This is a genomic window from Butyrivibrio fibrisolvens (genome assembly GCF_037113525.1).
Classification (GTDB): Bacteria; Bacillota; Clostridia; order Lachnospirales; family Lachnospiraceae; genus Butyrivibrio; species Butyrivibrio fibrisolvens.
The window spans coordinates 1557128-2018500 of the sequence record NZ_CP146963.1 but is presented as its reverse complement, the minus strand read 5'-3'; the positions used below and the strand labels follow the sequence as shown (position 1 = coordinate 2018500).

General features: G+C 40.1%; 406 protein-coding genes, 3 tRNA genes, 1 other RNA gene and 3 pseudogenes (1 of these 413 running past the window's edge). 51 read left to right on the top strand and 362 right to left on the bottom strand.

From position 1 onward, the window contains the following. Positions 1-517: 517 nt before the first annotated feature. Complete coding sequence (locus WAA20_RS08325) at positions 518-2197, top strand: hypothetical protein (protein WP_073390517.1); 1680 nt, start codon at positions 518-520, stop codon at positions 2195-2197. 152 nt (positions 2198-2349) lie between these two features. Here WAA20_RS08325 and WAA20_RS08320 read toward each other — a convergent pair whose 3' ends face one another. The 3 genes from WAA20_RS08320 to WAA20_RS08310 are packed head-to-tail and all read right to left on the bottom strand — an operon-like array spanning position 2350 to position 4407. Continuing rightward, positions 2350-3681 carry a DUF4153 domain-containing protein gene (locus tag WAA20_RS08320; RefSeq protein WP_073390515.1) on the bottom strand — a complete coding sequence of 444 codons (1332 nt, stop codon included), beginning with the start codon at positions 3679-3681 and terminating at the stop codon, positions 2350-2352. Positions 3682-3695: 14 nt separating this feature from the next. Continuing rightward, positions 3696-3905, bottom strand: a complete 210-nt coding sequence (locus tag WAA20_RS08315) for a helix-turn-helix transcriptional regulator (protein ID WP_073390514.1) — start codon at positions 3903-3905, stop codon at positions 3696-3698. Positions 3906-3915: 10 nt separating this feature from the next. Beyond that, positions 3916-4407: a DUF2975 domain-containing protein gene (locus WAA20_RS08310; protein ID WP_073390513.1), complete on the bottom strand. Its 492-nt coding sequence runs from the start codon at positions 4405-4407 to the stop codon at positions 3916-3918. Positions 4408-4600: 193 nt separating this feature from the next. On the opposite strand from WAA20_RS08310, the gene WAA20_RS08305 reads away from it, so the two are divergent. Continuing rightward, entirely contained in the window at positions 4601-5893 is a 1293-nt protein-coding gene (locus WAA20_RS08305) for an IS30 family transposase (protein WP_073390587.1), read from the top strand. A gap of 776 nt (positions 5894-6669) precedes the next feature. Here the strand turns inward: WAA20_RS08305 and WAA20_RS08300 are convergent. From WAA20_RS08300 to WAA20_RS08285, 4 genes are all read right to left on the bottom strand, one after another. Continuing rightward, positions 6670-8673 carry a methyl-accepting chemotaxis protein gene (locus tag WAA20_RS08300; protein ID WP_073385347.1) on the bottom strand — a complete coding sequence of 668 codons (2004 nt, stop codon included), beginning with the start codon at positions 8671-8673 and terminating at the stop codon, positions 6670-6672. Positions 8674-9372: 699 nt separating this feature from the next. Continuing rightward, on the bottom strand, positions 9373-9933 hold the full coding sequence (locus WAA20_RS08295; protein WP_073385345.1) for a hypothetical protein: 561 nt from the start codon (positions 9931-9933) through the stop codon (positions 9373-9375). Between the two features lie 109 nt (positions 9934-10042). Beyond that, entirely contained in the window at positions 10043-12715 is a 2673-nt protein-coding gene (locus WAA20_RS08290; protein WP_081373651.1) for a HAMP domain-containing sensor histidine kinase, read from the bottom strand. Between the two features lie 94 nt (positions 12716-12809). Then, complete coding sequence (locus WAA20_RS08285; protein WP_073385342.1) at positions 12810-13517, bottom strand: response regulator transcription factor; 708 nt, start codon at positions 13515-13517, stop codon at positions 12810-12812. A 267-nt stretch (positions 13518-13784) separates the two neighbouring features. Between WAA20_RS08285 and WAA20_RS08280 the strand changes: the two genes are divergently transcribed. Continuing rightward, on the top strand, positions 13785-14573 hold the full coding sequence (locus WAA20_RS08280; protein ID WP_073385340.1) for a Cof-type HAD-IIB family hydrolase: 789 nt from the start codon (positions 13785-13787) through the stop codon (positions 14571-14573). Positions 14574-14830: 257 nt separating this feature from the next. Here the strand turns inward: WAA20_RS08280 and WAA20_RS08275 are convergent, their stop codons facing one another. From WAA20_RS08275 to WAA20_RS08245, 7 genes are all read right to left on the bottom strand, one after another. Next, on the bottom strand, positions 14831-15904 hold the full coding sequence (locus tag WAA20_RS08275; protein WP_073385339.1) for a DUF2804 domain-containing protein: 1074 nt from the start codon (positions 15902-15904) through the stop codon (positions 14831-14833). 177 nt (positions 15905-16081) lie between these two features. Then, on the bottom strand, positions 16082-17158 hold the full coding sequence (locus WAA20_RS08270) for an iron-containing alcohol dehydrogenase family protein (RefSeq protein WP_073385337.1): 1077 nt from the start codon (positions 17156-17158) through the stop codon (positions 16082-16084). Between the two features lie 256 nt (positions 17159-17414). Next, positions 17415-18866, bottom strand: a complete 1452-nt coding sequence (locus WAA20_RS08265; RefSeq protein WP_073385336.1) for a zinc ribbon domain-containing protein — start codon at positions 18864-18866, stop codon at positions 17415-17417. A 389-nt stretch (positions 18867-19255) separates the two neighbouring features. Beyond that, positions 19256-20290, bottom strand: a complete 1035-nt coding sequence (locus tag WAA20_RS08260; protein ID WP_073385334.1) for an NAD(P)H-dependent glycerol-3-phosphate dehydrogenase — start codon at positions 20288-20290, stop codon at positions 19256-19258. A gap of 202 nt (positions 20291-20492) precedes the next feature. After that, positions 20493-21164 carry a glycerol-3-phosphate 1-O-acyltransferase PlsY gene (plsY, locus tag WAA20_RS08255; RefSeq protein WP_242951136.1) on the bottom strand — a complete coding sequence of 224 codons (672 nt, stop codon included), beginning with the start codon at positions 21162-21164 and terminating at the stop codon, positions 20493-20495. A 92-nt stretch (positions 21165-21256) separates the two neighbouring features. Then, complete coding sequence (gene der / locus WAA20_RS08250) at positions 21257-22612, bottom strand: ribosome biogenesis GTPase Der (RefSeq protein WP_073385332.1); 1356 nt, start codon at positions 22610-22612, stop codon at positions 21257-21259. A 171-nt stretch (positions 22613-22783) separates the two neighbouring features. Then, positions 22784-24166 (bottom strand): DUF512 domain-containing protein, encoded by a 1383-nt coding sequence (locus WAA20_RS08245; RefSeq protein ID WP_073385330.1) that lies wholly within the window; start codon positions 24164-24166, stop codon positions 22784-22786. Positions 24167-24379: 213 nt separating this feature from the next. Between WAA20_RS08245 and WAA20_RS08240 the strand changes: the two genes are divergently transcribed. Further along, positions 24380-25579, top strand: coding sequence for a ribose-phosphate pyrophosphokinase (locus WAA20_RS08240; protein ID WP_073385328.1), 1200 nt, complete (start codon positions 24380-24382; stop codon positions 25577-25579). 342 nt (positions 25580-25921) lie between these two features. Here the strand turns inward: WAA20_RS08240 and WAA20_RS08235 are convergent, their stop codons facing one another. From WAA20_RS08235 to pta, 32 genes are all read right to left on the bottom strand, one after another. After that, entirely contained in the window at positions 25922-27088 is a 1167-nt protein-coding gene (locus WAA20_RS08235; protein ID WP_073385326.1) for a glycosyltransferase, read from the bottom strand. A 32-nt stretch (positions 27089-27120) separates the two neighbouring features. Further along, the gene (locus tag WAA20_RS08230) at positions 27121-28146 is read right to left on the bottom strand and encodes a low specificity L-threonine aldolase (RefSeq protein WP_073385324.1); all 1026 of its coding nucleotides are present in this window, start codon (positions 28144-28146) and stop codon (positions 27121-27123) included. Between the two features lie 33 nt (positions 28147-28179). Further along, positions 28180-28785, bottom strand: coding sequence for a 5'-deoxynucleotidase (yfbR, locus tag WAA20_RS08225; RefSeq protein WP_073385322.1), 606 nt, complete (start codon positions 28783-28785; stop codon positions 28180-28182). A gap of 35 nt (positions 28786-28820) precedes the next feature. Further along, positions 28821-29207, bottom strand: a complete 387-nt coding sequence (locus tag WAA20_RS08220) for a YraN family protein (protein ID WP_073385321.1) — start codon at positions 29205-29207, stop codon at positions 28821-28823. Between the two features lie 24 nt (positions 29208-29231). Then, positions 29232-29543, bottom strand: a complete 312-nt coding sequence (locus tag WAA20_RS08215) for an EscU/YscU/HrcU family type III secretion system export apparatus switch protein (protein ID WP_073385319.1) — start codon at positions 29541-29543, stop codon at positions 29232-29234. Positions 29544-29616: 73 nt separating this feature from the next. Further along, positions 29617-31452 carry a flagellar hook-length control protein FliK gene (locus tag WAA20_RS08210; protein ID WP_073385317.1) on the bottom strand — a complete coding sequence of 612 codons (1836 nt, stop codon included), beginning with the start codon at positions 31450-31452 and terminating at the stop codon, positions 29617-29619. Between the two features lie 138 nt (positions 31453-31590). After that, positions 31591-32349: a ribonuclease HII gene (locus tag WAA20_RS08205; RefSeq protein ID WP_073385315.1), complete on the bottom strand. Its 759-nt coding sequence runs from the start codon at positions 32347-32349 to the stop codon at positions 31591-31593. 79 nt (positions 32350-32428) lie between these two features. Then, positions 32429-32989, bottom strand: a complete 561-nt coding sequence (gene lepB, locus WAA20_RS08200; RefSeq protein ID WP_073385313.1) for a signal peptidase I — start codon at positions 32987-32989, stop codon at positions 32429-32431. Positions 32990-33082: 93 nt separating this feature from the next. After that, positions 33083-33967 (bottom strand): ribosome biogenesis GTPase YlqF, encoded by an 885-nt coding sequence (ylqF, locus tag WAA20_RS08195; protein ID WP_073385311.1) that lies wholly within the window; start codon positions 33965-33967, stop codon positions 33083-33085. Positions 33968-34211: 244 nt separating this feature from the next. Then, positions 34212-34889 (bottom strand): signal peptidase I, encoded by a 678-nt coding sequence (lepB, locus tag WAA20_RS08190; RefSeq protein ID WP_242951135.1) that lies wholly within the window; start codon positions 34887-34889, stop codon positions 34212-34214. Between the two features lie 121 nt (positions 34890-35010). After that, complete coding sequence (locus WAA20_RS08185) at positions 35011-35205, bottom strand: hypothetical protein (RefSeq protein WP_073385310.1); 195 nt, start codon at positions 35203-35205, stop codon at positions 35011-35013. 262 nt (positions 35206-35467) lie between these two features. After that, complete coding sequence (locus tag WAA20_RS08180; protein ID WP_073385308.1) at positions 35468-36325, bottom strand: hypothetical protein; 858 nt, start codon at positions 36323-36325, stop codon at positions 35468-35470. 725 nt (positions 36326-37050) lie between these two features. Beyond that, positions 37051-37392 (bottom strand): 50S ribosomal protein L19, encoded by a 342-nt coding sequence (rplS, locus tag WAA20_RS08175; RefSeq protein ID WP_022754436.1) that lies wholly within the window; start codon positions 37390-37392, stop codon positions 37051-37053. A gap of 148 nt (positions 37393-37540) precedes the next feature. Next, positions 37541-38320, bottom strand: a complete 780-nt coding sequence (udp, locus tag WAA20_RS08170) for a uridine phosphorylase (protein WP_073385307.1) — start codon at positions 38318-38320, stop codon at positions 37541-37543. 322 nt (positions 38321-38642) lie between these two features. Continuing rightward, on the bottom strand, positions 38643-39161 hold the full coding sequence (gene rimM, locus WAA20_RS08165) for a ribosome maturation factor RimM (RefSeq protein ID WP_073385305.1): 519 nt from the start codon (positions 39159-39161) through the stop codon (positions 38643-38645). A gap of 17 nt (positions 39162-39178) precedes the next feature. Then, complete coding sequence (gene trmD / locus WAA20_RS08160; protein ID WP_073385304.1) at positions 39179-40006, bottom strand: tRNA (guanosine(37)-N1)-methyltransferase TrmD; 828 nt, start codon at positions 40004-40006, stop codon at positions 39179-39181. A gap of 119 nt (positions 40007-40125) precedes the next feature. Then, complete coding sequence (locus WAA20_RS08155; RefSeq protein ID WP_022754441.1) at positions 40126-40353, bottom strand: KH domain-containing protein; 228 nt, start codon at positions 40351-40353, stop codon at positions 40126-40128. Positions 40354-40411: 58 nt separating this feature from the next. Then, a complete protein-coding gene (gene rpsP, locus WAA20_RS08150) occupies positions 40412-40660 on the bottom strand; it encodes a 30S ribosomal protein S16 (RefSeq protein WP_073385302.1) in 249 nt (82 codons plus the stop codon). Positions 40661-40755: 95 nt separating this feature from the next. Continuing rightward, complete coding sequence (ffh, locus tag WAA20_RS08145; protein ID WP_073385300.1) at positions 40756-42135, bottom strand: signal recognition particle protein; 1380 nt, start codon at positions 42133-42135, stop codon at positions 40756-40758. Continuing rightward, positions 42135-42485: a YlxM family DNA-binding protein gene (gene ylxM / locus WAA20_RS08140; protein WP_073385298.1), complete on the bottom strand. Its 351-nt coding sequence runs from the start codon at positions 42483-42485 to the stop codon at positions 42135-42137. Before ylxM ends, ffh begins: the two co-directional genes overlap by 1 nt. Positions 42486-42660: 175 nt before the next feature. Continuing rightward, complete coding sequence (locus WAA20_RS08135; RefSeq protein ID WP_073385296.1) at positions 42661-43578, bottom strand: AraC family transcriptional regulator; 918 nt, start codon at positions 43576-43578, stop codon at positions 42661-42663. Positions 43579-43580: 2 nt separating this feature from the next. After that, positions 43581-44669 (bottom strand): glycoside hydrolase family 25 protein, encoded by a 1089-nt coding sequence (locus WAA20_RS08130; RefSeq protein ID WP_073385294.1) that lies wholly within the window; start codon positions 44667-44669, stop codon positions 43581-43583. Between the two features lie 220 nt (positions 44670-44889). Further along, a complete protein-coding gene (locus tag WAA20_RS08125) occupies positions 44890-45795 on the bottom strand; it encodes a YitT family protein (protein WP_073385292.1) in 906 nt (301 codons plus the stop codon). A gap of 28 nt (positions 45796-45823) precedes the next feature. Beyond that, the gene (gene ilvA / locus WAA20_RS08120; RefSeq protein ID WP_073385289.1) at positions 45824-47050 is read right to left on the bottom strand and encodes a threonine ammonia-lyase; all 1227 of its coding nucleotides are present in this window, start codon (positions 47048-47050) and stop codon (positions 45824-45826) included. Between the two features lie 172 nt (positions 47051-47222). Continuing rightward, on the bottom strand, positions 47223-48200 hold the full coding sequence (ftsY, locus tag WAA20_RS08115; RefSeq protein ID WP_207649267.1) for a signal recognition particle-docking protein FtsY: 978 nt from the start codon (positions 48198-48200) through the stop codon (positions 47223-47225). 53 nt (positions 48201-48253) lie between these two features. After that, positions 48254-51811 carry a chromosome segregation protein SMC gene (gene smc / locus WAA20_RS08110; protein WP_073385288.1) on the bottom strand — a complete coding sequence of 1186 codons (3558 nt, stop codon included), beginning with the start codon at positions 51809-51811 and terminating at the stop codon, positions 48254-48256. Between the two features lie 33 nt (positions 51812-51844). Then, the gene (gene rnc, locus WAA20_RS08105) at positions 51845-52540 is read right to left on the bottom strand and encodes a ribonuclease III (protein WP_073385286.1); all 696 of its coding nucleotides are present in this window, start codon (positions 52538-52540) and stop codon (positions 51845-51847) included. A gap of 65 nt (positions 52541-52605) precedes the next feature. Beyond that, positions 52606-52839: an acyl carrier protein gene (gene acpP / locus WAA20_RS08100; RefSeq protein WP_073385285.1), complete on the bottom strand. Its 234-nt coding sequence runs from the start codon at positions 52837-52839 to the stop codon at positions 52606-52608. A 35-nt stretch (positions 52840-52874) separates the two neighbouring features. Beyond that, on the bottom strand, positions 52875-53888 hold the full coding sequence (gene plsX, locus WAA20_RS08095; RefSeq protein WP_073385283.1) for a phosphate acyltransferase PlsX: 1014 nt from the start codon (positions 53886-53888) through the stop codon (positions 52875-52877). A 155-nt stretch (positions 53889-54043) separates the two neighbouring features. Next, a complete protein-coding gene (gene rpmF, locus WAA20_RS08090; protein WP_022754453.1) occupies positions 54044-54226 on the bottom strand; it encodes a 50S ribosomal protein L32 in 183 nt (60 codons plus the stop codon). A gap of 229 nt (positions 54227-54455) precedes the next feature. Beyond that, positions 54456-55646 (bottom strand): acetate kinase, encoded by a 1191-nt coding sequence (locus WAA20_RS08085; RefSeq protein ID WP_073385282.1) that lies wholly within the window; start codon positions 55644-55646, stop codon positions 54456-54458. Between the two features lie 13 nt (positions 55647-55659). Continuing rightward, positions 55660-56664, bottom strand: coding sequence for a phosphate acetyltransferase (gene pta / locus WAA20_RS08080; protein WP_073385280.1), 1005 nt, complete (start codon positions 56662-56664; stop codon positions 55660-55662). Between the two features lie 428 nt (positions 56665-57092). Here pta and WAA20_RS08075 point away from each other — a divergent pair, with 428 nt between their 5' ends. After that, complete coding sequence (locus WAA20_RS08075; RefSeq protein WP_073385279.1) at positions 57093-58352, top strand: nucleotidyltransferase; 1260 nt, start codon at positions 57093-57095, stop codon at positions 58350-58352. Positions 58353-58631: 279 nt separating this feature from the next. Here the strand turns inward: WAA20_RS08075 and WAA20_RS08070 are convergent, their stop codons facing one another. The 5 genes from WAA20_RS08070 to WAA20_RS08050 form a co-directional block, all read right to left on the bottom strand. Next, on the bottom strand, positions 58632-60512 hold the full coding sequence (locus WAA20_RS08070; protein WP_073385277.1) for an extracellular solute-binding protein: 1881 nt from the start codon (positions 60510-60512) through the stop codon (positions 58632-58634). Between the two features lie 142 nt (positions 60513-60654). Further along, positions 60655-61473 carry an ABC transporter permease gene (locus WAA20_RS08065; RefSeq protein ID WP_073385276.1) on the bottom strand — a complete coding sequence of 273 codons (819 nt, stop codon included), beginning with the start codon at positions 61471-61473 and terminating at the stop codon, positions 60655-60657. Next, positions 61466-62539: an ABC transporter ATP-binding protein gene (locus tag WAA20_RS08060; protein WP_073385274.1), complete on the bottom strand. Its 1074-nt coding sequence runs from the start codon at positions 62537-62539 to the stop codon at positions 61466-61468. Before WAA20_RS08060 ends, WAA20_RS08065 begins: the two co-directional genes overlap by 8 nt. A gap of 483 nt (positions 62540-63022) precedes the next feature. Beyond that, on the bottom strand, positions 63023-63913 hold the full coding sequence (locus WAA20_RS08055) for a LicD family protein (protein ID WP_167562651.1): 891 nt from the start codon (positions 63911-63913) through the stop codon (positions 63023-63025). A 261-nt stretch (positions 63914-64174) separates the two neighbouring features. After that, positions 64175-65398, bottom strand: a complete 1224-nt coding sequence (locus tag WAA20_RS08050) for a lipopolysaccharide biosynthesis protein (RefSeq protein ID WP_139263602.1) — start codon at positions 65396-65398, stop codon at positions 64175-64177. A gap of 423 nt (positions 65399-65821) precedes the next feature. Between WAA20_RS08050 and WAA20_RS08045 the strand changes: the two genes are divergently transcribed. Then, positions 65822-67933: a Crp/Fnr family transcriptional regulator gene (locus WAA20_RS08045; protein WP_073385270.1), complete on the top strand. Its 2112-nt coding sequence runs from the start codon at positions 65822-65824 to the stop codon at positions 67931-67933. A 147-nt stretch (positions 67934-68080) separates the two neighbouring features. Continuing rightward, a complete protein-coding gene (gene mscL / locus WAA20_RS08040; RefSeq protein ID WP_073385268.1) occupies positions 68081-68548 on the top strand; it encodes a large conductance mechanosensitive channel protein MscL in 468 nt (155 codons plus the stop codon). A 148-nt stretch (positions 68549-68696) separates the two neighbouring features. Here mscL and WAA20_RS08035 read toward each other — a convergent pair whose 3' ends face one another. The 16 genes from WAA20_RS08035 to WAA20_RS07960 all read right to left on the bottom strand — a co-directional run bounded on the left by WAA20_RS08035 (position 68697) and on the right by WAA20_RS07960 (position 88823). Beyond that, positions 68697-68981, bottom strand: coding sequence for a hypothetical protein (locus WAA20_RS08035; protein ID WP_081373647.1), 285 nt, complete (start codon positions 68979-68981; stop codon positions 68697-68699). Between the two features lie 212 nt (positions 68982-69193). Then, positions 69194-70201, bottom strand: a complete 1008-nt coding sequence (locus WAA20_RS08030; RefSeq protein ID WP_073385267.1) for a LacI family DNA-binding transcriptional regulator — start codon at positions 70199-70201, stop codon at positions 69194-69196. Positions 70202-70441: 240 nt separating this feature from the next. Then, positions 70442-72181: a glycoside hydrolase family 13 protein gene (locus tag WAA20_RS08025; protein ID WP_073385265.1), complete on the bottom strand. Its 1740-nt coding sequence runs from the start codon at positions 72179-72181 to the stop codon at positions 70442-70444. A gap of 58 nt (positions 72182-72239) precedes the next feature. Beyond that, positions 72240-73082, bottom strand: coding sequence for a sugar ABC transporter permease (locus WAA20_RS08020; RefSeq protein ID WP_073385263.1), 843 nt, complete (start codon positions 73080-73082; stop codon positions 72240-72242). Further along, positions 73079-73981 carry a carbohydrate ABC transporter permease gene (locus WAA20_RS08015; protein WP_073385359.1) on the bottom strand — a complete coding sequence of 301 codons (903 nt, stop codon included), beginning with the start codon at positions 73979-73981 and terminating at the stop codon, positions 73079-73081. Before WAA20_RS08015 ends, WAA20_RS08020 begins: the two co-directional genes overlap by 4 nt. A 230-nt stretch (positions 73982-74211) precedes the next feature. Beyond that, entirely contained in the window at positions 74212-75423 is a 1212-nt protein-coding gene (locus WAA20_RS08010; protein WP_073385261.1) for an extracellular solute-binding protein, read from the bottom strand. 157 nt (positions 75424-75580) lie between these two features. After that, positions 75581-76798: a starch-binding protein gene (locus WAA20_RS08005; protein ID WP_073385259.1), complete on the bottom strand. Its 1218-nt coding sequence runs from the start codon at positions 76796-76798 to the stop codon at positions 75581-75583. A gap of 328 nt (positions 76799-77126) precedes the next feature. Next, a tRNA-Gly gene (locus WAA20_RS08000) sits at positions 77127-77197 on the bottom strand. Between the two features lie 457 nt (positions 77198-77654). Further along, the gene (locus WAA20_RS07995) at positions 77655-79019 is read right to left on the bottom strand and encodes an NCS2 family permease (RefSeq protein ID WP_073385257.1); all 1365 of its coding nucleotides are present in this window, start codon (positions 79017-79019) and stop codon (positions 77655-77657) included. Between the two features lie 243 nt (positions 79020-79262). Then, the gene (locus WAA20_RS07990; RefSeq protein WP_073385255.1) at positions 79263-80459 is read right to left on the bottom strand and encodes an FprA family A-type flavoprotein; all 1197 of its coding nucleotides are present in this window, start codon (positions 80457-80459) and stop codon (positions 79263-79265) included. A 165-nt stretch (positions 80460-80624) separates the two neighbouring features. Next, the gene (locus tag WAA20_RS07985) at positions 80625-81110 is read right to left on the bottom strand and encodes a methylglyoxal synthase (RefSeq protein ID WP_073385253.1); all 486 of its coding nucleotides are present in this window, start codon (positions 81108-81110) and stop codon (positions 80625-80627) included. A gap of 103 nt (positions 81111-81213) precedes the next feature. Further along, positions 81214-83142, bottom strand: a complete 1929-nt coding sequence (locus WAA20_RS07980) for a GGDEF domain-containing phosphodiesterase (protein ID WP_073385251.1) — start codon at positions 83140-83142, stop codon at positions 81214-81216. 360 nt (positions 83143-83502) lie between these two features. Then, a complete protein-coding gene (gene rhaD, locus WAA20_RS07975) occupies positions 83503-84318 on the bottom strand; it encodes a rhamnulose-1-phosphate aldolase (RefSeq protein WP_073385249.1) in 816 nt (271 codons plus the stop codon). Between the two features lie 184 nt (positions 84319-84502). Continuing rightward, positions 84503-85648 (bottom strand): lactaldehyde reductase, encoded by a 1146-nt coding sequence (fucO, locus tag WAA20_RS07970; RefSeq protein WP_073385247.1) that lies wholly within the window; start codon positions 85646-85648, stop codon positions 84503-84505. Between the two features lie 303 nt (positions 85649-85951). Then, positions 85952-87199 carry an L-rhamnose isomerase gene (locus tag WAA20_RS07965; protein WP_073385245.1) on the bottom strand — a complete coding sequence of 416 codons (1248 nt, stop codon included), beginning with the start codon at positions 87197-87199 and terminating at the stop codon, positions 85952-85954. Between the two features lie 118 nt (positions 87200-87317). Beyond that, positions 87318-88823 (bottom strand): rhamnulokinase family protein, encoded by a 1506-nt coding sequence (locus WAA20_RS07960; RefSeq protein ID WP_073385243.1) that lies wholly within the window; start codon positions 88821-88823, stop codon positions 87318-87320. 335 nt (positions 88824-89158) lie between these two features. Between WAA20_RS07960 and WAA20_RS07955 the strand changes: the two genes are divergently transcribed. Then, on the top strand, positions 89159-89329 hold the full coding sequence (locus tag WAA20_RS07955; protein WP_338802620.1) for a hypothetical protein: 171 nt from the start codon (positions 89159-89161) through the stop codon (positions 89327-89329). A 25-nt stretch (positions 89330-89354) separates the two neighbouring features. Next, complete coding sequence (locus tag WAA20_RS07950; protein ID WP_073385241.1) at positions 89355-90356, top strand: radical SAM protein; 1002 nt, start codon at positions 89355-89357, stop codon at positions 90354-90356. A gap of 76 nt (positions 90357-90432) precedes the next feature. On the opposite strand, the gene WAA20_RS07945 is transcribed toward WAA20_RS07950, so the two are convergent. The 6 genes from WAA20_RS07945 to WAA20_RS07920 form a co-directional block, all read right to left on the bottom strand. Further along, positions 90433-91869: an ATP-binding protein gene (locus tag WAA20_RS07945; RefSeq protein ID WP_073385239.1), complete on the bottom strand. Its 1437-nt coding sequence runs from the start codon at positions 91867-91869 to the stop codon at positions 90433-90435. 316 nt (positions 91870-92185) lie between these two features. Next, the gene (locus WAA20_RS07940; RefSeq protein WP_073385238.1) at positions 92186-92782 is read right to left on the bottom strand and encodes a hydrolase; all 597 of its coding nucleotides are present in this window, start codon (positions 92780-92782) and stop codon (positions 92186-92188) included. Beyond that, positions 92772-93281 (bottom strand): DNA-deoxyinosine glycosylase, encoded by a 510-nt coding sequence (locus WAA20_RS07935; RefSeq protein WP_073385236.1) that lies wholly within the window; start codon positions 93279-93281, stop codon positions 92772-92774. The genes WAA20_RS07940 and WAA20_RS07935 overlap by 11 nt, the downstream gene beginning before the upstream one ends. Positions 93282-93383: 102 nt before the next feature. Continuing rightward, entirely contained in the window at positions 93384-94418 is a 1035-nt protein-coding gene (locus WAA20_RS07930; protein WP_073385235.1) for a phosphotransferase, read from the bottom strand. Between the two features lie 37 nt (positions 94419-94455). After that, entirely contained in the window at positions 94456-94872 is a 417-nt protein-coding gene (locus WAA20_RS07925; protein WP_278308432.1) for an NUDIX hydrolase, read from the bottom strand. Between the two features lie 311 nt (positions 94873-95183). Beyond that, positions 95184-96914 carry a hypothetical protein gene (locus tag WAA20_RS07920; protein ID WP_073385233.1) on the bottom strand — a complete coding sequence of 577 codons (1731 nt, stop codon included), beginning with the start codon at positions 96912-96914 and terminating at the stop codon, positions 95184-95186. A 216-nt stretch (positions 96915-97130) separates the two neighbouring features. Here WAA20_RS07920 and WAA20_RS07915 point away from each other — a divergent pair, with 216 nt between their 5' ends. Next, positions 97131-98009, top strand: coding sequence for an AraC family transcriptional regulator (locus tag WAA20_RS07915; RefSeq protein ID WP_073385232.1), 879 nt, complete (start codon positions 97131-97133; stop codon positions 98007-98009). Positions 98010-98093: 84 nt separating this feature from the next. Here WAA20_RS07915 and WAA20_RS07910 read toward each other — a convergent pair whose 3' ends face one another. The 12 genes from WAA20_RS07910 to WAA20_RS07855 all read right to left on the bottom strand — a co-directional run bounded on the left by WAA20_RS07910 (position 98094) and on the right by WAA20_RS07855 (position 116118). After that, positions 98094-99932, bottom strand: a complete 1839-nt coding sequence (locus WAA20_RS07910) for a bifunctional homocysteine S-methyltransferase/methylenetetrahydrofolate reductase (RefSeq protein WP_073385230.1) — start codon at positions 99930-99932, stop codon at positions 98094-98096. A gap of 123 nt (positions 99933-100055) precedes the next feature. Further along, complete coding sequence (locus tag WAA20_RS07905) at positions 100056-101243, bottom strand: ABC transporter permease (protein ID WP_073385229.1); 1188 nt, start codon at positions 101241-101243, stop codon at positions 100056-100058. Beyond that, complete coding sequence (locus WAA20_RS07900; protein WP_073385227.1) at positions 101240-102397, bottom strand: ABC transporter permease; 1158 nt, start codon at positions 102395-102397, stop codon at positions 101240-101242. Before WAA20_RS07900 ends, WAA20_RS07905 begins: the two co-directional genes overlap by 4 nt. Beyond that, positions 102394-103932 (bottom strand): ABC transporter ATP-binding protein, encoded by a 1539-nt coding sequence (locus WAA20_RS07895; RefSeq protein ID WP_073385226.1) that lies wholly within the window; start codon positions 103930-103932, stop codon positions 102394-102396. The genes WAA20_RS07900 and WAA20_RS07895 overlap by 4 nt, the downstream gene beginning before the upstream one ends. Before the next feature lie 238 nt (positions 103933-104170). Beyond that, positions 104171-105439: a BMP family ABC transporter substrate-binding protein gene (locus WAA20_RS07890; protein WP_242951133.1), complete on the bottom strand. Its 1269-nt coding sequence runs from the start codon at positions 105437-105439 to the stop codon at positions 104171-104173. A gap of 263 nt (positions 105440-105702) precedes the next feature. After that, the gene (locus WAA20_RS07885; RefSeq protein WP_073385224.1) at positions 105703-107964 is read right to left on the bottom strand and encodes an extracellular solute-binding protein; all 2262 of its coding nucleotides are present in this window, start codon (positions 107962-107964) and stop codon (positions 105703-105705) included. Beyond that, positions 107939-109255 carry an ABC transporter permease gene (locus WAA20_RS07880; RefSeq protein WP_073385223.1) on the bottom strand — a complete coding sequence of 439 codons (1317 nt, stop codon included), beginning with the start codon at positions 109253-109255 and terminating at the stop codon, positions 107939-107941. Before WAA20_RS07880 ends, WAA20_RS07885 begins: the two co-directional genes overlap by 26 nt. Before the next feature lie 14 nt (positions 109256-109269). Then, the gene (locus WAA20_RS07875; protein WP_073385221.1) at positions 109270-111294 is read right to left on the bottom strand and encodes an HlyD family efflux transporter periplasmic adaptor subunit; all 2025 of its coding nucleotides are present in this window, start codon (positions 111292-111294) and stop codon (positions 109270-109272) included. 175 nt (positions 111295-111469) lie between these two features. Beyond that, a complete protein-coding gene (locus WAA20_RS07870; RefSeq protein WP_242951132.1) occupies positions 111470-112543 on the bottom strand; it encodes a carbohydrate ABC transporter permease in 1074 nt (357 codons plus the stop codon). Next, entirely contained in the window at positions 112540-113517 is a 978-nt protein-coding gene (locus WAA20_RS07865) for a sugar ABC transporter permease (RefSeq protein ID WP_242951131.1), read from the bottom strand. The genes WAA20_RS07870 and WAA20_RS07865 overlap by 4 nt, the downstream gene beginning before the upstream one ends. A 355-nt stretch (positions 113518-113872) precedes the next feature. Further along, entirely contained in the window at positions 113873-114889 is a 1017-nt protein-coding gene (locus tag WAA20_RS07860) for a LacI family DNA-binding transcriptional regulator (protein ID WP_073385219.1), read from the bottom strand. 299 nt (positions 114890-115188) lie between these two features. Then, a complete protein-coding gene (locus WAA20_RS07855) occupies positions 115189-116118 on the bottom strand; it encodes a DUF1848 domain-containing protein (RefSeq protein WP_073385217.1) in 930 nt (309 codons plus the stop codon). Between the two features lie 710 nt (positions 116119-116828). Here WAA20_RS07855 and WAA20_RS07850 point away from each other — a divergent pair. Continuing rightward, a complete protein-coding gene (locus WAA20_RS07850) occupies positions 116829-118382 on the top strand; it encodes a YifB family Mg chelatase-like AAA ATPase (RefSeq protein ID WP_073385215.1) in 1554 nt (517 codons plus the stop codon). Between the two features lie 44 nt (positions 118383-118426). Continuing rightward, entirely contained in the window at positions 118427-119617 is a 1191-nt protein-coding gene (gene dprA, locus WAA20_RS07845) for a DNA-processing protein DprA (RefSeq protein WP_073385213.1), read from the top strand. Positions 119618-119938: 321 nt separating this feature from the next. On the opposite strand, the gene WAA20_RS07840 is transcribed toward dprA, so the two are convergent. From WAA20_RS07840 to WAA20_RS07695, 30 genes and pseudogenes are all read right to left on the bottom strand, one after another. Beyond that, a complete protein-coding gene (locus WAA20_RS07840) occupies positions 119939-120520 on the bottom strand; it encodes a hypothetical protein (protein ID WP_073385212.1) in 582 nt (193 codons plus the stop codon). 74 nt (positions 120521-120594) lie between these two features. After that, on the bottom strand, positions 120595-121656 hold the full coding sequence (locus WAA20_RS07835; RefSeq protein WP_073385210.1) for a type IV pilus twitching motility protein PilT: 1062 nt from the start codon (positions 121654-121656) through the stop codon (positions 120595-120597). Between the two features lie 221 nt (positions 121657-121877). After that, complete coding sequence (locus WAA20_RS07830) at positions 121878-123266, bottom strand: hypothetical protein (protein WP_073385208.1); 1389 nt, start codon at positions 123264-123266, stop codon at positions 121878-121880. A 340-nt stretch (positions 123267-123606) separates the two neighbouring features. Further along, positions 123607-124803: a crosslink repair DNA glycosylase YcaQ family protein gene (locus WAA20_RS07825; RefSeq protein WP_073385206.1), complete on the bottom strand. Its 1197-nt coding sequence runs from the start codon at positions 124801-124803 to the stop codon at positions 123607-123609. A 79-nt stretch (positions 124804-124882) separates the two neighbouring features. Further along, the gene (locus WAA20_RS07820) at positions 124883-125434 is read right to left on the bottom strand and encodes an AAA family ATPase (RefSeq protein WP_073385204.1); all 552 of its coding nucleotides are present in this window, start codon (positions 125432-125434) and stop codon (positions 124883-124885) included. Between the two features lie 96 nt (positions 125435-125530). Beyond that, positions 125531-126145, bottom strand: coding sequence for an MBL fold metallo-hydrolase (locus WAA20_RS07815; RefSeq protein WP_073385202.1), 615 nt, complete (start codon positions 126143-126145; stop codon positions 125531-125533). A 69-nt stretch (positions 126146-126214) separates the two neighbouring features. Then, entirely contained in the window at positions 126215-126901 is a 687-nt protein-coding gene (locus WAA20_RS07810) for an MBL fold metallo-hydrolase (protein ID WP_073385200.1), read from the bottom strand. Next, positions 126882-127502 carry an HD domain-containing protein gene (locus tag WAA20_RS07805; RefSeq protein ID WP_073385198.1) on the bottom strand — a complete coding sequence of 207 codons (621 nt, stop codon included), beginning with the start codon at positions 127500-127502 and terminating at the stop codon, positions 126882-126884. Before WAA20_RS07805 ends, WAA20_RS07810 begins: the two co-directional genes overlap by 20 nt. Positions 127503-127516: 14 nt before the next feature. Further along, a complete protein-coding gene (locus WAA20_RS07800) occupies positions 127517-128002 on the bottom strand; it encodes an NUDIX hydrolase (RefSeq protein WP_073385197.1) in 486 nt (161 codons plus the stop codon). Between the two features lie 2 nt (positions 128003-128004). Then, positions 128005-128460 (bottom strand): NUDIX hydrolase, encoded by a 456-nt coding sequence (locus WAA20_RS07795; protein ID WP_073385195.1) that lies wholly within the window; start codon positions 128458-128460, stop codon positions 128005-128007. Positions 128461-128838: 378 nt separating this feature from the next. Then, a complete protein-coding gene (locus WAA20_RS07790; RefSeq protein WP_073385193.1) occupies positions 128839-129066 on the bottom strand; it encodes a class I SAM-dependent methyltransferase in 228 nt (75 codons plus the stop codon). A 22-nt stretch (positions 129067-129088) separates the two neighbouring features. After that, on the bottom strand, positions 129089-129601 hold the full coding sequence (locus WAA20_RS07785) for an NUDIX domain-containing protein (protein WP_073385191.1): 513 nt from the start codon (positions 129599-129601) through the stop codon (positions 129089-129091). A 404-nt stretch (positions 129602-130005) separates the two neighbouring features. Further along, a complete protein-coding gene (locus WAA20_RS07780; protein WP_073385189.1) occupies positions 130006-130587 on the bottom strand; it encodes a CAP domain-containing protein in 582 nt (193 codons plus the stop codon). Between the two features lie 101 nt (positions 130588-130688). Then, entirely contained in the window at positions 130689-132464 is a 1776-nt protein-coding gene (locus tag WAA20_RS07775) for a hypothetical protein (protein WP_073385188.1), read from the bottom strand. A gap of 87 nt (positions 132465-132551) precedes the next feature. Beyond that, positions 132552-133124 (bottom strand): TraX family protein, encoded by a 573-nt coding sequence (locus WAA20_RS07770; protein ID WP_242951130.1) that lies wholly within the window; start codon positions 133122-133124, stop codon positions 132552-132554. Then, positions 133072-133263, bottom strand: coding sequence for a hypothetical protein (locus WAA20_RS07765; protein ID WP_167562649.1), 192 nt, complete (start codon positions 133261-133263; stop codon positions 133072-133074). The genes WAA20_RS07770 and WAA20_RS07765 overlap by 53 nt, the downstream gene beginning before the upstream one ends. Positions 133264-133276: 13 nt before the next feature. Continuing rightward, entirely contained in the window at positions 133277-134023 is a 747-nt protein-coding gene (locus WAA20_RS07760; protein ID WP_073385185.1) for an N-acetyltransferase, read from the bottom strand. A gap of 45 nt (positions 134024-134068) precedes the next feature. Next, a pseudogene (locus WAA20_RS07755) lies at positions 134069-134533 on the bottom strand (transcriptional regulator); the annotation flags it as partial. A 33-nt stretch (positions 134534-134566) separates the two neighbouring features. After that, positions 134567-135523 carry a YafY family protein gene (locus WAA20_RS07750; protein WP_073385183.1) on the bottom strand — a complete coding sequence of 319 codons (957 nt, stop codon included), beginning with the start codon at positions 135521-135523 and terminating at the stop codon, positions 134567-134569. Positions 135524-135748: 225 nt separating this feature from the next. Then, complete coding sequence (locus tag WAA20_RS07745; RefSeq protein ID WP_073385182.1) at positions 135749-136039, bottom strand: YciI family protein; 291 nt, start codon at positions 136037-136039, stop codon at positions 135749-135751. A gap of 114 nt (positions 136040-136153) precedes the next feature. Beyond that, entirely contained in the window at positions 136154-136627 is a 474-nt protein-coding gene (locus tag WAA20_RS07740) for a flavin reductase family protein (RefSeq protein WP_073385180.1), read from the bottom strand. A gap of 17 nt (positions 136628-136644) precedes the next feature. Next, a complete protein-coding gene (locus WAA20_RS07735; protein ID WP_073385178.1) occupies positions 136645-137409 on the bottom strand; it encodes a hypothetical protein in 765 nt (254 codons plus the stop codon). An 8-nt stretch (positions 137410-137417) separates the two neighbouring features. Next, positions 137418-137960, bottom strand: a complete 543-nt coding sequence (locus tag WAA20_RS07730; protein ID WP_073385177.1) for a flavodoxin family protein — start codon at positions 137958-137960, stop codon at positions 137418-137420. After that, positions 137957-138154, bottom strand: a complete 198-nt coding sequence (locus tag WAA20_RS07725) for a hypothetical protein (protein ID WP_073385176.1) — start codon at positions 138152-138154, stop codon at positions 137957-137959. Before WAA20_RS07725 ends, WAA20_RS07730 begins: the two co-directional genes overlap by 4 nt. Positions 138155-138293: 139 nt before the next feature. Next, complete coding sequence (locus WAA20_RS07720; RefSeq protein ID WP_073385174.1) at positions 138294-138716, bottom strand: hypothetical protein; 423 nt, start codon at positions 138714-138716, stop codon at positions 138294-138296. A gap of 26 nt (positions 138717-138742) precedes the next feature. After that, entirely contained in the window at positions 138743-139204 is a 462-nt protein-coding gene (locus tag WAA20_RS07715; RefSeq protein ID WP_073385173.1) for a GNAT family N-acetyltransferase, read from the bottom strand. 170 nt (positions 139205-139374) lie between these two features. Continuing rightward, complete coding sequence (locus WAA20_RS07710) at positions 139375-139878, bottom strand: GNAT family protein (RefSeq protein WP_073385172.1); 504 nt, start codon at positions 139876-139878, stop codon at positions 139375-139377. Positions 139879-139907: 29 nt separating this feature from the next. Then, positions 139908-140213, bottom strand: a complete 306-nt coding sequence (locus WAA20_RS07705; protein WP_073385170.1) for a hypothetical protein — start codon at positions 140211-140213, stop codon at positions 139908-139910. 40 nt (positions 140214-140253) lie between these two features. Beyond that, complete coding sequence (locus tag WAA20_RS07700; RefSeq protein WP_073385169.1) at positions 140254-141516, bottom strand: ATP-binding protein; 1263 nt, start codon at positions 141514-141516, stop codon at positions 140254-140256. Between the two features lie 219 nt (positions 141517-141735). Further along, a complete protein-coding gene (locus WAA20_RS07695; RefSeq protein ID WP_073385168.1) occupies positions 141736-143229 on the bottom strand; it encodes a radical SAM protein in 1494 nt (497 codons plus the stop codon). Between the two features lie 137 nt (positions 143230-143366). On the opposite strand from WAA20_RS07695, the gene WAA20_RS07690 reads away from it, so the two are divergent. Continuing rightward, the gene (locus WAA20_RS07690) at positions 143367-143933 is read left to right on the top strand and encodes a TetR/AcrR family transcriptional regulator (RefSeq protein WP_167562648.1); all 567 of its coding nucleotides are present in this window, start codon (positions 143367-143369) and stop codon (positions 143931-143933) included. A 50-nt stretch (positions 143934-143983) separates the two neighbouring features. On the opposite strand, the gene WAA20_RS07685 is transcribed toward WAA20_RS07690, so the two are convergent. The 10 genes from WAA20_RS07685 to lepA all read right to left on the bottom strand — a co-directional run bounded on the left by WAA20_RS07685 (position 143984) and on the right by lepA (position 156059). Then, positions 143984-144703, bottom strand: coding sequence for a sulfite exporter TauE/SafE family protein (locus WAA20_RS07685; RefSeq protein ID WP_073385166.1), 720 nt, complete (start codon positions 144701-144703; stop codon positions 143984-143986). A gap of 206 nt (positions 144704-144909) precedes the next feature. Further along, the gene (locus WAA20_RS07680) at positions 144910-145410 is read right to left on the bottom strand and encodes a DUF2798 domain-containing protein (protein ID WP_073385165.1); all 501 of its coding nucleotides are present in this window, start codon (positions 145408-145410) and stop codon (positions 144910-144912) included. A 249-nt stretch (positions 145411-145659) separates the two neighbouring features. Further along, positions 145660-146670 carry a TraX family protein gene (locus WAA20_RS07675; protein WP_073385164.1) on the bottom strand — a complete coding sequence of 337 codons (1011 nt, stop codon included), beginning with the start codon at positions 146668-146670 and terminating at the stop codon, positions 145660-145662. Between the two features lie 190 nt (positions 146671-146860). After that, positions 146861-147538, bottom strand: a complete 678-nt coding sequence (locus tag WAA20_RS07670) for a hypothetical protein (protein WP_073385163.1) — start codon at positions 147536-147538, stop codon at positions 146861-146863. A gap of 125 nt (positions 147539-147663) precedes the next feature. Beyond that, positions 147664-148509 (bottom strand): glycosyltransferase, encoded by an 846-nt coding sequence (locus tag WAA20_RS07665; protein WP_073385162.1) that lies wholly within the window; start codon positions 148507-148509, stop codon positions 147664-147666. 118 nt (positions 148510-148627) lie between these two features. Continuing rightward, a complete protein-coding gene (locus tag WAA20_RS07660; protein WP_073385161.1) occupies positions 148628-149446 on the bottom strand; it encodes a glycosyltransferase in 819 nt (272 codons plus the stop codon). 81 nt (positions 149447-149527) lie between these two features. Continuing rightward, on the bottom strand, positions 149528-150496 hold the full coding sequence (locus WAA20_RS07655; protein ID WP_073385160.1) for a UbiA prenyltransferase family protein: 969 nt from the start codon (positions 150494-150496) through the stop codon (positions 149528-149530). Between the two features lie 254 nt (positions 150497-150750). After that, positions 150751-152043: an oligosaccharide flippase family protein gene (locus WAA20_RS07650; RefSeq protein WP_073385159.1), complete on the bottom strand. Its 1293-nt coding sequence runs from the start codon at positions 152041-152043 to the stop codon at positions 150751-150753. Positions 152044-152720: 677 nt separating this feature from the next. Continuing rightward, the gene (gene hemW / locus WAA20_RS07645) at positions 152721-154175 is read right to left on the bottom strand and encodes a radical SAM family heme chaperone HemW (protein ID WP_081373639.1); all 1455 of its coding nucleotides are present in this window, start codon (positions 154173-154175) and stop codon (positions 152721-152723) included. A gap of 66 nt (positions 154176-154241) precedes the next feature. Beyond that, on the bottom strand, positions 154242-156059 hold the full coding sequence (gene lepA, locus WAA20_RS07640) for a translation elongation factor 4 (RefSeq protein WP_073385157.1): 1818 nt from the start codon (positions 156057-156059) through the stop codon (positions 154242-154244). Between the two features lie 306 nt (positions 156060-156365). On the opposite strand from lepA, the gene rpsT reads away from it, so the two are divergent. After that, positions 156366-156629 (top strand): 30S ribosomal protein S20, encoded by a 264-nt coding sequence (gene rpsT, locus WAA20_RS07635; protein WP_073385155.1) that lies wholly within the window; start codon positions 156366-156368, stop codon positions 156627-156629. 146 nt (positions 156630-156775) lie between these two features. On the opposite strand, the gene WAA20_RS07630 is transcribed toward rpsT, so the two are convergent. The 37 genes from WAA20_RS07630 to serC form a co-directional block, all read right to left on the bottom strand. Further along, entirely contained in the window at positions 156776-157033 is a 258-nt protein-coding gene (locus WAA20_RS07630; RefSeq protein ID WP_073385154.1) for a hypothetical protein, read from the bottom strand. A gap of 281 nt (positions 157034-157314) precedes the next feature. After that, positions 157315-158442 (bottom strand): CapA family protein, encoded by a 1128-nt coding sequence (locus tag WAA20_RS07625; protein ID WP_073385152.1) that lies wholly within the window; start codon positions 158440-158442, stop codon positions 157315-157317. 10 nt (positions 158443-158452) lie between these two features. Further along, positions 158453-158818, bottom strand: a complete 366-nt coding sequence (locus WAA20_RS07620; protein WP_073385151.1) for a hypothetical protein — start codon at positions 158816-158818, stop codon at positions 158453-158455. Next, positions 158818-159060 (bottom strand): hypothetical protein, encoded by a 243-nt coding sequence (locus WAA20_RS07615; protein WP_073385150.1) that lies wholly within the window; start codon positions 159058-159060, stop codon positions 158818-158820. Before WAA20_RS07615 ends, WAA20_RS07620 begins: the two co-directional genes overlap by 1 nt. A 221-nt stretch (positions 159061-159281) precedes the next feature. After that, a complete protein-coding gene (locus WAA20_RS07610; RefSeq protein WP_167562647.1) occupies positions 159282-159443 on the bottom strand; it encodes a hypothetical protein in 162 nt (53 codons plus the stop codon). Positions 159444-159457: 14 nt separating this feature from the next. Further along, a complete protein-coding gene (locus tag WAA20_RS07605) occupies positions 159458-161368 on the bottom strand; it encodes a serine/threonine-protein kinase (RefSeq protein ID WP_073385148.1) in 1911 nt (636 codons plus the stop codon). A gap of 69 nt (positions 161369-161437) precedes the next feature. Then, the gene (locus WAA20_RS07600; RefSeq protein ID WP_073385147.1) at positions 161438-161929 is read right to left on the bottom strand and encodes an FHA domain-containing protein; all 492 of its coding nucleotides are present in this window, start codon (positions 161927-161929) and stop codon (positions 161438-161440) included. Further along, positions 161922-162935, bottom strand: a complete 1014-nt coding sequence (locus WAA20_RS07595) for a hypothetical protein (protein ID WP_073385146.1) — start codon at positions 162933-162935, stop codon at positions 161922-161924. The genes WAA20_RS07600 and WAA20_RS07595 overlap by 8 nt, the downstream gene beginning before the upstream one ends. Positions 162936-162988: 53 nt before the next feature. After that, positions 162989-164278, bottom strand: coding sequence for a tetratricopeptide repeat protein (locus WAA20_RS07590; protein WP_073385144.1), 1290 nt, complete (start codon positions 164276-164278; stop codon positions 162989-162991). 127 nt (positions 164279-164405) lie between these two features. Beyond that, positions 164406-164837 carry a hypothetical protein gene (locus WAA20_RS07585; RefSeq protein WP_073385143.1) on the bottom strand — a complete coding sequence of 144 codons (432 nt, stop codon included), beginning with the start codon at positions 164835-164837 and terminating at the stop codon, positions 164406-164408. A 224-nt stretch (positions 164838-165061) separates the two neighbouring features. Beyond that, on the bottom strand, positions 165062-166012 hold the full coding sequence (locus WAA20_RS07580; RefSeq protein WP_073385142.1) for a GTP-binding protein: 951 nt from the start codon (positions 166010-166012) through the stop codon (positions 165062-165064). Between the two features lie 56 nt (positions 166013-166068). Then, a complete protein-coding gene (locus tag WAA20_RS07575) occupies positions 166069-167418 on the bottom strand; it encodes a CobW family GTP-binding protein (RefSeq protein ID WP_073385140.1) in 1350 nt (449 codons plus the stop codon). Positions 167419-168043: 625 nt separating this feature from the next. Beyond that, positions 168044-168847 (bottom strand): FRG domain-containing protein, encoded by an 804-nt coding sequence (locus WAA20_RS07570; RefSeq protein ID WP_073385139.1) that lies wholly within the window; start codon positions 168845-168847, stop codon positions 168044-168046. 14 nt (positions 168848-168861) lie between these two features. Beyond that, positions 168862-169644 (bottom strand): NAD(+) synthase, encoded by a 783-nt coding sequence (gene nadE / locus WAA20_RS07565; RefSeq protein WP_073385138.1) that lies wholly within the window; start codon positions 169642-169644, stop codon positions 168862-168864. A 45-nt stretch (positions 169645-169689) separates the two neighbouring features. Continuing rightward, a complete protein-coding gene (gene pncB / locus WAA20_RS07560) occupies positions 169690-170907 on the bottom strand; it encodes a nicotinate phosphoribosyltransferase (RefSeq protein WP_073385136.1) in 1218 nt (405 codons plus the stop codon). Between the two features lie 103 nt (positions 170908-171010). After that, positions 171011-171589 (bottom strand): isochorismatase family cysteine hydrolase, encoded by a 579-nt coding sequence (locus WAA20_RS07555; protein WP_073385134.1) that lies wholly within the window; start codon positions 171587-171589, stop codon positions 171011-171013. Positions 171590-171657: 68 nt separating this feature from the next. Then, positions 171658-172407 (bottom strand): NUDIX hydrolase, encoded by a 750-nt coding sequence (locus WAA20_RS07550; protein ID WP_073385132.1) that lies wholly within the window; start codon positions 172405-172407, stop codon positions 171658-171660. A gap of 325 nt (positions 172408-172732) precedes the next feature. After that, positions 172733-173305, bottom strand: coding sequence for a hypothetical protein (locus WAA20_RS07545; RefSeq protein ID WP_073385131.1), 573 nt, complete (start codon positions 173303-173305; stop codon positions 172733-172735). Between the two features lie 341 nt (positions 173306-173646). Further along, positions 173647-174498 carry a hypothetical protein gene (locus WAA20_RS07540; protein ID WP_073385129.1) on the bottom strand — a complete coding sequence of 284 codons (852 nt, stop codon included), beginning with the start codon at positions 174496-174498 and terminating at the stop codon, positions 173647-173649. Between the two features lie 308 nt (positions 174499-174806). Then, the gene (locus WAA20_RS07535) at positions 174807-176171 is read right to left on the bottom strand and encodes a PFL family protein (protein ID WP_073385128.1); all 1365 of its coding nucleotides are present in this window, start codon (positions 176169-176171) and stop codon (positions 174807-174809) included. A gap of 76 nt (positions 176172-176247) precedes the next feature. Next, entirely contained in the window at positions 176248-176520 is a 273-nt protein-coding gene (locus tag WAA20_RS07530) for an ACT domain-containing protein (protein ID WP_073385126.1), read from the bottom strand. A gap of 29 nt (positions 176521-176549) precedes the next feature. Then, a complete protein-coding gene (locus tag WAA20_RS07525; protein ID WP_073385125.1) occupies positions 176550-177347 on the bottom strand; it encodes an MBL fold metallo-hydrolase in 798 nt (265 codons plus the stop codon). Positions 177348-177654: 307 nt separating this feature from the next. After that, positions 177655-179802 (bottom strand): cell division FtsA domain-containing protein, encoded by a 2148-nt coding sequence (locus WAA20_RS07520; protein ID WP_073385123.1) that lies wholly within the window; start codon positions 179800-179802, stop codon positions 177655-177657. Between the two features lie 132 nt (positions 179803-179934). Continuing rightward, on the bottom strand, positions 179935-180621 hold the full coding sequence (coaE, locus tag WAA20_RS07515; RefSeq protein WP_073385122.1) for a dephospho-CoA kinase: 687 nt from the start codon (positions 180619-180621) through the stop codon (positions 179935-179937). A 126-nt stretch (positions 180622-180747) separates the two neighbouring features. Beyond that, positions 180748-183741, bottom strand: coding sequence for a DNA polymerase I (gene polA, locus WAA20_RS07510; RefSeq protein WP_073385120.1), 2994 nt, complete (start codon positions 183739-183741; stop codon positions 180748-180750). Between the two features lie 72 nt (positions 183742-183813). Then, positions 183814-185151 carry a hypothetical protein gene (locus WAA20_RS07505; RefSeq protein ID WP_073385119.1) on the bottom strand — a complete coding sequence of 446 codons (1338 nt, stop codon included), beginning with the start codon at positions 185149-185151 and terminating at the stop codon, positions 183814-183816. A gap of 80 nt (positions 185152-185231) precedes the next feature. After that, positions 185232-186593, bottom strand: a complete 1362-nt coding sequence (locus WAA20_RS07500; RefSeq protein ID WP_073385118.1) for a radical SAM protein — start codon at positions 186591-186593, stop codon at positions 185232-185234. A 75-nt stretch (positions 186594-186668) separates the two neighbouring features. Next, positions 186669-187958, bottom strand: coding sequence for a hypothetical protein (locus WAA20_RS07495; protein ID WP_073385116.1), 1290 nt, complete (start codon positions 187956-187958; stop codon positions 186669-186671). Positions 187959-188015: 57 nt separating this feature from the next. Next, positions 188016-189137, bottom strand: coding sequence for a hypothetical protein (locus WAA20_RS07490; protein ID WP_073385114.1), 1122 nt, complete (start codon positions 189135-189137; stop codon positions 188016-188018). Between the two features lie 173 nt (positions 189138-189310). Continuing rightward, positions 189311-190273: a PfkB family carbohydrate kinase gene (locus WAA20_RS07485; protein WP_330393597.1), complete on the bottom strand. Its 963-nt coding sequence runs from the start codon at positions 190271-190273 to the stop codon at positions 189311-189313. A gap of 1 nt (position 190274) precedes the next feature. Beyond that, positions 190275-190604: a zf-HC2 domain-containing protein gene (locus WAA20_RS07480; protein WP_073385110.1), complete on the bottom strand. Its 330-nt coding sequence runs from the start codon at positions 190602-190604 to the stop codon at positions 190275-190277. A 29-nt stretch (positions 190605-190633) separates the two neighbouring features. Continuing rightward, the gene (locus WAA20_RS07475; protein ID WP_073385108.1) at positions 190634-192268 is read right to left on the bottom strand and encodes a class I adenylate-forming enzyme family protein; all 1635 of its coding nucleotides are present in this window, start codon (positions 192266-192268) and stop codon (positions 190634-190636) included. A gap of 333 nt (positions 192269-192601) precedes the next feature. Continuing rightward, positions 192602-195376 carry an FAD-dependent oxidoreductase gene (locus WAA20_RS07470; protein WP_073385351.1) on the bottom strand — a complete coding sequence of 925 codons (2775 nt, stop codon included), beginning with the start codon at positions 195374-195376 and terminating at the stop codon, positions 192602-192604. A 415-nt stretch (positions 195377-195791) separates the two neighbouring features. Beyond that, a complete protein-coding gene (locus tag WAA20_RS07465) occupies positions 195792-197207 on the bottom strand; it encodes a hypothetical protein (protein ID WP_073385106.1) in 1416 nt (471 codons plus the stop codon). Between the two features lie 150 nt (positions 197208-197357). Continuing rightward, positions 197358-198596 carry a DUF1015 family protein gene (locus tag WAA20_RS07460; protein WP_073385104.1) on the bottom strand — a complete coding sequence of 413 codons (1239 nt, stop codon included), beginning with the start codon at positions 198594-198596 and terminating at the stop codon, positions 197358-197360. Between the two features lie 291 nt (positions 198597-198887). Continuing rightward, a complete protein-coding gene (locus tag WAA20_RS07455; protein ID WP_073385102.1) occupies positions 198888-200057 on the bottom strand; it encodes a 3-phosphoglycerate dehydrogenase family protein in 1170 nt (389 codons plus the stop codon). Between the two features lie 114 nt (positions 200058-200171). Continuing rightward, positions 200172-201254 (bottom strand): 3-phosphoserine/phosphohydroxythreonine transaminase, encoded by a 1083-nt coding sequence (gene serC / locus WAA20_RS07450; protein WP_073385100.1) that lies wholly within the window; start codon positions 201252-201254, stop codon positions 200172-200174. Positions 201255-201933: 679 nt separating this feature from the next. Between serC and WAA20_RS07445 the strand changes: the two genes are divergently transcribed. Further along, positions 201934-202269 carry a hypothetical protein gene (locus tag WAA20_RS07445; RefSeq protein ID WP_073385098.1) on the top strand — a complete coding sequence of 112 codons (336 nt, stop codon included), beginning with the start codon at positions 201934-201936 and terminating at the stop codon, positions 202267-202269. 106 nt (positions 202270-202375) lie between these two features. On the opposite strand, the gene WAA20_RS07440 is transcribed toward WAA20_RS07445, so the two are convergent. From WAA20_RS07440 to WAA20_RS07390, 11 genes are all read right to left on the bottom strand, one after another. After that, positions 202376-202549: a hypothetical protein gene (locus WAA20_RS07440; RefSeq protein ID WP_167562646.1), complete on the bottom strand. Its 174-nt coding sequence runs from the start codon at positions 202547-202549 to the stop codon at positions 202376-202378. Between the two features lie 285 nt (positions 202550-202834). After that, positions 202835-203698 carry a zinc ribbon domain-containing protein gene (locus tag WAA20_RS07435; RefSeq protein WP_167562645.1) on the bottom strand — a complete coding sequence of 288 codons (864 nt, stop codon included), beginning with the start codon at positions 203696-203698 and terminating at the stop codon, positions 202835-202837. A gap of 222 nt (positions 203699-203920) precedes the next feature. Beyond that, a complete protein-coding gene (locus WAA20_RS07430; protein ID WP_073385094.1) occupies positions 203921-204874 on the bottom strand; it encodes a zinc ribbon domain-containing protein in 954 nt (317 codons plus the stop codon). A 226-nt stretch (positions 204875-205100) separates the two neighbouring features. Next, positions 205101-206510 carry an MFS transporter gene (locus WAA20_RS07425; RefSeq protein WP_073385092.1) on the bottom strand — a complete coding sequence of 470 codons (1410 nt, stop codon included), beginning with the start codon at positions 206508-206510 and terminating at the stop codon, positions 205101-205103. A 46-nt stretch (positions 206511-206556) separates the two neighbouring features. Then, positions 206557-208032 carry a hypothetical protein gene (locus WAA20_RS07420; protein ID WP_073385091.1) on the bottom strand — a complete coding sequence of 492 codons (1476 nt, stop codon included), beginning with the start codon at positions 208030-208032 and terminating at the stop codon, positions 206557-206559. Between the two features lie 92 nt (positions 208033-208124). Beyond that, positions 208125-210659, bottom strand: a complete 2535-nt coding sequence (locus WAA20_RS07415) for a glycoside hydrolase family 2 TIM barrel-domain containing protein (RefSeq protein ID WP_073385090.1) — start codon at positions 210657-210659, stop codon at positions 208125-208127. Positions 210660-210891: 232 nt separating this feature from the next. After that, the gene (locus tag WAA20_RS07410; protein WP_073385088.1) at positions 210892-211179 is read right to left on the bottom strand and encodes a DUF6465 family protein; all 288 of its coding nucleotides are present in this window, start codon (positions 211177-211179) and stop codon (positions 210892-210894) included. A gap of 162 nt (positions 211180-211341) precedes the next feature. Continuing rightward, positions 211342-211986, bottom strand: a complete 645-nt coding sequence (locus WAA20_RS07405; RefSeq protein ID WP_073385350.1) for a phosphoribosyltransferase — start codon at positions 211984-211986, stop codon at positions 211342-211344. A gap of 328 nt (positions 211987-212314) precedes the next feature. After that, complete coding sequence (gene mgtE / locus WAA20_RS07400; RefSeq protein ID WP_073385087.1) at positions 212315-213667, bottom strand: magnesium transporter; 1353 nt, start codon at positions 213665-213667, stop codon at positions 212315-212317. 203 nt (positions 213668-213870) lie between these two features. Continuing rightward, positions 213871-216174 carry an EAL domain-containing protein gene (locus WAA20_RS07395; RefSeq protein ID WP_073385086.1) on the bottom strand — a complete coding sequence of 768 codons (2304 nt, stop codon included), beginning with the start codon at positions 216172-216174 and terminating at the stop codon, positions 213871-213873. Positions 216175-216204: 30 nt separating this feature from the next. After that, complete coding sequence (locus tag WAA20_RS07390; RefSeq protein WP_073385084.1) at positions 216205-216477, bottom strand: late competence development ComFB family protein; 273 nt, start codon at positions 216475-216477, stop codon at positions 216205-216207. A gap of 222 nt (positions 216478-216699) precedes the next feature. On the opposite strand from WAA20_RS07390, the gene WAA20_RS07385 reads away from it, so the two are divergent. After that, positions 216700-217083: a hypothetical protein gene (locus WAA20_RS07385; RefSeq protein WP_073385083.1), complete on the top strand. Its 384-nt coding sequence runs from the start codon at positions 216700-216702 to the stop codon at positions 217081-217083. A 74-nt stretch (positions 217084-217157) separates the two neighbouring features. On the opposite strand, the gene WAA20_RS07380 is transcribed toward WAA20_RS07385, so the two are convergent. Next, a complete protein-coding gene (locus tag WAA20_RS07380) occupies positions 217158-218519 on the bottom strand; it encodes an SPFH domain-containing protein (protein WP_073385081.1) in 1362 nt (453 codons plus the stop codon). 356 nt (positions 218520-218875) lie between these two features. Here WAA20_RS07380 and WAA20_RS07375 point away from each other — a divergent pair, with 356 nt between their 5' ends. After that, positions 218876-220246, top strand: coding sequence for an MATE family efflux transporter (locus WAA20_RS07375; RefSeq protein WP_073385080.1), 1371 nt, complete (start codon positions 218876-218878; stop codon positions 220244-220246). A gap of 80 nt (positions 220247-220326) precedes the next feature. Here WAA20_RS07375 and WAA20_RS07370 read toward each other — a convergent pair whose 3' ends face one another. Together WAA20_RS07370 and WAA20_RS07365 are read right to left on the bottom strand one after the other, a co-directional pair. Further along, entirely contained in the window at positions 220327-220905 is a 579-nt protein-coding gene (locus tag WAA20_RS07370) for an ATP-binding cassette domain-containing protein (RefSeq protein WP_073385078.1), read from the bottom strand. A gap of 7 nt (positions 220906-220912) precedes the next feature. Then, entirely contained in the window at positions 220913-221062 is a 150-nt protein-coding gene (locus WAA20_RS07365) for a hypothetical protein (RefSeq protein WP_167562644.1), read from the bottom strand. 132 nt (positions 221063-221194) lie between these two features. On the opposite strand from WAA20_RS07365, the gene WAA20_RS07360 reads away from it, so the two are divergent. After that, positions 221195-221278 (top strand) — tRNA-Leu (locus tag WAA20_RS07360). Between the two features lie 174 nt (positions 221279-221452). Here WAA20_RS07360 and WAA20_RS07355 read toward each other — a convergent pair. The 25 genes from WAA20_RS07355 to WAA20_RS07235 form a co-directional block, all read right to left on the bottom strand. Next, positions 221453-223474 (bottom strand): serine/threonine-protein kinase, encoded by a 2022-nt coding sequence (locus WAA20_RS07355; protein ID WP_073385077.1) that lies wholly within the window; start codon positions 223472-223474, stop codon positions 221453-221455. A gap of 31 nt (positions 223475-223505) precedes the next feature. Continuing rightward, complete coding sequence (locus WAA20_RS07350) at positions 223506-224057, bottom strand: FHA domain-containing protein (RefSeq protein ID WP_073385075.1); 552 nt, start codon at positions 224055-224057, stop codon at positions 223506-223508. Next, complete coding sequence (locus WAA20_RS07345) at positions 224054-224326, bottom strand: hypothetical protein (RefSeq protein ID WP_073385074.1); 273 nt, start codon at positions 224324-224326, stop codon at positions 224054-224056. Before WAA20_RS07345 ends, WAA20_RS07350 begins: the two co-directional genes overlap by 4 nt. A 16-nt stretch (positions 224327-224342) precedes the next feature. After that, a complete protein-coding gene (locus WAA20_RS07340; protein ID WP_073385072.1) occupies positions 224343-224546 on the bottom strand; it encodes a hypothetical protein in 204 nt (67 codons plus the stop codon). A 10-nt stretch (positions 224547-224556) separates the two neighbouring features. Continuing rightward, a complete protein-coding gene (locus WAA20_RS07335) occupies positions 224557-224799 on the bottom strand; it encodes a hypothetical protein (RefSeq protein WP_073385071.1) in 243 nt (80 codons plus the stop codon). Then, the gene (locus tag WAA20_RS07330) at positions 224796-225188 is read right to left on the bottom strand and encodes a hypothetical protein (protein WP_073385070.1); all 393 of its coding nucleotides are present in this window, start codon (positions 225186-225188) and stop codon (positions 224796-224798) included. The genes WAA20_RS07335 and WAA20_RS07330 overlap by 4 nt, the downstream gene beginning before the upstream one ends. 8 nt (positions 225189-225196) lie before the next feature. Beyond that, positions 225197-225445, bottom strand: coding sequence for a hypothetical protein (locus WAA20_RS07325; protein WP_073385068.1), 249 nt, complete (start codon positions 225443-225445; stop codon positions 225197-225199). Then, positions 225442-226239 (bottom strand): hypothetical protein, encoded by a 798-nt coding sequence (locus WAA20_RS07320; RefSeq protein ID WP_073385067.1) that lies wholly within the window; start codon positions 226237-226239, stop codon positions 225442-225444. The genes WAA20_RS07325 and WAA20_RS07320 overlap by 4 nt, the downstream gene beginning before the upstream one ends. After that, positions 226220-226942 (bottom strand): LytTR family DNA-binding domain-containing protein, encoded by a 723-nt coding sequence (locus WAA20_RS07315; protein ID WP_073385065.1) that lies wholly within the window; start codon positions 226940-226942, stop codon positions 226220-226222. The genes WAA20_RS07320 and WAA20_RS07315 overlap by 20 nt, the downstream gene beginning before the upstream one ends. A gap of 54 nt (positions 226943-226996) precedes the next feature. Beyond that, positions 226997-231742 carry an FtsK/SpoIIIE domain-containing protein gene (locus WAA20_RS07310; RefSeq protein ID WP_073385064.1) on the bottom strand — a complete coding sequence of 1582 codons (4746 nt, stop codon included), beginning with the start codon at positions 231740-231742 and terminating at the stop codon, positions 226997-226999. 36 nt (positions 231743-231778) lie between these two features. Then, the gene (locus tag WAA20_RS07305) at positions 231779-233482 is read right to left on the bottom strand and encodes a GGDEF domain-containing phosphodiesterase (protein ID WP_073385062.1); all 1704 of its coding nucleotides are present in this window, start codon (positions 233480-233482) and stop codon (positions 231779-231781) included. A 38-nt stretch (positions 233483-233520) separates the two neighbouring features. After that, positions 233521-235164, bottom strand: a complete 1644-nt coding sequence (locus WAA20_RS07300; RefSeq protein WP_073385061.1) for a putative manganese-dependent inorganic diphosphatase — start codon at positions 235162-235164, stop codon at positions 233521-233523. Positions 235165-235315: 151 nt separating this feature from the next. After that, positions 235316-237001, bottom strand: coding sequence for an RsmB/NOP family class I SAM-dependent RNA methyltransferase (locus WAA20_RS07295; protein ID WP_073385060.1), 1686 nt, complete (start codon positions 236999-237001; stop codon positions 235316-235318). An 83-nt stretch (positions 237002-237084) separates the two neighbouring features. Then, positions 237085-237453, bottom strand: a complete 369-nt coding sequence (locus WAA20_RS07290; protein ID WP_073385058.1) for a metal-dependent transcriptional regulator — start codon at positions 237451-237453, stop codon at positions 237085-237087. A 270-nt stretch (positions 237454-237723) separates the two neighbouring features. Next, complete coding sequence (rny, locus tag WAA20_RS07285) at positions 237724-239283, bottom strand: ribonuclease Y (RefSeq protein ID WP_073385057.1); 1560 nt, start codon at positions 239281-239283, stop codon at positions 237724-237726. Positions 239284-239414: 131 nt separating this feature from the next. Beyond that, positions 239415-241682 carry a carbohydrate-binding domain-containing protein gene (locus WAA20_RS07280; RefSeq protein WP_073385055.1) on the bottom strand — a complete coding sequence of 756 codons (2268 nt, stop codon included), beginning with the start codon at positions 241680-241682 and terminating at the stop codon, positions 239415-239417. 196 nt (positions 241683-241878) lie between these two features. Continuing rightward, positions 241879-242547 carry a DUF4956 domain-containing protein gene (locus tag WAA20_RS07275; RefSeq protein ID WP_073385054.1) on the bottom strand — a complete coding sequence of 223 codons (669 nt, stop codon included), beginning with the start codon at positions 242545-242547 and terminating at the stop codon, positions 241879-241881. 135 nt (positions 242548-242682) lie between these two features. Continuing rightward, positions 242683-243357, bottom strand: coding sequence for a polyphosphate polymerase domain-containing protein (locus WAA20_RS07270; protein ID WP_073385052.1), 675 nt, complete (start codon positions 243355-243357; stop codon positions 242683-242685). A 469-nt stretch (positions 243358-243826) separates the two neighbouring features. Further along, positions 243827-244435, bottom strand: coding sequence for a regulatory protein RecX (locus WAA20_RS07265; protein ID WP_073385051.1), 609 nt, complete (start codon positions 244433-244435; stop codon positions 243827-243829). 170 nt (positions 244436-244605) lie between these two features. After that, positions 244606-245703, bottom strand: a complete 1098-nt coding sequence (gene recA, locus WAA20_RS07260) for a recombinase RecA (protein WP_073385348.1) — start codon at positions 245701-245703, stop codon at positions 244606-244608. Positions 245704-246102: 399 nt separating this feature from the next. Then, positions 246103-246327 carry a type II toxin-antitoxin system HicB family antitoxin gene (locus WAA20_RS07255; RefSeq protein ID WP_207649265.1) on the bottom strand — a complete coding sequence of 75 codons (225 nt, stop codon included), beginning with the start codon at positions 246325-246327 and terminating at the stop codon, positions 246103-246105. A 400-nt stretch (positions 246328-246727) separates the two neighbouring features. Further along, positions 246728-247180 (bottom strand): hypothetical protein, encoded by a 453-nt coding sequence (locus tag WAA20_RS07250; protein ID WP_073385049.1) that lies wholly within the window; start codon positions 247178-247180, stop codon positions 246728-246730. A gap of 307 nt (positions 247181-247487) precedes the next feature. Next, positions 247488-247658: a hypothetical protein gene (locus WAA20_RS07245; RefSeq protein WP_338802573.1), complete on the bottom strand. Its 171-nt coding sequence runs from the start codon at positions 247656-247658 to the stop codon at positions 247488-247490. 35 nt (positions 247659-247693) lie between these two features. After that, positions 247694-247930: a hypothetical protein gene (locus WAA20_RS07240; RefSeq protein WP_338802572.1), complete on the bottom strand. Its 237-nt coding sequence runs from the start codon at positions 247928-247930 to the stop codon at positions 247694-247696. Between the two features lie 297 nt (positions 247931-248227). Continuing rightward, on the bottom strand, positions 248228-248725 hold the full coding sequence (locus tag WAA20_RS07235) for an ankyrin repeat domain-containing protein (RefSeq protein WP_073385045.1): 498 nt from the start codon (positions 248723-248725) through the stop codon (positions 248228-248230). Positions 248726-249068: 343 nt separating this feature from the next. Between WAA20_RS07235 and WAA20_RS07230 the strand changes: the two genes are divergently transcribed. The 4 genes from WAA20_RS07230 (at position 249069) to WAA20_RS21050 (ending at position 253326) form a co-directional block, all read left to right on the top strand. Continuing rightward, positions 249069-250397, top strand: a complete 1329-nt coding sequence (locus WAA20_RS07230) for an IS4 family transposase (protein ID WP_338800926.1) — start codon at positions 249069-249071, stop codon at positions 250395-250397. Positions 250398-250884: 487 nt separating this feature from the next. After that, positions 250885-251043, top strand: coding sequence for a hypothetical protein (locus tag WAA20_RS07225; protein WP_338801142.1), 159 nt, complete (start codon positions 250885-250887; stop codon positions 251041-251043). Positions 251044-251051: 8 nt separating this feature from the next. After that, positions 251052-252758, top strand: coding sequence for a transposase (locus WAA20_RS07220; RefSeq protein WP_338801144.1), 1707 nt, complete (start codon positions 251052-251054; stop codon positions 252756-252758). Positions 252759-252981: 223 nt separating this feature from the next. Continuing rightward, the gene (locus WAA20_RS21050) at positions 252982-253326 is read left to right on the top strand and encodes a DUF3800 domain-containing protein (RefSeq protein WP_167562639.1); all 345 of its coding nucleotides are present in this window, start codon (positions 252982-252984) and stop codon (positions 253324-253326) included. 99 nt (positions 253327-253425) lie between these two features. Here WAA20_RS21050 and WAA20_RS07215 read toward each other — a convergent pair whose 3' ends face one another. The 6 genes from WAA20_RS07215 to cls all read right to left on the bottom strand — a co-directional run bounded on the left by WAA20_RS07215 (position 253426) and on the right by cls (position 261111). Continuing rightward, complete coding sequence (locus tag WAA20_RS07215; protein ID WP_073384475.1) at positions 253426-253845, bottom strand: hypothetical protein; 420 nt, start codon at positions 253843-253845, stop codon at positions 253426-253428. Between the two features lie 329 nt (positions 253846-254174). Beyond that, on the bottom strand, positions 254175-255659 hold the full coding sequence (locus WAA20_RS07210) for a DUF1846 domain-containing protein (RefSeq protein ID WP_073384476.1): 1485 nt from the start codon (positions 255657-255659) through the stop codon (positions 254175-254177). Between the two features lie 258 nt (positions 255660-255917). After that, entirely contained in the window at positions 255918-256619 is a 702-nt protein-coding gene (locus WAA20_RS07205; RefSeq protein WP_073384477.1) for a GntR family transcriptional regulator, read from the bottom strand. A 130-nt stretch (positions 256620-256749) separates the two neighbouring features. After that, positions 256750-257865, bottom strand: coding sequence for a DUF4349 domain-containing protein (locus WAA20_RS07200; protein ID WP_073384478.1), 1116 nt, complete (start codon positions 257863-257865; stop codon positions 256750-256752). Between the two features lie 129 nt (positions 257866-257994). Beyond that, positions 257995-259365, bottom strand: a complete 1371-nt coding sequence (locus WAA20_RS07195) for an MATE family efflux transporter (protein WP_073384479.1) — start codon at positions 259363-259365, stop codon at positions 257995-257997. Between the two features lie 114 nt (positions 259366-259479). Beyond that, on the bottom strand, positions 259480-261111 hold the full coding sequence (gene cls, locus WAA20_RS07190; RefSeq protein WP_081373596.1) for a cardiolipin synthase: 1632 nt from the start codon (positions 261109-261111) through the stop codon (positions 259480-259482). 290 nt (positions 261112-261401) lie between these two features. On the opposite strand from cls, the gene trxA reads away from it, so the two are divergent. The 3 genes from trxA (at position 261402) to WAA20_RS07175 (ending at position 263795) form a co-directional block, all read left to right on the top strand. Further along, positions 261402-261713 (top strand): thioredoxin, encoded by a 312-nt coding sequence (trxA, locus tag WAA20_RS07185; RefSeq protein WP_073384480.1) that lies wholly within the window; start codon positions 261402-261404, stop codon positions 261711-261713. 330 nt (positions 261714-262043) lie between these two features. After that, positions 262044-262649, top strand: coding sequence for a manganese efflux pump (locus WAA20_RS07180; protein ID WP_073384481.1), 606 nt, complete (start codon positions 262044-262046; stop codon positions 262647-262649). A gap of 255 nt (positions 262650-262904) precedes the next feature. Beyond that, the gene (locus WAA20_RS07175) at positions 262905-263795 is read left to right on the top strand and encodes a YitT family protein (RefSeq protein WP_073384482.1); all 891 of its coding nucleotides are present in this window, start codon (positions 262905-262907) and stop codon (positions 263793-263795) included. Positions 263796-263890: 95 nt separating this feature from the next. Here WAA20_RS07175 and WAA20_RS07170 read toward each other — a convergent pair whose 3' ends face one another. The 11 genes from WAA20_RS07170 to WAA20_RS07120 all read right to left on the bottom strand — a co-directional run bounded on the left by WAA20_RS07170 (position 263891) and on the right by WAA20_RS07120 (position 277842). Continuing rightward, positions 263891-264718 carry a hypothetical protein gene (locus WAA20_RS07170; RefSeq protein ID WP_073384483.1) on the bottom strand — a complete coding sequence of 276 codons (828 nt, stop codon included), beginning with the start codon at positions 264716-264718 and terminating at the stop codon, positions 263891-263893. A gap of 5 nt (positions 264719-264723) precedes the next feature. Beyond that, a complete protein-coding gene (locus WAA20_RS07165) occupies positions 264724-266007 on the bottom strand; it encodes a WG repeat-containing protein (protein WP_167562624.1) in 1284 nt (427 codons plus the stop codon). 551 nt (positions 266008-266558) lie between these two features. Then, complete coding sequence (locus WAA20_RS07160; protein WP_073384487.1) at positions 266559-267581, bottom strand: hypothetical protein; 1023 nt, start codon at positions 267579-267581, stop codon at positions 266559-266561. A gap of 579 nt (positions 267582-268160) precedes the next feature. Beyond that, positions 268161-269180, bottom strand: a complete 1020-nt coding sequence (locus tag WAA20_RS07155; protein WP_073384489.1) for a GGGtGRT protein — start codon at positions 269178-269180, stop codon at positions 268161-268163. A 24-nt stretch (positions 269181-269204) separates the two neighbouring features. After that, positions 269205-269897: an iron-sulfur cluster assembly scaffold protein gene (locus tag WAA20_RS07150; protein ID WP_027215449.1), complete on the bottom strand. Its 693-nt coding sequence runs from the start codon at positions 269895-269897 to the stop codon at positions 269205-269207. Positions 269898-270043: 146 nt separating this feature from the next. Then, positions 270044-270721 carry a UDP-N-acetylglucosamine pyrophosphorylase gene (locus WAA20_RS07145; protein ID WP_073384491.1) on the bottom strand — a complete coding sequence of 226 codons (678 nt, stop codon included), beginning with the start codon at positions 270719-270721 and terminating at the stop codon, positions 270044-270046. Positions 270722-270805: 84 nt separating this feature from the next. Beyond that, positions 270806-272932: a DNA topoisomerase gene (locus tag WAA20_RS07140; protein ID WP_073384493.1), complete on the bottom strand. Its 2127-nt coding sequence runs from the start codon at positions 272930-272932 to the stop codon at positions 270806-270808. Between the two features lie 82 nt (positions 272933-273014). Further along, on the bottom strand, positions 273015-274409 hold the full coding sequence (locus WAA20_RS07135; protein ID WP_073384495.1) for a hypothetical protein: 1395 nt from the start codon (positions 274407-274409) through the stop codon (positions 273015-273017). A gap of 130 nt (positions 274410-274539) precedes the next feature. Next, complete coding sequence (gene asd / locus WAA20_RS07130) at positions 274540-275625, bottom strand: aspartate-semialdehyde dehydrogenase (protein WP_073384497.1); 1086 nt, start codon at positions 275623-275625, stop codon at positions 274540-274542. A 346-nt stretch (positions 275626-275971) separates the two neighbouring features. Continuing rightward, positions 275972-277357: an argininosuccinate lyase gene (argH, locus tag WAA20_RS07125; protein ID WP_073384499.1), complete on the bottom strand. Its 1386-nt coding sequence runs from the start codon at positions 277355-277357 to the stop codon at positions 275972-275974. A 203-nt stretch (positions 277358-277560) separates the two neighbouring features. After that, the gene (locus tag WAA20_RS07120; RefSeq protein ID WP_073384501.1) at positions 277561-277842 is read right to left on the bottom strand and encodes a hypothetical protein; all 282 of its coding nucleotides are present in this window, start codon (positions 277840-277842) and stop codon (positions 277561-277563) included. Between the two features lie 326 nt (positions 277843-278168). Between WAA20_RS07120 and WAA20_RS07115 the strand changes: the two genes are divergently transcribed. After that, positions 278169-278831, top strand: coding sequence for a hypothetical protein (locus WAA20_RS07115; protein WP_073384503.1), 663 nt, complete (start codon positions 278169-278171; stop codon positions 278829-278831). After that, positions 278828-279802 (top strand): hypothetical protein, encoded by a 975-nt coding sequence (locus WAA20_RS07110; RefSeq protein WP_073384505.1) that lies wholly within the window; start codon positions 278828-278830, stop codon positions 279800-279802. The genes WAA20_RS07115 and WAA20_RS07110 overlap by 4 nt, the downstream gene beginning before the upstream one ends. Here the strand turns inward: WAA20_RS07110 and WAA20_RS07105 are convergent. From WAA20_RS07105 to WAA20_RS07015, 19 genes are all read right to left on the bottom strand, one after another. After that, complete coding sequence (locus tag WAA20_RS07105; protein WP_073384507.1) at positions 279773-280570, bottom strand: YhfC family glutamic-type intramembrane protease; 798 nt, start codon at positions 280568-280570, stop codon at positions 279773-279775. The genes WAA20_RS07110 and WAA20_RS07105 overlap by 30 nt on opposite strands. A 21-nt stretch (positions 280571-280591) precedes the next feature. Beyond that, on the bottom strand, positions 280592-282193 hold the full coding sequence (locus WAA20_RS07100) for a hypothetical protein (RefSeq protein ID WP_073384508.1): 1602 nt from the start codon (positions 282191-282193) through the stop codon (positions 280592-280594). A gap of 15 nt (positions 282194-282208) precedes the next feature. Beyond that, entirely contained in the window at positions 282209-282928 is a 720-nt protein-coding gene (locus WAA20_RS07095) for an ABC transporter ATP-binding protein (protein WP_073384510.1), read from the bottom strand. Between the two features lie 30 nt (positions 282929-282958). Continuing rightward, positions 282959-283156, bottom strand: a complete 198-nt coding sequence (locus tag WAA20_RS07090; protein WP_026495756.1) for a PTS ascorbate transporter subunit IIC — start codon at positions 283154-283156, stop codon at positions 282959-282961. Next, the gene (locus tag WAA20_RS07085; RefSeq protein ID WP_073385007.1) at positions 283156-284196 is read right to left on the bottom strand and encodes an SPFH domain-containing protein; all 1041 of its coding nucleotides are present in this window, start codon (positions 284194-284196) and stop codon (positions 283156-283158) included. Before WAA20_RS07085 ends, WAA20_RS07090 begins: the two co-directional genes overlap by 1 nt. Before the next feature lie 279 nt (positions 284197-284475). Further along, complete coding sequence (locus tag WAA20_RS07080) at positions 284476-285492, bottom strand: leucine-rich repeat domain-containing protein (protein WP_073384512.1); 1017 nt, start codon at positions 285490-285492, stop codon at positions 284476-284478. Positions 285493-285614: 122 nt separating this feature from the next. Further along, positions 285615-286628 carry a leucine-rich repeat domain-containing protein gene (locus WAA20_RS07075; protein WP_073384514.1) on the bottom strand — a complete coding sequence of 338 codons (1014 nt, stop codon included), beginning with the start codon at positions 286626-286628 and terminating at the stop codon, positions 285615-285617. Between the two features lie 13 nt (positions 286629-286641). Further along, a complete protein-coding gene (locus WAA20_RS07070; protein WP_139263559.1) occupies positions 286642-290232 on the bottom strand; it encodes a hypothetical protein in 3591 nt (1196 codons plus the stop codon). Positions 290233-290448: 216 nt separating this feature from the next. Continuing rightward, positions 290449-290521: transfer RNA gene (locus WAA20_RS07065), tRNA-Thr, on the bottom strand. 106 nt (positions 290522-290627) lie between these two features. Further along, complete coding sequence (locus WAA20_RS07060) at positions 290628-291641, bottom strand: mechanosensitive ion channel family protein (protein ID WP_081373597.1); 1014 nt, start codon at positions 291639-291641, stop codon at positions 290628-290630. A gap of 44 nt (positions 291642-291685) precedes the next feature. After that, positions 291686-294253 (bottom strand): 1,4-alpha-glucan branching enzyme, encoded by a 2568-nt coding sequence (gene glgB, locus WAA20_RS07055; protein WP_073384518.1) that lies wholly within the window; start codon positions 294251-294253, stop codon positions 291686-291688. A 129-nt stretch (positions 294254-294382) separates the two neighbouring features. Continuing rightward, the gene (locus WAA20_RS07050) at positions 294383-295882 is read right to left on the bottom strand and encodes a L,D-transpeptidase family protein (protein ID WP_081373598.1); all 1500 of its coding nucleotides are present in this window, start codon (positions 295880-295882) and stop codon (positions 294383-294385) included. 128 nt (positions 295883-296010) lie between these two features. Beyond that, positions 296011-297684 carry a biosynthetic-type acetolactate synthase large subunit gene (gene ilvB, locus WAA20_RS07045; RefSeq protein WP_073384521.1) on the bottom strand — a complete coding sequence of 558 codons (1674 nt, stop codon included), beginning with the start codon at positions 297682-297684 and terminating at the stop codon, positions 296011-296013. A 121-nt stretch (positions 297685-297805) separates the two neighbouring features. Then, positions 297806-299479 carry a dihydroxy-acid dehydratase gene (ilvD, locus tag WAA20_RS07040; protein WP_073384523.1) on the bottom strand — a complete coding sequence of 558 codons (1674 nt, stop codon included), beginning with the start codon at positions 299477-299479 and terminating at the stop codon, positions 297806-297808. Between the two features lie 94 nt (positions 299480-299573). Next, a complete protein-coding gene (locus WAA20_RS07035; RefSeq protein ID WP_073384525.1) occupies positions 299574-301169 on the bottom strand; it encodes a hypothetical protein in 1596 nt (531 codons plus the stop codon). A gap of 24 nt (positions 301170-301193) precedes the next feature. Then, positions 301194-302288, bottom strand: coding sequence for a 3-isopropylmalate dehydrogenase (gene leuB, locus WAA20_RS07030; protein ID WP_073384526.1), 1095 nt, complete (start codon positions 302286-302288; stop codon positions 301194-301196). 358 nt (positions 302289-302646) lie between these two features. Beyond that, positions 302647-302994 carry a preprotein translocase subunit YajC gene (yajC, locus tag WAA20_RS07025; RefSeq protein WP_073385009.1) on the bottom strand — a complete coding sequence of 116 codons (348 nt, stop codon included), beginning with the start codon at positions 302992-302994 and terminating at the stop codon, positions 302647-302649. 261 nt (positions 302995-303255) lie between these two features. Next, positions 303256-304437 carry a tRNA guanosine(34) transglycosylase Tgt gene (tgt, locus tag WAA20_RS07020; RefSeq protein WP_073384528.1) on the bottom strand — a complete coding sequence of 394 codons (1182 nt, stop codon included), beginning with the start codon at positions 304435-304437 and terminating at the stop codon, positions 303256-303258. Positions 304438-304588: 151 nt separating this feature from the next. Beyond that, positions 304589-305743, bottom strand: coding sequence for a D-alanyl-D-alanine carboxypeptidase family protein (locus WAA20_RS07015; protein WP_242951126.1), 1155 nt, complete (start codon positions 305741-305743; stop codon positions 304589-304591). Positions 305744-305970: 227 nt separating this feature from the next. On the opposite strand from WAA20_RS07015, the gene aroC reads away from it, so the two are divergent. Then, positions 305971-307077 (top strand): chorismate synthase, encoded by a 1107-nt coding sequence (aroC, locus tag WAA20_RS07010; RefSeq protein ID WP_073384532.1) that lies wholly within the window; start codon positions 305971-305973, stop codon positions 307075-307077. Positions 307078-307189: 112 nt separating this feature from the next. Here aroC and WAA20_RS07005 read toward each other — a convergent pair whose 3' ends face one another. The 16 genes from WAA20_RS07005 to WAA20_RS06930 form a co-directional block, all read right to left on the bottom strand. Further along, complete coding sequence (locus WAA20_RS07005; protein ID WP_081373600.1) at positions 307190-308344, bottom strand: beta-propeller fold lactonase family protein; 1155 nt, start codon at positions 308342-308344, stop codon at positions 307190-307192. A 70-nt stretch (positions 308345-308414) separates the two neighbouring features. Further along, on the bottom strand, positions 308415-309482 hold the full coding sequence (locus WAA20_RS07000; RefSeq protein ID WP_073384534.1) for a class II aldolase/adducin family protein: 1068 nt from the start codon (positions 309480-309482) through the stop codon (positions 308415-308417). 129 nt (positions 309483-309611) lie between these two features. Beyond that, positions 309612-310187, bottom strand: coding sequence for a 5-formyltetrahydrofolate cyclo-ligase (locus WAA20_RS06995; RefSeq protein WP_073384536.1), 576 nt, complete (start codon positions 310185-310187; stop codon positions 309612-309614). 66 nt (positions 310188-310253) lie between these two features. Next, positions 310254-311924 (bottom strand): NAD(P)/FAD-dependent oxidoreductase, encoded by a 1671-nt coding sequence (locus WAA20_RS06990; RefSeq protein WP_073384538.1) that lies wholly within the window; start codon positions 311922-311924, stop codon positions 310254-310256. Between the two features lie 49 nt (positions 311925-311973). Next, positions 311974-313260: an aminoacetone oxidase family FAD-binding enzyme gene (locus WAA20_RS06985; protein ID WP_073384540.1), complete on the bottom strand. Its 1287-nt coding sequence runs from the start codon at positions 313258-313260 to the stop codon at positions 311974-311976. Continuing rightward, positions 313257-314861, bottom strand: a complete 1605-nt coding sequence (locus WAA20_RS06980; RefSeq protein ID WP_073384542.1) for a polysaccharide biosynthesis C-terminal domain-containing protein — start codon at positions 314859-314861, stop codon at positions 313257-313259. Before WAA20_RS06980 ends, WAA20_RS06985 begins: the two co-directional genes overlap by 4 nt. Next, the gene (ybeY, locus tag WAA20_RS06975) at positions 314851-315360 is read right to left on the bottom strand and encodes an rRNA maturation RNase YbeY (protein WP_073384544.1); all 510 of its coding nucleotides are present in this window, start codon (positions 315358-315360) and stop codon (positions 314851-314853) included. The genes WAA20_RS06980 and ybeY overlap by 11 nt, the downstream gene beginning before the upstream one ends. After that, positions 315344-316603 carry a hypothetical protein gene (locus tag WAA20_RS06970; protein WP_073384546.1) on the bottom strand — a complete coding sequence of 420 codons (1260 nt, stop codon included), beginning with the start codon at positions 316601-316603 and terminating at the stop codon, positions 315344-315346. The genes ybeY and WAA20_RS06970 overlap by 17 nt, the downstream gene beginning before the upstream one ends. Before the next feature lie 34 nt (positions 316604-316637). Next, positions 316638-317687: a PhoH family protein gene (locus WAA20_RS06965; protein ID WP_073384548.1), complete on the bottom strand. Its 1050-nt coding sequence runs from the start codon at positions 317685-317687 to the stop codon at positions 316638-316640. Then, positions 317684-318163, bottom strand: a complete 480-nt coding sequence (gene rlmH / locus WAA20_RS06960; RefSeq protein WP_073384550.1) for a 23S rRNA (pseudouridine(1915)-N(3))-methyltransferase RlmH — start codon at positions 318161-318163, stop codon at positions 317684-317686. The genes WAA20_RS06965 and rlmH overlap by 4 nt, the downstream gene beginning before the upstream one ends. A gap of 24 nt (positions 318164-318187) precedes the next feature. Beyond that, positions 318188-318769 carry a hypothetical protein gene (locus WAA20_RS06955; RefSeq protein ID WP_073384552.1) on the bottom strand — a complete coding sequence of 194 codons (582 nt, stop codon included), beginning with the start codon at positions 318767-318769 and terminating at the stop codon, positions 318188-318190. A gap of 169 nt (positions 318770-318938) precedes the next feature. After that, positions 318939-320339, bottom strand: coding sequence for an NADPH-dependent glutamate synthase (gene gltA, locus WAA20_RS06950; protein ID WP_073384554.1), 1401 nt, complete (start codon positions 320337-320339; stop codon positions 318939-318941). Between the two features lie 16 nt (positions 320340-320355). Then, positions 320356-321231: a sulfide/dihydroorotate dehydrogenase-like FAD/NAD-binding protein gene (locus WAA20_RS06945; protein ID WP_073384556.1), complete on the bottom strand. Its 876-nt coding sequence runs from the start codon at positions 321229-321231 to the stop codon at positions 320356-320358. 153 nt (positions 321232-321384) lie between these two features. Then, entirely contained in the window at positions 321385-322617 is a 1233-nt protein-coding gene (locus WAA20_RS06940; protein WP_073384558.1) for a chitobiase/beta-hexosaminidase C-terminal domain-containing protein, read from the bottom strand. A gap of 23 nt (positions 322618-322640) precedes the next feature. After that, the gene (locus tag WAA20_RS06935; protein WP_073384560.1) at positions 322641-324311 is read right to left on the bottom strand and encodes a formate--tetrahydrofolate ligase; all 1671 of its coding nucleotides are present in this window, start codon (positions 324309-324311) and stop codon (positions 322641-322643) included. 157 nt (positions 324312-324468) lie between these two features. Then, positions 324469-327540, bottom strand: coding sequence for a DNA translocase FtsK (locus WAA20_RS06930; RefSeq protein ID WP_073384562.1), 3072 nt, complete (start codon positions 327538-327540; stop codon positions 324469-324471). Between the two features lie 172 nt (positions 327541-327712). On the opposite strand from WAA20_RS06930, the gene WAA20_RS06925 reads away from it, so the two are divergent. Continuing rightward, the gene (locus WAA20_RS06925; RefSeq protein ID WP_073384564.1) at positions 327713-328288 is read left to right on the top strand and encodes a hypothetical protein; all 576 of its coding nucleotides are present in this window, start codon (positions 327713-327715) and stop codon (positions 328286-328288) included. Positions 328289-328433: 145 nt separating this feature from the next. Here WAA20_RS06925 and proB read toward each other — a convergent pair whose 3' ends face one another. The 17 genes from proB to WAA20_RS06840 all read right to left on the bottom strand — a co-directional run bounded on the left by proB (position 328434) and on the right by WAA20_RS06840 (position 344237). Continuing rightward, positions 328434-329231: a glutamate 5-kinase gene (proB, locus tag WAA20_RS06920; RefSeq protein ID WP_073384566.1), complete on the bottom strand. Its 798-nt coding sequence runs from the start codon at positions 329229-329231 to the stop codon at positions 328434-328436. A 196-nt stretch (positions 329232-329427) separates the two neighbouring features. After that, the gene (locus WAA20_RS06915; RefSeq protein ID WP_081373601.1) at positions 329428-330816 is read right to left on the bottom strand and encodes a flagellar hook protein FlgE; all 1389 of its coding nucleotides are present in this window, start codon (positions 330814-330816) and stop codon (positions 329428-329430) included. 154 nt (positions 330817-330970) lie between these two features. Continuing rightward, positions 330971-332089 carry a glucose-1-phosphate adenylyltransferase subunit GlgD gene (glgD, locus tag WAA20_RS06910; protein WP_073384570.1) on the bottom strand — a complete coding sequence of 373 codons (1119 nt, stop codon included), beginning with the start codon at positions 332087-332089 and terminating at the stop codon, positions 330971-330973. Further along, positions 332082-333233, bottom strand: coding sequence for a glucose-1-phosphate adenylyltransferase (locus WAA20_RS06905; protein WP_073384572.1), 1152 nt, complete (start codon positions 333231-333233; stop codon positions 332082-332084). The genes glgD and WAA20_RS06905 overlap by 8 nt, the downstream gene beginning before the upstream one ends. Positions 333234-333276: 43 nt before the next feature. Continuing rightward, positions 333277-333528 (bottom strand): hypothetical protein, encoded by a 252-nt coding sequence (locus tag WAA20_RS06900; protein WP_073384574.1) that lies wholly within the window; start codon positions 333526-333528, stop codon positions 333277-333279. Between the two features lie 232 nt (positions 333529-333760). Next, on the bottom strand, positions 333761-334591 hold the full coding sequence (locus tag WAA20_RS06895; RefSeq protein WP_073384575.1) for an MYG1 family protein: 831 nt from the start codon (positions 334589-334591) through the stop codon (positions 333761-333763). Between the two features lie 77 nt (positions 334592-334668). Next, entirely contained in the window at positions 334669-335496 is an 828-nt protein-coding gene (locus WAA20_RS06890) for an energy-coupling factor transporter transmembrane protein EcfT (protein WP_073384577.1), read from the bottom strand. Continuing rightward, the gene (locus WAA20_RS06885) at positions 335480-337207 is read right to left on the bottom strand and encodes an ABC transporter ATP-binding protein (protein WP_073384578.1); all 1728 of its coding nucleotides are present in this window, start codon (positions 337205-337207) and stop codon (positions 335480-335482) included. The genes WAA20_RS06890 and WAA20_RS06885 overlap by 17 nt, the downstream gene beginning before the upstream one ends. A 9-nt stretch (positions 337208-337216) precedes the next feature. After that, positions 337217-337771 carry an ECF-type riboflavin transporter substrate-binding protein gene (locus WAA20_RS06880; RefSeq protein WP_073384580.1) on the bottom strand — a complete coding sequence of 185 codons (555 nt, stop codon included), beginning with the start codon at positions 337769-337771 and terminating at the stop codon, positions 337217-337219. 144 nt (positions 337772-337915) lie between these two features. Beyond that, positions 337916-338271: a transfer-messenger RNA gene (ssrA, locus tag WAA20_RS06875) on the bottom strand. 147 nt (positions 338272-338418) lie between these two features. After that, complete coding sequence (locus WAA20_RS06870) at positions 338419-338772, bottom strand: hypothetical protein (RefSeq protein ID WP_073384581.1); 354 nt, start codon at positions 338770-338772, stop codon at positions 338419-338421. A gap of 15 nt (positions 338773-338787) precedes the next feature. Further along, positions 338788-339162: a hypothetical protein gene (locus WAA20_RS06865; protein WP_073384583.1), complete on the bottom strand. Its 375-nt coding sequence runs from the start codon at positions 339160-339162 to the stop codon at positions 338788-338790. 60 nt (positions 339163-339222) lie between these two features. Continuing rightward, the gene (locus tag WAA20_RS06860; protein ID WP_073384584.1) at positions 339223-339741 is read right to left on the bottom strand and encodes a GNAT family N-acetyltransferase; all 519 of its coding nucleotides are present in this window, start codon (positions 339739-339741) and stop codon (positions 339223-339225) included. Between the two features lie 219 nt (positions 339742-339960). Next, positions 339961-340896 carry a glycoside hydrolase family 43 protein gene (locus WAA20_RS06855; RefSeq protein ID WP_073384586.1) on the bottom strand — a complete coding sequence of 312 codons (936 nt, stop codon included), beginning with the start codon at positions 340894-340896 and terminating at the stop codon, positions 339961-339963. 162 nt (positions 340897-341058) lie between these two features. After that, entirely contained in the window at positions 341059-341862 is an 804-nt protein-coding gene (locus WAA20_RS06850) for a PHP domain-containing protein (protein WP_073384588.1), read from the bottom strand. 57 nt (positions 341863-341919) lie between these two features. After that, on the bottom strand, positions 341920-343527 hold the full coding sequence (locus WAA20_RS06845) for an alpha-L-arabinofuranosidase C-terminal domain-containing protein (RefSeq protein ID WP_073384590.1): 1608 nt from the start codon (positions 343525-343527) through the stop codon (positions 341920-341922). 152 nt (positions 343528-343679) lie between these two features. Beyond that, positions 343680-344237: a hypothetical protein gene (locus tag WAA20_RS06840; protein ID WP_073384592.1), complete on the bottom strand. Its 558-nt coding sequence runs from the start codon at positions 344235-344237 to the stop codon at positions 343680-343682. Between the two features lie 302 nt (positions 344238-344539). On the opposite strand from WAA20_RS06840, the gene WAA20_RS06835 reads away from it, so the two are divergent. Further along, positions 344540-345229, top strand: coding sequence for a 2-phosphosulfolactate phosphatase (locus WAA20_RS06835; protein ID WP_073385011.1), 690 nt, complete (start codon positions 344540-344542; stop codon positions 345227-345229). Between the two features lie 72 nt (positions 345230-345301). Here WAA20_RS06835 and WAA20_RS06830 read toward each other — a convergent pair whose 3' ends face one another. The 6 genes from WAA20_RS06830 to WAA20_RS06805 all read right to left on the bottom strand — a co-directional run bounded on the left by WAA20_RS06830 (position 345302) and on the right by WAA20_RS06805 (position 350400). Further along, positions 345302-346000, bottom strand: a complete 699-nt coding sequence (locus WAA20_RS06830) for an SGNH/GDSL hydrolase family protein (RefSeq protein ID WP_073384594.1) — start codon at positions 345998-346000, stop codon at positions 345302-345304. 29 nt (positions 346001-346029) lie between these two features. Further along, on the bottom strand, positions 346030-347154 hold the full coding sequence (locus WAA20_RS06825; RefSeq protein ID WP_073384596.1) for a DUF362 domain-containing protein: 1125 nt from the start codon (positions 347152-347154) through the stop codon (positions 346030-346032). A gap of 373 nt (positions 347155-347527) precedes the next feature. Then, positions 347528-347764 carry a transcriptional repressor gene (locus WAA20_RS06820; RefSeq protein WP_073384598.1) on the bottom strand — a complete coding sequence of 79 codons (237 nt, stop codon included), beginning with the start codon at positions 347762-347764 and terminating at the stop codon, positions 347528-347530. 102 nt (positions 347765-347866) lie between these two features. After that, positions 347867-348013, bottom strand: a complete 147-nt coding sequence (locus WAA20_RS06815) for a FeoB-associated Cys-rich membrane protein (protein ID WP_139263561.1) — start codon at positions 348011-348013, stop codon at positions 347867-347869. A gap of 88 nt (positions 348014-348101) precedes the next feature. Beyond that, positions 348102-350093, bottom strand: coding sequence for a ferrous iron transporter B (locus WAA20_RS06810; protein ID WP_073384600.1), 1992 nt, complete (start codon positions 350091-350093; stop codon positions 348102-348104). 94 nt (positions 350094-350187) lie between these two features. Next, a complete protein-coding gene (locus WAA20_RS06805) occupies positions 350188-350400 on the bottom strand; it encodes a FeoA family protein (RefSeq protein ID WP_073384602.1) in 213 nt (70 codons plus the stop codon). A 392-nt stretch (positions 350401-350792) separates the two neighbouring features. Between WAA20_RS06805 and WAA20_RS06800 the strand changes: the two genes are divergently transcribed. Next, on the top strand, positions 350793-351167 hold the full coding sequence (locus tag WAA20_RS06800) for a metal-dependent transcriptional regulator (RefSeq protein ID WP_073384604.1): 375 nt from the start codon (positions 350793-350795) through the stop codon (positions 351165-351167). 68 nt (positions 351168-351235) lie between these two features. Here the strand turns inward: WAA20_RS06800 and WAA20_RS06795 are convergent, their stop codons facing one another. Continuing rightward, the gene (locus WAA20_RS06795) at positions 351236-353359 is read right to left on the bottom strand and encodes a heavy metal translocating P-type ATPase (protein ID WP_073384606.1); all 2124 of its coding nucleotides are present in this window, start codon (positions 353357-353359) and stop codon (positions 351236-351238) included. 51 nt (positions 353360-353410) lie between these two features. Continuing rightward, the gene (locus WAA20_RS06790) at positions 353411-353659 is read right to left on the bottom strand and encodes a DUF6110 family protein (RefSeq protein ID WP_081373604.1); all 249 of its coding nucleotides are present in this window, start codon (positions 353657-353659) and stop codon (positions 353411-353413) included. 730 nt (positions 353660-354389) lie between these two features. Here WAA20_RS06790 and WAA20_RS06785 point away from each other — a divergent pair. Continuing rightward, positions 354390-354740, top strand: a complete 351-nt coding sequence (locus WAA20_RS06785; RefSeq protein ID WP_073384610.1) for a heavy metal-associated domain-containing protein — start codon at positions 354390-354392, stop codon at positions 354738-354740. 4 nt (positions 354741-354744) lie between these two features. Here the strand turns inward: WAA20_RS06785 and WAA20_RS06780 are convergent, their stop codons facing one another. From WAA20_RS06780 to WAA20_RS06650, 27 genes and pseudogenes are all read right to left on the bottom strand, one after another. Next, positions 354745-356412, bottom strand: a complete 1668-nt coding sequence (locus WAA20_RS06780; RefSeq protein WP_073384612.1) for a dicarboxylate/amino acid:cation symporter — start codon at positions 356410-356412, stop codon at positions 354745-354747. A 196-nt stretch (positions 356413-356608) separates the two neighbouring features. Then, positions 356609-358393, bottom strand: coding sequence for an ABC transporter ATP-binding protein (locus WAA20_RS06775; protein WP_073384614.1), 1785 nt, complete (start codon positions 358391-358393; stop codon positions 356609-356611). Next, a complete protein-coding gene (locus tag WAA20_RS06770) occupies positions 358394-360193 on the bottom strand; it encodes an ABC transporter ATP-binding protein (RefSeq protein ID WP_073384616.1) in 1800 nt (599 codons plus the stop codon). Between the two features lie 67 nt (positions 360194-360260). Next, positions 360261-361997 carry an ABC transporter ATP-binding protein gene (locus tag WAA20_RS06765; protein ID WP_073384618.1) on the bottom strand — a complete coding sequence of 579 codons (1737 nt, stop codon included), beginning with the start codon at positions 361995-361997 and terminating at the stop codon, positions 360261-360263. Further along, positions 361990-363777 carry an ABC transporter ATP-binding protein gene (locus WAA20_RS06760; protein WP_073384619.1) on the bottom strand — a complete coding sequence of 596 codons (1788 nt, stop codon included), beginning with the start codon at positions 363775-363777 and terminating at the stop codon, positions 361990-361992. The genes WAA20_RS06765 and WAA20_RS06760 overlap by 8 nt, the downstream gene beginning before the upstream one ends. 65 nt (positions 363778-363842) lie before the next feature. Beyond that, on the bottom strand, positions 363843-364442 hold the full coding sequence (locus WAA20_RS06755) for a TetR/AcrR family transcriptional regulator (protein WP_167562626.1): 600 nt from the start codon (positions 364440-364442) through the stop codon (positions 363843-363845). A gap of 269 nt (positions 364443-364711) precedes the next feature. Further along, positions 364712-365089, bottom strand: a complete 378-nt coding sequence (locus tag WAA20_RS06750; protein WP_022767537.1) for a VOC family protein — start codon at positions 365087-365089, stop codon at positions 364712-364714. A gap of 61 nt (positions 365090-365150) precedes the next feature. After that, a pseudogene (locus tag WAA20_RS06745) lies at positions 365151-365444 on the bottom strand (ACT domain-containing protein); the annotation flags it as partial. Between the two features lie 21 nt (positions 365445-365465). Next, on the bottom strand, positions 365466-366272 hold the full coding sequence (locus WAA20_RS06740; protein ID WP_073384622.1) for a Cof-type HAD-IIB family hydrolase: 807 nt from the start codon (positions 366270-366272) through the stop codon (positions 365466-365468). A gap of 22 nt (positions 366273-366294) precedes the next feature. Continuing rightward, positions 366295-366726: a helix-turn-helix domain-containing protein gene (locus WAA20_RS06735; RefSeq protein ID WP_073384624.1), complete on the bottom strand. Its 432-nt coding sequence runs from the start codon at positions 366724-366726 to the stop codon at positions 366295-366297. Further along, complete coding sequence (locus WAA20_RS06730) at positions 366723-367796, bottom strand: acyltransferase (protein ID WP_073384626.1); 1074 nt, start codon at positions 367794-367796, stop codon at positions 366723-366725. Before WAA20_RS06730 ends, WAA20_RS06735 begins: the two co-directional genes overlap by 4 nt. A gap of 154 nt (positions 367797-367950) precedes the next feature. Then, complete coding sequence (locus WAA20_RS06725; protein ID WP_073384628.1) at positions 367951-368718, bottom strand: 2-hydroxy-6-oxo-6-phenylhexa-2,4-dienoate hydrolase; 768 nt, start codon at positions 368716-368718, stop codon at positions 367951-367953. A 30-nt stretch (positions 368719-368748) separates the two neighbouring features. After that, complete coding sequence (locus tag WAA20_RS06720) at positions 368749-368889, bottom strand: hypothetical protein (protein WP_167562627.1); 141 nt, start codon at positions 368887-368889, stop codon at positions 368749-368751. Between the two features lie 62 nt (positions 368890-368951). Further along, entirely contained in the window at positions 368952-369866 is a 915-nt protein-coding gene (locus WAA20_RS06715) for an alpha/beta hydrolase (protein ID WP_073384630.1), read from the bottom strand. 12 nt (positions 369867-369878) lie between these two features. Continuing rightward, positions 369879-370154, bottom strand: a complete 276-nt coding sequence (locus WAA20_RS06710) for a hypothetical protein (RefSeq protein WP_207649258.1) — start codon at positions 370152-370154, stop codon at positions 369879-369881. Continuing rightward, positions 370147-370332: a hypothetical protein gene (locus WAA20_RS06705; protein ID WP_073384634.1), complete on the bottom strand. Its 186-nt coding sequence runs from the start codon at positions 370330-370332 to the stop codon at positions 370147-370149. The genes WAA20_RS06710 and WAA20_RS06705 overlap by 8 nt, the downstream gene beginning before the upstream one ends. 21 nt (positions 370333-370353) lie before the next feature. Further along, positions 370354-371073, bottom strand: a complete 720-nt coding sequence (locus WAA20_RS06700) for a DUF6796 family protein (RefSeq protein ID WP_073384635.1) — start codon at positions 371071-371073, stop codon at positions 370354-370356. A gap of 46 nt (positions 371074-371119) precedes the next feature. Then, positions 371120-371626, bottom strand: coding sequence for a hypothetical protein (locus tag WAA20_RS06695; RefSeq protein WP_073384637.1), 507 nt, complete (start codon positions 371624-371626; stop codon positions 371120-371122). Between the two features lie 201 nt (positions 371627-371827). Then, a complete protein-coding gene (locus WAA20_RS06690; protein WP_073384639.1) occupies positions 371828-372325 on the bottom strand; it encodes a hypothetical protein in 498 nt (165 codons plus the stop codon). Then, positions 372322-373092, bottom strand: a complete 771-nt coding sequence (locus WAA20_RS06685) for an alpha/beta fold hydrolase (protein ID WP_073384641.1) — start codon at positions 373090-373092, stop codon at positions 372322-372324. The genes WAA20_RS06690 and WAA20_RS06685 overlap by 4 nt, the downstream gene beginning before the upstream one ends. Beyond that, positions 373089-373613: an isoprenylcysteine carboxylmethyltransferase family protein gene (locus tag WAA20_RS06680; RefSeq protein ID WP_081373605.1), complete on the bottom strand. Its 525-nt coding sequence runs from the start codon at positions 373611-373613 to the stop codon at positions 373089-373091. The genes WAA20_RS06685 and WAA20_RS06680 overlap by 4 nt, the downstream gene beginning before the upstream one ends. Positions 373614-373738: 125 nt before the next feature. Next, a complete protein-coding gene (locus WAA20_RS06675) occupies positions 373739-374518 on the bottom strand; it encodes a class I SAM-dependent methyltransferase (RefSeq protein WP_338802536.1) in 780 nt (259 codons plus the stop codon). A gap of 57 nt (positions 374519-374575) precedes the next feature. Then, positions 374576-375349, bottom strand: a complete 774-nt coding sequence (locus WAA20_RS06670; protein WP_073384644.1) for a class I SAM-dependent methyltransferase — start codon at positions 375347-375349, stop codon at positions 374576-374578. A 191-nt stretch (positions 375350-375540) separates the two neighbouring features. Then, positions 375541-376911 carry an MATE family efflux transporter gene (locus tag WAA20_RS06665; RefSeq protein ID WP_167562628.1) on the bottom strand — a complete coding sequence of 457 codons (1371 nt, stop codon included), beginning with the start codon at positions 376909-376911 and terminating at the stop codon, positions 375541-375543. 8 nt (positions 376912-376919) lie between these two features. Then, the gene (locus WAA20_RS06660) at positions 376920-377699 is read right to left on the bottom strand and encodes an ABC transporter ATP-binding protein (protein ID WP_081373606.1); all 780 of its coding nucleotides are present in this window, start codon (positions 377697-377699) and stop codon (positions 376920-376922) included. Positions 377700-377701: 2 nt separating this feature from the next. Beyond that, on the bottom strand, positions 377702-378718 hold the full coding sequence (locus WAA20_RS06655; protein WP_073384648.1) for an iron ABC transporter permease: 1017 nt from the start codon (positions 378716-378718) through the stop codon (positions 377702-377704). Further along, positions 378718-379956, bottom strand: a complete 1239-nt coding sequence (locus tag WAA20_RS06650; RefSeq protein WP_073384650.1) for an ABC transporter substrate-binding protein — start codon at positions 379954-379956, stop codon at positions 378718-378720. Before WAA20_RS06650 ends, WAA20_RS06655 begins: the two co-directional genes overlap by 1 nt. Before the next feature lie 119 nt (positions 379957-380075). On the opposite strand from WAA20_RS06650, the gene WAA20_RS06645 reads away from it, so the two are divergent. Further along, positions 380076-380933: a LysR family transcriptional regulator gene (locus WAA20_RS06645; protein WP_073384652.1), complete on the top strand. Its 858-nt coding sequence runs from the start codon at positions 380076-380078 to the stop codon at positions 380931-380933. Positions 380934-380949: 16 nt separating this feature from the next. Here the strand turns inward: WAA20_RS06645 and WAA20_RS06640 are convergent, their stop codons facing one another. The 3 genes from WAA20_RS06640 to WAA20_RS06630 all read right to left on the bottom strand — a co-directional run bounded on the left by WAA20_RS06640 (position 380950) and on the right by WAA20_RS06630 (position 383779). Then, entirely contained in the window at positions 380950-381585 is a 636-nt protein-coding gene (locus WAA20_RS06640; protein WP_081373607.1) for an L-2-amino-thiazoline-4-carboxylic acid hydrolase, read from the bottom strand. 389 nt (positions 381586-381974) lie between these two features. Further along, positions 381975-382922 (bottom strand): L-lactate dehydrogenase, encoded by a 948-nt coding sequence (locus WAA20_RS06635; RefSeq protein ID WP_073384654.1) that lies wholly within the window; start codon positions 382920-382922, stop codon positions 381975-381977. A gap of 86 nt (positions 382923-383008) precedes the next feature. Continuing rightward, on the bottom strand, positions 383009-383779 hold the full coding sequence (locus tag WAA20_RS06630) for a 4Fe-4S binding protein (protein WP_073384656.1): 771 nt from the start codon (positions 383777-383779) through the stop codon (positions 383009-383011). A 172-nt stretch (positions 383780-383951) separates the two neighbouring features. On the opposite strand from WAA20_RS06630, the gene WAA20_RS06625 reads away from it, so the two are divergent. Next, positions 383952-384611: a Crp/Fnr family transcriptional regulator gene (locus tag WAA20_RS06625; RefSeq protein ID WP_073384657.1), complete on the top strand. Its 660-nt coding sequence runs from the start codon at positions 383952-383954 to the stop codon at positions 384609-384611. Here WAA20_RS06625 and WAA20_RS06620 read toward each other — a convergent pair. The 5 genes from WAA20_RS06620 to WAA20_RS06600 all read right to left on the bottom strand — a co-directional run bounded on the left by WAA20_RS06620 (position 384608) and on the right by WAA20_RS06600 (position 386964). Beyond that, complete coding sequence (locus WAA20_RS06620; protein WP_167562629.1) at positions 384608-384772, bottom strand: hypothetical protein; 165 nt, start codon at positions 384770-384772, stop codon at positions 384608-384610. The two genes, WAA20_RS06625 and WAA20_RS06620, sit on opposite strands and share 4 nt — an antisense overlap. 13 nt (positions 384773-384785) lie before the next feature. Then, positions 384786-385004 (bottom strand): aspartate dehydrogenase, encoded by a 219-nt coding sequence (locus tag WAA20_RS06615; protein ID WP_110072856.1) that lies wholly within the window; start codon positions 385002-385004, stop codon positions 384786-384788. Continuing rightward, positions 385001-385462: a thioredoxin-dependent thiol peroxidase gene (gene bcp / locus WAA20_RS06610; RefSeq protein WP_073384661.1), complete on the bottom strand. Its 462-nt coding sequence runs from the start codon at positions 385460-385462 to the stop codon at positions 385001-385003. Before bcp ends, WAA20_RS06615 begins: the two co-directional genes overlap by 4 nt. Before the next feature lie 93 nt (positions 385463-385555). Beyond that, on the bottom strand, positions 385556-386233 hold the full coding sequence (locus WAA20_RS06605; protein WP_073384663.1) for a dihydrofolate reductase family protein: 678 nt from the start codon (positions 386231-386233) through the stop codon (positions 385556-385558). Positions 386234-386430: 197 nt separating this feature from the next. Then, the gene (locus tag WAA20_RS06600) at positions 386431-386964 is read right to left on the bottom strand and encodes a macro domain-containing protein (protein ID WP_073384665.1); all 534 of its coding nucleotides are present in this window, start codon (positions 386962-386964) and stop codon (positions 386431-386433) included. Positions 386965-387358: 394 nt separating this feature from the next. Between WAA20_RS06600 and WAA20_RS06595 the strand changes: the two genes are divergently transcribed. Continuing rightward, positions 387359-387922: a metal-dependent hydrolase gene (locus WAA20_RS06595; protein WP_073384667.1), complete on the top strand. Its 564-nt coding sequence runs from the start codon at positions 387359-387361 to the stop codon at positions 387920-387922. A gap of 30 nt (positions 387923-387952) precedes the next feature. Beyond that, complete coding sequence (locus WAA20_RS06590) at positions 387953-388195, top strand: helix-turn-helix domain-containing protein (protein WP_081373608.1); 243 nt, start codon at positions 387953-387955, stop codon at positions 388193-388195. A 167-nt stretch (positions 388196-388362) separates the two neighbouring features. Here WAA20_RS06590 and WAA20_RS06585 read toward each other — a convergent pair whose 3' ends face one another. The 5 genes from WAA20_RS06585 to WAA20_RS06565 form a co-directional block, all read right to left on the bottom strand. After that, positions 388363-389118 carry a carboxymuconolactone decarboxylase family protein gene (locus WAA20_RS06585; protein WP_073384669.1) on the bottom strand — a complete coding sequence of 252 codons (756 nt, stop codon included), beginning with the start codon at positions 389116-389118 and terminating at the stop codon, positions 388363-388365. 54 nt (positions 389119-389172) lie between these two features. Then, positions 389173-390498 (bottom strand): hypothetical protein, encoded by a 1326-nt coding sequence (locus tag WAA20_RS06580; protein WP_034454279.1) that lies wholly within the window; start codon positions 390496-390498, stop codon positions 389173-389175. 1 nt (position 390499) lies between these two features. Then, on the bottom strand, positions 390500-392206 hold the full coding sequence (locus WAA20_RS06575) for a GH3 auxin-responsive promoter family protein (RefSeq protein ID WP_073384671.1): 1707 nt from the start codon (positions 392204-392206) through the stop codon (positions 390500-390502). Between the two features lie 134 nt (positions 392207-392340). Beyond that, a complete protein-coding gene (locus tag WAA20_RS06570) occupies positions 392341-393744 on the bottom strand; it encodes a hypothetical protein (protein WP_073384673.1) in 1404 nt (467 codons plus the stop codon). A gap of 36 nt (positions 393745-393780) precedes the next feature. Further along, positions 393781-395550: a PP2C family protein-serine/threonine phosphatase gene (locus WAA20_RS06565; protein ID WP_167562630.1), complete on the bottom strand. Its 1770-nt coding sequence runs from the start codon at positions 395548-395550 to the stop codon at positions 393781-393783. A gap of 213 nt (positions 395551-395763) precedes the next feature. Here WAA20_RS06565 and WAA20_RS06560 point away from each other — a divergent pair, with 213 nt between their 5' ends. Next, positions 395764-396066: an STAS domain-containing protein gene (locus WAA20_RS06560; protein ID WP_027217863.1), complete on the top strand. Its 303-nt coding sequence runs from the start codon at positions 395764-395766 to the stop codon at positions 396064-396066. A gap of 434 nt (positions 396067-396500) precedes the next feature. Here the strand turns inward: WAA20_RS06560 and WAA20_RS06555 are convergent, their stop codons facing one another. The 5 genes from WAA20_RS06555 to WAA20_RS06535 are packed head-to-tail and all read right to left on the bottom strand — an operon-like array spanning position 396501 to position 404712. Continuing rightward, positions 396501-397361 carry a sugar phosphate isomerase/epimerase gene (locus tag WAA20_RS06555; RefSeq protein ID WP_073384677.1) on the bottom strand — a complete coding sequence of 287 codons (861 nt, stop codon included), beginning with the start codon at positions 397359-397361 and terminating at the stop codon, positions 396501-396503. Then, the gene (locus WAA20_RS06550) at positions 397361-398665 is read right to left on the bottom strand and encodes a family 1 glycosylhydrolase (RefSeq protein ID WP_073384679.1); all 1305 of its coding nucleotides are present in this window, start codon (positions 398663-398665) and stop codon (positions 397361-397363) included. The genes WAA20_RS06555 and WAA20_RS06550 overlap by 1 nt, the downstream gene beginning before the upstream one ends. An 18-nt stretch (positions 398666-398683) precedes the next feature. Then, a complete protein-coding gene (locus tag WAA20_RS06545) occupies positions 398684-400945 on the bottom strand; it encodes an alpha-L-rhamnosidase (protein ID WP_073384681.1) in 2262 nt (753 codons plus the stop codon). Between the two features lie 19 nt (positions 400946-400964). Beyond that, positions 400965-403178 carry a glycoside hydrolase family 2 TIM barrel-domain containing protein gene (locus tag WAA20_RS06540; protein ID WP_073384682.1) on the bottom strand — a complete coding sequence of 738 codons (2214 nt, stop codon included), beginning with the start codon at positions 403176-403178 and terminating at the stop codon, positions 400965-400967. A 19-nt stretch (positions 403179-403197) separates the two neighbouring features. Further along, a complete protein-coding gene (locus WAA20_RS06535; protein WP_073384684.1) occupies positions 403198-404712 on the bottom strand; it encodes an MFS transporter in 1515 nt (504 codons plus the stop codon). A 226-nt stretch (positions 404713-404938) separates the two neighbouring features. Here WAA20_RS06535 and WAA20_RS06530 point away from each other — a divergent pair, with 226 nt between their 5' ends. Further along, positions 404939-406138: an AraC family transcriptional regulator gene (locus tag WAA20_RS06530; RefSeq protein ID WP_073384686.1), complete on the top strand. Its 1200-nt coding sequence runs from the start codon at positions 404939-404941 to the stop codon at positions 406136-406138. Between the two features lie 22 nt (positions 406139-406160). Here WAA20_RS06530 and WAA20_RS06525 read toward each other — a convergent pair whose 3' ends face one another. The 5 genes from WAA20_RS06525 to WAA20_RS06505 form a co-directional block, all read right to left on the bottom strand. Further along, on the bottom strand, positions 406161-406886 hold the full coding sequence (locus WAA20_RS06525; RefSeq protein WP_073384688.1) for a DUF624 domain-containing protein: 726 nt from the start codon (positions 406884-406886) through the stop codon (positions 406161-406163). A gap of 15 nt (positions 406887-406901) precedes the next feature. Beyond that, on the bottom strand, positions 406902-407744 hold the full coding sequence (locus tag WAA20_RS06520) for a carbohydrate ABC transporter permease (RefSeq protein WP_073384690.1): 843 nt from the start codon (positions 407742-407744) through the stop codon (positions 406902-406904). 16 nt (positions 407745-407760) lie between these two features. Beyond that, positions 407761-408684: a carbohydrate ABC transporter permease gene (locus WAA20_RS06515; protein WP_073385016.1), complete on the bottom strand. Its 924-nt coding sequence runs from the start codon at positions 408682-408684 to the stop codon at positions 407761-407763. Between the two features lie 152 nt (positions 408685-408836). Then, positions 408837-410267, bottom strand: a complete 1431-nt coding sequence (locus WAA20_RS06510) for a sugar ABC transporter substrate-binding protein (protein ID WP_073384692.1) — start codon at positions 410265-410267, stop codon at positions 408837-408839. A 52-nt stretch (positions 410268-410319) separates the two neighbouring features. Further along, positions 410320-412260, bottom strand: coding sequence for a beta-L-arabinofuranosidase domain-containing protein (locus tag WAA20_RS06505; protein ID WP_073384694.1), 1941 nt, complete (start codon positions 412258-412260; stop codon positions 410320-410322). A gap of 334 nt (positions 412261-412594) precedes the next feature. Between WAA20_RS06505 and WAA20_RS06500 the strand changes: the two genes are divergently transcribed. Beyond that, the gene (locus WAA20_RS06500) at positions 412595-413608 is read left to right on the top strand and encodes a LacI family DNA-binding transcriptional regulator (protein ID WP_242951127.1); all 1014 of its coding nucleotides are present in this window, start codon (positions 412595-412597) and stop codon (positions 413606-413608) included. A gap of 30 nt (positions 413609-413638) precedes the next feature. On the opposite strand, the gene WAA20_RS06495 is transcribed toward WAA20_RS06500, so the two are convergent. From WAA20_RS06495 to WAA20_RS06480, 4 genes and pseudogenes are all read right to left on the bottom strand, one after another. Beyond that, positions 413639-414562 carry a radical SAM mobile pair protein B gene (locus tag WAA20_RS06495; RefSeq protein ID WP_073384698.1) on the bottom strand — a complete coding sequence of 308 codons (924 nt, stop codon included), beginning with the start codon at positions 414560-414562 and terminating at the stop codon, positions 413639-413641. Further along, a complete protein-coding gene (locus tag WAA20_RS06490; RefSeq protein ID WP_073384701.1) occupies positions 414538-415236 on the bottom strand; it encodes a radical SAM mobile pair protein A in 699 nt (232 codons plus the stop codon). The genes WAA20_RS06495 and WAA20_RS06490 overlap by 25 nt, the downstream gene beginning before the upstream one ends. Continuing rightward, positions 415233-415358, bottom strand: a pseudogene (locus WAA20_RS06485) (MarR family transcriptional regulator); the annotation flags it as partial. The gene WAA20_RS06490 and the pseudogene WAA20_RS06485, both read right to left, overlap by 4 nt. A gap of 216 nt (positions 415359-415574) precedes the next feature. Beyond that, the gene (locus WAA20_RS06480) at positions 415575-415928 is read right to left on the bottom strand and encodes a cupin domain-containing protein (RefSeq protein ID WP_013282514.1); all 354 of its coding nucleotides are present in this window, start codon (positions 415926-415928) and stop codon (positions 415575-415577) included. Between the two features lie 145 nt (positions 415929-416073). Between WAA20_RS06480 and WAA20_RS06475 the strand changes: the two genes are divergently transcribed. Further along, complete coding sequence (locus WAA20_RS06475) at positions 416074-416406, top strand: helix-turn-helix domain-containing protein (RefSeq protein ID WP_013282515.1); 333 nt, start codon at positions 416074-416076, stop codon at positions 416404-416406. 36 nt (positions 416407-416442) lie between these two features. Here the strand turns inward: WAA20_RS06475 and WAA20_RS06470 are convergent, their stop codons facing one another. Beyond that, the gene (locus WAA20_RS06470) at positions 416443-416658 is read right to left on the bottom strand and encodes a hypothetical protein (protein ID WP_330361472.1); all 216 of its coding nucleotides are present in this window, start codon (positions 416656-416658) and stop codon (positions 416443-416445) included. Between the two features lie 100 nt (positions 416659-416758). Here WAA20_RS06470 and WAA20_RS06465 point away from each other — a divergent pair, with 100 nt between their 5' ends. Beyond that, complete coding sequence (locus WAA20_RS06465; RefSeq protein WP_073384703.1) at positions 416759-416959, top strand: hypothetical protein; 201 nt, start codon at positions 416759-416761, stop codon at positions 416957-416959. Positions 416960-416963: 4 nt separating this feature from the next. On the opposite strand, the gene WAA20_RS06460 is transcribed toward WAA20_RS06465, so the two are convergent. The 6 genes from WAA20_RS06460 to WAA20_RS06435 form a co-directional block, all read right to left on the bottom strand. Continuing rightward, positions 416964-418853, bottom strand: coding sequence for a glycosyl hydrolase 115 family protein (locus WAA20_RS06460; RefSeq protein WP_338802509.1), 1890 nt, complete (start codon positions 418851-418853; stop codon positions 416964-416966). A 342-nt stretch (positions 418854-419195) separates the two neighbouring features. Next, the gene (locus tag WAA20_RS06455; protein WP_073384707.1) at positions 419196-420545 is read right to left on the bottom strand and encodes an MATE family efflux transporter; all 1350 of its coding nucleotides are present in this window, start codon (positions 420543-420545) and stop codon (positions 419196-419198) included. Between the two features lie 314 nt (positions 420546-420859). Beyond that, positions 420860-421444 carry a cyclophilin-like fold protein gene (locus tag WAA20_RS06450; protein WP_242951121.1) on the bottom strand — a complete coding sequence of 195 codons (585 nt, stop codon included), beginning with the start codon at positions 421442-421444 and terminating at the stop codon, positions 420860-420862. A gap of 12 nt (positions 421445-421456) precedes the next feature. Further along, entirely contained in the window at positions 421457-421999 is a 543-nt protein-coding gene (locus WAA20_RS06445; protein ID WP_027217865.1) for a flavodoxin family protein, read from the bottom strand. A 54-nt stretch (positions 422000-422053) separates the two neighbouring features. After that, complete coding sequence (locus WAA20_RS06440; RefSeq protein WP_073384709.1) at positions 422054-423055, bottom strand: alpha/beta hydrolase; 1002 nt, start codon at positions 423053-423055, stop codon at positions 422054-422056. Positions 423056-423075: 20 nt separating this feature from the next. Then, positions 423076-423291 carry a hypothetical protein gene (locus WAA20_RS06435; protein ID WP_022758556.1) on the bottom strand — a complete coding sequence of 72 codons (216 nt, stop codon included), beginning with the start codon at positions 423289-423291 and terminating at the stop codon, positions 423076-423078. A gap of 121 nt (positions 423292-423412) precedes the next feature. Here WAA20_RS06435 and WAA20_RS06430 point away from each other — a divergent pair, with 121 nt between their 5' ends. Next, the gene (locus WAA20_RS06430; protein ID WP_073384711.1) at positions 423413-424294 is read left to right on the top strand and encodes a LysR family transcriptional regulator; all 882 of its coding nucleotides are present in this window, start codon (positions 423413-423415) and stop codon (positions 424292-424294) included. A gap of 107 nt (positions 424295-424401) precedes the next feature. Beyond that, positions 424402-424602: a hypothetical protein gene (locus WAA20_RS06425; RefSeq protein WP_139263563.1), complete on the top strand. Its 201-nt coding sequence runs from the start codon at positions 424402-424404 to the stop codon at positions 424600-424602. 42 nt (positions 424603-424644) lie between these two features. On the opposite strand, the gene WAA20_RS06420 is transcribed toward WAA20_RS06425, so the two are convergent. From WAA20_RS06420 to WAA20_RS06400, 5 genes are all read right to left on the bottom strand, one after another. Continuing rightward, positions 424645-425877, bottom strand: a complete 1233-nt coding sequence (locus WAA20_RS06420) for a tyrosine-type recombinase/integrase (protein ID WP_073384713.1) — start codon at positions 425875-425877, stop codon at positions 424645-424647. A gap of 40 nt (positions 425878-425917) precedes the next feature. Beyond that, the gene (locus WAA20_RS06415) at positions 425918-426082 is read right to left on the bottom strand and encodes a CopG family transcriptional regulator (RefSeq protein ID WP_073385017.1); all 165 of its coding nucleotides are present in this window, start codon (positions 426080-426082) and stop codon (positions 425918-425920) included. A gap of 100 nt (positions 426083-426182) precedes the next feature. Beyond that, a complete protein-coding gene (locus tag WAA20_RS06410) occupies positions 426183-426377 on the bottom strand; it encodes a DUF6462 family protein (RefSeq protein ID WP_073385019.1) in 195 nt (64 codons plus the stop codon). Positions 426378-427023: 646 nt separating this feature from the next. Then, the gene (locus WAA20_RS06405; RefSeq protein WP_073384715.1) at positions 427024-427275 is read right to left on the bottom strand and encodes a hypothetical protein; all 252 of its coding nucleotides are present in this window, start codon (positions 427273-427275) and stop codon (positions 427024-427026) included. Further along, positions 427262-427699 (bottom strand): sigma factor-like helix-turn-helix DNA-binding protein, encoded by a 438-nt coding sequence (locus WAA20_RS06400; protein WP_073384716.1) that lies wholly within the window; start codon positions 427697-427699, stop codon positions 427262-427264. The genes WAA20_RS06405 and WAA20_RS06400 overlap by 14 nt, the downstream gene beginning before the upstream one ends. A gap of 171 nt (positions 427700-427870) precedes the next feature. Between WAA20_RS06400 and WAA20_RS06395 the strand changes: the two genes are divergently transcribed. From WAA20_RS06395 to WAA20_RS06380, 4 genes are all read left to right on the top strand, one after another. Continuing rightward, positions 427871-428488, top strand: coding sequence for a type IV toxin-antitoxin system AbiEi family antitoxin domain-containing protein (locus tag WAA20_RS06395; RefSeq protein ID WP_073384718.1), 618 nt, complete (start codon positions 427871-427873; stop codon positions 428486-428488). A gap of 15 nt (positions 428489-428503) precedes the next feature. Then, positions 428504-429358, top strand: a complete 855-nt coding sequence (locus WAA20_RS06390; RefSeq protein ID WP_073384720.1) for a nucleotidyl transferase AbiEii/AbiGii toxin family protein — start codon at positions 428504-428506, stop codon at positions 429356-429358. A 436-nt stretch (positions 429359-429794) separates the two neighbouring features. Further along, positions 429795-430139 (top strand): CopG family transcriptional regulator, encoded by a 345-nt coding sequence (locus WAA20_RS06385; RefSeq protein ID WP_073384722.1) that lies wholly within the window; start codon positions 429795-429797, stop codon positions 430137-430139. Then, the gene (locus WAA20_RS06380; protein ID WP_073384724.1) at positions 430088-431518 is read left to right on the top strand and encodes a relaxase/mobilization nuclease domain-containing protein; all 1431 of its coding nucleotides are present in this window, start codon (positions 430088-430090) and stop codon (positions 431516-431518) included. Before WAA20_RS06385 ends, WAA20_RS06380 begins: the two co-directional genes overlap by 52 nt. A gap of 440 nt (positions 431519-431958) precedes the next feature. Here WAA20_RS06380 and WAA20_RS06375 read toward each other — a convergent pair whose 3' ends face one another. The 11 genes from WAA20_RS06375 to WAA20_RS06325 form a co-directional block, all read right to left on the bottom strand. Continuing rightward, a complete protein-coding gene (locus tag WAA20_RS06375; protein WP_073384726.1) occupies positions 431959-433248 on the bottom strand; it encodes a GHKL domain-containing protein in 1290 nt (429 codons plus the stop codon). A 2-nt stretch (positions 433249-433250) separates the two neighbouring features. After that, positions 433251-434012, bottom strand: coding sequence for a response regulator transcription factor (locus WAA20_RS06370; protein ID WP_073384728.1), 762 nt, complete (start codon positions 434010-434012; stop codon positions 433251-433253). A 63-nt stretch (positions 434013-434075) separates the two neighbouring features. Then, positions 434076-434384, bottom strand: a complete 309-nt coding sequence (locus WAA20_RS06365; RefSeq protein WP_073384730.1) for a helix-turn-helix transcriptional regulator — start codon at positions 434382-434384, stop codon at positions 434076-434078. A gap of 768 nt (positions 434385-435152) precedes the next feature. Further along, positions 435153-436505: an AAA family ATPase gene (locus WAA20_RS06360; protein WP_073384732.1), complete on the bottom strand. Its 1353-nt coding sequence runs from the start codon at positions 436503-436505 to the stop codon at positions 435153-435155. Between the two features lie 102 nt (positions 436506-436607). Beyond that, positions 436608-436877, bottom strand: coding sequence for a hypothetical protein (locus tag WAA20_RS06355; RefSeq protein ID WP_338802500.1), 270 nt, complete (start codon positions 436875-436877; stop codon positions 436608-436610). A gap of 13 nt (positions 436878-436890) precedes the next feature. Beyond that, complete coding sequence (locus WAA20_RS06350; protein ID WP_139263567.1) at positions 436891-437232, bottom strand: hypothetical protein; 342 nt, start codon at positions 437230-437232, stop codon at positions 436891-436893. Then, positions 437219-437368: a hypothetical protein gene (locus WAA20_RS06345; protein ID WP_338802498.1), complete on the bottom strand. Its 150-nt coding sequence runs from the start codon at positions 437366-437368 to the stop codon at positions 437219-437221. The genes WAA20_RS06350 and WAA20_RS06345 overlap by 14 nt, the downstream gene beginning before the upstream one ends. A 568-nt stretch (positions 437369-437936) precedes the next feature. Next, positions 437937-441521 (bottom strand): chitobiase/beta-hexosaminidase C-terminal domain-containing protein, encoded by a 3585-nt coding sequence (locus tag WAA20_RS06340; protein WP_073384738.1) that lies wholly within the window; start codon positions 441519-441521, stop codon positions 437937-437939. A gap of 369 nt (positions 441522-441890) precedes the next feature. After that, on the bottom strand, positions 441891-450230 hold the full coding sequence (locus WAA20_RS06335) for a hypothetical protein (RefSeq protein WP_073384740.1): 8340 nt from the start codon (positions 450228-450230) through the stop codon (positions 441891-441893). 415 nt (positions 450231-450645) lie between these two features. After that, the gene (locus tag WAA20_RS06330; RefSeq protein ID WP_073384742.1) at positions 450646-451137 is read right to left on the bottom strand and encodes a HEPN domain-containing protein; all 492 of its coding nucleotides are present in this window, start codon (positions 451135-451137) and stop codon (positions 450646-450648) included. 12 nt (positions 451138-451149) lie between these two features. After that, positions 451150-451344 (bottom strand): hypothetical protein, encoded by a 195-nt coding sequence (locus tag WAA20_RS06325; protein ID WP_073384744.1) that lies wholly within the window; start codon positions 451342-451344, stop codon positions 451150-451152. A 225-nt stretch (positions 451345-451569) separates the two neighbouring features. On the opposite strand from WAA20_RS06325, the gene WAA20_RS06320 reads away from it, so the two are divergent. Next, positions 451570-452508, top strand: a complete 939-nt coding sequence (locus WAA20_RS06320) for a tyrosine-type recombinase/integrase (RefSeq protein ID WP_073384746.1) — start codon at positions 451570-451572, stop codon at positions 452506-452508. Between the two features lie 71 nt (positions 452509-452579). On the opposite strand, the gene WAA20_RS06315 is transcribed toward WAA20_RS06320, so the two are convergent. Beyond that, on the bottom strand, positions 452580-452990 hold the full coding sequence (locus WAA20_RS06315; protein ID WP_139263569.1) for a hypothetical protein: 411 nt from the start codon (positions 452988-452990) through the stop codon (positions 452580-452582). A gap of 182 nt (positions 452991-453172) precedes the next feature. Here WAA20_RS06315 and istA point away from each other — a divergent pair, with 182 nt between their 5' ends. The 3 genes from istA (at position 453173) to WAA20_RS06300 (ending at position 457124) form a co-directional block, all read left to right on the top strand. After that, entirely contained in the window at positions 453173-454735 is a 1563-nt protein-coding gene (istA, locus tag WAA20_RS06310) for an IS21 family transposase (protein WP_073384748.1), read from the top strand. Between the two features lie 13 nt (positions 454736-454748). After that, positions 454749-455525: an IS21-like element helper ATPase IstB gene (gene istB / locus WAA20_RS06305; protein ID WP_081373615.1), complete on the top strand. Its 777-nt coding sequence runs from the start codon at positions 454749-454751 to the stop codon at positions 455523-455525. Between the two features lie 360 nt (positions 455526-455885). Further along, the gene (locus WAA20_RS06300; protein WP_073384752.1) at positions 455886-457124 is read left to right on the top strand and encodes a hypothetical protein; all 1239 of its coding nucleotides are present in this window, start codon (positions 455886-455888) and stop codon (positions 457122-457124) included. A gap of 12 nt (positions 457125-457136) precedes the next feature. On the opposite strand, the gene WAA20_RS06295 is transcribed toward WAA20_RS06300, so the two are convergent. The 6 genes from WAA20_RS06295 to WAA20_RS06270 form a co-directional block, all read right to left on the bottom strand. Beyond that, positions 457137-457721, bottom strand: a complete 585-nt coding sequence (locus WAA20_RS06295; protein WP_073384754.1) for a hypothetical protein — start codon at positions 457719-457721, stop codon at positions 457137-457139. 263 nt (positions 457722-457984) lie between these two features. Then, positions 457985-458158 (bottom strand): hypothetical protein, encoded by a 174-nt coding sequence (locus WAA20_RS06290; RefSeq protein WP_167562631.1) that lies wholly within the window; start codon positions 458156-458158, stop codon positions 457985-457987. A gap of 39 nt (positions 458159-458197) precedes the next feature. Continuing rightward, complete coding sequence (locus tag WAA20_RS06285; RefSeq protein WP_073384755.1) at positions 458198-458671, bottom strand: toll/interleukin-1 receptor domain-containing protein; 474 nt, start codon at positions 458669-458671, stop codon at positions 458198-458200. 2 nt (positions 458672-458673) lie between these two features. Then, a complete protein-coding gene (locus WAA20_RS06280) occupies positions 458674-459057 on the bottom strand; it encodes a TIR domain-containing protein (protein WP_073384756.1) in 384 nt (127 codons plus the stop codon). A 5-nt stretch (positions 459058-459062) separates the two neighbouring features. Then, a complete protein-coding gene (locus tag WAA20_RS06275; RefSeq protein WP_073384757.1) occupies positions 459063-459518 on the bottom strand; it encodes a hypothetical protein in 456 nt (151 codons plus the stop codon). Between the two features lie 720 nt (positions 459519-460238). Beyond that, on the bottom strand, positions 460239-461373 hold the 3' portion of the coding sequence (locus tag WAA20_RS06270) for a S8 family serine peptidase (RefSeq protein ID WP_073384758.1). It continues 902 nt past the right edge of the window; only the last 1135 of its 2037 coding nucleotides appear in the window; its start codon lies off the right edge, out of view; it ends in the stop codon at positions 460239-460241.

Sequence of the window (461373 nt, the reverse complement as noted above, 5' to 3'; positions counted from 1 at the left end):
TTTTTAGGCTTGCAACACCAAATACACCAGAGGTGTCCTGGAATAAAAAGAATTATCAGAAATTATAGTAATAACGTAAATATCTGCAATGCTTCAAAATTCAAATAGGGGATAATTGGCGAAAATGCCTTGATACCTCTATGTGTAAAAGAATGTTACCGATTTAGTCTATCATCATTGTTTTCTAATGTAAAGAATCCTTTATATAACAATTGAAAAATAAACTGTCGCACTAATGTCCCCATGTCAAGCAATAATTCCCACAAAAACTCATATAAATAATCATATTTTCAGATAAAGTTTGTTAAAGCTATATCTATTTTGGCTTTTTGGACGTTATATGGTAAATTCATAAACATCGACACGTTAACATCATATCAAATGATTTGATATGACCATCGACATGACAGGTATAGATCAATTGCCTTGAATGTCTCAATCATTACAGGATGTAATGGCACATGGTAGGAAGTACACGGACGTACTTCTATGTTTCTAGGAAAAGGAGGTCTTTTCTATGAAAATCTCACACAAATCAGTCTTAGCTACAGGTATCGCTGTAGCACTTGTCTCCCAAGCTCCAATCGTTGCACTCGCAGATAGTCCTGTCACTGAACCCGTTGTTGTTACCGCATCTGATACAGAACCAGGAAATCCATCCAGTCCTACTCAGGTTACAATTACCGTTAATGAAGTACCGTCAGAAAATAACGATTTCACCACATCCATTAACACAAATGGCAATAGTTCAACCAATAATAATTATGATGATGCTACAGTTAGAGTTAATGCTAATATTGTAGTTCAAAATGAAAACGATCCAGCTTTAACAGTAAGCAGTACTGCTACTACTACAGTTACAGATGGTGATAAAACAAATTCTCTTATTGTTGTTATAGATAATAAAACTGTTAGCTCAGTTGAAATCAATAATGGTACTATTACTGATTATGGCGATGCTATTTCCACATCTGGAAATGGATCTGTCATAGGAATTGGAACTACTGTTAACGGTAGTATTACTAACAGTGGCCAAGGAGATGTAGCCATTTCTGAAAAAAGAACCAGTTCAGGAAATGATGCTGGACACATTACTGATGTTAACGTAACTGGTACAGGTGATGTTGGCATTGTTGGTGATGTTTATGGAACAGTAACAAATGATAGTGATAGAGGAAGTATATACATTAATGGAAATGTTGAAGGTAATATTGTCAGCTCAGGAACTATTGTATCATCCAATTCAAATGACGTTACTGTGGCTTACGGAAATGTAACCGTAATAAACGATACTATTAGCGAAGATCAAATACAAGGATCTCCATCTAACTTGTTTGTTTATCAAGTAGTAGATGGTAGTGACTCCAACCCAAGTGTAGATAAAAATCCTCATTATATCATCAAGATTTCAGGTGTCAGTAATGCAAGTATTGTAACAGCAAATACTACTGATGGTGTTACAACTTACATTACTGAACAGCAGGGGCTTAATGTCGTACAAAACACAGCAAGTACTAGTATGATGCCTGCATATTATAATTATGCTGATGCAAATCAGATTATCATGTTTGAAGTACCGAGTGGATATAATTTAAGCGAATACACAGCCGTTATGGCAACCCCTATAGGAAATGGCCGTTATATTCTCACTGTTCCTGCAGGCGGTGGCGTTACAATTCAGGCTTGGATGAAGCAGATTATTGAAGATACAATCTCAAGCGAAACCGGAACTCCTGCAACCATAGTTGATGAAGATTCTTCAGCAGGTGGCACACCTACATATACTGGAGATATCGGAAGTGTAGATGGAATTGATTTCATATCTACAGATGCAGGCCTCGCACTTCCTACAACAGAGCTTGGAGATGCTGTAGTAGCAACATTGTCAGTATCACTTGATATGTCCAAGATCACACCTGTACAGTTCAGAGATGCTGTTACAACTACAATCGGCAGAGCTCCTGTAGGCGGGGTTGCAGTTATCGAAACATCTGAAGTTGCTACACTTGACAGCAACATGATAGCAGCAATGCAGACTCGTCCTGACGAAGAATATGTTATCGTATTCAACCATGACGGATTCAAGAAGAAAGATGTTATTCCTGCAGGTTACGATTATTCTTTACTTCTTGATGAATATGGATATTGCGGATTCCTTAGACTTGCTGCACTTCTTGGATTCACATATCTTGACTGATCAGTAATAATGATTGATTTTAAATTTTAATATATAACAAAAGAGCTTATGGATTATTCTTGATCCATAAGCTCTTTTTATAAACTCAATATTTCTTATCGCTATTATATAATTCAAATTTGCTACTACAGCAAATCTCTATAGCCTAAATCTTAGAAGTTTCCCAACACAACCATCGAGAATGTCGCTGCTGCGAACAAGATTCCGATCTGTGCGGCTGATATCTGTTTATAAAGTCTAACAAGTATGAGCACGCACCATACCACAATGTTGACTACAACCCAAGATGACAGAATTCGTCTAGGTGTAAAGCCATATCCAACGATGTAAACACCAAGCTGGAATGCTGCAAGAAGTGCAAATGCAAGTGCAAATACAAACAGTATAGTTGCAAGGATCCTTGTTTTCTTCTGTGTCCACAATGCTTCTTTGGACACAAAACATGAAGCACCCATTATTGCCATGTTAAGAACTACTACTCTTACAAGTTGCCAGAAGCTTCCAACTGCATATTCTGAAGCTTCGTGAGCTGTTGTTGCGATATTGCCGTTTAAAAGGTCTATAAATGCACTGATAAAAAAGATTCCATACAATGCGCATACACTTCCGATGATTATATATGCAGAATAAGAAGGAAGTGTGTGGAAGCTTTCAGTTTCTTCCTCAAGTTCTTTTGCAGATACAACTTCTTCTTTTGTTAAAGATCCCGCTACCAGAGCATACAGCCAGCATCCAAAAGGAATTGATAACAGGATTATAGGAAATGTATCTTCAAAAAATTCCGCTATACTATCTGCAGAAAAAATATTTACCCAAAAATCAACAAATCCTTCGCTGATTCCTGCAAATGTCTTAGATACGCCGACAAGCTGTGAAATTGCTATAGCGCAAACGATGATTGCTACGACAACACTGACTGCTATTATACCAAGATCTTTGTTTTTAGGCTTTTCTTCTTCAGCGTCAGGAGCAAAAAAATCTTTTTCTTCATCTTCAGGTTTGCCTTCTTTATGGAAAAGCTTTCTGGCTCTAAGGAGAAAATTACTAATAGGAACCATTACTGCTCCTGTAAAACAGTCGGTAAGAAAAAAGATACCACTTCTTCCTGCTGCAAGGATTCCCATACGACACATTACATAATAAATGATAGTACCGTGCCATATCAAAAGCTGATATATATCCCAGTCTCTGTGAAGTCCATAAACACAGGCTGCTATTGACTGCAGTAAAACACAGATCATGAATATGATCGGCTCTACAACTGACTTGCCGTTTTCTTTGAGTTTCTGATAGGTATTACCAAGAAGATATGCAAAACTTTCTGTCCATAAGATAAACAACACTGCAAAGATAAGCATCCATACGCTTTGACCATATACTCCAAATAAATCCTGGCATAAAACAAATTTCAAATAGATGTAACCAATTATATAACTGATAATTGCTGCTATTTTAAATACATTTGATGTTGATATTGTCTTCATAACGACCTCCATCGTTACTCCTTATCCTCAACATATTCAAGGATATCTCCTGGTTGACATCCAAGCTCCTTACAAAGGGCGTTAAGGGTGGAGAAACGAATTGCCTTAGCTTTATTATTTTTTAAAATTGAAAGATTGGCCGGAGTTATATCAACTCTGTCAGCAAGATCACCCGAGCCGACATGTCGCATAGCCATAACTACATCTAAATTCACTCTTATCATGGCTCTCTCCTTATACCGTATAATCCAGTTCGTCTTTCATTTCCACTGCCTTACTAAATGCGTTCATGACAACTCTGATGATCGCTGTCATAAAAGCTGCTGCTGCGCAGATAAGCAAAATAAAGAAGCCGCAGGTAATGCCCATGATGAATGTAAGCACGCAGGCCATCAGTACTACATCACTTATGATCTTGAGTGATCTTACATTACGTTCAGAAAATACTTCTCCGCCATCTATCCTTACAACCAGTCTGTAAAGCTGATATAGCATTACAAACAATATGATAGCGCAGATATATCCGCCTATAATGATGATCCAGAATCTCGGATACCCTGTAAGCCAGGGAGATTCAAAGACTCCTTCGTTTGATTCAAGCGTCACATAAGAGACGATCTTCGGCCCGACGATGCAAGTTATCACCGAAGCAATAGCCACAAGTATTATAAAGATCTTAGTAACCTTTACACTTGTAATAAGGCTTTCTTTATTCTGTTTATTCATTTGTGAATTCCTCCATGGAGAATAGCTAAATTCATGAGCTGAATTGAAAACTTAAATTCCAGTTCATTCAGCCAAAAACTGGAACTTAGTGTTGCAAAGTTGCTACCGGAAATAAGTCTTGCAAACATTCCGGTGTGATATATTTATAGTTCAGCACCAGAGTCCGGATGGCGTATACCAAGGAGAATTAACCATGGCTAAAAACGCACATCTAACTCTTGATGACAGATCTACTATCGAAGTATCCCTCCGAGAGGGAGATTCCTTTACTGATATAGGAAGAGAACTAGGAAAAGATCCCTCCACTATAGCAAAGGAAATAAAGAACCATATACAGTATTCCCGAAGTGGTAGTTACAACCCATGTGCCAAACGCGCTAATTGTTCACTAATAGGGCAGGCATGCAAGCCATGCAAAAATCCGCATCATGGCATTTGCAGGAGGTGCTCTTTCAGAAACTGCTTTGAGCATTGCCCTGATTTTGTGGAACTTACATGTCGCAAATTAAATAAACCTCCATATGTATGTAACGGCTGCGATACCCGCCATCGATGCAAGCTTGAACGACACCTGTATGTAGCAAAGGCTGCTCAACAAGAGTATGAATCCCAAAGGTCTGAAAGCCGGCAGGGAATCGCAATAACACCAACTGAATTGAAACGAATTGATGCGATCATTTCGCCACTTGTTAAGCAAGGTCAGTCAATACACATGATCTGTGTCAATAATGGAGATGACATAATGCTTGATGAAAAGACCATCTATAACTACATTGATGCCGGTCTCCTATCTGTGGACAACATAGATCTTCCTCGAAAAGTTCGTTACCGTGTTCGTTCTCATAAAAAACCTGTCAGAGTAGACAAGCAGTGCCACATAGGACGCACATATGAAGATTTTGAAGCATTTCTTTCAGCTAATCCAGATACAGCTGTTGTTGAAATGGATTCAGTAGAAGGTCGCAAAGGCGGAAAAGTATTACTGACTATATATTTTAGGGACAGTAGTTTGATGCTTGCCTTTATACGAGATGCTAATACTGCAAAATCTGTAAAGTGCATATTTAATGACCTTTATGAAAAGCTTGGTCATGATGTATTCACACAGCTTTTTCCTGTCATACTTACAGATCGTGGTAGCGAATTCACTGATCCGCTTGCCATAGAGTTTAATGACAATAATGAACGTAGAACCCGCATTTTCTATTGTGATCCACAACGATCTAATCAGAAGGGAGGTTGCGAAGTAACTCATGAGATGATACGTCGCGTTCTTCCTAAAGGCACATCGTTTGATAACCTGTGTCAAGATGACATTTATCTTATGATGAGTCACATAAATTCATACAATAGAAAAAAGCTGAACAACCAATCCTCACATCAGCTGTTCAGCTTCCTTCACGGTGAGAATGTACTTGATACCCTTAACATCAAGCTCATTCCTGCTAACGAGATAAATCTCACACCTCTGTTGCTGAAAAAGTAAAAATAGCTTACGCCATTCGGAACACATACCGATTCTCAGAGGGGTGGAATTTAATCTTGCGAAAAAGGAAGCTTAATTCGACCTCCGATTAGTGTGCGTACTTTTTCATAGATATTTATCTCGAAAAAAGCATAACAGCTTTTATGAGTCAAAACAATGTGTTTGGAATTGTAAATTCCAATAATAATCAACTTTGCAATACTAATTTCCTAAAAATCAGGAACTATATAGTTTTACTGGAATTTACTCTTGCGAGTATTCTAGTAAAACGGAATTAACTTTTGCAAACTGGAACCTCGGATTCCAATTCAGCGCTAAATTCATGACTTTAGCTTTCTGTTAATTATAATATGACGTCTCAAATCGATTGTCAATATATTTTTATCGTTTTTCGATATATTTATATTGAAAAACGATTCAGGAGAGATCTCATGAAGAAATATTCCTGAGGGCGGCCGTTAATAAATGATTTTCTTGTCTTTGAAAGTATTATTAAATTCAAGAGCTTGATAGATGGAGTATTTTATTCTGTTTAGGGACCGCATGTTTGAGCGAAGCGAGTTTCGGACCCTAGAATAAAAATCTCCAGATATCATGCCTTGAATTTTATAATACTTTCATGACAAGAAAATCATTTATTAACGGCCGCCCTCAGGAATACGCGAAAGCTTTGACAATTCTATATGTGCGAAGTTTCTGTTAATGAAAAATACCTACAGCCAAGTGTGTTACCACCACAGCTGTAGGTATCAATACTTTTATATACTCATTTATGCTTATTTGAAGAATGCCATCTCCTGATTAAGCTTCTCTGCTACGTCCTTAAGTCCTTTAGCAGATTCTGCAAGTGTTGTAACTGTTGCAGAAAGTTCCTGCATGGAAGCTCCAGTCTCCTGTGAAGAAGCTGCATTCTCTTCTGAAATAGCCGACAGAGCACTCATTGTATCAACAACAGAGTTCTTGGACGTCTCACAGGTTTCAGCTCCTGCTGCAATTCTCTGAACACCTCCAACTGTAGATGCAATATCTTCAAGCATACTGTTTACACTCTGAAGTGTTTCACCAAGAGCTGTCTGCTGATTGCCATTACTATCCTTGATAGACTCAGCTGCGTCAACTGCTGCCTTAGACTGCTCAAGGAGGATATCCATCTCTTTACGGATCTCATCAGCCATGTTCTTGGAATCTTCTGCAAGTTTACCGATCTCTTCAGCAACAACTGCGAAGCCTCTTCCCGCCTCACCTGCTCTTGCTGCTTCGATAGAAGCATTGAGTGAAAGGAGGTTGGTCTGAGTTGCAATGGAGGAAATGCCCTCAACCTTGTCGTTGATATTAGTAACAGCATTCTGTGTTGCAGAAATAGCTGTTGAAATCTCATCTATCTTACCTGTCATCTCGTTACTGGATTCCTGAAGGTTAGAAAGAGAAGCAGATGAAGCTTCAGATGCTTCCTGCATTCTTCCTGCAAGACCTTCAAGGTCATTAGTTGATGACTGTACATCTACAACAGCATCTCCGATATTTCCAACATTTTCAGATGCTGACTGAATTTCATCAGCCTGCTGGGTAGCACCGGATGCAATTTCCTGAACTGCATTTGCTACATCTTCTGTAGTCTGAGAGATCTGACTAGCCATGTCTGATAATTCCATGGAAGACGTCTCAACAGTATCTGAGGAAGCCTTAATACTGTTAACTATACCGGAAAGCTTACCAATTACAGTATTGGTATTGTTAACCATTGCACCAAATTCATCTTTTTGCTTAGTGAATTTATTTATAGTCTGGAATTTACCATCAGCAAGCTGTGCCAGAGATTCATTAACTTCCATAATAGGATCTGTAAAACTCTTAGCCATAAGGAATGAGATCACAACTGCAGCGACAAGCATTAAAACGCCTATTACGATAGAGATCATTGCAGAGCTGTTAGCAGAAGCCATTGCTTTATTATAATCAGTAGATACTACGACCTTAAATCCTGTAACATCATCTTCATAATATGACATGATAAGCGGAGTATCAAAACTTGTCTTATCAACAATTGTTCCAGAACCTTCTGCACAATATGGAGTACCGCTAAGGTCATACTCCTCTTCTGCGCTTATTTCCATCTTGGCATGAGCTGCCATGATATTATTTCTATCTGCAACAAAGGCATCTTCTGTTTTATCTGCAAGCAAGTTATGAAGGGCAGCAAGTGAATAGTTTCTCTGAACTGTTCCTATTACATCTCCATTTTCGTTCTTGATAGGAACACACATCGTTATCATTCTGTCTCCGGTTATACTGTTTACAAGTACATTAGAGATATAGGAATTTCCCTTCAATGCTTCCTGATAGTATTCTCTAGTTGATACATCTGTAAGTGTTCCACTTGTTTTGACAACCTGCATACCCGTAGTATCCGCAATAGCAATTACATTGCCATCGCCAAGAATCGCATCATTTGCCTGAAGCATCTGGATCATAACTTCATCACTTATTCCTGCTGTTCCTTCCATATATACGATCGTGGTCGGATTACTTGCAACAGACTGAATAATATCAAGATTTTCTTTTATAACAGTGTTAAATTCAGACGCAATATACTGAGCCTGCCAGCTAAGGGAGGTTTCAGCATCTTCAAGCGCTTTATTAGTTGATGAAAAATAACTTATAGCCAGAGACACTATAAGCGGAATTGATACAACAGCTACCATAACAGCAATAAGTCTTGTCTTAATGCTCTTCTGGCCAGGCTGCCTTGCCTTTTTAGACTGCTTACCTTCATTTGCCATAATAGATTCCTCCGTAAATTTCTATTACTTTTATTACTATATTGATGAATAAGTGTGAAAAAAAGATATCGTATAGTATTCTCATCGGCATTTTTAGCTATTTTATGTATATCTTTAAATTATTTTAAACAATTAAATAATAGACGTAAGTACATATACGCCCATTATTTATATGACATTTTTCTGCTTTTTTCTTCCATATTACTATCCATTTCTAACCTCCTTCTAAGGCTGGAAATTATGCGGCCAAAATCCCCCACCGCAAGGTGCCCACAATATACTACTTTATTGGCGATCTTAAAGGAAAAAATAATGTTTTTTAATTAATTTATTAAGTGTGAAAAAATAATTCTTTTTATATTTAATCCAGTTAATTAATATCCAATATATAGAAGTGCATGATAACTTTTATCTTTTTTTCAAATCAAACAGGAGGGATTATCGAGTATGGATGCTGCTGCAACTTCCGTATCCGATGCGGTTGATACGATCAATGGAAACCTTCAGAGATTCTCTATTGGATAAAACATCCTGGTTTTATTAATTGAATTTCAAGATCATTCTAAACGTATTGCTTTTATTACACGTCTAACAAAAATGCCTACAGCTATGGTTTTATATCACCTTAGCTGTAGGCATATATTTTTTATAATCAAGTGTTATTCATTTTTCTCAAAACAATCCATTAATAACTATTCATCAGCCCATTCCAGCTGTGATAGCAATGGCTGTTACTTCATCATTTTCGATAGTAAAGCCGAGTGTATATCCGGATGATGTATAGTTTGCAATCTTTTTACCATCTTCTTCTGATTCAAAAGAAGGTTCACCATAGGCTTCTACAACATCTGCGTACGTAGATCCAACTGATATTCCCTTGCTTGTCGTAACATTCTTACTGTATGTGAAGATACCGGAAAGTTCTTTATCATCACCTTCTCCAAAACACTGTATTGTAAAGTCATCATAAATGATATTTCCGAATTCATCTTCTTTGTCAGACTCGCCAAGCTTATCAAATACGTCATTTATATCATCATATAATGAAATCTCAATAGTTCCGTTTGACAGTGTTGTATCTGCCTTTGGATCTGTAGATTCGTTCATTACAACGTCATCTGTCTGGTCCTCAACCTGATCGTCCGATACAACTTCAACATTGCCATTTTCACTCTTATTCTCGCCTTCTGTCTTTGAACATCCAACAACAGAAAAGCATACCACCATTGATAAAATAACTGCTACGATTCTTTTTTTCATAATTCTGTCTCCAATCTCTAATGTCATTATATTTCTATGCGCACGTTATATGGATTTAACAAGCGCATGCTCAGAAGCAAGGAGTTCAAAATGAACTCCAGACGTGCTTCTATGCGCACGACTCTTCTTGTAATTCTTCCTCTGGAAACGATATATCAACCTTAAAAAGGTCTCCGTCAACTGTCAGTTCCATCTTACCTCCCATGGATTCTGTCAGTGATCTTGCGATCGAAAGTCCAAGGCCGTTACCTTCAGTATTTCTGGAACGGTCTCCTCTTACGAATCTTTCCATAAGTTCATCTGCTGATATATTTAGCTTATCTTTAGAAATATTCTTAAAAGTATAATGTGCGCGGCCGTTCTCTTCTTTGAGCTCAACATAAGCCCTAGTGCCTTCCTGAGAGTACTTAACGATATTACTCATAAGGTTATCGAATACTCTGAAAAGATATCTGTTGTCTGCTTTAACATATACATCTTTTTCAGGAACGTCTGTGATCACTACTATATTTCTGTCTGACAGCCTGTCATCGAATTCGCCGATGGACTGATGCAAAAGTACTCTTGCATTTACGTTTTCAATATTGAACTTGATACTGCCTGTAGCTGCCTTTGATGCCTCTATAAGGTCTTCTATGAGCTTTTTGAGTCTCTTGGCCTGCCTGTCGAGTACTTCAAGGTAGCCTCTTGCTGTCTCGTTTTCAAAGTTTTCTTTTTCAAGTAAATCTACATAATTGATAACAGATGTAAGAGGTGTCTTGATATCATGAGATACGTTGGTTATAAGCTCGGTCTTCATTCTCTCGCTCTTCATACGTTCACTTATCGCATTATTAAGACCGCTACTTATTTCGTTAAGAGCCTTGCCATGCTCCTCAAGGTCTATGAACATTTCATCTGTATTAACTGTTACGTCCATATTACCTGCAGCCATCTCAACTGCTGCTTTTTTGATTTTCCCATAATCTCTTAGTACTTTAAAAAGAACAAGTGCCAGAATTATTTTTTCTATAAGCCATACAAAGAACAGACCCGGCCTGTTATGTATGTTAATAATTCCTATTGCTTCTCCAAATACAATCAAAAGGCAAATGACAATTATCCTTTGACTCCACTTAACATTTCTCAAGGAATCAACTATTGCATTTTTGATGCCTCCAATGATTCTGCCAAACCACATGATGATCTTGTAACAAAGAGTATTTCTGTAAAAATGACCTGATTTAAAGTTTATGACAACGCTTTCAAACCACAGCGTGCCTGCCAGGATAGCCAGTAATGCCCCTATTCCAAGAACGAGATATCCGCCACTACCTGCCATAAGCCGATCATCAATTGCATAGGCAACAAGTGCTCCCGTCATGCACTCTGCCATACAGGCAAGAGCAAACATCACTTCCATAGGGAAGCTAGCAAAAATATCACTGTTAAAAGAGCCATTGTTATCATATTTGCCAGCTCTTACAACCAAAAGTACTACGAGTAAGATCAGGATAAGACCTGCTACAACCGAGATTACAGGAAGCAGTACATGCAGCACCGGTATCAGCCTCAAATATCTTGAAGCCTGGGCAAAAAAGCTGTCTGATGCCTGGTTATCTCTTGGAAAACAGACTACTGTATATAGGTTATATGATGAGTCAGATACAACATCAACTGATGATACAGATTCAAGACTGCATACATCTATATCAGCATCTCTGAACTCATCGTGAAGATCTGTAAGGTCCGCAACGTTTGAAAGTGACAGGACGCCGGATGAAGTATAGCCATTAAGTTCAAGCACATATTCACTGTCATCACTTCCGAGAGGAGAATATGGAATTCCATCTATGTAAAGGTATTTATCGTTAACAGCTGATGTTGATTCTTTAGTATCAGTAATTGTTTTAGTATCTTCTTTAGTATCTTCTTTAGTATCAACTTTAGTATCTGCTTCAACTTTTTCTGTATTATCAGCTGCTGCTTTTTCCGTAATATCAGTATTATTAGTATTTTCTTTTCCTTCTACATCTGTAGTTTCTTTTTCTTCTACATCTGTAGCTTCTGTTCCTTCTATATCTGTAGTTTCTTTTTCTATAATGTCTGTATCATTTTCTACTTCTATAGAAACAGTCGCATTATCATCTTCGATTACCGGTGCCTGACTTGCCCAGATACGTTCATAGATATTGGTTGTGTTATATGTTCCGCCATCCTCAGACATTTTATATCGATATGAATTGCCGTTTAGACTGTAGAATCTTTCACCATCCCAGATATAGGCCTGCTGTCCTAACATGTCATAGCCAATTCCCTTTATATCCCTGATCTCAGATTCATATGAATAAGAATCATTGATATAATTATTATCTCTGAACAGGAAATCATACATATTCTCAGAAAGGGAAAAGGTACTGCCAGTTGATACATATGTACCTATCGTATAGTACTCTGCAGGAAGATCACCGGCAAAATTCTTGAAAACGTATGTAGACTCATCATTAAGGTCCAGATCTTTGATGTGATCATACTCGCCTTCGATAACTGCGATATTGCAGCCTTTCTCTTCCATGAACTCTGCATTATATCCATGTTCACGGTCTGCAAGTGCCCACAGAGCAAAGTCATATGCGGCCTCATCCATCAGAGTTGTCTTAAGCGTACTTCCGGAAGTAAACATAAGCCCCATTTCATCCATGGTAAATATCACGCCAAGGCATGTTATTAAGATTATCGAGCATAAACAAATAGCAATTATATTTAACAGATGTAAAGATCTTTTATATGGTTTACTCATCATTACCCTTCCTCATATTGCGAGTTACTAATGTTTTGGAAGTGGTGGAGCTCGCATCGCCACTTCTTTTGGTCAATCTTTGATCAACTCCCTTTTTCTAGGACTCAATTTTATATCCATGTCCCCAAACTGCTTTAAGGTATCGGGGATTTGCGCTGTCGTACTCAATTTTTTCCCTGATATGACGGACGTGAACGGCAACGGTACTCTCCGCCCCAAGTGCCTGATCATGCCATACAGCTTCATATATCTTCTTGGGTGAAAGGACTTCGCCCTGGTGCTGCATAAGGAGCTTCAAGATATCATATTCGATGGGAGTAAGGCTTACTTTATTGCCGTCAAGATATACTTCCTTGGCTTTGTCATCAAGCTCTATTCCTCCAACGACCATCTTGTCAGTTCCTTCATCCTTAGGAGCAGTCATACATCCAAGCTGTGTATAGCGGCGAAGCTGTGATCTTACTCTTGCAATAAGCTCGACGGGATTAAAGGGCTTGGTTACATAATCATCTGCCCCTATGTTAAGTCCCATGATCTTATCCGCATCCTCGCTTTTAGCGGTAAGAAGTATAACAGGTACATTGGAAAATTTTCGGATCGCTGCCATGGCCGTTATCCCATCCATAACAGGCATCATTATATCAAGAAGAAGTAAACTTACATCCTTTCCGGCCTCGCTGTTCATGATATCCAAAGCTTCTTTGCCATTAGATGTCTTAATAACTTCAAGTCCTTCGCTTTCAAGATATATGCTGATCGCTGCAACTATATCCGGTTCGTCGTCACATATAAGTACTTTGTTCATAATCCCCTCATAATTATGATTTGTATTTAGATATATAAAAAAACAGATCTGTTTGTTTACAGTCTCTATTGTAGTGCCTCAATTCTTAAGTTCCAAGTACTGAAATGTTTAAGATTTGTTTAAGATTCTAAAAATGCAAAGCTTCAGAGGATTCCTAATACTATTTTATATACGTAAAGTAATTCATATATTTTATGGAGAGATTGAAAAAATTTACGATATGATTTATAAAAGTAAGATAGGATTTTTAGAAAGTAGATAATGATTATGAAAAAATATGTATTTTTTGATATTGATGGTACTCTTTGGGATTTTCATCAAGTAATTCCGGAGAGCACAAAAAAGGCCATTAGTATGCTTAGGGAAAATGGGCATGCTGCTTATATTAATACAGGCAGGGCACGTTCTAATATTATTGAGAAAGAGCTTCTGGATCTGGGATTTGAAGGAATTGTGGCAGGATGCGGTACTCACATTGAGAAAAACGGGGAAGTTATCTATGAAAAGCTCATGACAGATGAGCAGATAGCACGTTCTCTTAAGGTTCTGACTGATAATAAGATGCCGATGGTGTTTGAGGGTCCTGAAGATCATTTCTTTAATGTTGAGGACTTTGAAAGCGTTGGAGATCCATATATACAGCTTCTTAAGGACAGGCTTGGGCCTATCGCGAAACCAACGTCTATGATTGGCAAAGGTACACGCATTAATAAGTTCAGTGCTGATATCAGCGAAGATACTGACTTTGAAAAGGTTATGTCACTTCTTCCTGACTTTGATTTTATAGATCACAACGGTGTTATTGTAGAAATAATCCCGGAAGGCTTCTCTAAAGCCACGGGAATCAAGGAGTTCATGGAACTTGAGCATATAGATCTTGATGATGTCTTTGTAGTGGGCGACAGTATGAACGATATGGATATGTTCAGGCTTGCAAAGCACTCAATCTGCATGGGCAATGGAGATGACAGGATCAAGGCAATCGCCGAATATGTCACGACCGACATCCATGAAGACGGCATCTTCAACGGGCTCAGACACTATGGACTGATCTGAATTATGCTACGTTGCCGAAGGGTTCCTGAGGGTGGCTGGTACTAATCGATTTTCTTGTCATGAAAGTTTTATAAATTCAAGGCATAATAGATGGAGTTATATATTCTGGGATCCAAACTCGCTACGCGGGGGCATGTGGATCCCATACAGAATATATAGCTCCATCTATTTTGCTCTTGAATTTAAATAAACCTTTCAAAGACAAGAAAATCGATTAGTACCAGCCACCCTCAGGAACTTTCACGGTATCTATATAGTTAGTATTTGTTGTGTACTTTTTCTATGAAGCATAGCAAGTCATTAACTTCTATGACTTTGCCATCATCAAGGATTGCTTTGCCATTCATACGCCCAAAGACTTGGTGCTGGTCGGATTCTATTACTTTGTAGTCTAATTTGGCTGCTCTATCAAGGATTGGGTGGAAGGTCATTTCGAATCGCTTGTCGGAGGAGGTAATCTTCCAGTCTTCCATGTAGCGAGGGCTGACCATGTCGTAGAGGCTTACGTCGCCGGGGATTTCGATAGTAATATCGTCAAGTTTATGTACTATGCCGTCATAGATGATCACGTTTTCAGTTGCGGCAGATGTGTTGCCAAAGCCGTATCCGATATTGAAGCCGAAGTCGTGGCCATCTATTCTTGCGTTTCCGTTGCCCCAGTACCAGGTATTGTCGTAGGTCCATACTCCTCTGCCCCAGTCAAGGGTTGCATAGTCTCTTTCTTTATCAAAAGTATAGATTTTGCCATCATAAGTAATAGTTCCGGATGCCTTCATACAATTGATCTTTTGATTATAATAAAAGGCATGTTTCTTGTTCCACGGAGTTGCTATGACCATGGTGTCTATGTTCGGCTGATCAAGCACTATGTCTGCCTTTAACATCTTCCCATCTTTAAAATTCTTAAAGGCACACTTTATATGTCTTGTATTTTCATCTTTTTTATATAATAGATGGAGCCTGTCATTTTTGAATTCCACATCCCCTACTGAAGAATTTTCGGGCATATGCATTTTGCCCATGGGGAATAGATTAAGGACTGTTTCAGTATGCTCGCTCAGATCCTTGGGGCCAAGATGGAGTAATGATACAGATTGAAGACCAAGATAGCCATCATCAGATATTGTAAATGCTGCTGCAAAACTCTCGTCATCAGAGTCCTTGGCATCATGAATTATCATGTAATAGTCCCATTCCTTGATGCGAAATTTCGGAGCTTTGATCATGTCCCTTTTGTACTGCCAGACCTGGCTCTTAGCCCAGCCCGGTTCTACGATCTCACCGTCTCTTCCAAGTAATAGCTGACTCGTTGTAACCTCATGACTTCTCATAAGCACCCCCTACAAGAATCGAACCTATCTCATAATATAATTATACTCAAACTTCGCACTAATAAAACTACTTAATAACTTGAATATTCCTGAGGCTGGCCGTTAATAAATGTTTTTCTTGTCTTTGAAAATCATTTATTAACGGCCAGCCTCAGGAATAGGCGAAGCCTTAACCATTTATATACCAGCTATTCTCTTGAGAATGCTGTCATTTATTTCGAATGGCACGCAGCTGAGTTTAGCCTTGTTGCTGCAAAGTTCCTCATATGCTATCTCTCTGTAATTTAAAGGAATCTCATCCGGTTCACAAACCTTTTTGAAAAACTCATTAAGCTCATCCGGATCTCCAAAGCCAGATTTTGTAAGGATAAAATCCCTATCCTCTTTATTCATGGCTTTAACAAACTCAGCAAGGAAATAGCTTACGCTCTTACCATGAGGAATATTAAGGCCTATTGTTATCGGATAACTTAACGCATGAGGAATTGTAGTTCCTGTCTGGGCTATTGTCATTCCTGCCATTGTAGAGGCATCCATCAGACTTTGCAGATCATCTTCAGATGCTTCTTTAGTTCCGTCTATAACGCCTTTACAGCTTCTCCAAATATCAAGACCATGGGAAGCGCACATTCTAGTGTATGGAGTTGCCTTTGTATGAATAGTTCCTTCTATCATATGAGAAAGCGCATCCATTGCTGTATTTCGAAGGATTGATCTAGGAGCTGTCTTTAAATACTTACCATCGACAAAAGATACATTAGGATAGAGTTTGTGTACACTGGATTTCTTAGTCTTAAGGTCGGTTCTTGTAAGAACAGATACACCTGTAACCTCTGATCCTGTGCCACATGTAGTTGGAACTGCTGCAAGAGGAAGCATATCATTACTTTTATTAGTATCGTAAAGATATTCCCATCCATCATTGTAGTGAGCCATCATAAGTGATATGGCCTTTGAAGCATCAAGAGCTGATCCTCCGCCGATTCCTACTACGAAATCACATACATTATCGCGCCCAAACTCTCTGGCTTCCATGATACTCTCAACTGTAGGATTTTCCTGAATTCCTTCATATACAGAAAATTCTTTTCCCGAATCTTCAAGAATCTGAGCTACATCATCAAATGATCCGTTTATTTTCGCTGACTTTGATCCTGTAACGATCAGAGCTTTTGTACCAAGCCCTGTCAGATAATCTTTATTATTTTTTAATGCATCCTGGCCTGTAAAAAGCCTTGTTGGTATATAATACATTTTTTAACCTCATGTCGCGAGTGAAACGAGTGACTAATGGTTGAAGTGGTGGAGCTCGCGACACCACTTTGTGAAGTTTGAAAATTTTATTTTCAAACTTTCTCCTTTAATATGGTACCTTTGAAGCTACTTTAAATTCTGACCACTACTTATATTATCACGAATTCACCGTTTGTGATTTCATATTCTGATTTTGAGACATAGAAAATGGCCGTAAACTCTGATAAGTTCAAAGTTTACGGCCATACCATTACACTTATTTATCTCTTTCTTCATAGTTAATGTCGATGCTAAGACCTTCTTCAGGTTCTTCAGTATCACCAGTTATATAGAAATCTATATTATCTTTGCTAAAGTAGTAAGACCAGTCACTAGAATCAACTTTTTCATATTCCACACCAAGATCATCCATCATATCTTCTACCTCTTCCTTGGAAGATTCATTTGTAATGTCTCCCGGAAGAGCAAAATCAGCTTTGCTAAGGAAATTATAGGATGTAATTCCATCAAGAACGCAGTTCTCAACAGCTACAGTCTTATCAGAAATATTTTTAGCATTTAAATATATCTTATCCTCGCCTTTAGTGATAATTACTTTTCCATATTCAGAAGGCTCAAGGTACGTTCTGCATTCACCCTGTACATATGTAAGTTCCCATCCATTATCAAAAAAGTTGCTTAAAGGAGATCCTATCTCATAAACAACTCCGTCAAGTTCAAATCGTCCTGATGTAAAATTATCACCAAGTTCGTCCGGAAGCTCATAATCTGCTATTTCAGAAGGCACTTCGTCTGATATTTCAGGATCAGCTTCATCTGCGCCTTTAAGGTCAGTTGTATCATACAGATAAATATGGAACCATAATGTATGCATGATTTCTTCTTTTTCTGTTTGATATTCAATATGGTAGTTTATTCTACTTTCTTCACTTGATTCCTCAAATTCATAGTGATACAGATGATTAGATGGTGTCTCATAGTCTGTAAGAACATTTTCTTCATCGAGTGTTTCTACAAAGTCAGCCATTTTATCAAGAGACGTATTAGTTCCTACTCCACCTGGGAAAAAGATATCCGGATAATCCAGATTCTTCTCTTTTTCCTTATCATTCTGATGATTGTCCCATGAAAAGCCTGTTATATAGCAATCTTCAAATGCAATTGGATAATCATCAAAGTTTTCAAAGGTTATAGAAAAAGCTCTTCCGTTTTTAATAAGTGTACAATTTTTATCAAAATGAGATTCAACCGTCTTTACATGATCATCACTTTTCCATCCATTATCTAAAAACTCTGACACCTTGCATGGGAACTCATAAACAGTATCATCAATCTGAATTGTTCCTGAGAAAAGATCATCCCCAAGATCGTCTTTCAATGGCTTATAGGTTTTACGTTTAGAAAGCCCAGATGTAACTAATGAAACAACTACTATTGCTGCAATTATACATGCCACAAGCCCAATAATATAATTCCTGCTCTTACCTGTCTTCTTTGACAGCTTATCTATCTGTGAATTTACCGGACTTATTTTCTGCCCATTCATCTGTGTATTTACTGTACTATTTACCTGTGAGTTAACTGTACTATTAGCCGCTCCATTTACCTGACTATTTGAATCAGCTCCCCCATTCTGCTTCGTCCCGCATTTCGGGCAAAACATTGCATTATCCAGCAACTCATTTCCGCATTTCAAACACTTCTTCATACCTTTTAAATCTTCTCCTTTTAACTTATATTCTTAACCTTCGCACATATAAAGCCTTCCAATACCTTGAGGATTCCTGAGGCTGGCAGTTAATAAATGATTTGGTTGTCTTTGAAAAATATATTAAATTCAAGAGCTTGATAGATGGAGATTTATATTCCTGCTCAGGGTTTGACTGTTTGAGCGCAGCGAGTTCCCGACATAGAAGTTCATCCATGAACTTCTGAACATGTCGTAACTACGTCCTGTAGTTTCAAACCCTAGGAATATAGATCTCCATCTATCATGCCTTGAATTCAATATATTTTTCACGACAACCAAATCATTTATTAACTGCCAGCCTCAGGAATCCCCTCGCATGAACCTCTAAACGTGCGAAGTTTGAGCCCCTATTCCTCTGGGAACTCGATCTTATGGCTCTCAACCTTCTTGTCACGAAGCATAAGATCTGCCACTGCTTCCTTCGCCGGCTTATTATTAAACAGGATCTCGCACACCTGCTCTACGATTGGCATTTCTACGTCAAAGAGCTTAGAAAGCTTAAGTGCAGCCTTTGCAGAATATACACCCTCAACTACCATCTGTACCTCGTCCATAGCTTCCTGCATCGTCTTACCCTGACCGATCAGGATTCCTGCTCTTCTGTTACGAGAATGCATGGATGCACAAGTTACGATAAGATCTCCAATTCCGGAAAGACCTGCAAATGTCTCGAAATTACCTCCTGCAGCAATACCAAGACGAGTAATCTCTGTGATTCCTCTCGTGATAAGAGCTGCCTTAGTGTTATCACCATAGCCAAGTCCGTCTGCGATACCTGCAGCAAGTGCTATGACATTCTTGCAGGCTGCACCTATCTCAATTCCCTTCATATCAGGGCTGATATATACTCTGAATACTTCATTCATGAACACATTCTGAAGTCTTACTGCCACGCTTTCGGATATAGATCCAACCACTATCGTAGTAGGAGTACCTTTACCTACTTCCTCTGCATGGGAAGGTCCTGACAGAACAGTTATATTTTTTCTCGGGAAGTCATTACCAAGAACGTCATGAATGACCTGGCTCATAACAAGAAGTGAGCTGTCTTCGATGCCCTTAGAGCAGTTAACGATTATCTGGTCGTTTGTTATATAGGGCTTCATAAGCTCCATTGTCTCTCTAAGGTGTGCTGACGGAACAACAAGAACGAGAATACTCTTGCCGCTGACAGCTTCTTTAAGATCAGATGTAAACGCTACAGATTCAGGAAGCACAACTCCGGGGAGCTTGTCCTTATTCTCATGATCCTGATTTAGCTTTTCTGCAGCTTCTTTTCTTCTGGTCCAGACTGTAACATCGTGTCCGTTATTCTTAAGAAGATATGCAAGAGCTATTCCCCAGCTACCTGCACCTATGATTCCAATGTTTTCTTTTTCCATAATCAGTCCTCTATATTAGATTTCTATGTACCTACTACAGGACGTAGTTAGTACATGTTCAGAAATGCATGGATGCATTTCTATGTACCTACTACAGGATGTAGTTAGTACATGTTCAGAAATACAGGGATGTATTTCTATGTACGTTTAAAAGGGCCAAAGGCCATATTGTCTATGTCCTTTTGGCCCTTTATATTTAAACTTAGTCAACTTTATTTTTCTTGAAAATGTAAGTCTTTCTCTCTTCGCCTTTGAGCAGCTTAACGATATTGCTTCTGTGTCTGTAGAATGCAAGTGCTGCCATAATGATAGCGACAACATACATCTCGATCTTGTCAGCAGTAGCCATATTTGCAAATCCAAAAAGTCCAAGCTGGCCTTCAATTATAAGAAGGATGATGAATCCCACATATATAGCAAGTGATCCAAGGGATACAAAATGAGTTATGTTGAAGATCACGAGGAAAACGATAAGGAACATTGGGATGAAGCTCCAGTGGAATGCGATAACAAATCCGCATGTAGCAGCTATTCCTTTTCCTCCCTTGAAGTTCATATAAAAGGGGAAATCATGTCCGAGGATCGCACCAAATGCTGTATATATCTTGAAAAGGTATACGTGTTCAGGATATATTCCGCCAAGGATCCAGCCTACAAGCCATACAGCAATAGCACATTTAAGCATATCTCCGAAAAGAACCGTGAATCCGGCTTTGGGTCCAAGTACGCGAAGAGTGTTAGTTGTACCGGCATTACCGCTTCCGTGTTTTCTGATATCGATGCCTTTCATCTTACCGTAAAAATATGCTGTCTGGATCATACCAAAAGCATATCCAACAACTAAACAAATGAGTCTGAGAACTACCATATTCATTTTAAAGTCTCCCATAGATCAAGTATGTTTGATAAATAAGGTGATGCAGGATCAAAAGCTTTTTGACCCATGCATCATCATATTTCATCTGATTATTTATGATTACCCTTTATAGAGTTATCTCCCTTACGCTCACGGATAAGGAACTTAAGAGGTGTTCCGGCAAAGCCGAAAGCTGCTCTTACCTGGTTCTCAATATAACGTGTATATGAGAAGTGCATGAGCTTTTTGTCATTTACAAAAATAACAAATGTCGGCGGCTTAACAGCTACCTGAGTCATATAGAAGACTTTGAGTACGCGGCCTCTGTCTGACGGTGGCTGCTGCATAACGAGTGCCTGCATGAGGATCTCGTTAAGGACACCTGTTGCAACACGCATTGAATGATTCTGGTATACAGCATCGATCATGTCATAGAGTTTTACAAGTCTCTGACCTGTCTGAGCTGATACGAAAAGGATCTCGGCATATGGCATGAATGACAGGGTCTGTCTTACTTTCTTGGTGAAGTCATTAACTGAGTGGTTGTCCTTCTCGATAAGATCCCACTTATTAACAGCGATGATAACAGCCTTGCCATTGTCATGAGCGATACCTGCGATCTTAGCATCCTGCTCTGTTACGCCTTCTTCAGCGCTTATAACAACTACACATACGTCTGCACGCTCAACAGCGCTGACTGTACGAACCAGCATGTACTGTTCAAGGTGCTCTTTGATCTTATTGTGACGTCTGATACCTGCTGTATCAATAAAAGTATATTTCTGCTTATTATGTGTGATCTCAGTATCTATTGCATCTCTCGTAGTACCTGCAACGTCTGAAACGATAAGTCTGTTCTCGCCGATGAGCTTGTTGATGATACTGGACTTACCAACATTAGGCTTACCAATGATAGCAACCTTGATGTTGTCATCGTCCTCTTCATCCTCAGTAGCTGTTTCATCAGGGAAGTGCTTAACAACTTCCTCGAGCATATCGCCGATACCCTGCATGTTAGCAGCTGAAATCGGTATAGGATCACCAATACCAAGGTTATAGAATTCATATACGTCAAGACTGTCACGCTTAAAGCTGTCAACCTTATTAACTGTAAGAACTACAGGCTTGCCGCTTCTGCGGAGCATATCAGCAACCTGAGCATCTGCATCTGTCACCCCCTGCTTAAGATCGCAAAGGAAAACGATAACATCAGCTGTTTCAATGGCTATTTCAGCCTGCTGACGCATCTGTGACAAAATAACATCCTTGGAATCAGGCTCGATACCGCCTGTATCAATAAGTGTAAACACCTTTCCAAGCCACTCTACGTCCTGGTAGATACGGTCACGTGTTACACCTGGTGTATCTTCTACTATAGAAATTCTTTTGCCGGCAAGGGCGTTAAAAAGTGTGGACTTACCAACGTTTGGTCTGCCGACTACTGCTACTATCTGTTTTCTGGGCATTTTATTTCCTCCATGTTATGCGTACGTATCTGACTAAAAGAGATTCATATACTTCTTACAGACCATATTCAAACCATACTCATTGAAATACATATAATCTCATCAAATAAGGTCTTTGGTCCAAGAGTCAGATCTATTGAAGAACTTCTCAATCTCTTTAAACATGGGATGTCAGATCTTAAAACCATTTTCTGTTAATCTGAATAACCTGTCTATGAGGTCGTCACCTTCATTTCTGATTATTTCGATGTCAATACCTAGCGCTTCTTCAATCTGCGGAACAGTTATATCATCCAGAAGATAATTCTCTCCTGCTCTTAAGACATTCTGTGGCAGTAGAAGCTTATTCCCAAGCTCTTTTCCCTTAAGCTGTCCTATAATATCCTGTCCTGTGAGAAGCCCTGTAACCGTGATACCCTCACCAAAGAAGTGATTGATGATCTCGGCGCAGTTAACTTTAAGGCCTGGGCAATAGTCCATTACTTCATTCATCATGTCCGCTATATAAGGGTGGATTAGCTTGCCCGAGACAACTGTGTAAGTATACTTAAAATTTTGTAAATAATCAAATAATTTTTGATCTTCCGATGCAGCCTCTTTAAGCGCCTCAAGTGATTCGTGGAAGTCGTCAAGAAGGAGCCTTACCATTCCTACGCCGTTTTCAAGCTGTCCGTATCCGTCATACAAGGATGCTGGCGGGATTGGAAGTCCTGCTATCATGAACCACTCATCAGAAGCGTGGATGAAGTGATCTCCGGTCTCCTTAAAGCTCTTTTCCTGCCAGTAGGTAATCTCCTCTACAACTTTCCTGGCCTCTTCTCTTCCAAAAGGCTCTAATGGGAAAAGACCTTCTCTAAACTTGGAAAGTCCTACAGGTACTATAGATACGCTGCGAAGACTTGGTCTGTAGCTGTAAAGGTCCGATAAGCTTCTGTGGAGCTCCTCTCCGTCATTGATTCCTTTGCAAAGAACGATCTGAGCGTTGAGCTCTATTCCATACTGAGGATCGCAGAGCTTTTTGAACTTCTCAAGAGCCTGTCCCGCAAAGCGGTTGTTGAGCATCTTGTTACGAAGTTCAGGATTGGTTGTCTGGATCGATACGTTGATAGGAGAAAGATGATATCTTATGATCCTGTCTACGTCTGCATCAGACATGTTTGTAAGTGTGACATAATTACCCTGAAGAAATGAAAGCCTTGAGTCATCGTCTTTGAAATAAAGAGTCTCTCTCATTCCTTTGGGCATCTGGTCTATAAAGCAAAATATGCACTTGTTATGGCATGACTTGTAATCATCCATCAGTCCATTGTCAAAGATTATGCCAAGGTCCTCATCATCGTCCTTCTCGATCTCAAGAAGCCACGGCTCTCCGTCAGGCTTTTCGATAAGAACGTTGACTTCACTGCTCTCTGTAAGGTACTGATAGTCAAAAATATCCTTGATTTCCTGATCATTGATGGCTATCAGTCTGTCCATCGGCTCTATTCCGACTTCTTCAGCTATGCTTCCGGGCCTTACATCTCTTATAAAATGGCCTTTAAAATTGTTATCCATGAAATATCCTTAAAAAATAATCCACAATATCAATGCGCAGAAATACTAATTATCTGCGCACACAGAATTATTTTAACATGAATAGCCTTGACGTGCCACTGTCGAGATGATAAAACATAGTACGGAAGGGTCAAAAATTGCTATGAATAATGTCTAAATACTCTTGCTTTTGACCTCATAACTGTTCACTACATCGCGAAATGGAGATATAAAATGCCAGATTTTCAGCAGCTCGAAAATAAGATTCCCGTTGCACCTCTTAAACTTGTAGTCCTTGACTCTGCTACTGAGCTTGGAGATAAGGTCGACAAATATCTTGTTGATTTCCGTAACAACATTCACACAGTTCCGGCTGGCGATCCTGCTTTCAAGAATTATATGCAGGACAGCTACAAATTCGTTCCCAAACTCGACAGATTTGCTTCAGGTGAAGCTAAGGCTTCTTTGAATGACTCAATAAGAGGTGATGACCTGTTCATCCTTTTGGACGTTGTCAACTACAACTGCCCTTACAAAATGAATGGTTTTACCAACTACAAGTCTCCTGATGATCACTATCAGGATCTTAAACGTGTTATCGCCGCTGCAAACGGCAAGGCTAAGCGTCTCAACGTCATCATGCCTTTCCTTTATGTAGGTCGTCAGCACAGAAGATCTCAGCGTGAATCCCTTGATGCCGCTCTTATGTTTAAAGAGCTTGCTGATATGGGTGTTAAGAACTTCATCACTTTCGATGCTCATGATCCTAGAATTTCCAACTCAGCTCCACTTAACGGTTTTGATAACTTCATGGCTACTTACCAGTTCATGAAGGAACTTCTTTTAAACATTGATGATCTTATCGTTGATAAGGATCACCTTATCGTAATCAGCCCGGACGAAGGCGCTCTTGACAGAGCAGTATATTTTGCCAACGTTCTTGGCGCAGATACAGGTATGTTCTATAAGCGTCGTGACTACGCTCACGTTGTTAACGGAACTAACCCTATTGTTGCTCACGAATTCCTTGGTTCTAACATCCAGGGCAAAGATGTTATCATCGTTGATGATATGATCTCTTCCGGAGCTTCAATGATCGATACAAGTAGACAGCTCAAGGAAATGGGCGCCAAGAGGGTATTCATCGCCTGCACATTTGGTCTTTTCACAGATGGTATGGATAAGTTTGATGATGCTTATGAAAAGCGCGAATTCGACTACATTATCTCTACTAACCTGACTTATCAGAATCCTGAAAATGTTAAGCGTCCATATTATCTGGTTGCTGACATGAGTAAATATATCGCAACAATTATCGACTTCGTAAATCATGATGTATCAACAAGCAACATCCTGATTCCTACATCCAAGATCCATGAGATCGTTCAAAAGTACAACGAAGGTGACCATACACTTTCAGAACTTAGAAGCTGATACACTTTGCCCCAGCTGCATATGCAGGCGGGGCTTTTTGTGGTATAAGGACGGATAAACGAATTGGTCATAACAGAGGTAGGTTGCGTTCCAAGGACTATGATAAATAAAAGCATTAGCCTCAGGTGAAAATGTTCCAGGGTTTTCTAAGAGTCTTATCCGCTTCAGTGGGCACGCTGTACTTGCGCTCCTAAGACTCTAAGAAAACTCAGGAACATTTTCAAAATCGGCTAATGCTTTTATTTATCATAGTCCTTGATCTACTTTATTGGATCTGTTATGACCAATTCGTTTATCCGGGGTTATAGCTCCTTAAATAGTATATACAATACAGATTTATCTTTAGCAAATCATACTCAGGTAATTGCTACATAGACTATCTACAAAAGAGTCCCAACCATATGTCGATGTAATGCTCTCATGAGCAGCATCTGCTAATTGCTGCATATATGCATCATCTGAAAGTGTCTTTTTGATCTTATCTGATAATTCTTCAAGCTTTTCAAGCGAGAATCCCACATAAGAACGGCCCATAATCTCATTTAACGCAGGTGTTTCGTCGCTGAGACACACTGCGCCGTGGCCGGCGGCAGTGAATACCCGGTCGTGGATTCCGTCTTTGAACCAGGGCATGACGTTTAGGAGCATCTTGGCTTCGTAGGCCATGTCTACGGATCTGTGGTATGAAACTTCAGGTAGTATTTCGAGATTATCATATGGGGTGTTATCGTAGCGTCTGAAATCGTTCCAGCCGTGGCCGCATACGGTGAGTTTATTCCCTCTGTTAAGGATTGCTCTTACTACTATGTCTCTGGCCCAGGCGGCTGCTGCAGTGTCGGCCAGGTAGTAGTATTGCATGAACTGTCTGAACATTTTATCAGGTATTTTCTTCTCCCTGGTATCAAGGAATTTCTGCATGGCATCTTCTATGGTCAGAGTGGTGTCAGCCTGCATGTAGCTTAGGATCTCAAAGACATCTCTTCTGGCGTCAGGATTGATGTCAGAGAGCTTTCTTTGTATAAATTCAGGTGAAGTATAGGTTCCGGTGAAGAGTATACCGATTCTGCGATCTTTTATACTTTTGATATCATCATCATTTACAGGCATCATTGGTAGAGGCGCAAAAGTTATGCTTTGAAGCTCCGGATAATATTTTTCCAGATAAGCCACATGTCTTCTGTCTATGCAGATGACATGCTGCGGCACGTTTTGTGACAGCTGCCCATGAAAATAAAGTGGATGGTCCAGAAGATAGTTAATGAATGGCCCGTCAAGCGCCTGAAGTACTGGTGTTCCGTCATCAAGCTTCTTGTCAGGCATTGTGGAATCAAAGTCAATTATGGCGTCATAGCTTTTCCCAAGGAAAATCCTTATGTTCGCACTTTTAGATTCGTCAAAAACATCTACGTCTGCCCCGTAGCGCCTTAGCGCATGATAGAGGCAGTCCGTAAATGTATAAAAAGATTCGTAACAAACTCCCTTAGATCTGATCAGTAGAAATCTCCCCATAAGCTCCCCTTCGCTTTCGAAAGATCAGGTTTTCAAAGAATATCTATAAGTTTATCAACATCTTCCTTAGTTGTAGCCCAGCTTGTGCAGAATCTGATGACCTGTCTTCCATCATCAAGAGTCTCCATAAAGCCGTATTCAACGTGCTCTGAAAGTTCCTCGGCCTTTTCAGGTGTCACAACCGGGAATATCTGGTTGGTCGGCGAATCAATATAAATGTCATATCCGTTTGTAAAAAGAGCTTCACGAATTCTGATAGCTCCATCGATAGCATTTCTGCAGATCCTTGTATAAAGATCATCTGTAAAAAGAGTATCGAACTGAAGTCCAAGAAGCCAGCCCTTAGCAAGCATTGCGCCGTGAATCTTGATGATAGTATAAAAATGTGGCACAAGGCCGGGAGTTGTAAATACTACAGCTTCTCCCATCATAGCCCCGCACTTGGTTCCGCCAATAGTAAATACATCCGCTACATCGGCTATATCTTTGAGCGTAGCATCGTTTTCATCACAGGCAAGTGCGTATCCAAGTCTTGCTCCGTCGATATAGAGCTTAAGGCCGATCTCGTCGCAGGCACGTCTTATTTCTTTTAACTCAGAAAGAGAATAAAGTGTTCCGTATTCGGTAGGCTGTGATATATACACCATTCCGGCTGCAACTTCATGCTCATTATTAAGGTCGTTTTGGAACTTCTCGTCAAACTCCCAGATACTCTTTGCACTGATCTTGCCATCCTTTTGTTTAAGGGCAAGTACCTTGTGTCCGCCATGCTCTATTGCACCGGCTTCGTGAGTATTGATATGCCCTGTCTCAGCAGCAAGTACGCCCTGATAAGGCTTTAAGATTGAAGAGATAACAGTTTCATTGGTCTGTGTTCCACCTACAAGAAAATACACTTCTGCCTCAGGCTTACCACATGCTTTTCTGATCTTGTTCTTGGCGCTTCCTGAATATACATCAAGGCCATAGCCGGTGATCTTTTCAAGGTTTGTTTTCTGTAGATTATTAAGGATCTCCTGATGAGCTCCCTCACAGTAGTCGTTAACAAATTTGAGCATTGTTTATTCCCTTTCTAGCTATTTCTATGTACGTTAATCGCTTAATTCATCCAGTGTTCTGCCATATGGTGGCAGGAAGTCGTTTACAAAATCCAGCACTTCAGGGTACTTGGCCTGAAGCTCGTTGATGGATTTCTGAGTTGTCTCCTTGGCGGTTCTAAACTCTGTATTACCGCTGCGCTCTTCTTCTATACATTTGATAAGGGCAGATATCTTATCTGCTGCCTTGATGAGGCCGCGCATATACTCTTCTTCATCAGTTCCGGCATTCTTGTAGATCTTTTCATAAGCGGGACGAAGGTCCTCGGGGAGCCTTTTAAGAAGCTGATCCTCTGCGATCTTCTCGACTTCCTTGTAGGCATGCTGGATGCTGGAATTATAGTATTTAACAGGAGTTGGAAGATCTCCTGTGATGATCTCGGTTGTATCGTGATACAGACCGATAAGCGCAGCAAGGTTCGCATCAAGCTTATGGCCATATCTTACGTTGCCGATAGTGCACAGTACATGCGCGATCATAGCAACTTCGCATGAATGCTCAGAGAGATTCTCAGCACGGGAATTTCTCATAAGCGCCCATCTTTCGATATATTTCATTCTTGATACTGTGGCAAAAAAAGTATATGTATCGTTATTCATTATTATTCCTCAAACTTTCTTAAGATATTTATATTCTACCGCATTTTTCGTATAGGTATATAGTCAAATGCATTCTTTACATAGTGAACCTTAACAGTCTCCTGTCTTTCATCTACATTAAGTGCTATCACATCAAACCTGACCGGTGTGAACTGATCTAATTTATTCTTTGTCAAATAAAAATCGCAGCCCCTTGATATGGTCCGCTGTTTTCTATATCCTACAGCTTCCTCTGCCATACCAAAAGTGCTGCTTGAACGATACTTGATCTCTCCAAAAACTATATAATCGCCATCTTTATAGATGACATCTATCTCACCACCTTTGAAACGGAAATTCCTTTCAATGATCCGCCCGCCGTGGGATTCAATGAATTTGCAGGCTATATCTTCCCCCTGCATTCCAAATTCATGTTTATTCAATTTCTATCTCCAATCAATATTCCATTATCTAAGAAGCGGATTATGGGTTTTATCCTTAGCCCTGATCTTGTCCATTGCGTCAACGAATACAAGTATCTCCGCAACAACTTCATAAAGTTCCGGCGGTATCGCTTCCCCAATATCCAGGTGCGACAAAGTATCAGCCAGCTTGGAATCTGTATGAAGCGGTATATCATTTTCCTTGGCCTGTTCAATAATTTTCTCCGCAACAAGTCCCTTACCTGAAGCAATAACTTTAGGCGCATTATCCTCATTGGGATCGTAGCCAAGCGCTACGGCTGTTTTGTTTTTACGCTTATCTGAAAGTTCTGCCATATTTTTTCCCCAAAGGATACAGGATGTATCTAAGTGCATGTTCAGAAGTGCATGGATGCACTTCTATGCACATTCAGGCCCTTGCATCAAACGATGATGACGAAAGCAGTGTCATCTTATCGCCCTTTTGTAAGAGCTCATCAACCGCCTGGTTCTCCGAAGTCATATCATCCGCAGGAAGAACCTGATAATTCATGGTATAACCTCTTTTGTTAAGTCTCATTGTAAGTTCATCGATGTGCGCTGCAATCAGGTCTATGCAGGACTCATCAGCCATATAGAAATTGGTGTTGACCTTCCTGTCTGTCATCCTTACGTAGACATCCATAGGCCCCAGATTGTTCATATCAAGATGAAGAAGGGCGCTTACACTTCCATCGTCAGAAGCCATATGTTTTTTATTAGAATACACGTACAGATCCCCGTGGGCATCGTTTCCAGACATCTTAAGGGGAAGCTGAACGTAAGCATACATCTGATTGAGCTGGTTCATGAAGTCAATGTTCTGTGACAGATTCTGAGAACTTTGGAAAGCGCTGCTGTTTTCTCCAACGTGGTTTTGGAGTATCTGCGTCATCTGCTTAACCTGAGAATTCAGCCTGTCATAGAGATTTTTGACATTTTCCTTGTCACTGACGTCTCCCGGACCTATAGTCCACTGGGAGGCGATATTGCTTTTCAAAACCTCTGTAAATGTATCTGAGGAAAAGAGCTTGCCCCATGCCTTATCAATATTGTCAGAGGTATGTATAGTTTTTTCATACAAGTTTGAAAGCAGTCTAAGGAGCGCTGCCTGGTCTTCGCCTCCTGCTTTAATTAGTTCATTCAAAGCTTCCGAAGGAATTCCTGCATTTTTAAGAGCACCTGCAAACCGGGTCAGATCAAGCTTGGCGCTTAAACTCAAAGCATTACCAGCGCTCTGCAAAGATTCATTATTGGAACCTGCAATAAGGTTATTGGTAACTTCCCTTGCATCAGTTCCTGCCTGGCTATTTAAAGGGCCCTGAGCCTGAATTCCATCTCCCTTGCCTGGCTCAGTCTGATTCTGAATGCCTTCAGGATTTAGACCTGCTTTCGCGGCTTCTGCGCCTTTCTCAGTGCTTCCATCAGACGCCAAACCAAGTACCGCGTTATCACCTTGTCCCTGAAGGGCCGCAGCATTTTTTCCATCCTGCCCTAAAGCATTTGCAGCTTCCGATACATCTCCTGCAAAGAGCTTCATCAGGTCACCATAGAGATTAAGAGCCTGACCCTTATCTCCTGCAGCTACCATCTGATTAAAAGCCTCCGGGAGTTCATCCATGATACTATTTGCGCCGTAGAGTACCTGATGCTGATAATTCTGATAATTCTGGAACTGCTGAATATTGCCCTCATTTATAGGGATATTCAGGTTTTTCATCTGAACAAGTGTGTTTATGTCAGCGCCCGGATTATCAGACAAGATCCTGCTCATCTGCTGAAGACTCTGCTTGTCTATGCTCATGCCTTCTTTCATCATCTGACTTACCATCTGACCAAGTTCGTCAGTCACAGATAGTCCCGCAGCAAGAAGGGCTTTGGACGCAGTTGCATCAAGGGCTGCTGTATTTTGATATAGGGGAGTTAAAGTCAGAGTTCCTGAAGCAGAACTTTTTACAGAAAAAGAAAGAGTCTGACCGGCACTAAGCTGCATGCCATTTTGAAGCTTGGCATCAACTATTGTGTTGTTACCAAGATCAATCTGGGCAGTTCTTGAGCCGTCAGCCCCTTTTGTAACAGATAAAACCTTACCGCTTAGAGAATCGCCTGCCGCTAAAGAGCGCAGAGATTCCTGGCCCTTAGATACGACTGCAACATCTGAAGTTCTGTTAACCTGTAGCGATCCCTGAATCTGACCGCCAGGTCCTACAGTAAGGCTTCCCGGCATACTAATCTCCACGCTATGAATCAGCCATTTGCAAACGTCTCGATGATCAACCAAGCAAATGGATATCGAAATATCTAGTACATATTTATAAGTGTTGAGTTCTGCAAAATACTCTCATATACTTGCAACGTACAACAATCAAATAAAATTCCCGATAAAAGACCTTCTGTGGATCTCACACGGGCCGTACTTTTTGAGTGCTTCTATATGAGCTGCGCTTCCGTAACCCTTGTTGGATGCAAATCCGTACTGGGGATACTTCTCGTCAAGCTCTTTCATAAGTCTGTCTCTTGTAACCTTGGCAATAATGCTTGCTGCAGCTATTGATACAGACTTGGCATCACCTTTTATGATAGATACCTGCTTGTATTCTTCAAGCTGAGGAACATGCACGGCATCAAGAAGGAGGATGTCAGGACGCACCGGAAGCTTACCTACAGCTTCTGCCATAGCTTCGTAGTCCGCCTGAAGTATATTGATCTCATCGATCCTTTCAGGACTTGCAAAAGCAACTGCAGCTCCTACTGCCTTTTCCATGATGATATCGTAAAGCTCTTCTCTCTTTTTTTCGGATAACTTTTTAGAATCGTTTAGATACAGAATTTCTGTGTCCTTAGGCAGTATTACTGCTCCTGCGCACACAGGACCGGCCAGAGGGCCTCTTCCGACTTCATCGATACCGCAGACATAGCCCATTTCCTCATATCTGCGCTCGAATTCTTTCATTTTTTCCGTGCGAGCTCTCTCTGCTTCGAGAGCTTTTATTTTCTTATTAGCTGATTCTACAAGCTTTTTAATGCCATCACGGTCATCATCAGCATACTTTTCAACAAAAGTTTCATACTCATATATGCTAAGGGATTTATAGTAATCTTTGATCTGTGATATAGATTCCATCTGTATTAGTCCATTCCAGTATTTTTTTCAGTCCACATCATGAACAGCCAGCGCTGATACGCTTCTTGTCACATCATGCTTATTTCACAACTCCAAAGCTGTCAAACGGATAAATTCGAAGCCATGCCTTACCCACAAGCTCGTCACGCTTGATGTTTCCAACATCTTCATAACGTGAATCCATGGAATCGTTGCGGTTATCGCCCATAACGAAGTATTCATCAGGTCCCAGAGTCACACCTTCATAAGCTACTCCCGGATTTTTGATAACTTCGCGGCCATAGCTTTCCACAAGCTTCTGCTCATTGATATAGATATTGCCCTCAAGGTCGATCCTTACAGTTTCCCCAGGCAGTCCTATTATTCTTTTGATAAAATAGGTACTGTTCCCAAAGGCATCTACATGCGGGAATACAACTATATCGAACCTCTCAGGGTCCCCAATCTCGTAAGATATCTTGGATACCACGAGAGAATCCTTGTCCTGAAGTGTGTTCATCATAGAATGTCCACTTACTTCGGTCCTTTGCGCAACGAATGTGATGAAGAGAAACGTGATAAGCACTACCGCTGCGATATAGATAAGTGTAGATGCAATTTCTTTTACCACCTTATGAAAAGTACTGTTGTTTTCTTCCATTGTTATGTCCTTTGCCTTTCTTAAAAAGACATTCCTCCCCTTTCAGTTTGCCATTATCAAACTCGCTTTTTTCTAAAATGCGAGCCACTTTCTTCAATTTTCAGGTGTATTCTCAAGAGTTATGCGGCCAAGCCTTCCTGCACGGAAATCGTCAAGAATAAGATTAGCTGCGCGCATATAATCAGGTCTTGCTCCCGGAAGAAGAAGATTTCTTGCCTTGGCAACAGCACAAAGCATTCCTGAATAGTTAGTCATGAGGTGCTCTTCTTCAACTGCGTTTTCAACATCCTCATCTGTTATATTATACGTCTTATATACAGCCTGTGCATAGTCGCTTTCAAGCTCCTTGATAAGGTCTATAGCCAGTTCTCCGCTGTCTATGTTGTCATCATTCATGGAACCGATCATAGCAAGATGCGCGCCTACTGTCTGGTCTTCAAACTTAGGCCACAGGATACCTGGAGTATCAAGAAGCTGCAAAGTCTTACCAAGCATGATCCACTGTTTTCCCTTTGTAACGCCTGGTTTATTACCGGTCTTGGCAGCTGCTTTACCTGTTAAGTGATTGATAAATGTTGACTTACCAACATTAGGAATACCTGCAACCATAGCTCTTATAGGACGATTCACAATGCCCCTTGCCTTATCTCTTGCTATCTTATCTGCACAGGTCTCTTCCATAAGCTTTTTGATCTTGCCCATATCCTTTGAGGTACGGGAATCAAGAAGAGCTGCCATATATCCCTGTGATCTGTAATATTCAACCCACTGATTATTCTTCTCAGGGTCTGATAAATCTGCTTTATTAAGAATGATAAGCCTCTGCTTACCTTTACCAAGCTCATCGATGTCAGGATTACGGCTTGATACAGGAATCCTTGCGTCTGTGATCTCTACGATCATGTCTACAAGACCTATATTCTCCTTCATCATTCTCACTGCTTTGGTCATATGACCGGGATACCACTGATAATTCATAAATCTCCTTTTTACCAAAAGTTTTAAATGTGTGTTTTTAGTATTTTTTCAAAAACACGATTAAAACTATTACTATGACTTTTTGTCACTTCGTTCCAAAAGTCATGTAAATAGGCCAATTAAGAACACCTTCGGTGTTGGGCCTATTTACCTACCGATTCACTTTCTTACGAAATCCGCAGTAAATGCGGATTTCTGATTCAAAGTTGCGAAAACATATCAATTTTAATCATTGGCTTCAATCTCAATCGCCGCTACCCACAATACCAGAAGAGCCCTGTTCACCGCCGTATGCATACCATACAGTTCCAAGTATCCAGCTCTCTTTAACAACTCCGATATTGGCACTTCGGCTATCTTCCGAACTGTTTCTGTTATCACCCAGCACGAAATATTCATCCGCACCAAGCTTTATGGGGCTTGCAGCTATTCCTGCCTCTTCCATCTTATCATAAACTTCAGAATCAGTTACCTGCATAGTCCCGTTTATATACAGCGCTCCATCAATTATCTGAACCGTCTCACCCGGCAGAGCCACTACTCTTTTGACATAATAATGTGAATTAGTATTTCCATTTGGCAAAAAAGCTATGATGTCACCCCTTGAAGGCCCTGTAAGATAAGTCGATACCTTATTCACAAGTACATACTGGTCCGCATAAAGGCTCGGCTCCATTGAATCTCCGACAAGCTCAACACTCTTGCCAAAGCCCATAACAAGCATTGCTGCTATCACTATCGCAACAACCGTATAGAACACCCACGACAGTACTTCCCTTATGATCTGGGGAGTTATCTTTTTCTTCTTGTTGTGATATTCAAGATGAAATTCATTTTTCCTTCTTCGTCTGAATGCCATTACCTGATCCTGCCTTACTACGAAATTACAGACCTTTGCCTCTACAGAAAGCCATAAGTCCAAGTGCCATCTCAAATAAGCACTCTTTTTATTTTACCACAAATATGCATTTTATAGAAAAAAAAGCGCTTCTATGATGATCCGTCATAGAAACACTTTTTTATTTTATCTTGTATCTAAATACTTAATATGTGCGCATAAACCTTCGCTTTTCTTCATCCGTCATTTCAAACACCTGCTTGCCTAATTTCTTTGCATAAGCTATAGCACCTCTAATATCCACTTTTACATGCGGCAAGTCTTTTGCTGAAACAGGATTTAAATCCATAGTTTCTAGTTGTTTATAATAATTATTAAAGTTCTTCATCTGTCCATTCATAGTTATATACCTCTATGATCTCAGCGGTATCTGGCGAATCAATAAATACTTGATATGGGTGAAGCATTCCTATATGCTGAGCATTAAATATTTGATGCAGTAATAAACAATAAATCAAATGCTAAATCCAGACATTTTACGAAACAAACCAAATATACATATACAATTATAACCATCATAGAAATTTTACTTTTGTTATACTATAGCACAACAATCCCTCTCTTTTGCCACAAAAGAGAGGGTAAAAATATAAAATCAAATATTAAGTTCGCGTTGTTATATAGAATTCTGCATGGTCCCAATTTGAAATGATAGATGGATCTGCCAACAGGCCTTCCCATATATCAAAGTATTCTCTATTTGCCAAGTCTTTAAATTGTTCCAAATCGGCAGGTTCATAAATTACATTTCCATCTGCATCGAAAAGTCTAAAATAAATAACATGTGTATAATCTTTTACCGATTCCATATTCGGATAACATACGTCTAATTTATACTTATCCCAAACATCATCTAGCGAATAAAGGGCATAACCACGTTCATATATTGCTGACTCATCATATTTAGATGAATCATATGAAATGGTTACAACCGAACACTGAGTATCATAATCTTCTCCCATATTACTTATGTCATCTTCTGCAAACAAAAATAAATCATTAACATTTTCAGCTTCATCTGGCGATGTAAAATAATATAGAACTTCACCTGGCGCAAAATAACTATCCCTTGGCCAAAATCCATCAGGATCTTGCGAACCACCAGTAATCACACGATATGTAGCTGACGATTTATTTGTAATTATCCATAAATTACTATTAACATCACTTTGTTCTATTGTTACAGATGCCTCTTCATATGTTTTCCCTGTATCGTTTACTGCAAGTGCGCCACCTGTAGCCATATTTCCATCTGTAGTAGTTGCATCTCCACTTGTTGCAGTTTCTTCTCCATCTGTTTTAGCTACCTCTTCGTCATCAGTTGTAGAAACAGAATCAGCCTTTGGTGTTTCTTCTGTCTCGTTAATCTCAATATCTTCTTTTGATGTTTCCTCCTCTGCACCACAGGCTGATACAAGAGTCGCTGTAACCAAAAGTAATGCAATAATTTTTTTCTTCATACAAGCCTCCAAAATCTAGTTTTTTAAATTACTATACAAACGTTATCTATACGCCATCAGAATAGCTGAATATAATACCTTAGCAAATACTATTACCTGATAATTTATAGATATCGTATAGTTACTTTTTTACTGTGAGATTTATATGCTGTGAATACAGCAAGAATAAAATGTTCCCTGCAAACTTTTTTCAACTCCCACAATTAAAGCTATTGATGTTTATCCTAAACATCCCCGTAAGAAAATCCCCTTTTTCCTTACAAACGATAAAACCATAAATAATAATAATAATAATTGACGAATGCAAGCTTTTTTTGATTATCTTTTTCACATTTATTACATTTTCTTAACAGCTGAAGCTTCGCACTTATAAAACATCCAATAACTTACATATTCCTGAGGCTGGCCGTTAATAAATGATTTGGGGGTCTTTGAAAATCATATTAAATTCAAGAGCTTGATAGATGGAATGAATATATTCTGCTTGGGATTCACCTGTTTGAGCGAAGCGAGTTTGTGAATCCCGGAATATATTTATTCCAGATATCATGCCTTGAATTTTATATGATTTTCACGACCCCCAAATCATTTATTAACGGCCAGCCTCAGGAATAGGCAAAGCCTTATTCAATTTTATAAGCACGAAGCTTCAGCCATAATCAAAAAAACAGCCACAATCGCGAATGCGATTGTGGCTGCCTGTGTTTTCGACAATCAAGAAAAGATTATTTAGCTTCCTTAACCTTAGCCTTTTTGCCTGTAAGTCCAACAAGGTAGTTAAGCTTAGCACGTCTAACTTTACCCTTACGAACAACTTCAACCTTCTCAACAAGTGGAGAGTGAAGAGGCCATGTCTTCTCAACGCCTACGCCGTAAGCAATCTTACGAACTGTGAATGTAGCGCGGTTTGAACCACCCTGGATCTTCTTAACAGTTCCTTCGAAAACCTGTGTTCTTGTACGCTCACCTTCAACGATCTTAGCGTATACCTTAATAGTATCACCAGTTTCGAATTTAGGTGCGTTAGCATTCAGCTGCTCTTTCTCGAGTTCTTCAATAATTGTCATCTTTGTATCTCCTTATAATGGACGTTCTATAATGCCATGTCTGCTTACCCTCGGTAAACCAGCAACAGAGGACCGTCTATTTATTGCAACTTAAGTATAATAACATAAAAGATGTCGTATAGTCAAGATATCGTTTATGTTTTTTGACTTATTTCTTTTCCTCACTCTCAATAAGGCGCTTGATAGCATCTACAGCTATCTCGATAGCCTTGCCTGTATCGTGTACCTGAGGATTAGGAAGACCAAGCTTAGCACGCTCCTGGTTAGCTACTGTAAGGAGGATCGTACCACACTTAACCTTAAGTGTAGGTGCAACTGTATATAAAGCTGCAGACTCCATCTCAGAAGCCAGTACGCCGCATCTCATCCATGCTTTCCATTTATTCTCAAGCTCGTAAGAAACAGGCTTCTTCTCAGGCTCATGCTGGCCATAGAAGGAATCCTTACATTCTACAACGCCTACGTGATAAGGATACTCTTTAGCTTCTGCTGCATCTACAAGGGCTCTTGTTACATCAAAATCAGCAACAGCAGGGAACTCAATAGGAGCATATTCCTTACTTGTTCCTTCCATTCTTACGGCGCCGCTTGCAATTATAAGGTCACCGCCAAGAACATTTGTCTGCATACCGCCGCATGTACCAACTCTGATAAATGTCTTAACTCCGCATCTGGCAAGCTCTTCCATGCAGATAGCTGCAGAAGGGCCACCGATACCAGTTGATGTTACGCTTACCTTGCGACCGGCAAGCATTCCTGTATAAGTTGTAAATTCGCGATTCTGTCCGACTTTCTTAGCATCTTCAAAATAAGCTGCGATCTTCTCGCAACGTCCCGGATCACCCGGAAGAATAACATACTCGCCTACCATCTCAGAACTAACGCCAATATGATACTGCAGTCCTGAACCTTCGGTATAATCAATCATCATAGCCTCCTGAAATATGATAAAAATAGTATTAACTGTACACTATATGTACGCAAAAAACGAAACCAAGCCTTAAAGACTATCGGCATAAAGCCTCATTTTCTTAAGTCCAAAATGCTTAGAGCTTTCAATAACGTAGCTTTCCGGACATGGCAAATAAAATCAAAAGTCGATTTTGAAAATGTTCTTGATTTTTCTTAGTGTCTTAGGAACGTGAGTACAGCGTGTTTACGGAAGTGGATAAGACACTTAGAAAAATCAAGGTCATTTTCACATGAGACGTTGATTTTATTTGCCATGTCCGGAAAGCGGCCTATTGCTCTTACATAAGTCCATCCATAACGTGGATCTTCATGATATTGGTATCAAGATTTACATCAAGGATACACTGCTTGATAGCGGGTATAAGGACGTTTGGGCCGCCATCTGCTCTCTCCATCTCATATACGTCATTAGCACCTGTCTGAATGACATCTACGAGCTTACCAAGCTTATTGTCATCTTCATCAACGATATCGATTCCAATAAGATCCTGAATATAATATTCACCCTCTTCAAGCTTAACTGCCTGCTCTCTTGGGACTGTCAGTATATTGCCTCGGAATCTCTCAACCTGGTTGATATCATCAAATTCTTTGAACTTAACGATAACAAACTTTTTGAAAAATCTGACACTCTGAACATGAAGAAGAACAGCTCCCTCACGCTCGCTTTCCATAGTAACTTCTTTTAAAAGTTTAAAACGTTTAGGATCATCTGTTGTCGGAAAAACGTTTACTTCGCCACGTATTCCGTGTGTAGATGCAATTACACCAACCTGAAATTTCTGTGTATATGGCATGTCTTCTCCTTTTTTGATCAAGAATTGTCTGTGTTTTCTGTATTATTGGAATTCTCTTGTGCAGTGCTGTTTTCAGTAATTATCTCATTTTCACCCGCACTGCTTTTCCTGCGCCTTCTGCGCTTCTTGGGCGGCTTGGGTGGATGCGCCGCCATCCAGGCTTCATAGAGCTCAGGACGTCTTTCCTTAGTTCTTTCAAGTGACATCTGAAGACGCCACTCATCTACCTTTTTGTGATCTCCTGACAAAAGGATCGGCGGAACTTTTTTGCCCATCCACTCTTCAGGTCTTGAATACTGGGGGTACTCAAGAAGACCATCGGTAAAAGATTCTGTCTCTGCCGAGATGTCATTATTAAGAACTCCGGGAACAAGTCTTGATATGGTATCTATCATGACCATAGCCGGAAGCTCGCCTCCTGTAAGGACATAATCACCTATAGAAACATAGTCGGTAACTATCTCTTCAAGAACTCTCTCATCAATGCCTTCATAGTGACCACACAGAAAAATAAGGTCATCAGCCTGGGCAAACTCAGCTGCCAGCTGCTGGTTAAACACCTTACCCTGAGGGGTTACATATATGACGCGCTTTGTGTGAGATGAATCGATGCGGCTTTCGAGGCTTTTGTAACAGTCATAGACAGGCTGAGCCTGCATGAGCATTCCTGCACCGCCGCCATATGTATAATCATCAACCTTGTGATGTTTTTGATCTGCGGAATAATCTCTTATGTTGATACACTCAAGAGATATAAGATTCTTACTCATAGCCCTTCCAAGAATACTGGTAGAAAGGCCCTGTGAGACCATCTCCGGAAAAAGAGTCATAACATGGAAATCCATTGTCACCTCATTCAAAAATCATATTTTCTAAAAAAATAAAATCTTCCCACAGACTTAAACCTTAAGTCTGTGGGAAGGCAAATTCATTTAGCTCCCGGAAGCTGTAAATGGTTATACTGTCAGACAATTTCAACGTCTACGTGCTTATCTTCGCGTGTAGATGCTGCCTTCACAACAGAGCGGATTGCTTTTGCTATTCTACCCTGCTTACCAATTACTTTACCCATATCAGAAGCAGCAACGTGTAACTCAATAGTGATGTTACGGCCGTCGTCCTTCTCGGTAACAACAACTTCTCCCGGATTATCGACTAAAGCCTTTGCGATTACCTCGACTAATTCTTTCATAGTGATGTCCACCTCCGGCTATCGTTGTCTTTAAAGCATTAGGAACTTCAAATTTGGATTAGTTCTTGTGAACGCCTGCCATCTTGAAGATCTTAGCTACTGTATCTGTAGGCTGAGCACCATTAGCAAGCCACTTCTGAGCCTTTTCAGCGTCTACCTTAACTGTTCCAGGATTTGTGTTAGGATCGTATGTTCCGATCTCATCAACGAACTTACCCTGTACAGGAGCCTTTGCATCACTTACGATGATTCTGTAGAAAGGTGTCTTCTTCTTACCAATTCTCTTTAATCTGATCTTTACTGCCATTTCTAATATCCTCCATTAGATAAAAAATAAAAAATAGTTATTATATGAAAATCAGTCTATTATAGGCTGTTTCAAACTTGTTATGTATAAATTCTTTAGAAGAATTTATTGTTACCACCGAGCATTCTGCCCATGTTCATCATGTTGCCAAATCCGCCGTGCTTGCCCTTTTTCATTCCGCCAAGCTGCTTCATGACTTTCTGAGACTGCTCAAAGTTCTTGATGAATCTGTTAACAACTGCTATATCGTTACCTGAGCCATCAGCAATTCTCTTCTTTCTTGAAGGGCTCATGAGCTTAGGATTACGTCTTTCCTCAGGTGTCATTGAAAGCACGATTGCTTCCATTCTTGCAAGTTCTTTTTCATCAGGGAGCTGATCAGAGCTTATTTTGTTGCCACCGGGAAGCATTGAAAGAATACTTCCAAGTCCGCCAAGCTTACGCATCTGCTTCATGCTCTCGAGATACATCTCGAAATCGAACTTACCTTTCTTGAGACGTGCGGCCATGTCTGCTTCTGCAGCGATGTCCATCTCCTGATTGGCTTCAACAGCCTTATCAATAAGAGTGAGCACATCTCCCATTCCCAGGATTCGGTTAGCCATACGGTCAGGATAGAACTGCTCAAGATCTGAGAGCTTCTCGCCCATACCTACGTAGAGGATAGGCTTGCCTGTAACTGCTCTTGTTGAAAGTGCAGCACCGCCTCTGGTATCACCATCAAGCTTAGAAAGGATTATGCCATCTACTCCGACCTTCTCATTGAACTCGGAAGCTACATTAACAGCTTCCTGACCGGTCATGGCGTCTACAACAAGGATAGTCTGGAATACATCGACTTCCTTCTTGATATTGATGAGCTCATTCATCATGTCCTCATCAATCTGGAGACGTCCGGCTGTATCAAGGATTACAACGTTCTTGTTGTTCTTTGATGCATAGTCAATGGCATGCTTTGCTATATCAACAGGTGATACGTTAGTTCCTTCTTCATAGAAGTCAACCACCTGCTTCTGGGCATTAACACGTAACTGTTCGATAGCTGCAGGACGATATATATCGCAGGCTACAAGCAATGGGAATTTACCCCTTGATTTGAGCTTGCCTGCTATCTTGGCTGCGGTAGTTGTCTTACCTGCACCCTGAAGACCTGCCATCATGATAACAGTTATCTCCTTACCGGGTTTGAACTGAATCTCAGTTGTTTCAGAACCCATAAGGCTGATCATCTCTTCGTTAACGATCTTGATGACCATCTGGCCAGGATTAAGGCCGTTCATAACATCTTCGCCGACTGCTCTCTCCTGTACAGCAGCTATGAACTGCTTTACAACCTTAAAGCTAACATCAGCTTCAAGAAGAGCCATCTTAACCTCTTTAAGGGCTATCTTAACGTCTTCTTCAGTGAGACGACCTTTGCCGCGAAGTTTCTTAAATACATTTTGTAGTTTATCAGATAAGCTTTCAAAAGCCATTAGATAAGTTCCTCTATTATGTGGTCGGATAATCTGATGATCTCCTTCCTGTCAGGGAATTCTTCGTCAGTATTATCAATTATGTTTTTCATCTTCTGTGCATCTGCTCTTATGGCATTAAATCTTGAGATCATATGAAGCTTGTCTTCATATCCCTGCATTGTCTGTGTACATCTCTTTATCAGATCATGCACACCCTGCTTGCTGATGCCGTATTCTGCGGCGATCTCATTAAGCGACATGTCATTATAGACCAGATCTTCGTATATTTCTTTCTGATGGGCAGTAAGCAGATCTCCATAGAAATCATACAGCATGCCCTGTTCGATGATCTTGCCGACCTCGCTCATGTAAACACCTCAGTCACACATCTTACAGTCTATTTTAAATGCACAAAATGCGCACATAAAATATGCGCCTTGACTATAATACATGAGCAAGGGATGTGTGTCAAGTATTTTTTCTTGACCCCTTAACAAAATCCAATATTAGTGCCCTTGCTTATACCTTACCGCGTAGCGCTTATCAGATATTTGCAACATAGTCAGACGGCAATTTCCCTGTAGCCTTGCGAAATGCCTTACAAAAGGATGAGTAATCGTGGAATCCCGATTCGATAGAAGCTGACATGGCCGGTTCTCCTGCGATGATCAGATCTCTTGCACGCAGGATCCTTTTTTCCATAATGTACTGATGGACACTGTAGCCGGTCTCAGCCTTAAAGATACGCATCATGTGATACTTGCTTATATAGAACTCGTCAGAAATCTTGTCTATGGACAGATCATCTCCAAGATGCTCCATAATGTAATCGATTATGTCTATGACCTTGCGATTGTATCTGGCCTTTTCCATAAATGCATCAGGGTGCTTGAAGCAGGCTTCATTAAGCCCGATAAGGAGCTGAATGAGACTTACGTGAATGCGAAGCCCCGCGCAGTAAAGATCCTCTTCTGATCTGATAACATCTTCCAAAGTCCTGAACTTGTCCATAAGCTCAGATGTGATACCCGCATCAAAATGAACCAGATTAGTCTTGGTCTTTGAAGTCATATTAAAACAAAGATCAAGGTCATGATCCTTTGTTTTTCCGGAAAGCTTTTTGCCCTCATGGACAGTAACTTCCTGAGTTTTACCAAGACGAACAAGCGTTTCGGGCTTAACATAAAGCACGTAACGCTCATAGCCTTCCTTAGCGGAAGCTGTAACCTTATGAATACTGTGATGGGGAACAATTACGATATCATAGGGACGAAGTTCATATTCACGGCCTTCAACCGCATACTGAACATCACCTCTTAGGAAAAAAACTATCTTGTCAAAATCATGATAGTGCCAGGGCGTATCTATAGCCTTGGATTCATCTATGTGAAAAAGGCGGAAATCGCAGTTAAGATAACCTTTCTGCTCATATTCTACTGAGGGGTTGAATTCTTCGGACATGCTTACCATCCTTTTTGAACACAGATATTGAGATCTACTTCACCTTTTATACCATCTATCTTACCGGCTGCTGAATACTGCCAGATCGTAAACTCATATGGGAAGTAAAGAGGAACGCCATAAAATGCTACCCACTTATCGATACCTTCAAGCCTTGACATATCAAGTATAAGAGCAAAGGTCTCGTTATTACCATAGATCATGGGAGTATAGCCAGCGCCCTTAACTGTATCGCAGAATTTAAGAGCTATATCTGTCATCTCGTCCTGAGATACGCTCTGAGTTCTATAATCAGCGCTGTCAGGCCTTTCAATATCTATAACTACAGGATATGTAACCTCGTATGGCTCAATAGCATCAAGGACGAACTTGGCTTCTTCCAAAGCCTCATCCTCGTTTATAGCTGATGAGTAGAAGTATACGCCAACTTCTATTCCAGCCTTGATAGCACCTTCGATATTGGCTTTAAAATATTCATCTTCTACGATCTTGCCTGTAGAAGTACCTCTGTTACCTACTCTGATAAAAGCATATTCTACGCCGGCATCTGCAACGCTTTCCCAGTCGATCTCGCCCTGGAACTTGGACACATCAAGTCCAAGTGTACCAAGAACCGCTGCATTTGATCCCTCATATTCAAGGATTCCGGAATCATTCTTTGCAAAATCAGTATCGGTAAAAGAATTAAGTGCAAGTGACTTGTCGATGGGGATAAAATAATATCTTCCATCCTTGGCGATAAGGATCTGATCAGGGAACATGCTGCGTACAGTAGATGTAATGCTTGTACCTGACTCAAGCTGCTCTCTTACCGTATCGAGAACTTCCTGTTTTGCCTCATCATAGCCGCCTTCATAAGCATCTTTTACCATAGTATCTGTCTCGGATACGGTATAGTAGCCTTCTTCCTGAATGGAATCCAGCTGTGCCCTGTAGGCTTCATTTTCTTTTCTCAAAGCTGCATTTCTAAGGAGTATGGCAATAGAAAAACTCAAGGTAACTATCGCAATAAGACTAAGCAGAATTATCGAAATGATATTCTGAGTAGTAACTGCCGCGTGAATTAGTTTCCTGTTCTTTCTATTTGCCATATTATTCCCCTGTTATGTAGTAATAATAGTATATGTTTTCGCAACTTTGAATCAGAAATCCGCATTTACTGCGGATTTCGTAAGAAAGTGAATCGGTAGGTAAATAGGCTAGGCACCGAAGGTGTTCTCAATTGGCCTATTTACATGACTTTTGGAGCGAAGTGACAAAAAGTCATACTGACTCGTTCATCTTAGGTCCAATTGCAAATGAAACAGTACACTAGATCTCATCATCAAAATAACTCTTGTAACCTTCGCCATATATCTCAGTTGCAGAAGTTATGATCATGAATGCTTCAGGATCTTCCTCTTTGACAATCTTCTGTGCCTGAGGCGAAATCCTCTTTCTGACAACGCACATGATAACTTTCTTATCCTTACCGGAGTAAGCCCCCTGACCATATACGTGTGTCACACCAAGATCGAGTTCCTTAAGAAGTCTCCTGGTAATAGATGCGTTTCTGTCGGATATGATGAAAAGAAGTTTAGCCTCATCACTTCCGTACAGAACCTTATCAAGAGCTATACCATTTATAAACACTGTTACGAATGCGTATAGCGCTGCAGGTATATCTTTAATAACAATTGCTGCAAAAGCAATAACAAATACGTCTGTTATAAATAAGATGCCGCCGGTCTTAATATGCGGGTAACGGAGTCTTAAGATCTTGATAATAATATCAGATCCGCCGCTCGTTGCGCCCTGCTGGAATATTATTGCCATGGCAACACCGGCAAGGAGTCCTCCAAATATGGAAGCAAGGACCATATCATGAACAAAGAACGGTTCTCCGTATTTGTGTATGAAATCAGTAAAATACGAGATCATACCTGTGGCATACAGTGTTGAACAGATAAAATGAAAACCGAATTTCCATGTTCCCAATATCAAAACAGGGATATTAAGGATCAGGAACCAGGTACCTGTTCCAAGCGGTATTTCAAGACCACCTATGTTTATGCCTGATAAAATTCTGTTAAGTACAATAGCTACACCTGTAAAACCACCAGGCGCAATATTATTAGGATCACTAAAAATGGCCGTACCGATGCCGTAGAGAAAGGAACCGACCGTGATCAAAAAATAATTAACTATCAGTTTTTGTAAGTTTTTTCTCTTAGTCATAGGAAAAACCTACCTCTTGGAGAATATCTCAGATCTGGGTTGTTACCAGTCTGGGACGATATCCCTTTTCCTCAAGAGCCTGTGTGATCTGAGTCTTATGCTCAGTTCCATAGGCTTCAAGTGTAATTCGCAGCTCTACAGCAGCATTGCGATTTATTGATACGAACTGATTGTGTTCAAGTTTGATTACATTGCCTCCAAGTTCAGCGATAACGCCTGAAACTCTGGAAAGTTCGCCAGGCTTATCCGGAAGAAGGACTGATACTGTGAAGATCCTGTCTCTTCTGATAAGACCCTGCTGAACAACGGATGACATTGTGATGACATCCATGTTACCACCTGAAAGGACGCAAACAACCTTTTTATCCTTACATCTGAGTTGCTTTAAAGCTGCTACAGAAAGAAGTCCTGAATTTTCAACGATCATCTTGTGATTCTCGACCATATCAAGGAATGCTACAACAAGGTCTTCATCATCAACCTTGATGATCTGGTCAACATTCTCCTGAACATATGGGAAAATCTTATCTCCAGGTGTCTTAACAGCTGTACCATCAGCAATTGTGTTAACTCCGGGAAGTGTAACTACTTTGCCTTCCTTGATGGAAGCATTCATACATGCTGCGCCGGATGGCTCAACACCTACCACCTTGATCTTGGGATTAAGGAGCTTTGCAAGTGTGCTTACACCACTAACAAGTCCGCCACCACCTATCGGTACAAGTATATAGTCAACTGTAGGAAGTTCCTTGAAGATCTCCATTGCAATGGTTCCCTGACCTGTTGCTACGTCAAGGTCATTGAATGGATGAACAAATGTGTATCCTTTTTCCTTAGCAAGCTTTTTAGCGTAGGCTTCGGCTTCATCATACACATCGCCCTGAAGTACTACTTCTGCCCCAAGTGCCTTGGTACGATTAACCTTAATAAGGGGAGTTGTAGTTGGCATTACTATTGTTGCGTGAACACCATACTGTCTTGCTGCATATGCAACACCCTGTGCATGGTTACCTGCTGATGCTGTGATAAGACCCTTTTTACGGTCCTCATCTGACATCGTGCTTATCTTGTAGTAAGCACCTCTAACCTTATAAGCGCCTGTTCTTTGCATGTTCTCAGGCTTTAAATAAACTTTATTGCCTGACTGCGCTGAAAAATAGTCGCTGTACATGAGTTTCGTCTCAAGTGTAACTTTTTTGACCTGCTCGCAAGCCTCCTCGAACTTATCAAGGGTCATCTTCTTCTCTTCCGACATTTCCTGTTCCCTTCCTAGTTGTGTAGATAGATATTTTCTTCTGCATGTTATGAACTGCAGATATATATATTCATAAAAACAGGATAAAGCATTTTAGTCTAATGTTCTATCCTGTTTTTATTACATGTTGTGATCAGTACATGTTTAGAACTTCAATGTACAAAAAATCATCTTAGTGCCTTGTCAGGATGTCTATCGCTTCCTCTTCTGTAAGCTGAGAGCTGTCCATTTCTCCAGATGAAAGCTTTCTTGCTACAATATCCTGATCGAGCCTTACTCTTTCTTCATGATCGATATCAAAAAGAGCATCAACAAATTCCTGAGGCTCGAATCTCTCAAGATCATCCAGTGATTCACCAACACCAATATATTTAACGGGTATATTAAGTTCACTAACGATAGCTACTGCTATTCCGCCCTTTGAGGTTCCATCCATCTTGGTCAGGATGATACCTGTAAGATCAGTGACTTCTCCAAATTCCCTTGCCTGTGACATCGCGTTCTGACCTGTTGTTCCATCAAGAACGATGAGGTTTTCACGCTTGTAATCAGGAAGATGGTTATCAAGGATCCTGTTCATCTTACGAAGCTCTTCCATAAGATTCTTCTTGTTATGAAGTCTTCCTGCAGTATCTACAATCAGTATATCAATATCTTTGGCCTTGGCAGAGTTAACAGCATCAAAGATAACACTTGCAGGGTCTGCGCCTTCAGCTCCCTTTACAAGAGGAACTCCTGCCCTGTTAGTCCACTCCTCAAGCTGCTCTGTAGCTGCCGCTCTATAGGTATCAGCCGCTGCTACAAGGACTTTTTTGCCCTTGTTCTTATATATTGATGCAAGCTTGCCAACAGATGTAGTCTTACCAACACCATTAACACCTATGATGAAAAGAACTGATTTCTGATTCTCAAAATCGTATGCATGCTCATCAGTATGCATCTGTTCCCTGATATCCTGGATCAGAAGATCACGGCACTCTACCGTTGAACGGATCTTCTTCTCTTCTACCTGGGAGCGAAGCCTGTCAAGGATGCGGCTTGTTGCATTAACGCCGATATCACCCATGATCAGTGTCTCTTCCAGATCGTCGTAGAAGTCACCGTCAATTTCTGAATAGCCGGAAAAAACATTATCCAGCCCTTTCACCATATTGTCTCTTGTTTTTGAAAGACCACCTTTGAGCCTTGAAAAAAATCCTGCCACTAGTTCGTTAGCTCCTTATCAATGAGATTAACACTTACAAGTGCTGACACACCCTTTTCCTGCATGGTTATACCATAGAGTCTGTCTGCACTTTCCATTGTACCACGACGATGCGTAATTACAATGAACTGAGTATCTTTTAATTTATGCAGATATTTGGCAAAGCGCACGACGTTATTTTCATCAAGCGCCGCCTCGATCTCGTCCAATAGACAGAAGGGCGAAGGCTTAAGATTCTGGATCGCAAATAAAAGTGCGATCGCGGTCAGAGCCTTCTCTCCACCGGACATCATGTTCATGTTTACAAGCTTCTTGCCCGGGGGCTGAGCTATGATCTTGATGCCTGCTTCGAGGATATCCACAGATTCATCTATTTCGAGAGTTCCGTGTCCGCCTCCAAACATCTCTTTAAATACTTTATCGAACTGTTCGCTGATAAGCTTAAATTGCTGTTTGAACTGAGTTCTCATGGACTCGTCAAGATCTGCAATGATAACGCGCAGCTGTTCTTCAGCGGCCACAAGATCATCATGCTGGGTCTTAAGGAATGTATACCTTTCGGATACATTCTTGTAATCCTCTATAGCATTAACATTGACGTCTCCAAGATCTCTTATGGCGTTCTTGAGCTGTCCGATCTCCTTCTTCATGGAAGAAGCATCTGTAAGCTCAGGATCTCTCATCTGGGAAGCTGCTGTGAGAGTAATCTCATACTCATCCCACATGTAGTTGATAAGTCCTTCTATCTGAGAATCTAGTTTTTCTTTCTGAGTAGAGAGTCTGTTAACCTCTCTGTCAAGTGAAGACTTTGCTTCAGCAAGCTTTTCTCGTACTTCAAAGAAATTCTTTTGCTTTAATGAAATCTCTTCTCTTGTATGCTGTATCTTCTCGAGCTTTTCTTTATTTTCTTTACTGCTTGTAACAGAAGCTTCCATAGTTTTAGTGATCTCTTCTATATCAGCATTCTTCTGTTCAAGTTCACTCTTTGAAGATTCGATATGTTCTACAACTTCATCAAGGTCTTTCTGCCTTGTAGCTATCTCTTCATCAATTCTTGACAGGTTCTCCTGCTGGAATTCAAGTCTCTGGGATACCTTGGCGATCTCCATCTCCCACTTGGACACTTCAGAAGCAGCTGCTTCTTCAGATTTGGAGAGTTCAGAAAGTTCACTTGCATATTCCTCAACTTTAGCCTGACAATCTTTTTCTATCTGGAGAGATTCTTCAAGTTTAGCCTTGGTTTCATTCTCCTGCTTCTCGATATCTGCTACCTGATTCTCGATATCAAGGTTTTCATTTTTCAGAGATTCAAAAGATGTAGCTTCTTCCTTCTGCTTCTCTTCTTCTCTTACTACATTGAGTCTTGCAGTATTTTGTTCAATGAACTTGTTCTGAAGCTTAAGTCTTGTGGTTTCGAGGCTTGCACGAAGTGTGTTACGCTCCTGTCTTACATTTGCGACCTCTTCTTCGAGCTTTCTAGCTTCTTCAAGCTTTTCCTTAACTTCTTTTTCCAGGTCATCCATCTCACGTCTTCTACCAAGAAGATTGGATGAATTCTTGAAGGCACCACCTGAGATAGCACCGCCCGGCATAAGGAGTTCACCCTCAAGTGTTACCATTCTGATGCTGTAGTTATACTTGGCTGCGATCTTGGTAGCATTGTCTACGTTATCAACTACAAGTACTCTTCCGAGAAGGTTGGCTGCTACGGGCCTGTATTCATCCTCGATCTTAACAAGTCCATCAGCAAGTCCTATGGCCCCCTTTTCATTAAGAGCTTCTTTATTCCTGAATTCCTGCTGGTTCTTAAGGGCTGTAAGAGGAAGGAATGTAGCACGGCCTCCCTTGGTCTCCTTAAGGTAAGCGATCATCTTCTTGGCAGTAGCCTCGTCCTTTGTTACGACGTTCTGGATACTTCCGCCAAGAGCTGTCTCTATAGCAGTTTCATACTTTTTATCGGTTTTGATAATGTCGGCTACAACACCTATAACGCCGGGATTGTGATCCTTTTGTTCCATGACACGCTTTACAGCACCGCCGTAGCCTTCATATCTTTCAGTAAGATTAGCAAGAGCATCAAGCTTGGACTTTTGCTGCATAGCAATGTTTCTTGCTTCTCTTATCTTCTCATCACTGCCTGTAAGGATCTCTTTGATTGCAGCAAGGCGGTCTTCGCCGCTCTTCTGTTCATCAGAAAGAGTGCGGATCTCTTCATTAACAGCTTCGAATATATCACGAAGCTCTTTCATCCTTGCTTCTTTCTTCTCCTCATCAGAACTTGCCTGAACAAGCTTACTGGTAAGTTCAGCCTTACGGATACTGATCTGTTCCTTCATTGTAGACAGAGAACTCTGACGTGACTTAATGTTGGCACGTTCATTTATAGTATTAAGGATCTTTGCATTGCTCTCTTCTATCTGTCTGTTAAGTTCCTGCTCACGATCCTGAATCTCGTTATACTTATCAGCTGCCGCTTTCTTCTTTTCTTCAAGCCCGGCAACTTCCTCATCTACTCCAGTCTTAGTAGAGAGAACTTTTTCTTTTTCCTCATTAGCTTTAGCGATCTCAGCTTCGATCTCAGCTTTTCTAACTTCGAAATGCTGTGACCCTGCTGTTACGGAACGAATCTGCTCTTTGAGAAGGGCAAGCTGTCCTTCCAGCTTTTCCTTAAGGACGCTGGAGCTTGTCATCTCATTTCTGGCTTCTTCGATTTCTTTTTCTATCTCATCAAGCCTTGCCTGAGCCTCGTCATAATCGATCCTGGCCTGATCATATTTAGTACCGACATCCTCAAGGTCCTTAGCTGCAATCGAAAGCTTCTCATCAGCTTCCTGCAAAAGACCTTTGAGCCTTTCATTGTCCATAAGGAAGATGTTAACATCCAGTGTCTTTAATCTTTCCTTATTCTTGAGATAGACTTTAGCTATCTCTGACTGCTTTTCAAGTGGCTCAAGCTGCTTCTCAAGCTCAGACAGAATGTCTGTGATACGAGTAAGATTGAGCTTCTCGTCCTCAAGCTTCTTGATGGCAGTTTCTTTTCGTAGTTTAAATTTAACGATTCCGGCTGCTTCATCAAACAGATTACGTCTGTCTTCAGGCTTTGAAGACAGAATCTGGTCGATCTGACCCTGTCCGATGATGGAATAGCCCTCTTTACCAATACCTGTATCATAAAAAAGCTCATTGATGTCCTTAAGACGACATGGGCTGTTGTTGATCATATATTCTGATTCACCGCTTCTATAAAGGCGACGTGAAACAGTTACTTCTTCAAAATCGATGGAAAGTGCATGATCAGAATTATCAAGAGTTATTGCAACATAAGCAAAGCCAAGTGGCTTACGAAGTTCGGTTCCTGAGAAGATAACATCCTGCATGGAACCGCCTCGAAGCTGCCTGGCACGCTGTTCACCAAGAACCCAACGAACCGCATCGGCAACGTTACTCTTACCGGATCCGTTAGGTCCTACAATTCCTGTTATTCCGTTATGAAAATCAAGTTTTATGCGATTGGCAAAAGATTTAAATCCATGGATCTCAATACTCTTAAGATACATATCCTCTTTTCAAGAGACATAAAAGAACAAAGCTCAGGCTTTATCACGAAGTTTAAGAACTGCCTGATAGGCAGCCTGCTGCTCTGCTGCTTTCTTGGTATGTCCCTCACCCTCTCCCAGAATTTCGCCGTTTACAAGTACGCGCGACTTAAATATTTTATCATGTTCAGGACCACTCTCGCCACAAATTTCATAGGAGAGAGTTTTGGATGAATCCTTCTGAACAAGCTCCTGAAGCACAGACTTGGCATCAATAAAGATCTGCTTATTCTCAAGGTCATTAAGAATAAACTTGTCTATATGCTTCTTGGCAGCTTCAATTCCGCCATCAATATAGATAGCTCCGATGACCGCTTCCATGACATCAGATATTATAGAGTCACGATGTCTGCCTCCTGTTGATTCTTCGCCTTTTCCAAGTAGAATATACTTCTCCAGCTCAAAATCACGGGCGCAAAAAGCAAGAGCCTGCTCACAAACCATTGAAGCACGCATTTTGGTCATCTGGCCTTCTTTTTTGTCCGGGTAATTGTTGTACAGATACGTACTGGATACCATTTCAAGTACAGAATCACCAAGGAACTCTAATCTCTCGTAGTCGGGCTGCTTATTGATCTTCTGCTCATTGGCAAAAGAAGAATGAGTAAGCGCCATACGGATCAGTGCTCTGTCCTTGAAATGATACCCGATCCGGTCTTCCAGTTCGGTAATATCATTTTCTATATACATATATTCCTCCAGGCCCTAAATATGGGCCAAGGGTTAAAAATACTCAAAAGAGTATTTTTAATCTCTTAGTCGTTCTTAGCCTCTTTGATAAGAGCTACAGCTTCACCTACAGTAGAGATCTTCTCAACCTTCTCCTGTGGGATCTGAATCTTGAACTCTTCTTCGATACCCATGATGATCTGGAATACGTCAAGAGAATCTGCTCCAAGGTCATCGATGAATGTTGTGTCCTCTGTGATCTCGTCTGCGTCAACATTTAGTACATCAACGATAAGTGCTTTTAATTTTTCAAGTTCCATAAGTCTATACTCCTTATAAGTTAATTTTGTATAACTCAATCTTTGCTATTCAATGTTTCTTTTATCTTATCATCAACATTGTGTGTTTTAAAGGTTACACACTGAAGAATTGAATTCTTGACTTCTACTGCCTTGGCGCTTCCATGAGTCTTAACTACAAGTCCGTTAAGTCCAAGCATTGGAGCTCCACCGTACTGCTTGGCATCAAATGCCTTAAGGTTAACAGTGAACTCTTTCTTCAAAAGAAGATAAGCGATCTTGGTTCTAAGATTTGTAAGGAAAGTATTCTTAATGACTCTTCCCATTGTCTTGGCAACGCCTTCATACATCTTAAGAGCGATATTGCCGGCAAAAGCTTCTGTAACGATAACATCAGCTGCGCCTGAAGGGATCTCTCTCGCTTCTACGTTACCAATAAAATTGATATCGGGACAATTCTTAAGAAGTGGGAATGTCTCCTTTACAAGAGCATTACCCTTATCCTCTTCTGCGCCTATTGAAAGAAGCGCTACTGTAGGATTCCTCTTACCAAGGATATTCTCAGCATAAATTGAACCCATGATAGCAAACTGAAGAAGCTGATCAGGTCTTGCATCAACATTAGCTCCACAGTCGATAAGAAGTGATACTCCCTTCTCTGTAGGAATAAGCGGGGCAAGAGGTGCTCTCTTAACACCCTTGATACGACCTACGATAGTCTGACCACCAACAAGGTTAGCTCCTGTACTTCCTGCGCTCACATAAGCATCAGCCTCGCCATGCTTGACCATCTGCATAGCTTTGACTATAGAAGAATCAGGCTTCTGTCTGATAGCCATAACAGGTGCTTCTGCCATCTCGATTATCTGAGTAGCACCTACTACTTCGATCCTGCTTTCATCATATCCGTTGTATTTGGAAAGTTCAGCCTTGACCTTGTCTTCGATTCCCACAAGAAAGACCTTAACGCCAGAGTCTTCTTTAACAGCCTCAACAGCACCCTTAACGATCTCACCGGGTGCGTTATCGCCTCCCATAGCATCAACGGCAACTTTAATAAGATCAGCCATTTAGCTCCTCCATTTTATATAGCACATATTCCCAATGAAATACCCGAGAATATAGCATTTCTTTTTAAGTGCACTATTACAAGTTTACTCGACAAAAGGGCAAAAATCAAGGCTTCCCGATAAATCGGAAAGCCTTAATGATCAACCGTTTTTAATTAGTCGTTAACAGCTACAACGCTCTTGTTCTCATAGTAACCGCAAGCCTTGCAAACCTGGTGAGGCTGCATAAGAGCTCCGCAGTGGCTGCACTTTACAAGAGTCGGTGCGCTCATCTTCCAATTTGCTCTTCTCTGATCGCGATGACCTTTTGAAGACTTATTCTTAGGGCAGATAGACATTCGTAACACCTCCTTACGCTGGTCGTATTCGATTACCAGCCGTAAGCCAAGCTGAGCCGGTAATAATATTACTCTCTTAATTCATGTAACCTAGTCAAGAACAACCTCGACTTTGTCACACGCTTAATGATTATACCCATATGGTACCGTTTTGTCAATACCTAAATATTTTCGTGACTTTTTTGCTCTTATAGAGCGCCAAAATCATGCATATGGGCGACAAATGAACTTATTTTAAAAGCTCATATGTATCTCTTGCAATAGCAAGCTCTTCATTAGTAGGAACTACATAAACTCTAACCTTGCTATCTTCTGTAGAAACAAGCTTCTCTTCGCCTCTAACCTTGTTAGCCTCGTCGTTGCACTTAACTCCAAGGAATCCAAGACGATCGATGATAAGCTTTCTAACGAAGCCTGAGTTCTCACCAACACCTGCTGTGAAAGCAATGCAGTCTACACCGTTCATGGCAGCTGTATAAGCTCCGATGTATTTAAGAACCTGATAACAGAAGCAATCTACTGCTCTGATAGCGTCCTTATTGCCCTCGATATAAGCATCCTCAAGGTCACGGAAATCTGAGCTTATGTTCTCAGAAAGACCGTATACACCGGACTCTTTGTTGAGGACATTCATAACACCTGCTGTATTAAGATTCATCTTTTTCTCAAGAGTATCAATTACAGAAGGATCGATAGAACCACTTCTTGTGCCCATGATAAGGCCTTCAAGAGGAGTAAGTCCCATTGATGTATCTACGCACTTGCCGTTCTTGACAGCTGATACAGATGCACCGTTACCAAGATGGCAGACAATAGTCTTAAGTGAGTCGTATGGCTTTCCTTCGATCTCAGCAACCTTCTTACTTACATAAGAATGGGATGTGCCGTGGAATCCATAACGACGGATCTTGTACTTCTTATAAATATCATAAGCAAGGCCGTAGAGATAAGCTTCCTCAGGCATTGTCTGATGGAAAGCTGTATCGAATACTGCAACCATAGGTGTGCCGGGCATAAGATCCTGACAAGCTCTGATACCGATAACATTAGCAGGATTGTGAAGAGGTGCAAGATCTGAAACCTCTTCGATAGCCTTAACAACATCTTCATTAATAACAACTGACTTAGTGAAGTTCTCACCGCCATGAACGATTCTGTGTCCTACAGCATCGATCTCGTCAAGAGACTTAACAACGCCACTTTCTGTAAGAGCCTCAAGTACAAGGCTTACAGCTGTCTTATGCTCAGGCATAGGAGTTACTTTTGTAACCTTATCCTTACCTGTAGCTGTATAGGAAATCTGGCTTCCATCTATACCAATTCTTTCGCAAAGGCCTTTGAAAAGTAGCTGTTCTGTCTCTGCGTCGATAAGCTGAAACTTAAGTGATGAACTACCGCAATTTATAACAAGAACTTTCATTTTCAACGCCTCCTTATTCTGCATCCTGTGCCTGTACTGCTGTAAGAGCAACAACACCTACGATATCTTCCCAGCTGCATCCACGTGAAAGATCGTTGACAGGACGAGCGATACCCTGAAGCATAGGGCCGTAAGCATCAGCCTTAGCAAGTCTCTGAACGAGCTTGTATCCAATGTTACCACCATCAAGGTTAGGGAAAATAAGTACATTAGCCTGTCCTGCAACAGGTGATCCCGGAGCCTTGGAAGCTGCAACTTCAGGAACAAGAGCTGCATCAAGCTGAAGTTCGCCATCACATACAAGATCAGGATAATCTCTGTGAGCGATCTCTACAGCATTAACTACCTTATCTACAAGTGCATGCTTAGCAGAACCCTTTGTTGAATGTGAAAGGAATGCAACCTTAGGTTCAGCCTCAACGAGCTGTCTGAAAGACTTTGCAGAAGAATCAGCGATAACTGCAAGCTCCTCTGATGTAGGATCCTGGTTAAGACCTGAATCTGCAAAAAGGAATGTTCCGTTCTCACCATACTCACAGTGAGGAACATCAACGATGAAGAAACCTGATACCATCTTAACGCCAGGCGCTGTCTTAAGAATCTGAAGTGCAGGACGAAGTGTATCAGCTGTAGAATGGCATGCACCGGATACAAGCCCGTCAGCGTATCCAGCCTTAACCATCATAACACCATAGTATGTTCTGCTTGAAAGAAGTGTCTCTCTAGCCTTCTCAGGAGTCATACCCTTGGATTTACGAAGCTCATAGAACATATTAACAAGCTCTTCTGTTCTGTCATCTGTGTCGGGATCTACGATAATTGCATCTGTAACATCTGCACGTACAGACTTAGCAAGTTCTAATACAGTATCTTTATTGCCAAGAAGGATTATATCTGCATATCCATGTAAGAGAATATCTTCCGCAGCACGAAGTGTTCTTGTATCCTCTGTCTCGGGAAGAATAATAGTTTTTTTGTTGGCTTTTGCTTTAGCCTTGATTTTGTCGATATAAGACATGTCACTCTCCTTTGTGGTATATTAATATACAATTATTGGTTGTAGAGTTCTTGTATCTCTGCCTCAATTTTCATAGATCATGCCACATATATTTACTATCGGGAATAATAAAAAACATCTTAATAGGAAATCATTATTTTCAAACCGATGAAAACGATTTCCCGTTTTGCGTGAATCCATAACAATGTAAGCAGTTACACAAAAGCTACCAATACAATAATAACAGAGATTAATTTTAGTTCAAGAAAAGATATTTTTTTAACATGAAAGATAATTTTTTAACAAAGATTTTATAAGATTTTTAGTACTATTTCCCAAACAGAATTATAAAGCTATTTATAAAGACGTTTACTATCACTAAAGCTCCTTTTCTAAAACAGACAAAAGGAGTCGTAAAAATTATAAATCATTTGAACACAGGAGATACTTTGAAGACAATCGGAATCGTATGTGAACTTAATCCGCTCCACAGCGGGCACAAATATCTACTGGATATGGCAAGGCAAAAATTCAGCGCAGACTATGTCGTACTAGTCATGAGCGGCGACTACACCCAGCGCGGCGTCCCTTCTATCGTATCCAAGGAAGTCAGGACCAGGATGGCGCTTATGGCAGGAGCAGATGCTGTATTCGAACTCCCAGTCCAGTATGCTACTGCAAGTGCCGAATATTTCGCATCAGGAGCTGTGTCACTTCTTAATTCACTTGGATGCGTGGATCATATCCTCTTTGGAACAGAAAACGGAGATATAGAAGAAATCCAAAAGATCGCTTCTATCCTGAATGATGAACCTGATGAATATAAAAAAGAGCTTCAAAAAGGCCTAAAAAGAGGCCTCAACTTCGCAAGTGCCAGAGACGCTGCCCTAAAAAAGCTCATCACAATAGGTAACAGCACCACCCTTATAGGTTCCAATAACATACTCGGGATCGAATATTGCCGCGCCCTAATGGCATCAGGTAGCAAGATTACCCCTCTCACCATAAAACGAGAAGGCTCCGATTACAACGAAGAAGAACTGGCCGATAACTTCTCCAGCGCAAGTTCTATACGAAAAGTATTAGAATCCGGCATGGAAAGAACAAAAAAAGATACAACCCAAAATACAAACAATGAATTAAACAGTTCTGTAAAAGCGTCTTTAGAACAAAACATCCCCGCAGACATCCTGGACCTCTTACTAAGCCAAAATAAATATAACCGCTTAGATAACTACTCCGATTATCTCCACTACAAACTCCTATCAGAAAGAGATAACGGATTTATTTCCTATGCAGACATTCACCGAGACCTATCCGACAAGATAATAAAGAACCTACCTAAATTCACAACAATATCTGATTTTGCACAATTACTCAAATCCAAAGACCTGACCTACACCCGAATCCAACGAAGCCTCCTACACATACTCCTTGGAATCACACAAGAAACAATGGATATGCTAAAAGAAAATAACTATCCCACCTATATAAGACTCCTCGGCTTCAAGAAGGATTCATCGGCTCTCCTAGCCCAGATCAAGGAAAGCGCCGCTGCCCCCGTGATCAGCCGAATGTCCGACTCCTTCAGGCTTGAAGACGAACTTCAAAAGTCACTCCTGGCCCAAGACGTCCTCGCCTCCGACATCTACCACCTACTCATGCCCGAAGCTAAAAACGAATATCAAAAGCCAGTCGTAATCTTATAACTCTCCACCCCCCATTCCGCATGACAGCGAAGGAAAAAGTGCAACTATCAACCAAAGATATCTGCACCGCGCATATCAGATTACGAAAACTTACCATCCAGGGCTTTGACAAATTAAATAATCTGTCGATTTTGAAAAAAATCCCGTTTTTTCTTAGTGTCTTAGGAGCTGCAGTATAGCATGTCCACGTAAGCGGATAAGACACTTAGAAAAAACAGGATTTTTTTCACATGAGACTGATTATTTAATTTGTCAAAGCCCTGGCGGCACAGCCTCCAATCAATCCGCCGCTTTGATCTTCTTCCAAAGCTCGTTGTAGAGGGCATCTGCGTCCTGGCCAAGGTAGGTGTAGACTTCGCACCTTGACAGCGTATCTTCTGTCGGGAATGCCACCGTTGAATTCCTGATAGTCTCATCTTCTATCAGCTCCTGCGCCTTAAGGTTAGGAGTCGTATAAGTTACGTATTCGAAATTCATAAGTGCAATATCTTCCCTGCACATAAAGTTGATCCACTTAAGCGCATTCTCTGTATGCTTAGCATCTCTTGTTATGCACCATCCATCAAGCCATACATTTGAGCCCTCATCCGGAATCACATACTCAAGATCTGTATTTTCTCTCTGAGTATAAAGAGCTTCACCGGAGTAGATGACGCCAAGAGCTGCCTCTCCGCCTATCATCTTATCTCTTACCTGATCGATAACATATGCCTGAACCAAAGGCTTTTGTGCGATAAGATCTGCTGCAGCCTCTTCAAGCTGCGCCTTATCAGTTGAATTTATTGAATAGCCCTCTTTAGCAAGAGCTACCATGAATGCATCTCTTACAGAATCCTGCATAAGGATCTGTCCTGCATATTTCTCATCCCATAGAATATCCCAGCTTGTAACAGGCTCGTCAACAAGAGTCTTGTTGTAGAGAATACCTACAGTTCCGCAGAAGTTAGGTACTGCGTATTTATTCCCTTCGTCAAAAGATGCTGCAGATTCAAGATAGTTTGGATCAATATTTTCTGAAGCATATGGAAGAGAATTCCAGTCAAGTTCCTGAAGCATTCCTTCCTGGATCATTCTTGAAATCATATAATCTGACGGGCATATTACGTCATAAGCAGAGTTATCTGATGCGATCTTGGCGTACATGATCTCATTTGATTCAAACTCATCATAGATAACCTTGATTCCGGTCTCTTCTTCAAACATAGTAATAACTTCAGGATCGATATATTCGCCCCAGTTATATACATATACCTGATTGTCTTCTGTCTTGAATACACCACCAAAAGTAAGACCTATAACTACGATCACGCCACAGGCAGCTGCAAGAAGCAGGATTGTTTTTTTACTAAGACCCTTTCTTTTCTCATAGGATATTTCCTTCTTGGAAGAAGCCGCTGAGTTTCTGGCCTTAAGCTGTCTTGATCCAACCATAAGCACGATAACGATTATGAATATGATAGCTGACAGAGCGTAGATCTCAGGCTGAATACCTCTTTTGACCTCGCTATAGATCTTGGTTGAAAGAGTATCGAAACCTGAACCCTTAGTAAAGTAAGTAATGATAAAGTCATCAAGTGACATGGTAAAAGCCATCATGGCACCTGATATAACTGCTGGCATAAGATCAGGAAGTACAGTCTTTCTGAACGCAAAGAAAGGCTCCGCTCCTAGGTCAAGAGCTGCTTCATAAACGCTTGGATTGATAGTCTTCATTCGAGGCATAACGCTCAGCATTACATATGGGATGTTGAATGTTATGTGGGCAATGAGAACTGTTATAAATCCTGCGTTAAAGTGGAGGAATCTAAACAGGAGCATCAGCGATATACCTGTAACGATATCCGCATTGATCATAGGAATATTGGTGATACCCATGATCACTGATCTAGACTTTTTATGAAGACCCATCATTGCAACGCAGGTAGCTGTACCTATGATAGTTGCTACTACTGTTGATATAAGTGCGATGATAAGCGTATTGGCAAAAGCATTGATGATCTCAGAATCCGAAGCAAGGTTTATGTACCAGTCAAAGGTAAAGCCGCCCCACTTTGCTCTTGATTTACTTGAGTTAAAAGAAAGGATTATCATTGTAACAATGGGCAGATACATAAAAACAAGGATAATGCCCATGTATACTTTTTCAATTGTTTTTCTCATATAATTCCTCATGACGAGCACTTGTGCGAGTCTGGCGATCCGAATATCCAATTCGGATCTGCCATCATGGCTATTTGAGTTTATCTCAAATAGCCGTGTGAAAAATTGTCATATCGATACAATTTTTTCACACAAGCATCTCCTAGCTGTTTGATGACTTATCAGTCATCATCGTTACTACCATGTTGACAATAATAAACAACATAAGCACAAGTGAAAGACCTGCACCCATGTTCCAGTCATAGCTTAAAGTAAACTCCTGCTCGATCACGTTACCTATAAGAAGGATCTTGGATCCGCCAAGCATAGTACTTATAGCAAAGGTTGTAAGAGCAGGTATAAATACCATAGTTATTCCTGACAAAATGCCAGGGATCGTAAGAGGCAATGTGATCTTAAAGAATGTCTGAACAGCATTGGCTCCAAGATCTCTTGCCGCGTTGATTACGCTGTCATCAATTCTTGCAAGCGCGTTATATAAAGGCAGGATCATGAAAGGAAGGAAGTTATAAACCATACCGATCACGATAGCTGCTGAAGTGTTGATGATATTGATAGTCGGAAGCCCAAAGAAACTAAGTATTCCGTTGATAACACCCTTATTTTCCAAAAGAGTCATCCACGCCATTGTTCTTAAGAGGAAATTCATCCACATAGGCAGAATGAAAAGGGTTGTTATGATTCCCTGAGAGCTTATCTTGTTACTTGCAAGTATCATTGCAAGAGGATATGCCAGCAAAAAACATATGATCGTACTTATAAGCGCAAGAACAAGAGCAAGTCCAAGAGATTTGAGGTTCTCCTGCCTTGCTATCGCTGCTACATTTGCAAATGTAAGTGCACCCGACTCGTCTGTTAGGCCGTAAAAGAAAATCATCGCAAGAGGAACGACTATAAAGATAACCGCCCATGCAATGTAGGGAGATGCCAGAAGACGAGATGTCTGTCTGTTATTAAACATCTATTTCTATGGCCTCCTCATCCTCTGATGCCGGAACATTCATAACCTGAATATTGAAAGGATCTACGCTGATATCAATTTCGTCGCCAACCTGCGCCATACGAGTTGAGTGAACAAGCCATTCAAAACCGCCTGCTTCTACTTCCATCTCATAATGAACACCCTTGAATATCACGTGAGAAACTTTGCCCGGAAGTGTTCCTTTTCCTCTTGGCACAAGCTCAACGTCCTCAGGTCTTATAACTACGTCAACAGGTGTATTAACACCAAATCCAGTATCTACACAGGTAAAGTTAGCTCCAAGGATCCTTACAAGTTTATCCTGAACCATGGTTGCATGAATAATATTGCTGTCTCCGATAAAGTCAGCAACAAAGGCATTTTCAGGCTCGTTATAGATCTTTTCCGGAGAGCCCTCCTGCTGTATATAGCCCTGATTCATAACTACAATATGATCAGACATTGTAAGGGCCTCTTCCTGATCATGTGTTACATATATAAAGGTAATTCCAAGCTCATTCTTAAGTCTGATAAGCTCGTACTGCATGTCCTGCCTAAGTTTAAGGTCAAGCGCACCCAGAGGCTCATCCAGAAGAAGAACCTTAGGCTCATTAACGATAGCTCTTGCTATAGCAACTCTCTGCTGCTGACCACCGGACAAAGACTCTGGCATACGATGCTCAAAACCCTCAAGATTCACGAGTTTAAGAGCATACTTGATCTTATCTTTGATGTAAGCATCTGTTTTATTCTTGATCTTAAGTCCAAAAGCTATGTTCTGTGCTATATCCATATGTGTAAAAAGAGCATACTTCTGGAAAACAGTATTAAGCTGTCTTTTATTGGGCGCAAGATTAGTGATATCCTGGCCATCAAAAATAACGCGGCCCTGATCAGGTGATTCAAAACCGCCAATTATACGAAGTGTGGTAGTCTTACCGCATCCTGAAGGTCCAAGAATTGTAACGAATGAATTCTCGTGGATGCTAAGATTAAGATCATCAAGAATCATATTTCCGTCATATGCTTTAGAAACATGTTCAAGTCTAATAAGTTCTTTTGCCAATTTTACTCCTCCGGCTATTCCCATGGGTTTGTGCGAATAGATTCATGCGGTATTGCAGGTAAAAGGGGGTTGTGCCCAAGATTTCTACCAATAAGATCAACGCCTCATGTGAAAATGTTTTAGGATTTTCTAGTAGTCTTCTACGCTGACGTGGACACGCTGTACTTTCGCTCCGAAGACAACAAGAAAATCCAAAAACATTTTCAAAATCGGCTTATGATCTTATTGGTAGAAATCTTGAATTACATTCGTTCGTAAAACTGCAATAAACAATGAATTTATTCGTTTGTAAGTAGCGATGTATATTGAAGCATAAATATACATCAGAATACATAATAACGCATATATTAGAAAATTCAAGCAGATATTTTTTCAATAACTTGATAAGATTTCGTCATTAATTATTATTATGATTCATTGAGGTACGAAACACGCGGTAAACCGTGTTTCTATTTCGAGGTTGTGAAAACATATGACATTTCGTCATAACAATTCCATTACGTGCTGGGGCTTTTGCTGGTCTTTGGGCGGGAGGGTTCTCCAGTCGCCGTATACCATTGTGAGCCAATCGTCGTAATACCTACTTGCGGGATAGTTCTTGCCGTGAATTGTCAACTCATAGTCATCTTCGAACCACTTCTTTGGGAAAAGAAGTCCCCAGTAATGGGGATGTGGCTGCTCATTGGAAATAAAATAATAATCAACATTACTGCCTGAGCTGTTCAGATCCAGATTATTAGCATCTGTGTTACTAATAGCCCTATTCTTAGTACCTTTATTATTAGCTTCCATCGATACTTTATGATAAGCCTTAACTATATTCTTATAAGGAATAAGCTTTCCGATTCTTGTAAGAATGAAAGCCGCTGCCTTCATAGGGCCCTTGAATTTATCGTAATTGATATGCTTTCTGTGCCCCATGGCCAGTGAATATAAGAGTTTGAGGCGTATAAGTTGCCACTTGTGGCCTTTTCCTGCGTCATCAAGGACGAAGAAATCGAGGGTCGGGTGGGAAAATCTTCCTTCGTAGAAGTCTTCGTCGCCGTAAGATGTGCGGGCATACGATACTGAGGTATCTGCGATCTTACTTATAAAATCAAAGAACTGGTCATAGCCATCGTCTGCTATGAATAAAAATCTCTTGTCAGCTTCTTTGATGAATGCTTTCTTGAGCTTCTCATACTCTTTTCTTGGCATGATGATGTCTATGTCGTCGTCCCAGGGGATGAAGTCCTTATGTCTTGCGGCTCCAAGGAGTGTACCGCCGTGGAGATAGTACCTGATGCCATGGGCCTTGCAGATTCTGTCCACTTCATCAAGCATGGCTCTGTTGGACTCATGAATTTGTTCTATATAAGATAATGTATCCTGCATATTGTTGATTCCTTTGTAAGTTTTGCCGGCAGATACCATTGATATAATCCTCGAGCTACCTTGCCACTCGTCGTAGGGGCTGTGGCTGTTCGCATTTCTATTGTTGTAAACGGGAATTTTCTTTACGTTTAAACAAACGATGCCCCTGAACACTCCTCGTACGGATAACGCTCGAGGATTATATCAATGGTATCTGCCTAATCTACTTTATCAATTATTCATTAAACAAATCGATAGTTTATCTCATCATATAAAACTCCGTCATTCTACACTCTTAAAACATAGAAATATCGAAATCAAATATCTGAAGATATTTACGGTTAGTATTGCCACACAAAATCCTTTTATTCCATATAACAACGCTGCCGGAATGCAAAGCATTAAAAAGATGATTCCGTAAGCCACATTGATTTTCAGCTGATAATCTGCTTTGGCAAGTTTAAGCAGTACTGTTGTAACTACGTTTGATACAAAGTAAATGACCTGGGCAGCGCCTGCTATGAGAAAATACTTCTTCACCATATCAAGATCATCTCTATACAAAAAGTATACGATAATATATGACCCTGGTACGCTTAAAAGAGAAAAAATCACAATCGCACCCAAAGTCATAGCAAAAAGCATTCCTACAAGCTTCCTGTTAAACTCACCTTTAAATCTTGCAAGATATCCAATGATAACGCTATTAAGAGGCGTCGTTATGAGAGTCATGGTCTTACCGACAAGAGATGCTATGTAATATGTAGTTACCGCACCCGCGCCTACAAGATTCATAAGAAGAAGCCTGTCGCCGTTGAAGATAAGGTTACTGATAAGATTTGTTGCAATAAGAAGCTCCATGGTATGAAGATTCTCGCGGAAAAAGTTTCCTGTATCAAACAGCTTATTGGAAAGAACATTTCCTTTTATCTTCACATATAAAAGACCCATCGCTTCGCCTGGGATAAGGGCAAGTGGCCAGATACCAGTACCTATCATAAGTAAAAGTCCAAGGCCGTATCCAATACTTATCAGCAAATAATAGATAAAATACCCTTTATAATTAATTCGAAGTCTATACTCAACATCTCCATAAAATCTCAAGACTGTCAGAAAGCAGAGAATTCCTGCAAGAAGCGAATCGCAAACACTCATATCCGCTTTTCCAAAATATGCAGCGCAGGATGTAACAAGAGTTCCCAAGGCGCCAAGAGTCACAACTACCGTCAGATAGTCGCTCCCTTTCGTATCTCTTTTGCCGGACTCAACCATTCTTGCATAGTTAACTGCTGACCCCACCGCTACTCCAAAGATGTTGACAAAAGACATAACGTATACAATCCCTCCGTATACGTCAGTCCCATAAATCTTCTTCCAAAAAGGGTATACAACAAACTGCAGCGCAAGATTCATTATTACCAGCGCAACTATACTTATAATAGAATCAGTAAATATTTTTCTGTATTTTGATGTCCCCAAGGACTTCATAAGCTTCAACTCTCCCATAATGTCATTAACTTTCCTAAGTATAACACGCCCCTAATTATATGGTATACTTTATATAAGCGAATGAATTTTCACACATATAAAACTTAATCACAACCTTGCATATTCCTGAGGATGACAGTTGATAAATGATTTTCTTGTCTTTGAAATTTTATTAAATTCAAGAGCTTGATAGATGGAATAATATATTCTGTTAGGGATTCACCTGTTTGAGCGAAGCGAGTTCCCGACATAGAAGTTCATCCATGAACTTCTGAACATGTCGTAACTACGTCCTGTAGTTTATAAATCCCAGAATATATTATTCTAGCTATCATGCCTTGAATTTTATATAATTTTCATGACAAGAAAATCATTTATCAACTGTCATCCTCAGGAATACTCCGCAACTTAGACATTTTGCACCCCAAAGCGAGGTCTAATATGCAGATAATTGAACTCAAAAAAGGTCAGACTCTTCATGCAGCAGGTTCTATAGTCGAAACCATCGACATTATTTCCAAAGGCGAGATCAATATATTTAATGAAGGGATAAATATCGTCCTTAAAGGCGGTACCATCTGTGGACTTCCGGAGATGCCGGGTGACACCTACAATTTCACCTATCAGGCTGCTACAGATGCAACCATAGCTTCGTATCCTTATAATAACATTGACGATCTTATAAGCATGATCAAAGCCAATCCCAAGATCGCGCCTATTCTAGTGTCCAACGTATATAAATCCTATCAGACTGCTTTTGATGCCTGCCAGAAACAGCTTCAGGAGGCAGGTGAAACCTACAGGCAGATCATGTCTGATTATGAGCAATATCCATCGCTTTGCACCATCACCGGAACTCAGCTCAAGGCTTATCCCGAAGTACTTCAGCAGGCAGCTCTTCCTGATATCACGCTTGTTCCTGACTGGAAGCTAGCTTGTGTTAATGCCATCATTGAAAATGATGCATCTCTTCGCAAAACTTTCTATACGCTTAATATAGATATTGACGTAGCCATGATCATGAACTGTGTTCAGGCCCTAAACGCGCTATGCCAGTACTCTTTCGAAATCCTAAGATATACCAAGAATCTTTTAAAAGAAACCGCCGCTTTCCGCAGCGCATTTACAACCATCAAGTCCAAATCTGATCAGATTATGAATGGCGGCGAAGAAAACCTCGATCAGGTTCCTGAATTTAAAGACGTACTTAATACCCTTCTGGCATTTGGAAATGTGGATGCCGAAACTGCCGAAGAATTTGCTGATGCAGTCAGAGCCTACGCTTCATCCACTGTAACAGATGCCTATTCCGATGAATACAGAAAAGTAAGGCGCGATGTAGCTTCTCATTTTTATAAGGTATATAAGGAAGTATTTCTGGCAAGCCTTTCAGAATCTCTTATTCCGGATGCTGTCAGAATGTTCCTAATGTTTGGCTATTGCCATGAAGCTCTTGTATCCACCGAGCAGACTGCTATCCTGTACCGCATCATGAAGTCCTACTCTCCCGACCCCGGCGGACATATTTTTACCATGCCTGAATGGCTCACTATGATCTACAACGAAGAAGTTGTGCCTTCCAGAAACGAATTCAACTTAGATTATCCCGGCTACCTTCATGAACAAAAATCTCAAGGCAACATCTCAGAAGATGAGATGAATGCTCTTATGGATGACCCTAAAGCAAAACTTGATTTTGAGATAGCCAACCTATTTATGCTCAGTAACAGAGTAACATGTGGAAGAGCTTCCGCTTTCGTACCTGTCTTTGACGAATCCAGCATCACCAAGCCTTTGAACGAAGCTTACCTTCGTAGTGATATACTTCAAGGTAAAGTTGACGAGATCAAAAATGATGACTACAGCATCTTTTACCGGAATGTAATGTACTCAAATCCTGAGATTGGCGTCAACACCTTCTCTTATGCCAAAGAGGTCATGCCCTACTTCATACTTCTTCCAAACTGCGGCTCCAGGATCACTCTATGGCAGGAAATTGAAGGAAGGAAAAGAGATACGCCTGCAAGATTCTGCATCTCACTCTTCCACAGCGCAGACCTGTCTGATACACTGCTTCAGGGCTTTGCCGATTACAGGTGGGAGATGTGCAAGACCATACAAGGCATTCACTGGAACGATGTCACTGACCCGTCTCTGACAAGCGAATACTGCGATTACCTGCAGTTCTACAAGAAGAACCGCACACTCACCGAAGATCAGAAGGAGAAGCTTCACGATCAGCTCAAAAAATACTCTAATCACTACAATCAGGTCTTCATGTCCGATTACATGACTTATATGAAGTTCGAAAAGACAGGGTCGCTACGCTTGAACAAAGTTGCAAGACAGATACTCTTCGCCTACTGCCCTTTCTCCAAAGAGCTTAGGGAAAAAATGTCTGCGTCTCCTCAGTACGGAGATCTGCTCAAGACATTCCAGACCAAAAATGCTACTGCTATGCACACTCTGGAAAATGTATTTGCCAAAGTTGAAAAGGGAGGATTCGAAGTACCAGAAGAGATCAGATCGCAAAAAGATTATCTGGAAATGTAGCAAAAATACAGATAAGAAAAGCAATAAAGATATGATCACCTATGCTTATATTGTGGTATACTTTTTGTAGCTTTATTTCACATATTCAAGACAGATAAATACTACTTTTATCTGTATAAAATCTTCATCATTTCTAAGGAGGCTACTATGGCAGAAGAAAAGAAAAAGGGGTTCGTTGCGGAGTTTCAGGAATTTATCATGCGTGGCAATGTTATGGACCTGGCAGTCGGTGTCATCATCGGTGGCGCATTCCAGAGCATTATCAATTCACTTGTAAATGACATCATCATGCCTTGCATCAGTGCTATCACAGGCGGAATTGATTTCAATAATTATTTCATCTCACTCGATGGTAATAAATATGCAACACTTGAAGCTGCAAAAGAAGCAGGCGGCGCAACACTTAACTACGGAACATTTATCACTGTTGTGATCAATTTCCTTCTCATGGCAATCGTTATCTTCCTTCTTGTTCGTTCTCTTAATAAGCTCCATGACAAGCTTGGCAAGAAGAAAGAAGAGGCACCAAAGCCAGTTAAGATCTGTCCTTATTGCAAATCAGAGATCAACAAGGATGCAACAAAGTGTCCTCACTGCACATCTGATGTAGCGTAACCAATTAGTATATAGTCCTAAAAAGCCGGACTGTTTGTCACAATGATCTAAAGGTCTCGACTATCTATCGAGATGATCTAATAATCCAAAAAAGAAAAGCTCCAATCCTATCACCAAAAAGGATTGGAGCTTTTTAATATTCTCTTATTCAAAAATCTGCATCAAGTATCTGCTCAGCAACAGACAGGCAATCAATATCACTTGCTGTAAATGAATCGATGCCAAATAACTCAATGAAAGTATTGCTGATAAAAGTTGCTAACTCTTTTTTTCCAATATCAGTGTTATCTAAAATATACTCGTAGATCTTCTTGATCTCGCCTTCATATTCATCATCAGGTGCCATAGGGAATAAACCGATAGGATCCCAATCATTGATTATCTCTCTAATGCATTCAAGACTGCTCTCAGTTACAACTTCTTCCATACTCATAACTAAAAAAATACTCCTAATTCTTTTAATATCATTCCGCTTTTATCTGTTTCCAATAATTCTTACCAAGCGGTATCACAATTATATTACAAAAGTGCGGAAATACCTAGCAAAATCGGTATTTCATAATACCAAAAATAACGGAGCATTTTTAGGCTTTTTTAACAAAACAGCGGTTCGTGATCACCCTCCAAAAAACGAGTTTCCATTCACTACTTCGTTGATTCACGCACAATCACCTGTGGATAAGTGATATAGCTCTGGATATGGAGGTTTGGTTTCTTGATTTTTTGCACTATCATGCTGCCAGCTTCCTGTCCCATATCATACACATCAATATTTACGACAGTGAGTTTTGGATTTAATATCTGGGAAAAGGGATAATCGTCAAAGGTAATTACACCTATTTCTTCAGGTATCTTGATCTTTTTATCCTGCAAAGCTTTGACACAACCATAGGCAAGGTAGTTGTTAGCACAAATGATAGCTTCGGGACGGCTTGCGCCCTTAAGTATCTGAAGGGTCATGGCATATCCGTCTTCCACACCGGAGTTACCGTACTGAAGATAATTAGAAGGGATAAGGACGTCATGTTCATTCAAGATAGACAAAACGCCCTCAAGTCTATGCATAGAAATCTTGTCTTCGTCTGTTCCGCCGATGAAGGCTACTGTCCTGTATCCCACAGTAAGAAGGTGCTTGGCTGCAACCTGGCCTGCATGCTTGTTATCTGCATCTATCCAGCAGAAGTTATTATCAAAGCTTGGAACGCCGATCACAAGATGAGGGATGCCCTTGGATGATACAAGATCACTAAGCTGCGGAGTAATGACAGACGCATGGATCACAAAGCCGTCCACGTATTTGGTCTCAAAAGCATTCTTAACATAATCGCAGACATCACTTTTGGTAAGGCCTTTCACCAAAAAGCCGTATCCTTTTTGAGATAACATAGCTTCCATCCCGCACATCATCTCAAACATGTGAGGATTCTTAAAACCGGCTTCCTTATCAATATCGGTAACAAAGGCTATGGTCTTATTGGATTTCGAAACAAAGTTTCTGGCACGCTGATTGGGATGATAGCCAAGTTCCTCCATCACCTGATTGACCCTGTCTGCAGTCTCCTTTGAAATTGAATATGAACCATGCATTACTTTTGAAACTGTGGCAATTGAGGTATTCGCCTGCCTCGCAACATCCTTAATAGTGACGCTCATATATGTCTTCCTTCATATCTAATATTTTTGTATTACTTCTCAAGCTACCTTCCTACCTCATTCAGATTTTCTGGTAAAAAACTTATCTAAACAAGATTTTTCTTATGTCTGAATAAAAATATATCGTATCTTTCTTTTTGAACATGTGCCAAGAGTAAAGATCTTATTTCTTATTTCTTATTTCTTATTTCTTATTTCTTATTTCTTATTTCTTATTTCTTACTTCTTATTTCTTATTTCTTACTTCTTATTTCTTACTCTCTTGATCACTGCGCATCCCTTAGCCTTCAATGCATTCCCATCCAGACCTAGTGAAAAGATAACATCAGCACCGGTTTCTAATTCCGCACTAATATCCTTTTCGCCCTCAAACATGTTTATCAATACTGTTATTTCAATATCTTTAGTATATCTTATAAATCCAATCAGGTGATCACAAGCATCAGCTTTTACTACTTTAAATTCCCCGGATCTTAATGCATCTTCCGCATTTCTAATACCTATTACATCCTTATAGAACTTTCCAAGCTCTGTCTCTTCCTTATCCCACGGCATTGGATTTCTATAATCTTTCTCCAGCACACCCATAATGCCCTTTTCATCTCCATAGAACACTGAAGGCATTCCCGGGAAAGTCATAAGGAATAGAACTGCAAGCTTGTACCTGTCCACATCGCCGTCGCATATCGACAGGAACCTGCTAACGTCGTGAGAATCAAGAAGGTTAAGCTGGGAAAATACAGTTTTTTTCCTGTATCTTGTGTACATGTCAGTGATCCTGTCACCAAACTCTCTCGCATCAATGGATCTCTCTCCAAAAAATCTTCTTGAATGTTTTCTGAAATCGTAGTTCATAGACCCGTCGAAGATAGTGCCGTCAAGCCAGTGGTTAGCGCTCTCCCATACTTCTCCTATTAGGATAGCATCCGGATTTTCTTCCTTAACGCCTGCGTTGAAGGCTCTCCAGAAGCCGTCGTTAACTTCACTTGCAACGTCCAGTCTCCAGCCGTCAATGCCGAACTCTTTAACCCAGTATTTTCCCACATTAACGAAGTATTCCATGGTCTCCTTGTTAGAAAGGTCAAGTTTGGGCATCATTCGCTCATAGCCAAAGCAGTCATAGGTCGGGTAGTCTTCGAAATTATCAGGCCTTACCACAGGGAACTTAAGGCCGTAGAACCAGTCCTTGTATTTGGACGCTTCGCCGTTTTGAACCACATCTTCAAAGGCAAAAAACTTCCAGCCGCAGTGATTGAAAACGCCGTCGATCACAACGCGGATGCCGTTTTTATGATAAGTATCCACAAGCTCTTTGAACTCTTCGTTAGTTCCAAAGCAGGGGTCTATGTGGTAGTAATCAAGAAGGTCGTACTTGTGATACTCGCCTGCTGTGAATATAGGATTGATATATATGGCGTTTATTCCAAGATCCTTAAGGTAGTCGACATTCTCTGTAATGCCTTTTATAGTGCCGCCGAGCTTACCATTAACCTTGTTTCCTTCATAGTTTAAAGTTGTTGGCTTTCCGCTAATATAGCCCTTAGACGTTGCAAAGCTGTCGGGGAAGATGTTATAAAAGATCGCGTCCTTAGCCCAAGCTGGGGGATTTACTATATCAGCCCTATGATTAAAGGGAAGCTGGAAATACTCAGACCTGTCATCGACAGGCCCGTCGCAGAAGCAGTCGCCGTAGTAATAGGTACTCTCATCACCACTTTCAAGATAGAAATAATAGCAAAGTCTCTTATATGGATTTTCAAGTGTCACCTCGAAGAGATCATACAGGCTTGTAGAGTGCGCTACGGACATTTTTGCCTCAGTGAAAATAACCGGAGTCTGCCTGCAGGACCTGTCGCCGTAGTACAGCGTGCAGTTTGTAATATCGCCTCTTTTGGCGCGAAGTCTAATTGTTATATGTGTTTCATCCTCCCCATAGGCATAGTGGGACATGGGGATATGTAATATAGAACTCTTTTCCATTTCAACCTCTTTCACTAGTATCTACTGATGAGTTTGAAAATTTTTATTTTCAAACTCATTATCCCTTCACTCCTCCTGATGTAAGACCTGTTGTCATGTTCTTCTGAAGAGCAAAGAACACAATCAGTATCGGCACAGATACTACGATTGAGGCTGCTGAGAAAATAGGCCAGTTGCCGCTCATCTCACCTGCCTGCAGTGAATACAGTCCTGCTGCCAGCGTGTAAGTATCTGAACCCGTCATGAAGTTAACTGCAAATATATACTCATTCCATACATATATGAGAACCATCATAGCTGTTACTGCGATCGTAGGTCTTGCAAGCGGCATAACGATCCTTGCAACTATCTGCACCGGGCTTGCACCGTCTATCATGGCTGCTTCTTCTATTTCTTTTGGTATAGTGTCAAAATATCCTTTCATGTTCCAGAGGGCAAAGACCGCCTCTGTTCCCGTATATACTATGATCAGGCCAATCCTTGTGTTGATAAGTCCCATAGGGCTTAAGATCTTGTAAAGCGCTGTCATGGATAAAAGGGACGGGAAGGCATAGAGAAGGATTATAGTCTTTAAAATAAGATTCCTTCCTGCAAATCTTTTCCTTGAAAAGACGTATGCTGCGGGGATTCCGGTTCCAAGTGCTATCACAAGTGTCGATATAGCAAGGATAAGGCTGTTGGACAGCCACAGCATGATCGGCTCGTCAACGAACACTGCCCTATAATTAGACAAGGTAAATGCCTTCGGGATAAAAGAAAAGTTGGAGCTAAGAAGGCTGTTGTTAGAGTTTAGTGATACTGACACTGCGTATAGTATTGGTATCATTGCGATAAAACATACTATTACAAAAAATATATTCAGAAAAAGAAGTTTTATGTTGTTTCTGGTTTGTCTTTTCATAAGTCCTCTTTCTTTTTGCCCATCTTATTGGTAAAGATCGTAAAGCCAACGAGCATCAGGAAAATGAGCATTGATACTGCTGAGCTGTAGCCGTAATTGTTGGTGACGAATGCTTTCTCATAGGCATAGGTCATGATGGTGTGAATATCAGATCCGCTCCTTGCGCCTACCTGCTGAGTCAGCAGATAGATTACGTCGAACTGCTTGAAGGTGGTGAATATGGTGATAATTACGGATGGTCCGATGATAGGTTTGATCATGGGGATCGTTATATAAAACGTCTTCTGAAGCCATCCCGCGCCGTCAAGTACTGCGCTTTCATAAAAGCTCTTGTCGATACTCTGGAATGCGCCGTCCATGATTGTCATCATGAAAGGAAGCGCCAGCCAGAGGTTAACGATCGTACAGCAGATGAATGCTGATAAGTTGGAAGAAAGCCACCTTACAGGCTCTATTCCAAGATGCGCAAGCCACTGGTTTAAAAGGCCGAACTGTGAATTATAGATACCTGTCTTCCACAGAAGAATCGATACATATCCCGGCATAGCCCAGGGGAATATGAGAAGTGTCTTGTAGATGTTCCTGAGTTTAAGGCCCTTGACGTTAAGAAGTGATGCCAGGATAAAGGCTATAACAAGCTGCGCTATCATGTTGATGACAGTCCATACTACTGTCATGATAAGGGCTGATATGAAGCCATTGTCAAAAACGAGAAGGGCATCCAAGTAGTTCTTAAGACCAACGAAGGTGAAGTTCGTCCAGTGGTAGACGTTCATGTTGGTCATGGATATATAGCCTGTGTAAAGGATTGGGAATATTACGATCAGGCATATAAGGATCAGGGACGGGGCGGACCAAAGGTAAGATTTTAGTGTGTCAAAACCAGCTGTGTTACTCATCTTAGGTTTTTGGGATATCCCAGCCTTTTTTCTACCCGATTTATCAGTCGCTAAGTCCTGAGCCTTAACTTGATCGGTTTTTATATCTCTTATGTAGGTTTCCAAAATGATATTGGCCTCCAATTGATCTTTTCTTATCTTAATTTATTCATGTATTGATTTGTTTTCATATTGCCATATAGATAAACAATTATCTTTTGACATCCTATAAAACGAATCATGTGTTCCTATTACTTCATGCTCTGAATCAGCTGCTCTGCTTCCTGCTGTGCCTTAGCGGTGCTTTCTGCAATATCTTTACCGCTAAGATTTACATCTGTAAGAAGGTTGCCCATTACTGACCACATAACGTCCATCTCAGGGATATTGGGCATTGGAACTGCGTTCTGAGCTGTTTCTTTCATCATCATTACTACTTCATCAGACTTTATATCTGCATTATCATAACAGGAGTTTCTTGCAGGGGCGCAGCCGCTTGCTTTGGCAAGCTCTATCTCTACTTCAGGATCCATAAGTACGTTTAAAACTTTGGTTACAGAATCTTTTTTATTCTCAGCAGCGAACTTAAGGACCTGCACGCCCTGAACTCCCATGTAAGGCATGATTGGCTTTCCTGTTTCATCTATTACAGGCATTGGAGCAACGCCTACGTCCATACCGCTTTCACGAACTGTTGGGATAAGCCATGGACCTGCAATAGTAGAATGTGCCATGCCTTCACTAAAGAGTGTATTTACTGTTGCGTATTCAGTTTCGCCAGGCATAAGCTCTACGAATTTCTTGTGATAATTAAGTGCTGACTGCACTTCTGCTGAATCAAGGCAAGGTGTGCCATCTTTACTAAGTATCTCAGCGCCAAATCCTGCCAGCCACCCTGCTGCGTAGTAAGGAGTACTGTGCTGTTCTACAAAGCCGTAATGGCCTCCTGCTGTATTTTCTTCCATATATGCGTAAAGATCTTCTGTAGTTGAAGGAACTTCAGAGTCTTCCATATATCTTTTGTTATATACAAATAGTAATGTCTCGTAGTAGATGGGCAGCTGGTAGATAGTATCCTTGTAGGTAGCTGCTGCAAGAGTTGTATCTATATAATCTGTCAGCTGGTCCTCAGGGATAAGGTCTTTGATATCAGCCAGAATTCCCACCTCTGCATATACACCGATCTTGTCATGAGCAAAGATATACATGTCGGGAGCAGAATTAGGGTCATTTCCAACCATTTTCAGGGACTCTGTGAGATCACTTTTTTTCTCAAGCACTACATGAATATCGGGTTCAAGCTGCGACAATTTATCCTGAAGGACTTCTACTACAGCATCTTCCTTGTCGTGCCAGATAACGATGGTCTTGTCGTCAACCTGAGCCTTACTACCTGCGCAGCCGGTAAGTAATCCGGCAGTCACAGCCATTGTCATAAGTAATGAAAATAACCTTTTCTTCATTGCTCCCTCCGCATATATCTTTCTAATTAAATTATTCCTTTTAGTTTAGTAGCTTAAACTTCTTCAATACTTGCTTATGTTTCCTAATATCTTTTTTCTAATATTTTTTTACTTTTTCGTTATTTCTTTATTTACTTTTTGTTTGTCATTATTTTTATTACTTAGAATTCTTTTTTGCCATATATGTGCCTGTGCCTGCTGCCGCTACAAGCGCCAGTGCTATAGTTCCACCAATAAGCGGAAGTGATGAGCCGTTTGAACCACCATCTCTTTTTGCTCCTGCAACTTCCTGTTCATTGCTTGCCGCTTCTGTGCTATCGCTAGAACCTTCGCTTGCATCTGTAGCGTCTGCCGTATCTATAGTAACTTCAGGCTCTTCGTAATATACTTCATAGTTATCTTTATCAGTTACAACTACCCATACGTCAACACCTGAATCAATGGAGATATCTGCTGTCTGAACTGTTCCGTCATTAGCGTTAACTATGATGGAATTGATCCATCCGGGAACTTCTTTGCAAAGCCAGCCGTTTTCACCTTCTTCAAAAGCTTCACCGGGCCATGTTGCATATACGCCGGTTCCGTCAGGTGCTGACCATGCCCAGAGGCAAGGCTTCTCCCAGTCGCTTGGTGCTATTACATAAACTGTGATGTTTGGTGCTGCAGCCTTTTCAGGATCTACATAAGAAAAATCGTATGTACCATCTGCTTCAACGCTTACCCAAACCTGCGCTGCATCAATCTTTATATCTTCTGTAGAGTTTTTTCCATCTTCAGAACTAACTGTGATTGATTTGGCTGTTACAGGGATGTTTGCTGTGTACCAGTCTGTAGCATCCAGTGTCATTACTTTGGCATCTTCAAAAGCCTGTGTTCCATCTTCCAAAGTTCCCTGAAGCGTAGGTACACCCCAGGACTCATCCACTCTTACATGTACAGGAAACTTCTCAACGTATTCAGGAATGTCACCTTCTGTAAGCTGCTCTGTAGATATAGAAGCGTCATCAGGAGCAGCAATCGTAACCCAGGTGTTAACAGCTTCTTCAAGTACTATTTCATCGGCCTGAACTTCGCCGCCATTTGCATTTATGATAATGTGATTTGCCCATGAAGGGATGTAGACGTAGTTCCAGCCGGCGTTATCCTTATCCTCTTCCATCTCACCGCCCGGCCACATATCGAACGCACTATTGCCATCATTGTCCCATGCCCAGACACATGGATTTTCCCAATCATCTGGAACCTGTGCGTATATGACGATCATCTCATTATCGCCACCTGCTGCCACTACTGAAGCTGAAAGTTTTGCAACAACAGCTGCAAATACTATAAGAGCTATCGCAAGTTTTGAAACAAGCATTTTAAACTGTTTCATATTTTCCTCCTGTTTTCTCTTGAAATTAACTTGTCTTTATTTAGTTTTCTTCGTGACAGGGCGTGCACTTTCCCTCTTGATATTTCTCATTTTATGGGAAAACAAAAAGCGAAACAACAACAATTTGGGTAAACGTTTTCCCACAATTTGCACTGTTTCGCTTATAGTCACATATATGTTTTTTGTTAATTATATACAATAAATCGATGACTTCATAAAAGATTGTCAGAATTGCACAAGAAAATCAAAAGAAACTTTCGCATGTTTTTCCTGAAATCCAAAACAAAAAGCCGCAGTTAGAAAAATCATCTAACTACGACTTCTATCAAGCAGATGACGGGAATCGAACCCGCCTCCTCAGCTTGGGAAGCTGATATTCTACCGATGAACTACATCTGCAACATGTTTAATTCTAGCATTGTATCTGCTCTTATGCAAGCAGTAATTATCGGTTATTCAAGGCTTTTTTACCATTCGCTATTACCATTATTTTTTCTCTACTCAAACTTCGCATATATAAAATATCTCCAAAACCTCGAAGATTCCTGAGGATGGTAGTTGATAAATGATTTTGTGGTCTTTGAAAATTATATTAAATTCAAGAGCTTGATAGATGGAATAGTATATTCTGTTTAGGATCCGCATGTTTGAGCGTAGCGAGTTTCGGATCCTAGAATATATTATTCCAGATATCATGCCTTGAATTTTATATAATTTTCATGACCACAAAATCATTTATCAACTACCATCCTCAGGAATCTTCTACGTTTGCGACAATCTTATATATGCGAAGTTTCAATTCTATAATAAAACAGGCAGCAGAACATCTCTGTCCTACTGCCTGCATTTAACCACGTCAGATCTTAGCTATAAGGCTTACAATTCTAAGTGCAAACAGACCGAATATTACCCACATGATAGGTGAAATATCCTTAGCCTTGCGCTCGAATACCTTTACGATAACCCATGTAAGAACACCAAACATGATACCGTTAGCAATTGAATATGTAAGAGGCATCATAAGAAGTGCCATGTAAGCTCCGGCGCTGTCTGCGATATCTCCGTCGAACTCGATCTTCTTGATAGATGTGATCATAAGCATTCCTACATATACAAGAGCAGGAGCTGTTGCGAATGAAGGAATTGCAAGGAATACAGGTGACAGGAACATAGCTACAAGGAACATAACACCTGTTGTAAGAGCTGTAAGACCTGTACGTCCGCCAGCTGCAACACCTGCACTAGACTCTACGAAACTTGTAACTGTAGATGTACCAAGGCATGCACCAATTGTTGTACCAAGAGCATCTGACATGAATACACTTCCTACTCTTGGAAGCTTGCCGTCTTCATCAAGAAGTCCTGCCTTATCAGCTACACCGATTACTGTTCCTACTGTATCGAACATATCAACGAACAGGAAGCTGAATGTGATAGCGATAAACTGAATGATGTTAGAAGCAGCCCAAGAGAAATTAAACTTAAATGCTGTATTCTTAAGTCCAGAGAAGTTAACAAGTCCCTGAGAGAAATTAGGGAAAAGGCTTGCATTGTTCTCATCAACAACGTACCATCCTGAAGCCTGTGCGCACATACCAAGGATCCATGTAACAAGAATACCGATAAGTACAGCACCAGGAACATTAAGGCTGCAAAGAACAACAATGATGATAAAACCTACGAGAGCCAGTACCACCTGAGGTGTTGAGAAATCTCCCATGTCAACAAGAGTTGAATCACTGTTAACAACAAGTCCAGCACCCTGAAGTCCGATAAATGCTACAAAAAGACCGATGCCGGCAGATATACCATTTTTAAGGTTGTGAGGTATACCATTGATGATCTGCTCACGGAACTTAAATGCTGAAAGAAGTATAAATACAAGACCTTCAACTAATACAGCTGTAAGACATACAGTAAATGCCTGGTCTCCCATGTCAGAAAGTTCGCCAAGGCATACTGTATATGCAAAGTAAGCATTAAGACCAAGGCCGGCAGAAAGTGCTATAGGATAATTAGCAATAAGTGCCATAAAGAAAGTAGCTACTGCAGAAGCAATTGCTGTTGCAATAAATACTCCGTTCGGATCCATTACGGCTCCAAGAATTGATGGATTGACAGCCAGAATATAAGCCATCGCAAGAAATGTGGTAAGACCTGCAAGAATCTCTGTCTTTACAGTCGTACCATGCGCTTTGAGCTTGAACATTTTTTCAAGCATACATATCTCCTCCCTTTCATTTGAGAATATCAAATAACCAACCATTACTACTTTACATTAAAATCGCCTCATAATCTAGTGCGAAATTAATGCATCTTGCGGATATTTACATATTACCAATTGAATAAAAAAATGCATTCCCAAATGTATATTCAGGAATGCATTTATACTATTATTTGATTAGAACTACAGGATGTAGTTTCGACATGTTTATAAATACATGGATGTATTTATATGTCGGTATTACATATTCACGATAGCATCTGCAAAACTCTCCACCGTAGCCATATCACTTTCGTGAAGCGCAGAGTTTATTGTTAGTATAGTCTCAGCTATAGTACAGTCTTTAAGAAGTGCAAGCTTATCGGACATATGCTTGGCAGATACAGGTGCCCAGGTACCATTCTGACCAAGAGCAAATGCTCTGTTCTTAAGTCCGAGAGCTACAAGATCTTCTACATAGCTTTCCATAGGAAGATATAATCCGCCGTTATAAGTTGGAGCCATAAGTACGATCTTAGCGCATCTCCATGCTTCGCCTACAAGGAAAGACTTGTCTGTCTTACTTACGTCAAAGACTCTTACATTCTTACCGCTCTTTTCATGAACTATCTGAGCCAGAGTCTCTGCTGCGCTTGCTGTATGGCCATACATAGAACCATATACAATAAGTATATCGTCTGTCTCCGGTGTGCACAGGCTCCACTTGTCGTACTTATCAACAAACCAGCCTATATCCTTACGCCAGATAGGTCCGTGAAGCGGGCATATTCTCTGAATTTCAAGGCCCTGTGCCTTTTTAAGAACAGCCTGAACCTGTGCGCCGTACTTGCCGACTATATTGGCATAATAGCGTCTTGCTTCATCAAGGTACTCTTTTTCAAAATCATAATCATCTGCAAAGATGCCGGAATCTACGCTTCCGAAGGTTCCGAATGCATCTGCACTAAAAAGTGTTCCTGACTTGATATCAAAAGCAAGAAGTACTTCAGGCCAGTGAACCATAGGTGCTGCTACAAAGCTAAAGCTGTGGTTAGCCGTATCAAGCGAGTCGCCTTCCTTGACCGTAACCTTTTCTACGTCGTCAAGCTCAGGGAAGAACTGATGCAGAAATTTAAATGTCTGCACGCCGCCCACAAGCTTTATATCAGGATAAAGAGATACGACTCTTGATATCTGAGAACAATGATCAGGCTCCATATGAAGGATCACAAGATAATCAGGGGTACTTCCTCCAAGGGCCGCCTGCAGATTCTCAACATACTGATCAGCTATTGTTACATCAGCTGTATCGAAGATAATGGTCTTGTCATCTTTGACCACATAGCTGTTGTAAGATACGCCATATGGCAGCGGAAAAAGATTCTCAAATAAAGCAAGGCGCTTGTCACTTCCGCCAATCCATAGTATATCATCAGTAACATTTTTGATATTGATCATATTTCTCTATGTCCTCCTTTATGAGATCATCTTTTATTTTTACTTATGTCATCTTATAATACTAATTGTATCATTTTTTACCCGAATATTCTTGTAATACTAATTGTATTATCTTCATCCAGACCTTTTATAATATCAATCGTACTATATTACATCCTGATCTATTTAAATCAGATTGCCTTCTTTAACTCTCTTCTCAACATTTCTGTCAAAATTCATAACTCTGTGAACATACTCATCTTCCATGAATCTGCTTGTGATCATGAAATCAGCTGTAGATCTGTTATTAGCGATCGGGATATCATAAACCTGAGCTATACGAAGAAGCGCCTTAACATCAGGATCGTGAGGCTGAGCCGCAAGTGGATCTGAGAAAAAGATGATCATGTCAACTTTGCCCTCTACAACCTTAGCACCTACCTGCTGGTCGCCGCCAAGTGGTCCTGAATTATATGCTCTTACAGGAAGTCCTGTTTTTTCTGCAACAAGTCTTGCTGATGTGCCTGTTCCGCAGAGGAAGTGTTTCTCAAGTCTGAATTTATTGTGTTCGCACCACTCTACAAGTTCTTTTTTCTTCTTATCATGCGCGATAAGCGCTATTGTTTTTTGTCTTGGAATTGTAAATTCAATGTACTCGTCATTAACTGACATGTTTCTCCTCCTGAAAAAATAGATATAGTCCCCTTTTAAATGAAGATGCAGCTTATATAATAAATAACATTATCCCCTGACTGCATCCACCATTATAGCATAATTATGCCTCTTCAAGGCTTCTGTTTTTCTTAAGAAATTCAACAAGTTCGTCCTTGTCGATAGCTTTGCTGTACAAATATCCCTGGAACTTATCGCATCCCATCTCTGCAAGGCCATCGGCCTGTTCCTCGGTTTCAACGCCTTCAGCGATTATCTCGTAGTTAAGTTCTTTGAGCATCTCGATAGTATACTTAAGAGCAACAAGTGCTCTCTCCTGACTGAACGCCTTCCATACAAGCATCTTATCAAGCTTAACGATATGGAATGGATACATCAGAAGATAATTCATATTGGCAAGACCTGAACCATAATCATCAAGAGAGAAGGTGATTCCGCCATGAAGCATGCCGTTCATAAAATCAAGAAGCTGTTCACTTGAAGATACTGTGGCGGTTTCTGTTATCTCGAGATTGATCATCTCAGGCTTGATATTATATCTTTTCATGATCAAAAAGAGCTTGTCTTTAAGGTCTCTCTGTATGCACTGAACCGCAGACAGATTGATCTCAACATAGCCAATCCCAAGTTCTACGAGTTTTCGATTTCTTATTGTCTTGCAAACTTCCTCGAATACGTACTCTCCGATTTCCGTGATCAGACCGCTCTTTTCAGCTCTCGGAATGAACTCCTCAGGGCTGATATAACCATAATCTTCATCATACAAACGAAGCAGTGCCTCGGCCGAGTGGTATTCTCCTGTTGCTGCATCTCTTATGGGCTGGTAAAAGACCTTGAAGCCACCAGTGTAAAGGGCTTCGCGCATAATGCGGTCCATTTCTGCATTTCTTTTGACCTGCTTAAGGATAAGCGAATCGGCATAGATAACTTCCTGGGTGTTAGACTTCTCAAGCTGTCTCATACAATATGTGATAGCATCCTCAAGTTCAAAAGAAGTCGCACCGTGATCAGGGTATCTTACTACTATGAGCTGAGGTTTAAGTCTTATCTCAATATCGCCTACGGCAAACTCTTTACGAAGCTCAAATTTGATCTGGGTGATGATAGTATTTTCATCCATCCCCTTGTCATGAATAAGGACTGTAAAACGGGTTCCAGAATTGTAAAAGAGGTTTTCCTTGCCGACGATGTTACGTAGTCTTGCAGCTATCATCTCAAGAACCCTGTTACCTGCAACTATGCCTGTTGTCTCATTAACTTTCCTGAAGTTCTGGAGCTTAACAGTAACTACCGTAAAAGGATTTTTGGTCCTTACAAATCCGCTGAGAGTATCTTCAAAAGCCTGCTGGTTGAAGGCTCTTGTGAGCGGATCAACGTAATTATCAGCATCCTGAATTGACATGTATATGACAAGAAGGGCCATTGATACGGTAAAAGATGTGATCAGCTGCTCCGGATGGAACATCTGGAAAAGAACTGACAAGAGGTTACCAACAGTAACCAGTATCATTCCAACTATCTGCCCAAGTTTTAGGGATTCTCTGTTTCTGATAGTCTCAAATGCACAGTTGATAAGCATCAGGCAAGAGACTGCGTATAAAACAATCTTGAAATTTCCGGAGCAATATACATTTTTTTCAAAATAGAATATTGCCTTGGTCCAGGGATTGGTCACTATAAGAACAACATCAGTGACTCCGCATACCACAAGGAAAACCCTGTTGAGCATGGTAAACGGCCTGGTCTTGTATATGATCCTTAGAAGATAATAGCAATAACAGAAAAGAACAGTATTCATAGACAGGAAGAATACTGAATTGATTATGTAGTTAAAAGCAAGAGGGACTTTATCGGCATTAGGGATAGTATAGCCTGTGATAGCATCAGAAACAGCCGCAATAAGAGAATCCACCAGCAATATAAGATACGCTGAATTAGAACTGGTAGAATAATTCTTCCTTGCGAGAAACAACACAAGAACAAATATGAATATTACTATTGCACATATATCAAAAGATATGTTGTATTGCATAAAGTCCTCTGGGTTAACTTATATTCATTGCAATCTGATTTTATATCGGCATTTTTAACAAAAAATATAAGTCTGATTTATGAAACAGCCAATCCTGTTATTTAATATTGTATTAGTATATTTACGCTCACTGCACCATTATAATGCATTAGCGACCATTATGCACTAGACTACTGCACATATGGTTATAATTGCACATATAAAAGCTTAAATATACCAGTTTAATGTACTATAGATTTTTCCTATAAGACAAATATCCTCCTTACAATAAATCAGTTTTCTTCTACAAAGCAGGATTTCTACATAAATAAAACGCAGGTGCCTGCATTAAAACAGACACCTGCACCATTTTATGTCTTTTTACAGATCAAGATAGCCTTCTCTAGGTGTAACTTTAAAGAAATCCGCCAGTTCTTTGAGCTCAGAATCCTTGATAGTATTAACTTTAGGAACTGCTACGCACTTCATATATACTTCTGCTGCCTTTTCTGCGGTTTCGATAAGTCCAAAGGTCTCATCAAGGTCTTTGCCTGCACCATAGATACCATGTGCTGCCCATACTACAAGACGAGCTGTCTCCATCTTCCTAGCCGTAGCTTCTCCTATCTCATTGGTTCCGCAGAGCATCCATGGAAGGACATTGACTCCGTCTGGGAAAACAACGATGCATTCTGTTGAAAACTCCCAGAGAGTATGCGTAAACTTCTTTTCATCAAGGTCATGAACATATGTCATAGCAAGAAGATTAGTCGGATGGCAGTGCATTACAACGTGATTGTCAGGATCTACCTTAAGTCTTGAAATATGACTCATAAGGTGAGCCGGAAGCTCTGAAGTAAATCTTCCGCCGTCGTTATAGCCCCAGAGAAGCTCTGCTGTATGGCCATCTTTTCCTATTCTGAAAAGTCCCATATTCTTCTCAGGATCATACTGAACATTCTTAAAATACTTGCCTGTTCCTGTTACAAGGAAGTATTTGCCGATAAGCTCTGTAGCATCAAAAGGAATGTCGATGGTGCGGATGACAGCGTCAGTGTTAACGTAGTCTTTGATCTTTTCTTCTTCAAGAAGGAGTGATACATTACCACCATTTCTCTCATCCCAGCCGTGGGCGTACATATTGGTAACTGTTCTGATCATTTCGATCATAAATGGTGCTTCTAAAATATTAAACATTTTCGGACCTCTATTCATTATTATCTTGGTACTTCTTTAGAAGTACGTAGTTTGATACGAAGTAGCAAACTATTTTTTGTTGGTACTTCTTTAGAAGTACGCAGTTTGGTACGAAGTAACAAACTATTTTTTCTTGGTACTTCTTTAGAAGTACGCAGTTTGGTACGAAGTAACAAACTGCCTTTCACATAAGTTTTTTGAACATTGCAAGGACGTCAGCCTTGGTTGCTTCGCGTGGGTTACCTGGGCAGCATGCATCTGCAAGTGCGTCATCTGCAAGCTGTGACAGATCTTCTTCCTTGATCTTCTCATTCTTTTCCGGAATTCCTACATCCTTGGAGAGCTTACGAACAGCTGCAATAGCGGCATCGCGGTACTCTTCCTGAGACATGTTGTCAACGCCCTCTACATGGAAAGCTCTTGCGATCTCTCTGTACTTCTCGCCTGTGTAGTCACGGTTGTATTCCATGGAGATAGGAAGGAACATAGCGCATGCTACGCCGTGAGGTGTGTCATAGTGAGCAGAAAGTGTGTGAGCCATGGAGTGATCGATTCCAAGACCTACGTTAGAGAAGCCCATTCCTGCAATGTACTGTGCAAGAGCCATGTTCTCGCGGCCTTCAGGATCATTTTCTACAGCTTTTCTAAGGTTATCAGCGATAAGCTGGATAGCCTTTAAGTGGAACATATCTGTAAGCTCCCATGCACCCTTGGTTGTATAACCTTCGATAGCATGTGTAAGGGCATCCATACCTGTTGCAGCTGTAAGTCCCTTAGGCATTGAACTCATCATATCAGGATCGATAACTGCATATGCAGGGATATCGTGTTCGTCAACGCATACGAATTTGCGCTGCTTCTGAACATCTGTGATTACGTAGTTGATAGTAACTTCTGCTGCAGTACCGGCTGTTGTAGGAACTGCGATTGTCTTTACAGCGTGATTCTTGGTAGGTGCTACGCCTTCAAGTGAACGAACATCAGCAAACTCAGGGTTTGTGATGATGATACCGATAGCTTTAGCTGTATCCATGGAAGATCCGCCGCCGATAGCTATGATAGAGTCAGCGCCAGCCTTCTTATAAGCTTCAACACCTTCTACAACGTTCTCTACTGTTGGATTTGGTTTGATTCCGGAAAAGAGCTCATAAGCGATGCCTTCTTTATCGAGAAGGTCTGTAACCTTAGCTGTTACTCCGAATTTTACAAGGTCAGGGTCTGAGCATACGAAAACCTTTGTGAAATTCTCTCTCTTTGCAATGCCTGGGATTTCTGCGATTGCGCCCTTTCCATGATAAGAAACTGTGTTAAGTACGATACGATTTGCCATAAATCTGTCCTCCTGTGGTGTTTTTCAAACTTCCCTTTTGTATTGGGGGTATGCCGGCAGATGGCACTGATATAATCCTCGAGCTACCTTGCCTCTCGTCGTAGGGGCTGTACTGCACGCGAGGTGGGTGGTCGAAACGTAAAATAATGTTACGCCTTCCACAAACGATGCCCCTGAACACTCCTCGTACGGATTACGCTCGAGGATTATATCAGTGCCATCTGCCTGGAATACTTCGGTTCCAAATACAAATGGTAAGTTTGAAGTGTTTATAGTTATATTTTTATAGCTCTTTGCTATGTATTATGATCTCTTTGAAAGTACTTCTACCTCGTAACGTTTAATCTCGTCGTACCATGATTTGTCAGCTGGTACTCCTTCGCGGCTGCAGTATTCTGTCCAAACGTCTGACCATGGAAGTGACTTCATTTCTTCTGAGAGCATGAGACGTTTTGTAAAGTCCGCTTCGTCCTGAGCTTTCTTGAGTTCTTCGTTGGGCTGAAGAAGTGCAAGGAGAAGGGCTTTCTGAGCTGCTCTTGTTCCGATGACCCAGGCTGCTACTCTGTTGATCGATGCATCGAAGAAGTCGAGTCCGAGGATAACCTTATCAAGGGCGTCGTTCCTAACAACTTCCTTCATGACCTCGATAAGCTCGTCCTGAAGTAGAACTACGTGATCAGAATCCCAGTTAACAGGTCTTGTCACATGGAGAGGGATCTTATCAAAAAATGGAAGAAGCGCAGGAATCTTGTCGCTTACATATTCACTTGGATGATAATGTCCCATGTCAAGAAGGTTGTATACGCCAGGGTGAGTTGCTGCATAGCTCATGTAGAACTCGTTAGATCCTGTTGTATAACTCTCAACGCCGATTGCAAAGAACTTAGATTCTACTGTATCGATAACGTGTGGGCACTTCTCTGCAAAGATCTGATCAAGAGAATCTTTAAGACGAAGTCTTGGTGTAAGGCGGTCAGCAGGAATATCCTTAAAACCGTCCGGAATCCATACATTGTTCAGTACCATGTCATTAAGTTCCTGACCGATTCTCTCTGCGATCCTTCTTGAAGCAATTGCATGACGGATCCAGAAATCACGAACTTCTTTCTTGGGAGATGAAAGTGACAGACCATCAACCATCATCTTGTGTGAGAAAATAGTTGGATTGAAGTCAATTCCAAGGTTATGTTCCTTGGCAAAATCAACCCATGGCTTAAAGTGCTCATAAGTCTGCTCATCACGATCAACCCATGGATGCTCATCATCAAAAATTGCATAGCAGGCATGAAGATTGATTCTCTTCTTGCCAGGGATCTGGCTTATAGCTTCAAGGAAATCTGCCTTGAGCTCTTCAAATGTTCTGGCACGCCCCGGATAATTACCTGTTGTTGCGATACCATCTCCTGCTCCTCCATTTGGATTATCAAATCCGACAACATCATCTCCCTGCCAGCAGTTAATGCTGATCTCTTTATTTCTGAGAAGTGAAATTGCTTTTTCTGTATCAACGCCGTAACTGGCGTAAATCTCTTTTGCTTCTGCGTAACTCATTTTTCCTCCTTTAGCCTTAATTCAAGGCTTGTAGCTTCGATTTTTCTATTCGATGTTTGTTAAATATAGTTTTTATATCAAATACTTATTATCTATATAGCTATTCAACTGATATCACTTAGTCTTCAATACATTTAATATCAAAGCTCTTCTTTATTGCATCTCTTGCTTCCTGAAGATTCTTGTACTCTCCTGAACATATGAACTGCACTATCAGGTTTCCAAGAGCTGTTCCTTCTGTTGGTCCTGCAAACACAGGAAGTCCTGTCGCCTGAGCGGTTCTTTGGTTCAGGTACATATCCTGTGATCCTCCGCCTACGATGTTGATGGATGTGTATTTATTACCAGTAAGTTTTTCAAGCGTCTCTACAGTTCTTCTGTAGTCATCAGAAAGAGAATTATAGATAACCGCCATAACTTCGCCTGTTCCTGCCGGAAGACAAGTTGTTGCCTCGCACCCTTCGATTTTTTTACCATCCGAATCATTCTTTTCAGATGGACTATCATCTCTGACATTTGAAAGTGGTTCTCCTGCATCCTCACAGGCCTTTTTTATCTCTTCTATCATTGACTTAGGTGCAAGGAATCTTGCATCATCAACGTCCAGCACTACGTCAACATCTTTTGCCTGCTTAGCTGCTTCAATAAGCTCTGGGAAAGAAGGCTTTGTGCCTGTAATCTCACCGATCTCCCGCCTTACAGACTGGATCATCCAAAGTCCCATGATGTTCTTAAGATATCTATAAGTATTGTTATAGCCACCTTCGTTGGTGAAGTTAGCTTCCTTAGACTCGCCATTTGTTATAGATTCTTTGTTCTCAACTCCCATAAGTGACCATGTGCCTGATGACAGGAACACTGCCTTGTCATCCCTTGCAGGAACAGCAAGATATGCAGATCCTGTATCGTGGGTAGCCGGAAGTATCACATCAAGGTCAAAACCTACATAGTTCCTGACTTCCTGAGTAAATCTTCCAAGCTTTGTACCAGGCTTTGAAAGTTTACCGAATATCTTCTTTGGAAGACCGAGCTTTTCTATAAGTTCATAGTCCCAGTCGCAGGTCTTTGCATCCACAAGCGCAGTCGTAGAAGCATTGGTATATTCATTAGACTTTATACCTGTCAGCTTATAATTAAGATAATCCGGAATCATGAGAAAGCTCTCTGCCTGCTCCATGTATTCAGGATGCTCTTTTTGAAGTGCCACAAGCTGATAGATCGTATTAAATTTCTGATATTGGATTCCTGTTTTAGAATACAGATCGTCAAAAGAAAGGATGCCCTTATCTTCAAGCTCCTGCCTGATGCCATCTGTTCTTTCGTCTCTGTAAGCGACTGTATCACCAAGGATCTCCCCATCGCTGTCAAGAAGCACGAAATCAACTCCCCAGGTATCAATTCCCATGGTATCCGGCGTGAGATTCTGGTTTCTGCACTCTCTGATACCATCTATAACATTTTGATACAATAAATTTATATCCCAGCACAGATGACCGTTCTTCTCAGATACCCCATTTTCAAATCGGTAGACTTCCTGTAGCTTCATGATGCCATTATCTACTCTACCGATAATGTGTCGGCCACTGGAAGCGCCTATATCAACCGCTAAGTGATTTAGTCCCATAGCTATCTCCCATATTTTTAGTATTGTTCTAAATAGCAAATTGATATTACTCCAACAAGTCGGCGTTGATTCTTTTTGTATTATTCCAATGAATCTAATGCCGAAAAATAGTTGTATTATTCCAAATTTTGCTTTATCCAGAACTATATTTATTATTTGGCCTGACCTAATACTGATTATAACGTCATATGGTGCCTGCACCATTGTCCAAAGTCCGAAAGACTTTTGCAAAAGTCCACTCTTTTCCCAAGACAAAACCAAAGACGAGAATTCCATTAATCGTAGACTCCATCTGCATCAGCACTGTTCAATTAGCTGTTTCGCCACCGCTACTTATGTGCTATCCTAATGAAGTATCTATTTTTCTTGCATTTGATCACCTGTCTCCTGTATATGGCTACGACAATTTCATTAAAATGATGGACTGGATGCCCAATATCGTTGAAGTAGTTTTTGAGGGAAAAGAAGTTGTCGAGATAAATGAGTTAGGACATATTGAAATTTAATATTTAAGATATCATAAGGGGGAATATGAAAACCGTTTCACTCAGCATTGCCAATTACTGCGTTCCATGTCACACATATTGCAGGCATTGCCTTCTTTCATCATGCGGCAAGGCTTCGGGAGTAGACTTTGAAAGAGGTCTTAAACTTGGAGAAAGAGTTATAACTGAATTAGCCCAGCAAAAGAATGAAATATATGGTAACTACTATTTCGGTTATTGCATGGATACACCAAAGCTATTCGACTACATAGATTTTTGTAAGAAATATTCATTAGCCGGCGCACGATTTCTTCAGATGAACGGATTCGCTTTCAGGTCCGAAAGCGAGCTTGATAGCCTAATGAAGCGCCTTAAAGATGCAGATATCGAAATGATCGACCTGACATTCTACGGCACAGAAGAATATCATGACAAATTTGCAGGAAGAAAAGGCGACTTTGATTTTATATTAAAAATGCTTAATTCCGCTATAAAAAATGAACTTACAGTAAATATCAGCATTCCTTTGATGAAAGAAAACATCGAAATGATGCCTGAACTTCGACAGCTATTAGATAAAAATGGTGCTTCGAAATATTCATATTTCCTGCCCCACAGCAAAGGAAGAGGTAAACTTTTAGAAGATCAGCGATTAACAAAATCTGAATTCGAAACACTTCCTCAAGACATCAAGGATTCTTTCTGGAAGATAAAACATATGACTGAAGCTGAATGGATCACATCAGAAGAATTAGAAGAGCCTCAAAAAAGGGCACTTACGCTAGTGCTCACACCTGATAATATAGATCATTTTGAAAGCATGAGTGCTCTGGATATTTTGAACGAACTTGAAGCAATGGATGACAACTTCTTAAACAAGATGCCTTCTGTGCCTGAACTGGCCAAGCGTTTCGGTCGTCCCGACAACCAGCAATTATACAGATTCAGAGATCTTCTCCTTAGATGGAGACAGGAATATATCAAAGAATGCGGCTCTGATCTTTATGATATGCATGACGAAGCACATCATTTTAGTATACATATGTAAGTTTCGCCGCTGATTATAGTTCAGTATTTGTACTATAGTCAGCGGCGAAATTATGCTTTTACCTTTTTAGGGTGATTCAAGCAAACAGGTCATCCAACGTAATAACCTTCTCAAATGACCATTTATACTCATTATCCTTTATTCCATACGTTGTAATAAGGGTATTATGTATTGTACTCTTCTTAGGTATCTTCTCATATAGTACTGTTTGTCTATGCCTGAGAATTTTGTCATATTCTTTATCTACTGTAAATTTATCACTATAAAATTTCATCTCGCACATATTAACAACATTGTCTTTACGGATTATGAGTAAATCTATCTGAGTTCCTCTTTCATCATCTCCTGTTTTAGTCCAAGCTGACTCTGTAGAGCTAATTCCACTTATTCCCAGAGTTCTCTTTATCTCGGAAATATGATTAAAACATACATTTTCAAACGCATACCCTCTCCAGGTCACAATGGGCTGTGCATCTATATTCTGCTGCCAGAATCCATTCATGATGGAATCCTTTTTTTCCACAAACTTCAGAAAAAAAGCACAGAACGGATCTACAAGTTTATAGTGTTCTTCTCTTTTACCATATCCAAACGGAACATATTTTATAACAAAATCACTTGCCAATAGTGCATTAAGACTTTTCGATAGAGTTCCACCATCTGAATATCCTGACTCACTTATGATTTCCTTTCTGGTATATCCTTTACTCCTATTTGAAAGTATCTTTACAATTGTTTTTGCCATATTTGGATTCGTGAATATTGAGGAGAAAAGCCTGTCAAATTCTTGTGACAGCTTCGCTCCTTTGGCAAAAAACAACTCATCTACATTTTGAGCCAGGCTATTGCCTCGTCTGAAATAATTCAGGTAAAATGGGATTCCTCCAAATATCATATAAGATTGCACTATATCATACCTTGAAAGATTTATCCCTCGCTCTTTGAATAACAACTCACTCTCCTTTAATGTAAAAGGCGAGAGTTTTATTTCATAAGTAACGCGTCCATATAGTCCGCCGTGGTTATTAATAAGCTCATTCTCCATCCACGAATTAGCGCTTCCAGAGATAATTACCATTATATTTCTATGACAAGCCCATCCATTCCAAAAAGCCTCAAAGCCAGTAATGAATCCGGATCTGGGAGTATCCATCCATGGAAGCTCATCCAAAAAGACAACCTGACGTGTACCATTATCGATGCTCTGTAAATACATCTCCAGCATAAAAAAAGCCTCTAGCCAGTCTTTAGGGCAATGATCTTTTTTCATTCCATGTGTAATAAGAGAATAATAGAATGCTTCTAATTGTTTCTTGAGCGGTTGACTATTATTGGACTCGTTTGATTCGATAGGCGAAAGTCCTGCATGTCTAAAAGATATTTTATTTCTGAACGTTTCATCAACAAGAAATGTTTTACCAACACGACGTCTGCCATATACTGCAACCAGCTCTGCTTTATTGTTTTCATATAGTTCTAATAACTCGGCAACTTCTTTCTCTCTACCTATCATATTCATATCCTCATCTAGCTACATCAATAATCAAAAAACAATCTATAACATCTACTTTTAATTATATATGGTATTATAATCAGCTGTCAACCACACTTTTATGTCGTTAGCAGCTGATTATAATGCGCTTTATTGGTTATAATCAGCTGCTAATGCATATTTATACCTTTTAGCAGCTGATTATAACAAAAAACATCTGCTGTAATAGAATTGAATCTCCCAATATCATAGATATCTTTCCAGCAAAATGTTCACACAAAAAGAGGACTTTCGTCCTCTTTTTTATCCGAAAAAATTGCTATTTGGTAGTGATTTTTTACGCCACAGCAGCCATCTCTTCATTGATCAGATCCTCACTCTCAGCCATAGCTTTAAGTGTCATCTCGAGAAGTTTATCAAGTTCCCAGCCAAGTTGTGCCGCGCCACGTTCAATGACCTCTCTTGAGCAGCCTGCAGCAAATCCCTTGCTCTTATACTTTTTCTTAAGAGATTTCAGCTCCATGTCCTTAGTACTCTTCGAAGGTCTCATAAGAGCAGCTGCCCATACAAGTCCTGTAAGTTCATCTGCTGCAAAAAGAACCTTCTCCATCTCACGAGTTGGCTCAACATCAATAGTCACACCGCATCCCACAGTGATTCCATATCCGTGTGAACATACAGCATGAATGATATCATCACTAACTCCCCCATCTTTTAAAAGCTCTGGTGCCTTAAGGCAATGTTCCTCGGGATAAAGCTCAAAATCAATATCATGAAGAAGTCCGACAATTCCCCAGTACTCAGCTTCATCTGCATATCCAAGTTCATTGGCGTACCATTTCATAACAGCTTCCACTGTCAGCGCATGCTGTATATGAAAAGAATCCTTATTGTACTTTTTAAGAAGTTCAAATGCTTCGTTTCTAGTTATCATCTCTTCGCTCCTCCCTTACTATGTTTGTCTTTATCACGCTCCATGCCTCCACCAGTTTATCCACTGACCATGCTGCGTTAGCCGGACTTGTAGACGGAAGGCATATTGCTTTTCTATTAGTCACTTTCTCTGTATACTTTTTGTAATATTTCTCTGCAGTCTTACCATTAACAAAGATTGCCTCAATAGGCGCATTATCCAGTATTACGGACAGATCATTAGCTACTACATTCTTAATTGTTGAATCAGCAGATCCATCAATATCGCATGACGCGATCACATCCCACACTGCAATATGGTTTCTTAATAGAAAGGCTCTTTTCTCATCAATTGTCTGTGGCACACTCTCACCAAATACCGCCGCAGTCACCTTCCAAAACCTGTTCTGTGGATGTCCATAGAAAAACATTACCTCCCTGGACTTCACTGACGGAAAACTGCCTAGTACTAATATTCTTGAATTGTTGTCATATACCGGATTAATTGGATGTTTGATCATTTAGCTTTAATCCTTCTGCAATATTTTGATTTATATCATACTCAATGTATACCAAAAATAAATATTAATATTATATATTTTTTTGAACTAAGCAATATCTTCTCAAGCACTTTTGCTTAATTGCATCAGTTTTTTGGAAATATTGTCCGCTTTATTGTAAATTTCCTTACAGATTTCTGTTCTCCAAATCGCAAACTGTAAAAGCGCATCCCTATTCTCGGTTTTATCAATCAAGTATTCTTCATATCCGTATGCACTTCGAGAAAGCTGAAAACGGTAAACATACGGCATTGCCTCAAGATCTCTTTGTGAAAGCGGAAAATAGTTAATATACTCTTCTACGTACAAAGAAAAATCATCTATATCAAACGACTGTCCACTCGGGCATGCTCCTGATTGAATGTAAGATCTCATTATCTCCCAGACTGCAGGCAGCTTTGCTGCTGAAGAGAAATCTATTACTGCTTTCACCTTTTCATCATCACATATCAACTGGCACGCCGTATAATCGCCATGGCTAGACGTATATGTAATTCCCTTGAAATATTCCTTCATTTCCTCAATATGACCAAAAAGTTCTATCTTGAACTCAAGATCATCTTTTATCCTGGCATAGTTGGCATCTTCCTTATAATCTTCCAATGCCTTAAGCAATCTTCCATATTTATCAATAACAGACTGAACCGAGATGCTCCTTGCCCACTTTTCACCAAGTTCTGTTTCAAGCGGATAATCCTTAAGTGCCAAATGCAATAGTCCCAGATACTTTGCACTATCCTTCAAAAGATAATGCGGAAGATCATTAAGATAAGATTTCCCTTCCAGGTACTCCTGAACACCTATAACATGTCCTTCATACAAAAAACAGCTTTCATCCTCTTTTGTCATGATAAACCTGGCAACAGGAAAATCTCTTTCTGCCAAATACTTTACAAGATTAGCTTCCTTCTGTATCTTTTCAATCTCAAATTTGCTCTGATACTCTTTTAAGAAAAAATCATCTTCGTCACAGCAAACCTTATAGCAATTAGCAGTTCCCAAAGAAAGATGTATCATTTCTTTTAAATGTAGTCCATACTTATCAAGCAAAACTGTTTGCATCGTTTTCTTATCAAAAACACTTTTTTCAATCGACATTTATTACCTTCCCCATCAATTATGCGCAATATCCCTTCTAGCAAAATTGCAGTGCATATAAAATAGCAAGTATCGTGACGCCATCTCTTGTCCCATTCAATCTTAGCAGATCCAAATATTCCTGTTTAGAAAACCATTTCTTACTATTGATCTCATCTGAATCCGTATAGTTCTTCTCTGATAAAACCTTCGCGCAAAAGCAGTGTACTAACGAATCAGACATTCCATTAGATGGATTATACTGACACAGATATTGTAAATCTGACAATTCACATCCAGTCTCCTCCATTGCCTCTCGTAATGCAGCATCTTCTGGAGATTCTCCATCCTCTATTCTTCCTGCAGGTACTTCCCATTCCAAGCGATCCACTGTATATCTACGATTCTGTATCAAGAGAATTTCTTCCTTTTCATTCATAATAACAACAGCAACAGCTTTTTTAGGATAATGTATCTGATATTAGTTTTCGATAATATTACCACTTGGTAATGCAACTCTATCAGAATAAAGGCAAACATGGTCACATTCATATATAGTGGTTCTATTAAGTCTTTTGGGCATTAGTTCATTCTACACCTCGCATCTTGATAAAACAGATATCATTCAATCTACAATACTTGTTATATCAAATCAATCATATTCATAAATGTTTTTTATTTAATGAAAATGTTACATTTTTATTGTCTACTATTTGTAATAATTAATGTGAAAAAACTGCCACCAGGAAACTGATGGCAGTTAATCATTTATCAAATATATTCAAATCAACCTGCGAAGCAGAGATTATCAAACAGGTCATTAAGCTCAGAGCCGTTGATAGATATAGGATAGCTGGTATTGCTATATGTAAAGCGTACAAGAGTTCCATCTTCAAGTCTGCAATCAAGGAAAGTCTCACCATCAGTACGTACAGGTGTTACTACACTGCCTGCAGTAACTGTGGTATCGCCCTTTACGGTTCCGTCTTCATCTACTTCCTGCGCTTCTATGTCAACTTTGGCAGTAATGTCTCCACTTCCGCATACCCAGCTGATAGTATAGAAATCTCCGGCGAATTCCGGAAGTCCGTCGTCGCCAACCTTAAATGCTCCATAATATGACAAAGTACCAAGAAGATCATGGCCGTCACCAAATACCATGGCATTTGGATCTGAAAGGACAGCTTCTCCTTCATATTCAGGATCAATCATAGCTCCGATATCAGCATATGAAAACCACTTAGTGCCAACCGCCTTGATATTTCCATCTGTGATCTCAAATACAAACAGTTCAAGGCTGTTATCATAGCCTGCGTACATTATGTAAACGAATTCTCTGTTATCAGGAGTAACTACGCCATATTTCCACTTAAGACATGTTTTATCAAAATACTCATCTATAGTAACGAGCTGATCTTTATAGGCAAGATTAAGTGCACTGGCAAAGTCAGAATCTTCCTCATCTTCTGTTATGTACAGTGATAAAACACTTGTGTTACCATCATAATATTCCATAGACTGCGGATTAAGGTCAGTTCTTCTGTAGCAGTAACCATTTGAAGTATCATATGCGTACTCACTATTGACGCAGTCTTCATCATATGAGATCACAACTTCATGATTACCAAACAGCTGTCCCTTAACAAGTGTCTCTTCGTTAAAAAAGAAGTGGATACCATCATAAGACAGGCACCAGTTGTAGGCATTTTCGCCTTCAGCATCATACTTGTAATCTTTGAGCGCATCCTCTGCACCTTCAAGCTCATCAGTATCTTCAGGATAATCCTCTTTTAGATGCTCTATGATGATCTCATTAAGCTCTTCTTCTGAAATATTAAGAACATCGCCAAGATTAACCTCTTCTCCTGTTATGATGTCATAGGTATATCCATTTCTTTCATACAGATAACTTGAATTCCAGTTATCCTGTACCATCTCGTAATAACCTAAATATCTGTCGGTAGATCTAAGAACGATAACCTCCGTTTCAACCCAGTAATTGTGAATGGTATTGCCTTTTTCAGCATCGCTTTCAGCTCTTTCTCTGGCGTCTTCTTCAAACTTTTCTATTTCGTCTTTATACTTTTGATTATTCTCATCAGCTCTTTTTCTAAGAACAGCATCAAGTTCGGGATACATATCCTGGTACTCATCAAGAAGCATCAATGACTCAAGGTTATAATCGCCTGCAAGGGTGATCTGACCATCAGGATAAACATAAAGACGATCATGCTTATTAACCATTTTAAAAACAGGCTTATTAGCTTCAAAATCAGCAAGATCTACCTCAGTGCTTGCATCTGCCTGATCATCAGATTCATCCTCTGGATCATCAGAATTTGAAGCATCATCATCAGATTCATCCTGATCGGTATCTTCTTTTTCTGAATCATCCTCGTTTTTATCATCCTGATCTTCAGATTCCGTGTCATCTCCACCAAGTCCAATATTCGGAATTGAACATCCCGATAGAATAATGCTGCATGAAAGGAATGCTGCAAGTAATTTTTTCTTCAAAATTGTGTTTCCTCCATTTTCTCTTTTCACAAATAAAAATTCTAACATCAGTAGATAATATGTCAAGTTTATAGCAGTCTGATAGGTATATATGATCAGCTGGAAAAATATATTGCCGTATGTTATGTATAACTCAAAGATATTTTCTTATTGTGCCAATGATTATGTTACTATTTAAATATATATTTTAATCTTCGTATCTACAGGAGTATGCTCATGTTTACTTATACAATGGATGTCGAAAAAGGAAGCATATGGCAGAGAACCACGCCCGGACAGGCTGCCCTTTCACAGCCTTATGTTGTTACAGAAGCAGGTCTCTTCTACGGCAGAGAGAAATTCTCAACGTCACGAGGTAACAAAGAAAGCTACCTTATCTTCTATACAATAGAAGGTTGCGGTCAGATAAGTCAGGGAGGGGATACTGTCCTTCTTAATAAAGGCGAAGCCCTTCTTCTAAACTGCAGGATTCCTCAAAGCTATGGAACATACAAGGAAGTCGGCAAATGGCACCATTACTGGATACATGCAGATGGCGCCGGTGTAAAAGCCATGGAGCCATATCTGATTCCGGAGGGAAGGCTTAGAAAAGTTCATATTCCAAGATCCACAAGAGATATATTTGAAAGCATGCTGGGAAAGCTCCCTGAAGAGACTACAGAATCCGCCCTTTCAAGCGGTATGTATGTTCATAGAATACTTAACAGAATGGTCAGGAGTATGCTCTCAGAAAGTACAGAGCTTGGAAATGACCACAAAAGAACTATGGAAGCGATCGCAGAATATATAAGGCTCCACTATCAGGAAGAGATTACCATGCAGGATCTTTTAAAAAAGGCTCACATGAGTAAGTCCTACTTCCTGCAACTATTCAGACAGTATATGGGTACTACTCCCTACAACTTCCTGACCAACTACCGTATAACACAGGCAAGGGAGCTACTGGATCTGACTGACCTTCCAATAACCCAGATAGCAACAAAAGTTGGATTCAATGATGAATCTAACTTCTCTACAAGATTTTCAAAGATAACAGGCCAAAGCCCTATGCAGTATCGTAAGAGCGCTATTGCGCAAAATCAGACTGAAAATTGATCATCATTCTCGTACAAGCAATGATTTTAATTATCTAGGATTCAAAAAACTTCGTACATATAATATATATGTACGAAGTTTTTGTTACAGTATCTTATCTAACAAATAAACTCTATTGAATGGAATCGAGAAGTAATATCCATCGCTAAAATCACTAGTCTTAGCGATAACATCGCGAACCACCGATACGCCGACCATCTCGCCCTCTTCCCGGCTCATGTCAGGCTTATATCTCTGAATAACTTCTTCCGGAACATTGATTCCGGACATTTCGTTCTGAATGAACTGTGCATTCTTGTAGCTTACAAGAGGCATAAGTCCGCAGAAAAGCTTAACGTCAGGATCAACCTCTTTCATCTTCTCTTTAAAGAATGCAAGCTTTTCAATATCACTATCTGAAAATACAGGCTGTGTGAGGAAGAAGGAAGCACCAGCCTCGATCTTCTTGATCATCCTGGACAGTTCAACTTCAGTATTGGGTCTGTTATAGGATAATGCTCCTCCATAAGTAATAGGATCTTTGTAGAACTCTTCTCTGTTAAGCTCAGCGATTACTTTCATAAGTCCAACAGAATCAAAGTTAAATACGCTTCTTGCTTCCTGTCTCATAAGAGTCGGAACAGGGTCGCCTGTTATCGCAAGTATATTTCTTATACCATTCATATAGGCGCCAAGAAGTCCGCTTCGAAGGCTTATAACATTTCTGTCACGGCAACATATATGAGGGATTGCAGATATTCCAGTCTCAGTACTAACTTTAAGGCCTGCAAGGATTGAATCCGCTCTGGTTCTTCCCGAAGGAGAATCAGGAAGTGTAATAGCATCTACATTGTACTTGGTAAGTGCATTAGCACTGTCCATGAGCTTTTTGTCATCTGCACCAAACGGAGGTGCAAGTTCAATTGCTATAAGCTTCTTATCTGTAGAACCCTCCCAGAAAGCTGAATTCTTCTCACGAACCTTGATCTCAGCATCTGCTTCACCTTTGAATGCGTGAGGCTTTTTAGTAGCAAGATCAATCCTGGCAACTTCCTCTGTATACTTAGGATTCGTTCCGCAGCATCCGCCTACGATGTCAGCTCCAAGCGTGAGTATCTCTTCCATCTTGGATGCAAAATACTTCTCATTCCCACTAAATATCGGTCTTGAAAGCATACCCTGCGGGAAGCTTGCATTTGGGAATGCCGATACGTACCTGATTCCTGTAAAGTCTATCTCATCAAGAATATTCCTCATGGAAGCAGGTCCTATACCGCAGTTAAGTCCCGCTGCATCCACAAGCTTTTTAGAGGATAGTTCTTTAATTATATTTCTTACGTGAATTCCTTCGTTGGTATAACCATGCTGATTAGAACATAGCTGTACCCATACGAACAGATCCGGCTCGTCTTCTTTTTTAGCTTTGAGCCAGTTAAGAGATTTTTGGATATTGTCTATTCCTGCAAAGGTCTCAAACAGGAAGATCTTGATCCCGCTATCATACATAGTCTTGACCATAAAAAGATATTCATCAGAAATCTTCTCATCGTCCTGCCCAGGTACAAAAGGAATAGGACCTATATCACCCGCAACAAAGATCTGTCTTTTCTCTTCTCCATCAGGATTCGAAGAAACAGCATTTGAATCTGATACATTAGAAAAAAGCGAAGAAGCCATAAATGCAAGTCTGCAGCCTGCAATTATACATTCAGAAAGCTTATTCATATCTTCGCCAAGGTTTAGCGTATTGCAGGCAAAAGTATTAGTCCTTATAAGGTTAGCTCCAGCCTTAATATAATCGCTGTGAATATCTATAACCTTATTAGGATCAGTAATATTGGCATTTTCGGGAAGAGCGCCCGAACCATACTTTTGTGCAAAGTATGTGCCGAACGCTCCGTCTGCCAGAAGTGTTTTATTTTTAAGATAGTTTTCTATTTTCATATTAAACCTGGTTGTCGTAAATATAGTAATTGACTATAGTTTGAAATCTATAATCTTAAAATTTCAAACTATAGTCAGCTTATTTTATGTATTCTTGAGTTTATACTTCTGGATTATCTATTTTTAGCGGGCACTCTTATCGTACGGAATACCCTCTGCCTTAGGTGCTCTTGAGTTCATGGATGTAAATGCAAGAACTATAAGAGAGATGATGTATGGCAACATGTTGTAGAAAGTACTTGGAAGGTTAAGCTGTTTGAAGAATGCAAAACCTGTATAAACGTTTGAAAATGCTCTGAAGAAACCAAACAGTATAGCTGAAAGAGCAATCATGTGAGGTTTCCACTGACCAAAGATCATAACTGCAAGTGACAAAAAGCCAAATCCGGCAACGCCGTACTCGAACTTCCACTCACTAACACCGGCTGTGATATATACGATGCCGCCAATACCGCCGAACATACCGGATATAAGTACGCCTGACCATCTCATACGGTTAACGCTGATACCAACACTATCAGCAGCCTGAGGGTGCTCACCGCAGGCCATAAGACGAAGACCAAATCTTGTCTTATAAAGAAGAACATAAGCAATGATAAGAGCAATAACTGCAATAGCAATGAACCAGTTGAACTCAAACTTCAACTCACTGTCTGTGTTATATACGATACGGTGAAGTCCACCTAACATACCGAACAAACAGATCAGTACCACAAACCATCTTATACGATTAAATATGTTACCTACGCCTTCAGTAGCCTCATGGTGCTTTCTGCGGGATATAAGAAAAAAGCCAAATTTTCTCATATAAAGAAGAAACCAAGCAATAATAAGAGCGATAGCAATAACCAAAAACAATTTGAACTCAGACCTACCAAAGTAAACAAGAAGTGCTTTCTTGGCATTAACATAAGAGATCGTAGCTGATACGTTATCAGGATCAGCGATTGTGTTCATAGTCTTGGCAATGATAGTTGCAACAGCTGTTGCAAGCATGTTAAGAGCGGTACCTACAAGTGTCTGGTCAGCCTTAAAATTGATGCAGGCTATACCAAGAAGACATGAGTAGATCATACCTGAAAGCATAGAGCAGATAACTGCTGCAAGTACTACAACTATAGCAGGAACAGAGCCATTTGCATAAGATACATTAAAACTCTTAAGAGCAAGGGCGCCGCCGAAGGCTCCCATAACCATTATTCCTTCAAGTCCAAGGTTGATAACACCGGAGTGCTCTGCATAACAGCCTCCAAGTGCTACAAGCGTAAGAACTGATGCGAACAGAAGTGTGTATTGAATCAGAGGTATCATTTACCTTCGCCTCCTTCCTTAGTTTTATCATCTTTTGTAATTTCTACTGTAGCCTTGGCAGCTCTCTCTTCCTTGTTACGAAGGTAAGTATTGATGCAATACTTAAAGAAAAGAGTAAATCCGCAAAGGTAGATGATGATAGCTGACATAAGATCAGCAATCTGAGAAGGATATACGTTAAGATTGATCTTAGATCCTCCAAGTGTGATATGCTCGATGAAATATGCTGCAAATACAGTTCCTATAGGGTTAAGACCGCCAAGGAATGTAGCTGCAATACCGTTAAATCCCATGTCCGGAACACTTGAACTTGTAGTAGTCCACTGCTCCATACCTGTCAGATAGTACATACCTGCGCCCATTCCGGCAAGAGCTCCGCCTATTATAAGAGTTAAGATGATATTCTTGCTTCCCTTCATACCTGCATACTTGGCTGCATCCTTGTTGTAACCTGTAGCAATAAGTACATATCCAAGAGTTGTATTCTGCTGGATGATGTAGATCACGATAGCGATGATTATAGCAAGAGGAATAGCTATTCCTACATACTTATTACCACCAAAGAGGTTCTCAAGACCAAGGCTGGGAAGAAGTGACTGCTTACTTACAGACTTGATCGGAATTGTATATGGGCTTGTTGACTCTTTAACATTACCTGTAAGCATGTTAACAAGATAAAGACCTATCCAGTTAAGCATGATACCGGAGATAACTTCGTTAACGTTTCTGTATGCCTTAAGAAGACCTACAATAGCTCCCCAGAGCGCACCAACTAAAGTTGCAAGAAGGAGACATACAAACCATGGAAGGTTCCATGCAAGTGCAGCATAAAGGCTGATACCTGCTCCAACTGCATACTGTCCTGCTGCTCCGATATTGAAAAGACCTGTTTTATAGCAGAACTGGATTGAAAGACCGCACATGATAAGTGGCGCTGTCTTAACAAGTGTACTTCCGAAATTCTTAAGACGAAGATTAGCCTTAGACGCTGCAAGGAAGTTCTGAAGAATTGTAGTCATAGCTTCATTAGCGCCTGCAGGATTGATACAAAGAAGTACTATATAACATATGATGACACCAAACAAAATACACAGAAGTGACGAAAGGATTGTCTGGAAAGCATTTGATTTTAAGATATTCTTTTTAGTATTCATGCTTTAACCTCCTCTCTTCTTGCTCCTGACATGTACATACCGATTTCTTCTCTTGTTGTAGTCTTAGGGTCAAGCTCACCTACGATCTCGCCTTCATACATAACTAAAATTCTATCTGACACACTAAGTACTTCTTCAAGTTCAAGAGAAACAAGAAGAATAGCCTTACCTGCATCACGCTCTTTGATGAGCTGGCTGTGAATATACTCAATAGCACCAACGTCAAGACCACGGGTTGGCTGAACTGCTATGAGAAGGTCATGCTCTCTGTCCATCTCACGCGCGATGATAGCCTTCTGCTGGTTACCACCTGACATACTTCTTGTGATAGTAGCAGCACCCTGACCTGAACGAACGTCGAACTGGTCAATAAGTCTGTTGGCATAATTTCTTATATTCTTTTTCTTAAGGAATCCAAGCTTTGATCTGAATTCAGGCTCAAAGTATCTCTGAAGCACCATGTTATAGGCAAGAGAATAGTCAAGTACAAGGCCATGTCTCTGACGGTCTTCAGGAATATGACTAAGTCCTGATGTATTTCTCTCACGGATGCTCATCTTGGAGATATCCTTACCATCAAGGTTGATTGTTCCGCCTGTAGTCTTGGTTATACCTGTGATACCGTATACAAGCTCAGACTGACCGTTACCGTCAATACCTGCGATACATACGATCTCGCCTTTTCTTACCTTGAAGGATACGTTATTAACTGCGTTCTTGTGATGGTGACTTGATGGAACAACAAGATTCTGAACATCAAGAACTACGTCTGTAGGCTTTGCATCCTCTTTGGATACAACAAGCTGTACATCACGACCTACCATCATCTTACTAAGCTCTTCCTTGGTAGTGTCCTTGATATCAACTGTTCCGATATATTTACCACGTCTAAGTACTGAACATCTGTCAGCAACTGACATGATCTCATTAAGCTTATGAGATATGAAAAGAATTGACTTGCCTTCCTTAGCAAGGTTCTTCATGATCTGCATAAGTTCATCGATCTCAGAAGGTGTAAGAACAGCTGTCGGCTCATCAAAGATAAGGATATCGTTATCACGATAGAGCATTTTAAGGATCTCTGTTCTTTGCTGCATACCAACAGTGATATCCTGAATAAGAGCATCAGGATCAACCTTGAGACCATACTTTTCAGAAAGCTCTAATACGCGCTTTTTGGCCTCTTTTTTCTGTAAGATCCCGTATTTTGTAGTTTCCACACCCAGAATAATATTATCAAGTACAGTAAAACACTGTACAAGCTTGAAGTGCTGATGAACCATTCCTATGCCAAGATCATTGGCATCATTAGGATTATTGATCTTTACTTCCTTACCATCCTTCTTAATGATACCTTCTTCAGGCTGATACAATCCGAAAAGAACACTCATCAGAGTACTTTTTCCTGCACCGTTTTCTCCCAGAAGTGCATGGATCTCGCCCTTCTTAAGCTGCAAAGAAATGTTATCATTTGCAACTATTCCGGGGAACCTTTTCGTAATGTTCAGCATTTCAATAGTGTAATTATCCTGCATGCTGAATTCTCCTCTTCCTATTTAATCGCTTATAAACGATCTGGTCTTATTTCATGACCACAGCTCGGCCATCAATAATTGATTGCCGAGCTCTGATCATGCTCATCTTGTACATGGAATAATAAAATAATGACTTAAATTAATTCATTCTCCCAAACAGTCAAAAGCCATTTTATAAAAAGACTGCGGAAATTTCAAGTATTTCCGCAGTCTATTTTGTTTTGATTAAAGCAAATGATTATTTAATGCTTTCCTGATATGTTCCGATCTTAACGTTCTTGCATCCAAGGGATGAAGGATCAGCATTTGAAGAATCGTTGTTAACTGAAACTACACCGTTGAACATGTCAGCAACGAGCTGCTTGTAATCATCTTCTGTGAAGTCATCGTTGTAAAGTGTAGAATCTGCAAGGCTTACATAGTTGAGTGAAAGGTCATCAGCTGATACAAGACCAAGATTCTGGATCTGTCCGCCGTAGTTGTCCCACTCACCGTTCTGGATAGCTGCAAGAAGTGTGTTAACAGTAGCTGTAAGACCCTTACAAGCTGATGTAACTGTCATTCCTTCGCCATAAGAACCGTCGATTGTACCCTGCTGGTCAACGTCAACACCGATAACCTTGCCATCAACCTTCTGAGCTGCCTCTGCTGCTGATGTGTAGATACCACCACCGCAAGCAAATACAACTTCTGTTCCGCCCTGATACCATGTATCCATAACAGCTGTGATATCAGAATCGCCGTAGAACTGTCCGCCGTAAGCATAGTTGATTGTTACATCAACGCCGAGCTCTGCTGCAGCTGCATCAGCGCCCTGAACGAAACCAAGACCATAACGGATAACTGCAGGAACTGCCATACCGCCAAGGAAACCAAGGTTTGTATAACCAAGCTTTACTGCTGCATAACCAGCCATGTATCCAGGAAGCTCTTCCTGATAGATAGCTGAGAATACGTTAGGCTCTGAATACTCTTCGCCGCCGTTAGCTGTATCGAAATCGTACTGTGATACGTCAAGAGCTACGAATTTAACATCTGGGTTGTCTCCTGCTGTCTCAACAACAGCTTCTGCGAATGCATAACCAGGCATAACGATTACGTTATAGCCTTCGTCGATAGCCTGCTCAATTGATGATACACGGTCATCTGTTGAGTTATCAGCCGGTTTGAAGTAAGAGAATTCGATACCGTTAGTATCGCAATAAGCTTTACAAGCTTCGTATGTTGTCTGGTTGAATGACATATCTGTGATATCACCGTAGTCAGTAACCATAGCAACCTTCATATCTGTAACTGCTTCTGAAGAACCATTGTCTTCTGAGCCTGTCTCTTCGCCAGTCTCTTCAGCACCTGTTTCTTCCTCTGTTGTTTCTTCCTCTGTTGTTTCTTCCTTTGTTGTCTCTTCCTGTTTGTCAGAGTCATCAGATGATGATCCGCCACAAGCTACAAGTGACATTGTCATAGTAGCTGCCATAGCAACAGAAAGAATCTTCTTCATCTTTTTCATAATAAGATCTCCTTCCTAAATTTTGAGTTCTTGACTCAATATAAGTGTTAAAAAACAACTCAAAAATATTATACAATAATTCAATACGTTTTTCATTAATAATTGTATTAATAAAAAACTACTTCTATCACATTTATTATAAAACAGGTGATAGAAGTAGTTTTTTCTGTATTACAGTTTTTTGGCACATTTGCCGCTTTTATCTTTTTACAAGCAGCTTAATCACTGAATTTCGAATATCATTTCTGATGAAAGTGCCTTCATCAGCTATTCTCATTAACATAGATGCTGATCCTGCTCTGAATGATCTTGGCTACTTCATCAACAGATTTTTGGTTGTTAAAATATGCTGCAGCTTCTTCAGTGATGATATTGAGTATCTCTTCATCATAGTTTACATGCTCTGTCAAAGACTCAATATAGCTCATCATATAATCTACTTCTTCCTGAGTAAGAGGAGTCATTTCAACATCTTTACCACCAATAGTAGTCGTTTCAGTATATGTTTCCTCTTCGCCGTCTTCATTGACCCAGGTCTGTGCTTTCATGGATTCAGCAGCAAGTTCTTCAAGCTCACTTCTCTTTACAGGGAACTCGCCATAATCAACAAGTTTTTGCTGATAATCATCACTAAGGAATCCCTTTACAAATTCCCAGCATCCTTCCTGCTTGGTTGTAGATGCACTGATGCAAATCTCATTGGTCGGGATGATTCCGCTTCCTGATACTCCATCTGTAGGGAAGCCTATCATAGTGATCGGCTCACCAAATGTTCCTCTAAGAGATGACTTATATTCATAGAAAGAACTCATGTACATAAGTTCTACAAGTGCCTTATCTTTTCTCCAGTAATCTGAATAATCAGTATCATAAACTGAACTGTCAACTTCGTCAGGGAACTCTTTAAGGAAAGCAAGGAATTCCTTGAATTCATCTGAATCAAAACTACATTTGTGATTATCCCAGTCGATATATGAAGAAGCATTTATATATACCGCCATCATCATTATTTCATCTCTGGCATATCCCGGTCCGAACAGATCCTTATATGCAATTCCTTTCGCATCAGCTATCTGTTTCATATCTTTAATAGTCCAACTTGTCTTGCCACCAAGATCCGATGTAGCTGCAGCTATAGTATAAACTGAGAATCCAGGTACAAGTGAATATAATTTTCCATCTCTACGGAAAGAATCAATTATATTCGTAAGGTAATCATCCATATTGATGTCACTGTCTGCTTCAATAAGTGGATCAAGATCCAGGAAAAGACCTTTGGAAGCGTATGAATCCATCGGCATATTATAGGATGAAAGTATGATATCAGGAACATTGCCACCAACTATATCTGTATTAAGCCTTGTAACACCGGCATCATAATCATTATCTGTATCATACATAGAGTAATCTTTTACAGATATACGGTACTTGGTATTAGTCTTGTTAAAATCGATTACCGCACTTCTTACATTGTAATCCATCCAGTAGCAGCCAAGTGTTATGATTTCCTGAGACTTAGCTTCATCAGCAGGGACCTTTACGATCTTCTTGAATGTAGGAGAATCATCGTCATCATCCATAACAAGAATGATAAACTCCTCATCTCCAATCTGAACAACACCGTTTACGCTATCAGGATTTATATCAGAATCAATATAGGAACATACATAAGTAACTTCAGAATCGCCATAATTATATGTGTAGATTCCGCTGTTAGCGAGGAGCAAAAGATCTGTAGTGGTACCCTGGAGGCAATATTGATAATTCATAAAACTTCCGGGGAATTCTACGTCTTCTCCCATTTTGCCATCGGTAAGACTATACTCTTTAAGTTTATAAGAATCATCTTCCCAGAAAGATATAAGCAGTTTATCATCTTTTGGAACTATTTCATTAAAATAATCAAGTCCTGTATCAAACTTGTTTATCTGCTTACCATCTTCCTCAGAATACAAAAAGAGCTGACCATCGCCATATACAAGAACACCCTTACCTTCTATATAGTACAGACCATCAAAATAAGCATTTTCACCATTTTGAGAAAGAGGTGTCTCCCAAAGCTTTTCGCCTTCTGAAGAATATTTATCCACATAGTATATATCTGAACTTTCTTCATCGCTGTAAGTATAGACGTCCTGAAGAACATAGACATTACCGTCTGAATCACCTTTTATCTCACTAACATAGACAGAACCTTCTCCGGATTCAGGAGCCCCGCTTATAGTGAACTGCTTAACATCAGAGCCATCTGTTTTGAAGCTGACAACATTATAATTACTGTAATCGCCTTCAGTATATGTACTACCATATGCAATTATCCTGTCTCCGCATGAGTACATATTATATAGGTAATCTGCCTTAATCTCTTCAGACAGAGTAAACTCTTCTTCCCTATAGATATGATCATAATCAGCTTCATTGCTTGATCCCGATTTGTTTGACCCTTTTTTGCCGCATCCGGAAAAAACAGTTGCTGTCATCGCAAGGCACAATGCTATACTAACTAGTTTTTTTGATCTTACCATTGTTTTTTCTCCTTTTATTGTGTGACTGAAAATCGTAAACCTTGTCATTTATCTTCTTAATAACATCTTTAGTCCGCCAGGTTCTGTTGTTGTACCAGCTGACAGTGATCCATACTATTAGTAAAAAAACTAATATATATAGTAACAACTGTGCCATTACTACCATGGCCAGTATATCTTCCCAGCCTCTTGCTATGTTTTCCCAATAAGGATAGGAAAATTCCGTAAGCTGCATGGATCTTCCGGGAAAAGATCTAAAGATATTTATAAGTGGTCCAAACGAAAATCTCGCTCTGGAATCCATTACCACGATATCTGCATTATCTTTAAATGAAAGCTTCTCTTTTACAAGATTTGCCGCATAGTTTTCTACAGAATCAGGCATTATAAGTTCATAGCAGGCTATTCCGCCAACATCACTTATGTTATTGGAAATAATGCTTACACTCTCTGCAGCAGCTCTTTCTCCAAAAGAAAGCGGAGCTGTGATGCTTGATTTTGACGAGTCGCTTCCATCTCCTGCCGATCCTGATGAATAGTTATCAGAACCGGAATCAGACGAACCCAGGTAGCCCATGCCATCATCATTTGGATCTATAGTCTGGATCTGGCCCGAATCAAAACTACTGGAATCAACTCTTCCATTTATAACAAGTGTCTGATATGAAACATATACTATCGGATTGGACAATCCTGCCGCCTTGGCAATCTTATCTTTAGGTCTTTTTACAACACCGCTGATATAGTGAGGTATACCATTTATATACACAGCCTGTCCAACTATATTGCTTGAACCAAACAAATTCCATGCTGTATCTTCATCAATGACGATCTGATCCTTCATATCACTATTAGGATCAAAATACGAACCGTTCACAAGCTGAACCGGATGTATATAGAAAAAATCGCCGCCTATGCCCATCGCCTTAACTGTCAGATTTTTACTTTCATGAGTAAGTTCTACTGAACCGGGGGCGCTATAACAGGAGATCAGTTCATCTCCCTCTTCTGTGAGCGCAGCCTCCTCAAGAGCTTTAAATATCTTATAGTCATATTCCCTGATGGAATCCGGTGTTACTTTAAGCGAATGATTAAAATAAATGCTCACCTGCCCGTAGCTTCCATCATCATTCCAGGTCCTCCAGCCATTCTGGTCTATAAGTGATGCCACTTTCACATCCTTATATATCCCAAGCAAAATAGCTAAAGCAAAAAGCAGTACCACCGCTATAAGACGTTTTCTGTAAGGCTTTAACGCTATATGAATTTTATAAAAAATATTTTTCTTCATATACAAACCCAGCTTTAGTTAGAATCCTGAAGTCTTACCTGATCACCTGAAGCAACAGGTGCTGTAGCAGTTGTAATAACATATGAATAAGGCTCAATATTACCTGTGATCGCAGAGTTAGAATCATCAGATGCAACTACTGTAATATCTGCTCTTCTTGCAATATAACGGTTACCAAAAGGTGTACTTCTGGATTCAAGGATAAGAACAAACTTACCATTGTTATCTTCTCTTATTGCGCTGTTAGGCACTACAAGATCATAAGTTACTGCATTCTCACCCATTACAAGGCTGAGGCTCTGCCCTGCAGAAAGGTCTGAACCTGATACTTCAAAGTTAAGGACCTTATGTCCATTAGGATCTGTTGAATCATTAGTGATAGATGTAAGTACTGCTGAAAGGTCGCTATATGCCCATGCATTCTGAGCTGTAGCAGACTGACCTACCTTAACTTTCTTGGCCTGCTCTGTTGTAACAGAAAAGCTCATGGTAAGAACCTGGCCTTCAAGCTGGATAGTTGCCATTGTTTCGTTAGCCTTGGTGCTCTCTCCTGCCTTATAAGCAAGATTTGTGATAGTTCCGGCTACAGGCGCATTGATAGTTGCTCCAATAGCTGTTTCTTCAAGCTTTTCAACCTTAGCCTGTGCCTGCTCATAATCAGTTCTCTTCTGGACAAGGGCTATCTCTGCCTTGATCTTTGCAAGGACTTCAGACCTGGTTTTCTCAGCTTCTGTAAGTGCCTGAGCTGTCTGCTTTTTATTTTCTTCTGCAGAAGCTATAAGACCGTCGTAATAAGAAGCATTTCTTGTTTCCAGATTCCCAAAATCAGCAAGCTTTGCTTTTTCCCTTTCTGCTACGCCCTTCTTACTCTCTGCCACATATTTATTATCAATTGCTTCACGATAGCTGTTGTATGCATTGATGAAATCTTCTGAACTGTCTTCATAAACCTGAGCATCTTTGCCGTACATGGATTCAAACTCAGTGATCTTAGTTTCATAATCAGCAATTTCTGATTCAAGATTCTTGATCTGCTCTTCAAGAAGCGTCTGCTGATATACGATATCTGCATCAGACATGGTTGTAGTGCCTGTTGTGGACTTATCTCTGTCCTCGTCAGCTGTTACATACAAGGAAGCTATCTTCTTGTAATATTCATACTCGTCGATCTGAGCCTGAACATCAGTATCAGCCTGAAGTGCTGCACTATAGTTTTCATTAGCCTCAGCAAGTTCCTGTAAGAACTTGTCAAATGAAAGTGACGCGCCGCTTCTTATGGACTGAATGTCAGCTGCAGGAATATCTGCTGAGAACATTTCAAGATCATAAGCATCCTTTGCATCCTCTGCCTCTTTCTTGGCAGCCTCAAGTTCTTCTGACTCAGCATCTTCCAATGTAAAAAGGACCTGATCCTTCTCAACTTCCTGACCTACCTTAACCTCAACTGTAGCAATCTTTCTGGTCTGAGTTATAACTACATCGTAGGTACTTCCAGCTGTCAGCGTTCCGGTTCCTCTTATCTGAGGTGATATCTCATTGCTGCCAACATAGGTAGTTGCTACCTGAGGAAGGGTATAATTCATAATGGTATTTGAAAAAAGAGTCAGAACAAGAAGTGCTGCAAGGAAAGCTATTGCTATATTCTTAATAGCATCCTTCCTCTTCTGCGCCTTATATTCCTGAGGAGTCATACCCTTAGGAATCCTGGCATCTCTCTTAAGCTTCTTTTCATTCATTCGCCTTGTTTCTTCTTCAAAGGCTTTTTCAAGATCATCGGTATCATCGTCATCTTCGATATCTTCAGTATCTTCATATTCATAAGAAGCTTTTGCATCAATATCTTTTTGTTTTTTACTGTGTTTACTGTTTTTATTATTTTCTTCAGTATCAGTATTTTCTAATACTTCATTATTGCTTGTTTCATTTTCTGAATCGCTGTACTTCATTTCTTCTTCCTGTTCTATGTTATTTGTATCATCGATTAAATTGTTATCATCAACAAAACTGTTATTCTCATCAAATTCCCGGTCTTTACTCATACGTCCTCCCACCATCTATATCTTTTCATATTTAACCTCATGTCGCGAGCAAAGCGAGTGACTAATGGTTGAAGTGGTGGAGCTCGCGACACCACTTTGTGAAGTTTGAAAATTTTATTTTCAAACTTCTTCTATAACCTTTTACCACCATCGCACATCTAATAAGTATTGAGCATCATCCTTTGACGCCGCCCTGATATGTGATACCCTCGATCAGGTACTCTTCACCATACAAAAAGACCAGCATCGGCAAAACCATATATATAACCGCAACGGCGAAAGCAAGTGATATCTCCCCCGAATTGATCTTGGACAAAAATACCGAAAGCGGATGCAGATAATCATCTGAAAGAAGGATGATCGGCTGCTCAACCATATTCCAATAGTCAATAAAAATCAGAATTGCTATAGATACGATTCCGCCCTTACAAAGCGGCATTGCAACATTTGTAAAAATGCTCCACTCGTTGGCACCATCTATTCTTGCAGCTTCCAGAACCGAAACCGGAATCCTTCGCATGAACTTGGTCAGCATATAAACTGCAAATGGCGAAAAGATGCCCGGAAGCCATATCGACCATCTGGTGTCAAGAATATTAAGGTACTCAGATACCAGATAGTTAGGAACCAGAGTAACCTGATACGGCATCATCATGATGATAACGTAGAAGAAAAAGATCACTCCTTTAACTTTCCCTGTATATCTTGCAAAACCATATGAAGCAAGTGATGATACTGCAAGCTGGAATACTACGATCGGAACAACATATATTACCGAATTCCAAAACTTGAAAAGGTATGCAGGACTCTTAAAAAGCGCCACATAATACTGGGACAACGTAATTATGTCCGGTATAAATTTCAGGTTAACGGTCTTTGAAATAAACACCTTGCCACCTGTTGAAGTTGTCGCAAAGATGGCACCATAGTTGGAATTTATCTCACTTGAGGACATAAAGGAATTGGTAATCGTAAGTATGATCGGAAGCAGGAATATCACTGCAAAAATGCCGCATATCACAGTTCCGATAGCAATCTCTAAAACCTCGATTCTTTTTTTCCTCTTATGATCTCTTATAAACTTTCTGTACAGTGCAATCTCTTTTTTGATCTCTTCCTTGGAATAGGCTCGCTTTTCTTTTACCACCTTAGGAGGCTTACCGCCTTCTATGTCCATCCATCTGTTCTGAGGAGCTCTCTCGACAATGCACTCTCTATATTCAGTTGACGAATCATTATGCCTTATCATGAGTTCTCCACATCCTTGCCAACACGTTCTTCTATTGTAAAAAGAACTAATACGATAACAACCATAACGCCTGACATAAGGATGGCTGCCGCAGACAGATCCTGATAGTCAAGGTTTCTGAATTTATTGTTCATATAATGCTGAAGTATATAAAGCGCATCATACGGATAATCGCCTGTCATCAGATATATCTCTCTGAATACCTTGAAAGAATTAATAAGTGACATAAGCGCAACAAACACGATCGTAGATGACAGATATCTGAACTTAACATACCAGAATGTCTGCCATGCATTAGCATTTTCAAGCCTTGCAACCTCAAGCTGATCTTCAGGTACGCTTGAAAGAGCTGCCATAAAAAGTATCATATTGTAACCGAGATTCTTCCATAGAAAAAGAGCTATGATCACGAAATGGGCCTTATCAGATTTGAGCCAGTCGATCTTATCTATCCCGACAAGACCGATCACCTGATTAACAAGACCATTGTAATGAAACAAAACCTGCCAGATAAGAACAATGGACGCGATAGGAACCATCATAGGTGACAGGAACATACTTCTAAATGCACTTCTTCCAGGGATCTTGTTCTCAAGTACTATAGCCAGCAGAAGTGACAACACTACTGCAAGCGGCACCGCAATGGCAGAAAACACCATAGTATGGCGAGCCGCCATCAAAAAAGCTGAATTATTAAGCACTCTTGAGAAATTAGAAAGACCCACGAACTCACATCTTGTCGGATTATCAACCAGTGAATAGAAAATAACCACGGCAAATGGAGCGCCGAAGAACAGCACTACACCTATAAGACTTGGGATTATAAAAAGAAATGACAAAGCCATATCCTTAAATCTTACAGGCAGATATTTAGGTTGTGACAGTGATTTTTTTTGACGTTCTGAAGCATCCTTAGTCACCTTTTGGCGTGCATTAGCAGACAAAAGGTCATTCAGCGATCTTAAAGCTTTCAACTCTTCCCCTCTATGTTAACGAATTCACTTTCACGACAGCGAAATACTCCAGGAAGTCATCCTGATCTCAGTATTACTGAACATGTCGCAACTGCGTCCTGCAGTTCCATGAATTCGAAAACCTCTGTGTCAGATTTTAAAACCAGTGCTAGTCGAACCCTTATCCCTATTATATATTATTGAATCTATAATTCATATAACAAAAGATTCTACAAGCACTTATTTTCGTTACTGTTCCGACTTTTATTTGCGATCAGTCAGTGTTTTAGCACTTCCCGTCACCTCGAAACAGTATCTTTTTCAATAAGACCACTATACAACCACATTCTGAAAAATCACTTAAAGGAAAAAAATATTAGAATTTATCTACTCTACGAGTACTTTCCCGCAGCATTACTTCGTAAGTTTTAAGCATACGATTCTGTACATCGCCGCCTTTTATCTTTTGCAAAAGAGTTCTTGCTGCTACTGCCCCAAGATTCCTGTCATTGAAATCAAGAGATGTAACTGCAGGCTCCATACCGCTTAAAAGAGTCGAGTTGTAAAAAGAAGCAATGCGAAGATCTTCTGAAATGCGGATATGCTCATTCTTGCAAATGTCGATAACACGAAGCGCATATGTATCATCCATGCAGATCAGACAGTCAACATCAACTGTAAGAAGGTATGATAAAATATCTGAAATTCTTTTATCAGTATTAATATCAAGGAAGATGATCGATGTATCAAGGGTTACTCCGGCATCATGAAAAGCCTTTACAAAGCCGCCATATCTGGTCTTGGTAATGATATGATTACTTGATCCACCGATAAGAGCGATCCTCTTATGTCCCTGATGAATAAGGGCACTTGTAAGCTCTCTGCAGGCCTCAAAATGATCATTATCGATCTGGATAACATCCTTATCATCACTTGAACCAATACATACAAAAGGCATACCTGAGTTTTTCAGATATCTTGAAGGAATGTCATTTACAAGCGTTCTTGTAAGGATAACGCCATCTATCTTGCCCTTATCTACTACTCTTTTCAGATTCTCTATATGATCATTAACGATAAGGGAAATCATGACATCATACCCCTCATCTGACATAACTTCAACTATGCCGGTGAGGACATTCTGAAAATAGGGCATTTCAACAAGCTCGTAATCACCAGACCAGGTAACTGCGATATTATGAGTCTTCCTGAACGCGAGAGCTTTGTCAGTACCGCCATATGGCTGATAATGATGCTGCTGAACATAATCATTAACTTTGTCGATGGTAGCTTTGCTGATACGACCTTTACCAGAAAGCGCTCTTGAAACAGTAGTCTTGGAAACACCAAGAGCTTCCGCAATATCGCTGATTGTAAGCTTATCCTTGCCCATAAAATTTCACCTCGTTGGCTTCGCACTTATGGAAAGGGCCAAGTGGTTGGCGGATTCCTTTATATGTGCGAAGTTCAGTTAATTAATCTACTCTTTGTAGAAATAAACAACATGTTTGCGCAACATTTTTTTGCCTTGTGATTTTGAAGTAAATATAAAAATGTAAGCGCTTACTTGTACTATAAATTACTGTATTGCAAATAGCAAGTTGTATTTATAGCCAAAATATTCATACATTTTCTAACCAAAAACGCACAAAGATAGGTGATGTTTTGCGCAATTTTTGCGCATGTGTCCATTTATAAAGGCAATTCCAATTGTGCATTTATCCAGGATTTTTGCGGCACATCGTGGATTTTATCGCCTTTCATATAGTTCCCGATTAGGAATGGTGATTTGGGGTCATGAAGGCGGCTTTGCGCAAGGACAATATCAGGCTGGGCGTTGGCATAGCAGTATTTGCACAGGTGTTTGCAGGTATTATATGCTCCGATATCGCAGGAAAGGTAGCAGGCGCATTCTGCTCTGGCGCCTTTAATCTTAGGAGCATCGAGTTTTTGGCCTATAGCTTTTTCATAATCACTTATTCTCATGCATCCGCCACAATCAGCGCCGTATTCTGCAAGTTCGTCGCCTTCAGCACAGGGCTTAACGGTCATTCCATTTTCAGAAGCAATCTGTATCATCTTTTGACCAAGTATTAGTCTTTGCTCTTTTTGAACTTCTTTTGCTTCCGGGAAGTTGCGCTTTACTTTTGGGTACAGATCTATGAAACTGATAACGACAGTCTTTGTGTATCCGTGAAGTGCTGTTGCGATCTGCTCGAATGCGTGAATATGGTATTCCTGAGTATATCTGTCAGATATGAATATCGGGTCAAATCGCCACCCTATTGAATTTACGCCTACAATATCAGAAAGCGTCTTAAAATCTTCTATCAGCTTATGCTTATCCGGAACATTAGGCTCTATGTCTCTGCCATAGGGAGTAATCGTCACATACCAGTACTGCCCATAATCTTTAAGAAGGTCCATGTACTTAAACATTGGCGCCGGATTCTTGGTACAAAAGCCGATCACATCAACCACATCCGGCGAAATGCGGTAACGACTAACCTGATTTTGATTATATGGATTCCGCACGCAAACAAAGCCTTCCTTCAGGCGGTTTGCAAACCAGTCTGAGTAGAAAGCAGGTATGTCTGTTCTTTGTCCGGTGTTGATGATCATATGTTGGTACTGCCTTTCTGAGGGTGATAATAATATGATTATAGCATTAAGGTACAAATCAAGCGTAAGCCCGGAAAGTGGCCAATAAAATCATAAGCCTCATGTAAAAAATACCCAGGCTTTTCTAAGAGTCTTATCCGCTTTCGTGAACACGCAGTACTGCAGCTCCTAAGGCTCTAAGAAAATCCAGGGTATTTTTTAAAATCGGCTTATGATTTTATTGGCCACTTTCCTGATTAGTACTTGTATCCAATTTCTTTAGTTCCAGATACACTACTACTTCTGAGCTGCCAAGATACATTCTCTTGCTTTATCTTCAGTAAGATCAAATTTTTTACATAATTTTTGTAAGATTATATCCTCGGGAACAATTAAGCAAAAGCTATGCGAAAAATTTGGACTCTCTGAAGAAAAGGCTATCGAATATATCTTGGCTGCTCAGAAGCTATAGTGATTCTACTGTATACCAAAAAAATACTTGCACCGTCTTATTTTGTATGCTATATTTCTTGTCGTGCTAATCAGCACATTGTTGTGAATTCGTTCACAGATGGTAATTTGGCAAATGCCATATCCTTAATTACCATTATTTTTCCTGACACAATCATGGAAGAAATCGGTGAATAAATAATATTCCAAATACTCGTATGAGTCTTTTGGCACGTTGTTTTTTACCAAAAGGAGTTTTCGAAAGGAGTCATTTTTTATTTATGTTCAGTACTATCAAAGCTGGTGCCATTAACGGCATTCACAGCTATCTTATGCAGGTCGAGGTCGATGTTTCGAACGGTCTGCCATCTTTCAACATGGTCGGTCTTCCCAGCACGGAAGTTCGCGAAGCTCAGGAACGAGTTAAGGTTGCCCTCAAGAATTCAGGAATTACCATTCCGTCATCGCATATAACTGTCAACTTCTCCCCTGCTGATGTCAGGAAAGAAGGCGTAAGCGTTGATCTTCCTGTCGCTATCGGAATACTGGCTTCTCTTGGCGAGATTGATGAGTCCAAGTTAAAAGACACTGTGATCATCGGGCAGCTTGGATTAAACGGTGAAGTCAAGGGAATCAAAGGAGTCCTTCCTATCGTCCGCACTGCAATAGAGAATGGTTGCAAAGTCTGTATCCTTCCTGAAGAAAATGCCAGAGAAGGCGCTGTTGCAGGAAATGGAATCAAGATCGTCGGCGTATCATCTCTTGTAGAATGCCTGACATATCTTAATTCAAAAGACTCGGAAAAAGATCTACTGATCAAGCCCACCGTAATAAACATAGATGACCTTTTCGAAAAAGAAATCCAGTCACTTGACGTGGACTTTGCAGATATCAACGGACAGGCTGCTTTAAAACGTGCAATGGAAGTAGCTGCCGCAGGCTTCCACCACATTCTTATGGTAGGACCTCCGGGATCAGGTAAAAGTATGATTGCCAAAAGATTACCTACCATTCTCCCACCCTTGTCCAAAGAAGAAAGTCTTGAAGTTTCAACGATCTATTCGGTTGCAGGTCTTCTGCCTGCTGGAAAAGCTCTTATTACCGAACGCCCATTTCAATCACCGCACCATTCCATTACAACTTCTGCTCTTGCAGGAGGCGGACGAGTTCCCCAGCCCGGAGTAATATCCCTTGCTCACAGAGGAGTTCTTTTCCTTGATGAAATCGCTGAGTTCTCGCGAACAACTCTTGACCTTATGAGACAGCCCCTCGAAGACCACGAAGTTCATATCTCAAGAGCCGGCGGCAACTTTACTTATCCTGCAAGCTTCATGCTGGTAGGTGCCATGAATCCGTGCCCCTGCGGATACTACCCTGACCGCGGAAGATGTAAATGCAGTGACAAAGATATTGCGCATTACCTGTCTCACATTTCAGGCCCAATCCTGGACAGAATAGATATATGCATAGAAGCCCCCAAGATTGACTTTTCTGATCTATCAGCAGGAAGTAGTGCCAACGAATCAAGCAAGACCATAAGAGAACGTGTCATCAAAGCCCGCAACATTCAAAAAGAACGTTTCAAAGGCACAAGTATCAGATTCAACAGCGATATGACACCTGCAGATATTGCCAAGTACTGCCCCTTAGGTTTTAAAGAACAGCGCATACTTGAAAAGCTGTATAGCCAGCTAGGCCTTTCTGCCCGCTCCTATCACAGGATCATAAAACTTGCCAGAACCATAGCCGATCTCGAAGGAAGCGAAAACATAAGAGATATTCACATTACAGAAGCCGCATGTTACAAAATGGCTGACCAGAAATACTGGAGCTAACAATTCCAGAATTATTATAGAAGTACAGAACAGGAATAAACCAAATGACAGAACAAGAATTAATAGATTTTTACATGCTCACGCGTGTTCGTGGTCTTGGTAAAAAATCTCTTCACAAACTTATAAGTACTTACCAAAATGCAGGAAGCATACTGGCCCTGTCTGATAGAGAGATTGATCAGATACTCGGCCAAAAAACTGCAGAAAATTTCAAATATACCAAAAGAATATGGAATAAAGAAAAAGAATACAAGAAAATGATTGATATGGGAATCCGTATCATCCCCTATAGTGACGAAAGCTTTCCTGAAAAGCTACGCACTATCCCAGACCCACCTGCATGTCTTTTTGTAAAGGGAAAACTCCCTGATAACAATAAGCCCTCCGTCTCAATAGTCGGAGCCAGAATGTGCAGTGAATACGGAAGATACGCATCAAGACAGTTTGGCCTTGGCCTTGCCGAAGCAGGTATCCAGATCATAAGCGGAATGGCTCTAGGTGTTGACGGCATCAGCCAAAAAGCTGCACTTAAAGCAGGTTACCCTTCTTATGCCGTTCTTGGCTGCAGCCCCGAATACTGCTACCCGGATGGCAACCGCGACGTATATGACATGCTCTGCCAAAACGGCGGTATCATCTCGGAATACGCACCAGGCACTCCCCCAGAAGCACGCCTTTTCCCCATGCGCAACCGAATTATTTCCGGCCTATCCGACATCGTGCTCGTAATAGAAGCAAGAAAAAAATCCGGCACCCAGATCACCGTAGACATGGCCCTCGAACAAGGCAAAGAAATCTTCGCCGTCCCCGGCCGAATTACCGACAGACTCTCTGATGGATGCAATGAACTAATACGCCAAGGCGCCGGAATCGCATTATCCCCCGAAGACATCATTTCAAGCCTCGGAACTATAAATAGAAGTTCCTATGCTGGCAATAACTCAGAAAATCACTATGAAGCCAAACAGCTCGACTTCAGCGATATCAGTTCATGGCAGATATCTACAGAAGAAAGCAATCCAGAACAGATTAATGTAGAAGAAAACCTCTCTCCTCTAGAGAATGCCATACTGAACGTAATGGACATCTACCCCATCTCCGCCACCCAGATTGCGCAACTCCTTGAAAAAAGCGGTATAACCGAACCAGTAAACGTCATACTATCCGCTCTAACTATGATGCAACTAAACGGTCTCATCAAATCCCAAGGATCCTACTACATCAAAACCTTATGATATTTATCTAATAGTCAATTTCGCAAAAGCCTAGAGGATTCCTGAGGATGGCGGTTAATAAATGATTTAATTGTCTTTGAAAAATATATTAAATTCAAGAGCTTGATAGATGGAATGATATATTCTGTTAGGGATTCATCTGTTTGAGCGAAGCGAGTTTATGAATCCCAGAGTATATCATTCTAGATATCATGCCTTGAATTTTATATATTTTTCATGACAATTAAATCATTTATTAACCGCCATCCTCAGGAATCCTCGTGCCCTTGCGACAACTTAAAAGCCCTCGCAAGATGCAATCACCTTTGCGAGGGCCTCACTTTATTTGTTTTCGCTCTCTGTATTTATGATATTGCCGCAGAATTCGCATTTTATCACCGTGCTGTCAGGAAGCGACCTCGTTGCGCCGCAACCCACACATGTGACCGTTCTGTACCCGGAATCAGAATATTTTCTTATCCTGTCGGGAAAAGAGATACGACCTGAGGCATCATCGATTATTATATTGCCAAAAAGACCTCTGTCAGCATATCTGTGAATCCTGTCCAGTGTCTCATCGTAAGGCTCATGTGTACTGTCTGCAAGCCTTCGTACAGACCCCGTTTCATCATGCTGAAGAAAACTAATATATCTTCTGAAATGGCGTATACTATAAAGATGATGGGTACCTGAACCAATTCCCCAAAGTCCTATAATTGTAGCAAGTGCTATGACAAGGCACTCTACGATCATATCCGTAAGACTATATCTTGCCCATCTAAACAGAATATCGCAAACAAGATTTGTAATTCCGTAAACGCAAAGACATGCGCCTACTACTATCTCCCATTTACCAATGCGTTCCAACACAAGAACGCGCGCTTTCGCTGCGCTGTTTTTTACAACCCCAACCCTACTTTCCATATATCCTCCCAAGGATTATTAATCCAAACTATCTCCCTTATATTATCACAATATTGATTGCTTTGTCTCTTTTTTTAATGGAACATCTTCATCTGCATTGTATCAGGATCCTGAGCAAACTGAATTGCCATTTCCCTTGTGATCTTCCTACTCTGATACAGCTGAATGATAGCTTCATCCATAGTTATCATTCCAAGCTTTCTGTTGGTCTGCATAACAGTGATCAGCTGATGCGTTTTGCCTTCACGTATCATATTACGAACAGCACTGTTTACGTGCATTACCTCGAAAGCTCCAACTCGTCCTGTTCCATCTGCAGTAGGAATAAGCTGCTGGGAAATAACGGCTTCAAGTACGTTAGCCAGCTGAATTCTTACCTGTTGCTGCTGATGCGGTGTAAATACATCGATAATACGATCCACAGTAGTAGCCGCACCTATTGTATGCAGTGTCGAAAGAACCAGATGACCTGTTTCAGCAGCTGTAATGGCAGTCTGAATAGTCTCAAGGTCTCTCATCTCTCCGACAAGAATAACATCAGGATCTTCTCTGAGTGCTGCTCGCAGGGCTGCTGCATACGAATCAGAGTCAAGACCGATCTCTCTTTGGTTTACTATAGATCTGCTGTGCTGATACAGATATTCTATAGGATCCTCAAGAGTAATAACATGAGCTTCTCTGTTTCTATTGATCAAATCGATTATCGACGCAAGTGTCGTAGATTTACCTGATCCAGTAGGGCCTGTAACAAGGATAAGTCCCCTCTTTCTGGTATACAGGTCAATAACGGATGAAGGTATTCCCAAAGTTTCAGCAGGAGGCACCTGAGTTGCAACAAGTCTTAGGGCAAGCGCAACAGAACCTCTTTGCTTGAAGACATTGACACGGAAACGTCCTATTCCTGCTATGGAAAAAGACATATCGTGCTGTCCATGTGCATCAAGAGACTCTTTTTGTCTCTCGTTCATAATAGAATCAGCAATAGCCTGAGTATCCGGCGGCATCATTCTGCCATATTCATCAAGCGAAATAAGCTGCCCGTTAACACGCATCTTGGGCGGAATACCAACAGTGATATGAACGTCAGATGCATTGGCCTGCTTGGCCGTTTCGAGAATAGTACGAATATCTGCCATACGTCTTTGACCTCGTAAAAGAATTGCAGAATGTAGTCAGTTCATGTCCAAAATGGAACTTATACATTTTCATGTGCAATAAACGAAAAATCGTAACTATATTGTACTACATTAAAAGATATTAATACAATTTTTTCCCAATATAAAAAACAAAAATAGGGAGAGTAAACCTCTATAGGCTACTCTCCTTAGCTATCTTAAATTGTTATATGTTTTATGACTTATCTAACGTATGATCCGCCCCATTCAACGGCTACAAATCCTTCTCTTTCAGGGCATACGAAAGTCTGTTCCGGCATTTCCTTATAAGTGTCGCTTGCGTAGAATGCCATGAATACTCTGATCATGGTGTCAGGCTTTGGAGTTATCTCAAGACCGGCGCAATCTGTATACTCAGTTGTCTGGAAACTTACAACGTTATAAGGATTTTTTTCCATAATAGGAAGCCAGTATTCAATGAACTGCTCTGTCTCTTTCTGGTTGAGACCAAGCTGTGGAAGAACTCTGTTTAAAAATTCCTCTGTCTCATCACCTGCTACGCAGAAGCCCTTATCAAAGTTAAAGTCCGCATATAATCTTGCTTCCCAGAAGAGATAATCATAAGTCTTACCATCAAGGTGAATATCACCGTTTCTGTCAGCAACTACATCCCAGCCATTGGAAATGTTGAATTCCGGGTCAAGGCATGTAAAGTATCCGTTAATATCAAGCTGGGCAGAAATGCTTGTACCGTCTCCTTCCGGATAGAGGTAGATTACAGGTTTGTCACAAGTTACCGGTTCCTTCAAATTGTCATCATAGATTTCATCATAATCTCTTTTAATTGTTTCGTCGATATCAGACTCTTCCTCTATATAATAACAGTAGCTTGTGTACACGCAGTCATGAGAATATACATCATATGTGTCATACTCTGATTCATATTCTTTGTAAGTATCCTCATCCACTTCTTCATCGTCTACATAGTAAGTACATTCTTCTGAATCAAACTCTGTTTCCTTAGTGAACTCATGTTCAAGAACTACTTCTCCGTCCTGAAGTGAAAAAACGAACTCTGTGACCTTTACTGTATCCCCTGAAGTATTCTCGTATACATAATAAAAACAGTTTTCTTGATCAAAATAATAAAAGTTTCCGGAAGTTCCATAAAATGGGAAGCCATCTATCGCGAGACTAACAACCTCTTCATCCTCATATTTATAAAGATTTACACTGTATTCATATCCAAATTCAGTAAGCACAGCCAGCTCATACTGATCATCCTCGTCGAGATGCAGAACAGCTGCATAGAAGTCCTGCTCTTCTTCATCATAATAATCTCTCAGAAACTCTCTGTATGCTTCAATCTCAGGGCCTTCTTCTGAATCTTCATTACCATTATTATCATTGTTATCCGGATCATTATTATCATCCGGATCATCGTTATTCTGAGGATCATCATTATCATCAGGATCACCTGATTCTTCGGGATCTACAGATGCAAGAGTAGATGCCTCATTAGAAAAGTCTTCATCTGATATATCCGGGTCTTTTTCACTAAGCTGTATGTTACAGCCGCTCATGAGCAAAGTCGCAGAAAGGCCAAGAGCAAGTAATTTTGTCTTTTTCATATAAAATATCTCCTTAGTTGTGATTTTTATTTTTCACTCGCTATAAGGAACAAATTCGCAAGTTACCTATAAGAAATATACTGATCAATGTTTTGAACTGGATTATCCAAATATGATAATAAAATTATATGCAATGCAAAACTGCCATATCCGATGAAATGCTTATTTTATACGACGAAACACAGCAAGTCATAAATTAATATGTTTGCAGGTATCCATCCGCTTACAGATTTTATGATAAAATCCTCTGGCGAGAACTAAGTAATACATGCCCTCTTTACTTTTTATACAGTAAAGAGGGCATGTAGTAAATCCAGAGGATATTTTATCGATTTATATATCATATCATTTCAACGCTGTTACAGTTATTAAACTTAGCAAAATTCTTAAGTGTACGATCAAGCGACGCACTAAGCTTCTTTGTCTGGCGGATTCCATCTTCCCACCACAACCCTTTAACGCTTAAAACTCCTTCTTTTCGATCAGGGATTGCTTCAATACGGCCTACAAAATTGTCTCCAAATAGGATTGGAAGCGTGTAATAGCCATACTTTCTTTTTACAACCGGAGTATATATCTCCCAGGAATACTGGAAATCCCACAAAGCCTTAATATATGCCTTATCCCACATAAGAGGATCAAGAGGAGCTATGAATGACATACGCGGCTTTAGATCAGCAGTCCCTGAAGTTACCTGCTGCATCAGTTCTTCATCTTCTGATCGGTAATAAAAAAGAGGCTTAAAACCTTCTACAAAGGCAGACCTGACTTTATCTTCAGACGATAATCTCTCAAGTATACTTTTTCTTTTTTCAGCATTAATGTTGATTCCAAGAAGCGCTGTACTATTTTTGTCCCACAAAAGGCCTATTGCACCTATTCTTCGAAGGACTCGCCATGCGATAAAGTCATCTTCGCTTTTGCATGGATTATCTGCTTTAAGAATATCTTCCGAAATATGCCTCTGTGCCAGATCATAGTATTTACGGCTGCCCTTTTTATGGTGTATTACAAGGTCGCCATCCGTATATAACTGCTCCAGTACTGATCTTGCAGCCTGTGACTTCTTGTCCCAATTGCCGCTCCAGTGCATGGAAGAATGCCAGAATATCTCACCTTCAATAGGCAGAGTATCACTGGACACAGGACCATTTTCACTTATGTATGAAAGTGCCCTCTCCTTAAGCTCTTCCAGCCCTTCAAAGGTCTCTCCAAGTTCATGGCTCCTATCCCTATAAGAAGAAAAATAGGGCCAATCTTCTATAGGCCATATGGACAACTCTTTATCGGCATAGTCTACAAGTTTGCGGTCTTTATACAAAAGATCCTGAAGCTGTGATTTCTTGAATCCCTTAACTCTAGACTGCAATGTAAGCTCAGCATTTTTGCCGCACACATCAACAGGATCATACTGTATGCAGCCAGCCTGACGCACATACTCATATGCCCCTTCTTTTCCCACAAAACGATATGCACCTATCAGGCCCTGCTTTAAAAGGATAAATTGCCTTGCCTGCTCTCTAGTAATCGTTAGCATCTGCCTATCCTCGTATAATCCTTACTGCAATATAAACTCTGCAAGTGCAAGCGCTATGTTGAAATGCCTTCACCTATGCTCATACTTTGAAAGCATCAAGAATAATTTCATTAACAGTCTCGTCTATCGTTTTTTCTGTATTATCATACAGATGACCGATATTCTCAGGCATAGCATCCAGTTCTCTTTTCAAAAACTTTGCACGTTCTATCATGTCTACATCGCCACGTTCCCGAATTCTTCTCTCTATTTCATCTTCACCTGCTGTAAGGACTATATAGAAAAGTTCTGCATTATTCTTTGACGCAAGTTCTTTAACTCGAGGCAACTCATCTTCAATCACATAATCAATAATGACATCCATTCCCTGCTGGAGTGCCCTGCCTGCTGTAGCGATAATGCAATCCCAGTTGAATTTTAGAATGTCTTCCCACATCACTGTGTCGGAAGCTTCTCCGTTTACAAAAAAATCGCCTTTGTCTTCAACTTCTACAAATCCAGCATGGAAATCATCTCCATGTATTACATAAACAGTCTTTCTGTTCTTATCAACCAGATGCCTTGCATATGCATTGGTAAAGGTTGACTTTCCACAACCGCAAGGCCCTGAAACAAATATTATCTTAGCCACAAATCTATCCTCTGATCTCTTAATTCTTCTTTACTTCTTTATCTTTTTTGCTTCTTTGTCTTTTTTACTTCGTCATTTTTTACTTCTTTATTCCTCTCACTCCAAAACAAGCTCTTCTCCAGGCTTGAGTATTATCTTACCTGGTGCATCAAAGCTCTCTGCAACACTTATATCAAAACCGCTTTTATCCTTCACCGGTTCCATGTGGTAAGGAATCGTATGCTTTGCGCCTATTGCCTTTGCACACATTGACGCTTCAGCCACATCCATGTTGTATACTCCATCGCAGCACAGAAAAGCGTAATCCAGCTTCTTATCTGCAAATCCTGCCATAGATGGAGTTGTAGATGTATCTCCGGAAAAATATGCTTTTACACCGTCAGAAAATGTAAGTATAAAACCGACACATTCTGTGACGTTGTGATTCTTGTTATATCCAGCTTCTACAGTTTCAATAGATACAAAACCAAAATCATAATTCTGATATTCGCCATCTTTGAGAGCATCTGACCATTTAATTACAGAGCATTCTTCATTCTTTGTAGAGATAAGATCCACCTGCGTGTGATCATAGTGTCCATGTGTCATGAGAATAAGATCTGCCGGAAGATCATAGCCATCCCCCAAGAATGGATCAATATAAATAACTTTCCCCTCACCTGTAACAATCCTTACGCTTCCATGTCCCTGATACAGTAATGTTGCTGCCATGTCATTTTCCTCCGTGTTTCCTATAAGTTATTTCTTTCCATTTTCTTTTGGTAAATCTATAATCTTCATTTATTCTTTTATATCCTCTAACAAATCTTTAATTGTATCTTCCTTAGGTACAGGCACCCAGTGTCCTTCAAGACAGGTTGTTGCTTCTGATCTCCTGATTGTTTCTGCCAAACGCTTGCTTAATTCAGGGTCTTTTTCCCATTCAGGAAATGTCCCACAGGTTGCATCTCCAACAAACAAAATGCCTTCCGCTGGAACCTCAATAAAAGTCGAATCATCTGTATGCGGCGCATCAGCCTGAAAAATCTTAATAATGCAGTTGCCTGCATCCAGCGTCATGCTATCATGAAAGATCATGTCTGCAGTAGTTACGATTACCGGTTTATTTCCCGAGTATTCTTTTCGTATACTCTCATGCATGTTCAGAAAAAACTCTGGTCCTTCCTGCGATAATCTACGCTTAAAATCAATCAGATACTGATTTGTGCGCTCATTTGCAATGCAAAGTCCATTAACTGCATGCATTCCAAATGTATGATCCCAGTGCCAATGTGTGATTACTGTAAGCTTTGGAAGTGGCAAGCCATTTTCTTCCAATGCCTTGTAAAACTCTTTGGTATGTGCCTCTGAATGGCCAGCATCAATAGCAAGACTCCAGTTATCTCCACGTATATATCCAAGATTGGGCCTGTCCCGTTCTTCTTCCATGGGATAGTACCATATTCTATCAGTTAATCTTTTCAGCATTTTTATTTAACTCCTCAAGTGTATAGCTATCTTTTTCCACCAGATCATAGATATCCTTGCCGGCTTTTTCTTCGAAATATGCTTTCAGCCTCATGTTTGAATCCCACTTCGCCTGCGGGAAATTGCCATAACGCCTTTTTACATCATTCATACGATCCTCGATGTTCATGACGCTTTCACTACCGGCAAGTGCATCACAAAGCTGGATAAGCATGTCATATTCATCAGCTTTAATCTTCCCCAGTTCTGTCTGAATCAGTTCATACTCATCTTCCGAAGTATCAACCTTTCCGATGTACTCATCAAGTCTCATATTATTGAATGAGTGTGTAAGACAAATTCTGGCAACTTCATCATATCCTAGTGACATCATATATGAATATCCATCCGAAACATGGCCCAAATGCCTTACTCCGAATTTTCTTCCAATATCATGAAGAAGCCCCAAGATATAAGCTTTCTCCGGGTTCATTCCGCCGCAGCTTAATGCGATCTTCTCTGCGCAGTGTGCAGCCACACGGCTATGATTCCCCCATGGTCCGGGATTGCACTTCTCTGCTTCTTCTAATAGTCTTTCTGCTTCTGATCTTGTCGGTAACATATTTTCTCCCCAATTTACTGTCTCTCAGCCCACTCAAGAATTATTCTCTTATCATATTCATTAAGGTTTTCAGGCAATTCATTTTTTTTAAAAAACTTATGCTCCATTACCTCTTCCGGATCATTGACGATATCACCTTCATATTCCCTTGTAATAAACACAATACCAGGTCCGAAACATATATCGCCATTAGGATATTCGATAATGCGGTCCTTTCCTGAATAGAGCTGAAACACTTCAAGCTTACCTAAGGAAAGGCCGGATTCTTCCATTGTTTCCCTTCTAATAGTTTCTTCAAAAGTTTCTCCCATTTCCATGCCACCGCCTATAATAGCCCAGCAGCCATTATCCTGTCTCTTTTGTAAAAGGATTTCACCTTTATCATTCTCGATTATCACGCCACAAGCGCAGGTCATTATAGGCGCATGACCGACATGTTTGCGCATCTCTTTGATATAGCCGCCCTTTTTGTATAGTTCAATATAATCATCAATTTTCATAGTTATCGTTTCCCCAAAACATCCTGCCACAATTCTTCATGTTGCTTACAGAATAAAACCGGCTTATCTTCTTTTGAAAAGTACTTCAGTTCCAATGTTTCTTCATTATCACAATGCAGTTCTCCGCCAACAGCTTTTAATTTAAAGCCTATGCAGATACTATGGGCTTTGTCACCATTTGGATATTTCATGTCACTATCAGTATAGATTCCAATAATATCTCCAACTTCAACATCAAGTCCTGTTTCTTCTTTTGCTTCGCGTATAGCTGCCTCCTGAAGAGTTTCTCCAATCTCTATAGCGCCTCCAGGGAATCCCCATTTATTACTGTCGCCTCGTCTTTGAAGAAGTACTTCACCTTTATCATTAAAGATACAGCCGCCTGCAAATACAAGTATTACCTTTTCATGCCCAACTTTACTTCTAAGCCAACTGATATAATCGTGTGAACTATTCATGTGTTTTTCATTCCTTTTGTAAAGACTACATTTTTTTAAATGATAATGCCTGCCCCAAGGGCAAGGTCAATTGCATTTCCTGGCATCATTTCTGAATACCAGAGATTTTAGTCTTCAAAATACTTTTCCTTAAGTTGTTATTCAAATAATATATATTCTCGTTTTCCTCATTCGCTACAACGCAGCTGTCATCCCATCCATAACGTCTGCACAACGCCTTATTAAAATCGTAGTAAAAATCGGCTCATCTTCAGAGCTTTTGCCCCACATATGTCACTACATTGGTGGTGAGATGACTTGTAACATCATCTCTGGGAATATCATATTCCTGATAGCTTACAGTTCTTTTAATTGTCTTCCATTCAGAAAAAACATCATCTATAAGCGATTGAAGTTCTTTAGTAGAAAGATACTGTTGCGCCCAACTCCGCAGCCCAGATCCAGGACTCGAAGATTGTTATAACCTTCAAAATGCGGAACCAGCTCCTGAACAGTTTTTATAGGTTTCTTAAGCCAGCTGTCTGAACTATATAAAGTCTCACTCGAATAGATGCTGGTATGGGATTTTCTTTCACTGTCTCTTATTTTCTCTATTCTTGAATTCATACTTTTGATGTATTCACCCACCTCACCTGAGGGTATTAATGTATTTTTCAAATCTCTGATTATGTGACCCGATCGTATTTTCCGAATCAACATATTCAAGAAAAGCCTCTTTATCAAGCCATTTATAAGCTACTGTCTCGCCTTCCTGCAAAGTTACACTGTCTTTATCACAGCTCACTCTGGCCAGATATGAATAAAACATAGCTCTGCTTGGATCTTTGAACAGAACATTGACAAGTTCTATGCTATCGGGAACAAGTCCTGTCTCTTCAAGGAGTTCTCTTGTAGCTGCTTCAAGCGGCTCTTCTCCGCTAAGAGCTGATCCACCTGCACTGGCTTCCCAAAAACCTGGGTATACGTCCTTGTCATCACTTCTCTTCATCAGAAGATACGTTCCATCCTCATGAACCACAAGGATATCTACGCCAAGGTGATATCTTCCTTCCGGAATATCTTTGTAATTACCAAAGCCTCTTACCCATGTTTCTCCGGTTCTATTTCCGTTGCGATCATACAAATCCCAAATTTCAGCCATAATATCTTATTCCTCCACTTGTTTTCCATGTTTCTTCTAACAAGACCACATTTACCAATGCACAAATTCTCCGGCTATAATTCCTCGAACATTTTCATCTGCCAGAATATCATATCTCTCAGGATGCCCCATTATGTCTTCCCCCACAATATGCATTACATCTGTGTTTCTTTAATGATACATTATCCAATCATAGAAAAAAAGAGGCTCCTACGAATCATCTTTCGCAGAAACCTCTCATAACTTGTTTGTACAACTTGATCATACTAGTGTACTGACTCGTTCATATTTAATCAAATTACTTGGCTATGAATTTATCTACATCGTCATAAAATCTCGCCAATGATTAAGTTTAATAATCGTCTTTTTCTTTTATAACCTCTCTTAAGTGAATGCAAAAGCTATTATTCCGCACTAAAAAGTGCAACCCAGTAATACTCCCCTTCATCGCTTTCATATACAGCAATTGCACATCTTGTAAATTCAGTGCATAAGAAGTTCTCATTATCGGTAATGTTTGGTATCCATGAAGCCATAGCTTCCTGAGCATTACCTTTCCCTTTATAAATATTTTCGCCAAGAACAACAGAAGCCCTAATAGTAAACCATGCGGCTCCATTTGGTCTTACATGTTTTTTATCAAACATACAAGATATTTCTTCAGCTCTTATTCTTGCGTAATATTCAAGCTCACTGCTCCATGCTAAAGGCTCAAGATTCTGCTCTATTCTAGTATCATTTAGAATGAAGAAAGCATCTGCAGTCATGTTTCGAAGATCTTCTCTTAATGGACTAGTAAACGGATTTCCCGGTATTTCTTCATCATCGATAAAATCTTCCGCACTAACTTCTGTTCTATAAGCCCTTACATCGGAAAAATCTTCCGCAATACGATTTTTATTTCTTCCAATTATCAAGCTACTCGCTATTGCAGCCACAAGTACTAATGCCAGCACAAATGTGCCATACTTGATTAGTTTATTCATATCCCTGTTACCTCTTTGCAGTATGCCAATACACGGTTTACAGTTTATTTGATTATAATATTTACCGTGTATTAGTGCAACAAAGACGATATCAAGTCACATTAGTCACCGTAGTAAGCAACTTCTGCATTATAGATTTCTTCAGTAAATCCTGCGCTTTCTCTGAATTCCTGAAGCATTTCTTCGGCTTCTTCATCACTTATAATAGTGTAGCCTCTCTCTTCCAATATTCTTTCGGCTTCTAAAAAGAGCTCTTCTGTTTCATCAGTTCTATCTATGAAACCATCATCTGTTCTTATATTTATTCCATAAAGATAAACAGGATCCAAATCATCTTCTGAGGCGCTTAAAAGAGAGAATTCTACCAAATCTACATTGTAAGAGTTCAGTATTGAATCAGGATAATCACTGGTAAGAACCTCATCATCAATCGAATCATAGCTAAAATGCTCATATAAATGGCATACTCCATCAGCGTCTATATAATAGTTATTTCCCTCATGAAGTGATCCATTAACATTCCACATGTAGCCACAAAATCCGTTTTCTTTAAAAGAAACAGCTTTACGTTCCCATCCATCATCTATATAACAGATATACAACTTTCCATCTATATTTTTAATAACTATATAAAGATTACACCCCATACTGTACTGAACCTGGATCAAAAATTCATAGTTACCATCAAGGCCACAGTCGATGTATCTTCCTACAGTTTTATCACCATATGGAACACCTTCATTTTCATCAAATTCATCCATTATCTGTTCTAAGCTACAAGCTTTTTTACCAGAAAAACTGTCTTTAAACCATTGCATGTCTGTGACGTCAGCGCATGAATCCATAACAAGCGCATCTGCATCACCTGTCAAAAAATCTTTGTATAGATTTCGGGATTCTTCGTCAATATCCGAATAATCCAAGATAGCATCATCAGCAATAATTGAAATTTCATCAGATAATTCTTTATTAAGCTCTGATGGCTCTATCAGCAGATCCACAAGCGTAATGTCCTTATAATCAGCAATTGCATCATATGAAGCTTTGATATTATCTAATGTAACGTCGTAGAACCAGGAAATGGATTTAAAATTCTCTTCCTTGAAAGTCCTTTCAATGCGCCAATTAAGCCCGTTTAAAGAAATGCGATTTTCTTCGTCATCATAGTAAGAAGTCGTACCCTGATATGATTCAACATAACCTACAAGGCTTGTCAAAAAAGAATTGTCTTCTACTGTCACAGAGTAATAGTTCGTCTTTCCACCACTTGCTCCATAGTTCTCATAATCAGTAAAAAGATAATTTATCTCTCCCTGATCATCAACAAATCTGGCAAGATAATCTCCGCTTATATCAGGCTCTGATTCATTAAACTCCAAGCCTTTGGTATCCATCTTTTCGATTGTATCTATATCACTGAATTCATAAAAGACATTAATAGAATAATGACCGCTTCCAGCCATTCCGGACATAAGGATCTCCAAATTGCCATCATCATCAATATCCGTTACTGCATACGAATAGCCATCATTAAATGTTATATCTTGATTACCATCATCATATGTACCATCAACCAGTTCCCACTGATCTCTGGTATTGTAAAAGGTCTGAAGCTGATCATCTACAGTAATTTCGTCATCTTCAGCATCGTCAGCACTATTATCTGATGTACTGCTATCTGAAGCGCTGTCATCTTTACTACTGTTATATAAACTGCTATCATCTACTTCCTCATCGATTTCCTCGGAAGCGCTCTCTCGAGCATTCGAACCCCCATCATCCCCGTTACAGCCGCATACAGATACGGCAATGCATAGTGGCAGCACAATTCGGATTCCCCTGCACCCGAAAAGACGCCTAAAAAAATTGTTTTTCATTATTTCTCCCTCCAAAAACTTTTTCTAATATATCATAAAATAAGCCGTTTGGCATTTTACAACGTCATATTCTCCCTTACAGGCATTTTATTGCCCAGACAGTGCCAGTTTGATCACATATAGCACCAGAAGATGCCCCGGATAAAAAACATAGAAGAGCCATTTCAGTCCTCTTCCTCTTTTTCCGTTATAAAGAAGGAGTGGTATGATGCTAAGCCCGGTGGTACAGTAATATCCCATAGTCCTTGTAAGTGCAAGAAATGCTACTCCCACTGCGCTTCTGATAAAATACTTCGCATCTTTAAATACGTAGAATAAAAAGACAGTGACTACAGCGAAAATCGTATAATCAGCCTTTAGTAATAGTGCAGCAACTGCCATCGCAACGATCACAAAGATTCCTGGGATAGTTCTTCCCATGCTGTACTTACCTGTATCTTCTTTAACTTCTCCGCGGATCAGATCAAAGAAATATAGCGCAAGGACCGCCAAAAAGAATGTCAGCATTATGTTCTGATGCGAAAGGCCGATCTTACCTTCAAAAGCAAGATCAAAAGGTATTTCGCTTATTAAAGCAAAAATTAAAAGCCTAAGAATATACTTCTTTCTATCTCTTGTATGTATATAACCTTCCGCAATACAAAACGAAAAGATCGGCATTGCAAGGCGCCCTATCATCCTTAGCCACATCACTTCCGGAAAAAAACATGTCGCCAACATGATCAAAAACCATGCTGACCATTGCAATGATCTTCAGCATCGTTCCGTCAAGGAATCTGACTCTACTTTTGGTATACATAAAGCCTCCCGTTTTACTTCCCAATCAGTTTCAGGAACTTCTTGTCATTCATCTGCTCATTGGTTACATACTCACCATCACAAAAGAATGCATACGTTGTAATAGGTGTAGGTGCGCTCTGCGCTTCATCCTTTGTCTGTATCTTGACCGCCTTGAAAGTAATCTTGTTCTTCTTTGCTGTTTCTTCAAGGACCGGAACATACTTGGCATTGAAAGGACACTGATTTGTGTAATACAAAACATACCCTTTCTCATCTATATGCGGATGCTTGGCACATTCCTTAATTGAAGGCACCTTAGCTTTTTTATCAAAAGGAAGATACATAAGCTGTATTCCGTTGTCCGCTTCATCGCACACTTCAAAGCCCTTGTACTTTAAGAACTTTGGATCTGCAAGGAATGGCTTTTTCTTAGCTGATGACAGAATACAAAGACCTTTTTTGCCTTTCTCTTTACTATCCTCAATACATGCGTTAAGAAGATCAGAAGAATAGCCGTGTCCTTTAAAAGAGCCGGATACCCACAGGCAATCTATGTACATATAACCATCTGCATCGATCGGAACCCATGCGTTCTCGGCAGGGATATACTCTATAAAGCACTTACCGCGCTCTGCACTCTTTAAAAAGACAAGCCCCTCATCAAATCTGTCCGCAAGCCAGGCTTTCTTTGACGCAACCTGAATATCTTTATTATTTGAAATTGCGCAGCATATGTGCTCCTGTTCCAGATTGTCCTTCGTAACTTTGATATACTCCATGGCCTTAACCTCCATCGTCAAACAAACTCATCTGCTGATATTTTTCAGGAAATTCACATTTGAAAAGTCCATTTTCTTTTTCTTCGTCGCCTCAGATACTGCCCAGTTGAAGTCTTCCTTTGTAACAAAATCAGGAACTCGGATCACAGAGATCCAGTGAAAGTCTTCTTTATGGGAGTAATCGATTCCTGCTACCATGCTTCGCTCAGCTGGGTCAGTTTGTGTTTTAGAATTTTCTGATGGTCGTTCCTCCTGCCACCAAAATCCTTCTAGCGGTGGAACCACATAATCGAAATATCCTTCGATACGATGATCACCTTTCTTACTCATCTTTATTGTAAAGGCAATTCCATATAGTAATCCAATAGATTTTTTATAATCACTATCTTCCTGGTTCGGATCTCCCGCTCCTCGTACAGCAATATAATTCATGCTCGGAACCGTAATAATACCAGGTTTATTCTTGGGAAGATAAAACTCTTTATATTCTTTCTTAAAATCAAAAGCCATATTTATTAACCTCTAAGTCTTTTTACACGTTCTTCATGAATAATTTCTTTCCATAGCCTCAACTATATTTCTTATTTTCTCTCTTGCTTCCTTGGGTTCAAGTAGCTCTGCCTTATCTCCAAACGTCAGCATCCAGGTAACCAGATTGTCCATATCCGTATAGTCAGCTTTAAACAACAATCTTCCGTCCGGCTCCTGAGTAAAGCACTCCGGCCCAAACTCTTCTACAAGCCTCCATTTAACATCCTCTGTAAAAAGAGCTTTTACCTTTATTCCACCAGGAAATATCTTTTCTGTAGACAAGTCTGGCGTTGGAACATCTCTGCAGACAAACTCAGTATCCGACATAGTAACCTTATCCATTCGGTTAAGCTTGAACAGACGAAAGTCATTATTATCTGCGCCTTTCCTTGGTCCATTAAGACCTACTCGAGGCACACTACCACCAGAAACACTACGCCCCCATACATACCAGCTGGACCATTTGAATACAATATAATAAGGTTCAAGCTCGCGAATACTCTCGCCTTTTTGATTGTAGTAAGTAAACTTTAATGTATGTCTACTTTCAATCGCATTTTGTATAACTTCTATCTTTGGAGCAAGTGATTCCCGGTACCAGGATGACAGATCGATCAAAATAGAATCCCTGCCGCTTACAAACTCAGAGGAACCTGCCTTTATCTTCTCCATGAGCTGCCCATAATACCTGCTTCCGCTCACACTATCAAGGCTTCTGAGTCCTGCAAGTATCATCTGCATATCCCTGGATGTCAGGATTGTCCTGTCCATACGATATCCATCCATGATACTGATTCCGCCGCCAACACCCTGGGATGTCTGTATCGGAATCCCAGCCTTGCACAAAGCTTCGATGTCTCTATTGATAGTCCTTTTGGACACCTCGAAATGCTCTGCCAGCTCAGGAGCTGTAGTTTTCTCTTCCTGTAACAATACGGAAAGTATTCCGATCAACCTGTCTATCTTCATTCTCTTTACTCCACATTCATCATATCAATCTAAACATGTCATCTATATGTCATGTTTATTATATCAATTTTTTTGCTAAAAACCGTAATGCATTTTTAAAACCCAAACTTCCAACTCAACAGACACAAAAAAGGCTGATGAAGACTTCAAATCTCCATCAACCTTCCCTACAAAATCTTACACATATTTAATTGTCTAAAACCTTAAATATTCCCAGGGCAGCAATTATTTATTGATTCCATTCGCTATCACAACGTTGATATTATCAACTTCTATCTTTTCCCAAACCTTCTCAAGTACATATGGCTCATTCGCAAGGTAGTCATCGAGCTCTTTGCGGCTGTCAAAATCAAGGATCAGCGCTGATCCTTTCATCTTGCCTTCATCATCAAGAAGACCGCCTGCACAGATGATGTGGTCACCGAGCTTGCTCATACCTTCAAGATGTCTCGGACGCACTTCCATTCTCTTATCAAGCATTCCTGCTCCGTCATAAGCCTTAACTATAAACTGCATTATCTCAACCTCATGTCGCGAGTGAAACGAGTGACTAATGGTTAAAGTGGCGGAGCTCGCGACACCACTTTGTAAAGTTTGAAAATTTTACATTTTCAAACTTATACCTCCCATTTATTTGATAATCTCTACAACTTCGCCAATATACATATCGTGCTCAGCACCGCCATCATAGAACTGCTTTGCAATATCTGGATTCATGTTCTTAGGATCAAGTCTCTGGCAAAAGAGCTTTCTGCATACAAATGTAACCTCTGCCTCTTCAAATGTCACAGTACCATTCACTTCCTTTGGAGTAAGGCCTGATGAATGAATCTTATCAATATCTCTTCCGGATTTTGAACCAAGAACGCCAAGAGTGCCCTTATATTCTTCAGGAAAAAAGCTGATCGTGAAATACTCATTATTATCCAGAAACTCATGAGTATATCTGGATGTCCTAACATATGATGTTGCTACAGGCTTATTCCATAAAGTTCCAAGACCGCCCCAGCTGATAGTCATAGTGTTAAACTTTTCCTTGTCTCCAGCTGTTATCAGCGCCCACTTCTTATCAAACTGACTGAAAATATCTGTTGTAAATTCCATTGTATTTCTCCTTCTTTTCAACTATTTTTACTCTTTTTCCTGCTGCCTGATGCGCTCTTACCAGTGAGGATCCTTTTTATCTGTGAATCTGTAGCGACAGGATATATATCTTTTATATGGTCCGCGATAGCTTTACCGGAATCTTCAGTTTTTTCATTGTACCTTGAAGTAACATGCTCATACCCCCAGATTGCTTCAGGCTTAGCGTAAACTGCTATCGGCCATCCGTAGAATTCGCCCTTTTTATTCTTCCTCTGCCTGAAGTCCCTAACGCATAGATAAGTTTTCATCTGAAGATCTGTGACCGTTCCATCAAAGCCCTTTTCACCATCTTTTCCAAATCCGGCCCTTGCTTTGACTTCATTTGAATATAGCTCGTCTTCAGACTCGAACAGATCCATTATCTTCTTCTGGCGCCTTGATGCCTTCTCATCGTCCCAGAGTGCGTCAAAGTCATAACCATCACGACGAAGATTTACAAAATAGGGAAGCCACTTTTTTGATATAAAACCGGCCTTCTTTTCAAAGAATTTACCGTAAGCAATCTCGCCACTTCTTGCGATGATCTCGCGCCATTCCCACGGGTCAACTTCAGGATCACCGCACCACCAATATTCCGGCACTGTCCTTTCCTCTAGAGAAAAGCCCGGAATATCATTTTTGAATAATGGCAAAAAGCCTATATCATTTATATAGTCTATTGCTTCCTGTACTGTATGGATGCATTCCGGATCGTTCCAGTCTACGCCGTACATGATCCATGTTCCGCTTTCGTTTCCCATATACTCCCCTATAATATATCTTTACAGAAGTCGATTATTTCTTTTTTCCTGGGCTCAACGTTTTCTTTATACTCAATTGACGTCAATCCAAGATGTCCTGCACATTCGATATGCAAATGTCCATAGAAGTGTTCTATGCTCTGAATAATTCTGTCGCACTCACGCATACTTGGGCCTGTTCTGAGCGCAACAGTATATCCCCTTTTACCCTCTTTTATAGAGGCATGAGGCTCATGAGTGTCGCACCAAGGAGTACATCTGTCTATGAAAGCTTTGTACTGCCCCGGTATATCAGCCCAGTATGATGGAGATACAGATACAATGATATCCGCATTATCAAATTCTTCCATGATCTTAGTAATATCGTCATCCATTACACATTTTGCTGTATTGTGACATGTTCTGCATCCTTTGCAGAAGTCGAAAGAATAGTCATCTATACATATACTTTTTGTATCATATCTTGAAGAGAGCTCATTATTTATGATACTTGCAATCTCTGCGGTAGCACCATTTTTGACAGGACTACAATTTATGATCAGTGCTTTCATTGGTTCTCCTCTGGCGCTTTTTTCATAAAAATTTTGTAGTCTAAGTAGCACATAGCTGCTCCAACTACTCCCATGAATACACCAACCAGATATGAATCCACTCCCGGTGCTTTAGAAAGAATAGCTGTCATAACACCTGCAAATAGCGGCACCCACATTACATTGATCAAAAAAGCTTTTTCGTTCTTTTTCATTACTGTAGTCCTCCTTATGATGCATTATCTTAACTTTCTTTATTTAAACAGCACTGTCGTGTTGTCCTTTACAAGTGGTATCTTATATAGTCTTACTACATCCTTAGGCTTAAAGTCATGGTCTTTTCGCATAGTAGCTTTAACAATTAGCACCCAATTCATATCCGTATTTCAGATACGCTTCAAGCATCTCCATAAAGGTATCGTACTCACCAAAATCATTGCTGCCAGCCTCTCCTATGGCATACTTGTGGGTATTAGCATCATAGATGAAGCTGTTATCATCTACGCATCCAAACCATATGCATTTCTGATCATCGTCCCACCATCCAAATAAGCTTTCTTCATCGCATCTAAAATAATCGAAGAAGTTGTTATTCTGCCTGTAGTATTCTTCTAGTTCAGCAACAATTTTCTGCTCAACGCCATATTTATCACATATAGTCCTGAACGCCTTAATTTCTTCCTCGGTAGCAGGTGTAAGTTCAACACAATGTCCGTTGCAGACATATCCCCACTCGCTCATAGCGCAGTACTTCTCAAACAATTCCTTTAATGTCATATTCCTTATTCCTCTTTTCATTATTTCTAGCTGAAAGACTCAATCTTTTTTACATATACTCTGGAAAGTTCCCCGTTCATATCTTTCAACTTTGTTTTAAGTTCACATCCATACTTCTCATAGAGCCCGACATGGCTTGTTGAAATATATACTTCTGATATACCTTCTTCTCTTGCAAGTTTTCCTACTTCTTCCATCAAAAGAGCGATATAGTGATGCCCTCTATGTTCCGGACGTGTAAAAACAAATCCCATCCACGGTGTTAGATCTGTAGAAGGAATATCATCTTTTTTAGCATAAGTACAAAATGAGATCAATTCATCTCCGTCTGTAAGCAGCAGTACTTTTGAGCCTTCGCCTACGAAGTCAAAAAAAGTCTCATTACTGAGCATATCATAAAGAAATCTGGCTGCTGCCCAATCGCATTTTTTGATTTCATTTAGCCAATAATCTTTTTTATCACTATCAAAATAATTGATTATTCTCATAAAATGCCCCACAGTCTTTTTCTCAAATAACCTTCTTCATATAACCACATGTAAAAGGGAAGAAATCAAACTTCTTTGTACCTATATGAACAACTCCATTTTGTTCATACCATTTGCGCAGAACAGCATTTTCTCCTCTTTAGCAAGCAATCATCAAATGTCTAGTCACATTAAAGCAGTTTTGATATCACCATATTACATCTACCCCAAGCTTCATCCTTGAACATAAATGCATTCTCATCAGTTCTTCGCTCTTTAAATCCTATCTTTTCATAAAACTTCTTAGCTCGAATATTCTCTGGAAAAACATTAAGATGAACTGCATTAGCATCGGGATTATCAAAAGCTTCTTTAAGCGCAAGCTTTATCATCTCCCCAGCTACGCCCTTTCCTCTGACTTGGGGTGAGACTACTACGAATTTAAGCATTCCTTCGTTAGTGGTGTTATTAAGAGAATAGCAATAGAAGCCTACAACGCTGCCTTCATCAGTAACCGCAACGAACGCCTTATCTCCAAACATCTCCTTTATTTCAGATAAGACTTTGCACAGGTTATCTTTATCAAGCGGATATATCAAATGGTTCGCACTCCACATAGCGTGCGTTCTCTCGTCTGTGATCCAATCCTTTATTATGTCAAAATCGTTATCTATCTCAAACTCTCTAATCTTCATTGTTATTTACCAAAAATATAGTGTATTAATTACGCTCCCCAGTCATATTTAAATTCAAACCCATCTTCCGGTTCGCCGATTTCATACCCCAATGCATCTGTCAGTTTATTTTTCAGGTCCAAGTACCACTCATTCCAGATATCTTCCGGCATCTCTCCCGCAATCTGTATACCACTGGGCTCTACCGAAGCCCAAAGATCTATGCCTTCACCTTTCCAACATGGGCCATTTTCGTTACTAGCCCAGTATGGCATAGATTCATACACTTCTCCAATCTTATCCCATACTGTATCTGGCGCCGTATAATGAATGTTCAGATTTACATCAATATTCATTGTTCTTATCTTCCTTTCTCATACCTAAAAATAATGAATTTCATGACAAAAGAAACTTGTGTACAGGAATTACTTCTATTGCATATCCATCTTCTTCTATCGTTCTTTCTTCTTCGCTTGTGACTATTACCAGTCTTTTTACCTCTTCAGTTTTTTGGGCAAGTGATACAAGACTTTTAGTTTCTCTTTCTTGTGCATCACCTAGTGCGTATGCAACCTGAACTGCCATTCCTTCCTCTGGAATATAAAAATCAATATCTATTCCTGTCTGGTTGGATTTGAAGTAATATACACCGTCTTCATATTTACGCTTAAGGCAGATTCCTACTGCATTTTCCAGTAGTGCTGAAGGTTTATCTACAAGAAACAGCGACAATATTCCATTATCATAGAAATAAAATCTTGGAGTGCTTTCCTTTTCAGCAAACTTGGAAACATAATTTCTAGTCCTGAATATAAGATATGCATTCTCAGCATGAGAAGTATAATCTATCATCGAGTCAGTAGATGTCTTTATTCCTGTAGCTTTAATGTTCCCTGAAAGAGTATTAAAAGAAATCTCGTGCATTACCGTCTCAGCAATCTTTTTTACCATAAGACGAAGTGCCATTTTATTCTTAACCTGCTCACGCTCAATAATGTCACCTAAAAGCACTTTTTCATAAACACTCTTTATATATTCCCTCTTATTCTTCAAAAGAAGAGCATCCGGAAGCCCTCCACCGGCAATATATTCCTGGCACGCCCTTTTGATCTTGGCAGCCTTTGCTGTTGTAAGCAGCGCCGCTTCATCATGAGCTATCTTCTGAAAATCAAGCGCTTCACTTAGAGAAAATGGCATGATCATTTTAGGAATATATCTTCCTCCCAGAACCCTTGCCATTTCTGAACTGAGCATTTTGGCATTACTTCCAGTAATGTAGACGTGCTTTTTCTGGTCTGCCATTCTTCTTGCAAAGTGCTCCCAGCCATCTATTATCTGAATCTCGTCAAAGAAAAAATAGATATTTTTGACGTCACTAAGCTCATATGCTGTCTCTACGACATCATTAAAGTCCTCTTTTGTAAATCCTAATAATCTATCATCCTCAAAATTCACATAGATTATCTGAGACCAGTCACAGCCTTCAGCTACAAGCTCTCTGGCAATCTTATATAAAAGGGTAGACTTACCAGATCTTCTAAGTCCTACCAATACATAATTAACGTTCTTTTCAAAAAAATAGTCTCTCGGGATGATCTCTGCATTCTGAATAACTTCGATTTGATCAAAAATGACTTGTTTCAATATATCGTGATTCATTTTGCAACCTCCGACGAACATTTTTATCGTGTATACACGATGATATATTTTAATTTTATCGTGTATGCACGACATTTTCAACCATTTTTGTCGTGTATACACGATGATTTTACTTATTTTTATCGTGCATACACGACAAAAACATAGTTGTACTATAACAGAAAAAGAGCCATCTAACAGCAATTAATACTGTCAAATGGCTCTTATCCAACTCAGTTTTCAAGCATGCTTTTTTAGATCCTTGAGCGGATTCTCTTTCTTTCCCTCAAATTTTCTCAGGTTATCATTACCTGTTCTGTTAGCTGGTGCATAGTTTTCATATTTCTTCTTTTGATGAGGTTCCGATTTCCAAATCTCATCTGCAACAATTCCCCACTTAGAAGCATAATCATCGCACTTTGAGCACAGATGTTCTACACTCTCCTCTGATTCTTCATTCGTGCCATGTGCCCCGGATCTTTCTACCATCTCTCTCAAAAGTTTTGGATTTTCAAGCATCGGACATGGTCTTAAGTGATTCTTATTAAAAGGCTGACCCTTATGATATTCCATGAAAAGAGGGCTTTGCAGCATTTCAAGAATAGAATTGTCATGTATGTTGGTGTTAGAAAAATGGATGAAAACACAAGGCTCTGCATCACCGCTTGAATTGATATGGAAATAGTTTCTTCCACCTGCAATGCATCCGCCTACAGCTTCTCCATCATTCTGGAAATCCATTGGGAAGAAACCTGTATCACATTCGTTTGAACGAATCCATCTGATACGCTCTATCATCTTTTTTCTCTGCGTCACAGTAGGCATCAGCTCTGGAACTGCATTGTTACCAACCGGCATATAGTGGAAGAAGAAGCCGAATCTTGCACCCTTATCTGCTATGAATTTAATAAACCCTGGATCAGTTACAGCTTCAATATTATTCCTTGTATAACATATAGATGTGCCAAATAAAATTCCATACTTTTTGAAAAGAGACATGGCGTTCATTACAGCATCATAATGGCCATCTCCTCTTCTTGCATCATTAGTCTCAGGAGTTCCTTCTATAGAGAGCATAAAGGTGATATTTCCAAGGCGTACAACCTCTTTACAGAAATCATCATCCACAAGAGTTGAATTACTATATATTCCGAACTGTACGTCATTATGTTTTTCGGCAAGCTTAAGTATATCAGCCTTCCTTACAAGCGGCTCTCCGCCTGTCATCATATAAACATATACGCCAAGCTCTTTTCCTTGAGTTACTATCTTGTCCATATCGGCAAAAGACAAGTTATTCTTGGGTCCATATGTTCCTGACCAGCATCCGGCGCAGTGCATATTGCAGGCTGAAGTTGGATCAAACAGGATAAGCCAGGGTATATTACAACCATATTTTTCTCTGTTTTTTCGTATAGTCTTTGTTCCTCTGAAGAAAGCTTCGTAGCCCAGATTAAGCATGGTCATTCTGGCTACATGGGGATTGGTTTCATCAACTACTTTATTTATAAATTTCACCCAGCGATTATCCGGGTCTTTAAATGCGCGTCGTACTGCCTCCAATTTCTCTGGATCAGCAGCATTCTTACCCCAAAAACGCTCTGCCTCATCTACAAGCTTCAAATAAGTTTTCGTACGATCTTCCGTCTTATCAAGATGATCAAGAAAGCTGTCGATCAAAACGCTAAAAGCCTGTCTTTGTGCTGCGTGTGTAACATTAGTTAATGCGTTCATGTCCACCTCCCAATATTCTGATCATGTATATTGACAAAATATTTATCTGATAATACATTTATATCACCGATACAGATGTCAAACAATGTATTGGCGACATTTAATACACTATTTCGCTTATTGTTCAGATGATACAAATGGAGATCAAAATGTCCACGGAGCTTGAAAAGAGAAATATAAGAAGAATGTCAAATAAGGAATCCAACAGAATAACAAAAGAATGCATATGTGATGCTTTAATAGGGCTCATGAAAGAGCACCCCTACAAAGATATAAGTATGACAATGATAATAGAAAAATCCGGTGCATCAAGAGGTTCTGTTTACAGAAACTACCCCTCAAAAGAAGATATCTTGAAGGACATAACAAAGAGTATGACTGACGAACTTAGCCACTCCCTTGCTCAGGCTCTTCATAAAAAAGACAACAGATATTACGAATGGTTTCTGGCTGCATTTTCCTGGCTCCACTCCGACAAAGACATGTGTGCCCTTATCCATAATTCGAACATCTCTTTTGTCGACATGTTCTATAATGCTCTATGTCTTGCTTCAGACAACACATTTGCTGCCCAGCATGAATACATTGCCAGAGGCATTGCTGCTGCCCTTTGGGAAGTGTCACTTACATGGATAAAAAATGGAATGAAGGAATCTCCTGAATACATGGCAAAGCTATGCTCAGAAACACTACGATTAGAATGATATGGCATAATTCTAATGCCTAAATCATAAGTCTTTTCATAGCTTTTTTCTTAGATAATGTTAGTTAAGATAAGGGCAATTCCAGAAACGATCAGCATTACGATAACGATCTTTTTGACCATGCTATCGTCTATCTTTCCCGCACTAAACATTCCAGCAAGAAGCCCTACAAGCATAAACGGTGCAAGTAAAAGAGCCTTCTTAAGCGCAGCTATTGTAATGATCCCATAGATACTGTACAGGATGATCCTGAAAGTATTCTCTATTATGAACACCATGCAGATATTCGCTTTGAAAGATCTGGCATCATTCGTAGTCCTTCCTATGTAAGCTCCAAGAAGGGCTCCCACGCCGTATAAACCGCACAAAATACCGGACAGAATTCCTATCACTGTAAGCAGTATCCTTGACTGCTTACTCTTTTTACCAGATGCTTCTCTTAAGAACATTTCAAGTCCAACGAGGATAACAAGCACGCCGAATATTACTTTTACTATAGTAATATCTGCATTTTTTAGGAAAAAAACTCCTGCAAGGCTTCCGATTATGACCATCACAGAAAGTGGAATACATATCTTCCAGTCTATGGATTTTCTTTCTTTGAAGCTTATTATAAGATTGGTCGGATACCCAAGCACCAATTCAACAGGCGATATATTTATATTAGCAGTGCCAAAACTCAGAATAGAGGTAAATACTAAAGTATTGGCAAATCCACATAATCCCTTTATATAAAAAGCGCACAATGTCGCTATTATCCATAAAATCATTTTATCTTCTTGTTTCTCCTTGGGGGCTTTCTATGTTCTTCAAGTTATAATGTCTTAAAAATGTGCTTAATACGCGCATTTCATCAAAGCATAGATATACTATAACAGAAAAAAAGCCACTCAACAGCATAAATACTGTCAAATGGCTTATACAAAAATCTTTAAATTATATAATCACAACGCTTAAGTAATGATATAAAACTTCTTCATGCCCCTTGTCTTGCATCTTCATGAGAATCCTTTGAAAATCTCTTTACAAAGAATCCAAATACGTTACGTACTAATGGTCCTGCAAAGAATATCTGCCAGCAAAGTGCCATTGGGAAGTTCATCGCTGTAGTCTGAAGCCATACTGCCACGATCTCTGCGCCTGCGTCTTTAAAAAGAAGTGTCGCTGCAAAGCTCATAAGTGGGCACATAAGACAAACTGACATGGCTGAAATAGCAAGGATGATCATGATCATAGGATCCTTCCCAGGGGTTACAAATCTGAAAGCGAGCTTTTGAGCCAGTTTTCCTACAAACAAAAGTTCTAAAACTATGGCGATAGGCCACATGATCAGCATTTCCTTGAATGCTGCGAGAAATACAAAGTTCTGCATTCCGCCTACATTAAGGGCGATATTGTAACAGATCATTGCATAGGCCATGACAAAAGCCATGAAAATAGTGAAAATCACATCCTGAAACTTACTTTGTGGTAACATTTTAAGGGTTCTCCTTTCAAAAAACAGAGAAGACTTAAGCGTGTTGTTCGTTAGCACCAGTTCTGGTGTGCGTTTCCAATGTTACCAGCTATGAATCTTCATTTTTTTAATCAACAGTTTGTGATTATATCAGAATTTTTCCCCGTATGTAATACCTTATTTTTCATTTTTTTGGAAAAAATCCCTGTAGCAGCTCAATTACTACTACAGGGATTCTTCATTTTAAGAGAATTTCCTTTTTTACTGATTTTAATAGAGTGCAAATCCTACGATTCCCAGTACATATGCTACCAAATAAAGTATTCCCAAATGAACCGGATAGAATGCGTAGAAGAAATATTTATTGATCTTCGGTCCTCTTTCGCCATTATATTTGCTTACAGGAATAAGCATAAAGTATGCTGTTATCTCTGCCAGATTCAGTACCGTTAGAACCGTGCACCCAAGTGCAAATGCCTTAACTTTTTTAGCCCTGAAAAGATACATAACTGCGATAGTTAAAATGCCTACGCCCGAATAATCTGTCTTGAGAAGTTCTGCGATCGTTCCAAATGCACTAATGCTTAATGCAATAGCTATAAACTGCACTTTCTTAGCATCATCCCATTTTCTACCGGCAATGGCCATAATGATAAATAAGATTAGAGCTCCTGCCAGGCAGTAATAATAAACCGGAATTTCGGCAAAAGAATTAATGATCGCACCAGGCGTACCTATGCCAAATAAATAACCGCAAAATGCTCCCAATACAAGCACAGCCGGGAAGAATAACAAGGACGCTTTTTTGTTCCATTCACGCTTAAATCCGAACTCATCAATAGCCCAAATGCAAAGAAGTCCCAAAAACAGCGTAAGGAATACGTTCTGATATTCCGGATAAAAAAGCTTGCTCTCAAAACCAAGATTAAATGGCAGCTCTGAGATTGCTGCAAATACTGCAAGATTTATCGCATACTTTTTTACGCTACGTGTATGTGTATAACCTTCTACCAGAAGGTACACAAATAGCGGGAATCCAAATCTGCCGATAAGTCTTAATATTACAGGTCCAAATGTCCATAATGGGTGACTGGAAATCCATGCAGCCCGTTCCTGTGCAGTAGTCAGGTTTGCTGCCTGAATTAAGAGTGCCAGCTTATTCTGTAAGATAACTGCAGTAAAGTGATCTATAAACATGGCAACCAGCGCTATTATTTTTAGCGCGGTTCCGTTGATGCCACTTTTGGTTTCCGTGTTTGTTGTTGCTAATATACTATCCATATTCTAACCTCCTATGTTGCTTATAAGTATACCGATAGTATAGTACACGAAAACCCATTTCAGCGCAAATCACTTATTTTGTGAAAAAATACACTTCTTTTTCCAAGATATCAGCACCGTCTTACTAAAGAAAGAAGCTACAGCCCCATCACGGACTGTAGCTTCTTTTTACCCTCAAGTATATTTTTTCTTATGCAGCAGCTTTCTGCTCTTCTACTTCTTTATTTTCTGTATCCTCAACAAGTCCCCACTTTACAAACCACTTATCCATAGGAAGTGCAAGTATAAGTGCGATCACTGGGAAGTGTGCAAGGCAGAATGCAAGACCTTCTTTCCATGTAAGAGCACGGCCGAACAAAACGATGATGTGGTATGCATAATCAAGTGACTCTGCAAGAGGTCTTCCGTTAGCTGTGTTGAAGCTAAGGTCAAGAAGTCCTGAGAAAATAAGGAGAATACCAGCTACGCAGATCTTGATGGACTGACCTGGCTTACCGCCGCCAAGACGGTGAGCAAAAGCTACTGACATGATGATAAGTGGATAGCACAGGAAGTAAAGGTTTGTGTACATCTCGCCCTGAGCAGGTGTATCAAGTGTTCCGAAGATTCCATAGTAGCTTGCTCTAGGAATGATAAGCATAAGGAATGGGAAAAATGGAAGTGCTGCAAGGATATAACCAAACTTAAGCTTATTAGGGAAGAAACTAATACCTATAACAGCTGCAAAGAAAACTGCGAACTTAACAACAAGCCACCACATCTCATCAATCTGTGACTGATGAGGAAGGAATACCCATATAAGAAGTGCTCCAACTCCTCCAATTCCCATTCCTACAAGCCATAAATACTTCTGTAAAAAATTTTTCATCTCTTTCTCTCTCCATTCTTTTTTTATTCTTAAGATTCATATTTTTTGAATCCAAAACTTACTGATTTCAGCCTCATGTCTCGAATGACTAAATGAATTTTGAATAATTTACATTTTCAAAATTTCTATTCCTGCGAAAGCATCTCGAATTTGGCCATTTGATCTCTGGATATCCTTACTCCAAATACTGACTGCTTCATATACAAGAGCCTGAGCATTGTCCTAACAAAAAAATTTTTCCTGTATTTCCCTATCATGTAACGCAGGTTAAGTGCACTCTGCTCACGCTTATTGTCGAAGTTACTTTCATGCATAAGGTGATAATTGTTGCCTCTTGTCGTATAACCGAAATGAACTCCTTTAAGATAAAGACGGATTCCAAGATCAAGATCCTCATGTCCCCATTTGGTAAAAAACTCATCGAAGCATCCGACATCCAGAAGTTCCTTACGATCAACAGATACATTTCCGGTAAAGAAATTCATCCACCTGATCGGACTGGTCGCGCCGTGGCCAAAGACATATTTTTCAATCTCGCCATTTTGTTCGCAGTAATCAAAGAGATCTGTAGTATCCTCATAATAATTAACGATGTCAGATTCCTTCATAAACAGCTGATTGCGCTGACCAAGGACAACTCCATAGCCTTTTTCATGAAGTTCAAGATGAGCTTTGACGTATCCTGGCTTAACAATGCGGTCATCATCAAGGAAAAAAACTACATCACCTTTAGCAGCTTCAATTCCCTTATTTCTGGCTTTTGCTCTTCCAATGTTATGTTCATTTATGATCTCGATCGGTTTATATGAAAGATTCAGCTTATGAAAATGATCAATGACCACCTTGTCGCATCCGTCAAAGACAACTATTACTTCTACATTCTCATCAACCTCAGGTTCTAAGGCCTTTAAAGCAAGCCTCAGGCGCATAAGCTTATTGTAAGTAGGGATTATTATACTTACCTTTTTCATGAGTCCATTCCTTCCATTATTATTTCCATGATTTTATTTAAAATAGTATTTTAAGGATTTGCTAAGATTTTCTTTCTGTAGCTTTGTCGAACCAGCTTTGATTCACATATCTGATTGTTTATAATTCAAGTCTTGCCTTCAATGTATAGAACCTGATCGCGCTTCCGAGCACTCTGTCATCCGGGAACTTATGCTTTAAATACTTGAGGTTCTTTAATTCTTCCTTGGACTTCTGGCTCTTAACATGTGAGTGAAGAAGGTGATAGCAGATGATGCTGTTGTCCTGATAATAAGGAATATTCAGCTTTGCAAGCCTATATCCAATATCAGTATCTTCATAGCCCCATCCCTTAAAGCCTTCATCAAAGCCTTTTATCTCATTTATAAGGGATCTGTCGATAGAAACATTTCCTGTGATAAAAGCCATAAAGCGGTATTTTGCTCTTGGTTTTTTTACAAATATTTTTTTGATATTGTAGTAGAATTCTTTCTTGCTGTGTTCTGCGACAAATGAAAGGACATCCGCAAGGTTCTTTTCCTTCATAAGATCAAGAAGTTCAAACTCGGTAACCTTGGCATCCATGCGTTCTCCAAGTACTACGCAAGGATCTCCTGTATGCCCCTTCATGTGACCTTTTATAAAATTGGCTTCAGTGAGTCTGTCATCATCAAGGAAGATGATCACATCTCCTGTTGCCCGCGCTATTCCTAGATTTCTTGCTGCTGCGCGTCCAACGTTCTTTTCACTTATGACTTTTTGAACGTTCATCTTCCACGTGAAAGTATTGAATTCTTCGATAGTTTCTTTGGTACAGCCATCGAATACTACCAAGACCTCCGTGTTTTCGTCGACCTGCGGTTCCAGACATTTAAGAGTAAGATAAAGTCTGGAATTTTTGTCTTTGGTCGGAATGATAATGCTGCATTTCTTTTCCATCTCTTTTATCTCCATTCTGTAATTAGATCACTCATGATCAATTTCCAATTCTCTATAGTTTTTCATTCAAAAGAGCATGTTCTATACAAAATAAGTCTGCGCAAAACATATTGCGATCAGCATCAGTGTCCAGAAAACGAGGCAGCATCGTATAGGTCTGTCCTTGTAAATGATCATTTCAGGACTTCCTGTAAGCTCTGAGCCGTTATTTAAGTAGTGATATCTAAAAACGCCCAAAAGAAGTAGCGGCATTGTAAGTACAAGGTATTTGATTTGTGTTGTGTATACAAAGATGGCATAAGACATGATGGTGCAGGCCATAAGCATGACTATGAGCTGGTCCAGCTGATTGGTTGAGCAGCCCTTTAAAGATTCTCTAAACTCAGCAGAATTATTGCCCATGATCTTAAGTTCGTTGCAGCGCTTTCCAACGCCGATGAAAAGGGTAAGGAATGCCGCAAAGAATATGAACCACATGGTGCAGGGATCGCTGATAGGTTTTTTTAACACTTTGAAGCCTGCACAAAGGCGTAGTATAAATCCCATTGAAATAGTAAACACATCAACAAACATTATCTTTTTCAGGAAAAGAGAGTATGCGATGTTCATTACAAAATAGCCAAGGATAATAAGTGCCAGATAGGGATTGAAAAAAGCAGCTCCGGCTACTCCTGCGACCAGAAGAAGGCTGCACAAAACTCTGGCAACTCCTAAAGATACTGCGCCTGAAGCTATGGGTCTGTTTCTTTTTACAGGATGAGCCCTGTCCTTGGATACATCTACAATGTCGTTCATGATATAAACGGCAGAGCTTACAAGGCAGAAAAAGAAAGCACCCAGGACGCAGCTAAGCACCTGACCTACAGATGGCATAGCAAACAGAAATAATAACGGAACAAAAACAAAACCGTTTTTGATCCACTGCTTCATTCTAATTAATTTGAGGATCATTCTAAAAAAGCTGACATTTTCGGAACTAGTGAGATCATACGGGGAATCTGCGATAGCACTGTCCGGCTGCAATTTGGTACTTGTTACGGTGGAAATCATTGCACATTCTCCTTTACAATTTGAACTGTTAAATTGTTTCGCGTACTTCTATGATCAGATGATTGATCGCTGCATGCAGGTCTTTCAACATCCGGTCCATAGAAGCTTTATTTATACATTCTTGAACATAAAGTTCAAGAATGCAGCAATAGAGCCAATTGAGTTCGACTTCGTCGAAGGCTCTATTGCCAACCGATTCATCGAATTACGAAACACGCAGTAAATGCGCGTTTCTGTAATTTACATTCAAGAAGTCATATCTCATAAAACGAATAGTGCTTTTCTTCCGATTCGCCTATCCGCAAAGTTCTCCGATATCTAATGACTAGCAGAACTGCCAGAATTGCCTGATTAGCAGTAAATGAAATAAAACCTCCTGTAAGACCAAAGAGCTTAGTGCAGACAAATGAGATCAAAAGCAGAAATACATAGGGTTTTCCCAATATCTCAAATGAAGTCCTTGCACCTGTTTCCCCTTCCATAACAAGGAGTGAACTAAAGAAATAGTATATTCCCTGGAACGCGATTCCTGCTGCTTCCAGGATGATGTATCCCCAGATGATGGGATACTGCTCTCCGTATGCATAAAGGAGTGCTACTAGAAGTGTAGCGGTTCCGGCACCTAATATAAGCAGTATTACCGGCATAAACTTAAAGACATTGCCCACAAGGCGTCTTATATCAACTCCGTGATTTATAAGAGTCGGAAGCATTACTGCCGCAAATATATCATTGTAAAAAACTGAAAAATAGATTCTGATATTAGATTGATATGAGCTGAATATTCCTGACTCATACTCTGGTCGCAAAGCTGAAATTATGCATATATCAGCTGTATTAAGCCCTGTTGTAAGCAGCCAGCTGAACATATAAAATACGCCGATTTTGAATATATCCTTTGCAATGTCTCTTCTGAAAATAAATTTCACTGCTCCAAGCTTATATACAGAAACAAGGAGTGCTAAAACCTGTCCGAGAACATTGCAGATTATATACACATAAATACTGATCTTATTAAAAGCAAGAATCGAGACGAGGTATCCGGCCATCATAAAGATGCTGCCTGCTATCTTGGCAATTCCAAGTCTAAAGAACTTCTCGTCTACTTTAAGGATTGTATCAGCAAGTATACAGCTGTTAGTTGCAATCGCAAGAGCAATTGCTAAATACCATGATTCAGGAGTCAGATTTGGAAAGCGGCAAACGATGGGTGTAATTATATAGCCGATCACTGACAATCCAAGGCACAGCATGAAATTACCAATAATAACAGTGCCAAGTATCTCCTTTTTTTCATCATCCGATGATTCAGGAAGGACTTTAAGAAGCGTATTGTTAACGCCCATAATAAGCGGAATTACCAGAATATTAGCAAGAGTAAATACAAGATTGTACTCGCCCATCAGTTCTACTGTTAATGTTCTTCCAGCAAGGATTGTTACTACAAGATTGGTCAGAACGCTTATACCGCGGAATGCGAACAATAGTAAGAAATTCTTGACGAACAATATTAAAGTTGTAGATTCAGATCTCCCCAATAAACGCATACATAGAATCCCCCCAGATTAGCATGTATGTATTTGCTTTCACTTTGTCCCAAAATACGAATATACCTTTAGCATGTTTTCTATTTAATTAGTATAGTACAACTGTAACTCAGTATATACTTAAACGTTTTCGGTGTCAACAAAAAAGTTTCAGATTTCGTTAAATATTTATGAATATCCCGTCAAAACTGAATTTGAGAGGGTTTTATTGACGTTTTTTAGTGCGTGTAAAAAGGCTTATTTTAAGCGAATCGACACAATTCACAAAATTTTGTTCGAAATTTTGTGAAGAATTTGTTCTACATAGGAACCGGAGTGGACGTAAACGTTTTCGAAAGTTTTTGTGGGAATGGTATACCTTGGGTTGGGGGAAGCCGTGCAGTTAATAAAGGATATGGGAGTCATAAAATAATTACAAATTCAAGGCAAAATAGATAGCTGCTTATATTCTGGGATTCAAACTCGCTTCGCTCAAACAGGTGAATCCCAAACAGAATATAAGCAGCTATCTATTTGGCTCTTGAATTTTTGTAATTATTTTAAAGACTCCCATATCCTTTATTAACTGCACGGCTCTCGCAAAAACCAAGGTATGCAAATAAACAAAAAGAGGAGCTTTTGCTCCTCCACTAGAAATTATATCGCTTTTGCGTTGCTTTATGTTGTATTTTAGCGTTTTAATCCAATAGAAAACTTGAAAGTACCACATTACTTACTTCAAGACCTTTTTCTGTAAGTTTTAAGCGGTCGTTATCTAACAGAATCAATTTTTCTTTTTCTAATTTTTGAATCACTTTGCCGTATACGTCTTCGAGTTTATGGTCAAATCTATGTTCAAAATCAGAGACAGATATGCCTACGTCCATTCGCAGACCCAGGAACATGGTTTCTTCCATGCAGGCATCTACAGATAATTTGTCATGCTCTAGAAGGGGTCTTAATGCGTACATGTCAGACTTGTTGGAATCGGCCAAATTATCTATAGCTGAATTCTTAATGCTTACATTATCATCTATATTTCTTATATTATTATCCAAATCATCAGTATTATTTCCGGTTTTATCGCATATATCAAAATCATACCAATAAGCACAATAGTCTTTTATGCCATTAGTATTAGTGTAGCGTTCATCTGCTACCATTCCTGCTGCGCCGATGCCAAGGCCGAGGTATTCGTATCTTTTCCAATAGGCTTTGTTGTGGTAGCATTCATAATCGCCGTCGTTTCTGGCATAGTTGGATACTTCGTATCTGTGGTAACCGTTTTGGTTGAGGATAGTTATAGTATTCTCATACATCTGGCGTTCTTCTTCTTCGGATGGAAGTGGAATTATGTTTGATTTGTTATCTGACATTTGAGAATTAACACATTTTGAATCGGAATCTTCCAGATTTTTTTTACCCACAACGCCTTCTTTAACAAGGTCGTCTTCAACATCGTAAAGATCTCTGTCTATGACATCCTTATACTTCTCATAAAAAGGTGTGCCCTCTTCTATTATTAGACTATAGGCCGATATGTGCTCTGGTCTGAGTGCAACAATCTTAGCAAGATTGTCTTTGTAAGACGCTATAGTCTGGCCGGGAAGGGCGCTCATAAGGTCGACGTTGATGTTATCAAAGCCCGCTTCTCTTGCAGCGTGGAATGTGGCATAGAATGTTTTTGAGTCATGTATTCTTCCAAGCTCTTTAAGCTCGTTGTCATTAAGGGACTGGCAACCTATGCTTATTCTATTAATTCCAGATTTCTTGTATATAGCAAGACTTTCAGGTGTTACGGTTCCGGGATTCATCTCGATAGTGATTTCTGCGTCTTTGGCTACGTCGAAGGTATCTCGGATAGTATCGAGGATTTTAACGATCCATGTAGGGTCAACGGATGACGGGGTGCCTCCTCCGAAGAATATACTCTTTACAACATACGTAGTAGACTCTGCATTAAGCCACGGGCCTGCGCATTTGATCTCGTTTATAAGAGCCTTGAAATATCTGTCTTGTATATCCTTGGACGCAGAAAAAGACAGGAAGTCGCAGTAACTGCACTTCCTGACACAAAAGGGTATATGAATATACAATGATATTGTTTTTACATCATTAGGATTATAATTATGATCCATTATCATTTCGTTCATAATAAAGGCTTATATCATATTGGAGGCAAAAGCTTTGCCTCCAATCGTTTATTTAGACTTATTATCTTACTTAGACTCATCAAGCTTGAGAACACTAAGGAATGCATTTTGAGGAATCTCTACGCTACCGATCTGGCGCATCTTCTTTTTACCTTCCTTCTGCTTCTCAAGGAGCTTACGTTTACGTGAGATATCACCGCCGTAACACTTGGCAAGTACGTCTTTACGCATAGCTTTAACTGTCTCTCTTGCGATAACCTTGCCGCCGACTGCTGCCTGGATCGGGATCTCGAAGAGATGTCTCGGAATCTCTTCCTTGAGCTTCTCGCACATCTTGCGACCTCTTTCATAGGCGCCGTCTTTGTGAACGATGAAGCTGAGGGCATCGACAGTTTCTTTGTTAATAAGGATATCGAGCTTTACAAGTGAAGAAGTTTCATATCCTTTGATCTCATAGTCAAAAGAAGCATAGCCTCTTGATCTTGACTTGAGGGCATCAAAGAAGTCGTAGATGATCTCGTTAAGAGGAAGCTCATACTTAAGGATCGCTCTTGTCTGCTCTACATAGTCTGTAGAAAGGTATCTTCCTCTTCTTTCCTGACACAGCTGCATGATAGGTCCGATATAGTCAGTTGTAACCATGATCTCGCCGTTAACGATAGGCTCTTCCATGTGATCTATCTCAGAAGGATCAGGCAGGTTAGACGGGTTAGTCAGGTCAAAAGATGTTCCGTCTGTCTTATAGATCTTGTAAACAACGCTGGGTGCGGTTGTTACAAGGTCAAGGTCATACTCTCTTTCAAGTCTTTCCTGGATTACTTCAAGGTGAAGAAGTCCAAGGAATCCGCATCTAAAACCGAATCCAAGAGCCTGTGATGTCTCGGGTTCATAGAATAAAGATGCATCGTTGAGCTGGAGCTTTTCAAGTGCGTCACGAAGTTCAGGATATCTTGCAGAATCAGCCGGGTAGATACCGCAGTAAACCATAGGCATTACCTGCTTATATCCAGGAAGTGCCTCAGCGCAAGGTGTATCTGAAGATGTTACTGTATCACCAACACGAGTATCCTGAATGTTCTTGATAGATGCTGTAAAATAGCCCACCATTCCGGCAGAAAGTTCTTCACATGGGATAAACTGTCCCGGTCCGAAATAACCAACTTCTACAACTTCACTTTCAGCGCCTGTCTGCATGAATTTTACCTTCATGCCCTTTTTAAGTACGCCGTCCTTAATTCTTACAAAAACGATAACACCTCTGTAAGGGTCATATACAGAATCGAATATAAGAGACTTAAGAGGTGCTGAAGGATCTCCGGTAGGAGCCGGAATCTTATGAACAACAGCTTCAAGTACCTCATCTATGCCAATGCCGTTCTTGGCGGAGATAAGAGGCGCGTCCTGAGCTTCGATTCCTATGATATCTTCTACTTCATCCTTAACTTCCTGAGGCTGCGCACTTGGAAGGTCGATCTTATTGATTACAGGGAATACGTCAAGATTGTGGTCAAGTGCCAGATATACGTTGGCAAGTGTCTGAGCCTCTACGCCCTGAGTTGCATCTACAACAAGAACAGCTCCATCGCAGGCTGCGAGAGATCTGCTGACCTCATAACCAAAGTCGACGTGTCCGGGAGTATCTATCATGTTGAAGATGTACTCTTCGCCATCCTGAGCCTTATATACCATACGGACAGCCTGGCTCTTGATCGTGATGCCACGCTCCCTTTCAATATCCATATTATCAAGGACCTGAGCACTCATCTCTCTCTGAGTAAGGACTCCGGTTCTCTCTATAAGTCGATCTGCCAGAGTGGATTTACCATGATCAATATGAGCCACTATGCAGAAATTTCTGATTTTACTCTGATCTATTGCAGACATTTATTTCCTCATTTCATTGTGTTATTATGTTAAGGCCAAAGCCGCATCTTCCCAATATAAAAATGCGGATTCCAACGGCATTTTGGCAATCCCAGGCGGCATAAAGACATGCTAATATTATGCCCCTGTCATCCTAATATATCATGGAAATAGCAAAATTTCCATGCAAAATCCTTAATTTACTTGACATTATCCTCAAATTCATCTAAACTATATCCCGTATGTGAGCATTCGCTGTCCGTGTCCGGTCTGAATGTTCATCTCAAGATTAAAATAACATTTGAATTATATTATTCGGAGGTAATTATGGCTAATATCAAATCCGCCAAGAAGAGAGTTCTCACAAGCGCAAAGCGTGCAGAGCGTAACACAGCTGTTAAGTCTGCTGTAAAGACAGAGATCAAGAAGGTTAGAGCTGCTATCGAAGCTGGCAACAAGGAAGAGGCTGCTAAGGCACTCGTTGCTGCTACATCTGCTATCGACAAGGCTGAGTCTAAGGGCGTATTCAAGAAGAACACAGCTTCTCGTAAAGTTTCTCGTCTTGCTCAGGCTGTAAACAAGATGAACTAATCAGCTTTTATAAATATTGAACTTTTTAAGACTCTATCATCCCCTCTGATGATAGAGTCTTTTTTATTCAATAAAAAACTCCCTACAGGAAACGTCATCTTCTCACAACGACTTTTCTTGTAGGGAGGTTACAGTTAAACCTCGGATTATACTGTCTTAGCCCATGTGATTCCGTACACGGATTCCATAAGCTTGCGGATCTCATTCATCATTACATCGCATGCGGACTTCTCGTCGCCAAAATGCATGAGGCCTATCTTCTGCTTATTATCTTTAAAAAATACATCCCATCCATCAGATACCTGCTCGATGCAGATGCGGTTTTTATGTTCTCCACCTATTTTATAAAGCTTCTTAGGTACAAGATGCTCCTTAAAAAACTCCTTTAAATCCTTTGTAGTCATGTGCAGCTCCCTTCTGCGATCCATCGCAACCAAATAATATATGACATACATAAAAGTTTTTAATTACTTTTACATGTAGTTTTCATTACTACATATAATATATCACCGTACTATTTGCTTGTAAAGCAGATAACTACAAGATTTTTTATAATCTCATGACTCTTTTTAAAAAGCTTATCAGAGTGCCACCTGTCTGAATTCTAAAGAAAAACATTCTATTATGATAGTGTCAGAAGATCATAAATATCATCCAGCTTACTCATCGTATTACACACATAGTTTTAAGACGCCGGATGAATATAACCATTATCGTCAACTTCGACATCTATTGAGATAGATTCCATATATGAATAGATACGTTCTTTTTCTTCAGGAGTGTCAGCTGCTGTTGTAACCCATCCTGACTGAGTTCCGGGGATCATCTGAACTTCCACGCTCTCAATAGTACTTCCTGTACCGGATATCTCAACTTCAAGAAGCATTGTGTCCAGGGTCTTTTCATTAAACCAGTAATTGCCAAGAGAATATGCTATTAAAGAACCGTTATAATACTCCATCCCCTGCAAACAGTGCGAATGCGCACCTATTATCACATCAGCGCCTGCATCTATATATTCTCGGGCAGTTGATGTCTGAGCCGACTCAAGCTTTGTCGAGTACTCTGTCCCCCAGTGAGGAAGTGCTATAACAAAGTCAGCATTCTCGCTTGCTTCCTTAATTTCAGCCACAAACTTCTCAGTATCATAGCAGCGAAGGATTCCAGGACTTGTCTGTGTAGCTTCAGGCGTCATCTTGTTCTTCTCGGCACGAGACGCTGCAACATAAGCTATAGTCAGATCTCCAAGCTGCATATATACAGGGCTAGACGCCTCCTCAATATTCCTTCCGGCACCAACATAGGGAATCCCGTCAGCTTCGAGAGTTGCAAGCGTATCAAGAAAAGCCTCTTCGCCATAATCAAATACATGATTATTAGCAAGTCCTACAATATCAACGCCAAGCTGATTCAGTATATATACGTTCTGAGGATTGGCCCTGAAAGTATAAGCCTTACCCGCCATTGGAGCTCCGCCAGTTGAATATGTAAACTCATTATTGATCCACATGATATCTGCTGCATTCATCTCGATAATGAAGTCCTCATCAATACAGTTATATATATCATCACCATGGTTGTGGTAATAAACCATGTTGGACCAGGTATCATCAAAATTGATATCTCCAGCAAAACAGAGAGTATAGGAAAAAGAGTTATCTATCGACTCCTCTGTGTTCGCCAAGGCATTAGGATCTATATCTTCATCTGTAAGCTCATTAGAAGCTCCTTCAGTAGATGAATTATTACCAGAGTCCGGCTCATTACTTGTATTAACTAAATCCTTTTCATCTACTACAGACTCTGTTGTCATAGTAACGCTATTAGTATCCCCTGTGGATGAGCCACACGCTGTAATAATTAATGAAATTGAAAACAGAGATGCTATTACTCTCTTTTGTAATAATTGTAATAAATTTATCTTCTTCATCACTAGTGGAATCCTTATCTTCTTTTTTGAAATATCTTCTTTTTTGAATTAACTTCTTTTTCTGAAGCAACTTCTTCTGAATTAACTTCTTTTTCTGAAGCAACTTCTTCTGAATTAACTTCTTTTTCTGAATCAACTTCTTTTTCTGAATCAACTTCTTTTTCTGAATCAACTTCTTTTTATGAAGCCTTTTCTTCACCCTGCTTTTCACTTGCATTTTAGCAGATGTACCACGCAAAAGGGAATCTGCAATTTTCATCAGGTCTCGATGTCGAGTATATGTTCCATGTACTTTAGTTTTTTTCTGATTTCTTCTGTGTTTGCCGCTTTACTGTCTTTACTGGGATTCAAACCATTATAGCTCTGAGACAAGGCGTTTGGGGTTTTCGGCAGTTCTGTTTGCTTGGCACGATTTTCTGTTTTATCAATTTCAGGATTAAACGTCTGTGTTTCGTCATCATCTATACTGAATGTTTCAGTTTTATCATTATCAGAAATCATATCTGTTATCTACGCCTCCGATTACTCAGATTTTTTATACTCTGCCTATAAAATCCACATAAATACGAAATAATGACTTTTTGTCACTTCGTTCCAAAAGTCATATAAATAGGCCAATTGAGAACACCTTCGGTGCCTAGCCTATTTACCTACCGATTCACTTTCTTACGAAATCCGCAGTAAATGCGGATTTCTGATTCAAGGTTGCGAAAACATATGCTTTATTTACTAAAATCATACTTTTTCATTAGCTGCTTTTTTATAATTCTGCGTCTTATTGAAAAAACAACGATACCGATTACAAGTGCTATTACAGCTGCTGCCATGAGGGCTATCCCTCCGTAAAAAAAGAGTTCACCATTTGTCATGTCATTAAGGTTCATAAACTAAATCCTCCTTATAACCAGCCAAGTGCATACAGTTCTTCAATATCATCCTCAAGGCGCTGCATCTCATCATCACTGTCACCTGACACTTTAACCTTGTCATACAGGTTTTTAGCCTTTTCGTAGTATTCAAGAACTTTAGAATAATCTCTTTCATCTTCGTCAAGCGCACTTTGAAGGATCATGTAGTACTTGGCCTGTCTCATGGGTATCCTGTAATCTTCAGGATAAAGTTCTGCTGCCAAAGTCATTATTTCCAGAGCCTTATCAGTTTCTCCGTTCATGTTTTTTATATAAGACAGGTTAATATAATCAGATGAGGTAGCCTGTGAATGATCCAGAAGATATGTATAGCATTCATCGGCTTTTGAAATCCACTCGGTAAAGTCTTCCCCATTGTTTTTTTCCAGATACTTAAGACATATCTGTGCGTTCTCTCTCATAACTCTTACAGACCATTTTCCAGTCACACGTTCAAATACATCAGTAAGTATAAGGTCAGCATTTTGGTAATCATCAAGCTGTACGTATGCTCTTGCACATAATATTCCTGCCCTTGCAATTATGTCTTCATCACCAGACAGTTCCAGCACCTTAAGGTAATCATCTATTGCATCTTTATAATTTTGATCAGCCCCTGCAATCTCGCCTTTTACAAGGTACAGACCAGAATCATCAAGGCCTTCGTTTATCGCCTTTTCCAGAACCTTCCTAGCCTTATCGGTATCTCCTGATCTTGCATATGCTATTGCAAGATCCCTGTAGTTATCAGGATCGGATCCATCTGTTTCTATCGCCTCTTCATAGAGCTTTATTGCGCTTTCATAGTCTTCTTTTTCAAAATACGAACTTGCCGCAAGATACAGAATAGTTCCCTTTTCATGGCTATTATTATCTAAAATCCTGGTATAGCTGGTATTGTTAAGTAAAGAAAATGCACCTTCTATGATCTCATCTTCAGACATGGTTCCTGCATTATCTATAAGCTCATCATATTCCTTTCCGAATGCCTCTTCGCGCCTTAGGAGCCCGCCTTTTACAGTCATATATACACCAGCTGCAAATATGATCAGACAAATGAGCGTATATACCGTCTGCACTCTTCCAAGTCTTTTGTATCTTCTGTCACGAAGCTTCATGGTATCAAGGCTTTTGTACATTTCAGAAGCAGACTGGAATCTTTTCGAAGGATTTTTTTCAAGAGCCTTGTCTATGATATCTGTAAGGAGTCTGGAATAAGGTGTACTGTCATCCCATAGAGGAAGTCCTGATTCCATCTGCTTTAGGGCATTCTTACGGCTCATCAGCTGATAGAAGCTTGCACCCAGACTGAATATATCTGTTCTGGCATCTGCATTTACTCCCTGAACCTTTTGGGATGATATCCCGCCAAGCTGCTCAGGTGCCGCATAGTTTTTTGAATATCCTGTTGTCATCGGATGATCAGGATCATTAAGAGATATATTGAAATCTATCAGGCATATATTTCCATCAGAATCGATCATGATATTGGAAGGTTTTATATCACTGTGAATGATCGGAGGATTTTGTGAATGGAGATAATTGAGAGCTGCGCATAAATCTTTGAGCCATTTGATCGTCTGAGGCTCATCAAATCGTACCCCTGCCTTTATGTACTCCATCATGGTATTACCATCAATATAATCCATGACAGTATACACTTCTGTGTCCATCTGAATGAAATCATATACCTGTGGCAGATTTGAATGTTTGATATTTTTAAGGATATCGGCTTCTTTACGTTCATTGATCCTGCCGACATAGTTATCCTTTATGCGCTTTATTACGACGTATTTCTGAAGATTTTTGTGCCAGGCTTTGAACACCTGTCCGGAACCGCCCTCGCCTATCGGTTCTTCAACTTCATATACGCCGTTTATTATCTGCCCGATTTTCAGCATGATTTACCTCTGCCTGTTTTTACATGGCTATTTATCCAAATGCCAATATAGCCTTCGATATGTAATTACTTAAATCATATATTCAATGATATAACTATAGTCTCCCATAACTACAGTCAGACTATCATCTGATTTAATAACTGTTCCTGCATCTGCTTCATTATATTGTTTTGTATCGACTTTTTTTAAAGTACTGTCTATCCTATGTGTACAAAAAACTGCAAGTGCGGTCTTATCACATACAACGCCTTTTTCCCCGCCGCCAAAAACAAGTACGTCTCCGTCCTTAAGCAAAACAGGCTTTGTTCTTCCGCCTATTCCTGTTCCGACTTTTTTGCCTCTGCAAGTGGTTCCGTTCTTGCCATTCCTGTCTATATAGAACCAGTTGCCATCCATATTCTGAAAACTTCCATGTCTACGGCTTACTGTATGTACATTAAGGCTTATATCAGGAACTACGTCTCCTGACTGTCTGCCAACTTCCCATATGGGACGTTCATCCAGTGTATATATGTATGACTTTCCTTGTTCTATTACAAGGAGCTGATTTACATCACTCATCATTATCCTCCGGTAATTCTGAAATAAAAGCTTCCACCTCCGGAATATTCAGTTCTCCAAGTATATTTCTTGCATATCTGCATAGTTCATCAGGATCATAAGTATCCAAGCTGCTGTCCAGCATGTCATTAAGAAGAGCGTCATCCAATATGAACATCACAACGCTTTCAAATATGTTCTTGGCACACAAGGGTTCCATGTGCGCAAGCTCCAACATTTCATCTATCTGCTCATGATCCATAGATAGATGAAGTCCCAGAGATATTATCTTATTTCTGGTGGGATACCATTTACCTTGTCTTATTGCTGAAACGCAGTGTCTTAGAGATGATGACCAGTTCTGACCTTCGGCAAGTTCGAACACACTATCAACATATCCGCCGTAGTTCTGACTGATGCACATTTTCACATATGCATAAAACTTATTATATGATTTGGAAAAAACAGATATGTTGTCTGAAATAAACCTCTCAAACTCATCATCTGTTTCGATCCTGGAAACTCTCTGATCAAATAATACTGTTTCTGGATCGTCGTCATCATCATTTGAACTGTTTGTGATATTATTCCTGATTCTGTCAAGAATATAAAGATATGCATTCAAAGCATCTATTCCATGCTTTTTAGAAAGCACATAAATACAAATGCAATCTTCAAGACTCTTTGAATATAATGCCGGATATCTTCCGTACCTTTGCAGAAGCTGATTCATTTTATCGATATCATATCCTGCCACAAGCCCGATTCTCAAAAACGTCTCACGGTTTTTGGGAAGAGATCCCTTACACCATTTGTCGACAGATACCCTGCTGACTCCTACAGCTTCAGCAAGACCTTTCTTGGTTAGATCATTATCATTTATAATGGAAATAATCTTCGCAGCCCACATGTCCTGCTGAGTTTTGAGCAACGGGAAAATACTTTTCTTAAGTTCATCTATATCTTCGCATCTGGCGATTTCATCTTTTATAAAGATGGTTTCGTATTCTCTATCTAAATCTGGCATTTATAGTTTTCCTCTGAATTCCAGAATTTCTTCATTTTATTATTTAAAATTCATTATCCCCACCATGCGTATGATATAAGAGATGTTATTTCATAAGATTCGTTATAATTAACGACATATGATAACAAACTAGTCAACCCGCTAGTATACTCCTGATAAAACTGGTCAAACGTTATATCACGCAATGATCCTACAAGTTCTCCGCTTTCATCATAATATACTCTAACTAAACAGTTACCATCAATATTTATAGTCTCTACACCATCTTCCACATAATATTCTTCCTGCGTATAACCTCTTATTGCTATATTAGATCCAAAATATAAAATAATATCTCCATAATAATCCTTATTATCAGGACTCATAAAATAGTAATCATCACCACTATCTATCATTTCATCAAGTGATGAATAATCTTCCGAATATTCACTGAAGTATTTTATACCGTCTTCTATAAAGTAACACTTAATTTCTCTAATCCCGCTGTATCCTGTATCATACGTTACTGTATCACCAACATTTATTCTTTCAAATTCTTCGTACGGTATAATTACTTTTTTATATCTACTTGTATTGCACTCTACATCGTATGTACCATTGCTTTTCTGCGTAATGTTAGTTATATCGATGCTGAAAAAATATGTTTCAGTCACATCAACCGATTCGTCTACATCATGCTGAGAATCATCTTCTTCACTACTAGCTTCTTCAGTAGCTTCTAAAGCATTTTCTTCATCTGAAGTTGTTTCTTTTACCTCTTCAGCTTTTTGCTGCTCACTGGCATCATACATAACATCAGCAATCTTATTGGATAACTGTCCAGGCATCAGATTATTTCCCTTTTCAAGCACCTCAAGTGCTTCTTGGTAGTTACCTTCTGATACCAATTCGTCTGCATACTGCTCATATACTTTTGTTGAAAATTCAGTGAACTGCGCTACGTACTCATCTCCCTCAATTGCTGCAAAGCCATCATTTATTACAGCAAGCGCACTTTCATTATCACCTTTTGCTATATAAATATTGACTTTTCCTTCATAAGCATCAGGCCTCTTGGGATCTATTCTTATCGCTTCGTCAAAGGCGGCTATTCCATCATCATATTGCATCTCTTCAAGGTAGTTATTACCTTTATCAATAAGACGGTTATATCTGCCTGCAGAAATATTTTTTACTATCAGAACAGTCACTGATATCAAAACCAGAACTGCCAGAATCGTTGCAACTATCCCGATAATCTTTTTTGAGTCTTTGTTATCATCAGTTCTTTTCAGGGATCTACCACAATTAGGACAAAATCCCGCATTTTTTTTAACTTCTTTACCGCAACCAGGACAGATCATAAAAAGCTCCCTTCTATTATTCCAAGTACTATTGGTAGTATATCATACAAAAGACCAGCGTTGATTCAGTTCATTCTGAAATCGCGATGGTCTTTTATTACAACCGGGATATCTTTTGACAGCCGAATCAAGCAGACTGTTCCATGTCCCTGTTTTCTTTATGAATTCTAAGCCAGCCGATAACTGCAAATACTATCGGGAATGCTGCGAATAATAATAGTGCAACGAAAAATGTTGCGATTCCTGTTATTATATCCATCGGAAACGGAAGTATGATCCATCCGAAAAGTGCTATCTTTTTAGCGATTCCAAAAACCATATCAAGCCCACCCGTTAAAATATAAGCTGTTATTGAGCTTGCGATCATAATGATAAAGAATACACTTGAGCCCAAACCAGGATCGATTTTACTCAAAAGAAGTTCAATCAGTATAGCTGGGATCCAATAAAAGGCTGCTATAAGCACTCCAATAAGTGCCTTTCTGTTCTTATCACCTGTAAACGCGTTTGTTACCTGCTGGTTGTTGCCTGCTGCCATAGTCTTTTCATTGTTCATCATTTCTTTTTCCTCCTTCAGGAATTCATATAATTAGTGTTTTGTTTTTGTTTCATGTATCTCTTGCTGTTGAAATCATATTACATGAATCCATGAAGGCATTTTTCACCCAAAGTTTACACATTAAAAAGCCCCGCTCGGCATATAGCCAAAGCAGGGCTTAGTGTTGAAATTACAGGACGTAGTTACGACATGTTTAGAAGTCCATGGATGGACTTCTATATGCGTTAATCTGACATGATGGGCTGAGTAAAATCTACAACAGGATTTTTAGGTTCTGTTGCTGGAACTACAGATACAGCCTTAAGAACAGGTCCTTCTCCGTTGTATTCCTTAACGAATTCCTTACCAACTTCTGCTGTTACTTCTACCCAGTCTTTCTCCTTGAGTTCATCTGCCTTATCATAGTCGCAGGCAAATCCAAGGAACTGCATATCCTGTGCACAGCAGTTCATGGAAAGACGTCCAGGAACAAATCTTCCTGCAGGAAGTCCCTTTGGCTTAGCTACAAGAGCTTTGAACTTAACCTTCTTGCCCTTATAACGGTCAGCATGCTCAAGTGCGTCAAGGTAGAACATTCCATAACCATAGTTGTTAAGCTCGATAGGATCTGCTTTAAGATCAAATGGAAGATCCTCATCAAGAGTTACATCCACTTCACCATTTCTGTCTTCGAAGATAATGTCACACTGCTGGTTTACAGCCTTAACATTTCTCTTGAATGCAGGAAGCTTTTCATTGAAGCCGTCACATCTGTTAAAGAGGATCATATCGCTCTTTCTGATCTGCTCTACGAGCATTGACTTCATGTTGGTGTAGTACATTTCAAAAGTCTGGCAGTTGATCATAGTGATCTGCTGCTCTACATTCCAGTTCTTAGGAAGGTGGATTGCTCTCGGATCCCACATTCCATTGAACTCGATAAGGATACGCTCAGGATTATACTTGTTCTCAAAGCTCTGAAGCTTTGCTACTGTAAAGTCTTCTTCATCATCTACTACAACTTTAACTGAGTTAGTTGACTTAAGGAGCTTTTCCTCATAGTCATTCTCACCCTCTTCGCATACGATGATAAGTGTTAAGCCATTGCTGCGAAAATAAGGCTGTGCAATTGTATAACGGAAGAAATCTGTCTTACCGCTATCCAAAAATCCATTGATAATATAAACGGGTTTCATTGTAACTTTCCCTTTCAAACCAAACACGCGATTGTACCTCGCTCTAAATTTTTCTTTTATCTTCTACGGAACAGATTCTCAAGCTCATCTTCCTTAAGACCTGAACCGATAACTACGATCTTACCTGTAACATCGGCATGACCTTCACGAATCTGTGTCTCATCAGGAACATAGTCGAACTCGATCCACTTACCGTCAGAATCTTCAACCATACCCTTAGAACGAAGAACTACGCCGTATTTGTCAGCATCTTCAAGCTTAGAAAGCATCATCTCAATGTCAGCCTTTGAATACTTAACAGGAGTCTCAAGAGCCCAGCTCTGGAATACTTCATCTGCATCGTGGCCACCGTGGTGATGATGGTGGTGATGGTGATGATGTGCATCACTATGGTGAACTACAACGCCCTCTTCATCAGGTTCTGCGTCATGATCATGATGATGGTGGTGATGCTCGTGCTCGTCTTCATCATCGTCGTCATCGTGGTGATGATGATGCTCGTGTTCATCCTCATCATCGTCGTCATCATGGTGATGATGGTGGTGATGCTCATGCTCGTCTTCATCATCGTCGTCATCGTGGTGATGGTGGTGATGCTCGTGCTCGTCTTCATCATCGTCGTCATCGTGGTGATGGTGGTGATGCTCATGCTCGTCTTCATCGTCATCATCATCGTGGTGATGGTGGTGATGCTCATGCTCATCATCGTCATCATCGTGGTGATGGTGGTGATGCTCGTGCTCATCTTCATCATCGTCGTGATCGTGCTCTCTCATCATCTCTTCAAGAAGCTCTTTTTCCAAGTCATGGTTACCCTCGAATGTGTCAAGGATCTCCTTGCCGTCAAGCTCTGCAAGAGGAGTTGTGATGATAGTAGCCTTCTTATTAAGAGTGCGGATAAGCTCTACAACAGCTTCGATCTTAGCATCATCAGCCTTATCTGTACGAGTAAGAATGATAGTGCCTGCACTCTCAATCTGGTTAGAGAAGAACTCACCAAAGTTCTTGAGATAAACCTTAGCCTTAGTAACATCAACTACTGTTACTGCGCTGTTGAGCATCATATCAGGGAACTTCTCAGTTACATTCTTGATAGCCTCTGCTACATCAGAAAGCTTACCAACGCCTGACGGCTCAATAATAATACGCTCTGGAGCGTACTTATTCATGATCTCAGTAAGGTTAGTATCGAAATCACCAACAAGTGAGCAGCAAATGCAACCCGCATTCATCTCACGAATCTCAATACCTGCCTGCTGAAGGAATCCTCCATCAACACCAACCTCACCGAACTCATTCTCTATAAGAACTGTCTTTGTTCCAGAAAGTGCCTCTGCAAGAAGCTTCTTTATGAGTGTTGTCTTACCAGCACCCAGGAAACCTGAGATAATATCTACCTTTGTCATAATATATCTATCCTTCTTTCCATTTAAAAATTTACACTTTTGCACTTAATTGCAAATACTTTGCAACAACACCAATTTTATTCCTCGTGTTAGCCATAGTCAATAAGATTACCCTTAAAAAAGTCTAAACGGAAGTTTATAAATAAAGATTCTCAAAAAGCTCATAGATAAAACATATAAAACTTCACAATCACAAAACATTCACGTCCTTGAGCATTCCTAAACTAGCAGTTCACAACGTTTTTTTGTTTTTTAGTTATCTGCTACTTGCTGATTACTAGAAGCATCCGTTTATAAAGAATTTTTTATCTTCGCAAAATCCATCAGCACAGACTTCGCACATGTAAAATCCACTCTATACCTTGACTATTCCTGAGAATGGCAGTTGATAAATGATTTGGTTGTCTTTGAAAATTATATTAAATTCAAGAGCTTGATAGATGGAATAATATATTCTTCTTGGGATCCGCATGTCTGAGCGAAGCGAGTTTCGGATCCCAGAATATATTATTCCAGATATCATGCCTTGAATTTTATATGATTTTCACGACAACCAAATCATTTATCAACTGCCATTCTCAGGAATACGCCACAGCCTAGACTCTTTTACATGTGCGAAAGCCCCTCACTTCACGTAATAGTGGCGTGCAATCCACTTGGATACGCCTTCAAGGCCCGGGTAGACTATTCTCTCACTCATGTTGAGCTGATCCAGCATGTCTCTTACTCTCCAGCGAAGCTTCTTATCTATGACATACTTGACCGTATCATTGGTATTATCAGCAAGGAACTGCTCAATATCTTCAATTCCCGTTGGTACTGCCATAAAGAAGGAATGCTGATTGATGATCCTCTGGTTAAGTGACGGCGGCTCAAAGATAACCATTGAAGTATCGCCCATATCCTGGTCATACTGCTTCAAGCTGTTACCTGTAAGCTCTTTTAACATATCGACTGTAAAAATCATGGAGTTCTTTTTCCTGACAGCCTTTTTGTATGACTCAGGCAGAAGGTCTATCATCTCAGACATGTTGATACGCCAGACCATGCAGTCATGCTTGTCCATCTCTTCAAGATTCTCTTCTGTCATAGCAAAATTAAGACCAACAAGGGCAGACTGAGTCCAGTCAAGGAGCCTTGTAGGAAGGCCGTAGTGCTGGCCCAGGATCATCTGTCTCCATACAGAATGTCCAATGTCAGGATCATCGTTGATGGCATACTTGGCAAAGTTTTCAAGTATGGCCGGCTCAAGCTGCTTCTGCCTTGACTTGCAGTTTCTGCTAAGGCTCGTATACATCTTGAAAGATGAATCTGACATGCCTCTGTAAACATAGGGGCTTCTGTTCCTGTCGATATCTTCTCTGTACTTTTGCTCTGTCAAAAGAGGAAGAAGTTCCTCCAGAGTATCGATATGTATTTCCTGTATCATGTGCATCCTTTCACTTAAAACAATAATTCTTTGGCCCTTTCCGGATATGGATAAGGCATTTCTGTTAACTTATGAAGATTAGCTCTGTACTTGCGCTGGATCTTGTTAAGTATTTCCTCATCAGGAACTTCATTATCAAGAATGTATGCATCAAGCTGAGCATAGGTAAACCCAAGGTTATCTTCATCTGTTTTGCCGCAAAGGCCGTCAGATGGAGCTTTTCTTATAAGAGTTTCGGGAATTCCGTATTCCTTGCAAAGGATAAGTCCCATCTCTATTACTTCTCTTACGGTAAAAGCATGAAGAATACTGAAGTCTCCTGCATGATCACCGAACTTTGTTGAGTATCCTACGTAGTTCTCGGACATATTGCAGGTATTTGTTACAAGTCCGCCTTCAGGAAGGCTCTGAGCAACGGCATACAGTGTTGTCATGCGGACTCTTGGATCGATGTTGGTAAGAGTGTCCTTTGTAGGCTCTATGCCTGCTTCTTTGAGACCTGCTATAAGGCCATCAACAGCTGCCTTAATGTTAACTGTATGATTCTCAACTCCAAGGCAATCACATACTGTATCTGAATCATTGATATCAGGCTGCTGCCCCTTGGGCATCTTAACTGCTACAACTCTGTCTTTGCCAAGTGCCTTTACAAGGAGCATTGCGCATACTGTAGAATCTTTTCCTCCAGAAATGCCTATTACAGCTTTCTTTCCTTTAAAGGGTTCAAAATATTCTCTGATCCAGTTTACCAGGCTGTCTATCGCTACATTAGGATCTATTTTTTCAATACTTCTCATGATATTCCTCCATGCCGGACTAATTCTATATGATGATCAAATCTTTTATTCGTGATCCATTCTCCATTTAATGCTACGCTTTAAGTAATCTACATACTCAGGATTCTTGCACATTCCCTTGCCGTCTACGTCAGAAAGCTTTGCTACATCCTGTCCGTTACAGAAAGTTGTCTTCATAACGATGTTAAGTGACGGAACCTTGGTATCGTTAGCAATGTAGGTACCGATTCCGAATGCAACCTTAGCTTTGCCCTGGAAGTGAGCTGCGATTCCTGCTGCCTTCTCAAAATCAAGACTATCTGAGAAAAGAAGTGTCTTGTTCATAGGATCAATTCCAAGAGACTTGTAGTGCTCTATCATCTTCTCGCCCCATTCGATAGGATCTGCAGAATCGTGTCTTACACCATTGAAAAGTGTTGCATATGTAAGCTGGAAATCCTTAAGGAAGCAGTCTGTAGTAATAGTATCAGTAAGAGCTATACCATTAAGTACTCCATACTCTTTGATCCAGGAATCAAGTGCATACCAGTTTGAATATGCTGGATTGTGCTTGTGATTGCCCTGACCTGTGCACATGATCCACTCATGAGCCATTGTTCCAACAGGAGTAATTCCAAACTTCTTGGCAAGGTATACATTAGATGTACCTACGAAAAAGCTCTTGCAGCTCTTGTCTTCGTTATCGTGGAGATGTGAAAACTTCTCAACAGCAAGTTCCTGAGCCTCTCTTGAAAGTCTTCTTCTAAGACCAAACTCAGAAAATGTTCCAAGGCAGAAACGATTAGAACGAACATCTTCGTATTTCTTTTCCAGTCTTTCTTTAAAAGATTCAAGAAGATCATCATAATCATACTGCATGCGGAAGTATACTTCGTTAACGATAGCAAGTGTAGGAATCTCGTACATTGAAGTATTGAGCCATGTTCCGCTTGTCTCAATGCTAAGACCGCACTCAGCATCTGTGCCGATCACGAAATCCTCATATCTAGGCTGCCATAATCTAAGAAAATCTACGTATGAATTCTGGATCCATTTGATATTTCTAAGATATTCAAGCTCTTCCTCAGTGAAGCGAAGTTCGCAGTAGAGGCGAAGCTGTCTTTTGATCTCTTCTACCATCTCAGGTGTGAAATGTACGTCCTTATTTCTGCACTTAAATGTCCAGGTTGTAGTATAGCTTGGGTACTGATGATAGATTGCCTGTCCCATGCTGAATTTGTATAAATCTGTTTCCAATAAACTTGTAATAATTCTAAATAACATACCATTTTCTCCTTTTCGCCTTAAATTAGATGTAATTCAATGTCTGATCATAGGATGTAATTAAAACATGTTCAGAATTGTATGGATGCAATTCTATGTCCATTTATTCCCTCCAAGGCTCTTTTCCCTTATTAAGAATGTGGATCTGGCAGGCTTCCATAGCCTTGATCGCTGTATCGTGACTTTCAGGTGTTACGCCTGCGCTACATGCTGCGTCAACATATATAGGAAGGTTCGGATTAAAAGCCTTGATCAAAAGAGCATTACTGATAACACAAATATCTGTGCAAAGGCCGCAAAGCTCAACGCTTTCGATCGACTTATCCCTTGCGCACATCTCTGCGATCCTCTGACCCAGCTGAACGCTTCCGAAAGTCTCCTTATTAAGTCTAACAGAATTAGATGTATAATTGCCAAATGCAGATGCAATATTCCATCCATAAGAATCCTCGATGCAGTGCACAACCGGAAGGTTTTTACCCTCTTCCGAATTCATATATGTATCATCATAGTGTGTATCTCTTGTGAAAATAACCTGATCACCATCTTCATACGCTTTAGCCACCTTCTTAACACAGCCTTCCACGATCTGAGGTGCTTCCTTGCTTCCAAGAGCTCCATCGATGAAATCATTCTGCATGTCTACGATAACTACTATTTTCTTTCCGCCCATCTTTGTCATATCCTTTTCCTCCTTAGTATAAGGGATTTTTTCATTTAATGTTATTTGTATGAATTATTCAGCTTTGTTTAAAGCTTACGGTAAAGCTGCGCTGCCCTTGCCGAATACTTATTGCTTGTCCTGCCTGTAGCTTCTACTACTCCGCTGTCCACGTACTTCTTTATGAACTCTCGTCTGAAGTTCGCTGTATCCAGTGACTTAAACAACACCGCCTCATGAATACTTTTGAGTTCGTGTATGGTAAAAGACTTTTCGTCCTGAAGGAGTGAAAAAGCATCCTGTGTATATTCAATCCTTCCTGCAAGTCTTAATAGCGCTGTCTTTATGATAACTTCATGATCAAAAGCAAGATCATCTTCTGATATAGAAATATCACCATTAACAAGAGTTATTTTATCACCATTCCGATGAACCTCAAACACTGCTGCATCAGATTCATCATCACCGGCTATTACCTTGAGCTTCCTGTTAGGAACAAATGCCATATAGGATATTGAGATGACTCTCATCCTCGGATCCCTGTCTATCTCTCCAAAGGATCCAAACTGTACGATCGGAAGATTCCCTGTGCCCGTCTCTTCCTGAAGCTTTCGTGCCGCCGCCTGGTCTATGGACTCATCTATTCCTACAAAGCCTCCCGGCAGGGCCCAGCGGTCTTTATATGGATAAGTTCCTCTTTTTATAAGAAGAATACAGAGCTTTTTGTCTTCTGACATTGTGAAGACCACTATGTCTGCTGTAACCGACGGCTTCTGATATTTATCCGGGTTATAGTTTTTGAGGAATTCCTCTTCCTCTTTGGACTTTGGTCTGTACATCACGCCCTCCTTTGATGTTTCATATGGTCGCTTTGACTATATATAATATAGTCCATCTGACCATATGATGCAAGAGTAAATATTATACAAAAAACTGATTGTTTTTTGTTGGTTATTATAGTCATTTTGACTATTTATATTGTCATTATGACTTTTATGTGCGTAAAGCCACTTTTCATGCGCTCTTTGATCAATTGTTATCTGCTTTAATATAAGGTCTTATACAACAAATAAAGCAGTAGACTTTCACATCTACTGCTTTACACCACAGCTCCGGGACAAACATCCCAGACGCTCTATCTATAAAAAATTGTTTTTACAAAGCTCAATCTTCAAAGAAGATTTCATAATCCTCATCACTGCCAAGCTGCTCAACTACTGATTTGATACAATCTTCCATAACTTCATCATCATCTTCTTCTGATACTACAATATATACAAACTCTTCAGTATCAAGCTTTGCAATAAATACAGCGTATCCATCCTGTAATCCGATTGTTATACCTGCAAGCTCATCGCCATATACAAACATATCACTGGTTAATCCGAGATCTTCTTTTACATCATGAACTTTTTCATATACATCGTTTGCTGCTTCAGCTATATTGTCCTCGTCGATATCTTCTTCATATTTACCATCAGATAATACACCAATATGATCACGGTCTTCATTTTTTACCTCAACATATGAAATACCAATATCCTCTGTTATCATTCCCTCTTTAATCTTATAGTCCTCAGGGAATTCATACTCAACGTGGTTAAGAGTAACCTCTTCATTTTTGATACTTACCTTTATCATACCTGTATCAGACTTAACTGTTTTTGCAGACATCTTACAAGCACAAAGTGAAAGTGCCATTGCCATAAGTGCTGTTGCCTTAACAAACTTCTTCATAATCAGTGTTCTCCTTGAAATATAATAATTTTTAATTTTTATTGGATTTTGAAAAAAGAATCCGGATCGTGCCGCCAGTTCGTCGGCGCTGAAATAATAATACCCATACCCGCAAACGTTGCATTTCAAATCTGACAAAATGCACATTTTATCAGATGAATAGCAGTTCATATGGTGAACTGCTGTTTACGAAATGAACTGCATGAAAAAGCCACAACGCTATAAAACAGATGAATATCATCTTTTCATAGTGCCATGGCCTCATATCGCTGACATCAAAGTGCAAATTTTGAAATCAAACTTCTATGCACTTATAAAAATGTCGTAACTACGTTCTGTAATTATCCCTCGAATACCGGGTGGAATGCGTCCGTGCACTTTACAGTTCCCTGTCTTGCTTCCTTAGGGCAGCAAAGAGCAAGGTATCTGTCTCCTGCGATCTGATGAACATCAGCTCCAAGATCAGGCAGAAGGCATGTGATAGCGCGTCCGCCAAAGTTGTTAACCATCTCATAAAGGATGCCATAACGGTATCCAAGTGTGAGTACTTCACTATTCTTGGTCTGATAATCATATGCAAGAAGTGAGAATGTCACGAAATATCCTTCATACAGCTTGAGGAGAGCCCATTTGATAAGCTCTGGATTTGAATCGATCATTTTCTCTTCATCATATTTATGAGAATAGAAATCGCAGATTCTCTCATGCCTGTAAGTTGGCTTACCATTGGTCCAGCTTGTTACGAAATCGCACTGAAGTTCACAATAGAAACCTCTCATAGAGTAGTCTCTTGCTCTTCTCTTAAGCTCTTCAAAAGCACGCTCAAGAGCAGCTGCTGCGCGAGGATTCTTTTTGGCAACCTTGTCCCAGTTATCACGAACATAAGCAATCTTAAGATTATTATCAATGATCATTCCAAGATTATAAAGCGCAGGGAAGTTGTATTTTCCATAAACACGGATAAATTTAGAAACCATGCGGATGTATGTTCCTGATTCCATATTTCTTACGCTCTGCATAAGAGATACAAGATCAAAGATACTTCCTGTCATCTGTGCTACGCTCTCTTTAGTCTCTGCACAGTTCATCTCCTGCAGAATGAAATTAGCAACATTATTATGTTTAGTGAAAAAATCAGCCACTTTATCCGCGTCGTTCTTGCGAATAACTTTAAATGATTCTGTAAGATTCATGGAAAGGTTCCTCCCTGAAACAAAATTTTAATTCCTTTGGTGATGCTTCGCAGATCCCCATCTGCGTTTTGGAACGCATCTTTTACAATATAAAGTAAAATATGGCTCTATGCAACGTAAATTCTGTAGAAATATACCCGATTTTTTACGGCTATAGTTAGGAAGATTTTTATTTCAAAAAACGTGGCCCCTTTTTCAGAGACCACGTTATCATGATTATTATCACATTATTTTTATTTTTGATTTATGCACAATTTCTTATGAGAGTTTTTGGTTAATATGACAATCTCATGTAAATATGCTGGTAATTAATTTTTGAATGAGTGAACCGGTGCAGGTATTCTTCCGCCTCTGTTAACAAATGCGCTGCAGTCAAATGAGTTAACAGGCATGATAGGTGCATATCCCAAAAGGCCACCAAATTCAACTCTGTCGCCAACTTTTTTGCCAATGCAGGGGATGATTCTTACAGCTGTTGTCTTCTGGTTGATCATACCGATAGCCATCTCATCAGCGATAACACCTGCAATTGTTGTAGCTTTAGTATCGCCTGGGATTGCGATCATATCAAGACCTACAGAACATACGCAGGTCATGGCTTCAAGCTTTTCAAGTGTAAGAGCGCCGGCTTCAACTGCATCGATCATACCCTGATCTTCACTTACAGGGATGAATGCGCCTGAAAGACCGCCAACATAAGAAGATGCCATTACGCCGCCTTTTTTGACCTGATCATTAAGAAGTGCAAGGGCTGCTGTTGTTCCGGGAGCGCCTGCATGCTCAAGACCTATCTCGCAGAGGATATCAGCAACTGAATCTCCAATAGCAGGTGTTGGAGCAAGAGACAGATCTACGATTCCAAAAGGAACTCCAAGTCTGGCTGAAGCCTCTTTGGCAACAAGCTGACCAACTCTTGTAACTTTGAATGCTGTCTTCTTGATAGTCTCACAAAGAACTTCAAAGTTCTCGCCGCGAACCTTGGAAAGAGCTGTCTTAACAACGCCGGGGCCTGATACGCCGACATTGATGATCCTGTCAGCTTCTGTTACGCCGTGGAAAGCGCCTGCCATGAACGGGTTATCATCAGGAGCATTGCAGAATACTACAAGTTTGGCGCATCCGTTAACTTCAATATGCTCAGAAGCTTTTGCAGTCTCAAGGACTACATCACCCATGAGGCGAACTGCATCCATGTTGATACCTGTCTTGGTAGAGCCAACATTAACTGAGCTGCAGATAAGCTCTGTCTGTGAAAGAGCCTGCGGGATGGATCTTATAAGAAGCTCGTCAGCCTTAGTCATACCCTTACTAACAAGTGCAGAATAACCGCCGATAAAGTTAACTCCTACTTCGTGAGCAACTTTATCAAGAGTTTTAGCGATAGTAACAAAATCTTCTGAAGTCTTGCAGGCTGCGCCGCCTACGATAGCAATGGGAGTTACAGAGATTCTTTTGTTAACGATCGGAATACCATATTCCTTGGAAATCTGCTCTCCTGTTGAAACAAGATCCTTGGCACTATTGTAGATCTTGTCATGGATCTTCTCACAAAGTCTGTCAAGATCAGAATCTATGCAATCGAGAAGACTTATGCCCATGGTGATCGTACGGACATCAAGGTTCTCTTTTTCTATCATGTCATTAGTTTCAGATACTTCTGTAATATTAATCATGTGCGACCTCTCTCTAAATAATCAGGTTTTATCCAGGCTGACATCCGGATTTGTCCAAAAATGCATGGATACATTTTTAAATCCTATGCATTGAATCGAATATGTCTTCGCGCTGCATTTTGATAACTACACCCATTTCTTCTCCGACTTTGGAAAGGTCCTCTTCAAGTCTTCCAAAATCAGCATCGCGGCCTGTTACATCAACGATCATCATCATATTGAAATAACCTGAAACGATTGTCTGTGAGATATCGAGAATGTTAACCTTCTCAGAAGCAAGGTAAGTGCATACTCTGGCGATAATGCCCACGGTATCTTTGCCGACTACAGTTATAATTGCTCTCTTCATGACTGTTTCTCCTTTATATTACATATCTCTTAGATTTCTATCACCTGTGATACTTCGCTTCTCTTAGCCACATACAAAGGGATATCCCCGCTGTGATATGGATTGTCACCCATGTCTATCGCAAGTCTTACTGTCTCATATGCAAGCTCTGGAAGGTTGTTCTTGTCAGAAAGATGGCCAAGTACGATTCCCTTCATGTGATCATTCAAAAGCTTACATAAAAGCTCTCCTGACATATCATTGGAAAGATGGCCTTCATTGCCTGCAATTCTCATCTTGAGCTGGTATGGATAAGGACCCGTCTGGAGCATCCTTACATCGTGATTGGCTTCAAGAAGGAGTGCATCCATATCCTGAAGGCAGCCTACGATATAATCGTCATAACAGCCAAGGTCTGTTGCTACTGCAGCCTTACGGCCTTCACATTCGATCCTGAATCCGACAGGCTCTAATGCATCATGTGAAATTCGCATGGGATTTACTTTAATATCGCCCACAAGAACGGGCTCGTCGCTTCTAATTACGTGAAACTCTTTATCATCCATCTCATGGTTCTTGTCAGATGCTCTGATTCCCTGGATGGTGCCGGCTGTTGCGTATACCGGAATATCATATTTTTTCAAGATAAGACGAAGCGCTGCTATGTGATCTGAATGTTCGTGTGTGATAAAAATTCCATTTATATCAGGAAGGTCTACGTCAAGACTATTAAGACCATCGATGATCCTCTTCCTTGAGCATCCTGCATCTATCAGGATATGCGTACCTGCAGAACCAATATAGGTGCTGTTCCCGCTACTGCCGGATGACAGACTCACAAATCTCATATTAACCCCGTCCTCTTTAAAATCATTTTAATTTAGAATACATCATATCGCATAATAATTCATCATAAAACTTCAACAAAAAAGAAGCCGTTTTGAGCGGCTTCTTTTCTTAAATCATTATTTCAAAATAACTATCGATCCATATCCTGAATATCAAAATCTTTTTTCCTTAGTGATTACAAGATAGAGTTTTGCTCGCAAAACTCTCGCGCCGAGCGCGGTTGCATTTATGCAACATATTCCTTTCGCGCGAGTGCGCATCCTTAGCGGAGCGTTTTATTCAATAGGTATTTTCTATTGAATAAAATTATTTCTTCCAGTATACTTCGATATTATCGCCTTCAGCGATGGGTTGCATGTAATTGGGAGATCCGCCATTGAGCATCGTGACAATGCCGCGGCCTTCCGGTTTACTAAGGTCAAAGTCAATGTAATCAAACACATCAACAAAAATGTAATCAGCCTTGTTATGAAGAGTCACAGGTGACCCATTTACTATCACATGAAGGTCATGGGCCAGGATATTTTTGACAGGTGTTATGGAGTCAACAGCTTCATCCATCGCTTCCTGATCAAATTGCGTCTCATCAGCGATCACTGCTTCATCAGCATTTTCAAAGGCTTCCTCGTTCTCCTGCTCCATGGCAACAACATCGGCATCAGGAATATCCTTGTAATAGTCCATGATGGTATCTTCTCTGGACTTGAACTCAACCTTGAAGTTCTCATAAACAGGAGTATCCGCGTTTGCCTCTTCGTTGTTGATCATGATAAGGGTATCCGGAGTTATCTCGATATCAAGAAGCTTTGCGATCTGCTCCGCTGTATCATAATCAAGGATCTTAACGTCATCACCCGGTCTTATCTTATAGAATGAAGTCTGAGGCTCTCCATCAACGGTAGCAAACCTTGACGCCATAACTTCTTTGCCATCAACATTGACTTTAAATGTTGACTTAAACTCTGCAAGAGAGCCAATTTCAAGCTCTCCGGGTTCTCCTGCTGTAGATGGTGTAACCTCAATTATATCGTTAGCACGGATCTTGCTATGAATATCTGCCGGCTTACCATTAAGCATGATAACAGCAGATTCTCCGGGCTGGCCGGGTACTGACTTTTCCTCACCATTAAGTGTAAACTTTAGTGCCTGACCTCTCTTTGGGAAAAGATCTTCATTCGGGAACGCAGCCTGCATGGCAGCATCAACGATCTGAAGTTTACCATTATCATATATCTTGGTCTGTGCTCCGTTAAATGAAACAAATACAAAGTTGTTGGTATCTTCGTAGTAGCTCATGCAGATACCAAGAGGTGTTACCATAAGTGAGTCGCGGGCTGTATCTCCTGCATTAAGAAACTCAAAGTCTTTCATGACCTCTTCGCCTCTTAGTGCTACTCTTTCTTCAGAAATTTCCATATTTTTGGCTATCGCTTCCGTGTAGCCCTTTACACAGCCGCCTCCTCCGACTACGAATACAGCGCTTACAGGTCTGTCACCGTTAAGACGCTTTATCTCTTTGGTCACCTGCTCAGCCATCTGATCTACCAGAGGCTTAAGAGAAGTATCAACTTCCTCTTTGCTGATAGTCTTATCAAGTCCCATGATATCCGTGTATGTGACAGTCTCATGAGTTGATGCATCGATCTTGATCTTGTCGGCAGTGTTAAAATCAACCAGGCAATGACGCGCGATTGCTTCTGTAAGGTTATCACCTGCTGCCGGAATCATGCCATACGCTGTGATCGTGCCGCCATCTGTAACGCATATATCAGATGTTCCAGCGCCGACATCGATAAGTGCAAGATTCAGGAGTCTGAACTTTTCAGGGATTGCAACCATGATCGCTGCAATAGGCTCCAGAGTCAGGTTGGCAACAGAAAGTTCTGCTCTCTCGCAGGCTTTGTAAAGACCATCTACAACGTCGTCAGGAAGGAAAGTCGCAATAAGTTCAACCTTGACCTTACCACCATTGTGGCCTTCAAGATTACCGATCTGATAATCATTCAAATAGTAATGTAGTACAGAATAGCCGACCAGATAGAACTTAAGATCCGACTCATTATTTTTTATAAACTCCTGATAAGCCTGTTCTACAGCCTTAGAATCCAGATTGTAGATATCTTCATCAGTGATGGATCTGGTATCATCCAGCATCTCTTCGTAAGAAGTCTCGACAGTACGAAGAACACGACCAGCAGCTGCTATACATACATCTGTAAGATGTATATCAGTTTCTGTCTCGAGTTCGTTTTTGATGGTTCTTATTGTGGCCCCAACCTTGCCTATGTCATGAATCTGTCCGTCAAGCATGGCTCTTGTCTCATGGCCACGGGATTTCTGGGCGATGACAAAAAACTTGCCATCCTTCATATAGCCGACAGTTCCGACAACATTTCTCGTACCTATATCAAGGCCGAATACAATGTTCTGATCTTTCTGCTCCAGACTTGGCATGCTCTGTGCCTCCTGCAATATAAAAAACACAGTTACGTCTCAACTACATATTCAAATAATCATGGAACTTATAACCCTACGCTTTTATATCGGCATATATCAATAAAATATTTATGGGGGGTTTAAGAAAATTTAGAAGCCCCACCTGATAATGATTTCGCCGGCGAGATCATTATCAGGTGGGGCATCGCCTAAAATTTGCTTAATACTCTCCAGTGCGGTGAGGTGGTCGTCGATCTGGGACAGCGCATCACTGAGGCTTGCGCTGTTGTCGACTATGAAATCGCAGTTTTTTCTGAATTCTTCTTCAGAAAGCTGAGCTTCAAGGATATTGTTAATCTTTTCATCAGAGTATCCGCGGGAAGCTTTGAGGCGTTGTCTGCGTACTTCTTCGGTAGCGTAAATGTACCATAGTTCGTCAACGATATCTTTATATCCGTTTTCAATTAATAGGGCTGCTTCAACAAAAAGGTAGTCTATTTCGTTTTTGGCTCTCTCTGTTTTGATTACATCAGCTATATAGTCGTTAGTTGCAGGATGAAGGATGGCGTTTACTTTTTGTAATAAATCATCATCTTTAAATATAGCCTTCGCCATTTTCTTTTTGTCGATCTCGCCGTAGGAGCCGTCTGGCTCTACTTCTAAGATTTCGTTTCCGAGAAGTTCTACGAGCTTATCGTATGCGGGCATGCCTTTTTTCTTGACATCGTTTGCGACGTTATCAGAAAAGATAACGCGGCAATTATACTTATTCAAAACTTCTGTAAGTAGAGCGCTTTTGCCTGCGCCTACTCCTCCGGTAACACCTATAAGTTTCATTCTATAACCTCATGTCGCGAGTGAATCGAGCGACTAATAAGTTTGAAAAAATTATATTTTCAAACTTATTTAAGCACTCCAACAAATCTGTTTTTATTATGTGACATACTAAATAAGATAATATGATCACTTCGCCTCAAACCAGTCTTTTCCAATGCTGCACTCAGCAATGAGCGGCACTTTAAGATCTGCTGCCTTCTGCATTTCTTCTGTGAGAAGGTTCTTTACTACTTCAACTTCATCAGGAGCTGTCTCTATAAGAAGTTCGTCGTGGATCTGAAGGATGAGCCTACTCTTAAGGTTCTCTTTTCTAAGTCTCATAAATACTCTGATCATGGCGATCTTCATGATATCAGCAGCTGTTCCCTGAATAGGTGCATTCATGGCAACACGTTCGCCGAACTGTCTTCTCATGAAATTGGATTCCTTAAGTTCAGGAATTGGTCTTCTTCTGCCAAATGTTGTGATACTGTATCCATGCTCTTTGGCAAAAGCAACAGCGCCTTCCTGGTAAGCTTTAACTCCGGGATATGTCAGGAAGTAGCCTTCCATGTAGCCCTTGGCTTCTTCTCTTGATATACCAAGATCGTTAGCAAGGCCAAATACGCTTATTCCGTATACGATACCGAAGTTAACAGCTTTAGCATTACGTCTCTGAGTATCTGTTACTTCATCAAAAGGTGTATGGAATACCTTGGAAGCTGTAGCTCTATGTATGTCTTTGCCTGATCTGTAATCTTCTAAAAGGCCCTCATCAGCGCACATATCGGCAAGGATCCTTAGCTCAACCTGGCTGTAATCGGCATCTGCAAATACGTAGCCGTCTCTTGGCACGAATACCTTACGGATAGCGCGTCCAAGTTCGGTGCGCATCGGGATGTTCTGAAGGTTAGGCTCTGAAGATGAGATTCTTCCTGTTGCTGTGATTGTCTGATTGAATACAGTATGGATCCTGTTATCGGATTCAATATAGTCTGCAAGGCCATCTGCATAGGTACTCTTAAGCTTTGCAAGTCCTCTGTACTCAAGAATATCTCTGACAAAAGGGTGCTCTGGTGCAAGCTTTTCAAGAACGTCAGCTGATGTGGAATAGCCTGTCTTGGTCTTCTTGCCACCTTCGTAGCCAAGCTTTTCAAAAAGTATAACGCCAAGCTGTTTGGGAGAATTTATATTAAACTCTTCTCCTGCTTCCTTGTAGATATTCTGCTCAAGCTCAGCTATCCTTCCGGCGAGCTTGTCTCCATAGTCTTTTAGTGCATCTCGTCTACAGATGATACCTTCTTTTTCCATAGAATAAAGGACATAGGAAAGGGGCATCTCAACTTCCTGCATAAGACCTGCCATCTTGGCATCTTCAAGCTTCTTCTCAAGGATAAAAGCTCCATGCATAGCGGTATTTGCTACTTCGCCTGCGTATTCAACTATCTGCTTGAGTGCATCTTCAGGAAGGATTTCAGGAGCAGCTGCCTTCTTAGACTTTTTCTTAGTATCTTCTTCAGGCATAGGGATGCCAAGATCAAGAGTCATCTGCATAGGAACTTCGATGAGCTCCTTGAGGCTTCTCTTACCAAAGCGCTCCTTGTAGCTTTTCATCATGCGTCCAAGGTGCTCTCCTGCTATATCTTCAGGAGTGTAGTCATCCTTTAACGGATTAAGAAGATATGCGCCGATAAGTATATCAAAATTGCCTTTTGCCTTCTTAGAGTCAATCTCATAAGGAGTGAAAAGGTGGTATGTGTTCTTAATATCAAAAGTTGCAAGTCTGCAATCCTTGGACAAATCTTCAAGGACCTTTCCTGCATATTCTGCCGTAAATTTCTCTGTGTTTCTGAGAAAATATGCTTTACCGTTTTCAAAGGATATTCCAAGGCCTATAAAGTCTTCTGCATCCTTGGAATCTTCTATTACGCTAAAGCCTATGAATCTGTCGTCATGGCCTTTTGCATAATCTTTAGCTTCCTGAATTATTTTCTGTGCTTCGTCAAAAGAAGTTACTGAAGTAACATCAACCTTCTGAGGTACATTTCTTAAAATGTTTTCTATTTCTAAATCACAGTTCATATCAGAAGAACCACCTTTAGCACTTGATCCTTCAGATATTCCGAATCCACTACCAGCGCTGAATCCGTCATTAGAACTGTTAGCTACATCTGTACCATTATTATTGGCAGACCCATTACCAAAACCTGAGTTTTTACTACTTCCCCCTGTAAAAGCTGTTTCCAGACTTGCAAAAGCATTATTAACTACTTCTTCAGAAAATTTGGAAAGAAGTCTCTTAAATCCAAGTCTCTTATACTCTTTGTATGCATTTTCATTTAAATAGTTAACACGCTTCGCACTATCCCATGGAAGTTCAAAGTCTGCATCTGTCTTAATAAGTGCAAGTGTATATGAAAGGTCGCAGCTTTCTTTGTTAGCTTTAAGTGATTCTCTTATTGCATTCTTAGTGATCTCTTCAACGTGTTCATAGATTCCTGCGATTGAGCCATAAGTCTGCATCAGCTCTTTGGCTGTCTTTGGACCAACCTTGGGAACACCTGGAATATTATCAGATGAATCGCCCATGAGCGCCTTTAGTTCTACAAACTTCTCAGGTGTTACGCCCCACTCATCGATAACTTCCTGTGTGTGATAGCGCTCAACTGTTGTCTGGCCGCCTTTGGTCTTAGGATTAGCAATAAGGATATTGTCGCTTGCTATCTGCAGAAGGTCACGGTCACCTGAAACAAGGGTTACGATCATGCCCTGTGCTTCAGCTCTTTTTGCAAGGGTTCCTAAGATATCATCGGCTTCAAGACCAGGCTGCTCGTAGCGGCGAACGCCCATAGAGTCAAGGACTTCCTTAAGAAGCGGCACCTGCTCATGAAGTTCTTGAGGCATTGGCTTACGGGTTCCTTTATACTCTTTGAATATATCATGTCTGAATGTAGGCGCACTTGTATCAAATGCAACAACTACATAGTCAGGATTCTCATCATCAAGAAGTTTAAAAAAGATATTTAAAAATCCGATAACCGCGTTGGTATGAAGTCCCTCAGCGTTAGTCAGATCAGGCATGCCGTAAAAGGCCCTGTTAAGAATACTGTGTCCATCCACAAGTAATAGCTTTTGTGTCATAGTTGTCCTCTTTTCTATAGATATATTCCAAGGAATGTCCCCAAGAATATTTCAGCGATCAGATCATCATGATCATTCATGAATTTTGTGAATCTGCTCTGTAGTTAGTATTGTACCATAAAAATCTTTGGTACTGCATCCGGCACGTCCTCCGCCAGCACAGGCACAAGCACACGCACAGGCGCAGCCGCCACCGCCTCCGTGTCTTCCACCAGACGAATAATACGAATGAACATTTTTATCTATATCCATATATTCGATCATATGTTCTTTGCGGTATCTTCGCATATAATCGCCAACAGAAGATTCTTTTGCAAATGTATTCATCTTGCCCTTCTGATAAGCGTCGACAGACCAGAAAAATGCCTTAATGTAGAATATCAGATAGGCAAGGAACGGCCATACCAGAACAAGGACCAGAAAAATAAAAAAGCCGCCAAAAAACAGATTTTCAAATGTATTATCTTCTTTAAGCTCTTCGGAATAGGTATCATCCGCATCAAAGGCTTTATCCGGAATATCAATGGTTGTATTAAATTTTTCTCCGGCATTTAAAGATCCTATGAAAAAAACTATGCCATCGTCTTCCACGATCTCTCCATCACGGCACAAGGGATTGATATCACCTTCAATATCAGAAACGTCCCATTTAACTTCGATGCGCTCTACATCAATCTCGTCAAACCATCCGGGTGTAAAACTATAGCGCCTTATAGAACCTTTTTCATAATACAACTGGTGTGCATGGATGGAAAAAGAGAAATTGATGACCTGGCCTTCTTCGTAGGAATCATCAAAATCGATTCGTACAAAATCTCCGGAGCTGCTTATATACTGGATGTCTTCGATATTATTGCTTAGAGCTTTAATATCTTCTGTATATTTATTTGGTATACCTATCTTGACCCATGTGACTTCATCCTCATCAGAGTCAAGCACAAGCCAGTGTATATTATAAGTAATGTAGAGTGAACCATCGGACATATCAGGCTTTACATTTATAACATATCCCAGGATCTCATCAAGATTATCTGTTTCGTATGCAGATATATCGAGATATTCTCCGTCTTCATAGTCTGTATCATAATAAGTAACGCTTTGTGCAGCGTCAGAAGAAGTTGATCGTAAATCCGAATCATAAGAATCCTGTGAATCCGCATAATCAGAATCTGCCTCTATTCTATCCGTATCTACAACTTCTTCACCCGAATCTTCAGACACTTCTACAAACTCTTTGTTATCAGTAACGCTTTCTTCTGTATCATCATCGAATATAATAAGCAAAATGAATAACAGAGCAATAACTGCAAAAATAGATGCATAAAAAACGATAATAATACGTTTAACTATATCAAATAAGCTCTTATGCTTATCTCTTTGTTTTCTTCGATTTCTATTATTACGACTCACTATTTTAACCTCATATCGCGAGTGACTAATTGTTTGAAGTGGTGGAGCTCGCGGCGCCACTTCTCGGAGTTAATCTCTGATTAACTCCTTACCTCGCTTAATGGACATTTTTGCAGCATCTTAGCTGATTCATTACGTATTTCTTTGCACTTTTTGCTATTCCAGATCTTGTCCCAGGAATCTTCAAGTATATCTCCTAGTGGCTTTTCAGAAAGAGAGCTCTGGCAGGGAACAACTTTACCGCTTGGTGTTACAGCCATATTGCTAAGGCAAGCTCCGCAAGATGGAACGTTCAGGCCCATTTCGCGAAGTTTTTCTTCAGAAACCTGTCCTGGTGATGTAAACTGGATCTCCATCTCATTTTCTGCGCAGTAGGTAGTCGCTTTTTTCAAAAGATCTGTAAGCTCTTCTTCTGTCAGTTGATCTGCCTGCTGGGCGCTTCGTACAGCATTGCCGGACGGGATCATGCCAGAGCATGTAACATAGATAACTCCAAGGCTGTGAAGGAATTCAAGTGTCTTTTCATAATCAGCGTTGAGCGAGCAAAGAGGAGTATTGATGCTAACAGAAAGGCCTGCTGCGATAGCATTTTTGATGCCTTCAACTGTTTTATCAAAAGCGCCTGCGCCTGTAAGATTCTCGTGAACTTCCTTATCATGAGAATAAAAAGTGATCTGAACTGAATCAAGATCAGCCTTACGAAGGCCCTCACACAGCTCTTTTGTCAGATTTATACCATTTGTATTAAGCCTTGTTACGAACCATCTAGCATGAGTTATTAGCTCGCACAGGTCATCTCTCATAGTTGGCTCGCCGCCTGTAAAGGTCAGCTGCGGGATGCGGGCATCGTAGCAGGCATCAATCACATCCATCCAGTCCTTTGTAGAAAGCTCTTCTTCTGATGATGCTGCCTGGCCTGCAGCGTAGCAGTATGCGCACTTCTGGTTACAGTTCCATCTGCCATCCTTGGTCATGGCGCTTACCATAAGGTCCATTCTATGCGGCGCTGTCATGTTTGGCGCATACTCTCCGATTGAGAGAAGCGGGATATTCTCTTTGGTATATCCTGTAAGTGCCACGTCCTCAAGCATTCCCACAAGGCGATCAAGATCTTCTGCGATCATATCTTTAGGTACTCTTGGGTAAACCTTTTGAACGCATTTGTAGGTATCTTCAAGAAGCTCTTTTAACTGATCGTCACTCATTGCGCCTTCTCCGAAGGCATTAACATGACGGATGAATTCTGTGAGAAGAATTGCCTGAGACTCTCCAAGTGGGAGGAGGTACTGGCCATTGAGAACGCAGATGGATGGCGCGTTCTTTACAAGAAAGAATTTGGGAGGAACAAGGTGGATACGCACAGCTCCCGGTCCGTTTGGATTAAGGGTTGTATGCGCAACTTCGTTCCAATATTTTAATTCATAACGTTTTTCTAACAGCATAGGTTAAGTCGTCCTTTTTTAATTTGCTTTATCTTTTAGTTCAAACGTGCAATATACAATTTTGTCTTGCTATTCTTATTTTTGTTTCGTGCTTTTATATACTTTATGAATCTGCTCAGTATTTAGTATTGTACCATAGAAATCTTTGGTGCTGCATCCGGCGCGTCCGCCTCCTGCACAGGCGCAGGCACATGCACAGGCACAGCCACCTCTACCATAACCTCTTCCGTGTCCGGAACCACTGCCTTTTATATCCTCATAAAACTCATGGGCTTCTCTTTTTATCTCTTCATATTCAATTTCGTGTTCCTTGCGAAATCTGCGCATGTAACCTGCTATTGATGATTCGTCCTGGCACAGATATGTTTTACCTTTCTGATATGAATCAACTGACCAGATAATAGCTTTAGCATAAAATACAAGATACGCGATCAAGGGGCATCCAAAACAAAAAGCTAAAAATCCAAAAGCATGCACAAACCAGAACATATATCCTGAAAGATCTTCCGAAATCTCTTTTTCGTAAAGATCATCATTATCAAATGCGCTATCCGGCATCTTTATGATAGCCTCAAACTTGCGGCCTGCATTCAACGAACCGTAAAAAGATATGCTATTTTCAGTTGTCCTAAGCTTGCCATAAGGACATTGAGGAATGATATCTCCCTCGATTTCGGAAATATCCCATATAACCTCAATGTTATCAACATCAATATCATTGAACCATCCCGGAGTGAAAGAATAGAGTCTGTTTGAACCATCCTCTTTATATAATCTGTGGGCATGGATTGAAAAAGAGAAATCAACAACCTGACCTTCCTTGTAGGAATTCCGAAAATCAATACGTACATAATCTCCTGAATCATCCAAATAGCCTATCTTGGATATATTATTGCTAAGAGCCTTTATGTCTTCTGTGTATTTATTTGGTATACCTATCTTGACCCATGTAAGTTTTTCTTTATCAGAGTCAAGTACAAGCCAGCTGATATCATATGTTATATAAAGTGAACCATCAGACTTATCAGGCTTTACATAGATATCATAATCAAGTATTTCATCAAGATGATAATTGTTATATTCGGATGTATCAACTATTTCTATAGGGTCTGAAGAAGGCAATTTACAGATATTACGAAATCCATTACCAAAAAGAACTACTATACTCGATCCAAAGAGCATGAATAAAAAATAACATATTCCAACTGCAAATATTTTACTTGCGATTTTATTTATTGGAGAATGTTCCCAGATTACTTTTTTACTCTCAGCCATCGAATTTTGAATTAATTCATCATAGTATTTTTTTCTTCTCTCCTCGCGCAGTTTTCTCTCCCTGCGTTTAACCCTCTTATTTCTAGCCATTTTTTATTCCCCAATTTCATAAATAAACTTCTTCACATTGATGACAGGCACGCAATTTTACTTCTCGAAAACTGCGATTTCCGGAATAAGTGCAGCGTCATATGTTCCGCCAAAATCAGAGCAAAACCATGGCTCTTCATCTTCGTTAAAGCCAACAATGAATTCCCCTGTTTCCATATCGTAGTTAACGTTACGGTACTCAACATATCCTTCTCCATCGTCATCCTCATACATGACTGTAATAGAATAATTGATATTTACTACTCCGTTACCTCTTTTATAAATAGTACTTATCTCTCCGCCATAGTTTTCAATTTCAGTACATACATCAAAGCCTACGATGGTGTTAACTTCTTCCCTTGAAATCTCAACTCCACCGAACTCCTTAAAATCTCCACTTTCTTCATCATAAAAGAAATAGTAGTTTTTCCAGGTATGGCCAGTTACCGTACCATTCATAGACTCATCACTTGATATTTCAACGAATCTGTCATACATTCCTTTTGAAACACAAATTTCATTTGGAGTAGTAGCTGTCTGCCTTGTAAAAATATAGCCAACGCCAGAAATAGCAGTTTCTACATAAGACGATTTTTCTATGTAGAACATCCTTCCCACTGCTTCTGTCGTATAGCTCATATTGAAAACAATGAACTTTTTATCTCCAAACATATAGAGATCAAAAACAGACTGCTCATCAGTTGCCACATATGAAAACTGATTGTTCACAAGGGCATATCCATCTTCATTGGCGAACCATATTTCTCCGTAAAACTCGTTATAATCTCCATCGTATTCATCGCCAATATAGAAAAAGCCTTCTTTTTGTCCATCACCATCAAAGTCATCAACAAAAGAAATGGTTTTTTCTTTTCTTTGAAGTTCTGACTTAGAAAGGATTGCTTTTAAAGCCGCCTCTTCGTCAAAAACTTCTTCTGACGTCTCATCATCCGCTTCTTCAGATGACGCTTCCAGGTTACTATCGCTTATATCTTCGTCTGATACTTCTATGTTTGATTCTTCAACTGATTCTTCAGCATTTGATTCTTCTATGTCTGATTCATCTATGTTTGATTTATCTATGTTTGATTTATCAAGACTAATATCAGCACAACCAGTTAAAAGAACTACGGCTGAAGAAGCACATATTATAAACTTTTTGTATAGATTATATTTCATATTTTTTCCTTTCCTGTTCATTTGACTAATTGCCGTATAAGTGGATTTTACTAGCATTATTTGCGATTAACAATCATATCTGATGAAACGTAATTTTATTACGACAAAAAAACAAATGCCTACCGCCACGGTTACAAACCATGGCGGTAGGCATCTTTATGTTTTATAACTATTTACTCAAAATCCTTGATCTTGGAAGCATCAATTCCAAACTCCTCAGGAAGGAATCTAGGACATACGTTTTCTTTGGTAGCGATAACGGATGCCGCAAGTCTTGTTCCTATCTCGCAGGATTCTCTGAATGTCTTGCCATATGTAAGACCTATTGCAACACCTGCAAAGAAGGAATCTCCTGCGCCAGTTGTATCAGTTACAATAACCTGCTTGGACTTAACATAGCCTGACTCGCCATCACATGTAGCATATACAGAACCCTGAGCTCCAAGTGTTATTACCATTCTCGGAATCTGGGATGCTTTTAGCTTGCAAACAAGAATCTCTCTAAGCTGGTCCGGCTCCATGTCGTCATAGACATCAGAGAAGAATATTCCTGCCTCCTGCTGGTTACATACAAAGCATGCACAGTTCTTAAGAAGATCTCTGCGTTCTACAGCAATCGTCATATTTGAAACTACTGCATACACCTTCTTTTCATACTTGGCTGCAAGAGCAAATACTCTTTTGAGTATCTCTTTTTCCATATCAAATTCAATGATGATGCTGTCGGCATCCTTGAAGATCTCATCACCCTGCTCATCGAGAATACGTATGATCTCGCTCAGATCGGGGCGTTTGGAGATCGAAGCTACAACATCGCCTGAATTATCAAAGATTGCAAGCCATGAACCAAGGCCATCTTTAACTTTTCTTATATATTTGGTATTGACCTTGTGGTTCTTGAGTTTTTCAACTACGTCAGTGCCAATACCGGTATCATCAACAAGTCCGACAAAAGTGGGTCTAAGCTCAACATTGGCAATATCCTCTGCAATATTACGGCTTACTCCGCCATGAACCTGAACTACATTGCCGACATTCCTGCCTCCGGGAATGTACTGCATTGAAGGGTACCCCTTAATATCAACAAATACTGCACCAATTACAACTATGCCCATTCTTACTTTAATTCCTTTCAAACTAAAACCATATCTGAAGCGTTAACACAAAAAGAATAACAGCTTCAACTGCGACGATCGTTCTAAGCACCCAGGAAAATCTTTCCAACCTGTAGAGCCTGTTCAACCTGGCATGCGCCTTTGAAAGCTTTTTGTCAAGTTCTCCGGCAAGGTTGAATTCATTGCCATCGCTTAAACTTTGAAGGCCTCTTCCGACCAGATACTGGATAGTCAGCTCTTCTCTGCACTCAGAGCACTTGTCGATGTGTTCCAAAAACTCTGCCAGCTCCAAATTCTCCATAGATTCGTCGAAAAAAGAGGGTATACTCCGTTCTGCTTCTTTATGTGTCATACGAATTAAAGTAATCTCCTTCGGTCTGCCTAGCTTCTGTTCTCCATGGCTACAAGATTCTCTGCGCCATGCATCTTACGAAGCTTAGGTTTTTCTATTTTGCCTGTAGCATTACGAGGTATCTCTTCAAAGAAAATCGTCTTCGGCCTCTTATATCTTGGAAGACCCATACAATATTCTTCGATTTCTGCTTCTGTACATATCATACCATCTTTTACTTCGATTATGGCAGCAGTTTTTTCTCCAAGTCTTGTATCAGGTATTCCGATAACGGCTACATCCTTGACTTTATCATACGTTCTGATGAAATTCTCGATCTGAACAGGGTAAATATTTTCTCCGCCGCTGACTATAACGTCTTTCTTGCGGTCTACAAGGAAATAGAATCCGTCCTCATCCTGCATAGCCATATCGCCTGTATAAAGCCATCCATCTTTAAGGATCTTGGCTGTTTCCTCAGGATTGTTGTAGTAACAGGTCATAACACCGGGGCCCTTAACACAAAGTTCTCCGACTTCGCCTTTTTCCACTTCGTTATCACTTTCATCAACTATCTTACACTCCCAGCGGTATCCCGGGACGCCGATAGCGCCAACCTTATGAACGTTCTCCACACCAAGATGTACGCATCCTGGGCCTGTAGATTCAGAAAGGCCATAGTTAGTATCATACTGGTGATTAGGAAAATATTCAAGCCATCTCTTGATAAGTGACGGCGGAACAGGCTGTGCACCTATGTGCATGAGCCTCCACTGATCAAGGTTATAATCTTCAATACTGAGTCTTCCGCTATCAAGGGCATCAAGTATATCCTGAGCCCACGGAACAAGGAGCCAGACTATGGTACACTTTTCGGATGATACAGCAGAAAGTATAACTTCAGGCGAAGCGCCTTTTAACAAAACTGCCTTGCTGCCTGCAAAGAGGCTTCCCATCCAGTGGAATTTCGCACCTGTATGATAGAGAGGAGGTATGCATAAAAAGACATCGTCTCTACCTGTGCCGTGGTGTCTTGCTTCCATCTCAGCAGCCTGAGAAAGGCTCTGATGCTTATGCAGGATTGCCTTAGGGAATCCTGTAGTTCCTGATGAAAAATAGATTGCGCCGAAGTCATCATCTGTAAGCGGAATGCAAGGTGACTTACTGGAGCAGTCTGCAACAAGTTCGCGGTAGCTTTCTGCAAAGCTTGGACAGTTATCTCCAACATAAAGAAGGAGGCGTCCTCTCGCCAGCCGCTCAGCATAGGTTTCGATTCGGCCGATGAACTCAGGACCAAATACGATAATGTCTACTTCTGCAAGTTCTGTACAATATAAGATCTCTTCAGCATCATATCTGAAGTTAAATGGAACTGCGATAGCACCTGTTTTAAGTACCCCAAAATAAACAGGAAGCCATTCAAGGCAGTTGTACATTATGATCGCAACTTTATCATTTTTCTTAACCCCTCTGCTAAGAAGGAGATTCGCGAATCTGTTAGCCTTCTCATCAAATACCTTCCAGGTGATCTGCCTTCTGTAAGGCTCAAACCTTGTAGGCTCAATAAGATCATATTCTTTCCATGATATGCGTCTTGTATCAGCCATCTCCGGATTAAGCTCAACAAGCGCTACCTCGTCCGGATATAATTTCGCATTTCGTTCAAGTAAATCTGTAACTGGCATAATCTGTGGTCCCCCTTACCTAATGTCGCGAGTGAAATGAGTGACTAATGGTTCGAATTAGCAGAGCTCGCGACGCTAATTCGCGGAGTTAATCTTTGATTAACTCCCATTGACCTGTTTTTGATATGGAGTCAAAAGAAGTTTTTGACTCATGAAAATATAGAGTTCTTTTTCGCTTTAACGCTTCAACGTATTATATTTAAGGTATCATAAATACGGTCTAGCGTCAAGGTTGAAGGGGAGTTCTATTGCTATTTTCATGAACAAAAGAGCTTCTATGCAAGGAACCAATCTTCCCTGACATAGAAGCTCTTGTTTTTACTTATAGCTTAATCAATCTTCACCGGTAACTTTAGTCTTAAGAATCTTAAATCCACGCTTTATCGCATAAGGGCCTACTGCCTTAAGCTTATCCTCGGATCTATACATAGTACTTGCTTCCGGTATATCTCTTGTGATGTGGATCGCATCGAATTCACACTTTGTAGTACAAAGTCCGCATCCAATACAGCGGTTAGTATCAACTGTTGTTGCACCACAGCCAAGACATCTTCCAGCCTCAACCTTAACCTGCTCAGGTGTGAAGGTCATGCGAAGGTCTTCAAATGTATCTTTTGATACGCCTGCCTTCTTGCCTGGAACCTGACGCTTAGCATTATCAAACTGCTCAACATTAATATCATCTTTGTTAAGTTCGATAAACTCTCTTCTGTCTCTTGCAAGGTCAAGTCTGTTACCTTTGTGTACAAAGCGGTTGATTGATACAGCGCCTTCTCTTCCGCCTGCAATTGCATCGATTGCAAATCTAGGTCCTGTATATACATCACCACCTGCAAAGATATCAGGATCGTCTGTCTGAAGTGTCAGAGGATCTGCTATTATGCCGCCGTTTGGTCTGAGCTTAACATTTGTTCCATCAAGGAGCTTGCCCCATTTAATGGACTGACCGATTGAAAGAAGTACATTCTCACAAGGAATCTCGATTGTATCGTTTTCATCATACTGAGGGTTGAATCTTCCGTCAGCATCCTTAACCTGAGTACATTTCTTGAAGACAATACTTACGACTTTGCCGTTTTCAACCTTAATTTCCTTAGGACCCCAGCCGTTCTTAACTTCAATGCCTTCTTCTTTTGCTTCTTCAACTTCGTCATCAGCAGCAGGCATCTCTTTTTCACCTTCAAGGCAGAGCATTGTAACTTTGGAAGCGCCGGCTCTAACTGCTGTACGAGCTACGTCTACAGCAACGTTACCACCACCGACTACTACTGTATCGCCAGTAACCTTGATAGTGTTATCAAGATTTATTTTTCTAAGGAAGTCAACACCGGTCATTACTCCGTCTGCATCTTCTCCCGGAACGCCTGCAAGTCTTCCGCCCTGGCATCCAACTGCGATAAAGAATGCTTTATAGCCCTGAGCACGAAGTGATTCTATTGTTACGTCTTCGCCAACATTTACGCCAGTCCTTATCTCAACGCCCATCTTGCGCATAACATCAATTTCAGCATCGATGATATCTTTTTCCAGACGATAAGAAGGAATACCGTTCATGAGCATTCCGCCCGGACGCTTCTCTTTTTCAAAAACAGTAACAGGATATCCGTCGCGGCGAAGGAAATATGCACATGCAAGTCCTGCAGGGCCGCCACCAATAACAGCAACCTTGTACTCATCGCCCCACATGCCGCCGTCATGCTTCTCGCAAAGAGGAACATATCTTTCATCCTTGTTAAGGTCAAGTGAAGCTATGAACTTCTTGATCTCATCGATAGCAAGAGGCTCATCGATAGTGCCTCTTGTGCAGGCATCTTCACATCTTCTGTTACAGATAGCGCCGCAGATCATAGGGAATGGATTGTCCTGCTTGATAAGCTTAAGTGCATCTTCAAATCTTCCCTCAGAAGCCATCTTGATATAACCCTGAACAGAAAGGTGTACAGGACAAGCGCTCTTACAAGGAGCTGTACCTGTCTCGTAGCAGTTGATCTTAGCGTCATCTCTGTAGTTATAATTCCACTTTTCAGGGCCCCACTTCTTGTTATCAGGAAGCTCAGCCTTAGGATAGGTTACGCTACTTCCGTCTTTCTTACAAAGCTTCTGACCAAGCTTAGCTGCACCAACGGGACATACTTCAACGCACTTACCGCAGGCAACGCACTTATCCTTATCAACATGTGCTCTGTATGCAGATGCTGACATGTTAGGTGTATTGAAAAGCTGAGATGTACGAAGGGCATTGCAGACACCAGGAGCACAGTTACAGATAGCTACTATCTTGCCGTCTCCGTCGATATTAGTGATCTGGTGTACATATCCGTGTCTTTCTGCACGCTCTAAGATCTCATATACTTCTTCTTTTGTAATATAACGGCCAATGCCACGATCTGCCATATATTCAGCCATATCGCCGACACTTATGCAGTATTCGCCTTCGATCTCACCGCTGCCTTCGCCTCTCATGGCCTGCTGCTTACGGCAAGAGCACTGTCCAACTCCGAATTTGTCATACATGTCGATCCATCTTGAAAGATGCTCAACAGAAACAGACTTATTCTCTGTGCTGATAGCTTTTTCAACAGGGATGACATGCATACCTACACCGGCGCCTCCCGGAGGTACCATCTGTGTAACTCCTGCAAGAGGAATCTGTGTCATAAGGTTGAAGAAAGTTGCAAGTTCCGGATGTGCCTGTGTTACAGCATCCTGCATCATCATGAATTCTGCAGATCCGGGAACAAAGATTGGAAGTTCGTACTGAAGGTGCTTATCAGGTGTCTTAGCTCTGTTCTGCTCGATAATTCCAAGAAAACGCAGATGCTCTACCATCTTCTGAGTATCCTCTAAAGACATGTTGTTCATCTGTGCAAGTTCAGGCACACTGTAAGGTACACGAGTTTTCTTGAAATTAAGAAGGAATCTTACTTCTTCCTTTTCGAGAATTCGATCCAGCATCCAATACTCCGGATCACGATTGTTGAGCTTATTACCAAGCTTTTTGGCTACACGATCTGTTATAAGCTTACCCAGCTGAAGTACCAGCTGTTCTTTCTCCGGATCCTCTGCCACATAATTGGGATCCTGCCAGAAATCCCTTTCGTTGATCATCGGATCGCCCGGCTTCCATTCCGCCATGCTTTTACCCATTGTCTCTTAATCTCCTAAACGAAATATTTCCAGATAGCAAAGCTATTATTTGCCGTTAATAACCTGCTATATAGATTTACTTGATCATACTCCCAGATATTTTGGGATCAAAAAAAGCTTACATGCAAGCATGTTGGCAATTTTTGATAATGATTTGTGTAACCTATATTCTACTATATTTCGTTCAGTAAAAATACAAGAAACTAATAATTTTTAGCATTGCGAAGGCTGGCTTTATCACTGTTCCAAAAGAAAACGCTCGTTATTCCATTGATTAATTATCATATTTAAGCATACGAAATAACACCAATTAATGGTTAATTTGAACATTATCTTTATTGGATCGTTCAAATTATATTTCCAAATGATAATATATCTAAATAAACTCTCCCAAAAGCGCATAAATATCTTCGATAGTATATGAAGGAGTTCCTGTAACGCCTTCCCCTCCATTTGTAGCATTATCTGAAGAATACCCTTCAAAATATACCGTATTTTCAAGCGATTTGGAGGAACCATATTGCTCTGTTCCAATCATTGTTCCCTCAGAATCATACAGGTATATATCATAGGCTATGACACTACCGCCGTAGACAGTTTCTATTCCTGTCATAACGCCATCGTCAGACCATAACGGAATACAGACATTCCAGGTATCAGAGCCTGTATACATGCCATATACATACTTGTCTGTTCCTTCGTATAAGTTAAAAACAGTAGCGATCATAGAGCCTTCTGCATTGTAGGATACGATGATATCAGAATCATCTTCACCATACATATAGCAGGCATAGAATAAAGATTCCATGACGGTGCCATCTTCAGCATATATTGTTGTATATCTTACTCTTCCCTTGCTGTCAGAATATGTATCTGAATTAAGTTCATCTATCCTCAACTGAATATCAGCTTCTGTAGTCATGAAGATTTCGGATATTCCAGAGTTGTAGCGGGCCTGATTATTAACCGTAGCATCGTCGCCTGATGCGTTTTCAGATGAACCATCCGTCTGGCTGTCAGATGAACTGTCTGCTGAACTTTGATCTGAGCCGTCTGCCGAAACGTCTGACGAATCTGGAGCAGAGCCGTCTGCAGCGCCATCTGGTGAACTTTCAGCTGCACCATTATCAGATTCTTCTCCGCTTCCATCTTCCGCTACTGAAGTTCCATCCGTTTCAGTCCCAGATGCTCCAGTAGTATTCTCTGAACTTCCAGTTCCTGACGTACCGGCATTATCCGAGCTTCCTGTTCCTGAAGTGCTGCTTGATGCGCTGGCACTTAGTAGTTCCTTCGCCTTTTCTAAAAGCTCTATAGCTTCATCTTTCTTTCCTTTTCTAATAAGAACCTCAGCCTGACCCAGATATCCATCCGGATTATCAGGTTCAAGCTCCTGCATTTTAATAAAGTCAGCTTCTGCGCTGTCAAAATTCGCTATGCTGTCTCCAAGGCATAGATACGCACTACCTCTGCCTTTATAAGCTTCAACAAGGCCATCATCAATTTGAATCGCCTGATCAATAAGCTCTATAGCCTTGCCCGCAGCCACATCGTTAACACACTTCCAGCTAAGAATATCAATAGCAGGGTCCAAATATTCCTTTGGATCCTGCTTAGCTTCTTCCTGCGTAGATGCAGAAGATGCAGCATCGCTCTGCTCAACAGGTGTTCCATCAGGATTAATAGCTATCCCTTCTGATCCCACTCCGTCATTATTTCTGCTACATCCGCATACCGCAGTCATATATACTGTTATTGTTAAAATATTGATTATTAGTAGTATTCTTTTTTTCAAAAAGCTCTCCCTGCTTTCATTTTTTAGTAAGTACCATCCTGTAAACTATAATAATCTTAAACCCTTTAACGACGCTTAACCTTGCAAGTTACTCTTAACCCAAGGCTATAAGTGTACAGCAAAACATCCCTTATCTATAATACCATCTTCTTAAAATGTATGAATGAACAGACCACTCAAAAGCTTTGGCTCAAACCATGTTGATTTAGGCGGCATAAGCTTACCCGCATCAGCAACGGCAAACAGCTCCCCTATCGATGTTGGATACATAGCAAATGCTATTTTCATATCCTCATGGCATCTTCTCTCAAGCTCCTTAAGGCCTCTGATTCCACCTACAAAATCTATCCTTGAATCATTCTTAGGATCTTTGATTCCAAGCACAGGATCTAATATCTCATTTTGAAGGATCGAAACATCAAGTCCCTCAACCGCATCATCTTTTCTTACAGACTCTTTTGCCACAAGATCATACCAAATGTTATTCATATACATGGATGCATGGTACTTGGCAACTGGCTTAACAGCCTCTTTTCCAAGCTCCTTCACATCATACTTTTCTTTAAGCTTATCCATAAACTCCTGATCAGATAAACCGTTAAGATCCTTAACTACTCGGTTATAATCCATTATCATGAGCTCATTCTCTGGGAAAAGAACTGAAAGAAAATAGTCATATTCCTTCTGCCCCGTAGGATTGGAATCTTCACTACGTCTCTTAAGACCAACTTTCACAGCTGATGCACAGCGATGATGTCCGTCAGCAATGTATATCGAATCTATAGTTTCAAAGATATCACTAATCTTTTTGACATCATCTTCATCTGCTGCAACCCATACGCGGTTAATAACTCCGTCTTTAGAGGTGAACTCATAAACAGGAGTCTGTGTGTACTTGATCTTCTCTACGATCTTATCGATCTCTTTATTATTTCTATACCCAAGGAAAATAGGTCCGGTCTGAGCATCACAGGCATCGACATGACGGATACGATCCTGCTCTTTTTTCTCAAGTGTGTTTTCATGCTTTTTGATTACATTATTAACATAATCATCAATAGATGCGCAGCCCACAAGACCTGTCTGCTTCCTTCCATCCATTGTCTGCTCATATACATAAAAGCAAGGAACTGAGTCCTGAACATAAATTCCCTTATCAATCCTGTTCCATAAGATATCATGCGCTTTTTTATACACATCATCTGCGTATATATCATGTCCTTCTTCGAACTGTGTCTCGGGACGATCTATTGCCAGAAAAGAAAGCGGCTCTTTTTCCACTTCTACTCTTGCCTCTTTAGAATTAAATACATCATACGGAAGCGCTGCACACTTGTCTGCAAGTGAAGGTTCCGGTCTATATGCTTTAAAAGGTCTGATTGATGCCATATTGTGTCCTTTCTGCTTCTGATAGCAAACACTTATCTAATAATACCAAATTTTGACTACATTTTGTTAACTTATCTTGATGATCAAATCACATAAGTGGATAATATATCTCTTTTATTACTTATTTAGAAAACATATATATCGAATTAGTCCCTAACATCGAAACAAGCCCAGCGATAATGCTGGGCTTATTCGATGTAAAGGACTATGCTATTACCTGAACATCGCTGTGTTGGTTATCGGAGATATTCTCTCCTCGAAACTATGAAAAAATATCAATTGTATTTTTTCTTAGACATTTTTACGAACTACTCTTACGCGGAATACGCCTTCGATCTCCTGGAGCTTTTTAACTGTCTCGTCCTTGATAGCATCTTCGAAATCCATGATTGTATAAGCGTATTCACCTTTGGACTTATTAGCCATGTCTGTGATGTTAATGCCCTCGTTACCAAACTCTCTTGTGAATTTGGTGATCATGTTGGCAACATTCTTGTGGAAGATAACGATACGAGGTCTTACACATACGCCAAGGTTAACATCAGGATAGTTGACTGAGTTTGAAATGTTACCATTTTCAAGATACTCCATCATCTCCATAACAGCCTTGATAGCACAGTTGTCTTCAGACTCTTCTGTTGAAGCTCCAAGGTGAGGAATAACGATACAGTTGTCGTGACCTGCTGTTGTTGTATTCGGGAAATCTGTTACATACTTACGGATCTTACCAGAATTGATTCCTGAAAGAACTGCAGCTTCATCGCAGAGAATATCTCTTGCAAGATTAAGAAGGATGACGCCTTTCTTCATCTTAGCGATTGCTTCTGCATTTACCATACCCTTTGTTGACTCAAGAGCAGGTACATGAATTGTAATAATATCACACTTTGAGTATATATCATCTACATTAGTTACATGGTGAACATCAGAAGACATGTTCCATGCAGCATCAACTGAAAGATATGGATCATAGCCATATACATCCATTCCAAGAAGCTTTGCAGCGTTAGCAACTCTTACACCGATAGCTCCAAGGCCGATGATACCGAGCTTTTTGCCCATGATCTCATTACCTGCGAATTTCTTTTTTGCCTTCTCAGTAACCTTAGCAATCTCAGGGTCGCCTGCATTAGCCTTAACCCATTCTACGCCACCGATAATATCACGAGATGCAAGGAGCATAGCAGCAATAACCATTTCCTTAACGCCGTTAGCATTAGCGCCTGGTGTATTGAATACAACAATACCCTTTTCGGCACACTTCTCAAGAGGAATGTTATTAACACCAGCTCCTGCTCTTGCGATACAAAGGAGGTTGTCTGAGAATTCCATATCATGCATAACAGCACTTCTTACAAGAATGCCGTCTGCGTCGTCAACGTTATCTGTTGCTGTAAAATTATCTGTGAAGTTATTAAGACCGATCTTGGCAATCGGATTCAAGCACTTATACTTGTACATATCTCCTCTTTCTGATGCCCGAACGCATCACGTACTATATCTATCATACATTTTAAATAACTACTGTTTTGATACTATTATTCATTCTGGTAAACTTATGTATCTTTTTACAATTTAGCTATTAGCCTTCTCGAACTGGTCCATGAACTGAACGAGCTTCTCAACACCAGCCTTAGGCATTGCATTGTAGATAGATGCTCTCATACCACCAACTGTTCTGTGTCCCTTAAGTGATACAAGTCCCTCAGCTGTAGCCTCTTTGATGAACTTAGCGTTAAGCTCTTCAGAATCTGTTACGAATGGAACGTTCATAAGAGATCTGTCTTCTACGCGAACTGTACCCTTGAACATCTTGGACTGATCAAGATAATCGTAGAGAACCTTAGCCTTCTCTTCGTTTCTCTTCTGCATCTCTGCAAGTCCGCCCTGAGCCTTAAGCCATTTGAATACAAGACCGCAAATATATATTGACCAGCAGTTAGGTGTGTTGTAAAGAGATCCGTTATCTGCCTGAGTCTTGAACTTAAGCATTGTAGGTGTATAAGGAAGAACATCATCACGGATAAGGTCTTCGCGGATGATAGAAATAACAAGACCTGCAGGTCCTACGTTCTTCTGAACACCTCCATAGATAATGCCGTACTTGGAGATGTCTTCAGGCTCAGAAAGGAAGCATGAAGATACATCAGCTACAAGATCTTTACCTTTTGTATTAGGAAGTGTGTTGAAGTGAGTTCCATAAATTGTGTTGTTCTTGCAGATGTATACGTAATCCATATCATCTGTTATAGGAAGATCTGAACAATCAGGAAGGTATGAGAATGTCTTATCAGCACTTGATGCAAGCTGAACAGCCTCGCCATAGATAGCAGCTTCCTGGCAAGCCTTCTTAGCCCACTGACCAGTGATAACATATCCGGCTTTCTTATTCTTCATAAGGTTCATAGGAATAGCTGCGAACTGCTGACTAGCTCCGCCCTGAAGGAAAAGAACCTTATAGTTATCAGGAATATTATAAAGATCTCTAAGATCCTGCTCTGCTGTCTGAATGATTGAATCGAAAGTCTTGGAACGGTGGCTCATCTCGTTAACAGACATACCACATCCATGATAATCAAGCATCTCTTTCTGCGCTTCTAAAAGAACTTCTTCCGGAAGAACTGCCGGACCAGCTGAAAAATTGTAAACTCTAGACATTGCGACCTCCGCCTGAAAAATTATAAATTTTCACTCCGCCACTTTAATCTGCGAAATTATTGATGTTAAATACATTCTAGTCGCCTGTAAAAAAATGTCAATATCACAAAATTAATAAATTTCAGATTTCAAAAAATTAAATTTGCACAAGTGTGTTAAATTATCGCATGTTATTTTATTCTTTTAAATAATTAGTTTTCCCTTATTTTATCTGAATTACAACCATTTTGCTATTTTCTCTTCAAATCATTTTTGCCACGATTTTTATGCTGTTTTTCTATGGATTTTTTCACAATTCTTCTTGAAATATTTTATTTTTTTGTATTCAAGTCTTGGTTTTTTCTCAAAAAAATCATAATAATATTGATCAATTAATTATCATCAATATGTTTTGATGATTTTTATATTTCTTTATATTGATAATATTTATATCACATGCTTCTACCTCTTCCTTATTCGTTGGTATTTTATTCATGGTTTTTGCATATTATACGTATTATTATGCATTTATTCATCTCTTCCGAATTATTCATATGCATTTTTTTCATCCTGGGACCAAGACTTAAAAGTTGCAATTTTCTGTCGTTATGTTATTATAAAAGTAGTCGGCACTTCGTAAACTTTCTAAAATTGATAATGCAAATATTGTTTTGTTTTTTCAAGGAAGAAGGTACTATTTATGGCAGTTGGAGCTATCAGAGCAATGCGCGCATATAGCAATGTTTCTTTTACTCAGCCTTTGAATTATGCCCTTACAAATAATTCTGAGGTATCTACTGCGTATGCACAGTCTGTGCAACAACCTACGGAAGTGGCTAGTGCAATTGATCCTGTAAGCCCAGTGGGATACCCTAACGCTCAGAAGATCAGTGCCAAGAAGCTAGATCCAATTGGTACAAGTGCAATGTTCAATGAAGTAGCGAAGTCTTTTGGCGGAAGCGTGACAGGATATGGCTCTAAAGGAGCTGGAAGCACTTATAACACTATTGGACAGAATATTGATGTTTTAGTATAACTTAATAGTAATACCTAAAAGGGATGCCTCACACGGCATCCCTTTAAATATATAATAATCTATTAGTGCATCCCTTGAGTAAAGCATCGCTACTCTTAGTACACCCTTAGCAATATCCAAGTATCATTGATATGCTACATGTCATATCAGCAAATCTGTTAAGTTCATTTTCTATGTTTTTAAGCTCGAATTCATTAGCATCAGACTTATCCATGTGCTCAACCGGAATAATAACGTATCTTTTCTTGATCTCATCAAAAAATTCAATTATATCGACCATTTCTCTAATCCTCCCTGTTATACTTCTTCTGATCTTCTGCGAAGAGGGCAGTCTACATAAAATCTTCTCTGAATACCAAAAACTCCAAGAATCTTATCTATCATCTTCATGATTATCTCCTATCTCCGGCGTTTCAGCTCGGCTGACTTGGTTTCTTTTCTTATCTTGATTTAATGATATCAGAGGATATATCACAGAAATGTCACACCAATCAGAGCAATAAAAAAACGAGTCAGATCAAGGCTTTTAGCCCTGACCTGACTCGTAATAAACAGGTTAATTCAATCAGTCTTTCTCGAATGTTGTGTTACCGATTTCAATTTCATCATCACTGATAAGAATTTTTGTTTTGTTATAGTTGTCGTAAAATTCTGAATCATGGAATTCATAACCATAGAAGACTACATAAACTTCATCATCATCATCATCTTCATAGCAATAGTACGCTAATGTTTCCTTATCTCCGTCATCATCGAATGTAGCTTTACCATTCTTGAAAGAGATAGAGATTTCATCATCATCGTCAGAAACGAATTTACCACTTGGACCTGCTTTGAAGTTTTCAGCATAATAAAACTTCTCACCAGCCATAGTTATGATGTTCTTTTTCTTATTATATTTGAAAGAAATACCTGACTCATCATCATCATCATCAGATTCCATGCTATCCTTAAGATCTTCGATTTCTTCCTCGATTTCATCCTTATCCATGTCAAGCTCATCCGCAAGATATTTCTTGCAATCATCAGTTAACTTAAGTGATTTTGCATCAAAAAAGATTTCATCATCTTTGATCTTATATTTCATGGTCATCTCATATCCCATTGCTGTAAGAGTAACCTTATTACCTTTGAAAGTCATGAATGAACTTCCATCTGTATAAGTTCCCTTTAATCCGCTACCGCCAAAGATTCCCTTTAATACAAAAAAGAGAACAAGTACAGCAACAACTGCAGCTGCGATCATACCAATCTTCTTAGCATCAAGGTTATTGCCTGAACCACCTGCAACTCCATCAGCTCTTGCTCCAGCATTCTGGAACGCCTGATTCATCTGAGGCGCCTGAGTCTTAGCTGCCATCTGAGCTCCACAATTTGGGCATACTGCTGCTCCGTCCGGAACCTGTGCTCCACAATTTCCACAAAACATTTTTCTTTCCTCCATGTATGTTGATTTTTTAAGCCAACGTTAACTTTAGCACATATCAGGCTTTATAGCAATGGTTTACGCCTTTTATTATTGCAATCCCCGTAACATTTTTCTAATAAAAACTTATCAAATCCTCAAAACATTTGGTCAAAAAACGGTGCCAGGACATTTTCAAATGCCTTGGCACCGTTATGATCAACTACTATTCAATTTGCCTGAATATTACTTTTTGTATTCTGCATCGCCAATTTCGAACTTATCTTTTTTGGTGTTATACTCGAACTCTCTTGTATAATGATCTTTGTAGAAATCAGAATCATAAAAGTCTTCTCCATAAAAGACTACGAAAACATTATCTTTCTTATCTACATAGCAATAATAAGTAAATTCTTCATCATCGCCATCATCGTCATAAGTAGCTTTACCATTCTTAAAGGAAAGTGTCTTATCATCATCTTCTTTATTAGTATACTTGCCACTTGGTCCTTTTTTATAATTTTCCGCATAATAAAGTATAGTACCACTATCCATCTCTATATAGTTTTTCTTTTGGTTATATTCTAATTTGTCATCAAAAGGAGTTTCTTTAACGAGATACTCTCCAAGGGCTTCTCCATCATCATCTTTATATGCCTTATATAAAGCCTCAGATAAATCATCGTAATCAGCATCATCTTCAAGCATATCTTCAAGATCATCCTCATCAACGCCATACTCATCCGCTATATATTCCCAGAAATTGTCAGAGACTGTGGTAGATTCAATATCTACTATAATATTTTTTTTCTTCATCTTATACTTGAAAGAAATCTCGGACTCTTCTTCTATAAGGCTCATGCGTCCGCCTTCAAATTTAATCGTAATAATTCCGTTTGTATACGTACCCTTAGGCCCTGATCCACCGGCAAACTTTACAACACAGAAAATGATAAGTGCAACAACTACAACACAAGCGGCTATTATGCCGATCAGCTTACCGTTACCCTTCTTAGGTGCATTTCCTGCAGGAACTCCCTGATTAGGAAAACCTCCCTGCGGATTCTGAAACTGAGGACTCTGATACTGAGCGCCCTGATTCATATTAGGTGCCTGTGCCTTTGGTGCCATTGCTGCGCCGCAATTAGGACAAACTGTTGATCCATCCGGAACCTGTGCTCCACAATTTCCACAAAACATGTTGTACCCTCCAAAAAGTAATTTGAATTATTAGTTAACGCCACCAATCAAGCACATCTCAAAAACACGATGTACTTATTAATTATACCACAAATAACTTTATTACATACATATTTTATTATATTTTGGTATTGTTCTATTTTTTAAAAAATACGGGTGTCCAAAGCTTTGCTTTTTATTTTCAAGCCTCGGTCACCCGCATCTTTTTTATCTTTTTATCTCTTTATCAGATTTCGTCGCTTCCTTTGAGCTCTTTAATCTTGCCAAGGATCATCTTTTCATTGAAGCTGAAGAACAGAACTGCGCCAACAAAACATGTAATAAGCGCAACAATTGCTGTTGTTCTGTAGCACTGCTTAACCTCTGAAAGTGTTACAAGGCCTGACGAAAGGTTGTCTTCTGTATCAATCGCTGTGATAGTTGTAAATACAACCATTGCAAGGGCTTGTCCCATCTTGAAAGCAAAGGTTCTTGCCGCAAAGAACATTCCGGATCTGTCTTCGCCTGTCTCAAGTCTTGTGCACTCTGCAACGTCAGCAACACAGGCCTGAGGAAGGATTCCAAGGATAGCCATAGGAACTGCAGCTGTAACAGCAACGATGAAGCCCCACTGTACACCCACACCGCATATAGAAGTAATGAGGAATACGATGCAGTATGTAAAGAAGCCTGTAATGATAAGGCTCTTCTTACCAATCTTCTTGGCAAGAATATTAACAAGAGGATAAAGACATACACTGATGGCTGTCATTGTAGCTGTTAATGTAAATGTCATTGTATCAGGAATCTCCATGAGCTTGGTCTCATAGAAAGGAAGTCCTGTCTGGAACAGAGTAAGTGCAAAGAAATAAATCACATCGCTGTAAACAAAACGTCTGAACTGACCATTTGAGAATGTATTGATAAGTGATTTAAAAGGCTTTGTTTCACTGGGTTTGGAATCGATATAATCTCTCTCCTTGATGTAGAAAGCAGGGAACAGCATAGCTACGCAGGCAATAGCTGACATGATAGCTACAGCCATTCTGATGGAACCTGCCTGACCAAATGATCCCTCAAGCGCTCCTGCCACATTTGGAAGAAGAAATGAAATACTCTGACCAACGATAAATGTGAATGAAATGTATGTTGAAACATTAATCCTGTGCTGCTGTGTGTCACCAAGCTCTGCGATAAGCGCATTGTAAGGTGTACAGAACATTGTCATGAACAGATAGAATACCATCAGAAGAACAAAAAGTGCAGTGTCGTTAAGCGCAATATTTGAAGTCTGAGGTACTGTAAAAAGAGCTATAGTAATAACTGCAAAAGGAATAGCCATAGCACGCATGAAAGGAATTCTTCTGCCGCCCTTATAACATGCTCTGTCTGACCATCCTGCAATAAGAGGATCAGTAATAGCATCAAAGATACGTCCTGCAGCAAGTACAAGACCAAAAAGTGTCAGCTTGAAAAGAATAGGGCTCTGTGTAATACCAGATGCAAAAAGTCCTGTGTTAGGACTGTCCGCACTTGGTGTTCCCGTATAGTAGTAAACCATCCAGTTTCCAACAATACCTGAAAGAAGGCTCCATCCGAACTGGCCCACTGCAAATATCCATAATAGTTTGTTAGTAATAGGTTTTAACTGTTTCATATATTTTCCCTCTCTTCATTTAACCTTTTTACCAGGTTTTCATAGATCATTTATCGCTATTTTTTAACCCCATAGCAATTTTTACTACGTTCATTGCGCCGTCATAAAGACCGGCCTTTTTGTTGTTCATGATGTTCACACACATATCTTCAAGGAAGTGTCCATCCCAGAGGAACATGTTAAGCATCTGTATAGTGTGACCCATATCACGGCATTCGAGTGTACCGTCGCCAACTTCCGCAGAGTGAATAGCCCCCCACATTTCGTGCTTACCTACTCGCCTTATAAAGAGCTTAGGAACCGGATAGAACGCAAGTTCTGAAGGTTTAGTAACTAGTACATCACAGCTTCTCATAAGAAGATTGGTCGCATATACTGCTTCGAAGATATTTTCATGGTAAAAACCGTGAATGCCTGTGATCTCATTTTCAGGATCAAGAGCTTTAGCCGCAAAGCTTTCTGTCTCTGACCAATTGTTCATATGTTCGAAAGAAAGCTCTCTCATGCCGGGAATCTCTGCTATAAGCTCATCCCAAACATTTCTGTAATCGCCAACGTTGACATATAAAGCAGCCTTACCCTTATTAACCAGAGGAATAAGGTGCTTGATGATGCCGGCAAAGATCTCCTTCTGGGCACCGGCTCCGCCTATTGTAAGAAGGAATCTTGTAGGCTTACCATTTTTCTTTCTATCAATTCTTGCCTTACAGTCAGCTTCGATATTCTCTACAAGTTCATAATCAATGTAATGACCTGTATACTTAAGCGCATCTGACGGCATAGGACTACATACCTTCTTGCCATTCATTCCGTTAAGAATCCTGTAACCCTGGTAAGAATTATAAGTCTGGATCGTATGAACACTGCCCTCAGAAAGGTGAAGCGCCATAGGCCAGTTATCAGGAATCGCATTGACAACATACTTCATTCCTGCATGTATTGCCGCCTGTGCAGGCCATACATGAGTTCCGATAACAGGTATATCTTTTGGAATATTTCTATACACAGGAGCCATAAGCTCTGCATTCTTCTGATCTGTGCAGTTATATGAAAGTCTTCTGAACAGTTCGTAGTTAACCGGCTCCCATACAAGCTTGTTGAACACAGGGTTCTTGGACAATCTTGATCCAAGTGAATAGAGCTCGTTCTGGCCGCTTATAAGCTTAGTACAGGTCGTTGTAGGAAAAGAGTTAAGGTCAAGCCAGTAAGGCTTGTATCCAAGAGCTTTAGCCGCTGAAGCCATCGCCATCGAGATACGGTAGTGGCCAAATCCCATTCTTATGTTTCCTACTATTATTCCCTTTTCTGTGTCAAAAGAAGTATCGCCTTTTCCCTCAGCAACTCTTATATCAGACACTCCAAGTGATGGTCCAATGTACGGATTCTCTACTATTTTCACATCATATAATACACCTGAATCATCACCGTATTTTTTTGCATTTTTGATCTTTGTTTTAACAGCACTTTTGTAAGTCCTTGGAGGCATCTCGTTACCAAAGATAACCTTTGCTTTGTCTGCCATATGGCACCTTCCTTTTAATATTTTCTTTTTATTACGTTTTTACTTTTATTACGTTTTAACTTTTATTGCGTTTAACTATCTTTACGCTTTTCTTATTCAGCTTTGCCCAAAGCAGATACGTCAAAATCAATTTCCTTTTCATCAAACGCTGTTTTGATCTTAAGCTGCGCCTTGCCACTCTCTCCCGTTGTTCTTATGTAGCATCCGCCCATTCCGCCTTGCAGTGATACAAGTGACGGTCCGTAAATCTCAGCAGGTCCTGATACCGAGAATGATACAGGCTCGTTGGCAAAAGGAGCTACGTTTCCATTCTGATCAACCGCCCTGATCCTGACAGCTGCAACATCATAAGTTTCATCTTCTACAAGTTCTGTATGATCCACCCTTATATCAAGTTTAAGGCTTACTGAAGGTGACTTAACAACCGTTTTAACGACCTTGCCATCCTTTATTGCTTCAAACTTGAATTCTGTGGATTTGCCGCCCCAGTCACCTATATACTTATTATATAATCTTGTTGCATCTTCGAAGGACATATGCTTGATCGTAAGGAGCTTACCGGCTTTGAGCATTCCCTTAACGCCGATGCCGCCCATTCCAAATCTTGCTGCCCTGTTCATAAGATACTTGATATCATCGCACTGACTCTTACTATAGGACTCTTTTTCCGTGTCTCTTATCTGATCACCAATATAATCATCGATAAGAAGTGGTCCATGAGCTATGTTGCCAAAAGGTGAATCTTCTTTCTTATATTCATGAATGAATATATCGTTTTTATAAAATCTGACACTATCAGCATTGGTGATCATCCATACATCACCTCTTATGCATTCGTCATGCTCTCCTATATCCATTGAGGATGAGATCTCAAGAACCGGATGTTCATCTCTCTGACTTTCATAAACAGCCGCTGCAAGCTTTGGATTCCTGAACATATCCATAACGCCGTGATAGCAGATACGATCGCCTGATCCAAAATCCTTGTGAGTATTGTAATCAAACATACACCAGCCAAAAGAGCCTGCGATATCATCATATGATGCGACCCTGTCGATAACTCTTGCATGTCTTATGGCATGCTCTGATCGTCTGTCTTCTGTGTCAAAGCTCTTACAAGGGAACATGTGACCATTATATTCTGTTATAAGATATGCATGCCCGTCATCATTTGTAATCTTCTTACGTGGCGCACATCCGGGATTTGAACCATTATGAGAAAAGTCATTATAGGTATAAACATCTTCCAGAAGATGGCTATGATCTTTGGCTCTTACACCGCCTGTCTGTCTGCTGTCATCAAGGCTGTGAGCAAGATCATTAGTCCTTACATAAAACTCGTCATCATCAGAAGATTCATTAATCCTTACGCCCCAGAGCATAAGGCTTGCATGATTTCTATACTGGGTGATCATCTCTTCAAGATTTACAAGGGCCTGATCCTTCCACTTATTATCTCCAATATGCTGCCAGCCAGGGAACTCCATAAATACAAGAAGTCCAAGCTCATCACATCTTGATATGAAATCATGTGACTGAGGATAGTGAGAAGTCCTTACCGCATTAAGCGAAAGCTCATTTCTGAGGATATCAGCATCCATGATCTGCATTGACTTTGGCATTGCATAACCAGCATACGGATAGCTCTGATGTCTGTTAAGTCCTCTTATCCTGAACTTTCTTCCGTTAAGATAAAAGCCGTCGCGCCTAAAATATGTCTTCCTGAATCCGAATCTTACTTCTTTTTCATCAATAACATCAGTACCATTAAGGAGCTGGATTTCAAGAACATACATTGCAGGATGCAAGACATCCCACAAAGATACAGGAAGCGTGCGGTGCTTTATTCCCTTTGTCTTCCCATCCATCTGCGCTGTTCCAAGCTCAGTTTCTTTAAAATACGAATCGGATGATACATTATCGCAGCAAGCATCAAATGCGCATCTAAGCTTTTCCGGAACCTTTTCATCTGCAGCAAGCTTCTCATCCGTAAATCTCTTAAGACTAAGCTTTACTAACAGATTTTTATCTTCATGATCCAGAGTTATATCTGCCTTAACTTCAGCTACTGTCTTACTGCCGGACAGACTGCTTTCATCATATGTATATCCCTTTGGGATAAGCCCTCTAACGAATATATCTTTTATATAGTTCTCAGGTCTTATCTCAAGTGAAACAGGTCTATAGATACCTGTATATGTCATGTAGTCAACAACATGTCCAAAAGGCGGTACATTGTCTTCTTCTGTTCCTGATACTTTCAGGGAAAGAACATTGTCACCCTCGTACTTTATATGATCTGTAATATCGGCATCGAAGGCTGTATATCCGCTTCCATGGCTGCACACAGACTCTCCATTAATAAACACCTGCGCCACATGTGCAACGCCCTCAAAATGAAGGATGATCTTTGATCCCTTCCATGCAGGATCTGCCTTAAAAGTCTTACGATATCCGCAAACCTTCTGATATACTGACTCATCAAAATAATGCAGATCCGTAACCGCCAGTGTATGTGGAATACGTACAGTCTCCATATCTTTTTCATCAAATGCGTCTGTACAAATATCATCCCTGTACTTATCTGTAAACTTCCAGTTATCGTTAAATGGAATATTCAGCCTCAATTGGCACCTCTTTCATCTTCCCTATAAAACATTTTTATATCTTGAGAAAAAACCGATTGTAACCCAAAAGGAAACGTTTTGAAAATTTATCGTTTCTTAATATCATTGTACTAATATGCTGATAAATTAACAAGAAACGAAAATGACGAATTTCGTTTCCGCTAATTGTGCACTTTTTTTAACAGCAAAAAAAGACTGAAGAACACTCTCCAGTCTTTTGCCAAAATACATATTACAATTCGAATGAACCAACTTCCTTGCCGTTAGCAACATAATAAACTCTGTTCTCTTCCGGCTTTACATAAAGATCGATCGTCTTAAGATCCGCTGCTGCTTTACCAAGGGTCTTAACCCAATAATTCTTAGCGTTCTTTACGATATCATCGTAAGAAATGTTCTTGTCAGCGTACTGAAGCTCGATCTTGGTCTTTACTGTTGTTGCTGCTTTCTTAGCAGCAGGCTTTTTTGCAGCTGTCTTCTTAGCTGCTGGTTTTGCTGCAGTTTTCTTTACCTGAGCCATGACTTTTCCTCCTCATAGGCAGCCTATCGAAAGTAAACCAGGCTTTGCTCTAAACTACATTTTTCTTAAGAATATGTTTACAAAGAAAAATGTACGCTTTTTTGTTAATCTTGTCAAGCCGCTTTCTGACTTATTCTCGAAAACTCAGAATCCGAAGAAGTGCTAGTGTCTTACTTCAGAATAACCGAAGCCATTACAAATAGCAGTAATTCTGGTTCCATCCTGACACATCTTGCAATTATCATGGCTATAAGAAATATAATCCGGGATGTCTGCCTTTGTGAAAAGAGCATTGATCTCATGTCCGGCAACAGATGTACCTGCTGAGAAGATTGTCGATACACCGCTCACATGGCCGCCGTAATACTTAATTCCTTCTATCGCTCTTGATACAGTCTTACCTGTAGTCATGGACGCAAGAAGTAAAAGAACATGCTTTTCATTGACCATCATAAGCATATTATCACGGAAAATAAGCTGACCAGCCTGATCGTACTCAGGAGTAGCTACATAGATTGTCTTATGGCGGTTCATTGATAAAATGCCGGCTTTGGAGAGTTCATCTGCAAGATATGCACCAATAACCTCAGTTCCATCCATGCAGATAATGGTATCAATTACTGTGGTAGCCATATAACTCTGACTCATAGCCATAGCAATAGCACGCGCCTCTGACTGTCTGGTCTTCATGGTAGTCATATCCATATAATAATTGATATGGGAATTTGGGGTTACGAAATGACCTGGAATAACTTTAAGTGCAATGTCCGGATACTTCTTGGAATAAATCTTTGTATACTCTAACATCAGCCTCTCCGTTCCGGGAGTAATCATCTCCCTTTGCCTCGTTAATGGTACATTATAGCGAATCATACATTCCAGAATCAAAGATTCAAAAACATATGACTTCTTGAACGAAAACCTCTATGATCAGGTGATTTATTAGATACTATGAGGTAGGTGTCAACAGTTCCTTTTGACACCCAGCACTTTTTTGAAATATCTCACATCAATATTTTATCACAATTTCGTCTATAATTGGGAAGTATATTTTTACTATAGAAATTTCCTATCGAATCAAAAAAGACCTCCCATTCCATCAAGGAAAGGAGGCCGAAAAGTCTTAAATATTCATCTACGAAAAATCTAAAAGATGTGTTGCTATAGTAAAGTATGCAAGAAGTGAGATCGCATCTACAATAGTTGTGATCATAGGGCTCGCCATTACTGCAGGGTCAAGTCCGATCTTATCTGATATCATAGGAAGAAGGCAACCAACACACTTTGCGATGATAACTACAAGGAACAGTGTTGCACATACAATAAGTGCAATCTTAAAGTCTATCCTGTCAATTGTCAGAAGCTTTACAAAGTTAGTAACTGCAAGCGTAGCGCCGCACATGGCAGCAACTCTTATCTCTTTCCACACAGTCTTAAAGAGATCCTTGAATTCGATCTCATCAAGTGAAAGACCACGAATGATCGAAACGCTGGCCTGAGAACCTGCATTACCGCCTGTATCCATGAGCATTGGAATATACGCAGTAAGAACAACATATTTAGCCAGTGCATTTTCAAAGCTTGTAATGATAGCTCCTGTGAATGTGGCACTTATCATGAGAAGTAAGAGCCAGGGCATTCTCTTTTTATAAGTAGCAAAGATACCTGTCTTAAGGTAAGGCTTATCGGATGGCACGATAGCTGCCATCTTTTCGATATCCTCTGTAGCCTCCTGCTCCAGGATATCCACAACGTCATCGACTGTGATAATGCCGACCATACGGTTTTCATTATCAACAACAGGCATGGCTGTAAAGTCGTACTTCTGAATCTTACGCGCAGCCTCTTCCTGGTCGTCCATTGTTCCAATGGATATGACATTGTCATTCATTATGTCACCGATGATCGAATCTTCACTCAAGATCAGAAGATATCTAAGGTCAACGGTTCCAACCAGAACACGTCTTGCATCCAGAACATAACAAATATTAACAGTCTCTGAATCAAGACCTATTCTGCGGATTCGTTCTATAGCCTGTCCTATTGTCATATCCTTCTTAAGATCAACATACTCCACCGTCATGATAGAGCCTGCAGAACGTTCCGGATATTGAAGCAGCTGATTAATATCCTTACGCGTCTCAGGGTTAGCATGCGCAAGAATTCTCTTAACTACGTTAGCCGGCATCTCCTCAAGGAAATCCGCAGCATCATCAGCATACAGGTTGTTTACGATGTTTGAGGTTTCTCTGTCTGACAAGAAACTGATAATATACTGTTGATCGTCAGACTCAAGATTAGCAAATACTTCAGCAGCCATATCCTTGGGCAAAAGACGGAAAAGCTTGAGGGAATCCTCATCCTTCATTTCACCCATAACAAGAGCTACATCGACTTCCTGCATGTCAGCGATGAGCTCACGGAGTTTAGTGTACTGCCTGGTCTCTAGGAGATCACGGACAATCTCCTGATAGTTCTTTTCTTCCATGGCTATTCTCCTTTGGTTTTAATGCTGTACACAATCGGGGCACAGGGTTGTCATTACTAGATTTATGAGTTTCCTTCATTAAAACCACCTCCTTCACCATGAAATAGAGCCGAAATTGTGCTTCGGCTATCTGATAATAACACAATTTCGGCCAAATGTATCCACATTTTTTTCGATTTTTTCAAAAAATTTTTTCAATTTGATCAATGAACATTATCGCGATATTTATCTTCGAATTCGCCCACAGGAAGAGGCTTTGAATAATAATATCCCTGGAAAATATCGCATCCAAGCTCAAGCAGGAATTTAACCTGACCATCGTATTCTACTCCTTCTGTGATAACCTGCATATTCAGCTCATGAGCAAGGCTGATGACAGATTCAAGGATCTTCTTACTTCTCTGCTCATTTTCTGTCTCATGAAGGAATTCCATATCGATCTTCAGAATATCAGCAGGCATGTCTTTGAGAAGACTAAGGGATGAATATCCGCTACCAAAGTCATCAATTTCAAAATCAAAACCAAACTTATGAAGCTTACCTATAAGAGTAAGCTGCCTTGTTGGTTCTATCATAAGGGCTGTCTCTGTTATTTCCAGTTTAAGCTTCGAAGGCGATATATCGTACTTATTAACAAGTCCTGTAAATTCCTTGAATATATCAACATAGTAAAAATCCTTTGGTGAAATATTTACTGATATATTCAGCTTTTCAAACGGAGTTCCTTTCCAGGCAGCGAGCTGTCTTGCTGCAAGATCCCAGACATGAAGATCCAGTTTATAAAGGCATCCTGTCTTTTCTAGTATTTCTATAAAAGCACCAGGTGCCAGTATTCCGCGCTTTGGATCATTCCATCTTACCAAAGCTTCTGCACCTATTACTTCGCCTGTATCCTTAACCTGAGGCTGAAGGAATATTACAAACTCCTCATTTTCAATGGCATGTTCCAGCTGATTAGCAACCTGTCTGTCACGAAGGATATCAGACATCATCTTGTCATCATATGTGACTATCATGTTGCCGGGCTCTTCACGTATGGTACTGATGGCCATATTGGCCCTGTCGCACATAAGTGAAACTTCCATTTCTGGATTGGTGATGTTATAGATTCCACAATGGATCGTCATGATGTAATAAGAGCTCGCGATCAGCTTGGATACTTCTTCCAGCTGTTTAAGCAGATTAGCCTTATTAAATCTTTCCCTTGTAGTGAGCACAGCAAACTGATCTGCTACAATACGGGCTGTGCAGTCTTTCATATTACTTCCGGAAGCTATCATTGATGCTATCTTCTGGATTATGTCGTTACCTTTATCAAATCCGAACAGGTCATTGATTATCTTGAAGTCTCTAACATTAGTACAAACGATGATATAGTCATTTCTTGGCTCTTTTGTGAGGATTTCTTTAACGTTCTCATAAAAACCCTCTTTATTAAGAAGTCCTGTCAGATCATCATGTGTAAGCTTATAGTGCTCAAGCTGCAGTGCGTTCTGTTCAGCGGTGTGATCCGTCAAGCTATAGAAACCGCCTATGATATTTCCTTTCTTGTCTCTAAGAACGCCGCCGTCTATCTGGATAAATTTGCTTCCAAGGTCTTTGGACGGTATTTCTTCTATCCATCTGTCATATATCTTGTTTTGACCATCTCTTTTTTCAATAAACTCTTCTATCTTGTTCCTAAGCCCAGTCAGATCTTCCGAGCGTATATTAAGGAGTTCGAAAGTAACTTCATTAACAAGTGCAAGGTTTCCGTCATTATCGAAGGCCACAAGACCGCTGCTCTGCCTTTTTAGAGTTTCCTCCATAGTCCTGATCTTGATCTTCTCAGGAACATAGTAGTTCATTATGTAGAAGCAGACTAATACCATAAGCGAGCTCATAAGCATTACGACAGGAACCGGCATATCCAGATAGAAATTCGCAGCAAATACAGTTTCCATCACAACGAACAGGACAAGAATAGCCACATAGCGAATCTTATAAATTCCTTTTGATGTGAAAACTCTTTTTATAGTGGGAACTAAAAATCCAAGGGTAATAATAAGGCATACAACGTAATGAAAATATGCCATTTCATGATTGGTTACCTTTATTCCAAGATCAAGAAATCTACGAGGTCTTCCCTCTATGGCTTCAACAGAAAATACCCACTTGTTCCAAATATTTGAAATAAGGAGCAGAGCATCAACAACAACAAAACCTCTTATCAATACATCAACGACTCTGGTTTCATCAGAACTATAAATATACTTGACAAAGAGCTTGTAGAAAAAGAAGAACTCTATCATGATCAGGATGTAGTAAAAAGACTCAGCGATCATTATAACCGATTCATCCTTGGTGCATGCAATAGCTATATTCGCTACGACTGCAAGCATAAGCGAAAAGAGCGCAAGAATCGGGTATATTCTATAGAGCTTGTGCATCCTTTGAATGACTACTACAAGTATAAAATCAAATATAAATATTAGTAAAAGGCATATAAGAGCCACTGAATTTACCATACTGATCTCCACGTCACGAACAATGAGTTTTTAATTCTTTGGATGTCTCGGATTTTGAGATATTATGTTTGTTGCTTTGACAATTTCCTGAACAACCATAGCATCATATTGCTTGTTCTGAGCTTCCATATTGAGGAAGATCGCACCCTTTTCTGAAGAAGTATACTTTGGAGGCAGGTGATTAAGAGTAAGATTGGCAATATCCTGCTTGCACTCATCACAGGTGCATATATTCGGAAACATACCAAGAACCGTATCCAGCCTGTCAAGAACTATTTTTTCCATATAGTTTGTTAGCTGCATAATCCAACCTCACGTAAACTACTTATCATTGATGTTTTCCAGTGACATTTCAAAACAACATTTCCCGTAACTTTATCGTCATTTTTTCGCATTTTATTAAGTCTTTAGTAAAATAGCTTTTATTATCCGCCGATATACCTATTGAAAAGGATAAAACGTAAGATTAATCGCAGGATATAGTTCTATGTACCTGTATTTTCAATGTCGCAAGGAGGTTTTTACATGAAAACACGTGATATTATAAATGCTTTTATTAGTGACCTGGCTGGTAATGATGTTAAATTCTCTTATAACGGCCCCGATATGCTTATAGCTGAATATCAGTCCGGATTCGACCTCTATGATATCGATCCCGACTCTCTTGAACGTGTTACCAAAAGTGTAAATACCGTCTTTCCCAGTATGGGGCAACTTGTGATACGCTTCAATTCTTTTGGAGAGCTTACACCGATTCTTCAGGTAAACTATCCTTTATCTGATGAGGAAAAAGGCGATAAAACGCTCCTTAAGCAAAGCATTAAAAATTTAAATTCAAAAGCATATTCTATACTTGGGAAGATCAAGAAATTTGAAAAGATAGATTCTATTTGGAATGGGGAATATTAAAATTACTAATACCATCAAAAAGCCGGAGCATTCAAGCTCCGGCTTATATTATGCAAATATTTAATTCTGCCTTATCATCTTACGATATCCTCTTCACCGAATGGATCGCCGCATTCAGGACAGAATTTTGGTGGATTTGCAGGATCTTCAGGCTCCCATCCACACTTGTCACACTTGTATGTAAGAGCGCCTTCAGGCTTCTTCTCACCACATTCCTGACAGAACTTGCCCTGATTTACTTTACCGCACTTAGGGCATGTCCAGCCAAGCTGTACATCTTCAGGTTTCTTCTCACCACAGTTCTGACAGAACTTACCAACGTTCTCAGTTCCGCACTTAGCACATTTCCATGTGTTAGCATTTTTGGGCTGCATTGTAGCTGCACCAAAACCGCCATCTGCTGCTGTGTTGTAGTTATTAGCAGGTGCCTGTCCATAATTACCCTGGAAATTGTTCATAGCGCCCATGCCTGCATTCTGAGCCATGTTCATGCCCATGAAGCCCATCATAGCACCGTTAGTGTTCTTAGCAGCATCTCTCATAGCATCTGCTGTAGCACCAACCATAGTAGCCTGTGCCATACCAGGATCTCTGTTAACTGCAGATTTCTGGATATCCTTGATCATCTTCTCATCTTCTTCAGAAGCCTTTACAGAAGATACACCGAAGGAAGCGATCTCGATACCGCGCTGATTTCTCCACTTGGATGAAAGCTCCTCGTTAAGAGCCTGAGCAATTTCTGCTGTGTGTCCAGGTATTGCAGAATATCTTACGCCCATGCCTGAAATCTTAGCAAATGCAGGCTGAAGAGCTGTAAGAAGCTCTGACTTAAGCTGTGAATCGATCTGTGATCTGTTGTAATCAGCAGAAACGTTACCACATACATTAGTGTAGAAAAGAATAGGATCGATGATCTTGTAGCTGTACTCACCAAAGCACTTGATAGAGATATCAACATCAAGACCAACGTTCTGGTCTACTACTCTGAATGGAACAGCATTAGCTGTACCATATTTGTTACCCATAATTTCTTTTGTATTGAAATAATATACTCTCTGATCCTTAGGAGCTTCGCCGCCAAATGTAAATCTCTTACCAATGCTTGCGAATGTTGCTCCAATGCCTTCTCCAAGGCTTCCTGAGAAGATTGATGCCTCTGTAGAAGCGTCATATGTGAATTCACCAGGTTCTGCACAAAGCTCAACGACCTTGCCCTGATCTACGATGATCATACACTGACCGTCTGCAACTGCAATAACTGAACCTGTTGTAATGATATTATCACTACCTTTTGTATTGGATGAACGTCCTGATACTCTCTTATGTCCTTTAGTTACGAGAACATCGTTCGGAATTGATTCACAATAGAAATACTCTTTCCAGGAATCGGCAAGAACGCCACCTGCTGCCCCTGTAATCGCTTTAATAAGACCCATTAGAATTTCCTCCTTTTAATTCCACGTTAGCAATATTACTTTGCCGCATCTGTATAACATTATAGCAAAGAGAATTTATTTTTTCACTACTAATTTAAGGACTTCTCCCCATCTAATAAGGCAAAAATCGCAATTTAAACTTACTATTTTTTCAAAATTACCATTTGGATAAAAATAATAAAAATCTATGCTCAAGGTATTTACTATATTTCAAACATTTACGATATTCCATATATAAAATCATCATCTTCTTGTTGCTATTTTAAGCTAATAAAAACTATAATAATCTAGGTGTCTGAGTCTGAAATCTTTTTTCAAACTATGGCACCTATATATATGTTAAAGGAAAAAATGTTATGGAAAAAAATGTTCAAAACCCTTTGGGAAGTAAGAAAATCTCATCACTTCTGAAAGAATTCGCCATACCAAGTATCATTGCCATGCTTGTTGGCTCTCTTTATAACGTTGTCGATCAGCTCTTTATAGGCCAGAAGATCGGCGAACTGGGTAATGCTGCAACCACTGTTGTATTCCCGCTTGTTCCTGCCTGCATCGCATGCGCTCTTTTATTCGGAATAGGCGGAGCTTCAAACTTCAATCTTTCAATGGGAAGAGGCGAAAAAGACGGTGCCAAATATTTCATTGGAAATGCCGCTTTTATGGCCTTTTTCACAGGTACGGTATTAGCTCTGTTCGTAGAGATCACCTGCAAAGATCTTTTGATATTCTTTGCAGCTTCTGAAAATGTATTTCCGCTTGCCAAGAGCTATTTAAGAGTTACTGCAATAGGATTTCCTTTCCTTATCTTTTCATCCTGTGCAACTCACGTAATAAGAGCTGATGGAAGTCCAAAATATTCAATGAAGATGAACCTTACAGGTGCTATAACCAATATCATTCTTGACTATATTTTCATCTTCATATTCGGATGGGGAATGTTCGGCGCAGGATTCGCTACCATCATCGGACAGATCATATCTGCAGTCATGGGTGCTGTGTACCTTACAAGATACAAAACAGTAAAGCTTGATGTATCATCTTTTATTCCAAGAGCTTCTGTTATCATGAAAATAATGTCTCTTGGCGCTGCTAACTGTTTCAACCAGCTTGCCATGATGCTTCTTGCGATCGTTCTTAACAAGAGTCTTAAACATTATGGAAGTCTGTCAGAATACGGTTCAGATATCCCGCTTGCAGTATCAGGCGTATCCTTAAAAAGCATGCAGATGATCATGTCATTTGTTATAGGTCTTTCACAGGGACTTCAGCCCATAGCAAGTTTTAACTATGGTGCAAAGCAGTTTAAAAGAGTTAAAGAAGCTTTGTTTGGCGCTTTAAAAGCCGGTGCTGTAATCAGTATCGTTGGATTTCTTTTGTTCCAGATATTCCCGCACCAGCTGATAGCACTGTTTGGAAGCGGTTCTGAGAAATACTTTGAATTTGGCGTTAAGTACATCAGAATATACTATCTGTTCTTGTTTACTTATTTCATACAGCCTATAATTTCAAATTTCTTCTCAGCTATAGGTAAACCTATAAAAGGTATATTCCTTTCACTTACAAGACAGGTAATATTCCTTCTGCCGCTCCTTTTGATTCTTCCAAGATTCTTCGGAATCGACGGAATACTATACGCAGGAGCAGCTACAGACTTCATTGCTGCAACAGTATGTACGATCATGGGGCTTCTAGAGATCAATAAACCTCAGTATTCAGCCAAAGAATAAATAAAAACTTTGATACTAAATTCAGTTTTGTTTAGTATCAAAGTTTTTTTATTTTCAATGATTTATGTTCTAAATTGTATTTACAATCTGAAATTCTTATATGCTTCAAGTCCTTCCATAGTCCTCTGGGCATATACGATTCCCTTATGTCCTGCTGCCTCTTTGATGAAGTTTATGGCTTCTTTTCTCTTCTCCGGAGTAAGTCCCCTGAAGGGTTCGTCCATGATAAGCACATCCGAAGGAATGCAGCAGGCTCTGACTATACATATAAGTCTTCTGATATCTCCTGGAAGATTCATTACAGGAATTCCCAGATACTCTTCCGGAATCAGAAGCTTAAGCTCATCTCCGGCTCTTTTTTCAGAATATCTGTTGTTTACTAATACGATATTTTCTTCTGCGGAAAAATACTCACACAATCTGTCTTCCTGAAATACAACACCTGCATTTACCCTGTCGTATTTATAATCTCCAAGGAGTGATACATGTCCCTTATCAGGTCTTCTAAGACCAAGTACTACATCTATAAGAGCTGACTTACCACTTCCTTCGTCTCCTGTGAGAGCCCAGGTATCATCAGAACTTATCTCCCATGTAACATTATCAAGAACGGTCTTTCCGCCTATATTAACCGTTATATTCTTAGCTTCAATAGTCATTGTGTTTTTAATCCTTCTTATTTGGTAAAGTTTTGTCTAAAAGCCTTTTCTTATACAGATTCGGAAACATTGCCGGCAGATATATATACTTAACTCTGGTCATGAATGATAAATGATATATGTCAGCCATCTCTATCATCTTTGGATCTACTTTCATGTTGTCATCTCCTTAAACTCGAATTTCAAAACGCACTGAAAATGCGTATTTTGGTAATCTACATCCAAAAAGTCATGTAAAATACTTCTTGCGTGATATGCTCCAATATGCTATTATTATGGAGTTGCAAACGCCGGTGTGTCGGAATTGGCAGACGAGGCAGACTCAAAATCTGTTTGGGGCAACTCAGTGCGGGTTCAAGTCCCGCCACCGGCATTATTTAAGGAACTGCAGGATGCAGTTCCTTTTTTGTTGCACAAGACCGGCAAGCGAATGGATGCTTGCATACAAATTCATTTGCCGGTTGTAAGAACATGGAGCACGAAGTGCGGAATGTTCGTGTGCGAAATCGAGTAGGAGTCAGCCTACTCGATTATATGTATTATCTCTTTATGAAATACCCAGACTCCAGATATATCCCCATTTATAGGCCCAGGTTATCGAATCACCGCTTTGGATCCTCTCTCTGGTATCAGCAAAGCGCTTAGCTTCTGCTCCATCAAGCTCAGCCTTTTCACCATAGGAATAATCCACATTCATAGTAACTGTCATCTCATCGAATCTGTATTTTTCATATCCGAAATGTTTGTTAGAAGTCTCGGCAAGACTATCAAGATCAAAGCCCAGCAAAGTAATACTAATACGCTTGAGCTCAAAGCTTTCACTGTCAAAATAAGCTGTGATATTTCCCTTGGGAACCAGACCGTAGAGCTTGATATACTCTTCCGGAAGCCAGTCATAAATGTTTAGTTCATTGACCATCTCCAGAACTATCTTGGAACTAAGCTCGCCACTTACTGTATAGCAGGACTTTCCATTGAGTTTGGACATGTCTTCTGAGAGCTGCATACCACCATTTAAACAGGACGTACTCAGGAACATTGGTACCATGAACGATTCATACCCGTTATCAATCGAATAATTATTGGCATCACGCTTACCAAGCTTATATGTATCCCCTTTGACATGATCCATTATCATATAAGCTATATAACCCTCATCTACTGTACTGGTATTCTTTAAATAAATGCTGTCATCCTGACCAGACCATACTTCTACTGTTTCTTCATTTTTATAGCTTTCGGGATAATCACTGTAACTGCTATTGTATGCCCTGTATTCAACAGCAGTTTTGATCGTTACCTTGACATTTTCACTTTCAGTAAGATTATTGCCGCTTTCTTCTATGAGATAAGATGATGTGATCTTGGGAGCCTGTTTACTTCTTACAAACATAAGCACAGCGCAGATACAGATCAAAACGCACATAGCCGCTGCAATAAGACCTATTATTGTTTTCCTGAGCCTTACCTTCTTACCGGTGTTATTTACAGTACTATTTACGGCCTTATTAGAACCGGATACATCGACCATTCCGGTGAAACCTTCTGCCATATGTGCTTCTATCTGTTCCTTCAGGTTCAAAAGCTGCTCAGATCTTGCAACCGGAACTCTAAGTTCCATCTCGTCCGCAAGCTGCTTCATAGATCTTGTTCTAAGTTTGGGATTCAGAACAAGCCCATGCATAAGGGCATTCTCCTGATCTTCAAGGATAACAGCGCCAAGCGCTGAGGGCTTTTCAAGCTGATCATCTCCTACTCTGTCATCGGCGCTGCAGGGATTAACTCCAGTCAGCATATAATAAAAAGTTGCGCAGAACGAATAAACATCTGACCATGGGCCAGATGGCATCCCTTTCTGATACTGCTCTATAGGAGAATATCCCTGGCGCAGAACAAGGATCTCATCATCTTCTTCGACCTTATCAAAACGGCTTGCAGAGCCAAAATCAAGAAGTTTTGCTCTTCCATCCGGAAGAACCATAATATTGGACGGACTTATATCACGATGAACAAGCCCTCTCTCATGTATATGTTCAAGGACTTTGATAACCGGACTAAGCATCTTATAACAAAAATCGAAATCAACGTCCGGATTACGCTTACGGAACTGCTCAAGAGTCATTCCCTCGAGATATTCCATAACTATATATACTGTATTGTTCTGATTGAAAATATCACTGACTCTGACAACACCCGGGTCATCTGCAAAATCGCCAAGTGTACGCGCCTCCAGAAGGCACTTGCTCATTTCGTGATCGTAGACAGATTTTTTAGATGGATTGATTAAAACTACATTACCAGATTCGTTTGAATCCCTTTTTACAAGGCGATCCGGATAGAATTCCTTGATCGCAACCTTCATATCAAGGCGCAGATCACAGCAGCTATAGGTAATGCCGAATCCGCCCTGTCCTATAGCTGCTCCTATATAGTATCTATCCTGCAGAACTGTTCCGATCTGCAGCATATATTCATTGTTCTTAACGTTAACGTCTTTACCGCAAAAACCACAATGTGCAAAGTCATCAGGTATCATTTCCTGACAATGCGGACATCTGATAACCCCCATTTATGCCTTCCTCCAACAACTGCGATGTAATTCAGGCAAATTTCACACTAAGCCTGATATTACCTACTATTATTTCTGTCCCCGAGTAGATCGCAGCGCTTTCTTCAATTTTCTGGCCATTAACTATAACCGGATTAGTCTTGCTCTTATTCTCGATATATGTCTTACTTCCGGAAGGATAAATGCGGCAGTGAACGCCTGACACTGTATCATCATAATCAAGACATACCTGATTGCTCTTATCAAATCCGATAGAAACACCTGCATCTGTCAGCGGCATTTCAAATTTGACCTCTGGTCTGTCCATATCGCCTATCCAAAGCTTACATGGTGCATCAAACAAAAGCATTGTATCACCTGATGCCCTATCGCCTATCTCAACAAACTTAGTACGATGAACATTATCTGTTGCCATTACCTTCTTACCACTACCACTTTTTGGTACATTGGCATTAACAGCGTTATTATTACTTTTTGTATTAGAATTATTCTTGATATATACCAGTAAAACTACAATAAATGCTATAAGAAGCACTATTATAGCAACCAGAACATACCAGTATTTCTGAGCTATTACCATCATTTTGAAGTCCTTTCACTCTTAGACAGAAGATATCTCATCTGTTCTGCAAGCTTGACTGTTTTATCAAGGTCATCTTTTAAAGAGTCAATTACAACATCTTCCTTAACGCGGAACATGTCTGCTTCTTCGCCCTTCCATGAATCAAATGTCTTTTCATCACTTTCTTCAAGAACATATAATACATCCTTTTTGAGAGAATCAGCAAGTTCTTCAAACTTCATTGCTCTGTCTTTCAAAAGTTCAGGAGTGATCGAATTTTTATCAGCCATACAAACACCTCTATTTTCAGTCTAAAAGATCAGAATCGAATACTTCTGTCTTAGCACTTGTCTTTGTAACTTCAGGAAACTTGGCAGCATAATCCTGTGCTTCATCAATGATATCTGCAAAAATATCCTGATGCACATCTGCACTCTCGCTTCTCCAGTAACCATTCATACTGTTTACTGTATTTTTTAATTCTTCTATTTCTTTTTTCATATTACTCATAGACTATTACTTAATCTCCTTGTACGTTGATAGAAGAAATCACATCACGAACTTCGTTCTGCATTCTTTTGTAATTATCAGCAGCAAAACGTATGCAGCGGCTGTACTCTTCAAGTCCTGCTACAACATTATCTCCCTGCTGCTTAAGGCCTTCAGGTTCGTCTTTTCGTAAATTCTGTATTCTTGTAAGATGCTCAGAAACCGAACGTGAATCACGTACGAGCTGATCTATATCTACAACTATTCTGCTCAATTGTCTTCTCCTCCTATATTCTGAAGCTTGTCACCACGAACAATACGTTCATAGGAAGAACGAAGAGGCTCAAGATCATTGAGGATTCCAAGTTCTCTTCCCTTGATGATAAAGCCTGTGCCGTCTGAATGATCAGCAATAAGCTTCTCTCCATCTTCGTAAATTCTGGATATGCTATGAAGCGCGATTCCTGTCTGTCTTATCATCAGAATATCCTTAATGAGACATGCATTTATTTCGCGTGCCATAGTGCAAATATCATCGAGACCATCATAGGTTTCAAGTTCCTTGATAAGTCTTTGAAGTTCCAGTGATCTGTTTTCCAGCTTCTTACAGATTTTTACTCTGCTGTCAGCTGCTTCTTTTAAGATATCTGTATCTACTCTCATATAAACTCCTAAAACAACATAAGGCGCTCTGCGCTACGTACCCCTTGCTCGGAAAGCGTTCTGTTTTTTTTCAAAATACTGTTCTGTGTCACTGAGCAAAGCATGAGATCATCATCTTCTCCCAGCATTTCACACTGTTCCTTCTGGCACAGGATATCTTTGATCTCTGTTATAAGTTCAAGAACGCTCTTGGACTCATCCAGACTGAACTGATAATGTCTGTCAAGCGACACAACCTGCAAATCTACAAGTATCATATATTTGCCCACATCTTTTCGTAAACCGGCCATACTTCCATTCCTTCATCATCTGAAAGAATATCTCCTGCCGGGCACTCAATGCACCACTCACCATATCTTCCGCGAAGCAGCATACTGTACTTGGTCATCTGGCCATCGCTTCCTCTCATGTATGACATGGCAAATACCGGAGTAAGTCCTGAACTCTTGCCGGCATCTTCCATCCATGCTTCAAGATCCACGAGATCCATTCTTCTTACAGCTCTTAAATTCTCGCGTTCAATATCTTCAGGATCTACGGCCCTTACATAATCGTTGGTTGCCTCTTCTGACTCCGGAAGATTCTCTTCAAGATCAAATGTTGATCTGATCCACTCTTCAAAATAATCCTTGTCAAAAGAAGTAAGTCTGATCCTGTCTTCTCTGTGGCTGTCAGCTTCTACTAATGTCACTTTGGTATTAGAGAAGTAAATGAATTTCTGATCCATCTCTTTATCATGTGGAACCAGAAGTATTACTCTATCTGCAGCAACAAGAGGTTCCAGAAATTCCATAGCCTCCTCTGATGGATGTATATCATCAGAGCTCATTGCTTCTTCTTTTTTATCTTCATCAAGTACATCTTCATTTACAGGAACTTCAAGAAGTCCGTCTCTTGCAAGTCTGAATGCACTTGAAAGCATCTGAAGATCATCTATTTCGTTTGCCTTTGGCAGAGCAAGTGTACATATTCTGTCCTTTTTCGCAGATAAAAGAAGGACCGAAAGATCAAGTCTGCTCATTATATATCCGCTATTCATTCTCAATTCCATACTCTTTGACTTCCTTCTTATATGTTCTTGAAACAGGTACCTGGTCACCGTTCTTCATTAAGATGTAATTCTCTGCCAATACGATGCTGTCTACGTGGAGCATATTGATCACATAACTTCTGTGGCATCTCATAAAATGCTTTGGAAGTTTGGAGATAAGCTCATCCAGTGTGCCATATATACCGTATTCCTGATCCTTGATCCTTATAAATACCTTCTTATCTCTTGCTTCCATATAATCGATAAGATCAAGCTGAAGATACTTCTGAGCGTGTCCTGTATAGACGCTTATCATCTGACCTCTTGTCTTGGACAACTTGTCAGCAATAAGCTCAAAGGACTCATCAAGGACCTTCTTAAGACCTTCCTCTTCATATGGTTTAAGTACAAGTGCGTCAGGAGCTACACCTGCTCTGACATAAAGCATGGGATTAGTTCTTCCTGAAGCAAACAGCAAAAGGAATGCAGAAGGGTTCCTTTTCCTAAGCTCCAGAAGCTGGTTGCCGGCTCCTTTGACCATAGTGTCCCAGGCAATAAAGTCATGCTTATTAACTGCCTCGACTCTCTCGATAGCATCGGAAAGGAATTCTGTATAGCAGTAATCCCAATAGTCATCTGTATATCTTGCCGCATAAGACGGAACAAGCTCTTTTAACAGACGAGTTTCCAATTTACTTTCCATCAATGAAAGATAATAAATCATTTTTACCTCATTTATTATTAACGTATTATTTCAGCATCAGCTGTGATCCACCTCTTAAGCAAGCGGAATCACAACCTGTACTGAACCCTTATCACTATATGATGATGTTACACCGCTTCCAGGCTTTCCGGCTGCTGTAAGCTTCCTGTATGGTATTCCATCAAATCTGAGTATGCTCTGAGCATCAGCCATACCACCAAGATGTATACCATTTTTGTAGGAAACAAATGATTCGTATACCGAAAGTCCGGCAGCATCTATCCTCTTTTCATCGTCATATGCCGCAAAGAAGTAAATATCTAAAAGGTTACCCTTCTCAAAGAGATTGGTAATAGCACCTGCCAGATTGTGTGTTGCTCCTTCGGGGCCATGCATCATCTGTGCAAAACTTACAAGGTCATCAATAAAAACAAAGATAGGTTTACTTGTATTTCTGATCTCGCCAAGTATCTCTTCATCGCTCCTGCCTTCGCCCTTAAGTTTTGTCTTAACAGCGTTTCTTTCCTTAAAAGCAGGAATGATATTTGTAAGCCACTCGACAGCTTCATTAACATCTGTTACATATCCAAAGCCCATGTTTTCAGCATCGCTCTTAAGCTCTTTCCTTCCGGAGGTCTCAAATACTGTAACTTCCATAGGAGCTTTCATAAGGCATGTCCTTAACAGGATACGTATAAGATTAGTCTTTCCACTTCTAGGCCTGCCGCTGATCAGATATAAATATGTCATATCAAGGTCTATACTCTCGATACGTGCACTTGTAATATTATAACCGATAGGAAGCAATCCTGCATCAACATTTACCAATGATTCCTTAAACAAATTCCATGTCGGCTTGTCAGGAATAAACGGTATAGCCATCGCCTTAGGTCCATCATAAGAACCAGTCTGCATTTTAAGGACGTCTCGGATTGCTTCTGATCTTGAAAGCTCATCTCCACTGCATGCAAGCGCTGTCTGGAATTCGAGGGTATGGCCTGATGATAATATAAGACCTCTTCCTGCGATTCCACCCTGAGGAGTGATCTCGATCTGGGAAGTTCTGAGAACATCCATATATCCGATCTTATCTGCCATCTGGAGGCAAAAGATATTTCGAATACTGTCAGACATACGTCCCGGAATATCCCTTATTCCAAATCCGCTTCCAGAGATCAGAAGGTAGATTCCAACTGAAGCACACTCTCTTGCTATCTGCATAAGAGCATCATCGTATGCACCTTCTGTCTTCTCGCGGAATGAAGCCATATCGTCTATTACAAGTATGATCGCAGGATCCTTGAATCCCTTTTCAGATCTTACCGCATCAAAGCCTGCTCCCACATATTCCTTTCTTCTCCTTGCGATCTCATCCTGGATCATGCAGATAAGATTAGGAATTCGCTGGGAATCAGAATCATATACTACTCCACCTGTATGAGCATCATCTTCAAATACCTCAAACATTCTTCCGCCAAAGTCAAGAATATAAGCATTGAGCATTGAAGGTGCATAGCTCTGATAAAGAGAATATATGACTGTCTGTAAAAATGTACTTCTGCCGCTGAGCGTCATACCGCAAACCGCTGTATTACCGCCTCTTGAGAAGTTAATGATAAGCGGCATCTGATACTGGTTAACAGGATCATCAATAAGACCTGCATAAGTCTTGATATCTGCGTTATTTGAAACTCTGGGCCATCTGCCATTATGCCATGTTGATCCTTTATACCCGTCAAGCTCAGGAAGTGAGAGCTGGGATGGCAGTTCAGGAAGCCACAATGGCGTATTACTGTGAAGTTTAAGCTTTTTAGCTGTATCGATAATATACTCAATAACAGTCTCAAGCTGGGACTTCTCTCTTCTCTGAGGAAGTCTTATATTCTCCATCTCAGATCTTTCAATGATCCTGTCTGCAAGAACATCGCCATCATTAATAAGCTCCGGCTCCTGACTAAGTATCTCATCACGGAGTCTTACAAAGTTAAGGTAGAGCATATCTTCGTATGCTGTTCCGCTTCGAAGTCCCCTGTCCTTAACAAGCCCAAGTATGAACTCATGACGAAGAGCAGCCTTACGACGGCTTTCGAGATAGTTACCAATAAGACCTTCACGACCTGTATTAGTAAGGAGTCTGGCAGTGATCTTGTGATTACTTCCATCTCTGTCGTAGGCCTGGCCTGTATATCCTGACTGGAACTCTTTATAAAGTTCATCGCTTCCAACCTGAAGGATAGCTCGTCCTGTATTTGACAAGAAGGCTGCATCAGACTTATGAAGCATCTCGATACTGTCCTTCTGGTCCTGAACACGAAGACATATCCTGAACTTGGAGTTACTCCAGATATTATCATCTACTGTTCCTGACGGCTTCTGGGTAGCCAGAACAAGGTGTACACCAAGGCTTCGACCGATCTGAGCGACACTGATAAGCTCACGCATAAAATCAGGCTCTTCAGCTTTGAGCTGGGCAAATTCGTCAATGATTATGAGAAGATGCGGAAGCGGAACCTTGGTCTCGCCATTTTTATAAAGCCTTGTATACGCATCAATATTATTAACACCGCTTTCTATGAAAAGACGCTGTCTTCTGCGGTTCTCACTCTTTATAGCCACCATGGCGCGGCGAACAAGAGGACCTGACAGATTGGAAATCTGTCCTGCAACATGCGGAAGCTTTGCAAAAGCATTACCCATTCCGCCGCCCTTATAATCGATAAGGAAAAAGGCTATATCTTCAGGGCTGTATTCTACTGCGAGTGAAAGTATCCAGGTCTGAAGAAGCTCAGACTTACCACTACCTGTAGTTCCTGCAATAAGGCCGTGAGGTCCATGATACTTTTCATGAAGGTCAAGTATACATGGGCGTCCACCTGCTATCTGACCTATGCAGCCTCTGATACCTTCATAGGTTCTGTTTCTGCGCCATCTATCTTCAATGTGAAGGTCTTCAGGGGCCATCACACCGTACATATCAAAAAAGCTGACTTCATCAGGAATCTCACCGCCGCCGCCTTCATTATCTACAACAACAGTAGAAAGAGTTCCGGAAAGTTCATATAAGATCTCGGGACTTATACTATCGAATTCGATCTCGCAACCGTTACTTTTACCTTCGCGAATATAGTACATTCCCTTGAAATCATTATCATTTTCAATTACAAGGTTGCAGGCATTAGGAAGGTCTGCAACATCCTCAGCCATAAGAAGCGTGGTTACAAACGGTGCATTCTCATGATCAAAAAGGTACTTGGTTATAAGCTCTCCTTCAAGAAGAGACTGATCCTCTACTATTACCACATAGTGAGGGTGGTCTTTCTCAGGATTCTTGGAATATTCTCTGAATACAGAGGTAAGATCATAGCATACGTCGCTGATCTCCTCCTGTTCAAAGGCAATATATCTTCTCTTTCTGTCTTCAGACCATACGTGCGGGAACCAAAGTCCGAAGGACCAGGAATCATTATTGCCTGAAATATCATTAGCTGTAAGGAAAGCAAGCTTTACATCTGTATAGCAGTTCTGAGTAGTGATCTGGGCTATAAGATCATAAACGATCTGATAAGAGCCTCTTTTACCATTGCCGCCAACTATACCAATCAGATTCTCGCTTGCAAGGTCAACACATACAGGCACATCTTCAAGCATCCTGTACTTCTTGGCTATATCAAGACATCTTTTATCAAGCTCATCATCATAAAAGACATTATCGCTTTCAGGAAGCTCTATCTTCATCTGAAGCGGAATAGTGCCTTTACCGATCCTGTGATACAGAAAGTCCTTATGAGTTGTATTTCTACTCCAGAGATTATCAGGAAGGCCTTTTCTGCAATCGCAGGCTTCCTGTGCACTTGGATATCTGTCATTTAGGATCTTTCTGTTTCCTTCACTGCTTGATGCGATCTTCTCTTCCATCACATCAAGATAATCCGAGTAATCATTACGGATACGCTTTATCTCTTTTGAAACTCTGGTATGAGGAATTACTGAATCATTAGCGATCATATGCGCATTAGAAGGAAGATGCTTTAAGATGATCTCATCAGAAAAAAGCCTGTCCATATTACGTGGTGGTCTGTGATAGACAACCTTGTAATTATCAGACATTCCAAAAGAATCCCTTACCTGCTGATCAGCCAAAAAGCCATTAGCTTCATCCGACTTGCATTTGATCTGGGAAAGCATACCTGACAAAACGGTATAAGAAGTCTGATCTATAGCAAGAACATCTCCTGCATAGACCATGTAAAGTCCCCATATATTGATCCTGTCGCCAAATAAAAGCTTTCTGGAACCATGTATAGCAATATCATTAATAAATGTTCCATTAGTACTCTTATCTGTCAGTATCCATCCGCCGTCATTGATATCAGCTTCCATTACTGCATGAACAGAGGATATAACCTCTCTTTCTGATATAAGAAAAGAATACTTGATATCACATTCATCTGAGCTTCCAACCGAAAGCTTGACTATGTTATTAAGGTCATACTTTTTATAGGCAATAAAGGGCTTTTCTTTTTCCCTGACCATGACAGCAAGACGTTCGCCGTATCTGGTACGCAAAGAAAGGCTATCGCCCTCTTTCAGGTCGCAGCCGTCGTAATTATCTATCTGGCATAACGGAAGCTTTAATTGATTCACTTCATCTGAAGATAAAAATCTCCAGCTTCCCCCTATATTTTCCAAAAGAACCGCTACATCTTCTTCAATTCGAAACTTCCTGCTCTCTATTCGAAGCGCAAGCCTCTTATTAGAGCCAGCCGGAAGTACGAATTCTTTAAAAGCACTTTTGGAATATATCGTGATAACTATACTCATATCTTATCCTGCATATCCAATAATGTGTTTTAGCGTTTATTTTCTTTTCTTAGCCCATGTGACCTCATAACGTCCTCTGTCGAGAACTTTACTAAAATCATCATAGCAAAGAGGTTTATCAAAAAGGAATCCCTGAGCTCTGCTGCATCCAAGTCTAAGAAGAAAATCTACCTGCTCACACTTATCAACTCCCTCAGTAATGACCTTAAGTCTTAACATACGGGCCATAGCGATAACAGAACCAACGATAGCTTCATCTTCTCTTGTAAGATCAGCCCTGTCGATAAAGGATTTATCGATCTTGATCTCACTGACAGGATATTCACGGATAACGGATAATGATGAATAGCCTGTTCCAAAGTCATCAATAGAAGTAGAGATATCGTTATCTCTCATCTGCCTAAGGAATGAAAGCAGTCTTTCCTGCTCATCGGAATAAGCTGTCTCCGTCACCTCAATAATGATCTCATCCTTGTCAATGCCGTATTTATCTATAATATCAGTAATCCTTGAAGAAATATTGGGTATCTCCAGATCTCTCTTTGAAAAATTAACAGAGATCGGAACTACAGTCTTGCCTTCCCTCTTTCTTTCTTCAAGCATCTGGCAAACCTGTCTTAATATATAAAAATCAAGCTCACTGATCCTTGTAGACTTCTCAAGTATCGGAACGAAAGCATCAGGTGCCAGCATCGTTCCTCCATAATTCCATCTTACAAGAGCTTCTGCACCTACTACCTCACCCGTTTCAAGATTAACCTTAGGCTGATAATAAGTAGTAATGTCGCCATTATTGATAGCACTTGTAAGTCCGTCATATATCTGTTTGTCAAAAAAGATCTCATCCATGATCTCAGGTGTAAGCCATACGACATTCTTACGTTTTCTTCTTGCGTAATTAAGCGCCGCACCAGGCTGACCTATTATTTCTCCTGGATGATGTATCTTCCTTGCTTCAAGATCAAATACACCAATTGTAGCTCTTATGATAACAGGTATCTTCTTTCCCTTGTATACACCATATGTCTCAATTGCTTTTATCTGGTTAAGGAAATACTCTGCTCTGTTCTTCTTTATAAAAGCAACAAAGTTATCACCGCCAAGATGACCTACTTCCTCACCTTCATCGATTCTCTTTTTAAGTTCTCTTCCATAGCGTTTGAGAATTGCATCAACTTCTTTTTCACTGAATTCGTAATTGAGAAGACCAAAACCACGCAGATTAAAATAAAAAGACGTGTAGTCATCGTACGAACTCTTTTTGACATGAGCTATAACTCTTGCCATATAGCCCGCCTGATTGGGAAGCCCTGTGACTTTTTGGGTAATGTAAGCCTTTTGAAGTCCTTTCCCAAGGTACATTCTCTCTACATGTATATACATTTCAGAAAGAAAAGCTTTAAGATGCTCTGCTTCCTCCTCTGTAAAGTGTCCATCTTCTGCTGTTGATGTACACAAAAAACAGATATTATTGTCAGCAGGCCCAAAAGAAAATTTCTCCTGATAATCAGATAATATCGCTTCCCTGTCCTTGATAAACAAAGGACGGGAAACGATCTTCTTCTCCAGGATATAATTGTTTTCCCCCGGTATTAATGTTGCTTCTAATACTACTTTCCCCAATGGCAACCAGTTCGATACTATTCCAAAAGCTTCCTGTGAGATCTTTGTAGAATTCTCATTCTTCAATAAAACCTCAGAAAACTCCTGATATATCCTGTTGCTTACTACCTCTTTCAAAATTACCTTCATCCTTTCCCGATAAGCTTCCAGTTATATTACCCTTCGAGGGTATCAACAATTGTCGGAAGAAACTGTTTCTTACGGGACACTACGCCTTGAAGATATGCTCCTTTATTTCTTGTTTCAACTGAAAATCCGTTTTCTATTATTGTTTCCGCTCCATTACCTGCAAACACAACATCCGACGATTCCTTTAATATGTTGGTCAGCAGGAAGAAAATCATATCAATACCGTCCGCCTTAAGAGTCTTATCCAGCTCCGGTATGACTTTCTGCTTGATCTCGCCAAGTTCTTCAGCACTCATGGAATTGATCTGTCCGATGCCGATGGTCTTGTTATCAACTGTAAATTTCTTGAAATCCTGATGAATGATCTCAGGAACAGTCTTAGATCCAAGATTACTTCCGGCATGGAACATTTCCATGGCAAAAGCTTCTGCATCAACGCCGGCTATCTTTGAAAGCTCAGCACCTGCATTTCTGTCAATCTGAGTACATGTAGGGCTTCTGTACATAAGAGTATCAGACAGTATAGCAGCCATAAGAAGGCCTGCTGTCTGAGGATCTATATCAACCTGATTCTCTTTATACATAAGGTATACGATAGTAGAAGTAGAACCAAGTGGCTGATTTCTGAAAAATACAGGTGAAGATGTAGAGATCGTTCCGAGTCTGTGGTGATCGATGATCTCTAAAAGCTCTGCAGACTCTATACCGTGTACTGCCTGATTCTTTTCATTATGATCGACAAGTATGAGCTGTTTCTTCCTTGCACCCAGGAAGTTACGACGTGAGATCATACCTATGTACTTGTCATCTTCATCAAGTACAGGGAAATAACGGTGACGCTCCTGCGCCATTACTTCCTGTATATCTTCTATATAGTCATCCATGTGGAAGGAAACAAGTCCCTCGCTCTTCATGAAATGCTCGATAGGCATACTACTGTTGACAAGTCTTGATGCCGTGAATGTATCATGTGGCGTTGTAATGATACGGCAGTTATGGGCAACAGCCTGTTTCTGAATTGTCTGCGCAACTTCTGCACCGTCACATACGATGATGCAGTCTGCATCCATTTCAAGAGCACAAAGCTGGGTCTCGTAACGGTTACCAAGAATAACAACGTCACCTGAATCGATGATATTCTCCATAACCTCAGGGCTCGCAGCAGCAACTACTACTTTACCCTTTTCAACGTTGCCGTTTTCATCACCAACGATCATCTTACCATCAAGGGTCTTAACGATGTTTCTGTAAGATGTCTTGGCATCCGACAGAATATCTGAATCATAAACATCCATGTAAGATGTAACGATATCATTAGTCGTAATAATACCCTGGAGCTGATCATCCTTGGTAACACAAACTGTTACAACTCCGGCATTACGCATGATCTCCCATGCATCTTTAAGCGAAGTCTCTCCGGATGCACCCGACAGGTTTCTGATCTCCAGATCCTTGACCTGAGTTCTAACATCAGTAAGCATCTGGGGCTTATCTACTCCAAATCTGTCAAGAACATAACTTGTCTCTTCATTAAGATGTCCGGCTCTTCTTGGCTCGAAGGCTCTTCCGGTAACAATTGTTTTAAGCCTTGCATAAGCAATAGCTGCACAAACGCTGTCTGTATCAGGATTCTTGTGCCCGACAACAAATACAGGACGTTCTTCTTTCATAATAATATCCTCATGTTTATAATGGTCCATCCACTGAAATCCAGGACCGATCTATGTTTCTTTGTTTTTAAATATCTTCAGTCAATAATCCAGACTTATTATATCATAGATTTTCGTAAAAATTTTCGTAAAAATAACAACTTAATTGTTCTTAATCTGCATAATTTATCCTAAGGCCCTTAGGATAGTGGTTTTTGAGCCTTCTTCCGTCACTCTTAGCCCAGCCTATGCTGCAGCCATCCGCAGTAATAAGATACCAGGCATTTTCAAGACCGGCGCTAAGTGTAAGACCGGATGTAAAGTCCTTTATCTCCTGGCTGTCTGCCGGATAATCCGCGCTATGCTTCACATCTTCCATTCTTAGAAAAAGAGCCAGTGAATGAGAAGGTTCAAATCTGTCTTTTTTTATAGTTCCAAGATGAAGTCCGGGACGCATGACCTTAAGCCTGTCTGTTGAAGGCATAAGGGGCGGAGCCAGATATACATTATCTCCGAAAGTAAATAAAGTTCCGTAAAGTCTGGAAGAACCAGTCTCTGTCAAAACTTCGCCTGCAAATTCTTCCCAGAGCTTTGCTGCCATATCAAGAGCACTTCCGCCTCTGGAAGATCCTTTGAGATTTCTTCCGGCGTTTTTATCCATGGCTCTTCTGTCTTTGGCTTTGAGTTTCTTTTTGGTTTCCTTCTTTACTTCCGCTCCTGGCAGAGCATCTGCTGCTTCATTGCCGGTAATATCAGAAAGCCCCTTAAAGGAATCGGTATTATTGCTAGAGTCATTCTGCTCTTTTGCACTCATGTTCTTCTGCTCAATCTTAATACCTCGCTGGAATCCGCCTGGGCAGTAGGTTACAGGCTCAGCATCTGCATCTTTGGCTTCTGCCTCATTAACTCTTTCAAGGACTGCAAGGAAGTGACCTTCTCCCTTAAGGTGATGAGGCCATAGTCTTATGCAGCCGGATAACTGCTGTGAGATTTCCTGTGAAGGCTGATCGTGCCAGGTTCCTTCATCAGCACTGTCAATAAGTGCCCATTCTGGATTACCTCTGTCCATTCCTTCAAAGAGAGGTACTTCGCACACTTTAAACTCAGGATGCCTTAATAAGAACCTGTAGATAGTTCCCTCATCTTCATCAGGAGCAAATGTGCAGGTAGAATATACAAGCCTTCCATTTGGCGCCAGCATTGCCGCAGCATTATCAAGAATTCCGTCCTGCCTGTTCGCGCAGAGTCTGACATTATCAGGCGACCAGTTGGTTACAGCATCCTCATTTTTCCTGAACATACCTTCACCTGAACATGGTGCGTCGATCAGAATCCTGTCAAACCATCCTTCAAAGCGGGATGACAGATTCTCCGGAGTCTCATTTAAGACCATAGCATTAGAAATGCCCATTCTTTCTATGTTCTCAGAAAGGATCTTGGCTCTTCCTGCATTTATCTCATTAGAAATAAGTACTCCCCTACCCTGCATTCTTCCGGCTATCTGAGTACTCTTTCCTCCGGGAGCTGCGCACAGATCAAGGACTCTGTGACCAGGCTTTGGATCAAGGTAGGCAACCGGTGACATGGCACTTGGCTCCTGAATATAATAAAGGCCTGCCATGTGAAGCGCAGACTTACCCGGCTCGTCCTCGTCCTTGTACACAAAACCATTCTCTTCCCATAAGATGTCTTTGGTCTCATAAGGCAGCTTACCTTTAGCCTCATCCCTTCCGCCCTGGAGCTTTAGCGGATTAAGGCGAAGTGCCTTACTTCTCTCACATTCAAAAGAGACCAGAAACGCGTCGCATTCCTGGCCCAGCATGTATTTCATTCTATTTATGAACTTATCTGGGAGCATTTAAATCCTTCCGTAAATAAACCTTTTATCTTCATTCGGCACTAGTACTGCTTTGCCGGTACTTGTCCAAAGAATTGATCGGCTTATTTACTATTCTCCTTAATGTACTTCTTGATTCCAGCAAAGGTGCTGGCACTTATTATATGTTCGATCCTGCAGGCATCTGTTTCTGCGGTCTGCTCATCAACGCCGGCAGTGAGCATCAAAAACTTTGTAAGACTGGTGTGTCTGTCATATACATTCTTGGCTTTCTCTGTGCCAAGTTTTGTAAGGACAAGTTCTCCGTCCTCACCTACTGTCAGATATCCATCTTCCTTAAGGATACCTACAGCCCTTGATACACTTGGTCTGGAAAAATTAAGTTCGTTGGCCACATCTACAGAACGAACACTTCCATTTCTTTTCTTTAATATATATATGGTTTCGAGATAATCTTCCCCTGATTCGTGCATAATTAATGCCCCCTGTCTTTTATAATATATAAATAAATCATCAAAAATATGTTAGCATATACTAACCATCTTCACAAGGCAATAACAGCTCTTTATTCTAAAACATTTATAAAATGTGCGCAACTTCAAATCATCATAGAATCTATCATGAATTCAGAATATACCGTAACGAGTACAAGATCAAAACAACTATGCCATTAATTCAAAAAGAGCCGAAACAAGTTCGACTCTTTTATTGTTTTCATTTTAGGTTATGCAACTTCGCAAGCATCATTTTGCGAAATCTGTTGCTCTGCTCTCGCGGATGACATTGACTTTGATCTGTCCAGGGTATTCCATCTCAGCTTCAATCTTCTGAGAAATATCATGTGCCAGAATAACCATATCGGCATCTGTAACCTGATCCGGAACTACCATTACACGAACTTCACGTCCTGCCTGAATAGCATAAGAGCTTTCAACGCCCTTAAAGCTGTTAGTGATATCTTCAAGCTGTTTAAGTCTTGTGGTATATGTCTCCAGCGTCTCTCTTCTTGCACCAGGACGAGCTGCAGAAATAGCATCTGCTGCCTGTACCAGAACTGCAATCAGAGACTGAGGTTCAACATCACCATGGTGTGCCTCGACAGCATTGGTGATCAGAGCTGACTCCTTGTACTTGCGACAGATATCTGCACCCAGCTGTACGTGTGAGCCTTCCATTTCATGGTCAACGGCTTTACCGATGTCATGAAGAAGTCCTGCTCTCTTAGCGATACGGATGTCAAGGCCAAGCTCGCCTGCCATCAGACCGCACAACTGAGATACTTCAATCGAGTGTTTAAGAACATTCTGCCCATAACTTGTACGGAATTTAAGTCTTCCGAGAAGTTTGATGATTTCAGGGTGAAGTCCATGAACTCCAGCTTCCATTGATGCTGCTTCGCCTTCTTCTTTGATCTGAGTGGCAACTTCCTTCTTTGCCTTCTCAACCATTTCCTCAATTCTTGCAGGATGGATACGACCATCTACGATGAGTTTCTCAAGAGCAACTCTCGCAACTTCACGACGGATAGGATCAAAACCAGAAATAACGACAGCTTCAGGTGTATCATCAATGATAAGATCAACACCTGTCATGGTCTCGAGTGTACGAATATTACGACCCTCTCGTCCAATAATACGTCCTTTCATTTCGTCGCTTGGCAACTGAACAACTGAAATAGTAGATTCAGAGACATGGTCTGCGGCGCATCTTTGGATGGCTCCTATCACAATCTCCTTAGCCCTCTTATCAGCTTCTTCCTTAGCCTCGGCTTCGATGTTCTTGATCATGACTGCCGATTCATGCTTAACATCATCTTCAACGATCTTGAGTAAGTATTCTTTAGCCTGATCAGCTGTAAGTCCTGAGATCTTCTCAAGTTCCTTACGTCTCTCCTCATCAAGCTTCTGAATCTCCGCGGTCTTCTTTGTAAGATTTTCCTCGCGGGCACTCAGGCTCTGCTCTCTTCTTTCGATCGCTTCTGATCTCTTCTCGACATTCTCCTCTTTCTGCTGTATACGTCTCTCAGAGCGCTGAATTTCTGCTCTGCGGTCACGAACTTCTTTTTCCAGGTCATTCTTAGTCTTCAGGGACTCTTCCTTTACCTCAAGGAGTTTTTCACGTTTCGTATCTTCTGCAGATTTGAGGGCATCGTCAATGATCTTTCTTGCTCTTTCTTCAGCACTGCCGATCTTAGCTGCGTCATTTTTCTTATGACGTGCATTGTTAACGTTAACGGTAATGATGACAGAAAGTGCAGCTACTACTACTGCTATAATTACAACCGTAGTAATACTAATACTCATTACAGGAGCACCTCCTTATTCAGTTTTCATTGTACAATATTTTGTATATCATGCCCAAAATCAGCATTTGTTTATACAATTTTACAATAACTTAAGTTTACGCCTGTAATGGCTCTCTGTCAAGGATAGGATTAGCCTCGGGAGGCATCGTCGCCGCCTTTTCCCGGTCCCATCATGCCTCCCATAGAGGAAACAGAACCTGAAGATACACTATCTAAAGTTATTTCTTCTGATGTTGTACCATTTATTGAAACAGTATAAGTCTGTCCAAGTACAAGGTCAGCACTGCTGAATATAACTGCTGTTCCGCTCTTTGCTACTGTATATTCGTATATTACATTGCCGTCAGGATCAGTTATTGTAATAACATCTCCTGATACATATCCCTCATCAAAAACAACTACGAATGAGTTCTGCTCTGAAGTATCAGAGAAGGACTCAAGCATTCCTGAGCTTCCGAGTGCTATAACTGTACCGCCATTAACGATAAGTTCGCCGCCGCTTTCTGTACCGGAGTCAAGGGAACCGTTAGCTCCGTTCTCAGGACCGTCAACTATAATGTTGCCACCGTAGATGATAAGATCGCCGTTAGAATCAAGACCGTCGCCTGCTGCATTTACGTATATATTGCCGCCGTAGATTGCAAGGCACTGGATCTCGGTATCTTCTGAATCGCTTTCATCTACCTCCTGACCGTCAGATACATTCGCATCTTCGCCTCGTCCTTCAATACTATTTTCATCAGTATTTATGTTGTCTGAATCTTCACGGTCAGAACTTCCGGCATCAGCACTGTCCATATTGTCATGATTCATGCCACCAGGCATCTGACCACCCATCATGGAAAAAGAATCTGAGCCGCCGCCAGCATTCATTCCATCATCTGTTGATGTTACGCTTATATCTCCATCATAGATGTTGATAAAATATGCTTCTATTCCTTCGTAACTTGTTTCAATTACGACAGTTCCGTTTTCTATATTAAGTTCGTTCTCTGCATGTAATCCATCATCACCTGTGGAAATAGTGATCGTGCCGTCTGAGATAAGAAGGTCTCCGTCGCTGTGGATCGCGTCGTCAGAACTGTTGATTACTATCGCTCCGCCTGAAATTGTAATCTTAGTTCCTGCTTTGATTGCTTTAGAGCTGTCGGATTCTTCGTCTTCAGTTTCTGATGCATCAACTGTTTCTACCTGGTCTGATGATTCAGAATTATCTCCATTCATATCTGGAGCCTCGCCCATTTCCGGCATATCACCATCCATTTCAGGTGCTTCGCCCATCTCCGGCATGTCACCATCCATTTCAGGTGCTTCGCCCATCTCCGGCATGTCACCATCCATTTCAGGGGCTTCACCCATCTCTGGCATATCGCCATTCATGTCAGGTGCTTCACCCATCTCTGGTGTTTCTTCTGTATCCGAAGATTCTGTATTATCGCCATTTCCAGGTGCATTTCCGCCATCCATATCATGTCTGCCGCCGCCCATATTTCCGCCGCCCGGCATCATCTCATCTGTATGAGCTGCTGCATTTTCATATCCGCCGCCTGTTGTGATATCAAAGCTTCCACCTGATATATCCACATAAGTAACAGCAGAAATACCGTCATGATCAGCTGTAATTGTAAATTCACCACCCGTGATAGTTACATATCCTTTATCTTCATCGGAATCATTATTTGCCTTTATAGCATCATTACCCGCCGTCAGGTTTAAAATTCCATCACATATACGAACAGAGTCTTTTCCCACAAGACAATTATCATCCGCTGTAACTGTGATGTTTCCACCTGTTATTACCAGATCATCCTTACTCTTAACACCATGCCCGCCTGTTGCTGTAACATAAAGCGTTCCTGAACCATTGATCGTAAGATCGCAACTTGAATATATGGCTGCATCAACATCTGCTGCTATTGCAGCTTCTTCACTTAACCCTGCAGATTCAATTACATTCTCAGATCCTTCTTCAAGTGTTATGAACACCTTATCAGCTGCTGCCACATATATTGCTGGCAAGCTGTCATTGGTGATCGTAACTCCATTAAGTACTATCTGAACCTTTGCATCAGAAGCATTTACTATAACCTGATTGTTCTCAAGTGTGCCGCTTAAGACATATGTTCCTGCTGTTGCAATATACAGATCTCCATCAAGTTCATATGCTCCGCCACTTGTATATCCGTCTATATCACTTAAATCTATATAAATTGCTGAGGATTCTGTATAGGAAGAATCCAGATCTCTGTCTGAAAAAGCGCCGTTTTCATCAGCAGATATATCAGATGTTACACTGGAAACACCTAATTTTTCAGCATTCATAAATACAATAGCAACAAGCACAGTCATCAGTGTAATTATGGTACAGACTATTCCTGTGTATTTGTTAAAAGACATATTTGGGTACTCCTAATCTAATGCCGCGAGTGAAACGAGTGACTAATGATTCGATATTGGTGGAGCTCGCGACACCAATTCGCGGAGTTAGTCGTAAGATTAGCCTTTAAGTTCTTATATTACGAAATCCGCAGCAAGTGAGGATTTCTGTCTCAATGTCAAAAGAATATGTAGCTATTTTTTCTTCAAAAGCTTATTACTGATACTCACCGTTATAGCTTACAAGTACTGCGCTATCAACGTACTTCTTGTTTCCAAGAGTTGTTACAAATGTTGTGTCTTCAGAATTAAGTCTTACTTCATATGTAAGCTCGATACTGCCTTTGCGAGCTGTCTTGCCCTTAAGGATAAGTCTGTCTGTATTAGCTTTGATGAAGTCCATAACTTCTTTTTCTGCAGATTCATCTTCAAGTGATACAACAATTATATATGGTTTAACGTATGTCTTGCGGTTAACAAAAAGAACAAGAACAAGGCCGATGATAATACTTCCGAACACTGCAAGCGGGATCATACCTGCTGCAAGAACGATACCAACTGCAATTGACCAGAACAAAAATGCTATATCAAGAGGATCTTTGATCGCAGTCCTGAAACGAACAATGGACAACGCACCGACCATACCAAGTGAAAGAACTACGTTGGATGTTACTGCCAGTATTACCAGGGTCGAGATCATTGTAAGTGCTATAAGTGTTACGCCAAAACTTGGAGAATACATAACTCCCTGAAAAGTCTTTTTATAGACAAAAAAGATAAATACGCCGATTCCAAATGCCAGGGCAAGGGCGATCACCATGTCCAAAATACTTACTGATGCTACATTCTCTAAGAAACTTGATTTAAAGATATCACTGAAACTCATTTTTAATACTCCTTCTTTGAATTACTTATTATTGGTATATATAGATATAAATTGTATCTGCTTCATGTTTTGTATTACTTATTTCAGAATGAACCCTGATGTATTTTCGTAATCAGAACTTCATAATGCTTTAATTCATTCGAATATCCTGCATATTGCGTACTTTGAAAACGCTGTTGCTCTGGTGTCTTCAACCTGAACAATATCTCTTACGAGGTCAGGCAGGAAATTGTCCCATTTAACTTCAAGGACTATCACATCCGGAGCCACAGGGATCGTTACACAATCAGGATTTAAGAAATCCGTACACCGTAGTCCACTCCTAATGTGATGATCTAGTGTTACCCGGACATTCCCTGCCGAGTAAGTAAATGGATCTCTTGTATAATCAACTATTGTCTTAGGTCTTATACCTTCATATTTCATCCCTCGGTAAAGTTCCTGAACCAGAGGATGCTCATGATCTTTCATCCATTCAAAGTCGTTATCAACTATCCTTTGACACTGCTGCGGTGTAAGAGATGCCGATTGCTTGAATCCTATATCTACACGCTTACTCTTTTTCTCAAGATGAATAACGGAAGTATCTAAGTTGTAATAGCGGATACGATATTTATCGCGGTCCCTTACGCCGTCCAACTTTTCTTTCAAAGCTCTGTCATCGTAGGAATCAAAGTAAAGGCTACGGATCATATACTGACCGGTGGGGCCAACATGCTTATCCTGTTTTAATACAGCCCGTAACCTTTGTCGCAAAACGTAGTAGTCTGCCAGGCTTATACAGTGTTTGATTTCGTGTCTTCCTTGCATATATGTCTTCCTCCATGCCTTTCGTTTCACACGTTGCTTGTCTATGAATGTCATTTTACGCACCCAACCTAAATTCAACATAAATAAAATCTAAAACAATAATTATTAATTGGGCATAGCGGAGGATTCCTGAGGGTGGCAGTTAATAAATGATCCTGGTGTCTCTCGAGTTTTTTAATTCAAGGCATGATATCTGGAGTCTTATATTCCAGGGTCCGAAACTACAGGACGTAGTTACGACATGTTTAGAAGTTCATGGATGAACTTCTATGTCGGGAACTCGCTACGCTCAAACATGCGGACCCTAAACGGAATATAAGACTCCAGATATCACGCTCTTGAATTTAAAAAAACTCTCAAAGACACCAGGATCATTTATTAACTGCCACCCTCAGGAATCTTCAAGGTATTGATCTTAATTTAATAACTGCTCCCACGGCATACCGGGGAGCAGTTATTTTGGGATGTATTAGTCCATATCCATAGCTTTGTATATAAGTTCTGTGCTATAGCCTTTTCTATATAAAAAGGCCATGATCTTTTGTTTTTCTTTATATTCCAGATCAGGAGAATAGTGTTTTTTATTTAGTAGGTGCTTGATCTGTTCTAGTTCTACGTTGCTGTCATCAGAAGAATAGGATTCATCTATGATTTCAGTAATAAGGTCTCTATCTATTCCTTTTTGAGCAAGGTCCTGCATGATACGTTTTTTGCTTCTGGATTCCATGTAGTATCTTATGTAATCTTCTGCATATCTTCTGTCATCAAGGTAGTTATAACTCTTGACGTAATCTATGGCATCATCGATGCAGCTTTGAGGGTAACCGCCATCATTTAGCTTTTCTCTTAGCTTATACTCTGTATAGTCACGTTTTTGCAAGAGGTTCATTGCACGAAGTATGGCGCGTTTACAAAGGACTTCCCTGATTATTACGTCAATGGTAAGCTGGTCTATTTCTCCGCCTTCTTCGAGCTTATACTTGCGAATTTCTCCTTTATATAAAAGGAATGCTTTCTCGCCGTCTATGTATATTTGAGATCTTTTGCGATCATATTCTTTAATGGATGTGATAGTCATGAATTTACCTTTCTATACAGAAAATCTCCTAAGATCAGCTAATTTGAAAAAAGTTGGAAGCACGGTTAAATGCCTCCAACTTATATTTTTGTCTTTTTGTTCAAAAGATTCTGTAAATAGGCTTATTAGACAAAAGTGATTTTTCTTTAGTCTTAGTAAAATAACACGCCTTAGTCTTCAGAAGCAGCTTTCTTTCTAGTTGTCTTCTTAGCTGCTGTCTCTTCGCCGGCTTCATCAGAAGCTTTAGCTGCCTGAGCCTTAGAGAACTCATCTAAAGGAAGGTTGTAGAACTCACGAACTCTTCCTTCGATCTCAGCCATAACTTCAGGATGCTCTTCAAGATATGCCTTAGCATTCTCGCGACCCTGACCGATCTTCTCGCTGTTGTACTGGTACCATGCACCAGACTTGTTAACAATATCGATGTTAGCAGCAAGATCAAGGATATCACCTGACTGTGAGATTCCCTTACCGAACATGATATCAAACTCTGCTGTCTTGAATGGCGGAGCGATCTTGTTCTTAACGATCTTAACTTTTGTATGGTTACCAACTACTTCGCCGCCAACCTTGATGGAATCTGTACGACGAACATCAAGACGAACTGATGAATAGAACTTAAGAGCTCTACCACCTGTAGTAGTCTCAGGGTTACCAAACATAACACCAACCTTCTCACGAAGCTGGTTGATGAATACTACTGTACAGTTAGACTTGCTGATAACCGCTGTAAGCTTACGAAGAGCCTGTGACATAAGTCTTGCCTGAAGACCTACATGTGAATCACCCATCTCTCCATCAATTTCAGCCTTAGGAACAAGCGCTGCAACAGAGTCAACTACTACGATATCAATAGCGCCTGAACGTACCATTGTCTCTGTGATCTCAAGAGCCTGCTCACCGCTGTCTGGCTGAGAAATATAGAGGTTATCGATATCTACGCCAATATTCCTTGCATATACAGGATCAAGAGCGTGCTCAGCATCGATGAAGCCTGCAATTCCGCCTCTCTTCTGAACTTCTGCGATCATGTGAAGTGTAACTGTTGTCTTACCTGAAGATTCAGGTCCATATATCTCAACAATACGTCCCTTAGGAATACCACCAAGTCCAAGAGCGATATCAAGGCTGAGTGAACCTGTAGGTGTAGTCTCAACGCTCATCTGATTAGTGGGATCACCCAGTTTCATAACTGCGCCTTTACCGTACTGTTTCTCAATCTGTCCAAGGGCAGCTTCAAGTGCTTTCTGTTTTTCTTCTCTTTCCATACTTTCCTTTCCTGCGCATACGCGCATAACCTCTTGTAAAAAGAGATTCTTCCTCTCCGGCAGATATTTTATTATTTTGAAAAAATTTAGGATGTACTAATGAAAATACTAATGAAAATCCAGTGATAATGCGATATAACTCATCTCCCGCCACATTGATCACATGATTTATTTTAGGGTATATCCTGCCGGTTGTCAATAATTTTAGCATTTTTTATGCTAGATTTTTAATCTTAAATGCTGAAATGTCTGGCAGATATGCCTCAGATATTTTCAGAACTTTAAGAACATTTAGATGTTAGCATGAAGGAGACTTGTTTGCAACTTCTATAAATCAAATAGCAATTATCGTATTAGCGATAATCAATCTATTTCCAGCATGTCCGCATCGTATCACATCTATGCTTTATGAAAATCACGTTCAGGTTCTTTTCCAATCTTTTTACAGTAATCAAAATAATTATCTATGCAGTCGTGCATAGACTGAGTAAGCTCTTTTACTGACTCTCCATGAAAATTTAAAGAATCATTTATTCCAAGAACAAGTCCAATAAAAATCTGATCTTCCTGATCAAATTCTACCTTTGCGTGATATCCATTATATTCCATCAACGAACTTATCATCCAATCTCACCTACTTTAAAAACGCTATAATCATCTTTACATGATACCTGTATAGCTCATTGCCCGGGTGTGGTCCATCGGACTAGCTGTATAATCAATAAAGAAAAAATGACGAGCGCCCCGCCCGTCATCATGTGGACCCGGATCTTTCGATCAGCCCTAAGTACTATTATAATATCAGGGATTATAGATTATTACAATTCAAATATATAATGATAGATAACATAATATACTCAAATTATTATGGCATAATTTTCACTATAGATTGAATACGCAAGTTCTGCACACTTTACAAACATTGCATAATCAATCACAATATCCTCCTCTTCTTCCCAACCATAGATTCCACCCCCTTCTTCAAAGTAGCTATCAACAGCTTCATTTTTATCACAAAATAATACTATTGTAATTCTAATTCATTCTTTAAGTGATTCAATTCCATTAGACTCATTTCACAAACGCATATATTAACAATAGCTTTATTATTTGATAAACCAAGAAAAACATTTCCCACCTTTACATATCTCGAAGCCTTTTCTGACGATAAAATAATTTTTGCTCCATTCTGATATATTATAGTTTTAAAAATATCACATTTTATTTTATTTTTTAATATACATATATTTGTTTCTATATATTTATCAATCAACAACCTTTCATCAGAGTACTCAAAATCATGGCTAGACAACAGCGTAACTCTTTTTAAAAAATGACTATTAATTCCAAATGTAAGCTCAATATATGACATATTATTCTTTGAAAATGTTAAATAATCAACCGCTTCATCATCTTTATTAATTATAATCTTTAATGGAATATATTCTTCAAGTATTATATTTGTTCTATTCTCCATAATTGTCTCCATTTCTAATGCCAACCATTAAATTGAGCATGTATAATTACAGGCAATTACCCTGACTGTCTAGGTTTTGCAAACTTGAATTCCCATATAGTCTGTAAATGCAAAGGGCTGTATGATATTTCCATCTACTGTATAATCATGCCTTTGAGTTATGCTTTTTTTCAGCTTTCCTGTCTTTGGATCTATCCTGTTTACAAAAGGATCATAGGAGTAAGAGCTATATGCTGCTCCGTCTGTTCCCGTGAGGTACATGGTACTTCCAAGCTCATCTTCACAACAAGATACAAAATAGTAATTCTTATTTTACTCGCCGTATAACTGTTCCAACAGGATTATCCCAATTTAATGCTTTATAAAAAATTCTTTTTAAATCGTCCCCTTCATCATATTCAACTACATCTTGTATTTTTTCATCATAACTTCCAATAACTATCATAAACTCTGATAACTTAGTAATTTCTTCTACCAATTGATAAATATTATTTTCGTCAATAGATTCTTTCTTTATATATTCGACTTCACTTCAATATCATGTAACCCTGATGAAACATGTAAAATAATTCTATTTTTAATAGCACATGTATAAAAGCTTGTATCTAACAAGCAAAATTTTATATTGCCTTTTACAAACTCTCGAGGAGTTTTCCCTATTTTTTCTCCTCCCCAAGTAATTGTTGATTCTAAAATTCCGCAGCCATTTAAATCATCTTCAGATATAATAATATCAATATAGCAATCCATATTTATCATCTCCTCTATCATCTATAAAATGGGCTTGGATCCTCTCTATGCCAATAATGATTATCAAAATCATTATTGAAAATATGTTCATGAGGATTAGGATGACCAACAAGTCTTCCATCCGGTCCAAGGATATCCAAATCTAGATATGATTAAAAAAAACCCGATTAATGCTAGATTATTATTCGTTATCAAGAACAAGTTTTTGGCCTTCATTTCCAAGTGTTTGGAGCCATTTTCTATGATCCTGGAAAATTTTAATATTTTTACTATTATTCATTTTACGCAAAAGCTTTATTACTCCAATTTTTCTTTCAAATATGCTGCAATTTCTGTACGACCATATTGTCTGGCATATTCATATGCATCACATGATTCTATATCTCCAATTGCATATGAAGCTTTAATGTCGATTCCTTTTTCCACAATATACGTAACTATATCAAAATGGTTGTCTACTATAGCTGCAAATAAAGGATTTCTCGCAAATGTACTAGTATCCAAAATTGCTCCATTATCATATAATAACTCAACTATATTTTTATATCCTTCGAATGCAGCTAGTGTTATTGCTCCACAATCTCCTGAGCCTCCTTTAATATTTACATCCGCTCCACACTCTATTAGTAGTTTAACAATATCATACATACCAAACATCGATGCATAGTGCAAAAATGTACCAAAAGGAGTTATTGTATTAAGCATTCCTTCATTGCATTCTATAAGTCTCTTAACTTTTTCTATATCATTGCTTTTTATGGCCATGTTCATCTCTTTTACTAATTCTATATTCATATATCTGTTTCCCTTTTTCTAAAATACTATTAATCAAATATTCTTCAATTTCTTCATTTGAAAATTTCATGCAATACTCATTATAATTATTGCTCATTGAAATGTTCCTTTCACCAATTGATTTATTGGATATTTTGAGTTACAGTTCAGACCCAATGTCATTTAGTTAACATCACGAGTTAGATTCTTTATTTAGGGTCTAACTCATTTTTTATATAAAACAGTTGACATAGTGAATCAAATATGCGGCCGCTCTAACTACTGATTGATTTTTAAGAGGTAGTTAGAGCGGCCCTTGAAATTAGCAATGTAATCATTGTTTCAATTTCAAGGAGGTTCAAAAATGTCATTTGCTCTACAAGTCAAAGATTCGCTACTTAATATTATTTCTAACATGTCAAAAGATGCAGGAAAGTTTTCTATTAATCCTGACAAGTTTTTTTCTAGAAACAGAAAGCTTGATTTTTCTTCCTTAATTCATCTTATGTTATCAATGGAGGCGGGAACTATTAAAGATGAGCTTCTTAATTATTTTTCATTTCAAGTAAATACACCGACTAACTCTGCATTTATACAACAACGATGTAAATTGTCTACAGATGCTTTACCTTTTTTGTCACATACATTCAATGATTTATACCCATACAAACTTTATAAGGGTAAATATCTTCTTTTAGCTGCCGATGGTTCTTCTTTCACCTTTACCAGAAATCCAAAGGATGAAGAGTCATATTTCCCACCAGATGGTAAAACTACAAATGGTTATAATCAAATACATATAATTCCACTGTTTGAGCTGTTATCAAAACGCTATACCGATTGTACTGTGCAACCAATCAGAAAGAAAAATGAGTTTCAAGCCTTATGTGATCTTATTGATCGCCATCACTATGTCCCTGATCAAAAACCTATATTTATAGCAGATCGAGGATTCCATTCTTTTAATGTATTCGCGCACGCAATTGAACATAATGCATATTTCCTTATTCGTGCCACTGACATAAAGACTCAAAGACTTCTTGGTGCAGATTATATTTTTACTGAAGATGGCTTCGATATTTCTATCAATCGTATACTTACCCGGAGTCAATCTAAAAAGAAACGCCAACATCCAGAATTGTCCGAACAGTACAAATATATATGTCCAGAAGTAAAATTCGATTACATTACTCCAAGCGAGCGGAGTGAGTATCAATTATCTCTCCGTGTTCTCCGATTTAAAATCTCTGAAAATATATATGAAAACATTATTACCAATCTTCCGGTTGATAAGTTCTCAATGGAGGAAATCAAATATCTATACAATCTCAGATGGAATGTAGAAACTTCATTCCGAGAGCTTAAACATGTGATTGGTGCAGCTAACTTCCATTCAAAAACTCGTAAATATATTGAAATGGAAATCTGGGCACGTCTTATTCTTTACAATTTCTGCTCTATAATTACGGGGCATGTTACAATCATTCAAAAAGGCGGAAAGCACATATATCAAGTCAACTATTCTGTTGCCTACAAAGCATGTCATTATTTTCTAAGCTTACATGCTGGAGAAGATCCACCTGATGTAGAAAACCTGATAGGAAAAAATTTGCTTCCTATCAGGCGCGATCGGAAATATGCCCGCCAGCATAGATTCCGAAATCCGTCTAGCTTTACTTATAGATTCAAGTAATAGCTATTATACCAATAATAGAATACTATGTGAGCGGCAGATTTGCATCTGCCTATTTGTCATGCTCAAAAGTCACTTGTGAATTCATATCAGCTTGGAAATAATTTTTAACTATCGATTCCGACCATAATAATGCTAATTATCAGTTCTAGTAATAACATCTATCCTTCTTAACTTACTGACATTGGTTCAGACCCTAGCTTGACGCACAACCCTAACGATTAAAAATCACATATTAAAATTGTCACAAACCCAGAAAAAATCTGATTTTTTCTGGGTTTTCTATTGCATTTATAATCGTTATGATATATAATATAAACGTAACGATGTATATTTGAAAGGAGCACACCATGGGCATAATTAAGCAGTTAGACAAACGAACCGGTATTACTTACGTGTATGAATCCAAGGCATACTGGGACAAAGAAAAAAGCAGAGCCGGGCAAAAAGAACACTGATCGGAAGGATTGATCCGGAAACCGGTGAAATGGTTCCAACTGATGGAAGACATAGAAAGACCGCGGAAACCGAAGAAAAAGAACCCGACTACAAAAAGCTATATGAAAAGCTTCAAAAGAAATGTGAAGCACAAGAAATACTCATCAAATCTCTCAAAGCAGAAATAAAACAGTTAAAGGCTAAGTAATCACTTCTATGAACGACTATCAGTATGAAATAATTACAACTCTACAGTACCGCGTCAAGAATCTTCAGGCACAGGTTGATGCCTTCAAGAACGGATCCAAGTATCTGCAGATGGATGCTCAGTATAAGAGTATGCTTTATACTGAAGAATGCCACATACACAAACTTGAAGTCGAGCTGTCCAAGGCTCACGCACAGACTATAGATGTCAGAAATAAATGGTGGGACACCATTGAAGATGTCTATAAGGATCATCAGAAAGAAATCGCTGCTAAAGATGCCAGGATCAGAGCGCTCGAGAAGCGCATCATCCTGGTGGAGCAGCAGCGAGATGCTGCCCTGGACAAGGTCGCTGAACAAAGGCGTGAATTATATGAAGTAAAAACTGAGCTTGAAGAAGAACAGGGAAAGAATCTTAAACTGACGGCTCAGATCAACAGAGATTATGAGAACTCTTCTAAACCATCTTCCCAGTCTCCAAATCACAAGAAAATATCCAACAGCAGAGAAAAAAGCGGCAGACGTCCAGGCGGTCAGCCTGGGCACAAAGGTTACGGTCGAAAAAAGCAGGCTGTATCAGAGCCAGTTATTATGCTGCCTCCACCGGAAGAAGTACTTGAAGATCCTGACTTCAAGAAAACCGGCAAAGTCATCCGTAAACAGATGATAAATCTGAGGTTTTTCCTGGATGTTAACGAATACGCTGCTGAAGTCTACTATAATTCAAAGACGGGCGAAAGATCCCACGCGCAGTTCCCTGAAGGATATATCAATGACGTAAACTATGGCGGCAGCGTCAAAGCACTTGCATTCATCCTTAATAATGAATGCTGTGTCTCCATAGACAAGACCATCAAACTTATTTCAGATCTCACTGACGGAAAACTGAGCATTTCAAAAGGCATGGTCAATGGTCTCTCCAAAGAATTCTCCATGAAAACGGATAAGGAAAAGAAAGAGCTTTTTGCATCACTGATGCAGAAGCCTGTACTCCATACAGATAACACCAATGCCAGAAGCAATGGAAGCAGTCGATTTGTATTTATTGTTGCTGCTCCGGATGGGACTGCCCAGTACTATTTCAGGGAAAACAAAGGTCATGCAGGAATAAAAGATACCCCTGTCGACCTTAACCAGTCAGCGATATTCATCCATGACCATGACACCACCTTTTATAATTATGGCAGTGGCCATCAGGAATGTATCGCTCATATCCTGAGATACTGTAAAGACAGCATACAGAATGAGCCTGATCGGAAATGGAATAAGAAGATGTATAAACTTCTGCGGGAAATGGTTCATTACCGAAACGGCATTGATGAAACCACAGGATTTGATGAAAAAACTGTCATGGAATTTGAAGAAAGATATGACAGCATCCTGGAAGAAGCCCGAGAAGAATACGAATATATTCCACCCAGTAAATACTATAGGGAAGGCTATAACTTATACAGGCGCATGGCAAAGTATAGGTCCAGCCATCTGCTGTTTTTACATGATATAAGAGTTCCGCACAACAATAACATGGCGGAACGTCTTTTGCGTGCCTATAAACGCAAGCAGCACCAAGTCATGAGTTTCCGCTCGGATGCGAGCATTGATTACCTCTGTCAGAGCATGAGTATGCTTCTGTCATTAAGACAGGATCCAGAATCCAGCGTGTATGACAGCGTATCGAAGATCTTCGATAGACAAAAGGCCGGTAGATCGACTTGATGAATCAAGTGTAGTCTACCGGTCTTCTTATCTCAAGATAGGGTCTGAACTGTAACTATTTTGATAGATTCCGCTGTTAAGCTCGCCTATAATTATTGATTTATATAACGATTTGTTATATAATAATAGAACAAATAAGGGCTGGTCGAAAGACCCAGGTCCATCATGGGCGGGGAAGTTCCCCGCCATTTTTTATGGGAGCAACTTCGTGAAATAACTAAGTATTTTCATAGATGAATCAGGTGATTTTGGAGAGTATTCCAGTCATTCACCATATTATATAATTACAATGGTTTTTCATGACCAGTCGGTCGATATTTCCAATGACATAGCAAAGTTAGATACAGAATTAGATTATCGCGGCCTACATGATTTATGTATTCATACTGGCCCAATCATTAGGAAAGAAGAAATATATAAGGATATGACATTAGCTGAGCGACGACGAATATTTAATAAAATGGTAGCATTTGTCCGTCAATTGGATATTTGTTATAAATCATTTTATATAGAGAAAAAACATGTCAATGATCCTGTTGAAGCTGCAGGTAAACTTCTTCGGAAATAGAAGAGATTTTAAAAAGAACTATCTTAAAAAATTACAGAAAAAAGAATGGCTGTAATATAAGCTGTATTGATTATCACCAGGTTTTACTGCTTCCAAGAGTTACACCTGGAACATCAAAAGAGACAACTTACCTATTATAAGTTCTCTTATCACCAGTCCCTTATCCATCTTATCCTGTGAAGATAACTTCACAAGCTTATCTATAGGATATATTTTTTCAGTATACTTATCTTCTACGCCATCTACATGAGGGCTTACAAGAACCGAGCAGCGAAGTCTTAAACGAAGTTGCCTACAAACTCTGTAGTCAAAGCCTTCGTCATCCATAAAATAGAAGTGGCTTTCAAGCGTAGCACTCTTATCAATATCCTTAGCTATATACTTTTCAATGATGGTTTTAAGCTTAAATGGCACAAAATTCGAAGATATAAGCTCATCATAGCTATATCTTGCTCCAATATAGTACTTCTCAAAATCCTGCATTATATACTTAAAATCTTCTTCATTATGTACCAGCATATTCTAACCTCAAATACATCTAAATCTTGCAGATTCCTGGGGCTGGCAGTTTATAAATGATTTTAGTGTCTTCAAAAGTATTATCAAATTCAAGAGTTTGATAGATGGGTTTTTATATTCTGTTTGGGATCCACATGTTTGAGCGAAGCGAGTTTCCGACATAGAAGTTCATCCATGAACTTCTAAACATGTCGTGACTACATCCTGTAGTTTATGGATCCCAGAATATAAAAGCGCATATATCAAACCTTGAATTTTAATACTTTTGAGACACTAAAATCATTTATAAACTGCCAGTCCCAGGAATCCCCCAAGACCAGCTATTTCATTTATTTATGATAGAGCTTCTGGCTCTCGTAATGCGCTTCGCATGTAAGGTTCACGCCAAGCTTTTTGAACACATTCTCATCAACCTGAGACAGGATAACTGAGCTGTGTGCTTCGCATCCCTTAAGATCCGGAATATGCTCAAGAGCTTTTCTTGCATTCTCGTTGTTAACAGCTGTAACTGAGAGTGCGATAAGAATCTCATTAAGATGAAGAAGTGAAGAGTGATCGCCAAGGCAATTGCTCTTAAGCTTCATGATAGGCTCGATGAAATCCGGAGGGATAAGCTCTACGCTGTCGTCTATTCCAGCAAGCTCTTTAAGTGCATTAAGTAAAAGAGCTGAAGATGCGCCAAGGAGAACAGATGTCTTACCTGTAAGTATCTTGCCATTTGGAAGTTCCATAGCTGCTGCAGGACCGCCGGTCTGCTCAGCTTTAAGGTTAGCTGCTGCAACAACAGGTCTGTCTGCTGTAGAAATGCCAGCCTTGTTCATAAGAAGCTCTATGATACGAACAGGCTCCATCTCTGCATTACCCTTACGGTATTCGCAAAGTGCCTGATAATATCTTCTGATGATCTCCTGATTAGCTGCTGCTGAAACTGCTTCATCATCAAAGATACATTTTCCGGCCATGTTAACACCCATGTCTGTAGGTGACTTATATGGAGACTTTCCAGAGATCTTTTCAAACATAGCATTAAGAACCGGGAATACTTCGATATCACGGTTGTAGTTAACTGTAGTCTCGCCATATGCCTCAAGATGGAAAGGATCGATCATGTTAACATCATCAAGGTCAGCAGTTGCTGCTTCATATGCAAGGTTAACAGGGTGGTTAAGAGGTAGATTCCAGATTGGGAATGTCTCAAACTTGGCATATCCAGCCTTAACACCTCTCTTATTTTCATGATAGAGCTGGGAAAGACATGTTGCCATCTTACCGCTTCCAGGTCCCGGAGCTGTAATTACAACAAGTGGATGAGTTGTTTCGATATAATCATTTCTTCCAAAACCTTCATCACTTACAATAAGTGAAATGTCTGAAGGATAATTTTCAATAGGATAATGTCTGTAAACTTTAAGTCCCAGTGCTTTAAGTTTTTTCTCATAAGCAATTGCTGATGGCTGCTCAGCAAATCTGGTAAGAACAACAGAACCAACATAGAGGCCTTCCTCACGGAATGCGTCCGCAAGTCTTAAAAGATCCATATCATAAGTGATTCCAAGGTCGCCTCTAACCTTATTTTTCTCAATATCAGCTGCATTGATCGCTATAACTATCTCTGCCTGATCCTTAAGCTCTTTTAACATAGTGATCTTACTATCAGGAAGAAATCCCGGAAGTACTCTTGATGCGTGAAAATCATCGAAAAGCTTGCCACCAAACTCCATGTAAAGCTTACCGCCGAATTCGCTGATACGTCTGCGAATCTGCTCGCTCTGCATCTTCAGGTATTTGTCGTTATCAAAACCAATCTTGTTCATAGCTGAATATTCTCCTGATTATTTAATTTCTATGTCACTATTATAGGATGTAATATAGACATGTTTAGAAATGCATGGATGCATTTCTATGTCGTATTACAGGATGTAATATAGACATGTTCAGAAATGCATGGATGCATTTCTATGTCGTATTACAGGATGTAATATAGACATGTTTAGAAATGCATGGATGCATTTCTATGTCGTATTTACCAGAACACATTTTAACGCCTACCAATAATGCATTTCAAGTACTTTTTAATGTGGGAATTGCTTATATATGCTGTAGTCTCCGCTTATAGTATCAGTCGTAGACTGGCTTATCTGCCTGATGACTCCATCGAAATCTCTTTTATTTATGTAAAAATAAACTTCCGCAAGGCTCTTATAAAGCTGCTGCGTTCCATAATTCTGAGCATATCTGGTCCACAGACCAACCGTAACCTTCTTAAACCCTGCAGTCAGCATTGGAACAATGGTATTTCCGCTAAGTACTGCAAGTTCGTGATAATACTCATATGCGCAAAGAGCAGCCTTATTTGGCGAATCTGCTTCCAATATATTATCCAGAAACTTGCCGAGCCTTTCTATCTCTTCATCTGTGGCGTTCTGAATAACCCTTTTGCATGTAAGAGTCTCAATACCCCATTTATACTCAATGATCGAAGCGATCTCTTTTGGCTGAAGTTCGAAATCAGCTTTCATAAGAGCTTCAAGCGTATGTATATTGCCGTTTTTCCTAAAATCATTGACAAAGACTCCTTGCCTTGGAACAACGACAAGAAGCCCTTTCTTTTCAAGTTCTTTTATGATGTCTGCACACAGATTTCTGCTGATACCCATACTCTCAGCCAGCTCCCTCTCAGGAGGGAGCTGATCATCAGGCTTAAGCTGACCTGTGAGTATCATTTCTGTAATACGCTTTGTTACTATTTCCCTTGAAGATTTATTCTTTTCCATAGACCACTCTTTCATAAATGAAAATATGTTTCGGATTAGTCTTACTGGATCAGTCTTTTCAGGTTATCTGTTTCGGGTTAACCTTTCCATATCTGTCTTATAAAGTTATCTTTTCGGATGAGTTTTTACGTTAATTCTCTTCCTTATTATCCTGTGCGTTTACGCTGCCCTTCTCTTCTGCATTTTCCTGCACCTGAGCATTTAATACATTATTTTCTGTATCATTATCTTTTTTGAAAACGTTAAACTTATTGAATCTCTTCTGTCTCTCTTCTGCCTTCTTGCGATTTGACTTTCTGATAATAAGAACGACAACTATGATAACAGCTGCAAAAAGGATCAGCTGAGGAAGGTTAACGATGATGCCGATTCCAAGCTCAAGAAGGAAGTTTCCTGTTTTCTTAAGGCTTGATAAGAAACCTTCAACGATTCTCTGTCCGACGCTCTGCTTCTCTGTAACTGTAAGGTTATCAGGCTCAACTTCTACGATATTTAAATAGATAGTGCTATAGTCGATCTTGTTATCATAAACGCGAAGCTGTGACTTGATGGAATCGATCTGGTACTGAACTTCTGTAAGCTGTGACTGGATAACGATCAGATCATCCATGGACTCAGCCTGCTCCATGAGCTTTTTAAGAGCTTCTTTCTCTGTTTCAAGAGCTTCCTGACGAGCAACAATATCAGTGTATGTAAGAGTTACATCTTCAACGCTCTGATTCTTGTATGTTATGTTGGTTCTGCCCTCAACATCTACAAGGAAATCTCCAAGCTTAGATTCAGGTATACGGATTGTATAATCAGCTCTGTGAAGATCTGTATACTTCTCATTGTAGTAATATCCGCCATTTACTGAGATGCTACTGGATTCAATATATCCTCCAAGCTCGCTGGTTCTTGCTTCAACCCAGCCTGTAGTCTCGTTAAAATCAATAGTCTCTGAATCGATACGAACTGTTGTGATAAGTTTTCTGTCTGAAGTCTGTGATGACTCATCAACTTCTGTTGTGCTATTGTCTGCCATATCAGCAGATTCAGCCGCAGCATCCTCAGTCATTGTCTGATCATAATTTTCAGCCGCAGCCTTCTCAGTCATTGTCTGATCATAATATACAGCCGCACTACCACTCTTTGATTCTGAGTAAGACGGAGCCTCTGCAGAGTCACTTCTTCCTCCGCATCCTGTGATCGCCATAGCAAGTACTAAGGCCGGTATTGTTGATAACCATAACTTATTCTTTTTCATAATCTCCCTCCATATAAAAAGAAATATTTTGTTTTTTGTGCCTTACACACTATATGACGGAGTATCCCCATAATCCGTCACATATTTTTTGAAGAATTTTATAAAAAATATTTATTATCATTATACCAATTATTTCGCCTTAATAACGTCTTTTTTCCAAAGTCCGGTAAAATACAGGGCAAAAAGTATTGCTGCAGAACTTGCATTGGATACTACAACCGAATACCATATCGACTCGACGCCCATCTTAAGGACATGTTGGCAGATGAAAAGTGTTGCAAACCTGAACACCCACAGTCTTGATGCATCAACGATCATAGTCACAAGAGTATGTCCGCTTCCCTGGAATATGCCCATCGTCACGTTATAAAATGCATTAGTCCAGCACCAGAAAGCCATCAGGCACAAGAAATCTGTAGCAAGCGTTATAACCTGTTCATCAGATGTAAGTGTTTTTACCATAAAAGAAGCTATTGGCGGTCTTGAAAGGATTAGGCCTGCGATAAGAAGATACACGAAAGCCATTCGAAGCGCTATCCTGTAAGCCTTGTCAGCTCTTTTCTTATTACCTGATCCTATGTTAAGGCCCACAATAGTACTGATGGCAGAGCCGATTCCATTATTGGGAAGGGTGATTATGGAGTTGATCTTGTTGCCTATACCATAAGCAGTTGTTGCGATCATGCCATATGCCTGTACGCTTCTACTCATAAGAAGGAAGCCAAACTGCATGGTGCTGTGTCCTATAGCGGTTGGAAGACCTATTTTTACTATGCTAAGGAGTTTCTCTTTTTCAAACCTGAATCCCTTGAAATGAAGGGTTATGACCTGGTCCTTTCTTGTAAGAGAATAAAGAGCAATAATAGCGCCAGGAAGCTTTGCAAAAAGCGTTGCAAAAGCAGCACCTGCAATACCAAAATGAAGCACGACCATAAGAAGCGGGTCCATCACAAGATTGACCAGCGCTCCTACAAGATTTAAAAGCATAGGACGCACAGAATCGCCCTGAGCCTGATGTACCGACGAATAGATATTGATCATGTACAAAAGAGGCATATCAAGTATAACGATCCTTATGTATATAAGAGAGTAATCGTACTGAAGCCCTGTCGCACCAAGCCAGGATACAAGAGGCGGCGAGATCAGGAAGCATAAAATAGCGCATATCACTGAAAAAATAAGTGTCGAAACACAAACATGATTAGCCATGTTCGAAGCTTCTTTGTCATTATGGGCACCAAGATACTGGGCTATAAGGATCGAACCTGCGACCGTGATACCAGAACCGAAATTCTGGAGTATAGACTGGAAAGGCGATACCAGCGTGATTGCAGACTGGTACTCTGTTCCCAGCACTCCAAGCCAGTAAGTATCTGTCAGATTATACAGCGACTGTATAAAACTGTTGATCATTACAGGCACTGCCAGCATCAGCACCGCATGATATATATTCCCGTTTAAAACGATATTTCTTTTGTCTTCACTTAATTTTTTAGCCACAACTATATCTTCCCTAATTTATTAAAACTAAAACTTTTTAGTTCCATAAATAATTGTATGACGTTAATTTTATTTCACTAACCATTTTTTACTTACATTTTCCGCTTACATTTTTTATACAAGCGGCGCCACTATTCTTAACGCACACTGACTTATGCGAAGCGGAACGCTTCTGTGAGAATGATATTTGTCAGTAACTTCGGTACTGACTTCAAACATCTTTTTAAAATCATCCTCTATATCTTTTATAGCCTTACAATTGTAAAGGTAAACACCATCCTCAAAATGCAGATACAAAGATCTGAAATCAAGATTGAGCGTACCCACCGTCGCACACTGCCCGTCAGCAATACACATCTTGGCATGGCAAAATCCCGGAGTATACTCAAAGATCCTCACACCATTCCTAGCAAGTTCATTGTAGTAGGACCTTGTGATGGCATATACCACCTTCTTATCCGGAATCCCCGGCGTAATGATCCTTACGTCAATTCCCCTCTTGACCGCGATCTCAAATTCACGGCACAACTCATCAGTGATAACAAGATACGGCGTCACAAACCAGCAGTACTTCCTTGCCGTCTGCAACATTCCCATGTAAACGTTCTCTCCTAGAAGCTCCTCATCAAGGGGCGTATCTGCAAATGGCTGAACAAAACCGCCTTTTTCCACTGCCGTATAAAACACCTTTGGAAAAAAGATGGACAGATCATTATCATCAATATCGTTGGCCTTAACAGCATTCCACATCTCAAGGAAAAGAGCTGTAAGAGTCACCACGCCATCACCTGTGATCTTAACACCTGAATCCTTCCAGAACCCATGTGGCTCGATCCTGTGTGTATAAAGATCTGCTATATTATAACCACCCGTAAAACCGACTCTTCCATCTATTACCGTGATCTTCCTGTGATCACGATTATTCATGATAACCTGGAAAAAAGGGCTTACATGGTTAAATACACGGCACTTTATACCAAGGGCTTCCATTCTTTTTATAAATCCGCTATTGATAAAGCCTCCGCTTCCGATATCATCATAGATAACGCGAACTTCAAGGCCCTCTTCAGCTTTTTGAGCCAGAACTTCTTTGATAGGCTCAAAGGTTTCAGAATCCTGAATTGCATAATATTCAAGGAAAATAAAGCTTCTGGCCTTTTTCAGCTCCCTGATCTGATCTTCTATTCCCTTCCCGGCATCATCAAAATATACTACATCCGTATTAGTGTATAAGGGAAAATGTCCATACTTTTCAACATACCTGACTCTGGATGCAATGTAGGGATTCTCCACTTCAAGGGCATGGATATTTTTGGGTTGTGGTTTCATATAAGGAAGGATCTTGGAATCAATAAGTTCAAACCTCTTTCTGGCTCCTGACGTGACCCCAGGCCTTCCCATAAGAAGATACAACAATATCCCAAACACAGGGATGAACATAATAAAGATCATCCAGGGCATCTTGTTGGCGGAATTGGTATGCCGCCCGTATATGGTCAGCACGATAATGATCGACAATATCGAAAAGCCGAACTGAAAATACATACTGTAATTGCTGAATTCATACAAAAGAACTCCAAGCCAGAATATCTGAAGGAAGGTAAATACTGCAATAGAAGCGATCCTGTTAACGCTGTTCTGGGCGTTTCTATTGGCTTTTCCTTTGGGATTGATCTTGGATTTCAGGGATTCGTCTAATGACTGCTTCCTGACTTTACTTTGATAAACTTCTTTTTCTTTACGCATTGGTAACCTCATGATAGCCGGACGTTTATTTGATATTTATCACTTATTCATATACTTACACAAAAAGCGTAATAGCGCTTCCTGCTACTTATGGACTGTAATCATGTATTATTCATTATAACATGCGTTTTATAAGCATGTTTGCCTATTCTCCGTAAAAAAGGATAGGCACCTTATAAATATTTTGTAAAATTTAATTTTACGATATTGTTTTTTTGTAATTTCATTCTATAATAAGATTATAGATAACCGCTAACATTAATAATTCAATTTATAAAAGGAGAATTTTTATGGCAGTAATACAGCTTACATCAGATAATTTTGAAACAGAAGTACTTAATTCTGACAAGCCTGTGCTTGTAGATTTCTATGCAGACTGGTGCGGTCCTTGCAAGATGATGGCACCTGTTGTAGATCAGATCGCTGAAGAAAATGATGATATCAAAGTTGGTAAGATCAATGTTGATGATGAGCAGGATCTTGCAGCAAAGTACGGAGTTATGTCCATTCCTACTATCGGATTTTTCAAAAACGGTGATATCGTTGAAAAGAGCGTAGGCGCAAAGCCAAAGTCAGAGCTTCTTAAGATGATCGGAAAGTAATTATTCTGATCATTAATAACACCTCTTGTCACAACTAAATAACTATGTTAAAGTAAACAAGACTTAGATGAAAATTTAAGTCTTGTTTTTTATATACTCCATGAGGGAGTAGCAAGCGTGTTATACGTAATAAGTCAACATACTGGTTTTGGCAGAAACCTGGCTTATTTTAAATTGCGAGACTCATGTAAAGCTTTCGAACATATAACGAGGGTTTTACATTTGTCTCGTTTTTTTGTGCGTCAAAACACGATTTGCAGGCAGTTTAGTTCTTCAAAATGGCAAAATCTTCCACTTTCGGAAGAAAACACAAAAAGGCAGGTACAGACTATGATCATCGAATTTCTTATCCTGAGCATTGGCCTCGGCATAGGTCTTGCAATGGACGCATTCTCAGTAAGCATCGCTAATGGACTTAAAGAGCCCAACATGTCACTTTCAAGACATGCCAAAATGGCAGGCATATACGCCTTCTTCCAGTTCGCTATGCCACTTATCGGATGGCTCTGCGTTCATACAATCCAGACAGCTTTCGTATCATTCCAGAAATTCATCCCATGGATCGCACTTCTCCTTCTTCTCTACATCGGAATCCAGATGATAATCGATGGCATAAAAGGCGAAGACAATGCAAAAGAAAAGCTAGAAGAAGATCTTGCGAAAAGCGATAAAAAGATAAGCACTAAAACTCTTCTCATTCAGGGAATCGCAACCTCGATCGACGCTCTCTCTGTAGGCTTTGCAATCGCAAGTTACAGCACACTTAAAGCATTCATCTGCGGCCTTATAATAGCCGTTGTAACATTCTTTATCTGCATGCTTGGAGTAAAGCTTGGCAAACTGTTCGGATGCAAGCTTCATAAATACGCCAACTTCCTCGGCGGCGGAATCCTCATTGCGATCGGACTTGAAATATTCATCAAGTCATTTATTTAAAAAAATAAGCCTTTGCAAAATAATATGAACCATCCTTACCGGACAATCCTGTAAGGATGATTTTTTATATAAACAGGCTATAGAAGCAGGATTATTGTATACATAAAAACATTGTTTTTTATGTACTTTCCTATATACATTAAAAACAATGTGGGTGTAGAATAAATCTGGCTAATGACCGATATATTAAAAAATACATTATTGATATATCTTTGGTTTTAGTAAGTCAGAATAACCTTAAGAGGTAAACACACTATGTTACGTAAAAAGTTGGCATCAAGAGAAGTCTTTCAGTTTAAGAGGAGTGACATCTGGAGAATTATACTCTGCATATGCGCCGGTATACTCATGTCGGTCAACCTTCGCACCTTCGTCTACACAGGAAACCTTCTCCCAGGCGGCTTCGCTGGTCTTACTCTTCTGCTTCAGGCTATCTTCCTTAAATTCTTTGGAATAACAGTTCCATACGGTGTCATATACTTTCTAATGAACTCAGTTCCGATAGTCATTTCATTTAAGTTTATCGGCAAGAAATTCACTACGTATTCCTGTATTACTATACTTTTAGTAACATTCCTTACAGATATTATTCCCGTACATGCAATAACCTACGATGTACTACTGATCAGTATATTCGGCGGACTCATAAACGGATTTGCCATCAGCATGTGTCTCAAAGCCGATGCCACAACCGGCGGAACAGACTTCATAGCAATTGCCATTTCTGAAAGATTCGGAATTGATTCTTTCAACTACATACTGTTATTCAACGCAATGGTCCTTACTATTGACGGATTTATCTTTGGATGGGACAAAGCCCTGTATTCAATCATCTTCCAGTTTTCATCCACACAGGTAATTCACATCCTCTATAAGCGTTATAAGAAGAACACCCTTCTGATCGTAACTCAGAGCCCCAAGGAAGTCGCCGACATGATCTATGAACTCACAGGTCATGGTGCTACAGACATCGAAGCCTACGGCTCCTACCAGAACGCTGACAGAACCATCGTATATTCCGTCGTATCCAGCGACGAGCTCCGCACAGTTGTAGCTGAAATATTAAATATCGATCCTGGGGCATTTATAAATGTAATCAAGACAGAGCAGGTTAACGGTAACTTCTACCTGCACCCAAATAATTGAGGATGTGTCTATAATACAAAAGGACCAAATATATCTTCGGGCAGGCTATCACTACTCCCGAGGATACATTTGGTCCTTTTGCTACTGTTCATGTCTCATTCATTATAATCGTAATCTTCATATTCAAAATGATCCGGATCTAGCAGCACTTCATCTACCGGAACAGATATCGATTCAAAATCATCACCATTCGATGTCCTGAAGTAAACGTTGATCATTTTAGAATCAGAATCATAGAAAGAGCCAAATTGATTCGGATCGTCCCAATGAATCCTGGCTTTTTGAATAGTATCATTTTCACTTCTGAATGCAAATACTTCTATTCCTCCATCAGCCAGGAAAACATGATTAATAACCAGTTCCGTAATACCATCGTTATCTGCATCTTCAAAAGAATAACCAAGTATAATGCGATCAGGCAGATATTTTACTTCACCATCTTTTATCCAATAAAATCCGACCCTGTTATAGTCTCCGTAAGGAAAAGAAAACGCAAATCCTTCATATCCAAAAACATTTTCATGTTCATAAAGTATACCCTCATTAAAATCAACAGGATAAATACCCTCTCCCTGCGTTATGGTACATAATTCTTCGCCGGAATCCTTTTTATTTACAGTACAATACTCTTCATCTCCATGAATGATCAGCTGGTACTTGTCTGTCTCGTAGACGACTTTTTCATCTTCATCAGTTTCATTAGCTTCTTCTGAAACGCTCCGCTCTGTCTCAAATTCATCAGATTCTTCAACTGATTCAGAAGTGTATTTTTCGACGTTTCCTGGTTCTTCATTCACTTTTTTATTCTTGTGATCAGATACAATACTGCATGCTGCCAGTACTCCACCTGCAAAAATCAGCAGACATACTACCAAACCTATAATGATATATATTATGTTACTATCTTTCGCGCTTTTATTCACTTTAATCACTCCAATTCTACTGTTTCCAAAAGAGTTCTATCATTTGCATAAGAATAGCAATTATAGGATCCATCTCTAAACTCTATCAGAGGATACCAGTCTTTAGTTACAAGATTACCATCAAAATCTATCAAGCCATACTTGCACTTTTCTTCTGAATAAACAAGCAGGCATGTTACTTCACCCTTGGAATTAGCGTGCGCCTCGTAGCTGCTATATTGATCAGAGTTAAACAATAATTGCCCATCATAACCAAATATATAGGTATTATTATCGTCTTCGTATTTTTTTACACAAAGAATATCTCCACACAACTCACCACCATCATAATAATAATCTGGAGATAACAATTCTCCTTTAGTATTTATATAGTAATTAGACATATTCCGTCCGCAACCTGTTACGTGTATTATTCCAAGACTACAAAGATAAATATCCCTACTTCTTCCATATGGTTCATTAACCAGTTCTTGACCTTCACTATTCAGAACATTAACATCCCCATCTTCTTCATAAACAAAAGCCACTGGATAATCAGCAAGGGGATCATGATAAATCCTCAGATATTTGTATTTAGGCGAAGTTACGACTTCTCCATCCTCGCTAATAAGTCCATAGCGATTAAAAAAATCACAATAATAACATCCCAGCCCATTATAGAAATACTCATATGATCTATAATCAGAGCCTATTCCTTTAAAGCCTCCGTGAACAGAATCAGTATCAATCTGATATATATCATTTTCACAGCACATATCAATAAATTCATCCAGAGTCTTTTGACCGTAAGATTTTTGAAGGTTCATAACAGCAGGGGTCTCAATCAGCTCATTCCCATAAATATCTATCAAATGCCTGGCATGATCCCATGCGATACCATTTTTATCAAAATAAAGTTCATCTTTATAAATTGCTCCTGTATCAGTTCCGGCTATCAGATTATGCACTCCATATCTGCGGTCACAAAAGCCTGTCCAGCTCGGCATCATATTATTATTGAAATATTGAGAATTATCAACATACTTTAGATAGTGATATTCAAACCCCCGATCATCATATTCCATTTCAACATCGTGATCTATATAGGTAAACCTTAGAATCAGCGTCAATCCAACAAGACCAAAAACAATGATAATTTTGATAATCTCGCTTTTGGCCAGCTTAATATCAACTATCTTTCTTATGCTTGGATTGCCCTCGCATTTTCCATCAAATGATTCACTAATATACTTACTAATTTTAAATTCAATGTATGTTCTAACTAAGATCAAAACATAGACTGCTATCAACAGCTTAGAAGTCTTATAATGCATCAAGAAAAAAAATAATAATACTATCGATAGCTCACTCAGAATTAAAATTTTGATTTTTCTAGTTGCTAATTGTCTTTCGTGTAAATAGTCATTTCTTGTACTATAATCTGAAATATCCCACAGTGCGCAATAATAAAGCAAAAACTCTAAAACTTGTTTTAATATAAACAGGAAAATAATCATCACTCCCGTAAGCTTTGATGTCACATTTCCGCACATACAAATAATATAGAGCAGAGCACTTTCACATATTATGTAATTTCTTATAGTATGCCTAACCTTAGATGCATTGATTCTTTTTGGGGTTATCAGACAAGCTATTCTATAGATAAACATCAGAATTATTATTTGTATCAGATATAATACGATGTCAATTTTCTTAGTGATAAACGGATCATAGTGACTTAGAACCCGCAAAAATCCCGACACTAAATTCAAAAGAGTAAATGTAATAAATACAAATTTCAGATTAAGCTTCAAAGTTATAAAACCTCTCAATTACGTATAAATAGATATTTTTTACAAAATCAATCGTTGTCAATTGCCATAGCTATGCAAAGGACATACTGATTAAATGCCACAAAAAACAAATGCTCAACTTCGTCATGAAAGAGTTCCTCTCCCAGAAGCTTCCTTGCATATTGACTTAAGGGTTCAGCATTTTCATACATTCCAACCGGCTCTCCAAGATTTTGTAAAAGGTAATAATACAGCCCCTCGGCATGTTCCTGAACGTCTCTTTTTTTCTTTCTAGCCTTTGGCGACTCATAGCTGATCATCTCAGGAAAGCCACCATTTACAGGACGGATATTAAAATTCACCTCTCTTAGCTGTCTTGCCAGATCTTCATCCCACTCGTCGAAACGTGAACAAAGATAAGTAAAGAATGACTCCTGAAGAGTTCTGCCATTCTGCCTGTATAACAAGGCTGTAGCCTTATGATGATCAGGTCTGAATCCTATAAAAGCACATTCAGTTATATAAGTTATGTTAAAATCATAAGTTTTTGCAGGATCGAGCTGTTTTACAAGACAATCTATAGCACTGTCAGGACTTAGTTTGCTCTCATCTATTGGTGCTCCCTGAGCCTGATTTCCTGCAAGCCTTTTAAGGGAATTGACCAGTCTTGCATAATTTTCAAAATAATATGGGATTTTGACCTTCCTACCTCCATAACTGATGGTAATACAATCGGTGGTCTTAAAACCGCCTTTTGATAAATATGTTATTACATCGGCATACCAGGCAGTAATCTCATTGGCATATACTGTTTCAGGCGCTCCTAAAGTCCTTTGGATGATAAAATACCTATCCCTTTCATTAACAGTCACTGCCACTCTCTTATCGGAAAGAAATTGATACAAACAATATACAATAAACGCAAAAAAGGCGATGCTGATTCCTGCAAATATCGCATATTCCATAGCTGATTCCAATACTAGGTATTTTAAAATAAAACCGTATCCTCCAATAGAAAAGCCTCCAATGATCATCATTCCTACAATATCAATAATCTTAAATCCAGCTGATTCTCTTACCTGATAAGTCAATGCGTATCTCCTCCGAACAAATATAATAATAAACCATTTACTGCAACAAAAATACTTATCTATGTCCTCTGAGTCTTTTATTTATCCCCAGTCGCAGCAAAGCCATAATTATTATACAAGTAAATCAGATTTCTTAATTACCAGATACGACAGAATACATCTTTGATACGACAAAATGCATTTCAAACCATAAATTGCATTTTGAAATGTTTAAGGACTGGTTATTTAGCCAAAATCTAAAGCCGGAAAATTCCTTGGGCTGGCGTTTTATAAATGTTTTTCGCGTCTTCAAAAGTATTCGTAAATTCAAGAGCTTAATAGATGAAATCTTATATTCCGTTTGGGATTCACATGTTTGAGCGAAGCGAGTTTGAATCCCGGAATATAAGATTTCAGATATTAAGCCTTGAATTAGAATACTTTTGAGACGCGGAAAACATTTATAAAACGCCAGCCCAAGGAATTTTCCCGCGATAACCTTACTTAAGCAAGGGCCCCGCGCCTGAGCGCCGGGGCCCAAAAAAGGCCGCCACACTGTAATGTGCGACGGCCTTCATTACTTACAATTATGCGTGATAATTAGAACTTACCAGCCTTTGCAGCCTCTTCGATAGAAACTGCTGTAGAAACTGTCATACCAACCATAGGGTTGTTACCAGCGCCGATAAGACCCATCATCTCAACGTGAGCAGGAACAGATGAAGAACCAGCGAACTGAGCATCAGAGTGCATACGTCCCATAGTATCTGTCATACCATAGGAAGCAGGACCTGCTGCCATGTTATCTGGGTGAAGTGTACGACCTGTACCACCACCTGAAGCAACTGAGAAGTACTTCTTACCAGCTTCAACACGCTCTTTCTTGTATGTACCTGCAACTGGGTGCTGGAATCTTGTAGGGTTAGTTGAGTTACCTGTGATAGATACGTCAACGTTCTCCTTCCACATGATTGCAACGCCTTCCTGTACGTCGTTAGCGCCGTAGCAGTTAACCTTTGCACGAGGAGAGTTAGCATCCTTAGAGTAGCACTTTCTGAATACTTCCTTAACCTCACCTGTGTAGTAATCGTACTCAGTCTCTACATATGTGAAACCGTTGATACGAGAGATGATCTGTGCAGCGTCTTTTCCAAGACCGTTAAGGATAACGCGGAGAGGTTTCTGACGAACTTTGTTAGCCTTCTCTGCGATACCGATAGCACCCTCAGCTGCTGCGAATGACTCATGACCAGCAAGGAATGCGAAGCACTCTGTATCTTCTTCAAGAAGCATCTTACCAAGGTTACCATGGCCAAGACCTACTTTACGACGATCAGCAACTGATCCAGGGATACAGAAAGCCTGAAGACCGATACCGATAGCTGCAGCAGCGTCAGCAGCCTTACGGCAGTTCTTCTTGATTGCGATAGCAGCACCTACTGTGTAAGCCCACTTTGCATTTTCAAAACAGATTGGCTGAATGCCTTCGATGAGCTTGTAAACATCGATACCAGCATTCATGCAAATATCTCTACATTCTTCAATTGAAGAGATTCCATACTCCTTAAGGCAAGCCAGGATCTGGGGCTCTCTTCTTTCATATGATTCAAATAAAGCCATTATTATATTCCTCCTTACCTATGATTACTCGTGTCTAGGATCGATGCAACGAACTGCATCAGCAACACGTCCATACTGTCCTTTAGCCTTCTCAAGAGCTGTGTTAGCATCGTCACCAGCCTTGATGAAGTCCATCATCTTACCAAAGTTAACATACTTGTATCCGATGATCTCATCGTTCTCATCAAGAGCGATATCTGTGATGTAACCATCTGTAAGCTCGAGATAACGAGGTCCCTTCTCAAGAGTACCGTATGTTGTACCAACCATTGAACGGTTACCCTTACCAAGATCTTCAAGACCAGCACCGATCTGAAGTCCATCTTCTGAGAATGCAGACTGTGTACGACCATAAACGATCTGAAGGAAAAGCTCTCTCATAGCTGTGTTGATAGCGTCACAAACAAGGTCTGTGTTAAGAGCTTCAAGAACTGTAAGACCAGGAAGAATTTCTGAAGCCATAGCTGCAGAATGTGTCATACCTGAACAACCAATAGTCTCAACAAGTGCCTCCTGAATGATACCTTCCTTAACATTAAGGGAAAGCTTACAGCAACCCTGCTGAGGAGCACACCAGCCGATACCATGTGTATAGCCTGAGATGTCCTTAATTTCTTTTGACTTAACCCACTTAGCCTCTTCCGGAATGGGAGCTGCGCCATGGTGTACCCCTTGAGTTACAGGGCACATGTTTTTTACCTCTGTTGAGTAAATCATGTAAAATCTCCTTTCGTATTGTAAAGTAACTTTCATTACTCACTACCGAATAAAAAATAGGTTGGTGTTTGCCGAGCACCAATCCTATTTTTGCACATAATCTCTTTAATTTCAATGGGGAATGATATTTTTTTAACAGAACTTTATTAATCTTCTTTGGGAACAATATTGTCCTGATTCTTGTAGATGTGATGATCCGGAATGCATCCGCGAACGCAGCTTGTAGGGTAGACATTGGACCATCTTCCGATGCAGGTACCAGGGTTAAGTACGCTGTTACATCCAACTTCTACGTGGTCACCAAGCATTGCGCCGAACTTCTTAAGGCCTGTCTCACACTTATCATCTGACTGAGTATCCTTAACAACGACAAGCTTCTTGTCACTCTTAACATTAGATGTGATGGAGCCTGCGCCCATGTGTGCGAAGTTACCAAGGACAGAATCTCCAACATAGTTATAGTGAGGAACCTGAACCTTGTTAAAAAGAACCACGTTCTTGAGCTCAGTTGAGTTGCCAACTACTGCTCCCTTACCAACGATAGCATTTCCTCTTATGAATGCGCACTGACGAACCTCTGCATCCTCATCGATGATGCAGTAATCGCCAAGGTAAGCTGAATCGAATACTGTAGCACTCTTAGCTACCCATACATGCTCACCTCTTTGCTCGAACTTATCCTTTGGAAGCTTTGGACCAAGCTCTGCAATGAAATCTTTGATCTTGGAAAGGACTTCCCATGGATATGTTGCTCCCTCGAAAAGATCTGCGGCTATTGTCTCATTGAGATCGTACATATTTTTAATAGTATATGCTTCTAACATTTTGTTTTACTCCTTTTTTCTGATTTTCATTTTGTTCAAAATCAAACATCTTTTACCATGATTTTAAGAATATAACTTCTTTATTCACTTCGCAGGTGACTTCGAAGTCTTCTTAGCTGTAGTCTTGCCTGATGTCTTAGTATCCGCATAGTACTGGTCTATCGTCCTGAATCTTTGCATCAGCTGATTCTTATAATTATTTTCCTTAACCTGATTGGTTCGTCTTGAAACGAAATCGTCAAGCTTGTCCATGTATTCCTTTTCAGAAATAGCACCTTCAGCAACCCCTGTAAGGCCCTTTTCCCAAGATGCAGTAAGAGCAGGGTTGAGCATAGGCTTCATGGAAATTGCTACCGTTTCATATACCATCTCACCCAGCTGCGTAGGTGTTATTATCTGGGTCTTCTTGTTAAGGTTAAGGTACTTGATAGCAAAAAGCTTAGTCAGTATTCCTGCACGGGTAGCAGATGTTCCTATTCCGCTTCCCTTTATCTGAGAACGAAGCTCTTCATCTTCTATGAACTGTCCGGCATTCTCCATAGTAAGGATCATGGTTCCGGAGTTGTAGCGCTTAGGCGGTGATGTCTCACCTTCCTTTACAGACATGGCAGAAACCGGGATCTTACTTCCCTTTCTGATCTTCTGAAGCTCTTCGAAGAATGCTTCATCTGTCATCTGATCTTCGTTGTCAGCGCTTGTCTCTCCTTCTGCATCTTTTTCTTTTTTCTTGAAAAAAGAATAATCCATTACATGAAGGTATCCCTTTGCAGAAAGGACTTTGAAGTTGCTATAAAAGTGTTCCTTGTATGGAATCTGCTCTCCTCCTGCTCCCTGCCTTGACTCAATAAGTGGAAGCTCAAGATCAAGAGCAACCTTCTGGTACTGGGCAGGTGGGAAAAAGATTGCAAGGAATCTTCTTACTATGATCTCATATACCTTTTGAGTAGTTGCAGAACATCCTGAAAGTGCTGATAATCCCTGGCCTGTAGGGATGATAGCATAGTGATCTGTGATAGCCTTGTCATCGCAGTATCTTGTCTTAGCTATTCCCTTGTAGGATTCATGCTGAAGTATGGACTTTGCAAATACTCCTGCCTGCGGATAGTTCTGAAGTCCTGATATGTTCTTATTTATAACTTTGCATATAGCTGATGATAATACTCTGGCATCAGTTCTTGGATAAGTTGTAAGCTTCTTCTCATAAAGCTCCTGAGCTACAGCAAGTGTCTCATCTGGGTTTATCTTGAAATATCTGGAGCAGTCATTCTGAAGCTCTGCAAGGTTATAAAGAAGCGGTGCGTTCTTGGTCTCTTTCTTTTTCTCAGCTTTGGCAACTGTAAATTCCAAAGGGTCTGCAGATCTTTTACAAAGATCTATGAAGGTATCCGCATCTTCTTTTTTCTTAAAGCCCTTTTCTGAATACAGGAGGGGTGACTGGTCATACTTACTTTCAGGCTGCACTTTCCATTCTGCATCAGGGGTCCTGTCTCCTATCACAAGAGAGGCATTAACCTTGTAAAAAGATGTCTTAACAAAGTTTCTGATCTCACGCTCTCTGTCTACGACTATACCCAAAACGCAGGTCATAACTCGTCCGACAGATACAACACCCTTATCCATTCCAAGATAGGATTTGATGTTATAGCCGTATCTGAGTGTCAGCGCTCTTGAGAAGTTGATACCCATAAGGTAGTCTTCCTTGGCACGAAGATATGCCGCAGATCCAAGGTTGTCGTATTCGGAATCATCCTTGGCTTCTCTGATACCTCTTATGATCTCTTCTTCTGTCTGTGAATCGATCCAGACACGCTTTCTGGTTTTACCTTTGACACCTGCCTGCTGGTCTACAAGTCTGTAGATATACTCACCTTCTCGTCCCGAGTCAGTGCAGATGTAAATGGTATCAACATCGTCTCTGTTAAGGAGTCCGCTTACAATATTGAACTGCTTACGGACATTCGGAATGACTTCGTATTTGAAATCTTCAGGAATGAATGGCAGTGTATCCATCTGCCACTTTTTATATTTCTCATCATAAACTTCGGGATAACTCATTGTAACAAGATGTCCGACGCACCAGGTTATGATGGAGTTGTCGGACTCCCAGTATCCGTCTGCTTTTCTGTATTTTTCGTTATCAGCGTGTTCAAGCGCTGCTCCAAAAGCCTGAGCAACACTTGGTTTCTCCGCAATATAAACGCTTTTTGGCATTAAATTCTCCTGAGTTTTTAGATTTTAAAAAGGTCATGCCCGCGGGCATGACCTTTACAATGCAGGTTAGGCAAATCCCTTATCAGGCATTTTTCTCAGCCTTGCTCTCTTCTTCAGCTTTTTTGGAAGCAGCTTCTTCTGCACGTTTTTTATCTCTCTCAGCTTTTCTCTTCTTAGCAAGCTTTTCTCTTTCTTCGTGCTTCTGTCTTGCTTCCTTCTCGATCTTGCTTCTTTCTTTGCTAAGTGCTTTCTCGGCAGCCTTTCTTTCCTTCTCAGCTTCCTTTTCAGCTTTCTTCTTAGCAGCCTTCTCAGGAGCAAGTCTCTTTTCTTCTTCCTTCTTAGCAGCCTTCTCAGCTCTGCGCTTCTCAAGCTCTTCTTTCTTCTGAGCTGCTGTCTTAGGAGTATATCTTTCAATAGCTGTCTCTTCGATGATGTAGTTCTTAAGCTTAGTTACGTTCTCATAAGCGCCATCGAAGCGAATCTCTTTGTTATTGTTGTCGTTGAAATATGTAAGTGCAAGTCCGGTTCCGTTCTTGCCTGTAAGCTCATAGTCAACGATATCCTTCTCATCTACAACTTCACCGAAGCTGAAGATCTTGTGGATACCAAAACGGTTCTTGTTAACGATAAGGCGAAGACTAAGTCTTTCCTGAAGAAGGTAAGCTGCAAGGATTGCAAGTACAGTAATAAGGAATGCAATTCCTGCTGTACGTGAAAATGTAGCATTGAGGTCATTATGAATTCTGTCATAGTAAAGACCATCAAGGCAAAGTGCTGCATAAAGAACAAGGATCTTGCAAGCTGTGAACAGTTTGTAGTTCTTGTCTGTAAGCTTTACTTCGAAACGTGACTCTGTCTCGTTCTCAACGTGATCTGAATATGGATCCTTAGCTGTCTCGATAACAGCATCAGGATGGTTCTTCTCATCTCTTGCTACAAGGAAGAGGAATACTGCTACCCATACAACGTTAGCAGCTACAAGACCAATGATAGCCTTAGGGCTGAAGTGTCCTGCAAAACCATACCATACGAAAGCAACAAATGCAGTCATAGGAAGAAGCTGGATAATACCATCAACTACTCTGAGTACCACACTGTTCTTGAAATAAGGAATAAAGCTCATAGCTACATATGAATCATCAACCTTTGTGTAGTACCAGGGGTTTATGAGTCTCCAGAAAACGAGCCATATAATACCACACAAAATGATCATCCATACGTTGGAAGCTACTGAATATTCTGCCTGGTTGGTCATATGCCACCAGATATAATGCATCATTGGCACTGATGCTGTGATAAGTGAAAGATTAAAAGAAATTGCGTTTGCAAGGCCATGAACCTTGAGCAATTTGTGAAATGCTAATCTGACTACAATGGTAGCAAGACCAATAGCGGCTACATCCCACACACTAAAAGTATTACCTGAAAAAGGTAATTCTGCAACCAGAGCTGCAATCAAGATCTGTAAAGTAATCATTATAAGATTCCTCCCAATAGAATAAGCGTTGGCGGGCATTTTCAGTGTATGCTGAAAACGTCGACACCAACGCTTATTATAAAACAAATCCACTTAGATTTCTATATTTTCTTTTACAAGAAATTATTACTTATTTAGCCTGGATATATCCAAGAGCCTTCATAAGCTCAGCACACTCTACAGCACCGCCAGCAGCGCCTCTGAGAGTATTGTGTGAAAGGCCTACGAACTTCCAGTCATATACTGTATCCTTACGAAGTCTTCCGATTGAAACGCCCATTCCGCCTTCGTAGTTAACATCAAGAGCAACCTGAGGACGATTGTCATCTTCAAGATACTGGATGAACTGCTTAGGAGCTGATGGAAGTCCAAGTTCCTGTGGCTTGCCTGTGAAGGAAACGAGCTTCTCGATAAGCTCTTCCTTAGTAGCTTCCTTCTTGAATCTTACGAAAGCAGCTGCTGTGTGACCGTAAAGAACAGGAACGCGGATACACTGTGTTGTGATAACAGGGCTTTCTGCAGGAACGATCACGCCATTTTCAATGTGACCGAAGATTCTGAGAGGCTCAAGCTCTGACTTCTCTTCTTCACCGGAGATGAATGGGATGATGTTGCCTTCCATTTCAGGCCACTCTTTAAAATTCTTACCTGCACCTGAAATAGCCTGGTATGTTGTAGCAACTACTTCATAAGGGCCATACTCTTTCCATGCAGCAAGAGCTGGTGTATAGCTCTGAATTGAGCAGTTAGGCTTAACAGCGATGAAACCTCTTGTTGTGCCAAGACGCTTTCTCTGATACTCGATAATATCGCTGTGCTGAGGATTGATCTCCGGAACGATCATAGGAACGTCCGGTGTCCAACGATGAGCTGAATTGTTTGAAACTACAGGAGTCTCAGTCTTAGCATACTCTTCTTCTATAGCCTTGATCTCGTCCTTGCTCATGTTTACAGCTGAAAGAACAAAATCTACGTCAGATGCAACACCCTTAACATCAGTTACATCCTGAATAACAAGATTCTTAACTGCTTCAGGCATTGGAATATCCATCTTCCATCTGTCGCCAACGCTCTCTTCATAGGTCTTGCCCGCACTTCTGGGGCTGGCAGCCACTGTCTTAACCTCAAACCAAGGATGATCTGCGAGAATAGAGATAAATCTCTGACCAACCATTCCTGTTGCACCAAGGACTGCTACTTTCAACTTCTCACTCATAATATGCTCCTCTTTTAACCTTTTACGCGTTCCGTACTTTAGCGCGTTAATTTGCTGTCTATTATAATCTCATTTTTTCTCTGTGAAAAGAGATAAATTACACATTTTTTGCCTTCAAAAGTTTATTTTCATAGCTCATTTGATCAAATGGTCAACATCCAGATCATACATTTTTGAATCATAGATTCAAAAATGCAGCAATAGAGCCAATTGAGTTCGACTTCGTCGAAGGCTCTATTGCCAACCGATTCATCGAATCACGAAACACGCAGTAAATGCGCGTTTCTGTAATTTACATTTAAGAAGTCATACTTTATTAACCTTGAAGCCATGAAAAACATCTTTATTATGCCATTTCATCAAGCAAAAACTTCTCATTTTCTGCAATAACCTTCTCCATAGCTCCTATGCCAGGAGCTCCGACTGTAAGCCTCTTTTCCACACAGGTCTTAAGTGATATTGCATCATATATATCATTATCGAAGTGCGGATCGAATTTCTTAAGCGTCTCAAGATCAAGCTCATCGATGGCGCAGTCCTTCTCAATGCAGTGAAGGACTATCTGTCCGATGACAGAATGTGCATCCCTGAAAGGAACTCCCTTTACAACGAGATAATCTGCCGCATCTGTCGCATTAGTAAAACCGTTCACAGCACTCTTTTGCATAGCATCCTTGTTGAATTTAAGTGTTCTGAGCATATCTGTAAAAAGAATCAGACAGTTCATTGCATTGTCCATCGCATCAAATGCTACTTCCTTGTCTTCCTGCATATCCTTATTATATGCAAGCGGGATTCCTTTCATAGTAGTAAGAAGGCTCATAAGATCGCCGTAGATCCTACCTGTCTTACCACGAACAAGCTCGGCTATATCAGGATTCTTCTTCTGAGGCATGATGCTGCTGCCTGTAGAATAGGCATCATCTATTGTTACAAACTGATACTCATTGGAATTCCAGATGATAACCTCTTCTGCAAATCTTGAAAGATGCATCTGCATTATGGAAAGAGCTGACATGAACTCAAGAAGATAGTCTCTGTCAGAAACAGAATCCATACTGTTAAGAGTCGGGCCTTCAAATCCAAGAAGCTGTGCCGTATATTCTCTATCAAGATCGTAAGTTGTGCCTGCAAGCGCTCCTGCTCCAAGAGGACAATAGTTCATTCTCTTATAGATATCCTTCATACGAAGTGCGTCACGCTTGAACATCTCAAAATATGCGCCAAGGTGATGTGCAAGTGTAAGAGGCTGAGCCTTCTGAAGATGTGTAAAGCCAGGCATATAGGTATCAAGATGCTCTTTTTGAAGATCAAGAAGAGTTTTAAGCATATCTATGATAAGCTCCTGAGTCTCCTCAACCTTATCTCTTGTATAAAGTCTCATATCAAGCGCAACCTGGTCATTACGGCTTCTGCCTGTATGCATCTTCTTGCCTGCATCACCGATCCTGTCGATGAGATTAGCTTCTATGAAGCTGTGTACATCTTCATATTCAGTAGTAATCACAAGCTTTCCGCTCTCAACATCTGCCATAATTGAATCGAGCCCTTTGAAGATAGCTTCCTTATCTTCATTTGTGATGATACCCTTTTTAGCAAGCATTTCTACATGTGCTCTGGAGCCTCTTACATCTGCCTCCAAAAGCCTCTTGTCAAAAGATATAGATGCATTAAAATCCCAGGCAAGCTGGTCTGTTTTACCTTTAAAACGGCCGCCCCAAAGTTGTGCCATATGAATTCCTCCTGTATATTTATACATGTTATGAATGCTACTTTATCACATCGGATTTGGCAATGCAAGTTTAAAAATGTATATTTTTGAATGTTTTATGCATTTTTATTCGTGCAATATTCATTTTATTCATATTTCCATTGTAAAGTTTTCAAATCAGCTTTCCATTGCAATGATCATATAAGCTTATGCCGCACAGGTTATCAATCGCAATCAAATATAGCTTTGCTCATAAGCCTGTCACCATATACAGACTTCCACTCTTTATGCACATCAGAAGCATCAAAGGCTTCCAATCCTTCATGAGTAAGATCTATCTCGATCATGATACTGTATCTGTTTTCACGAGTACTGTTAGATTTACGGATAGTCACGCCATTTATACCTTCTATATCTAGAACCTTATCAAAAAGAGAAGTAATTTCAGGTAATAGTTTTTCTGTATCATTACTGTCTTTGAATTTTGCGATTATATAATGCTTCATGTGAAATCCTCTTTTTCTTATATTCTTTATATATTATAAGTATAAATATAATAATAGCAGGGTCAACCTGGCTTGTCCCTGCTATTATTATTATCCTTTTTTAATGCTTTTGAAACCTGCACCTACAATACTTATAACTGCAATGATCAAAATGTAGGGACACGAAAATCTATGACAGGCCACTTAGTGTGTTCCGCATATGTGCGCATAGGAAACGATTCTTTTCTTCAAACTTGGATATGACACAGGAACATGCCTTTGGTAAAATATGTTATATAGATATCCCATTATCGTTTTTTCAATATCAAATACCACACGAGGATAAGATGATAAAAGAAAAAAGTTCTGAATCCATCTTCTTAAATGAACAGCTGATGGCTGTAATGTGCTTATTGGCTGTGATCACAGGCACCACTTCTCTTTTTTTATTAACTCTTCAGGAAGATAATTATATGGCTATATTTGGGCTTGTGATTAAGCTCATCACAACCGTTGCCATGTTCTTTGCATTCAGGCATTACAACTGGGACGTTGCCAAGGGTCTTATGGGCGGAGTTTTCTTTAGTTTAATGTACGAGGAAGCTTATCTTGTTCTGGGAAAGCTTTGGAGTGAGCAGGATTTTGATGTATATCTTGTTGTTGGTGTACAGGGGAGCTTGTACCTTGCAGCCGCAGGTATGTCTTTTCTCATGACGATAGTTATTACGATCAATCATTTCATCATCAATTACGCGATTCATGGAAATCCTGAGAATGTAATCTTCAACCGTATGGCTATCATATTCAAATTCATCGTGTACATTATCCTTATTGTTACCAACAGTATGCTGGGCCTTTCAGCATCCGGCATGTGGGCTAATGCTCTAATGTATCTGACCGATATGTCTATCCTCATCATGCTCATATGCATAGAATCCCAGTTTGATTCTTTCAAGCTACTCCGTCATGAACTTCTCAAAGAAAAACGTGAAAGGAAAAACAATAAATGAACCTACGCAAACGTTTATCCGGAATCTGGCTTATGGCAATGGCACTGCTTTCCTTGTGCTCATTCACCTGCTTTTTCGTAGCTCAGATGTGGCTTAATATCTTATATATGTTTTATCTGACTATAGCTCTGGTTCAAGTTGTCACTTTGGTGATCTATCTCTGGGGGCCTGAGAAGCTCACATTTAAGCCGCTTAAGTATCTCTATCGCATTTGCTATGCGTCATCGATACTTGTGATCCCGTCATTTGCATTTATATTCATGGGGCTTATATCTCAATATCATATAAATATTAGAGAAAGTATAGACGCATCTTCTATGGCTATTGAAGAGATTGTTCCATCAGATGAGACTGTTATCTATAACACAGGGAAGGTCTATATCTTTTTCCCGGAATATTCAAGTGTAGAACTTGTATGTGAAGACCGCCCTTCTAAGTCAGATGATTCCATAACCTGGTGCTGCGGGGCAGCTTTTCAGCATACGGTAAGTCTTGATTTTACGCAGGAGAACGTGGAAGGCGACCACGCTGTTAACGGCGTATATTATAGTAGTCCCTACAACAAGGACTCTTTTGCTGCATTTACATTCGCGAATGGAGAATTCTCTTTTGATTTTGATGACCCTCAAGGGGCAATAAAAAAAGCCGCCGATGCAGGCGGCAATGGTTTCATGCAGTTTGGCCTTATCAAAGATCATGAAGTTGTCATGAACTTCGACAGGCCAAGAGCCAGATGCTATAGAACTCTTGCAGAACTTAACGGGAATCTTTGCATCATAGATTCCGTTAACATGATGCACTTCACAGAGTTTATGGAAGAGCTTCAAAGGCTCGGCGTCACCAACGCCCTCTACATGGACATGGGCGCCGGCTGGAACTATTCCTGGTACCGAAATATAGCTGATAAGGTCGTAACCCTCTTCGGCCTTCCAGTACCCTGGTCACACAACTGGGTTGTGTTTAAAAAATAGCTTATAGACAATCACAAAGAATACAACAGAATATACCACAAGTATTGCTTCTGTCACATACAGATTCAAAACTCCTGCCTGGTAAAGCGCTGCCGGTACATCGAAAAGGGCATGAAGTAAAACTGCAAGGAAGAACAAACTGATCTTTGATCTTCGTACAGAATTAAATACTACGATAGAAAGTCCCACATGAAGCAGCATTGCAAAGATTCTTTCTACCATAGTGAGCAGGCAATATCCTAAAGTAATCGAAGCCATCTGCTCAGGAAGAGTAACAAGACTGGACACATCAGTTCCCTGCGCCTCAAGCTGGCTGACCATAGTATCAAATGTTCCGTTATTTATCATAACAGCATATGTAAGATAACTAACTGATGCGGACACAAGTAAAAACATTGCCTCAAATCCGCCATGACCTATGCCATGTGATATAGCGGTTTCACGATTCGTTCGATTTCTAAGAAGAGTCTTAAATACTACAAGTCTTCCTGTCTCTTCGAATATTCCGGCAAGAAGTGCTCCGATTGCACTAAACAGTACTACATTCCCAAGAACAGTCTGCCCAAGTGCTGTATCCGGGTTAAAGAAAAAATACTTTGGAATAGCTTCAAGCAGTACTGCAAAAACAAACCATGTTGCCGCGCCCGCAAGAACTGTGGTTATCTTCTCTTTTCTTGTAACTACCCACCAGATAGCTAATCCTACAGGAACGATAATTCCAAATGCGATAAGTAATCCTTCATATAAAAAAATATTTGAATCAATCATATCTAGACTCTCCTTCAAGGCTCAAAGTACTCTGCACAAAGACTTAACTCTCAGGTATACGATCAGTGACAATAGAACATATACTAATGCAATAATTAATGATACTAAAACTATACCTATTACTTTTGAAAGGAAAATACTTCCAAAAAGCATTGCACACGTAAGTATCATGTTCGGGAACATATATACCACAACAGCTGTTCCCTGCTTGATAACTTCAATCTCATTTTCCCATTCAAGTTTCATGAAGTGGATTCCGCAGGCAAGTCCAAATGAAGAGGAAAAGACGCAAAGGATAAAGCCAAGGATCATGAAGAAGATCGTCTCCAGCACAGATGCCTTTGCACTTATACAAAACATGATAGTTGCAAAAAGCTGTACCGGAACTGAGATATAAAGGCTTGCAAGGAGTTTTCCAAAATAAATGTCTCTGTTTGTAAGTGGTGAACTTTGAAGGATCCAATAGTTCTTGCCTTCAAGTGAAGGTGAACATGTTGTCATAGGTACCATACCTGTCAGGAAATAGATCACGAAAGGAATGGCCGGAAGTATCATCTGAGATGTCACCGGTGCTCCATTAACAACTACCTGGATTATCTTATCAACTCCTATAACCAGCGCCAGCACTGAAACAACGATCGCAAGTATATAACCAATTCCTATGTTAACAAAATAGTTGGTTGAGCTAACAAGTCTTCTGAGCTCCTTAACTGCAATAGCTCTTTCCTTACTCTTTTTCTTCTGGATCTTGATCTGACCACTACGTTTTGCCGCGCCAGTTCTCATAACTGAGTTCATCTTTTTATAAGATCTTGAAAGGATGTAGAAAACAATCTCAAATACTACAGCTGTAACTACTACTAAAAGTATAGCTGATAAGATGTTGTGATCTACTATGGCCTTTTCAAACCACGCCATAGGTGGATAGTAAGTACCCATCATATCTATACTCTTTGAAGCATCTGTAATAGCTGTCTTCACTTCGCCGTTTCTAAACAGCTTTTCAATAATAAATCTAAGGGAAAAGCAAATCATTACAAACACAAGAGTAAGTATTGTCTGCACAACTTTCCAATGTTTGAATGCTGTACCGATCTTTGCGATCAGGAAGCCAAAAAAGCTTGCTGCAAGCATTGGAATAACAAGGAGAACAGCAGAAAGCACGATCCACAAAGGATAAACGTAGATCGCAGGTCCCTTGAAAATACCATATCCTATAAGCATGGCCACTGAAATAGCCATGTTAAGTGGCAGGCTCTTAACGTACATGTAAAGGAACTTACTTGAAACGATTGTCTTTTCACTAAAGGGAAGTGCCATCAGCATCTCGTATTCACGAAAGCCGAAAAGATAGCTTCCTGCTTTAAAAAGAGTGAGTAAAAAAGCAAGTGTACATAAAAGAAGCGCTGTCAGCATAGGGAGCTTATCAACAAGTCCCAGCTGTGCATAACCATAGGCCGACATAACTGCATAAACTACAATAAGTATATAAATTAGTCCGAAACCTACATATGAAGCAATTATCTTTTGTTTTTTCTTTTTGTCGCCTGACGTCTTAAGAATATTAAGTGAACTGGTGGATCTGTTCAGAGTCTTAAGAAGCAGCATAGTTCTATTTTTCATATATTAACCTCAAATTTAGGCGATATTTACGCCTTCAAGGAATACCTCTTCAAGTGACTTGTCACCAACGAGATCTTCCATAGTACCCTGTGTGATGATCTTACCTTCTTTGATGATCGCAACCTTGTTACAAAGCTTTTCTGCTACATCAAGTACATGTGTGGAAAAAAATACTGCGCTTCCCTTTTTACACATGTCATGCATGATCTCCTTGAGCATATATGCAGCCTTGGGATCGAGACCCACAAAGGGTTCGTCCATAACAAGGAGCTTAGGTTCATGGATAAGGGCTGAAATAATGGCAACCTTCTGCTTCATACCATGTGAATATGAAGAGATTGGATCTGAAAGAGCATCTGTGATCTCAAGCTTATCTGCGTACTCTTTGATCCTTGCCTGTCTCACATCAGAATCTATATCAAAAACATCAGCGATAAAATCAAGATACTGAAGTCCTGTCAGATTCTCGTAAAGATCTGGGTTATCAGGAATATATGCTGTTATCTTCTTGCATTCCAGGGGCTCTTTTTTCACAGAATGACCATCTATATAGATCTCGCCATCTGTAAAATCAAGAACTCCAACTATTGCTCTGATTGTGGTACTCTTACCGGCACCGTTGTGTCCTATGAAGCCGTAGATGTCTCCGCTTTCAACGTCAAGTGAGATGTTATCTGCAGCCTTTTTAGTGCCGCTATAGATTTTTGAATAATTTTCTACTTTTAATACACTCATACCTAAACCTCATATTTCTATAATTACCGATTACTTAATATCAAACTCCGGTGGTTCATCCAAATGCTGGGAAACATATTTCCCGTCTTTTTTTCTCTGCTTTACACATTCTGTAAGTAAGTATTCTATCTGGCCGTTAACAGAGCGAAAGTCGTCTTCTGCCCAGGCAGCAATAGCATCGTACAACTTTGCGCTAAGTCTAAGCGGTACCTGCTTCTTTTCTGCCATTAGTACAGGCTTCCTGTATTAACTATAGGCTGTGCGTCGTGATTGCCGCAAAGAACTACGAGGAGATTTGATACCATTGCTGCCTTGCGCTCCTCATCAAGATCTACAAGTTCCTTCTCACTAAGACGCTCAAGCGCCAGCTCTACCATACCTACAGCACCATCAACGATGAGCTTTCTGGCATCTACTACTGCTGCTGCCTGCTGTCTCTGAAGCATTGCTGCTGCGATCTCAGGTGCATATGCAAGATATGTGATCCTTGCATCTACGATCTCTATACCAGCTTCTGCAACCTTGCCCTGGATCTCAGCCATGATCCTGTTAGCAACAACCTCTGTTGAACCACGAAGGCTTCCATCATCAGCCTGTCCATCACCGGTTGTATCAATATTTTCAGTTACATCGTAAGGATAAAGCTTAACTACATTTCTGACTGCTGTGTCACACTGGAGTGAAAGATATTCTTTGTAGTTATCTACTGCAAATACTGCTTTTGCTGTATCTGTAACCTTCCACATAACTGCAACTGCGATCTCAACAGGATTACCAAGGATATCATTGACCTTCTGACGGGAGTTGCTGAGGGTCATAACTTTAAGAGAAATCTTCTTGTTTCTGGCGGAAGTATCAATTGCAGCACCAGTTCCTGAGATTGTCAGGGCTGCTGCAATCTTGCTCTTGCCATTGTCGGAGATGTCTCCGCTCTGTCCCAACTTTGTATCTGCAGCAGGGTTAACTGCTGTGCAGAATGGGTTTACATAGAAGAATCCGTCGCTATTAAGGGTTCCGATGTATTTACCAAAAAGCGTAAGTACAAGAGCTTCACCTGGCTTTAAGACCTTAAGCCCAAGATATGGGATCCAGCCAAAGCTGACCCAAATGATTCCGGCTACGAACAGTGCGATATCTCCTGCGCTTGCTCCATCATCAAGCCCGATGCCACCAAAGATCACAGCCACAATTCCCAAAGCATACAGAATTGAAATGATGATCATTGCTGCAAAGCCGTTTTTATGACCTTGAATTACTTTCTCTTGAATATTTGTATCCATAACCTTTCCTTCCTTTCTCGTCTAAAAAAGCTGTAATACAAAATAATTTCTTTTGATATCATTATGATATCACTATTATTTCATATGTCAAATAGTGTTTTAAATAATTTAGATGCCTTTAATACCGCAATTTGAGCATAAAAAATACCAGCTACACCCAAAAGATGTAACTGGTATCCGAGCTAAAAAAATCGGGGTCAGGTACTGCAATATTAGCACTTTCCCAGCAATCCCTGACCCTGACTCACTGTGACGATATTGCCTGTATTATGTATCCGGCACTTCCCAGCTATCTACGATTTCATATGGTATACCATTTTCTTTTGCGTACTGTTCGGCATAGGATCCTGCTGTAGTAACTATTGTCCCTATTCCGGATAAATCATACCCTTCCCATTTTCTGCCATAACTAATCTCTATACTTGTTACACTATCTGGTATATAAATAGTCACATTATCCTGGCTAAAAAAAGAATAACTTGATATGCTCTCTACTGAATCCGGAATGTATATTTCCTGAACATCTACAGGATATTTGTACTCACTGCTATATTGACAAAATGCTCCATCTATCGATTTTACTCCATCAGGAATTACTACTATTTGTTCTTCTCCCTTATATAATTGTAATGAACCATAAATAATTACAAAATCACCTTTCTGAGCATAAATCCATGGAGTTTCCGCAAACACGCGCGCTCCTATTTTCTCAATACTCTGCATATTTGTCACATTTGTAAGTCCACTATACGCAAATGCTTCATCTCCAATCTCTTTTACATTAGAAAAATCAAATGATACGAGGTGTGGATTTGCTGAAAATGCTTTTGTTTTGATAATGGTTAAACCAGAACCCAAACTCACATTTTCCAGAGCACGATTCTCATAAAATGCATGCTCCCCTACAGATATTACGTTGGTCGCAGTAACTGATTTTAAACTTGATATAAATGCAAAACAGCGATCACCTATTATTTCTACACTATCTGGAATCTCTACACTTTCAATTTCCTTTTCCCACGGAGTGCCATTTAAGCTATTATAAAAGCAACGATCACCTAAAACTTTCACAGGTTTTGTTAAAAAGCGTTCTGGAATTACAACATTTTTATCATTTCCAACATATTTATTCAGAATTACATAGTCATCTTCTAATGTAATCTCATATCCCTTTAATGCAAATGGGATTTTTACTGGTTTTATATATGGCAACCCAAAAACAGTAAAAAGGATAATGGTTATGATAGTAATACAAAAGATTGTTATTATTACTATTTTTTTCATATACTAATGTATTCCTTCCTCACTTTATACTTTGAATAAAAAAATATCGGGGTCAGGTACTACATTATTAGCACTTTCCCAGCAGTCCCTGACCCTGATTCTCTGTAATGATATTGCCTATGTTATGTCTCCGGCACTTCCCAACTATCTACGATTTCATATGGTATACCATTTTCTTTTGCAAACTGTTCTGCATAGGAATCTGCTGTAGTAACTATTTTTCCAATTCCAGAATACTCATTTCCATTCAAGCCACAAAAAATATCTATACTTGTTACACTATCTGGTATATATACAGTCAAATTATGTTGACAATAAAAAGAATCGTCCGAAATACTAGTAACTGTATTCGGTATATAAACTTCTTTTACATCTATAGGATATTTGTATTCTCTTTTATATTTACAAAATGCTCCATCTATTGATTTTACTTCATCAGGAATTACTACTATCTGTTGTTCGCCTTTATATAATTGCAATGAACCATTAATAATTACAAAATCTCCTTCCTGGGCATAGAGCCATGGAGTTTTCGCAAACACGCACGCTCCAATTTTCTCAATACTCTGCATATTTGTCACATTTGTAAGTCCACTCTTCGCAAATGCTTCATCTCCAATCTCTTTTACATTAGTAAAATCAAATGATACGAGGTGCAGATTTACCGAAAAAGCTTTTGTTTTGATAATGGTTAAATCAGAACCCAAACTCACATTTTCCAGACCATCATCCTCATAAAATGCATACTCCCCTACAGATATTACATTGGTCGCAGTAACTGATTTTAAACTTGACATAAATTCAAAACAGTGATCACCTATTATTTCTACACTATCTGGAATCTCTACACTTTCAATTTTCTTTTCCAACGGAGTGCCATTTAAGCCATCATCAAAGCAATAATCACCTAAAACTTTCACTGGTTTTGTTAAAAAGCGTTCTGGAATTACAACATTTTTATCATTTCCAACATATTTGTTTAGAATTACATAGTCATCTTCTAATGTAATCTCATATCCCTTTAATGCAAATGGGATTTTTACTGGTTTTATATATGGCAATCCAAAAACAGTAAAAAGGATAATGGTTATGATAGTAATACAAAAGATTGTTATTAGTATTACTATTTTTTTCATATACTAGCCCTCCTTAATTGAGAAAAATATCATTTGCTGGTTTTTCATCATAAAAATAATCTTCGTCGCCTACTGTATCCCATTTATAATCATCATCATAATTATCATATATATTTTGATAAGCGATTATTTCATCAGGCTCTACATCCTCCCATGTATAGTTATAATCATCATTTATATTATGTCCAGTAAATACAAAATATAATTTAGCATAATAAGCGGCATCAGCTTTTTTATTTTTAAAATCAGTTTTGATTCCGTCTGCAATATTGTTACTAGTTGTATCTTCTGTATTAATATCTCCATCTGTCAAAGCAGAATAACCATTTGCTATAACCATTGCCTGCCGTAATGCCGCATTTGCATTCTGCGCTATTATAGCACTAATTCCGCCGGCATATATAGAATCCTCACTTGAACCTCCCGGACCGTATCCAATATATGACCCATAAAAAATCGTCATTAAATCATCTGAGGGTTTATCTGAGGATGTCGATAATATATTAGCTAATCCATAACAACTTGTTGCCAAAGTATATGCTATTCCAATTTCCTTAGTGGCAAAACATAAAGCTAATGATATTGCAGTTGATATTGCCAAGTCTAATAAAGGATCACTCTCAACATGCTCATAATACGCTACCTTAGTCTTCTCATTCGGTATCTTTGATCCATCAAAAACACCACAACCAAAATCTATTATTGTTTCGTTTTCGCCTGTATTTAAATTGGTAATTGTTATATCAGAAAAAAGAGTTGCATCATTCATTTTACTATTATTAAGTTTCAGATTATCAACCTGAATACTCAGTTCTTGATTATTTTTATTTATCAGATTTCTAAATGTTTCAAGTAACACAGTTACTTGTGAGCTAATATCAAAAGAAATAATATCCTCTTTTAATCCATCAATATCGTTATTCAAACAATCTTCTACCATATCTTTAGTTTCTATTAAAAACATATCAGCTATTCCGTTAGCTATTATTATATCGAGATAATCCTTTCGATAATCAGAATCTGAATATATACAATCTTCTTCATCTTTACATAGTAAGCTGTTTAACATATTTTCAAAAATACTATCTTTTAAATTGCGTTCTGTTTGTTCTACATTAATTTTTCCTGAATCATTATCATAAACTATATTACTCTTGAGTAATTGCTTAGCATATTTAAATAGAGCCGCATCTCCTGTAGCTGATATTTTGTTAGGATCAGTTTCATCAAACACCACGTTAAAAGGATTATCAGTATTATTTGCTAACGAGATTGGTATAGATGCCTCCGCCAATTTTTTTACCATTTCTAAATCATAATCAGTACAAATCAGCTTTAAAAAATCATTTAAATCATCAGCACTATATTCACCATCAGAATTTTTAAATACATTTGTTTTTAGATTATACATATTTATCTGCTCTGTTATATCTGCAGATGTAATACTGGATGTAAAAGGTCGTTCTACATCTCCTGAATAATATGAAAATTTATAATGACCGTCTTCTGTAAATGTTACGTCAAAGCAGTTATCTATAGTTTTATATAGATAATCATGTTTAAAATCTCTTCTATTAGCAACTCTAACTAATGTCCAATATGCTTCTCCATTTTTGTTTTTATCTATAGTACTATATATAGTTCCTAGAGCCATTGTATTCATTGTATAGCTAGGCATATCACCCTCATATCCTAAATCACCCGGATTAACATCTATAACAAAATGATCAACAAAGGTTTCTAGAATATCTTCATTCCCTGAATTAGAAATAGAATCCACCCAAATATGTCCGAGATTAGTTGCCCTTGCAGAATCCCAATTATTATCATCATCTGGAGTCGCTTCTATATATGCGCAAAGCTTATCTTTGTCTTTTGAATCAATCCAATAATCTATGACATATGATGGTGTATCGTCTAAAATAGAATGAGCAGATGTTGCTACAACTATATTTTTTCCATTTTGTTCATCGTAAGAAAACTGTATTTGATGATCATCATTTAACGTCGCTTTCATGTTCCCTATATAAGCTTCAGTACCCCAGGGATCTATTGCTACATAATAATTACCAGATGCTTTTTTTAATTCTTCCAGTGAGTCTCTTATTTCATTATTGTCAGACTTTGGAAAGCTATTATATATAGCGTCTAAAGCATCTGCATTCATCGTAAAAGTATGTATTTGTAAACTTCCTGTGCCATTGTACGGCTTAGAGTCTTCAGAAACAATTTGGAAATGCCTTGCAAAATTTTCAGCAACTTCAGTGTTTCCACTTTGAAGTGACCACTCATATATAGCAGCAAGATTAGCAGCTTTATACTCATCCCACTGATCAACATTCTGAGATGTTTCCTCTATATATTCATTCATAGATTCAGTATCGCCTGTTTCAACCCATTCCTGCACTTGCTCCGGAGTTGCTCCACCACCTGCAATAGTTACATCATTTAATTCAGCACTAGTATAGACTGCATTATTATTCTGCCCCGGTTTTGTTCCAGACGATTCCGATTTACTATCTTTTTCTTCGTTACCCAATCTGTCAAATGGATTTCCATATTTATCCGTTATCTTTTCTACAAGTGTTCTTCCAAAATCTGTACCTGCAGCTGTAGACTTATGGCCTTTATATGATTCAAGTATAGAATCTATCTGCTCTTTAGTGTATCCCATTTCAAAAAGGACTGCTTTTTTCTTCTCTTCCGGAAGGGTAATAAATGCCATGCCAAGATCCTCTTCTGATAATCCGGATACATCTATATCCTTCTTGTCAAAGAGCATTGCAAGTATATTTTCAAGCTGGGCGTCACTTAACTTGCTGCCTATATCTATGGAGTTGTGTTCTTCGAGAGTATTTATGATATCCCCGCCTTGCATATGGATGGTGTCTTCTCCAAGAAGGCAGGATGGATCGAACGGTTTTTCAACAGTTTCAGGAACTGCAGCAAGGAGTTCTTTGGATAGTGTACTATCCAGTTCATTAACTTTGGCTTCGTATTTAGTCAAATCTTCATTAAAGTTCCTGGTATAATCTTCAACGTCCTGTGCCTGTTCTATGATAGGCTGAGTATAAGATGTATAATTGAATTTTGCTTCAGGGGTCTCTAATTGTGACAGTATGTCTGCTACTTCTTTAATGCGGTTTTTGAGATTAGCTGCGTTCTGGCCGGCATTAGCCATATTATGCTTTAGTTCTGCGCAGCTGCCCGGGTCACAGAGAAGATCTCCACTACAAGGAGACTGATTACCTTCAGACGGTTCCCCTCCTTTGAAAATTTTCGGAAAATCGTTGCAGTAGTTCTTGGCTTCATATGCTTTCTTCTGAGCCTTCTTAATCGCTTCGTTGCTAGCATCGATGTGCTTCCAGGTTTCCGGCATTTCTTTGTACACAAGATCTCCAAAAAGATCTCTTGCCATGTCGCCATCTTCACCTTCCCAGACTTCTTCAGCCATGGAGTTAAGGTCCTCTCTGGCCTTACTGATAACATCTTCTGTAACATTCATTGCTATCTCGTACTGTTCTCTGACTTCTTCAAGCTGATCGAGATTGATTTTAATTCTTCCCATTCTTTTTTCATGCTCCTTGCTTATAATTATTATCATTCTCGAACTATATGTTCAAGAATGATAATATATTTTTGATATATATTTTTTTAGAATTATCCCATTTTCATATACCTCAATAATTGTACTATTGTACTATTACCATATTTTCAAGTAACCAAATCCGACGAATGACATTTTTATCTGACGATTCAGATATTGTGCAAAAAAATGCAAAAAATACCAGCTACATCCAAAAGATGTAACTGGTATCCAAGCTGGAAAAGGGACTCGAACCCTCGACCTACTGATTACGAATCAGTTGCGCTACCAACTGCGCCATTCCAGCAACTCATATTTTTTCGATACGCATAAATTCAGCGAACCGACAAAAATCATTATACTAGCAGGAATATTCTTTTTCAAGACTGTATTTACGCTAAGCGCATATGTTTTCACCCCTGCTTCATGTGCACATCGATCTGATTGAATGGAATCTCAATGCCCGCTTCATCAAGCGCATTCTTAACTCTCTCGTTAAGATCCCACTTTGAAGCAATATAGTCGTAAGCCTTAACCCAGCATCTAAGCTGCATCTCGATACAACTATCCTTAAAGTCGTTAACCACAACCAGCATCTCGCGATCCTTAAGAGCATACTTACTGGAATTCATTGCTCCCTCAAGAACAGTCCTTGCCTTATTGATACTCTCACTGTAAGGAATACCGACAAATACCTGCAAAAGTCTTACCTTATTGCCTGTAGAATTGGTAAGAGATGTATTGGAAAGCTCACCATTGGGAATTATGATCACTCTGTTATCCGGAGTAATAAGCTTGGTTGTAAAAAGAGATATCTCTTTAACCGTACCCTCATGCTTGTGAGAATCTTCAATAATGTAGTCACCAAGTCTGAATGGCTTAACAAGAAGGATCATAACGCCGCCTGCAAGATTGGACAGTGTGCCCTGAACAGCAAGACCGATAGCAACACCGGCAGATCCAAGTAAAGCTACCATACTTGCAGAATTAAAGCCAAGTGATGTAGCAACGATGACTATTCCGACAAGCTTCAGTCCAACTTCTATAAACTTGCAGACAAAGTGGATAATGCTCTCATCTGTCCTTGCCTTCTCCATAGACTTACGAACAGCCTTAACTATAAGGTTCGCAAGTTTCCAGCAAACAAGAAGGAGGATGAAAGCAATTAATATTTTCACTCCCAAATTAAGAGCCTTGTCAGGAAGCTCAGCCATGAATTTTTCTATGGCGCTGGGATCCACTTCTGATCCCGAGAGCATTGACAAGGTCTCTGCTGCTGTCTCCGTGGCCGGTAATATATTAATTTCCTCTGCAGCCTCCTGAGTTGAAGTAAGTGTCGAAGCCGAAGCTGCTGATGACGCAGTAGAAACTGCACTCATAGTAAGTGCAGTTCCTACGAATCTGTTAAACAAAACATCTAAACCCATATCAAGTAATACCTATTGCCTTTATATCTTTTTATTTTAATCCGTCAGGACTTATCTCCTGTAGGTTTTTTCTTACCGCCTTTTGCGGAGGATTTCCCTTTAGCCGAAGTCTTCTTAGGTGCAGCCTTCTTTACTTCTTTTCCCTCAGGAAATTTAGTAATAGAGCTCTTCTTAGAAGCAGCCTTAGCCGGCTTTTTAGCAGCATCCTTAGAAGTTTCAGAAAGCTTTTCGATAGCTGCATCAGAAACTATGGCAAAGATTCTTTCTTCCTCGATCTTGTCATACTTTTCTTCAATAGCCTTCTGCTGCTGAGCAAGTTCCTTCTCGTACTTAGCCTTGAGCTCTGCAAGCATCTTAGCTTCTTCCTTCTCATGCTTACTAAGGAGAAGTGATCTGCTCTTCTCCTGCTCAGCTATCTTCTTCTCGTGAGCCTCTTCTCTTATCTTGCGGATTTTCTTTTCCTTGTCAGTGTAAGGTATATATGAAAACACTGCAAGTGAAAGAGGAGCAAGTCTTACAGGAACGCTGTACTTACGGCCATCTGCCTCAATAAGGTCAGCTTCGATCTTCCTGTCGTTTATTACACCACTTCCGCCAAAGTCCTTGGCATCAGTGTTAAGGATCTCTTCATAGCGCCCATCGTGGTTAACGCCAACTCGCAGCTCTCTTTCAACACCCGCCATGTTCATAACAACAAGGAGCTCTTCCTCATCCTTACTGCTCTTTCTGACAAAAGCGAGCATGCACAGATCTGCTGCCATGGAATTGATCCACTCAAAGCCGTCTGTTACATCATCAAGCTCGTAAAGTGCCGGATGTTCGAAATACATCATGTTGAGCTTATAAATGAAGTTCTCCATCTGAAGACCGCGCTCCATGGATACTGCATTTCTTCCATGATAGAGCATCTTTTTACCAGGATGAACCATCAGATAAGCAATCGTCAGTCTGACATTGGACTCTTTCTGATCATCATCGCCCGGCATCATCTCCTTAAGAGCAGGATATCCGCCAACATCTTCGTGTGACAGAGCGAGAATGAACTTCTCTGTATATGAATACATCATTGAGAAGGTAAGCTCGTTATGATGCTGACCTCTGAAAAGAGGATCATACTTCATATACTCAAGGCAGTCATGAGACCAGCCATTGTTCCACTTATAGTCAAAGCCAAGTCCGCCTTCTTCAACTGTGTCAGTAAGATGTGGCCAGCATGCGGTCTCTTTTGTTATAAGAAGGACTCCCTGATCAAACTGATTGATCTTCTGAGTCAGCTCACGCATGAATTCAACAGCCTCAAGGTTCTCATATCCGCCGTAGATATTAGGAGTCCATTCACCCGGCTTTCTGTCGTAGTCAAGGTACAGAACCTTTGAGATATCTGTTATACGTAAACCATCAATATGGAATTCTTTCAAAAGATATAAAGCATTAGCATACAGGAAATTGGTTACCTGCTTGCGTCCATAGTCAAATATAAGACGGTGTGTTCCAGGCTGTGTGCCCTTACCCGGATCCTCATACTCGTACAGAGCATGGCCATCGAAATAAGAAAGACCATAATCTCTTCTTGGGAAATAAGTTGCTGTCCAGTCAAGGATCACACGTATCCCTTCCTTGTGACATGCATCGATAAATCCCATAAATTCTGCAGCAGTTCCATATTCGCCCTTAATAGCATAGAAACTGTTAACATCGAATTTATGAACTTCATCATGCTCACATACAGGCAGAAGCTCTATCGCATTAAAGCCATTAGCTTTTACATAATGGATAACGCGAGATGCAAGCGCTGCATAAGTCACTGTTTCATCATCTTCAAAAGCCGTCTGAGCAAATCCGTCCAAAGAAAGCTCACATATTGAAAGTGCACTTCCTGTTTTGTCATATGTCTTACGCTGAGTCATCCATGCCTTATCACTCCACTTATATGAAGCAGGCGCAGATACTACTGAAACCTCAGCCTTATAATCCTTTGTTCTCAGTGCATAAGGGTCAGGACGAAGGAAAATCTCTCCTCCTCTTGTCTTACATTCAAACTGATATTCCTCTCCTTCAGCTACATCAGGAATGAAAAGTTCGTATACTCCGCTCTCATCAACCCTGCGCATCTGATGGATACGGCCATCCCAGCTGTTAAAATCGCCAATTACAGATACTCTTGCTGCATCAGGTGCCCACACAGCAAAATTAACACCCTTTACTCCATCTCTCTCCATTACATGAGCACCGAGCTTTTCATAAATAGTGTCATGCATTCCGCTGGAGAATTTAATACAATCTTCTCTCGTTATCACAGGTTCATAGATATACGGATCATGCAGCACAGTCTCCTGTCCGCTCTGATCTACAAGTACATAGTGATAAGAAAAATTAGCCTTATATGGCAAAAGAGCTGCATAAAATCCTGCATCATCCTCAAGTTCCATTTTGTAAGTCTTACCATCAGATGAAACTACTTTGATCTCTGCATAATCAGGACGAAAAGTCTGAATCAGGATCTGATTTCCAACCTTATGTGCTCCAAGGATCCTATGTGGATCGTGTCCGTCTGAATAGATAATTTCCTCAATTTCCGGCCAGTTCATCAACTTATAAAGTCTGTTGCTCACGTGGGCTCCCTCCGTTTCAACTTCTTTAAATTTTAGTGCTGAATAAAACTATCTTACCTCTTTGAAACCTTTACCAATTCAATTTCTTATATATCTTATCACATAACCATGCATTGTGCGATGTTTCAATTAGTATATAATTACGGGCGTGCCTACTTCTACATAACCATACAATTCCTCAGCCTTCTCCGTAGGCAGGTTTATGCATCCGTGAGATCCTTCATCAAGGTATATATCTCCTCCAAACTCATCACGCCAGCTGGCATCATGAATTCCCACGCCCTTATAAACAGGCATCCAGAATTTGACAAAAGACACATAGCCCCTGCCCCTTAAATACCTGTTCTTGGCTTTGCCATAGACATAGTAAACACCTGTAGGCGTATCCCTGCCTCTTGCCACATTACCTGTAACTATATCGCAGTTAAGGATCAGCACACCGTCCTGATAATAATACAGATGCTGATCACTTATACTTATCTCAATATAAGTGTTGCCGATATCATCCGTTCCCTGCTTTGCCGCAAGCTGTTCATAGGAAGGTTCATGAATCTCTTCTGTTCCGCTTAAAAGGCTTTCGATAAGATAATCGAATTCCTTGGTAGAGTCGATCTTGTTACCATAAGTACCACCGGCAACCTTGATAGTCTTACCTGCATAGTTAACAAAAGATCTTTCGCCTCCAACCGTATTAAACTGCCCGCAAAGCTCGTTCACGCTTTCATATAATGATGATTCACTAAGAAGGAGATTTCCTTTAGAATCTACTACGAATCCATTTTCAATATGATATTCTTTGGGAAAAGAAACTTCTTCTCCTCCGCAGATAAAGTATCCGCTTCCAGGCTGATTCTTCTTAGGCTTCTGTGTGGACATATCCTGAGCCTGCGCCTGCGTCACGATAGCATCTCCTACAAAAGAGCCATCTATTTCGATTTCCTGACTTCCAAACTTGTAGGTTATACCAGTATCCTGAATATCACTTATCTTTTCATAAGTCTTTTTGACAGACTTCATCTCATTAGTAAGTTCGAGGTCTTTATAGCAGGATTCAAAGTCAGTCAGATTAATCTGTCCAAGGCCGCTTCTTATTGCAATTCCAACCTGATTTATGATCTCGTCATAAACAGGTACGTCTCCCATTGTATCAATAAGCTGATAGCCTTCATCTACAACGTTTACTATTTCAATACCTCTATTTTCATCCTTAAGATCAAAACAGGACCACTTGGAGACTATTCTCTCAAGCGCATCTTCTTCAAATGAAATTTCAGGAACCATGGTAACTTCTTTTCCATTGACCATGTAATAGATCCACGAGATAACATTCTGGTTATCAAAGGCGGTCTGCAAAGAAAGCGTGAAGTCTGCTTTAACTCCTATATCCGAAGCCTTCACTTCATATCTCTTACCGTCCTTATCAACAACGACAAGGTCTCTGGATTCATATTCACTGTTTAGGATCTCAGCAGCCTGACTTACACTAAGCCCTGTTATATAATGTCCCCTTGCCCATGTTCCTAAAACAAAACGGTCGTGATAATAGACTGCCAAGGCCATATAGACCAAAGCCGCCATTACCACGATCCCTATTAGTATACCACTCAGCCACTTAATTATAGTTTTCATATACTCATGATACCACAATTAAAATAAAATGATTACTTATTTTTATCGTAATATCAACCTCATTATTAGCATATTTGCGTTTAGGCTATACAAAGTAGCCCAAACGCAAATGCTAAATGTTTTTTATTTTAGTCCTCTACGTCGCTTGCATCGAATACTTCTGTAAGAGGCTTTCCTGCAGGAACCATAGGATAAACCTTATCGTCCTTTTCGATAACAACGTCAATTACTACAGGTCCGCCTGCATTTATAGCTTCTTTGATAGCAGGTGCAACCTCTGACTTTTTAGTTACGCGAATGGCCTTACATCCAAGTCCTTCTGCAACCTTGCAATAATCAACCTTATCTGTGAGAACAGTCTGGGAATAACGCTGTCCATAGAAGAGGTTCTGCCACTGACGTACCATTCCAAGTACCTGGTTATTAACAATGATCTCGATGATAGGAATGTTGTATCTGCTGGCTGTTGCAAGTTCGTTCATGTTCATTCTAAAACATCCGTCACCTGCCACGTTAACGCAGATCTTATCAGGGTTACCCATCTTGGCACCAATCACCGCACCAAGGCCGTATCCCATTGTTCCAAGACCGCCGCTTGAAAGGAATGTTCTTGGATTTTTATACTTATAATATTGTGCTGCCCACATCTGATGCTGACCAACATCTGTTGTGATGATGGCATTTCCCTTAGTTGCCTTATCAAGCTCTTCTATTACATAAGGGCATGTAAGCTTATTCTTGTCATAGGAAAGCGGGAACTCTTTTTCCATCTCTTCGATCTCAGAGATCCACTCCTCATGCTTCATTGGCTTAAGCACTTCAAGAAGATCTGTAAGGATGTCTTTAAGATCGCCAACTATGGAAGCATCTGTCTTGATATTCTTATTGATCTCAGCAGCATCGATATCGAACTGAACGATCTTGGCACTCTTGGCAAATGCCTTTGGATTACCGATAACACGGTCTGAGAATCTTGCACCGCAGGTAAGAAGAAGGTCGCACTTACTAACTCCATAGTTGGAAGTCTTGGTTCCATGCATACCTATCATTCCTGTATAAAGCTCATTTGTTCCATCGAAAGCGCCTTTGCCCATAAGGGTATCACATACAGGTGCCTGAATAGTTTCAGCGAGCTTTCTTACTTCCTTGTGTGCTCCTGAGATGATAGCACCACCGCCCACATAGATAAATGGACGCTTTGACTTTGCTATCATGGCAGCAACTTTTTCTACATCTTCTTTGGTATAGCTCTTCTTAGGCTTTGGATCAGCTATCTGAGCCGGTGTATAATCGCACTTTGCAGCTGTAACATCCTTGGTGATATCAACTACAACAGGTCCGGGACGTCCTGATCTTGCGATCTCGAACGCTCTTCTAAGAGTATCAGCAAGATTCTTAACATCCTTAACGATAAATCCATGCTTGGTAATAGGCATTGTGATACCGTTGATATCAACCTCCTGGAAAGAGTCCTTACCAAGGGCCGGAAGGTTAACGTTACATGTGATAGCAACCATAGGTACGCTGTCCATGTATGCTGTTGCTATACCTGTTACAAGATTAGTTGAGCCTGGGCCTGATGTTGCCATACATACGCCAACCTTACCTGTAGATCTTGCATATCCGTCAGCAGCATGTGCAGCACCCTGCTCATGGCTTGTCAGGATATGGTGAAACTCATCAGAATGTTTATACAGCTCGTCGTAAATATTAAGGATTGTTCCACCCGGGTAACCGAACACTGTATCTACACCCTGCTCCTTAAGACATTTAAGAACGATTTCTGCACCATTTAAGACCATTTTTTCCTACTCCTCATTACTATTTTTCTATATATCGATTACAGGATGCATTTCTATGTACAGATTACAGGATGTAATTAAGTACATGTTCAGAAATGCATGGATGCATTTCTATGTACATTTAATCTATATCCGGAACCTTAAGGATAGCTCCTGTATTACCGCTTGTTACGAGCTTCTGGTAGCGTGCAAGATAGCCGTCTGTGATCTTAGGCGCTCTTGGCTTCCATGCAGCTTTTCTCTTAGCAAGCTCTTCATCAGATACTTTCATGTTAAGAGTATTGTTGTTGATATCGATGGAGATGATATCGCCCTCTTCTACAAGTGCGATAGGTCCGCCAACTGCAGCTTCAGGAGATACATGTCCGATTGAAGCTCCGCGGCTTGCTCCTGAGAATCTACCATCTGTGATAAGAGCAACTGTAGAACCAAGTCCCATACCTGCAATAGCAGATGTAGGATTGAGCATCTCTCTCATTCCAGGACCGCCCTTAGGTCCTTCATATCTTATAACAACAACGTCTCCGTCTTTGATCTTACCGCCAAGGATTGCTGCGATAGCATCCTCTTCGCAGTCGAATACTCTTGCAGGACCTTCATGAGCCATCATTTCAGGTGCAACAGCAGATCTCTTTACGATACCTGTATCAGGTGCAAGATTACCCTTAAGTACAGCAATACCACCATTTGGAAGATATGGATTCTCGATAGGCCTGATTACTTCAGGGTTAAGGTTTTCTACGCCCTCAAGGTTTTCAGCAACAGTCTTGCCTGTGCAGGTAATAAGATCTGTGTGAAGAAGGTTCTTCTTGGTAAGCTCCTTCATAACTGCATATACGCCGCCTGCTTCGTTAAGGTCTTCCATATATGTAGGACCTGCAGGAGCAAGGTGACACAGGTTAGGAGTTCTGTCAGAGATCTCGTTGGCATATTCCATGTTGATCTCAACGCCTGCTTCGTGAGCGATAGCAGGGATATGAAGCATTGTATTTGTAGAGCATCCAAGTGCCATGTCCATTGCAAGGGCATTCTCGAAAGCTTCTTTAGTCATGATATCTCTTGGCTTAATATCTTTTTCTAAAAGCTCCATGATCTTGTAGCCGGCTTTCTTAGCAAGACGGATTCTTGCTGAGTATACAGCAGGTATAGTTCCGTTACCTCTAAGGCCCATACCGATAGCTTCTGTTACGCAGTTCATGGAGTTAGCCGTGTACATACCTGAACAGCTTCCGCATGTAGGACAAACCTTCTCTTCATACTCAAGAAGCTTTTCATTAGTGATCTTGCCGGCAGTAACTTCTCCGACAGCTTCGAACATGGAAGAAAGAGATCTCTTACGTCCATCAACATGTCCTGCAAGCATAGGTCCACCGGAAACGAAGATCGTAGGTATATTGCAGCGTGCCGCAGCCATTAAAAGGCCTGGTACGTTCTTATCACAGTTAGGGATCATGACCATAGCATCAAAACCATGAGCCTTGCACAGACATTCTGTAGAGTCTGCGATAAGATCTCTTGTAACAAGAGAATACTTCATTCCGATATGTCCCATTGCGATACCGTCACATACAGCAATTGCAGGAACAACTACAGGCATACCGCCTGCTTCAGCTACGCCGAGCTTAACAGCTTCAGCTATTCTCTGAAGTTCCATGTGGCCGGGAATAATATCACTCTGTGAACAAACAATACCGATAAGTGGTTTTCTTCTCTCTTCTTCAGTAAATCCAAGTGCATTAAACAAACTTCTGTGAGGTGCCTGCTGCAGGCCTCTTAAAACTCTGTCACTGTTCATAGTCTCATCTCCTGTTTCTTAATAATACCTTTTATTAACTGGTTCTTATCATAGTCTTATCACAAATAACTTTTGACTATTATGCCATTTGTATTTATTTTGTGAAAATAATATAAGTGCTATTTTCATATGTCCTGTGCAGACTTCTTATGTTATCCGGCAATGGAAAACTTGTATCGTTATACTCATCTCTTCTTATCAGAAGATAATCTGCATCTTCCATTTTTTCAGAAGGATCAACATCATACATGAATTCCATCACATACTTCTGAAGTGTATCAGTTACCACAGGTTCATCATATCCTGAAGGATCTACCATAATAAGCGCTTTGTAGGTCTCATCTATTTCCATATCATATGGGGCAAAAAAGGTATTGCCAAACACTCCGATAAAGAAATAAACAACAGCCATAATAAGCGGCAGACCGTAAGTCAGAGGCGGGAATTCAAACTTCTTAATGGTAATGATAAAGTTATTTATAACAAAGCTTACCGCCATCGCCATAATAACTCCCATGAACATATATGATTCATAGGAAGGAACTTTTTTTACAAAAGTAAGTAAAAATGGAAGCCAGAACATCTGTCCAAGTATGATAAGTCTTATACAGGTCCTGCTTTCCTCAAAATACAGAATACATCCGGTCAGCATTACAAATATGGCTATAAAGCATATCACCATAAGTACATGAGCAAATCCCGGTGTAAAGCTTTCTGAGAAGTTAAAAATAAAGTGATACCATCTGATAATATATCTGTCTCCTTCAGGTCTTATCATCCCAAAGGATTTTGTAAGGAGCTTTATACCTTCAACAAAGGCCTTGACAGGATCACTTGAAATGATCTGTCTTCTTGAAAGACCTTCATAACCACCTCCGGCAAGAAGGATCGCAGCTCCGCTTCCAAGTATATTTATGGTATATAGTACAGCTGCAACAGCAAATCCTACGATCGCGCATATCAGGATGTTGAAAAGCTGCATGAAATAGACATTATTTCTTATAGTTCCGCTTACTTTTCTGGTCCTTAGTCCATTGATGAAAAGGTAAAGCCATGCTGAAAGGCACATTGGAATGATCCAGTTGATATTCCACAGATGGACATAAAGTGCGCTTATAAATATGATTACGAGGTAAGCATACTGAATATTACTAAAACTCTCTGTAAGTGTAAGTCTTCCAAACAAATATACTGATAAAAGGAATAATGTTACTGATAATGTATATCCCCTCCCCTGTATATTTAAGATATTTACAAGTTCAAAACCGCTGTAGGTAACAATAGTTGCAAAAGGAATCCAGTGTGTAAAATATCTTTTTGAAAGCCTGTACAAAAGGATCATATTTGATGAGGCACACAAACAGGATATTCCTCGCATTACCATAAACTTGGGTAATCCTGCCACATTTAGAAGTGATGCCAGAAAGTTATAACCTATATGATTGCCTTCTGCAGACCAGTGAGTTGCTGTATATAAGGGGCCTTTACTAATGAAATAAAAGTAATCATGGAGTTCTTCATAGGAAGGTGTTATATAAAACATCCTCCACACAAAGTATAAAAACATTACTATTACAGCCAGCACAGCCGCCATATCCTGGGGATCCTCAGATATATGAACCCGCGGTGGTCTGTAGTGGATCCTACTGATCACAAGCCCCTTGTCTGCATTCTTTTCTTTTTTAATCATCCCGTCAAATCACTAAATCATTAACTACTTAATCTCTGCAGCGATGACATCTCCCATTTTTGAACAGGACAGGATCATATCTGAGGGAGTCTCCTCGTTCTTAAGATCGCCTGTTCTATACCCTTTTTTCAAGATATCCTTAACTGCTGTTTCTATAGAGTCAGCCTCTTTATCAAGGCCGAATGTATAGCGCAGCATCATAGCCGCAGAAAGAATCGTAGCTATAGGATTAGCTATATCCTTTCCCGCAATATCAGGAGCAGATCCGCCGCTTGGCTCGTAAAGTCCAAAGCTCGTCTCGTTAAGAGATGCAGAAGGAAGCATTCCTATTGAACCTGTTATCATACTTGCTTCGTCTGAAAGGATATCTCCAAACATATTCTCTGTAAGTACCACATCAAACTGTGCAGGATCCTTTACAAGCTGCATTGCGCAGTTATCAACAAGCATGAACGAAAGCTCTACTTCAGGATAGTTTTCTGAAACCCTTGTAACAACCTTTCTCCAAAGTCTTGAAGAATCAAGTACATTGGCCTTGTCAACGCAGGTAACTTTCTTTCTTCTCTTCATTGCAACATCAAATGCCCTGATAGCAATTCGTTCTATTTCTTTTTCTGAATAAACAAGTGTATCTGTAGCAACTTCCTGACCATCGATCTCTTCAGTCTTCCTGTCTCCAAAATACAGGCCGCCTGTAAGTTCACGCATGATCATAAGATCAAAACCTTTTTCACTTATCTGTGTTTTAAGTGGGCATGCATCCTTAAGTTCAGGATACAGATAGGCAGGTCTTAAATTTGCAAAAAGACCAAGTGCCTTACGAATACCAAGAAGCCCTGCTTCAGGCCTCTTTTCCGGTGGAAGTTTATACCATGGAGAGGTGGATGTATTGCCGCCTATGGAGCCCATAAGTACAGCATCTGCAGACTTAGCAGTATCGATGGTTTCCTGAGTAAGAGGAACCCCGTACTTGTCAATTGAACATCCTCCCATAAGTACATCTGTAAAAACGATCTCGTGTTCATATACTTTGGCTACACTGTTTAAAACCTTTTTAGCCTCAGCAACTATTTCCGGTCCTATCCCATCGCCGGGAATGCATGTAATGTTCAGCTTCAATGTTATTTCCCCTTTCCGTCTTCGCAAAAGTTAAGTACCATCTTAGCTTAAAAAAATTCAAAGTACAAGGTGCAGAATTAATGTATCCTTCATGACAACATTAATATCGCACCTATAAACACGATGAAAAATCATCTATTAAATTGTAGCACATCTTCGGTATATAATTCTATTCACGGATACAGGATGTATAGAGTTACGGAACGTAACTCAAGTTACGGAACGTAACTCAGGTTACGGAACGTAACTCAGGTTACGGAACGTAACTCTATACATGTTCATAAATGCATGGATGCATTTATATGTACGAAAAAAGGATGACAGGAAAGCCTAAACTTTCTTACCATCCTTTAAAAAATCAATCCTTTTTCTTCTTGTCAGCCTTAGTTTCTACTGGCTTAACAGCATCTTCAGGCTTCTCGATCTCAACGATTGCTTCCTTAACCATAGGAATACGGCAATTCTTGTTGTTACCAAACTCAACGATTACCATGTTGTCATGGATATCGATTACTGTTCCAACAAATCCACCTGTTGTACGAACACTATCGCCAACAGCAAGTGCTGCCATCATTGCTGCCTTTTCTTTCTCCTGCTTACGCTGAGGTCTGATCATGATGAAATACATGAATGCGAACATTACAACAAGTATGATCAGATAATAGCTCATGCCAAGAGACTGACCCTCTACAGCAGTACCAACCATCTTAAACACATCTGAATACATTTAGTTTTCCTCCGGAATCCTCTTTTAATTCTTTATAAGAGCTTCAAAAAAGCTACCTTTAAATGATACACAATAAAAAGTTCACTTACAAGAGCGTATTTTGTTAAAAATTCGTAATAAAAATCGTTCAATTTCACCTTCAATGTAGTTTGAAATTACAAATTTTAAGCTCATATGGACGTGGTGGAGCCTGCTCCGCCACGTCGTAGAGTTTGGAAATATTTATATTTCCAAACTCATTTATCCTTTGCGCCAATTTTTTGCTATATCGCTTCCTGGAGCTGTGCTGAGCTCTTCATACTCAGAAAATCCCTCAATGGTCTTCTTCTTATATTCTGCGAAGTTGCCATTATCAAGTGCATCCCTTATCTCTTCCATCATATTGTTGTAGAAGTACAGATTATGAAGAACGCAAAGTCTCATTCCAAGCATCTCGCCTGACTTAAGAAGGTGACGGATATAACCTCTTGAATAGCGTTTGCAGGCAGGACACTGACAGCCCTCTTCGATAGGATGAGAATCAAGTTCAAAACGTGCATTAAGGAGATTGAGCTTACCTTTCTTTGTATATACGTGGCCGTGACGTCCGTTTCTGCTTGGATATACGCAATCAAAGAAGTCTACGCCTCTTTCTACAGCTTCAAGGATATTGGCAGGTGTACCAACGCCCATAAGGTATGTAGGCTTATCCTGAGGAAGATATGGAACCACTGTATCAAGTACGTGATACATCTCTTCATGAGTCTCACCAACAGCAAGACCTCCTACAGCATAGCCGTCAAGATTCATCTCTGCTATTCTCTTTGCATGCTCGATCCTGATATCATCAAATATCGCGCCCTGATTTATTCCAAAGAGCATCTGGTGCGGATTGACTGTATCAGGAAGAGAATTGAGTCTGTCCATCTCCTTCTTACATCTCTCAAGCCATCTTGTAGTTCTGTCAACTGACATCTGAACATATTCGTGATCAGCTCTTGCAGACGGACACTCATCAAATGCCATGGCAATAGTACTTCCAAGGTGAGACTGGATCCTCATACTCTCTTCAGGTCCCATAAAGAGCTTGTGACCATCTATGTGAGAATGGAAGTATACGCCCTCTTCTCTGATCCTTCTTGTCTTAGCAAGGGAAAAGACCTGAAATCCGCCTGAATCTGTAAGTATAGGCTTATTGCATGACATGAATTTATGAAGACCGCCCATACGATATACATTATCATCGCCGGGACGAAGGTGAAGGTGATAGGTATTACAAAGAACTACCTGATTCTTGATACCTTCGAGATCTTCAGTTGATACAGCTCCCTTTATTGCTGCAACAGTTGCAACATTCATGAATACAGGAGTCTGGATCGTACCATGAACAGTCTGGAATTCGCCTCTTTTGGCGCGGCCTTCTGTTTTTAATAATTTGTACATATAACCTCTTTTCACAACAGCTTATAAATTAAACATTTCAAATGAAAATAAGCTGCATTTTTACAATCAAAAAGCAAAAATATAGGGGCATGCATTCCATGCCCCTAATCATAATATACCATTGAATTTTTTTAGACAAGATTTTTTGTTTTTAGTAAAGATATTCGTCCCAGAACTCTTCCAGGCATATGCCTTCCTCGTACATAACTGTTGCAGCAGCAACTCCGACATATCTGATATGCCATGGCTCGTACTCGATTCCGGTTATTTCTTCTTTACCTTTGAGATAACGGACTACAAATCCGTACTTATACGAATTCTGAGCAAGCCATCTTCCTGCAGCTGTATCTCCAAAGCCCTCATCAAGAGAACAATATCCATCAGTTATGATATCAAGAGCAAGTCCGATCTCATGCTCTGATGAACCTGGAATTGTAACTGCCTGTGATGCCAGTGCATATGACTGCATATAATCATATCCCTGTTCCAGATAGTAATCTACTTTTCTTGCAAAAAGCATCTCCTGACGATTATTGGATCTGTAAGGAGAACATACCACAAGTGAAACTCCATCTCTGGCAGCAGCTTCAAACATCTGCCTTAAAGGTGAAAGGATCCTTTCATCACAAAGCTTGCCACCGCTTGATATCTGCGCGGTCTCAAATTCGTAATTATCAGGAATGGGATGCTGCTTGTTGACCAGCATCAGATTCCAGTCATCTGCTGAAAACTGTTTGTCTTCAGCCTGAGCCTGTTCACAAGTCCCAGACTCTTCATCATATGAAGATAGATCATCAGATGAATCAAGGATCTCTGAGATGCTTATCTGATCGCTCTCTGATACTTCTCCCAGAAGTTCTCCATTTCCGTCATACTTGAGATCTTCTTCCGCATTTTCATTAATACTCTGATCATCTGAAAAGACATTGTCTTGAGATGAATTCTGACTTCCTAAAGAAATCGTTTCTGTATCCTGTAATTTGTCATTGGTAACTTCAGTAGCAATATAATCAGTATCAGAACTGTCATCACTACGGATACTGTCTGATACGAAACTTACATCCATTGGTAAAACGGGATAAGAAAAACTACTTGAAGATACGAAGAACAAAAGGATACATGCAATACTTAGAATACGTTTTCTATTATCATAAAAAGCACTAAACAATGCCGTCACAAAAACAACTGCTGCGACAGCGATGACACCGAAAAAATAGAACTTCCTATTCTTTTTTACGAACTTCCCTATTCGCCGAACTGCTTTCTCCCGAAATGTCGGCTCAAATGAAACATCTTTGTTTTTCATTGCACCCAACTCAGGCTCCCCCTGCATTCTCGGTATATCATACAGATATTATACTACATTTTGGGAATTTTTAAACACTTTTTACAAATTCGACATTCTTTTTTGTTGCAGTACGCATAAATATTATATATAATGCAGTTCAGAACTAGCTTTTATCAGACTGGTTCTACAATAATGGTTTCTTTAACAAAATTCATTCATGAATATATATGCAAAAGGGGCGCTTCATGTCAGGATCAATATTTGGAAAAAATCTTAAAATCTCAACCTGGGGAGAATCACACGGACCTGCTCTTGGTGTCGTTATAGACGGGTTCCCTGCAGGAATGGAGCTTTCAGAAAGCACGATCCAGGAATATCTGGACCGCAGAAAGCCAGGAACTTCATCAGTTACCACTCCTCGTAAAGAAGACGATAAAGTAGAGATCTTATCAGGTGTTTTTGAAGGAAAGACTACAGGAACTCCCATCTCTCTCATGATAAGAAACACATCTCAGAAATCCGGAGATTACAGTCAGATAGCCTCCTATTACAGACCCGGACATGCTGATTTTGGTTTTGATTCCAAATATGGTTTCAGAGACTATAGAGGCGGCGGACGTTCATCAGGACGCGAAACCATCGGCCGTGTAGCTGCAGGAGCTCTTTGCTGCACTCTTCTTAAAAAAATGGGCATAGAGCTTACCGCATATACTAAATCAATAGGTCCTGTAAGTATCGATCCTGATAAGTTTGATCCTTCTGTTATAAGAGAAAATCCTGTATGCATGCCCGATGCAGATGCTGCTCAGAAAGCATTTGATTACATTCAGAAATGCCGTGAAGAGCAGGATTCTGTAGGTGGCGTAATAGAATGTCGCATAAAAGGTGTTCCTGCCGGAATCGGCGATCCTGTTTTTGACAAGCTTGATGCTTCCATGGCCAAGGCTCTTATGTCTATAGGCGCAGTAAAAGCGGTTGAAGTTGGCGACGGAGTTTTAGTATCAACCTATAAAGGTTCAGAAGATAACGACGGCTTCACAAGCGAAAACGGAAAGATCGTAACTACAACAAATCATTCCGGCGGCATCATGGGCGGAATAAGTAATGGCTCTGAAATAGTACTTAGGTGTCACGTTAAGCCAACACCTTCTATTTCCAAAGAGCAGGCAACTGTTAAGCAGGACGGAAGTCCTATAGACGTTGTGATAGGCGGAAGACACGATCCTGTAGTAGTGCCAAGAGCTGTAGTAGTTGTTGAATGCATGGCTGCAGTAACCCTTCTTGATGCTATGATCTCCAACATGTCTTCAAGAGCAGAGTATATTACAGACTTCTATAAGTCCAAAAAATAAGGCCTCATTCGTTGAGTGTTTAACTATCTTTCATATATCTATACAAAAAATCCCCGATGAGTTTGACTCACCGGGGTATCATTTTACATGCTCTTAAGTTTTAACTATTATCTTATCCCTCAAGCTTATGGAATACGATGCAGTTAGGCTGATCAACACTAACTTCCGGTCCGTTCATGACAATGATTCCCTTAGCCATGTTAACTGTAAAGAATGTCATTGTATTGGACTCGTGGTTAAGAGATACAAGGTGCTTATTGTCAGGGAACAAAGCAGCATCCTTAGGATACTCGCCTGAAATAGGAAGACCAAGGATCTTCTTGAGCTTTCCTGTTCTCTTATCTGCTCTGTAGATATCTACAAAGTTCTCACCAAGGTTAGATGATACAAGATAGTTGTAATCAAGTGAGAACATAAGTGCGCTACTTGCGATACCCTGTACATCAGGCTCGTCGATAGTAGACATTGACTGAATTCTTTCGAAATCAGGTATATCGTGATCATCTACTCTGTAGTGATATACGTCGATTGAATTCTTCTGCTCTGTAAGAACGTAAATAAATTCACCATTCTCAGAGAACTTGATATGTCTTGGAGCTGACTCCTGATCGCAGTGAATAACGTCAGCATTTTCAAGACGACCTGTCTCGTGATTAAGCTTATAAACATTGATCCTGTCCATTCCAAGATCACATGCGCACAGGAACTTATTGTCCTTGGTCATACGTACGCACTGAACATGTGGACGATGGTTACGTCCTGCAGCAGAGCCAAGCCCCTTCTGATAGATCTCCTCTGTGATCTCACCGATACTTCCATCTTCATTCAGACGAAGAACAGTGATCTTTCCATCATGATATCCTGCGCAGAAAAGGAACTTATCTTCATAGTCAGTAGAAAGATAACATCCTCTCATACCATTGATGGAAGCTTCGTTGATAAGGCTAAGTGTTCCATCTTTCTTGATGTCATAAGCCTCAACGCCAAAATCGGTTATAGAATAAAGGTGCTTTTTATTCTTGGACTCAGTAACGTAAGAAGAGTTTGTGATCTTGATCTTACTCTTCTCAGTCATACGACCGTTCTTGATATCTACGTCGTAAACGCGGATACCGAACTTATCGCCTGTTCCATTAGTATAGCTTGATACATAAGCTACATACTTGTCCTCTGAAGCCGTTTCTTCTGCCCATGGCTTTTCTACCGGCTTTGCAGACTCATCAGAAGCAGCCACGTTAACCTCTTCGTTTGTAATAGTTTCTGTCATATTGATGTCCTCCATAGATATGGATATAAAATCTAGAACCATTTTAACACAGTTATAGGCGGCTCAACAATCATCTTTTTGCCAGCTTCGAGTAAGAGTTTCTGTAGTGTCTGTTCATCTTATGACAATCTCTGTATGAAAGGAAGTTAGCGCTACCGTATCTTGAGGCCGCTATCTGAGCAATACAGGCCTTATCCAAAACAAGTGCAGCTGCCTGTGCATCATCTCTGGTTTCCCCAAGACAGAAAGCTCCATCATCAAGAGCAAAGACCGCGTTGACATTTTTTTTCACAATAATACGTCTTCCGTCATGGCCATGATGATTGATAGGAATCCTTACGCTTGTGCCGATAAGCTGGGCAAAATCGTCAAGAAGAGGCTTCATAAGAGTCGCACGTCTTGACACGATCCTGCAGGCCTGGGACTTGTTATGAACTATGTGCTTGACATCAGGTCTTTTTGCATAGATCTCTTCGTGAATCCTCTTAACTCTGTAAGGAGTATCAGCCTTATCATAGATTATCTTACCGCTGTTAATGTGTGAGCTGAATCCTTCAAGAAACTCACTTTCAATATCCATGTGGCAATAGCCGTGTAAAAAGATCTTTGCTGCTTCTTCCATCTCCATAGCACACTCAAGGGCTTCGTCACTTATAGAGCCCATGCATATCGTGCCATGATTGGACATGATGATACCGTTTGCAGACTTATGTTTCTCGATAGTCTTTCTAACATTTTCAGCAAGCTTCTTGGTCCCGGGAAGTGCATATGGCGCACATGGAATCCTCATATCATCGCCGTCAACTTCCGCCCTTATCTCTTTAACTCCAAGAGAACCTGCAACAGTAGCAAATACCTGATGTGTATGAATTATAAATCTGATATCACTTCTGGCATTATAGCAGGCAACATGAACAAGAAGTTCGCTTGAAGGCTTGCACTTACCCTCCCATGAAAGATCCTTGAGATTAACCTCTGCGATCATTTCCGGAGTAAGGTCTTCATACATAATGCCGCTTGGTGTTATCAGAATACGATCTTTATCCAGTCTGCACGATATATTTCCCCAGGTTCTGACAAGAAGTCCCTGGTCATGAAGTTGTTTTCCAATATTTATTATTTCCTGTCGTGGATCCATAAAAAACTTTCCTGCTTTCTGTATTGATTATGTGACTTTTTGTCACTTCATTCCAAAAATCCAGTAAATAGATCAATTGAGATTTCTTTCAGTTCCTGGCCTATTTACCTATATATATGAATCTATGATTTAAATATATATACGAGATTGGGAAATGATCATATCCGGCTTCATATCATGACTCTCCATAGGAAAAACGTCATCAAATATCTGCTCATCAAAAGCGATAGCTACAAGCTTCGCCCCCGGAACTCTCGGAATATAACGGTCATAAAATCCGCCCTTATACCCTATCCTGTTACATTCTCTATCAAAAGCAACTCCCGGAATGATCATAAGAGTATCTGAATGAAGTCTTCCTAAGTCCGTCTCATATGCATCCTTCGTAACCGGCTCAGGTATCCCATGAAAGCCTTCGCTTATCTGATCCATATCCGTGATCCTGTAGAATTCCATGATGCCTTCCTTTGGATCAATAACCTTAGGACAAAAGACCTTCTTGCCCATTTGGATCAACCTCTCGATCAGATCTTTCGTATCAACTTCTGAGCGATACGAATAGTATATAAGAATATTTTCTGCCATTTTAACAGAATCGGATTCTATAAGTCTTTCAGCTATTTTCTTGCTATACTTATCTCTTTTTTCAAAAGGTATACTATCTCTAAGTTTAAGAGCAAGTTTTCGATATTCCTGTTTAGTCATCTTATTTCTCTATACTTATTTTTTACGCATTTCAAACTAACATCTGCTATATTCCATATCATAGTGTTAGTCTTTTCTGGGGTATCTTTCTGCGCAGATGCGTGCTGCCACTTTCATTCCGTCCATAGCAGCTGACATGATTCCTCCTGCATATCCTGCGCCTTCTCCACAAGGATACAAGCCTTTTGTTGACACAGCCTGAAGGTCATCACCTCTAGTGATCCTTACTGGTGATGATGTCCTGCTTTCTACGCCTTCCATAAGGGTATCATCAGCATCAAAGCCTTCTATCATGCGGCCAAATGCAGTCATACCTTCATCAATAGCTTCTTTAAGGTCAGAAGAAAGAAGTTCATGAACATTAGCAAAAGTATACTCACCCTTTATACATGGAGTATTCCAGCTGCTTCTATCCTCTTCATTCGCTCTTGCCGTGCTGCAGTTTTTAAAATCCTTAAAGTATTCGACAGGAACTTTGCCCTTTCCCATCTCATAAGCCTTCTTTTCAAGCCTTCTCTGGAACTCAACTCCGCAAAGCGGGCCTTCTCCACCAAAGTCTTCCGGCTTAACAGTTACTATTATTGCACTGTTTGCATTTCTAGAATCACGGGCATAATAACTCATTCCGTTGACGCACAGGTGTCCCTCTTCTGACGAAGCGTTAACTACATATCCTCCCGGGCACATGCAAAAAGAGTATACGCCTCTTCCTTGAGACGTGTTATGAACCACTTTATAAGGCGATGCCGGAAGTGTAGGGCTTTGCTCTACGCCGTACTGGGATCTGTTGATCTTCCTTTGAGGATGCTCAACACGAAGACCTACAGCAAATGCCTTAGGCTCCATGTATACGCCTTCACATACCAGTGCTTCAAAGGTATCTCTTGCGCTATGACCTATAGCCATGATGACAGTATCTGTATCGATCACAGATTCCTTGCCATCTTTATCTTTAACCTTAATTCCATTTACGCTTTGATCTCCAAGGACAAGTCCTGTCATCTGCGACTCAAAAAGGACTGTTCCTCCAAGCTTTTTGATATCTTCTCTGATATTTCTTACAACTTCAACAAGCTTGTCAGTTCCAATATGGGGCTTAGCCTCATAATAGATTTCTTCAGGAGCTCCATGCTCTATGAATATCTTAAGAGCTGCTCTTCCAATCCCGTCCTTGTCACGGACCATGGTATTAAGCTTACCATCAGAGAATGCTCCGGCGCCGCCCTCACCAAACTGTACGTTTGATACTGTATCTAAAACGCCTGTCTTCCAGAAGTTTTCAACATCCTTCTGCCTGTCTTCGACTGGTCTGCCTCTTTCAATAAGTATAGGTTTAAAGCCAAGTCTGGCAAGTTCGAAAGCAGCAAAAAGTCCACAGGGTCCTGCTCCAACAACTACAGGAGACTTAGACATTTCTTTATCGCCAAAAGGTGGCAGCTTATATTCTACAGGTTCAAAAATCTGCGCATTCTTGTTCCTTGCCTTTTGAAGTGCTTTCTTTTCATTTATGCCAAGGGATATATCAATTGTATAAACATCAAATATATCAGGCTTCTTACGTGCATCTATTGAATGTCTGAAAACAGACAGTTTTGTTATATCCTTTGCATCTATCTTCAAAGCTTTTGCACACACAAAAGTAAGACTCTTGGAAAGAGCCTTAGGGTCCATAACTCCATTATTAAACGCAGAGGCATCGCCTCCGTTTTTTACTTTTATATTACTGATTCGAATCATATATCATCCTATTAAACTCTGGTGATCCAGCCGGTACACACATTTATGTTTATCTTGCCGCTGCCCTGCCCGCAATACTTCCGCTTGTAAACGCCCACTGAAGATTATATCCACCACATCTTCCGTCAACATCTGCAAGTTCTCCAACAACATATACCCCCGGAGTCGTTACAGACTCAAGGTCATCTGTCAGATCATCAAGACTTACTCCGCCTGTTGTAACCTGCGATGAAGCATAGTCAGAAACGCCTTTTATACTAATACAAACATTTCTATAATTATCAATAACATCGCAAAGCTTATTGATATCATCAGCTTTAACTATTGTCTCCTGACCGATTCCGCATCTGGATAGTATCATTACGCCTATCAGATGATTACAGATACCATCAAGAACCTGAATGTAGGTCTTACCGGCCGCCATACCAGAGATCTCTTTTTTCATATCCTCAAAAGCTTCGTCAGAATATGTCGGGAAGAAGTCTATAACAGCAGTAACAGTATTACCTTTTGCTTTATCAGTTCCTGTCGAAGAGCTATAAGCCTTACTCTTGTCGCCGCTATCCTTACAGCCTTCGCCAAGATACTGCGCTACTCTTCCGCTAAGCTGCAGCACAGGAATTCCTGAGATACCCTTTGAAGTTATCTGAACTTCACCATATTCGCATATGTCTTCGATCTCTTTGATCCTGACATTAGCCATCATTCTTACGCCATAGTCTTTTGGCAGATCCTTATCATCTGATAGAAGAGCTACAAGCGCCGGATAAGTATCCTTAACTTCCATTCCAAGGCTCTTTGCTATGTAATAGCTGTCGCCTGTAGACATGGTCGACTTAGGACCTGACAGGCCGCCTGTTGCTATGATAACAGCATCTGCGTTATATACTTCACCTGATGCCTTAACTTCAAAGCCTTTTCCTTCAGAAAGAGGTGTTATCTTCTTGAGCTGTCTTCCACCGACAAATTCGATCCCAAGCCTCTTAACTTCGTCAAACATGGCGTTTTGTACCGTTACCGCCTGACCTGAAAGAGGATATATATATCCTTCTTCGCTCTGCGTCACTACGCCAAGTGACTTCATAAAATCTATGGTATCTGATACGCCGAATCTCTTAAGAAAATCTTCCATTCTGCTTCTGGCACTAAGATTATAACATGACGGGCTCATAGCCTCATTGGTCAGATTACAGCGACCATTACCTGTCATGGAGATCTTCTTACCGGCTATATCATTTTTTTCCAACAGAGTTACGCTCGCGCCCTGCCTTGCTGCCATGATAGCAGCACACATACCGGCCGCACCCGCACCTGCTACAAGAACCTTTTTACTCATATAAAATGAAAACCTCTGGCTATAACTAAAATAAATCCGCCACCCGGAATTCTCTCAACTTCATACTCGTATATTCCTCTGAGAACCAGAAGGAAGAGCAAATACAAAAATCCTCCTGCAAGGCAGCATACAAGTATAGTGAGAATTTCGCCAATAACGTTGATGAGTACCATATTAAGCAAAAATACTATTACTGCTGCAACTGCGCTGCAGATAAATGGAACTACAAAGCACTGTATCCACTTGTGTCTGTAGTGGATCATTCTCATGATCTCCCAAAATCCCATTGCACCTATCACAAGGAACATAACAAAATCTGCATAAGATACTGCTGTCATCTCTTTGCCCATTCCATAAGACATAAAGCAGAAGGTGAGTACGTGCACTATGGCAGCCACTATAATGTTAAGCATAAGAGCACGCAGTTTCCTGAGTCTTAGCAGTATAGCGCTCATCAGGATTCCTATAGGCGCTGCAAAAACGATAAGAGATGCATGTCCCATCATTGCAACTGCAGATTCTGTAGGAGTTACATACACAGCTCTTTGGATAGTATCTGCAAGAACCACCATAAACATTGATGCCGGGAAAAGAAGTATTACCAGATATCTGGAAAACTCAGCCAGAACATCAAGTGCTCCATGTCTGTCTGAATGAACAACCATAGAACAGAATTCATATACTTTTCGCAGCTGTAAGATAACTATGAGACAAACAATAATCACGATCACCGGAAGAACTCCGCCATACCAGATTCCCCACTGAACAGCTGTGTGCTCAAGTATACCTACATACATAGCTTCGTCTATCAGATTTATTGCAAACGGGAATGCAAAGGCAAGAGAAAAAGAAACGACATTTCTGCTGTAAGAAGGACCCTGTCCAAGGTATCTTGGCTCTCCGCCTCTTACAATGTCATCCATTTTGCCACTCTTAAGCTTCCAGATAATAAGAAGATATAAAAGTGTTATCAGAGAAGATATGCAGACTGAAGCAAGTGCTCCAAATGCACCATAACCTGATGCAAGATCATTACGTTCCAAAAGAGCATTCGCTTTAAGACCGTATCTGTATGAAAAACTTGCAAATATTGGTGTGAGTAGCACAAAAGCTACTGCAAAGATAAGCTCAGCTAAAAGAGAATACACATTCTCTCCAAAGCCTTCAAGCATACCCCTTATAGCTCCCTGAACGCTGATAAATACAATAGCCGCAGCTACTGCTATCAAAGCCAGGAATCCAATCCTTGAACCAAACAGTTTTTCAGAAGCAGAAAAAGAAAAGATAAGGATTAAACCACTTACGATAATTCCGGCCGCAAAAGAGATTGTTCTTGCTTTTCTTGCAGTGTCCATGGCATTTATGAACTGTTTCTTTTTTTCATAGAGCCTTATTGCTGCACAGATAGCATGTTCCAGCGCAAAAACAAACACGCCATAACAGATCATGAACAGATCCATGGGCGATGCGAATATTCCAAGTCCTTCATTTTTGATGATACGCAAAAGGAAAATCCTGGTAACCATCAAAATACTTATCATCAAAAAAAGTACTATGGAAAAAGTATCCGGTTTAATCCTGTCTTTAACTTTAATTGCCATCTCTTGTTATCCCAAGCCTTTCAAGTACGTCGTTCTGTTTCTGTTCCATTACTTTGGCTTCATCCTCTTCCATGTGATCATAACCGCAAAGATGAAACATCGAATGAGCTGTCAAAAAAGCAAATTCCCTTTTTTCACTATGTCCGTATTCAAGAGCCTGTGATCTTACTCTCTTTTCATTGATCACGATGTCGCCAAGATAGATGCTTCCGTTATCGGGATCTACCATGTTACATCTGTCCGGCCCGTTCAAGACTGAAAAGTCTCCCGGAGTTTCATATTCAATGTTAGGAAAAGACAAAACGTCTGTCTCCCTGTCTATATCCCTGAACTCTCTGTTCATCTCATGTATGCCTTCGTCATCAGTTATCAGCATATTGATCTGAGCTTCTTCGGGAAAATTCTCACTTCTGAGTACTTCTTCACACACACTGCGCGCAATCTCTTCTATGTCGAAATCAAACTTTGCATCGACTTCGTTTTCAACGCAGAAAATCATAATACAATTTCTCCTTTTTCAAGAGCTTACTTACTCTGTTAAGCTCTGCAATTGAAAGATTGGAATGATTAAAGCTTCCGCTTATATGCCTTCTTTCAATCATTTCTTCTATCATTCTGTCACTATCTATTTTAGCAGTTTTATCTTTTTCGAAAATAGCCATAAGCTTATTAACAAGGTCTTCGCAAAGGTTGATGATCGTTGCCTCTTTGGAAACAGGCGCCTTTTTACCGCTTTTGATATACTCTTCAAGTAATGTCACAGCGGATTCCGGGAACTGATAACGCCGGAAATAAGGCTTTGCAGCTTCCATATCATCAGGCTTTCCATCAAGCATTCCAACTCTGTGATAATAAGCGCAGGCTTTGGTAGCCCTTCTGTTAACACCGATATCTGCAGCTATCCTGTCTGCAAGATATGCTGTGTGAATCGCTCTGTAATACTCTCTCTTATCCTTGTTCTTGATCTTAACAAGAAGCTCAAACTCAGGATCGTTGATATCCATATACATGTCATTGCTTCCTCTTATAACAAGAAGACTGAATGCATTAAGCAGTACCAGAAGAAGTATTGAGCTGATGACAACATTTACAAGCGGAACCGTAAGCATTGTAAAAGAAAATGTCTGATTCAAAAACAGCACATGATAAGCAACAAGAAGGACAAATAAAAGCATTATAGATATCAATATCGGCAATCCAAACTGAAGTTTCTCTCCAACATGCTGGAACAAAACTATTGCAACAACACCTGCTATCAGGTATATGAAGAAAGGCTGAACCGATGATCCATGGCAAAGCAGAAGCGATACGTTTAAAAGTGCGCAGCCACTGCAAATTCCAATAAGGGCATTTGAAAAAAGCGATAAGAGTACAAAAATACTAAGATATGGCCATATCAGGTTATTAACAAGAGGAAACAAAAGGGCTGTTACAAACACTATAATGTAGATAACAAAAAAGCGGTTCATGTGCTTTTCATTACCATACACAAGGGAGCCTCTTATAAGACCATCCTCCCATAAAAAAATAATAAGGCCGCTTTCTACAAGTACAGAGATAACATTTCTTATTATCTCTTCATCCGGAAGGCTATATGCCCTACCGGCAGCAAACATCAAAAAGCATGATGCCAGACACAAAGTTATCATACTGGCAACATTCCTTAAATATTTCAAGATCTTACTCTCACTACGAATATCTACCTCAGAAACTTTTTCATCACCTGTTGTCTTGATATCCATACAAACTCGCTCCCCATTTTATTGTCCCGGAAAATCACCTTTTTCTTAACTCTTTCTTGATTGCAGCCTTTCTTGCAGATCTGGCTGTCTCTTTTTTCTCATAGTCTTCGTATGCCTTAACGATCTTCTGTACAAGAGGATGACGAACAACGTCTTTACTTGTAAGATTGCATACTGCTATATCATCGATATCTTTAAGGACCTTCTGTGCTACATCAAGTCCTGATACAGTTCCCGGTGCAAGGTCCTTCTGAGTAGCATCACCAGTTACGATGACCTTGGAACCAAAACCAATTCTTGTAAGGAACATCTTCATCTGCGCAGGAGTTGTATTCTGCGCTTCATCAAGAATAATATATGCATTATCAAGGGTTCTACCTCTCATATAGGCAAGAGGTGCAACCTCTATAAGGCCCTTCTCCATGTTGGCAAGGAATCTTTCTGTTCCCATAATCTGATACAGAGCATCATACAATGGGCGAAGATATGGATCTACCTTGCTCTGAAGGTCTCCTGGAAGGAATCCCAGCTTTTCACCGGCTTCAATAGCAGGTCTTGTCAGGATGATCCTTGATACCTCTTCCTTTTGGAAAGCTGTGATGGCCATTGCCATAGCAAGATAAGTCTTACCTGTTCCTGCAGGTCCAAGGCCAAAGGTTATCATATGTGATCTTATTGAATCTACGTACTTTTTCTGACCAAGTGTCTTGGGCTTTATCGGCTTACCTGTCGTTGTGTGGCAGATAAGGTCAGAATCGATATCTAAAAGGACGCTGTCGTTATCAACTTCGCCCATGTTTTCGTTTTCCATATTGTCTCTATCCTCTTTAAGTATTATTGCGTAATCAACGCTTTGTTCTTCGATGCTGCTTCCTGCTGATGAAAGCTTGGCAAGCTGCCTTATTATATCAGCAGCACTTTGAGCATCCTTCTGCCTTCCGACTATATGGATCTGTCCGCCCCTGTCAGTTATCTCTACTCCAAGGTTATCTTCTATCTTCTTCATATAGCTGTCATTACGGCCGAATATATTTCTCATCTCATCTACTGTGAGAACGATCTTTATCTCTGTTACATCATTCATTTATGGTATGGTTCCCCGCTAAGAATTTTATACGATCTGTATATCTGTTCCAAAAGCACTACTCTCATCATCTGATGAGGGAAGGTCATATCCGAAAAGCTTATCTGCCCGTCAGCACGATCTAAGACCGCATCACTTAATCCTAAAGATCCGCCTATTACGAACTGAATATGGCTGCACCCTGAAAGTGCATATCCATCTATCCACTTGGCAAAACCGGGAGAATCAACCTTCTTACCCTTTATGGCAAGTGCAATGACCTTGGCTTTGGGATCAACATGTTTTAACAGTTTCTCTCCTTCCTTGTCCTTTATCATAAGCTCTATAGCTTCAGGAGCATTGTCAGGAGTCTTCTCATCTGCAACCTCGATTATCTCAGGCTTGCAGTATCTTGTAAGACGCTTCATGTATTCTGCTATTGCGTCATTCCAATATTTCTCTTTTATCTTTCCAACACAAAGTATACTAATTTTAATAATTTCACACTTTCCGTATTTTCTCTAAGAAAAAATCTCACTGTAATATTTTTCAACGAAGCGGTCCAGCATGTCATCGTCAAGATTCATGAATTTCTGCGTAATGCAGTTTTTCATATAAGTTGTTCTTTTATAGAAGATCACAGCATCATCTGTTTCATCTGCTTCATCAGTAACCTGATCATCATCTAAATCACCTGTATCATACAAGCATTCATCATCTTCAAGGTCATCTGTAGCATCTGTATCATCTGAACCATCAACAGCTTCCTTATAGTCCGGATCATTAACCGCATCCTCTATGGACTTGGCCGTAAGATTATCAACGCACCACTCATGGATCTTCTCAGAAAGAGTGCTCTCTTTGACAGCAGCTTCAGTGAACCTTTTATAATTCCTCATAGCAAGCGCTCCCATAACAATAAAAAGAACAAACAGGGAGCCCATTATACCTGTTGTCATATACTTATTAAACATAGGCATCGAGAGGGGGTTTTTGATAAGCATATAAATATCAGCCAAAAGACCAATAGCGCCAACACTTATCAATACGACAGCTGAGGAATGATTATCCTCCGCCATATCTTCATTAGATCTGTATCCCATAAAACTATTGTCCTCCCAAATATTACAATCCCTTATATAATACCACAAAAGGGCGTACAGGTTGTACCCGTACGCCCTTATAATGTAAATTTTTCTTTAAGAAAATTTAAAATATAATTCTGATAATAAGATATATCTAAGTCATGCTAATAAGTTAATGATGAGCTTATCAGTCAAGAGACTTAAGATACTCGTCGATACCTGCTGCAGCTGCTTTACCAGCACCCATTGCAAGGATAACTGTAGCAGCACCTGTTACTGCATCACCACCGGCAAATACACCGTTCTTGGATGTCTGACCGTTTTCTTCCTGAGCAACGATACATTTACGCTTGTTGATCTCAAGACCCTCTGTTGTAGAACTGATAAGAGGGTTAGGGCTTGTACCAAGTGACATGATAACAGCATCGCAGTCGATCTCAAACTCAGAACCTGGGATTTCTACAGGACTTCTTCTTCCTGATTCATCAGGCTCACCAAGTTCCATTCTGATGCATCTGCATCCTCTTACCCATCCCTCTTCATCTGTAAGGATCTCAACAGGGTTGTTAAGAAGATCGAAGATTACACCTTCCTGCTTAGCATGCTCAACTTCTTCCTTACGTGCAGGAAGCTCTTCTTCAGAACGACGATATACAACATGTACCTCTGAGCCAAGACGGAGAGCTGTTCTGGCAGCGTCCATAGCAACGTTACCACCACCAACTACAACTGTCTTCTTAGGATGCATGATAGGTGTTGTAGAATTAGCGTCAAATGCCTTCATGAGATTTGAACGTGTAAGGAACTCATTAGCTGAGAATACGCCAAGTGCCTGCTCACCAGGAATATGCATGAACTTTGGAAGTCCTGCACCTGATCCGATGAATACAGCATCAAAGCCTTCATCCTTCATAAGAGAGTCAATTGTAACACTCTTACCGATAACAACGTCCTTCTCTATCTTAACGCCGAGCTTTTCAACATTCTCGATTTCCTTCTTAACTACCTTCTCTTTAGGAAGACGGAATTCAGGAATACCATATACTAAAACACCACCGGCTTCGTGAAGTGCTTCGAAAATAGTAACTTCATAGCCAAGCTTTGCAAGATCGCCTGCACATGTAAGTCCGGAAGGACCTGAACCGATAACAGCAACCTTGTGATTCTTCTTCTCTTTTGCTCCTTCAGGAACGATTCCCATCTCGCGGGCTGTATCAGCAACATATCTCTCAAGCTTACCTATAGATACAGGATCTCCCTTGAAGCCTCTGATACACTTACCTTCACACTGTGACTCCTGAGGACATACACGACCGCAAACAGCCGGAAGTGCAGATGACTGGCTAATGATCTGGTATGCACCTTCAACATTACCTACTTTAACTTCCTGGATAAATGCAGGGATATCAATTGCAACAGGGCATCCCTTCTGGCACTGTGGATTTTTACAGTTAAGACAACGTGTTGCTTCAGCCTCAGCTTCTTCTTTGTTATAGCCAAGACATACTTCTTCAAAATTCGTAGCACGAACCTTGGCGTCCTGTTCACGAACAGGAACTCTCTTCAAAACATCTACTTCTATAGCCATTTGTTAATCTCCTATTTTAATCGCAAACTCCGCAGTGACCTTTGTGTGTTTCACCTTCTTCTTCAGCAAGCTTAAGTCTTGTTTCCTCGTTCTTGTAGAGTTTCATTCTGTTCATAGCCTGATCAAAATCTACAAGGTGACCATCGAATTCAGGTCCGTCAACACATGCAAACTTAACCTGATCTCCTACTGTAAGACGACAAGCACCGCACATACCTGTTCCGTCAACCATGATAGTATTCATAGAAACGATCGTAGGGATATTAAGTTCTTTAGTAAGCTTACATACGAATTTCATCATGATCATCGGGCCAATAGCGATACAAAGATCATACTGATGACCTTCTGCTACCAGATCCTCAAGACACTTTGTAACCATACCGCTTCTGCCGTATGAACCGTCATCTGTTGTTACATAGAGGTTACATACAGTTTTGAAACGCTCTTCAAGGATAACCAGATCCTTATTCTTAGCACCGATGATAACATCAGCTGTTACTCCATGCTCTTTAAGCCATTTAGCCTGAGGATAAACAGGAGCTGTTCCAACACCACCCGCTATGAACACGATTTTCTTGTTCTTAAGTTCTTCCGGATCTTCCTTAGTGAGATCAGAAGGATTACCAAGAGGTCCTACTACGTCTGCAAAGCTATCGCCAGCCTGCATCTTGGCAATCTGATTGGTTTCAGCACCGATGGACTGAACCACGATTTCAACAGTTCCCTTCTCCCTGTCGTAATCGCAGATTGTAAGAGGAATTCGCTCGCCCTCTTCATCAACGCGCACGATCAGGAACTGTCCAGGAAGACATCCTGCAGCTACACGTGGAGCTTCGACAACCATCTGATAGATGTGGGCTGCCAGCTCGTTTCTTTCCAAAATCTTGAACATAGTCCTGTTTCTCCTTACTTATAATTTTAAGCATTAACTGCTCAGTATCATAAAACAAAACGCAAAACATTGCAACACTTAAACGTGGTAAAGTGTCAAAGAGATAAATTTGCAACTCCCCCGCCAACAAAAAAGATGTTTATAAAAAACGTTTTATGTAAGCTGTTTAAGGAAATAATTGCCTGTACCATCTATGCCAAGACGGTACACAGCGCCATCATGTACATTTACAGCGTATAAAAGTCCTGTAGGTGTAGCACTTCCATCTGTACCCATATGGTATTCAGTAAATACATAATAATCACCACTTGAAATAACTTCTGTCGAAGTGACTGAATATGTATTATATCCTTCCGATCCGGCAACTGCTCCGCTACCATCAAGAAGATATCCCTTTTGAACGAGCAAAGTGACCAGATTAGAAGCTGCCTGCTCCTGACTTACATTAACTGTATAATGAAGTGAATATTCACGCTCAACGATCTCACTCAGAGCACCAGTCTCATTATCAACAGCTACAAACTTAAATACAGACTCACCATAAGGCATACTTACAGGGCCTGTATATAAAGTTGAATCCGCTGTAGGATCAGTGCCATCTGTTGTGTAATATACGTTGGTTCCTTCAGAAGTCACAACTGCGATCTGAGTATCAACGTTATAATTACCGCTGTCTTCGATGATAGTAGGAGCATCAGGTACAGGCATTGCAATCTCGTATGTTACAGATGCAACTTCTGACTTAACTCCATCACTGTCAACCAAAATAGCTTTAAGTGTATAGATACCGTTTTTATCAAATATGATAGGATCTACTCCGTTAAAGATAGTATCTGCAAGAGTAGGAGTAACTCCATTGATCGTGTAATAAATGGAGCCCTCTCCTGCCTCAATGTAAACTTCTATCTCTGTGTCATAGGTTCCTGAAGCCATCGAAAATGTTGGAGCCTTTGGTCCTGTTTCTTCTTCAGATCCTGCATCCTGTGATGAACCTTCGGCAGAATCCGGATCTACACCAGCAGTACTTGCAACTGAAGGATTGCCCGGTTTCGTATCAGAAGGTGAATCACTATTGATCAGATAGTAGACAATGCTTCCAAGAAGAGTTATCAGAACGATACAAAGAATACATATCGTAACTTTATAACTTCCAAATATATGACCTTCTTCATTGCCGTCAAAATCGTCATCATCATCAAAATCAACGTAATCTTCATCAGGTATTTCACCTGTATCATCAAGATTACTTGCAAGATGAGACAATGATTCGTCTATCCTGTTTTCAATAAGTGGATCGAACTCCGGTACGATCTTTATTTCTTCGCCACAAGAAGGGCAATATACTGCTTCATCCGGAATAAACGCTCCGCATTTTGGACACTTCATAATTTCATTTCCTTTAATAATAATTAGAACAAGCCTGTAATCTTGCCATTTTCATCGACATCAATGTCGAATGCTGCAGGTCTCTTAGGAAGACCCGGCATGGTCATGATAGAACCTGTAATAGCAACAACAAATCCTGCTCCTGCTGATACATATGCTTCTCTTACTGTGATCTTGAAATCCTTAGGTCTTCCAAGGGCCTTCTGATCATCAGAAAGTGAGTACTGAGTCTTAGCCATACATACAGGAAGATCACCAAAGCCAAGCTCTGTTATCTTCTGAAGCTGTCTTGCTGCAGCAGGTGCATATACAACACCATCTGCACCATAGATCTTTTTAGAAACAGTCTCGATCTTATCTGTAAGAGACATTTCAAGCGGATAGATAGGTGCATAGTTACTCTTCTTGTTATTAAGAGTATTCATTACCATGCGTGCAAGATCTTCGCCGCCTTCTCCGCCTTTTGCCCATACTTCTGAAAGGGCAAAATCGCAATCACGTTCGTTACAGAATTCTCTTACATAAGCGATCTCAGCTTCTGTATCAGATGTAAATGAGTTGAGAGTTACAACCACAGGAACGCCGTACTGCTGGAGGTTCTCGATGTGCTTTTCAAGGTTTACGATACCCTTCTTAAGTGCATCAAGGTTCTCCTCGCCGAGCTGATCCTTAGGTACTCCGCCATTATATTTCAATGCTCTGATTGTTGCAACAAGTACAACTGCATCAGGCTTAAGGCCTGCCTGACGGCACTTGATATCAAGGAACTTCTCAGCACCAAGATCTGCACCAAAGCCTGCCTCTGTAATAGCAACATCAGCAAGTCTTAAAGCTGCATTAGTAGCACGAACTGAGTTACAACCATGTGCGATATTAGCGAAAGGACCACCATGGATGATAACAGGTGTATGCTCAAGTGTCTGAACAAGGTTAGGCTTTATTGCATCCTTTAAAAGAGCTGCCATAGATCCAACTGCGTTAAGATCCTTGGCTGTAACAGGCTTTCCATCGTATGAGTAAGCTACGATGATGCGTCCAAGTCTCTCTTTAAGGTCACTTATATCATTAGCAAGGCAGAATGCTGCCATAACTTCTGTAGCAACAGTAATTGCAAAATGATCTTCTCTAACAAAGCCATCTGCCTTGGCACCAAGACCAACTACAACATTACGAAGGCTTCGGTCGTTAAGATCCATACATCTCTTCCATACTACCTGTCTTGTATCTATGCCAAGTTCATTGCCCTGCTGGATATGATTATCAAGAAGAGCTGCAAGAAGGTTGTTAGCTGCTGTGATCGCATGGAAGTCACCTGTAAAGTGAAGGTTGATATCTTCCATAGGAACGCACTGAGCATATCCGCCGCCTGCTGCTCCTCCCTTGATACCAAAGCAAGGTCCAAGTGAAGGCTCACGAAGAGCTGCTACTGTCTTAACTCCGATTCTGTTAAGGGCATCTGCAAGACCAATACTTGTTGTTGTCTTACCTTCTCCCGCAGGTGTTGGGTTAATTGCAGTAACCAAAACCAGTTTGCCGGCTGGCTTATCTTTTAAACCCTGAAGAAATTCCTCGGAAATCTTAGCCTTATATTTTCCATAAGGCTCGATATCATCTTCTGTCATTCCTACGCGCGCTGCAATTTCCTTAATCGGTAATTTTACCGCCTCCTGTGCTATCTCGATGTCTGTTTTCATAAAGCTCCTCCTTAATTATTGCAAATAACCAAAACAACTTAGAACTGATGTCTATAAATATAAGTTATATTGATGTTGTAATCAATCACTGATTAAAAATACTACTATATTTTTGAAATATTTTTATCCTTGAATAGATCAGATATAGGATTTTACCTTACTTCTGACCATTAAGAAGTGCTTCGAACTCAGCCTTACTCATAAGAACTTTTCTGGGCTTCGTTCCTTCTTCTTCTCCTACAACGCCTGCTTCACACAGCTGATCCATAATACGTGCAGCGCGGTTAAAGCCAATCTTGAATACTCTCTGAAGATTACCAATTGAAGCTTTTTCCTTATCAATGATAAACCTTCCTGCGTCTGCAAAATATTCATCTCTGTCAGGACCTGCGCCCACTGCGCCGCCATCAGATGAAGAACTTCCAGACTGACCTTCCATCTTCTGAACAGCTTCCTGGATCTCACTGTCATAGGTATCATCATCAGAATCTTCCTTAAGGAAGTCTGTAACTTTACTGATCTCAGAATCAGAAACAAACGCGCCCTGAAGTCTTACCGGCTTGCTGACGCTCTGAGGATAAAAGAGCATATCACCTTTACCAAGGAGCTTTTCAGCGCCGACCATATCAAGAATAGTACGGCTGTCTGTACCACTTGAAACTGCAAATGCGATTCGGCTTGGCATATTGGCTTTGATAAGTCCCGTGATAACATCAACTGACGGACGCTGTGTTGCTATTACAAGATGAATTCCGCATGCTCTTGCAAGCTGGGCAAGACGGCATATTGCTTCTTCAACTTCATTTGCAGATACCATCATAAGATCTGCAAGCTCGTCTACTATAATGACGATCTTTGGAAGCTTCTTGAGCGTACTGTCTTCTGCCATATGAGCTTCAACATACTCGTTGTAGCCTTTAAGATCTCTTACTTCTGCATCAGCAAAATACTTATATCTTCTGGTCATCTCAGCTACTGCCCAGTTAAGAGCTGCAGCAGCCTTCTTAGGATCTGTAACAACAGGTATAAGAAGGTGAGGAATACCATTGTATACAGAAAGCTCAACAACCTTAGGATCGATCATGATCATTCTTACATCTTCAGACTTAGCCTTATAGATGATAGAAAGGATCATAGTATTGATGCATACAGACTTACCGGAACCTGTTGCACCTGCTATAAGTACGTGAGGCATCTTGGCAATATCCGTAACTATAGTCTTACCACCGATGTCCTTACCAACGGCAAAAGACAGATCTGCTTTAGACTCTCTGAATTCTCTTGATTCAAGAAGTTCGCGAAGTGATACTGTAACATTTTCTTTGTTGGGAACTTCAATACCAACAGCAGCCTTACCAGGAATAGGAGCTTCTATTCTGATATCAGTAGCTGCAAGATTGAGTTTGATATCATCCTGAAGGTTAACGATCTTGGATACCTTAACACCTACTTCCGGCTGAAGCTCATATCTTGTAACTGTAGGTCCCTGGCTGATATCTGTAATAGTAACGTTAACACCAAAGGTCTTAAGCGTCTTTTCAAGCTTGGCAGCAGTCTGCTTAAGGATCTTGGCAGAATCGGCATTTTTACTTCCCTGTCCCGGTTTAAGGAGATTAGTTGGCGGGAACTTGTATTTCTTGGGCGGTTTTGCAGCATTCTTATTAGCTATCCTTGCTGTCATACTTCCCTGACTTGTATCAGCACTTGTTCCTTCAAAAGCAGGCCTTGAAGAAGCACTTCTTCCCTGATCAGGCGCTGCGCCGTTAGAATAGCTGATCTCACCAGGCATGTAAGAAGGCTCTTTGGCAATGGAATCTATCTTCTGAGTATTCCTTGAAGCTGACACGTGATCCTGTCCATAGATCACATAGCCCTCTTCTGATACTCCATTACCATAATCCTTACCATCTGTATGGATCATGATATCGCCTTCGTCTATCTCTTCGATATCTTCTGAAAGGCGGGCTTTGAGCTTACCTGTAAATCTATGCTGGCCGTCAGATTCAACCATAGTCTCCATCTGAGCGCTCTTTAGATCTGTTCCTGCATAGATCTCATTTCTTTCTCTGGAATTATCAGGAATTACAGGATGAGAGTTAACAGATACTTCTCTTTCGGCAGGAGCTTGAGGCAATCTGGGTTCCTGAACCGTTTCCTGTGCAAGATTATTGAATGTTATCTCATGAATATCATCATGAACCTCGGAATCATCCGGTACATAGAAAGATGTATGTATCCTTGGTTCAGGTCTTGACTCTTCAAAATACTCTTCTACAGGTTCCTGCTCGTACTCAGGCTCATCAAGACTTCCGTCATCATCAGACATTGTACCTGAATCTTCAAAGTCGCCGCTTGCACGAAGGTCCGTATTAGTATCAACACCTGATACATAGTGGTCCATCCTGAGGATCTTCTCATCCTCTTTTTGCTGGATAAGAAGCTCTTTTTCCCTCTTGGCAGCTTCTCTTCTTTCTTCAATGCGCATTCTTCTCTCGCGTACCTGCTCAGAATAAAGAGCTGCATCCTCTGCAGCTTTCTCCTTGAGCATATGTGTACCTCTTTTGACACCGCGAATAAGAGATTTCTCTGTAAGAACGACAAGACAGATGGCAGCTGCGACTATCAATATCAAAACAGTGCCGATAAGAGAAAATGTCTTCATCAGAAGATAGGCGATGGAGCCAAAGATGACACCTCCGCCATTACGCGCTGTAGACGCTTTTTCATAAATATCTGAGATACTGAAAGCTTCCATATATACGCGGCCAACAGTTATCTCAAAAACAATACCAAGTATTATGGTAATACCTATGCATGCAATTATCTTACGAACAGCAGGAATACTGCCATGATTGGATATATAGAATACTACCATTCCGCCTACTATAAGCGGCATTACATAAGCAAGGAATCCGAACAGACCGAACATCACCTTGCTAAGTAAGGCTCCAAAAGCTCCCAGAACTCCGAAATTGCACAGGAAAAGAGCAATTGCCACCGCTATAAGGACAATTGCAGTTATCTCACTTTTTAAAGCATATCCAAGATCATCCTGATCCTCGTACATCCTGGTATCTATATAATTATCTCTGGAAACCTTTTTTGAAACAGACCTTTTGCCGGTATTTGCGCTTCTATTACCTGAAGACTTGCTTCTTGATGAAGTCCTTTGCGCCTTGCTACCGTCTGAAGATCTAGTCTTTCTCGCATTGGAATTTGTACCTGACATATTTTCCCCGACCCCTGATAAAAATTTATTGGGATAAACCAAACAAGAATGCAGTCTGGTTTTGTTTCTCATAAAGTATACCATTTTAGAATGGTTTATGCTATACTTTATGCGGTGTCGTATTTGACACGCTATTATTGGTTTAAGCATATAGAAAGCAGGAGTAATACTAATGGAATTTAAACAGGTAGTGGACTCAGGGTCCTTCAAACAAGTAGGTAACGATACTTCTTCATTCAAGATCAAAGATGTAGCTGAGAAATGCAGACTCCTTCAGACTGATAACGGTCTTAAGGTAGACTTTAACTATACAGGTCCTAATGCCAGCAGCTATCTTCAGTATGTTGAGAAGCACAGAGAAGAGCTTACAGAGTATCTTCTTAATCCCGATGTTGCTGATTATTATGAGTGGCTTGAACAGAGCCATCAGACACCGATCACATTAAAGAAGCACGAGAAAGAGACTCTCATTCTTTATGTTAATTTCGATCCTGAAACTATGGTAATGGAAGCCGGCATCTCAGATGACAACATCACAATGAAGCTCGGTGCTCCACTTATTCACCTTGAGATCGACAAAATGTCAAGAAATGATTTCAAGCTCAGCATTTACAACATGCTCCTTCTTGCAGACGAGATTGCAGTTGGAATGGGCAATGAAAATCTTCGTAAGATGGCTAATATCGAAATGGTAAAGACATATCTTGCAGAGATCTACGACAAGTATACAGAACTTCCTAATCAGTAATTTCTGAAATGTCATAACCATCAAGTAGTCTTACTCTAATTATATAGGCAATAATAATAGCCGGATGGCAGGAATCGTTTCCTCCACCCGGCTTTCTTAATTTCTTCTGTCTCTGATAATTTCATCCTAAAGCAAAAGATACAAATTATTTCTTTCCAACGAATAAAGTTCCAACTATCTTTTTATCAAGGATATCGTATATCTGTTCAGGCCTTTGACCATTGATTATAAGAACATCTATTCCTTTGCTTGTTGCAAGCTCTGCGGCATCCATCTTGGTTATCATTCCGCCTGTACCTCTGTTGGAACCGGAATCTCCTGCCCTGTTGCGAAGTTCTTCATCGATGTTCTCAACCCTGCTTATAAGCTTTGCATCAGGATTGGTCTTAGGATTTGAATCATAGAGTCCGTCTATATCTGACAGGATTATGAGCTTGGCTGCCTCACAGAATACAGCAACAACAGCTGATAACATATCATTATCGGAAAAGAGCTTCTTGTCAGACTCGATCTCCGCATGGCTTATGGAGTCATTCTCGTTAATGATAGGTATTATGTGGTTTTCTAAAAGTGCATTAAGTGTATTAGTAAGATTTTCTCTTCTTTCAGGATTTTGGACATCTTCATTACTAAGAAGTATCTGACCAACAAGTCTTCCATATTCACCAAAAAGCTTGTCATAAAGGTGCATAAGTTCAAGCTGGCCAACTGCAGCTGCTGCCTGCTTAAGTCCAAGGTCCTTGGGCTTTTGTGCAAGTCTCATCTTGCCGGCGCCAACAGCGATAGCTCCCGAACTTACAAGGACAAGATCATATCCCATGTTCTCAACTGCTGAAAGGGCTCTGCACAAATGATCGAGCTGCCTTATATTAATGTCTCCGTTTTCATTGGTAATAGTGGATGTACCAACCTTAACTACAATTCTCTTCTTTGAAAGTGCCATGCCTAAAAGATTCTCCTTCTGTGTTTAAAACATTATTAACCATTATAATCAGTTTAGAACACTACTGCAATAAAGTTTTACATTAATGATAAATTTAGTGCCCTAATAAGCACCTATATAAAAAGAGCCGGATGATCAGTCCAGCTCTTTTATATAGATATATTATGTTTTAATAAGTTTTTATCTCTTCAAGTTTTTATCTCTTCAAGTTTTTAAGCTCCTGAAGCATAGAATCTGATGTTGTGATAATGCGGCTGTTAGCCTGGAATGCACGCTGAGCTGTGATCATTCTTGTGAACTCATCAGACAGGTCTACGTTACTTGCTTCAAGTACTCCGGTTGAAATAGTACCGTTATTTTCATCAACAGGAGCTATATCAGGATCTCCTGATGCCTTAGAAGCTGAATACAGATTATCACCTTCATTAACAAGACCGGTTGCATTCATGAATGTTGCTGTAGCCATCTGGGCAAGGAGTCTTGTATCACCATTAGAATACTTGGCATATATACTGCCATCTTTCTGAACAGAGATACCTGTCATCTTACCATCTTCCTGTCCCTGACCATTACCCTCTGCATCACCTCTTGCAGTCCTTAAGGTTGTAACGCCGCCTGTATTGTAGTTAGTAGTAAGTCCAAGATCAAGAGTGATCCCGACACCCGCTACATTGATATTAGCAGTCTCAGCGCTTGTCAGCTTACCATCAGCAGGACTATATGTAAGTTCGATCTCCTGCTCATCAAAATCAACCTTCTTACCCTGTGAATCAGTAACTCCCGTAAGTGTCATCAGATAAGTTGTATCGTCATCATCTCCTGCATCAGTAATAGAGAAGTTAAGGTTATAGGTCTCATATCCCTCTTCTCCCGGAACAAGTGCTGCTGCAGAAACGCCGTGGCCTTCTTTGGTATAGATAGATTTATCCATCTTATCAATGTTACCGGTAACTCTTATATTAGTTGTTGGTTCACCCGGAGAATCCTCTATATCAGGACCCATGAGCATGATCTTTCCAATAGGGCCGTCCGTGTTAACGGTAGCACCATCTGCTGATTCCCAGCCAAGAACATAATATCCAAGGGAAGAAGTTACAAGATAGCCTTCATCATCCTCAGGATTACCGATCTCATTGATCTCGCCGTCAACAAAGAAGTCACCATCTCTTGTATAGTACTGATTTGTGCCATCAGTTACGATAAAGAAGGCATCTCCTGTGATCATCATATTAAAGGGAGCATCCGTAGTAAGAGCTGATCCCTGTTTTGTAATGTTGGTATCAATAGCTGCAACTCTGCCGCCAAGACCTACCTGAATAGGGTTAAGAGAACCTCGGGTTTCCGAAGGACCCGAAGCATTGGATTTATTCTGATACAGAATATCAGAAAAGTTAGTTGCCATTGATTTGTAGCCATTGGTATTAACATTGGCGATGTTATTACCAATTACATCCATCGATGTCTGATTGATGTTAAGTCCGGAGACCGCCGAGTATAAAGACCTTAGCATAAAACCTCTTTTCCTGGTATCACACTGGCCGCCATAGGCGTCCAATTCTTCCCTGAATATACTGCGAATAGCCATTTGGATATCAGTGCGGTCATCCTTGAATGCACCTATCTATTTCAGTCTTTATATCGGCATCTTTGCATAGCACCTTAATTCCTCCCGGGCAAAAAAATCCCGCCTTACACCATTTTTGTTTGAAATAATGATGCAAAGCGGGATGAACAGTTTCTTAAATTATATCCATACGTCTTATGTATCCAGGCTGATTCTCAGGACAGATAAGATTTTGCTTCTCAGTGATCTTAGCCCACTTATCTACTACCATGTTCTCAATGCGAACCCCTTCTTCTATAGTAGAGTGGCCCATGATGATACAATTGCGGACGATCGCGCCCTTCTTGATCTCAACACCACGTCCGATAACGGAATTTTCAACGTTTCCTTCGATAACGCATCCATTAGCTACCATAGTCTTTTTCACAGAAGCTGATGCAGTGTACTGAACTGGGCAGGAGTCTGTGGTGTGAGTGTAGATAGGCCAGTCATTTGAGAAAAGACTCTCAGCCTTATCCAGATTCAAAAGCTCCATGTTAGCTTCATAGAATGCTCTGAAATCAGTTATCGCTGCAAAGTAGCCCTTGTGCTGAATGCCTCTGATATCAAGGTTTTCAGCCTCTGCATGGATCACATTGGTAAGTCTTGATATAGCAGAAAGCTTTCTTGCCTTCTTGATAAGCTCAATAAACAGATCCTTGTGCATAACATAGGTATCCATGAAAATATTACGATCAGCAATAGTACCTGTATTGATCCTCATGGACTTAAAGCCCTTCTGCCTGTTAAGCTCAAGTGTATAGCAGTTACGATAAGATGTATCTGCATTATTAACCTTGTGATACAGAAGAGTTATGTCAGCCCCAGAGCTTATATGCTCATTTAAAAGCTTATCGTAGTCCTGCTTAAATACCATATAGCCGGGAGTAATGATAACGTATTTCTCATGACATCTTTCAAATGAAGGAAGATTATCAAAATACGCCTTAACATCAGTATTATAAATATCGCTCAAAGTGCTTTCATGGCTGAACATCAGCTGAAGAAGACCTCTTTTTGAGTTGATATTATAGATTCGGCCATTACCAACATGCTCTGCAAGTGATCTTGGATTTTCGTTGTTAACATAAAGCTGAACACGCTCAATATCGCTGTTCGAAAGGTTAGATACAGGGAAGTCTACGATACGATATCTTCCAAGAAAAGAGAATGCACTTATAGGTCTGAAATCCTGAAGACCTTCTACTCTCATATAATGTCCGGCAGGAGCGATTATTCCGATTGCATTAGCCATAATATTTTCCTCCTTCCTCGATATCGTGAGCAACAAGCAAGATGTTATCACTCTTAGCACTACCAACAACTGCGCCATCACCTATCTTAACGCCGTCTGCAACCAGTGCTCTCGTAACCTTAGCACCCTCTCCTACAACTGCGCCTGTCATAAGGACACTATCCTTAACCTTGGCGCCGGCACCTACAATACTGCTTGTAAAAAGAACTGAATGCTCAACCTTACCATGAACCTGAACACCCTGAGTGATGTAAGCGCACTTAACTTCAGCGTCCTCGCCTATAAACTGAGGAAGCTCAGTTGCATCCTCTGTATATATCTTCCATGAATTATCTCCAAGATTAAGCTCACTTCCCTCTTCAAGAAGATCCATGTTAGCTTCCCACAGAGAATCAATTGTTCCAACATCCTTCCAGTAGCCCTTAAACTTATAAGCATACAAAGCTTTACCATCATTAAGCATTGTAGGGATGATATCTTTACCAAAATCATGGTTGGAGGTCTTGCTGTTCATATCAGCTACAAGCATTTTGCGAAGCTGTTTCCAGGAGAAAATATAAATACCCATGGAAGCAAGATTGCTCTTTGGATGAGCAGGCTTTTCCTCAAACTCAATGATACGGCCATCATTAGCAGTATTCATGATACCGAATCTGCTGGCTTCCTTCTTAGGAACCTCGATAACTGCGATCGTAGCATCAGCCTTGTTAGCGATATGATCATCGAGCATCTTGTCATAATTCATCTTATAGATGTGATCACCTGAAAGAATAAGAAGATATTCAGGCTCATAAGAATCTATGAAATCGATATTCTGAGATATGGCATCAGCTGTACCTCTGTAGACATTGAGGCCACTGTCTGCTTTCTCACGAGGCGGCAGGATAAACACACCGCTGTCTTTGCTGTCCAGTCCCCAGATTCTTCCTGCGCCAGCGTAACTGTTAAGAAGAATTGATTCATACTGTGTCAGAACTCCAACAATATCTATGCCACTATTTGCGCAGTTACTAAGTGGAAAATCAATGATCTTATATTTTCCTCCAAAAGCCACAGCCGGTTTTGCAACTTTGTTGGTAAGATCTTTAAGACGGCTTCCTCTTCCTCCAGCAAGTACCATTGCCAACATATTGTTCTTTGCCATAAGTACCCCCTTTTAAAATTTTTATTGGATGTTGCTTTAGATATTACTTTGATAAAAAAGCTTTCATTGGGTCCACAGTTTTTGCCATCTGAATGATGGTATCTTTCTGCGACGTCATATAAAATTCCAATGCTTTAATTTCTTTCTGGGAAAAACCTGAACTCTTTACGATCTTGCCTTCAGGAAGTACTCCCTCAGCGCTTCTCCCTTTATCCTCAAAGGTCACATAGACGACCTTCTCGCCCTTTTTATTCTTCACTGCTCCTGATACAGACATTTTCATTTCTTCCGGCATATAAATCCCCCTTATAAAAGCACAGGTCCAAAAATGAAAATATTCAGCCATTATCAATATGAAGACTATATATACATTTTAAGCCATTCACGCAGGTGCTTCAAGAGTAAAACACGCTAATAATCAAGTTTTCATAAAAAAGAACACCCATTTTCCTCTGCCTGTAAAAAGACAGATGATAAATGAGTGTTCTTTATATTCATATGTTTGTGATGTTTAAGCTTTTACGCTTTTATGCCTTCACTGCAAGCTCAGCGATCTTCCTTGCATCTTCAAGAGTTTCTACTGCGCAAAGGAAACCTGAGTTGTGACAGAATCTGATTCCATCTACGCCTGTAACCTTCTGAAGATAATCAGCTGGCTTACCTCTCCAGTCTTCAGGGAATGGTTTCTTCTCTTCTTCCTTGCCATCCACACGTACAGTCTGTACGTTATAACCGCCTCTTTCTGAAGCATAGATAACATACAGGATATCTGTATTCTTTACTGCATCTTCCCACGGAATGCTCTGTGAAAGCTCAAGAACAGGACCGTTGCAGGCATCTACTTCTTCTTTTACAAGATAATAAGCTTTACGATTTGCATTAATCTGTCTGAATTTGTTTACAAGGATTTCCTTTGCAACAGCAACTGCTCTCCAGAAAGCCTCGTCTCTATCCTGCTTCTCGATCCAGTCAGGATTAAAGTCACTTATGATATCGCAGATCATCCAGAATGAACCTGTGTTATCAGACTTATCGATAGGCTGAATGAAAGTCTCATCGAATATAGCAGCGTCTTCCTCAGACATTACAAGTGTTCCAAACTCTTCAAACAAAAGGCCGAATGCTGCATAAGGAATTCCGTTAGGTCTTACCTTTCTGTCTTTCTGGTGGTGGTCAAATCTTCCAAGTCCTATATCATAAACAAGTCCGTCAAAACCTTCCGGAACCTGCATAACTCTCTTAACTTTGATCTCAGGATTTATTATCTGAATAAATGCAGTTGAAAATACATCATCCGAATGAAATGCACCTCCATGTGTCAAAGCTTCTTTGATCTCATAAATATAATTATTGTCCATTATGTATTACCTTCCTTTAATCCTATTTTGCAGACGGATAATAGAATATTACAAATACATCTATATCGCAAGGACAATTATTTAAAAGGGTTATAAAAACGCCCTCCGTTTACCACATTAAGTATAAGTGATATAGCAAGTAGTCCTGTGCACACCGCCATACTTATATAATCGGCTGCTTTGAACTTTTTCGCCATATACCAGGTACGTTTTTTATTTTTGCCAAAACCGCGAAGCTCCATTGCGTTAGTTATACCCTCGATTCTGTCTACACTTGTAAGAATCAGCGGGATAAGGATTGCTGATGCTGCCTTAAGTCTTTTGACAAGGGAGGCTTTCTTACTCATCTCTACACCTCTGGCCTGACTTGCCTTACTTATCTCATCGTAAGAGCGCTGAATATCAGGGATATAGCGAAGGGCAAGAGCTACAGAATATGATATTGAATAGCTTACGCCTATTCTGTTAAGAGATGCCGCGAATTCACTGGGGTTAGTGGTACATACAAAGAGAAGGACAATAGGGATCGTAGACAGAAATTTGATCCAGTAATTGAACTGGTAAAAGATCTGCTCGGCTGTGAGTCCAAAATGTCCACTCATACCAAAAAGATACGTTGTAGTGCCATATATCTCTGTTCCATGATGGGGGGAAAAGAGGTATAGAAGGATTGTGTTGATAATGAGAAATACCAGCATAAATCCTGTTATAAAGGAAACGTCCCTTATCCTGATATTACCAAGTTTAAAGAGAACAATTCCAAACACAGTAAGGAAGACCAGAAATCTTGTATCATATGTCAGCATTGCGGCAAAGCTCCACAAAAGAAGACATACAAGCTTGGTGGCTCCCGTAAGGTCATGTATTTTGGATGGTCTGTCAATATAATTAAATAAATTCGTCATGAGATCTTACTTCATTCCTCTCATAATCAATAAATCTCTGGACAAAAGAAGTTCCGTCCTCAATTCCGCATTTAAGAGAAAGGCCATATAAAGATGTCTCCTTAAGGCTTGCCTCTTTGACAATGTCAGCATTTGTCAAAATCTTAGCGGGTCTGTCATCAGCTATTATCCTGCCGTGACTAAAGACAACTGCTCTGTCTGCATATTCAAGCATAAGGTGCATGTCATGAGTTATCATCACGATGGTGATACCGCTGTCCTTAAGCTTTTTAAGAAATTCCATTATCTCTGTATAGTGCCTGTAATCCTGTCCTGCTGTAGGCTCATCAAGGATTATCATCTCAGGTCCCAAAGCAAGGATAGCTGCTATTGTAACACGCTTTTTCTGTCCAAAGCTAAGAGCAGAAACCGGCCACTTACGCATCTTCCATAAGCCGCAGATTTTTAAAACTTCTTCTACCTTTACAGCAATCTCATCTTCAGGGACTTTTCTGTTTCTAAGTCCAAATGCAACTTCGTCATAGATCATGACCTGTGAGATCATCTGATTTGGATTTTGAAGTACGTATCCAACGTGATCCGCACGCTCTTTAATACTCTTATCAAGAAAATCCTGGCCGTTAAAAGATATACTTCCAGTATTATTTTTTTCAAATCCACATACAACTTTAGAGAAGGTGGTTTTGCCTGCACCGTTGGTTCCAACTATAGCCAGCATCTCTCCTCTTTTAATATCAAGACTGATATTATCAAGGACATTCTTTTGACTTTTTTCATAAGCAAAGGAAAGGTCTTTGACAGATAATAACACTTCTGTGTCTATATTTCTGGAAGCTTCCGGAGAATCTATATACCATTTGTTTACAAGCTTCTTGTCATCATCACTAAGCTCTATTGCATCAAGATTCCAGGGGTGCTTGTCTTCAGACACCTTAACACCGGCATATTCAAGGGCTGTTACGTATAAGGGTTTTCTGACACCGCACTTATCAAGATCATCTCCTGATAAAAGTTTATCCGCAGAAGTATCTGATACTATGCGGCCTTCATTCATAAGAACAACTCTGTCAACGTATCGGTGAAGGACATCTTCCACACGGTGCTCGATAATAATAACCGCTGCACCAGTCTGCTTTTGCATCTCATCAATAAGTTCTATGGCCTGCTTACCTGTAGCAGGATCAAGGTTAGCAAGTGGCTCATCAAACAGCAGTACATCAACATCATCTACCATTACTCCTGCAAGAGCCACACGCTGCTTCTGACCTCCGGATACTTCTCCCGGTGCATGCGACATAAAGTCGCCGATATTCACCATATCAGCGACTTTCTTCACACGTTCTTTCATTTCTTTTTGAGGGATACAGTCATTTTCAAGCGCAAATGCTATATCCTCAGCCACTGTCATACCAACAAACTGAGAATCACTGTCCTGAAGAACTGTTCCAACAGTTCGGGCAATCTTAAAAAGATTAAGCTTACGGGTTTCTTTACCACAAATAGTCAGACTTCCCGTACTCTTGCCCTTGTATGAAAATGGTATAAGTCCATTGATGCAGTGTACAAGCGTACTTTTACCACATCCAGAAGGACCTGCTATCAGTACCTTTTCACCCTTTGAAATGGTAAGGTCTATATCATAAAGCGTAGGCTTTGCCTGAGCATTGTACTGAAATCCAAAATTTTTAAACTCAATTATTTTTTCTGCCATATAAATGGATTAATCTTCTTCCTTGAGACTTCCCTTCTTCGGAATTGCTGTTGTGTATGCAATGCAAAGAAGTGTTCCAACTATTGCTGTTGTTACGCTATTAGCAAGAGCACCTACAGCTCCCTGAGCAAATACCTTATTGGCAGCCTCTGCATAAATCCGAATATCAAGAATAGGTGCGATAACGATCCATGCGATAGCATGTGCAACTATCTGGCTTACATTAAAGAGAATTATGCTCTTTACACCAAACTCACCATCATCCAGCTTAAGTCTGAATGAGATAATTCCCATGATAAGACCAAAAAATCCGGATGCAATGATCCAACTCCACCAAATGCCCCAAGGCTGGCTGAAGTCAATAAAGAAGTGACCTATAAGTCCTGCAAGGATACCTGCAACTGGTCCGAAGAGAGCTGCGATAAATGCAAGTACGCCGTACTGAACTGAAATATTGGTGTTAGGAACGGGGCTTGGAATGGCAACGAATCTGCCTAATACGAAGAACAATGCTGCGCCGATGGCTGTGGCAACGATTGTTTTAACATTTAATAATCTGTTCATGATAGAATCCTCCCTTATGTGTGATTATCGAAAGACATAATATCATATTTATTATATACATGCTTATACAAGTGGTAAATAGCGAGGTATAGATTTTGGCTATAACAAAAAACTCATAAACACTTATTAGTGTTTATGAGTTTTTAGTGGACTAGACGGGAGTCGAACCCGTGTCCAAAAGCTCGTCCGCTGTCCTTCTACTATCATAGTAAACTGTTTTGGGTTGCCCCATTTTCCTCATCAAACCATCAGTTTACGAACAATCTGAATCGGTAGCTTCATGTTACGCCCACAATCTCAAAGCTTTGACTGTGTCGTTTCCTGCCAGAATGGCGTCAGATTCCGGATGAGCAGGTGCATCCGGGCTGGCGGCTGCAGCGCTTAGGCTGCTGCTAATTCGTAATCGTTGTTAGCGTTTACTTTTAAGTTTGAGGTTTAACGCACCATCCCGCGGATAGCTTCTCCAGTTTCAAAACCCCTGTCGAAACCTTTACTAGCCCTTGTTTATTCAATTAAGCACAAATGTGCTCTAACATTATATCGGATTATTAGAAGTATTTCAACATCACAATAGAAAAAGAACCATGAAACCGTATCAAAAACGCTCCATAGTTCTTTTTTGCTACAAAAACTTTTTGCTCTTTGGATCAGTCTTCTTCGTATATTTCTACACGTTCGAACTTCTCACTAGTTTTACTTGATTTTGACTTAACAGTGATCTTGTCGCCAGGCTCTTTATCTTCGATATCAATGGTATATTTTTCACCTGATTTAGTCTTAAACTCAATCTCATCATCATCAATTTCCCATTCTATCTTATCATTAGATCTATAGCCTTCATTAAGATAACCATCCCCATCTTCGCAAAGGATAAGCATCATTCCATTTTTATTAACATATGCACCGGTCCACTCTTTCTCAGGTGATGTTTTCTTACCGCATGCAACAAGGCTCATCACTGCCATAAGGCTACATACAAAAACTACTGACTTCTTTTTCATACGCTTCCCCCTCTATCAATCCTCTTCATAAAGCTCTGTTCTCTTGAACTTTTCATCATTCCAGTTTTCGCCATTTTTGCCTTTATCAACACTGATCTTATCGTCAGGATCCTTGCCATCAATATCAATTACCAGCTCTTTGAACCTATCGCAGGTAATGGTGATCTCATCGTCATCGATTTCCCATTCGATCTCAAAGTTCTCCGGTGTTCCACCATTAAGCCATCCATTACCATCTTCACAGAGAATAAGCGTACTTCCGTCTTCACCTATATACACGCCGCTCCATTCTCTCTCGATTGAATCATCTTTGGATGAACCTTTGCCGCAGGCAACAAGACTCATCACGGCCATAAGACTGCACAAAAATACTACTACCTTCTTTTTCATATGTATCCTCCCTCAATCATTTTATGTCATGTGCATAAAACACATTATATCATAAGCTTTTTATAAAACACATATCATCTCATGCCATTCTTCGCCGGCCCACACAGAGCCAGATATTCCTTTATCTTCAAATCCAAATTTCTTGTACATAGGAACTTTATTATCAAGACAGGTCAGCACAAGGCTTTTACGCCCTCTCTCCCTCTCTCTTATCTGATAGCGGCGTACCAGCTCTCTGGCAAGGCCCTTCATCTGATAACCCGGAAGAACGTCAAGTCCGCAGATCATGATATTGGCACCTTTATCATCATGGTTCCCTGCATCAGTAAAGAATTCATCTTTAAATTCAGTCTCATCTGTTGCGATTCCATTTAAGAATCCCGCAATTTTGCCTGTTTCCTTATCAACAGCCACAAGGAAAAAATCATGTGCCTTCTTTATTCTTGAAGTCATATTCTCAGGAGAGCAAGCCTCATACGGTGGAAAGCAGGTGTGCTCGATATTAATCGCCTGACCTATCTCATTTTCAGCAATCGTTCTAAATTCAAACCTGTCAAGAAATTCTTTACTGTCGCTCATCTAAGTCTCCTTTTCCAATATCCTGATTCCGATGCAGCCTTTATCCCAATTACATACATTTTTGAATCATAGATTCAAAAATGTAGCAATAGAGCCAATTGAGTTCGACTTCGTCGAAGGCTCTATTGCCAACCGATTCATCGAATCACGAAACACGCAGTAAATGCGCGTTTCTGTAATTTACATTTAAGAAGTCATACTTTATTGAATTCTTTTCTATCAAACTTCCTCAATATTATCACACATAGGCACAGTGCTGATAGACCCGTCTTCGTTATATTTAAACTCAGCTACGCACACGCTTCTGTGGAAGAGGCTTCCCCCAGGAAGATCTCCTGTATGGTAAAAGAGATATGAATGCCCCTTAAAATCGCAGATGCCAGGGTGGTTAGTAAAAATACCGCCCTCTTCTTCGCTCATCAAAACGCCGCCGTATACCCATGGACCTGTCGGTGATGTTGAAGTTGAGTATGCCAGATGCTCATTCCTGTTTTTGCCCTCAGCAAATGCTGCATATACCATGTAGTAAAGGCCATCTCTCTTGTAGAACCATGGTCCCTCGCCATAGGTAGTTCCAGTCATATGGCTTCCTTTGGCAAAAGATTCTTCTGTCATAGGGATCTTAACCACGCCAACCTTCTCATCATATGAGATCATATCCTCATTAAGAAGGACGTAGCGAAGCTCAGGATTACCAAAGTAAAGGTACGCCTGACCGTCATCATCGATAAATACTGTAGGATCGATATCATTCCAGTCACCTTCATCAACAAGCGGATATCCAAGATCCTTAAAAGGACCCTCCGGCTTATCAGCAACGCCTACAGCAATAGCCATGCCGCCATCCTTCTTATGTACAGGACAGTACAGATAGAACTTGCCGTTTCTTTCTATACACTGAGGAGCCCATGCTCTTGCATCTGCCCATTCAATATCATCAAGTGAAAAGATCCTGCCGTGATCTGTCCAGTTGACCATATCCTTTGTGGAGAAGCATCTCCAGTCATTCATTGTATAGAAGTCATTTACAAGCTCATCTTCATCATGAGTTGTATAAAGATAAAGCGTGTCCCCGTACACCATTGGTGCGGGATCCGCTGTATATATTGATTTTACTATAGGATTTGTTCTACTAACAAATATGTTTTCTGACATTTCCAGCCTCCATATGATAGTTGCTATAACCGTTATTATGATCATAGTTATAAACGTCGTTCTGATCGCAACTATGGTCTTATCTATTTTTTCAAATTATACCTATAAAAAGAGCAGTGTACTCTTCACAAGTAAAGAAACACTGCTCAGATATTGCGTTATTCAAAAAAGATCAGAAAGCTCAACACTTCTTCCCACGTTGTTCTCATCAAACAAAGTCATCGGAAGCTCATTAACTGTATCTTCTCTCATTACCTTTCTGTTTTCAGGAATTATAGGCATAAAGCCTTTTCCTGATTTAATAGCGTTAACATAGTCAAAGATAGTCTCAATAGGCTTTTCAAAAAGCATTCCGCCACAGCTCCCTTCAAGGTCATCTATAAAGTGAAGGTCTGTTCCGGAAGTCATGGTGATACCTCTGTCCTTACAGAAGTTATAAGCAAGTATGTCCTGATTTTCAGGATTGCCATTATTACAAGCTTCCATAGCATCGCACTGATATGGATGAAGATATATATCAGAAAGATACCCTCTTGCCCTGAAGGGATGAGCCTGAACTACAAGACCGCCTGCCTCGTGGATGAGTTTCAGATACTCTAAGTGATCTGCATCCCTGATCTCAGGATGAGCCTTGAGCCATTCTTTGTCAGGACCATATATCAGATATTCGTCGCCGTGCTGATTCTCCTCCCAGCCAAAGAAAACCTTTATGCCCTGCTTGTCGCCTTCTTCTTTGGCAGCCTCATATCCGCTGCAGAATTCATCGATATAATCAGACCAGGGAAGACTTCTGGAAGGTCTTGTGTTGCCACGAAAGAAGTGATCTGTAATGATCATTCCGTCATATCCAAGCTCTTTAAATTTCGCTATATAGTCCCTGCCATCTGTCCTGCCGCATGCACTTGCCTGTAATGTGTGCATGTGTACTTCGTATTTGTACTTGTACTGTTCTGATCCTGCTTTCATTTTCCTAACTACTCCTTGACTGCTTCTGTTCCTGAATGAACTCTTTTTTCATAAAGATCAATTTTTACTTTTTTCCAAGATGATCACGTTCCAGGAAAGAGGCTTAACGTATGTTTTAACTTTGCCGTCACTGATTGTCACGTTATCCACGTTTACAGGTTTGATCACATCCGGATCGTCAAAAGAGTTTCCTTTTTCCAGATCCTCAGTAAACATCGCAACATGACTTACACTATCATAACCTTCAAAGCCCGATGCGTCTATAGTCAAAGGGTACTCATCCTTATCGTTTATATTTATAACAAAGATAGCTACGCGGCCATTTTCCTCGTCAAATGCTGAAGCTGCGTCGATATAAGGTACACCTTCCTTGGTCGGGTATTGAGAATTATCATCAATAGCATAACCAGGTATATCAAAGGTCTCACTCTCAACTGCAGTATTAAGAGCTATACCTTTTGCATACTCAAGAAGATGTGTAAATGGATAGAATGAAGCTGACTTCCATACATGATCGTGATCAGAAGCACAGAGTGCTCCAAGGCCTCCTGTCATACATCCGATCTTGACTCTGTCAGCATGACGAAGAAGAGCCAACTGGATTGAAGCCATAGAAAGTGCATGGATCATCTCACTTCCAGGGAATCTTCTTTCTTCCATATTGTCAGGATCGTGCATGATGTACTTTCTGTCAGGGTTGAAGACATAGTGACATCTGTACATGTTGTGAGGTCCGTATCCCGGATTAAGAGGTGAGAGCGGACGCTGCATTGATCCATATTCGTCAAAAGAGATCATGACCTTCTTAGGTGAGCGGAGCTTAGATGCCACAAGGTCGCAAAGTGCAACTTCTGTGTTGATGAAATCTTCGTAATAAAGAGATCCTCCAAGAAGCGCCTTCAGGTCTCCGGGAGGTGCTACGTGGTAATGATGTACTGAAAGATAATCAACTGATTCATAGCACTGCTCAAGAACTTCCTCATCCCATCTTGGGAAGTGTTCCATGAAAGGTGCAGATGATCCGCACACTGCTGTCTCTATTGATGGATCGATCCACTTTACAACCTTGGATACTTCATTAGTACGGTTACCATATCCTCTTGGATCCTTCTCCCATGATCCAAGCTGCCATGGGCCGTCCATCTCATTACCAAGATACCAGGTCTTAACGCCGTATGGCTTATCGTGTCCATTCTTTCTTCTAAGTTCTGCCCAGTAGCTTGTATCCTTATGATTGGTGTATTCCACTATTGCCATGGCATCGCGAATATCACCTGTTCCAAGGTTTATTGTATACATAGGCTCAGTTCCAACCTTCTCAGCCCAGCTAAGATACTCGTCATGGCCTACCTCGTTGGTGTAATACTGATACCACGCAGGATCAAGAACAACCTTTCTGTCTTCCTTGGGCCCAATTGAATTCTTCCAATCCCAGCCTGATACAAAGTTACCGCCAGGAAGTCTTACAGCAGGCATTCCTGTCTTTTTGAGTGCTTCTATAACATCAGTTCTAAAGCCCTCTTCGTCTGCTGTAGGGTGCTTTGGATTAAACATTGTACCGTTGACCATTGTTCCTATCGGCTCAAGGAAAGTACTAAAAAGTCTCCTGCTTATCTCACCTGTTTTAAACTGTGGATGAATCGTGATCTTTGCGTCTTTGCTCATATAAAAAACGTCCCCCATTCTATGTATTTTGGTAACCCCAGTTACCATCCCTGTTTCAGGTTATAATCTTTGTAACCATCCAGGAAAATTCTACATCAAGGGAACGTTTTAAACTAAAAATCTTTTGCTATATTCTTATCATTAGTTGTCGATTATTCACCATCATCAGAATCTGGCTCGCCATAGACAGGGCTCATATTCTCGTCATACTTTTCGAAATTACCATAGATCTGGCCTTCTTCAAATCCGTCCCATGTAGTCTCTTCTATAACAAGTTCATACATCTCATCACCTGCTTCTCGGAACAACAGCTTGATCGGATCACCGGCAGCATCAGTAGCATCAAACACAACGCCCTCGCTTGTTGCTGATACAATGCCTTCATCAATATCTGTTAATCTGAAGATAGTCACTTCCATGGTATAGTCATCGCCCTCTTTGTCTATAGTGATCTCATTACAATCACCATCAGCATAGAAACCGATATAATCATCAAGATTTACAGTATCTGATGATACTGCAGTATCATCTGTTTCTGCAGTATCATCTGCTTCTGAAGTCTCTTCTGCTGCCACATCTGTACTATCTTCCTTGGAGCTGACGTCCATTGATACGCCTTCGCTACCTTCTGTTGTTTCTTCTGTTTTACCGCAGGCAATAAGTGATATTGACATTAAGCCTGCGAAGATAATTGCTAATTTCTTTTTCATGAAAAATCCTCCTTATTGTCACTGTACTGACCAATCATTTTTAACATTTATTTTGAGACTGTCAGTACGCCAATCGTCTATATTTTTAGTAATCACATTTGTCCATTATATTCCACATAGTCCAATGAATCAAACGAGGCCGCCATGATAATCCTTCAAAGCTCGCGAATACTTAATTACCTTAATTTGAAAAAATAAATCCGGAGTGCTAAAATATGTGCCGACAAAAAGATGCAGGACGTATCTATTACATATTTGAAAAGTCGGAGTTCAAGAGTGAACTCCTATATACGGGAGTAATTATGAATATACAGATTTTAGAACTGATAGATGGAGCGCAGAAAGCCAAAGGGCTTACTGTTATCATAGATGTATTCCGAGCCTTCACTGTTGAATGCTATCTTTTTGATAAAGGTGCAGCCAAGGTATATCCAATTGGTAAACTCGAAGAAGCCATTGAGCTTAAAAAGCAGAATCCATCTTATGTTCTTTTTGGAGAACGCCATGGCAAAAAGCAGGAAGGCTGCGATTATGGTAATTCACCTTACCAGCTTCTGCCTGGAGATTTTGAAGGAAAGACCATCATACATACAACAAGCGCCGGCACTCAGGGAATCGTGAATGCAACAGACGCTTCTGAAATAATTACAGGATCTTTAGTTAATGCAAAAGCTGTCGCAGCTTACATTAAATCTAAAAATCCTGAAAACGTATCTATTGTAGCTATGGGACTTGCAGGCAAGGAAAGTTCTGAAGAAGATCTTCTTGCTGCTCAGTATATTAAGTCTCTTATTCTTGAAGAAGACTTTGATATAGAAGGAAGGATCGCACACCTCAAGGATCACGGAGCTTCTAAGTTCTTCAACCCTGATACACAGGACGTTTTCCCAAAAGAAGACTATCCATTGTGCGTTGATATTAACAAATTTCCATTTGTATTAAAAGTTTCAAAAGAAAATGACAGACTTACTATCACAAAAGAAAGTATTTAATCATTCTTATAAATACAATTATAATTCAACAAAACATAACCTGCCAAACATATTGGCAGGTTATGCTTACATTCATCTTATTTTTTCTTCAACATATTTCCTGATAACTTTCGAAACATCACTTGGAATCTCAACTATTTCTTCATCCACATTCTCTTTTACCGGGAACCAGTCTGTATCTGGACGTGTAAAGTCGTAAGACTTCACAAAATCTTCAGGTGGAAGTTTACCTGTGATCAGCTTTGTAAGTGCCATTGCTATAAGGTAATCACCAACAGCTGAAGCATGCGCTCCATCTCTCCAATACAAGTCTGCATCAGCTCTATCTTTAAGCTCACTGCTTACTTCAGTCCATATCTCACCAATAGGTGCAAGCAAGGCATTTTCCTTTTTTGCAAGCTCTGTATATCTGCGGTTCATCTCTGCCTGATTTTCAGGCTTTGCTTTCTCTGCCCAAGTCTCAAAAATGATAGGCTTTGTATTAACTTTCTTGCACAGTTCCACAAGTCTGTCTGTATAAGTGATGGTATCAGATTCATCCGTCATAGGATGTGCCTGCTCCTGGATCACAAGATAGTCATATCCGCCATGAAGTATATTGAAACGCTCTGAGAAATACTCTTCTCCCATATGCCATTTAAGTGATCTTGCGGAATATGCCAGCATGAATACTTCTGCAGTCTCTCCAGTAGCAAGTTCTATCATCTGCCTTGTAAGCTCCGGCATATCATTCATGTAAGTGTGGCTGTTGCCGATAAATAGAATTTTCATTGGTCGCTCCTTTGATGTCTGATTTGCTTTTATTTCATCACCACAAGCTCATAATCCCTTGTGCCAATTCCAATATCCTCTGCATGCTGCAGTGTCTCTGCCCATGAAACATTAGGATTGCTGTTATGCCATACATCTCCCATGTCGTGGAAGCTGCTCTTTGCCATATTATCACCAAGCTGGCTGTTTCTAATAGGCTTAGCCTTCTGGCACAGGTCTACGCAGGCCTGGTCTAAAGCTACAGGATCGAAAGATGCAAGCATTCCGATATCAGGAAGGATAGGTGCATCGTTTTCGCCATGACAGTCACAGTTAGGAGATACGTCTGTAATTAAACTTATATGGAAGTTTGGTCTTCCGGATACAACTGCTGCCGTATACTCAGCCATCTTTTTACCAAGAAGTGCAGGTGCATCCCAGTTATCGTTCTCTATCGCATCAAAGGCACAGGCGCCTATGCAGCGGCCGCATCCCTTACACAGATCAGGGTTGATATAGGCTTTATTATTCTCATAGCTGATGGCATCAGATCCGCACTCTTTAGCGCACCTCTGGCAGCCTTTGCAAAGGTCAGTTATAACATGAGGATGGCCGCTGTTGTGCTGCTGCATCTTGCCAGCTCTACTTCCACAGCCCATTCCGATATTCTTGATCGCGCCGCCAAAACCGGCCTGTTCATGGCCTTTGAAGTGGCTCAGCGAAATGAATATATCCGCATCCATTACCGCTCTGCCGATATAAGCTTCTTTGCAGTATTCGCCATTAGGAACGGGAACAAGTATGTCGTCTGTTCCTCTAAGTCCGTCAGCGATTATTATCTGACATCCGGTAGTAACTGTATTAAATCCGTTGATATTAGCACAGTCCATATGCTCAAGGGCATGTTTACGGCTACCCGGATACAGAGTATTACAATCTGTCAAAAAAGGTAGTCCCCCATTTTCCTTAACGACATCAGCAACCGCCTTGGCATAATTAGGCCTAAGGTATGCCAGATTGCCAAGCTCTCCAAAATGCATCTTGATCGCAACAAATTTTCCATCCATATCGATGGAATCTATGCCAGCCATCTTGATAAGTTTCTGAAGTTTAGCCGTCAGACTTACGCCCAGTACTGTTCTAAAATCTGTAAAATAAACTTTTGATCTTGCCATCAAAACCTCCTACCATCATACTTTGCCAGTTTATTATATTTCTTTCACTTCTCATCCAACACTTGTATTTTATGCTTCTAAACATGTACTAGCATTAGCGAGATTTTATGACGATGTAGATAAATTCATAGCCAAGTAATTTGATTAAATATGAACGAGTCAGTACACTAGTTACATTATATGTTTTGGATTTTCGTCATGCAACACTGGACAACGAACCTATGTATAAACGAATTTTTCTTATTTTTCTCCACCTTCCCCTTTGTAAAGAAGCGGAAATGTTTATTAGTTTTATAAAAAAATAGCTCAGCCAAACTTACGACTGAGCTATTAGATCTACCCGATTATATTATCTTTCATAATATATCAAGCGTCACACCTGATGCTTGATTATATCAATCCTTTCTACAACACCAATATCTTCCAATACTTTGATCATGCGGTATACTGTAGCAACACCTATAGAACGATCCTTGCTTCTTACCATGCAGCAAATATCTTTACATGAGACTCCGTCATTGTCTGCGATGATACCAGCAACCAGTTCTCTTTGCTTGGTAATACGCATCCCTTTTTCCCGTAGTGCCGTAATTATCTGCTCATTACTCATACTATTCCTCTTTAGTTATGGTTTGAAGATATTCGTTATTACGTTAGTCTTTGCTAACCTTATTCTTAAAATATAGCCCGCATATATAGCGGGCTATATCAATTAAGTTTTACATTTCACCGACTTATGACAGTTCCCTGCCATAGGACATCCAATGCAATGTACACCTTTTTTCTTTTCCTTGTAGATGTACCGGATTGCAAGTCCAACCAGCAGTACTATTACTACGATAGCTACAAAATCTGCCATAATAAACCTCATACTAATTCGGGAGAGTTATCGGATCATTAACTCTTTTAACTCAAAACCCTATTAAAAGAAACTAAATACATTTTTCTCAATCAAGTTTGTATTCAGCAACAATTGCCTTCTGATTTCTCTTGATAAGGTATACCACAACTCCTGCAAATGCTGCAATAGCTATAAGTCCGTATACGAAACCAACACCAAATGAACCTGTTGTGAACAGAGTGCCAAACTGATATACAAGGAATCCTACTGAGAATCCTGTTGCAAGCTGAAGTGCGATTGCACCCCACAGCCACTTAGCTGACTTCATCTCAGAGTTCATAGCTCCAAGAGCTGCAAAACATGGTGGTGTGTAAAGGTTGAACATAAGGTATGCAAGTGCTGCAACCTTTGTGATTCCCATAACTGCTGCTACTGCATTTCCTTCACCGATGAGCTCAAGCTCTTCTGTATCGATGAGGTTTGAGATTGCAAATACTGTAGCAATTGTTCCAACAACGTTCTCTTTAGCAATAAAGCCTGTGATCGCTGCTGCTGCAAGCTGCCAGCTTACAACACCTACTACAGGAACAAGAAGGTAAGCAAATGGTCCTGCGATTCCTGCAAGAATTGATGTGCTCTCCATTCCTTCCTCAACTGGCTGGAAGCTGAAATCAAATGTGCTCATGATCTGAACTACTGTGTTACATACAAGAATAACTGTTCCTGCTTTTACGATGTAAGCCTTACCTCTTTCAAGCATAGACTTAATTGCGAACATAAGGCTTGGTACCTTGTACTCAGGAAGCTCAATGATAAAGAAGCTCTTTCTGTACTTCATACCTGTGATAGCCTTGATGAGAAGTGCTCCAAGAAGGATAAGAAGTATACCAACAAAATATGATGCAAATCCAACCCATCTTGATTCAGGGAAGAATGCTCCTGCAAAAAGAGCTATAACAGGGAGCTTAGCTCCGCAAGGCATGAATGTTGCAAGCATTGCTGTTGAGCGTCTTTCTCTTTCATTTCTGATAGTACGACATGACATGATAGCAGGAATACCGCAACCTGTACCGATGATCATAGGGATAACAGACTTACCTGAAAGACCTACTCTCTTGAAGATTGGATCAAGAACAACTGTAGCTCTTGCCATGTATCCGCAATCCTCTAAGAGTGCGATGAGGAAGTACATTACCATTACAAGTGGAAGGAATCCTACAACAGCACCAACACCGCCGATGATACCATCAACAAGGATAGCATATAAAAGCGGATTAGCATCTGCCATCTTGTCTCCTACAAATCCCTGGAAGTCTTCGATCCAACCTGCAAGAAGCTCTGACAGCCATGTTCCGACGGTTGTCTGTGAAATATAGAATACAAGCCACATAACTGCTGCGAATATTACTATTCCAAGAATAGGATGTGTAACTATATTATCGATAGTATCTCCAAAGTTCTTGTCTTTTGTAAGAACTTTACGATTCTCTACTTCAGAGACAATCTTGTTAACAAACTCAAAACGCTTTCTATCTGCTGTTTCTACGGCAGCTTTATTTGTAAGATCTACATCACCCTGAACATAAGGCTCTTTCTGACCCTTTCCTTCAAGTGCTGCTGCAGTCTCAACTACTTCCTTAAGACCTTTTTCTGAAGTTGCAACTGTCTTGATAACAGGACAGCCAAGCTTTTCAGAAAGCTTCTTTTCATCAATAGTGTTACCCTTTTTATCGTTAGCATCAGTCTTGTTAAGTGCTACAATTACAGGAACACCAAGCTCAAGGAGCTGAGTTGTAAAGAAAAGGCTTCTGCTAAGGTTAGTTGCATCAACGATGTTAATGATAGCATCAGGATTCTCGTTCTTAACATATCCACTTGTGATACTCTCCTCTGATGTGAAAGGAGACATTGAATATGCTCCAGGAAGATCGACAGCGATAAGCTCCTTGTCCCCATTATAATAGCTTTTCTTGATAACGCTCTCTTTCTTGTCAACCGTAACACCTGCCCAGTTACCGATCTTTTCGCTTCTACCTGTAAGGGCGTTGTACATGGTAGTTTTTCCACTGTTCGGGTTACCCGCCATAGCGATTCTCATTACATTTTCCTCCTAAATATTCTTTATCATCCCAATTGCAACCGGTGTAAGTATTCCTCTGTACGCCTTTGCAAAAGAACAATTAACAATTTCATCAAATCTTGATAGCACTTGCTAACTCAGGGTCTATATTATATCTGCCGTCCTTGATAGCGACCACCAAATTTCGCTTTCTGTCTACAACTGTGATCTTCTCTCCGCTATAACAGCCAAGTGAAAAAAGAAAACTTTCCATTTCCTCATCGCCGCCAGTCTCGACAGAATCTATCGTATATTCTCTTCCGAGATCTGCATCATTAAGTGTCATAAAAAACCTCCTTGCCATAGGTTAGCTATTGATAATCACAATTAGCATCCGCTAACTGTGTCTATAGAATAACCTAATTGAGAATAATTGTCAATTAAAATCCTTTAATTTTCACGTTTTTATCGTTTCAATGCCAAAAATGGTATAAGAAAGACATCTCATTTTCTGAGATTATTCTAGATGTTTTATATTCTGATGTTAGTTTCGCCTAACCTTGTAAAGGTTACCACCTGCTAACTTCGTTGTCAATACCCTTTTTATGTAGTATTCTTAAATACAGATTAGAAGTGAGTTACTGTGAATATTTTTCCAGTAACAAAAATGAATCTGACATAACAATATGTCCTTGTCTATATTAAGCATATTGTTTTTTGATAATAATAGGGGGAAATATGGCATTACAAGAATCCGGCGAAATGTATCTCGAAACAATTTATGTTCTTTCACAGACACACACCAACGTCAGAGCTATCGATATAGGTGAAGAGCTCGGCTATTCAAGACCTTCCGTCAGCAGGGCAATGCACCTTTTAAAGGACGAAGGGCTTATAAAAATTGATGAATACGGCTTTGTAAAGCTGTCCGAAGCTGGCGCAGTTCTTGCAAAGCGCATTTATGAACGCCATACAGTCCTTACGGATGTATTGATGGATCTTGGAGTTGATGAAAAAACCGCATCCGAAGATGCATGTCGCATAGAGCACTACATTAGCGACACAACTTTCGATGCGATCAAGGCGCACCGCGCAAAGTATGGAAATAAATAAGACATAGCGAATCGGGAGGCTGTCAGCCTCCCGATTCTTTACATTTTAGTAACTATTTATTCGAATCTTTATCTCACAAAAACTTCTTTTTCCGAGTTGCTTTTGTCTGAAGCATCATTCTTTAGATTAGTCATACTATGAAGCCCCAATGCTATTGTAGAGCCGTTATGAAGCATGGCGCTGGTGGCGGGGGCGATTGTTCCGAGAAGGCCCAGGCCGATAAGTCCCATGTTGAAACTTACAACGAAGCGGTAGTTAAAGCGGATTCGTTTCATTAAAAGGACACTAAGTTCTTTTAATGTGATGAGTTTATAAAGGTCGTCTTCAGATATCATGACATCTGCGATCTGGCGGGCAAGCTGAGCGCCTTCGCTTATTGCAATTCCGCAGTCAGCTTCTGACAAGGCAGGGGAATCATTTATTCCGTCGCCGATCATTACTACAGTGTGACCTTTTTCTCTTTCTTTTTGTACAAATCCGGCTTTTTCTTCAGGAAGAACTTCAGCATAATATGCATCAACGCCTACTTTTTTGGCAACTCTCTTAGCTGTATGTTTGGAGTCGCCTGTCATCATGACGATGTTCTTAAAGCCTGCTTTATGAAGCTTTTTGATTACATCAGGAGCTTCAGGTCGTAGCGGGTCTTCAAGGCAGATTACTGCAGAAAGCTTTCCTCCTATAGCAAGGAAGAGTCTTGAATACTGCTTGGATATGTTATCAAGCTTCTCTTCTTCACCTTCCGGAATTATGCATTTTTCATCTTCCATAACGAAGTGCCAGCTTCCGATAACAACTTTCTGTCCATCTATGTTTGATGCGATACCATGAGCAACTACGTATTCAACCTTGCTGTGCATCTCATTGTGCTCAAGGCCTCTATTTGCTGCCTCTGCAACAACCGCATTTGCGATCGAATGAGGATAATGCTCTTCAAGGCATGCTGCTATGCGTAGCATTTCATCCTTATCATTTCCTGAGAAAGTAACAACATCAACCACTTTAGGTGTTGCCATTGTAAGTGTTCCTGTTTTGTCAAAAACTATCGTGTCTGCATCAGCGATTGCTTCAAGGAACTTACCACCTTTAACTGTCAGATGATTGTCCTGACACTCTCTCATTGCAGAAAGTACTGTAACAGGCATAGAGAGTTTTAAAGCACAGGAGAAGTCAACCATAAGAACTGACAGAGCTTTTGTCACGTTCCTTGTCAGAAGATATGCAAGAGCCGTTCCACCAAGTGTATAAGGAACAAGTCTGTCTGCCAGATGCTCTGCTCTTGACTCAACGCCTGACTTGAGCTGCTCGGACTCTTCTATCATCCTTATGATCTTTTCATATCTGGTTGCACCGGATGCTTTTTCAACCTTAAGAACTATGTCACCTTCTTCTATAACTGTACCGGCATAGACATAGGCGCCTTCTTTTTTCTCAACAGGAATACCTTCTCCGGTCAGGGTCGCCTGATTGACCATGGCTTCACCGGATATAACGGTTCCATCAAGAGGGATAACACTTCCTACTCTTACAGAAATCTGGTCACCAGGAACTATCTGGCTGATCGGAACCTGCACTTCAATGCCGTCCTTCTTAAGCCATACCTTATCTGACTTAAGGGCCATGCTCCTTGCAAGATCGTCCACTGACTTTTTGTGGGTCCACTCTTCAAGAAGATCACCTACGCCAAGCAGGAACATTACTGAAGATGCAGTCTCATAATCTCCTGTTAGAAGAGATACTGTAATAGCCGTTGCATCAAGAACTGATACTTCAAGTTTCCTGTGCTTAAAGAGACTAACGAGTCCCTTATAAATAAACTTTGTAGCCATAACAATGGCTTTAATACGCTTTATTGGAGATGGCAAAAAAGCTTTACAGCCATAGTGAACTACGACATTTGTAAGAAGCTTTTCTTTATAAGATGCCATCAACTCTCTCCCAGTGTTCTCTGGAACAAGAGCCTTAATATCCTCAGATTCTGCATCGAACTTAGTGATCAGAGACAGGAGTTTGTCTCTGTCACCAGTATAGACAACTACTGCATCCGCGCTTCTCTCATAGACGATAGCTTTTTCCACACCATCAAGAGAAAGCAGATAGTACTGTAATCTATCTGCTTCTTCAAAAGAAAATCGTCTCTTAGGCATGGAAAAACGGATACGACCGCTTATCTCATGTTTTATGACTATTTTCATAACTTAACCTCATGTCGAGAGTAATAAGTTTGAAAATTTTTTTCAAACTTATTACTCTCCGACTGTAACATCTTCCTTTGTCTTACGATCTTCATTGATCTGTTTCGCCTCAGCAAGGACATCACCGCAGTTCTCCTGCACCTTGTTAGCGGTATCCATTACGCACTCTTTTGCACGAAGAACAGCTGCTGTTGTATGTGTATAGCACTTCTTGGCATCCTTACTTGATAAAACCTTGATACCTGCTGTTCCAAATAAAACTCCGCCTAAAAACCATACGCAATTTTTCCACTTTTTCATTGAAATCATCTCCTATTCTGTTAGCATGTTCTAATTATCCACAAATGAAAACAAACAAATGCAGAATCCTCCCACATTTGTTTGCTTTTTCTTAGATTAACACAATATAAGTTTCGCTCAAAGATGAGTAGATGATAATTTTTATCATTAACGCCCAAGTATTAGTTTTATCATCATTTGGTTTTTACTATTTAGATCAATATGTTCCTTTTAGTATCATTTGACTTTTGCTATTTAGATCTAATAAATCTTTCATCGCCTGTAAGTTTGTCTACTACTGCATTACGATCTTTTTGTAATTCACTTAAACTCATCTTCTCCTCCTTATAGTTAGGCTTTTCAAACTTCGCACATATAAAATATAGAAATGCCTGGAGAATTCCTGAGGATGGAAGTTAATAAATGATTCTGGGCCTTGATAAATATATAAAATTCAAGGCATGATATCTGGATATTTATATTTTAGGGTCCGAAACTCGCTTCGCTCAAACATGCGGCCCCTGAACAAAATATAAATATCCATCTATCAAGCTCTTGATTTTAATATATTTTTCAAAGGCCCAGAATCATTTATTAACTTCCATCCTCAGGAATCTTTAAGGTTTTGGTGAAATTTTATATGTGCGAAATTTGAGTTAGACATCTCTAATGTTTTATGTTAGTATAAGCTAACAGCCGTATCAATATATTTAATTGATAATAATTATCTGGAAGGATTTAAAAACATATTATGCCAAATATTGTTATTGGAATTATTCTTGTATTAATACTAATTCTCGCTATTAAGGGCTCAGTTAAACACTTTAAAGGCGAAGGCGGATGCTGTGGTGGTGGCTCCAGCGTAAAAGTTCGCGACAAAAAGCTGGAAAGTCCTGTAATTGGAAAGATAACACTAAAGGTTGAAGGAATGCACTGTGAGAACTGTGCAAACAGAGTAAAACGCACCATCAACAGTATTGACGGTGCGTCTTGTAAAGTTAATCTTAGAAAAGGACTTGTTACAATCAAATACGACAGAGAAATTGACCGCGATGTATTTGTTAAAGCTATAGAGAGCCTTGATTATACGGTCATATCCTAGGACCTTACTTTTTATACATTTCAAGATCAAGCAGCTTTTCTTTTTTGGCTACGATAAGCGCTGTTACCACATCCCCTGTTGTATTATTCATAGTTTCAAACATATCTAATATCGGGTTTACAGCAATGATAATGCCGATTCCTTCTATCGGCACGCCTATAGCCGCCAGTACAACTCCAAGGCACACAAGTCCTGCTCCCGGAACTCCCGGTGCGCCAAGCGATAGCAGAATGATTGTTACTGCCATCGATAAGTACATATTTGCAGGTATATCTATTCCATATGCCCTTGCAAGGAACAAACTCGTTATTACTAAAAATATACTTACTCCATCCATATTTACGGTAGCTCCAAGCGGTATGGAGAAGCTGCAGACTTTATTTGAAATTCCAAGCTTATCAGTGCAAGTTCGCATATTAGTAGGCATTGCAGCTGAACTTGATGAAAGAGTAAAACTTGTGATCATACCCTCCCAATTCTTTTTAAAGAAAGTAAATGGATTTAGATGGGCTAATACAACGATCAGCGTGCCATAAATACACAGCATACACATAATAGTAAGAATTTCCGTACCCATGTAGCCAAGAACAGCTATCATGGAATCTTTTCCCATTTCTTTTACCATAATTGATACAGCGCAGAATACTGCGATTGGGATAAGCTTTGTTATAAGTGTAGTGATTGTCAGGAAAAGAGTATTTCCTGCCTCAAAAAAGTTCTTTAAAGACTCCGAATATTCTCCTATCATTCCAACAGCAATACCGCACAAAAATGCGAGGAATATTATCTGCAGGGTATCGGAATCCAAAAATGGCTGAAGAAAATTAGATGGGACAATCCCAATGATCGTATTAAGCAGAGATGTGTCTACATTAGTATCAACGCTGACAGCCTCTGCTTCTGTTGCAAGTGATATCGCAAATCCCCATGACGCCGGTTTAATCAGCATAAATATTCCCATTGCCAACACAACCGCAATAATGGTAGTCATCATATACATCCCCATTACTTTAACGCCTATCCTTCCAAGCTGTGACAAGTCCTTAAACTGGGATATACACGATACTATGGAAAAAAAGACTACTGGAGCAATGATGATCTTAAGCGAGCTCATAAATATGCTTTTCAAAGGAATAAGCGCATAGTTTTCAATGGCATCAGAAATAGATGCCGGTATAAGGTTCTGCATCAAAAAGCCTGCAATAACGCCCAAAACCAAAGCAATTATAGTTGACCTCAGCATGGATTTTTCGCCATCGCCGACAAGGATCCTTACCCTGTTTATGCCCTTTTTGTAGCTGAATTTACAACTTTCTCCTCGAGCTTTTAAAAGGATATCTCTTATTGCACCTTGTACATCCTTATCTTCCATTCCTTCTATATCTTTTATATCAGAAGGATACTCGGAATATGGATCATACATACTTCCCTGTGCAGCAAGGATCACTTCTGTTTCCCCAAACAGTTTTCTGACATTGATCTTTAGCTGAGCATCAGCATCCGCATGCTCTATCAGCTGAGATGCTGCTTCTTCTACTGTAAGCAGGGTTCTTATAATAACACTTTTTGAAACGCCATTACTTTTCAGCGTATTTTCTATAAAATCCAGACTGTCTTTCAGAACAGATTTATCTGATACAGAAATAATAGTACTTGCACTTTTAAATCTCATAACCTTACAAGCTCCTTTTCTGTTAGACTGAATCGAAAATAAGTAAGATCCTTTTCTTTTTCATTATATCATTATTTCGTTATTTATTATTCTTTAAAATCCCTACCGATATTTCTGAAAAAAGAGACCCTTAAGAGCAATGTCATTAAGAGTCTCCTTTTTGTACATACATATTATTAAATGGTTCAATGGTGTTTTAAGCAATGCTCCACTCAGCGCTATTGCTCTGAAGCCGCGCCATATGCCTGAAGATTCCATCATCTTTTTTCATAAGATCAGATGGATTACCTTCTTCGGCAACTCTTCCATCCTTAAGTACTACGATCTTATCAGCCGCTTCAACAGTACGCATGCGGTGTGCAATGACAAGGACTGTTTTACCGGATAGAAGCCTTGATAACGCTTCCTGAACCTTGGTCTCGTTTTCAACGTCAAGGGAAGCTGTTGCTTCGTCAAGAAGTACGATAGGTGCATTCTTAAGAAGTGCTCTTGCGATGGAGATACGCTGTCTTTCACCGCCTGAGAGCTTAGCTCCGTTTTCACCAATAGGTGTATGGTAACCGTTCGGGAGCTTATCTACAAATTCGTCGCAGTTAGCTGCCTTTGCTGCTGCAATAACTTCTTCATCTGTAGCGCCGTGTTTACCAAGGCGGATATTCTCCATAACAGTATCATCAAAGAGAACTACATCCTGGAATACCATGGAGTAATCGCTAAGAAGGACTTCCGGATCAACAGAATTTATATCAACTCCGCCAACCTTGATCGTTCCGTCAGGTACATCCCATAGTCTTGCTGCAAGTCTTGCACAGGTACTCTTACCTGAACCTGATGGTCCGACAAGAGCTGTAACTTCGCCTTCTCTTGCAGTAAAGCTTACGCCGTTTAGAACCTTATCGCTTTCTTTACCATTATTACTGCCGGTAGCTTCAAGACTTTGCTCATAGCTAAATCCAACATTTTCAAATACTATATCGTGACCGTTTGGTTTAAATGCATCTACGCCCTCTGCTGCCTTAGTATCATGGATCTCGTTAATTCTTGCTGCTGATATCTGTGACATGAGCATTTCTGCTATAAGGGCAAGTGCCTGATCAAACGGTGAATATATTCTTGTTATGACAAGAAGGAACATAAACAGTACCATGAACTCAACCTGGCCTTTAAGGATAAGACTTGTTCCTGTAAGAACTGTTGTTGCAACGCCAAGTCTCATGATAACGCTGGCTGCATTTACAAATATACCGCAGGAAAGTTCTCCTGAAAGCATAGTTTTTTCATGATAATCAATCTTCTGATTTAAAGTATCAATGAATTTCTTTTCCTGATTGGTTGCTCTTATCTCTCTGATATTTTCAAGTGTTTCCTGAATTCCATCTGATACCTGGATGCCGGCAGCCTTAGTGATCTCTGAATTTTTCTTATTGATCTTGCGGCTTCCAAACAGAAGGATAAAGGCTACAGGAACGCCCCAAAGGCAGGCAATAGCAAGTCTCCAGTCAAAAGTAAATAACATAACTGCAACTATAGCTGTTGAAATATAAGAACCATAAAGGTAGCCAAGACAGTGTGACCATACGTGCTCAAGGCGGTTTACATCGCTCATGATAGTTTCTGTAAGGTCAGCGAGATCTCTTTTGCCAAAGTAGCCCAGTGGAAGTTTTCTCATGCGCTCTGCAAGTGATATACGAACGCTCTTAACTTCTCTGTAGACAAGTCCGTATGTTGCTCTGTACTGCTGAAGATGAGTAAGTAACGAAAGAACTACAAATGCAAGAACAAGTCCTAAGATAACCCATGTGTTAGGCAGCTTCCCACCACCAGTAAGCGTCTCCATATAGCTTGTCATCATCATGTACAAAATTCCCATTCCGCCCATGGCAAGGAGATTAACTATAACTGTCCAAAAAGTAGCGGACTTGGCATTCCTGATGCCCTGATCTGTAAGTGCATATTTTCTCTGAAATTCTTTTCCAAACATTTACATCGCCTCCCCTGTACTAATACGCCATTTAACGGCCTTGTTATAATCTGTCCACATGCGGCTGTACAAGCCGTTCTGAGCTTTAAGAGCTTTATGTGTACCCTCTTCTATGGCATGGCCGTTATCAAGAACGATTATCTTGTCAGCGCCTACGACTGTTGACAGTCTGTGAGCGATCATTATTACTGTTTTACCTTTAGTAAGTGCTCCGAAGGCTTTTTGTATTAGAACTTCGTTTTCGGGATCGGCAAAGGCTGTTGCTTCATCAAGAACTACGATAGGAGCATCCTTAAGGATTGCTCTTGCAAGGGCTACTCTTTGCTGCTCACCGCCTGAAAGGTAAGTTCCTTCTGATCCAATGATGGTATCCATGCCATTTGGAAGTTTTGCAAGGATATCATCGCACTGGGCTGCAGATAAAGCTTTCTTAACTTCTTCTCTTGTTGCGCCGGGTCTTGCTGCTCTAACATTTTCAAATATACTTGCTTTAAATAATCTATTGTTTTGGAATACAAATGCGATCCTGTCCATAAGAACATGAGGATCCATATCACGGACATCAACGCCGCCTACAAGCACGCTTCCGTCTGTTGCATCCCAGAATCTCGGGATAAGGCTTGCTGCTGTTGTCTTACCTCCTCCTGAAGGTCCAACAAGAGCAACTGTCTGTCCTGGCTCTACTCTGAAAGATACATGATCTATGGCAGGGACATCAGCTCCATCATAGGTAAAGCTTACATTCTTAAACTCAATGCTGTTGTCCTTAGGCTCTTTTGGATCATCTGTGATCTCAAGAGTCGGAGCGTCCATAACCTGAGCAATTCTTCCAAGAGCGGTGCTTGCAAGCATCATACCACTTGCTGCAAACATTATCCTTGCAAGAGCTGTTGAAACGATAGCTGAGAATACAGCATAGAAAGCAAAGTTAGTTACAAAGGTCGCAAAGCTACCGGACGCAAGTGCTGATGGTGCTATAAAAAGAGCTACAGGAACCATGAAGATGAATGCGCCCTCTGTTGCTGTAAGGTTTACAGCCTGGGGAAGCTGGCACACATCTGCTGCATAGAGTTCTGCCTTTTTACTATAATCTTCTATAGCTTCTTTAAATGCTTTAAATGAGTATACTGTCTGTTGGAAAACCTTTACTACAGGTATACCACGCACATATTCTGTTCCAGCCTTGCTCATATAATCCTGAGCAACCTGATATTCCTGCATAAGCTTTGCATTCTTGCCGCCCATCATTGTGAACATTGCAGCTACTGATATCACCGCTGCAAAAAGACATGCTGCGCCCATTCTCCAGTCGAATACGAACATAAGAACAACCATTCCAATGAACATGGCAGCGCTTCCTACAATATCAGCAAGGTTATGTGCAAGAAGTGTTTCAGTTTCTGATGCTGCTCCGTCAAGGCGGTTACGAAGAAGTCCTGAAGCGTTTGAATCAAAGAATCCAAGAGGTGTCTTCATAAGGTGCTCTACACCCTGTTTTCTTATATTTGATGCGGTTCTAAACGCAGCAAGATGAGTGCACATAAGTGCGGCAAAATAAACCACGATTCCTGCAAGTGAAAATGCAAATGCAAGCCATCCGTATTTTCCGATATCTGCTGCCCTGGTCCAATCAGGTGCAACAGCGATAAGATCTCTTGCAACAAGCCATATACAGATATATGGCAGCATTCCAAGGATCATGGCAATCGCTGACAGGGTCAAGCCTAAAAACGTAAGTTTTTTGTAACTTCCCGCGTAGCCAAGCAACACGGATAAATCGCTTTTTTTCTTTTCTTTCATAAAAAGCCTCCTCCTTATTTATAAAAACAGGTAATCTTTCAATCTATCCACCTGCTTTTAGCATTCCTCAAGCAATCTTCCAGCTAACTGCCTGCTTTCTTCCGCTTACAAAGTTCTTATAGATTCCGTCCTGTTCCATAAGTTCTTCATGTTTACCTTTTTGAACAATTCTGCCCTTATCGATAACAACTATCTGATCTGCATTTCTTACGGTCTTGAGCCTGTGAGCGATCATGATGATAGTCTTTTCCTTGGTAAGATTCTCTATTGCCTGAGTAAGTTCTTTTTCATTCTCAGGATCAACATTGGCTGTAGCTTCATCAAGGATGATGATAGGTGCATTCTTCATGATGGCTCTTGCTATAGCAATTCTTTGCTTCTCACCGCCCGAAAGAGTTGCTCCGCCTTCACCAACAACGGTCTCATATCCATCCGGAAGTCCCATGATGAATTCATGGCAGCAGGCTTTTTTAGCAGCGGCTATTACCTCGTCCATTGACGCTTCGGGTCTTCCAAATCTTATGTTGTTAGCGATCGTATCTTCAAACAGGTATACCTTTTGAAATACAAAACTGAAATTCTCCATAAGACTGTCAAAGCTGTAGTCTCTTACATCTCTTCCGCCAAGTGTTACCTTGCCGGATTTAACATCCCAGAATCTTGCGATAAGTGATGTGATAGTTGTCTTTCCTCCACCTGAAGGGCCAACGATAGCGGTAGTCGTATTTTCTTTTATATCAAGGGTCACATCGTCTATGATGGTTCTGTTCTCATAGGCAAAGCTTACATGATCAAGATGGATATCTTTGTTTGAAGGCTTGATATCTTCTCCGTTTATATCCATCTGTTCAACTGACATGATCTCATTTACAAGGTCAACGCCCCTGCCGATGATCTTAAGAAGAGCTGTATATATGCCTGCCATATCAAGTGCTTCAAAAACCATGAATGAACAAAGGAGCATTGTTATGGTATAGGTAAGTTCCATAGAACCTGTCAGGTAGAAATATATAGATGCACCTGCTATAACAACGCCGATGAGTTTGCAGATAAGCATCTGAACTCCAACTGCAGGAATTGCCGCAATTTCAGCGCCTATGTCGGCCTTGACCTTTCTGTCGATTGCCTTAGACAATCTGGTACTGCTATGAGAAATGATGTTGTAATTCCTTATCTCAGCAATGCCCTGGATAAACTCAAGCACCACTCCGACCATATCCTTATCAGACTCAAGCTTCTCGCCGGCAACTTTCGCAACGCAGGCGTTTGTATACTTATTGAATAAAAAGAATATCAGGATACCTACTACAGATATGAGACCTATTCTCACATCAAATAAAAACATTCCTATTCCGATAACAACCGTCGTAATACTGCCCTGAAGCACCATCATTATCGCTCTTGTTGCGATATCGCCTGTCTGCTCCAGAGTATTGGTTGTTACTGATGTGATATGACCAAGACTTGTATCATTAAAATATCCCATAGGAAGATATCTAAGATGCTGACCGATCTCCATTCTCTTGTTACAGCATGTGTTGTATCCGGCCTCGGTCTGAAGCATCTGGGAAAACCTGTTTACAACCATCTTGCCGATGGTGCTTAAAAGCATAAATCCAAGAACAACTACAAATGTTCCGGCAGTAATCTTTTTATCTATCACAGCGCTTATGGCAAAAAAGGCTGCAGGTATCTTCATGGCACCAAAAATAGCATCAAGGACGCCAAGCACAACTGATCTATAAAATTTAGCCCTGTCTACAGGACTGCAAAAGTCAAAGAACTTACGAAGCATTTCAAGCATTAGCGGCCTCCTTTCTGGCTGCAGATGCAGCATTATTCTCAGGAGCATCTTCATCTCTGGATGCCACATGTGCATCCCACATCTTTCTGTACAGAATGCACTCGCTAAGAAGCTGCGCGTGACTTCCGGATGCCTCTATACGGCCATCATTTATCACAAAGATCTTATCTGCGTCCTGAATAGTTGAAAGTCTGTGAGCAATAACGATAAGTGTCTTACCCTGAACAAGCTTAGCTACGCTCTGCTGAACAATTGCTTCGTTCTCAGGATCCGTATAAGCTGTTGCTTCATCAAGGATTACTACAGGAGCATTCTTGAGCATTGCTCTTGCGATGCAGATTCTCTGCCTCTCACCGCCTGATAAGTGTCCGCCGGCTCCTCCAACTACAGTGTCATAGCCGTTTTCAAGTCCAAGGATAAACTCATGACAACCGGAAGCTTTGGCTGCATTTATGACTTCTTCATCAGTAGCGCCTTCCCTGCCAAGTCTGATGTTATCCATTACTGTCATATCAAAGAGGTAATTATCCTGTGCTACATACGCAATCTGACTTGTGTAGTAATCCAAAGGAAGATCCTTTATGTTAACTCCTCCGTAGGTGATGCTTCCCTCGTCTACATCCCAGAGAGAATCTATAAGTCTTGCAATTGTACTCTTTCCCGAGCCTGATGGTCCGACAAAAGCATTAACCTGTCCCTGCTTAATCTCCATGTCAATTCCATGAAGAATCTCTTTATCCTTATAGGAGAACTTAACACCCTTAAGTTCAATATCAGAACCTACAGGCTTCTTAGTAAGCTCAGATGGTCTTACCATGTCTTTTCTCTCGATGATCTCTGTAATTTCACCAAAGATAGTCTGCATCTTCATAATGTCGTCCATGTAAGAAAATGCGATAACCAACGGACTGATTAAACCTGCTGACAGGATAACGCAGGTGATAAAGTTTTCAGGAGTAAGGCTTCCGCCTCTTACAAGAAAAAGACCCACAGGAAGTACCCCAAGGAATGTAGCCGGCATGAATGAAACGCTACCTGCCTGCCACCATATGCACTTTCTCATCCAGTTGATGAAGCAGTCTGCACCTTCTCTGGCTGCATTCACAAACTTCTCATAGGAGCTTCCTGTTTTTCCAAAAGCTTTTATGACTTCTATACCATTTATATACTCAACTGCAGTGTCATTAAGGTATTTGGTCTTTTGAACAGTTACCTCAAATTCACCCTGGCTCTTGGCCATCATAACTGCAGCAAAGCCTACGCCTATAAAAGCAGGAATAAGGTTTGACAGACCAACTCTCCAGTCAAGAGTCAAAAGGTATATGAACATAACAATTGGTAAAAGGATGTTCGAAGTGAACTCAGGTACGATATGGGCAAGAGTCGTCTCCATGGCATCAACTCTTTCCACGATGATGTTTTTATAACTTCCGCTGTTATCGTCAAGAACTGATCCAAGCGGAATCGTTGACAGCTTCTTACAAAGTTGTCTTCTGATACCTCCAAGAACGTTGAAGGTTGCTACATGAGATAGCGTAGTTGATATGGAATGAAAAGCAACTCTTACTATCCAGCACACACCCATCAGGATGACGGATTCGAGATAATAACCCAAATCTCTGTTCCCTGACAAGAGCTTTCCAACCACATCTGCTATCAATAGATATGGGATAAATGATGCTGCTACGCCAAGAATCGCCAGCAGTACACTTCCCACATAGTAACTCTTTTTTCTCCCGGCAAATTCTAAAACCCAGGAAAATGTACTTCGTTTTTTCATATGTCCCTCCTTTTTTATCTGTAAAGACAGGATCAAAGCAGGTCCCGTCTCTAACGCTTATAATCTTAAAAACCCAGAAATTTTCTCCATCCTTCTTTAAAGAAAAGAGCTAAAGTCTCAGCATAATGAAGCGCCTCTTCATAAGAAAAATCATGGTCTACCATCTCGAACATTGCTGAATACTCAGCACTTAACAAAAGATGCATTTCCTTATCATCAACGTGATTTATATGAACTCCGCCATTTTCAAGTTCTGCCATAAATTTAAGAGTCGCCGCCTGAATCCTGGTTACTATCTCATGCAGGTAATTCTCGTATTTAGTTCCCTTACTCTTAAAGAACAGAAGCTTTTGTGTATCGAAATTTTTATAGATAAGATCAACTATCATCTTTGACTGCTCCGTGTCATTCCACATGGCATCTACTCCATGCTTTCTGGCAGTTCCAGTCTGTCTTATCTCTTCTGTTATGCACATGGACTCCCATGCACTCACCGCAGGCTCCACAACTGCATCAAAGATATCCTCTTTACTTGAATAGTGCCTGTAAAGAGCGGTTGCCGTTATACCAACCTTGCCTGCAATCTTGCGCATAGACGCATCCTGAAAACCCTTTTCCAGGAATTCTTCTCTGGCAGCCTCGATTATTTCTTCTTTTGTGTCCATATAGATTCCTCTAGTCATGGCTTTTGGTCGCTTCATGCAAACATGCCATAAAATCAAGTTGTAACACGTTATCCATCTCTAACTCATATCAATCTTTTCGTTACGTTAACAGTGTTAACATTGTTAGCATCGTCTAACATTGTAATAAGGCTATATTCTTTAGTCAATGGATTTTGGGGGATTTCATTTGAGAATAAATCTCAATAAAAAAGATGTACACAAGCTTATAAGCTCATGTACATCCAAAAAATGAAAATTAAATTCCGGGTTTACTCATGTATTTCCAAAGGAAGCCCGTCCGGGTCACGGAAAAACGTCATTTTTTCACCCGTGAAAGCATCCCGTCGTATCGGTTCACAAGGGATACCCATAGACTCCAATTCTGCGACGGTCTCATCTACACTATCTACACGGAAAGCAAGATGACGCAATCCGTAAGCTTCGGGAGAAGGACGGAGTGGATGATCCTTCATAATAAAAAGTTCGATTTCGCTGTCATCGAGCTTAAGGTCAATCTTCCAATCATCCCGTTCCGGTCTATAGTTCTCTCGCAGAATTCGAAAGCCAAGCTTATTATGGTAAAAGTTCAGAGCAGTGTCTTTGTCGGAACAAATCACCGCAATATGATGAATGCGATTTAATTTCATGAGGCGCCTCCTGTTTTAACCAGAAAAACCGATTTGTAGTTTTTTGGATTATCCTGAAATTTTATATTACCGTATATCCTTCGGCAATCAGCACTTCCAACGAACGTTCAAAGTTTTCTTCCTTCACAAGGATATAATCCGTGTTGTAGGTTGAAACAGCAAAAATCCCTATCTTATGTTCTGCAAGGATACCTGACAGTTTTGACAGAATCCCAATCATCGAGAAATCCAGTACTCCCTGAATACGAAATCCTCTACATCCATCTTCACGCTCGGTCGTATTCTGCGGAGTATCTTCCGTTTTGCAGACAAGAGATAGTTCTTCATCTGTCTTTCCAACAAAATAGAAATCCGATTAAGATCACTGTCATCTCCCTCACTCCAATAATAGGCCAATACTCCTAAAGGCTTCTGAAATGCTCTCGTCATCATTACTTCCGATCACACACGAGAATTCCTTCTTCAATTCCTCCGGAGCATTTCCCATCAGAAAAGGAAATCCTACAGATCGTAGCATTTCTGCATCATTAAAATGATCACCAAAAGCAACCGCTTTCTCCGGCGGAATGTTCATATACGAGCATACTCGCCTGACTCCGTCGGCCTTTGTAATTCCCTTTCCCATGATTTCAAGAAGAACATCTGAGGATTTAACTATCGACAGCTTTGGAAATCTCTTTTTCAATTCATTTTCTATACCACATATTGCTTCAGGCTTACATATGCAAAGGAGCTTTCCTATGATTGCATCTTTTGGAAGAAGCTCTAGGCCGCCCTCTGTTGCACAGACCTCAACGATTTCCTCTTCTGCGCGGACCAGTCGGTCATTCCTGTCATTTACAATCCACAATTCTTCTGAATAGATATTCCATGTACAGTCAATCTTCTCCGCCTCTATATAAGAAATAATATCCCTCGCGTCATCGGCATCAAATCCCTCCGAGTACATTATCTTATCGTTTTCATCAATGATAAGCGCCCCACTATAACAGATCATCGGGCAGGTAAACCCGTATCTTTTAAAAATCGGCCGTACTCCGGATGGTCCTCTTGCTGTCGCAATGACAAAAGGGATATTGGCTTTCTTTAGGGCAAATATTGCATCAAGTGTGCCCTTAAGCATTCTATGTTCACTGTTTAGAATTGTTCCGTCTATATCTGAAAAAACTATTTTGAAATCCATTGATGTCTCTTAACCTTTCTTTCTAAAATTTGGTTTCTTTCGCACTGTTGATAAGACCGAGAAGACCCGTCTCCTTAATAAGAGCTATACCCTGGAATTCATCTCCGAGAACGATCAGATTATCACCTGTTTTAATATCGAAGATCTTTCTTGCTTTGGCAGGAATAACGATCTGACCTTTATCTCCCACTTTGACCATTCCAAAGATATGTTTTCCTTTCGGCGGTATAGCATATCCCAGGTTGTCCGAATCATTCTTTTCATATGAGATAAGGTCGTCCATGGTTACACCGAAGATGTCAGCCAGCATCTTACATCTCTCTATATCCGGAAGCGACTCGCCGGTCTCATATTTTGAAAGAGTCTGCCTGGATACGCCTATTTTCTCGGCGATGTCTTCCTGCGACAGATTGTTAAGCTTTCTTAATTCAATAAGGTTATCAGCAAAACTCATATCTTCTCCTTTTTAATTCCCAAAACACACCACCTTATGAAAGGTATGCGGCTCATGATCTCATACAGAAGGTAGGAGCCTGCAAATGCTGCTATTGCAACAAGCAGATATACGATGATAGGTGCAAGGGACGGACATAATGTATGCAGATACCATCCGCTGACCGCGATCATCAGATAATGGAATACGTAGAGGCCCCATGATTTTTGGCACATCCACTTTGAGAAAGAATTCGTGGAATTGCCCCATCTTTTCATGAAGGCAAGTATACCGAGTGTTCCAAACCATGCGTATACATTGCACATGATCGTATCCAGAACCACGTGATCCGGATAAGACTGACCTATATATAAAATCACGAAGGCTACACAGGATGCGAGGGCAAGGATGCTTAATAACAGCCAGTTCTTGCCAAGCCTATCCATCACTTCGTCATGGGACAGTACAAAGTAGCCGATCAAAAAGCCCAGTCCGTAGTTACCGAATCTGTATACCACTATTATTGGTGTGTTAAGTATCTGCGCCGCTCCATATACAGGTATGACAAGAAGTATAAGTATCAAAAGATTGGCTTTGCCGCAAATATTATAGAATCTGTCCTTTTCGATCTTTCTGATCAGTACCAGTATCAGGCTGAAGAGCCAGAGCATCTGGATGTACCATAGAGGACCTGAGCCGCTGACTACCATTATGAGGAAAATGATTGGCCCTGGTACATTGCCCATGGAATCAAATGCACCTGACATCAGCATATTGTAATAGCCAAGAACCCAGCCGAAAACCAGAAGGCCGATTGTTGATGGCACAAGATACTTTCTCGTCCTTACTCTGATGAATTCCTTCTCTGTTCGCTTAACCAGTTCATAGCGGGCTGACATGCCGGATACCACAAACAGAAGTAACATAAACCATGGATATACAATGTACTGATATGTATCCTGGGGCTGATGTTCACTGAAGGGGCCGATGATTCCATGCTGTGTTACGCCGTTGAATATGTATATTACATGATAGATGACAACCAATACTACTGTTATCCAGCGAATATTATCCAAATATGCCTTTCTCATATTTCTACCACCTTTGCTAAATATTTTAACATTTTTCTTAATCATAAAAAAGTAAGCTCCGCCTGTCTACCAAGCGAAGCTTACATGTAGTGCTGTATTTTGTTAAATTTGGTTGCGCGCGCATAGTTTTATAAAAACACTGATGTCATCTCCCTTAAACTGTCATATTCATAAATTCATCTATTACTTTGAGCACAGGCTCAGAGTATTCTTTTTCTCCAAAAAGCCACTGTTCATGCTGCATATCAAACTCTCTGATATCAGGATCGTGGAAATACTTTTTGTATCGTTTCAAATACTTCTCGCCCATCTTATTTGCATAGATGAAATGAGTTTTAGTATGTTCCACACTTATATCATCTTCAAGATGAGTAAGAAGATCTGTGTAGTACTCATTCTTGATTGACTCCGGATTAAACTTGGAGAAGCAGTTCATAAACTTCTCTGCAGTCTCATCGCTCATCTGGAAAAAAGTCTTTAGCTTCTCCTTGGTCTTATTTCTTTTTTTCTCACCCTTGGTAAAGCTTGTAAGAAGCGGTACTACAAGAAGGGACTGAAGCTTGGCCGCAACAGGCCCGCTTTGATCAAGATCAGGACTTCCAAAAATTGCATGGTCTATATGAACATTTTTACGCATGACCAGTTGTCCTACAAAGCTCGAACCAAGAGATGAACCGATCGCTCCGTCTATTCTTCCGCTATGTTTATCAATTATATACTTTTCAATCTTTTTAGTCACTGTGATCATATCAGGGAATATTACATCGCTACCATCAAAACCATCATAGTTTACGCAGATAAGATGGTACTTCTCAGATAGACTATCAAGAACAGTTCCGAAGTTTGTCTGATAATCACAGCATGTTCCAGGAAGTAACATCAGCGTCTTTCCCGACATATTACCAATTTCATCAAATTGCATTTTAAAACTCCTCTAAATCCAAAATTTTCTTTACTTTCTGCCCATGTTCCATGCAAGCTTTGTAACCAGCTTCCCCATAAATGTACTGCAGGTCATCATCCCATCATAAAAGCTGTGAGCCTTTCCCAGGCTCTTATACGCACTCTTTATCTCAGTTTTCCTGTCTGACATATCTGCCTCCTCCGTTTGAAATAATATAATTAATTACATTATGCCACAGGCAGAATTCATATTTATATTTTAATGTACTCGATCATCCTCCGGTATGCGGGAATAGCATCTTTGACAAGCGGTATTACAGCATAACAGTGGTACATACCAGGCGCTACTTCCATTGTGACATGAACGCCATATTGTTCCAGTTTTGCCTTGATAGAATCTGCTGCTGCCGCAAACACTTCATCTCCGCCAAATGTGAGATATACATCCTTTAATCCCGAATAATTACCCAGTTGAAGGGACTCCATGTAATCCGCAACTTTTTTTCCTCCAGTCATACCTTCCCATACGGCATGTGTTGCCTTCTGGCTCATGATCACATCTGTTTTATCCAGTTCATCAGCCTTTTTCTTTTCTTCATCCGTTATAAGCAGTGATCCGGGAGAACCGGCGTATACCTTGCCAGGCATAGGCAAACCTTCGCCCTTATCGTTGATATACGAAATCAGCCCCAGTGCCAGATTAGCTCCACTGGAACCGCCCAGAAAATATATGTTTTCGGATGAATACTTTGTAAGCATTTCTTTGTAAAGTGCATACATCATTTCATATACATCAGGCAGAGTATTCCCCGTATGTACAAGCGGATAAAACGGAAGGACGAAATCTACTCCAGTTTCTTTTGCCAGTTCAAGCACCTCTTTTGCCTGTCCCGGCTTCGGATAATTCAGCATACCTCCACCGATAATATAAATACATGCCCTGTCATTACCCTTTTTATAACGATACCAGAGGCAAGTAGAGCCAAGTACCCTTTCCTCCTTCATGTCTATTTGATCATCGTGCATTTCTGGGATAACCACTCCCTTATATGCTTTCCTGAATAGCTTTTGCGCCTTCTCTGGCGGAAGCTCCATGACCTTCTGCAGCCTAAACAGCCTACACAGGCCTAATAAAGCCTTGTATTTTAGCGACCGTTGAGTCTTCATACCTTACCTCATTTATTTTATAAAAGTCTCTATCTCTTCCACATACTCTTTGGTATGTGCAGCCATGTATCCACAATGCGGATAGCCTTTTCTGATAACAACCTTCACATCTGGCATATATTTGGCAAAAGAGTTCTTGGAAAGCTTCAGGTCAAAGTCCTTCTCGCCATATTCAAGATGGAGTTTAGCCTGTTGCTCTTTTGACAATGGTTTCATGTCGTAGGTACAACATGCATGGCATATTGCATCGATATCACTTAGAGTTATTCGTTCAAAATTCTTAGTCATCATCCGCACTGATATATGCACCAGCTTTACCATGGCCTCCCTGATCAGGAGCAATGATAAAGTAATCTCCCTTAAGAAACGGACTCATCAGATCATGCAGATTTGCTCCGGATATCATCATCGGTGCCAGCAATATGAGCTTTGGATTATCCGGATTTCCATATTCGTTGATATACATTTCCTGTCCCCTTCAGAATAATTATCTGTCACCAACCTTAACTTTTTTCGCCATAATCAAAAGCCCGGCGAACATCCACAAATTCCCAATACTGATCCAAGCAGCAGTAATCGCATTGCGAATTGTCGTTTCAGGAAGGAACTTAAACAGCATAGCTGCAGCCATGCCTACTGCAGGGCAGAATATCCAACACCATTTAGGATATGGAGTCAAACCTTTTATAAATGCTGCGATATGTGCCACATGTTGGATAATCCAGAACAAAAAGAACACTATTATTCCTGGTAATAGAAAGTATTTACCGAATTTGACTGCTGCATCCACTGCGATCTCAGGTGCAGCATTGTTCATATACTTGTAAAAAAAGCAAGTGGACAAACAGGGAACGTGCACTCCACACCCTGCATAAGCCAACACACCAAGTATTCCTGTCCTGTACAAATGAGCGTATTTCTGTGATTTAGGAACAATCAGCCTATATACACCAAAGTAACAAAGTGCCTCAAGTGGAATACCTATGAATCCCAGAAATGCCGACCAAAACAATCTTGTATCTGACAGTTGCAAGTATGCTGACAGGAACCATTCCATGCCTGTTTTAGAAGAGTCATGCATCCCATAACCTATAAGCACGTCTCCCACAAGCACCATGCATGCGGCAAATATGCCTATCCGCATAAGCTTTTCTATCCTGTCCCAGTCTAACTTGTTATCTATTCCGATGTCATTAAACTTATCCATACAATCCTCCCATCATGACTTACCACTTACTCAAAGCTCTTTCATACTACCCCATCAAACTTATGAACAATCCTACAAGAGCTGCTGGAATCAGTGCAAACAACAGCCCCGGGAATATAGCACCTTTTAAATGGAACCACTTCTGATGGTAAGCCTTGTCCATGTGCTCTGTTCCTTTCAGCCTAAACATTTTCATATTTGCAAATAGCACCCAGTCCAGAAAGAGTGTGTCATAGGCTCCAATCCATACCATGAGTCCAAAAGCGATCGCGAATCCCTGCCAAAATGTAACTGCCCCGGCAAGCTTCGCGCATATGGTAAGAATAACTGTAAACATGATTATTCCACAGGACTTCGCCAGTACTACCTTTTTTGATTTATATGAAACGTCCACTCTTTCATGTGTTTTGAAGTATTCTTCTTGAATATCAGGCGGATAATTATGGATACATGCCGGACTGTACATTTTTTCCCCATGAAAAGACACAAAAAGAATTGTTGTAAATAATACTGCAAATACTATCGCTTCAATTACCAATACATACCAAACCATGTTACCTGCTTCCCTCCTTCATAATACGACCATCATAGTAAACCTCTGTTCTTATGTATTATTTCTAATCAAATCCACCATCTTATCCCAGCCTTCCTGGGCCTCTTTCACTATTGGGAATGCCGGATAACAGTGGAACCTGCGGCTTTTACTACCCGCTTAAGGATCTCATATTTAATGCTCATAGCTCCTCCACATTTCTCAAGATAATGTACATATCCAGGCCACGAGAGCTGACGCTGCCGGGAATATCACAAGAAGCTTCAACAGCTGGCTCTTGATGTTATATCCATACTTCCTGTCCGCATATACTTCCTTCACTTCCGGATAATAAAACTGGAAGAAATGGAACTTCAAAAGCAGGAAGTAATCAAAGCAGATCATGTCATAAAGTTTGTAAACTGTGAATATAAAAACAAATCTAAAAAAGAACTGCCAAAACGTGAACCCACTCCTGAAGCCATCCCAAATTGAGATAACACCTACACCAAGTATCATCAGAATGCTGAAAATCATAAGCGTCCATCCAATTATCCTCGCCCCATAGAATAGCTCCTTGTCTCTGTGTCGAAGCACAGCCTGCGCTTCCTTTGGTGCAGAAGAGAAAAGTTTCTTATCCTGGATAAAAGCCACCGCTGAAAGCATCATGAGTGTAATTGCTACACAAAAAACTAACGAAAGAAAAATAGTCAAAATCATTTCTTATCCCCCTGCATTATAGCTCTCTCAATCCCCCTCACAAACTTTTCCGGATGAAACGGAGCGAGGCCACCATGCCCCATATTCTTGATCTTTCTAAATATAGTGTTAGGATAGATCTTTCTTATATAGTCTATGTCCCACTTTCTGTCCTTGACCTCTTTTTCTGCAACCCAGTATTCTATGTGTTTGCAGTCAGTATGGATATCTTTAGGCATAGAGTAATTATCGCAGGAGTCAAAGGTTCGCCAGATTGTCTTAGCACTCATCATCTTCAGAACGCCTGCGGCGTATTTTATATCGTCCTCTGACAATTCATCCATGCAGAATGCTTTCTCCAATAGCTTTGCTCCGCCAATCTTGCCAATATATATCATTAGAAAATCTCTTACGGCTATCAATCTTGTGATGATCCAGGGGAGCTGATATGGAGTTATTCCACCGTCCAAAATAGCGCTTTGTACATTTACTTTATTGTCTGAAAGCATTCTGGTAACAATACTGCCACCCATGGAGCAGCCATAGAGGCAGGTTACATTGCTTAGTCCATGCCTGATCAGCCAATCTTCTAACTCTTTTGAAATCCCTTCAACACTGGTAAAATCATTCTTTACATCAGGGTCATAACCTGGGATTGCAGGAATGATCAGATGGTATTTCTTTTCCATAAGTGGAATAACATACTCAAAGTAGTCCCACATTACCACTGATGGATGTATTAGCACTATAACCTTGTCATTTTCTTTTCCATATTCGTGTGTTGTCATCTCTTCCGCCTTTTTTCAGCATGTTTTGGAAACCATGGGATGCATCTGTTTACAGTTTTCTTATACTCAGCATATTCATCACCATATAAATCCAAAAGCCATTTCTCTTCGGTGTTAATAAGGGCTATTGTCATGATCAGCCAATCAATGATTGGAAATATCAGTAGCCAGACATTATGCCACATAAGAGTTATTCCAGAAAGTGAAATCCACCATCCGCTGTACATAGGATTTCTCACCAAGGAATATATTCCTTTTGTTTGTAGTTTATTCTCAGTGATTGAATCATCCATGTCTGAACGTAGCGCACCTATATACCAAATCGCAATTCCTAATACAATCAGTAATATGCCAGTAATACGAAATATGAGTGTCAATGGTTCATCCAGAATACCAATTTTAAGCACATAGCATAGTAGCACGATTCCGACGATATTGACTACAGCTATTCCATAGATAATATAAGGACCTACTCCAAACAGCGGAAGTTTTTGTCCTTCTTTCATATAATTCTTCAACATCTTCTAATTACCTCATCATGACATGATGGTCCATCAACATATCCTCCACATTTATTGCGGATTCTTGATTTGGTCTGGCACGATCCAGTAGTCGCAGATTTCACCACCGGTAGCCAAAGATACACCTACTTGAACGTAACCTTTATAATCTGCATCTTAACAAGTCTATCGCAGAACTTGATCATAAGTTTATGAAAGAAACTGACCTCATTGTAGATATCTCTGTATCCCCTCATGTAACTACGAGCATTTACAGCTGCAAAATCATTGCTCCAAGCTTCGATTTCAGACTTATCTTCAACAGAGAATAAGGCATTTACATCCGATATTCCTGCTTCCTTTAACCAAGTCTTAGTCATCATCTTTGCTCCGCGCTGGTTGCAAGAATCAAACACTACCACACCACCTGAAAACTTCTTCGCCATTTTTTGGAATAATTCTCTTACTGCCTCAGTTTTAAAATAATAGAAAACACCTGATGCAAAGAACACTGCCCCATGAGACGAGTCTATTTCATCCATCCAGCGTTCATCATTAAGATCATATGCAAGGTTCTTTTCCCTATCTACAGCAGGTAAAAGTTCATTTCTTACTGTAATTACATCCGGCATATCTATATTGTAGCCCTTGCAGGTTCCGTTATCACACTTTCTGAAAGTATCATCCAAACCACATCCAAGATTTACTACAGCAGCATTTGGATGAGATTTCAAATAATCTTTAACTTCCCAAGCAAGGTCATACTGCCTCTGAGCAACCTCTAATGCTCCAAAAAGTCCGACTGCGCTTTCCATCTTCTTACCTTTTTCTGCAAAATCATAATCTAGCATTGAGCAGATGCGCTCAGCCTCCGGATCTTTGAACAGATGCGGAAAATGTTCAGAGCATACTTTCCTTCCAAACAATGGTATTATCAGTGTTTCCTGTACTGTGTTTTTCTCGATATGATACATATTTCGAACTTATTTCCTCCCCATAAGAATTGCAGAACCTGAAAGCCCCATCCAAGTGGACTCCCATTTGCTCATGAACATACCATTTGTAGTATCAACAAGCTTAACTTCTTTGTAACCCATATCTTTAAGCTTATTTACAAAGCTTTCCATATCACCGTACTTAGCAGGTGACATTATGTCGTGAATTGCAAATGTGCCACCCTTCTTAAGTGTTCTTAACGTCTCAAGAAGAATTGACTGTCTGTCTTTGCTGGGAATATTGTGGTATACGTAATTACTTGTTACTGCATCAAATGTCTCATCTGCAAAATCCAACTTACAGGCATCTCCATTCCGGAAAGATGTATTAGTTACTCCTTCGGCAGCGGAATTACTCTCACAAAGATTCTTACTAAAAGAAGCATACTCTTTGCCCCATCTGTCTATGCCGATAATCTGAGCACTAGGATTCTTCTTAGCGCAGGCAATGCTTAGAGCTCCACTTCCACATCCAATATCAAGACACTTACCTCCATCTGGGATCTTCACATATGAAGACACACCTTCAATTATCTGTCTGGACATTTGTCTTTTTCCATTGTAAGAAAAAGCTCTATACATCAAAAACATCCATAAAGTCATTAATCCAGACAATACTGTTAGTATAAGAAATACTATTTGAACTATAGATGGCAATCCCAGAAACATTGTTATCAAAGTTATCAACAATAAAACTCCCGTAGCAACCAGAAATCCAAGTACCATTCCTTTGGGCATCCAGTTTTTATAATCTGCTTTCATCGTACAATCCTCCCTTTTTTAAAAAAAGTTAGCACTAGCTAACTCAGAATCATAGCACTCTGATTCACTATTGTCTATCTCAGTTAGCGTATTTATAATTTTCTTTCCGTTTTTAACAAATTTATAATTCAATGATACTACTAATTTGTTAGATAAAACTAACGCAAATGCAAATAAAAAGTCACATAGACTTAGATAAGTCTATATGACTGTCGCATTTTTCCAATTTTTCTATCTAATAAACGATAAAAAATAAAAAGAGCTGTTGTTAAAATCCAGCTAAATGGATATGCAAGAATGATGTTTTTTATATCAGTCCTTTCTATAGATGAACATATAAAAATCCATAAAGTCCTTCCTCCTATTGTTCCAACGAGTGTAAATATAACCGGCTGTAACGCTTTTCCATAGCCTCGAAAAATGCCACTATAAAGTTCTGCACCAATACATGTTACATAAAATGGTGCTATCTGTTTCATAAGCATTCCAGCAACATTTATCACTGCTTTATCTTTTATAAAGACAAGGGCCAATAATGGAGTTGTAAAATACAAAATTGTACTTATCAACACTATTGTTGCAACAAATATTTTCAACACATATCTTTCAGCTCTTTTAGCTCTCTTTCCCTCTTTCGCTCCTATATTTTGAGCAATGAAAGTTGCTCCTGTAATAGAAAGTCCATCAGCTATTATCCAAATAAGGAAATCAAGTTTCCCACATACAGCCCATGCAGAAACAGCTTTGGCACCGCATTTATTTATATTCGACTGTAAAAAGATATTAGAAAATGAAAACAATATTGACTGTCCTGCTGCTGGAACTCCAAATATCATTATCTCTCTAATGGATCTGATCAGGACGTTGCTATCGTTTTTCCTCGTACCTTCTCTCTTTTCTAAGTCTATGTATGTCTTCCACAACTTAGCCAATACTATTGATGCACTCACTATATTCGCAATTACTGTTGCAAATGCAACTCCCTCTACTCCAAGATTTAAACAAAAAACCAGGAATGCATCCAGAACAATATTAATCATGCAGGAAAAGGCCAGCGCAGTTGCAGGTAATCTCGAATCTCCAAGACTTTTCAAAATACTTCCGCCGCAATTGAACAATATCATAAAGATAGATCCACCCAGGATGATCTCTGTGTAAAGCATAGCCTCGCCAAGCATTTCTTTTGGAACGCTCATGACATTGCATATCGTTTTAATTAGAAGCAAAGGGGATAGGGTTATGAAGATACCCGTAACTACAGCAAGTACTAACATTACTTTTATTGAATTCTTTACACTTATAATATCCCCTGCGCCATAATGCTTTGCAACTACTACAGATGCCGCAGTGTAAAGAATTATCACCGAATTGATCAAAAGTTTGATAAAACCATACGTAGCATCGATTGCTCCTAATGCATTAGCTCCAACACCTTGCCCAATAATAATTGCATCAATGGTTTGATAAGATTGTTGGATCAACATGCTTAGTATCAAAGGCGCCAGATATTTCAGAATCTCAACAAAAAGATTTCCTGTTACTATTTTATTGTTTTGTGTCATACTTTTCATTAAACTGAAATAGCAACAGGCTGTACAGTCGTATAACCGCTATTACTGAAGCCAATTTCAGCATCAACTTTAAAAACCTCCTTGATATTTATTTCGGTCAATACTTCTTGGGGCTTCCCATATGCGAATACTTTTCCATCTTTTAAAATTGTTATTCTCTTACAAAATCTCGCAGCTTGCGATAAGTCATGCATGATAACTATTGTTATGGCCCCGGTTTCTTTACAGTATTGCCTTGCAAGAGATAAAAGATTTAGTTGATGATACAGATCAAGAGCTGATGTTGGTTCATCCAAAAGAAGAAGCTTAGGCTTGGAAATCAAAGCCTGAGCCATAATAATAAGCTGTTTCTGTCCTCCCGATAAAGAACTGAAAGTCTGTTCTTCCAAGCTTCTGATATTTAATCTTTCCATCACTTCATAAACTTCTTTTACCATCTCATCTGATACACGCATTTTTAGATGATTAACTTTTCCTAACAAAACCATTTCAAACGAAGTCAATGATGAATTAAGACTGGTAACCTGAGGTACATAAGCTATATCTTCTTTCTGACATATTTTTTTACAATTAGTAATACTAACTTTTCCTGAATATGTCTGGATTCCTGCGATCGATTTCATAAGAACGCTTTTCCCCGTTCCATTGACGCCTATTATGGCATATATTCCTTCACCAACATATTCCAAATTTACTCCATCAAGCACCTTCTTCAATCCAAAGCTCACCTTAATATCTTCAAGCTTGATCTTCATATCAAAATGATCATTCATATTCATTTTCAAACTTTCTTCCTCAATAAAAGATATAGAAGAAACGCCACGCCTACTATATTTGTTATTATTCCAACAGGTATTATTTCACCAGGTTTTAATATCTTGGCAATAACAGATGCCGCCAAAAGAATGATCGCTCCCATAATTGAAGACAGGCATAGCAAAAATCTCTGATCATCTCCAACATAAGACCTTGCAAGATGTGGTGCTACAAGTCCAATAAAACCTATAGCACCAACATAAGAAACCGCTACCGCTGTCAACAAGGAAGAATACAGATATATCTCTTTTCTTAGCTTTCCCGTATTGATTCCAAGACTTCTTGATCTTTCTTCGCCTGTTGAAAGACATGTAAGCTGCCATGTAAGTCGCATCGACAATAAAAAGATAATTAAAAAACATGCAATACACACAAACGAACCTTCTTCTGTCGCTTTTGATAATGATCCAAACATCCAGTGCATTATTTCTGAAAGCTGATCCTGACTTGCAAGATACTGCATCAGAGACTGTAATGCACTGAACAGAAACGTAACAACTATTCCGATCAAGATCATTGTTTTTGAATCTGTATTATTTCTGCATATCGTAAAAATCATAGCTGATGTCCCAAGAGCAAATATAAGCGCAGATAAAGAAGTATTTATCCAGGCGACCGGGAGAAAAGGAAATCCTGTCACAACAGAAAGAGCTGCTCCAAAGCCTGCTGCAGACGATATCCCCAATGTATATGGGCTGGCCAGAGGATTTTGAAGTATCGTCTGCATATGTTCTCCTGCCAGTGCCAATGAAGCTCCAACTCCCAGACAAGTCATGGTCATTGGCATTCTGATAGACCAGATAATAAAATGGTACTTACTTTCTTTAGATGGTCCATCCAGTAATATCTTCATCGCTCCACTGACAGACAAATTAGAAGATCCTGTAAACAGATCCGCAAGGAGCAACAATAACATAACTATTGAAGCCAGCACTATTATCGCAAATCTTTTTCTGTTAAGTCTTCTATAATAACTGTTCATCACTGAATGTCTTCCACTTTAAGGTGATAAATAAATGTTCCATCTATAGGAATTGAAGGAAGATACTTTTTCGAATATTCTTCAAATTCCTTTTCAGGATCAATATCAGCAAACTCTTCAGGATAAAGAACTTTTGCGATATATTCAATGATTATGTAGTCACGAAGTGTTCTTAATGTATTATTCTCAATGCAATAAATCTGATCATTTTTAACAGCGTTTAAATTATCAAAACCGGGTCTGCTCCCAATAAGACCTTTAGCAGACTGTATAACATCTTCTTCTGAAACATTGTATCCCATCAAAATTCCATCAGATGAATCATTTGCTGCCTCGCCGCCAATAATGAACCATACTTCCGGATCCTGTTCCAAAATATATTCCATATCAAGAGTTGTACTTCTGCCATTTTCGCTAGACTCTTCCAGTGAAAATGCTATATCTGATGCCCCGGCTTGTGCTAAATAGCTGCCAAAAAGATAGTGAGAAAAGTCAGATACTCCTACTTCTGAATAGGTACCTATTACGCTATGAAATTCATGAAATGTAGTCTTTGACTGTTGAATAGTCGAGACGATATCTCTTACCTTTTCCATCCCTGCTTTATAATTTTCAATGATTTCATTAGCTCTATCTTCCACACCAAATACTTTTCCAAGCACTTCTGTAGAAGCAATATGTGTTTCCTCTGTAGCTGTGGAATAATCTATAATTACAACCGGAATTCCTGCTTCTTCCAATAGTTCCACCTTGTCAGTAATAGCATCATACTGGTACTGCCCCATAATGGCCACATCACAGTCAAGCTCTATCAGTTTTTCCACATCAATATTATCCTGTAGTGTTGAACCCACATCTATCATATCTGCGTAGCCTTCTACATTCTCTTTATAGATCGTTGCCAGAGTATTTGCATATCCTTCTGTATCATACAGAGACGTTGCTTTAACTCTTGTAAATGCGTCAGGGCCTACAACCGCAAGAAAATTCTCATAGTAATATCCAAGATATGCATTCTCTACAGGAAGTGTTACTGTAACCTCTCTGCCGGCAAGATCTGTCACTGTAACTTCACCCGTCTGCTGTTCTGCTTCATTATCATTTTCATCGACTGGCAAAGAATTCCCTGTATTACTTTCCTTTGCCTCAGACGAACCGACACCACATGCACATACACTTAATGTGATAACTCCAGTTAAAGTAGCAGCAATAACTTTGTTAAATAGCTTATTTTTCATAATGTTCCTCCTCTTCAGTATTTTCTTATTGAAATAATCTAACACAATAACTATGATTATAAAAAAGAATAATTTCGATTATTATTATCGATTTTTTTCATAGGAGGATTCTAAATATTATGAATAAGGATCAGCTTCTTACGTTCTTATCTCTAGTAGAAACCAAAAGCTTCACACGTACTTCTGAAAACCTGATAGTTGCTCAATCCACTGTAAGCAAGCGCATACAAGAACTTGAAAAAGAAATCGGTAAAGAATTATTTGTAAGAAATAACAGAAAACTATCGATAACTCCTGCTGGAATCACCTTTTTAAATTATGCAGAAGAAATCATAAACTTAGAAAACATAGCTCTGGAAGCCATACAACAAAATGAGAAATTTTCGCATTTTCTGTCTGTTGGAACTGTAGATGCTTTTTATGAGCTTTGGTTAAAGAAAAAACTTAACAGTTTTGCAAATGAGAATCCCTCTTTTTCAATTAAAATTGAAATCAATACCAGCAACCAACTAATTACCAGTATAAAAAAATTAAGGAATGACGTGATCTTTTCACATCATTCCTATGATAATCCTAACTATAACTGTAAACTGATCATGCAAGAAGACGTTCTGCTTGTAACCTCTTCAGAAAATACAAAGTTCAAAAATGGAATAAACTCATCTAAGGTAAAAACTCTGCCAATGATCCATTCTGATTTTCTTTACTCGGGTACATATCAGTGGCTTTTTCCTCCAGCACACCGTTTTCAGCTTAGTGTGAATAGCGCAGCCAAGGCTCTCCCTCTTCTCTTTGGCAGTGCTTGGTATACCATTCTTCCAAGACACTTGGTGAATAAATACTTATCAGATGGAACTTTAATAAGTATACCTATACTTGATGGCGCGATTCCTCCTGTTGATTATTATGTAATATATCCAAAAAAGCATCATCAAGACACTGCTATTAAATGCTTTCTGGATCAGATTTTATCCTAATGTCACCAACATATCTTTATTTCTTTACAAGTTCCATTTTAAAATCGCACAGGTCATCCCCTGCTCCGATTGTTTTAGTTCTGCTAAATTTAAGACCTGGAAGATTTCCATATGAATGAATATCATTCTCGCAAAACAGAATGTTAAGTTCAGGACATCCCTGCTCTGTCAGATACTTATTGTATGGACACTGTGTGATGTCCATACGAAAACTTTCTTTCTCTCTGGGATAAAAAATATTATTGAATCCAGAAGCCTCTCCGAACATCTTGTGGCTCATTGAATCCCACATATTCAAAAAGTATTTCTTAAAGCCTGGGATCTTGCAGCATTTTGCTATCATCTGCCCTGTTTTTTTAGATTTTTCTGCCATGATCTTCTTCATAACATCATAGGCCATATCAGGATCAGTCTCCTTTATAGCAAGATAGATGGCTGCTGCCGGAAAGATAAATCCATCTGTGTGCATGGCAACACCTTTAGAAAGATTCTGATGTTCATCATACATTCTGTATAGCCTTTCATGTGCATCACGCCATATCTTTTCACTCTCTGACGTAGAAAGTCTTGTGGCAATCTCGTCTTTGAATACCTTTTTGCCTTTCATGGTTTTAATAGTTTTCATCTTCAGCTCAGCATTCTCGTTCACCATAATATCTCCTTATAGTCTATGCTACTTCGTGCAGCAAAAATTGACCCTTTAAAGTCATACGGTATGTATGAAAGAATTTTCCTCGCAATCTCATTGTCATCAGTTCCGCTCCAGAAGATCTTTATATACATTTTGCTAAAAAGCTTCCCTGCGTGAGAACATCATCATATATATTCTTCGATGCCTGATAAGCTTCCTGAATCTTATCCGCCATTAAAATTCTCCTCCTCTGAACGATTATGGTTTTATGATAGCACTTGTTGTTAGTTTGTGCTAACTTTTTTCTCAAAAAGTAGAAGGACCAGCCTTTTACCAGGTTGATCCTTCTATACAATCTTCGTCTATATAGATGATAAGCTAAATATGCTTGTGGTACACATGCCAAAACATCACAGTGCATCATCCAGCACTTTCTTCAATGTATCAGCAGATGCCTTAAGCTGCTCTTTCTCCTTATCGCTTAATCTGATTGGCACTAATCCTTCTACGCCTTTTCTTCCGACAATAGCTGGCATACTGAGAGCAACGTCATCAATACCATTTTCTCCATGCTGAATGCTTGATATTGGAAGGATAGATTTCTCGTCACGGATTATAGCTTCGCAGATACGCCTTACACTCATTGCAATGCCATAGTAAGTAGCACCCTTTTTCTCAATGATACCATAAGCACTGTTCTTTACGTTCTCAGCTATCTCTTTCATCGCTTTTTCATGTTCGAAGTGTCCTCTCATCTCACAGAAATCGTGAATAGGAATACCTGAAACATTCGCACTGCTCCAGGCTGCAATCTCACTGTCGCCATGCTCACCTATGATAAAAGCATGTACAGAACGGCTGTCTACGCTCAGGTGCTCACCAAGAAGATACTTGAATCTGGCGGTATCAAGCACTGTTCCTGAGCCAAATACTCTGTTCTCAGGAAAACCGCTGAGCTTTGCTGCAGCATAAGTAAGTATATCAACCGGATTAGCTACGATAAGAAGGATTCCTTCTGTGTTATACTTGGCGATCTCAGGGATTATGGATTTAAATATGCTTACATTCTTTTTCACAAGATCAAGCCTTGTCTCACCGGGCTTTTGTCCAGCTCCTGCGGTAACAACTACGACTGCAGCATCGCCTGCATCTTTGTAATCGCCTGCATATATCTGCATTGGTTTTGCAAATGGAAGTCCGTGACTTATATCAAGTGCCTCTCCTTCTGCTTTTTCTTTATTGACATCTATCAGCACCATCTCAGAAAAGAGCCCGCTCTCCATAAGAGCAAACGCTGATGCTGAACCAACGAATCCACAACCTACTACTGCTACTTTTCTTTCATTTAATGCTGTCATGGGTATACCTCCTTAACTATTTAAACTACTTTTAGTATAAACTCGATTTTAACAAAATCCTATGAAATATAGACTTATTGAGAATTCTAATCAATTACTTCTCCATTTCTGGATATCGTAATAACCTGCCATGGAAGGAACTTTCCGCTATTTCTTATTGCATTTTCTGCAGCTCTCTGAAGTCCTCCGCAGCAAGGAACTTCCATTCTTACTATGGTCACACTGGCGATATCATTATTTGCTATTATCTCTGTAAGCTTCTGCGTGTAATCGCCTTCGTCAAGCTTGGGACATCCAATCATTGTAACCTTGCCCTTCATGAATTCTTCATGCATGTTTGCATAAGCATAAGCTGTGCAGTCAGCTGCAATTAGGAGTCTTGCATCTTTATAGAAATCTGCCTGTGTTGGAAGAAGCTTTATCTGACAAGGCCACTGCATCAGTCTGGATGGGTGAGTGCTCATTCTGGTGATCATATCCTGTCCGGGATCACTGTCTTCCTGGGATCTGCTCTTAAGCATCATAAATCTTGAACCGGGGCATCCATGGCCTTCGGCGTGCTGATGCATTTCAGTCATCATCTTGTTTTCGCACTGATGCATATTTTTTACTGATCCTTTCTTTTCCTGAGCTGCCTTAACTGCTGCCTCATCATAGGCAGGTGCTTCTCTTTCTTCAAAAGTGATTGCGCCTGTCGGGCATCCCGGAAGACAATCTCCAAAGCCGTCGCAGAAATTTTCTCTTACAAGCTTTGCTTTTCCATCTATTATGTCTATTGCTCCTTCGTGGCAAGCTGTTGCACAAAGGCCGCAGCCATTACATTTTTCTTCATCGATCTTTATTATCTTTCTTACCATTTTCAAACCTCTCTGTTTTTCATCTTTCACAAATGTTTGGTCAAGTACTTATTTGTGCTTAAACACCTTACAAACAATGTCTATCCTTGTTTCGATGGTGTCAGTATACTATACTGTTGGTAACATGTATGTTGTTTAAACCACATTTTGCGAATTATTCAGAGGGCATCTCATGGAAATAAATGGTATAGAAAAAAGCAGACTGTTCCTTGGCATGACAACAAAAGAACTGTCCACATGCCTTGACCTGCTGGAAGCTAAAGAAAAGAACTATAGAAAAGATGACATAATCCTTCATGCCGGAGACAAAACCTCCGCTATAGGCATGGTGCTTTCTGGAAGCGTTACTATTGAAAGTAATGACGTCTGGGGCAACTGCACGGTCCTAAGCCATGTCGGAAAAGGCCAGTACTTCGCCGAAACCTACGCACTTCTTGGCGAAGTTCTTCTTGTTGATGTCAGAGCTAACGAAGACTGCAACATCCTTTTTTGCAATATAAGAAATCTCCTTGATGACAGCAAAAAGAGCTCTTCCTTGAAGGAAAAGCTCCTTAAAAACATACTTATTATCTCATCGCAGAAAAACCTTGTTCTCTCTGGTCGAAGCTTTCATACTTCTCCCAAGAGCTGCCGCGGACGCCTCCTGTCATACCTGAATGCTATCGCGCTTCAGACAGGTTCCAGAGAATTTGATATCCCCTTCAACAGGCAACAACTTGCTGATTACCTGAACCTCGAAAGAACCAATATGTCCAAAGAACTCTCGCACATGAAAGATGAAGGACTGATTGAGTATAAAAAAAGTCATTTCAAGCTTCTTAAGGTTGATTAGCCCTGGGCTTTATCCTCTTTCTTATCCTCAGTCTCTTCAACCAGTACAAATCTGTCATCCGGTTGTTTACATCTGGGGCACTGATCTATATCTCTAATACTTCTGCCCTCTTTCTCCTCATCAAAAATGTACCCACAAGCCATACATCTGTATACCGCCATAAGCACCTCCTGATCAATAGACTTTCTCTATTTCACCACTGATTCCGTACTCATTCATGAACTGCAACAGATCTTCAGAATCCCTGATAAGCATAACTTCCTCAAAAGATCCTGTATGAACATCCATAAAACCTGCAACCTGCTCTCCATTGCAGATGCTCGCCCTGATCACAGGCTTCTTGTTTTCTTTATCGTAAGTTTTCTTTTCAGCTCTTTTCTTAAAGAACATCAGTCACCTCCAAGGATTTCCAGCATATCCTGAGGGTTCTCTGCGGCTTTGACCTTATCCATAGCCTTAACGATAACGCCCTTTTCATCGATCAGATATGTAGTTCTCACTACGCCCATCGACACTTTGCCATAGTTCTTCTTCTCTTTCCAGACATCATAAGCCTTGATAACCTCAAGCTCTGTATCTGACAAAAGAGTAAATGGAAGTCCGTACTTTTCCTCAAACTTCTTATGAGATGCTACGGAATCCTTACTAACACCTAGTACAATGGCACCTTTTTCGCGGAACTGAGGATAGAGATCAGCAAAGCTGCATGCCTGCTTGGTACAACCGGAAGTATTGTCTTTAGGATAAAAATACAAAACAACCTTCTGACCCTTGTACTCCGACAATGAATGCATTGTTCCATTCTGATCCGGCAGCTTGAAATCAGGTGCCTTTTTACCTACTTCGAGCATAACTTACCCTCCTTATGATATGATGTTACCCTTCTCTATGTACTCCTTTATCAGTTTGTCCGTAACTTCTTAATAAAGCTTTTATGAAAAAATCTATACCACCTTATACCTGAGTCTCACATAAGAATTCTCAAGTGCTTCACAACTCTCCAGTTGCAGTACGCCAAGAGACTTTAGTTCATCTGTATTAGTGATAGAATTGCCATCGATAAGTGTTGATGTATCCTTACCTCCTATAAGCACCGGCGCCACAACGATATCAACATAATCAAAAAGCTTTTCTCTTAAAAGTATACCATTTATAGTTCCGCCGCTCTGGATCGTGATCCTATCACAGCCATACTCTTCTTTTAGTATACAAAACGCATCTTTAAGAGATGGTGTCTCCTGATAGATAATATGGAGATTGTCCTCTTTGACACTAAATGCCGGGTGATTCATATTTGATGTTATAAGGACAAACTCTTTAGACCTGGCGCAAAAGTATCTTATTCCATGCTCGGTAAGATGAGTGTTATCAAGCAGTACAAAAGAAACCGGAGTCTTTTCAGGATAAGGCTTTTCATTAACCCCCATCTTCTTCTGAACTCGTCCTGTGTTAAATGACCATAAATCTGTGGTCTGCTCTATCTCATAATACTGATGAAGTCCTTCGCATAATCCTTTGATCCCCGGAAAGTCTTTGTCCACATCAAGATCATCCGATGCTCCGGGACTTATCTTTCCATCCAGTGACATTAGCATAAATAAAGTTGTGATCGGTCTATTCATTATGAATCTCATCCTTTCTAGTTTTTATATAGATACGATCATAATGTGTTCACGCGGATGAATCATGACATATCTTGCTTTGTTTTGTCAGGTTCGGAATTATGTTCTATGGTTATTCTTACCTGTCTTATATTTATGTCTTATTTCTGTATTGATTCTATCTTGATTCTGCCTTGTTTCTGTCTTATGTTTCTATCCTATAATCCTTCCGTAAACTCAGCCTCTGCCTTTATCATCTCACCTTGCCCAAAAGCACATAGCTTTACATCAATCTCATAGTCAGGGTAATCCTGAACGAACTTTTTATAAGCCTTTAAACACTGCTTTGTTGACTCACCCACAGGATTCTCCAGATTCCCGCCAAATATACCTGAACTTATCAAAGGAAAAGAAATACTGTGATAACCATTTTCTTTCAAAACACAAAGCGAATTGTAATATACATCAAACAGCTTATCAAAAGCAGTTGGCGTAGCTGCAAAATTTGGTCCGACAGCATGGATAATCGCCTTTGCATTAGTAAGCTTAAACGCCGGCGTGATCACCGCATCACCATCATTAAGCGGAGTCTTGATCTTCCTGCAAGCATCTGTCAGCTCCTGCATTCCCGCCTTACTAAAGATAACACCACATATTCCGCCTCCAGCCCAGAGGCCACTATTGGCTGCGTTCACCACTACATCAGCCACCTGATCTGCACATGAACCATGAATAAGCTCTATCTTGCTCATCTTCCAAATCCTCTATAAAATAATCCGTTAATTATACTTTTTCAATATGCTTCTTGATCACATCGTCCGCGACTTCATGAATTCCAAAAACATATCATTATCTATATTATAATCTATATATCATGAATATACATCAGATCGCCAAAGCTCAGATTTTATGCCGTATTGCATTGATTTATATACGGATATAGTTGATAATAAGAATCTGATGTACTGTTATGTTCTTAATTAACCAAATTATTAGTCTATGAATTTATCTATTACGTTATAAAATCTTTACACTTATTGCGTTGCCTTCGATTTTATTCCTTGTATATAAATCCATATACTTCGTATTTTGATCAAAGATGAACAAGCCAGCACACCAGACTAATTTAAGAAAGACAAGTTCCAAATGACATCACCGCAGCATATCGTGGCCGGAGCCTCACTTGCAACATTCACCGGCGCACTATATTACAACATTACAAACAACTGGACAAACGCATCCGTTATCAATACAGCCAGGAAGATGCGTTACTTTTTTATTCCCGTGCAGCAGGATCTGATAACGCTATTTTTCATATTTTTTGTACTTGGTACATTGCTACCGGACTGTGATACAAAAAAATCATGGATAGGCCGGGTTTTCCATCTGCCGATCCGTCACAGAACGCTTACCCATACTTTATGGTTTAACTTCATATTCTTCTTTATCGGTATGATGTGGCAACCTCTGATGGGGATTGCTTTAGGATATTTCACCCATTTACTGTGCGATTCTTTTTCCAGACAAGGCATATGCTGGTTGTACCCTTTAAATCGCTACAAGTATTTCGGACACGGACGCAAGGTAAAAGACTCTCACTTCTTTTTTCTGTATAATTCAGTTCTTACAGGATGGCTGGTCTGCGGCATAATGGTCTTATTAACTGTCGTGTATATTACTGCAACAGGCGCAAAGTGTATCTTGAAATAATAGCTAGTTTTTCTCCCACTCTTTTATCACATGAGAAATCTCCTTGCGAGACCATGGCGATTTAATGAATTGCAGAAATCATTAGATGGTATTAGTCAGAAGGTCTTAACTGATTCCTTAAGATCAATGGAAGCTGACGGAATTATTGTAAGAACAGTTTATCCTGAAGTTCCTCCAAGAGCAGAATACTCTCTCAGCGAACTGGGTGAATCCATGAGACCTATTATCAAATCCATGGAGGAATGGGGTCTGGATTACAAGAAAAACATGTAAAAAAGGGTCTATAGTATCCCTTTTGAATATTGAAATCTCTATTTCCAAAAATCACTTATAAGCTTTCTTAGCAGTCGTGGCCAAATTGATAGGCTTCTTTCATTGCCTTGGTTGCTTGAACCTCGCCTTTTTTCCAAACTCTTTCTCCCCAGATGATTCCTTTGATATTATTTCAGTTTGCCGTAGTCTTCATCAGATACAGCTTCCAGCCATTCATTGCTTGTCTCTTCACCTGCAACCTCGATCGCAAGATGAGAGAACCATGAATCTGGTGCTGCTCCATGCCAGTGTTTAACTTCAGCAGGAATGTTTATCACTTTACCGGGTGTCATTTCCACAGCATCTTTGCCCCATTCCTGATAATATCCTCTTCCACCGATGCAGATCAGCATCTGTCCGCCGCCGTTTTTCGCATGGTGGATATGCCAGTTATTTCTGCATCCCGGCTCAAAGGTTACATTGAAAATAGAAACCTGCTCTTTTGATACAGGAGCCAGATAACTCTGTCCTACAAAGAACTCTCCATAAGGATTCTCTTCTCCAATGGGGAAGAAAATGGAATTCTGATACTTATCCTTCTCTGTAACAGCCTCTGTCGTTTCATTCCACACTTCTTTTGCCAGTCTGAATACTGCCCAACCCTTAGGCCATCCTACATACATAGTGGCATGGGTTATGATTGCTGCAATTTCTTCCTTACTTACACCATGTGCCTTCGCATTCTGAAGGTGATATGTCAGAGAGGAATCCGTGATACCTGAAGCCATAAGTGAAACCACTGTAATAATGCATTTGGTCTTCACGTCAATAGCTTCTTCATTCCATACCTCACCAAAAAGTACGTCATCGTTTAGGTGCGCAAACATTGGTGCAAATTCGCCAAGCTGATTTCTTCCTGCTGTCTGTACTATCTTCTCACTCATTTTCATCTTCCTCACTTTCCTATCTTCTGATCTCCTGTTGACCAGACATGCATCTTATTCCTTATTTTTCACTACATACAATCCGACAAGCGTATTTAAAACTATGCATGCCATGAGTGAATAAAAAAACACAGGACTTGTATCCATATTGCCATCGCGGAAGGTATAAGCTGACAGCGCATCAACTCCATTTCCCAGTATCAGATACGAGAACACGAAGAAGAATCCCATCATGAAGGCCTGTTCCGCAACGGCTCCAAGGCCATAGAATCTGGAGCGCACGAGTCTTCTCTCGTTTACGTCGAACCGCTCATCCTTAAGATATGCGGCTGTACTCCTGCTGTTTCCACAGGATACAAAGATCACTGTAACCAGTACTCCAACCATATATGAAATCGTACCGGGTATCATCATAAGACATGAGAAAGCATTTGCGGATACAATGCAGAATAATTCGAACCGCTCTTCCCTGACCATTTTCTTTAGTATCGGACTTACAATTTTCGCAAGCGCAACCCCGATACCTATCATGATATATGCTACAGTAACCTTGTTATACTCTCCGACAGCCATAAAATAAATCAGCGAGAAAATAGTTACAAAATTCCTTTCAGCTCCATACCATAAAGTGCGAAGGCTGTGCCCTCTATAAGGATTTCTTCTTGTTACGAACGCCGCCACGACCAAAAGAATCATTCCAACCGCTATCCACAACACCAGTCCGAGACTTGCAGTTTGCTTATAAAGCCTTATTGCGTATGTGAATAACAAAACTATCAGTGCAAGAAGTAACTGATCCGCGCGAACCGTTCCTTTTTCAATCAGCGGGTCATATTTATGAGGATTGTGATTCCGGAGAGTTATACACTGAACGGTCGATATCAGTACCAGGAAAAGAATAGCCAATATCACAGTAATCATGCTCACATATCTGAATGCCATAACGATAACAAGATATAACAGCAGGATCAGATAACCTATATAAACCGACGCACCTGTAGACCATATCTTTTTCTCCCTGATCGAATCCCTCATTGTCCGGTACATCGGCGCAAAACACGATAATCCCAAGCCAATCAGAATAGCGCCCACATTCCACAGTATGTGCGCGCTGTTTCCGAAAAGCATCAGAAAACATCCCAGTATAGCCAGTACATTACCTGTAAGCCACACCAGATAAGGATTCTTAACCTTCCCAAAGCCACTAAGCAGGAACGGTCCCGCCTTCTCAAACGCATATAGAAGTACAAATGGCATAATGAACTCACTCTGCCCGTAGTGCTCGTAATATAATCCCACGAACATCAGATTAGGCAGCATGACCGCACCTTCTGCAAGGGCTTCGGAAAAAGATCCCAGTAACGTTCTAATAATCTTCATGTTATTCCGTTTCCATCTCTATGAACTTGAAGAAGAACTTCTCCTTCATAGGCGTATCGATTGCTCTGACAGGTTTAAGCTGATTCTGGGAAACACCCTTCCTGATCATGATATCTCTGTATAACATGTATGCTTCCTGCTGGGTTATGCAGAGCTTGGTCTTTCCGAGTGTGTTGTTCATTATCTTCTGTCCGAAGGACGGATTTGCCTGTCCGAGGAGCTTCTCTGCAGTATCTCTGTACTCCTCTATCTTGCTCTCTTCAATTTCCTTGTCGGGCTCAATAAAGAGTACATAACGACCGGGCTTGGAATCTGTATCCGCGTAGATACTGTAGTCACGTACAAGTATTCCGGTTTCATCCTGGAATTTGCTGATGGTCCAGCGAAGTGCTTCCTCATTGGTCTTCTCACCGGCTATGGAGATCATCTGATTCTTACGATACAGGAAAGAAACAAGCGGTGCTTCATTGTAGAAGCCCTTAACCCTGATAACGTCCTTGATCTTATATCTGTAAAAACCTGACAGATTTGTTACCACAATCTCATAATCTTTACCTGCTTCCAGCTGATCTATTGTAAGCGTTGTCTCCTCATCGTCGGAATCAGCAGGAATAAATTCATAAAAGCCTCCATCGGGAAGGAGCACGAAGCCATCCTCGCCGGTTCTTCTGGCAACAGCCATCAGGGACTCAGATGCAGCATAGTTAAGGAAGCTGTACGGTATATTCTTTCCTGTGTACTGTCTCATCTTCAAGGTGTACTGCGAGAAGCCACCCGTACCTATAGCTCCAAGCCACTGGAAATCAGGCCATATCCTTATTACTATTTCATCAAAGCCCTTTCTGAATTCATTTCTTAATTCCTCTGCTCTCTCAGGATCCGGAGTAAACATAGACTCGAATTTTTTCCTAAGCTCATCGGATACAAGTATACTCTCTCCGATGACACCTTTTTCTATATCATCACACATGCTCTCCCAATTGGACTCAAGCCAGGTCATAAGATCCACAAGTGATGTCATAAATGCGGAAGTCATGCAGGTTACCTTCCTGTTAGGAAGTGCAAACCTAAGCTTTAAGTACTTACTGTCCATCGGCTCCGTTGGGAACACCAGGTCAGCGGGAGACGTCATGAAGTTAGTAAGATGCTCAGCCAACTCACGAAGTGCCGTTCCGGATATTGGTCCTTTGGGTACGCCGTTCTCAGTCATCATCGGCGGAGCCTCTATTGTATTAAGGCAGAATCCATCCTTGTAGGTTTTGCCTGTAGTATTCCTATAGTACTCATCCATGACTCCAAAGAGGATACTGGCACCATAAATCGCATAGTTATCAATTGTAGCCTGCGTTACGGGAATGTGCTTTGGCACGCCGACACTTCCCGAGCTTAATGCATAGTGCTTTACGGGATAGCTTGTGATTAGATTTTCCTCATCATTTTGTATCATGCGCTCAATATACGAAGCGTAGGAATCATAATTCGAAAAAGGAACCTTTTTCTTAAAGTCTTCTATACTCTTGATCTCACTGAAATTATAGAGCTTGCCGTACTCTGTATTCTCATTGTCCTTAAGTATCTTAAGCAGAGTCTCTTCGCTTGCTGCCACGGCCCTTTTACTAACTTCATCAAGGTGTCTGAGTGCAGTTGCACCTCTTCTTTTCATTACCGAGCAGAAAACATGATTTGTAATACCTTGGAAAAATGCCATAATTTCTTCTCCTTTTTAAGCTTAATGAATTTCTGAAGACCTTCCTTAATATGATCTATGCATAACTATATTATTGAACATATTAAATATTTAACAAATTAAAATACTATAAAAGTCCTTCCGGATTCCTGCTTCTATTCGTCTACCTCTTTACCCTCAGCAAAGCTGTACATTTTCTTATATTTGCCGCCATTAAGAGCCTTAGCCATTGCCATTCCGCCGCTTTCCCCGGAGTACATGAAGCTTTCGCACATAGATATCATATAGAGCGCATAAAAATAATTCACTAAAGAATCCTCAAGGAAAACATCATAATCTGTTCCGGAATACTTAATGCTGTCCAATTCGCTTATTGTAATTACGTTTTCTCTTTCAAAATCAGTTATGCTGTACCTTACCTGTGACACAACTCTGATCTTGCCCGGAAAAGCAGCTTTCATTTTTGAGAGGATATCCGCATCCTCAGTGGCGAGTATAATCCCGTCATACCCATACTGATCCATCCACTCCCTGATCTTCGGTACTGCGCTTTCAACTGCAGCGGGAGCCGATGTTCCGCTCATTTCAGAGGTGATGTAATCAGAACCGCGAAGCAGAACGCCAAGCATTCGCTTTCCTTTCATTATTACATCCGAGTACTCCTTCATCTCATCAATAAATCCCGGATTCATCAATTCGAGGCCAAACTCCCTCTCATGCGCAAGCCTTAGCATCTTCGTGAACAGTATTCCGTAATAATTGGTTATATATATAGTGTTGTCTTCGTTCGAATCCTCCGGTGTCATCTTGATAGCGAAGTACTTCTCTATTACATGATCAGGATATCTGGAGCTTCCTGCCTGTAAGGTTACCTCTAATCCAAAACGACTAAGAAAATTCCTGGTTCTTGTATAGCAGGTAAGTATACTTCCGATTCCCTCACTTTTTGCCACAAGAATCTCAGCGTATTTCACCTTATTTAGTGGCAGATCCGTCAGCCACTGATATACAAAGAAGTGGTGAAACAAGACCACCTGATCCATGTTCAGAAAGTCGCAGTCGAATGCTGATGGCTTGAATGCTCTGTGGACACGAAGCGTCTTTTCATCCCCCTGCACTTCGTAGGTAATTTGGATTTTTTCTTCTTTTGGATAAAACCATTTGATTCTCTTATCGTTCCACAAAACAGCAATATCCGTATACCTTAAGACAATCCCTGTGATCACCACAGTGTACTCATTTACTTCCTCAAACCATATACGCTCTATCCCATCGAGAATATCGAAGCATATCTTATCCTTATCTTTTTCATCATACATATAATAAGGAGGATACAGCGGTTCACGGCGAAAAAGCGGTGAATAAGGATACTCCGGGAAGCTTTCACACCATTTCTGATTATTTACATATTCAAGATCAAATGAGGGTCCGTTTTTATTTTTGACATGAAAGTGTGTCTCACCTTTTAACACGCAGGAAAGCGCCTTGTGAAACAGGTTCTCGGAAATATCCAGTGTTCGATAATTATGCTGTGTACTATAATCTCTGACAAGAAGCATAATCTACTCCTTCTATAAGCTCCTAATAAAAACACATCATTTATATTCAAGGCAGAGCATTGTGAGGTCATCAAACTGCTCCTCTTCCTCAACAAAAGCATCAACTGAGCTTCTTACTTCATCAAGCAGCTGCTTCGGTGATTCTTTAGCCACTCTGTTTAATGCTTCAAGCATCCTGTCAGTACCAAACTGTTCTTTCTCTGAATCTATCGCTTCCACAACTCCGTCTGTATAAACAAAAATCTTTGAACCTTTTTCAAGTTCAATCACTTCCTCGGTGTATTGCTTACCCTTTCGAACGCCGAGAACATAACCGTGTTTATCATTTAATAGTTCGAATTCGCCACCCGTTTTCAATAATGCCGGTCTTTCATGTCCGGCATTTGCCATGGTCAGCTTACCTGTGGATATCTCGAGTATTGCAACCCATACAGTCAGAAACATAAGCTCTTTATTCTGCATAAGTATCGCTGTGTTAGAATCAGTGAGTATCTTTGCCGGTGACTTGCCCTCTCTTGCATTATTGGCAAGTATGTTTTTTGTGAGCATCATGAACATCGCTGCAGGGATACCTTTTCCTGAAACATCAGCAATAGCGATATACATATGGTCCTCATCAAGGAAAAAGAAATCATAGAAATCTCCGCCGACGGATTTCGCGGGCGTCATAGAACCGTACAGATCAAGATCCGTACGATCATTGAATGCGGAAAAATCTCCAGGTATCATATCCTTCTGAATCCTTGCAGCCAGCTCAAGCTCTGTATTTATACGCTCTGTTTCAATGAGCATCCTCTGCTTTTCCTTAGAGTATCTCTCAATTCCTGTGATCATGTCGGAGCAATCGTCCGCAAGCCTTCCGAGCTCGTTATCAGCTTCAATTGTCAAAAGCTTTTGAACGATGTCCTTTGTATTCTTTGTCTTTGCGTAATCGCTAAGGAAACTCATTATGCGTGTCAGGGGATCTATTATTTTTGAATAGATCATATGAAGAATTATAACGGCGCAGATAAACAGCAGCACTGCGTTGATAAGTTCAATGGATCTCGCACTGTCCACGATTGACTTACGAATATTTGTGATTCTCTGGATAGCCGTCAGATGACACTTCAAATTACCATCAACCGGCACCTGAAGATACCCCATGAGGTATTCTCTGTTTTCTGCATCAGCAAGAGAGCTCTTCTCTTCGAAAAAAGCCTTATCCTCTTTGCTCTCATACATTTCCCTGATACCCGGCTGCTCGTTTATATCAAAAGGCCACACCTCACCAAGGGCACAGAAATTACCTCCAAAGGACTTCTCTCCCTCCTGAATTCCCTGGAAAAGCGGGAATATATTCGTATCATCCAGCACAATTTCAAAAGTTATTTCAGTAAGGTTGAAGCTGTACTTCATTGATGAAAATTCCGGCATAAGCAAAAGATAACATTCTTCCGCAAAGATTCTCTGTTCTTCTTCTGATAAACTCTCTGCCTGTTCCGGAGTAATGCTGTAAAGAGATTCATATTCATGATCAAGGAGTAGCCTTTGAATCTGTGATGAGCGATTCAGCCGGTCCCCCGGAAGATCCATTTCATCACTGTGATCCTGCCAGTAGTTAAGTAACCATGAAAGCGATTTATACTCAGTAAGTGAATTTCTTACCTGAACAAGAATAGCCTGCATAGTCCTGCAGGTAGATGCAACATAGTTCTTACTGTTACTGGAATAAATACATATTCCATTAACTATGGCTGTTATCAGAAACAGGCATGCAATCCACGGGAGCGCCTGTTTTACAATCTTTTTATTTCTTTTCTTCATATGATTTATTCCTTGCATAATATAAATTCTCTTAAAATATATGCAGGTCGTTTCAAAGACCTTATATAAATATTATTTATCAGGATTATCATAATTACAAATATAAATTAGACAAAATATCAAACAGTAAAAATTAATAATTTATTATTGGTACTAAAAGACTCATGCATGCTAAAATGAGTTTAGAGATTTTCAAAATAAGGAGGATAATTTATGCTTACCATTGATAAGACTATCGATAACAAAAATGGTCTGTTCAAGCTTGAGGGACGCCTGGATACAAATACTTCCCGTGATCTCAGCGCTGCCTTTGAAGAGACTCTTCCCCAGCTCGATACACTGACCCTGGATTTTGAAAAGCTTGATTACATCTCATCCGCCGGTCTTCGCGTTATTCTGTTTGCAATCAATACCATGGAGGATAAGAGCCAGAAGGTCAAAGTATTACATGCCAACGACAGCATAGTTGAAGTCCTTGAGCTTACAGGCTTTGCTGATGATCTTGACCTTGAATGATCACTGACCTGCTATTTTAATAAGCTCTGTATTTGCAAGAGAAAACCTTGGAATACTTCTTACATTTAAAAATCTGATAAATACTGAAGGAACTGACATAGTATTCAGACCGCTTTCACCTGAACTAAAATCAGAGCTGTATCTGATATGGAATAAGTATCAGACCTTTACTCCTATTGCGGAAAAATTTCTGGAGCAGATAAAAAAGACTTTCAAGTAATTTTCATGAAGGTCACAGCAGTATGAAGCTAGATCTGTTCCTTCATGTAGGTCTTAAGATTCAAATGAAGCACGTTGTGTGTAGATATATATTTTTTTAATCAAAAAGACGCACAGAGACTAAACTCTGCACGCCTAATAGGTCTTCTCTATATTACTAAAAGAGGCACCCTATTCCTTCGAATCCATTTTTTGCTTCGAAGTAACGGTCCGGATCATCGGTTTTTTCTAAACCACTCTGCACTTACCGTAAGGCTCTTTATAGGATCATTATCGATCCAGTTTTTGTGAGTCTCAAGAACGATCGCTTCTATCCCGGTATTGGCCTTTACGGTCTCCAAAATAGCATCGAGGGGCATATTTCCTGTGCCGAGTTCCGCAGCGTCCTCTTTGAGGATGGGCGTAATGAAAGGTCCCTTTTTCCTGCAGCCCCTGTCATTTATGTGCCACATCACCATTCTGTCTGAGAGTTTGTTTACAAGGGCTGTGACATCTGCACCGCCATCTGCCATCCAGTATGTATCAAGCTCGAAGTTGACATACTGCGGATCTGTGTTTTCTACGATCAGATCATAGGCGGTCTTATCTTCTGAGACCTTCTGCAGCTCTACATTGTGATTGTGATAAAGGAGTTTCACTCCATAGGGTAAAAGAGCTTTTCCTGCATTGTTCAGGCGCTCAGCAAGCTTTTTTACCTCAGATGCATTCCCGTAATCAAACCTGTACATACCGGTTATAACAACAGTGTCCGCTCCAAAGCTCAAGGCTTCTTTCGCAACAGCCTCGGGGTTTTCTTCAATGCTGTTAAGATAGCTGTGCAGGCTTATGACTTTCAGACCGCTCTCTGAGATCAGCTTCTTCCAATCGAGTTTTCCGCCATTACCCGTGGGCATACCGGCAAATTTTGTAAGCAGCCTCACAATAAAAGGCGTTGGCCTTATCATGAAGTCATTTAGTTCAATGCCGTCATAGCCGGCACTCTTGATGCTCTGAAGTGTACTGAGTGCACTCTCATAACTATTGCATCTGCTACCAATCATTATCTGTTGCACACCCGTCAGTACTGTGTCTTTCATTATTTCAAATAGCCTCCAAGATGCTTTAAACTGGGCTTTGGTGCCCTGATCTGTGTTTTCCTGTCAACTGCGCAAAGACCAAATGTCAGTGCATAACCTTTCTGCCACTCAAAATTGTCGATAAGTGACCAGTGGCAGTATCCGATAACAGGAATTCCATCATTTATACAGCTCTGAACACCCTCAATTGCCTTGTCGATAAACTTAACTCTCTGCTCGTCATCCGATGTTGCTATTCCATTTTCTGTAACCATGATCGGAACATTTGGCATCTCCTCATGCACGCGTCTTATTACATGCTCAAGAGCCTCAGGATATACCTCGTAATCCATCTGTGTCATTGGTGTTCCCTCGGGAACAGGCACGATTCCATCAGGTCCGTAGGTAGTTCTTGTATAATTCTGAAGTCCAAAGAAATCATCATCCTTGATATAAGGAATGTAATGGCTAAACTCCTCATTCCAGTCACTGTCTGCGCGCTCCTTGCCACCTTCTATGTACTGGCAGTCGTGTAGGGAAAGAGTAATACCAACCTGAATATCCGGATTAACAGCCTTGATTGCTTCCTTGGCTGCCTGATGCGCCTTTATAACTATCATATCGCCATTTGCATCTGTTGCGGAAACAAATGTATGCGGCTGAGGATCTCCGAATACTTTGGCGTTCTCCATTGCTGCCAGCTTCATTTTCTCCATTGGATCGGAGAGATTAAGCCCAACCTGAACCTGCCCCTCCATGGAGTCGCCATCGCTTTTAGCTGCATTTGCCATCTTTGCCATCATCTGCTTCTTGAATCTCTCCATGAGAGCGCCAATCTGAAGTCTCATGTTAGCCTCATTTATGGTGCAGATATACTTTATCTCACTTCCAAGCTGCTTAGCGACATATCCGGCATAGTTGGCAAAAAGCTCTACAACCTGCTCATTGTCCCAGCCTCCGAGCTTTATAAGCCACACTGGTGATGTGAAATGCATGAGGGTAATAACCGGCTCAACGCCATTGTCCCTGCAGCATTTGATCATCTTCCTGTAATGCTCAATCTCTTTTTCATCAAATTTGCCCTGCTCAGGCTCAATACGTGCCCATTCAACAGAAAATCTGTAGGTGTTAAGGCCTGCATCTGCCAGCATCTTGATGTCTTCTTCGTATCTGTTATAGTGATCCACAGCATCCAGTGAAGGCTCAACAAACTGTGAATACTCCATATTCTCCATTACCCAGTAATCTGAATTTGTATTGTTTCCTTCAACCTGGTGGGCTGCAGTAGAAGCGCCCAGCATAAATCCGTTCTCGAACTTGTTCATTTTCCTATCCTCCATAATTTAAATCTCATAACTTCCGCTTGTCAGAATTCTCTTTTCCCCGCCGGGGAGCTCCAGCTCTGCTTCCATTCCTTCAGGAATTTCAAATCGGTAGGCAAAAGAATCCGTCTCCTCAATATATCTCCATTCAGAAACTATGCGACCTTTCGGTGAATCATAGTAACCCTTTGCAAACTTAAGTCTCTCATCCGGCAGAGGCTTTATCATGACTTTGTCAAAATCGTATCTGATTCCCAAGACACCGGACAAAAGCCATCCGGAAACAGCTCCATAGGAGTAGTGATTCAGTGAATCATGGACAGTGCCGTCTTCTCTGACGCCATCCCAGGTCTCCCAGATAGTGGTAGCACCTTTCTCCACCGCATAGAGCCACGAAGGATAGCTTTTTTGCAACAGCAGTCTGTATGCAGTATCCACGTAACCGTAATCTGCAAGCACGCTGCACAGGAAAGGCGTTGAAAGGAAGCCCGTATTAAGATGATAGTCATTTTTCACCACCAGCTCATTTAAGTCCTTAGCAGCTTCCACTGCCTCTTTTTCAGGTAAAAGACAAAACGCAAGAGGCCTTACGTACTCGCACTGCCTGTCAGATCTTATATGCCCGTCTTTCAGAACCAGATATCTGTATGCCTCAGTCGCCTTTTCCGAGATCTCTTTATACTTATCCGCATCGGCGCCATTTCCGAGAATCTCTGATATTTTGGCGAGAATCCCAGATGAATATGCATAGTAAGCTGTTGCTACTTCAGGCTGGCCATCCTTGAAAGCAGCCATCATGGTCTTCATAACATCTGCTCCTGGCTCGCACCACTCACCGTAGTCCATTCCGGTGTCGATGATGTATTTCCTGTAAGGGTTCTTTCCAAAGCGGTTCTTGAGCTTGCTCTTTCCTGCTCTTCTTCCGAGGAAATCCACCCACTTCTTCATCATTTCATAGTTGTCTTTAAGTATCTGCTCATCGCCATATATTCTGTACAGATTCCAGGGCACAAGGACCGCCGCATCGCCCCAGCCAACAGACGCTGAGAACATCTCTGCTATCTTGCCCGGATTTGAGTTCTTGGGACAGATATACGCCATCTTGCCATCAGAATGCTGCCCTATCCTCACGTTCGCAAGCCATTTCTCGTAAACTCCCCTGCAGTCCATCAGGTACGCACCGGTCCTCACAAATACCGCTGCATCGCCTGTCCAGCCAGCTCTTTCCCTTGTGGGACAATCAGTAGGAATGTCACAGAAATTTGACTTCATAGACCATACACTGTTTTTAAAGAGCTTGTTTACTTCATCCACGCCACATTCAAAACCCGCAGTTTTCTTCATGTCCGAATAAACAGCAATGCTCTTTATTTTGATGTCTGACGGTAAGATATCGCCTGTTATCTTTGCGTATCTGAATCCAAACATCGAAAAATGAGGCTTAAACTCATTCCTTCCCGGCTTGCAGATATAGTTTATTTCCTGTTTTATTCCGCCTGATTTGTTCCTGTCTCCCGGCTGGAAGTTCTCTATCGTGAAGTTTCCGTTTTCATCCAGGTTTTCACCGTGGACGAGACAGATCTTCTCACCGCCTTTGGCATTTTCCACGACAAAAGAAGTATATCCGGCCAGGTTCTGCCCGAAATCAAATACGCTTTCTCCATTCGGAGTTGTGATAAGTCTGCCTTCAAACACTTCATGTTCCGTAACAAACGGCGATGTCTGGGCTATAAGATTCCCTTTGTCAAAAGACATCTCTCTTGCCTTATGCCACTCACCAAAGCCCGAACCGGCATCGCAGGTCTCTCCCAGCTCAAGGTCCGTAAGCTTTATAGGTCCGTTTTCACAGGCATCCCAGCTGCAATCCGTAACAAGTACAGGATTCTCCATGTCTCCATCGCCTATCACTGCGCACAGAAATGAAATATCCTCTCCATACAGATTTCTCACACCGTCAATCCCGTTGCATCCTCTGAACCAGCCATCACCCAGTGTGACGAATATCTCGTTTTCCCCGCATATTAGCGAATCCGTGATCTCATACTCCTGATACTGAAGCCTTTTATCATACTCATCGCATCCCGGAGTCAGTCGTGCATCCGTGATACTCCGGCCATTTATAAGTATTTCATACAAGCCGTGAGCTGTAGCAAATATCCTGATCTCTCCCTTTTTATAAGAGAATGTGGCCCTTAAATATCCTGCACCTTTTCTCTTATCAGGTTCTGTCACGGTTTCAGGTGATATCCACTTTGCTTTCTCAAAAATCTTAGCCGCTTCCATCTAACACCTCTTGTGTTCTTTACTGCTTTTTAATATTCATAAGGGCATTTGAAAGTGCCTTAATCTCTTCAGATTCTATATCCATTCCACCCTGCTGCAGAAGTTTAATGAGTGGTTGGCGAGCGATCATCTGTTGCATCGCTTCGGATATCTCTACTCCTTCGCCCATCCCACCGGCTGTCTTTGCAGTCATTGCAGCCATCATTCTGTCCAGTATTGCTTTTCCTTCAGGCGTTGCCTGAATCTCTGCCATTGTACTTGAAAGGGAAAGGTATCCCTCTTTTTCCTCAGGTTCATCTGCCTTGTCAAACCAGTTTCTGACCTTTTTGTCGGGAGCAAAGTATGCAGGATTGGGCTCAGAAACCTTTGCTATCTCCATTTCATCAGATAACTCTCCTGAAACAGCCTTTATTGTATGTACTCCGGTTATGGGAACATTAAACTTAAATACGTGTTCTCCGCTTGCACTTGCCGCTTCTACACCGTCAACAAAGAGTGTGACGGACTTTTGGTTTGAATATACCTTTATCTCTGTATTATCCTCGATGCGGTCGTGATATCTTTTTCCGCAAAGATGAACGAAAGGCTCATCAGACCACCATGCTTTATAGATATAATAAGCGTCCTTTTTCTGCTTTCTGTCAAAGGTGATGACTCCCTTGTGGTTTTTGCCGGGGTCTCCTGCCTCATCTCGGCCTGCTGCAGCAAATTCAAACATATTCCAGAGATATGTTCCCCAGATATATGGTCGGGTGCTGAACATTTCAAGCATATGCTCGTGATAAACAGCCTGATAACTTTCTGTATAATCACCTTTTTCAGGTCTTGGAGACTGTAGGCTAATTACTGAATCCGCTCCATACTCCGTAAGTCCTATAGCCACATCGGGGTGATCCCTGTGGAACTCGTCAAACCACTTGTCATTGTCCTCCATCTCACCTACATACCAGCCATAATACAGGTTGTATCCGCGAATATCCGGCAATGTTACAAGAGGAGAGTCTGTCTCGAGAAGGAACAGATTTGCCATGGCAGAATATCTGATAGGATCCATCTCGTGGACAATATCGTTTAATATCCTATGGTTCTCCAAGAGGTCTTCAGTTACACCCTGCAGAGATATCTCATTTGAAAGTGCCCAGCACATTATCGATGCATGATTGTAATTCTGGCTTATCAGCTCTTTCATCTGGGATATGGTGTTCTGCCTTCCACTGTCCATATGTACGGTAATATATGGAATCTCAGCCCATACCACTATGCCCTTTTCATCGCAAAGATCATAGAAGTACTGATCGTGCTGATAGTGTGCAAGCCTTATGGAATTGGCGCCCATGGAGAGGATGAGATCAATGTCCTCCTTGTGCATTTCTTTTGTCAGTGCATTGCCAACTCCTGCCCTATCCTGATGCCTTGAAACTCCTCGAAGCGGATAGCTTTCTCCATTGAGGAAAAATCCTTTATGAGGATCAACATGAAACTGCCTTACTCCAAACCTGTCATAGATTCTGTCACACTCTTTTGTTCCATCCAAAAGAGTTGCTGTTATGTTGTACAAGAACGGATCCTTGAGACCGTTCCATAAATGTGGCTCTTTTATCGTGATCTTACCACAGGCAACATATCCACAGGATGCATCCTCTACCGGAACCACCTCAAACTCCTGCTCTGTTACACCATCTATTGATATTCTTACGCGCTCTCCGCCGCTCGTGTATGCCTTTATTTCAATTTCAGCTTCATTTCCGTTTAATCTTGGTGTGACATACAGTCCTTTTCCACCATAATAGTCCATGTCAAAGTGCTTTTCATCCACAACCACAAGATAAACATCCCTGTAAATGCCACCATAGAAAGTGAAATCCGCTTTCTGTGGATACACCCTTGTATTGGGCTCGTTGGAAACAGAAACTACCATCTCGTTAGAATCTGAAAGTGCATCTGTTATGTCTGCCCTGAAGCAGGAATATCCGCCGTCATGGCTAGCAACCTCACGACCGTTTAAAACAACTTTTGCAGAGGAGTTAGCGCCTCGAAATTCCACAAACACCCGCTGTCCCTCTTCCATTACCGGTCTTTCAAATGTCTTTTTATAAAGGCAGGTTCCTCTGTAATACTGCTCAGGCCCCGTCTGTCCATCAACAGCATTCCAGGTATGAGGAAGAGATATACTCTCGCTCTTGCCCTCTTTTTCAAATATCCAGTTATCATTCCAAAGAATTGTTGTTCGCATGTTTCACCTCTCCAACTTTTTACTGACCCATTGCAGCCTTTTTCTTCTCGCCGATACTCTTTTGGATCTCTTCCATCTTATGGTATGTGAGCTCTGAATTCTTCATTGCCAGAAGTGTGCAGATCCATCCCACTATAGGGAATCCTATAAGAAGAATTACGGTCATGACCCTTACGCTGAAAGTAAGCGGATCACCCTGCTGGGGAGCTGTAGTTGTATATCCTATCAATCCGATCATGAGTGTTGCGATAGTTGCACCAAAAGATGAAACTATTTTGTCAATAAAGCTGTAAGTAGCGGATACTGTCGCAGGCATGTATTTTCCTGAGCGATCCATCTCATAGTCAACAACATCCATTCTGAACGCACTTGTTGATACAGAAACAACCATCTTCATTGCGTTATTTCCAAATGTAAAGAGTACATAAGTGATTGCCATGAGAACTGCTCCGGTTGATAAGTTGCCACCGAATACTGTTCCCACAAGAGTTGTAGGTGTAAATAAAAGATATACTGCAAATGCGATATTCAGTCCGATACAATTCTTGGTCCAGTCGATCATGACCTTTCTGCTACCCTGTTTACCTGCAATCTTCGCACCAATGATCGCAAAAATAATGGATGGAAGCATTGCAAGCGCAGACAGAATCGATGATATAGCCATTGAGCCAAGCATAATTCCGTTAAGCATTGTGGATACTACCGCTGCAGAGCCTATTGTCTGTGCCAGCTTATCAGATGTTGCAGCCATGATGAATCTCTGAAGCTCTTTATTCTCTTTGATCAGCGCCAGCATGTCCTTAAAGCTTGGCTTTTCATCGGTTTCGCCATCCTTTTTGATTCCTTCGAAATTCTCGGGAATGTCATATGGAGCAATTCCTATGCATGCCAGAATGTAGAAAAAGAGCGAAACAAGTATTACCACTACATTGTAAGTTGCGAAGTATTCTGTTCCCTGAATGTTATTAAATCTTGGGAGAATCACAGCCGATGCCACAACGCTCATGATCATTGGCACCAGATATGAATACGCTGTACTCCAGACACCGATTGTAGGACGCTGTTTTGGATCATTTGTCAGAATGTTCATATTGATCTGACCTGCTATACTTACGAATGTATAACCAATGATATAGATCACATAGCAGAGGACAAAAAATGTTATTCCCGCTGCACCCGTAAGTGACAGCTTTGCCCCTATATTACACATCAGTGTTGTAGCAATGGCCATAAGAAGCCATCCAAACATGATTGAAAATCTTACTTTTCCAAATCTGGAATTAAATCTTTCCAGGAAAAAAGCTATCACCGGATCTGTAATACCATCCAAAAGCCTTGATCCTGTGATAATAAGTCCTGTAACTGCAACAAGAATTCCAAAGTTGGAATTTCCGATATATGTTGCACCATTCATCAGCAGATAAAATGCCATCTGCCCGGCACCTGTCATCATTGCAAGCGCAATATGCCAGGTTTTAGCTCTTTTATAAGTTACCCCATTTTCTTCTCTTATCAGAGATTTGTCCTTACCCATAATTAACCCCTTTCAGTTACATATTATTCAATGAAAGCTTTCCTGTTATGGTCATAGTATCATTTAGCTTTGCAATATGTTAGAATTATTTTATCCCGATTAGTATTATTTTATTGTTTTGAGGAATAAGTTTGAAAGTGTTCCACTTTCAAACCCAAATTGGTGTCGCGAGCTCCACCAATTTGAACCATTAGTCACTCGCTTTGCTCGCGACATGAGGTTAAATATGGACCACACTCTTTTTTCAGCTCTTTTAAAAAACCTGCTTTCTGTGAATGTCACGGATGCAACAGACATGGACAGCTCCCTTGAGGCCTTCGAAAAGAAGTATTGCTTCAGCATCAAGATGCAGCCCATGTTTACAAGCAAGGCGCTTTGCTATCTTCTGTCCTCCTCCAAAGCAAGCATGATCTATGAGCTCATAGACCAGCTCGGTATCTGCTTGTCTTTTTTTATGTTTGATAACAGGTTTTATATAATCGGACCTTATGTAAAAGAGAAATATTCAGAGCTTAAGATAGAGACCGTACTTGCAAAAAACGATGAATCCTCATCCAAATCACTGGCCTTCAAGCTGTATTACACAGCATTTCCCATAGTATATACAGAGCAGATAACCAGTGTGGTAAACAAATGCATAATCTCTTTTTCCCCTACGGAAAGTGAGTATTCATACAGAAGACTATCGGGATTTATTCAGGATGTATCTGAAGAAGATGATAAGACAGAACTGTCCGAGAAGAATTACAGTGAAATCTACAGGAGATATGATCAGGAAAAACAGTTCCTATCGATGATAAGAAACGGCGATAACAAAAACATCCTGTCCGCATTTGAAAAAATGTCCAGCCCTGAGGTCCTTTCCGTATTTTCGAAAGAGAGCCTTAACTACTATGCCTCGGGCTATGGTCTGGCAATACTTAAAGCTCTTTCCAGAAAAGCTGCGGAAGAATCAGGTCTTTCGGTCATTACAATAGATGAGATAACCCAAAAATACACTCAGCTTTCATCAGCCACAAACAACGCCGATCTTCAGACCCGCTATCAGATTGATATGATCGTTGAGCTGACAAAGGCAGTTCACAATCACAAACTGTCTCTGGATAAGTATTCACCTACCATTCAGAGGGTTCTTGAGTACATCAATCTGCATCTGGGGGACCATATATCAAACGAAGATCTCTCAGCAAATGCCAATATGTCCATATCTCACCTGGCCAAGGTATTCAAAAAAGAAACCGGAGTAACCATGACAGAGTATATAGCTCTTTTGCGCTGCAAAAAAGCTGCCAACCTCCTGAAGAAGACGAATCTTCCAATCCAGGAGATCAGCAGCTACGTCGGTTACTCCGACAATAATTACTTCGTTAAAGTATTTAAAAAGAACTATGATATGACGCCTACAGAATTCAGGAGAAATGCCTGATCATTCTGCTTTCCAGAGGCCGTTAATATGTGGAAGTGGATGTCTTCACAGCTTCTTCATAAGGATCAGTAATTCTCCGCTTTATCACTGGACATATTATGCTGCAAGAGATCAAGCCATAAAGAGAATTACCAATGATCATTGGCACAAGAATTGAGTACGGCATAAGAGCAAGTATTATGAACAGATAAATTGCTGTATATATAATAAGCTTCAGGCTGCTCTTCCACTCCAGAATAAGGAGTATGGCTGCGTTTCTAATTATTCCTGACAATCCAAGGCGCAGATGAGCAACCAATACAAAAGTCCATGCTGCAAAAAGAATGCCTATGCCAAATATTGCGCAGCCGGCACCCATGATGATCACATATGAAGTATTGTCAGAGACAGCTTTAAAGTTTCCCGCAAGGCTCATGAGATAATAGCCATAGAAAATGACTGCAGACTCCATGATGCCCAAGACAAGCTTTTTAATAAAGCCATCTTTAAATTCTGCAAGATAGTCCTCCAGGGTAAAGTCATAACCCTTCAGAAACATTTTGCCGGTAAAGGCGCAAAGTGCTGACCATGCAGCCGGTATTGTGATTAGAGGAATGCAGCTTATGATAAATACTATATTTATCATGAACAGCTTTCCCGGAAAATTAATAACAAGATATAAGATGCGGAAAAAGCCGTCCTTAGGCGGCTCTTTTTCCACATCGTTTTCTCCAAGATACCATTTCATAAAACGATTCAAGTATTTCATTTTTTCCCCTATATATTAGTTTTTCATACCAGTCAGTACTATACCTTCTACAAAGCTCTTTTGCCCAAATATATAGATTACTATACCAGGCAGGATAGTCATAAAAGTGGCTGCCATAGCCATGGGCCAGTTTGTTCCAAAAGAGCCTGTGAAATTGGTGAGTGCAATGGCAAAAGTAAACTTGCTCATACTGTTAATGTAGATTATCTGCTGGAGCATATCATTCCAAATCTGTATAAATAACATCATTCCAACAACTACCGCTGGCTTGATCGCAGGAACAAGAATTGTCCACAATATCCTCATGCGGCTGGCCCCATCTATTGATGCAGCTTCATCAAGATCCCTGGGGATTGTCATAAGGAACTGCCTGATCAGGAAGATGTTAAAGAATCCTCCACCTGTTAAAAACGGCAGGATCAGAGGCCAATATGTGTCACCAAGTCCAAAGAATTTTGTCCACGCAATATAAAGTGGAATCAGCGTAACCATGCCTGGAAGGAGGATTGTGCTGACGCAGATCTTGAATATAAGGTTTTTACCTCTAAATCTCAGTCTGGCAAAGGCATATCCACAAAAAATGGCAGTAATAACGCCAAATGTCACAGCCGGAATAATAATTGAAAATGTATTTTTAAAATATGTCCAATATTCGAAGGTTTGAAGAGTTTTGGTGTAGTTGGACCATAGCCACTCTGTTGGAATAAAGGATGGCGGATAAGCGTTGACCTGCGCAACACTCATAAGTGAAGATCTGAATATCCACCATATTGGAAGGAGTGTCAGAAATGCAAAAAATAAGGCAATCAATGTTACAACTGAGCGGTTTGCCAGTTTTCTTTTTTCTTTTCCTGTCATGTCTGCTCCCCCTTTCTCATGCTTCATCGCTAAAGATGCTATCTTTTTGAGTTACAAATAATACTATTGTAAAAATGCCTACTAGAACAAAGAATATAACTGAAAAAGCTGCTGCATATCCAAGCTTATTTTTTTCAAATCCATACATGTAGATAACATAAGATAAAAACATAGACTTCTTGGCCGGGCCGCCATTTGTAAGGGCTAGAGCCGGATTAACTACCTGCAGATGCGTGATAAGAGCAGTCAATACATTATAAAAAATAATAGGCTTGATGCATGGAATAGTTATGTTCCAGAACCTCTGCCATGAGTTGGCTCCATCTATCTGAGCAGCTTCCTTGTACACAGTAGGTACATTTTGAAGTCCTGCAAGGAATATTACTATGAGATTTCCGCTGGCCCATACTGCGATGAGAACAAGGGCCGGTATTACCTGCCTTGGACTGTCCAAAAATCTCTGGGGCGGAATGCCTAACATTCTGAAGATGAAATTAAAAAGTCCGTAGTTCTGCTCATAAAGCCATTGCCAGCCTTTGAAAACACCTATTGCCGGTAGCAGATAGGGTATAAAGAAAATAGATCTGAAGATAGTTCTTCCAAAAATATCCATGTTTAGAATAAGTGCTATCACCAGAGAATAGATAACCGCGCCGATAACCGCCAAAAATGCATACAAAAGTGTTGCCTTTACCGCACTTGCAAAATATACATCTTTTGTAAAAATTCTTATGTAATTGTCCAAGCCCACAAATTCCGGGCTGGATAAACCGTTATAGCTAAAAAGACTTAGCACAAACACAGCAATTGTAGGAAGATAACTTATAAAGGTGATTCCAAGGAATGCCGGAATCAAGCACAAATAGGCACATCTTTCCTCTTTTCTATTATATTTGGACTGAGAAGTACGTATTTTTCTTTTGCCGGATGCTCTTTTCATACTCTTCGCCTCGCTTGTACTATATATCCCCGCAACTTCCATTGTATAATCCCTCTCCCCTGATATCAACGCCAGCGAAGACAGTTACACTGCACTTTTGACCATGTTTCAAAAGTTACATGAACTGTCTTCGCACGGCACTATATCAAATATTAATTATTTGTACTGAAAATATCATTTAACTCATCGTAATACTCATCAATTGCTTCTTTCATTGTCTGATCACCAGACCAAACAGCCGAGAATGCTGAATCAAGAGTTGCATTAAACTCGTCTGTTGCATTGATGTAATACCATGCTGTTGACTGAGAATTTTCTCTTGCGTAGTCTACTACTGCACTCTTGTACATATCATGGTCAGGATAATTAGGATTATCAATCCACTTATTTGTAAATTCATCATCTGTGTACCACTTATCAAGGATAGGCATCCATGTTCCTGCTTCAATAAGTGACCAACTGTTTTCTTCCTGGTAGTACCACTTAAGCCATGTCATAGCTTCCTCAGGGTGCTTAGTTGTAGCAAATACCACGTTTGGTCCGCCAGTACAAATTGTAACCTTCTCCTTCATGTAAGGAAGAACGCCTACGCCATATCTGAAATCAGCAGATGGTCCAAGGAAGGTTCCTACATTCCAGGTTCCATCTGTTGCCATAACAACCTTCTTGGAACCAAGTGAGGATTCAAGTGCGTTAGCTGCGCTTGTTACAGGAGGTGCACAGTGATACACATCTGAGAGGTCTGCGATCTTCTGCAGTGCTTCTACTGTAGCATCATCGTTAATAGTACATTCCTTGCCATCAGCACTAAAATATCCACCGCCATTACTCTTTGCCCATACTTCAAGCTGCCATGGAAGGGTGTTTACTGTGCAGCCATAAACATCAACGTTTGCTGGGTCAAAATCTGGACTTAGCGCGTTATTGCCGTTAATATCAACAGTAAGTGTCTGAGCTATCTTAACAAATGTATCCCAGTCCCATGCACTGTCTGCACTTGCTGGAGGTGTGAAATCAGCAACATTTAATCCCTGCTTGGAACATATTTCTTCCAAAAGATCTATGTTGTACCAAAGGTTAAGTACCTCATTAGCTGCTGAATATGCCACAGGTGTTCCCTGATATTTAAAGGTTATGGAATCAAGAGGCTTGGAATCGCCTTCACCGTACATTGAGCTGATGTCTGCAAGCAGGCCATTCTCTGCAAATTTCAAAACGCCAGCTTCGCTCATGATGGCTGTATCAGGAAGTTCTCCTGCTGTAGCCATTGCATTTAACTTGGTTACATAGGTATCATGGTCAATCTTGATTACTTCTACTTCAATTTCATCCTGAGACTGATTGAATTTATCAGCCACCGCCTGAGTTGCAGCAGTCTCTGTCTCATTGCCCCACTGAGCGTAGGTAATATGTACCTTTTCTCCAGTGTTCTCACTAGTTGAAGCAGGTGTCTCTACTGCGTTCTGCGTTGTGTCCTGCGCTTCCCCCTGTGCGCTTTGAGTACTTGCACCACAACCTGTTACCAACATTGCCGTAGTAGTAACAACAGTTAATGCCATGCTCAACAATTTTTTCTTTTGCATACTTGAAATATCCTCCTTCAGAAAATTATTTTTCAGCAGTAATGTTCTATCTTTAGATAGAAATATTCTGCCAGACTTCCATCTCTCCAATACCTCTGTTGTTCCAAAAAGCATAGGGAACCGCTCGGATCTTCACAGGCTTCTTCGTAAATCTTGCCTCTCCGTAAAGGCTGCCATCTTCAATACCAACACTCTTAACCCTGTAGCCCTCATACTCTATCGCCGGTACTTCTCCTGGGAATTCTTCATAAGCTTTGCCCTTTAGCAGATTAGCATCAGTGTCCACGTAAATGTCAGATAAGTTCTGTCCATTGTCCGCCTCCTCCAGGCAATAGACCATAGGTCCATGCATTACAGCAACCTTACCTGCATCAGCCCTGACATTGTGGTCTGCTGCCACAAATCTTGGATGAACCCCCATATTAAGCTCAATCCTGTGTTTACCACCCTTAAGAGCAATTACTGCATAGTTATTGTCAGCTATATAGGAAAACTTTTCACCATCAAGGGCTATCTCCATATCTTTGGCATAGGCCGGAACTCTTATCCTGATATCTGTAGCCTGCAGAGTAGAAATCCTGATATCTACTGTTCCATCTGTCAAAAGAGCTGACTTAAGCTCCACAAATATTTCCCGACCGGAATTATCCACCGAAAGGGTTGATGATATGAACTGATTAATGTAGATTCCCTTTTCATCACAAGCATATAAATACTGAGAAAGAGAAGCCAGCGTTCTCGCAAGATTAGGAGGGCAGCAGGCAACACTAAACCATTTCTGCCTGACAGGTTTAACGTGATCCATATAGGTATTCTCAGTACAAAACTGCGGAATCATCTCTAATGGATTTACGTAAAAATATCTGTCTCCTTCCAGATTCATAGCTGCCAGAATAGTGTTGTACAATACTCTTTCAACTGTATCATAATAGCTTGCATTTTTCTTTAGGGCAGCCATCCTCTGTCCAAACATCATCATTCCCACAGAAGCACAAGTCTCACAATAATTTGTGCTGTTAGGCAGGTCGTAATCTGTGGTAAAGCACTCCAAAAATCCGCTGCTGCCAATTCCTCCTGTGATATACATTCTCTTGCCTACCATGTTATCCCACAGTCTGTCACAGGCTTTTTCCATTTCTTTATCCTGCTGCCATTTTGCCAGGTCTGCCATAGCACTGTACAGGTACATTGCCCTTACAGCATGACCTTCAGCCTCAGTTTGTTCTACTGGAGGTTTCTCTGCCTGTGCATACTTCATAGAATAGTTTCTAAACTCAGGAAAGAACTCAGGGTTTTTTCTGCCATCAATCTCATTCTGCAAATAATTAGGTGCAGTTCCCCTCTGCCTGACAAAATAATCAGCCTGCTTTAAGTACTTGTCATCCCTGGTCCACCTATAAAGCTTGATCAAAGCCAACTCAATTTCTTCATGCCCTGGAACTCCAGGAATCTGTCCTTTCTTTGTTCCAAATACCCTGCAAATAAGGTCAGCATTCCTCATTGCAATTTGAAGAAATTTCTCCTTACCAGTGGCCAGTGCATAAGCAACTGCTGCCTCAATCATATGTCCTGAGGTATATAATTCGTGTCCCTCAACCAGGTTTGTCCATTTCTTTTCCGGAGCTGTTATCTGAAAGTAAGTATTTAAATATCCGTCTTTTTCCTGAGCCTTTTCCAAAATATCGATCACCTGATCAATTTTACCTTCAAACTGAGTCCCGCTACCTATTGCAATGCAATAGGCAGCTGACTCTATCCACTTATATAGATCAGTATCAAGAAAAACTACTCCTTGCCGTTCTCCCTCTTGTAGTCCGGCAGCTATACGGAAGTTTTTGATACATCCCGTAGGATCAGTTCCTTCCAGTTCATCATTTAGAGCTTTCCACTGATGAACCAGCATGACTTCACTTACTTTATTGATATAATGCCCGAATAAAGGATCAGTGACTTTTACCTGCTGAAGTTTCAACGGCCTTATTTCTTTTTCCATGCCCAATGCCCCTTCATATTTTTTAGTTAATAAGCACTCCGTTTTCATCAAAGGTGTACTTCTCTCCTTCTAGTTGTGTGCAAAGTTAACGTTTTCCCTTTTTATATATAAAGCTGTAGCCCTCACTACAACTCATGATATTCTTTTAACTCATCTCCCAATTTCATTTTAGGTAAACGTTTACCTTATTTTGGATTTTATATTGTTGCATTATATATGTAAATAGCAATTTTCAATAATATTGTGAGCAATTTTTTGGTTGTTTTTTATTAAGAAAACGTTTACCATTATCTTGTAGTTAGTATTTTGGAAGTGAGGACAAACTGTGTCTAATATGAAGGACATCGCCAAAAAAGCCCAGGTATCTGTCGCAACAGTATCCAAGGTTTTAAATGGCACCGGAAATATAAGTGAAGAGACCACCAGGAAAATTCTGGAAATTGCTGAGGAACTTAATTATCATCCCAACCTCTATGCCAGAAATCTAAAAACTGGTTCCAGCAGGACAATTGGGATCCTTGCAGAGGACCTTACCGTATTCAACACTCCTCCAGTAATAGACGGCATCGGAGCCTGTTGTGAAGAGAAGGGTTATCGTTATCTCTTGGAAAATCTTCGCATAAACACTCTTGGTATTGATCCTGACAATGACAAGGATAGATACTCAGAAATCAAAAACAATGCAGTTTCACACATGAGTTCCATGCAGGTTGATGGAATTATTTATCTTGGCTGCCATTCTCACAGAGTAGTACCAAGCATATTTGAAAACAATATTCCTTTCGTATGCGCTTACTGCATTTCTCCATCCCTTGCGATTCCTTCTGTTTTGTATGATGATCAGCACGCCGCCTATGAAGCAGTTTCTCTTCTGATAAAAAAAGGGCACAAAAAAATAGCCACCATAACTGGCAAAGTAAGCAGTGTTCACACCAGATGGCGACTAACAGGTTATCAGGAATCCTTATATGATCACAACATACCATATAATCCGGGATATGTAATCAACGGAGACTGGTCAAGAGACAGTGGCTACAGTGCCACCAAGAAACTTATCAGACAGCATGTGACTGCTATTTTTTCCCACAACGATGAAATGGCCATGGGCGTAATAGATGCCTGCAATGATGCTGGGATTCAGGTTGGCAAGGATATTGCACTTATTGGCTTTGATAACAGGGAATTATCAACAGTGTGTCGTCCAACACTCACAACTGTTGAGCCTCCACTTTTTGATATCGGCTACAAATCAGCCGAAGGCCTGATTTCAAAAATTGAACATAAAGAAGACATTCTGCGAGGCGAAGTGCGACTTCCTTGCAGGATAATAGAAAGAGATTCTACCTGATTGGTAGAATCTCCTTTTTTCACTCCGCCATCAAGGATTATGCATTACATTTCTCTTTCCACTATTGGCAGTTCCTCTTACTTCTTCGTGGTAAAAGTAATCTACGATTGTTGGATGTCCTTTCTCTACTCTCTCATACGGAGTTTCATTATCAACAAACCTGCAATCATACTTTTTAGCCAGCTCTTCTGCTTTCTTTTCCAGCGCTTCAAAATAGCTGCGGTTCTTTTTGTTATAAATTTCGTCATACAACGGCACCAGATCCGGATGTTTATCAGAAATGTATTTCATGATATCTGCCTTAAAACCTCCGCGAAGATTCAGATTCTCAAGCCATACAAGGTCACACTGATCTTTTGTCCTGTCTATGATTGCTTCTATATCCGTAATCCCCGGGAACACGGGTGAAATGAAGCAAATTGTACGAATGCCTGCCGCATATACCTCTTTCATTGCAGCAAGCCTTCTTTCTATGCTTACTGCCGCATCCATATCATCTTTAAACTCTTCATCGAGAGTATTGATTGACCATGATACTGTAAGTCTGCTATTTTCATTGATCTCTTTTAGCAGATCCAGATCTCTTAGTACAAGGTCTGACTTTGTGCAGATAAGTATGTCCGCACCACTGTCCTTTAGTTCTTCCAGAAGTCTTCTTGTATTTTTATATGTTTCCTCTAGCGGATTATAACCATCCGTAACTGTTCCAATGATCACCTTCTGGCCGGCATACTTCTTTGGATTCTTTATTTCAGGCCAGTCTTTCACATCCATGAAGGTTCCCCATTCCTCCGTATGCCCTGTAAAGCGTTTCATAAAAGATGCGTAGCAGTATTTACAGGCATGGGGACACCCCACATAGGGATTCACCGAATATCCTCCAATAGGAGTATTCGATTTTGTCATTACACTTTTTGTTTCTATATGATTTACTTTGATTTCTGGTTGTTCCATATTCTCTGTTCCTCCAGCACTTTGTTAAAAGCATCCGGCATTTCCTGTATCATTTCTTCTCCCATAATCGGAACAAGATCTTCTTTCCAGAATACAGGAATGTTCAGTTCATGAGCCTGTTCTGTCAATGAATAAACCCACCTGGGATCTGTTTTAACAGTCCTGCTCTTTGCACCTGTCATGGTTCCCACCACAATCCAGTCAATGCCTGTAAGATCAACCTTACCCGGATCATCGAACAAAGGCTCAAAGGTAACATGATATTTTTTTGCCTTCACATTGCTCCGCAGTGCATCAATACGCCATAACTCAGACTTTCTTGTAACTGTAACGCCAAACCATGCATTATCAAGATCTGTTTCAAAAGACAGAAGATCCGGTCGTTTGGTAAGAAAAAGAAACTGGTGCTGAGGATTCTCTGCTATCTTTTTAAAGACTTCCTCTCTCCATTCCTCATGCCAGCCCGAGAGATCGCTCATGCCGGTCAGCAGAAAATTCTGCGGCTTTTTCTTTTCCATCATACGAAGCTTTCCTTGAAAAAACTGTGGCTTTTCAAAATCATCTATGATGTGATAACGCCTCGTATTGTTTCTGGCATAGCAGTACGGACATCCAACAGAGCACCCTATAACAAGATTCATGTTCTGAATCTGATCTTTAATACAAATACTCATTTGTCACTCCATTCCTCAAGGTTTACCCTGATGCGGTTAAGATACTCTTCAAACTGAAGAATCTCTTTATCCGTAAAATCACGATAATAAATACTCCCCATCTCATTGGATACGGAGTCATAAGCTTACCTCCTCCTGCTCCAAAGATTGAATCCCGGTGTGATCTTCGCCTATCCCGTCGGCTCCTCATACCCCTGCTTTTCCATGATTTCTGCGCAGGCATTTCTGAGTTGGATTCCCGCATATGTTGGATGCAGTTTGCGACACCCTTCTGAATCACACAGCTCGTCACTGCGAGACTCGGCATGGTTATGGAAAAAGCTGGTGTCTTTTGAGGATCAGTACATCACTGCATCCTCTGCAGTGAATCCACCAATTGAACCTGCCTTGACCTGGATACATGCATAGCTTAACTCTGAATCTTCCGCAGCAAGAAACTGTCTCTTTCCTTCAGGTGAAATTCTAACCACATCACCTTTAGCGATTTCAACATCCTCTCCATCAATTACAGCCTTACCCTTTCCGGAAAGAATAAGATAGATTTCCTCATTATTTTTATGTGAGTGTACAAAGGGAACACCTGCTCCTGCAGGAAGATGATTGATACTTATCTCTGCTCCCGTTAAACCAAGAGCATCATGAAGTTCTGTTCTAGGAGCCTCTGTTACGTTTACTTTTTTGAAATTTGACATTTTTGTTTTCCTCCATGTATTTGATATTTGTTTTTGTTTGTTGTATCATCATTTTATCCCTTAGGCAATTTCAAACAAGTACGAACATTTATAATACATAGTCACATTTTTGATACTATTGTGGAAATACAAGGAGAAAATTTTAATGAAAAGCATTTACGGTCAATGTCCTTATGCCACAACTCAAAGAGTCCTTCAAGGTAAGTGGGCCATAGTTATACTCTTTCAGCTTAGTACAGGAACACAACGTTTTAACGAACTTGAAAGGAATATTCCGGACATCACCAGAGCTATGCTGACCAGACAGTTAAGACAATTGGAAAATGACAAACTGATAACCAGAAAGGTATATGCCGAAGTTCCTCCCAGAGTTGAATATAGTCTTAGCGAAATGGGCGAAAAATTCAGGAAGGTCTTGGATCAGATTGAACTTTTCGGCTTTGAATATATTAAAGAAATAGAAAAAGCTGAAGGTTGAGCCCTCAGCTTTTTCATTATTGTAAATTGTTGTCCATCAAAAGAGCTTCTTTCCATCTGAAAAAGCCTCTCCGACTCTTCCGGACACCTTATAATAACCATGTGTGTAAGGATCAAAGGCGATAGCTTCAAGAGAATCTATATTAACCTTGTCTCCAGACATATTTGCTTCCTCAATAGAGGTTTTTACGACTTTTCCGATAACTCCCATTCCTGTCTCGTCACTCTGATATTCGATAAACTCACACTCCATGGCGATAGGAAGCTCATTGATGATTGGAGCATCTACAAGGTCAGACTTGACTGTAGTAAGTCCGCTTTCCAGATAATACTTTTTGGCGTCTGATCATAGTTTGAATTATCTTTATACAGATTTACACGATTACACAGCTGCTGAAGACAGTGATGAATATCAGGCAGTTAAAAAGTTTTATGAAAATGAAGGATACGTAATACTGTCACTTGAGGAATCTGAAGAATTAATAAACAGCATAGAAGAAAAGGCCGGTATAACACCGGCCATGAAAAAATCTGAACTGGTAATAGAAAAATAGGATATTAGCATATCTTTTGCTTCATGAGATTGAACAGTTCCAAGTCCTTCAAATGATTGGTGGTGCTAAGAAGGAGCGTTACTTTCCTGTCTTCTTCTGAGTCTGTCACGTCGCGCTGCCAAGCCCAGTAATGAGGGCCGTCGCCGATTGCTCTTAAGGTTGACATGAGGTATTCCATCACGAAGCCAGACTGCTTGATATCTGCTTCGCAGTCATTCTCATAAAAACCCTGCCACTTGTCATGCTCTCTTTCCCGCTGAGCCTTGTCTCCTGCAAGGAAGGCTTCGCGGGCGAGGCCGGCTTGGTAGAAGGCTTTTTTGTATTCGCCGGAAAGTCCAAGGAGCATGCTCTCACAGGCAAGGCTTGCTCCGAGGTAACCATAGTACATATACTTTACCTGCATAAGCAGAGAATCTTTGAAAAGCTCTTTTCCTGTATCGGAGAGAGCTTTTTCTGTAGTCTCACATTGTTTTAAATATTGTTCATAGTTGTTAGCTGCTGCTTCCACAAGCTCTTTATACCAGATGATCTGATCGCGGAAGGTGGTAGCGCTTGTGGCCCAATTAAGATGTGGCGCAGGCCTATTTCTGTCTACAACAAAGTTCGTTGCAAGCATCCTGGTGATGTGGTTTGCGAACTGCTCTCCTGCTCTGTTGTCCTCGTGAGGGCCGAATTTCAGTGAATACTCAGGCCACTGGGAAAGAAGCTTTGAAACGGCCTCTGCGTTATCAGTGCCATAGTAGGTCCTCGCGTAATCCTGAGTGTAATGCTCCGTGTCTGCGTTGCCGGTTTGCCAGAGCCTTGCCACAAGGTCAAGGTAGTAAAGGTGCGGCTTGATGTTCGAGCAATTGATGATCCAGAAATCTTCTGCGCCGTTTGAGAGGCAGTCTGAAAGCTCTTTTCCTATAAACAAAGGTGCGTTCGGCATCATGGTCATGTGATTTGCAGCCTGAAGATCATAGAAGGATACGTGGTAGTAGATGCCATGTCTTCCGTGGTCGCTTTCTGTGGGAAGCGCATAAACTCTGGGGTCGTCGTCGTTCTGCCTACGTGATACCATCTTGCCGTAGCCGTTGTCGGCCCAGATTTTTATTACGTCTTCGGGGAGTTCGAGGTTGCCGTCACGGTAAAGTGCCATGATCTCACCGTAGAGATTGGTGCAGCAGACTGCGTCTTTGTTATGCTCTTTGACCAGGTCGTACTGCATGCGAATGATCTTGCTGATGAGTTCGCCACGGGCTTTGGGCGTGTCGTATCTCGGATCGTCTGCCCAGAAGGGTTTATCACCCTGTCCTCTAAATCCAATGTTCCAGATCACCTTGCTGTCTGACTGCTCCTTGATTGCGTCCTTCCAGAGACCGATGAAGAGGTCTTCGTGCTTTGCAAATGAGGGTTCAAGGTCAGGATATGCTCTTATGAACATCTCAGCGCCCAAGGGCTCTGCGTGGTGATGGGTTATATAAAGGCCCATCCTGGACGCCAGGGCGCGGTACTTTCTTGAATTCTTATCAGTCCCCGGAATGGTCATATTTCCGCCAAGGCGCAGCAGTGCCTCAAAGGCCATCTCCCAGGGCAGTTCTGAACTTCCGTCCACTTTCCAGGTTGCCAAAAGGACTTCGTCGTTGATAAACCAGCCACGATAGCGGACTCTTGGTTTTTCAGATCTGTAGGTGAAGCCTTCGGGAATCTCTATGCTCTCGCGGCGCTGTATCTTCTGGTCGTTCCAGAACCACAGCGGCTGTATGCCGAGAAAGCGCCTGCTTATCTCATAGATACCGTAAATAAAACCAAGGTCGTCAGAGGCTTTTATTGTCAGGGTATTGTCCTTGCATGAAAGCATGTAGGTTTCAGCTTCAAGGGAATTTTCTTCCTCAAGGACAAGGTTGGGAGTCAATGGGGAAGGTGCAGTTTTGGACCCTGGGGACGGAGTCAGTGACTCACTTAAATCTCTTTTCAAGTGATCTAATGCATGTAAAACAGGCTCGCTTGCTTTTCCTGTTATTATGGTTAAGTTTGTATTGATGATCATAGCTATTTTGCCTCCTGCCGGCGTTTATAATAAGCTGAATTTGCTTATTTAATTGCTGATAATTCAAGGATAACAGAAGCCTTCAATTTACATAATCGTTTTGTGCTAACTTGGTCGTTTTTTATAAGATTTCAACTATGAATGAACTAAAATGTGCCTATTAATGATTTAGACTACAAAATAATTACTAATGATTATATTCCGATATTATTTACTATTTTTTCCTCTCAGCTTTCTTTTCAAAACAAACAGGCAAATAAAGCACATAATAATCTGAGTAACAGTAGAGCACGGTGTTGCCAAGCCTATATGAAAGAGCGATACAGGTTCCTGCTTACTCATAATATAAGATACAGGTATTCTCACAAGGAAAGCTCCCACTATACCCTGAACCATGACAAATCTTGTATATTCCATCCCATTGAAAAAACCTATAAAACAAAAAAGGAAACATGTAAACAGGCAATCAATGGCATATGCTTTAAGGTAGTCCCAGGAAGCAGCAACAACTTCTGCATCTTTTGCAAATATCACGGACAATAAATCTCCATGGAAAAAAGCACTGTAAAACATGAATACTGCAAATATGAATGATACTCCGATGACATATCTGAGCCCTTTTAAGGCCCTATCATATTTGCCTGCGCCTCTGTTTTGAGATACAAACGCCGACATTGACTGAGCAAAAGCTGAAGGTATTAGCATGATAAATGCGCAAACCTTCTCTGCAACGCCTACTCCCGCGGATGCAATTACACCAAGTGAATTGACTATAGCCAGAATGACAAGGAAGGAAATACCCACAAGAAGATCTTGCAACGCAACCGGAGCTCCGATAAACACTATTTTTTTGATGATTTCTTTATTCAGTTTAAAGCAGAATCTATCAAGCTTAAATGGTAGTTCCTTTTTGCTTATCATTAGCAAAGATATCACAACACTTATCAGCTGCGCGGCTACTGTTGCTATAGCAGCTCCTTTTGTTCCCATTTTGAATCCTGCAACCAGAGTTAAATCTCCGATAATGTTACAGGCACACGCTATAAGCACTGTTACAAGCGGAGTGACAGAATCTCCGAGTCCTCTGAATATACTTCCTATCAGGTTGTAAGATATTATTACCACTGCTCCAGCTCCGCATATCCTGATATATGAAACCGTAAGACCATAAGCCTCCTCCGGCGCATTCATGATACTGGCAAGATTTCCGGCAAACAATGAAATGAATGCTGTCAGGAAAAGACCTGTCGACAAAAACAGCATTATTCCATTTGCCACTATTTTCCCACCATCAGAAGCTTTTCTTTCACCAATCTTTTGTCCTAAAAACACAGTCATACCCATTGATAATGAACTTACAAGATTTGTAAGCGTCATCATGATCTGTGAACCGGTTGATACACCAGACACATCAGCAGGTTCTGCAAATTTGCCTACAATCATAAGATCAACAGCGCCATATAGTGATTGCAGAAATAGTGCCAAAAGCACAGGGATAGCGAACTTAAGAAGTGGCCCCAGTATTTTCCCTTCTGTAAAATTTTTCTGATTAGACACGTACATTACCTCCAAAAAAAGCCGGATAAGAAACCGGCATTTCAACCAGTCATCTTATCCAGCTTGTCGTTTCAAGAACAACTCACCCTCCGATGAATAAACAGTTATTCGATTCAATAGAGAAATACTAACCTATTTGAAAAAAGAATGCAAGTTGATATGGGATGCAGTCATATCGTTCCAACTCACTTTTGCTCAAGAAAATTGATCCTTTGACATAATTTCCAACCAGGATCTTACACGCAAGTGAAAAATCTTCGTATACAAGCGGACATTTTGCAGACATTATGCGGACATTTTCAAAAAAGCCCGTTTTATTCAATGCTAATGGTTATAGTAACATCTCCATTGGAAAGAAGATCAGTCATATCTTCCGTATTCTTATCAGATATATGTCCAAGTCTTGTATATGACCAGCTATTAGAACCATAGAACACTACCATCTGATTTCCGGAATACAGAACTATATCACCTGATGATGTTGTTGTCTGCTTATCATCTCGTGGCAAACTCTGTCCAATTGAGCCCACCTGTTCAAAACCGCCATACATTGACATCTGAATGGTAATATCACCATCTTTAGCCATATCCCGCAGCGCTTCTACAGCCTGATTGTCTTCCCATTCCACATTAACTTTTGTATCGCCAATCTTCATTATCATTGTACTATCTCCAATAGCTTCATCATCTACTGATTCATCTTTTTCTGCCAGCTGATACATAGCAGTTTCCTCCGACATGACATTCTCTTCTGAGCTTTCTGTTTCAACATTTTCTGATGTTGATATTTCAGTTACTGCATTCTGATTATCACCGGAGTTTATTGTATTTCCTGAACAGGCGCTCATACAAAACATGATTGTCATACAGAATGCTATCAAAATCATTTTTTCTTTCATATCAAGCATCCTTTATCTTAAAGACTTTCCAAACTCGAAAGCTTCGTTTAACTCTTCTGTTTTCCCAGATGCCTCACCCATATCACCTATGCCACCGCAGAATAAGGAACCGGAGAATTCTGCCTTTTCAAAACAGTCAACCCATCCCTGAAGTCCGCTTTCAGCCTTTTTAGGCACAAACTCTTCATCCTCAGCTGCGACGGAGAGCATATATACATTTCTAAATTTATAATCTGAAGGATATAGCGGATTGAGCCTGTCCAAAAGAGTTTTCATCTGACCGCTCATCTCGTAATAATAAATAGGTGTTGCAAAAACGAGAATTTCTGCATTCTTTACTTTTTCTGCAATAGTGACAGCATCATCCTTAATGACACATTTTTGTGTATTTTGACAGGCCAGACATCCGATACAGAATCCGATATTTTTCCCTTTTAGGCTTATATGCTCCACATCATGACCTGACGCTTTTGCCCCCTCTATAAGCTTTTCAGTAAGTATATCTGAATTGCTATTTGTACGAAGGCTTGTTGAAATAACCAGTACTTTGCTCATATCATCTCATCCTTTATTTCTTTTCTATCGGTTCTACATCCTCAACCGTCATCATTACTTCAGATTCTCCATAAAGAAGCTTTCCAGCTTATCAAAAGGAATATAATCCTTATCACCACCATCATACAGATCTGTGTGTACTGCATCAGGGATTAACATAAGTTCCTTGTTATCTGCATACTTGCTGTCTTTGATCATATCTGCATAAGCATCCTTTGAGAAATAGCATGAATGTGCCTTTTCTCCATGTACAAGTAAAACTGCACTTCTGATCTCGTTGCTGTATTTAAGTATTGGCTGATTAACAAAGGATTCACAGCCGATCACATTCCAGCCGCCATTGGAATTAAGGCTTCTCTTGTGATAACCTCTTTCAGTCTTGTAGTAATCATAATAGTCTTTCACAAAGAAAGGTGCATCCTCCGGAAGTGGATCTACTACACCGCCGCCAAGCTTATACTCACCTGCCTTAAGGTCTTCAAGTCTCTGAGCGCACATGGCAGCCCTCTTCTGATACCTTGCTTCCTCGCTGTCCTCGGAGTCAAAATATCCCTTGGCATTTACTCTTGTCATGTCATACATTGTCATTGCAGCTGTAGCTTTGATCCTTGTATCAAGAGCTGCTGTATTTACAGCCATGCCGCCCCAGCCACAGATACCGATGATTCCAATCCTGTCAGGATTTACTTTTTCATTAAGTGAAAGGAAATCAACTGCAGCCATGAAATCTTCTGTATTGATATCAGGAGATGCCATAAATCTTACGTTCCCACCGGACTCTCCTGTAAATGATGGGTCAAATGCTATTGTTAAGAATCCTCTCTCTGCCATTGTTTGAGCATAAAGACCGGAACACTGCTCCTTAACTGCTCCGAATGGCCCGCATACAGCAATTGCAGGAAGTTTGCCCTCTGCATTCTTAGGAACATACATATCTGCTGCCAGGGTGATTCCATATCTGTTTACGAATGTTACTTTGCTGTGGTCAACCTTATCACTTTTCTTAAAGGTCTTATCCCACTCGGTTACAAGGTTTAGTTCTTCTTTTCTGATCATTTTACATTCCTCCGTTTTAATCATTTCTCTTTTTGAATCTGTCTTATCAAAAAATCCATGTTATCAACTTTTTTCTGGCTGTTATGAAGCTCATCCATAAGATGGCACCGGCATTTTCTAAGATCTCGAAGAAGTGTATCAGTGTCACCTTCTTCATACATCTTTTTCATAAAGTTTATTTCTTTCTCATCGCAGCCCATGTCCGATAGGCCTTCAAGAATCTTTTTGGTATCCATCTTATTGCTCCTTCTGACTTCATACTAAATCCTTGACCAGATTTTCGCTAATGAATAAAATAAATATCATGATATTCGTTTTTGGAATAACACATTGATTGTCAACTTTATGGAGGTTTTCATGGAAATAAAAAATCTCAAATACTTTCTTGCAGTTGCAAGGGAAGAAAATATGTCAAAGGCTGCTGATCAGCTTCATGTATCACAGCCCACTCTTTCAAAGACGTTAAAAGCATTAGAGGAAGAACTTGGAAAGAAACTGTTTGTAAGGCACAGTTTCAGCATTTCGCTTACGGACGAAGGGATGCTCCTTCGTGACAGGGCTCAGGATCTTGTTGCCATGTCCGATAAGATAGAACAGGAATTTAACTCTCTGGATGATATAACAGGTGGGGATATTTATTTTGGACTTGCTGAGAGCTATCAGATCAGATACCTTGCCAGAGAGATCTATAAGTTAAAAGAAAAATACCCTAACCTCACTTATCATATAACCAGCGGAGATACTGAGCAGGTTACTGAAAAGCTTGATAAGGGTATTTTAGACTTTGCTGTACTATGTGAAACACCAGACAGCAATAAATATGAATATGTAAAATTCCCGGAAGCTGATGTGTGGGGAGCAATCATGCCTTCATCTCATCCCCTCGCCAGGAAAAAGTCCATCCGGGTCTCTGACCTGATAGGACAACCTCTATTTGTCTCTGAACAGAGCTGGAACAATGAAATCAAAGCGTGGGCCAAAGACAGATTCAATGAACTTAAGCTGGAGGGTTCCTTTAGACTTTCCTATAACGGCTCTGTATTTGCAAGGGAAAAACTTGGAATCTTACTTACGTTCAAGAACCTGATAAACACCGAAGGTACTGACATGGTATTTAAGCCTCTTTCACCGGAACTGAAATCAGAGCTATATCTCATTTGGAATAAGTATCAGACCTTTACTCCTATAGCTGAAAAATTCCTGGAGCAGATAAAAAAGACTTTTAAGTCCGTAGTGTGACGAAGCGTGACAAGGAATGACAAGGAGCGACGAAATTATAGCGATTTCAGCGTCGGAAATTACAGGACGTAGTTACGACATGTTTAGAAATACAGGGATGTATTTCTATGTCGGGAACTACAGGACGTAGTTACGACATGTTTAGAAGTTCATGGATGAACTTCTATGTCGGGACGACTGCTCACCACTATGTCGTTATCATGCACTGTCATGCACGCTTCCCACAGCTATCCGTCAGCTCATTTGCCGTTATCATGCACTATCATGCACCATTCATTGGAAAAAATATGGTACAGATGTGGCACTAGGCAAGTATTTGTGGTACTTGGGAGTCCATCAAAGGACTCTTCCTAAATGACATCCTGATCATTTAACTGATCAAATATATCCTTCTTTTTCTTTTCCGATACCTCGGCGTATATGCCCAATGTTGTCTGGACATCCTTGTGTCCCATAACGGACTGAATCACCTTGGCATTGGTTTCATTTTCACAAAGTCTTGTACAAAAAGTATGCCTTGTGATGTGGCAGCTAAAATCCGGTATGATGACCGGCTCCCTGCCCTCTCTTTTTGCATCCACTATTTCCTGTGCGTTATGATCCGATACTATGCGCTTGATAACCTTATTCACGCCAGCCGGATTCTGCAGCCCACCAAAACGATTACAGAAGATGAAGTTTTTCATTCCGCCAAGTTCTACCAAGCAATGATAACCATACTCCTTCTGATTGCGCTTCTCCATTTCAAGTGCTGCCTTGACTTTCTTGAGCATCGGAATCGTTCTGATTCCTGCCTCAGTCTTAGGAAGCGCAAGCTCGTATTCGCATTTATAGCTCTTGTCAGATCTGGGATAGTATGTCACATCATGGTCTATCGTAATTATCCCATTCTCAAAATCAACATCATCCCAACGCAGACCGATAATCTCGCTTATTCGACAGCCAGTACCGAACATCACAGTAAACAGCGGTTTCCACCTAAGATTCTTCTCAAGATCAAGGCTTCCAAGAAATGCCTGTTCTTCCTCTATCGTGAGTGCATGTCTTACACCTGTGCTCCCGTCCCATTTCTTCTTCACTTCAGCCATAGCCCCATCCGCAGGATTGTTACGGATGACATTATCCCTGACTGCAAGCTGGAATGTAGGTCGCAATACTGTGTGGACAGAATCCACCGTACTAACAGATAATCCCTTGCCAAGCAAAGCGTTGTAAAACAGCACCACATCAGAATATCTGACATCTGAAAGCTTCTTCTTACCGAATCCATCTCTCACGTAACGGTCATAGGTATACAAATAGTTGGTCTTAGTCGAACTACGTAGCTCAGTCTTAGTTGCAATATAGCGGTCAAACGCATAGTTTACATCCGCATTGCCCTGGACATAAATATCAAGTCCGTCAAGCTGGTCCCTCTGAAGCTGCTTTTCCTTTCTCCTAAGCTCCTCTAAGTCCTTGGAGTAAATACATCGCCTCTTACCTAAAGGATCTGTGTAGGAATATCGGTAAAGCTTCTTATCTTTCTTGTAGTCCTCGCCCTTGTGTAATACCCTGCCCTTAGTGTCTTTACGTACTTTTGCCATAATCCATCTCCTTTCCATTCAGGAAAGAGACTTTGCAAAATTACTGTTGCTTAGTTTCAAACAATTGTCTGACACCTTCGCGTATGGTTTCTGTTATGGTCTGGTTGTTTTGGTCTGCACGCTTTTTCAACTGCTCGAATTCCTCATCAGTAAAGCGGATGGATATCTTGCTTGACTTCGGGTTTTCAGTCTTTGGTCTTCCCATCTTAGCCAAATCAGCGCACCTCCTTCAACCAAGCCTCATTATACTTTTTGTCCTGCAATATGTCAAGTGTTTTTGTCCTGCAAAATCTCTTAACTGGATCTCATGAATTATTGAGCCTGATATACTTTTCAATCTGCTCAAGATCAACAAGTGCTATCTTATCCACATGCATGACAGCATCAGCATTATTTGCAAGCTCCGTAAATTTCCGCTCGCTCATGCTGTACAATTCTGCGCCCTCCTTATAACGAACATATTTTTTGGTTGAATATCTTTGCGCCCGGAGAAGAACCATCGAAAAGACGTCGCTAGGCACATAAAATACCACATCATTAAAGATACATTTGACAAGATTATCATCATCTTTCTCTTTGGCCATAGGCATCGCTCCTCTCGCTATAGTGTTGCATGGCTAATCAGCCAATAAAGGCGCACTTTCCCCCTATACTTTCATGGATATTTTTCGCAAATGCGCTTTTATTGACTGACAAACCTTTTTCATAAAAATACTTTGCAGTGATCCTGGGTATGATCACATTGGAATTCCACCAGCTTCTTCAGCCCCTATCTTTTGGGAAGTAACTTTAACTAAGGAACGCATCATCGCCATAGGATCCCCAATCCCATTTTCAGTAACATATACGACGCTCCGCAACTCATATAGGTAATTCGCTTTTCTTCCTAATTAATATAGAGTCACATCTTGGCGTACTTACTGTTCGGCTTAACGCTCCGGTTGTTCTGCAAAGTAAAACGATATTCAATTTTCAAAGTACTTCCCCGCCGCAAACAACGGCAATTCCTACGCCGGGCTTGTCAGCCCGAAAGGCATATAAACGACACCTGCAGCTGCTACACCGCTTTCCGGCTTATATGCCTTATGAGAATGACAAATGTTAATAATGAAGGCGATAGGAATCAGGAGTTATCGTTAATAATGATTAATCCTCTATTTTCTCAAAATCCATTACTGCATTGTCGAATATGATCCCCATATCTCCAAGCAGGTCATCAAAACCGTACAATTCCTCTTCAAATCCATATAGCTCTGATGACATTCTTATCTCTCTATTAAGCGCATAACACATAAGCTTTTTATAGTGCTCTTTCAATTCAAATAATGCTCCGACATCTCCGTTCATTGCCGCCTCTGCAAGAAGCTCCTCCGGCGGAGCATATTTACGTCTCTTCACTTTTCTTTTTTACCCCTTTCCTCAATTCCCTGATAGCCTTAGACTTCGTGGATTTCGCTGTTTCATATTCAATCCCCAGTTCACTGGAAATCTCGTCAAGTGTCATATCCAACATAAAGCTCATCAGCAGAATCTCACGCTTTCTATCCTGAAGTTTCATCAGCATTTTTGCCAATTCTTCATTCTGAATCAGGACATCCTTTCCCCTAACGGATAATTTGACAGCATACAGATCCCCATGATTGTCATCTCTCGTTAGCCAGTTTGGATCCACATCATCTGCACCATACTGAAAAATGAGATACTGTGTTTGCTTATAAACTAAATTATGTGCCACATTATAGATTGTCCTTTTGCAATACCTGTCAAATCTGTCCCTGAAACTCCCTTTTTTATCCTTTGGATCGAATTCATAGCCACTCATAGTTATCCTTTCTACTTTTGGCTCCTGATTCCGTCCTTCATTACATAGAATTAAAATAGATAGTGAAATGTGGGTATAAAAAACAAAAAAATATTTAAAAATCTTTCTCTTTACATATCGACTTTATTATTGTATTATTAAAGTGCGTTTGTTTAATGGAGGTGATGCAACATGCCCAGACTAAGAGAACAACGAATAGAAATACTAAAAGAATTGGCGAAAAAAGGCGGCGGACTAATTACCACCGCCCAGATAGAAAATGCAGGCATCAGCCGTGTCTTGATACCCACTTTTGTAGAAGAAGGCATACTCTTAAAAGAAAGCCGAGGAATATACTATTATGCAGACGAATTTCCTGACGTTCTCCAGATAATACAGGCAAACAATCCAAGAGTTATTTACTCCTATGGAACCGCACTCTATCTTTGGAACATGTCAGACCGTATCCCTCATGTATGGGACATCTCCGTGCCGCAGGGATTCAATGCAACCCGCATAAAAAAAGATAATCAAAATATCAGGTTGCATTACGTTAATGCCGATAAATGGAATGTCGGCATTACTGAAACCTTGTCACCAGATGGAAATGTAGTCCGCCTATATGATAAGGAAAGGTGCATAATCGATCTGCTAAAGAAAAAGGACAAAATCGATAAACAGCTTTATCTTCAGGCTCTGAAGGAATACTTCACTGACCGGAATACAGATAAAACACAACTTATTAAATATGCCAAAATTTTCCATATCGAACGCAAAGTGCGGGACTATATGGATATAATGACGAACTGATAAAGGAGTTTCCCCATGAAAACACCAGAACAACTTAAGGGAGCAATCCGTAATATTGCCAAGCAGAAAAATCTTCACGCACAGGAAGTATTACAGATTTTTATGTTCGAGCGCATATTGGAACGATTATCATTATCGCCTTACAAGAAGAACTTTGTTCTAAAAGGCGGTCTTCTCATATCTTCCATGATCGGCATATCTGAAAGAACCACCATGGACATGGATACCACCATCCGAGGAATCGACATGGACGAGGCAAACATCAAACGTATTGTAAAAGAGATTTTCACTATTAATGCAGGTGACGGTATCTTATTCCAATTTGAGAAAATCGAACCAATCCGTGAAGATGATGATTACAACAACTTTCGTATCCACTTCTCTGCTGAATATGGCAAGATTAAGAACAAAATGAAGATGGACATCACTACCGGCGATGAGATTACTCCTGCAGCAATCGAATATTCCTTCCATACGATGTTCGATGAAAAAGACATCGAAGTATACGCCTATACCTTGGAGACAATCCTTGCAGAAAAGTATGAAACAGTTATCCGCCGAGGAATCGGAAATACAAGGTCGAGGGATTATTATGATCTGTATGTACTCTTCCATCTTTACAAGGACGATATCAATCCGGATCACTTCAAAATAGCCGTTGAACATACCGCCAAGAAGAGAAATTCCATTGAGCTTATAGGCAAATACGAAACCATCTGCGAAGAGATCAGAAATGAGGAATCCCTTGCATCGGACTGGCACAATTATGTGAACGATGAGACATATGCCGCCCACCTTTCCTTTGATGATGTAGTACAAAATGCCCTTGAGGTCGGAAATTATCTGAAGAATATTCCGGAAAGCGATTGACCTGTTCAACTTCTTCTGCTAACATGACCTCAGTTCCAATTTCATAAGACACCTAAACTGCTACTAATTACCGGTGCACCCTTGCGCCTGTACTGTGGCAGTTTTTTCTTTTTATATCTGATTTCCACAGTACAAACGCATAAGGACAATCGCCGGATACGGCGTTATGGGTTCATAGCCGCCTGCCCTATGGCAGTCTGAACCCGCAAATCGCAAGCGATTTGCAAGAAGAATACCAAGCACTGAATGTGTCATGACACATTCACATTTACTGCCCTTTTTCCTATCGACAAAATGACAGTAAATGAGCTTGCAAGGGGTTATGCCCCCTGACCCCCATCATTGACTAAATGCTATGGTTTATATTTGCGCAATATGCAGTTTTGTCAGAAATCATAAGCACTTAGTCTGGCAAAAAGGAAAGGAGTATTTACATTTGAATCAAAAAAGAGAACGTAGGAATCCCATACAAATCTATCTCAACGATGACGAAAAATATATCCTCGATAATAAAATCAAGGCTTCAGGCATGAGGTCAATTTCTGAATATATACGTCATCTTATAATTTATGGATATGTTTATGACATCGACTATAATTACCTCCAGGATTATGACAAGCAACTCTCGATTATTGGGAAAAATATAAATATGATCCGGGAACGAATTTTCAAAACAGGGAACATTTATGAAGAAGATGTAAAAGAAATAAAGGAGTTGATGGAGAAAGTATGGCATACACACGAATCCATGCTATCAAAAGTACCGTTACAAAAGCTATAGCTTATATTTGTAACCCAGAAAAGACGGAAGAGAAACTTCTTGTTGATACATTTGGATGTGGTATTGAGACGGCAAAACATGACTTCGATTTTGCACTTTCACGTACAAAGCGTACCGACAAAAATCTGGCTTTTCATCTAATCCAATCTTTTGCAAAAGGAGAAGTATCTCACGAAGAAGCTCATCTGATTGGAATAGAGCTTGCAGACAAACTTCTTGAAGGAAAGTACTCTTATATCGTAGCTACACATACTGACAAGGGACATCCTCACAACCATATCATCTTTTGTGCCGCCGATAATATAGAGCACAAAAAGTATTATGACACCAAACGAAGTTACCATCATATACGAGAGCTAAGCGATGAACTATGCAAAGAGCACAATCTTTCAGTCATTATTCCAAGTGGCGTAAGAGGAAAAAAATACACCGAATGGAAGGCAGAACTTGAAGGTAACTCTTGGAAAAAACGATTAAAAGAAGATATTGACGAATGCATAAGAATTGCAAAATCTTATGATGATTTTCTGTTGTTAATAAAGGGAAAAGGGTACACTGTCTATGGCGATAAACTTGGTGATCCTCATGCAAAATATATCAAGTTCCTTGCACCTGGACAGGAACGTCCTATACGTGGAAGCTTCAAGAATTTTGGATCCGGTTATACCAAAGAAGATATTAAGGATAGAATAGAAAATCCAGAGAAGTGGCATGATAATGAGCAAAGTGCGCAAAAGCAAACCGAGAACAATATAGCAATCACAAAACGCATAATCAAAGTACCAAAAAAGGATATTCTTACTCGCACCGGAGCAAGCAAAACTCTAATTGACACTAGCGGAGAAAAATTTCAAAACAGCCCTGGTTTACAGCATTGGGCATCCATAAAGAATCTAAAAACTGCTGCTTCAAGTTATGCTGCAGCAGATAACCTTGCTGAACTCCATAGGCAAATTGAAGAAAAAAGGGCCGAAGCTAATTCTGCCAAAACAAAACTTGTCGAGCTTGAACATGAGATAAAAAAAATCTCCGAGCTGCTTCTGTATGCGGAACAATACATTGACAACAAATCCTTTCATAATAAATACAAAAAATCCAAAGATCCAGACCGGTACTTACGCATGCATGAAACACAGCTCATTCTCTTTGACGGAGCTGAACGTATGCTTAGAAAAATCGGGCTTGATGCTGATTCTATTGATATTACAGAAATAAAAAAAGATTATGATAATCTTACAGCCCAAAAAACTGATATTGAAAAGAACTATAAATCCCTCAAAAATGAGACTACAGCATTACAGCTAAAATCAATCAATATTTCTGAATATATATCACAAAACAAATCCCAATCAGAAATAAAGAGTTCAAAATATTTATAGTCCAAAAAACAGATAATATTACTAACAAATCCTTAAGTAAGTAGCGATAATTATGTCATAATTACCACTACTTACTTATATGATTATGAAAAAAATAATATCAATCACAATTCCTAAATACAATTTCCAAGCAACTAAATAATTTGCATTTATAAACTGTTTCTCCAATACATCCGTACCGTTCTACATTATACAGCTTAATTTCCTATACCTATTATTAACAACATTGTCAATTGATTATGTTTCTCTGAGACTAAGTTTATTTTCTACCAAATAATTCCTCCCACCATTCTAACCAATTCCCTCCTGATGTGAATAAAACTAACATTTCATTTACCTCCATTAAATAGACTACCAATATCAACAATTGGTAGTCTACTATACTGACATTCTGTACTCAATATGTTTCCATACGAACGGTATTATATCCCTATCAACGGTCATGACTTTAGAAATATATCCACCTTGAACACTCCATCTTTTGCTTCAATCCTACATGTCCCCTCATTTTTCTTGACCATCTCAAACACATTTCTCATTCCAATTCCATGATTTGTCATATCGCATTTAGAAGTTTTAGGAATCCCCGTGTCGTCAAATTCAATATCTCCTTCATATGTATTTTCCACTTGAATATGCAAATAGCTTTTTCCACATTCAAAAAGGGTTGCAACTCTACCTTCATCCATTTTACTTACTGCTTCTACTGCATTTTTTATAACGTTCGCACAAATTACACACAGATTTCTATCATCAATAGAAATATTATTTGACAACATGCCGCTTACTTCCACATCATATTTTTCTTTTAGTGGAATCAGATAATAGTTTAAGATGGTATTAATTACATCATTGCCAACATTATAACTTTTATTACTAATTCCAGTTACAACCCCAGTTACCTTTTCAAGATACTGTTTCATCTGCTGGCATTCATGATTTTCACAATAATTGTGCAATTCCAGCAAGTCATTTATAATATCGTGACGAAATTTCTTTGTTTCCTCCTCACGCTCCAAGAGCCGTTCAAAATACTCCCTCTGCTGTCTTATTTGCATTTCTGTTATTTCCTTTTGAATACGATACTCGTAAGCCGTACCATAAAAATACACAAATATAAATAACAGGATAATTATTGAAATGCCGCCTATTAACAGCAATATTTGCCCAGCAGTAATCATCTTCGTGTTTGGAAGATTCTTCACAATTACGTATGTAAAAAATGACAGCATTGCCATCAGAAGAAGCATTATTAAGTCCAGCAAAATCCATACAGTGATTGGCATCCGAAATGCTTGTGCATTATATCTATTCCTAAAGATATAATAAAATGACCATATTATTAGCAAAATAGCCACCATTATTATCCCATCAAAACGTCTTTCCTCAATAACATATTTCGTTTGTATTGCAATAATAATGTTTTCTTCGATAATAGACAATACTAGCCAAGTCGCCATTCCCATTATAATAGCTTCCTTAACGGATATTTCGAATAATATCCATATCAATATCATATACACTAGAAAAAAAGCAGGAACCGGACCGGCTATTCTATGCTGCCAATCGAATCCTGCCATCAATGTTAAACTCCACAATATAATCCATATAGATATACAAATTAATCTTTGGTTTGTTTGCTTCCTGTATTCTCTCCTAAAAAATACATAAAAGAAAGATAAAAATTCAAAAAGCATAATCATATTTGTCAATACAATTTCAATTCTCACAGTTATCTCCATTTTGTATCATATATCATATACGTATTCACAAAAGATTTGCGAAGTCTCCTTGATATCGCAACTCTATCCCCATTAATCATTGTTATGTAACTATCTTGAATCTTATCAATCTTCCCCATATTAACGATAAAAGATTTATGGCACCGAAAAAATGTTCTTTGATCCAAGATAGTAGCCCAAAAAGATAACGATTGCTCACTTCTAAATTCTACATTCATTGTAAAAACAAGCGTCGATGACCGATTTGCTTCAACATATAGTATTTCTTTTTGCGGTATACTATATTGCACCCCATCCCTAAACACCAATACTTTTTGTTTTAACTTAATAGTATTCCTTACATCATCTATGGCCTTAAAAAGCTTTTCATCATCTATAGGTTTTGTCACAAAACGATATGCTTCAATTTCAAAGGCTTCCCTGAATCTATCTTCTCTCCCTGTCAACATGATAATTTTGTACTCAACATTACGGTTTCTAAGTATATGCCCTGCCTCTATCCCATCCATTTCTGGCATATCAATATCAAGAAGCAAAAGATCTATATCTTTATCATTATTTAGCAATTCTGAGGCTGACAAAAAATGAACCACACTCACTTTGAATTTTTTTTCTATAGCGTAGTTCTCCAAGGCCTTTTCTATAAAAACATGAACATAATTTTCATCGTCACACACACCAATTACTATTTGTTCCGCACTTTGGCTTAGGGACAAATTGCTTCTATCGCCGCCAAAAATATATTCGTTCATATTCCAAATCTCCAATACATGATTATCTATTGGCCACTTTTTATCTACATGCCCCTGATGCGCTCAATCAATAGTTTTAAACTTTCTCTTAAAATCAATCAAATTCAAAATTTCTCTTTGATCAATTTCAGATAGCTCGGCAAACAACCTTGTAAAATTATCTATCTGCCCTTTGGTTGAAATCTTTCCATACATCAATTCATCCACGCTAATGCCATACAGCTTGGAAAATCTTGCAAGCTCCTCTGCTGATACTTTTCTTTGTCCGGATTCAATTGCGCTTATCGTAGGTCTTGAAAGCTGCATCTGTTCCGCAACAAATGCCTGAGACATTTTTAAAGATTTTCGTGCTTTTTTTAGTCTTTCATGCATTTTTTCTCTCCCACCAATCTGAATTATAGTTTATTACGATTGTTTTGTCTACATTTTATGTCAGATTATCTGACAATACATGCCACATCCAAGTCTATTTTCAGTCTTCTGCCTTTTCTTATTCTATTCGAACCAGAAGATACTACCGCTACCCGATATTTCTTAAATTATCTTATAAAATGGAAGCCGAGATGACGGGACGTGTCTTCTCGGCTTCTTCATAGTATGAAAGGTTGATTTTCATCAACTTATATCAAAAAAGCGGCGTCCCACTTCTTGATACACATAATCTGTATGCTGTATTTGATATTTTCAGTTTTGAATATCAAATATCTATAGTTCGCATAACTCCTTATAGAATCATTTTACAAGATTTAATCAGATTTTCAATAGACATGCCTTTATTGTACGGTGTTTTATAAATATTTAATAATTTGTTGTTATGTTAAAGAATTATCGTCCCTTCAAATGCGCAACATATTATTGTGCGCAATTTAAATATATAAAAACAACCCCTCCGGATATGCAGTAATCCAAAGGGGTTATATAATTTATCTTAATATCTTAAATTTCCGAAAATTTCCCACTCAAACTCTTTTTTCAGACCATTAATCCTCGTTCCGAACCGTCTTCCGTCTTCCTCGTCTTTTTGGCTTATCCTCTTCAGGATCATCTTTCATATCTGACCGAAAGAACTCCAGCATCTCATCGAGGGTCTTATCGCTTTTTACAAAAGCATTCACTAAAATCTCGTTTTCAATTCCTTAATCATCTACATAACTCTATCAGCAATTCAATTGAAGCCTTAAACTCCTCTTCCGTATAACTTCTGCCAGAATCAGGATGATCTATGGCATTTCGAATATATGTAGGTAATGTTTGGTAATTATGATTACGATATCCATCAAACTTCTCATGCTTCGTTCTATCATACTGTTGCTGTTGTGCAATATATGCATCGCAAGACTCTATAGTATGATTATTTGTCTTCATCTGAAGATAAGCATAAAGCTCAATGTGGTAATCTTTGGAAGGAACACCAAATGCCAGGTAATTCGTCTCAGCTGATGTTATCGTTGGCAGGACATTCGGAGCCGTAACCTTGCGACTGCTTATCGTACCATTCTCATCTGTCAAAACGATAACCAGGACATTATCCCGATCCTCTAATGCTGATTGGATTACATACTCAGAATGTGTGGCTACAATCATCTGAACGGATTGGGTAGCATTATCATCACTCGTAAACAGCCCACGATAGTAATCCAACATCTTCTTCTGCCATTTGGGATGCATTGAAAGTTCCGGCTCATCAATCATCACAATGCCACCGGCGATGCTTTTTGTATTCCGTAGCAGATGCGCTCCACGGAAAACTATCTGCTTTTCTCCAGTACTTAGGTCATCAACCGCTATGCTTTGCCCATGCTTTGTAAATAATACCTTCTTCTCATCGGGATCTTCTGTGTCAATCCCATCATACCGAACATCATCAAAGAAGTCATTGAAAGCTTTCTCAAAGCGATAACCCTTAGAAGCCTTCTTGAAATCCTCATATTTCTGGTCGTCAAGACCTCCAGCATTGCTTTTCTTCATCCATTCAGATGAGTCTTGTGCATCTATGTCGATAAGTAATTGCTTTATATGTGTAAAACTGCCATAGTTATCAGGCTCAAATTTCTCAGCATCTATCTGCATAGTAGTTGAAGATTTTACCGGATCCGTCTTAAACCCCGACCTTGCCTTGGAATAGGCAAAGCCATAATGACGGAAATCCTTTATATCCTCGTCTATCAAATTATAATTTGTATTTCTTCCGCTATTAACGGCCTCCTCATTGCCAGAAGCCACATCAACTCTTTTATAGAACCCAGCATTTCCACTTCTTGAATCGGGTATTGCTTTATATGTTGTTCCACTAATGTCATAATCAATATACTCAAAAACTGTATTTGGTCCACAATCCAAAACAGTCGCAAGCGATTCAAGCACTGTGGTCTTACCTGCGCCATTCTCTCCTGCGAGGATGATTGTGTTATAGGCAGTTCCATCATCCTTAGTGAAATCCAATTCAAGATTTCCAAGTGCTTTGTAATTCTTCCATTTCAGCTTCTTAATCATAAATGTTTATTCCAATATTATCTGATTGTTCCTACCCGTTTCTGGCTGTTCCCGATTCAGTTTCTAATCCAGTTATACAGTAAGGTTATAATTTTTTGGCTTCTATTCTGTCGTTTTTCTCCTACGGCCTCCACGTCGTTTGGGTTTCGGACCGACATCCTCAGACTTCATGTCTGATTCGAAAAATGTGACCTCCTCCTCGATCGTTTTATTGCTCTTCATAAACGCTTCCACAAGCGTCTCGTTCTCTATGGCCGCCATCCTATTCCTCAGATTCTTTAATTCTTCACAAGCTGCGTTATAGGTCTCGCCAGTCCTTGCAACTCTTTCCTCAGCCTTTTTTATTTTTGCTTCCAGGCTTTCCTTTGTCATACGTGTCATGATCCTACCACCCGATGTTATCTGCTATCTTTAACTGCTCAATAATCCTGTTCGCCCTGTGCTTCACATATGCAACATCCATTCCAAACGCCTTCAATATAACCTTTTGCGTCTTTGTCACCGCATGATCAAGCCAGTATATCTGATCATGACCACGTACCATTTCTATCTTTTCAAGTTCCCTCAATGCCGCCGGCACCGTCATATAGTTGGGGTTTTCATCTATCCTTTCCAGTTCCTCTTTAAGCTTGGTGTATATCCCGTTCCTTACAATAAGTGCCACAAATTCCACAAATATTTTTGCGTCCGTTGACTCATTTAGATGCGTCCTCTCACTTTTTTCCAAGATATGATTTATCGCCCCTGAACATTTTCTCCGAGGCATCCCTGCTATAGTAGATGTCGAGAGCCTCCGCCGCAGTCATCTTATCCGATGTGACTATACAGAAGTAGCCGCACAGCTGTAGTTCTCTTTTTATCACGTCATCTTTTTCTTTGATAAGAGTCAGTATTCCTTCGCTATCATAAAACGTATCGAAATAATGCTTTTCTGTGTTGTTCAGCTGATAGTCGGTTCCATACTGCTTCTTCAGACTCCTCGCCAGCCGCTCAAGCCTTTCCTCTAATTGTTCCTTTTCCCCATGCTCCTTGCCTGTACTATGGTATATGTGGAAATAGCGGTCATTTTCATCATCCGGATACAGCTTATCCTTTACAGTATGTCCATAAATAACACAGCTAAGCTTTATTCTACTTTGTCAAAAACACTTTACATAAATAGAAATAGAGAGCAGTCGGGACAGACTACTCTCTATTTTGCCTGTGTGACGGCGTGTGTGAAAGGACCCACCTGTGTGTGTCAGGTGAGGCTCAGAAAATATATTTTCTACATATATTTTACTACACAGTATCATCAAGATTCATTATTTGAAAGATTTTTAATACTTTTTTTATATGTTTTTTCATAACTAAATAGCAAATCCCACAATAATATGTAGTATTTCAAATATTTATCCGTTGTTTTCAAGACTTTATTTCAAGCCATAGTGATTACTTGGCTTTAACGATTTTGAAGGTTATCTTCTTAGTACCGCAGATATTACCATTAGCACGGATATACATAGATGCAGTACCTGCTTTGACGTTGTTTGTAAAGCCATAGATTTCAAAGTCTGTTATCGGAGTTCCCTTATAAGTAATACTTACATCCGCCTTGGAAGGAATAACTTCTTTACCGGTATATTTTTGGTCTGCTACCTTGATCTTGCAGGATGAAAGAAGTGCTTCACCTACTATGTAAGTTGCGCTAAAGAAAAGAGGATCACCTTCCGGCTGTGCATAGTTTTCATTCTTGGCTTTAGCCTGAAGGTCCATCTGAATTATTGCACCTGCAGGTACAATATCGCCATCATTGATTTCTGTGCCCTTACTATACTTAACTTTGTCGTTTTCCATATAATCTTCTGCATAACGGTAGCTTACAGTACCTTCGACAGTGTAGTCCTTCTTTTCTTTAAGAGCTACGTTGTTATCAACAAGAGTATACTTCGTCTTAAAGTTATTCTTCTTATTCTTGTATACAATGTCATTTGCTGTCAGCCAGATGCTGTTCCAAGGCGTGAACTCCTTCTTTGTAACGGTAAACTCAAGAGCCTTCTTGATAGTTCCACTGTAACCGCCCTTAAACTTAAGGGTTACACTGCCCTTCTGTCCTGCCTTCTTGTTGTTAACATAGGAAACAGTAAAGTCCCTGCCATACTCAAGCCAGACTGTCTCTTCTCCATAGAACCTGCCGGTTACGTCGAAATTAGGCTCGGCACCGCCTACACTATATGAAATATTATTAAGATCTTCCCAATACTCAACAAAAACAGTCTTGTTAAGGTCATCTGCTGTCAATTTTCTTGGAGTAATCTTGATCTTCTTATAGATTCTTCCATCTGTGCCTCTGTCAGGTCGTCCCTGTACAATAATGGTAAATGTTCCAACGTCTCCGTAGTTATCATTTGACCAAACATCATAGCGATCTGATTCAAGCTCTTTTCCTGTAGCCTTGTTAATTACTCTAGCAGTAGTCTTTCCTTCTGCTGCTATGGATGAAAGATCCGGACGCCAGTCATGATTTTCGTCTTCGGCATAGGCGAGGATACTCGTGCCACGATACGGTATCTTTGTGGCATAATCTACAAGGTCGAGGGTCCATGCGTTGATAGTAAAGAACAATGTTCTCTCGCCCAGGAGATTGCTTCTGTAACCTGTCTCATCATCGCCATTTTCATAAGGAACAATCTCAATAAAGTTCTGCGTTCCGGGATAGCGGTTCGTACGCTCATCATTAGCGCCGGGATCACGAACAGTGTAGTAGTATGGATACTTCTTATCAGTATCAGACAAAGCAGCATACTTCTCATCATCCATGTATTTAAGCTCTTTGCCCTTAGAGGTTACCTTTAATGTCCCTTCAGCAAACTGCTTAATAAGCTTGGTAGACTGAAGATCGGGAACAAGCTTTCCCTCGACTTCTGACTCTGAGTAGTCAAATGCCGGCAATTTGGGCATCTTGGCCTCACCAAGGTTTACAAAGTTTGCCTTTTCTTCTGCAGGCAAAACCAAAAGATTCACAGATCCGCCATTATCAAGATTTCCTGTGAAATTGCCTATTCCTCTGGCATTTATCCTGTAATTATTCCAGTCATTCTTGTTTGCTTTTATATCATCAAGAAGCTGCTGAGCAGTCAATGCATGCTCAAAATCAGGACCGTCAGGAGTATTTTTATTAAAATAGATCGCATAATCTTTGCCATTCTTAAGCTTGGCCTCTTTACCCTTATTTACAAATGTGAGCTCTATCACAGCCTTCTTAAGAAGTTTAGAATCATCTGCAAATACCATGATTGTAGGACCATTGGTAGGCCTGCAGAAATTAAGATTAATGGGAAGTATTGAAAAATATGTTGTCTCCTTGAAGTTGTAGTTTCCAATACCGGTCACGGTAAAGGAAGGTGCTTTCTTCTTGTCAGCATCTGTAAGGTTTTCAGGAAGGACATACACTTTAGTGTTGTTGCTGTAGGTCAGCTTAAAGTCTGTTCCTTCTACAAGGCTTCTGCCGTTGTAATAAACTCTCACGTTGCCATCATGATCAATCTTGGTACCTGTATAAACAAATTCATATTCAGAAGGCCTGTGTTCTTCATCGTAGTCTCCCCAAGGGATAGTACTTATGACAAGGCCACTGGTTGCTATCTTACTCGGATCATTGTCAAATTTGCCTCTGTCGATTTCTCCAATACCGTTCCAGATATCCCAGTTATCGAGATGTACAACCATATCCTTGAACTCGGAATTGGCATAACCATCCTTAACAGCTACTGCACTTATACGTGCAAAGCCATGCTCTATTGTTGAATAAACTTCTATAGGGGTCTCATAGACCTTTCCAAGGGCAATCACAACTTCCGGTGTTGTTTCTGCCGGGAATTCCTCTGAATACTCAACGTTGTAATAAATCTTGGCACCTCTTAGCCAGGTCTCCATGGTGATAAACTGGCCATTTTCTATTCTTCCCATGGCGCCATCTTCGTCCGGTTCATCAAATTTCTCAAATCCCCAGAAATCGCTCATCTCGACACGTTCGATTCCTGCAATGTTGACCTTGGCACTAAGATAAATCTCACCATTTACAATAAAATTGGCATTGCCGCCACCATGAGAAAGACCATCTCTTGCCTTGATTTCATACTTCTTTGTAAGAACGTTGTCTACGAAAGTCTTCTCATCTGTAAGCTCTGTTATAGTTACAGCATTCTCGTTCTCATATTTGTTGCCTTCTTCGTCATAGGCTTCGCCATAGAAGTTGAAGGTTACAGTCGGTTCAACACCGGTCTCACTTTTGGCTTTAAGTGTTATGGTATCGGAAGGATTTACCCCCATGGAAAGATTGATCTGATCCTTATCAAGTGAAAAATCTGACGCAACAGTAATAGTTGCACTCTTTTTTATCTTTCCAACCTCTACAGTGAGGGTTGCTTCTCCCTCTTTTGCAGGAATAAATTCCACAAAGGTTTTTCCGGTGCCGGAGACGGAATCCAGCTTCTGCCTCTCACCGTCTGCTCCACTTTCATAGGAAAGAAGTTTAATTACATTGCCATTTGATATTGACCACTTGAAGGTCTCGTTCTTTTTCCACTCACTGAAAGTATCTCGCTCTTCATCCGTAGCGTCTCTGTCCAGACCAAAGTCTGCGCTGCTATGGACATTTACATAGGCCTTAGCTTCGTGGTAAAGAGTCATTCTGTCTTCAGAAAAAGGTGGATCTGCTTCGAAGGTAGACTCCTCTTCCGTAGCTCTTTCTGACTCTTCCTCTATATCGAATGCAGGGTCTATTTCATCATCTTCATAGATAAAAATATCTTCTTCGCTGTCTTCAGAAAAAAGTTCATATGATTCTTCTATCAAGGTCTCTTCATCATCAGGAGACTCAATTTCAGAATTAAGTCCATAGGCATCTTCTATCTCTAATTCCTCAAAAACGCCGGCCTCTGAATGAGCTGCCAAGGCTCTTAGATTAACTGAATTAACAGATGACAATAAAAGCATGGCTGTAAGAGGTATTGCCAGAAATCTCTTAATATGCATGTGCAAGTCCTCCTGGTTTAAAAAAGGCATCCCAGTGTTTGAAATATGACCGGGATGCCTTGAATTGTCTAGATCTAGGGCATCTGGGACGAAGCCCTAGACCCCTAAAAGTGTCCTTGTCTGGTGTGAAACAAGAACTATATAATATGTTGCGAAGAACACTCTTCGCCATTTTTATGGCAGGACAAGCCTGTTTCCTGGTATGTCCCTATTAGCAAGGTACACCCTCGTTTTATACATTGGTGGGTGACCCTTGTTAAATCTTTGAGATGAAGATGTGGTCCACACCAAGGACCACATCTTCGTTACCTATTTGATTGATAATGTGTTGTGAAAGGTCAAATAGGGTGGAACCAAAAGTACTTCTAATTATTTAAGAGGGAGCTGTCTAGCTTTGATCTTAACCTTAAAGGTCTTGGATCCGCTAAATGCAGGAATTCCTCTCTCGGTATCGCCTTCAGGATTGCCTTCAATTGTAACTGTCATTGTTCCCTTGTTAACATTGTCAGCTGTTCCGGCAATGAAGAAGTCCTCACCATATACAAGAGTCTTCTTGTCCTTACCAACCTTAATTGTAACTGTGATATTCTTCATATCTTCATCGGTAAGTTCGATAGCCTGTCCTGTATATTCCTTATAGAAGCCCTTCGCTACCTTAACTGTTGCCTTTGAGAAATCAGCAGCGACAGTAACAGGTCTTTCAATTGTCTCGCCTGTTACAGCTGTTGAATCCTTAGCAACTGCCTTAACAAGGATCTCCATACCTGCTGTAAGCTTGGTATTTGTGAGATCTGCACCAGTACTAGCATCTTTTACTGATACTGTGTACTTGTTAGCAGGAATAATGTTATCATGGTGATCAACTACTGTTACCTTAACCTGCTTGCCCTTGTTTCCAGCCTTTAATGTAACTGCCTGGAGCCATGTCTCGCTAAGGTCAAGTGCGTTAATCTTGAAGGTTGCAACATTCTTAAGTGTTCCTTTGAAGTTGCCTTTACCCTTGATAGATACAGAAGCAGTTCCAGCCTTCTTATTATCCTTGTAAGATACTGCGAAGTCCTTGCCGATCCAGAGTCCATACTCGTTGTCGCCGTTTGCCCAAACAATATCTACCCAAGGAGTTGCACCCTTTGCGAACCATTCGATCTCAAAATCCTTCTCCTGGCTGCCAACAAGTACCTTGAAGTTGGTAGTATCAAGAGCAGCTGCCTGGATCTTGAAGGTCTTCTTAACTGCTGTAGGCTGACCCTTTGAATCCTTTACACCAAGAACTGCGAATGTAGCTGTTCCGGCATTTCTGTTGTTCTCGCAGGTCCATGCTGCAGGAATTGTATTTCCTTCTGCATCGAAGTAGTTCCAAGCGTCCCTATCAAATGTATAAGTCTTTGCTGTTTCTCCCTTGAGACCAAATTCTACGGTTGCAGGGAACTGCTCTTCGTTGTTAAAGGTGTATGTAGCCTTAGGAAGCTTAAGTGTTGCGCCCTTAACTACAGGAGCTTCAACATCATCAGGATAAGGATTAACGATCTTAAACTTAGCTGATGTTGCCTTGCCGGCATAGTTTCCTTTACCCTTGATAATAATCTCAGCTTCACCTACCTTGGTGTTATTCTTGTAAGATACTGAATACTCTGTACCAGGGTTGAGGTAATAGTCACTATCACGCTCAAGGTCAAGTACGCTGAAATCTGTAGGCTTGATAGGAGAACCTGTGTAATTGTATTCATCTCTGTAAAGAGTGATTACAATACCCTTACCACCGGAGATATCCTCTACCTCAATCTCTTCTCCAGTCTGCTCATCTCTTACTTCTTTCTGTTCTGGTGCTGTATAGGTCTTTTCATCATATTCGAATGATGCATTCCAGCTCCATACGAGACCATTCTTCTCAGCGGTTACTGTCTTTGAGAAGGACTCTGTGTGAGGATTCTCGGCGTCTACCTTACATGTAAGTGTAAGAGCTACTGTCTTCTTCTCAACATCGCCTTCTACATCTGTCCACTTCCACTCTGGTGTCCATACGTGGTCGTGAGGAATTACTTCGTTGCCTTCTGCATCGAGATACTTAGTATCCGTTGCTGAAATCTCAGTGCCTTTGCTCTTGAAGGAAGCGGCTGCTACATACTTGGTGAGTTCACCCTCTGTAGTAACTGTCATCTTAGCTACAGGTACTGTGATCTCTTTTGTTCTTCCATCAGTTGATGTAAATACAACCTTAGCAGAAGCAAATGTCTTGCCATCAGATGCCTTAGTCCATGTCCATGTAGGTGTGCCTGATACTTCAAAGAGTTTATCTTCTTCTACAGTATCATCATCTGCTACTACGTAATCAACATCACCAAATGTAAAGATACCATCTTTTACATCTTCGTCAGTATGGGATACCTTTGAACCATCTTCACGGAAGAGATAATCTTTTCCGTCGATTGTAACAACACCAGTCTTAAGATATCCATCTTCTCCGATGAAGTATGTCTTATCATCAAGTACTCTTGTTGTATTAGATGGCTTCTTGATCCAAGTATTAGAATCAACAAGAATCAGTTTCTCTGCATCGCCATCCTTTACCTTAATGATACCCTTTGTTACTCTTTCTTTACCTTTATAGAAATGGGCAACATTTAGTACCGTCTTCATACCTTCTTCAAGAACTTCGCCATCTTCCATATAGCGAGTCTTAGTTCCATCAACATACTCACCATTTACATAAAGATCAATAGGTCCATATGAGCTCGAGCCAGCTATGATATAAATCTTAGCTGCACCAACCTTACCTTTAATCTTACCAATACGGAAATTATCTATTCTCTGAGCTGCATTTCCGCCTACTCCAAGAACAAATAATTTCTTTCCACTCCAAGGAGCAGTAGCTGTTGTATCAAGGTAAAGCACTTCTGCATCTGTAGTCTTTCCGTATGTAGTAGGTGTATCAGTCTGGCCAACGGAAGCTATATCATAGAAGCCAGCCTTATCAGCTTTGATACTGATCTTTTCTGCAGACGAAGAAGGATCAACAAAGAGTTCATACTCTTCCCAGTTAGTGCCATCATGCGTTGTTCTGGTATTAGCAGCGGCAATGTCAGTCTCTGTACCGTATGCATTCTTAGCACCGACTTTCTCATCTGTAAGTCTTATTACTTCAGGAATTCCTTCTACCTTCTTAATACTTAAACTCTTGAAATATGGATATAAGCTAATTCCTGTTTTTAATTCTGCCAATGTTGCCTCAACAGTTCCGGTATAATCTGCTTCGGTCTGCTTGATTGCTGCTGCGGTAGCACCCCAACCAAGGAATTCCTGATCAAGGTCATCACTAATCCATTTAACTGAATAATCAGAAAGTGAAACACTGTACTTATCAGCTGCTTTCTTAGTCGCATCATATACTACAGGAACAAATGCAACTTTACCTACGGCAAACTTGTTATCATCTACCTGTGTGCCTTCATATACTTCAAACAAAGTATTTTCTGCTTTGTTATCTGGAGTCGTAGTATTACTTATATCAATGTTTCCTGCAGCTGGTCCATACAGCTGTATTGTTCTGTATGTTACAGCATCAAGTGTTCTGACATATGTCTTTCCACTAATTACAGCCGTAATTGTCACTTTAGCAATACCATCAACATTATTAATTTTGAATGTCTTTTCTACTGCAGAAACATCTGTTTTAGCAATAGTGACATATGTTGTACCTGCAGGAGCTGTAGGGAAAGTAACCGTGCAAGATGTAACTGAACTAGCCTGAATTTCAGCGCCAGCTTCATCTGTAAATGTAATATCAATAGTATTTCCTGTCGTATTATCTACCCACAGTTTAAGAGGTTCACCCTCTGCTACAGTTGTGGCAACAGGAGTCTTATTTGCAGTTGCTCCATAATTTGGAGTCACCTTAACACCAATGTTAACTTTTGCTTTTGTGACTGTAACATTAAATGTAACCACTTTCTTAATATTATTTGTACTAATCATTGTCATGGTTACATCTGTAGAACCTACTGCCTTTGCAGTAATACCCAGGCTTTGATTATCAGCATTCAATACTACAGTGGCTATAGTATCATCAGAATAAGTAAAGGTTACTGTCTGACCAGCCAAAGTGGTATTTGCAAGGTCCTCATCACTTGTTCCCTTTTTAATAGTTTTCAGTGGTTTGTTCGTTGTCTGGAAGTTCTCAAGGGTAACATCTTCAGCTTCAATCTGCCAAATTTCAGAATCGGTTACATTGATCTGAGAGATAGTTGCCTCATAAGATATCCCTTCAGCCTCGGTATACGTGAGTTTTGCTGAAAGACTTGAACTTGTCTTCTTAACACCATTGATAGTAGCATTAGCAAAAACACCCTCGTCATCAGCACCAAGGAAATTCTTTCCACTCGTAGCATCTGTGGCAACAAGTTTAAGCTTAGATGTATCCTTGATAGTTTCTAATGTAGCACCATAAGGCGCAGTAGTTCCTGTACAAAGCGTTTCTAAATCAAGCGGATAATATCCAGCTATCACAGATACGCTTCCCTCTTTCGCAATATTAAGAGGATTTGCTACAGCAGCTTCAGTCGTGGTATTAACTGCCAAAATGTTACCAGCTGATGCATAAAGTACATTTCCAGTTGTAGATGAATACTTGTATGCCCATACAGCTGTAAGAGTAGAAGTTGCTGTTGTAGTGAAGTCACTTCCTATCAAATGATAAGTATTTCCCTCATCCTTCCATCCTGCAAGTGTTCTCTTAGGATTAACACCACTAAATACCTCTGCTCCTGGAAGCTTAAATGTTGTTCCAAGAGGAACGTTAAGGTAAGTCGTTCCGCTAACATTGGTTCCTGTCAAAACATCACTACGTGTATATCCCAAATCCCATGAAAGAACAGGATAGAGATAATCGGCTGATCCACTCGTATCATTAGTAGTTACTGCAAAATTATATCTTGCAAGTTTCTGAGAAACATTCACATTAAGAGCCTTACCTGTTGGAAGATTTACATCATAACCATTAACCTTGCCTTCAGCATCAAGTGTAAGTGCTTCTGCTGCTGCTGTTTTTGACTTAGCAGTTATTGTGAACTCTCCACTATTTCCAGAAACAGTGAAATATTTCTCAAATCCAACTGCGCCTTCTAAGCTAGTCCAAGTAATATCTGATGCAGGAACAGCTTCAATATCACCATCTTCAATAGCGTTTGCAATGTCATCTTCATTAGCAAGATCATAAGTTGTAAAATGTGCACTTCCTGCATTTGTAAGCGCATGATAAACATCAAATTTTATAGTTCCATTATTAATTCCACCTGATAGTGTTTCTATATTCATTGTTACAGGTGATGTTGTTCCAGAATATACAGTGGTCTTTGTTCCATTCACTGTTACCGTAGGAATAGCATAATAACCATAGTCAGTTGCTACTACCTCTAAAGTGTCTGTTATAGTTCTGGTTGTTCCATCAACAAATTTTACTTCAGCGGATACATCTATATTCTGTGCTTTCTTTGCAGCAGCAATTGTTGCTGCATCAGCAGTAACTTCATTAATGGTATCTGCGTTAAGTGTATACTCTGCAGAAGAAGCAAGAATATTCATCGCAGGAGTAGTAGTAAACTTAATAGCAGAAGTCGCAGCTACAGGAGACGTTCCTGATGCAAGTGATGCATTGACTGCGGCTGCAGTCTTTGTTGCTGCAATATGTCCCATCGGAGTAAATACAGCACTATCTGCAACTCCCGTTCCATTAACTCTTATCTTCTTTTCGCCATACAGTGTTCCTGTTACAGCAAAATCATAAGTTTCGTAGAAATCACGAACAGGCTTCACTGTAATCGGTAATGAAGCTTTAAATACAACGTTCGCAGGGAATTTAGTTGTCGCACCACTCACACTATCAGTCACGTTGTATTCAACACTAAGAACATCGGAGTCACTACTTGCAGATCCTCCATTGTACTTAGTAGGAGTTATAACATTGTTAGTAAGAGTTGCGACCTGCTTATCAAGGTCTGCAGGAACAGTAGTCTTTGCTAAACTATACTTAACCACATCTGTTGAATCAGTAGATGAAGCCGGGCTTGTATATACTGGAGTCGTTCCATCCTTAGCAAGCCAAATAGCACTAACTGTACGGAAGTCATCATCAGATGACCCCGCTAAAGCTCTGATAGTCGCTGCACTTCCATCGCCAGCCCACATTGTAAGACCTGATGAAATATCAGTGCCATCAGCATCTACAAACTTGATGCTATAATAATCCTTGCCTTCAATAGCTTCACGTGTTGTAGTTGCATAAACATATATACTGTTTCCGCCAGCGCCAGCAAGTTCTTTAAGTTCTACAGAAGAAAATGCAAATGGAACAGCAGAAACCTTCCATGCAGCAGTTCCGGCTGTAACCAAAGTATCCATAGCAGCCTGAGTAGCTGTATTACCTGCGGTACCGTAATATATTCCTGTAACTTTAGCACCATTATTTGCTGTTACATTCAAGGTGTTGTTTACAGATACATCTATGGTAGTCTTATCCCCATCATCAAGGATCTCTCCACCAATTGTTACTGTCGCATCACTATTTGCAACTTTATAAATAGTAAGAGCTGCTTTATCCTTCGCTTTTAACGTTATCGGTCCTTCACTAACACCGGCAACCTTATAGGTATAAAGCTTTGTAGTCTTATCAAATTTAACTAATGATACAGCAGCATCAATAATATTAGGCGCAGTTCCTGCCTTAGCAGTCATCTCATCAATAAGATAACCATCACCTACTAATGCAGTAAAATAATAATCCTCATTCTTAATCGCATAATCAGCCGCTGTGGTAGTAGGTGCCACATTAGTCTTCAAATCTGTGATTGTTACGTTTGCAGATGATGCTGCGTCTAATCTGACGCCAATTTTATTAGTTACTTCCTCTGCATCGATGACAATCCTTGCGTATCCTGAAATATCCTCTACTGTGTAAACATTGTCCGTCCCAGTCAGCTTTGCATCTTCATGTGTAACCTTTGTTCCATCTGCCGTATATTTTGTCAGATACACGCCCTTAAGAGTGTATCCTTCTTTGGGATATACAGAGAACTGAATACTAGATTCAGAATTGACTGTATCTGTTGTTCCAGCTCCGGAATTAGCAGTTACATCAATTGCAGTAGTATTAGCTGCTCCATTTTTCTTTACGTACTTAACAACAACCGAATTCTTTAACGCTGCGGTTTTTGTTTTAAATGTTACCTGTTCTTGAGTTACAGCTGTAAGTACAACATTATTAGCGGCGGAATTAGGAAGCTTCCAAACAGATCCAGTACTATCCCAAGTAGCATCTGCTGGATCTGCAGTTCCTAAAGCATACTTTACAGAACCAGTTGCTTGGGCAAGTGTTCTGTCGGGGGTACCACCACCCGGTAAAACTTCAGCATTAGCAGGAGCTCCATATCCCTTTGCTACAACTCCAATTTTGTCATTTCCACTTGCTGCTACTTTCCCGATCTCTTTCGCATTAAAATTAGCAGCTTCAATCTTCTGGCTATCTATCGCATTTCCAGAACCATCAGTGAAAGACCAGTCAACAAAATTTGTGTCTTTAGCTGATAGAATATATGAAGCAGTTTTTGCGGTTTTAACAAGAACTATAGCAGCAAACTTAGTTCCTTCAGACTTCTCAGTTTCAATATAAGCATTTTTTGTAGCAGTCGCTGTTAATCCAAACTTGTGACCATTGGCAACATATTGATGCTTATCTGCAGTCGCATTAGCAACATCCGCATTCCAGTCTGATGTTAATGTTGTTGCCAACGCAGTTTCTCCAGACAAATCTTTTTTTACTAACGCCAATTTGGGAGTATAGGTAAAATCATCCCAATCATCGATGGCATTTCCGATAAGGATATAATCTGTAGTATTATCTCCATAAGGTAATCCGTAAGTAATCTGTGGAGAACTCATTCCTATAGCCTGGCTGTATGTTTGATATGTCTCGGAACCAGCAACATTTATATCATCATATACGAATATAGGTAATGAGAATTTAACTGCACCATCAGAAGCCGCTGCAGTAACAGTTAAAGCCACTTCTCCGGTTGCAGCTGATGGTTTATTGTAATATTTCTCATAATTTGAAAGGTAACTCTTCTTAATGGTCACCATTTTCGCATTATTCCAATAAAACTTTGTCGCTGCTAATGCACTTTGAGCAACCAAATTTCCCGAATCACCAGTGATGTCATACTCTTCAAGGACATCGCTTACTGTATAATCGCTACTAGAAATTGGAACAAGCGTTCCATTATTATCATAAGTACCAGTAATTGTGACAGGCGCATCCTTTAATGCTTTTCCAACTTCCGGAACAACATAAAATACAAAATCCTGATCACTAGTAATATTACCAGTAACTAATTCCGTAGGTGTTCCGTTTGCGCATGTATACAGCTTTACATCTGATTGCGCATTAGTAACTGTAAGATTTACTCCTGCAATTGATTCAAACTCGGCGTCTTCCTCGTTCTCCTCTTCAAAAGAGATTTCATCTTCAACAATACTTTCTTCAGCATCAAAATTAGACCCTAATTCTTCATCTTCATCATCAAGAACAAGGATCTCTTCCTCTTCTTCAGGCAAGTCGCCACCACCGCCATCATAGGCGAGTGAAGGAATACCTGAAGTCAGTGCCACTGTAGCTGACAGCGTAAAGCTCATCAGCCTACCAAATAGCTTACTTCTCATATTTAGTTTCTCCTTTCATACTATTATTGCCCATTTCTAGGCAATACACATTATCTTATTCGCCCGTTAATTATCCTGCATCCGTCCCATTATAAAATGCAAAATAATACGTCCCATACGAGCGTCTACAAATTTATTGTCGACCCTGAAATGATTAATTGCTATTAACAAAAAATAATAAAAAAATAAACCATTTATAAACTTACATAATAAAAAAAGTACAAACCCACGCCATAACTGGATTTATACTGAAACAGAGCATTTATAAAAATTAAATAAAATACAAAAAAATGGGGTCAAAAATACTAAATTTTGATAATCAAAAGAACTATTTTTTAAGAAAATTTAATAAACGCCTTATACTGCGCTATATCCAGTCTAATATATGAGTCCTTTTAAACTGGTTAGTATGCCCCTATATCAGCGATTTACATCTTACATATAGAACATCATTGAGAGCTTTCATAAAATCAAGATCTGCACTCACAGTTCCACTTTCAAAGAAATATCTCCAATCCTCAAATATGTTTGCTGCCTTAGTAAAATCATCCAACAGTTCTGTTTCACCATACTCAGATTCACTAATACCTTTTGCATTTCGTATTTCTGCCATCATACTTGCGGTTATTATATTCTTTTCTACTTCATCAAGCATCCCAAATAAAGCATCCAGCTTATGTATCTTCTTTATTTGCTTTCCTTCATACACAATTAGAGCTTTAAGGTACAACTCTGCCGCAAATGCCTGCATTACTATCCCAGGAATATACATACGTCCAAGGATTTCTAATCCTGAATTAGCATCTTTCATTTGTGATAAACCTGCTTGACCAACAACATTCAACGTTTTAGATGCATCTAAGAAAACATTCGCTCCTGTAAAGAACTCTACTGCTGTTTTTCCCATATGAGTACCTCCCTACACGTATCCTTCTAATCCATGCTTTTTAAAAACTTCACTATTTGTATGTTGCAAACCACATACTGTGCAACCATAATCCATGTGAGCACCTGTTGCACCATCTATAAGCCTCACAACATCAGGATGTCCACAATCTCTAGGATTCTTAACAAACGTCTGCCCATCAAATTCTTCTTGATCCATTTTTCTCATATTTTTCCACGCTTCCTACTTCATCCTCTTATTTCAACTACTGCCACCAATAATCATGACGGCATCCCCGCAATAGCTATACCACACCTAAAAAACTGTTGTCTCCCATCCAAAAGCTACAAGCCACTTCTTCCGGCCAATCCATATAATGACCGCAAATAATCATTTTATACGCTATGATATAATTCTTCTCTATATAATATCAGAGATATCAAGGAGGGAACAATGGATAATTACGACAAGATTGTAGACAAGTATTTGGATTTCTGTTCAAGCCAGAAAAGGCTTAACTTGAAAACTATCAAAGCCTACTCAACTGATCTCAAGCAATTTGGCAACAACATATCTTCTGTAGAACTAAAAGAGCTATCTGCCGAGGTACTTGAAGATTATTTAAGAAGCCTTCACCGCCAATACAAACCCAGAAGCGTAAAAAGAAAAATAGCATCTATAAAAGCATTCTTTCACTATTTAGAGAGTCATAACATCATTACCGCAAATCCCTGGACGCATGTTCAAAGCAAGTTTCGTGAGCCATCAACGCTCCCACGTATAATCCCGTTAGATACCATAGAATTAATGCTTACCCTTATTTATGAGCAGATTAATGATGGAAAAACAGCCTATCGAAGACGCAACGCCATAAGAGATGCTGCCATTTGTGAATTACTTTTTGCCACAGGTTTACGAATTTTTGAACTCTGTAATCTTGTTCCGGATGATGTGAATTTATCAGAAGATACAGTATTCATCAATGGGAAAGGAGCAAAAGAACGCATATTGCAGATAGGAAACAATCAAGTACATGATGCACTTGTAAACTACAAAAAAGCCTATGATAAGGAGATCAGCCTTTGCCATCACTTGTTTGTGAATCAACAAGGTCGGCCTCTTTCAGACCAATCTGTACGCAGAATGCTTAACCACTACACAAATCTCGCAGGAATCAAGCAGCATATTACTCCACATATGTGGCGCCACACCTTTGCCACATCGCTCCTTGATGCTGATGTTGATATACGCTATATTCAGGAAATGCTCGGGCACAGCTCAATTCGTACTACTGAAATCTATACCCATGTTTCTATGTCCAAGCAAAAGGACATATTGTGCAACAAGCACCCCAGGAACAGTTTTTCTATTCGCCCGGACATACAGCATTAGTTGACAATGCCACATATAACAGGCAAAAAGCGGATTGAACATATTTCCAATCCGCTTTTAATATTATAGTTTTATAGATATTCCGCCTGTAATTCATCAATAATCTCAAAAGGAAAGAACTCAGCACAGCCATCAGGTATTTTCTCTAGCACCGTAACAATCTCACGAATCAATGCAATGGCTTCTGTGCTATGCCCTTTTTCATTCATACCATGTCTTACTCCCCAAATCTGATCATATATTTCTACTTGGGAGATAATAAGATTAAGATCTGCACTGAAATTGAATTCGTTATCTTCGTTTGCCTCTCCATAAAATGATATGATGTGGTTCAATCTTCGAATAATAGCATCTGCACTAATATCAAGCTGCACATATACCCTGATATTATCTTCAACACCGCCCTGATCCAAATCAAAATCCTTCTTATAGCATATAGACTTATCAATTAGCCATGGTTCATTTGATGATTCTTGTAACATCCGGACAGGATTCTTGAATTATCCGGACATGTAATCTTTTATTATCCGGACAAGCATTCTTGAAACATGCGGACAACTGTTCCTGAAATATTCGGACAGCCATTCCTGAATCATCCGGACAAATGACATCTCAGATTGATCTTCTTAGAATGTAATTAATTACATTCTAAGGAGGGTATGAAATGAGGTGTCTTGATACTATGAAAGTTACTGAAGTCCTTCGCCTGAGGGAAATGGCTCTTAATCTACGTGATATTGCACTTGCTGTAGATTGTTCCAAAACTACCGTTGGCGAAATTCTCAACAGATGCAAGAACTGTGGGCTCACTTATGAAGAAGCTGTAAAGCTTTCTCCTGAGCGAATCAATGAGCTGATATATCCAGACTCTTTTGGTCGTAAGCAATCCAAAGATGAACCAGATTGGGAAGCCATATACAAGCGCCTTATGTCCAGCAGAAGGATCAACCTTTTCTACATCTGGGAACAGGAATACCGCAAGGATAATCCTGATGGTTACAGCTACAGTTACTTCTGCGCCAAGTTCAATACCTGGAAAGAAGATACCGGTAAAGAAGTGGTACTTCCACAGGAGCGCGAGCCTGGCAAGGAACTGTTTGTCGATTGGATGGGCGATACTCTTCCCTGCGTTGTTGATTATGAAACCGGTGTTGTTCATGAGGCTCATTTCTTCGTTGCTACGCTTGGAGACAGTTCATATCCTTTTGTTGAAGCATTTCCTAACGAGACGCAGATCAACTGGAATCAGGCCCATATAGACGCCATTGAGTGGTATGGAGGCCTTCCAAAGATACTTGTGCCCGATAACTGTAAAACAGCTGTTGTACATACTAACCTGTATAATCCTGAGCTTAACCATGCTTACAGAGATCTGGCCCGTCATTATCAGGTTGCTATAATCCCTGCAAGGGTCAAAAAACCAAGAGATAAACCCACAGTTGAATCAGGCGTGGGCTGGCTTGAAACATGGCTTCTTGAATGGCTTAAGGATAAGATATACCACAGTTTCGAAGCTCTTAATACTGACATAAAGGATCGTGTGCTTGAGCTTGCTGAAAGACCATTCAAGCATCGCCCAGGTTCTAGGAGCAGCAACTTTATAGCCCTTGACAAGCCTGCACTTAGGCCACTGCCCAAAGATCCTTTTGAGTATTACGAGACGCTGCCAGTAAAGACAGTACCGAATAACTATCATGTTTATTATGACGGCTTTTACTATTCAGTGCCCTATACTCTTTACAAGGACTCTGTTACTATACATGCCTATGCCAAGAAGATAGAGGTCTTCAACGCCATGGGCGAAAGGGTTGCAATACATGTCAGGAAGTTCTCTGGAAGACGCTATGCAACCGAGATAAGCCATATGCCTGCGAACCATCGTGCTATCAGAGAGTTTAATCAGTATGACGGGACTCATTACCGCTACAGGGCATCAAGCATAGGTCAGAATGCATACCGCTTTGTAGATACACTCCTTAAGTCGGCTGACTTTGAGGAACAGGCATATAAATCCTGCATGGCTGTAGTAAATTTCAGCAAGCAGTACGGTAACACCAGAGTTGATAGCGCTTGTAAAAGAGCACTTGAACTTAACTCTGTTACATATACAACACTCAAGAACATCCTGAAAAACAATCAGGATAAGAAGCCCGTAAACGCTGATCAATCCGATGCGGATACTCCAACTCCAAACCATGAAAATCTCCGTGTCGGAGAATGGGAATAGGAGGTGATGCATCATGAACTACCAGACAGCGGAACAGTTAACAGCAATGAAGCTGAATGCCATGAGACTTGAGTACGCCAGGCAGGATGAACTTCCTGCTTCGCAGGCTCTTTCCTTTGACGACAGGCTGGGAATGATTGTGACAGCCCAGTTCAATGCAAGAAATAAAGCCAAGACAAATCGGCTTATACGACTTGCTCATTTAAGGGAACCTACTGCATGTCTTGAAAACCTGGATTATGAACCTATACGAAAGCTCAAGAAAGCAGATGTCGCAAGACTATCAGACTGCCAATGGGTCACAAGCGGTAACAACCTCATCATTACAGGTGCAACTGGTGTAGGCAAAACATATCTGCTCTCAGCTTTTGGCAGAGAGGCTTGTACTAGAGGACATACTGTAAGATGTTACAGAGTCCCAAGGCTACTTACAGATCTGAATATCGCCCGAGGCGATGGTTCATACAACAAGCTGATGCAGGATTTGGTCAAACCTAATCTTTTGCTGCTTGATGATTTTGGCATGAAACAGCTGGACCTTGCCATGACGCAGGACTTCCTTGAGGTCATTGAGGAAAGATACCACAGACATAAGTCTGTAGCCATCTCAGCACAGTTACCTGTTAAGAATTGGGTTTCAGTTTTCAAGGATCAAACGATTGCAGATGCGGTCCTTGACCGCATAGTGCGCAATGCGTATAGGTTTGACCTAAAAGGTCCTTCCCGCCGTCCGACTATAGAACATATGCCGGCTGACGCCGGAGATGACAATAAGACGGCAAGCGAGTAATATAAAAAAGTAGATGTCATCTTGTCCACTTGATACAGGAATCTTGTCCGGATATTAACAGAACCATTGTCCGGATAATTGCGGAACTAGCGTCCGAGTATTACAAGATGCTTGTACCAAATAGACAAGAATCATCAGTTCATTTATATATATTGGGCTTTTGTCTTTTGGAATTGGGTATGGATCAATGTTGTGATGGTGCATAATACTAAGTCCTCTTTGGGAACATCCATTGTTTTCATCAATATTATCACATACATTAATCAAGACACAATAGTATATGACATTAAAATCCATTTAAAGATTAGCGAAAGATTTTGAATGATAATTGGAGATTATCATTAAAAAACAGGGTCAGATATGGAAAAGTCATGCTTTGTAATAATGGGATACGGAATAAAAAATGGTATCAATCTTGATACTACATACGAAGAAATCATAAAACCATGCATCAATACGAATCACCTTGTACCCTTTAGACTGTATGATGAAGACAGGTTTAATGCATTCCGTTGTGATGAAATATCAGGTTCTACATCTATAGATTTCAAATTTGTAACTTGTCTTAATGGTGCTGATATTGTAATTGCCGATATAAGTACAATGAATGTTAATGCCATCTATGAACTAGGTGCACGTCATGCATTGAAACCAAGATCTACTATTTTGCTATGTTCTAAAGATAAAGAAAAAGAGTTCAAATTCTTTGATTTAACCTATGTTCCGATTATTTTTTATAATCATCAAGGATTACATATCGATGCCTGTGAAATAAAAAGAGTTCAAAATGATCTAAATAAGTTTATTGACTTTGCTGTAAATTCTGACACTGATATGCCAGACAATCCTATTTCTAGGGCACTTAACGAAAGAAACATATATAAAGAAATCATTCCTGATAAGTCATTATATGCCATTTACAAACAGGGTAAAGAATTTTTGGATAATAACGAGTATGAATCTGCACTTGATATGTTTAATAGTTTAGTGGAACTGGAAGAATCTGTAGAAAATATTCTTCTTTATGCACTTGCAAAGTATAAAATTGCAGAACATGATAATAGTGAAAAAAGCTTAATAGACATATTGAACTATTTAAAGGAAAGGATAGATATTGATAATTCTACCTCGGAAGAAATATACGGTAGAGTTGCCGCTATCTGTCTCAGATTATTTAATATATCTGGGGACAAAATCTATTACTATGAAGCCCTTAAGTATTATATGAAGGGGGCTGGATTTTGCAAAAAAAATTTGTATTGCCCAAGAAATTATTGTGCATTACTGTTAAGAATATGTGAAGTCACAGATGATATCAATATTATAAATGAATACTATTACACTGCTAAACATCATGCCAAAATTTATGTTCATATGCCATTGGAAGTAAGTACTCTCAGTTTTGAAGAGAGAATTTATTACCGATACAATAAAATCGACTTAGATGCGATCATTAATGATGGCTACACTGATTATGATAATATAATTTCTCAAATATCAACAAATGTCGAGATATCTCTCTTACAGAAAGACACTCTTCTGCAGGGTATCAAGAGTCTGAATGGAAGTCTTATTAGAATATGCAATGTTGTAAGATGAAATAAACAGTGTTTACACCTTTTTTAAATTTAGAAAGAGATAGTTTTCATTAACCTTTCCTAGCCATACACTTATTTGTTTCTCGATGACCTTTTGTTTGAAAAAGTAATCAATATTATCTAATGAAAAAGGGTCTGTCTTATAGCAAAATTTACCACCAGCAATTATTCCTTCCTCACGGACTCCTTCTTCATTTATTATTAGCAATGGAAGATCGTTTAACAATCCCATTGTTCCTTCTATGTGACAAAAAGGACTTGTTAAGGCTTGACCAGAAAGGTCTATTTCATCAGGGAAGAAAAAATTAGGATTGGGAGTTCCACCTTTCTTTTTGTATCCTTTTTCAATAAAAATTTGCTTAAAACCTATTATAACCATTCCGTAGCATTGTTTTATCATTCCTTTAAGATAATTCATGGAATCGGTAAGGTCATAATCATCTGCGACCAACGTAATGGTTTCAATATCATGCTTCAGAAGTTCTTCTCGAAATATATCAATAAATTTCTGCTGATTGGTCAAAAAAGGATTTGGTCTACTTAAAAATACCTTGATTTTATTATCATTCGTGATGCTATTGTTATAGTTACTTGCCATGTTTCGAACTCCTTTTTAAGGATAATCTCCAATTATCATTCATTTTTCAACAAACATACTTCAGTTTTGTCCTATAGTTTCATCTAAAATATATTTTATATCTGTTGCATTGTTTCTTCAACAAAGTATAATCTGCTGCTCAAGACTAAAGCCATTCGCATATCAAAGATAAATAAAGAGAAAGTCGCTTTCGCCTTTCTCTTTATATTCTTTCGTATCATTTTTACCGATGGAACTATCTTTATTTCTTAATAATGAAACATTTATTCATCTTCTTTAGATATATCAACAGTTTCTTCCCATTGATATCGTCCCGGTATGTGCCCGAAATCGCTTGTCTTTTGTGTCTTTTCAGAGACATCTATATCCCATCCACCTTTTTTATCATATCCATATTGCCTGCCATCTTCTATTTCGAATTTACTCTTTTCTTCCATTTTTGAGTTCCTTTCTTTTCATCATAAGTAAAGTATAAATCATAGATTTTCTTTTAATGCTCTATAAAACATTTCGGTTTTTGTTAAACTTCTATTTTCAGCGTTTTCAAAAATACCACCATATCTATTTCGGGCATATTTTTCATCAATTTGTTTTTTTGTATCAATATATTTATGAATATCAGACAGTGTTTTTAACCTTGGCCAATAATCAAGAAAATCCGGTAATTTGATATTCTTTTCCAAAAAAGTAGCCGTTGGCATATCTCTTTGTGCTGACATTCCCACTTCAAAAGGAACCCATTGTGATTTATATGTATTAGGTGACATTACCACAATAATATCTGTACAGCTATTAAGATTTTCCTTAATATGATCCGTAAGTGCTTTACCATCCTCTGTAATATCGTCTAATACATCTAAATAAAAAGGGACATTACATTTTGATAGTTCCACAGATATGTTATTCGCTATATTTGAGTCTTCCTGTTTATGAGATATAAACACTTTCATAATCACCGTCTCCCCCCAATAAGCATCTTTAAGTTATCCCAACTCCATGTATATATTTTATCAGTCTCTCTTGCTCCAACAGGTTTTGTTGCACCGTTGCTTCTTCCATGCAAAAGAAAATATGGAGTACCCTCTTCTTGCGCGATTTTTATCTCTGCGCTTACTCCTGATGCAGATTTCATATATAACCCACAAATAACTACCACAACATCACAACCTCGAATACGTCGCCTTGCTGACGACTTCCAATCATTTGAAATTGCTTCTTTAATTGACATATCCACAATCTCGAATGGCGAATCTGGATTTTTAGATTGCCCCACTAGCATAGCCTTAAGATCTGAATCGTGATCGTAGTCAAAACTAATAAAAACTCTTTTTTTCATGAACATTACCTCCCTATGAAAACATATACTCCAAAAATAATATATAAAATTCCAAAAACAACAGGAATCTTCTTCTCCAAATGTGAAATAGGCCAATATTTCGCTCTATCCTCACCATATCTAAGTTTTTCCCATTCATAAGAATACATATTAAAAGGCAAGAACTGCTCCATCTCATGAATCACCTCATATTTTCCAGCATTAAGGAGCTTATAACTCTGCAGTAAATAATACCAAACATAAGACATAATCACGCCTAAAATAACAATGATATACCAATATTTCTGCACGCTAAATCCATTAACGCCAACAATCCCCAGAAGCACAGTATGAAGTCCAATAAAAAATGTATTAACATTATTGCGTCGTTCACTGACCTTATCTGCCATCTCAACATAAAGCTTATATTGTTCAAGAATAGCATTGGAATCATCATTTATTGTTTTGTTCTTTAGCTCCATTTTGTCACCTCATCCGAAATAATTATTTTATCTATGTAGCGTTGTGCGTATTATTTTTTTAATATTCTACTACAGTTCATTTTTGATCATCAATCTGCATCCGCACGAACGGTCATATAGCTTTCCTAACGTTTTATGTTTTTTATCTGATAAAAAATATCCTAAATTCTTTCCGATATGCCTCAGATAAACATCTTTACAGCAACATAGCCAAGCCGAAAATTCAGCTTGACTATTATGAACTTGATTCAAGTATCCATCTTCAAGTAATACGCAATATTATTTTCTTTATCATATACACATAAGGAAGCATTTTTAATGGTTTTTGTATTTGGATTATGATTTACGAATTTGTAATTTTCCTCTTCTATATTAGGGAAATCCACATAAACTGATGTACTAGTTATAAAAGCCTGTATTTCTTCCGGCAAATGCAACAAGTCCCATTTTTTACATCTTCACACTTAACGGATCCAAAATCAAATTTTGTACATAGAAATGCCTTCATAGCTATTATATATTGTAAAGTCTTTGCTATTGATATCTAACTCAAATTCCATTATAAATTGCTTTTCGATACCATTTTGTTTTTGACCACATGAAGTGCGATAAAGTCAAAACCATACAGATTCTCAAATGCATTTCCCTACAAGCGGTCATATTCACCTTCAAACGGTATTAAAAAAGGAGTTGGCTTGCATTATACCAACTCCTTTTAACCTATTTCATTTTCACTGATAAAAGCTCATATGAATGAGGCTCTGATATTACATTACCCTCTTGAATCATAACACGAAATTCCACAGTTTCCCCTGGATAAATGTTACTATTATAATTACTATTCACAACTTCATAATAACCATCATCTGTTGAATTGATTTCCGCTCCCCATATATTACTTATAGTCTGATCAAATTCAAATTCTAGCATCCAATCTTCAATTATTTCATTTGAAAGGTTTTCTATACTAATTACGCTTATATACCCTGAATCCCATTCATTTTCCACAATATAGTTAATTTTGTATTCAGATTCACTTGACGAGTAATAATTTGTAAATGAATAAGCGCTTGGAATATCAATTTCGCCAACCTTTGTTGCAATATATCCAATGGATACTTGATCCCCTGGATATATATTTTTATTATATCCTTTATTCTTAATCCTTACTTCCTCACCATTTATCAGATAGTCACCATTCCATATATTGACTATCTGATCATCCATTTTATATACAATTTCCCAATCACGCATTGTATAATCAGACGTATTAGTCATATTGATTTTTACTTGATACTTGTCATCATATTCATCTTCTATTATATATTTGACAAGCATTCTTCCGTTATCGAATAAGTACTCGTCATTTTTATTTATTTCGCAAAATGTACCTAAGATCATTTTGTCCGCATTCATTATCGAATTATAAACATCTAATTCACCATCTCCATAAAAAATATCCTTGCCCTCATCCCCCAAATCATTTGCGCTTTCTCTGATAATTCTATCAACATCTTCATTTGTATAATATTTGTATTTTTGCTTACAATATGAAACAATGTCAGCAATCCCTCCTGTCGCTATTGCTGTTGACAGACTTGTCCCATATGAAAAACTGTATCCTTGGGGAACGCCAATCTGCTCCAATCCGTTATCGAAATATGTCGGATAAAGAACATATATGCACTTATTAAGATCAAGCATTCCATCAGTAAAAACTACATTCCCACCAGGTGCACACAAATCTATACACGTACCATTATTACTATAACTAGCCATAGAATGATCACTAAGAGCAGAAATTGTATATACTCCATGAATTCCCCCTGGCAAATGCACAATATCTGAGGCAGCT

Bases quoted from the DNA above. Each gene is read 5' to 3' on its own strand.
- WAA20_RS08325 (WP_073390517.1), top strand. From the start codon at position 518: ATGAAAATCTCACACAAATCAGTCTTAGCTACAGGTATCGCTGTAGCA.
- WAA20_RS08320 (WP_073390515.1), bottom strand. From the start codon at position 3,681: ATGAAGACAATATCAACATCAAATGTATTTAAAATAGCAGCAATTATC.
- WAA20_RS08315 (WP_073390514.1), bottom strand. From the start codon at position 3,905: ATGATAAGAGTGAATTTAGATGTAGTTATGGCTATGCGACATGTCGGC.
- WAA20_RS08310 (WP_073390513.1), bottom strand. From the start codon at position 4,407: ATGAATAAACAGAATAAAGAAAGCCTTATTACAAGTGTAAAGGTTACT.
- WAA20_RS08305 (WP_073390587.1), top strand. From the start codon at position 4,601: ATGGCTAAAAACGCACATCTAACTCTTGATGACAGATCTACTATCGAA.
- WAA20_RS08300 (WP_073385347.1), bottom strand. From the start codon at position 8,673: ATGGCAAATGAAGGTAAGCAGTCTAAAAAGGCAAGGCAGCCTGGCCAG.
- WAA20_RS08295 (WP_073385345.1), bottom strand. From the start codon at position 9,933: ATGAAAAAAAGAATCGTAGCAGTTATTTTATCAATGGTGGTATGCTTT.
- WAA20_RS08290 (WP_081373651.1), bottom strand. From the start codon at position 12,715: ATGATGAGTAAACCATATAAAAGATCTTTACATCTGTTAAATATAATT.
- WAA20_RS08285 (WP_073385342.1), bottom strand. From the start codon at position 13,517: ATGAACAAAGTACTTATATGTGACGACGAACCGGATATAGTTGCAGCG.
- WAA20_RS08280 (WP_073385340.1), top strand. From the start codon at position 13,785: ATGAAAAAATATGTATTTTTTGATATTGATGGTACTCTTTGGGATTTT.
- WAA20_RS08275 (WP_073385339.1), bottom strand. From the start codon at position 15,904: ATGAGAAGTCATGAGGTTACAACGAGTCAGCTATTACTTGGAAGAGAC.
- WAA20_RS08270 (WP_073385337.1), bottom strand. From the start codon at position 17,158: ATGTATTATATACCAACAAGGCTTTTTACAGGCCAGGATGCATTAAAA.
- WAA20_RS08265 (WP_073385336.1), bottom strand. From the start codon at position 18,866: ATGAAGAAGTGTTTGAAATGCGGAAATGAGTTGCTGGATAATGCAATG.
- WAA20_RS08260 (WP_073385334.1), bottom strand. From the start codon at position 20,290: ATGGAAAAAGAAAACATTGGAATCATAGGTGCAGGTAGCTGGGGAATA.
- plsY (WP_242951136.1), bottom strand. From the start codon at position 21,164: ATGAATATGGTAGTTCTCAGACTCATTTGTTTAGTTGTTGGATATGCT.
- der (WP_073385332.1), bottom strand. From the start codon at position 22,612: ATGCCCAGAAAACAGATAGTAGCAGTAGTCGGCAGACCAAACGTTGGT.
- WAA20_RS08245 (WP_073385330.1), bottom strand. From the start codon at position 24,166: ATGGATAACAATTTTAAAGGCCATTTTATAAGAGATGTAAGGCCCGGA.
- WAA20_RS08240 (WP_073385328.1), top strand. From the start codon at position 24,380: ATGCCAGATTTTCAGCAGCTCGAAAATAAGATTCCCGTTGCACCTCTT.
- WAA20_RS08235 (WP_073385326.1), bottom strand. From the start codon at position 27,088: ATGGGGAGATTTCTACTGATCAGATCTAAGGGAGTTTGTTACGAATCT.
- WAA20_RS08230 (WP_073385324.1), bottom strand. From the start codon at position 28,146: ATGCTCAAATTTGTTAACGACTACTGTGAGGGAGCTCATCAGGAGATC.
- yfbR (WP_073385322.1), bottom strand. From the start codon at position 28,785: ATGAATAACGATACATATACTTTTTTTGCCACAGTATCAAGAATGAAA.
- WAA20_RS08215 (WP_073385319.1), bottom strand. From the start codon at position 29,543: ATGGCAGAACTTTCAGATAAGCGTAAAAACAAAACAGCCGTAGCGCTT.
- WAA20_RS08210 (WP_073385317.1), bottom strand. From the start codon at position 31,452: ATGCCGGGAAGCCTTACTGTAGGACCTGGCGGTCAGATTCAGGGATCG.
- WAA20_RS08205 (WP_073385315.1), bottom strand. From the start codon at position 32,349: ATGGAATCTATATCACAGATCAAAGATTACTATAAATCCCTTAGCATA.
- lepB (WP_073385313.1), bottom strand. From the start codon at position 32,989: ATGGAAGAAAACAACAGTACTTTTCATAAGGTGGTAAAAGAAATTGCA.
- ylqF (WP_073385311.1), bottom strand. From the start codon at position 33,967: ATGAATTATCAGTGGTATCCCGGTCATATGACCAAAGCAGTGAGAATG.
- WAA20_RS08185 (WP_073385310.1), bottom strand. From the start codon at position 35,205: ATGAATGGACAGATGAAGAACTTTAATAATTATTATAAACAACTAGAA.
- WAA20_RS08180 (WP_073385308.1), bottom strand. From the start codon at position 36,325: ATGAAGAAAAAAATTATTGCATTACTTTTGGTTACAGCGACTCTTGTA.
- rplS (WP_022754436.1), bottom strand. From the start codon at position 37,392: ATGACAATTATTGAAGAACTCGAGAAAGAGCAGCTGAATGCTAACGCA.
- udp (WP_073385307.1), bottom strand. From the start codon at position 38,320: ATGATTGATTATACCGAAGGTTCAGGACTGCAGTATCATATTGGCGTT.
- rimM (WP_073385305.1), bottom strand. From the start codon at position 39,161: ATGCCATATACACAGAAATTTCAGGTTGGTGTAATTGCATCTACACAC.
- trmD (WP_073385304.1), bottom strand. From the start codon at position 40,006: ATGGATTTCCATGTTATGACTCTTTTTCCGGAGATGGTCTCACAGGGC.
- WAA20_RS08155 (WP_022754441.1), bottom strand. From the start codon at position 40,353: ATGAAAGAATTAGTCGAGGTAATCGCAAAGGCTTTAGTCGATAATCCG.
- rpsP (WP_073385302.1), bottom strand. From the start codon at position 40,660: ATGGCAGTAAAGATCAGATTAAAGAGAATTGGTAAGAAGAAGACACCT.
- ffh (WP_073385300.1), bottom strand. From the start codon at position 42,135: ATGGCTTTTGAAAGCTTATCTGATAAACTACAAAATGTATTTAAGAAA.
- ylxM (WP_073385298.1), bottom strand. From the start codon at position 42,485: ATGAGCGAGGTCGGCAAGATCATCGAACAGGGCATGCTGTATGATTTC.
- WAA20_RS08135 (WP_073385296.1), bottom strand. From the start codon at position 43,578: ATGTCCGAAGAATTCAACCCCTCAGTAGAATATGAGCAGAAAGGTTAT.
- WAA20_RS08130 (WP_073385294.1), bottom strand. From the start codon at position 44,669: ATGGCAAATAGAAAGAACAGGAAACTAATTCACGCGGCAGTTACTACT.
- WAA20_RS08125 (WP_073385292.1), bottom strand. From the start codon at position 45,795: ATGACTAAGAGAAAAAACTTACAAAAACTGATAGTTAATTATTTTTTG.
- ilvA (WP_073385289.1), bottom strand. From the start codon at position 47,050: ATGTCGGAAGAGAAGAAGATGACCCTTGATAAGTTCGAGGAGGCTTGC.
- ftsY (WP_207649267.1), bottom strand. From the start codon at position 48,200: ATGGTGAAAGGGCTGGATAATGTTTTTTCCGGCTATTCAGAAATTGAC.
- smc (WP_073385288.1), bottom strand. From the start codon at position 51,811: ATGTATCTTAAGAGTATTGAGATCCATGGATTTAAATCTTTTGCCAAT.
- rnc (WP_073385286.1), bottom strand. From the start codon at position 52,540: ATGTATATAGAAAATGATATTACCGAACTGGAAGACCGGATCGGGTAT.
- acpP (WP_073385285.1), bottom strand. From the start codon at position 52,839: ATGGAACTTGAAAAATTAAAAGCACTTATCGTTGATGTACTAAATGTT.
- plsX (WP_073385283.1), bottom strand. From the start codon at position 53,888: ATGGCTGATCTTATTAAAGTTGCCGTTGATGCTATGGGAGGCGATAAC.
- rpmF (WP_022754453.1), bottom strand. From the start codon at position 54,226: ATGTCTATCTGCCCTAAGAATAAGTCTTCAAAAGGTCATCGCGATCAG.
- WAA20_RS08085 (WP_073385282.1), bottom strand. From the start codon at position 55,646: ATGAAAGTTCTTGTTATAAATTGCGGTAGTTCATCACTTAAGTTTCAG.
- pta (WP_073385280.1), bottom strand. From the start codon at position 56,664: ATGTCTTATATCGACAAAATCAAGGCTAAAGCAAAAGCCAACAAAAAA.
- WAA20_RS08070 (WP_073385277.1), bottom strand. From the start codon at position 60,512: ATGAGAAAAACAATTGAAAAAGTATACATGGGCATTATCCTTGTTTTT.
- WAA20_RS08065 (WP_073385276.1), bottom strand. From the start codon at position 61,473: ATGTTTAATAACAGACAGACATCTCGTCTTCTGGCATCTCCCTACATT.
- WAA20_RS08055 (WP_167562651.1), bottom strand. From the start codon at position 63,913: ATGCAGGATACATTATCTTATATAGAACAAATTCATGAGTCCAACAGA.
- WAA20_RS08050 (WP_139263602.1), bottom strand. From the start codon at position 65,398: ATGGGAGAGTTGAAGCTTATGAAGTCCTTGGGGACATCAAAATACAGA.
- WAA20_RS08045 (WP_073385270.1), top strand. From the start codon at position 65,822: ATGCAGATAATTGAACTCAAAAAAGGTCAGACTCTTCATGCAGCAGGT.
- mscL (WP_073385268.1), top strand. From the start codon at position 68,081: ATGGCAGAAGAAAAGAAAAAGGGGTTCGTTGCGGAGTTTCAGGAATTT.
- WAA20_RS08035 (WP_081373647.1), bottom strand. From the start codon at position 68,981: ATGAGTATGGAAGAAGTTGTAACTGAGAGCAGTCTTGAATGCATTAGA.
- WAA20_RS08030 (WP_073385267.1), bottom strand. From the start codon at position 70,201: ATGAGCGTCACTATTAAGGATGTTGCGAGGCAGGCGAATACCTCAATT.
- WAA20_RS08025 (WP_073385265.1), bottom strand. From the start codon at position 72,181: ATGGAAAAGAGTTCTATATTACATATCCCCATGTCCCACTATGCCTAT.
- WAA20_RS08020 (WP_073385263.1), bottom strand. From the start codon at position 73,082: ATGAAAAGACAAACCAGAAACAACATAAAACTTCTTTTTCTGAATATA.
- WAA20_RS08015 (WP_073385359.1), bottom strand. From the start codon at position 73,981: ATGAGTAACACAGCTGGTTTTGACACACTAAAATCTTACCTTTGGTCC.
- WAA20_RS08010 (WP_073385261.1), bottom strand. From the start codon at position 75,423: ATGAAGAAAAGGTTATTTTCATTACTTATGACAATGGCTGTGACTGCC.
- WAA20_RS08005 (WP_073385259.1), bottom strand. From the start codon at position 76,798: ATGAAACAGTTTAAAATGCTTGTTTCAAAACTTGCGATAGCTCTTATA.
- WAA20_RS07995 (WP_073385257.1), bottom strand. From the start codon at position 79,019: ATGCTTGAAAAAATGTTCAAGCTCAAAGCGCATGGTACGACTGTAAAG.
- WAA20_RS07990 (WP_073385255.1), bottom strand. From the start codon at position 80,459: ATGATCAATATCAAAAATGTTACTGATGATATACTATGGATTGGCGGA.
- WAA20_RS07985 (WP_073385253.1), bottom strand. From the start codon at position 81,110: ATGTCAGTTAATGACGAGTACATTGAATTTACAATTCCAAGACAAAAA.
- WAA20_RS07980 (WP_073385251.1), bottom strand. From the start codon at position 83,142: ATGCAATACAACATATCTTTTGATATATGTGCAATAGTAATATTCATA.
- rhaD (WP_073385249.1), bottom strand. From the start codon at position 84,318: ATGTTTAATATTTTAGAAGCACCATTTATGATCGAAATGATCAGAACA.
- fucO (WP_073385247.1), bottom strand. From the start codon at position 85,648: ATGGCAAATCGTATCGTACTTAACACAGTTTCTTATCATGGAAAGGGC.
- WAA20_RS07965 (WP_073385245.1), bottom strand. From the start codon at position 87,199: ATGAGTTACGCAGAAGCAAAAGAGATTTACGCCAGTTACGGCGTTGAT.
- WAA20_RS07960 (WP_073385243.1), bottom strand. From the start codon at position 88,823: ATGGGACTAAATCACTTAGCGGTTGATATAGGCGCTTCCAGTGGCCGA.
- WAA20_RS07955 (WP_338802620.1), top strand. From the start codon at position 89,159: ATGTGCTATCCTAATGAAGTATCTATTTTTCTTGCATTTGATCACCTG.
- WAA20_RS07950 (WP_073385241.1), top strand. From the start codon at position 89,355: ATGAAAACCGTTTCACTCAGCATTGCCAATTACTGCGTTCCATGTCAC.
- WAA20_RS07945 (WP_073385239.1), bottom strand. From the start codon at position 91,869: ATGATAGGTAGAGAGAAAGAAGTTGCCGAGTTATTAGAACTATATGAA.
- WAA20_RS07940 (WP_073385238.1), bottom strand. From the start codon at position 92,782: ATGATAACTAGAAACGAAGCATTTGAACTTCTTAAAAAGTACAATAAG.
- WAA20_RS07935 (WP_073385236.1), bottom strand. From the start codon at position 93,281: ATGATCAAACATCCAATTAATCCGGTATATGACAACAATTCAAGAATA.
- WAA20_RS07930 (WP_073385235.1), bottom strand. From the start codon at position 94,418: ATGTCGATTGAAAAAAGTGTTTTTGATAAGAAAACGATGCAAACAGTT.
- WAA20_RS07915 (WP_073385232.1), top strand. From the start codon at position 97,131: ATGTTTACTTATACAATGGATGTCGAAAAAGGAAGCATATGGCAGAGA.
- WAA20_RS07910 (WP_073385230.1), bottom strand. From the start codon at position 99,932: ATGAAAATAGAAAACTATCTTAAAAATAAAACACTTCTGGCAGACGGA.
- WAA20_RS07905 (WP_073385229.1), bottom strand. From the start codon at position 101,243: ATGATACCTCTGATTCAATACACACTTCTGTTCGCATCAGTTCTTACG.
- WAA20_RS07900 (WP_073385227.1), bottom strand. From the start codon at position 102,397: ATGAATACTAAAAAGAATATCTTAAAATCAAATGCTTTCCAGACAATC.
- WAA20_RS07895 (WP_073385226.1), bottom strand. From the start codon at position 103,932: ATGCAGGATAATTACACTATTGAAATGCTGAACATTACGAAAAGGTTC.
- WAA20_RS07890 (WP_242951133.1), bottom strand. From the start codon at position 105,439: ATGAAAAAGATGAAGAAGATTCTTTCTGTTGCTATGGCAGCTACTATG.
- WAA20_RS07885 (WP_073385224.1), bottom strand. From the start codon at position 107,964: ATGGTAAGATCAAAAAAACTAGTTAGTATAGCATTGTGCCTTGCGATG.
- WAA20_RS07880 (WP_073385223.1), bottom strand. From the start codon at position 109,255: ATGAAGAAAAATATTTTTTATAAAATTCATATAGCGTTAAAGCCTTAC.
- WAA20_RS07875 (WP_073385221.1), bottom strand. From the start codon at position 111,294: ATGAGTAAAGACCGGGAATTTGATGAGAATAACAGTTTTGTTGATGAT.
- WAA20_RS07870 (WP_242951132.1), bottom strand. From the start codon at position 112,543: ATGATAAGGCATAATGATTCGTCAACTGAATATAGAGAGTGCATTGTC.
- WAA20_RS07860 (WP_073385219.1), bottom strand. From the start codon at position 114,889: ATGGGCAAGGATAAGCTTACAATCAGCGATATTGCGGAAGCTCTTGGT.
- WAA20_RS07855 (WP_073385217.1), bottom strand. From the start codon at position 116,118: ATGATCATCAACACCGGACAAAGAACAGACATACCTGCTTTCTACTCA.
- WAA20_RS07850 (WP_073385215.1), top strand. From the start codon at position 116,829: ATGTTCAGTACTATCAAAGCTGGTGCCATTAACGGCATTCACAGCTAT.
- dprA (WP_073385213.1), top strand. From the start codon at position 118,427: ATGACAGAACAAGAATTAATAGATTTTTACATGCTCACGCGTGTTCGT.
- WAA20_RS07840 (WP_073385212.1), bottom strand. From the start codon at position 120,520: ATGGAAAGTAGGGTTGGGGTTGTAAAAAACAGCGCAGCGAAAGCGCGC.
- WAA20_RS07835 (WP_073385210.1), bottom strand. From the start codon at position 121,656: ATGGCAGATATTCGTACTATTCTCGAAACGGCCAAGCAGGCCAATGCA.
- WAA20_RS07830 (WP_073385208.1), bottom strand. From the start codon at position 123,266: ATGAAAAAGACAAAATTACTTGCTCTTGGCCTTTCTGCGACTTTGCTC.
- WAA20_RS07825 (WP_073385206.1), bottom strand. From the start codon at position 124,803: ATGCTAACGATTACTAGAGAGCAGGCAAGGCAATTTATCCTTTTAAAG.
- WAA20_RS07815 (WP_073385202.1), bottom strand. From the start codon at position 126,145: ATGGCAGCAACATTACTGTATCAGGGACATGGAAGCGTAAGGATTGTT.
- WAA20_RS07810 (WP_073385200.1), bottom strand. From the start codon at position 126,901: ATGCTGAAAAGATTAACTGATAGAATATGGTACTATCCCATGGAAGAA.
- WAA20_RS07805 (WP_073385198.1), bottom strand. From the start codon at position 127,502: ATGTTACCGACAAGATCAGAAGCAGAAAGACTATTAGAAGAAGCAGAG.
- WAA20_RS07800 (WP_073385197.1), bottom strand. From the start codon at position 128,002: ATGAAAATTGATGATTATATTGAACTATACAAAAAGGGCGGCTATATC.
- WAA20_RS07795 (WP_073385195.1), bottom strand. From the start codon at position 128,460: ATGAATAGTTCACACGATTATATCAGTTGGCTTAGAAGTAAAGTTGGG.
- WAA20_RS07790 (WP_073385193.1), bottom strand. From the start codon at position 129,066: ATGAATTCAAGAATAGAGAAAATAAGAGACAGTGAAAGAAAATCCCAT.
- WAA20_RS07785 (WP_073385191.1), bottom strand. From the start codon at position 129,601: ATGGCTGAAATTTGGGATTTGTATGATCGCAACGGAAATAGAACCGGA.
- WAA20_RS07780 (WP_073385189.1), bottom strand. From the start codon at position 130,587: ATGAATAAACTAATCAAGTATGGCACATTTGTGCTGGCATTAGTACTT.
- WAA20_RS07775 (WP_073385188.1), bottom strand. From the start codon at position 132,464: ATGAAAAACAATTTTTTTAGGCGTCTTTTCGGGTGCAGGGGAATCCGA.
- WAA20_RS07770 (WP_242951130.1), bottom strand. From the start codon at position 133,124: ATGCCGATCTTTTCGTTTTGTATTGCGGAAGGTTATATACATACAAGA.
- WAA20_RS07765 (WP_167562649.1), bottom strand. From the start codon at position 133,263: ATGTATACCAAAAGTAGAGTCAGATTCCTTGACGGAACGATGCTGAAG.
- WAA20_RS07760 (WP_073385185.1), bottom strand. From the start codon at position 134,023: ATGGAGTATATCAAAGTTACGAAGGACAATCTGGAACAGGAGCACATA.
- WAA20_RS07750 (WP_073385183.1), bottom strand. From the start codon at position 135,523: ATGAAGATAGACAGGTTGATCGGAATACTTTCCGTATTGTTACAGGAA.
- WAA20_RS07745 (WP_073385182.1), bottom strand. From the start codon at position 136,039: ATGCAGTTTATAGTTAAGGCTTATGACGGAGCAGGAATGCTTGATAAG.
- WAA20_RS07740 (WP_073385180.1), bottom strand. From the start codon at position 136,627: ATGGAATTTACAACAGATATTTTCAGTCAGTTTGATAAGAAGTGGGCG.
- WAA20_RS07735 (WP_073385178.1), bottom strand. From the start codon at position 137,409: ATGGGAAACGAAAGCGGAACATGGATCATGTACGGCGTAGACTGGAAC.
- WAA20_RS07730 (WP_073385177.1), bottom strand. From the start codon at position 137,960: ATGAAAGCACTGATCATAAATTGTAGTCCTGTCAAAAATGGTGCTACC.
- WAA20_RS07725 (WP_073385176.1), bottom strand. From the start codon at position 138,154: ATGAAAAAGAACGAAAAAGCTTTTTTGATCAATGTAATGTGGGTGCCG.
- WAA20_RS07720 (WP_073385174.1), bottom strand. From the start codon at position 138,716: ATGACATTAAAGGAATTGTTTGAGAAGTACTGCGCTATGAGCGAGTGG.
- WAA20_RS07715 (WP_073385173.1), bottom strand. From the start codon at position 139,204: ATGAGAATAATCAATTATTTTGATAGTGATAAAAAAGATTATTGGCTA.
- WAA20_RS07710 (WP_073385172.1), bottom strand. From the start codon at position 139,878: ATGAAGATTAGAGAGTTTGAGATAGATAACGATTTTGACATAATAAAG.
- WAA20_RS07705 (WP_073385170.1), bottom strand. From the start codon at position 140,213: ATGAATATTGATGTAAATCTGAACATTCATTATACGGCGCCAGATACA.
- WAA20_RS07700 (WP_073385169.1), bottom strand. From the start codon at position 141,516: ATGAATCACGATATATTGAAACAAGTCATTTTTGATCAAATCGAAGTT.
- WAA20_RS07695 (WP_073385168.1), bottom strand. From the start codon at position 143,229: ATGAACGCATTAACTAATGTTACACACGCAGCACAAAGACAGGCTTTT.
- WAA20_RS07690 (WP_167562648.1), top strand. From the start codon at position 143,367: ATGGAGATCAAAATGTCCACGGAGCTTGAAAAGAGAAATATAAGAAGA.
- WAA20_RS07685 (WP_073385166.1), bottom strand. From the start codon at position 144,703: ATGATTTTATGGATAATAGCGACATTGTGCGCTTTTTATATAAAGGGA.
- WAA20_RS07680 (WP_073385165.1), bottom strand. From the start codon at position 145,410: ATGTTACCACAAAGTAAGTTTCAGGATGTGATTTTCACTATTTTCATG.
- WAA20_RS07675 (WP_073385164.1), bottom strand. From the start codon at position 146,670: ATGGATAGTATATTAGCAACAACAAACACGGAAACCAAAAGTGGCATC.
- WAA20_RS07670 (WP_073385163.1), bottom strand. From the start codon at position 147,538: ATGAAAAATTTTTTACAGAAGTATTTATGGCTTGTAGGAATGGGAATT.
- WAA20_RS07665 (WP_073385162.1), bottom strand. From the start codon at position 148,509: ATGAAAAAGGTAAGTATAATAATCCCTACTTACAATAAGCTTATGCGC.
- WAA20_RS07660 (WP_073385161.1), bottom strand. From the start codon at position 149,446: ATGGAAAAGAAATGCAGCATTATCATTCCGACCAAAGACAAAAATTCC.
- WAA20_RS07655 (WP_073385160.1), bottom strand. From the start codon at position 150,496: ATGATTTCCACCGTAACAAGTACCAAATTGCAGCCGGACAGTGCTATC.
- WAA20_RS07650 (WP_073385159.1), bottom strand. From the start codon at position 152,043: ATGCGTTTATTGGGGAGATCTGAATCTACAACTTTAATATTGTTCGTC.
- hemW (WP_081373639.1), bottom strand. From the start codon at position 154,175: ATGAACGAAATGATAATGGATCATAATTATAATCCTAATGATGTAAAA.
- lepA (WP_073385157.1), bottom strand. From the start codon at position 156,059: ATGTCTGCAATAGATCAGAGTAAAATCAGAAATTTCTGCATAGTGGCT.
- rpsT (WP_073385155.1), top strand. From the start codon at position 156,366: ATGGCTAATATCAAATCCGCCAAGAAGAGAGTTCTCACAAGCGCAAAG.
- WAA20_RS07630 (WP_073385154.1), bottom strand. From the start codon at position 157,033: ATGACTACAAAGGATTTAAAGGAGTTTTTTAAGGAGCATCTTGTACCT.
- WAA20_RS07625 (WP_073385152.1), bottom strand. From the start codon at position 158,442: ATGACAACAGAGTCTGTAGTAGATGAAAAGGATTTAGTTAATACAAGT.
- WAA20_RS07620 (WP_073385151.1), bottom strand. From the start codon at position 158,818: ATGAAAATTGCAGATTCCCTTTTGCGTGGTACATCTGCTAAAATGCAA.
- WAA20_RS07615 (WP_073385150.1), bottom strand. From the start codon at position 159,060: ATGATTTCTGATAATGATAAAACTGAAACATTCAGTATAGATGATGAC.
- WAA20_RS07610 (WP_167562647.1), bottom strand. From the start codon at position 159,443: ATGAACCTTAATGACATGACAAATGGTGAACTCTTTTTTTACGGAGGG.
- WAA20_RS07605 (WP_073385148.1), bottom strand. From the start codon at position 161,368: ATGCTGAAAATCGGGCAGATAATAAACGGCGTATATGAAGTTGAAGAA.
- WAA20_RS07600 (WP_073385147.1), bottom strand. From the start codon at position 161,929: ATGAGTGATGTAAATCAGCTCCTTGTAATAGAACAAGGAAAGTCATAC.
- WAA20_RS07595 (WP_073385146.1), bottom strand. From the start codon at position 162,935: ATGCCAGATTTAGATAGAGAATACGAAACCATCTTTATAAAAGATGAA.
- WAA20_RS07590 (WP_073385144.1), bottom strand. From the start codon at position 164,278: ATGATCTGTCCTGGTTGCGGTAAAGAAGTTAAAAAAAATGCGGGATTT.
- WAA20_RS07585 (WP_073385143.1), bottom strand. From the start codon at position 164,837: ATGATGAACAATGAAAAGACTATGGCAGCAGGCAACAACCAGCAGGTA.
- WAA20_RS07580 (WP_073385142.1), bottom strand. From the start codon at position 166,012: ATGAAACCCGTTTATATTATCAATGGATTTTTGGATAGCGGTAAGACA.
- WAA20_RS07575 (WP_073385140.1), bottom strand. From the start codon at position 167,418: ATGACAAAGGTAGATATTATCTCAGGTTTCCTGGGTGCTGGTAAGACA.
- WAA20_RS07570 (WP_073385139.1), bottom strand. From the start codon at position 168,847: ATGATACAGGAAATACATATCGATACTCTGGAGGAACTTCTTCCTCTT.
- nadE (WP_073385138.1), bottom strand. From the start codon at position 169,644: ATGAGAAGTATTGAAAAAATAGATCCTAATGTAGCGATAGACAGCCTG.
- pncB (WP_073385136.1), bottom strand. From the start codon at position 170,907: ATGTTATTTAGAATTATTACAAGTTTATTGGAAACAGATTTATACAAA.
- WAA20_RS07555 (WP_073385134.1), bottom strand. From the start codon at position 171,589: ATGACAAAGATGGGCGGAAAGAAAATAGTAGTTATCGTAGACATGCAG.
- WAA20_RS07550 (WP_073385132.1), bottom strand. From the start codon at position 172,407: ATGTACAGACCAAAGTCCAAAGAGGAAGAGGAATTCCTCAAAAACTAT.
- WAA20_RS07545 (WP_073385131.1), bottom strand. From the start codon at position 173,305: ATGAAGAAGTTTGTTAAGGCAACAGCACTTATGGCAATGGCACTTTCA.
- WAA20_RS07540 (WP_073385129.1), bottom strand. From the start codon at position 174,498: ATGAATCTTACAGAATCATTTAAAGTTATTCGCAAGAACGACGCGGAT.
- WAA20_RS07535 (WP_073385128.1), bottom strand. From the start codon at position 176,171: ATGATTAATATTACAGAAGTATCTGAAACTAATGACATGATAGAAAAA.
- WAA20_RS07530 (WP_073385126.1), bottom strand. From the start codon at position 176,520: ATGAAGAGAGCAATTATAACTGTAGTCGGCAAAGATACCGTGGGCATT.
- WAA20_RS07525 (WP_073385125.1), bottom strand. From the start codon at position 177,347: ATGAGATTTGTGAGTCTGTCATCCGGCAGTAGCGGGAACAGCACCTAT.
- WAA20_RS07520 (WP_073385123.1), bottom strand. From the start codon at position 179,802: ATGCCAAGTCTGGAGCAGAAAGATCAGAACATTGTATTCGGCCTTGAT.
- coaE (WP_073385122.1), bottom strand. From the start codon at position 180,621: ATGAAACTTATAGGTGTTACCGGAGGAGTAGGCGCAGGCAAAAGCGCT.
- polA (WP_073385120.1), bottom strand. From the start codon at position 183,741: ATGACACAAAAGCTATTACTTGTGGATGGACACAGTATTCTTAACAGG.
- WAA20_RS07500 (WP_073385118.1), bottom strand. From the start codon at position 186,593: ATGCTGTTAGAAAAACGTTATGAATTAAAATATTGGAACGAAGTTGCG.
- WAA20_RS07495 (WP_073385116.1), bottom strand. From the start codon at position 187,958: ATGGCTAGAAATAAGAGGGTTAAACGCAGGGAGAGAAAACTGCGCGAG.
- WAA20_RS07490 (WP_073385114.1), bottom strand. From the start codon at position 189,137: ATGAAATATAATCTATACAAAAAGTTTATAATATGTGCTTCTTCAGCC.
- WAA20_RS07480 (WP_073385110.1), bottom strand. From the start codon at position 190,604: ATGACACATAAAGAAGCAGAACGGAGTATACCCTCTTTTTTCGACGAA.
- WAA20_RS07475 (WP_073385108.1), bottom strand. From the start codon at position 192,268: ATGCCAGTTACAGATTTACTTGAACGAAATGCGAAATTATATCCGGAC.
- WAA20_RS07470 (WP_073385351.1), bottom strand. From the start codon at position 195,376: ATGATCAACGAAAGGGATTTCTGGCAGGATCCCAATTATGTGGCAGAG.
- WAA20_RS07460 (WP_073385104.1), bottom strand. From the start codon at position 198,596: ATGGCATCAATCAGACCTTTTAAAGCATATAGACCGGAACCTTCACTT.
- WAA20_RS07455 (WP_073385102.1), bottom strand. From the start codon at position 200,057: ATGTACAAGTATAAGTGCTTGAATCCGATTGCCAAGATCGGTCTTAAT.
- serC (WP_073385100.1), bottom strand. From the start codon at position 201,254: ATGTCTAGAGTTTACAATTTTTCAGCTGGTCCGGCAGTTCTTCCGGAA.
- WAA20_RS07445 (WP_073385098.1), top strand. From the start codon at position 201,934: ATGGCAGTTGGAGCTATCAGAGCAATGCGCGCATATAGCAATGTTTCT.
- WAA20_RS07440 (WP_167562646.1), bottom strand. From the start codon at position 202,549: ATGGTCGATATAATTGAATTTTTTGATGAGATCAAGAAAAGATACGTT.
- WAA20_RS07435 (WP_167562645.1), bottom strand. From the start codon at position 203,698: ATGTTTTGTGGAAATTGTGGAGCACAGGTTCCGGACGGAGCAGCAGTA.
- WAA20_RS07430 (WP_073385094.1), bottom strand. From the start codon at position 204,874: ATGTTTTGTGGAAATTGTGGAGCACAGGTTCCGGATGGATCAACAGTT.
- WAA20_RS07425 (WP_073385092.1), bottom strand. From the start codon at position 206,510: ATGAAACAGTTAAAACCTATTACTAACAAACTATTATGGATATTTGCA.
- WAA20_RS07420 (WP_073385091.1), bottom strand. From the start codon at position 208,032: ATGGCAGACAAAGCAAAGGTTATCTTTGGTAACGAGATGCCTCCAAGG.
- WAA20_RS07410 (WP_073385088.1), bottom strand. From the start codon at position 211,179: ATGGCTCAGGTAAAGAAAACTGCAGCAAAACCAGCAGCTAAGAAGACA.
- WAA20_RS07405 (WP_073385350.1), bottom strand. From the start codon at position 211,986: ATGTTAGAGTATACAAAGATTTATTCCAAGAAGTATCCGGACATTGCA.
- mgtE (WP_073385087.1), bottom strand. From the start codon at position 213,667: ATGGAAGAAAAGAACTATCAGGAGATTGTCCGTGATCTCCTAGAGACC.
- WAA20_RS07395 (WP_073385086.1), bottom strand. From the start codon at position 216,174: ATGGTAAATTCAGTGGCTCTTATATGCCTTTTACTAATATTTATATTT.
- WAA20_RS07390 (WP_073385084.1), bottom strand. From the start codon at position 216,477: ATGCAGCTAACAAACTATATGGAAAAAATAGTTCTTGACAGGCTGGAT.
- WAA20_RS07385 (WP_073385083.1), top strand. From the start codon at position 216,700: ATGAAAACACGTGATATTATAAATGCTTTTATTAGTGACCTGGCTGGT.
- WAA20_RS07380 (WP_073385081.1), bottom strand. From the start codon at position 218,519: ATGGGTCTTATTAAAGCGATTACAGGGGCAGCAGGTGGCGTTCTTGCC.
- WAA20_RS07375 (WP_073385080.1), top strand. From the start codon at position 218,876: ATGGAAAAAAATGTTCAAAACCCTTTGGGAAGTAAGAAAATCTCATCA.
- WAA20_RS07370 (WP_073385078.1), bottom strand. From the start codon at position 220,905: ATGACTATTGAAGCTAAGAATATAACGGTTAATATAGGCGGAAAGACC.
- WAA20_RS07365 (WP_167562644.1), bottom strand. From the start codon at position 221,062: ATGAAAGTAGATCCAAAGATGATAGAGATGGCTGACATATATCATTTA.
- WAA20_RS07355 (WP_073385077.1), bottom strand. From the start codon at position 223,474: ATGGGGGTTATCAGATGTCCGCATTGTCAGGAAATGATACCTGATGAC.
- WAA20_RS07350 (WP_073385075.1), bottom strand. From the start codon at position 224,057: ATGATGGTAATAGCTCAGAAATACTGGTATGTTCTGGTTGCTATAATA.
- WAA20_RS07345 (WP_073385074.1), bottom strand. From the start codon at position 224,326: ATGGCTGATAAAAATTCGATCACTCCTGAACTTTTGAAAGACAGAGCA.
- WAA20_RS07340 (WP_073385072.1), bottom strand. From the start codon at position 224,546: ATGAGTAATATGAAAAAAGAAATAGAAGAATTAAAAAATACAGTAAAC.
- WAA20_RS07330 (WP_073385070.1), bottom strand. From the start codon at position 225,188: ATGAGAGTAGATACAGATATCTTAAAAGAAGCAGCTGACAGCAGAGTA.
- WAA20_RS07325 (WP_073385068.1), bottom strand. From the start codon at position 225,445: ATGATACTTGTAGATTTGCAGGTTGTGTCGCTTGACAGACATTATCAG.
- WAA20_RS07320 (WP_073385067.1), bottom strand. From the start codon at position 226,239: ATGGAATTGAGAATGAATAGCGGATATATAATGAGCAGACTTGATCTT.
- WAA20_RS07315 (WP_073385065.1), bottom strand. From the start codon at position 226,942: ATGATTTATTATCTTTCATTGATGGAAAGTAAATTGGAAACTCGTCTG.
- WAA20_RS07310 (WP_073385064.1), bottom strand. From the start codon at position 231,742: ATGAGTATAGTTATCACGATATATTCCAAAAGTGCTTTTAAAGAATTC.
- WAA20_RS07300 (WP_073385061.1), bottom strand. From the start codon at position 235,164: ATGAAAGAAGAACGTCCTGTATTTGTTGTCGGGCACAAGAATCCTGAT.
- WAA20_RS07295 (WP_073385060.1), bottom strand. From the start codon at position 237,001: ATGCTCCCAGATAAGTTCATAAATAGAATGAAATACATGCTGGGCCAG.
- WAA20_RS07290 (WP_073385058.1), bottom strand. From the start codon at position 237,453: ATGCACGAATCAGGGGAAGATTATCTCGAAACCATATATATATTAAAG.
- rny (WP_073385057.1), bottom strand. From the start codon at position 239,283: ATGAGTATTAGTATTACTACGGTTGTAATTATAGCAGTAGTAGTAGCT.
- WAA20_RS07280 (WP_073385055.1), bottom strand. From the start codon at position 241,682: ATGTCTTTTAACAAATACACAGGAATAGTCTGTACCATAATTACACTG.
- WAA20_RS07275 (WP_073385054.1), bottom strand. From the start codon at position 242,547: ATGAGTTTCAGTGATATCTTTAAATCAAGTTTCTTAGAGAATGTAGCA.
- WAA20_RS07270 (WP_073385052.1), bottom strand. From the start codon at position 243,357: ATGCAAGGAAGACACGAAATCAAACACTGTATAAGCCTGGCAGACTAC.
- WAA20_RS07265 (WP_073385051.1), bottom strand. From the start codon at position 244,435: ATGACTATCACATCCATTAAAGAATATGATCGCAAAAGATCTCAAATA.
- recA (WP_073385348.1), bottom strand. From the start codon at position 245,703: ATGGAAAGAGAAGAAAAACAGAAAGCACTTGAAGCTGCCCTTGGACAG.
- WAA20_RS07255 (WP_207649265.1), bottom strand. From the start codon at position 246,327: ATGATAAGTTCGTTGATGGAATATAATGGATATCACGCAAAGGTAGAA.
- WAA20_RS07250 (WP_073385049.1), bottom strand. From the start codon at position 247,180: ATGGAGAATAGAACAAATATAATACTTGAAGAATATATTCCATTAAAG.
- WAA20_RS07240 (WP_338802572.1), bottom strand. From the start codon at position 247,930: ATGGATTGCTATATTGATATTATTATATCTGAAGATGATTTAAATGGC.
- WAA20_RS07235 (WP_073385045.1), bottom strand. From the start codon at position 248,725: ATGAATATAGAATTAGTAAAAGAGATGAACATGGCCATAAAAAGCAAT.
- WAA20_RS07230 (WP_338800926.1), top strand. From the start codon at position 249,069: ATGTCATTTGCTCTACAAGTCAAAGATTCGCTACTTAATATTATTTCT.
- WAA20_RS07225 (WP_338801142.1), top strand. From the start codon at position 250,885: ATGGTTCCAACTGATGGAAGACATAGAAAGACCGCGGAAACCGAAGAA.
- WAA20_RS07220 (WP_338801144.1), top strand. From the start codon at position 251,052: ATGAACGACTATCAGTATGAAATAATTACAACTCTACAGTACCGCGTC.
- WAA20_RS07215 (WP_073384475.1), bottom strand. From the start codon at position 253,845: ATGCTGGTACATAATGAAGAAGATTTTAAGTATATAATGCAGGATTTT.
- WAA20_RS07210 (WP_073384476.1), bottom strand. From the start codon at position 255,659: ATGAACAAGATTGGTTTTGATAACGACAAATACCTGAAGATGCAGAGC.
- WAA20_RS07205 (WP_073384477.1), bottom strand. From the start codon at position 256,619: ATGGAAAAGAATAAATCTTCAAGGGAAATAGTAACAAAGCGTATTACA.
- WAA20_RS07200 (WP_073384478.1), bottom strand. From the start codon at position 257,865: ATGAAAAAGAATAAGTTATGGTTATCAACAATACCGGCCTTAGTACTT.
- cls (WP_081373596.1), bottom strand. From the start codon at position 261,111: ATGCGTAAAGAAAAAGAAGTTTATCAAAGTAAAGTCAGGAAGCAGTCA.
- trxA (WP_073384480.1), top strand. From the start codon at position 261,402: ATGGCAGTAATACAGCTTACATCAGATAATTTTGAAACAGAAGTACTT.
- WAA20_RS07180 (WP_073384481.1), top strand. From the start codon at position 262,044: ATGATCATCGAATTTCTTATCCTGAGCATTGGCCTCGGCATAGGTCTT.
- WAA20_RS07175 (WP_073384482.1), top strand. From the start codon at position 262,905: ATGTTACGTAAAAAGTTGGCATCAAGAGAAGTCTTTCAGTTTAAGAGG.
- WAA20_RS07155 (WP_073384489.1), bottom strand. From the start codon at position 269,180: ATGGCTTTATTTGAATCATATGAAAGAAGAGAGCCCCAGATCCTGGCT.
- WAA20_RS07150 (WP_027215449.1), bottom strand. From the start codon at position 269,897: ATGATTTACTCAACAGAGGTAAAAAACATGTGCCCTGTAACTCAAGGG.
- WAA20_RS07145 (WP_073384491.1), bottom strand. From the start codon at position 270,721: ATGTTAGAAGCATATACTATTAAAAATATGTACGATCTCAATGAGACA.
- WAA20_RS07140 (WP_073384493.1), bottom strand. From the start codon at position 272,932: ATGCCAAAAAGCGTTTATATTGCGGAGAAACCAAGTGTTGCTCAGGCT.
- WAA20_RS07135 (WP_073384495.1), bottom strand. From the start codon at position 274,409: ATGATTACTTTACAGATCTTGATTGCAGCTCTGGTTGCAGAATTACCT.
- asd (WP_073384497.1), bottom strand. From the start codon at position 275,625: ATGAGTGAGAAGTTGAAAGTAGCAGTCCTTGGTGCAACAGGAATGGTT.
- argH (WP_073384499.1), bottom strand. From the start codon at position 277,357: ATGGCACAACTTTGGGGCGGCCGTTTTAAAGGTAAAACAGACCAGCTT.
- WAA20_RS07120 (WP_073384501.1), bottom strand. From the start codon at position 277,842: ATGAAGCATTATATAATCGCAAAATTCAAAGACAGTAATGATACAGAA.
- WAA20_RS07115 (WP_073384503.1), top strand. From the start codon at position 278,169: ATGATAAAAGAAAAAAGTTCTGAATCCATCTTCTTAAATGAACAGCTG.
- WAA20_RS07110 (WP_073384505.1), top strand. From the start codon at position 278,828: ATGAACCTACGCAAACGTTTATCCGGAATCTGGCTTATGGCAATGGCA.
- WAA20_RS07105 (WP_073384507.1), bottom strand. From the start codon at position 280,570: ATGATTGATTCAAATATTTTTTTATATGAAGGATTACTTATCGCATTT.
- WAA20_RS07100 (WP_073384508.1), bottom strand. From the start codon at position 282,193: ATGAAAAATAGAACTATGCTGCTTCTTAAGACTCTGAACAGATCCACC.
- WAA20_RS07095 (WP_073384510.1), bottom strand. From the start codon at position 282,928: ATGAGTGTATTAAAAGTAGAAAATTATTCAAAAATCTATAGCGGCACT.
- WAA20_RS07090 (WP_026495756.1), bottom strand. From the start codon at position 283,156: ATGGCAGAAAAGAAGCAGGTACCGCTTAGACTTAGCGCAAAGTTGTAC.
- WAA20_RS07080 (WP_073384512.1), bottom strand. From the start codon at position 285,492: ATGAAAAAAATAGTAATAATAACAATCTTTTGTATTACTATCATAACC.
- WAA20_RS07075 (WP_073384514.1), bottom strand. From the start codon at position 286,628: ATGAAAAAAATAGTAATACTAATAACAATCTTTTGTATTACTATCATA.
- WAA20_RS07070 (WP_139263559.1), bottom strand. From the start codon at position 290,232: ATGATAATAATTATAAGCAAGGAGCATGAAAAAAGAATGGGAAGAATT.
- WAA20_RS07060 (WP_081373597.1), bottom strand. From the start codon at position 291,641: ATGGGTTTAGATGTTTTGTTTAACAGATTCGTAGGAACTGCACTTACT.
- WAA20_RS07050 (WP_081373598.1), bottom strand. From the start codon at position 295,882: ATGAAAACTATAATTAAGTGGCTGAGTGGTATACTAATAGGGATCGTG.
- ilvB (WP_073384521.1), bottom strand. From the start codon at position 297,684: ATGGTCTTAAATGGTGCAGAAATCGTTCTTAAATGTCTTAAGGAGCAG.
- ilvD (WP_073384523.1), bottom strand. From the start codon at position 299,479: ATGAACAGTGACAGAGTTTTAAGAGGCCTGCAGCAGGCACCTCACAGA.
- WAA20_RS07035 (WP_073384525.1), bottom strand. From the start codon at position 301,169: ATGATTAAAAAAGAAAAGAATGCAGACAAGGGGCTTGTGATCAGTAGG.
- yajC (WP_073385009.1), bottom strand. From the start codon at position 302,994: ATGGTTGGTACTGCTGTAGAGGGTCAGTCTCTTGGCATGAGCTATTAT.
- tgt (WP_073384528.1), bottom strand. From the start codon at position 304,437: ATGTACAAATTATTAAAAACAGAAGGCCGCGCCAAAAGAGGCGAATTC.
- WAA20_RS07015 (WP_242951126.1), bottom strand. From the start codon at position 305,743: ATGAAAAACAAAGATGTTTCATTTGAGCCGACATTTCGGGAGAAAGCA.
- aroC (WP_073384532.1), top strand. From the start codon at position 305,971: ATGTCAGGATCAATATTTGGAAAAAATCTTAAAATCTCAACCTGGGGA.
- WAA20_RS07005 (WP_081373600.1), bottom strand. From the start codon at position 308,344: ATGACAGAAACTATTACAAACGAAGAGGTTAACGTGGCTGCTTCTGAT.
- WAA20_RS07000 (WP_073384534.1), bottom strand. From the start codon at position 309,482: ATGGATCCACGACAGGAAATAATAAATATTGGAAAACAACTTCATGAC.
- WAA20_RS06995 (WP_073384536.1), bottom strand. From the start codon at position 310,187: ATGACTAAACAGGAATATCGAAAACTTGCTCTTAAACTTAGAGATAGT.
- WAA20_RS06990 (WP_073384538.1), bottom strand. From the start codon at position 311,924: ATGATTCGAATCAGTAATATAAAAGTAAAAAACGGAGGCGATGCCTCT.
- WAA20_RS06985 (WP_073384540.1), bottom strand. From the start codon at position 313,260: ATGAGTAAAAAGGTTCTTGTAGCAGGTGCGGGTGCGGCCGGTATGTGT.
- WAA20_RS06980 (WP_073384542.1), bottom strand. From the start codon at position 314,861: ATGGCAATTAAAGTTAAAGACAGGATTAAACCGGATACTTTTTCCATA.
- ybeY (WP_073384544.1), bottom strand. From the start codon at position 315,360: ATGATTTTCTGCGTTGAAAACGAAGTCGATGCAAAGTTTGATTTCGAC.
- WAA20_RS06970 (WP_073384546.1), bottom strand. From the start codon at position 316,603: ATGGATATCAAGACAACAGGTGATGAAAAAGTTTCTGAGGTAGATATT.
- WAA20_RS06965 (WP_073384548.1), bottom strand. From the start codon at position 317,687: ATGAATGATGTAACAGAGATAAAGATCGTTCTCACAGTAGATGAGATG.
- WAA20_RS06955 (WP_073384552.1), bottom strand. From the start codon at position 318,769: ATGGGATACAGATCTAATGAAGATATGGCGGAGGATAATCATTCCTCA.
- gltA (WP_073384554.1), bottom strand. From the start codon at position 320,339: ATGGCTATAGAAGTAGATGTTTTGAAGAGAGTTCCTGTTCGTGAACAG.
- WAA20_RS06945 (WP_073384556.1), bottom strand. From the start codon at position 321,231: ATGTTCAAGATTTTGGAAAGAAACGAGCTGGCAGCCCACATCTATCAG.
- WAA20_RS06940 (WP_073384558.1), bottom strand. From the start codon at position 322,617: ATGAAGTGTCCAAAATGCGGAGCGTTTATTCCGGATGAAGCAGTATAT.
- WAA20_RS06935 (WP_073384560.1), bottom strand. From the start codon at position 324,311: ATGAAAACAGACATCGAGATAGCACAGGAGGCGGTAAAATTACCGATT.
- WAA20_RS06930 (WP_073384562.1), bottom strand. From the start codon at position 327,540: ATGTCAGGTACAAATTCCAATGCGAGAAAGACTAGATCTTCAGACGGT.
- WAA20_RS06925 (WP_073384564.1), top strand. From the start codon at position 327,713: ATGGAATTTAAACAGGTAGTGGACTCAGGGTCCTTCAAACAAGTAGGT.
- proB (WP_073384566.1), bottom strand. From the start codon at position 329,231: ATGGCACTTTCAAAGAAGAGAATTGTAGTTAAGGTTGGTACATCCACT.
- WAA20_RS06915 (WP_081373601.1), bottom strand. From the start codon at position 330,816: ATGGCTATTCGCAGTATATTCAGGGAAGAATTGGACGCCTATGGCGGC.
- glgD (WP_073384570.1), bottom strand. From the start codon at position 332,089: ATGGCTAATGCAATCGGAATAATCGCTCCTGCCGGACATTATATGAGA.
- WAA20_RS06905 (WP_073384572.1), bottom strand. From the start codon at position 333,233: ATGGCAAAGAACAATATGTTGGCAATGGTACTTGCTGGAGGAAGAGGA.
- WAA20_RS06900 (WP_073384574.1), bottom strand. From the start codon at position 333,528: ATGCCGGAAGAAATGAAAATGTCTGTATCAGGAGCAGTGAAGAATAAA.
- WAA20_RS06895 (WP_073384575.1), bottom strand. From the start codon at position 334,591: ATGGACAATAATTATATTTATGAGATCAAAGAAGCTTTGACACATGGA.
- WAA20_RS06890 (WP_073384577.1), bottom strand. From the start codon at position 335,496: ATGACGAATTTATTTAATTATATTGACAGACCATCCAAAATACATGAC.
- WAA20_RS06885 (WP_073384578.1), bottom strand. From the start codon at position 337,207: ATGGCAGAAAAAATAATTGAGTTTAAAAATTTTGGATTTCAGTACAAT.
- WAA20_RS06880 (WP_073384580.1), bottom strand. From the start codon at position 337,771: ATGAACAGATTATTAAATGTTAAAACAATCGTTGCCACAGCCATCGGC.
- WAA20_RS06870 (WP_073384581.1), bottom strand. From the start codon at position 338,772: ATGAAAAAGAAGTCAGTAGTTTTTGTATGTAGCCTTATGGCAGTGATG.
- WAA20_RS06865 (WP_073384583.1), bottom strand. From the start codon at position 339,162: ATGAAAAAGAAGGTAGTAGTATTTTTGTGCAGTCTTATGGCCGTGATG.
- WAA20_RS06860 (WP_073384584.1), bottom strand. From the start codon at position 339,741: ATGAGCGACAGTAAAGAATTTCTTGACAGGTTTGAATTTAGAACGATT.
- WAA20_RS06855 (WP_073384586.1), bottom strand. From the start codon at position 340,896: ATGTCAGAAAACATATTTGTTAGTAGAACAAATCCTATAGTAAAATCA.
- WAA20_RS06850 (WP_073384588.1), bottom strand. From the start codon at position 341,862: ATGAAAGCAGGATCAGAACAGTACAAGTACAAATACGAAGTACACATG.
- WAA20_RS06845 (WP_073384590.1), bottom strand. From the start codon at position 343,527: ATGAGCAAAGACGCAAAGATCACGATTCATCCACAGTTTAAAACAGGT.
- WAA20_RS06840 (WP_073384592.1), bottom strand. From the start codon at position 344,237: ATGAAAAAGAAATTAGCAATTATCTTCGCAGGCTTAATGTCAATATCA.
- WAA20_RS06835 (WP_073385011.1), top strand. From the start codon at position 344,540: ATGAATATACAGATTTTAGAACTGATAGATGGAGCGCAGAAAGCCAAA.
- WAA20_RS06830 (WP_073384594.1), bottom strand. From the start codon at position 346,000: ATGAAAATTCTATTTATCGGCAACAGCCACACTTACATGAATGATATG.
- WAA20_RS06825 (WP_073384596.1), bottom strand. From the start codon at position 347,154: ATGGCAAGATCAAAAGTTTATTTTACAGATTTTAGAACAGTACTGGGC.
- WAA20_RS06820 (WP_073384598.1), bottom strand. From the start codon at position 347,764: ATGAGTAATGAGCAGATAATTACGGCACTACGGGAAAAAGGGATGCGT.
- WAA20_RS06815 (WP_139263561.1), bottom strand. From the start codon at position 348,013: ATGGCAGATTTTGTAGCTATCGTAGTAATAGTACTGCTGGTTGGACTT.
- WAA20_RS06810 (WP_073384600.1), bottom strand. From the start codon at position 350,093: ATGAGAATCGCTATGGCGGGTAACCCGAACAGTGGAAAAACTACCATG.
- WAA20_RS06805 (WP_073384602.1), bottom strand. From the start codon at position 350,400: ATGACACTTAATGATGCAGATCTCGGAAGAGAATATACGATAGATTCT.
- WAA20_RS06800 (WP_073384604.1), top strand. From the start codon at position 350,793: ATGGCATTACAAGAATCCGGCGAAATGTATCTCGAAACAATTTATGTT.
- WAA20_RS06795 (WP_073384606.1), bottom strand. From the start codon at position 353,359: ATGAAAATAGTCATAAAACATGAGATAAGCGGTCGTATCCGTTTTTCC.
- WAA20_RS06790 (WP_081373604.1), bottom strand. From the start codon at position 353,659: ATGAAAAAGTGGAAAAATTGCGTATGGTTTTTAGGCGGAGTTTTATTT.
- WAA20_RS06785 (WP_073384610.1), top strand. From the start codon at position 354,390: ATGCCAAATATTGTTATTGGAATTATTCTTGTATTAATACTAATTCTC.
- WAA20_RS06780 (WP_073384612.1), bottom strand. From the start codon at position 356,412: ATGAGATTTAAAAGTGCAAGTACTATTATTTCTGTATCAGATAAATCT.
- WAA20_RS06775 (WP_073384614.1), bottom strand. From the start codon at position 358,393: ATGTTTGGAAAAGAATTTCAGAGAAAATATGCACTTACAGATCAGGGC.
- WAA20_RS06770 (WP_073384616.1), bottom strand. From the start codon at position 360,193: ATGAAAGAAAAGAAAAAAAGCGATTTATCCGTGTTGCTTGGCTACGCG.
- WAA20_RS06765 (WP_073384618.1), bottom strand. From the start codon at position 361,997: ATGCTTGAAATGCTTCGTAAGTTCTTTGACTTTTGCAGTCCTGTAGAC.
- WAA20_RS06760 (WP_073384619.1), bottom strand. From the start codon at position 363,777: ATGAAAAAACGAAGTACATTTTCCTGGGTTTTAGAATTTGCCGGGAGA.
- WAA20_RS06755 (WP_167562626.1), bottom strand. From the start codon at position 364,442: ATGGACACAAAAGAAGAAATAATCGAGGCTGCCAGAGAAGAATTCCTG.
- WAA20_RS06750 (WP_022767537.1), bottom strand. From the start codon at position 365,089: ATGAAATTAAATCGCATTCATCATATTGCGGTGATTTGTTCCGACAAA.
- WAA20_RS06740 (WP_073384622.1), bottom strand. From the start codon at position 366,272: ATGGATTTCAAAATAGTTTTTTCAGATATAGACGGAACAATTCTAAAC.
- WAA20_RS06735 (WP_073384624.1), bottom strand. From the start codon at position 366,726: ATGAGTTTTGCTGATAACCTTATTGAATTAAGAAAGCTTAACAATCTG.
- WAA20_RS06730 (WP_073384626.1), bottom strand. From the start codon at position 367,796: ATGAGAAAGGCATATTTGGATAATATTCGCTGGATAACAGTAGTATTG.
- WAA20_RS06725 (WP_073384628.1), bottom strand. From the start codon at position 368,718: ATGCAATTTGATGAAATTGGTAATATGTCGGGAAAGACGCTGATGTTA.
- WAA20_RS06720 (WP_167562627.1), bottom strand. From the start codon at position 368,889: ATGTCAGACAGGAAAACTGAGATAAAGAGTGCGTATAAGAGCCTGGGA.
- WAA20_RS06715 (WP_073384630.1), bottom strand. From the start codon at position 369,866: ATGAAGACTCAACGGTCGCTAAAATACAAGGCTTTATTAGGCCTGTGT.
- WAA20_RS06710 (WP_207649258.1), bottom strand. From the start codon at position 370,154: ATGACTAAGAATTTTGAACGAATAACTCTAAGTGATATCGATGCAATA.
- WAA20_RS06705 (WP_073384634.1), bottom strand. From the start codon at position 370,332: ATGTATATCAACGAATATGGAAATCCGGATAATCCAAAGCTCATATTG.
- WAA20_RS06700 (WP_073384635.1), bottom strand. From the start codon at position 371,073: ATGGATAAGTTTAATGACATCGGAATAGATAACAAGTTAGACTGGGAC.
- WAA20_RS06695 (WP_073384637.1), bottom strand. From the start codon at position 371,626: ATGGTTTGGTATGTATTGGTAATTGAAGCGATAGTATTTGCAGTATTA.
- WAA20_RS06690 (WP_073384639.1), bottom strand. From the start codon at position 372,325: ATGATTTTGACTATTTTTCTTTCGTTAGTTTTTTGTGTAGCAATTACA.
- WAA20_RS06685 (WP_073384641.1), bottom strand. From the start codon at position 373,092: ATGACAACACACGAATATGGAAAAGAAAATGACAAGGTTATAGTGCTA.
- WAA20_RS06680 (WP_081373605.1), bottom strand. From the start codon at position 373,613: ATGTTGAAGAATTATATGAAAGAAGGACAAAAACTTCCGCTGTTTGGA.
- WAA20_RS06670 (WP_073384644.1), bottom strand. From the start codon at position 375,349: ATGAAAGCAGATTATAAAAACTGGATGCCCAAAGGAATGGTACTTGGA.
- WAA20_RS06665 (WP_167562628.1), bottom strand. From the start codon at position 376,911: ATGACACAAAACAATAAAATAGTAACAGGAAATCTTTTTGTTGAGATT.
- WAA20_RS06660 (WP_081373606.1), bottom strand. From the start codon at position 377,699: ATGAATATGAATGATCATTTTGATATGAAGATCAAGCTTGAAGATATT.
- WAA20_RS06655 (WP_073384648.1), bottom strand. From the start codon at position 378,718: ATGAACAGTTATTATAGAAGACTTAACAGAAAAAGATTTGCGATAATA.
- WAA20_RS06650 (WP_073384650.1), bottom strand. From the start codon at position 379,956: ATGAAAAATAAGCTATTTAACAAAGTTATTGCTGCTACTTTAACTGGA.
- WAA20_RS06645 (WP_073384652.1), top strand. From the start codon at position 380,076: ATGAATAAGGATCAGCTTCTTACGTTCTTATCTCTAGTAGAAACCAAA.
- WAA20_RS06640 (WP_081373607.1), bottom strand. From the start codon at position 381,585: ATGGTGAACGAGAATGCTGAGCTGAAGATGAAAACTATTAAAACCATG.
- WAA20_RS06635 (WP_073384654.1), bottom strand. From the start codon at position 382,922: ATGACAGCATTAAATGAAAGAAAAGTAGCAGTAGTAGGTTGTGGATTC.
- WAA20_RS06630 (WP_073384656.1), bottom strand. From the start codon at position 383,779: ATGGTAAGAAAGATAATAAAGATCGATGAAGAAAAATGTAATGGCTGC.
- WAA20_RS06625 (WP_073384657.1), top strand. From the start codon at position 383,952: ATGGAAATAAATGGTATAGAAAAAAGCAGACTGTTCCTTGGCATGACA.
- WAA20_RS06620 (WP_167562629.1), bottom strand. From the start codon at position 384,772: ATGGCGGTATACAGATGTATGGCTTGTGGGTACATTTTTGATGAGGAG.
- bcp (WP_073384661.1), bottom strand. From the start codon at position 385,462: ATGCTCGAAGTAGGTAAAAAGGCACCTGATTTCAAGCTGCCGGATCAG.
- WAA20_RS06605 (WP_073384663.1), bottom strand. From the start codon at position 386,233: ATGAATAGACCGATCACAACTTTATTTATGCTAATGTCACTGGATGGA.
- WAA20_RS06600 (WP_073384665.1), bottom strand. From the start codon at position 386,964: ATGAGCAAGATAGAGCTTATTCATGGTTCATGTGCAGATCAGGTGGCT.
- WAA20_RS06595 (WP_073384667.1), top strand. From the start codon at position 387,359: ATGACATCACCGCAGCATATCGTGGCCGGAGCCTCACTTGCAACATTC.
- WAA20_RS06590 (WP_081373608.1), top strand. From the start codon at position 387,953: ATGAGAAATCTCCTTGCGAGACCATGGCGATTTAATGAATTGCAGAAA.
- WAA20_RS06585 (WP_073384669.1), bottom strand. From the start codon at position 389,118: ATGAGTGAGAAGATAGTACAGACAGCAGGAAGAAATCAGCTTGGCGAA.
- WAA20_RS06580 (WP_034454279.1), bottom strand. From the start codon at position 390,498: ATGAAGATTATTAGAACGTTACTGGGATCTTTTTCCGAAGCCCTTGCA.
- WAA20_RS06575 (WP_073384671.1), bottom strand. From the start codon at position 392,206: ATGGCATTTTTCCAAGGTATTACAAATCATGTTTTCTGCTCGGTAATG.
- WAA20_RS06570 (WP_073384673.1), bottom strand. From the start codon at position 393,744: ATGCTTCTTGTCAGAGATTATAGTACACAGCATAATTATCGAACACTG.
- WAA20_RS06565 (WP_167562630.1), bottom strand. From the start codon at position 395,550: ATGAAGAAAAGAAATAAAAAGATTGTAAAACAGGCGCTCCCGTGGATT.
- WAA20_RS06560 (WP_027217863.1), top strand. From the start codon at position 395,764: ATGCTTACCATTGATAAGACTATCGATAACAAAAATGGTCTGTTCAAG.
- WAA20_RS06555 (WP_073384677.1), bottom strand. From the start codon at position 397,361: ATGAAAGACACAGTACTGACGGGTGTGCAACAGATAATGATTGGTAGC.
- WAA20_RS06550 (WP_073384679.1), bottom strand. From the start codon at position 398,665: ATGAACAAGTTCGAGAACGGATTTATGCTGGGCGCTTCTACTGCAGCC.
- WAA20_RS06545 (WP_073384681.1), bottom strand. From the start codon at position 400,945: ATGGAAGCGGCTAAGATTTTTGAGAAAGCAAAGTGGATATCACCTGAA.
- WAA20_RS06540 (WP_073384682.1), bottom strand. From the start codon at position 403,178: ATGCGAACAACAATTCTTTGGAATGATAACTGGATATTTGAAAAAGAG.
- WAA20_RS06535 (WP_073384684.1), bottom strand. From the start codon at position 404,712: ATGGGTAAGGACAAATCTCTGATAAGAGAAGAAAATGGGGTAACTTAT.
- WAA20_RS06530 (WP_073384686.1), top strand. From the start codon at position 404,939: ATGGACCACACTCTTTTTTCAGCTCTTTTAAAAAACCTGCTTTCTGTG.
- WAA20_RS06525 (WP_073384688.1), bottom strand. From the start codon at position 406,886: ATGAAATACTTGAATCGTTTTATGAAATGGTATCTTGGAGAAAACGAT.
- WAA20_RS06520 (WP_073384690.1), bottom strand. From the start codon at position 407,744: ATGACAGGAAAAGAAAAAAGAAAACTGGCAAACCGCTCAGTTGTAACA.
- WAA20_RS06515 (WP_073385016.1), bottom strand. From the start codon at position 408,684: ATGAAAAGAGCATCCGGCAAAAGAAAAATACGTACTTCTCAGTCCAAA.
- WAA20_RS06510 (WP_073384692.1), bottom strand. From the start codon at position 410,267: ATGCAAAAGAAAAAATTGTTGAGCATGGCATTAACTGTTGTTACTACT.
- WAA20_RS06505 (WP_073384694.1), bottom strand. From the start codon at position 412,260: ATGGAAAAAGAAATAAGGCCGTTGAAACTTCAGCAGGTAAAAGTCACT.
- WAA20_RS06500 (WP_242951127.1), top strand. From the start codon at position 412,595: ATGAAGGACATCGCCAAAAAAGCCCAGGTATCTGTCGCAACAGTATCC.
- WAA20_RS06495 (WP_073384698.1), bottom strand. From the start codon at position 414,562: ATGGAACAACCAGAAATCAAAGTAAATCATATAGAAACAAAAAGTGTA.
- WAA20_RS06490 (WP_073384701.1), bottom strand. From the start codon at position 415,236: ATGAGTATTTGTATTAAAGATCAGATTCAGAACATGAATCTTGTTATA.
- WAA20_RS06480 (WP_013282514.1), bottom strand. From the start codon at position 415,928: ATGTCAAATTTCAAAAAAGTAAACGTAACAGAGGCTCCTAGAACAGAA.
- WAA20_RS06475 (WP_013282515.1), top strand. From the start codon at position 416,074: ATGAAAAGCATTTACGGTCAATGTCCTTATGCCACAACTCAAAGAGTC.
- WAA20_RS06470 (WP_330361472.1), bottom strand. From the start codon at position 416,658: ATGGAGTGTGAGTTTATCGAATATCAGAGTGACGAGACAGGAATGGGA.
- WAA20_RS06450 (WP_242951121.1), bottom strand. From the start codon at position 421,444: ATGAAAGAAAAAATGATTTTGATAGCATTCTGTATGACAATCATGTTT.
- WAA20_RS06445 (WP_027217865.1), bottom strand. From the start codon at position 421,999: ATGAGCAAAGTACTGGTTATTTCAACAAGCCTTCGTACAAATAGCAAT.
- WAA20_RS06440 (WP_073384709.1), bottom strand. From the start codon at position 423,055: ATGATCAGAAAAGAAGAACTAAACCTTGTAACCGAGTGGGATAAGACC.
- WAA20_RS06435 (WP_022758556.1), bottom strand. From the start codon at position 423,291: ATGGATACCAAAAAGATTCTTGAAGGCCTATCGGACATGGGCTGCGAT.
- WAA20_RS06430 (WP_073384711.1), top strand. From the start codon at position 423,413: ATGGAAATAAAAAATCTCAAATACTTTCTTGCAGTTGCAAGGGAAGAA.
- WAA20_RS06425 (WP_139263563.1), top strand. From the start codon at position 424,402: ATGTCGGGAACTACAGGACGTAGTTACGACATGTTTAGAAGTTCATGG.
- WAA20_RS06420 (WP_073384713.1), bottom strand. From the start codon at position 425,877: ATGGCAAAAGTACGTAAAGACACTAAGGGCAGGGTATTACACAAGGGC.
- WAA20_RS06415 (WP_073385017.1), bottom strand. From the start codon at position 426,082: ATGGGAAGACCAAAGACTGAAAACCCGAAGTCAAGCAAGATATCCATC.
- WAA20_RS06410 (WP_073385019.1), bottom strand. From the start codon at position 426,377: ATGGTTCTTCTCCGGGCGCAAAGATATTCAACCAAAAAATATGTTCGT.
- WAA20_RS06400 (WP_073384716.1), bottom strand. From the start codon at position 427,699: ATGAGTGGCTATGAATTCGATCCAAAGGATAAAAAAGGGAGTTTCAGG.
- WAA20_RS06395 (WP_073384718.1), top strand. From the start codon at position 427,871: ATGCCCAGACTAAGAGAACAACGAATAGAAATACTAAAAGAATTGGCG.
- WAA20_RS06390 (WP_073384720.1), top strand. From the start codon at position 428,504: ATGAAAACACCAGAACAACTTAAGGGAGCAATCCGTAATATTGCCAAG.
- WAA20_RS06380 (WP_073384724.1), top strand. From the start codon at position 430,088: ATGGCATACACACGAATCCATGCTATCAAAAGTACCGTTACAAAAGCT.
- WAA20_RS06370 (WP_073384728.1), bottom strand. From the start codon at position 434,012: ATGAACGAATATATTTTTGGCGGCGATAGAAGCAATTTGTCCCTAAGC.
- WAA20_RS06365 (WP_073384730.1), bottom strand. From the start codon at position 434,384: ATGCATGAAAGACTAAAAAAAGCACGAAAATCTTTAAAAATGTCTCAG.
- WAA20_RS06360 (WP_073384732.1), bottom strand. From the start codon at position 436,505: ATGATTAAGAAGCTGAAATGGAAGAATTACAAAGCACTTGGAAATCTT.
- WAA20_RS06355 (WP_338802500.1), bottom strand. From the start codon at position 436,877: ATGACAAAGGAAAGCCTGGAAGCAAAAATAAAAAAGGCTGAGGAAAGA.
- WAA20_RS06340 (WP_073384738.1), bottom strand. From the start codon at position 441,521: ATGCATATTAAGAGATTTCTGGCAATACCTCTTACAGCCATGCTTTTA.
- WAA20_RS06335 (WP_073384740.1), bottom strand. From the start codon at position 450,230: ATGAGAAGTAAGCTATTTGGTAGGCTGATGAGCTTTACGCTGTCAGCT.
- WAA20_RS06330 (WP_073384742.1), bottom strand. From the start codon at position 451,137: ATGGGAAAAACAGCAGTAGAGTTCTTTACAGGAGCGAATGTTTTCTTA.
- WAA20_RS06325 (WP_073384744.1), bottom strand. From the start codon at position 451,344: ATGAGAAAAATGGATCAAGAAGAATTTGATGGGCAGACGTTTGTTAAG.
- WAA20_RS06320 (WP_073384746.1), top strand. From the start codon at position 451,570: ATGGATAATTACGACAAGATTGTAGACAAGTATTTGGATTTCTGTTCA.
- WAA20_RS06315 (WP_139263569.1), bottom strand. From the start codon at position 452,990: ATGTTACAAGAATCATCAAATGAACCATGGCTAATTGATAAGTCTATA.
- istA (WP_073384748.1), top strand. From the start codon at position 453,173: ATGAGGTGTCTTGATACTATGAAAGTTACTGAAGTCCTTCGCCTGAGG.
- istB (WP_081373615.1), top strand. From the start codon at position 454,749: ATGAACTACCAGACAGCGGAACAGTTAACAGCAATGAAGCTGAATGCC.
- WAA20_RS06300 (WP_073384752.1), top strand. From the start codon at position 455,886: ATGGAAAAGTCATGCTTTGTAATAATGGGATACGGAATAAAAAATGGT.
- WAA20_RS06295 (WP_073384754.1), bottom strand. From the start codon at position 457,721: ATGGCAAGTAACTATAACAATAGCATCACGAATGATAATAAAATCAAG.
- WAA20_RS06290 (WP_167562631.1), bottom strand. From the start codon at position 458,158: ATGGAAGAAAAGAGTAAATTCGAAATAGAAGATGGCAGGCAATATGGA.
- WAA20_RS06285 (WP_073384755.1), bottom strand. From the start codon at position 458,671: ATGAAAGTGTTTATATCTCATAAACAGGAAGACTCAAATATAGCGAAT.
- WAA20_RS06280 (WP_073384756.1), bottom strand. From the start codon at position 459,057: ATGAAAAAAAGAGTTTTTATTAGTTTTGACTACGATCACGATTCAGAT.
- WAA20_RS06275 (WP_073384757.1), bottom strand. From the start codon at position 459,518: ATGGAGCTAAAGAACAAAACAATAAATGATGATTCCAATGCTATTCTT.